Raw genomic sequence first — 461,373 nt, 5'->3', positions numbered from 1 at the left:
GATTGAGAATACGGAAATACGTAACGCAGCTGCTGCGACTGCAAAGCTTATGAACGATAATCCGGTGATGATTGCGGATACGAAATTCGTCTGCTCAGAGCTTCTAAAGGATGATAATCTGACGGCAAAGGGCGGCGCTAAAGGTGTATATGGGATTGGACTCCGAAAGGAACGAATCGGTATCTCGCTAAAAGTATCCGATGGCTCCGAGCAAGTATGGCCTTGTATCATCGCATCGATTCTGGAACGTTTAGGCTATAGCAATCAAGATACGATTGATCGTTTATATGCACTCGTGCCGAACACTATTGTTAATGATGGCGGCACAGTTGTAGGCGAACGCCGTGCTGTATTCCAATGGGAAGTCTGATTATAAGGATCGAGAATAATCTTCAAGTCTCATGAATAATTGGACTGGGAGCTTTTCTAATACATCGTTTCTAAAGGGGAGTGTATAACATGAAAGTAAAAGGAAAAGTATGGTCAATGTTCATGCTGCTGCTTATTACAGTAGTAGTGACTGCAGGGTGCGGCAACAAAGCGAACAACGAGGGAAAAGGCGGCAATACCGCTGGTGGAACTGAAACTAGCACCCCAACTACAAAAAATGATAAAGACATTGTAATTGCCATCAATTCTAACTTTATTACGCTGGACCCTCATAACGCAAGCGATACACATTCAATCAGCGCTGCCAGAACGATGTACGAAGGTCTAATGGGTTTTGATGAGAATATGAACGTAGTTCCTGTCCTTGCTGCTAGCCATTCCATAAGTGAAGACGGGTTGGTCTACACGTTCAACTTGCAAGAGAACGTTAAATTCCAAGATGGTACTGACTTCAATGCTGAAGCGGTTAAAGTAAACATCGCCCGTATTCAAGATGAGAAGAACAATCTGAGATTGCGCAAAAGCTTTGCAAAGGTAGCAAAAGTGGAGACTCCTGATGCCAAAACCGTGGTTATTACACTCAGCGAGCCATACAACGCATTTTTAAATAAAGTAGCTATGGCACCTATTATTAGCCCGAAAGCTTTAGAAGAAAACGGAGCTGATATTTCGAAAAAACCTGTAGGAACGGGTCCGTTTAAGTTCAAAGAATGGGTGCAAGGTGATCGTCTAGTTGTTGAGAAGAATACGGATTACTGGCAAAAGGACTTGCCGAAAGTGGATAGTATAACCTTTAGACCCGTACCAGAGAATGGCTCACGGATTGCGATGCTGAAGACTGGAGAGGCTGATTTCATTTATCCAATGCCTACCGAGCAAGTATCCGAGGTTGAAGGCCTTGAAGGAATTACTATAGATACCATCGATTCAACCATTGTTCGTTATGTTACTTTGAATACGATGAAGAAACCTTTCGATGATGTAAAGGTACGTCAAGCCATTAACTATGCTATCAACAAAGATGCGTATATCAAGGTGGTGAAATCGGGTCTTGGCGCTAAGCTTGATTCCACGATGTCATCCAAAACACAATATTATTCCCCACAAACAGGTTATGACTATGACATTGAAAAAGCTAAGCAATTGCTTGCGGAAGCGGGTTATCCAGACGGATTCGAAACCGAAATTTGGGGTGAGAATGAATCCGAAACTATGAAGGGTATGCAATTTATCCAACAACAGCTAGCGCTTGTAGGCATTAAAGTAGAAGTGAAGTCCATGGAAGGCGGTACTTTATCCGACCAAATTAACGCTGCTAAAACACCTGAAGAAGCAAAAATTCAAATGTGGTATGTCAGCTGGTCTCCATCCTCCGGTGATGCAGATGGTGCTACTAGAGGGTTGTTCAGTAGTGAAATGTTCCCACCTGCTGGCTCGAATACAGCTTATTATAAAAATGAAAATGTAGATAAATGGATTGCTGAAGCAAACAAATCTGTTGATCCAGAAGCGGCTAAATCCATTTATGCAAATATTCAAAAAACAGTATGGGAAGATGCTCCGTGGGCATTCATGGGCGTTGACCAAATCATCTCAGGCAAAAGATCGAATCTGGAAGGTGTCAAAGTCTTCCCGGATGGTTCCATTAATGTCCTAAATGCAGAAGTGAAATAATTCAAGTCAAACGCAAAATTTAATTTCCCAAGAATTGAACGAGGCCGCTTCTTAAGAATGGTAGGAAGCGGCCTCAACTAAATCATTTGTCGATACTGAAGGGGGCTTATGAGTTGGGTAGATATGCTTTACAAAGACTCCTCGGGGTTATTCCGTTGCTATTCATTGTATCGGTATTAGTCTTTCTGTTTATTCACTTAATTCCGGGCGATCCGGCCCGGCTTATTGCGGGTAAAGACGCCACACTTGAAGAGATTCATGGCATTCAAGAGCAACTAGGTCTCAATCTGCCGCTGTGGAATCAATACATAAACTACATGAGCGATCTACTAAGTGGTAATCTGGGCAATTCGATTCGATCAGGGATTCCAGTAACCGATATGCTAGAAAGTAGAATAATGCCTACCTTGTGGTTAACGTTTCTCAGCATGGCTTGGGCGCTTGTCATTGGTCTTCTAATTGGTGTTATTTCAGCGGTTTATCGTAATAGATGGCCTGATCACTTAGGCACATTGACAGCCATTTCGGGGATGTCGATTCCTGGATTCTGGTTAGGTTTGGTACTCATTCAAATTTTCTCGGTAGAGCTTGGTTGGTTTCCGACCGGTGGTGTAGATTCCTGGAAGTCGTATATTCTTCCTTCCATTACACTTGGAATGGGAATTATGTCGATGCTGGCTCGTTACTCACGGTCATCGATGCTAGAAACGTTACGGGAGGATTATATCCGTACTGGACGTGCGAAAGGCTTACGCGAGTATGTTGTTATTAGCAGGCATGCGCTGCGCAATTCTCTTATACAGGTCGTTACTGTAGCTGGACTTCAATTTGGGTTCTTGCTTGGTGGATCGGTAATGGTTGAGACAGTGTTCAGTATTCCTGGCCTTGGTAGACTGCTGGTGGATTCCATTTTGTTCCGGGATTATACAGTTATTCAAGCTTTGCTGCTGCTGTTTTCAACACAATTTATCCTTATCAATTTAATAGTAGATTTATTGTATGGCATGCTCAATCCGAAAATCAGGTTTTCTCAGTAAGGTAGAGTAACTGTGAGGCAGAATTACGATAGTTTTCTATAGGGTGAATATAGGATTAGGAGGGATATCATGAGCGACAATTCGGCGGTAATGGGAACTAATTCTCCTATACCCGGAGAGGTAATAGCCCCGGAGAAAACAAAAGGCCGCGCGGGTGTTTTTATTCGCAAGTTCAGCAAACAAAAGATGCCCCTTGTGGCTGCATTTTTTATCATATTGCTTTTTTTAATTGCCATTTTCGGGCCATTTCTGACCCCTTATAATCCTGATGAACCGAACTATGATGCGCTAATGCAGGGTCCGTCTGCCAAGCATTGGGCGGGAACGGATGAATACGGCCGTGATATTCTAAGTCGCTTAATTGATGGTACAAGGTTGACTTTGGCGGTCAGTCTGAGCTCCGTATTGATTGCAGGTGTACTTGGAACCATCCTTGGTCTTGTCAGTGGATATTATGGCGGTTGGCTGGATCGGATTATTATGCGTGGCAGTGACGTATTGTTCTCATTCCCTGATTTACTGCTTGCCATTGGGATCGTCGCTATACTTGGGCCTGGTTTATCCAACGTTGTGATTGCCGTTGCAGTCTTCGGTACACCCTCGTTCGCCCGCATTATTCGGAGCGTAACATTGTCTGCGAAGGAAACATTGTTTGTTGAAGCTGCCCGTTCAATGGGTGCAAAGAATCGCAGAATCATTTGGCGACATATTTTTCCTGAAACAGTCCCTAGTATCATCGTTAATCTATCCATGAAAATTGGCGGGGCAATCTTAGCCGCTGCGTCACTGAGCTTTCTTGGAATGGGTGCGAAGCCAACGGAGCCCGATTGGGGGGCAATGTTAAGCATGGGGCGCGATTATTTAAGTATAGCTCCTCATATCGTTTATTTTCCGGGTTTAGCTATATTTTTGACAGTACTTGCATTTAACCTGGTCGGGGACGGACTGCGCGATGCTCTTGATCCCAAAATGAAAAACTAAGGAGGGACAAGACATGACTCAAAATTTGCTGGAAGTACAAGGGCTGAAAACGGAGTTCAAACGCGGCGATGGAAGTATAACGGCAGTTGCAGGTGTTGACTTTGTGATTAAGAAAGGTGAAGTGCTGGGTCTAGTTGGAGAATCCGGCTGTGGCAAAAGCGTTACCTCACTGTCGATTATGCGGCTCCTTAAGGATACGCCAGGCCGAATTTCTGGCGGTTCTGTTCGTTTCGAGGGAACGGATCTGACAAAGGTTACGGACAAAGAGATGCGCCAGATACGGGGAAATGAAATGGCGATGATTTTTCAGGAGCCAATGACTTCGCTTAATCCTGTGCTGAAGATTGGTTTGCAATTGATGGAACCGATAATGTTGCATTTGGGTTATGGTCGGAAGAAGGCTCGTGAACATGCCATTCATATGTTGCGGTTAGTTGGTATACCACGTGCGGAAGACTTGGTGGATGAATATCCGCATCAGCTCTCTGGCGGTATGAGGCAGCGTGTCATGATTGCGATGGCGATGTCTTGCCACCCGAAACTGCTGATTGCAGATGAACCAACAACGGCGCTTGATGTAACGATTCAAGCTCAAATCCTAGATCTAATGAAGCACCTGAAAGAAGAACAGGATATGGGAATGCTGCTCATTACCCATGACCTTGGTGTAGTAGCAGAACTATGCGACCGTGTAGTCGTTATGTATGCTGGTCGTGTAGTGGAGGAAGCTTCCGTTCATGAGCTATTTGCAAGACCGCAGCATCCATATACGAAGGGATTAATTCAATCCGTTCCTAAGCTGCGTCAAAACGTACGTCGCTTGGATTCCATTAAAGGGAATGTACCTGATCTATCACAAATGCCAGCAGGTTGTAAGTTTGCGCCACGCTGCGATTATGTCACAGAGCGTTGTCTCTCGCAGGAGCCAGAGTTACTCCCGATTGAGGGACTAGAGCGAAAGAGTCGTTGTTGGCTTACACAGCAGGAGAACACGGAAGGAGGGGAACGTTTGTGAAGGAGACTCCACTCATTGAAGTTAAAAGTCTGAAGAAGTTTTTTTCGGTGAAGAAGGGCTTTTTCGGAACTACTAGATATTTGCACGCAGTTGATGGGATCTCATTCGCTATACGTAAAGGAGAAACGTTCAGCCTTGTGGGTGAAAGTGGCTGTGGTAAATCTACTACGGGTAGATTAGTGACTCGCTTGCTGGAGCCGAATGACGGTGAAGTGTGGTTTAAGGGTCAAAATATTAGCCATATCTCAGACAATCAAATGCGGCCTATTCGTAAAGATATACAGATGGTGTTCCAAGACCCCTATGCTTCGCTTAATCCACGGATGAAGGTGAAGGATCTTGTGGCTGAACCTCTGCTCATTCATACAAAGCTCTCGTCCAAAGAACGGGATAAACTAGCATGCGAGTTACTAGAGACAGTGGGATTGAATAGTATCCACGCCGAGCGCTACGCTTTTGAGTTCAGCGGTGGGCAGCGACAACGGATTGGAATCGCCCGGGCGTTGTCTGTTCGCCCAAGCTTAATCGTAGCAGATGAGCCTGTGTCAGCACTGGATGTTTCGATTCAGTCACAAGTGCTAAATCTGTTGCAGGATCTGCAGGAAGAGTATGGCCTGACATATTTATTCATTTCACATGATCTAAGTGTTGTTGAGCATATTAGTGATCGAATCGGAGTTATGTATCTTGGTTCGCTCGTAGAGACGGCGGATAAGGATACCTTGTATGATCGTCCAATGCATCCATACACACAAGCACTGCTATCTTCTGTACCTGTACCCGATCCTACCTTAAAGAAGGAGCGCATTATTCTAAAGGGAGATCTTCCAAGTCCGGTTGATCCACCGTCGGGATGCCGTTTTCATACAAGATGTCCTTCCTGTATGGAAATCTGTAAGCAGCATGTACCGATATTCCGAGAAGTCGAACCAGGTCATGAGGTTGCGTGTCATTTATTTGATGAAGAAATGCTGAAATTAGAGCGGTAACTGAAATTGTGAGATAACTTTACGGAAAAGAAGGGACAGCGATGAATATCTTATTCGATTCCGCTAATGTGGCGGATACTATTGTCTATTTAGCTTATGACGAGGAGTCTTTTCCTTTTAAGCTGGGAGCGCCCCACAAACAGTGCAGCAGTGTGACTTGGTTACATGCTCGCACTGAGGAAGAGTCTGATGTGTTAGCGGTAGGAATGGGAAAGCGCAAGGATATTACGCTTGAGAGGATTCGCCGAGCGGGTGGAGCTGCTGCTCGTGCAATTCTGAAGGAAGGACGCAGTAGTGCTTCACTTGTTCGCTTAGCATCCGAGGCTATAAATAGGAATAGGGATATTTCTGCTGCTGATGAATTACAAGCTTGGATGGAAGGCTGGATTCTCGGCTTGTACCGTTTCCAAACTTATCGGGGAACTACCAAGGTGGAAGGCTCTGTTGATTTACAGCTTCAATCGATAGATTGGCCTGAGCTGTCATCGATTGAATTGGAAGCTGTACGTGTTTCTGCACAGATACGCGCTGAAGGAGCTGTAGTTGCTCGCGATCTTGTGAATGAGGTACCTGGGACACTGAATCCTGATCGTTTTGCGGAATGGATGGCAGAATTTTTCGACCGTGATGATGCTGCTTTGAAAGTCCATATCTATCGAGGACAGGAGCTTGTGGAACTTCAGATGAATGGGTTGCTCGCAGTTGGAGCAGGGAGTAAGCACGCTCCAGCCCTAGTTGAAATTCGTTACGAGAGTAACCCTGAATTACCGATGTTAGCACTGGTAGGTAAAGGTGTAACCTTTGACTTAGGTGGCATGAATGTGAAGACAGCTAGCGATATCAGCGATGCACGCATGGATATGGGGGGTGCAGCTGCTGTAATTGGGGCTATGGATATTTTGATACGGAAGCGTGCCAATGTAAATGTGACCGCACTTATTCCAGTCGTTGATAATGTGCCAGATGCTGAGGCTATGTTACCTTCGTCTGTTATCCGCTACCCTAACGGGGTAACTGTTCAGGTTGCGAATACGGATGGCGAGGGTCGACTTATCATAGCGGATGCGCTTATTCATGCCGCGAATATCGGAGCAAACCAAGCTGTTGATATCGCTACCCTAACTGGAAATGTCGGTGCGGCGCTCGGATTAGGCATCGCGGGCATATGGGGCGATGCAGATATAACGCAGAGCCTGGTTGAGATCGGGGAGCGTAATGGAGAACGACTGTGGCCCATGCCGTTAATGGATGAATATGAAGCAGATCTTCGGAGTAATTACGCTGATCTCCGCAATGTTAGTACTTCCCCCTTTGCAGGTGCGATTACAGCAGCCCTATTTATTCGGCGCTTTGTAGCAGAATCGATGAGCTGGGTTCATATTGATATGGCTGGGACGGTACAGTACAAACAGGATGTAGGGTACTCAGAAGCTGGAGCGACGGGATATGGTGCACGCCTCCTCGCCGATTATGTCATGAAGCAAGTACATCATTAACAACTGGAAGAGGGGGTGAAAGTTATGAGATTGGAAATCATCGCTACTTGTATGGATGATGCTCTGACGGCTGAGGCGAATGGCGCAGATCGTCTTGAGCTTATTACTGCCATTACGGAAGGTGGATTAACACCAGGAATAGGGTTGGTGGAGCAGGTAGCCAAATCGGTTAGCATTCCTGTCTTTGTTATGGTCCGTCCGCACAGTCGATCATTCAACTATTCCAAGGATGATATTTTGACCATGGCTGCAGAGATCAGGCAGATTGCAGCCAGTGGTGCTTCGGGAGTTGTTCTTGGCGCATTAACACCGGAAAAAAAGATCGATGAGCATGCGCTTGAAATATTATTACCGTTGACAGATGGCTTACAAGTAACCTTCCATCGTGCTTTTGACGAGCTGGAGGACCAAATTGCAGGTTATCGGACGCTTTGTAATTACCCGCAAATCACTCGTATACTTACCTCTGCTGGACCAGGTCCGGCACCTGAAGCCATTCCCGCTATGCGTAGGCTAGTAGAGGAATCAAGAGGTAGTTCGATAAGTATATTGGCTGGAAGTGGTTTGAAGCCAGAAGGTATTACATCGTTTATTCAACAGACGGGAGTCACAGAAGTACATTTTGGATCGGCTGTTCGTCATGGCAAAGATGCTTTGTCGCCAATCGATCCAGTAGCCCTGCGGGCGTTAGCTAAGAATATTCATTCGAACGGCTAATAATAGATAGTGAAAAGGTGAATGGTTATGCATAAGGCTGAGAGCTATGTAGTAGGAATTGATTTAGGCGGAACAAAAATTGCCGCAGCATTATTCGATTCAAAGGGTACCGTGTTGAATCGGGAATTAATGGAGACAGCTGGCGCGCACACCGCTGAAGAGGTGGTGCAGCGAATGATCGGAATGATCCGCTCTGTATCCGAAGGGCGACCGCTGATTGGAGTTGGACTGGCTTCTCCTGGAGCTGTGAATAGCCAGGATGGAATCGTAATTCACGGTACCAATCTTCCTGAATGGGATAATGTTCCACTGAAACATTGGATGGAGTCAGAACTTGGCATAGAAGTGAAAGTGGTAAACGATGCGAACGCTGCGGCTTGGGGCGAGTATGTAAGAGGAGCTGGCAAAGGCTCGAACAACATGGTGTATGTTACCTTCAGCACAGGAATTGGAGCTGGAATTGTTATGGATGGTGAGCTACTGCTCGGAACGAACTCATTTGCTGGAGAACTCGGTCATAATATTATTGACCCGAACGGAACGGAATGTAGCTGTGGAAGATATGGATGCTGGGAAGTATTTGCTTCGGGTACAGCAATTCGGGATATAGCACTGCGGAGTATGGAGAGCAGAACGTCGATGATTACAGAGCTGGCTAGTAGAAGTGGTGAAAAGATTAATTCTCGACACGTCTTCGAAGCGATGGCACTAAAAGATCCGGTGGCTGTCGAGGTAATTGAGCGAACGATTCATTATATGGCGATTGGATTAGCTAACGCGGTACATACGTTTAATCCTGATCGCATTGTAATTGGTGGAGGCGTAAGCAAAGCTGGTGAACTACTGTTTCCAGCGCTGAGAGAGAAAACAGAGGAACTTGTCATGAAGCCATATAAAGGAACTTATACTATTGAATCAGCAGGTCTGAGGGATGACGTAGGTCTTATAGGCGCTGCAGCATTATTTCATACCGTCTAGACTATCTGATCTATTTATCAAAGCTAGCGAAAACGGAGGGGCTGAAGAGATGGGTACAAGAGAAGAAAGAACGAGATGGTTCTTACAGGATAGATTCGGTATGTTCATTCATTGGGGATTATATTCCATTCCAGCACGAGGTGAGTGGATTCGTGGAAACGAGCGAATGAGTAGAGAGCATTATATGACGTATTTCGATGAATTTGACGCATCTCGATATGACCCGAAGAAGTGGGCCAGCGCAGCTAAAGCAGCGGGGCAGAAGTATGCGGTTCTTACGACCAAACACCACGACGGATTCTGCTTGTTTGATAGCAAGCTAACAGATTTTAAAGCGACTAACACGCCTGCTGGACGTGATCTCGTTCGAGAATATGTAGACGCTTTCCGGGCGGAAGGTATTGCTGTAGGTCTGTATTACTCTATTATTGATTGGCATCATGATGACTATCCTGGATATGGTGATAAAGCGCATCCGGATCGGGATAACGAAGCGGCTAAAGACAAGCCCATTGATTTTGATCGATACTTGGAGTATATGCATGGACAAGTGAAGGAACTGTTGACGAATTACGGCAAAATCGACATCATGTGGTTTGACTTCTCCTACGACAATATGACCGGAGAGAAATGGAAAGCAACGGAGCTAATCCGTATGATTCGCTCTATCCAGCCGGATATTATTATCGACAATCGTTTGGGTGGGAATATCCGCGCGGCCGAGCCAGAAGAATATGCTGGAGATTTCTTTTCTCCAGAGCAGATCATTCCTCCCGGTGGCATTGTTGACGTGAATGGTCAATCCATTCCATGGGAAGCATGCATTACGCTTAATGATAACTGGGGCTACCATTCCGAAGATAAAAATTATAAATCAACCCAGCAGATCATTCGCTCAATGGTCGAATGTATCAGTAAGAATGGCAACCTACTCCTTAATGTTGGACCAGATGCTAAAGGTGAAATGACACGGGAATCACTGGGTATCCTTGACGAAGTTGGGGAGTGGATGCGCCTTAATGGCGATAGTATTTATGGATGCGGGAAGTCTTCGCTGCCTAAGCCAGAGTGGGGACGTTATACGCAAAAGGGCAACAAGTTGTATGCGCACGTCTACGACCGTGGAATTGGCCCGATCTATTTCCAAGGCCTGAAAGGTAAGATTAAAAAGGCTAGATTACTACGTGATGGTACCGAGCTAAAGGTGGAGGTGCCGTGGATGGCTGAGGAATATTCGGATGTTGACGGTGGAGCGTTTATTACATTAAAAGGGGCTAAGCTTCCCGACGAGATGGATACAGTTATTGAGCTTGAGCTTCTTTAATTAAACCAGATAGAGTGTCCCATAAGTCATGAATGGCTGCTGGGGCACTCTATTGTTTTTTGATTGATTCCTATAATAATTACGACATATACAAAGTGCCTATCGAGCACAGATGACTCTAATCGAAGTATTATTGCATTTTGGGGATGTTAACGGACCGTATAGACACTATTGGTATGAAAAACACCATTTATGAACCTCTTTCAAGGGAATAGCTGCGCTGGAATCCGAAACTCTGTTTAAAAGGCTGGGAATTCGCAAATAACGTCCTCTGGGTCCGTAACACTTAGAGGGTGCTGACTGACACTGTGAAAGCTGTTGAAGCAGGCAGCCAACGAATCAGAATACAAAGCGGCGATTCTCCAAATAACAGGAGAATCGCCGTTCTGTGAATACTAAAGGCGAGCCTTGCGGAAGCCTTCATATATATTGAGAACCGCAACTAAAATCAGGCAAGCAATTCCCCCACCTACTAACCCCGTTTCAAATTGATTAGCTGAAGTTGTTAATAAATTAGACATGTAGTTAATGAATTCTTGGTTAAATACATTCGGATTTATAAGGATAATAGCGAATACAATAAGCACTAAAAGCTCGAGGACCGTATTACATAATGCTAATTCTCTAGTCCATTGTCTCTTGATTAATTTATATATAGTTAATGCGACTTCTAATCCGATCACAATAAGAATAATAGGCCAATAATCAAGTAACACATGCTGATTAAAAGCTGGGGCTACGAAGTTAAGTGCGCCTTCACCGCCTCTATAGACTCTGATCAGGTGTTCAGCATTAAAATAAACAGTAGCCCAAATGGCAGTCCACAGTAAACTTCCGAACACTTCGAAGCTTGTAATTGCTTTTTTCTTATGGACAAGCGCGATATCCTTCAAATCATCAGGAGTCCATTTCCTTAATTTTGTAGTAAGTGGATGACCTTCCTTTCCTTTATCCGCCCGTTCGATAATAGCGAACACAACAGTTATCCAAAAAAAGACTTGGATTCCTACTTCAAGGAAGGTTCCAATTCCTCTACTTATAACTGCAGTAACAATATCCGCAACTGTTTTATCTCCGCTATAGCCAATCAAGTAATCAGCAACCAGAGCGATTAAAGAAACAACTACAGCGATCGGTATAATCATTTTTAACAACGTAACATATAAATCGAAATAGCGTGGGCCGATGAGATACATGGGCTGATCGCGATACTCACTAGCTAAAATAGCGGGATTGCCCAATTTTGTAAGGACGGCTTTTACCTCTTTTTCGTCATAATCATCCGGTAACATATCCTCGATGGTAGATCGTAATTCGAGAGCGATATCCTCCCGATTTTGTTCCGGTAACCTCCGAGTCACTTCGTGAATGTAAATCTCAATCAGCTTCATGGTCATCCTCCCCTTGTAATAGGCCGTAGAGTTCTTTCGAATTCTTAAGCCATTCTTCCTTTAGCTGTAAAAAAATTTCTACGCCATAGTCACTTAGAACATAATACTTACGGGGTCTGCTCTCGGATGTGTCCCAGCTGCTCGTCACTAATTCCTGTTTCTCTAATCGGCGAAGTAATGGATATAGGGTGCTTTGATCGATGATGATGCTGGATTCCTCCAACAATTGAACGAGCGAATATCCATACTGGGGTGTTCGTAATTGACTTAAAACGGCTAGCGTTAACGTACCTCTTCTAAGCTCTGTGATTAAAGAATTTAATAAAGTACTCATTCACCCACCTCATTATTTAAAATATAAGGATTTATAATTTCTTATAAATTGTTCTTATATTTTTGGTTTAAACGCTCGCTGTCCTTGAGAGGACGTCGAAGCCGCTTATACTTACTATGTGTCATACAGTATTCGATCTATACTATGCATCATACACTATTGTTGTTCCAACATCAATTGAATAAAATAATCTTCTAAGAAATAAATAAGAAAATTTTTCTATTTTGTGAAGCAGTTTGATTAAAAGGAGGTTGTGAAATGATTCCATTTTTTAGTGACATCCCGAATGCTTCTACATGGGAGGTAGTTAAACCGGTTCATAAGGGTTGGTCAAAGGGAAGTTACTAATATGCTGAGCCGAGCGGAGAGTGTTCTGGAGTGGTATGATGATTTTCAAACCTATATTCCGAAGTGGTATTTGGCAAGCGTGTAGGATTTCTACTGAGCTTGACTCCTCATCAGTTTACTAGTATACTCATATTAACAAATCAAATAACACATAAAATAAACAAACGATGGACGTGACCAAATGAGAAACAATGGATTCACTGAAGATAACCAATTAAGCTTATTGATCTGGTTGCGGCTGGTTAGGGTATATGAGAATAGTAACGATCTTTCCAATGAATTCTTGAAGCAATTTAATTTAACAGTTAATCAATTCGATACCTTGGTACAAATATTATTACATCAGCCTGTAACACAGATGGAAATTGCCGAGCATCTAACCATTACTAAAGGTGGGGTATCCCATATGCTTGGCAGATTAGAGAAAGAAGGATGGATTGAACGTAAACAGGATTGGAAAGTGAAGTACATTACTTTAACGGAAAAGGGCCAAACACTTATTGAGAAGGTACTGCCCTTGCAATCGGATTTCCAAGCCTCGTTATTCGATCCACTGACAGATGAGGAGAAGAAAGTGTTTTACAGCATGCTTAAAAAGATTCATCGCCATAGCCAAGATGAGAATCGACTCCCGCGAGGTGTTCAGTAGTATCGCAAAAGCTTTATTGATAATAAAGCTTACTTTTTTCCTCATCAGTATACTAGTAAACTTAAATTCAACAAAACTCATTAGGAGGTTTTTAAAATGAAACAACAACCCATAAACGGACAACATCATGTGTCTATGCTTACTAAGGACGCTAAACAAAACTTATGGTTTTATACAGAGGTCCTGGGACTGAGACTTGTAAAGAAAACGGTCAATCAAGATGATCCATCCATGTACCATCTATTTTATGGAAATCGTAATGGTGCTCCTGGAACCGAAGTATCTTTCTTTGAAATGCCAAATGCAGGTCAGACCCGCAAAGGGACGAACAGTATTAGCTCTTTCTCCCTTCTTGTTCCTAGCGATGAAGCCTTGACATATTGGGCTAGTCGATTAGATTCTTTTAAAGTTCCTCATGAAGCGATTGTAAGTATCGGGGAACGTAAGTCGCTTACTTTTTATGATAGAGATGAATTGACGGTCCATTTAGTATCGGCTGAAAAAGATAACGGTATCGAGCTAGTTGAACCGTGGATTACAGAAGACATCCCTCCAAAGTATGCCATCGTTGGGTTAGGACCCGTTGAATTGACTGTACGTGAAGCTGGCCGCACAAAGGCGGTTTTGGAAGATATTTTGGGCTATACACAAGGTCGGACAGTACCCTCCATGGGGGATTCGAAAGTGATGGTAGATATATATGAAACGGGGAAGGGTGGTTTATACACCGAGCTCCACGTCAAAGAAGTAAATGATAAAGATCGGGAGAGACCAGGTAAAGGGAGCATCCATCATGTGGCTATAAGAGTGAAGGATATCGAAGAACTAACCGAATGGGCCGCCAAGATCACTGCTGCAGGCTTTAAAAATACAGGGGTCATTGATCGTTATTACTTCCATTCCTTGTATTTCCGGGATCCGAACCATATTCTTTTTGAGCTTGCTACAGATGGCCCGGGATTTGAGATTGATGAAACTTTTGACGCGCTAGGAGAGAATTTAACCTTACCTTCATTTCTGGAAGAACGTCGTGAAGAGATTGAATCGAAGCTTCATCCTATCCGCTAAACCTAATACAACTTTGAAAAGAGGACATAATCATGATGGAACAATATAGAATCGATGAGAAAAAAGGGTTGGAGCTAGGTTTATACACGTTAGGTGATCACACCACAGACGCCTTAACAGGAAAAGCAATTAGTGAACGACAACGGATTCAAGAGATCGTAGCTGCTGCCAAATTAGCTGAGGATGCTGGATTAGATGTATTTGGAGTAGGCGAGAGTCATCAACCGAAATTCATTACCTCAGCAGCCTCGGTAGTCCTTGGAGCCATTGCAAATGCAACCGAACGTATAAAGCTTGTCAGTTCAGCAACTGTACTAAGTACAGCAGATCCTGTACGTGTATATGAGGACTTTTCAACATTGGATTTGTTATCAGGCGGTAGAGCAGAGATTGTTGCTGGACGTGGATCGCGTCTCGGGGCCTATGAACTTTTTGGTTATGACGTAAGAGATTATGAAGAATTGTTCGAAGAGAAAATTGAATTGCTCATGAAAATAAATGAGTCCGATCGCATAACGTGGAAAGGGAAATTCCGCCCTGCATTAAATGATATGGAAATCTTCCCTAAGCCCTTAAATGGAAAGTTGCCAATTTGGCGAGCGGTTGGCGGACCTCCAGCAAGTGCAATTAAGGCGGGAAGAATGGGGATCCCGATGATGCTGACCACCCTTGGTGGACCGTCATCTGCCTTTAAAGGTTCTGTAGACGCGTATCGTATGGTTGCTGCAGAGTCAGGGTTTAATCCAGCAGAACTTCCCATCAGTACAACTTCTTTAATGTATATTGATCCGGATTCACAAAAAGCATTCCGCGATTATTATCCATATATCAACCACTTGATGAAAGAACTTCGTGGGTCATACTATCCGAAAGAACAATTTGCGGAAGCGATGAGTGTGAGAAATGCACTGCTCGTGGGAAGCCCGCAACAAATTGTGGAGAAGATCCTCTATCAACATGAGATGTATGGCCATAATCGTTTTCTAGCTCAGATTGATGTCGGTGGGTTACCTTATGCTCAAGTGGAACAAATGATTGACCTGTTCGCATCTGAAGTAGCACCAGCCGTAAGACGTGCTACAGCTAAGAAATAAGAAAGAGGGGATAGTATGAAGATCATTGGGATTTCAGGATCCATTGTTGGATCGAAGACTAGAATTGCTGTACAGCAAGCACTTAACAACATCATCTAATGTACGAAGTGCAACAGAAACCTTTTTTTTGAGGTCTGTATATGACTTTCTATTGCACATTATGCAATGGAATGGAGTTCATATTCTAATTTAATCTCGTATTTCAATAGAATCAATAGTAATATCGACATAGACATGAGCAAGAACTTAATCATTTTGTTAAATAACTGGAAGTATATAATTTGAGGATTCATTTCTGAAAAGGGGGAGTAGTGTGACGAATAACCTTATTGCAAATAGTAGGTTGTATAATCAAATGATTGCAGGCTCTTTACATCACACACCAGAGCAGGTCGTGAAAAAAATGGGGGCTATGCAAGCGCAAGACTATATGCAGGCGGTTTGGGCCATCGGACTACGTTCTCCTGCTACGAAATTAGCTGATATAGAGCGTGCAATCGCTGACCGTAAGATTATACTTACTTGGACGCTGCGAGGTACGCTTCATTTCGTCCCAGCAGAAGATGTAAAATGGATGCTACAGCTCTCTGCACCGCGTTTAGCATCACAAACGAAGCGGCGAATAGCTGAGCTTGGACTTGATGATCAGACACTGGAGCGATGTAGAGAAATTATTGTGGATGCTCTAAAGGGCGGGAAGCAGATGGATCGTTCGGTCCTACTTCAGCTAATAGAAGAGGAAGGCATCCACACGGGGAATCAACGCGGTTATCACATGCTCTGGAATAGTGCCTATCAAGGACTGATTTGTTTTGGTCCGATGAATGGTAAACAGCAAACGATTGTATTGTTAGAGGAATGGGTGCCAGATTGCCGAGAGCTATCTTACGAACAATCGTTGCAAGAACTCGCGTTGCGGTATTTTACAGCTCGTGGATTGGCGACCGTTAAGGACTTCGCTTGGTGGGCAGGCATAACTCTTACTGATGCAAGACATGGGCTGGAGTGTGTGACCAATGAACTTCAATCGGCGGATATAAATGGCAGCGAGCATTGGATGTCTAGCCATCGAGTAGTTTCAGCGGATGAAGAGTCAGGTATCTATTTACTTCCGGGTTTCGATGAGTACATTCTTGGTTATAAAGACCGGAGTGCTGTACTTGAACCTGAGACGGCTCCTTTAATTGTTCCTGGCAACAACGGTGTTTTCCTGCCTATGATTGTTGTTGGTGGCCAAGTTATAGGTACATGGAAACGTTCGATTAAGAAAAAAGGAATTGAGATAGTCATTCATCCATTTAGAGAACTTGGAAATGCTGAAGAAGCTGTGTTTAAAGCTGCTGAAAGATATGCTGCTTTTATCGGGCTGCCGATACTCAATTTTAGCGTGTCTTCTACATTGACATGAGAATGAAAATATCGTTCAGGGGTGAAGATCAAGTTCATGAATGAGGGCGAGTTAAGGTGCTTTATAGAAGACGAATACATATGGAACAGGTGCAGGCACTAACGCACTTATTAGCCCCTGAAAGTTGATTTTTCAGATAGTTCTGATAAGAACGTAACCCGGCAGGTGCGACCTGCCGGGTTTATTCATAAATCTAATTGACTATATGAACTAGATTCGTCTAGCTAATTCTGCACCCTCCCAAATAGCATTAAGCGCTCTGCGAGCTTGCACTGCATCCCCAATTACATGATAAGGAATGGAGCTTTCCTCCAAGAAGTTCTGAAGGGATTGCTTGTTTAGGGCACGTGATCCTACTGCGATTACTACATAATCGGCTGGCAGGCTGAGAAGCTCCCCATCTTTTTCAACCATCACGCTATTCTTTTGGATCGTCATGCACTTGCTGTTGGTCATTAATTTAACATTGTGGCCATATAAGCTTTCCATTACACAGATCTTACGAAGGATACCCAGATCATTTGCTACATCGGCTTGCATTTCTACAACAGTGATTTGATTTCCGCGTTCGACCAGGAGCTCAGCGACCTCGAGACCGACCAAACCCCCTCCAATAATAACAACTCGACCTTCAGGATGAGCTGTTCCCCATAATACATCATGTGAATTTACAACATGACTACTCAGAACACCTTCTACTGGAGGAATAATCGGGGCTGATCCGATTGCAAGAATGACTTCATCCGGACTGATTTCTTGAATAAGCTCTGGAGTAACCTCCGTATTCATTCGGATTTCTACACCTTCACGTTTAGCGGTCTCTCCCATATTCAGAGCAGCCGCGGCCATTTCTTCTTTACGCGGTGCGGCACCAGCGATATAAAGCTGTCCGCCTAGAATGTTATTTTTTTCGCATAAAATTGGAGAATGCCCACGACGTTTCAGTGTGATTGCTGCTTCTAATCCGGCTGGCCCACCACCGGCTATAAGTATTTTTTTTGGTGTGCTCGCTCGCTGTAATTCATATTCACTTTCTCTTCCGGTAGCAGGATTAAATACACAGCTGATGAAAGGCACCTTCGGATTTACGAATCCATCGAAGCAGCCTTGATCACAACCCACACATTTAACAATGGTGTCCGCGCGTCCAGCTAATGCTTTGTTACAGAATTCAGGATCTGCTAATTGAGCGCGGCCAATAGCTACGAAATCAGCCAGTCCTTCGGCAATAATTCGATTAGCAATAGCTGGATCATTAATACGACCTACAGCTATAACTGGAATGTTAACCACGGATTTAATTTGTGCTGCATTATCTACATTGAAGCCCACAGGTAGATCGATAGGTGGTACTTCATATTTAATAGCTGCGCCTGCTGGAACTCCGCGCGATACATTAATCGCATCAATACCAGCATCCTCAGCGAGCTTCGAGAAGAGCTTCATATCTTCCAGTGTAAGTCCGCCGGGAAGATCCTCGATAGCAGAGATTCTCATCAAGATAGGGAACCTAGGTCCAACGGCTTCTCGAATGGCACGGATACAAGCGAGCGGAAAGCGACAACGATTCTCCCAGGAACCGCCGTACTCATCCTGACGGAAGTTCATCGCTGGGCTTAGAAATTGTTGTGGCAAATAACCATGACCAGCATGGAATTCTACACTGTCAAATCCAGCTCTTTTCGCACGTGAAGCAGCATCTGCGTAAGCTTGAACCATCTCACTAACTTCGTGATTCTCCAGCTCTCGGGGGATATGTGTTACACCCTCGAAAGGGACAGGGGAGGAGGAGACTTGAATCAGGTTGGGAGTTACTTTCCCTCCATGCCATAACTGAAGACAGCTTTTGCCGCCTGCATCACGAATAGCATGAGCCAATTGGGTCATACCAGGAATGAATTTATCATCATAAATGGCTGGAGCATCCTCAGAAGCAGCCGTTGGGTGAACGGTTGTTACTTCAACTGTATTTAAGCCGTTACCTCCTTTTGCGCGTGCTACATGGTAACCAATCAAGCGCTCGCTGACATACCCACCCGGAGCATTCATTTTTGTTCCCATGGCAGGCAAAATGACCCGGTTCTTAAGCTCCATATTTCCTATCGTACCTTTGCTGAACAAATGTGCGAATTCCATGCTATAACTTCCTCTCTATATATAGGTTAAAAATAACTAGGTTATTTTATCCTATACTATCGAACGGAACGATAAAAGTATGTGCATAAAATCACGAAGTATTTGGCACAAATGCAGTCCTTGAGGTAAGATAAGAAAATGACCGGAAATGAAGTCCGGTAGTTCGGAGGATGAATATGGATATTGAAGTCTTGATTCTGGCTCAATTAATGAAAGGGTCAAAACATGGTTATGAGATTAAAAAAAATATCATTTTTGTAATGAGTAACGATAAAATCGTTAATAATAATTCGCTGTATCCGAAGCTGAAATTGTTTGAAAAGCGAGGTTGGGTGATTAAAAAAACGGAAATGCAGGAAAACCGGCCTAAACGGTATGTGTATTCCATCACAGCCGAGGGTGAGGAGCGGTTTCATATCTGCTTGAACGAATTTTCACTGGAGACTATTCGTATTGATAATGAATGGTCTATTCGTCTTGCTTATTATGAGCTACTGGATCAGGAGGCCCGCCGAAGATTACTTGATTACAGAGAGACTTACATGAAAGAGAAGCTGGAACATTTACAACAGTTATCCCTAGTGGTTGGGAACGGTGAAGATTTGGATTACTCTGAAGAGCTATATTTTTATACCCGAAGTATGGTATTACATGAGCTAGAGTTAATTCATGAGCTTTCCTATAAACTGGACGCCTTGGATATGCATTGATCCGTATCTCGCTGTCGATCATCATTGTAACTGAAATTAATCAAGAAGGGGGTTTTCCTTGAGAAAAGTATACTTATTAACCCTTGGTCTTGTACTCCTGTTTATTTTTTCAGCCTGCGATCAAGAACAGGCAAGCGATTCTGTAATTAAGGAAGTAACGGTTACATCCAAGGGGAGAGTCATTCAATCTGTCTTAAAGCCACTTGAAAGGAACACTAATTCAGAAGAAGTTAATGTATCTTTCCATAGCCTTATGGCTGAACCGGATGTTTCAATTCCCTATGTGAAGCTTGGAGAAATCATAGAAATCGAATTTAGCAATACAGCCCCAAACAGCTACAAATTGACAGATTATATTTTGAAAGATAATGGTACTTTAAAGTATAAAAAAGAAACAGCAGAGCTGGTAAATGTTGAATGGGCGGATAAGACAGCTACTTTTAAGCTCGATTCGAATATGGCGGCTTTTCTTAGTTCAGATAGTAAGGATTATGAATCAGGGGCAACTATACGGGGATTTCGACTGACAGGCGAGTGGCTAGACCAGACTAAGGAAATCACGTTTGTTATTCGAACAGATGCTAAGTAGGTATGGAGATCATCATAGTGTATAAGGAAGAACCCGGGATTGCGATTCATCAATCAAAAAGACTAACCAGAAAGTCTGGCTAGTCTTTTATGTTGTTCGATCTTTTTATTTCACTTTAATACCCATGGCTTGCGCAACCTTAGTGAATACTTCGGTATTTTCGTATACTCCTGTAAACAACTGAGCGTTTTTGCCCATGGCCGTAATTGGAATATCCACTGCTGTATGACCTGAAGTTGTCCAGTCTACAACGAAATTCTGTTTGGAGTTAGCGATGGCAAACGGACCATCTTCTTTGGAAATGCCGTCACCTGATTCATCTTCAGCGTCTACGGCTTCAATAGAGAATCCACCTGTTTCATGGTCGGCGAGAACTAGGACAAGGGTATCCGGATTCTTTTTAGCGAAATCTTTGGCAATCTGTACGGACTTATCTAACTCTTGCCCCGCTTTAATCGTCATCTTGGCATTGTTTTGGTGTGCAAATTCGTCAGTACCCTCTTCTTCAACCATCAGGAAAAATCCTTTTTTATTTGCTGCAAGCGTGTCTATCGCTTTTTTCGTCATTTCAGGCAGGGATACAACCGGATTGTAGATATCTCCTTCACCCTCTGGCTTTTGCTGGAACATTTCCTCATTTGCAAATAACCCGAGTAGCTTGCCGCTTTTCGCCTTTTGCATATCGGTTTTGTTCGTTACGTAGGAGTATCCAAGCTGTTTCGCTTTGTCTACAAGGTTCCCCTGCGTTCCTTTGCTCTTCTCTGAAGGATCTTCAGCTGGCTCATCTGCGAACTTACCTGGATTCCCAGCAGGATACCAGAAGTCTTCGCCTCCACCGAGAAGAACGTCAACTTTGCTCTTGGTCAGAAGCTGCAGAGCGATATCACTTTGTTTGGAGCGATCTTCAACATGAGCACCAAAGGCGGCGCCTGTAGCATCAGTAATTTGGCTGGTAGTTACAACGCCTGTAGATTTCCCTGCTGATTTTGCATATTCCATAATGGTTTGTACGGACTTTTTATCTGCATTCATCCCAATGGCACCGTTATAAGTCTTGACTCCGCTGGCATAGGCTGTGGCTGAAGCAGCTGAATCTGTAACAGGGACAGTGGAGCTTGTATGAATTAGTCCAGCATATGGCATAGAATCCATCGCTAGATTTCCTTTTTCACCTACTGTAGCTAGGCGGATGGCATTTCGCTGGGCAGTACCCATTCCATCACCGACAAACAGAATCACATTTCTTGTGTTTGATGAAGCTGCATTGGCCTGATTTGGTGCTTGTGTAGTGACTACGTTGGAAACGAAGAGAGCAGTTGCTGCAGTCGCTACAATTGCCGTCTTAACGCCGTACTTTTTCGGTGATTTCATAATTTCCCTCCTAATGTATGTTTACAACCTCATACTATAGTAATTACATTAAGAGAATGTTTTCGGATATTGTAAAAAATGTAAATTGTAGCGTGCTTGAAAGCATAGGATTTACAGTAGGCAAGGTTTCAAAATTAAATATATCTAGGTGTATTATTACAATATTGAATATATTCATCTCCGAATACAGATTTTAAATGCTGCTCTTCCTGAAGAATAAGTAAATGAATGGCTACTATGTTAAGAAAGAATATAATTAGTGTTAATGAATTTGGATACATAAGATACAATCCAAGAAACATGAGATCAAAACCGACAAATGCGGCATTTCTACTAAATTTATATATACCGTGCGTGATGAGTTTTGTTACAGTAGACTTATCAATCCCAACTCTCCACGAAGTACGCATGGCAATCATTGCTTGTATGAAAATGGAACATCCGAGGGCTACTACACCAACACCGATAAAGTGAATCGCCGGATGATTAAAATGTTCTCCTACTAGTGTAACTATGTATGACTCCGCTAAGGAAAACGTAAACCACGCTGCTCCCCACACAAAAGTAGTAGTCTTAACGAACAGCTCGGTATAATGGATCATAGATCGTTTATTTCCTTTAGCTAATACGTTTCCTTTAATGTGGTTCTTTTTGTAAAGTATAAGGAGCTTCAAAAGGTAAGAAATAAGGAATATGGAGAAAAGAATTAGGGATAGGATATTTTTTAGATTACTCATTGTAATTTCCTCCTCACTAATACATATGAATGATTGTTCATATGTTTGCTTATATCTTATTTCCTGATGCTGTGCATGTCAACTAAATATTGATTTAGGGGGATAATGTGAAAACGTCAACGTATAAAAGATGGTGGTTAGGGGTCCTGATTATTGCGGCTATTGCATTAGTAAGTACTGGAATCGGAATGCTGGTTAAGCCATCGGGGTTGTCAACATATACTTCAAAAGAGTATAAGGTCACTTTGAAGTATCCCTCCGAGTGGGAAGTAAATCCAGAATATGCTGAGAGGTATCAGGGGAACGACGGATTTTTTCAATTATCCGCTATTTCTGGAGAGGGGTTATCCATCGATGAAGTAGCAAACAAGGATGCATTTCATCAACTGAAGCCTTATGGCTCTGATCCACAAATCATTGAACTGACACTAGAGGGGTTAAAAGCGGAAGAGAAAGCACGATTGATTGTGCCTTCTGCAGATCAGGAAGAGGAATGGAATCATCAGGCAGCTATTATTTTGAAATATCCAGAAGCGGTGAAAATAGGAGATTCTTTGTACAATTATTTTATTTTATGGGCGGATATAAAGCATGTGGAGGACATAGGTCAGACTGTTCGATTTACTGGAAAACCGTAAAGTGTTTGCGCACGAAGAAAGTCTGCTGGCTTAATTACCGGTATCTCTAAGAAATATTCCAACTGCCATTTTTGTGTTTTTTGAGCTTGACGACTCGTGGCATTATCCCATGGCGGGTACACTCGTAGTGCTCTTTTGCCACCCTCACCTTTATTGGATAATATATCTTGTTTACCTAGCACAGCTTTTGGAAATACAAATTGACCAAAGTGATTCTCAATGCGCGTACTTATAACGAAGAGATCAGCAGGATCTGATATATTATAGGGTTGGATGGGGCCATCTCCAATTCTCTCCCATAACGTGACAAACTGCCCGATCTTTGTAGGTGTGATTTTTGCAACACGGAATCTAATGGATAGCGCGTTTAAATTAAATATATACGCCCCATAATCAGCATTGTGTGGTTCATGAATGAGGTCAGAGCAATCAAGATTGCATGGGTTATATACAAGCTCTTGGGTAGCAAGCAGATCACTATGAATGATACCTGAAAAGCTGTGATTTTTAAATTTCATCTGTTCAAATCTCCCGGTTGAGTTCCTTAAAAACTCCTAATGTTCTCTATCTTAATGCAAGAATAGGGAGTTCACAACCGTGAACAGAGCACCTTTCCCTTGAGACTGGAGGTAGTCGTATGGAATCCATACATAAATTAATTGAAATTTTTAAGCTGAGTGTTTTGAATATAGAGTCTGTTCCAGAGTCGTTTAGTTCTGAAGTGTATAAACTTACTCTTAATAATCTAGACAACGTATACGTGAAAATTCCATACAACAGGGATAAACTGGTTCGCGAATTTGAGATGCTTGAAAGACTAAAGGGTGTTATACCTGTTCCAAAAGTATTGGATTTCTGGGACGGAGATAATAGAAGTGTCGGTGCATTGCTTCTCTCCGCTATAGATGGGGTGCCTTGTACGAGTAACATTGATCAGAGTCTGGCGTTTCAAATCGGTAATTATCATGCCATGCTTCATGAAGTTACCATGCCAGCGTATGGATGTTATGGATCCGATGGTTTTCAGATGGTAGAGAACAATAGCTGGAGATTATACCTGAAAAATAATTTTGAAAAGTGGAAAGAACCTTGTAAGGAACTCCTTCATCCTGATTTATTTGAAAAATGTATTACTCACTTTGATAGAGTATATTCGGCGTTACCTGAACCTGATGGGCCTTGTGTTGTTCATATGGATTTTCGACCAGGCAATATATTAATAAAAGATAATAAAGTCGTTGGTATAATTGATTACGAGAGCGCTCGTGGTGGTTCCACTGAAATTGATTTTACAAAAATAAACCGATACGTCTGGGAAGTGAACCCGCTAACACGGCTCCCTTATGTGCAAGGCTACGAATCGGTTCGTCCTTTACTTGATCTGGAAGCTATAATACCGTTTTATAGTTTTTATGATGCTTTTAGTGCGGTAGTTTGGTGTAAAACCAGAGGGATTGAGAACAATAAGGCATTTCTTCAGGAAAGTATAGAGGTATTGCAAAGGTCTATAGAAGGAATGAATTGATGGGAAAAAATGTGAAATGACTTTATTGCATGTTGGGAATTGCTGTGCTTGCTTTATTGAATAATCCTATGCTTGGTAACGCTAGACTTAGAATGTTCAGAGGCGGTTATGAAGGAAGTATTTGAATTTCAAGGAAAAGAAAAGTAAATAAATAGAAGTGAAATGTTTAATCGTATGGGGGAGTAGAAGCTTTGGAAATAAAAAATAAACAAGTTGAACAACGGTATTGTCCTTTATGTAAAGAATTAAATCATTGTGGTGCTAATAGTGGTGATTGTTGGTGTTTTCATACGGAAATTCCTGCAGAATTACTAGAAAGGGTGCCTTTGGAACTGAGTGGTAAAGCCTGTATCTGTCAAAGATGCGTAGAGGCGTTTAAAAAACATTAAATTGAAATTTAACTAACTCAAGACGAAAACAGTAATTATATTGTGTATACTTAAATAGTAATATAAAAAAACATATGGGGGACACAGATGAGAAAGCCTATAATTGCAGTTGATATGGATGACACGATATGCCATCTAGTCAAACGAGCTATATACCATAACAACAATGATTTCCCCACTCATGTACTGAAGTACGAGGAAATGCATGATTGGAATACGGATCATTTACGTCATCCAGATTGTACACAAGATGTATTCTATGGGCGGCCTGGTTTATATGAGGAGCTTGAATTATTCGACGAGCATGTTGTAGGTGAAATGGAGAAGCTGCACAATGCTTATGATGTTATTATTGTTACGGCGGCCCAGCCCAGTGCGGTTGTTGAAAAATGGAACTGGCTGCAGAAGCATATGCCGTTTATTCCCATCGAAAATTTCTTCCCATGCAAACGAAAGAATCTTATTAATTATGATCTTCTGATCGATGACGGGGTTCACAACTTGGTTCCTGCATTGCAGGACGGAAGGAAAGTACTTTGTATTCCGCATCCATGGAATTTGAGAGCCCGTGAACAATATGGATTTCCATTATTGACCTCCTGGGAAGGTGCGAAAGAGAAGATTGATCAGATTTTTGAAAATTCAAGAGACTAGCTGATTTGAGGAGAGTTGCTCACATAGAGCAACTCTCTTTTTTAATACTTTTTAGATTTTTTTGCCTATTTTTTTCGTAACTACTTCATCTGTCGTAGTAATTATGGTATACTGCAACTACTACGACAGATGAAGTAATCATAGGGGGTACCATTTTTGATCAGCAGTGATGTTATACGTGGTTACAATGATACGATGATCCTCTACATGCTGCTCGATGGGGAATCCTACGGGTACGAGATTTCTAAGAATATCAGGCAGCTGACTCAGGAGAAGTATGTCATGAAGGAGACAACGCTGTATTCCGCCTTTACCCGGCTGGAGAAGAACGGGTACATTGAATCCTTTTATCTGGATGAGAGTCTTGGCAAGCGGCGCACATATTACCGGATTACCCCGCTGGGTCTCGCCTATTACCGAGAAAAATGTGAGGAATGGAAGGTTACGCAGGAAGTTGTAAACCAATTTATCAAGGAGTGGTGATAGTGCATGGAGACGATCATAGTATATCTGGATAATATGTTTGCGGGTCTGCCGAAGACTCCGGAACTGGAGCATTTGAAGCAGGAGCTGCTGTCCGGGATGGAAGATAAGTACCTGGAGCTGAAGCGGGATGGCAAGTCTGAGAATGAGGCGATCGGTATCGTTATTTCGGAATTCGGCAATATTGAGGAGCTGACTGCTGAGCTAGGCATCCGTCCAGCCGGACAGGAGAAGACTGTGCCCATGCTTAGTGAAGAAGAGGTTTATGCTTATGCGGCTGCTAAACGTAGCTCTGGATTATGGACCGGTCTTGGTGTTTTTCTCTGCGCATGCGGGGTGGCGCTGTTGATTACTCTTAGTACATTGTTTGAAAATAATGCTGATATGGCTGATAAAGGTTCGATGCTGGGGATGGTCGGAATGTTCGTGCTGGTCGCTGTGGCCGTTGGGATGTTCATTCATAGCGGCATGAAACTCGAGCGCTTCGAAAGTCTAGAGCAAGGCTTTCAGCTACCTTATGCGCTCAAAACGGCGCTTCAGCGCAGTCAGGCCCTTTATGCTCCGACTTATCGCCTTGCTTTGATTGTGGGCGTCTGTCTTTGTGTGCTGTCGCCAACCTTTATCTTCGCAACTTCGTATTTCAACGATGATTACGCTGCTTATGGAGTTTCTGCCTTTCTGGTGATTGCAGCAACTGCGGTGTTCTTGTTTGTCTATTACGGAAATATCCAAGAAACTTATAAGAAGCTACTGAATGAGCCACATATCGATGCAAAGTAGAAGGGAAAAGAACAATTTGTGAGGGCTGTGTTGTGGCCGTTGGCGACAGCGATTTTTCTGTTTACGGGCTTTGTCTATGGACGCTGGGACGTCAACTGGGCTGTATTCCCAATTGCTGGCATCCTGTCCGGCATGTTCAGCAATGTGTATCATATTTTAAAGCGCAAAAAAGTCTCCTGATTATGCTGACTGCACATTAAGGTAACCTCATCCTTTGGAGGTTACCTTTTTTCTTTTGGCGTGCCCAGAGGCACGCATTATCTAGTTGGTGAAAGTCCAACCAAAGGAGGGACCAAGCCACCTTTGTAGCTAGGATGCTTGCGCATGGCGAAATCTGTGTGTAAAAGCGCATCGACAAAAGTACTTATCAGAGATAGGGCGAGCAACAACCTAGGCCGCAACATGAAGTGAATCCTGCCGCGTCGTCAAAAAGGCCCTGCGAAGGGGAGAAGAAGGTGCCGAGTCTCGCAACAGTAGACGAAGGCCAAGGAAGCTGTACAGAACTTGGGTCAACAGTGAAGAACCTTCCGGCGTAAAGGGAACGGCATGGGTTGAAAGATAATGCAGTGAACTGGGGAGACCCTCCCCCACACAGATTTTTTTTTTTAGAAGTCCGTAAAAAGGTGCTCTATAAGTTCAAAAGACGAAGTGAACCGCCTGTGGGAAGGGAGTCCGAGGGGCACATAGTACCTAAGAACCTAAAGACAACATAACTTTAGGGAGGGAAGGAGTCCTGCTTTGTTTACGCTCTTAAAGGAGGTACGAGTGAGTGAATGCCAAAAGGCTAACGACACCAAAGGAAAAAGTTCAACAACTCCAGAGAAAGCTATGTCATGCTGCCAAGGAAAACAAGAAACGTAAGTTTCACGCACTATATGACAAAGTGTACCGAGAGGATATCCTTCTAGAAGCATGGCGAAGAGTCCGTGCGAATAAAGGCTCAGCTGGAGTGGATGCAATAACCATTGCAGAAATTGAAAGGCAAGGCGAAGTGGAATTTCTTCAAGAATGTCAGCAAGTTTTACGAGAGGGCAACTACCAACCGCAACCTGTCAGAAGACACTACATCCCGAAAAAGGATGGAAAACAGCGACCTTTAGGAATCCCAACGGTACGAGATCGAGTCATACAGATGGCAACGAAGCTCGTGATTGAACCCATCTTCGAAATGGATTTTCAAGAAGTATCTTTTGGTTTTCGACCAAAAAGAAGTGCCAAACAAGCGCTCGACCGCATCCGGAAAGCCTGTAACCGCAAAGGAAATTGGGTATTAGACGTCGATATCCAAGGTTACTTCGATAACATTAACCAAGAGAAACTCATGAAGTTGGTAGAAATGCGTATCAACGACAGAAGAGTATTGAAGTTAATAAGGAAGTGGCTTAGTGCAGGAGTTATGGAGGAAGGAAGTATCCGTCGGTCAGATTTAGGCACACCACAAGGCGGTGTAATCTCTCCACTACTAGCGAATATTTACTTAAATTATTTCGACTTGGTATGGAAAAAGCACGGAAATGGACTCGGGGAATTAACAAGGTATGCAGATGATTTGGTGATTGTTTGCAAGACGAAGAAAGACGCAGAACAAGCCTACAAGCTTGTCCAAACCATAATGGAGCGACTGGAATTAACCCTGCATCCAACCAAAACGCGAATAGTGGGCATATGGACGGGAGATGAAGGATTCGACTTCTTAGGAATGCACCACCGAAAAACAAAAGCGGAAACCTCGCAAGGAAAAGTATACTTTACAACTCAGCAATGGTTAACGAAGAAGGCAGAAGAACGTATTCGAGAAGTGGTCAAAGAACGATTAGCTCCGCCAAGAATGCGAGTGAGGTCGTTTCAAGAACATGTAGAATGGCTCAACCCGAAAATACAGGGATGGAGAAATTACTACTATACGAACTATAGCCAGAAGAGATTAGCCAAACTGGATTGGTATATTCTACAGAGGTTTGCAAGATGGTACGCCAAGAAAAGACAAAGAAGAAGATGGATAGGGACTTTAAACGAAGTGAAGTTCATTGCCAAACAGTGTGGATTAAAAACATTATTGTAGACCGTATGCGCATGAAAGAAGAACATCGGAAAGCCGTATGAGGGAAAACCTCACGTACGGTTTGATGAGGAGGGGCTGATTTTAATCAGTCCTTTACTCTAGTCCAATTTGCTGGAACATCATTGACATGATGTATTAAGTGTATTTAAATGGAATAGACTGACGGTCGGTCTATGAAAAGGAGGACTCAGAATAAATGAGAATTTCCAAAGAAGCGGAAGAACGCAGAAATGAAATATTAGATAAGGCAGAAATGCTTTTTTTTACGAAAGGTTATGCGAGAACTACAGTGAACGACATCTTGCAGGAGATCGGGATTGCCAAGGGCACGTTCTACTATTATTTCAAGTCGAAGGAGGAGGTTATGGAAGCAGTGGTCACACGATTCATCGATGCTGGAGTAGACGTTGCGAAGATCATTGCTGCTGATTCAAAGCTCTCCGTACATGAAAAGCTACTACAAATCATAATGGCACAGAAACCTGATTCGGAGAGAAAAGGTCACATGATTGAACAGTTTCATCAAGCTGAGAATGCACTAATCCATCAGAAAAGCTTGGCTGAAACTATTTTGAAGCTAACACCTGTGTTGACAGAGGTGATTGAGCAGGGAATCGAGGAGAGCTTGTTCCACTGTCCTTATCCTAAAGAAACGATGGAATTTCTGTTGGTTGCCTCACAATTTTTATTGGATGAAGGGATTTTCAAGTGGCAGCCGGAAGAGATCATTCTCAAAATTCAGAGCTTTATTTATATTATGGAGACTACGTTGGGAGCTGAAAAAGGAAGCTTTTCCTACGTAACGCAAATGTTTGAGTAAGGTCCGTGCAGGGAGGATGAATGAGACGCAGGGGAGAGATCGTCAATGCTGCTACAAATTGTGAAAAAAGATTTTCAAAGAAATAAAATCATAACGATCGTCTTATTTATTTTTATGATGTTATCGGCGTTACTTGCTGCTTGTGCTTCTCAAGTCATTATGGAATTGTCCGGTTCTTTAAGTCATTTGCTGGATAAATCAAAGGCTCCCCATTTTGTTCAAATGCATTCTGGTCCAATAGATAACGCAGGTATTCAAAAATTCGCCTCTACAAATCCACTTGTTAAGAATCAACAAACTGTAGAAATGCTAAGGATAGATGGCTCGCAAATTGTCTTAGGAAACAGCAATAAGTCGGAAGAGAACAGCGTAATGGATATAGGTTTTGTTAAGCAGAACCCATCATTTGATTTGCTGCTGAACTTAGAGAATCAAGTGATTAGGGTAGCTGAAGGAGAAATCGCAGTTCCTATTTATTATATGAAGCAGAATGATCTGAACATTGGTGATCAGGTTACCCTTTCCAATGGACAGTTAGATCAAAAATTTATGGTTACGGATTTTGTTCGAGACATCCAAATGAATCCAGCTATTGTTAGCTCTAAGCGCTTTGTCGTAAATGACACGGATTATAATGTACTTAAGAAGAACCATGGAGAAGTTGAGTACTTAATTGAATTTCAAATCACCGAATTAAGTAGACTTAGCGAGTTCCGGAATATCTATCAATCCTCAGATATGCCCGCTAAAGGACCAATGATAGACTATCCTTTGTTTAAGACGCTGAATGCGCTGACAGATGGGATTATTGCAGTTGTCATTATTTTGGTAAGTATCCTTCTTATGATTATTGCCGTCCTATGTTTAAGGTTCACGATGATCGCGACTTTAGAGGAGGATTATAGAGAGATTGGCGTCATGAAGGCAATTGGGATCTCACAGCGAGATATTAGAAGGATCTATTTGGCAAAATATATGGTGATGGCAGCATGCGCTTCACTGCTAGGATATATATTATCTTTGGGTGTGGTGCGATTGTTTACAGCGAATATCACATTGTATTTGGGGACTGCTCCGAAAACGATCCTTCAGCCTATTGTTCCAGTCTTAGCGGTCGGTTTGATCTTCGGGATGATTGTGTTCTTTTGCAGAGTTATTCTTAGAAGGTTTAATCGTATAACAGTAGTAGACGCTTTAAGGTCAGGGACTGTGGGAGAGTTGAAAGGCAATAAAAGTAGAGTAGTGCTGAGTAAGCGCAGGCATATAAATGTGAATGTTTTTCTTGGCCTAAAGGATGTTTATGGACGCTTCACCATGTTTGGATTGCTATTCTTCGTATTTGTGATCTGTCTGTTTATCATTCTTGTACCAGTAAATATATTGAATACCCTTCAGTCTCCTCGGTTTATTTGTTATATGGGTGTAGGTCAGAGTGACATGAGAATAGATTTGCAGCCATCTGATCAAATAGAGAAGCGATTTAATGAACTGATAACGACGCTAAATAAGGACTCCGAAATAGCTAAATTCTCACCATTAGTTACTTCTCGATTTAAAGTGCTAGGCAGCGATGGCGTATGGGAGAACATCAATGTTGAAACAGGAGATTTCTCTATTTTTCCGCTCACCTATATTAACGGAGGAATCCCTGAAAGTGGGGATGAGATTGCCCTTTCTGATCTGAATGCCAAGGAATGGAACAAAAGGGTAGGGGATAGCGTTCTTTTGGAGGTAGATGGCACTTCGAAAAAATTGACGGTTAGCGGGATCTACCAAGATATAACGAACGGTGGTCGAACTGCAAAAGCCCGATTACCTTATAACCCGAAGTCCGTGCTATGGTATATCGTAGCTTTAGATGTGAATCCGAATGTTTCCGTTCAGGAGAAAATGGATCAATATGCAAAGTTATTTTATCCAGCCAAAGTTACTCATCTAGAAAGCTATTTATCTCAGACGCTCGGGAATACGATTCGCCAATTAAAGCTGGTCACTGGCTTATCCATTGCTATCTCGATATCAATTTCAGTATTGATTACAGCTTTATTTCTAAAAATGCTGCTAGCGAAGGACGTCTCGCAAATTGCAATTTTGAGAAGCATTGGCTTTACGTTAGAAGATATTCGAAAGCAATATCAGGTAAGGCTACTACTGGTTTCTGGTCTTGGAATCATTCTCGGAACCTTTGCAGCTAATACCATCGGTCAAAAATTCACTCAATTACTCGGATCCTTTATGGGAGCATCCCAAATACAGTTTGTAGTTAATCCGGTAATAGCTTATCTTGTTCTCCCTCTTTTTTTCATGCTCATTGTAGCACTCACAACCGTAGTAAGCACGATATCGATGAAGAAATCCAATTTATCTAAACTGATTGTCGAATGAGGGTGAGGTGGTAGTATGTTCATATTAGAGACGAAGGGTTTAAATAAAACCTTTGTAACCGGGCAAGGAACCCCGTAGACGGTATTAAAAGATGTTCATCTACAGGTATCAAAGGGAGAATTCGTAGCTATAATGGGGCCTTCTGGCTCAGGGAAATCAACATTGCTCTATACGATCAGCGGCATGGACCGGATGACTTCAGGAAGTGTTGTTTTTAAAGGGCAGGACATCAGTGGTCTTTCTGAGAGTGAATTAGCTGAACTGCGTTTAAATCAAATGGGATTTATTTTTCAGCAGATGCATCTTTTAAAAAACCTGACTATTCGGGACAATATCATCTTATCCGCTTATCGAGCTAAAATCGTTAGTCGTAGAACCATCAATAACAGAGCCGCTGAGTTAATGAAAAAAACCGGAATCTCCGCACTCGCTGAGCGTGATATTACACAAGTGTCGGGTGGACAACTGCAAAGAGCAGCGATCTGCAGGTCAATCATCAATGAGCCTGATATTCTATTTGGTGATGAACCAACTGGTGCATTGAACTCTAAAGCTGCTAGTGAAATTATGGAGATATTAATAGATATTAATCAGACGGGTACAACGATTCTACTGGCTACACATGATGCGAAAGTCGCTGCTCAGGCAGAACGTGTCCTGTATATGCTGGATGGCAGCATAGTTTCTGAGCAATGGCTTGGTAAATTCAATCGCATAAATGGGGACTTAAAAGAGCGGGAAGAGAAGTTGTCGGCTTGGTTATTGAAGTTGGGATTCTGATTGATAGGAAAGGGATATATAACATGGGAAATCTGAATTATAACTTAAATTTCGAAATGCTATGTGCAAAATACAAGTTAGGTCATTTGAAAAATGAACCAGAACAGGTAACAGGTGGTCTTCTACACAGAATGTATCGTCTACAAACGGACAAAGCGCTCTATGCAGTGAAAGCTCTAAATCCTCAAATTATGTATCGGGATACAGCCATGAACAACTATACTCTTTCTGAAAAGGTTGCAAATATGGCTTATCAAAATGGGATAAATACAGTACCAGCTATCGTGTCCAAAGATAGTTTTATGCATGAATTCGAGGGTCAATTCTATTTATTATTTCCATGGGTCGAAGGTAAGGCATTGCCATCAGGAGGTATTAATATAGAGTGTTGTAAAAAGATTGGCGAAAACCTTGCTAAAATTCATAAGATCGATTTCGCTACACTTCTTGATCATCATCCTAATGAAAATCTTGAGGCAGTAAATACATCAACTGTTCGTTGGAATGAATATGCACTAACAGCAAAACAGGATGGTTTGGAATGGTCTAGCTTGCTATTAGATAACCTGAATCAAATAAATCATTGGGAAGAACTTGTAGATTCTTCAGCGGAACAATTATTGAATCATATGGTTATCAGCCATCGGGATTTAGATCAAAAAAATGTACTATGGGATGAGCATCAGATACCCATTATTATTGACTGGGAAGCAGCAGGACCTATCCATCCAACCCAAGAGCTAATAGATGTAGCCCTTTATTGGTCAGGCTTTGAATCGGGAAGTGTAAGCAAAGATGCTTTCTGTACGCTTATTAATGCATACCGCGATCATGGCGGCGAGATTTATGCTAACTGGTCCGATGTGCTCAACTATGGTTTTCATGGGAAGCTAGAATGGTTAGCTTATAATATCAGACGGTCACTTGGAATAGAGAGCACGGATGATACAGAGCGAGAACTTGGAACCCGTGAAGTAATAAATACAATCACTGCTTTAAATGACTATGATCACTTTATTCCTCAGTGTATCGAATGGTGTAACCAAGATTACTAAAGGAGAACTTATATATGAATGTAGTAAACGCTACTATGGAGGATATAAGAGGATGGCTGGAGCTGGCGGCAGAGGTGGAGTCCCTTTTTGGGCCGATGGTAGATGATCCGAATTTCACTCTAGCGTTAGAAAAAAATATCAGTCGACAAAGCGCTTTTTGTGTACGAGAAAACAATGGTTCGCCAGGTTTAAGATTACTTGGAGCTGTGTTATTCTCTTCATCCAATGCCCCTAATTACAAGATTGGTTGGTTATCTGTTTCAGCCATAGAGAGAAATAAAGGAGTTGCGACAGCGCTTCTTAACAATATTCTCGAAAGTATCGAAACCCCAGCAGAGATATTCGTTACTACATTTGGTGAGGATCATCCAGAGGGTCAACCTGCTAGAAGATTTTATCAGAAGTTTGGTTTCTTTCCTTTGCAGGATGGGGTTCCAAATGGCCTCGAAGGTGGCTCAAGACAAAATTTCAAGCTGACGATCGCTCACAAGGATTCATTATGAAAAAAATAATTTATTTATCGGTGATTTCATTTTTCTTGCTAGCGATTTCTTTCAGCCCATTGTTCAACTATATCCGTGAGTATATGATTTCAGATCAAATCAATCAGCGTTATGAGATCAACCATGCTGAGAAAGGGTATAACACGTTAAACGTTCAAGAACTAACGGTTGATGATAAGCATATTAAGATCCAAGAAGAAAATACAGGCAGGAAAGCAGAATTGACACTTTGGGATGAAGAGGAGAGTGTCCCGCCTGGAGATATTGTGAAAGTTCAGTTTTTATTAAATGGTCAAAAAATCTCAACTCCTGATGAAATATGGTTGTCTAATCGGGAACGAGGAAGCAGATATTTCTCATGGATAGATATCCTTACTGTTACGGATCGAAAGACTGGCGAGAAAGAAATTAATATAGTCCAAAGACTTACAGATGATAGTCAGCCGATGGAAAAGAGAAAATGGAAAATAATCACGATCTCACATGATGGCAGTATAGAAGAAAAGGTGCTGAGTTATGCTCAAAGAAGTGACAATCATCTAGGGGTGAAGCTTATCGAGTTCTCGGGTACATCACTTATGGGTATGGGCTACTATTCGGATATTACTAAAAGTTATCCAAGTGTATTTTTTCCTCTAATTTATCCATTTTTAACAGGTGTCGTGGGAATCTTCTTATTGATCATTATAGTTGTTCAATTACTGATCGAGCTTCATAATAGGCGCGTTATTAGGAGAAACGGGCGATAACGGTCATAAGATATGTTCTAAAATTACTTATAATTACGAATCACCTTTAACTTGGACAAGGTTAATAAAGCAAACAGTAGTATCAGGACTCCGATGGAACCCATGACAGGGGCTGGACTGAAGTGATCGGACAGGAATGAAACAGCTGTAAGACCAATTGAGGGTGCTACACTCATAATGGAGCCAAGTACACCGAAGACTCTACCTTGTATATCCTCCGAAACTTCCAGTCTGAGGATTGTATTTATCAGCAATGTACAGAATGAGAACATAAAGCCAATTAGAAGAATGATGGGAATGGCTAAGTTAGCAGTAGTGACGAACGATAACAGGAGGTACAGGGGACCCAGACACAGCAGTCCAGTCATGATAAAGAAGCCGCGATTCTTTAATTTGGAGCCGAGAAACAAGATCATGCTGGAACCAATCATATAACCTAGAGGAATGCAGGCTTCCATGAGTCCAAACTGAAAGGGACTAGAATTCCATACTTTGACGGCCATAACTTGCGTTAGCATCAGTGAAGGCATAAAGAACAAAGTGAGCGTAGGAAGCATGATGATTATTGCTCGGGCGAAGGGGTATCTCCAAATATAACGAACGCCATCCGCAAGATCCTGTGTGAATTTTCTTTCTTCTTTAGGTCCGGTATTCACTCGGTTTGGGAGTGGAAGGGAGCGGACAGCAAGAACTAGTAGAAAGGAAACGAAAAATGTAGCTCCATCAAATAATATGGCATCTGCCGCTCCAAAACTTGCTACAAAAATACCTCCAGCCGAATACCCAATCGTCCTACAGATGTTCTCCGACAGGTTCAGAATCCCGACTGCTTTTTGCACATGTTCTTTTCCAACTACAGTGGTAATTGAAGCTTGATACGCAGGGGATTGGAATAATGCTGAGACTGTCGTAAGTCCCGTTAATATGGCCACGATAATGAATGATGTAGAAGACATGGAAATGGTCAGAGCAAGCGTAACTGCTAGACCGCAGCTTATCAAATCAGTGATTAACATAATGGTTCTGCGATTGATCCTGTCTGCGAGTGTGCCTCCTATCGATCCGAGTAAAGAACTGAGCAATAGATTGATTATCGTAATAATGGCAATCATTTTAGCGCTTCCGGTCGTCTGAAGTACCCATAAACTTAAAGCAATGCTGTGAAAGGTATTTCCAAACAAAGAAATGGAATAGGAGCTGAGTAGCAGCATAAATCTCCGGTTTCCCCAAAGGGTTGGATAGGATTGAGCGGTGGTGGATGCATGTTTTGCTAATACAGGATCTGTCATGGGTAACTCTCCTCTCGACTTAAACGCTTAAGTGAATATCGAAAAAAAATTAATCAACAAAATAACGATTATTCTCTTGTTTGGAGTAGTCAGGACGATGTAACAACTCCTGCATTAGTTCAAAAGCAGTGGCTGATTTATCCCCAGTGAATATGAATTTCTGAACGTCTTCTCCAAGCATTTCTGGGCAATTACAGGTACATAGAACAGAAAGACGTGCGAATACCCCGGATTTTTCAACACAACTTCCGATAAACTCATTAATAACTATGGCCTCTTTGTAGATCCCCTCCGATAAGATTGTATTCAATTCTTCCATATTTTGAACTTTGAATATTGCTTTCTCAGGTAAAGGAAGACTATCTTGGATAAAGTTAGTGAGCAGGGAGTTATTGAAGCTCTCCATAATTAAACAAACCTGTGAAAGATCCTCCGGCATTACCTTCCGTAGAGCTGAACGATAATTGTAAAGAACTTGCTTAAACAGCTTATCTTCAATCATGCTGTCGATCAAAATCAAGGGGATACCTTCTACAAAATGTTTGGAAATCGAATAGAAGGATTCATCGTGCACATCGATCAGAAAGACGGCTTCGAGCTTTCTTTCAACGATGATATTCAGAGAAGGATGGTCAGTACCAAGAGAATATAGCAGCGTATGATATCCGGCATCCGTTAAACGCTGTTCCAAAGCACGAATAAAGGTGAATTGGGCATAGAGTTTCCAAGGTGGCATATAAGCAGAATTATGGACAAGTACCCCTACTAATCCCGTTTTTTTATTGGCAAGCGAACGGGCTGCTAGATTAGGAATGTAATGAAGTTCTTCGGCAAGTGACAGAATTTGATTGCGGGTCTTCTCAGGAATGGTTTGGTTATCGACGCGGTTCAGAACATAGCTTACAGTCGCAACGGAGACATTAGCTTGTAGCGCGATGTCTTTCATTGTAGTCTTTTTCACCAGTAAACTTCTCCCTTGCTGAGATATTTATTTCCAAATATTATCATTAACACTTGAAAAGAGTCAACGATTGACTTTATACCAAGAAGCAAATGATGCTTGTGTTCATTTTTATAATTTGGGTAAATAGATATAAGAAGCTAAATCAGTCAGCGAGAAGAGGTGTGACTCATGGGAACGAATCTTAGTCGGGAAGAGAGCGCGCTGTGAAACCGCTTTAGATATTGACACAAATTTGTGAAATTATTCACTTAATTATTAAGGATTTTAATATATAATTAATTCATAATCAAAATTAGGGGGAATCGAAAATGAGACTATTTAAAATGATTTTAGTGGCTGGGGTTTCGGTAGCAGTATTGGCAGGTTGTGGAGCAAATGAGGATAAAGCAAACAATTCGGCGGCAACTTCAGCTCCGGCTGCTGAGCAGACAGATGCTGTCACTACAGCTTCGATCGTGAATCAAGCAGATGCGTTTACTAAGGCTGTTAGCAAAGATGGAAACTGGATTGTTGCGATTCTAAATGATGTAACGATTTCTGATGAGGTTGTTGTAGCTGGAGAATTCCGTAATAAAGGAGCCGCAGATGGCGACATCTACCGTAAGATTGCCCTTTATTCGCAAGATGCTGATCACAAGATCACTGCTACTTATACACTAACCGTACCAAAGTTTACAGTACAAAGTGAGAATTTGAAAGTTGAAGGCGGAACGATTAAAGGCGATGTTTATGTAGAAGCGAAAGGCTTTACTCTGCCTGAAACCGCCACTATTGATGGTAACCTCTATTTCGCAAGCGAAGATCTGAAAACATCAGCTGTTATTGATGGAAAAGTGACTGGAACAACAGAAGTTAAATAATTTCGTAATCAACTTATACAGTAGAAGCCAATCCATAGACTATGGGTTGGCTTTTTTCTTTTTGTGATTATGTGATCTTCAGTTGATTTTCTTAATATTGAACTTATAATATTACTACCACTACTAGGAGGAACACATATGTCTAAGGAGTATTCACGCACATATATCGAAAGTGTAAAGCTTGAAATGTTAAATAGATTGGGACTTAAGCAAGTGTTCTTTAAGGAGCAAATAGGTGACGGCCTGATTTTTGAAGCGGTTGGTTTTGATAAAGGGAGCAAGCATCGTTTTTGTGTTAGACCGAAGACGAAAACAATTGACGAATTTATTTCAGGAAAATGGATGAAGGTCCGCAGCTTTACAATCAAAAGTGTGGAAATTTAAAATTGAAGTCTAAAAAGGGAACCCCATTTAAATCGGAGTTTCCTTTTTTATTTTTGAGAAGGATTCATTGATAATGTGAAGTATCGCCGTACAGATCGATAGTTGTATTGTTGTCAGTTAGGGTTACTTTACACAATGCTGTAGAGAGAATATCCGGTAGTTCCCCTAATTCCTGCAATGATTTATTGAGAAAATGAGCCATAATGACTTTCAGGGTCATCCGATGCGTGACAATAAGTACCTCATGTCCTTCATTATCGTTAATGATACGCTCAATAGTCGGCGTTACTCTTTGTTCAAGCTGACTATAGGTCTCACCTGGGGCTAGAGGAATAAAAAGATCAGGTCTGGTGAAAAAATGGGTGTACTGTAATGGATATTCTTGTTCAATCTGATCTGTGTTCATTCCTTCCCAAATGCCCATGTTAATTTCCATTAATGAAGCTTGCTGTTGAATCGGTAAACTCCGATTTCCTCGTAAAATCTGCGCAGTATGCAATGCTCTTGGACTAGTACTAGAATAAATGGCTCCTAAATTCTCACCTTCCAAACGTTCTCTCAACCATTCCGCTTGCTGTTCACCCAAGGTTGTTAACGCTGAATTTTGATGTCCTTGCATTCTTTTCTGCAAATTCCATTCGGTCTGCCCGTGACGGGTTAGAAATAATACTGTCTCTTTCATTAACGAAACCTCCCTTTTGAATAGTTGTAAGTATAAGATAAATAATTATAAATAAACAATATATAATAGTTAATATTCATAATGTATAGTTATAATAAGAAAGCCGAAGGTCCGTTAAACAATGATTTTATTTTATATAGTTAGGAAGAAATCAGGATGAACTATCATGTATTAAAATTGTTTTATTATGTTGCAATAACAGGGAGTGTGACCAAAGCCTCCGAACGTTTGCACATCAGTCAACCCGCTATATCAGCGCAGATCCGCAAATTTGAACGGGAGAATAATATCGTATTATTAGAGGTCATAGGAAAGAGAATGGTGCTAACACCGATTGGGAGAAAACTGATCGAACCACTTGAAAAGTTATTTGCTATGGGTGAACAGGTACAGCAGATTATTGAGGATTATCATAAATTTCCTGCGGGCCATATTCGGATTGCAGGTAATTACCTGGCCACAAGCATACTCATCCCCCGGTGGGCATCATTATACAAACAATCTTTTCCGGAGGTTAAAATTCAGATCTTTACTGCTAATTCTCATGAAGTCATGGAACAATTAAATAACTTTGAAGCAGATGTGGCGATTTATAGTGATATGGCGTTTCCTTCTCATCATACAGGGGTGTTCGAACATCGTGAGTTGTACAAGGACGAGTATGTGTTCGTAGTTTCTTCAAATCATTCTTTAGCCAAGCAGGAGGTTAGCTTTGAGGAAGTGATGGCTGAGGCATTTATTATGAGGGAGGAAGGTAGTGCAGCCAGAGAGAGAATTGTACAATTATGTGAAGAAAGAAAGGTACAACAACCGAAGATCGAACTGCAATTTAATGGAGTAAATGAGGTTATTCAAGCCGTGATTGCCGGTTATGGGATTAGTTTTGTATCTGCGTTGTTAGCAAAGCCTTATCTTGATCAGGGTATGTTAGCCAAGGTCGAAGTGGAAAATGTAATCTCAAAGCATTCGATATGGATGAGCCACAGAAAGAAAGAGCTTCAAGAAAGCTATATCCAGTCATTTATTAAGCTCGTCATGAAACAATTAAAAGAAGCGGATAATTTATACTCGGTTCCAACGCATACACCTTAATTAAAATAACTTATGAATTACGATGTATGCATTGAACTGAGATCAAAGATTGGAATGTAATTGAAGCAACTCAGGTGCACTAATGTCTTCTGCTTCAGAAGATTTAAATTGAATGTTATATAATTGTGAGTATAGCCCATTCATTTCTAATAAAGACTCATGTGTACCTTCCTCAACAATCGAACCCTGATTTAACACGATAATTCTAGATGCTTCACGTATGGTGGATAGTCTGTGTGCAATAACCAATGTGGTTCGATTCTTCATTAACAAATCAAGAGATTGCTGAATCATTCGCTCAGATTCGTTATCGAGTGCGGAAGTTGCTTCATCTAGAAGAAGGAGTGGAGCATCACGAAGAAAAGCTCTGGCAATGGCTATGCGTTGTCTTTGTCCACCAGATAAAGTCGATCCATGTTCACCTAGGATAGTGTCATAACCATGGGGCATCTTCGTAATAAACTCTTCTGCACCTGCGAGCCGAGCGGCTTCTCGAATATCCTCTTCGCTAGCTGTACTAGAACTGAAGGCGATATTGTCTCGTATAGTTCCTGAGAACAAATAAGGGGTTTGGGGAACATAGGTAATCATTGCACGTGCTTCTTCAAGCTGATCATGTACAGACTTTCCATAAACCGTGATGCTTCCTGCAGTAGGCTCATAAAGTCCATTACATAATCGAACGAGCGTCGTCTTCCCTGACCCGCTTGGCCCGACAACCGCGATAGTTTCTCCATGTTGTATATGAATATTAAGCCCTGTAAATAGGGAGGCTTCATTATCCGTTTTACCCGAATAGTTGTAGTGGACATCCTCTATTTGTAATGCAGCTACCTCTACGGAAGCGAATGTTGATGAGCTGGATTCTGGCAAAGGATGAGTAGCTCCTTCATCAGGTGCATCAAGTATAGCGAATACGCGGTCAGCTGCACCTAAAGCCTCCTGGACACCTCCCCATGTTTGAGACATATGGACAAAAGGCCATTGAACCCTACCCATCAAAATAATAAAAGCGAGTACTTCACCTGCTGATGTTCCGCCACTTAGAGCTGATAACGCAATTAAAGCGGCGCATGTCACCATTACGAGATTGTTGATAAAGGCAGAAGATTGCCATAAGAGACCATTTAGAAGCGATTTTCGCAGCTGCATTCTTCTTAACTGCTCACGTTCTAACGCATATTTATTTAAGAGAGTTTCTTCAAGCGAAAAGGCTCTTACGACCTTCATTCCTTGAAGCGTTTCTTGTAAGATTCCTCGTAATTCCGCCTCTTTTGCATATATTTGAGTAGATAATTTTCGTAATCTGCGATCAAAGAAACGTCCGGAAAGAAAAACAAGGGGACCCGATCCAAGAGCTAACAGGGCGATCCAGACATCCATTTTAGCCAAATATAGAAAGGAAATGAAACAGAGAAGTAGATTATAGCCTAGATCGTATACGATGCTGTTTATCATCCCCATGGCCATCCCTGCATCCTTAGTGTTACGAGAAGTCAAATCACCTGAATGCATGGACTGAAGGTAACGGAATGGAAGTCGGTGACTTTTATCAAACAGCTTCGCACGAATATCCCAAGCCATCCGACTTTGCATAACAAAGCGGAAGTAATGCTGCACCATAAGACAGCAGATAATGATGACACAAGCAATGGCACAGATTACAGTTATACGTGTTAATGCATCCATATTGGCGTTGTTGATCGTATCAATAAATACTTGCTGAATGGCTGCAAATCCTATGTCCATTACGAGTTTAGCAGAGAGCAGGAGTACAGCCACAATAAATCCAATTCGATAAGGGCTAGCGTAAGAGATTAATCTACGCAGAGCATACCCCAATTTTAGATTCTTGGATTCCATCTCATTCATATCTCTACCTCCCTGACCAGAGTAGAAATATCAGCCTTCTTCATTGAGGTCTCAACCATATTGTAATACTGTCCTTGTAAAGTCATTAACTCCAGATGAGTCCCAGCTTCAACAATAGAACCCGCCTCCATATAATAAATGTGATCTGCATCTCTGATGGTAGATAGTCTATGCGCGATAACAACCGTTGTACGATCATGCATGAGTTCTTGCAGGGCCTGGCCGACAATCTCCTCATTATGGCTATCAAGTGCAGCTGTGGGTTCATCAAGAAGGAGAAGCTTAGGCGCTCGGACAAACGCTCTGGCAATAGATAGCCGCTGCCTTTCACCGCCAGATAAGGTATGGCCCCGTTCCCCAATGGAAGTCTGATATTGAAGGGGGGTTCTCATAATAAATTCATGTATCCCCGCACTTTTTGCTGCTTTAATAATTTCTTCATAGGTTGCGTCAGGTCTTCCCCATGCAATATTTTCATATAGAGTTCCAGTGAACAGATAAGGCTCTTGAGAAACATAAGCCAAATGATTACGCCAAGACCGAGGGGGAATGCTGCTTAACGGCAACTTACCAGATTGGATGACCCCTTCATTAGGTTCATAGGTTGCGAGTATTAATTGAAGGAGGGTGCTTTTTCCACTGCCACTAGGACCGGCAAACGCAGTTACTTTACCTGGTTCTATGGTTAGATTAACGTTAGTTAATACTTGATGATTACCATAATGAAAACCTACATTCTCAAAGGTGATAGGGTACAAGCCACTAATTGCTTGGTTGTTATTCATCGGCATTTCTTTATGAGAATCTTCCTGATTACATTCACGGCTTGCGTCTTCTTCTGGTAAATCAATGACTTCAAACAATCGTTTACCTTGCGCCAGCGAGGCTTGTAATTCTGTCCATAGATTAGCCAGCTTTGATACAGGGTTTGTAATTTGCTCGAAACAAATCAGAAATGCCGCCACTGCTCCCACATCCAATCTCCCTTGGATAACTAGATATCCGCCGTAGGAGAGAACATATAGCAATCCACTAAGAATAACGGCAAAGGGCATATTATAGCCCACAGCTTCTAAGCGTGTGACAGGTAAATGAATGTTGAAATATTGCCTAACACGTTGTGTGAATTGATTATGCAGCTTAGGTACAAGGGAGAAGGCACGCACAACCTCAGCACCCTGTACCGTATCTTGAATAAACATTTGTTGAGCGGTTTCAATTTGCTGTCTTTGCTCGTGCATGGAACGTAGGCGGGAAGTGAAGGGAATCATCACAAGTGGAACAAGCGAGCAAATCAATATAGTTCCGAGCGTTAAGACATATTGGAGTGAGAGCAGATAAGTTAGGAGAAATGTAATTTGCATCAGATTACTGAATAGTTCAATGGTCTTCTGATTGATACCTTGCTGAGCAGCTGGGGCAGAATCATTGATACGACTAATGAGATCAGCAGAATGATAACGATCCAAATCTTTCATCTGTACGTTTAATAATCTAGCTAGCAGTGATACCTGAAGCTTGGAGGTCGACTTGAATTCAAGCACACCTGATAAGTAAGTCAATAAGAAGCTGGCTAAAGCATCTACAATAACGATTATTAGAGCAAAGATAGCACCAGACATCAAAAAGGACATGTTCTGATTCGTAGCAGCGTTGATTATACGTCGTAAAGATTCGGCTATCCCAACTGTTGCAAGGGAAACGACGGCAGCTAAGAGACATAATATGAGGTACCAGCCTAAATAGGGTTTTCCAAGTTTCAGTAAACGCATAAAAGTGTTAGAAACTACTTTGGATTTTTTGATCGAGTCTGCTTCTATGTTTGTAGATCCATTCAATTTAGACCCTCCCCACTATGGTTTTAATTTGCTGTGGTTCACTTAAAAGATAGGAGGTTCCTCATCGAGCATGACTTTTGTGGTGACGGCAAGTAATTCTCTCAATTTATCCATTCGAAGATGGTAATATAATCGATGATCGGTTCTTTTTAGTTCGATAAGGTCTAAAAAAAATAGGAAGTTGGCATGATAAGTTACTGCCGCGGGCGTTATGCCAAGTGCTGATGCAATTTCTTGTCCATAGTGAGGGCGATTCCTTAAGAGCAGCAAGAAGTCTAAACGTCGTTTATCCGAGAATGCTTTTAAAAAAAGTTCAGTTTTCTCTCGATCAGCAGCTGGTCCGAATACATGATCATTAAAAATGCCGAATATAACCCAAGCGATACGAGAACTTCCTGCGTAAAAGAAGAGAACATGATTCCCAACTTGTGAGAAAAAGCTGACATGAAAAGTAGTGGGAACATCATAAACTGCAGGTTCATTTTTGTTGATATCACGAATGAATCTTTCAGGATTCGCTAGGAACAAACCTTCATAACGCTGAGAGGCTTGTTCAGACTCCCTTCTTAACTCCTCTTTCCAAAGTGAAAAGACATCCTTGTAGAACTGGTTTAAGAGCTGCATATAACGTAGCTTAGTTTCTTCGGGATAAGCAAGGCACTCTAGTAATGGCCCCTGCGCTTCAATCACATCCAGCTGCGGTTTTGTTCTTGCCACAAGCTCAGCCATTAAGCGGGTATCCTTCTTGACGATTTCCCAATCGTTTTCTTCTAGCAACTCATCTAATTTATCGTAATACACACCATATACCATTTCAGCGACTACTTTTTCTGCAGGACTCTTTTCCAGTCGATTTATCCATGCTTCAGCTGTTTGTGGTTCTGGACAAGTGCAAATGGATTCATAGAAAGCAAAATCGAGTGCTTTATGAAAAAAGTTGTACTGGAAAAAAAACTGAAGTTCTCGGTAGGAGTGAGGTGACAACCGTGCTCGTGCATCTTTATGATAAGACAACGCTTGTGGGTCCATTTCAAGTTTGTAATCCTCAGCTGCCTTAAGCAACTGCTCTTCACAAGCAATCATTCCCATAGAAACAATGAATTCCAAAGCTTCGTTGTACGCAAATTTTATGTTCGAAAGTAAGGTGTCTTTCATGTTATCTTCCATCATAACCTCCGATATTTCTCGTTATAGAATTTAAATGTTGGGATGATACGACTAATATTTAATGATGACTTAATGTTAAAATAAACCATTCATTTTCTTTTGTAAAGGAATATTTTACAATTCGTACTAACTGCTAGGATTCGGTTGTCGTGCATGGTAAACTATGGATAAAAAATAGGAGGGGCCATGATGGAGCCAATCGTGTTCAAACAAATTGAATTTGTACGTAGTGTTACTGTTCGTGCAGTTGAAGAACTTTCCGAGGAACTACTAGATATCATTCCACAGGGCTTTAATAACAACGTTAGATGGAACTTGGGACATATTTATTTGGTGCAAGAGAAGTTCGCTTTTCATTCCGCTAGGGAGCTTATGCAATTGCCGGAAAGCTTTGAACGATTATTTGCAAAAGGTACTAAACCTGCAGAGTGGAGCGAGAAACCACCAACACTTGAAGTGTTAATTGAGATGCTTTCGGAGCAACCCAAACGTATTCAGGAAGCTATGCACAATCGCTTAAGTGAGCAAGTAACCCCTCTTACAACGGGTAGTGGATTAACTTTAAATACAATCGGAGAATTCATAAATTTCACGCTTTACCATGAAGGGATGCATTTTAATACAATCAAACTATTAAATCGATTTGCTGATAAAAGACTTTAGAGATCTTTAGTAGACAAAAGTCTAAGGTCAAGGAGGTATTCGATGGAGGTTGGAAGAATTTTAGGTATTGCATATAATGTGATCCCAGTTAAAGACTTGGAGAAATCTGCAGCTCGGTTTGTGAAACATTTGTCGTATCACTTCATAACAATTTGAGTTCTGAAGATGTGAAAGTCGGAAACATTAGCGATGAAGGTGAGTATGGGAAGTTTTTTGTATTTGAAGATCTGGATGGTAATTTATTTGATGTCTGGGAACACCATGATTGTGAACTGGTTTATTAGCCTCACAAAGGATAGCGAGTTCAATCGATATCCTTTGTTATATATTGGAACGAAAAAAAATTTGTAATGAAAACGGTTTTATGATAACCTAGTTAATGTAATACATGTAACCGGTTACACATTGGGGGATGAAATGAATGATGATGACGATTAAAGATGTTGCTAAAATAGCTGGAGTATCGGTGGCAACCGTTTCTAGGGTGTTAAATGATTCTGGTTATGTGAATATCGATACTCGAAAAAAGGTTGAGGCAGCAATCAAAGAAATGAATTATACCCCTAATGAGGTTGCAAGGTCTTTGTATAAACGGAAATCCAAATTAATCGGACTTCTATTACCTGACATTACGAACCCATTCTTCCCGCAATTAGCACGTGGGATAGAAGATCAGATGCAGGAGCATGGTTATCGGATAATCTTTGGTAATAGTGATGAGAACGAGGAAAAGGAATTGGATTATATTCAAACCTTTATCCAAAATAATGTCATTGGCATGATCTCATCCACTAATTTTCCTGAGAAAGATATTTATTCTAATTTAAAAATTCCGGTTGTATTTCTTGACCGTACTTCTAATGACAGTCCTTCCGTATATGCAGATGGCAGAAAAGGCGGACGCCTTGCTGCTCAAGAAATCATTGCACGGGGAAGCACCAAGATTACAGTCATGCAAGGACCGGCACATATTAAACCGGCGCAGGATCGATTTCAAGGTGCGATTGAAGTACTTGATGAAATGGGAATCACTTATCAAGTAATCCAGACTTCATCTTTCTCCCACACGGAAGCGGAACAATGGGCTGTAGAGTTATTTGATAAATATATAGACACAGACGGCGTAATTGCAAGTAATGATATCGTGGCGACAGCAGTTATTCATGAAGCACATCGCTTAGGTAAAAGAGTGCCACAGGATCTCCAAATCATTGGATTCGATGATATCCCACTTAGCAGCCTGTTGTCTCCTTCGTTATCCACTATCCGTCAGCCTGCACATGACATGGGCCGTGAAGCGGCTGGTTTACTTATTAAGTTAATTGAGCAAGATAAAGTAGAAGATAAAATCATTCAATTACCCGTCAGCTTTGTGGAGCGGGAAACAACAAGAAGTAAAGAATAGATGACAACATAAGAAAGGTTGATGGACATGGCTAAGATTTGTGTAATTGGAAGTTGTTCAATGGATTTGGTGGTAACCTCATCTAAGCGACCTCACGCAGGAGAAACTGTTCTTGGAGAGAGCTTCGCTACCGTTCCAGGAGGCAAGGGAGCGAATCAGGCCGTAGCTGCTTCGCGTTTAGGGGCAGAAGTTATGATGGTTGGTTGTGTAGGTGAAGATTTCTATGGTACGGAGATCATGGAGAATCTTAAGAGAAATCGGGTTCTTACCACCAATGTGGAACCGGTTACACATACCAAAAGCGGTACTGCTCACATCATTTTAGCAGAAGGTGATAATAGTATTATCGTTGTAAAAGGAGCTAATGATTCAGTTACTCCTGCTTTGGTTGAGCGAGCACTTGATGCTATTAAAGGATCTGATATGGTGCTAATCCAACAAGAAATACCCGAAGAAACGGTGTCTTTTGTAAGCGAACTTTGTCATAAATTTAATATCCCTATGCTGCTTAATCCGGCACCTGCGCGTCCCATTAGTGACGCGATTATAGAAAATGCCGCCTATCTGACACCTAATGAACATGAATGTACGATTTTATTCCCTGGGATGAGTACTACAGATGCCTTACGGAAATATCCAAACAAGCTGTTTATCACAGAGGGAAGCAATGGCGTACGATTTTACGATGGAGAACAAGAAGTTCTGGTTCCTACTTACAAAGTTAACGCTATAGATACGACAGGTGCTGGAGATACTTTTAATGCGGCATTTGCAGTTGCTTTAGCTGAAGGCAGCTCCATTCTGGATAGTGTAAAGTTTGCCAATCGAGCGGCTTCCTTATCCGTTACTAAATTTGGTGCACAAGGTGGCATGCCGACAAGAGCAGAAGTGGAGGCGAATCTTTAGTTATGAAGAAACAAGGGATATTAAACAGTCATATTTCCAAAGTGCTTACTGACTTAGGCCACACTGATATAATTGTCATCGCAGATGTGGGGCTTCCAGTTCCACCAGGTGTTCCGAAGATTGATTTGGCGGTTAAACTAGGGGTTCCTAGCTTCCAAGATATCGTTGATATCATTTCGGAGGATATGGTCATCGAAAAGGTGATCGTTGCAGAGGAATTAGAGACTGATAATAAAGTCACCTCTCAATACTTGAATAATAAATTTAAGGAAATACCGATAGAAGCATATTCACATGAGCAATTTAAGCAGCTGACGATGCAGGCTAAGGTTATTATTCGCACGGGTGAAGCTAAGCCGTATGCAAACTGTATTCTACAAGCTGGGGTCTATTTTGGATAAAAAGGGGGTTCTAAGTGTATGCACATTACGATGAAAGATATTCATAAGTCTTTTGGCGCTAACCGTGTATTGACCGGTGTGGATTTTGAACTTAAGGATGGTGAAGTTCATGCCCTGATGGGTGAGAATGGCGCAGGTAAGTCTACGCTGATGAATATTCTGATCGGTCTGCACCAACGTGACCAAGGCACCATTCGTATAGATGATCAGGAGAAATACTTTACGAATCCCAAAGAGGCAGAACAATATGGAATCGCATTTATCCATCAGGAGCTGAATGTATGGCCAGATATGACGGTTCTGGATAATCTATTCATTGGCAAGGAACGAACATCCAAATTCGGCCTGTTAAATAGGAAAGAGATGAAAGCGTTAGCAAATGAACAGTTTGCTAAGCTCTCTGTGACCATTCCTTTGAACCAAGAGGCGGGGGAATGTTCAGTAGGTGAAAAACAGATGATTGAGATCGCTAAAGCGCTTATGACTCATGCGAAAGTTATTGTTATGGACGAACCTACCGCTGCATTAACCGAGAGAGAAATACAGAAACTATTTGAAGTCATTGCCTCGTTAAAGAAAGAAGGCGTCTCTATCGTCTATATTTCGCATCGGATGGAAGAGATTTTTACGATATGTGATCGAATCACCGTTATGCGAGACGGGAAAACCGTAGACACGAAGCCCATTCCTGAAACTAATTTTGACGATGTAGTTCGGAAGATGGTAGGTCGTGAATTAACGGACCGGTTCCCTGAGCGTACTTCTAAACCCGGAGAAGTGGTTCTTGAAGTTAAGAATGCTTCAAAGAAAGGGCAATTTAAAAATGCTAATTTCTCTGTGCGAGCTGGCGAAATCATAGGATTCTCTGGATTAATGGGATCTGGACGTACAGAGATGATGAGAACCTTATTCGGATTAGAATCATTAGACCAAGGTGAGATTTGGGTGAAGGGACAGAAGATTACCATTCGGAATCCCAATGACGCTATGCAAGCTGGAATCGGCTTTGTTACAGAAGACCGCAAAGATGAGGGGTTAATCCTAGATTTCTCTATTCGAGATAATATGGTACTGACGAATTTATACGACTTTGCCCCTAAAGGTGTAATCAATGCTAAGAAGGAACAAGAATTCGTGGACATGCTTATTAAACGGCTACACATTAAGACACAATCATCATCCACTTTGGTCCGGAATTTATCTGGGGGTAATCAACAGAAAGTAGTTATCGCCAAATGGATTGGTATTGGCCTCAGTGTTCTTATCCTTGATGAGCCTACACGCGGCGTCGATGTTGGGGCAAAACGGGAAATTTATCAGCTTATGAACGAATTAACTGAACGTGGTGTCGCCATTATTATGGTATCCTCAGAACTTCCTGAAGTCTTAGGGATGAGTGACCGCATCGTAGTTGTTCATGAAGGGGAAATCAGTGGAGAACTTTCACAACAGGAAGCTACGCAAGAAAAAATCATGACGTTAGCTACAGGGGGGCAATAGTAATGACTACTATCAAAGATGAGAGTGTAAAGAAAGGTTTCCAAATTGGGCAAATCACGCAGAAATTAGGGCCATTACTAGGGCTAATCATTCTAATTATTATCGTAACCGTGCTGAACCCAAGCTTTATGGAACCCCTTAATATACTGAACTTGCTTAGACAAGTCGCAATTAATGCGCTTATCGCTTTTGGGATGACTTTTGTTATTCTAACGGGTGGTATCGATTTATCAGTAGGGTCTATTCTAGCTTTATCCAGTGCCTTCACAGCCAACTTGATGTTGTCAGGCTGGGATCCAATCTTAGCTATTGTTGTGGGTTGTTTAGCGGGTGGACTGATGGGGATGGTCAACGGACTGATGATTACGAAAGGTAGAATGGCGCCGTTTATTGCTACACTGGCGACCATGACTATTTTCCGCGGATTAACGCTTGTATACACGGACGGTAATCCGATCACAGGTCTTGGTGACAGCATGACGTTCCAATTGTTTGGTCGTGGATATTTACTAGGAATACCTGTACCTGCTATCACGATGATTATCGTATTCGCTGTGTTGTGGATTGTACTGCATAAAACGCCATTTGGCCGTAAAACGTATGCTATTGGGGGTAATGAGAAAGCTTCCATTATTTCAGGGATCAAAGTAGACCGCATCAAAATAATGATCTATTCCTTAACCGGTATGTTATCAGCATTGGCTGGTGCCATCTTGACCTCTAGATTGAACTCAGCGCAACCAACAGCAGGTACATCCTATGAGTTGGATGCGATCGCGGCAGTAGTATTAGGGGGGACGAGCTTAACAGGTGGCCGTGGACGTATCGTAGGCACATTAATTGGTGCTCTTATTATCGGGATTCTGAACAATGGCTTGAACTTGCTCGGCGTATCATCATTTTACCAAATGGTAGTTAAAGGGATCGTTATTGCGATTGCTGTACTCATAGACCGTAAGAAAGCCGTATAAGGGGGATTCCATATGAAAAAGCTCACATTAATTTTTACTTCCTTACTCTTGATTCTTATGACGGGCTGTTCCTTAGAGCCTCCAGAGTGGGCAAAGCCGAACAGCGGCGGGGGCCCAGGGAATATGAAGATTGGATTATCCATTTCTACCTTGAACAATCCGTTCTTTGTATCTGTTAAAGATGGAGTTTTGGCAGAAGCTAAGAAGCTTGGTATGGAGGTTCTCGTTATCGATGCGCAGAATGATTCGGCCAAGCAAAGTAATGACGTTGAAGATTTAATGCAAAAAGGTGTAAATGCGCTGTTGATCAATCCAGTAGACTCTTCAGCGATCTCGACGGTTGTTCAGACAGCTAACAGTCTAGATATTCCAGTCGTTACTTTGGACCGTTCTGCAGATAAGGGAGACATTAAAGCCCTTGTTGCCTCTGATAATGTAAAAGGTGGATCAATGGCAGCTGAATATATTGTAGAGCAGCTTGGAAAAGGTGCAAAGGTTATAGAACTAGAAGGATCACCGGGAGCATCAGCTACCCGTGAACGCGGGAAAGGATTCCATGAAATTGCCGACACGCAGCTTGAGGTGATTGCGAAGCAAACTGCTGATTTTGACCGTACGAAAGGATTGACCGTTATGGAGAACCTTCTCCAAGGAAATCCAGATGTACAAGCGGTTTTCGCTCATAATGATGAAATGGCTCTTGGTGCTATAGAAGCGATTCAGAGTTCAGGTAAGAATATTCCTGTCATCGGTTTTGATGGAAATGAAGATGCACTTAAATCCATTGAGGCGGGTAAACTCACAGGAACCGTTGCTCAGCAGCCTGCATTAATTGGGCAGTTAGCGATTCAAGCAGCGAAAGACGTATTAGATGGCAAGACGGTTGAGAAACTGATTGCCGCACCTCTAAAACTGGTCGTAAAAGAATAAGTAAATGACTATAGAAAAACACTGCATTCGCCGATTTGGTGAGTGCAGTGTTTTTGATATATATAAGCTTATTTTTCCTCAATTACTCTATCCGGTAACTGTGTTACATAACTATCTGATAGATGGAGAAGCTCTAAAGCACGATCGAACTCATCCTCGGTCGTTTGTTGCGTGTGGTTACCATCTCCAGATAAGGTATAATGCTGACCATCCTCGAAGCCACTGCCAGATAGGAAGAGCTCTTCATTATTTACGAACGATCCTGTTGGCAAATAATAGCGCTGAGGAAGTAGGTTATAAGTTGATTGATTCAATAAATCTTGTCCGAAATGAATATGATCCGCAAGAGAAACACCCAATAAATTAGATACAGTAGGCAAAATATCCACTTGACCGCCCAACTGTTCTTTTACACTTGGCGTTGTAATCCCCGTCGCTGATAGGATCAACGGAATATTAATTAATTCGCGTTCCGTATATTCATGACCAAGGATTTCCTGTAATAAGACGTGATCGCCCTCTTTTAGAGAGAAGATAGGAAGTCCGCGGTGATCTCCGTACAATGCAATCAAGCTGTTATCCCATACCCCATTTTGTTTGAGCTCATCAATAAAAAGTCCAAGTGCATAGTCAGCATAATTTTGAGCACGAATATAATCCCCGACTAATGTTCCTTCGAATCGTTCTGGAAGGGCCATTTTGTATTTATCCTCAGGGATCGAGAACGGATTATGCGCTGACATCGAAATAACATGGGAGTAGAATGGCTGATCCTTCTGATCCATCCTTGCTAGCTCTGCAGCTGTTTTCTCATACAACACCTCATCAGAAGCTCCATAAAATACCGTGTCCTCTTCACCATAATATTCCTTATCGTAATATCGATTAAATCCTAAGGCAGTATAAAGCTCGCCACGGTTCCAAAAGTCGACTTCATTGGTATGGAATGTTGCCGTATCATAACCTTGCGCTTGAAGCAGCTTAGGTAAGCTTGGAAGCTCTTTTGGCGCATACATTTGAGTGGCTGGACCATCAGGTGGAACATAGAAAGAAGTATTTACAATGAATTCGGCGTCAGAAGTATTTCCTTGTCCAACCTGCTGGTAGAAACGCGGAAAGTAATAACTGCTAGCCGCAAGCTTATTCATATTCGGCGTAATTTCTACTCCATCAATCTTTAGATTGATTAAGAAGTTCTGGAAAGACTCCATCTGAAGAATGACCAGGTTCTTTCCTTTGGCGGCTCCAAATTGAACCGGATTTGAGGTTGCTTGAATTCCTTTGGTCTCGTTAATCGCTGCTTGTGTAATCTTAGCGACGTCGATTTGTTCTTCTTCTTGATTGGCTAATAGAGAGTAAGCTTCATAATTGAGAATGCCCATTTGCTCGGCTTTAACGGTTTCGTTCATACTGGCTCGGTTAGGAAAAATATTCATTGCGCAAATGACGATGGAAACACAGAATAAGATCGCAACCGCTTTCCGGTTACTTTTACGCGACATGGCTTTTTTCCAATTAAGTGCCTTCTGTTTTCTCAACATGACCAAACCAATGACAATGATATCCACAAAAATAAGCATATATTGCGGACGCATGACCGAGAAAATACTTTTCTTAACGGCTCCAACTTGCTTGACCTGATCTAATACTTGTGAAGTAGCAATAATGCCAAAATGATTATGATATACAATGAGTGAGAAAAATAGTGTAGTGATCAACACATTGACCAGCATGTAGATGGCAATTTTTCGTTTCGTTGCGAACCATTCAATCAAGCAAAAGACTAGAAGCACAAAAGGGATTTCTTTAAGCCATGTGGTCCACGTAGGCCCGTCTTCAAAGAGAAAATACCAAGCAAAATAACTTTTAACTAGCATAATGAGAGAGAAAAATAATAGGGATCTTTTACTGAGTGTACGAGGTTCTTTAAACGGCATCTCTTATGCCCATCCTTTTCTTTTAGATTAGTTCATTCTATTACTTGAAGTGTTTAAAATCAACTAGATTGGGGTATAGAAGAGACTTATTTTCCTTAATATTACATTTAGGTGAATGAAACCATACATAGTATAAAAAAAGTTATTTTTATGGGAAATGAACTTTTTAAGTTACTCCTAACTCTTATAGGGGAGAGAGGTGAAGGCATGGATGTTGCTCGTTGGGTGAAAAAAGCCAAAAAGGGGAATAAAGAAGCATTGCTCCACTTAATCATGTCTGAAAAAGACGTTTATTATAGGCTAGCGTTCAGCTATATGGGGAATGCGCATGATGCCATGGATGCCATGGAGGAAATGATCGTCACACTTTATGAAAAGATCGGTCAACTAAAGAAAGAGGAAGCATTTTATAGCTGGAGTAAGACGATTTTGGTGAATGGCTGTAAACGACTACTTCATAAGCGCGGCAAGCTGGTGCTGTTAGAGGATTGGAGTAAGGTTGACGATAGGGAAATAGGCCAAGTAGTGAGTAGTAATGATCCTTATCGCAGAAGTGAGCAGCAAATGGATATGGAGACCTTGTTGTTACAAGTAAATGAACATCAGAGAGAAGCGATTCAATTAAAGTATTTTCATGATCTCGATTATCAAACGATAGCTGACATTACGAAGGTTCCGATAGGAACGGTTAAATCAAGAATTTACCATGGATTACAAACGCTCAAAAATCAGTACAGAGGTGATGTTGATGAACAATAACGTCGAGCAACAATTAGCTGATGAAAAGACACGCATAGCGTCCATTACCGCACCTGAAGAATTAGAAATGAGATTAAGAAAGGCTTTGAATTCGGATCCCGCAAAAAGAACGAAAAGAATAGCACCGATTTGGAAGGTTGTTGCGGTTGTTTTATTGGTGACAGTGATTTCTGGACAAAACTACAATGCTTTTGCTTATTATGGAAAACAGCTTTTTGGCTTTGATGAATTGCTTAATGGCACAACTTTACAACAGCTAAATGAAAAAGGGTTGGGCCAAAACATCAACAAGAAAACTACGTTACTAGACGGAACAACTCTTACCATTAACGGAATTATGGCGGACGCCAATCAATTCATTATGTATTACACCTTAACTAACCCAAATGGACTAGAGGATATGTCTGTAGACGCTTTTAGACCCTCAAAAATAAGTGGTTTTTTAACCGATTCTAACGTAGTAAGTGGTACATCATTAATCAATGAAGGTCATACGGAGATTAAAGGTCAGATGTCGTTTGACAGCGTAAATCCATTTTCAAAAAAACTAACGTTACACTTTTGGCAGCAGCTAGTAGAGAACGGCCAGATGAGCGAAGGAACAGTTACGTTCCCTTATAACCCTAATGAGGCCATGGAAACTCAGATTAAACAATCGATCAATAAAAAGATTAAAGTCGACAAAGGTACGATTACCTTCAAATCAATCACAGCTACACCAACGATGACTGTAGTAAAAGGGAAGCTGGATGTCGATAGTTTTGATCGAGTGAAGCTTGGATTACATGGGATACAATTAATTGTCGATGGAACACCTGTTGAGATCCTGGGTAGTGGTAATCAAACCTCATTAGGTGGAAGAACATTTGATATTCGCTTCGACACATTGCCTAAGGAGCTACATTCCATGCAGCTAGTCGTTAAAGAGTTTCCTGGATATCAAAAGCTGGAAGCAAAGTATTCCCTGACTTCCCTTAGTGATAAGCCATTTATGTTGGGTGATAAAGAATTATGGTTAAAAGATGTCTCCAAAACCTCTCAAGGCATCGAAATAACAATCGCTTCTGACGATGATGTAATGCTGGATGGTGTGTCTATAGAAACGAACAACGAGAGTACATCTTTAAAAACAACGATTAATCAAAAAGAGACAAAGCAAGTGGACGGCAAACTAATGAAAGAACGAACTTTATTATTTGATACACAAGCAGAGCCTGAGTCACTACTAATAGAAGGGATGCACTATTTGAAGATATACAATAAAGTGATTGAGATTCCAGTAAAGTGAAGAAATGTGCAATATCCATTTTTTATAACATATGGTAATCTATATGGACGTGAGAAAAGGAGGGGCACATGGATAATACAGAGGTTTATAGAGTGAGGCGTCCGTCGTTAATACCACTTCTGGTGTATATCAGTCTGCTAATGGGGATTCAATTATTTCAAATTTATAATCTAAACTATCGCTATACAAGTAGTGACAACTTAGTGCTTTCTTGTTTACTTTATGGTCAGGCTATTTTGTGTTTCATTGTTGCAATTGTTTTAGTCTACAGGATATTTACGATCAGAAGAGTTGTTGAAATTCAGATTCAACCGGAATCTATATTAATAGAAGATCTAGGAATAGAAGCAGAGCGGATTAATGACATATATATAAAAGGATATTTTAGTCCTGTAGTTGGGATTAGACCTAAAGTGAATAAATTTGTTCCTTATAAATTATGCTTTAATTTTCTGTCACAAAAAGATGAAGATGAAATAATGAAACAGTTAAAAGCTTGGGCCGAACGAAATCAGATCAAAGTAACTCATAAAAATTTTTCGAGATGGTTATAAGCTCTTCTAGACTAATATACGAAATGAAAGACACTGACTCCTTGTTGGTGTCTTTTTTTTGATTAAATCGTTATGTCATATGACATGTAACGAAGCTAATTGGTGACAGAACGTTTCTAGCTAGAATGACAATCCGTTTGTGATACTCAGAACAGGTTTACTATTTACAACTAACCCTATAGAGGAGAATGGATTATGAAGAAAAAGACACGCAAGCTTAGCGTCATCGCACTATTATTATCAACAGCTGTATTTACAGCATGTTCAGCACCAGTCTCCACTAACGCAACCAGTTCGAAAGGATCTTTTAATGGAAAAGAAATCGAGGCTTTCGCGGACCCTATATTTGCGCAGAAAATGAAGGAATACAATGTGAACGGATCCAATTTTGTAGTGGTTAAAGACGGAAAGGTGCTCGTGAATAAAGGGTACGGATATGCGGACAAAGAAAAGAAAACCCTTGTTGATAAGAATACCGTCTTTCAGATCGCATCCGTGTCGAAGACATTTACCGCTTTAGCAGCTTTGCAGCTAGTGGAACAAGGAAAGATGAATCTTGATCACGATATCAATGCGTATCTTGGCGGAATGAAAGTACCAAATGAAACGGAAACTCCGTTAACCTTAAGAAATATGTTATCTTACACAACGGGCTTTGATTACCCGGATAAAGCTAACTTTGTTGCACCGGAATATGTAGATCAGGACATCCCCATGAAAAAGTTTATGACGGAGCATATGCCGACTGTCGTTCGGACGCCGGGTGAAGCGTATACCTATGATAATTTTGCCTTTTTACTTGCGGGCTATGCGATTGAGAACGTAAGTGGTACCCCGTTTTATAAGTATATGGAGAACCATGTGTTCAAACCGTTAGGAATGAACTCTACTAGTGCTCGATTTACCCCAGAGCTTTTAGCTAGAATGGCCACGCATTATGGACCAGATGGTAAACCTCATCCAACCTTTGGGCATGCGCCTACCGATGGGCCACAGGGCAGCATCCTTTCCACAGGAGAAGATATGGCTAAATATTTAACTCTGTTTCAACAACAAGGTAGTGTGAATGGGAAGCAAATCATTAGTAAAGAAACCACGAAGATGATGCAAACCTACTCTGTATTTGCGAATGAATCGCTTCCGATGACGACGGTTGGAGGATTTGAAGGGTATCGTAATGATCTGATGAATGGCTATCATGTGGTTCTCAAAGGTGGAAATATGCCTGGTCATCAATCACTGATCGTATTATTGCCAGAGGAGAATACCGCTTTCTACATGTCCTATAACAATGACACAATGATGAGCTTAGACATTTATGAAGCCTTGATGGATCACTATTTTCCTGAAAAGAAAGCACCAGAGGCGCCAACGTATCTCCCATTGCCTGCATCAGAAGCTACTAAATATACTGGAACTTATTTGAACACCAGATTCTATTTCTTGAAATCGAACTTCACCTATGCAGATGGCAATCTGATTATGGAGACTGGAACAAGCGGTACACATACGTTACGAATGATTAATCCGCTATTGTTCGAAGATGAATTAGGTAACAAATTGGCCTTTAAAAAAGATCATAAAGATCAGATCGAATACTTTTATTATACGAATCCTAATAGCCCAGACTTTGTTTCAGATGCTCGTAAGGTTCACACGAAGCCAGCATTCGCTGATGTATCTGAGGAGAGCGTTTATAAATCTTACATCGACAACCTGTATTCGCTTGATGTGATAAGTGCTAAATCTGGCAACAATTTCGAACCACAGGGAACGATGACGCAAGGTGAGTTTATGGATGCTCTAATTCTTGCCCATGGATGGTACGGCTTTCCTCATTTAATTGAGGGGAATAAAGAATTAACGAAAAAAGGAATCCCTGGTTTTGATCGTAATGCTGTCATCACAAGACAAGTAGCAGCCGTTATGATTCAAAATCTAAAACAAGCTAAGCAAGCTTCAGAAATTACGCTTAAAGGTGACACAGACTCATGGGCCACTGATTCGATCATAGCATTAGTGTCACAAGGCATTGTAGATCCTGATACAAAAGTGAATGATGACGGGTCTGTCGATTTTCGTTCTAAAAAGCCTTTGCTTCGCCAAGAAGCGAGTGCTTTACTTGATCTTGCTTTTGGATACTATACGTTGCCAATCAAACACTAAGAATTGGACACCTCAGAGAGACTCTTTGGGGTGTTTTTTTTAATGATAGGTTTAAGAGCTAAATGAAATTATCGGTAGTATAAGGTTGTTTTAAATGCTAAAATTACCCAAAAGAATTTTCTTACAGCAAGGAGGTATTCTGTTGGATTACAAAGGGTCATCGGTGTATGACAATGAAGATTTTTTCTATAACTATTTATTGAGAAGAAACAGAGCGGATAGCCCAAATAACATTATTGAAAAGCCGGTTATATATGATCTTATGGGCGATGTACTTGGGAAAAAGGTGCTCGATTTAGGATGCGGGGATGCTAAGTTCGGATATGAGTTGCTTGAGCAGGGATGTAACTTTTACGAAGGTGTGGAAGGTTCAAGTAATATGGTCAAAGCGGCAAAAGAACTGTTAAATACATCTAAACGTGAGATTCACCATGCTACTATGGAGAGTTGGAATTACCCAAAAGAGAAATATGATTTGGTAATCTCTCGATTGGCTATTCATTATTTACAAGACCTAGAACCAATCTTTGATAGTATCCGTAGTGCGCTTATCCCTAATGGTCAGTTTATTTTTAGTGTACAGCATCCGGTTCTAACATCATCCATGAAAAGTGCAACAACTTCAGAAAGAAAGTCGGACTGGATCGTCGATAACTATTTTGAAATGGGTAAGAGAATGGAGCCTTGGATTGGAGAAAGTGTAGTTAAGTACCACAGAACTTTTGAAGAGTATTTTCAGTCACTGAAACATGTTGGATTTAAAATAGAGGATATTAGAGAATGTAAACCAAATCCTCAGTTTTTTAATAGTGAAGGAGAGTATAAGAGAAGGATGAGGATCCCACTTTTTCTCGTGTTTAAATGTATAAAATAGTTTGTTGAAGTAACGCTAGTCTAATAAGCATATGAATGCAAAGAATTGCAATAAGGAGGACTAAGATGAAACGGATGCAGTTTATACGCCCAACCGAGCATTACGATCAAAGAATTACGGATATCGATGAGCAGATTTGTGCATTGATAAAACAACGTAAGGAACGCTCGGATAATAATCCAGGATTCCCATCTTTTGAGTATATTTCAGATTGGGCGGCGAGGTTTGAACTCTACGAGGATTTTTTGAAAACGGTATTTGGGACATTATTTAGTGAAGATCATTTTAAGCCGATGGTCGAGCCAACGGGTTTTAGAAAACATATTGCTGTTCTACAATCTATTGAGGCAGATGAGTTCTTCTATACACTGACCTCTATACGACAATACAGTAATGCAAGTGTTGTCACGCTTAGTATAGATTGGGATATTACCTCTGAATTATATGCCAATAAACTTAACCATTTTGAGCTGTATATAGGAGAAGCGTATGACAGTAGAATGACGAATGGCGGAAGTTCATCAGGGCATGCAGCTTATAACTACGTAGTATCTCCGCCACTCCCCGACGATATCTCCGGTATTAAATTAGAGTTCAGGGAATTTAGTTCACCCTTAAAGAAGGATGGGACAGATACTGAAATTGTGTTTAAGCTAGAATAACCATACAAAGTATTTTAACAATAGAATCAAGCAGGAAGAGGTACGTATCTATGAATCAAATGATCTGGCTAACTGGACTATCGGGTTCAGGTAAATCTACGCTTGCAGAGGAACTGAAAAATCACATTGAGAATTGCTACATTCTGGATGGTGATACATTGAGGAGAGGTATTAATCAGGATCTTCAATTTAGCGAAGAAGATCGATTGGAAGTTGGTAGAAGAATTGGTGAGATTGGTAAGATTCTGCTTGATGCGAACCTGAATGTGATCGTTGCCTCGATCTCTCCCTACCGCTCTACACGCGATAAGGTCCGTTCTCTCATAGGGGATTCCTACAAGGAAGTTTATGTTCAATGTCCTTTGGAAGTATGTGAGGAGAGAGATCCGAAAGGTCTATATAAACAAGCAAGAGCCGGACAAATCAAGCATTTTACGGGTATTGATTCTCCATATGAGGAGCCCGTTAGCCCGGATGTGATCGTAGAGACAGACAAGTTTTCCTTAGATGAATGTGTGTCGAAAATCCTTCAACACACATCAGCTATCGGGAGGAAATAAAACATTTATTAAATTTGATAGAAAAGACGAGCAAACCATCAACGGTTGCTCGTCTTTTTTACGTTCCATTGTCAGTAACACTGCTGGAAAATAGTTCTGCGAATATCATTGTAAATGATAATCATTATCATATATGATGGGGGTATAAATCTCTCAACATGGAGTGATAGAGAAGGGGGAGCGCAAGACGGTGACATTGAATGATCAAGCTTTGCTATGGAATCAGGCATTCATCAAGATCATAGATATACGACATACAAGAATGGAACAAGGCGAGGAGCAGCATGCGTACAGAATGCCCTCAAGCGTCTTCTTATATGTGACTAGAGGTAGCGCACATCTCCAATTGGACGGCATAGCACACCGCATCAGCCGGTTTTCCTTGCTCCATGGGGGCAAGGGTCTCTACCTTGATATTACGGCAGATGAGCTGCTGGAATACTATATTATTTTGTATAAAGCGGTACTAGCACTACCATCCCGTCAAGAAACGATCAAGCTGATGGAGAAGCACAATCCGTTTCAAATGCAATATGTATTTAAGCCCCATTATCCGATTTCCGTTTTCCATCATGTCACCTCCATGAGCAAGGAGTGGCATCGTTCAGATCTACTCAATAAGCTTCAAGTTAAAGCGATATTTTATCAAATGGTTTATGAAATTCTAGAGCAGATGGAACGCCAGAATATCATAGCCGTTAAGCCTGACTTGGTGGCCCAAGCGGTTCGTTATATTCATGAACGCTATCGGGAGCCGATAACGCTTGAGACGCTGCTTGAACACCTTAGTTGCAGCTCCAGACAGCTACTGCACGCCTTTAAGAAGCAAGTGAGAACGAGCCCGATCGATTATTTGATTCAATTGCGGATGAGCAAAGCGAAGCAGTTGCTTCTATCCACAGATTTCACGCTGAAGGAAATTGCCGAGAGTGTAGGCTATACCGACAGCTATTATTTCAGCCGTATCTTCAAGAAATACGAGGGTGTTTCTCCCACCAGCTTTAAAGAAGCAGCGTTGCAACAGGAGCAGCGTCGAAATAATCCATCCTTCGTGTTCAGATCTCCCATTGTTGCTAGAAGGCAGCAACGTTATATTGGTAATGAGTTTGAGAATCATTATCAATATAAAAGAGAAGGGGAAATACCGATGTATCGTAAGTCAAGAACAACAATGGCAGCAACCTTATTATTTTGTTTCGTTCTCTTTTTGAGTGCATGCTCGACAGGGGGAACGAATGTCACACCGACAAGCAACAGCACTTCTACTAATAATGTTGCAACTTCCGCAAGTCCAGCTGCGAGTCCGTCGACGGATGTAAGTAATGACACAAGAGTGATTAAGCATGCGATGGGGGAAGAAACGCTTACCGGCGCCCCTGAACGTGTTGTCATATTGACCAATGAAGGAACAGAGGCACTTTTGGCACTGGGCATCAAACCGGTCGGAGCCGTTCAGTCTTGGATTGGTGACCCTTGGTACGACCATATCAAGAAAGACATGGAAGGCGTTACGGTTGTGGGAGACGAGCTTCAGCCGAATATTGAATTGATCGCGAGCCTCAAGCCGGATCTGATTATCGGTAATAAGGTCAGACAAGAGAAAATCTACGACCAATTAAAGCAGATAGCTCCGACGATATTCTCCGATGACCTGGCAGGAGATTGGAAGATTAATTTCAAACTCTACTCCGAAGCTTTAAACAAGCAGGAAGAAGGAGCGCAGGCGATGGCGGACTTCGATAAACGAGTTGCGGAAGTCAAGGCGAAGCTCGGTAGCAAAGCAGACACGAAAGTGTCGGTGGTGCGCTTCTCCGCGAAACAAGTGCGTATTTATCAGAAGCAAACGTTCTCCGGCGTGCTCTTGAGCCAATTAGGAATTGCACGGCCTGAATCGCAGGATAAAGACTCCTTTATCGAAGTTATGACCAAAGAGACGATTCCTAGCATGGATGGTGATGTTCTCTTCTATTTCGTGTCGGAGACTCCGGGCAAGGACGATGCATCGAAGGTCGTGGAGGAATGGAAAAAAGATCCGTTGTTCCAAAATTTGAGCGTTTCAAAGAACAAAAAGGTGATTCAAGTCGATGAAGCAATCTGGAACTCGGCAGGCGGATATGAAGCAGCCAATCTGTTGCTGGACGAACTCGTTAAATACTTTGATGTGAAATAATAAAGGCGGATCGAATCAACAAGCTGGCGCTGTATTCGCGTCAGCTTGTTGACGATTCCGGCAGTTTAGTTGTTAAGACTGCCAATGAATAGGAGGCTCGGTGCAGACGTGAATGGTTCTTTCCTAAGCAAGCGAAAGCTCGCCGGCCTAGTTGTCGGTGCAATTTTGCTTCTAATTAGTATGTTATGCAGTGTATTGTATGGTCTTCATCAATTCAGCTTGAAAGATCTATGGCTGGCTTACAGTCAATTCAACGGTTCGAACGAACATCTTATTCTGACGAAGGTTCGTGTTCCCCGAACCCTGATTGCGGCACTGGTGGGGGCAAGTTTAGCAGTAGCCGGGGCAATTATGCAGGTTCTGACAAGAAATCCGCTGGCTTCTCCCTCTGTCTTCGGTGTAAATGCGGGCGCTGTGCTATTTATTGTCATCGGGCTACTCGTATTCGGTTCCTCGTTAACGATGAGCGGCATGGTCTGGCTTGCTTTCGCAGGTGCGGTCGCAACATCGGCGGTTGTCTATACGCTTGGATTGCAAGGAGGCGGTTTCGAGCCTGTAAAGCTGACCTTGGCCGGCGCTTGTATGGCAGCTTTCGCTTCCTCTATTACATCCGGCATTATTCTAATTAATAAGCAGTCGTTGGAATCAGCCCTATTCTGGATGATCGGCTCTGTAGAAGGAAGAAATCTGGAGCATTTATTGATGGTTCTGCCTTATATGGCAATAGGAATGACGATCTCACTATTACTATCGGGCTCGTTAAATATTATGGCGATTGGAGACGATAGCGCGAAGAGCTTGGGACAGCGTCTAACGCTGGTCCGCGTGCTGTCGGCTACGGCAATTGTACTATTGGCGGGAAGCTCGGTAGCAGCAGCTGGTCCGATTGCTTTCATAGGACTTATTGTCCCTCACTTATGCAGATACATCGTTGGGCATGATTTTAGATGGCTGCTTCCTTATACCGCATTAGTTGGGGCGATTCTTTTGGTGACTGCGGATTTAGCATCGCGCTTTATTCTGGAATCCAGAGAAGTTCCGGTTGGTGTCGCAACGGCGATTATCGGCGTTCCCTTTCTGATCCATGTGGCTAGGAGGAAACAGCATGCTTAAAGCGCGTATAGCGAAGCATTCGTTCTTGTTGTTTTTAGGTTTAACTTGTATCGTTGCCGCCTTGTCGCTCCTTAGTTTATCCGTTGGGGGAGTTAGCGTACCATTAAAAGAGGTACTTGCTTCTCTTACGGGACGAAACGCAGAAGCCAGTAACCTGATCATTATGCAGTTCCGTTTGCCTCGAATAGTAGCCGCTATACTCATTGGCGCAGCATTGGCAGTAGCGGGTGCGCTATTACAGGGCGTCATCCGCAATCCTCTCGCTTCGCCCGATCTGCTGGGTGTAACCGGAGGGGCATCGGTAGCTGTGGTTGCCTTCATGACTTTCGTGACCGGCTACAGTATCCACTGGGTACCGTTCATAGCCATTGGTGGCGCGTTGGTTGCGACAACTATTAATTATGTATTTGCTTGGAAAAAAGGCGTGTCGCCGTTTCGGCTGGTGCTGATCGGCATTGGCATTTCTACCGCAATGGGGGCGCTCACTACGTTTCTGCTAATTAGCGGGCCGGCTTATTTGGCCGCACAAGTGCTGAATTGGATGACGGGAAGCATCTACGGCACCAATTGGAGTTATATTGAAGTGCTGTGGCCATGGGTGGCGGTATTCATTCCTTTATCGCTACTGCTCGCGAAGGAATTAAATGTGCAATCCTTAGGTGAGGATGTCGCTCGCGGGCTTGGAAGCAGGCTTCAGCTAAGCCGAATGCTTCTCTTATTTTATAGCGTTGCACTTGCCGGTGCTGCAGTTGGCGTAGCCGGGACGATATCGTTCATCGGATTGATGGCACCGCATATCTCCAGAATGCTTGTTGGAAATTCTTACAAGCTGATCATCCCGGTATCCGCGTTAATAGGTGCAATCATTCTACTGTTGGCGGATTTGGCAGGAAGAATGCTTTTTCAACCGCTAGATGTTCCGGCAGGCGTGTTCACAGCAGGCATTGGAGCTCCTTTTTTCATGTATCTGCTGTTTAAGCGCAAGAAGATTTAGATCTTCTTTCAAGAGGATGAGAACAGAGGGAGGCAAAGAATGGGTCAGAAATTGGAGCTTTTTGACGTAACTATAATCGGTGGAGGACCGGCAGGGTTGTATGCTGCCTTTTACAGTGGAATGCGCGACATGAAGACGAAACTGATTGAGGCGAGAGAGGAACTCGGAGGAAGGACATTAATGTATCCGGAGAAGATCGTCTGGGATGTCGGCGGCATGGCCCCGAATCGCGCAGCACAGCTGACAAAGCTCATGATCCAGCAAGCTCAAACTTTTGATCCGACCATTGTACTGGGTCAACAAATTACCGGGTTAGAGAGATTGGTGGATGGCACGATGCGTATAACATCTGCGACCGGAGAGCAGCATTGGAGCCGGACGCTGATTTTGGCCATAGGCCATGGTGCGCTAAAGCTTGCTAAGCTTAACCTGCCCGGAGCGGAAAATTACGAAAAGGATAATCTCCATTATAACGTTACGGATGTGGCAAGCTTTCGCGGTAAAAGAGTGCTAATCTCCGGAGGCGGTGATTCAGCTGTCGATTGGGCTAATGAACTAGTAGGAATCGCTTCATCGGTTACGCTCGTACACAGGCGGGATCGATTCAGTGGTATGGAACGGAATGTGAGGCGGATGAAGGCATCGAACGTTCAAGTTCTTACGCCATATGCCATTAAGGATTTATATGGGAATGGCAATCGCCTTGATGCTGTTTCAATCGCTCCATTAAATGCGGAGGGGGAATGGACGGATGAAACAGAACAGGAGCGTCTTGCGGTGGATGCCGTCCTAATTAATCATGGGCTACGCGGGGATTTAGGTCCTATTGTAGATTGGGGGTTAGTGAGAGAGGATTGGAATTTTAATGCGGACGAGAAGCTGGCAACCAATCTTCCAGGAGTGTTCGTGGCTGGAGATACGGCAAATTACGGAAGCAAGCTTTATCTTATTGCCGGAGCTTTTACGGATGCAGCGTTAGCCGTGAACAGCGCCAAGTTGTATATCGAGCCGGATGCGTCAACAAGAGCGCAGGTCTCCTCAAATAACAGTAAGTTTGATCAGAAGAACAGGGCGTTAGAACTTGTAGAGGAACGAAGCTGAAGGGATGACTTACAAGTGATGTAAATTCATTAATAGTTTTGGAAAGTTTATCTATGTTTGATGCAGAATTTCAGCTACTATTGTTAAAGGATAGAACAGTAACTGTTCCTGCATTAATGCACATAATTAATATGACGGTACACTATCTCCCTTATAGTTTAGTGATGCTGAATCTGCTTATGTCTATGGATCTCTACCTATCTATCCTTCTAATTTATGATCGGAGATGGTATAGATGAACTCATTGAAAAATAAAATTGCAATCGTTACTGGAGCAAGCAGATCCACAGGAATCGGAACAGCCATATGCCGTTCACTTGCAAGCCAGGGGGCAGATATTTTCTTTACGCATTGGCATCCTTTTGATGAAACAGAAGGGAATGGTGGAGAAAAGGAATGGCCGGAACAACTTTGTGCAGAACTGAAAAGCTTGGGAGTCAGGGCGAGTCACATGGAAGCAGATTTTTCCAATCCTGAAATCTCAATAAAGATTATGGATCAGATAGAACAAACTTTAGGAAATGCTTCCATTTTGATTAACAATGCAGCTTATTGCGTGCCCACGAATTATCAGAACCTGAGCATCACTTCGTTAGATCAACACTATGTAGTGAACAATCGTGGCACGGTTTTACTCAGTACTGAATTTGCCAGAAGATTCGAAAAGAATCATTCAAAGGGGACTCCAGGTAGAATTATTTTTATGGTTTCTAAAGGGCCTGACCCTGATAACCTGGCTTATATATTAACAAAGGGTGCATTAATTGGATTAATTGAACCTCTTTCTGTTGGTTTAGCTCCGCTACATATCACAGTTAATGGTTTTGATCCGGGTCCTACGGATTCCGGGTGGATAACGGATGAGATGAAAACTCATTTTTTACCTATGTTTCCAATGGGAAGAATCGGTTTGCCTGAAGATGCAGCTAGAGGCATTAGTTTCTTAGCGAGTGATGATTCGCAGTGGATTACGGGGCAAGTAATAAAGTCTGAAGGTGGATTTCTAGGAAAATAAAAGACATAAGTACTTCATCCTGGCTACCGATTGAACGGTAGCCTTTTTTAGCTAGTGGGCAGACTCTCGCTACAAAACATGGAAAATGATGATATAATATCCAAACTCAATAATTTAGATATGAAGGGAGAAGCCCAGCATGATTACTCTCAGAAAGATCACACTAGAAAACCGACGTGCTATTTTCAATTTGGAGGTTTCAGACGATCAACGTCGCTTCGTAGCTTCCAATTTATCAAGCATGGCTTCGTGTTATGTCCTTGTAACCAATGGTGGTCATCCATTTCCGTTTGCGATTTACGCGGATGAAGAGCCGGTTGGTTTTGTGATGATGACTTATGGAATTACTGGATATGAAGTGCCATCCTTTGTAAATGATAGCTATTGTATCCTGCGACTAATGATTGATAAACGATACCAGAATCAGGGCTACGGCCGAGAAGCCATGACAAGAATTTTAGAATTTATCCGCACTTTACCGGCTGGCCCCGCACAATATTGTTGGATTTCTTATAAGGCTGATAACTTGTCCGCTAAAAGGCTCTATGAAAGCTTCGGTTTCCGTGACAGCGGCGAAATTATTGAAGAAGAGCTAACAACCGTATTACGACTTTGATTTGCTTTTTACTTGGAGATTTCGAACCGTTTCGTGAAATCATCGTTACTTTGAAGCAGTATCAAATCACAATTCACGTATCGGAGATGGGACTGGTTCCCATGTATTGATCGATGTCTCATAGCAATGAGAGAAACCGCTACTCGAAAATGCAAGTAACGGTTTATACTAATTATCTATATTCCAACAGTTCAATTACATTGCCAAACGGATCTACAATGGCGTTATAGATGCCTGGAGGACACTCGCGAGGTTCATCGTATAGCACTTTGATACCAAGCAGCTTATATTGCTGAATAGAAGCGACTAGGTCCTCGACTTGGAGTCCAATTACAACTTGCGATTCTCTTGGATACTGAACTTGAGTATTGAGCTCCACTTGACAGAGTACAATCGGGATAGGTTCGTGCTTCAAGCTAACAAGGCAATCATCATATTGGGTGGAGATTTCGAATCCTAATTTATTACAATAGAAATCAATGGCAACAGTCATATCTGCTATGTTAATAGAAATAACACTGATATTAGGCATACAATTATTCCTCCAATAGGTTAGAATACGTGCACAAACAAGGGATAGGAGCATTTATTGACAGCACAATATACCTTGACCTGCCTCTAACTTGCTCTTAAGACTTAAAAGCCAGCTTCTAGCGGTTTGTGACGGTTCAGATTCTGTCCATCCCGAATGACATATCGTAACAAGTGTACCATCGGAAAGAGCTTTCAATTTCACCTCAATCTGTGTTAGATTTGCGGGCTTATTCATGACTTCAGTGAACGGATCAGGACCTTTCCATTCAAAGACGAGTGTATGAGGTGCTTCTATCCGAAGTATTTTACAGCCAGCAGTACTCATCGATCGCTTGTTGCTAGGATCGAAGTAAAGTTCGTATTTCCCACCTTCCTTCAATTCGACTAATACTTCTGGTGCAAACCATTCCGATAGACGATCCGCTTCAGTCCATGCCTTCCATACCAATTCTAGATTACTGTTAACGACGATTTGTGATACTAGACTCATCTGGTCACCTCTTATCAGGAAGATTACTGTCAATTTGATTAAGTATATGTGATTAATCAGCTTGTAAAGTCTTCTAGTTTGCTCGCTTTCGGTTATATTTCTCAAACAATAACAGCGGCAAATTAACGACGATTGGTGGATCATACGGGAGAGGATCTCATAAGAGGAGATGTACGTGCAACTTCGTTGTAATATTCACTTCAACAGGTTCATCAAATTTCCCTCGCAAACATGTATCTAACTTAAAATAGTCAACAGGATTACGACTCCATGGAATACCTGCTGCAAGTATGTAATACGTACCAGGTGAGATATCAGTAAATATGCATTCGCGATTGCGCATATTGAGCGCAGTACCGACGATGGGTTTCTGATCGGGAATGGGGCGTGGAAATAAACCTACAAATAATAGACCGCGAAAATCCGGTGGTGTCTCTAGTTGACAGTGAATGCACATTTGTGGTGAGGATGGCAATGTATCAGATGTTAAGGGTGTGTGTTCATATTGATTCATATTGGAGAATAATTCAGACGAAGTGGCTGCAAACTTCTTAGGTGATAGGCCGACGAATTGCTTGAACCGATGATGGAAGGAGCCGGCACTTCGGAAGCCTATCGAGAGCATAATCTTCGTTAGCAACGAAGGTTGTTTCAGCAGAGCTTGTTTACCAGATTCTATCCGCAAGGCGGACAAGTATTGGCGTGGTGAAATTCCTGTTGCCTTCTTAAATATTCTAGTGAAGTGATAGGCGCTATAACCGACTAGATGAGCGAGTTGCTCTGAAGTTACTTCTTCATCAAGATGCTCCTTCATGTATTGAATAGCTAGCTCCGTCGCGTGGATATAGCTATGATGTGGTAGATGAGTAGGCTCTACGTTAACCATCTCCTTCATTATCATAGGGAGTTCATAGTGTGTAATATTAAAAAAATCCTATATATGTAGTATTTTAGGTTTTATTTGAACGCAGTACAATGCTTAGTTGAAAATATGTAATAAGGAAAGCTCGAGGTGTGATATGGACAGAGTAGCGAATATAAGAACTGAAGAGAAGAGATATCATGACTTGTGTTACGATAGTTATAATTTGTTCGAGCCAGGTTCCTGGCTACATAGACCCGTAAAGACGGTAATCGATCTATTAGAAGAATACAGAGATCAAGAATACTTAAGTGTATTAGATTTAGGAGCTGGGATTGGTAGGAATAGTATCCCCATAGCGGAATCCATGAAAAATAGAAATGGGAAGGTAGTTTGTGTTGATTTATTGGAGTCGGCCATAGAAAAATTGGAAGGTTATAGTCGAAAATTTGGAGTCGAACCATTTATTGTAACAAGACTATCTGACATTGAATATTTCATTATCGATCAAGAGGAATATGACATTATCTTAGCTGTATCTGCCTTGGAACATATAAGTTCGGAAAAAGCTCTGGAAAGTAAACTTAACGAAATGATTATTGGAACTAAAAGAAATGGAATCAATTGCATTATTATCGGATCGAACATACAAGAGGTAAACCTTGAAAATGGACAAGAACTAGACCCGATGTTTGAAGTGAATATACCTACAGTAAGAATGATGGATTTATTAGTTCAGCAGTACACTGGATGGGAAGTTAAACAACGATTTGTAAAACAAATAGAATATGAAATTGATAGAAAAGGCCAACCCGTAAAACTGACAACAGATTGTATAACCTTTGTTGCTAAAAAAATATAATAAACACTAGGAGATTGTTATGCCTTTCACTTTTGCTCATCCTATTTTTGCACTTCCTTTTAAATATGTGAAACCAAAATACTTTAGTGCTACCGGCTTGATTCTAGGAAGTATGTCACCTGATTTTGAATATTTTATTATGCTTGAGCCCCATCAAAGTATAGGGCATTCTATAACAGGATTATTATTACAGGCAATTCCCCTATGTGTGATTATTGCACTGATTTTCCATTTTTTAGTTAAGGGGATATTAGTATTGCATCTTCCTTCGAACTATAATATAGATCAACGAGCGTACAATACCTTGAGCAAGTGGAGATTGACTTCTAAGGGCTGGATAGTGTTCATCATATCTGTGATTATTGGTTTCTTTACTCACGTGTTCATCGATGGTTTTACACATTTCAATGGTTACTTTGTAGAACAATTTCCCCCATTAAGGGATATAGTGATTTATAATTTCACTCTTTATAAAATATTGCAGCATTCGTTTTCCATATTCGGATTACTCATGGTAACTTGGATCATAGTTAGGTCGTTGTATCGACATCGAGAAACGGTAACAATGATACCAACAGTTACAACAATACAAAAAAATATTTTTTGGACATCAGTAGTTGTTGTAGCGATAGTAGTAACCAGTATGAAGTTACTTTTTAGTTCGAGCAGGAATATAATTGGTATTCTTGTGGTTTCGCCTATTACAGGGGGATGTTTAGGAATATTGCTTGTATCGATCATAATAAGAGGTTTACAAAAGACAAAATAATCATAATTCGATTCGTTAAATAAATTACGAGTAAGAATATCATCGCATCATTAAAGTATCCATTGGATGTTTTTTGCAATAATAGAATTTGTAAAATTTTGAGACTGCGGAGAAATGTGAAACAAATTCAATGGATGGTCCTATATTCAACTGTTGGCCATGGGGAGCCCTGTTTTTTATTAAGCACACGCCTCTTTGGGATGTAGAACGGACCGAGTGGACCTTTTATCCTCCGAAATGCATGTTTTAGTCGAGCTTACGGACAAATGTATACGAAAAACCGAATACAATGTGCCGCCGGTAACGTAAACGATCTAAATGTATGCGAAAAATCGAATACAATGTGCCGCCGGTAACGTAACGAGCTAAATGTATGCGAAAAACCGAATACAATGTGCCGCTGGTAACGTAAACGATCTAAATGTATGCGAAAAACCGAATACAATGTGCCGCTGGTAACGTAAACGAGCCAGTGCCCTTATTCGCCCTGATTCACCCGGAATGGGATTGTTATTAGGGAATAAGTGCAATATGGTCCGTCCCTAATATATGTGCTTATTTCATCGAAATAAAGGCTATACGGTTGGTAAGCGGAACCTCACACGGATACGAGTATGGAATTACGGATGTACTCAGCTTGTAACTTTACCTCCAAGGACGCCGTCAGGTGCTTTTTTTATTATTTTAAAAATGGTTGAGAAATACATAGTTAATAAGGGGAACTTTACTTATAATATTATTTTAGCGTATTTTTCCAGTACGCTGTATTTTAAGCAACACTAGGCTGAAAGGAAGTTATCCCTTGTTTGAGACCTTGCTTTTGAATTTCTTGTTTTTATTGTTTCCAATCTTAATTTTTCTACTTTTCTTTGAAAATCGTGCTTTTGCTTATAATAGTAAGATTCTAGTTCTACTGTCGGCAGTGACCATGTGTCTCTGTATAGCCAAACCTTTTAAACTCGATATGGGCTTTATTTTTGATTTGAGATATATCCCGTTTATCATTGTGGCTCTTTTTGGTGGATACAAGAACGTTCTACCGCTATATATCCTTTTAAATATCTATCGATTCTATGTGGGGGGAGAGGGTACGTTACAATCCTTTCTTTTCGCCACTTCAATCCTAATCCTAGTTCCTCTATATAGTAAAAGGTTCTTAAAACTAGATTCGAAAAGTCGCATCATCGCGGCAACAATAATTTCTTTTCTGACAATGGGATTTTACCTAATTATATTAGGCTTTACACAGGGGAGTTTAAATAGGGAATATTGGTTTCTCACCTTAAATGCCTTTACGACGCATGTCGGGGTGATGTGTATCAATATGATCTTAATAGAAAAGATTATTACTAATATTAAGAATCGCGACCGAATTATGCAATCTGAAAGATTAAATGTCGTGAGCGAGCTAGCGGCAAGTGTATCACATGAAATCAGAAACCCGCTTACAGTGACCAGCGGTTTTTTGCAGCTGTTGAATAAATCTAAGACGATCACAAGGGAGGAGAAACAGTACGTAGAGTTATCTCTATTAGAATTACAGAGGGCTGAAAAAATCGTGAGTGACTATCTTTCATTTGCTAAGCCGCAATCCGATAATATGGTTTATTCCAACATGCAGGAGGAGGCAGAATATACTAAAAATATCATCATGCCTTATGCCACTATGCACAAAGTAGAGGTCAAATTTAATTTTAATAATTCGCTATTCAAAAATTATGATCGGAACCAAATACAGCAATGTCTTATTAATCTATATAAAAATGGAATCGAAGCCATGAAGGAAAAGGACGGTGGTACGCTGTTCATCGATATTTCGGAAAAAAAACAAAATATTATTATCAGTATTCGCGATACTGGCATTGGAATGACAAAGGAAGAAATATCGCGTCTCGGTAAACCGTATTATTCGACCAAAGCCGAAGGGACAGGACTGGGAATGCTTATGGTCTACAGTACCATTGATAAAGTGAAAGGCATTGTTGAAGTTGATAGTGAAAAAGGCAAAGGCACAACGTTCCTTATCACCATTCCAACATAAGGGCAAGTTGCAGAGCGTCTCGTTTGCTGTTTATCCCCCACTAGGAGTGTGTAATACCTTTCATGAATGGATTTCGTGTCATAAGGGCAACGACCTTGTGCGAGGTCCCAGCTGGAGGTGCAGCAATGGAGATATTTGTAACTATAGGTGTCAAACTGATCATTAGTTTCTTTGGTTTGTGGATCATTACCTTTATTACTGGCCGCAAGACGCTTAGTCAATTGACGCCACTTGATTTCCTGTCATCATTGATTTTAAGTGAGATTGTAGGGAATACGATATATGATAATGAGGTGAAGATCTGGCATCTGCTGTTTGCGCTTTTCATCTGGACCGCTTTGTCTTATTTGTTTGAAAAGGCAACGACCCATTTTGTGAAGTTCGGGAACATGGCGGAAGGCCGGACGGTGTTGCTTATTGACGATGGCAAAGTGAATCAGGATTTGATGGAGAAATACGATATTGAGTTTACCCAACTGCTGTTTATGCTGCGGCAGCAAAATATTTTTTCTCTAAGTGAAGTGAAGTATGCTCTGCTCGAAACGAATGGCTCACTGTCGATTATGCGCAAGTCTGAAGAGGAGCAATCGGAGCAGTCTTCCTCTTTTTCCATTACAGTTATTGATAAAGGTAGGCTGCTGGAAGATTCGATGCGTGGCAGAACGATGAATAAGATACAGATCCAGGAATGGATCAGGGAGCATGGCTATCAATGCGTTGAGGACATTGCTTATGCTGAATACAAGGAAGACGGATCACTCTATATCATACCTAAAAACAAACCATAAACCTTGTTAATAGTAATATATTTTAATGGAGGTACATCTTTATGGGGATTTCTTTATGTAAAGCAGACGTAAGTGATGCGGAATTTATTCATCAAATGCAAGTCAAAGCCTTTATGCCATTACTGGAGAAATATAAGGATTATGAAACCAGCCCAGCCAATGAATCCGTAGAACAAATGATAAACCGAATTAATCAGTATTTTACAGATTATTATATAATTAAGACTTCTGATATTGCTGTGGGCGGTGTCCGAATCGTTAAAAAGGAAAACAATACTTACCGTGTCAGCCCCATATTTATTATGCCAGAATACCAGGGGATGGGGATCGCCCAGCAGGTTTTTGCAATCATTGAACAGAGATATAATGACGCGAAAAAATGGGAGCTGGATAGTATTGAGCAAGAGCAGAGGAACTGTTATTTATATGAAAAGGTAGGATATAAACGAACAGAAGAAACAAAGCGAATAAACAATAAATTAACTTTAGTATTTTATGAAAAAACTATTGATTAAAATATAGACAGCGGACAGCTCGTGTCCACTGTCTTTTTTGATTAAAATTAATAAACTCTAATACGCTTCACAAATAACGATAAAATTAATCCGATAACTGCAATTGCTGCGATAAATAAGTATGCATGTGTAATTCCTGCGGTTAAAATTTCAGGCTGTGCAGCAGTTGGATGTGTATTAGCGAATCGTGTTTGTCCGCTAGACATTAGTGTAACAGCGAACGTTGTACCAAGAGCACCTGCGATTTGTTGAAGTGTGTTCATAACAGCAGCCCCATCCGGATAGTATTTCACGGGTAACTGATTTAAGCCATTGGTTTGAGCGGGCATAATGACCATAGCTAATCCGATAAACATAGCGCAGTGTATTAAAATAAAGGTCAGGTTACTGGTTTCAGTAGAATTGCTTGTAAATAGAAAACCTGCAATGGTTGCGATGGAGAATCCAAGCGGCAGCAATAATTTCGGACCGAATTTATCAAATATTCTACCCGTAACTGGAGCCATAGCTCCGTTAATCACACTGCCTGGAAGGAGTAGAATTCCTGCAGCTGTAGCTGATAACAATAAACCTCCTTTTAAATATAACGGTAATAAAATGGCAGAGGATAAGATGATCATCATTCCTAAAAAGACCATTATCAGACCTATTGTAAACATAGGATATTTAAACACTCGTAAATTTAGCATCGGCGTTTCCAACTTAAACTGTCTTAATACAAACAGGATTAAGCTGATGACACCAACGATAAGAGGCAGATAGACAATGATTTCACTTAAAGCATGATCAGCGATGTTGCTAAATCCAAATACGATGCCACCAAATCCGAAAGTAGAAAGTAGAATGGATAAAATATCTATTTTAGGTTTAGAGATTTTGGCTACATTTTCGATAAATGTTAATCCGAATCCAAATGTAAATAATAATAAAGGTAAACTTGTCCAAAAGATAAAATCCCAGCCCAAATGATCCACGATCAAACCAGACAAAGTTGGTCCGATGGCCGGTGCGCACATAATAACAAGTCCCATCATCCCCATGACAGTTCCACGTTTATGTGCAGGGAAAATTATTAGAATAATGTTCGTCATTAGGGGCAGCAATAAACCAGTTCCCAAGGCTTGCACTAAACGCGCAATTAATAAGGAGGTGAAATTGGGGGAGAGGGCAGCAATTAAAGTACCAATGATAGATAATAACAAGGATGCTGTGAATAATTGTCTAGTGGTAAACCATTGCATTAATAGGGCGGATATCGGAACGAGGATACCTAATACAAGTAAATATCCTGTGGTTAGCCATTGAACCGTTGAGGCGTTAATTGAAAATTCATCCATTAAGTTGGTAAAAGCCATATTTAAGGCGGTTTCACTAAATAGTCCGACGAATGCTCCTAGCATAAGGGAGAAGGCCATTAGGGCGGGACGTTTAACTTGAACAGCTGCTGTTGATTCCATGATAGGGATAAACCTCTTTTCAGAAATGGATTCGCATTATTTTTGAAGAATAGATGATATGTCAACTATAGAGCAGAGGATATGCATTTATGCCTCTCTTACATTATTCTGCACACGAGTTAACAAAGTTGTTAGCGCTGAGTACTCCGCAGGAGAGAATCCTGTCGCTATAATTTTGTTTAATTTGATCGTCACCTCATTGATTGTAGTCTCTAATTTCCTGCCTTCGTCTGTGACAAAAACATTTACCGAACGACGGTCTTGCGTACTTGTTACTTTATGAATGTACCCCTTGTTCTCTAAGCTTGCGATCATTCGGGCAACACTGGCTTTATCCTTCCCAAGCTTATTAGCAATCTCGTTCTGAGATAGACCTTCTTTCTCAAGCAACAAAGCCATAAGTAAATGTTGTTCAGGCGCAAGCCGAACGGGTGCAAGCAATTTTGTTAAATAATTGGCTATTTCTAAGTGTAAATCTCGAATCACTAATCCTAGTGGGTCTTTGGAATCCATGTGATCTCTCCTAATCAAAATATAGATGATATATCAACGTTCATGATTTGTTTATATTAACATAAAGTAACACATGCATGTCAAGTCAAAGAGAAATCAAGTACATAGGGTTAACAAAATTTATAGTAGAATTATAGACTTTGGTACAAGCGTGAAGACCTCTTCCACAATATATTGTTGTAAATACATTGTAGGAGGGCAAATCATGAAGCAAAGAATATCTTCAATAAGAAGAGTCAAAAGTTCTTTGAGTAAAGGAATAAAAACGAAACGTAGTCCCGTAACGAAAAGAGTAGGGCGGTCAAGAATTCATATTAGACAAGCTAATGCGTTTGAACTACAAGTATTTAGATTGGTCAACGAAGAACGGACGAGTAGAGGAATTGCTGCCTTAACTCTAAATACGCAGCTTACTGATCTTGCAGTTTTGAAATCAAGAGATATGAGGGATAATAATTATTTTAGCCATACCTCTCCAACTTATGGCACCCCATCTCAAATGTTAGATCGATTTGGAGTGGCTTGGCGTGCTTATGGAGAAAATATCGCGGCGGGCCAAGCAACACCTGAAGCAGTAATGAGAACGTGGATGAACAGTACTGGTCATAGAGCTAATATTTTGGATCCTCGCTTTACGGATATTGGGGTTGGTTATGTAGGGGGAACTGCTACAAGTCAATATCAACATTATTGGACACAACTGTTTATTCAGAAACCATAAGAGATTACAGAGAAGCCACTCTATAATGAAATACGCCTCTGATTGTGTGTCTAACCATTGAGGTGAAGTTCATTTATGGGGTGGTTTGTCTTGTGTTTTTGAACTGCTTTACAGAAACCTTTCTGGAAGAATGTCGTCTAACAAGATATGGAATTTTGAGGAGGGGAACTATGCGTAAAAAATGGATACTTATAGGCGTCTTGCTGCTTATGGCAATCACTCCATTGATTGATGTCACAAAGGTACAAGCCGCAAAAGTATTGTTTGACGGAACTAGTAGTGCGGAGCAACTAAAAGCACTAGCTTCGATTAATAAAATTCGGCAACAAATGGGGTTGGATGATGTGAAACTTGATCCTGCCCTCGTTAAGGCGGCGATTAATCATGCTCGCTACGCTAATGCTAATTTTACGATAAAGTCTGAAGGCGATTTATCTATAGAAGTGAAAGGTCGTGAGTTCTTTACCCAACAAACGCCTAAAGAGAGAGTGTTAACTTCGGGTTTTAGCGGAGAAGTACCGGAGATTATGGAAACCGTATATATGAAAGAGCGGGCCTATGATGAATTTGATATGGCTTCAGAGATTAACGAGCTAGCAGTTATGCATGATCGCAGGGAAGTGATGCTGACCCCGGCAGTTGCTTCTATTGGCATTGCACGAGTGGGTAAGTCTACCGTGATTGTTGGTGCTGTGAAGTCAGAAGGCGTAATGATTACACCAGCGACTGCGAGCGTATTTCCTTATGATGGAATGACGCGAGTGTGGGCAGGCAACATTTACAAAATGAATGCACAGCAGTTAATTCAAGGAGAAGCTACAACACTTACGGTGTTTAGTAGTCTACGGGATGTAGCAGACCTAAAGGCTAAACTAAGCACACAGGCAGGCAACCGCCACATTAGTATCCCGCTTAGTGTGAAGAAACTCAATTCTGGTTACGGGTATGTACTAACAGCGCAGCGTCAGTTGAGGGGGGATCGGGAGTATACCGCGGAGGTTTCATTTCAATCCGGTGGCGAAACGCTAGTGAAAAAATGGACCTTTAAGACAAGCCCATTCCTGTATCAGTTGAACATTGATGATATGCCACTTCTATCAGCACCGCCGCTAAACATTGTGAATGGCATTTCAGAAGTGCCCATGCGTTATCTCTTTGAGTTATTTGGAGCCAGGGTAGAATGGAACAAGGCAACTCGCACGATTACCGCTGAAAAAAATGGACTTTCTCTGAAGATGACCATCGACGATCATACAGCCTACATTAATGGACAAGCTGTGCAGATGAATAGCCCACCTCATCTATACGGTTACGCGACCTATGTTCCTCTCCGATTTATATCCGAAACGTTCGGATATGATGTAGAATACGATCCGATCGAACGTTCGGTGGACATTTGGACAGGTCTTTTATGAATATAAATAATCTATTTTTCCACATACTATATTGTAATTATAGATACTTCAACGACCCCAAGAGAAATTGGAGCAAGCTCGTTAGAACCCTTCAGCATCATGAACTTCTCTTAGTGACTGGAGGGAAGGGCAGTTTTATGATGGAGCGAAAACGACATTCGTTTAAAGCTGGTATGTTATTCTATATTTCTCCAGATGTTAAGCATTCAATAGAGATAGATGCTGAAGATCCCTTATGCTTTCTGTCCGTTCATTTCAACTATGCGAAGGTGAGCGTGAACGAGGAGAACTGGGGAATTAGTGGTGATGTGGATTCACTCCATTTGCAAGCTGTATCCGAATTGAAGGATTATTATCAAGTGGAAGATATCTTCGGACAAATGATTCAGAGCTGGAATACTAAGCTGCCAGGGTATGAATTTGTAGCGAAGACTTTGTTACAGCAGCTTATCATTGCAATTGCTCAAAATACACAAAAACAAAGTCAAAATTACTCCACTTCATTAAAGGTGGAAAAAATTATTAATTATATGCATCAAAAGATCAATGAGAAAGTTAGCTTGAGCGAATTGTCAGATTTGGTACAGCTTTCACCTGCTTATTTATCGAGAGCATTCAAAGAGATTACAGGTTATTCGATCATTGAGTTTTTTAATAAAATGAAAATTGATAAAGCGAAAGAGCTGATTCTTGAAGGGGACATAAAAATCAAAGCGGTTGCGCAAACCCTTGGATTTACGGATGAATTTTATTTCAGCAGAATTTTTAAAAGAATGATAGGCATCAGCCCTTCGGAATTTCAGAGCAAAAATGTCCATGGAGTTTAGAATAATGCATGGTATAGAGCCAATCTGACTGTTAATATGAGGTTGTTATTGTTAGCAGAAAGAAGGCTTTTTTTATGTCCATGTGGAAAAGGAATTTGATCGTTTGCTGGTTTGGTATGTTTGTAACGGGTGTAGGTATGAGCCAGATTGCGCCAGTATTGCCACTTTACATTAAGCATCTTGGCGTGGATAATGCCGATTCCGTTGCTCAGTTTTCTGGCATTGCTTTTGGGATTACCTTTATCGTTTCAGCCATATTTTCACCCATTTGGGGACTGGCGGCAGACAGGTTCGGACGGAAACCAATGCTTTTGCGGGCAAGTCTTGGGATGGCGATTGTGATCAGCTGTATGGGTTTTGCACCTAATGTGTATGTATTAATTGCACTAAGATTATTACAGGGCACAATAACGGGTTATAGTACAGCTGTACTACATTAATCGCAACTCAGACGGATAAGGAACATGCAGGATATGCTTTAGGAACCCTTTCAACAGCCAGTATTGCTGGAGCCTTGCTTGGCCCAACGATTGGTGGTTTCATTGCAGAAAGCATGGGTTTACAAAGTTCATTTTTTGTTACGGGTGGACTGATGCTGGTTGCCTTCATTACAACGGCTTTGTTCGTGAAGGAATCTTTTCATCGTGAAGATAAAAAGACGCTAAGTATCAAGGAGGTCTGGAGCAGTGTTCCAGAGAAAAGCCTAACGCTAACCTTGTTTGTAACCTTCTTTATTCTAACTGTTGCTTTATACTCTGTAGAACCAATCATTACGGTATATGTTACTCAGCTCTCCAAGAGTGCTAGTCATGTGGCTCTGCTTGCAGGGATGACCTTCTCAGCTTCAGGGCTGGCTAACATAATTGCTGCTCCAAGGCTTGGCAAGTTGTCTGACCGAATAGGTGCTCAACAAGTTATACTAGTTGCGCTTATAGCGGCAGGACTCTGTTTATCCCACAAGCGTTTGTTCAGAATCCTTGGCAGTTAATGGGTCTGCGTTTTCTACTAGGATTAGCGGCAGGTGGGTTAATACCTTCTGTGAATATCCTCGTTAAGAAAATAACACCAGATGCGCTTACAGGCAGAGTGTTTGGATTTAACATGTCGGCAGGTTATCTTGGCACATTTGCGGGTTCGGTTCTAGGTGGGCAAGTGGCAGCCTGGTTTGGGATCCGAGATGTATTCTTTATTACGAGTATTTTGCTATTGATAAATGCAGGCTGGGTTTATTTTAAAGTATATAAAAAACTAAGCTTAAATGGGAGAGAAGACAATGGAAGACTTAAAGAGATCAGAAACTGAATGTATTGATGCAAAGAAAACGGCGCTGGTTGTAATCGACTTGCAAAATGGAATTGTTAACATGCCGAATAAGGCTCCACATACAGGTGAGCAGGTGGTTCAGAAAGGTAGCAATTTAGTTCAAGCCTTCACGGAAAAGGGGGCATTTGTAGTACTTGTAAGAGTATCCTCGTTAGATGGTCATGATATGTTAAGACCTCAAACAGATCTGAACATGAATGCAGGAGCCATTCCAGAAGGTTGGGATACCTTGGTACCTGAATTATCTGACTTCAAAAACGCACATGTGATATCTAAACGTCAATGGGGGGCATTCTTCGGAACGGATCTTGATTTACAGCTACGGCGTCGTGGTATAGATACAGTTGTCTTGTGTGGTATTTCTACATCCATAGGTGTGGATACGACAGCTAGAGAAGCTTATCAGCTTGGTTACAACCAAGTTTTTGTGGAAGATGCAATGACTGCTTCTACGAAAGAAGAGCATGACTATGTGTGTAAAACCATTTTCCCTAGGATCGGCAAGATTCGGTCGAGTGGTGAAGTAATATCTCTGTTAAAATAGGATGAAAAGCCCTCATGCTCTCTGTAATCCCAGAGATTGTCATGAGGGCTTTTGTTTGAAATCATGTACTTACATGAAGATAAGGAGTAGTATCCCAGCCAAGAAGCAGTAATAAGAGAAGTACTTCAAATTACCTTTAGCCATAATCCCCATAAACCAGCGCATAGAAAAATACGTAACGATTAGTGTAGTGATAAATGCAATTAAGTATGGAATTGCTAGTTGCGCTCGGTTCGGGTCACTGGCAATATCAGATGCACCCATAACAAGTCCGCCCAGACTGATTGGAATATACAACATAAAAGAAAAGCGTAAAGCAGTTTCTTGCTTCATTCCCACAGCAATGGAAGAGATGACCGTTGCGCCTGAGCGACTTATCCCAGGAATAAGAGCTACAGCTTGGGCAAGTCCGACTATGACTGCATCCTTCGCTTTTAAATCCCCATCTTGTTTACGACCGCGAAGATTACGAATTAACCATAAAGCAACCCCGGTTACCAGCAAGGCGATGGACACGGTGTGTACTGAAGAGAAGATCTCCTCAATTTGGTCCTTAAAGAACAAGGCTACGATAACCGCAGGCATGGTACCAATGATAATGTACAAAGAGAACATAAAATCTGACATATATTCCTCTTTGCGGGTCAGAATAAATTGAACGAATCCAGTGATCAATCTTCCGATATCTTTGCGGAAAATAAAGCAAATCGCAATTAGAGAAGCCGTATTTGTTAGGATTTCAAATGATAGCCCATTCTGTTTTAAGCCTAGCAATTTCTGCGCGATGATTAAATGGCCGCTCGAGGAAACGGGGATTGGCTCAGTTGCCCCTTGAACAAACCCTAGAAACAAGTATTTAAGCCACAGTATAATATCTTCCATTTTTCCTCCCAGTATTTTTTGTAATCTTTGTAATCATATCTCATTCAATGAAGAAATGACAATAGAACCATCGTGCCATATCTAAGTTCATCCCCTTAAATGAGGACTTGACTGAACCAGTTATAATATTCTTGAATGGCTTGTACACTAACCGAGCCTATCGCGAAAGTAAACTAAATGAGGTGGAACTATTTGTAGTTCATTAATTAAAATTCATCGGCAGGGCATTCCGAAAGCCGCCAGCGTTCTGGCAGAAGCCTTCGCAAAGGATGATCCATTGTATCAGCATATTTTGCCTGATGAAACAACCAGACTCCGCGTATTAAACATTTTTTTTCATCGTTATATTGAGATGTTGTATCCTTATTCGGATTTACTAACGACGTCAACAAATTATGAAGCTGTCGCCTTGGTGTTCCATTCGGAGCGTCAGAGCGGGACATTGATTTCGAACGTCAACTATATGAAACAAATTGGGCTGGCGATTCTCAAGTGTTTACCGATTTGCCGAATCATTGGTGTGCGAGGATTTATTCGAGGGTTAGCCACTTTGCGCAGTATGAGTTCCTTATGGCTATCGATGTTTGGTGATCAGAAGTATATGCATTTGGATATGCTTGTAGTGCAGGAACGTTACCGTGGGCAAGGATATGTATCAAAGATTATGATGCCGCTGCTCGCCGAGTGCCGCGAGAAGAATGCATTATGCACGTTAGAGACACAGACGCTAAGTAATCTTCCCATCTATGAGCATTATCAATTCCGCACGGTTAAGGTTATCCCTTTACCCAACAGTACATTAGAGCAGTATTGCATGGTATGTACTCCAGATTCTGCAGAGTAGAAATGCGTGGATAGAATCTATTATTTTGTTTAACAATAAATAGCACAACCTTCGATGAATTGATATAATAGAAACATATATTCGCGTACTTCAGAACCCTATACGGATGTATACGGGTTTTATTTTTATTTGGTGAGGATGGCAGAAAGATGAATTGGTCGGATTTTGGCGAACGAAATAAACGATTGAATCCCCTATGGAATCTGGGGGCTGGGATGAACCTTGGCGAAATCCAACCGTACAAAGAAATGGTATCTTTAAGCATCTTGCTACAAGTCTATTATTTGGAGCTAGAATCCAATGAGAGAAGATCCAAGGAAGATATCATAGCGTTGGCTTGGACTGCATTGGAACGGTTCAATATTGCGAATCTCGGGACTACCGAATCCGTAGAACGTTTAGTAGACGGCCTGCTCTGGAGCGGAAATGGTGGGGATTTCGAATCCTATTATTATGATGATGCGGCTCGGCAAATGTCTGTGCAGAAATATAAGTATTTCATGGTGGATGAGGATGCGACCCGCAGTAGCTGGGAAGAGAGCGGCAGAACAATCTATCGTCTCTCCGAATATGCCATGGAGCTTATTTTTATGAGTCATGAGATTATTGAAGAGTTCCAGATCAGCATCAAGCTGCTCGAGATTCAGATGCATATTAAGCATGGACGTGTAACTCGGGCGCTTCAGGATGTGAATGAGCTTATCTCCCGGGTTAGGAAGATGACTCATGAGCAGCAGGAATACCGGAATGCATTGCGCCGTAACCCGAAGCATATTTTTAGTGAATTCGGAGTGGCTCGGCATCAGCGACTCGAAGAAATTCATCAGCAGTTCGATGAGGAACGCAAGCATTTTGATAATATTCATCGTTCGCTGGCCCGGCTAGCCAATGATGAGAAGGATGTGATCGACTTTAATGAGATCCGTATTCTTTCTGAACGAGTCGAGCTCTCAAGGCGTGTACACGATGAGCTGGCTGAGATAGTCTTGAATATTTTCGAGGTGGAGACCAACTTAAGATTGAACTTCCCTGAACTTTTCTGGGGAGCCTCCGGCTTTAATTTTCGTACGCATGTATGGGAGGAATGGGTTAAAGAAGAGGGTCTGCCAAGCGGTGACAGTCTTGATCTGCTACTAAGTGGATTGTTCGCTCCGAATCAGGATTTTGTCTATCCACTTCCTTGGGCTTGGGAGGAACAAGAGGTTGGTTTTATCCCGGATATTGTAATAGATGAACTTGAAGATGAGCTCTATGCTGAGAATGCTCAATATATTCCTAAAGGTATTCCATGGGCGGAAGTCGTTGAACTGTGGAAGCCTGTGTTCAGTGCGCTAGCCGAGCGGGGAAGCTTTACGTTTACTACAGAAGCTTTTACCGAGGAGGAATTAACAAGATGGGCACGCACACCAGATGCTGTCGATCTGTGGGTGCAGTTTTTTCATTCAGAGATTGTAGTACAGGAACAGGCTCCGGAGAACAGCAACGGATCTGATGAATGCCAGCTGCTAATCAGGTACGTACTAGCGGATGATCCTCAACTGGAGAGCTTGCACGGCAAGCTATTGCGGACGAGCATTGCGCAAGAATCAGCCCTAAGGGTACGCTGGTCTGGTCTAGACATGAGCCCATATACTATTACGATCGTGGAGAGGTGAGAGGTTACTAGCATGAGTTATACATTAGAACAGGTACAGCAAGCTTCACGGCTATTTTTTGAATTACTTCGTAAAAAAGTAATCCCTCTCGATGATCCTGCGGCAGCGGAATGCCTGCAGGATGCAGGAACATATGATGCGCTTCAATATGTTGCCAAGGAGGCAGGCTGCCGAGTGATGAATTCGGGACACCGTCTCCATTTGTTGGTCAATCCACTCGGGTCAGTGTTCGCCACCAACTTTACCCAGTTGAAGAATAAATACTCACGAATTGAACGCAAAACTCATTTACATATCATTAATATCATCATCCTTGTGTTTCTGGCCGAGATGGATCAGGACGAGACTCACTTTAAGTCCGGGCAGGACAGTATGTCCTATATACAGATATCCGATCAGGTGTCTTCACTTTTCCAAGCATGGATGCAGATGGATGATGAAGGCCGGTTTAGTCAGCAGTGGCGCTTGGATATCCAAGCGATGTCGAAGGTGTGGACTAACCTCTATATGCAAACTAAGAGTCAGGAAGAGAGCGATCTTCTGACAAGAGGCGCAGGCTCACGAATTGGGCTGATTCATGAAGGCATGAAGCTCCTGGAAGAGGAGAAGCTCGTGTTCATCTCGGAGTCAGAGAAGCGGATATTCCCACGGGAAGAGCTTTATGAGAGAATGCGGTATTTATATCATGATGTTGACCGGTATCAGGAATTGAAGAAACTCATCGGACGAACTTTAGCTGAGAAAGACGGTGCTATTAATGCCGCGGATTGAACGCATACGGATTACAGGACTTAAATATGAGAAAATGCTCAAGAAATATGATGATATGATTCTGGACCTCTGTAACGAAGAGGGGCCAAGCAATACGCTTATTACGCTTATGAATGGAGGCGGGAAGGGCGTACTGCTGCAATCCATATTTCAGTTATTAATGCCTAAAACACCATGGGGAAAAGACAGTGAGAACCAGGTGGAAGCATTTTTTCATAATCATAAAAAACAACTTAAACCTTACACCTTTCATGTAGCTATCGAATGGCATCTGGACAACAATGAGCGTAATGAATATATGACGACTGGTATTGCTATGACGGCACATAACTCACTGGATCAGCAGGATATTAAAGTGGATTACCTTCTATACGCACTTACCGATTATGGCGATGCGTCTGAACTCACCCTTTCGACGTTGCCACTCTTCGATGAAGAGACTGCTGAACCTACGAGTTTTGAAACGATCCAGCAATTTATACGAGATCGGCGGGGAGAAATTGTACCTTTCGGTAGTCATAGCTCGGATTTAAAAAGATATTATGATTTCCTGGCTACCCGGGATATCCATATCGCCGAGTGGCGCAATATGCGGCGGATTAATGGGGAAGAGGGTGGTATTAAAGGTTATTTTAAAAAGAATGACGCCTTTACCAACCATAACTTATTCGAAAAGCTAATTATCCCTGAGATTGGCTCCAGTCTAAATGAGGGACCCAAAGAAGAAGACAATACGCTGCAGCGGATGTTTATTGACACGGCGACAGTAGCTCAACGTCTACCGATGCTTGAACAGCGGGAACAGGTCTATACAGAGTTTCTTGGCATCGCTGCACCTTTATACGAGCTGGTGAAGCTAGGAGTAGAGGCAGAGAGTGTTGTTCAAGAAACTGAACTTCGTGGGCGTCAGATCTATACGGTTATTCATGAAGAACAGAGAAATGCGGAAGAAGAGCGAAGTAAGGTTGGTAATGAACTGGCGGGTCGTTATCAGGATGCGAAGCAATTGCGATTTGAGACGGACAATCTAAAGTATTTGCGCAGTAAGGAAGAAATGGAACTGAAACAGGAAGAGTTCAAAAAGCTTAGTGATGATCAGAGACGTGCACGTGGACGGCTGGACGATTCCAAGACTCAGGAGAAAAAGCTTGAAGTGGCTCATTTCTTAGCTAAACGTATGCTCCACACACGACAAATTGAGCAATGGCAGAAAGAAATTCAAGCGATCGAAGGATCTCTGGAGATGAAAGAACGTCAAGAGGTCATTCAGACGGCTAAAGAAAAGCTTCGTAAACAATGGGATGTGGTGTCAAGCCTCTGGCAACAAACGATCAGAGGATTTGGAAACGCTGAGCGAGCACTGACGACTGAAGAAAAAGGTCTGCGCAAGGAGCGGGAGAGCTTTCTGTTGGAGTTAGCAGGCCTGGATATCCAGATTAATGAATTGACGCTATCTATCCGTCAATATACAGAAGAACTCGGAACATACGCAGCTCAGCATGGTCAGGACGCTGCACATGCTCCGGTGGCGGCGCTTCAACGTACGATTTCAGCTGCCAAAACGATACTTCTGGATATGGAAGTGCTAGACGAACAGCATAAAGAGGCAGAGAACCGAAAGCTGGCACTGCATAAGAATCACGCAGAACTCAGCGAGAAGCATCGCTCTTATGAACGAGAGGTAGACGAGCTCGGGGCACTGCTTGATTCGCAGACCTATAAAGAATCACAATTATGGTCACAGATTGTTGTTCTACTGGAAATGTTTGATGAACATAATCGTTTGGGAGCTACTGGCCTTTTTGAAGAGCAGGATACGATTCAACTACGATTTATCCGAAAAATGGATGAAGTGGAGCAGCAGACAAAACGTTCCAGACGAGAGTACTACAATCAGCTTATGGACGTGGAACTTCAGAATCAATCCTACTGGCTGCCGAATTCAGATATTCTCGCGGTCAAGGATACACTCGATTCGCTCAAGATTCAATCCACACCGGGCAGTTCCTATTTAAATGATCGTCCATACCTTGAACGTGAGGAAGAACTAGAGCGCCATCCACTCCTTCCTTATAGTCTGATTGTTACCCGGCGCGAAGCTGATAAAATTAAACCGGATTTGCTGAAGGACACACTGCTCAAATCAGCGGTGCCTATCTTTATCCGTGAAGAGATGGCAGCTTCAGATCCAGTATCTTTTAAGCTTCTAGCTAACCAAGGCCCACAAATGGTACTGGAGCCAGATCGGTTCTTAAACTTTAAGAGCGGTATTCAGGCGAAGCTTAAGGAGCAAGAACAAGTGCTTCAGGACGCGGAGGCATATTTATCGAAGTTGAAATCTGTGCGTCAGGAATATGAGCGGTTATATCAAACAGAGAACACTGTGACGATTACAGCCAAACGCAATACCCTTATGAAACTGCAAAGTGAACTTCAGCAGAGCATTATCAGTCTGAGCAGCGAGATTAATGAGAACGAGAGCACGCTTGCTCGGATCGGTCGGGAACTTATCGAGAATAAGGTGCTTAGTGCAGAGCATGAGCAGAGAGCAGCAGCGTTACAAGGTTGGATTGAACGTTCGAAGAAACATGAGCAGGATCAAAAGGAGAAGAAAAAGTATACAGATCGTAAGAGTCTAGTGAGCAAAGAGCTTGCGAGTAAGGACCAGCAACTCGAGCATCTTGAAGCGCAAATGGTAAGTCTTGGCGGAGAGCGTGAGAAATGGATGGGAGATGCCAAGTATGCTCTGTTTCCTAGACTGCAGCATTGGTTCCCTGAAATTGTATTTCCGACATATCATCAGCTTTCGGATGATATGGAACCCACACCAATAGATCCCGTAGAGCAGAACCTTCTGTTGCAGCAGCTCAGTACCGTTGAAAGTCTGCAGCAATCGCTGACGGAGAATGAGCTTGAAATTCGAACAAGAGCCGCCCAGATTAAAGCGGCGAGCGAGAATCTAACGGAGCTTGAAGCCAGCCTGAATCAAGTGGATGAGAATTGGCGGAAGGTAACAGAGCCTGCTGAATCTACTGAATCCATTATGGCTGCAAGAAACCGTCAAAAGTCGAAAACTGCTTCACTGGAAGAAGACTATCAGATGGTTCACGATTCTTTCATCCGTTGCCAGACCGAATTGGAGAATTTGCAGAAGGAATTGCGTAAGGTAGAAAAAGGAATCAAAGAGAAACATGAGCGTGCCGTGGAAATTTGGAATGAGCAACTCGAGCAAAAAGAGGCGGACATTCAGGAGCGTTTCCAAGAGAATGAGCTCATGCTTAACCAGTGTAAACGATCTTTGGAAAGAATGGATGCGCTTATTCAGACGTTATCCAATCAAATCAAGATCATGAATGCGCATATTGAGGATCGGGTCAATCTACGGACTGTGCCAGAAGAATTAATGCTGAGCGTAAGAGAAGGCTGTGAGTCACTGGTTGCTGACTGGCTTCTTCGTATTAAGGATAGCCGAGTTAGACGGGACGAGGTCTCCAGAAAGGTGAAGGAAGAGAAAAATTCATTAACCGGAAAACTTGCCAAAAACGAACGGAATTCTGAACTGGAGACCAAGATTCTAGATCGTTTAAATACGGTCCATTGGGATAATTTCGCTATTGCTCAGCAAGTCCTAGATTCGATGTTACGTAGCTCACGCGATCAGATTGAGAGCATTCAAAGCGATAAGGAGGATATGGATCTGTCCCGCAAGATGTGGGTAGCCCGGGCTTCTTATCGTGTAGTACAAATCATTGATATTATGAAGCGAATGGAACGTCGGATGATTATTCATAATGAGAATAATTATGCCTTCCCGCTGGTACGCCTGAATTATAAGAATATTAATATACCGAGATCTAGCGATGAGGTAGAGCCGATGGTCAGCGACTATTTCAATCGTTGTATCCATGAATTGCTCTCAAAATATCCAAAGATTGAACAAGTGCCAACACTTATAATCAAAGAGGTTATTAATGACGGACGAATCGTCTATGCGGCGCTTCAGAATCGCTTTCCGATTCTTCAGGTATATAAACCAGTAACGGAAAATTACTTCCTCTACGCCGCTCCGGAAGACTACCATTATTCCGACTGGGAGATCATCAATCGGGGTGCGCTGGATGAGGCTGTCGGCAGTGGTGGACAGCGCCAATCTGTGCAGCTACTGGTAGCCATGATGATCATGACGCATAAACGTGTGAATCGTGAGAACAAAGGATGGACGGTCTTTTTATATGACAATCCTTTTGGAGAAATGGTATCTAATAATGTGCTTGATCCCGTATTTGAAATTTCTAAGGCTCTTAAATTTCAGTGGCTGATTGTAACGCCACCGGAGCTAGTGAAGAATGACGTTAGCGTTCGCTTTGGTGTGTACTGGCAGCTCTATTTCGGAGGTGTCAAAGGGGACATGCTAGAATCCACCCTAGTCAAGGGAGGAAGAAAGCTCATTCCTGTTTCACTTTTTTGATCCCATGTATCAATAATGAAAGAAGCTTAGTAGCATAATGCTGCTGGTATTATCCCCTCATGGTTGACAGTGAAAAAAGAGCACATGGTATCATGTGTTTAACACAGTCGACCGGAGGGGATTTTTCATGGCTAAAAAAGGGCAGACGTTTACGAAGTATTCAGAAGAGTTGAAGAACGAGGCGGTTCGACTTCACTTAGAGGAGCATATGAGCTATTCACAAATTCTAGAAAAACTCGACATCAAGAGCGATGCTCAGTTGGTGAGGTGGATACGTAAATTTAAAAGTGGGGAGACCTTTGAGGACGGACGTGGAAAAGGTGGAAGGAAACATTTTGACAGTAAAGACGAAGAAATCGCGTATTTGAAGGCACAGGTCGAATACTTAAAAAAGCTCAATCCCAATCTACATGGGGAGGGAAGTTGGATACAAATACCCGGTGCCAATCCATTCAAGAAATGAGCGAGCGATACCCGATTGTTTGGCTGTGCAAACTGGCTGAATTGTCCCGGGCTGCATACTACAAATGGAAAAAGACCTCTGACCTGCGGGAAGCACGCCAAGAGAAGGATACGAACCTTAAGGAACATATCTTAGCCATTCATCGGTTACGTCCTGCCTATGGCTATAAGCGAATGCGTACAGCGCTTCGAAAAGAGGGATTTCCCGTAAACCATAAGAAAGTTCGCAGGTTGATGAGAGAGCTAGGCATCCAATCAGTGATTCGCAAGAAACGCCCGTTTGCCGGGCGTAAGCCTTCTGTCTTATTTCCAAACGTACTCAACCAGGAATTCACAGCCCACGCTCTTCAGTAAAAGTTAGTCACGGATATTACCTATATCCGTACAGGCCACGAATTTGTCTACTTATCTGTAGTGATGGATCTGTACAACAACGAGGTTGTGGCTTGGAGAATCTCTGTCCGTAATGACTTGAAGCTAGTGGTAGATACTGTGAAATCTCTCCAAGACTCAAAGGCTCTCCTGCACTCTGACCAGGGCTTTCAGTACACTACTCGGACGTATGCCCAGGTTTTAGAGGACAAGGGTTTGGTCGGTAGCCACTCCCGGCGGGGGAATTGCTACGACAATGCTTGTATAGAGTCATTCTTCTCTCACCTTAAGACCGAAAAATTGTATTTGGAGAAACCCAAGAATCTTGAAGATGCTGAACATTTGGTTAAGGAGTACATCCTTTACTACAACAAGGAACGCTTCCAGAAAAAACTCGGCGACCTGTCTCCGGAAGAGTACCGGAACCAGATCGCCGCTTAAAAGGCTTCTTTTTTACTGTCTACTTGACGGGGCTATGACCACTGCTGGAGCTTCTTTTTTGTTATACATTATCCTTATCTTTCTCGCTTATAACGCTTACCGGCCTTAAAGGACGCCGAAGGCGTATATGCTTACTATAATAGAATTAATAAAATTTCGAGACTGCGGAGAAATGTATGCGAAAAACCGAATACAATGTGCCGCCGGTAACGTAAACGAGCCGAATGTATGCGAAAAACCGAATACAATGTGCTGACGATAACGTAAACGAGCCGAATGTATGCGAAAAACCGAATACAATGTGCCGCCGGTAACGTAAACGAGCCGAATGTATGCGAAAAACCGAATACAATGTGCCGCCGGTATCGTTAACGAGCCAAATGTATGCGAAAAACCGAATACAATGTGCTGCCGGTAACGTAAACGAGCCGAATGTATGCGAAAAACCGAATACAATGTGCCGCCGGTATCGTTAACGAGCCAAATGTATGCGAAAAACCGAATACAATGTGCTGCCGGTAACGTAAACGAGCCGAATGTATGCGAAAAACCGAATACAATGTGCCGCCGTAACGTAAACGAGCAGAATATATGCGAAAAACCAAATACAATGTGCCGCCGTAACGTAAACGAGCCAGCACCGTTGTTCTCCCCAAATTACCCGGGAATGGGCTTGTTATTAGGGAATAAGTGCAATATGGTCCGTTAAGCGGAACCTCACTACGAAGGTATGGATACTAGTATGAATGAGGATCATTCATTGCGGCACTTCATATGCTATACCGCAGCTTCCTCTGGCTCTAAAATTTTTGGAATGGTTACCGTAAATGTAGTGCCTTGCTCAGGGACACTTTCTACAGTGATCGCTCCGCCATGATTATGTACAATATTCTGCGTGATCATAAATCCAAGGCCTGTTCCTGTTTCTTTTGTCGTATAAAATGGTTTACCAAGTGCTTTAATCTGTTCCTCTGTCATCCCGCAACCTTCATCTTGCACGCTGATTCGGGCTTCACTTTCATTTGTAAGCACATGAATATATATGTTTCCTCCACTATTCATTGCTTCCATCGCATTTTTGAGTAAATTAATAAATACCTGTTTCAGCTGATAAGCCTCACCATGGATCCAAATGGAGTGATCTGTACAGACAGGGAGGATCTGAAGGTTTTTCAGTGCAGCTTGTCCATTCATTAGTGTGGTGACTTGTTCTAGTAAAGATAATAAATCCACTGCTTTACTGATATGCGTCGTTTGTGGCTTGGATAAGACCAGCAGCTCGTTAACGATAAATTCGATGCGTTTCAATTCTGACTCAATAATGAAAAAATATTTATCATTCATGCGCTCGGAAGAGCGAAGCAGCTTCATGAAGCCGTTAATGGCGGTAAGCGGATTTCTGATTTCATGAGCGATTCCAGCTGCTAATTGCCCTGCGGTAGATAATTTCTCGGATTGGATTAGCCGTTCTTCTTCCAGCATTTGCTGAGAGACATCTTTAAATATTCCGATAAATGCCATGTTTCCATTGAAGATAATCGGTAATGTGAATCCATCCACAAATTTCTGCTGACCATTTAAGCAATTAATTAAGTAGCAAACAGAGCCAATCGTGTCACCACTGTAATACCTTTCCCTTCGTTCTTGGAGGATTGCATGGTTGGTAAGGTCTACAATATTAGTAGTGGATGTACCCACCAATTGATTCAGGCTCTCCGCATGGATTAACTGTAAGCCCGCTGAATTCACATACTGAATAATCCCTTTTGCTGTAATAACAACGGTCAGAGGTAATCCCTCCAGGAGTTGCAGGAATGATTTATCTTTTTCTAGTAGACTGCTTTCCGCTTCTTGCAGCTGAGTTTCTATATGCCTGATCAAGGTCTTGTTCTCAAATTGAGTAAAATAATATAGGGGTGCACCATTAGCATCCGAAACGATAGATATGGAGATCTCTATTGATAACAGCTGTCCGGTTGGTAGGTAGTAGTCCTGTTGGAATCGATGCGGATGGATGTTCATAGAGGAAAGAGACCTTCCAAGCTCAGCAATTTCATGGATCTGACTTAGGAGGGTTCGGACGGATGGTGAAGGTGTTATTAACTCGTTATGATCATATCCCAATAGGGTACTTAGGGCTGAATTCCATTTTAGGAACGTTCCATCTAACGAAACTAGAGCCATTCCAATTACAGCATGTGTAAAAGAAAAATCAAAACTTTGGAATTCATTGGACCGCACTGCTATTCACCTCTCATATTCTTTCCACTATATGTAATAGTCATAGTATAAAACATATAATCAAATAAAATATATAAATTTTTATGTGATCGATAATCGTTCGAAATAGCTATGTGTTGTTGTGAAAATAAGGGTGCAAGAGTCAAACGATTTCAGTTAGAATTAAAGGATATGTTGTATTTTTAGAAAGTGGAGGCGTTGTGCCGTGCAATCAATCGTTGGTGAAATCAAAGAAATTAATCGCTATCCAGTCAAGTCATTTGCAGGTGAACGATTGGAAACCTGTGTAATAGAACCGTATGGAATGTTAGGGGATCGCTTCTGTGCCTTTTATGATGAGTCAAAAGAGGGCTGGTGGCGGTATTTTACGGCTAGAAATAATCCTGAAATGCTTACCTACCAAGCGCAATTTATCAATGGAGAAATTCATGTAAGGGCTTCGGATGGACGAACCTTTGGATGGGATGAGCATTTATTGGAAGAAATCCAAAGCCAAACTAAAACGCGAATTACCATGTCTAGTATAAAAGCTTCACATCCACAGCCAGAGCACCCGCAATTGTTATCGGTGGATGGCGCCAGTATTTTACTCATTACGGATGCTAGTTTGAAGAAGCTAGAGGCTGCGTGGGGACATTCCTTAGATCAGCGCCGGTTTCGTGGGAACTTTGTTATAGCTCTAAGCGATGAATCTCTTTTCGAAGGGGATTGGATCGGGCGGCAGCTCTCCATAGGAGATGTTCAGCTACAGGTAGATAGTTTTTGTGAGAGATGTATGGTTATCACGATGGACCCAGATAGTCAGGAAAGAGACCCTAAATTATTGAAAAAACTAAACCAAGAATTTGAACTACACTTCGGAGTGTACGCTTCTGTAGTTAAGACAGGGGAAATCAGAATTGGAGACAAAGTAGAATTAATGGATTAGATAATGATATAAACGTCCTTTACATTCTCATATGGATAATTTACCCTTTAAAGGAATGGAAAATTCATAGCGGGAGGGAATGTATGAAGAAGAAAATAATATCTCTGTTGATGGTATCTTTACTTTTAGTAGTTTATCTTCCAACGAATGCATTAGCAGCGGATAGTAGCAAAACGCAAACATATGTGAACACTCAGAAGGTCGCAGCAGAGAAGGCAGCATTCTTAACGGAAAAGATAGGAACGACAAGTCTCCAATATGCTCTTATCGATGGCGATAATATCGTTATGAGCGGCACAGCTGGATACAGCCATGTGGAGAGCAAGACAGCACCAAGCACTACAACGATGTATGGAATTGGCTCGACGAGTAAAATGTATACGACCGCTTCTATTATGAAGCTCGTTGATCAAGGAAAGGTAGATTTGGATGCACCTGTCGTATCGTATCTGAATAATTTTACAATGGAAGATTCACGCTATAAGCAAATCACCGTACGAATGCTGCTGAATCATTCATCAGGTCTTGGGGGTTCGAACTTATCAAACTCTTTCTTATTCAATGATTCTGATTCTATCGCCAAAGATAATTTGCTAGCGACTTTGACAACTCAACGCCTAAAGGCAGATCCAGGAGCCTACTCAGTATATTGTAATGATGGATTTACGCTGGCGGAGTTGATTGTTGAGAAAGTTAGTGGAATGGACTTCACTACATTCATCCATCAGAATTTTACAGGTCCTTTAGGGCTTGGGCATACGAAAACGCCAGTAGATTCTGTGGATTCTAGACAGCTGGCAAGTGTATACAATGCTACCTACCCTGCCGCTTTACCCCAAGAGACGATTAACGTGATTGGAACAGGGGGCATCTATTCTACGGCTGAAGATTTGGTGCGATTTGCAACTATTTTCACTGGAGGATCGAAAGAACTTCTATCAGAAAAATCAGTAAAAGCGATGGAGCAAGAGGAGTACAAGCGTGGAATGTGGCCAAAAGGAAAAGATAATTCGTTTGCGTATGGATTGGGCTGGGACAGTGTAAATTTATATCCATTCAATCAGTACGAGATCAAAGCTCTGACAAAGGGTGGGGATACAACTCTGTATCATACTTCACTTGTTGTATTGCCTGATCAGCAGATGGCAGCAGCTGTGGTATCTTCTGGTGGGGATAGCACAACCGATCAGATGCTTGCTAACGAAATATTGCTCAGTGCGCTACAAGAAAAGGGAGTTATCAAGGAATTAAAACCTACACCTACATTTAAAGCTTCGAACAAAGAGGTTATGCCGCAGGAATTGCTGGATTATGCTGGTGTCTATGCTGATTCTACACAACTGATGAAGATAGAGATTAGTAAAGCTGGGGAATTGAGTGTATCTTCGATTATGGCACCTACATTTCCAGGTCAGAAATTTTCGTATAATACAAACGGTGAATTCTTAGATGCAACGGGTACTAATAAAGTCAGCTTTGTGAAGGAAAGCAATGGACGTGTCTACCTTTGGATTCAAGGGTATGGGGTCATTCCAGGGCTTGGTGAGACTGCTCTTTCTCAATATTCAGCTGAAAAGCTAGAGGCAAACGCTTTATCCAATGAGGTCTTGTCAGCTTGGCAGCAGCGTCAAGGGAAATTGTATTTTGATGTCAGCGAGAAGTATAGCTCACAATTTTACATGAGTATGCCAGTAGCTGGAATTGCTATGTTCCCTGATGCACCGGGCTATATGGGCTCAAATAAAATAACTGGGCCGAATAAAGCTGAAATGACCGTGCAAATTCCAACTTTAGGTGGGCGCGATCTTGCGGATATTGTTTTTGAAAATAAAGAGGGCGTGGAGTATCTCAAGATTGGAAACCAATTATTTATAACGCAGGATGCCATTAAACCTATCTATGCCGGCCCGCAATCATTGGTAACCATTCAAGCAGATGGATATGCGAGATGGTATGAAGTACCTGAGACAGCATCAGGCAAGTTGATGACAGTAGGGCTACCACCTAAAGGTTCCTTTGCTGTCTATGATGCGAATGGTGTGTGTGTAAATTTCTCTACTGTCAGTGGTCTTACGAAAGTTAAACTTCCGAATAACGGGAAGATTGTATTTGTAAGCGATGTGGGTGCGAAGTTTGAATTGACAATCAAGTAGTAATAAACCATTTAAGTATATTTTATTAAAAAAGATCCTGTTATCCAGATAATATATCTGGATAACAGGATTTTTATTAGAAAATTCTATATTCCCTATTTAAAATTCTTAGAAAACTCTTTTATTTTATCTACAAAAATCCCCTTGAGCTGATCAGTACCTTCTTTGGGAGCCTTATAGGCTTTATAACCGCCAAAGGATTCGATGCAAACCGCAGCTTTTTTTAAATCATCTGGGAAATTCTTCTCAATTAATTCCTCCGTAGTCTTTGGTTTTTCGTTACAAATATAGTAGCCCATCTTCTTATTTAGAAACTCATCTTTATTTTTTTTGATAAAATCACGAATCGCTTTATATATTTTCTCGTCTCTTACTCCAGCACCTAAAATAATGCTATCAAATGCCTCAAGACTTGGCTTCTCTATTTCAATATTACAGATCTTACTCTGAGGAAGCTCTTCTGATAATACCTTTGCGCATTGCTCTGTTGCCCCTGATTTTGTAGCGTATAGAATAAGTACTGCCATTGTGGTCCCTCTTTTCAGTTTAAATTGTTCAGGTTTAAAAATACCCTCACAAATCGAATATCTTGATAATCAAGATATTATCTATACTATCGAAAATGCAGATCTTTTGTCAAGTTAGCAACAAGTTCTCATGCGTTAATCAAACACCCTTATTATGGTATCATAGGGATAATTACGCTATCACTAACTACATCTTTTAAGAATCAAACGATAAAGAGGGGAGTGGAGATAAGTTGAGTATTATCGTAATGCTAGTCATCTATTTTTTGCTTGGAGTATTCGTGATTAAATTAGGCATCGATAACTCTAGAAGTACGCAAATATCAAAAGAAATATTAAATGAGTTAAGAGAAATCAAAGAACTAATGATAAGAAATAAATATGAATAACTTCTTAGAAGGAGGGCATCAGGATTGATCATTCCTTTTTTATTATTAATTCTTGCTTTTTCTGGTTTTTTTCTAAGGATATGGATTGTTGGCCCGGATAAAGAAAAACTTTCTGACGACGGTAATGAGCTAAATATTAAAGTTAAATTAATACTCGGACTTATTGGATTAATTTCGGTAATTGTCATAATGATAGCTGATGGCGTACAGGGGATGGGAATGAAGTGGTTTTGGATTGTATTCATAATTATTTCCCTAGGATTTCAGTCATTTATTGATTGGAAATTTTTAAAGCATACGAAACAACATATCGTTTCACTGATTTTGTTAGTTGAAGGTGTGGTGTTAGTTTATTTCCTTTTCTAATCGTTTGTACCATAAAGCCTAATCTCCTGTCGCGTGCACAAGGGATTAGGCTTTTTTGCTTATTGTAGATAAACGATCCTTTTGATTTATTGATCACTTTTTCACATAAGAGGAGGGTTAAAATCTACCCTAGTTTAAGTTATTATTCGCCTATCCGAATTCATGAATGGAGCTTTATAATCTCAAATGTAAGCGTTTCCTAAATGAGTATAAAGGGGATGAGGAGATGACGACAAAAGGGACAAAACGTTTTATATGGGGATTTCTTATAGTATGGGTCATGTTAATGACGATCTTTACGTTTAATGATCTGAATCTATCCAAAGCTCTGTATAACGAACATGAATCGCGGTTTGGTTGGTTTTTTGAGGTATATGGAGAACATCCAGCTTTTCTAGTGTTATTCGCAGCTGGAAGTATTCTATTTAGTACGGTTAGAAATGAACGGTTGATAAAGAAGATTATGGTCCGTCTGGTGTCCGGATTATTCATCCTACTTAGTGGATTTGGTATTATAACGATTACTTTAACTCGTGGGTATGGGCTGGATGGGGATCATGTTATGATCAACAGTTTAATTATAACCGTACTCTTTGCAACGTTGTGTCAATGGCTATTGAACCGTATAGCTGTTCAAACGCTAAGACAGTATAATCGTGCTGCTTGGGCAGCTATCCTGATCGTATTCGCGGAGATTCTGCTTGTAAATGTCCTCAAAATCTTTTGGGGCAGGATGCGTTTTCGTAATATGGAGGGCGATTATTCTCTATTTACAAGCTGGTTTCTCCCCCAAGGCATTCAAGAGAACGGCGTCACAACGGAAGCATACAAATCCTTTCCTTCGGGTCACTCTGCCAATGGCTGGACCATGATGCTGTGGATGATGTTTATGCCTTTCGCTAATAAATGGCGCAATATCATGCTTGTCTGTGCGGTAGTGTGGGGAATCAGCACCTCGACTAGCCGCGTCATTATGGGAGATCATTTTGCAACGGATGTATTATTTGGAGCATTTATTACAATTACTTGTATGCTGCTGTTCTGTAAGCTCTTTAAGGTTGATCTGTATCCTAATAGTCAGCCTAACGCTACCGCTCTGTTAAAAGATAAAAATGCCCCCTATTTTCGTTAAAATACGGACAGTTTAAAAGAATCAGCTTCAGTACAATGCAATTAAGAAAGCGCTAACAAAATGCGGCGCAGGGGGAGATGGTAGTATGAATGAAAATCAAATGCCATGGAGAGAGCGAATTAGTTATGGGCTAGGCGATACCGCGTCAAATCTAATTTTCCAGATGACAACACTTTACCTCATGTACTTCTATACGGATGTGTTTGGTCTGAACCCTGGTGCAGTAGCTGTGGTATTTCTTGTTGCACGGGTAATCGACGCGATCGTCGAGCCGTTCATTGGTGTCATGATTGACCGCACGAAAACAAAGTGGGGGAAATGCAGACCCTATTTTCTTTGGCTTGCTGTTCCTTTCAGCTTGACTGCAGTACTTATGTTTTTGACGCCGGATTTTGGTGATACGGGCAAACTTGTATACGCATACATTTCGTACACCGTGCTCGGTATTATGTATTCCGGTATTAATCTACCACTGTCTGCAATCCTGCCAAGTCTGACTAGTAATTCTAATGAACGTACAGTGATCAATACGGTTCGTATGATATTCGCCGTAATTGGGGTTGTTACAGTTAGTGCTGGAACGATGCCGCTTGTGAAAGCTTTTGGTGGTGGCGATCAAGCAAAGGGTTTTCTGGTCACCATGATCTTGTTCTCAAGCATTGCACTGCTGCTGTTTCTAAACATGTTTGCGAACACTAAAGAACGCGTAAAAGCCATTGATGAAAAACCGCTTCCGATGCGAGAAGGTGTTAAAGCGCTCAAAGGCAATGTACCTTGGTTGATCATGCTTCTGATGAGTTTGTTCCTGTGGATCACAACATCGATACAAGGACAGACCAGCATTTATTATATGACCTATTATATGAAAAAGCCTGAACTCATTCCTATCGTGAATTCCATGCAATTATTGATGATATTTTCGATGGTGATCGCTCCTTTTGTAGTGAAGAAAATTGGGAAAAGGAACACAATTATTATGGGATCAGTGGTTTCTATCATTGGCTACCTTATTGCAATTACTGGGGGGAATGCCCTTTCTGTTCCGGTGCTGTTGGCAGGGCTTCTTATAAGCGGGCTTGGCATGGGAGTAGGAGCAGGTCTGATTTTTGCAATGATGGCCGACACGGTTGATTATGGGGAGTGGAAATCAGGTGTTCGGGCACAAGGCCTACTTTATTCAGCTGCTAGTTTTGGGGTTAAGGTGGGGATGGGACTCGGTGGAGCACTTGGTGGGGTGATATTGTCGATGGGTGGTTATGTAGCTAACTCCACGGCGCAGTCAGAATCCGCATTAGCTGCGATTTCATTTAACTATTTGTGGGCACCGATTATTTGCCAAATTATTATGATTACTTTGCTGTTGTTCTATCGTCTTGACAAGGATCAGCCCGTTATGATACGTGAGCTCGAGGAACGTCGCAATTCTTCTATCGCTATGTAGAGAAACTAGTCAATCATAAGGAGTGAAATGAACATGGTACTTAACATTCAAGAACTTATTGCACAAATGACTTTAGAGGAAAAAGCAGGCATGTGCTCAGGACTAGATTTCTGGCAGACCAAAGCAATCGAACGACTAGGTATTCCTTCCATCATGATGACAGATGGTCCACATGGTCTGCGTAAGCAAAAAGCCGGGAATGATCATTTGGGTATATTCGATAGTGTCCCTTCTACTTGTTTTCCGGCAGGAGCTGGAATGGCTTGCTCTTGGGACCGGGAGCTAATCAAGGAGGTAGGCGCAGCCATTGGGGAAGAGTGTCAGGCAGAAGATGTCTCTATTTTACTGGGGCCTGGAGCTAATATTAAACGTTCACCCTTATGCGGCCGCAATTTTGAATATTTCTCTGAAGATCCGTATTTATCCTCCGAGATGGCAATAGGCCATATTGAAGGCGTTCAGAGCCAAGGCGTAGGAACTTCGTTAAAACACTTTGCTGCAAATAATCAAGAGCATCGGCGTATGTCTGTAGATGCAATTGTAGATGAGCGTACACTAAGGGAAATCTATTTGGCGAGCTTCGAAAGCGTGGTGAAAAAAGCGCAGCCATGGACCGTTATGTGCTCCTACAATCAGGTGAACGGCGAGTATGCTTCAGAGAATCCGTATTTACTCACGGATATATTAAAAGAAGAATGGGGACATGAAGGGTTCGTAGTTTCTGACTGGGGTGCGGTGAATGAGCGAGCTAAAGGCTTAGCGGCGGGTTTGGAGCTAGAAATGCCGTCAAGTAATGGTGCCGGTGATCAGAAGATTATCGATGCGGTTCAGAGCGGAACATTAGCTGAAGCAGCACTGGATCGTGCGGTGGGTCGCTTGCTTTCTATTATTTTCAAAGCTGTTGAGAATGACAAAGAAAATGCTTCCTATGATCCTGAGGCACATCACCAATTAGCTAGAGTTGCTGCCAGAGAAAGTATGGTGCTACTCAAAAATGAGGATGGGTTGCTTCCCCTGAAACGTGAGGGATCCTATGCGGTGATCGGTGATTTTGCCCGTAATCCACGTTATCAAGGTGGTGGAAGCTCACATATCAAGCCAACTAGGTTGGATGATATATATTACAGCCTTCTAGAAGAAGCGGGTTCATATGCGAAATTGAGTTATTCTCAAGGTTACGTTTCTGATAGCGATGAGCCGAGTCTGGAACTTATTGGGCAAGCCATAGAAGCCGCTTCACAAGCAGATACGGCGATTGTGTTCGTCGGATTGCCAGAGCGCTATGAGTCTGAAGGCTACGACCGGACTCATCTTCGTATTCCAGAGAGTCAAATCCGTTTGATCGAAGCAGTCGCTGATGTTCAGCCTAACACTGTCGTTGTGCTGAGTAACGGATCGGCCATTGAAATGCCTTGGATCAGCAACGTCAAAGCTGTGCTTGAGGGTTATCTAGGTGGGCAAGCGCTTGGTGGTGCCATCTCCGATCTGTTATTCGGAAACGTAAGCCCATCAGGTAAGCTGGCAGAGACCTTCCCTTTGCAGCTGGAACATAATCCTTCCTACTTAAATTTCCCTGGCGAAGGAGATACCGTTGAATACAAGGAAGGATTGTTCGTAGGATACCGCTACTACGATGCTAAGCGAATTTCACCTTTATTCCCGTTTGGTTATGGTCTCAGCTATACAACATTTGCATACTCTGATCTTTCGGTAAGTTCGCACTCTTTGAAAGATACTGACACGCTGCAAGTAAGCGTGAAGGTTACCAATACTGGCGCTATGCAAGGCAAAGAAGTAGTACAGCTATATGTAAAAGACGTACTCAGTAATGTGGTGCGGCCAGAGAAGGAGTTAAAGGGCTTCGCGAAGGTAGATCTGCAGCCTGGGGAAACGAAGCAGGTAAGCTTTACGCTTGATAGCAGAGCGTTTGCTTATTATAACGTGAAGCTGAAAGATTGGCATGTGGAAACCGGTGAATTTGAAATTTTGGTGGGAGCTTCTTCCCAAGAGATCCTGCTTGTTGAGTCTGTGGTTGTTGAATCAACTGTATCCCTCGCTAAATCCTATACCCGTAATTCAACTATAGGTGATCTTATGGGAGATCCACAGGCTGCTGCTATTATTCAAGCTATGCTGTCACAAGCTGGTGAGATGATGCCCATGCTTCAGGATGGCTCGGATATGATGATCGAGATGATGCGCAACATGCCGATTCGTGCAATGGTTATGTTCAGTCAAGGTGCTATGACGGAACAAGGGTTAGATGAGCTGATTAATCTATTGAATTCCAATAAATAAATCTGGGAGAGTGAGATAAAAGACATGATAGATTTGAAAGCTAAACCGTTTCATCTAGATGATGAGGGGATTAAATGGGTAGAACAAACCTTAGCCTCTCTGGATTTGGTGGGCAAGGTCGGGCAGTTATTTTGCCCGATCGGGTTCACCGATGATAAGACGCAGCTGGCACTTTTGACACAAGGGATTAAGATTGGCGGGATTATGTTCCGTCCCGGTCCAGGAGAGCTGGTGCAAGAAACACATCGCTACTTGCAGGATACATCGGATATTCCGCTGCTAATTGCAGCTAATTTTGAAGCAGGAGGTAATGGTTCTGCGGCAGAGGGTACTTTCTTCGGCAAGCAGCTGCAAGTGGCGGCGACGGATAATACCGAAATGGCTCGTAAACTTGGTATCATTGCCGCGCGGGAGGGTGGTGCTGTAGGCTGTAACTGGGCTTTCGCACCCATTCTCGATATCGACTATAATTTCCGTAATCCGATAACCAATGTTAGAACATTCGGTTCTGATCCGCAGAGAGTAGCTCGCATGAGCAAGGCGTACACCGAAGCGATTCAAGAGCATGGCATGGCCGTATCTATTAAACACTTCCCTGGGGATGGCGTTGACGAAAGGGACCAGCATTTGTTGACCTCTATTAACTCACTTTCAGTGGAAGAGTGGGATGCTACCTTTGGGAAGGTATACGCGGATTGTATAGAAGCTGGCGCACATACGGTTATGGTAGGGCATATCGCTCATCCCGCCTATTCCAGAGAATTAAGTCCGGGGATTACAGATTTGGAGATTATGCCTGCAACGTTAGCTCCTGAGCTTTTAAATGATTTATTGCGTAACAAGCTCGGCTTTAATGGATTAATTACTACAGATGCTACGCCAATGGCGGGATTCACGATGGCAATGAAGCGGGAGCTAGCGGTTCCGACATCCATAGCTGCAGGTTGTGATATGTTCCTCTTTAACAAGAGTTTAGAAGAAGACTTTGCCTATATGATGAAAGGAATTGAGACCGGCATTCTGACGGAGGAACGCGTGAACGAAGCAGTGACTCGTATTCTTGCAGTGAAAGCTGCGCTGGGACTTCATAAGAAGAAACAACAAGGCACGCTCGTTCCAGAAAAAGAAGCCCTTGCCGTCCTTGCTTGCGAAGAGCATGTGCGTTGGGCTCAGGAATGTGCAGATGAGTCAGTTACATTAGTGAAGGATACACAGGAGATGCTCCCCATTAGTCCTGAGAGTCACAAACGTCTACTGGTATTCACACTAGGAGGCGAGGAAGGATTATTCGGAGGGGCAGATATTGCACCTTACTTCATTTCCAAGCTAAAAGAGGAAGGATTCGAGGTAACGCTCTTCAATAAGAGTGAAGTTGATTTCAGTGCCATGTTCGGAGGTGTAAAAGCGTTAACGGATCACTATGATGCTGCGGTCTATATCTCAAATCTGGAGACCCATAGTAATCAAACCGTTGTACGGATTAATTGGGCACCTCCATTTGGGGCAGACATGCCATGGTATATTCAAGAACTGCCAACGATGTTCATTTCTGTAGCGAATCCTTATCATTTGATCGACGTCCCGCGTATACCAACGTTCATTAATGCCTATTCACCAAGTAATTATGTGGTAGATGCACTGATTGAGAAGCTTGTGGGGCGTTCCTCCTTTAAAGGAGTTAATCCTGTGGATCCGTTTTGTGGCTATTGGGATACACAACTATAATTAGAATTCATAGAGATCTGTAATAGTATCAAGCGATTGAATAGGATAGTTCTATTCAATCGCTTTTTTTATAATATAATAGGGCATTAGACATATATTGAGAGAGTGAGAGGAGGGTGCTAGTTGCAAAGCTACACCTACGAAAATATTGAGATGGACGATCATCTTCCGGTCCACATGTTTTTGCACAGTACCCATCAGGTCCCGAATCATTGGCATGATAGCATTGAAATATTATTCGTACTCAAGGGGAAACTTGAACTTTTCACAAAGGACAGATTTAGAGAGTTAAATGAAGAAGATTTGTTCTTGATTAATGCTAATGAAATTCATGCGATTAAAGCTGAAGAGAATAATTTGGTGCTAGCTCTGCAAATTCCAGTTTCTTATTTACTTCTGATTGAACCTCAGATCGAAAGAATGTTATTCGATTGTAATTCTGCGGCTGCTAGCTATGAAGAACAATCTAAGTTTGATGAACTTCGTACATTGCTGGCTGAGATGATGCTGCTCCACAATAAGCGCCCACAAGGGTATCATCTACGCATACAGTCCTGTCTTCTTAATTTAACTTATTTACTCATGCAAGGATTTCGTGAACAAGACCAAAGTCCTGAGAAACATGATGATAAGCATCGTGAACGGCTATTGCGAATTACCTCTTATGTCAAAGAGAACTACAATCGGGCAATTAACATCCAGCAGTTGGCCCTTCAGGAGTATTTGACCGTTCCGTATTTATCGCGTTTTTTCAAAGAGTATATGGGTACTTCCTTTACCAAATATGTGAATGCGGTGCGTTTGGATAAAGCTGTAAAAGATTTGACGCTTACCAATCTATCCATCACACAGATCGCTCATGATCATGGGTTTCCCAACCTGAAATCCTTTAATGCGGTGTTTAAAGAGTTCTATCGACAGACGCCTGGAGAATACCGGAAGACCGTCTTGGACGGACGCAGTTCATTTCAGAAAAGCAGTGTGGCCCAGTTTAACTACTTTGACATGAATCCCACACAGGCGTTTGAGTCGCTATTCAAATATCTGCCTAACAAGAATTTATCAGCTACTTCCAATCTACCAGTTGCCCTTCATATACATAAGCAGACCCATGAGATTTCGGTAAAGTCTAACCAAAGCAAGGAGCTTGCACATACTTGGAAGAAGCTCATGACGGTAGGAAAGGCCAAAGAGGTATTGTTTGCAGAGGTACAAAGACATATCAAGCAAATGCAACAGGAGATTGGGTTTCAGTATATACGGTTTCACGGTATTTTTGATGATGAGATGATGATTTATGGCGAGAATGAGCGGGGAGATGTGAGCTTAAACTTTGCTTATAGTGATTCATTATTTGATTTTTTACTGTGCTCCGGATTGAAACCGTTTTTAGAGCTCTCTTTTTTACCACGCCAGCTTGCGGGAGAGGGAGCTACTTCTGTTTTTTATAAAAAGAGCTTTGTGGGTAGTCCTAAGGACCTCGGTAAGTGGAATCAGATGATTCATCAGTTTATTACACATTACATCCATAGATATGGCATTCATGAAGTGAGGCAGTGGTATTTCGAGGTGTGGAACGAACCGGAAATCCATATTTTTTGGCCAGATACTTATGAAGCTTACTGTGAGCTGTTCATTTCAACATTTCAAACCATCAAATCCATAGATTCTGAGCTACGTGTGGGGGGGCCAGGTGTTTTATCTCTTACGTTAATGCAGTCAGATTGGCTGACAAGGTTTATGAATGATGTGTGCAGACGAGGCGTAAAGCCTGATTTTATATCCTTTCACAGTTATCCGTATGATGAATCGTTAAGATCAACTCAAGTGATTCAGGTGGATTATGAAGAGAATCCGGATGTGTGGTTTCAGACAATAGAGCTTTCAGCGGATACAGAATATTTATCGCGAGTCATTATTAAATTGAAGAAAACCGTATCGGAAGCTATGGGAAGTGATGTTCCTGAACTGCATATGACAGAATGGAATGCCACAGGCTCTCACCGTGATTTAGTGAATGATACATGCTTTAAGGCAGCCTATATCGTGAAAAATGTACTGGAAAATATGGATGGTCTCCATAGTTTTGGTTATTGGACGGCTACGGATTTGCTAGAGGAGTTCAAAATGTCGTCAGAAACGTTTCATGGAGGTTTGGGGCTGATGACATATAACGGGATACCAAAGCCATCCTTCTACGCGTTTAAACTACTTGCAAAATTAGGCCGCCAATTCATTCATCAAGGGAAAGGATATTACATTACTAGTAGTGATATGGGGCTGCAGGTGTTGATGTATGCTTACGCGCATATCGATTCATTGTACCAAAAAGGTGATGCCTCGCTCATTAATCGCACGAATAGATACGATGTGTTCGAAGAAGGTGGAGACATAGAGTTGACGTTGGAGCTTGCAGATATTCAGCCAGGCTTGTATACGATCAAAAGACATACAATTAACAGGCGAAATGGAAGCGTTTTCGACCTGTGGGTACGAATGGGGGCGCCTCATCCTATAGATGCTGACACCCTTAATTATTTGAAGCAAGCCAGCTGCCCGCAACTGACCTTTGAACAAGTCGAAATAACGAGCACCTATTCGTTAATTAGTAAGTTGTCTTCGCATGAGGTGCAGTTGGTGGAATTGATGCGCTTATGATGGGTTATTTACAACTGGACAGAATCCTGGGTTCGTTAGACAAAGTTCCTCGGAGTATTGCGGTTGAAGCTTGGATAGCTCTGTGAAATAGTAGCTGATCATATGATTACCACTTGCCGATCCATTCTGAAATGACAGTGATAAAAAAGTGTGGACATGACTGTAATAGTACTTCGTTTCCCGTTTAGGTAGCCTGTATACATGTGGAGGCGCGTAGGTAACAACATCAAAGAGATTGGCATAACGGTAACTCTTGCGGACATATTGTTTAAAAGCATTAACGAAGTTCGGATCGCCTACACGTGGTGAACCATAGGTGTACAGAATAGGTGAGATGTGCGAGGTGTTGGCCGCAAGATCAATAGCACATAAAGTGGCGAGTGCTCCGCCAAGGCTGTGACCAGTAATATATAAGGTCTTATCGGGAGATAACTTAGCGAGTGTAGAGATAATCCCATCGCGCGCTGATGAGTAGATATTCGTGAAACCGCGGTGGGTAAGGGTATCTTCTTTAATGTAATTGAATCTCTCTTGTGAGGCCATAACGTTTGACATCCAATCGGTTGTGGAGCTGGTTCCTCGGAAGGCAACGATAATCTCTTGTGGAGATTCCAAAATAAATCCAAAGCGTTCCCACACCTCGCTGATGGATCTTGCTTCAATCGTATCTACGATCTGATAATCTAATGGAACAACGAACGAACCAGCTTTATTTGAGAACTGCGCATAGGTCTGTCCGCAGATAGCAGCTAGAAAGATAGCCCTTTGCTCTTGATCTTTTTTGGTACCCATGTGCATCCCGCCCTTCTTCCTAAACTATATTAGGGGGACGAGGGAGAGATTCCTATATCATGCAAGACCCTGTACTAATGAAAGGGCTTAATTCTACACCGCTTGAATACTTACTTCAGATGATCTGTTATTAGGAGGTTTAACGATATGAATCTAACTTTAGTGTACGTAAATGATTAAATTACTTCGAAAGTCAAAAGTTCAGCGACGCTTAATGATTTCATTTCTGCTGCTGGCTATTATCCCACTGTGCACCTTCGGCTTTCTAGCTTACCATAAATCGAATGAAGCAATCACCTCTAAGACAACTACCTTTGTAAATGATATATTACGCCTCTTAGGAAGCAAGATCGGAACAGAAGTGGCCAAATATGAGACTTTCGCCGATCAAATCATGTTGAATGGAGATATTCAGCAAGCACTGCTCCGCTACAATAGATTGAGTGATCTTGATATTAGTAACATACATAAGAAGTTTGAAGACACTGTGTTAAGCGATAAATTTTGGCTGTTTGCTACAATCAAAACACTACAGATTCTAACTAATAATGGACAAGTTCTGTACGATTATGGATACGAAGAATTTACTACAGAGGATAAACAGCGAATATTTGCTCAGGCCAAACAGAATAAAAGTGCAGATATCTGGACCACAGCCCATACGACAGCTGGTGATAATATCCTTTCATTGTCTAGGAGGATTCCACTTTCATATGGATCGGGTGAAACTGTAGGGTTCGTCATTATGGGGATTGATGAGGAATTATTCTCACAGATTTTGTTTGGAAGCATTAATATGGGACAGGGTAGTGAACAAATCATTATGAATGATGCAGGAGAAATATTGACGAGCAACAACCACTTGTTTCAGTCGGATCAAGATTTGGAAGCTAATCGTACTTTAAATCATTTGATTAATTCCCGTATGGAGACGGGGACAGTAACGCTGCGGGCAGAACCCTACTTTTTCTTAAATACACATAATGAGGTACTTCATTGGAATGTAATTAGTTTAATTCCGCAAGCCTACTTGAATATGGGATCTGTAGAGATTAGAAATGAAATGTTCTTCATTGCCGTCATATGTGTAGTTGTTTCATCCTTATTTGCAACCTTCATCTCTGTTAGTATCTCCACCCCCCTTAAGAAGTTAGTGAGTGGAATGAACCAGGTCATGCGAGGTAATTTAAAGGTAGAAATAAACGACAATCATCCAGATGAAATCGGATACCTTTCAGGGAAATTTGAAGCCATGATCGAGGAAATCAAACTATTGATTGACCGTGTGGAGCAAGAACAGGCACAGAAGAGGGGTATTGAGCTACAAATGTTGCAGGCACAAATTAATCCGCATTTTCTATTTAATACATTGAGTTCGTTAAAATGGACGGCGATGCTAAGTCAGGCGGATAGTGTAAGCAATGGTTTAGGTGCACTGGCTGAATTACTTCGAAGTACAATTGTTCAGAAGAATGAACGGATAACGCTTGGGGAAGAGCTTCGGAACATCAAGAACTATGTCGTTATTCAACAAATTAGATACGGGATGTCATTACAGGTTGATGTGCAAATTCCTGAACAGTTATTAGATACTCAAGTGTTGAAATTTTTGCTTCAGCCCATTGTTGAGAATTCGATTATTCATGGACTAAGCGGCGAGAATATGGAACCTAGAATTACAATGACTGCTGAATTGAACGGAGAGGTGTTAAAGATTAAGTTAAGCGACAATGGGAAAGGGATGAGTGCTGAGAAGTTACAGGAGATATTGCAACTTAAAGATAATCATTCAGAGAATCGATTAGCAAATATCGGTATTGGAAATGTACGGGAGAGAATCAAATTACATTATGGAGACCCCTATGGATTAGAGATTTGGAGTAAGCCTGATCAAGGCACGGATGTTATCATCACGATACCTTATATTTCTACACTTCAGGAGGACTCAGCTGATGCGGATACTAATTGTGGATGATGAGAAAATAGTGAGGATTGCACTTAGTACACTAATTAAATGGGATGAATATGGTTTTAAATTAATGGGTGCTGTTGCAGATGGATACAAAGCTCTTGAGGTCATAGAGACAGAATCGATCGATATCGTGATTATGGATCTAGTGATGCCTAACATGGATGGACTTGAATTAATCCGAACGCTCAACGAACGCAAATTCACTGGGAAGTTTGTGGTGCTTAGTAATTATGATGATTATGCTTACGTGCGGGAAGCCATGAAGCTTGGAGCAGAAGATTATATGTTGAAGCTGACGCTTAAGCCAGATGAGCTGATTGTCTTGCTGACGAAGATCTCGGAGCAATTATTAACGGAACGAGAGCTTAAAGAACAGGACATTCATATGAAAATTAAGCTTAATGAAACGCAGCTTCAGCAACGGAACAGCATATGGAGAGAGCTTCTTTTAGATCAGGAGCAGGACATGGTTTATTTGTTACAAGAAACACAGAAGTACGGGATACCCTTCGATAGACTTGCTGGTAATCTTATTATGATAAGAATCGATGATTATGTGGAGGCGCTAAGTAACGGCAAAATTAATAACAAGAGGCTACTTAGCTTTTCTATAGCGAATATTGTGAAAGAAACCGTGTCTGATCACTTTGCATTTGATTTCATAGAGATGGAGAGTAATCAGTATATTGTTATAGTTTATGAACAGAGCGGTTATTCTGACGAACCCAGTTGGTTACTGTTGATGAATAACTTAGTGCAGATGCTTAAGCTGTATTTGAATTTAAGTGTCAGCATTACATTAAGTGATGCATTCGTAGGTTTGAAGCAGTTGAGAGAACAATACACTTTGTGTCTGCGAGCATCTATAAACAACTTTTATACGGGGCCTGCATCTGTCTTGGTTGCTGGGCATTCAAAGTTAACCCAGTCACTACACTCCATTAATTATGTGGAATGGTTGGATCAAGTCAAAGCAGCAGTTGAAGTAGGGAACACAAAGCTAGTATTGGAGAATATAAGCATATTATTTAATGAGGCAAAACAAATCAAATGGGACCCTTCAGCCTTAAAATTTCACCTTTTGGGATTATTATCTGATCTAGACAACTTGATCTTAAAATGGAACACACAAGTACTATCATCCACTGAACAAAATAGAGTAGGGGCAACAACGCTCTTAGAGAGTTTTGAGAGTGATATTTCACAAGCTGAGTCTATGGAAGGGCTTAGTCTATCTATTGAACAAGCGATGCAGGAAGCCATTAATCTATTGTATCAAGTTAAAAGTAATATTTATCGCAAAGAAGTACTTCGAATCACGGAGATTTTGCAGGAGAATGTTGAGAATAAAATAACGCTTGACCGTCTCGCTCAAGAAGTAAATATGAATGTTAATTACTTATGTCGTGTATTTAAGCAAGATACGGGCAGAAGCATTGTTCAATATATGAATGAACTAAAAATCAATAAGGCAATTGAATTGTTAAAGCTTCCGGATACGAGGATTAAAGAGGTGGCTTCACAAGTGGGGATAGATGATCCGTTTTATTTTAATCGGGTATTTAAGAAGGTCGTGGGGCTTAGTCCTTCAGATTTCCGTAAGAAATTACTCGCAACTAAATAAGTCCAAGGAGGAGGCACCTGTTATGAAATCTATGGAATCTATTAAAAATAGTTTAATATTCGCAGGTGTGATCCTATTATTATGGGCTAGCACAGGATGTACTCCTTCAGATTCGAGCTTGAGCAAAATACAATCCTCCCAAGTGAAACATGAGTTTGCGAACAAAATTCTGAACTTAGCTGTATTTGAGGGAGGGCAAGGAAAGGATTATTGGCTCGCGGTGAAACAACGATTTGAATCAGACTATCCAGGGGTAACTGTTAATTTGACTGCAAGCCCCAAGATCATGGAAATACTTAAACCGCAAATCGCAGTTGGTAATCCACCCGATATCATTTATATCTCACAGAGTGAGACGACAGGTATGATTGAAGAAATGTTGAGAGATAAATTATTACTCGATTTGACGGATGTATTTGAAGGGAATGCTCTTGATAATCAAGAACCTCTTAAGAATAAAATGCTGGATGGTATTTTAGATTATGCTAATCCCTTAGGGGATGGAAAAATTTATGCTGCACCGTTCTATACCTCTCCAATGGGGCTAATCTATAACAAGACTCTTTTTGAGAAAAAAGGCTGGAAGCTCCCAGAGACATGGGATGAATTCTTGAAGTTAGGTGAGCTCGCTAAGAAGGATGGAAGATCACTATTTACCTACCAAGGTTTGTTTCCGGGTTATTTAGAGTCTATTTTCTGGCCGTCAGTGGCATCTGTAGGGGGGATGGAAGACGTCTGGAAGGCGGAAAATTATGAGAAGGATGCATTTAGGTCCGATTCCGTCAGACAAATAGCTGAGGTGTTGAGTGCTATAGCACAAAAAGGTTATGTCATGCCAGGAACCGTTAAGTTAAGCCATACACAAGCACAGGCTGCTTTTCTACAAGGTAAGGCATTGTTCATTCCTTGCGGAATATGGATAGAGAATGAAATGAAAGGCACTCCACGCGAAGAAGGATTCGAATTTGGTTTTCTCGCACCACCTGTGTTTAATAAGGGGGATCAGAGGTATGTCATGTCCTATTTGGATAGCCTGTTTATTCCCGCCAAGGCGAAGAATATTGAACTTGCCAAGGAGTTCCTGCGTTATCAATACAATGATGATATCGTTCAGTTAAATGCGGAGAAATCCAAAGGTATAGTCACGGTTAAAAATGGTCTGGAAATCGTAAAGCCATACACTTCTCCAATATTCTATGATTCCGTTCAAATATCTCAAAAAGATGTAGCACCGATTGTTTTTCAATGGAAACAAGCATCGCAGCTAGTCATCAAAGACGTAGAGGCAATATGGAACCCCATAACTGGCCTAATGAGCAATACGCTGACTGTTAAACAGTGGCAAGATGAGGTTGAGAAAATAACCAAGAGTGTGCGGGAATTAAGTTCTTCTATAGAATAAACCTGTTTATTGAGTGTCCTAAATCGTACAGGTTTTGTTCAATTCTGTTAATGGTAGCTTTAGCATTTAGCAGTGTAAAATTGGATTAACTATATGGGATTGGATGTGACGTGAATGAGTGTAGTCATTTCAACATTAACTCTTGAAGGTGCATTATTAGAAGGAGAGAATCCTCTTCCAATGTTCAGAAACAGAGACCATCATACAAAAGTAGGAGATAATGGTACACTTACGCCAGAATTGAGACAGCAGCTGGGTGAACATACAGGTGGGAGATATTTACCTTATCGCATGCAGGATCGCTATACACGTGAAAGAAAACCGATGGTTATGAAGTCGATTGTATTGGAAAATGACATCTTAAAAGCAGTCTTTTTACCTGAGTATGGAGGTAGACTCTATTCGCTTAAAGATAAACGTACGAACAAAGATATATTGTATACAAATCCTGTCTTTCAACCGGCTAATTTAGCGATTCTAAACGCTTGGTTCTCTGGAGGGATTGAATGGAATGTGGGACAGGTAGGTCACACCTTTACGACCGCCTCTCCCGTGCATGCTGCCAAATTGATGGATGATAAGGGCAATGAATTTCTAAGAATTTATGAATATGAGCGTTGTAAAAACATTTTTTGGCATATTGATTTTCATCTTCCTCAAGGGGCTAAGGAGCTCTCTGTCTATGTAAGAATCATTAATGATAGCAAAGCGTCGATTCCTATGTATTATTGGACAAATATTGCAGCACCGGAAACCTTGCAATCAAGAGTATTCTCATCCACTAGTAAGGTTATCTATATTGATCACCAAGTGAAGGGGTTTGGATTGGGAGATTTGCCAGTGCTTCCTTCAGTTCCAAATGAAGACTCGTCATATCCAATGAGAATTCCTTTCTCTAACGAGTATTTTTTTCAGACAGAAGCAGATTATAAATCCCCGTGGGAAGCAATTGCCTATGAGGATGGTAGTTTATTCTACGAACGTTCGACTAGCCTCTTAAGATATCGTAAATTATTTTGCTGGGGCAACCATGCAGGTGGTAGAAGATGGTGTGATTTCTTAGCGAAGCCAGGCGAAGGTAATTATGTTGAGATACAAGCAGGGCTTGCTCCAACACAGATGCATGGACTAGACATGCCTGCAAATTCAATATGGGATTTCACTCAAATATTCGGTATTACTCAGGTGGATGCACATAAGGCAAATCAAAGCGATTGGTCTGAGGCTCGGGATTTTATTGAAACGCAAGTCAATGAACAATTGCAAGAAGATGAGGTGTATATTCTTCATGAGAAGTTGCAAGCTTATGCTAATTTAACACCATCAGAACTATTGCACTCAGGCTCAGGCTGGGGAGCACTTGAGGACATTCGTAGAAAAGCTCATAATGAAAGGTCGATTCCGGATGGATTTCTATTCTTGGAATCCAGTATTGCAGCACCGCAACTTCCATGGTTAGCCCTGTTACAAGAGGGAGGTTTGCCAGTGGGAGATGTGCAAGATATTCCGGCCTCTTGGATGGTCCAAGAAGAATGGATGGAATTGCTTCGTACCAGTCTAGAGCATGCAGATAATCAAATATGGAATTCCTACTTGCATTACGGCATTATGCTCTATGAGTATGGAAAGGAAGATCAAGCAATAACTGCATGGTATCAATCGCTTGAATTGAAGCCGTCTGCTTGGGTTTATCGTAATCTGGCGATTACCTCTGAACAGAGAGGAGAGGCAGATCAGGCTCTGGTCTATTATGAACTGGCGTATTCTTTATACAATGGCTTTCCTGACAGAGCATTTGCAGATGAGTATATTAGCATGTTGATTAGAAATAAACAATTTGCTAAGGCTTGGAGTGTGTACGAATCACTTCCTGAAGAGTTCAGGCAAAGTGATCGTCTCCAAATTATTATTGGAGCTGCTGCTCAGGAGTTGGGTCATAATGAATTCCTATTATACTTATTCCAGAAAGAATTTGCTGTGATTCGTGAAGGCGAAGTTACGATTGTGGAGCTGTGGTATAAATTTCAAGCTAAAAAGCTAGCGGAGAGCCGAAATACTGTATTATCTGAAGAATTAATGAAGGAAGCTATCACCCTATATCCACCGCCTAATAACATTGATTTTAGAATAGTGGGAGCTTAACCAAGAGAGAGTTTCGATGATTTTAATCGAAGCTCTCTTTTTTTTAGGATGCTGAAGGTGATTAAAATTTAGATAAAATTGTGCATGCTTTGTTCAATATCGTCGATGTTAGACCTGAGTTGCTTCGTTATATACTTACTTGTGAAAGCACTTTCATATTTGAGGGGGATGCTACACACGTGAAAAAAAGACAAAAGAAGCTCACAGGTTTGTTGCTTGCTATGTCGATGGTTCTAACGTTATTGGCTGGTTGTGGATCAAGCAATACCACGAACAATGCTGCCCCGCCTGAAGCAACTAAGGAGAACACCCCTACAGCTACAACTGAGGCTACCACCGAAGTTAAAGCTTCTGGACTAGAAGGTAAGGTAGTATTCTGGTCGATGTGGAGCAGCACTGAACCACAAGCGAAGGTTATTGAGTCTGCAGTTGCTGAATTCAAGGCGGCTAATCCAGAAGTTGAAGTGGATCTGAAATTTACCGGTCGTGATATCTTAAAATTGATCAAGCCTGCTTTGGATGGAGGAGAGCAAATTGATATCTGGGAAGCCGATCCAGGTAGCCCAGCTGGTATTCAAGGGATGAAAGATTACGTTATGAAGCTTGATGATTTGCTTGCGGAGCCATCCATCGGAATGGAAGGCAAGTCAGTAAAGGATTCAATGATTCCAAGCTTGTTAAGCTGGATACAATCGCTATCCACAAAGTACGGTTTAGAAGAAGGTATTTATTCGATTCCGCAGCAACCGTATGCAGTACTCTTTTTCTATAACAAGGAAGTGTATGAGAAAGCTGGGATAACAAAAGCACCTGCCACTTGGGAAGAATTCCTTGCAGATGCTGAAAAAATCAAAGCAGCAGGTTCAGCACCGCTTACCTTTGATGACGCATATCGGGACTTATTTATTGGATCCTATCTGGCAAATGCGATGGGGGCAGATTGGGTAAGCCAGCTTGTGCAGGATAAGACCGGTGAGATGTGGAATGATCCAATCATTCTTCAATTCGCTAAAGATATGGCTAATTTAAACGCTAAAGGTTTTTTCTCTAATAAAATTGCCGGAAGTAAATATCCTGCGGCTCAGCAAGATCTCGTGCTTGGTGGTTCTGCCGCTTATCTAAATGGAACATGGCTTCCGAATGAAGTGCTTGCCACCTCAGGACCAGATTTCAAATGGGGCACGTTTCAATTCCCAGATGTTCCAAATGGAAACGGTAAAGGTGGAAAACAAGGGTTGATCTTTGGATCTCAAGGGATGTTCATTAATAAATCGAGCAAGAATGCAGAGGCTGCTTTTGAGCTTATCAAACATATCGTTAGTAAGCAGATACAAGAAAAAATGGCGAAGGATGCACTTGCGATCCCAGCAACTATTGATTCTGAATGGCCTGCGATGCTTGCTGAAGCAGAAGCTGCTTTTCTAAATGCAAAAGAAAATATGCCTTGGGGTGGAGGTATTGGTGATGGAGGCGACTTTACGCTTGCTACCATTGTGCCTACCTTCATGGAACTCATCACTGGCAAACTGAAGCCAGAAGAATTCGGGCCGAAGCTAAGTGCGGAAGCTAAGAAATTCTACGCTGGTAAATAAAACATAACAATTCCAAAATTACCCTCCGTCACTTCGTTCCCTTTTCTCGAGTCTTTTTGTTCAATCTAGATTTTATGTAAATCTATATGTGGCGGTCACTAGCGGCGGCTGCATATAGATTTTTTAAAGTATAAGGAAGAATAAGTTGCACATTATGATGCGGGGGATACAAAGATGAGAATTAGTAAACCGATTATGATGCTATTCCTTCTGCCTGCTACCCTGGTTTATATGTCGATCTTTTTTTATCCAACCTTGCGGGCAGTGTTTATGAGCTTTTACGAGATATCTAATATAAACAGTAGTATCAGTGAATGGAAATTTATTGGTTTAGACAATTACTGGGGGTTATTTCATAATTCCTATTTTTTAAATTCTTCATTAAATGTGCTTAAGATTTGGATTATTGGTGGACTCATTGTTTTCGTTATGGCTTTTTTCTTCTCCGTGCTTATTTCCTCCGGCGTTCGTTTCAAAGGCTTCTGGAGAGCCTTGATTTACCTGCCTAATACTGTATCTGTTGTTGTCATGTCAGTAATATGGCTTCAGTATGTGTATAATCCAACCTTTGGATTGTTGACACATGTATTTCGCCTTCTTGGACTTGAACAATTAGCCAATATTCAATGGACGGATGACCAGCATATATTTTTATCCATGCTGATCGCTTTTTGTTTTGGATCAATTGGTTATTTCTTATTAATTCTTGGTGCGGCCATGGATCGGATTCCTAATGATTACTACGAAGCAGCATTATTGGAAGGAGCAAACACAGTATATCAGTTCTTCCATATTACTCTTCCGTTACTCCGTGATGTGTTTAAGACCACGCTGGTGTTATGGACGGTTACAGCCATTAACTTCTTTGTATGGTCTTCCATTTTCGGGAGAAATGATCCACATACGATGACTCCTGGCTATTATATGTACTTGAAGGTATTTGGTGGGGAGAGAATTTCTGATACGCAAGCTTTCAATGTTGGAGCAGGGGCTGCGATTGGTGTGTTGATTACTGTTGCAATTATTGGCTTTTCCTTCTTGATTGGTCTGTTGTTTAGGAAGGATCGTTTAGAATACTAGGAAGGAGGAGACAATATGCGTCTTCACTCAATCACTCGAATCATACGATATGTTCCATTAGTAGTCTGGCTTATCTTTACAATTATTATTTTTGGATACGCATTCCTTGCTTCACTCAGCACAACAAGAGAGATATTTACGAACAAACTACTGGCGAGCGGATTTCATTTCTCTAACTATACCCGATTATTCGAAGAAACGAAGATCGGCTTGTACTTTTTGAACAGTCTAGTTTATACGGTAACCTCTTGCGTAGGTATTATTGTTGTTGCAGCTCCGGCTGCTTATATATTGGGACGAATTCAGTTTAGGGGAAAAAGGTTAGTTGATTTAATGTTTATCTCGGCATTATCAGTTCCGGGGCTACTGATCTCGATCCCGTTGTTTTCGTTATTTTATTCATTGAATTTAACAGGCTCAACATTTACGTTAATCTTTGTATACATTTTTACGAATGTCCCTTTTGCTGTATTTTTGCTTACAGGGTTCTTTGCATCCATTCCGAAAGAATTGGAGGAATCAGCAGCGATCGATGGATGTGGGCCGATTAAAGCTTTTATCAAAATCATCTTACCTATGGCACAGGCTGGTATTTTGACGTTAACGATTTTTAATGTGATGGGGATCTGGAATGAATATTTTTATGCTCTGATCTTTGCTAATAATCCGGATCGACATCCAATAGCATTAGCTCTTCAATCCATCGTAGTAGGATATACGAATACTGGTAATTACTCGGGTATTTTTGCTGCATCACTTCTGGTGTTTCTGCCCACGTTTATACTTTATCTTCTTGTGTCCAGAAAGATCGTTGCTGGAATTACAATCGGTTCTGTAAAAGGTTGAGGTAATAACCACCTAATAATATAGGTGGTTATTTGCGCACCCATAAGTATTCCTTCGGAAACTTAACTTGCGACAAGGAAACCCATACAGTACACTTTCTTTAACTAGTACAAACCTAAGATAGCTTGGGAAAGAACTTTGAAAAAGGAAGTGTTAAATAGTGGATTTAGAGATGGTCATGCAGGAGCTGGAAGCGCTTGGCAAGGAACGAACCAAGAAAATATATATGTCTAATGGAGCAAAGGAACCGCTATTTGGCGTGGCTACCGGAGCAATGAAGCCAATCTTCAAGAAAACCAAAATAAATCAGCCATTGGCTGAGGAACTTTACGCGACTGGGAACTATGATGCCATGTATTTTGCCGGCATCATTGCTGATCCCAATGCAATGACGGAAGCGGATTATGACCGATGGATGGATGCGGCTTATTTTTATATGCTGTCCGACTTTGTAGTGGCAGTAACCTTGGCAGAAGCAGATATTGCACAACAAGTTGCCGATAAATGGATCGCGAGTGGTGAAGAGCTGAGAATGTCAGCGGGCTGGAGCTGTTACTGCTGGCTGCTTGGCAGTCGGCCGGATGTTGAGTTTTCCGAAAGCAAGCTTGCTGGTATGCTTGAGATGGTGGAAAATACGATTCATGATTCTCCAGAACGTACCCAATACGCAATGAATAATTTCATGTACACAGTGGCCGTATCTTATTCGCCACTTCATGATAAGGCCAGTGAAACCGCAAGAACTGTAGGGCCAATTGAAGTTGATAAGAATAAGGCAAAGAGTAAATTGATTCACGCGTACGCAAATATTCAAAAAGCAGTCGACAAGGCTCGGCTTGGTTTTAAACGCAAGCATGTAAGATGTTGATCTAGCAGAAGCTTCTAGAGAAGAAAAAGGAAAAAGGATTCCCTGAAACTTCACTCTGCGTTACTATATAGAAATGACTCCAAGTGGGAGAGAGAAGGGGGAAAAGCATACATGGGCAACTTATTGGAAATTTTGCACAAGGAAGTCGTACCGGCAGAAGGCTGCACAGAGCCGATCGCAGTTGCGTATGCCGTCTCCTTGGCGGCAGAGCTTCTCGAGGAAGAAATAACGGGGATTCAGCTGCATCTCAGTGGTAATATTATTAAAAATGCAATGGGAGTGGGTATCCCTGGGACAGGCCAGACAGGTCTGCCTATCGCAGCAGCCCTTGGTGCGGTGGTCGGACGTTCGCACAAGGAGCTGGAAATCCTATCAGGTCTGACTCAGGATGAGCTAAAGCTGGCAAATGACCTGCTTGATCGAAAGCTGCTAAAAGTGGAGATAATGGACACTCCTGAGAAATTATATATTGAAGCACAGGTGAAGACAGAGAATCATACAGCGACTGCCATCCTTGCTAAAGAACACACTAATATAGAATATCTGGCTCTGGACGGGAAAAAAGTGACACCTAAGAAGTCTAAAGCAGATTGTGGTAAGCCTGGACTTTCTGATACTGAAACCTATGAAGGCTCTGTAGATCGGATATTCGAGTTTATAACTACGGCTCCATTTTCAGACCTTAGCTTCCTCTTGGAAGGCGCTCGGATGAACAAAGCGATTTCCGAAGAGGGACTCCGAGGCGATTATGGGTTGCAAGTAGGGAAGAAGATGAATCAGCAATCTGCTGTGAATTTGTTCGGCAATGATGTAGCGAACAAAATAATAGCGGCTACTGCTGCGGCTTCAGATGCTCGCATGGATGGCAGCGCAATGCCTGTGATGACAACAGCGGGCAGCGGTAATCAAGGCATCGCCTGTACGCTTCCTGTTATATCTTTGGCGGAATTACTTGGCAAGGATGAAGAGACGCTAGCTCGGGCGCTTGCACTAAGTAATCTGGTCACTGTGCATATCAAGCATTATATTGGGCGGTTGTCGCCTTTATGTGGTTCAGGAATTGCAGGTGGAGTTGGAGCGAATAGCGGGATTATTTATCTCATGGACGGCACTCTTGAGCAGATCAAGCATGGGATACAGAATACGATAGCCTCTTTATCAGGTATGATTTGCGACGGTGCAAATTCAACCTGTGCGCTGAAGATATCCACCTCCACCAATACGGCGATTCAGGCAGCCACACTGGCGATGAACAATATTGCTCCTACAACCAAGGATGGAGTTATTTTCGAAGAGGTGGAAGACACTATCCGCAACATGGAGCGGCTGGTTCAGGAAGGTCTGGCGGATACTGACAAGACCATCTTAAATATCATGCTCTCCAAAGGCGGAGCGAATTAGCTTCCTTTAAGGTAATAACAGGTTAGAACATCTTAATTTAAGACCGTCTGGTTCCCTACATGAATGGCAGGAGACTGGGCGGTCTTTTTATCTATTCAGTAAGGGTATTTGTTATTGCGAAGATTTGCATTAAATTTTAACATAACTTATTCTGAGATCATAAAGGCATAGACTGATGGTATAAAAAGGAGATATTATGACGGAGAAGATAGATATAGGATGGAACTTTGAGAACAGTTATGCTCATCTGCCGGAATCCATGTTTACAAGGATCAAACCAACTCCTGTGCGTAAGCCGGAGTTAGTTATTTTAAATGAAACATTGGCTACTGCCTTAGGGCTGAATAGCACAGCACTACATAGTAAGGAGGGTGTTCAGAATCTTGCAGGCAATGAAGTCCCTGAAGGTACTGTAACGCTTGCTCAAGCGTATGCTGGACATCAATTCGGACATTTTACCATGTTAGGTGACGGCCGAGCTGCGCTGATTGGTGAGCAGATCACACCCCAAGGTGAACGCGTAGACATTCAGCTTAAGGGCGCGGGAAGAACACCATATTCTCGTGGTGGCGATGGCCGAGCCGGACTTGGACCGATGCTTCGTGAATATATCATCAGCGAAGCCATGCATGGTTTGGGTATTCCTACCACTCGCAGCTTGGCAGTGGTAACTACTGGAGAAACGATCATTCGAGAAACAGAGCAGCCTGGTGCTATTCTGACCCGAGTTGCTGCAAGTCATCTACGGGTGGGCACCTTTCAATATGTTGCAGCGTGGGGTACTGTTGAGGATGTCCGTACTCTGGCAGATTACACATTACAAAGACATTATCCGGAAGCTGTTTCTCAAGAGAATCGTTATCTTTTCCTGCTTCGAGAAGTGATTGGACGTCAGGCTGAATTAATTGCCAAGTGGCAGCTGGTAGGATTTATTCACGGAGTAATGAACACCGACAACATGGCGCTTAGCGGAGAAACGATTGATTATGGTCCTTGCGCCTTCATGGATGTGTATCACCCAGAAACGGTATTCAGTTCCATTGACCAGCAGGGTCGTTATGCCTATGGCAATCAACCGGGTATTGCCTCTTGGAATCTCGCGAGATTCGCGGAGGCTCTCCTGCCATTGCTGGCTGATGATCAAGAACAGGCGATTCAGCTCGCTGAAGAGGAAATTGCAGATTTTAAAGAGCGGTCTTACCATCACTGGCTCTCAGGTATGAGGGCGAAGCTCGGAATCTTCAACGAAGAGGTAGAGGATGTAGCGCTAATTGAGGATCTGCTAGATTTGATGCAGAAATATCGGGCAGACTATACCAATACCTTCCGTGCCCTAACTTTAGAGAAGCTGGAAGAAACCGCTCTGTTTGGTGCAGCGGAATTTACGAAGTGGCAAGAGTTATGGCAGGCTAGACTTAGCAGACAGCAGCAATCGAAAGAGGTTTCGCTGCAGCTAATGCGCAATAGTAATCCTGCGATCATTCCGCGGAACCACAGGGTAGAAGAAGCGCTCCAAGCAGCAGTACAACAGGAAGATTACAGTGTGATGGAGCGATTGCTTAAAGCTCTTTCCAATCCTTACGCGTATTCCCCTGAACAGGATGAATACTCGGCACTACCTGAGGAATCAGCACGTCCATATCGAACCTTCTGCGGCACTTGATTTGCTGATAATGATCTAAATAATGAGGTGAAGTAAGAATGTTTCATGCATATGATGTTCTGGCTAACCAGTTGCTAGCTAATGCGAATGATCCAAGTTGGTATGTGCCCTTTGAGGTAGCCGTAAAAGACTTAAGAGAAGAAGAAGCATTTTGGAAAGTAACGGAAGAAAGCAATAGTATTGCTGAGATAGTGCAGCATCTGCTCTACTGGAATGAAACTTGGCAAACAAGGTATAAAGAAAAGAGTGTCCATGCGGTTCCTTCAGTGGATAACAATAATACCTTTGTCGTTGCAGAAGGAGTAACGTTCCAAGAGCTTCAACAACAACTCTTAGAAGTTCTTTTATGTTGGCAGGAACTGATTACAAAGGAACAATTGGATGCCGATGTTCAAGAATTCCAAGGCAGTCAGTGGTGGGAAGTAATAGGCAATGTGACAACACATAACGCGTATCACGTGGGGCAAATCGTTTTTATTCGAAAGATCCAAAAGAGTTGGAATCGCACTATGAAGTGAATTGAAGGACGTTAACGGATGTACATTCATCTGGCTAACGTCTTTTTTGCGAATATCAATGAAGATAAGTTGCGCAAAATACTTACATATACTTATAATTACGTATTTAATACTTGCAAATACTTACTTAATAACTTATGATGACTTTAGGAGGTGCATACATGATGTTTCAAGAGGAGAGATTGTTAAAAATACTCGAATATTTGAAACAACACCAATCGATGAGTGTTCAAGAGATCTGTACGCAATTTGATGTATCCAGAGATACCGCACGTAGGGATATTGTTAGATTAGTACAAGAAGGTGTTGTGATCCGAACGCATGGAGGGGTATCGTTACCTGAGTTACAAAAAGAATTGTTATCTTATCAGGATCGATTGATCGATGAATCTGAGAGTAAGCAGAGGATAGGGAAGGCTGCGGCGCAGCTTATCCAAGATCATGAGACTGTGATTTTAGATGTATCAACCACCGTGCAGTTTGTAGCAGAACAGATCAGCGCGAAGGATATTACGGTTGTCACGCACTCGATTGATAACGTAGGGATCTTGTCACAGCGGGAGGATCTGCAAATTTATGTTCTTGGTGGTTACTTGAATGTGAAAAACCGCTTGTTATATGGCCCTTCTATTATCGATAAACTTAGTGAAATCCGTGCTGATAAAGCCTTTATTGGAGCATCCGCGATCCGTGCTGATGGACTCTATTATCCATATGAAGAAGATGTGCGGGTGAAGAGAGAAATGGCCCGAAGATCAGATCAAGTCATCTTAGTGGCTGATCACACCAAATTTATTGGCAAATCATTTTTCCGTCTAGACTTTGAGTTCGTTGACATTCTAATTACCGATCGGGAACTCCCCAGTGAGATCAGAGAAATTCTAGATCAGAAGAACATCACAGTGATTGAATGTCCAGAAGAAACTGAAGAGGCTCGAGAGCAAGACTGATAACAAAACAGAGGAGGATATTTATGTCTTATATTCTGCAAAATGTACAAGTGGCGCTTCAGAATCGTATTGTCCCAGCGGCTAATGTGTGGATTTCTGAAGGGAAAATCATAAAGATAGATACAGAGGATCTTTCGATTCCAGAGGGACAATATGAACGGATCGATGGTGGTGGCCATTTATTAGTACCCGGGATGATAGATGTTCATATTCATGGCGCCAATGGCTTCGATATGATGGACGGTACGGAAAAGAGTATCCAAGAGGTCTCAAGTGCTTGTGCTTCATCTGGCTGTACCTCATTTCTGGCTACATCTGTGAGTTCTACGCTAGAAGATCTTTTAGAAATGATTCGTAGTGTCAAGCGTGTGATTGGACATGAAGTGGGCGCAAAGATCGCAGGTATTCATTTAGAAGGACCTTACTTGAACCCGAAGCGAAAAGGAATGCAGAACGAAAAGTATCTACGCCACCCCAACTTAGAAGAAATGAACCTGATTTTTGAAGAAGCGGGTTCACTTATTAAGATGGTTACAATCGCTCCGGAGTTGCCGGGAGGGATGGAGCTCATTTCCTTTTTGAAAGAAAAGGGTGTAGTTATAGCCATCGCTCATTCGGATGCCACATATGAAGAAGCTAAACAAGCCTTTGCGTCGGGGGCAAGTCATGTTACGCATTGTTTTAATGGCATGCGGCCTATCCATCATCGAGATCCAGGGGTAATTGTGGCTGCTTTTGAAGAGAAGCATGTAAGCCTTCAAGCGATTGTGGACAACGTCCATCTGCACCCTGCAATTATTCGATTAATGCATACCTTGAAAGGACCAGAAGGAATGGTCTTGATTACAGATGCACTGCAAGCTATGGGATTAGGTGATGGGGATTATATGTTCGGAGGCCATCATGTTACGGTATCCGAGGGGGTAGCGAGACTGAAGGATGGAACGCTAGCTTCAAGCACAGTGACTATGAATGAAGCTTTACGTTATACTGTCGAAACTGGAATTCCATTGATAGACGCCGTAAAGATGGCTTCAACTACGCCGGCCAATATTCTTGGACTTCAACAAAAGGGGACAATAACATCCGGCTTTGATGCTGATCTGGTCCTCTTGGATGATGAATTTAAAGTGTGCTGGACAATGGTGAATGGTCAAATTTCATAAATCATGATGAATACAGGTTACTTCTGCTCAATGCAGTTGTAACCTGTATTCATGTGCGGTTATGCCAAACACGCTTTTAAAATGCCGGTTCAAATGAGTTAAATCCACAAATCCACAATCTACTACAGCGGCATAGATATCCTTAGTTTTCTCAATGGATTGCTTGGCATGCTCTACCTTGCAATTTAAGAAAAATTGATAAGGTGATATTCCTGTATGTGTCTTAAACTCTCGGATAAATTGATATTTGGAAAGTCCAAACTCTTTACAGAGATCATCTAGTTTCAGTACATGTTCTAAACTGCAGTACATCATTTCCTTTGCTTTTTTGACAAATTTATTATTTATCCTGTGCTCTGTAACTAGTTCAGTATTAGATACTAGATGAACCAGGTTTAACAACAGCTCATTGCACAAGGACTCCTCTTTGCCATTCTGGATGGCATGACTTAGCGCTAATATGCACTGTGCCAATTTGTCATCGTATAGAATGGGAGAGGCGAAGCGAAGTTCTTTTTTTCCAAGGATCTCTTGTATCAAGGTTGGTTTGATATATAGCATGACATAATCAATACCTGCTTTATCATATGAATTGCCATCATGCGTTTGCTCTCGATTAAATAGCATTACGCCATTTTTATGAGAGGATTGCAAGCTACCATCAAGGTTATATTGCTGAATGCCACGTAAGGTGACACCGATTGCGTATTCCTCATGGCAATGTTTTTTATAAGTGAAATCACTCATGCTAGCTGACAATGTTAGGATATCTGCTGACTTTTTATAGTTGAATTTCTCCACGCTCTTAACCTCCACGACTTATAGGATTCCCGATATCATAATGGCAGAGTATACTAAAAATAGTGCCATCAGAGTATTTAGAACTTTTTGGTGATTTTGCAGAAATGCTCTGAAGATTGCCCCAAATACAACCCATGTCGTAAAAGCAAAAAATCCGATCACAGTTATTATTATAACAAACATAAATAAGGTGAGAGAAGAAGTATAGAATGGCATTACATAGCTGGGAATGACTGTTAAAGTAAATAAGAGCACTTTAGGATTCACAAGTTGCATAAGTAAACCCGACCGAAAATTGGCATTTGGATTAGGCTTGTCTTCCGTTGCACCCATTTTAAAGATTTTATAAGCAAGATAGAGCATATATATACTTCCGACGACTTGCATAATGATCAGGATATTTGGGATGACCTCCACCAGAACACGATTCATCAAGGTAGAAAGGATAAGCAATAGACCAAAAGCCATCGTAGCCCCGTATACATACCGCATGGTTTTCTTAGCCCCTGAATGTTGCACGGAAGAAAGAATAACAATATTGGCAGGACCGGGTGAACATGTAACTACAATGCAATAGAGAAGAAAGGAAATTATATTCATGATGACCTCCAGTAAAAGTTGTCTTATGAATATAAACCTCATAACTTGATTGTTTATAGTACATTATTGCAGAGGAGATCAACATAATGAATGAGACAAAACATTTAACTATTAGTACACTCACTGAGGGCGATTATGTATCTACATGCCGGGTATTTGAAGAATCAATATCGGATGCCTTTAACAAAGAAGGATTAGGTCACTTACTAGAGGATATACAAAGTGAAACCGATCATAAAAAGCAAAAGGCGCTATCTTCACTGGAACAGGCAAACTCGGATATTTATTTCTTTATCGCTAAAATCAATGAGAAGGTTGTGGGTACGATTTCCTATGGTCCCTGTGGTGAGACTATTCAAATCTGTGCAGAACATCAGTTGGATCATTTGGGGGAATTGGGGAGTTTATACGTGTTGCCAAGCTATCAGGGGCAAGGGATTGGTTCGGCATTAATTAAGAAAATGATGATATTTCTAAACGAACAAGGGATCGAGCAATTTTGTTTGGACAGTGGCTATAAACGTGCACAGATCAAGTGGAAGCGTAAATTTGGGGAGCCTTATAAGGTAGTAAAAGATTATTGGGGACCCGATTCCGATCATATGGTTTGGTTGTGTAATGTAAGAAGTGATAAAATGGAAATTGTACACCATATGAAACGATAGCGTCGTAATATTATATATATAATGTCGCATTTTCCTACTAATAAAGGGTTTTGTTCTGTGATATTTTATTAGTAGATGTCAGAATAACATATATACGGGAGGCACAAGCAAATGACGATTAGAATTGGTAAGATTAGCTATTGGCATGTACATGCTTGGGACTATACGAAGCAAGCTCAAGAACATGAGGATACTGTATTGGCTGCAGTTTGGGATGAAGATGCAGAGCGTGGGAAAAAAGCTGCCGAAAGCTTAAATGTTCCTTTTTTCGAATCACTGGATGACCTGCTTGCGCAAGAGGATATAGATGCCGTCATAGTGGATGCGCCGACCAATGTGCACAGAGATGTAATTGTAGCTGCGGCTAAAGCGGGCAAACATATTTTTACGGAAAAAGTAATTGCCCCCACACATAAAGAAGTTGAAGAGATCATAAGCGCAGTGGAAGAGAACGAGGTGAAGCTGACCGTATCCTTGCCACGTCTAAATGATGGATACGCATTAACGATTCAAGAAGTTCTAAGTCAAGAACTGCTCGGAGAGATTACTTACGTTAGAGTTCGCTTATCTCATAATGGGGCTACAGAAAACTGGCTTCCCGATCATTTCTATAGCTTGGAACAATGTGGTGGCGGAGCTTTGATTGATCTGGGCTGTCATCCTATGTATTTGACGAAGCTTTTCTTAGGTCAAGATGTGACCGGTGTAAGTGCTAATTTTGGTTATGTAACGGGCAAGGAAGTAGAAGATAATGCAGTGGTAACATTATTTACGGATTCAGGAGCAATTGGTGTGGTCGAGGCTGGTTTCGTGAATAGTCATTCGCCGTTTACCATCGAGGTACATGGAACCGAGGGGACTCTTCTTTACGGAACACCAGAGGATAAGCTTCTTCTTAGAAGTAACAAATCCGCTGACAAAGAGGAAGGATGGAAAGAAGTAGCGCTACATGCTAATCGTGAAAGCGCATTCCATCAGTGGGTTAATCATATCCAAAAGGATACTTTCGCCACCGAGAATGTTCAAATTGCTGTGGAGCTTACGAGATTAATGGAGGCGGCGAATCGTTCTGCTAAAGAAGCTCGTATGATTCGGTTAGCAGATCTAGACGCTTAACCGGTCTCCACCTGTTAGGAGGATTTAACATTGAGTAACTTTCCCTATGAGATGATGTTTGAGAAGCATGATATGCTCGAAAGATTGGATATTTCAATCCAATGGGGACATTACGAGATAACAGTTCTTAGATTTCATTTGACCTCTTTTCCGCCGGGAAGAGTCATAGATTTCCATAATCATTCTGAATTCGAATTTCATTTTATTCCAAGAGGAAAGGGAGAAGTGACTCTTGGCGATTTAAAATACCCCTTGTCTGAGGGAATGTTTTATTTAACCGGACCGGGTGTCATGCACCGCCAAGAGGCGGATCCAGATGATTCTATGGAAGAACTGTGTCTACATGTGGACATCAAAGAGAAGATCAGAGAGGAGGTTGATCCTTGGGAGGTTGCGGAGGCTGAGACCTGTGTTCAGAAGCTAAAGCAGCTACCACTAGTTCCAGCGCAAGATTATCACAGCGCTATGAAATGTTTTCTTGAAGCCTATGAAGCTTGTGAAGGTAAACTAACGGGATATTACACTTCCATTAAACATCTCGTAATCAGCATTTTATTAAAGGCAGTAAGAGCGTATGATGCAGGTGGAATTCGAACAGAAGCACCTGTTAGAGATATGTCAACTTATCGGTACCAATACGCCATTCAATATATGGAAGCTAATTATTCAGGAGCTGTTACCTTGGAGAATGTTGCTGAAAAGCTGAATATTAGTTCAAGGCAGCTGCAGCGAGTATTTAAACAAGTTAACGCCGATCAATCTTTCAGTAGGGCGCTTGAGGATATAAGGTTGAAAGCGGTCTGCCGTAAGCTTGAAGAAAGCAATTGTCCGATCGAACAAATCGCTCAAACGGAAGGGTTTACGAATGCTACATATTTGCATATTGTCTTCCGCAAGCGGTTAGGCATGACTCCAGCAACTTATCGAAATACAAAACAAACTAATTAGAAGTGAGGGTGAAAGATATGAGTAAAGTGTTTCGCGTAGGAATTATTGGATGTGGTGGAATTGCGAATGGCAAGCATCTTCCAAGTTTGAGCAAGCAAAGTAAAGTGGAGATCGTAGCTTTTTGTGACATTATTAAAGAACGTGCTGAAGAAGCAGCGGAGAAATACGGTACTAGCGAAGCTGCTGTATATACGGATTACACAGAACTATTGAAAGATCATTCGATTGATATTATTCATGTGCTTACGCCGAATGATGCTCATGCAGAAATTTCAATTGCAGCCCTTGAAGCAGGAAAACATGTTATGTGCGAAAAACCAATGGCCAAAACGGCAGCAGATGCCAAACGAATGGTGGAAGCAGCGAAACGTACAGGCAAGAAACTAACCATTGGATATGACAACCGCTACAGAGAAGACAGCTTATATTTGAAAAAAGCATGTGAGTCCGGGGAGCTTGGTCATATCTATTTTGCAAAAGCACATGCCATCAGACGGAGAGCGGTACCGACATGGGGAGTATTCCTCGATGAAGAGAAGCAAGGTGGAGGACCTCTGATCGATATCGGAACCCATGCGCTGGATCTAACGCTGTGGATGATGGATAACTATAAACCAAAAGTCGTGCTGGGCACTAAATATCACGAACTGTCTCAAAAAGAAGAGGCTGCCAACGCTTGGGGACCTTGGGACCCTAAAAAGTTCACCGTAGAGGACTCAGCCTTTGGGATGGTCGTAATGGAGAATGGCGCCACAATTATGCTGGAAGCGAGCTGGGCACTCAATTCTCTGGATGTGCATGAAGCGAAATGCAGCTTGAGCGGGACTGAAGCAGGCGCAGATATGAAGGACGGACTTAGAATTAATGGAGAGAAATTCAGCAAGCTGTACACCAATAAAATTGAGCTTGGGGCAGGCGGCGTTGCTTACTATGAAGGAAAAGCAGAAAGTGCACCTGACATCGAATTAAGAAAGTGGATCGAGGCTATTGAACAGGATAAAGACCCGGTTGTAACACCTGAACAGGCTTATGTTGTTTCGCAAATATTAGAAGCGATTTATGAATCTGCACAAACGGGTAAGGCTGTGTATTTGGATTAGATTTTTGACAAGCATAGCGATATAGAGTAATATCCACTTGTGATTTAATTACAGGGATCTGAGACAAGACTCTCTCTTTACTGGGAGAGTTTTTTTGTTTTTTTTGCATGTTTGAATACTGGGTTATAGGGGTGAAGACCATGAACACTGTAGAACGCAATCAAGTACTTATTGTGGAAGATGACGATAATATTAGACGGTTTATAGCTATCAATTTAACGAATAATGGGTTTGTGGTTAGTGAGGCTGCTTGTGGAGAAGCAGCATTGCAGAGCTTTGAGACGAACCGGCCAGATGTTATTGTTCTGGACATCATGTTGCCGGATTTAAATGGGTTTGAGATCTGCCGGAAGCTAAGAGAGCAGGATCCTGGGGTCATTATCATTTTTTTAACAGCACGAGGACAAGATCTGGATAAAATCAATGGCCTTGAAATTGGTGCCGACGATTACATTGTGAAACCTTTTAATCCATTAGAACTGGTGGCACGGATCAAAGCGATATTGCGTCGTACAGAAACAGCTTTAAAACCGCAAAAAACTATCCTTCAAGCTGGACCGATTCGCCTGGATTTGAACTCGAACAAGATGTTTAAGCACGATGACATTATTGAATTAACCCCGAAGGAATTCCAGTTGATGAAGACCTTTTTAGAGCATCTGGATACAGCACTATCTAGGAATGAATTAATGAACCTGGTCTGGGGTGAGGATTTTATTGGTGATCCAAAGACAGTAGATGTTCACGTGCGTAAGCTAAGAGAGAAGATTGAAGAGGACGCCTCTAACCCGCATTGGATTGAGACTGTATGGGGGCTCGGATACCGCTTTAGAAAGGATGGTTGAAGAATGGGTATTCAGAAAAGATTAGTAGGAAGCTATTTTGTAGTGATCTGTCTTACTGTGCTCATTCTTGAGATTATTCTTAATTTATCTGTACGTTATTATTATTTTCATAATATAGAGCAAACCCTGATGAATCAAGCAGAACTGTCGGCTTCTTTTTATCAGCAATATTTTAGCGACGAGGATTTAGAGGCGCAATCGGATAGGTTGTTAAAGGGCTTTGCCAGTCATTCCGATGCACAGGTACAGATTATTAATGCTGAAGGTCGGCTGTTGCAGGATTCTAATGGAATCCAAGGCGATTTTACGATGACAGATAATATGGATGTGCAAGCAGCCATAAAAGGGCAGCCCGGCAGTTGGAAGGGTGAGGACCCTGTAACCGAGGAAGCTATTTTTACGGTGTCCTATCCTTTACAAGCCAAAGGCAACATCGTTGGGGAAGTAAGATTTATTACCTCCATAACGGAAACGATACATACAGTTAATCAAATTGCGGTTTTACTGATCGGGGTAGGTTTGCTCGTGATTGGTATTGTCACCTTGCTTGGATTATTACTATCTTGGACCATAACCAGATCCATTAAAGATCTGAAACAGGCAGCAGACCAAATGTCCGAAGGAGATTTCAGCATAAGAGTACAAAAGCGTTATCAAGACGAGCTTGGTTCCTTGGCAGATACATTGAATATGATGGCCAGTCGAATCTCGAAAAGTGAACAGCTTAAGAATGATTTTATCGCATCCGTATCCCATGAACTGCGTACGCCATTGACCTCTATCAAAGGCTGGGTAATCACCTTGAAGGCGGGTGGGGAGAGTAACCAGGCTCTGTTTCATGATGGGCTAGATATCATTGAATCTGAAAGTGACAGGTTAACTCATATGGTGGATGAATTATTGGATTTCTCCAAATTGGATAACGGAAGAATCGCAATTCACCTCACGACTGTGGATCTAACAGAGCTGTTGCAGCATATTGGCAGACAACTCACCCCTAGAGCAACCCGACAAGGCATCTTGCTTCAAGTGAAAATAGAAGAGAATCTGCCTGTCATTCAAGCTGACGAGAATCGTGTGAAGCAAGTCATGATTAATCTCATTGATAATTCGCTCAAATTCACTAGTTCCTCAGGTCGAATTCTTATTACTGCCCATACGATTCCAGGGAAAGTTGTAATTACAGTTGAGGATACTGGGTCAGGCATCGCAGAAGCGGATTTAGTGAATGTGCGGCGAAAATTCTACAAAGGGGATCAACAGGCGTCAGGCAGCGGTTTAGGACTGTCCATCTCGGAACAGATCATTACATTGCATCATGGCGAGCTGCGAATAAGCAGTACTTTAGGCAAGGGAACGATTGTCCAATTTGACTTGCCGATATAAATAGAGCTCAAATTTAACTATTTCATAACCACTTTCATCTCTTTCACAGATAAAATACTATATATGCGGACAAGCGAGGAGTCGATGATCCAAATGCCGAGCAAATTCATAACAATAGGTGCTATGTTAACAACGATACTTTTGCTCGGAGGATGCGGAGTGCCGGCGACACCAGGAGAGCTGATTAAGCCTCCATCATCAGAAGCAAGCCTGCAGCGAGACAAAACGAGCCAGGAATTTATCAAATGGCTTCCCGACAAAGCTCAATTGATAACTCCGTTGGATGGACAAGAGGATAATGCTATCTCCTTTGGGGATATGGATGGAGACGGTATCGACGAAGCTGTAGTTGTATATGAGTACAGCAAAAACAAAGGTTCTTCTATAAAAGCAATGCTGCTTAGGCAGGAAAATGAAGCATGGCAAAAGATTTCGGAGGTTGAGGGGTTTGGGTATGGTCTGGATTATGCCGGATTCTATGATGTCGATGATGATGGCCATAACGAACTCGCGCTGGGCTGGTCATTGGGCGAGGCAGGGAACGGACTGGATATTTATACGCTGAGTGAAGATAAATTAAAGCTGTTATCGAAGAAGGCGTATCAGGACAAATTTGATCTGAGATAATCATTCCACTTTATAATCCGCTGCACTTCAGCTTCATCTTGAAACAAGATGTATTAGTGCTCAGGCGGATTATTTATGATGCTCATTTTACAACAAGAAAAATACAGAAATTAAATAGAGGTTGTATCATGTTTCTCACCACCAAAATTGCAAAGCTGGACAGATCCGTACTTTTTCTCGTAACATGCCTAGTTGGTATTGGTACTGTTGCTATTTATGGCGCGACTACGGATACACGGTTAGATGGACTTTACATCAGTTCGTTGTATTTATTTGCTTTATTTTGCATACCCATGTTATTCATCGCATTGGTAGATTATAAGATTCTATTAGGCTGGTTAGCGTATCTCTTTTATAGCGTGGGTATTGGTCTACTTGTGCTAGTTAAGCTGGTTGGAGAAAACCTCAATGGTGCCGTGCGTTGGTTAAGTATTGGAAGCTTTCAGCTCCAGCCCTCCGAGCTGGCTAAAATATGTACGGTGCTGCTCATTGCTCATCTAATGGGTAAACGAGAAGGACAGCAGCTTCGCTTTTTTCAAGATTTAGTGCCGGTTTGTTTCGTTTTTTTAATTCCTTTTATTTTGATCATGGATCAACCCGATTTGGGTACAGCGCTCGTTTTTGCGGGCATATTGCTTAGTATGCTTTGGATAGGTAACATCCGTGCTCTATATATGATCTTGATCCTCGGTGCGGTGATTATTTCGATTGGCACGATACTATGGCTCTATTATGCCAACTTCGATTTGTTATCCAAGATTGTCGAGCCCCATCAATTGTCACGAATTCAGGCTTTTTTGGATCCGCAGAGTGATCCCGATAAATCTTGGCATGTCAAAAACGCAATGATAGCCATTGGCTCCGGAGGATTATCGGGTAGTGAAGGTATTTTTTTGCGAAAAGGATATATTCCATACGCGTATTCCGATTCGATCTATGTAGTTATCGGTGCAAAATACGGTTTTATAGGTTCATCCATTTTGCTGATGCTATATTTATTGCTCGTCTATCGAATGATCTTTATCGCACTCGAAAGCAGGGATCGTGCAGGGGCATATGTTGTCACCGGGTTTATCGCCATGATTATCTTTCAAGTTTCTGTTAACCTTGGAATGCATCTTGGATTGCTGCCCCTGACGGGGATATCCTTGCCGTTTATTAGTTATGGAGGTAGCTCGTTACTTACTAATATGATTGCGATTGGCATAGTGCTAAGTGTGAAAGTCCATCAGGATGAAAGCACGGATTGAAAAAGCTACTGGAACTGAGTGGAGGGAATTATGACTAACAAACGCAAATGGACAACAACTCGTAAAATTCTGACGAGCATTGGACTTATCTTAGGCGTAACGATTATCGGAATTGGAGTATATGCAGGGTATTTATACAAAAAGACGGATAACGCGATAGAGCGCATGGCTGCTCCAGTCAACGTCCAGCCAACCGCTGCCCCAGAGGAAAAAAAGGAAACGGTATCGGTTGAACCTATGATTTTTCTGCTTGCCGGGGTAGATAGTCGGGACGGTGGTGGTGGGGTAATGAATACGGATGTGCTAATGCTTGTCAGCTTCAATCCTGACACAAAGTCGACGAGTTTCTTATCTATACCGAGGGATTTGTTGCTAAAACCTAAGTCGTTGCCCTCTCGCAAAGCTAATTATTATTATGCTTACCATTACATAAAAGATAAAACTGAAGCTATCCCTAATACAAAAGAGTTTTTCAGCAATTTACTAGGTCTGCCAATTGATCACATGGTTGTGGTGAATTTTGATGTGCTGAAGGAGACGGTGGACTTGCTTGGCGGGCTAACCATTGATGTCGATATGGATATGAAATATATCGATTCGGCAGATGGAACGAACATCGACTTAAAGAAGGGCTTGCAGAAGCTGGATGGCAAACATGTGCTTGATTTTGTGCGTTACCGCAAATCGAATCAAGGAACGGCTGAATCCTCCGATTTTCAGCGCAATGATCGACAGCAGCAAGTAATTAAGCAGATTCTGGATAAGCTAGGGAATTTCCAAGGCGTGTCCCAATGGGGGAATGTATTGGACATCATCGGTGAAAATGTGAAGACTGATATTCCACAAGCAGATCTCCAGCAATGGTTGTTGAACTTCCCTAAACTCAAACCAGCTCATATCAATTCCTTACATGTGGAATCTCTTTGGAAGAGTCCATACGTGTATGTGAATAAAGAGGATCTTAAACAAGCACTTACTACTCTGAGTACGGAAGCGGGCGTTAGCTCCGAAAGTTCATTGCACTTGGAGAATATTGGGACGGTAGACTAACATTGTGTAAGTTGGATCTAGCTATTTCCATTCGTAAGTCCTTTCATTAAAATAGTGTTACTTACGCTGCTCTTAGGAGCAGTTTTTTTGTGTTCAACTAATAATCCCGATAACCTGTAAAGTAATCCGCCAACGGGTAGAGGCCTGACTTCCAGGCATAGTACCATGAACACAGCGATTATGAATCGTATATTGTTTAGGTTTACTTGAGAGGAGAAGGGGATTTCATGAAATACAGACTGGGTATTATGTTTCTAATCGTACTTACAGGGATGATATCGATAGCTGCATTTAATCCGATTATTGGCCCGCTTGCTCGAAATTTGGGACTTAGTGATTTTCAATCAGGATGTTTGGTATCGGTAGCGGGACTTTGCTGGCTGCTCGGAGGATATTTCTGGGAAAAACAAACATTTATGAGCCGAAAATGGCTGCTCGCTTCGATTATGTTCGTCTATATGGCAACACTAGTCATTTTTGCACTGTTGGCTGATTATGCAGTACATGCTGCGAGTAAAACAAGCCTATTTTGGAGTTTCTTTATACTTCGCGCAATCGCCGGTTTTTTCTTTGGAGGTATTCCGGCATTAGCACAAGCTTATGTTATGGGCTGGAGTACAAAAGAGACCCGAACTCAGGGAATGGCATTATTCGGTGCAGCCAATGGACTTGGCTTCGTAGTAGGACCTGCAATGAGCGGAGGAATGGCTTCGCTGGGACTCACCTCACCAATGTACGCCGCAGCCATATTATTATTCACCTTGGCTATTTTATTTCTAGTGTTTATTCCTAAAGAAAAGAATATCGAGATCGAACGGCAGGCGATTTCACTTTCACCCAATGACAAACGGATACGCCTCTATTTATGGATTGGACTATTGCTATCGTTTGCTCTGAATATCGTGCAGGTTACTATCGGATTTTTTGTGCAAGACAGCCTTGGATACAGTACCCAGCAAGCCACTCAGTTAATTGGAACGGGTCTGGCTATCTCGGGAGTAATGGTGGTGATCTCGCAAATTGTGATCAGCAAATATCTCAAATGGCATCCTAAAAAAGTGCTGCTCGTAGGGCTATTATTTGTGGCTTTGGGTCTGCTAGGCTTATTATTGTTTATCAGATTTGCTTATGTGGACTTTACATTCTTGGGAATTGGCATCGGCTTTACATTGCTTGGCTACAGTGCGGGTGCTTCAATGGCGGTTCAAGACCATGAGCAAAGAAGCGTTGCTTCCTTTATTGCGGCCCTTCAAGGTGGAGGATCATTCATAGGTCCAGTTATAGGCACAGCTTTATACACCGCTAATATGGCACTTCCTTACTCTTTCTGCGTGTTGTTGATTGGTATTGTAGGTATCGCGAATTTGAAAAAAAGATCAGCGGATCGTGTGGAGAGTTGTTAAATAGAAATGCTGCTCATAGAGTAGATTCGAAGCTGTCGAGGGAGTCTCGACAGTTTTTTATTCTATAGCTTTCTGCTGGCAGTGGCTTTATGTAGAAAATAAGGAGAAAGAGTTTTTTACCTCGTAACAGCCTTCCAATTAATAGTATAATAAGAACTCGTAGGAGTTATTTGAATAAAGTTGTAGGGATGTTTTCCAGAATAACTTTGTACGAATACATACTCTATTTGAGGGAGAAGGAGCTGAGAGCATGACTGTTAAGACTACAGCGGAACAAATCCGCATTATAGAATATGATCCTTCTTACGCTAAGGCGGTTGCAGAAATGTGGAACCGTAGCAACGAAAGCTGGGGTGGAGGCACCAATCAGAGAACAGAGGATACAGTGCGCCGCGAGATGGAAATCTCGTCCAATCTGAATGTGTTTCTCGCCGTTGATGGTGAGGAAGTGGTCGGCTTCTGCAGTTTTGCTCATTACCGTCAAGACGAAGGAGCTTTGTATGTCCCATTGTTGAATGTACGACCTGATTATCACGGATACAAGGTAGGTCGTAATCTGATTTTGAACGCTGTTCGCACAACAATTGAAGCGGGCTGGCCACGTCTTGATCTGTTTACTTGGGCAGGCAATACGAAGGCCGTACCGATGTATAAGAAATGTGGATTCTTTTGGGAAAAAAATGAGGATTACGTTCATCTGATGAACTTTATTCCGACGGTTCTGCAAACGGAAGCACTCGCTCCTTATTTTGAACAGCTGGATTGGTATGCAGATAGTACCCGTGAACTGCCCATTCAGCCGGATGGTCGCCGGGAGCGTGGTTTTGATTTCTTCGATTACACTTGGCAAAAGGGAGAACTCTCCTTACGTGCAGAATTCGAGAAGACCGGTCGCGGCCTGACGGCTCTTGATACACCTGACTATGAAATCTCCACGGAGATTGACGATCACGATCTTGTATTCGGTTCCACCTACAAGATTCGCTATCACATCAAGAATCGTTCGGCGTCTGATCTGGCTATTGAGATCAAAGGCCAAAATGACAAGAATATTCGTTTTGGCTTGTCTGCTGCACCAACACTCGCGCCAGGAGAAACAGTTATCGTAGAAGGTGAGTTCGAGCTTGATCCGATTCGTGAAGAGCAAAACGACAAGAAGACTCACCCCGTGGTTATGAGCAAATGGATCATCGGTGGCAAGCGCGCTGAGTTCCGCATAGGTGTTGCTCCTAAATTCCCGCTGAAAATGATGATGGAGTTGCCAACACGTGAGCTGTATCCGGGTCTTCCCGCTGAGCTATATTTGAATGTTGAGAATAATTTTGCAGCGGAAGCGGAATTTACTTTTGATTTGCCAGAGGAAGAATTTTTGACGTGGGCGGATCGGACAGTAAGCTTCTCGGTTCCAGCTAAAAGTAAGGCTTCCATCCGAGTACCCTTTACCATAAATTCATATGGCCTTTATTCACGGGATATTGAGGTGACGGCCGTTCCGGCTGGAGAGAAGGCAGTGTCCTTCATCAGCAAATTATCTGTGCTAATGAAAGGAACACATGGCCGCTTTGGTGGGGAAAACGGGGATCAGTGGGTGGCTGTAAACGGCACCTACTCCGTACATCTTAATAATAACGACAATGGGATGTGGATTGAATATCCCGGCTCGAGCCATAATTTCTGGTTGACCCATCCGAAGTTAGGTAAACCATTCGCCGAAGAATTCTCGAAGAAACAGGCTAAAGAAGTAAAGATCTATTCCGAAGGAGAGGGCCAAATTCTAGAGACTCTTTATGAATCGGATGAATTCCCGGGTCTGGAGATAAAAAGAGTGGCTAAGCTCTTTGCAAACGGAATCGCTGAGTTTTATAGCGAGGTACACAATACTAGTAACCAAACGTTGGAAGAGGATATGTATCTGCTAACGAATTTCGGATTTTTTGGCAAACGGCTCATCCTGCCTTATCAGGGGCATTACGTAGATATGGGCGATGCTTATTCGGGTGATCCGAGTTATTGGGACAGCGCTCAAATTACGGAAAATTGGTTGTTTAGCAAGGAAGAAAATGTCACATGCGGCGTTTGCTGGGACCCTTCGCTGAAGCTGCTTCGTCCGGAGTATCCACTTGGACTGGAACATAATCTTGGTCAAATCTCTGCTGGAGATGTCGTACGAACAAAGACGCTGGTGTTCGCTTTAAACACCTTCCTGAAGTGGTCGGATTTCCGCACCTTTGCACGGAAGCAGCTGGATCCGATCACACCGGTGTTGGATGATCATCTTGAATTAACGCTCGGCGGTGGAAATCCGTTTACGGCGGGGGCGCTTCATGCGGAGTTAATCGAACGAAAGATGACTCCACTTAATGGAAGCCTCGAGCTGTATGTACTAACGGATAGAGGAGAGGAGCAGATAGTCGCTGAGATGGAGCTGCAAAGAGAGCAGAATCTGCACTCCGCGGGCTTTGAGCTCTCACCTGAAGAAGCAGAATCTTCTTCAGAACACAGCCAATCAGGACAGAAGGTTCGAATCGTCTATAGTGGAGAGGATCGTATTCAAGAGCGAACAGGCCTCTGGTTCCCTCAAACGGAAACAGCAGCCGTTGTCTGTGGCACAGAAGAGGGACCAGCGGGTCCTATTTACACTGTGAGTAACGGAGTACTTTCTATTGCAGCTGCTCCTGATTTCGGCAGTGTTGTGCATTCCCTGAAGCACCATGGAGAAGAATGGCTGGATAGCTCCTACCCGGAAGCAGCACCACGTTCCTGGTGGAATCCTTGGCATGGTGGACTCGGTGTAGGTATTTCAGGCATAGGTGGATTTAGTCGTTTGGAGGAACCAAGAAGCGCAGCTTGGACCGAGCAAATGGATGTTCAGGGCAATGTATGGAAAGGATTACGTATCACTACTTCAATCGAGAAGCAGGAAAAGAACCGAGGGATTTTTGTTAATCAGCATTACCTTATGCTCCCCGGCGTCCCTGTGCTCTGTGTGTTGCATTCGGTGACTAATGACAGCGGAATGACCTTGCCGAATTATTCGTTGTCGGAGGAGAATTATATCAAACCTTCGCCAGTCTATGCCGAAGGATGGATGGAATTCTCCAAGGAGGGCAAGTTCTTATTAGGAACGGTTGAAACGTATCTTGAGGCCAAGGGACTATTGCGAATTGGTGCATCTTCGCGTAAGGATATGCTGCATATGGTGAGCAGTCACCCGAATCAGAGTGCCTCGGCGTATGTGAACAATAAGGTATTTAATCACGGGGTGCATCATCATCTTCCGCTTCTAAATGGAGAAACCGTTTGGACACAGCCCTCCTTCCTGATCATGGGAGAACTCGCTCTGAATTCAGAGGATGTCCGCAGTCTTTTGAAGCTGACCTTTGCTAGACCTACTGACGAAAAGGAGATCTTAAATGCCGATCATTGATATTCACATTCATCTGTCGGACATCGACAGCTTTCATCAAACAGCACTGGATCTCTCCAAAGTCGATTACACTGCTGCCGGGCTCAAAGCGGAGTTTGATAAGAACGACGTTGTTCTCGGCATTGGAATGGGGGTCACGGAACAGACGAAGGGAGCTTTCCCTGACTCTACTTCCCCTAATCCGATGAGCCTTGACTTGGAGGATACTGTGCCGCCTTTCTTAATGGAATGCGTGGGGATCAATCCGAACATGCTCGGAGGAAAGGATGCACAAGAGGAACTGGATCGAATTGAGGCACGGCTGCAAGCGCCCGAGGTAGCTGGTATTAAGCTCTATGCCGGGTACTATCATCATTACGTTTATGACAAAATCTATTCGCCGATCTATGAGCTGGCAGCAAAGTATGGCACGCCTGTGGTCATTCATACCGGTGATACGTACTCGATGAATGGATTGCTAAAATATGCACATCCACTTACCGTGGATGAATTAGCGTTTCAACGACGTGATGTGAATTTTATGATCTGCCATCTTGGCGATCCGTGGGTGATGGATGCAGCTGAAGTGGTGGCCAAAAATCCAAACGTCTATGCCGATTTGTCCGGCCTTGTGGTCGGTGATCGGCCTCATTTTGAACGGTTCATGAATGAACCTCTGTTCATGGATCATTTTCGCCGGGCGCTGGTGTATTCCGACCACTATGAGAAAATGTTGTTCGGCACGGATTGGCCACTCGCTCCTATTGACCTGTATGCGGAATTTGTCCGCCGACTTGTCCCTGAGCAGCACCACGAAAAAGTATTTTACGAGAATGCCTTCGCCTTATTTCCACGCATCCAGCAGCGGATTGCGGCGCTCTAAGCATTACGAACAAGCCGTCCTTTAGTTCTTCTAAAGGATGGCTTGTTTTTTGTAAAAGGATATTAGCTCATCTAGCAACCCTATCATAGAGAACGTAATCCCAAGGCTCAAGTGCCTTGGGATTTTTTTGCTAAGAGGGATAGTATAAAATCATGCTTAACCGGGTTATTGTTTGTCCTGGATTATGATATACATGGGGTTTGTCTGCGAGGAATGTGATAGAATCACCTGATTTCAAGAGGTATTCATTGTTATTGACACGGAAAGTCAATTCTCCGTCAAACACGGTGATTAATTCTTCGGTACCTTCCATATGAGAATTGGCATCAAGGTATCCACCCTTGTCTATCTCCACGGTATAACCTTCAAACCGTTTACTTTCTTCAAATGGAAAAGATAGATACACTCGATATTTTCCGTTATCTTCAAGCAGTGGCTGAATGTCACTTCTTAAGATTACTCTTGTGTCAGGCTTTGGGTAATCTATCAGCGCAGAAAATGAAATTTTTAAGCCATTGGCGATTTTCCAAAGGGTTGTAATGGTTGGTGTCGATTCGCCTCTTTCGATTTGACCAATCATTGTTTTGCTGACGCCTGTTAATTCCGCAACCTTTTCCAGGCTTAACTCTTTACTTTTTCTTATCTTTTTTATATTTTCCGCAATAATTAGATTTATTTCTTCCACTGTAATTACTCCTGTCTCCATTTACTTTATAACGATCGTGATATACAATAAAACGCACGAATGTACGTTATAACGTCTGATGGATACATTATAGCATACAAGCTGGAAGGGGAGATATAATTTAGTGTTTGTTTCTTTGTTTTTATATGCATTTGTTGCAAGTTTTACTCCGGGACCCAATAATATTATGGCAATGGGTTTTGCAAACCAAGTTGGGCTCAAAAAATCAATGAAATTTTGTTTAGGAGTGGGTACAGGATTTTTTATAATCATATTGTTATGTTCCTACTTTAATCTACTTTTGAATAATCTTCTTCCACAAATTAAATCTATTATGGCTGTAATAGGGGGAATCTACATGCTGTATTTAGCAGTTAAAATGATTACAAGTAAACAAGCAGAAAGTGATACAGCTGGAGATAAACACAATAGCTTTATTGCAGGAATGCTTTTACAATTTATCAATCCAAAAGGGATATTATATGGGATCACAGTTACATCGACATTTATCCTTACCTATCCTTCTTCCTCTTTTAGATTATTGAGTTATTCTTTAATTCTTGCTTTCATCGGTTATATGGGCACTTTTTGTTGGTGTTTGTGTGGTTCTCTTTTCAAAAAAATGATATCTAAATATAGAAGTCAATTTAATGTACTGATGGGACTGTTGTTAGTGTATTGTGCAGTTTCGATAGTGTTGGGATGAAGGATTATTAAGGGAAAATCAATATTCGACCAATACTTTTTTGTCTAGTTATTTTTTACTTCTAAAGCTTATGATATTGATGTATTGTGGATAGATACGAGGACAAAGGAGATGCAATATGCTACTATCACTCACATTTCTTAAACTTCAATTAGAGGGAGTTCTGCGTAATAAATTCGAGCAGGGGCATCAAACCTCTGGTTATTTAGCTAAGTTGGAAAAGCTCCCTGCAAGCTATGATGCCTATCTAGAATTCGCCCATAGCTTGGCTGTCATTCCAATGAGGGACAACTGGCCTTACTATGAGCCAAACGATTTAGATGAGATATGGCGGGAATGTGATCCGGCTCGACCTCTAGGTCAGGTCGGGATTTTGAATCTGAAGGATAGCTCAAAGCGTGTAGAGGCAGGTTTCCTTGCTTCAGTCTGTGGCTCAATGCTAGGCAAACCGATAGAGGTAAACCCCAGCTTGTTGGAAATACGTCAAGCGTTAACTTCTGTAGGGGAATGGCCACTGAATGATTACATTTCTGAAGAAACTCTCCATGCGCTGGATCGTCGTCATTGGTCTTGGTTTGAGACGACACGGGGGCGAATTCGTTATGTGGCACCTGATGATGATATCAATTACACATTAATGGGAATGATGGTGCTAGAACAATTCGGTGATGGTTTTTCGAAAAGGAATTTAAGAGATTTATGGTTAAATCATCTTCCGCTAAGTACAACTTGGGGTCCGGAAAGAGCTATTTTGATGCGATCAGGCATTAGCTATTTGGAACATGATAAGGAACTATTCAATCATTCTGAAATAGAGGCTTGGCCTGATTTTATGGTGCAAGGTACGGAACTATGCGGTGCGGCGATTCGTGCAGATGCTTACGGATATGCCTGTCCTGGTCAACCTGCTCTGGCTGCTGAGCTAGCTTGGCGGGATGCAAGTTTTACTCATCGCCGGACCGGCATTTACTCCACGATGTTCATTGCTGCTGCGATTGCTGTTGCTCACGTGCAGCGCGATCCCATTGAAATAATCAATACGGCTCTGCAATTCGTACCTAAAAGAAGCCGATTCTACGAGATTACTAAAGATTGCCTTGAGATGGTAGCGAATGCAGATGACTGGCTGGAAGCGTATCAGAGCATTAACCATAAGTATGCGAATTATTGTCACTGTGATGTTTATCAGGAAATAGGCACCTTAATTAATACCCTGCGATTTGCAGACAATGTTGGTGATGGAATATGCAAGCAGGTGATGCAAGGAAACGATACGGATAGCTTTGGAGCAACGGCTGGCTCTCTGCTTGGGGTTTATTTCGGTCCTGATCACTTAGAATCAAGGTGGCTTAAACCTTTTCAAGATCGGATTCATACGGGGCTTTCTAATTTTCATGAGCAAAGTCTTTGTTGTTTAGCGGAACGGATGGGGCGTCTACCAGAGCTGCTGCAAACCGGTCGATATCAAGTTCAGCCTAGTGAGCTCTATGTGAGCAAGAATACGGATCTCGATACATAATAAGCTTTCAAAAATCCACAGCAACAAATGTTGCTGGTGGATTTTTTTGCTTTTTATTTTTTTGAATTAGAGATGAATAATTCAATCGTGCTTTACAAAAACTTTATTCGATTAAGTCACTACTTTGCCAAATCAGGAGGGGTCGTTATTAAACCATTTATCGTAATAGTAGCGCTATTGCTCGTTACAGCTTGTTCGGGTAATCAATCTGCCAACAACCAAATGACTACTCAACAAACGAAGGTTGGACATCATGCTGGCAAAACAGCTACAACAACAACCTTAACTCAAGCGTCTTCTATTTCCACAGAGAATGCTAGGAAATCAACGATTAATGCTAAACAAGTACCCGGCGATGTAACGAAATGGCTGGATGGGTTTATCCGCACTACTCCACCTACAGGTGGTACAACAGGGGATCAAACCACTTATCCGCAAACTTCCGCTAAGCCACAGTATTCTGCTAATCCGCAACAATCGGCCAACCCACAATATTCTGCTAATCCGCAAACCTCCACCAATGCATCGGCATCAGTGCAGAAAGTGTTGGAACTGGTAAACAAAGAAAGAACAAACGCAGGCTTGAAACCCCTTAGTTTGAATAGTGAGCTGTCGAAAATGGCTTTGGCTAAAGCGCAGGATATGTCCGACAACAATTATTTTGACCATCAGTCACCAACCTACGGATCTCCGTTCGACATGATGAAGGCATTTGGGATCTCCTATAATACAGCAGGGGAAAATATCGCCAAAGGCCAGTCGAGCCCGGAAGAAGTAATGAATCAATGGATGAACAGCCCTGGTCACCGTGCCAACATCCTGAATAGTTCCTTTACTGAAATTGGAATAGGTTACTATAACAGTGAGTGGGTTCAAGAATTTATTGGTTAGTGTGATCAGCAATCTAAACGTCACATATTAAAAGCTAATTTTAAAACCCATGTCATCAGACATGGGTTTTATTTTTTTAAAGGAGGGTAGTTAATTCCACATATGGCTGGAAGATCGAAATCGATGATCACTATTTCGTCTGGGTTTTGTCGACATGCTCGGAGGGTTGACCTTGCGATGATGGAGATTGCTGTGGCAGCCATTTTTGTACCAGTGGCCACATTAAATAAGTTATTGTGCCTACAATCAAGAAATTAAAGATGATGAGTTCTGAGGTACTCATGACGCGAAAAGAAGCCATTAGATTACGAAATGTTTCTTGTATGCTAAAGAGTGAAATGAAGTCAAGCAGAAAGGTCAGTGCTATTACTAAGATTAATAAGAGTATAGTTACGACGAATATTTTCATACTACTTCCCTGCCTTCATTGTTAATCTTCCAATAATATTTGCTGTTAATGGGTAGAATAATCACGCAAAGAGCAGCAAATAATGGAGAGAAAGGTGAAGGGCATGGCAGAGGATGGCAATGCAAGTAGCAAAAGTGCTGGAAGCAATCCACAATGGACCGTCCCTTCAATTCCGATTGATTCAACAGAATTAAGAGTCAATTTAGAGCAGATTCGCCAAAAGACAGGGAATAGTGGAGATATAATTATTCGAGAATTTACGATTGGGGGCTCGGAGGAGGAGCTTCAAGCCGCAATTATTTATGTGGATGGCATTGTTAACAATACAACCATTAATCAATTTGTCATGGAAGTCTTGCTGAACGTCATGCTGAGTAATGAACAAAGGACATTAAATGATCTGGTCCAAGTAATCACTGATAAAATTGTTCCAATCGGTGGTCTGAAGACGCTTGTTCAATGGGATGAACTCTATGATGCTCTGTTGTGGGGGCAGACTATTTTATTAATTGATGGATCGAATGAAGCCCTAGCGATTGCTACATCGGGCGGTGAAGTCCGCGCTATAGATGAGCCTGGTACGGATACTTCTATTCGAGGATCTCGTGAAGGGTTTGTTGAAAGCTTAACGACAAATATTTCGATGGTTCGGCGTCGCATAAGAAATCCTAATTTATGGCTGGAATCGATGACATTAGGTCAAGTTACACATACCAGGATAGGGATCATGTACATAAATGGGATCGCGGATGATAGCATTGTTGAAGAGGCGAAGCGACGTCTCCGCAAGATCAAATTGGATAGCATTCTGGAATCAGGATATATTGAGAAAATGATAGAAGATCAGAGTTTTACTCCGTTTCCAACGGTCCTACCTACAGAACGCCCAGATACCGTCGCTGCTAATCTTTTAGAAGGAAAAATTGCAATTATGGTGGATGGAACGCCCTTTATGCTAATCATCCCAGCCGTTTTTAATCAATTCTTTCAAATTACAGAGGATTCTTATCATCGGTATGATATCAGTGTTGCATTGCGGCTGTTACGAATCGTAATGTTCATCATTTCGATGATTGGACCTTCTTTCTATATTGCAGCAACAACCTTTCATCAAGAAATGATACCAACGCAGTTAGTGATTTCGCTTGTTTCACAGCTAGAAGCAACGCCATTTACCGCGTTTGTTGAGGCGCTATTAATGGAGGTTATTTTTGAAATTCTGCGTGAAGCGGGTGTTCGTATGCCAAAAGCAATTGGATCAGCAGTATCCATCGTTGGAGCACTTGTCATTGGGCAGGCAGCTGTACAAGCAGGTTTAGTGTCAACGGCAATGGTTATTGTTGTTTCACTTACAGCTATCTCTAGTCTAGCGACGCCTGTTTTCTCAATTGCTGTATCCGCGAGATTGTTACGTTTTCTCCTCATGATCAGTGCAGCAACGTTCGGTTTCTTTGGAATGATTCTTACCTTGATTATGATCATTGCACATATGTGTAGTTTACGTTCATTTGGTGTACCTTACATGGCTCCTTATAGTCCAATGATGCATGTAAAGAATAGTCAGATTCATGCACCTTTACCGATTTGGATGAGACATTTGATTCCAAAATTGATGAAGAAGCCTACAACAGAGCAAGTGGGTGATCAAGATGGGACGTAGAATGGCACGGTTTTGTTTGTCGATGGTTATGATTGCTCTCCTTACGGGTTGCTGGGATAGTCGAGAGTTAACGGATATCGGTTTTGTGGTTGCGATGGCGATTGATAAAGGAGAAAAAAAGAACATTAGGGTTACGGTTCAGATCGTGAATCCTGTAAATGTCTCAAGTACACAAGGAGGAGGTAGCCCAATGCCTTTACCTCCAACCACATATTCAGCAGAAGGAAATAATGTATTTGATGCCACTCGTGTTCTCTCACAAAAACTTTCTAGGCAATTGCATTATGGTCATGCGATAGTTCTCTTGGTAGGTGAAGATTTAGCTACAACACAAGGGATAAAGAAGCTTTTTGACGGCATTGAGCGGGATAGTGAGTTTCGTCCTTCCGCTACAATGGTTATCGCGAGGGGAACGACGGGAGAAGAAATCATTAAACAACGAACGAGTCTCGATAATTCACCTGCCATTAAAATTAAGAAAATGGTAGCTGAAACCGAGAAAGCATTTGGTGAAAATATTGATGAGAAAATATACCAAGTCATTCAAGCCATCGTCTCATCTGGTAAAGAACCTACGATTACTGGCATTCAACTCGATTCTACAAATAAAGAAGACAAATTAATGGCTAATGGAATTGCTACTTTTAAAGATGGAAAATTAATGAGGTGGTTAGACGGAAATGAAAGCCGTGGATTCTTATGGGTGTTAGGCAGAGTTAATTCGACATTGTTAACCATGGATTGGAATGGTCAGCCACATACAATCGGGATCGAGAATATACGAACCAAATCATCATTTCATTCAAGCTTTGATAAATCCGGTAAACCAATTATTGAGGTGAAGATTGGCGCGGATGCAAATATTGGTGAGGTTGATGTCCCAATTGATGTAACTAACCCGAAATTGTTCTTGCAAATTGAGCGCCTGTACATGCAAGCCGTTCATGATGAAGCGGTAGCCACGATTAAATTAATGCAACAGCAAAAGTCGGACATTTTTGGATTTGGAGAAGTGGTGCATCGTGATCACCCTAAGCAATGGAGAACGTTAAAGCGGGATTGGAACGATGTGACCTTTCCCACCATTGAAGTAAAAGTGAAAGTGGAGGCTTATTTGCGTAATACTGGGTTGCGTAATAGAACCATAATGGAAAGTATCGATAATAGCTGATAAATGAATTGTTCATAGAGAGAAGGAGTGACATTGGAAAAAGCAAAGATCAGTCCCCGTCAATTGCTTATCCTTGTATTGATGTTTGAAATCGTGAGTGCGATTATCTCCGGATTTGGTGCGGAAGCCAAGCAAGATGCATGGATCACCGCAATCCTCGGAATGCTCGGGGGAATTTGTTTATTTCTAATCTATCATCGATTGTCTTTATTTTATCCGGATCTTCCGCTCACGGAATATGCGAAAAAAATATTAGGGCCCGTTGTGGGTCGTATCGTCGCCTTGTTATATGTCGTCTATTTCTTGTTTAATGGGAGTTTTGTAGTCCGTGAATTCGCCTCAATGGCTGTATCCTTTGTTTTTACACAGACTCCCTTTCTCGTTATTATTGCTTTGATGCTACTTTCGGTTATGTATGTCATTGGAAAAGGTATTGAGGTGTTGTCGAGGACAGCGGAGCTCTTTTTTTCTGTGTTACTTCTTGTTACTGTAACCGGTCTAATTTCGATTGTTACATCTGGGAATGTAAATCTTCAAAATTTAAGACCTGTACTTGAAGAGGGATGGTTAACCGTACTGAGGCAATCGATTCCAAGCACCGTTGTATTTCCTTTTGGAGAGATTATAGTGTTCTTGATGTTGTTTCCCTATGTGAATAAACCGCAACAAGTGAAGAAAACAGTGATTACAGGATTATTGATCAGCGGATCTTTTATCGCGCTTGTTACGATGCTAAATGTGTCTGTCCTCGGTGCGGATCTATTTACAAGAACACAATACCCATTGCTGACAACCTCGGAGTTGATTGAGGGAAGAGCTTTATTAGAACGATTGGATGTATTGTTTCTCGTCACGGCTATTGTCGGTGGTTTTTTCCGTATCGGCATTTATTTATATGCGACGCTAATCGGTGCGGCAACATTGTTCGGTATTCCCTTCTATCGCAAATTAATGATCCCCGTGACTATGGTTATGTTTATTTGTTCCATTGCGATGGCAGGAAACTATGTAGAATTTATCTATACAGGATTACGTGTCGTCCGGTTCTATGTCCAGATTCCGATGCTGTTTATCATTCCACTAATACTTCTAGTGATGGGCTGGCTTCAAGAGAAGAAGAAGCTGAAATCTGCGAAATAAGGAGCTTATATTCTAGAGTTGCATTTATTAGCCTTTACAATTATACTCGTCATAGCAACTATAATCATGTCAATTATCTGGGGGCCATACCATTGGAATTAGAAAAATACATAGGCGTAATTGTACACCGGGCAGATTTAAAGCTGAATAACTATTATCAAAAAGTGGTAAATCCCTTTGATATTACGGTGGACCAATGGGAGATCCTCGTTATTCTTTGGGAGAGTGAAGGGATTACTCAAAAGGATATTGCTGAAAGACTCTATAAAGATCAAACTAACATTGCGCGTATGCTCTTCAAGCTTGAAAAGAAAGGCTTTGTTCATCGTGTAACCCATGAGACGGATAGAAGATCTTTACGTGTATATCTAACCTCTAAAGGGCGTGAAATAAAAGATGAGATTCTTGCTCCCTCTCTTGAAGCGTATAGAAAGACCATTGAAGGGTTAACTGAGGAAGAGGTTGAAACCTTTAGAAGGCTACTTTCTGTCATTCATAATAATGTAAAAGATTTATAGTAGATTTTGTTTGTAAAAGAATAGATCGTCTCAACCCAATTAGTTGCTATGACTATTATCGTCAAGACCATTTGTTTTTGTATCGTTTTTTTTATTATCTAATACTTGCTATGGCAACTAATACTTCGACAATTATAAGGAGGATTCAAAGATGAGAACAAGCAATAATAAAATCGGGATTTTTGATGCCCAGTACAGAGCGTTGACTATCGGTATTATTCTGGCAGTCACAACAGTAGCATTTGAAGGATTGGGGGTTACGACGATTGCACCAAAGGTGGCGCAAAGTTTGAATGCGATCCATTATTATGGTTGGATTTTTAGTGCATTTCTTTTATCCCAAATCATTGGCACAATGGTCATTGGACAGCAGATTGATAAGAATGGTGTATATAAATCATTTGTAGTTTCTATTCTAATCTTTGTTACGGGTATCGTCATTGCAGCAACTTCCTTCAATATTTACATGTTGATCGGCGGAAGAGCGTTTCAAGGTTTCGGAGCAGGTGCGCTTTTAACTTGTGTATATTCCAGCATTACTTTAAGTTACCCTGACAATCTAAGAACAAAAATACTTGCAGCTTTCTCTAGTGCTTATATTCTTCCAGCATTAATTGGTCCTTATATCGCAGGGCTTTTAGCCGAAAATCTTTCGTGGAGGTTCGTGTTCTGGCTTGTTCTGCCTTTCATTGTTCTATCTGTATGGTTAACGCTCCCATTATTTCGTAAGTTACAAGCTGAGAATAATAATGCTTCATCGACGAAAAGAGGGACGAATAAAGAAATATACGCAATTTTGTTAACATTAGGAACAGGGCTGCTATTAGCAGGATTAGGATTTTTACCTTATTGGAAGGGGATTGTGATTTCAATTGCAGGGGGCTTGATTATGATTCAACCTTTACGGAAACTGCTGCCAGAGGGTGCATTAGTAGTTAAAAAAGGTTTGCCGGCAACCATTGTTACTAGAGGGCTGTTTGTTGCATGCTACTATGCTGTTGAAAGCTATGTTGTGCTAGCACTAACAAATGTTAAAGGGTTATCGGCAGATGTTGCGGGCTTAATCGTTGCTGCTGGGGCTATAAGTTGGTCAATAGCAGCGTGGTTGCAATCCAAGCTTGATGAACAAGACCATGGGAGGGGCCGTAGACAACGGGTGATGATTGGCGTTGCATTTATGATTGTCGGAGTTGCGCTGGTCATAACCGTGATAGGCATTTCAGGTAATGGAATTGTGCTCGCAGTGTTCTCACAAATACTTACCGGTTTTGGAATAGGGCTGGCACATCCAACCACGGGAGCTATTGCACTACAGCATGCCGAAGATGGCGATGCAGGTTCAATTTCAGCGAATATTCAATTTATTGATGCGTTTAGTCCTGCTCTTAGCATCGGATTAGGCGGTGCCCTAATTACCATTAGTGAATCCTTTGGATGGGGCGTAATGACAGGAATCCTCTTGGCCTTATCGATCCAGCTTCTTTTCGTAATTTTAAGCTTTATAGCTACTTTCCGAATTGCGAAGAAGGCAAGCTGAGGCAGATATAATATATGACTGTGAAAGCGAGGGGGAAGATAAGGCTGTACTGACTGGAGCCTATTTAAACATCTCAAATCCCATCTTTATGGGATTGGTCCTGGCAATGGATCTACTTATAATTGTTAGTAATTCTTAGACAAATATGAGTGGGGACGGGATCAGTATGATTGTTGCAAAAAATACAGAGCTAGCGGGCACCCGCAGGCGACTGTTGGGTATGATGGCGGCTATTTGTATGGGAGCTTTTATTTCCCATTTTACAGCCGGAATTATGAATGTATCGCTTCCTTTTTTTATAAATCATTTTCAGACGGAGCTTGCGAAGGGGTTATGGATCACAACAGGGTACCTACTAGTGATTACTGCGCTTCTCCCTGTGATGGGAAAACTGGGTGATCGTTATGGGTTTCGCCGCATTCATAATCTCGGATATGTGATTTTTACAGTTGGTTCGATCTTGGTCGCTTTTTCACCTAGTCTGCCAATATTGCTTACGCTTAGAGTTGTGCAGGGCATAGGCGCTGCGATGTTCCAAGCAACGAATATTGCGCTCATCACCATCCATATGCCGAAAGAGAAAAGAGGACATGCACTCGGAATTCTGAGTACGGCAGTCGCACTGGGCGGGATGACAGGCCCTATTGCGGGAGGGTTGATTGCGGAGTGGCTTAGCTGGCAGTGGCTATTTTTGATCCATGTTCCTGTGGCGATTGTGGCTACAGTTATGGCTTACCGGTACATTCCGAGCCGTGTGGAAGATCGTAAGTCGGGAACTGTCAGCATCGTGGGGGCTAGCTTGTTCATGGTATGGATTACCTTGCTTCTTCTCGTGATAACAAATGGGAGCAAGTGGGGTTGGGTGTCTACGCAGACGATGGCGAGTTTGATGGGGTTTCTCTTGTTGTTGGTCACGTTTCTATTATGGGAACGGAGGCAAAAGACACCTTTTTTACCTCTTCGGGCGCTGAGAATTCCTGCTGTGGCGGGTGGCTTGATCGTTAGCTGTGCCTCTTTTATTCTTTCTAATACCTTGCTTGTCCTTATTCCATTTTATTTGATGGGAGCAGCGGTTCAGTTTTCGTCCTCCACGACCGGTTATATTATGGCTGCTTATCCCATTGCATTGGCTTTTGCAGGTCCTCTTGCAGGCTACTGGTCCGATCGTTATGGTTCTCGTCGGCTGATGCTTATGGGGCTGAGTGCTATGGGTGGTGGGTTCATCCTGTTGCTAGTATTTTTAGAGTATATCCCGGTCTATGGAATCGCTGCGATTCTATGTCTTATTGGACTTGGGATGGGGCTCATTGCTTCTCCGAATAATAGCTATATTATGCAGCAGACGCCTAAGGAACACGTAGGTTCAATTGGAGGAATAATTGCCTTAACACGAAATGCGGGGATGGTGTTTGGCTCAGCACTTGGACTTGGGATGGTGAGTGGAGAGATAGGGCAGGAGAATCAGCTACAGGCGTTCAAAATGGTTTTTGGGATTAATATTTTCATTTGTATAGGCGTTATTATAATGATGGTTGTTATCAATAGACGGCCATTTAAATCTGCTTGATCTAAAAAAAATGTGTGTGTAATCACAACTCAAGGTTTGGTGTTCTGTTACGTTGAGAGTAACGAAAGATTATCTAAATATGGAGGATAACGATATGTTTTGTTACCAGTGTGAACAGACACCGACTGGCGGTTGCACCGTTGTTGGAGTATGCGGCAAAAATGAAACCATTGCGAGTTTACAGGACACGATGATTTTTGCCTTAAAAGGAATTGCAGCTTATGCAACACATGCTCGGCAGCTAGGATATAGCGATTCTGAAGTGGATCGTATTACCCACGAAGCTTTGTACATGACCTTGACCAATTCCAACTTTAATACGCAGGAGCATTTGGAAATGGCGATGAAGGTTGGAGATGCGGCGGTTCGCGTCATGGATCTGCTGGATCGTGCGCATACGGACCGCTTCGGGATTCCACAACCAATCACAGTCAGCCAGAATAAAATTGAAGGTCAATGTATTGTGGTGACAGGGCATAACCTGTATGCACTCGAGGAATTGCTGCAGCAGACGGAAGGAAAGGGCATCAACATCTATACCCACTCGGAAATGCTACCTGCCCATGGCTATCCTGCGCTCAAGAAGTATAAACATCTGAAAGGCAACATCGGCAAAGCTTGGTACGATCAACGCAGACTTTTCGAGCAGTTTCCTGGTGCGATTCTTGCAACTACAAACTGTGTGATGCCGATTAAGGGTACGTATGCAGACCGCTTTTTCTCATATGAAGTAGCAGGGCTGGAAGGTGTAGCGAAAATCACGAATGACGATTTCTCCCCACTGATTAATCGTGCGTTGTCATTACCTGCGGCTGATGTAGAGTCAGATCTGGTACTTACGACAGGATATCATCATGAAACAGTAATCGGGCTGGCACCAGAGATCATTCAAGCTGTCAAAGATGGGCATATCCGCCGGTTTTTCGTCATTGCAGGCTGTGACGCGCCAGGTAAAGGTGGGAATTATTACCGCGAGTTGGCGACCTCCTTACCGAACGATACCGTCATTTTAACCACGTCTTGCGGAAAATTCCGCTTTAATGACGTAGATTATGGAACTGTTGGAGACACAGGCATTCCGCGTTATATTGACCTTGGGCAATGTAATAATTCTGGTTCTACGGTGAAGATTGCTTTAGCTCTGGCTGAGGCATTTGATTGTACGGTGAACGAGCTACCTGTCAGCATCGTGCTGTCTTGGTTTGAGCAGAAAGCAGTAGCCATTCTGCTTGGTTTGTTCAGTCTTGGCATTCAGGATATTCGTATCGGACCGAAACCGCCTGAGTTTATCTCGGATGGGGTGTTGGATGTGTTGGTAGATCTTTTTGGATTAAAGTTGATTACTACTGCCGAGGAAGATATGAACGCGATGTTGGCGTTGTCGTAGGTTAATATGGGTGCTTAATACTTGAGACATATGGAGTGCTGTGTGTCATTGGCTAGGGCACAACATTTAATATCGCAAGACTAAGCTCAAGCTGAGAAAAAAGCTTGGGCTTTTCTTGCGTTTTGAAGACAAGCTACCATACAAACATACGTTACGACTGGGGGGATCGCTTTTCCAAGGTTATTGTCTACAGTTATGAATTGTATATTTTTATATTGTTTCGTAGCTGAGCTAAAAATTTATTTGCTGCATTAGAAAACACTTGATGTTTTTTCCAGATAATATTTAAATTAGCCTCTAATTTGGGGTTTAAAGGTTTAAAGCAAAGCTTGCTATCTCCTGATGTATTAATAAGTTTATCCAAGCACAATGCATATCCAATATTTTCCTCTACCATTCGTGCAGCATTGTAAAGTAGATTATAAGTTGCGACAATATTGAGATCCTCAATATTCGCTCCAAACCATCCTGTGAATTCGTTACTGACAGCAGTTTGACGTGAAATTAACAGTGGTTTATCTATTAAATCTATTGGCTGGATGAACTGCTTGTACGCTAGAGGACTATCTTTGCGCATTAAAACACCCCAAACATCAGTAGCAGGTAATTTTATATAATCATATTTTTGTTTATCTGTGGGTTCTATGACAATGCCGAAGTCTAATAATCCACTGTCTAACCTGCTAGTAATATCGTCAGCATTACCACTGTATAAATCAAATCGAATACTTGGATAATGTTCAAGTAATTCTTTTGATGCTTTGGCAATGAAATTCATAGCTTCTGTTTCACCACCACCAATGTAAATTTCTCCGCTAATCAGCTCGTTTGATTCTTTAAAACTGGCTTCGGTTTTATCTACTAGCTCAATGATTTCCTTCGCTTTTTTAAATAAGTACTTCCCTTCATCTGTTAAAGTAATTTTCCGATTTCCTCTTTCAAATAAAGTTGCTCCTAATTCCATTTCAAGGTCTTTTAATTGTCTTGATAATGTAGGTTGAGACAAATGCAGCTGTTTTGAAGCAGCCGATATATTCTCTTCATTCGCTACAGCAATGAAATAGCGTAATACACGAATTTCCATAACAGTCTCCTTATTATATCTATGCTTAAAAAGCATAAGAGTGTATTTGGTATAAGTATTAGTCATTTGAATCATATAAACTTATGATGTGAATGAAAAGGTTGAACTCTAAACATATGAACCTCATTATCAGAAGTATAATTAAATTGGGCTGGTGATTTTAAAAATGGAGATGAAAGAATTTATTAATTTTTGTAAGAAGGGAAATTCAATTTCGGGTGAGGATAAAGAATTGCATGGATTATTAACTCAATGCAGTTATCAAGCTCAAAAGATCACAATGGAATTGAATACATCCTATCATTCAAAAGAAGAAATAGTGGAGATTTTTAGTGAACTTACAGGCAATAAAGTTGATTCGTCGTTTATGTGTTTTCCGCCGTTTTATACAGATTTTGGGAAAAATATCACTGTAGGGAAGAATGTGTTTTTCAACACAGGTTGTTCCTTCCAAGATAGAGGTGGAATTAATATAGGGGACGGTACAATGATTGGTATGAATGTCACGATTGCTACTCTTAATCATGGGTTACCTTTAGAAACGAGAAATGTAACCTATCCCTCTCCAGTTATCATTGGAGACAATGTATGGATTGGGTCAAACGCTACCATACTGCCCGGGGTGACGATTGGAGATAACTCTGTTGTTGCGGCAGGAGCAGTTGTCACTAAAGATGTTCCAGCGAATACTGTCGTTGCAGGAGTACCGGCAAAAGAGCTTAAAAAAATTATTAACAATTTGTAATACATCTTAAAAACTCAAGCGTAATGCCGCTTGAGTTTTTTCATGCATGTATATTGCATTTCGTTGGTAGGTAATCCAGGCACACAAGCCAAATCGATCATAAAAAAGATTCCCATCAGTGATTATTGGCGGGATATTGTTATATAATCAACCCCATTTCACGGAGTCTATCTTTAATTTTCTTTATACGAGCTTCTTTTTCGGTAGCTTCAGTTAATACCACCACAGATGTTTCGTTATACTTCTTTATAATCCTCTTTAAAGTTAATTCTTTCATATCCTTTTTACTCTGCATTGTAACACGAGGGACAATGGTATGGTTTTCTATGGTTTTGGGATCTGCAGAAATTCGTTCTAGTAAATTAAGTAGAAGCATCAGTCTTTTGTGTCCCAACCTCGGAACTTGGTATAGTTTTTTCCATGTGGAATTTAGTAGGTGATCAAGGTTTATATATCCCTTGGAGTATAGAGCATTTATGAGGCTCGTTAAATTTGGTCCCTGCTCTTCTGCATAAGCAACAGTTACGATACAAGCAATATCCTTACTATAAAGATGCGCTGGAAGTGGGAAAAATTGTATTAATGCCGCATTTCCATCGATGATGTCATTCATGATGATTTACCTCCAATAAAAATTTTTGGTCATTATTCACGTATAGAATTCTGGTGAAGGTTGTGCAAAATATTATTACACTCTGCATTATTAAAACCCAAGTTACTGATCATTTTCTGAACATCAGCAAAGCCCATTGCATGAGCATGTAGAATATTCAGAAGATTTTACTATTTAATAAGTAACAATCGACTCGAATATTCGCTGCTGCGCTTCGTAATCAACACTAAGTAATGGTATGATGTAGGCATCAATTTTATGGGGTGCACTATAATGGATATTCGAATCAAAGAACTGCTTGATGCCACACAGCAAAAATATGGATTGGACAACTACTACTTACACTCTCATGAAATTTATCGCGACGTTACGATACTGGGAGAGACCAACTATTTTCTTAGTATGGAATGGTTTCCTGCACATATGAAGGAATGGAAGGGCGATTACAATCCGGAAGGAACTGCCGTCATCACGATTGACCTACAATCCCGCAACTATAAAAGTGTGATTTTTGTTGGCGGGATATCTTATGCGAATGGGACACCATTCCAAAATATAGATTTTAACGGAGTCATCCGGTGGATTGAAGATGAGGCAAGGATTGTATACGGTAAACAATTCCACTTAGAGAAGGAACAGATTGGAGAATATCATTTTATTGAAAAAATAGGTAGCATACCAGTCACTCCTGGTGGACGGATCGAGCTTCGCTTCGATGCGGAAGGCAGGCTTGTTTTTTACAGTGTATATGGCCAGTTTCCTTCCAGCTCCCTTGTGCACAAAGAGAACTATACTCTCACACTTCAAACGATAGAGCCACAGGCGAGGAAACAACTACAGCTTATAGAATATCCGGTGTACGAGACGAAGCAACTCCTGCCGATCTATGGGATAGAAGAAATCTACATTACAAATGACGGAACAACCACCATCCCATTTGAGTTTATATCAGGTACAAGAGCACGACTGAATATTGATCAAGTAATCCATTGGGAGCAACAGAATACGGAGCTGGAGCCGTTCGAAAGGACGGAGATACGCCTACTTGAGGTAGCTACCATTGAGCAGGCAATAGCTCGTGAGCCGCATCCGGACTCATTTCCTATCACAGACGCAGAACAAGCCGAATGTATAGCCGCAGTCGAAGCTGGTTTAAGCCAGCTCTTTCCGGATGAATCCGGAGAATGGATGTTGAAGACTTTTCAACGGGAAAGAGGACATATTCAGGCAACACTGAGGATGAAGGCGCCAAGTAATCGTATATTCCAGCGTAAGATCCTCCTGTTCATCGATGTGCAGAATTATAAGGTTATAAATTATATGGATAACAAGCCAATGCTCGATATGTTTGATGAGTTCAAGAGCGAAGAGGGGATTTCTGTAAGCCATGACGAAGCTTATGACAAGCTCAAGGGATGGTTCGAATTAACACCCGTCTATGTGTATGATCCTGGGCAGAAGAAGTATGTGCTGTGCGGGAAGTTAGATTGTAATTATGCTGTGAAGGCCATTAGTGGAGATGTGGTGGAGTTGAGTAGTTTGGAATGATAGTGCAAGCTTTCTTATACTGAGTAGGACGAATAAAGGTAATGAAGTATAGTAAGGTGATGCAAATATAATAAAATGAGTAGAACTTACTAATTTTGTGAGTTACTTTGGGAGTTGAAAATATGACGACAGCTACAGGAACCAAGGAAAATCCTTGGAAATTAAAGACACCACCGCAAACATCCGAGTATGAAATGTACAAGGTCGAAAAAGACGGTAAAGAAATTATAGTTTGCACTGTAGGGAAAACGGTTTTGCATTATGACTATCGCTGTATTGAAGATCTGCACGCCATGCTTATACAAAATGGTGATTGGATGGAGTTAGGAAGTGCTGATGAGCAAAAACCAGCAAAAGAAGGTACCGTTGAAGCATGGGGGCGTTCACCTGAAAACCCTGTTGGCGGTTGGTATGGATTAAAGAAGGGACTTCGGGGGCGATTTGGAATGTATATCCCACCGTTGCTCGAAGAATTGGGTCTTGCGGAAGTAGAGCATAATCCAAGAAACAATCGGATGAAAGCGATCTTGTAAACGAAGGAGAGCCTAAAGGCTCTTCTTTTTTTTGAGCTATGCCCCTAACCTGTGGTCTTTCATACACATTGCAGTGATTACTTTAGTTACAAAACGTTTTTTTTAGTTACATAAACTTTCAAGGGCAGGGTCTTTGCCGTTAAGCTGATTGTAAAAATATTCACAAGGGGGCAAAGCTATAACATGAATAAAAAAGTAACCACTGCTCTTATTCTCGTTCTCTCAGTCATGCTTGTTATCACAGGATGTGGCAACAGCAACAGCAACAATGGAAACGGGAACAAGAACACCAGCAAGAACACCAGCAAGATCAACGAGACAAAGGAAACTGAAGCTGTTTCGGGAGCATCCAAAGCTAGCTATACACCGTACGATCAACTAAAAGATAAATATGACATCATCATTATTGGTGCAGGTGGTGCCGGAATGTCTGCTGCACTTGAGGCGAGAGCAAAGGGTATGAACCCGGTTATTTTTGAAAAAATGCCGGTTGCCGGCGGAAATACAACAAAATCATCTTCGGGAATGAATGCTTCTGAAACGAAATTCCAAAAAGAGCAAGGCATTGAAGACAGCAATGATCTGTTTTATGAAGAGTCCTTAAAAGGTGGCCATGATACGAACGATAAAGAGATGCTTCGTTTCTTCGTAGACAATTCCGCAAGTGCGATTGATTGGCTGGATTCTATCGGGATTAGATTGAATAATATCACGATTACAGGCGGGATGAACGAAAAACGCACACACCGTCCTGAAGATGGCTCTGCAGTAGGACAATACCTTGTCAAAGGCTTGGTGAAAAACGTACAAGAACAAGGCATTCCCCTTTTTGTGAACGCCAATGTCAAGGAAATTACCGAAAAAGACGGTAAGGTCAATGGCGTCAAAGTTATCTTTGACCAAACGGAAGAGAAAACGATTACAGCGTCTGCTGTCGTGGTGACAACCGGCGGTTTCGGCGCCAATTTAGACATGATTTCAGGAGTCAGATCTGATTTGGAGGGGTACGTTACCACCAACCAGCCGGGCAGCACCGGTGACGGTATCAAGATGATTGAGAAGCTCGGCGGTACCACAGTCGATATGGATCAAATCCAAGTTCACCCGACTGTGCAGCAGGAAAAATCCTATCTCATTGGGGAGGCTGTTCGTGGGGAAGGAGCGATCCTGGTTTCAAGTGTAGGCAAACGTTTCACAAACGAACTGGATACAAGAGATAATGTCACCGCTGCAATCAATAAGCTTCCTGAGAAGTCTGCGTTTCTTGTATTTGATTCCGGCGTAAAATCTCGCGCTAAAGCGATTGAACAATATGAAAAAATGGGCTTCGTTATCGAAGGAGATTCGATCGAGGCTTTGGCAACAAAAATGGACGTACCGGCAGATCAGTTGAAAACTGCACTAGAGACCTGGAACAGCGCGGTGACGAATAAACAGGATGCCGACTTCGGCAGAACAACCGGAATGGATAATGACTTGTCCGGCGCGCCATATTATGCAATTAAAATCGGCCCGGGAATTCACTACACGATGGGAGGCGTGAAAATCAACACCAACACAGAAGTTTTAAATAAAGACGGACAACCGATTCCAGGCCTTTTTGCAGCAGGCGAAGTTACCGGAGGCTTGCATGGTCAAAACCGGATCGGCGGTAACTCTGTTGCGGAAATCATTATTTTCGGCCGCCAAACGGGTATGAAATCCGCTGAATTCGTAAAAGCACAATAAGTTATCCCCCTGCCTCTTTTCGGCTAGGCAAACAAACGCTTGGGCTCATCTTAGCCATGCGTTTGTTGTTTTATTATAACGGTGTAGCGTATAAGGTCATAGCCATCCTTGCACGTATACGTTAGAATGAAGAAAAATTTCCGGAGGGACAGCTGATGAAAATTGGCAAACATACACTTCGGCTGCAAACAACAATTACTTTGATGATTGGTGCAGTTCTTATCATAATGCTGCTAGTGGTCTATGTGCTATTTAGTATAAAGGTTTCCTCACAAACAAAATCCTCGTTGGAACAAAAGGCTGTGATCATTTCCCGTACGTTATCGCGTAACCCTCTAATTATTGAAGCGTTAAACAAATCACGCAGCTCGTCTGAATTGCAAAGCTACACTGAGGAAATCCGATTGTTGAACAATGTGGAATTTGTTGTGGTCATGGATATGAATGCGATCCGATATTCCCATCCGGACAAGGACAAAATTGGTAAGCATTTTATCGGTGGCGACGAAGCCGCAGTCTTGCAGGGGCAGGAAAGCATTTCGGAAGCCGAGGGTTCTTTGGGCCCATCTGTAAGAGCGTTTTCACCTGTCTTCTCTGCAAGTGGGAAACAATTAGGAGCGGTGGCAGTAGGGATATCACTGGGAAACATCAGACTTGCCATAAGAGAGAACGTGGGAATCCTTTATTGGGGATTGCTTATAGGCAGTCTAATAGGGGCTGCGGGAGCATTTCTGCTGGCACGTGTTATCAAAAAAATGATGTTTGGCATGGAACCGGCCGCTATTGCTAAGCTTTTGGAAGAGCGTAACTCCATGCTACAGTCAGTTAGGGAGGGAGTCATTGCCGTTGATAAAGAGTCACGTATTACTTTGATTAATACAGAAGCCAGGCGTTTGCTTGCAGCCATTGGCATGCAGGATGATCCCTTGAACCAGTCGGTAGAGAGCTTTTGGCCATCACTGCGGATGAATACAGTGCTCAAAACCGGTGAAGCCAGCCAGGACTTGGAGGTGGAGCATAGCGGTGTTACGTTACTGGCAAACGTGGTTCCCATTCATGTAAAGGGAGCTGTAGAAGGTGCAATTGCCACATTCCGTGATAAGACGGAGATCAGCATACTTATGGAAAGGTTATCTGGCATCTCCTTATATGCTGAGGCATTGCGTGCCCAGGCGCATGAGTTTATGAACAAGCTGCATGTAATATTAGGATTAACACATATGAAAAGGTATGATCGGTTGGAGGCGTATATAACAAGTACTGTCACAACAACACAGGCAGAGATGGGAACGGTGGTGAGACAAGTGAAGGACCCTGTGATGGCGGGATTTCTATTGGGTAAGCTGAGCCGGGCCAGAGAAGCCGGAGTTCGACTGGTGCTTCTGGAGGATGGGGTTCTGCCGGAGCCTAGCGATCCGGAACGCTCCTGCCAACTCATTACGATAGTCGGTAATCTTTTGGATAATGCAATGGAAGCGCCGGAAGGTAGAGGCAGCAAATATATTCATTTCAGCTTTCAATATCAGGATAAGACGCTGGTAGTTACGGTTAGCGATAATGGAAGCGGTATCCCAGATGAGAAATTGCCGCTTATTTTTCAACAGGGGTATTCGACAAAAGGAAATGACCGAGGCATCGGCTTGTATCTGGTTGAGCGGAGCCTTAAAGCTATGGGAGGTAAGATTGTTTGTGAAACAGGAAAGGGAGAAGGGACTCGATTTACGGTTAGTTTACCCTATCGAGCAAAGAGTGATGGTCAATGATTAGTGTATTGATTGTAGAAGATGATCCGATGGTAGCCGAGATGAATAAATTCTATCTGGAGCAAGTGGAAGGTTTTCAGTGTAAAGGCTGGGCAAAATCAGTGGGTGAAGCTCTGATCAAATTGGCAGATGAGTCTTTCGAGCTGATTCTGCTGGATATTTACATGAAAGAGAGCAATGGATTGGAGCTGCTGTCCGCTCTCCGTCGAGGCAGTAAACGAATAGATGTGATTATCATTTCAGCTGCGAGCGATAAGGACAGTATCCGAGACGCGCTTCAGAACGGTGCAGTCGATTACCTTATCAAACCGTTTGAGTTTCAACGCTTTCTCGCAGCCCTTTCCGCCTACAAGGAGCAGAATTTTCTGTTCCGCAATCAGGATTCCCTGGATCAGTCTGAACTAGATAAGCTAACCGGGTATAGGAAAGAGCCCTCGGCCGTTCAGGATTTATCCAAGGGCTTTACCCGGCATACATTGCGGACGGTCTGGAAAGCGGTGGAGACCCATAATGCAAATTCCTTTAGCACTGAAGAGATTGCAGTTAGTTCCGGAATCTCGCGGGTTTCGGTCGGGAAATATCTTGCCGTCCTCGCAGATATGGGAGCGCTGAACAGTGAATTGACCTATGGCACCATAGGAAGACCTGTACAGCGATATCGCATGTCTTCCCGCGGCAGTTCTGTGATTTCTAAATTCATATAGCCTCTTGGAGTGGGCCGCCGGTTCCGTGTTTTATATGGAATCGGCGGTTTTTGATTGCTTATTTTTGATAGCGCTTACTTTAATAATTTTTATAATTCAATCAATAATTACGTAAAAACAAAAGCGCTTTCATTTCCGCTACTATAAGGCTAGAAAAGAGTTTAGGAGGAAATGAAAAATGCAAAATACGATTCCATCACCTGTTTCCAAAGGAAAGGAAGGTCCCCTGCCAGAAAAGGCTGCCTTCATTCAAAAATGTAAGCAATTTAAGGTCGGTGTCTTTCCGCTCCCTGTGTATCTAGCTCTGGCAGTGGTCATTCTTCTTGCAAGTGTGGCGGGGAAGCTACCGAATGACATGATTGGAGGATTCGCTGTCATTATGGTTCTGGGTATTCTGCTGAGTGATATCGGTATGAAGCTTCCCTTGTTGAAAAATATAGGCGGCCCCGCAATCATGGCCCTTATGATCCCATCCCTGCTGATTTACTTGAATTTGTTCAACTCTACTGTGACAGACGCTGTCACCACATTGATGAAAGAGGCCAACTTTCTGTACTTGTACATCTCCATCCTGGTGAGTGGCAGTATGCTCGGCATGCACCGCAAAACATTGGTAGCGGGTATTACGCGGATCTTCATCCCGCTGATCGTCGGGACGATTGCAGCGGTTCTCGGCGGACTACTGGTAGGAACGCTCACAGGTTATAGCATGTATCATACTTTCTTCTTTATTATCGTACCGATCCTTGGCGGTGGAATCGGTGAAGGCATTCTTCCTCTCTCGATTGCATACTCAAGCATTCTGGGTGGACACGAAGCGGGTTATTACGTATCGCAGATGATCCCGTCTGCAATTATCGGCAACGTATTCGCCATCATTGTGGCGGGCTTCCTGAAACGTCTGGGCGAGAAAAAGCCCCATCTAAGCGGTAACGGTACACTAGTCAAATCCGGTGACGATCTACAGCATGACAATCCGGATAGCAAACCCAAAGATTTCATGATGATGGGTGCGGGACTTCTGATCGCATGCAGTTTCTTCATTGTTGGGGCATTGCTTGCAGATTATGTAGGGATACCCGGACCGATTGTCATGATTCTGATGGCTGTACTGATCAAATGTGTCAAGGCGCTTCCCGAAAGATTCGAAAATGGGGCTTACCAGTTGTATAAGTTCGTTGCTGGTAACCTGACATGGCCGCTCATGGTAGGTTTGGGCATGCTATACGTTCCTCTGAAGGATGTAGCTGCCATTATCTCTCTACCTTATGTGCTGACCTGCCTCGCCATCGTCTTCAGCATGGTGGTTTCCGGCTATTTTGTGGGAAGAAAAATCAATATGTACCCTGTCGATGCGGCAATTGTAACCGTCTGCCATAGCGGCTTGGGTGGAACCGGAGATGTAGCCATTCTCTCTGCCTCCAATCGTATGCAGCTCATGCCATTTGCCCAGATCTCCACCCGGATCGGCGGCGTCAGCACTGTTATTGTGGCAACTATTCTATTGCGGTTTTGGAGCTGATTAGGATGTCAAGCATACGGCCAGAAAGCTTATAGAGAAAAATAAATTGCAATTAACAGGAGGAACAGTAATGAAAATAATGGATGAAGTAATGAAGATGCATGTCGGCGGCAAGCTGGAGACAGGCTTGAAGAACCCTATTCGAAGCATGGAGGATTTATCCAAGGTATATACACCCGGAGTAGCTAAAGTGTGTCAGGCTATCGCCGCAGACCAAGATAAAGCATACGAATATACGATAAAGAAAAATTCGGTGGCGGTCGTTAGTGACGGAACAGCTGTACTCGGACTTGGCGATATCGGTCCCAAAGCAGCCATGCCGGTCATGGAAGGCAAAGCAGCGTTGTTCAAACAATTTGCAGATGTGGACGCTTTCCCAATCTGCCTGGATACAAAAGATACCGAGGAAATTATCGCGATTGTTAAAGCAATCGCCCCTACCTTCGGAGGCATTAATCTCGAAGATATTTCTTCGCCTCGTTGCTTTGAAATTGAAGCGAGACTTAAGCAGGAGCTCGATATTCCAGTCTTCCACGACGATCAGCATGGAACGGCGATTGTGGTACTGGCTGGAATTTTGAATGCATTAAGAGTATGCAACAAGGACATTAAGAATGTAAAGATAGTGGTCAATGGTATTGGAGCCGCCGGTATCGCCGTATCTAAGATGCTCCTGCATGCCGGTGCTGTAAATTTGATCGGTGTGGACCGCCAGGGTGCAATTAACCGTGCTGTCCATTACGATAAATCGCATTGGAGCGAGTTTGCACTAATTACGAATCCTCATCTGGAGAGAGGTTCCTTATCTGAAGTTATTCAGGGTGCCGATGTATTTATCGGACTATCCGCCCCCGGTGCCTTAAAGCTAGGTGATGTAAAAAGAATGGCTGCTGATCCGATTGTATTTGCCATGGCCAATCCTACTCCGGAGATTGATCCTGAAATTGCCGCGCCTTACGTCAAGGTTATGGCGACAGGGCGCTCCGATTTTCCTAACCAAATCAATAATGTTCTCTGTTTTCCCGGTATTTTTCGTGGAGCCCTTGACTGTGGCGCCACTGAAATCAATGAAGATATGAAACTGGCTGCTGCAGAGGCGATATCTTCAGTAATTGACGCCAGTGATCTTCATGAAACTTATATTATGCCGAATGCGTTTGATCCACGGGTAGTGGAGCGTATCCGGGAAGCGGTTATTCGAGCGGCGCTCAAGAGTGGTGTGGCAAGAATAGGTACGTTAATGGAAAGCAATTAAAGCTGTATAAACATCCGATCCGGATTATTCACAAATTAGTTTTTCGGAGTTCTGTGCATATCTCGTATCCATGATGTTAGGTAACTCTGCCTCTAGAGTTACCTTTGTTTATTTATCTGGTTTGCAAAAATAAAAGAAATCAGTTATATTCAATGTAATTAGATAATCTAACTATAGGAGTAAGGAGGTATACAAATTGAAAAGAAAGCCTGCCAAGGAATATACGACCGAGCAACAATTACCGAGACTTGGAACATCGCCTTATTTGAAGTTGATGGAGCGTACAGCCTCATCCGATACCAATCTAAATTCTGCGCACCTGGGCCTAATTATGCTCTGGCTGGGAGATAACATTTTAGACATGGTGGATATTGATTTAGCTGCTTTTGACATCACGGAGAGCAAGCTGGATCTATTACTCCTATTATCCCTTCACGCAGATCAGGAATTGGTTACACCTTCATCCTTAGCAGACAGATTGGGTATTCGCCGATCGTCCGTAACGGCCTTGTTAATATGGCTGGAGAAAAGAAATTTGATTGTTCGTGAACCGTATGCCAAGGATGGCCGTATGACTCACGTTCGTATTAGCGCTGAAGGCAGTACGCTTGTGAATCAAATATTGCCTACGTTCTGGTCTACTTGCGCATCCCTTGTTGATGAATTAGATAAAGAGGAGCAAGCGGTGTTCCAAAAAGTGTTGGTTAAACTAAATGCAAGCTTAGAAAAACGACTTAGATCGGGGAGATAATTTTTTTGGTCGTATAGTTAGATAATCTAATTACATCAATTCAGAGGTGGATATGATCTGATTTGATAACCGTGATGGATATTACAACATGAAGGTATGTGATGCAAAATGAAACAAACTCAGCATTCAGGGGACCAGCAGCAGAGTCGTGAGCAGCATTTTATATCGCTGCGCATCATGTTTAAGGAGATGTTCTTGCACACAAGGTCGCAATGGGTCTTTCTTATGCTTGGTGCCGTCACAGTGATAGCCATTTCCATTCTTGAATTTATGATCCCTCAGTTAACTAAAGAGATCATAGATCAAATCATCCCTGAAAAAAACTATTATGCGCTACTAGAAACGGGAGGTCTTATCCTGCTAGCTGCATTGCTGCTGGGGATATTTAACTTCAGTAGCAGTTATGTAATGACAATTGTTAGTCAGAAGGCAATTTTCCAGTTGCGAAACAAATTGCACAAACACACATTAAATTTGGATTTGAAATTTTTTGATCGTAATCGGACCGGGGATCTTATGGCAAGGTTAACGAGTGATGTAAATCAACTACAGGAACTGGTTTCAGCCGATAGCCTGTCCATCATAGCGGATGTCATAACCTTCGCTGCGATCGTGGGGTACTTATTATATACGGACTGGCAACTAGCATTAATTACACTTATAACCCTGCCTTTTTTATTTATAACATCACGATATTTCAGCCTGCGCATTAAGAGTGCCTATAGAGCGGTACGTCACATATCAGCTCAGTTAAACAACTCACTTCAAGATACGTTGTCAGGCATACGGATGATCAAGTCTTTTGCAAGTGAAGATGCGGAAGCTAAGCAGTTCGAGGCATTGAGCGAACAGCATCGGATAGCCACAGTCTTTGCTTCAAGGTTATCGGGAACTTTCTCGCCAATTATCGATTGGCTGAATTATGTAGGTATGACGTTGGTGCTTCTGTTCGGAGCGTGGCAGGTTATGCATGGGAATATGTCCGTTGGTGATATCGTAGCTTACTTAGCTTACTTGCGTTTGTTGCAAGCGACCATCCGTTCCTTTAGCAGAATGATTACCAAAGTGCAGCAATCGGCAGCAGCATTCGAGCGCATTCAAGAAGTCTTAACAACCGTTCCAGAGGTTTACGATAAGGAAGGAGCGATTGTTCTACCGCCCGTAAAAGGACAAATTGTGTTTGATGATGTTGAATTTGCATATGAAGAAGGACATCCCATTCTACAAAACTTCCAATTGCGGATTCCATGTAACCAAACTACGGCTTTGGTTGGTTCGTCAGGATCAGGAAAGTCAACGATTGCTTATTTGATTGCCCGTTTGTACGACGTTCAGCGAGGAGACATTTATATTGACAGTTATCCGTTAACGGAAGTGACGGTGAAGTCGCTTCGTCATCAGATGGGGATCGTATCTCAGGACGTAATTCTCCTCAATGGCACGATACGTGAAAATATTGCGTACGGTAAACCTCAGGCCACAGAAGATGAGATCAAAGCGGCTGCCCATGCCGCAAACGCCCACGAATTTATTTCAGCCTTTCCAATGGGCTATGATACGCCCATCGGGGAAAGAGGGGCCAAGCTTTCCGGAGGACAAAAGCAAAGATTGTCAATAGCCAGAGCTTTCTTGACCAATCCTCGCATTCTTATTTTGGACGAAGCTACTGCTGCTCTGGATACGGAATCTGAACAACATATTCAGCATGCGTTATCTGTGCTTCTTCCAGGTCGAACTTGTCTGGTTATCGCCCACCGTCTTTCCACGATTCAAAATGCCGATCAAATTGTTGTATTGGAGCATGGACAGATTGTGGAGTTGGGAAATCATGAAGACCTACTCCGGCGAAATGGGCGATACAAGGAACTATATGAGATGCAATTTCCAACGAAATCTTCCTTCGAACAAATTTTATAATTGAGGTGTAATATGAATAATTCAATCAATTCTACGGGTGCAACTAGAAATTATACGCTTATGACCATGATTCTTTGTTGGACCGGCCTTGTTGTCATGTCCAGTCTATACGTAACGATTCCGCTAATTACATTGTTTGCACAGCTTTTTGAAATTTCCACGACGAATGCTGCCGCTGCGGGAAGTACTTTTTCGATAGGCTTTGCCATTGGTTGCTTAATCTATGGCGCGCTGTCCGATAAATACGGACGGAAGACAGTTATATTTGCAGGGCTCCTTTTCCTGGCATTGATTTCATTAATTCTGGGAACGGTTCACAGCTTTGCATGGATTTTAGCTTTAAGAGGACTACAGGGAGCAGCAGCAGCAACCTTCTCTCCAGTAGCACTTGCCTATGCGGTTGAGATGTATCCAGCGGAAAAACGGGTAACTACCATTGGTTTTATCAGTACAGGATTTCTGATTGCAGGTATTGTAGGTCAAGTGGCTAGTAGTATGCTCAGTGAGCATTATGGCTGGAACGCAGTTTTTTATATTCTTGCCGTTGTTTATGCGTTGACCGCTATATTAGTGTTTTTCTTCCTTCCCAAAGGAGGTATCCAGCAGGCACATGCTAATATCTGGGAGCCTATTAAGCAAATTGGCAAAGTGTTTGTTCAAAAACAATTGGTGTTATGTTATCTAGTGGCATTCGTTCTGCTTATGTCTTTTGTAAGCATGTATACAGTACTGGGTAACTATCTAAGCTCAGCTCCATTTGAGCTAAGCAAGCAAGAAATTCTTTCTGTCCGTTTTGTCGGCATATTAGGTATGCTCGTTTCTCCATTCGCGGGAAGAATATCCAAGCGTGTCGGCGTAGGTATAACGCTTCGCGGTGGATTGCTGCTAGCGATCATTGGTTTGGGGTCTATGGGGATGATTTCTAATCTGCCACTTCTTATTGTGATGAGCATCCTTTTTGTGGCGGGGATCGCACTAGCCGTTCCTTCACTTGTTTCGCTTGTTGGGCAAGTGGGCGGCAAGATGCGCGGGATAGCTGTATCTGTATATACTTTTATATTGTTTACAGGCACAAGCTTTGGTCCGATTATCTCTCTTCAATTGATGAATCATGCAAGTTATTTAATTACATTTCTTCTATTGGCATGTATTTTGTGCATTGGGTTGATAGCAGCATGTCTTATTCATCATGAGGAAGCAGGGGAGTTAAACAGCCAGTAAATTTGTGATCAATAAACAAAAGACGATGAAATGACATCATAACGATTGTTTATTCAAGGTAACTTCTTTTGAAGTTACCTTTTTACTTTGAAGTCACGTGGCCCGTAATGTGGTCTGGAGAAGCTTATGTCCTAATGAAAATAGTTGTATAAAAATTTGATATACGCGCAGAGAAATTCCGGTGAATAGCGTCAAATAGAAGTGGACGTTAAAAAGATTTAATTTGGTTCATTATGTTCCTTGTTGCAGTCGAACAGTTCTTAAGCTTTTTGTAAGAATCGGATAAGAAAAAAGAAAGTTCTGTTATGTACAATGTATGAAATGAGAGACTATAACTGTATTAAGGATGGTGGATGAGTTGGGTTTCAAAATACGTAAAACCACAGTGCAATCCGTCTGGATGATGTGGGAAAAAGCTTTTGCGTTGCTTTCACATTTTCGCGGATCGCATAAGTCGAGTTTTGGTATATGTACCGTGATGCTAAAAAAACACCGGGGGCAGCCAATTGTATGCCAGGACGCCACGGTCATCAACCAGGGGGAGTGGGTGGGAGAGCTCCACCTCGATAATGGAAGCATCCTGAAGTTGATCCAGTCCGAAGGATCGGATCGTGCTGCACTCCAAACGGCTCGCATGCTGCGTAAATCAATGCAGCAAATCAATGAAGCCTTCGAATCGCAGTCCGAGTTCAGGCAGGTCAAGGCTTTATTGGGTATTACACTGCTACATCGGGGATTAACACACGGTCTTGGTTTTGAACAGCAAAATATAAAGTCCGGTGTTTTTGAACGCATCACCACCATTTATCTTCGATTGCTGCTGTCTGCTATGCATCCGGAAGGGAGACACAGAATCAGTCGGCGAACCGAACAACTGGTCCCGATGTTACTGATTCATTCACGGGCCTCACTGAAAAATAGGTTCTCACCCGGACAGAACTACTCTGGATAAGTCTTAAGCTTGTTATATGGAGGTGTAATTATTCTTACATATCTAATAGGAGGAATACTATGTACCGCCACTCTTTACATGTTTATTCCGAGTTTGATTACGCGAGTGAGCGGCTTTGGTGTCTTTCGCAAAGGAACGGTAAAAAAACAGGTGGCATTCACTTTTGACGATGGGCCACATCCGAAATATACGCCGATATTGCTGGATTTATTGAAGTTGCATCAAGTGAAGGCTACTTTTTTCGTGCTAGGATCGCGAGCGGAGCAGTATCCAGACCTGATCAGAAGAATGGATCGGGAAGGCCATCAGATTGGCATCCATAATTATTGTCATACCTCTAACTGGCTGATGCTGCCCCGTACTATTAGGCGAGAACATCTGGACCGCTCCGCTGATATTATAGAGTCTATTGTCGGGACTAGGCCCGATCATTACCGTCCACCCTGGGGATTAATCAATCTATTTGATTTCTTTCGATACAAACAGTATCGAATTGTTCTGTGGTCGCTGAAGGCAGGCGACTGGAACACCCGGGTCTGTCAAACCCGGATGCAGGCCACTCTGTTAGGTGGAATCACCGATGGCTCCGTTGTCTTACTTCACGACAGCGGTGAGACTGTGGGCGCGGACCGGCATGCTCCTTATTTTATGCTGCAAGCTTTAGAAGAAGTGCTAAACCAACTGCAGGCAAGAAACCTGCAATTTGTTCGCCTTGACGAAATGTCTTGACGTATTCCAGTGTTTTTGCTGTTAAGTCTTAAATTGCTTGCGGAAGCAGAGCGGCGAGATACCCATCATTAATTTGAAGGTTCGTCCAAAATGGGAGGTGTTATCAAACCCAACCATACCTGCAATTTCAGTAACATTAAAAGAAGAGCCAACCAGCAAATCACGCGCTTCTTTAATGCGGATGTTATTGATATATTCAATGAAGCTGAACCCGGTAGCTTCTTTAAAAGTTCGGCATAAGTAGGAAGAGCTTATGTCGAATTTCTGTGAAATCTCACAGAGCTTAAGCGGTTCCATATAATGTTGATTTACATAATTAACGATGTCCAGGACTTTCTTATGTGTACGATTGGATTCCACCAATGGGGCTACACGGCTGTCAAATAGTTTACGATTAAGATAGAGAAGCAACTCCACCAATATTATTTGTTGGTACTGTTCATATCCGCGAGCTTGCTTCTTTCCCTCCTGGATCATCTTCTGAAAAAGCTGTTCGATGAAATACTGGTCCTTCCCGGTCATCTTCAAAGCGCGGTAATCACTTTTGAATAACTCGAGCAGTTCCTCACATTGACCGCCGGTGCAGAATTGCTGCAGGAATTCTTTTTTAAACAGCAGTGTAACCCGTTCATACATATTGCATCCAGAATTGACCAGTTTGTGCATTTCATGAATATCCATAAATAGCAACGTACCGCCCGCAACCTGATAGGTTCTGTCCCCTATAAAATAATAAAAATCCCCGGATATTAAATACAGAATCTCATATGCATCATGATAGTGTCTTGAAGGCATGCTGGTGTATACCTGTTTCTTGCGGCTGATCTCAAAAAGAGTAGACTCATAAAATACCGGTTTCATTCAGCACCTCCTAAGAGGATTGTAGACTTAATCTAGGGGTTGTAGCAATATATGTATAAAAATTAATAATTACAAGAAAATACGTGCTGTTTGGACAAACTTTTTGAGATAAGCTTAAATTGAATTACCAAGTGTTGGAAAAAGGAGGGCTGTCATGCTCAGATAGGTTGGGGATAAGGTTCGCTGCCACTCAAAGTTAAAGCGCTTAAACTATTTAATCAAAGGAGAGATTGCGGTGCTTAATTCAACGAATAGTAAGGTTTCCAAGAAGATGAAATTTTCATTGTTGCTCCTGCTCAGTTTTTCAATGATTTTTTCTTATGGCTATCTGTCCAGTGCATCTCAACAGAAAAGTTATGCGGCAGGGAACCCTGATTCTAATTTCTCACCGGCAACACTTCAATTCTTGCGCGACAACACAGGTCTGGATGGTGAGCAGTGGAACAATATTATGATGCTTGTCAACAAACCGGAGCAGGACGATCTGAACTGGATCAATTTTTACGGATATTGTGAAGATATTGATGATGACCGCGGGTATACGATTGGAATATTCGGTGCGACTACAGGTGGCTCAAATGATACCGGTCCCGACGGTCCGGATCTGTTCAAGGCATATGATGCTGCCAAAGGCGCGAGTAATCCTTCGGTTAAAGGCGCATTGGCCCGGATCGGTGTCAAGGGTTCGATGAAAGGGAAGATCCTCGAAATCAATGAAAGCGAAGAGAGCTTCTGCAGAAAAATCGGCAATTTGCAAAATGATCCCGAGTGGAGAGAGGCTATGTGGAAAACGTTCTACAATATCTACATTAAATACAGTGTGGAGCAGGCCCGCAATCGCGGCTTTAACTCGGCATTAACTATTGGTTCCTTTGTGGATGCAGCGCTGAACCATGGAGCTACTGGCGGCTCCGAGACTCTTCAAGGGCTTTTGGGTAAATCAGGAAGCAGCACAGATGAGAAGACTTTCATGACCAAATTTTATAAAGAACGGACCAAGATTGTGGATACTAATGAGTACAACTCTCCGCCTAACGGCAAGAACCGTGTGAAGCAGTGGAGCAATTTGCTCAACATGGGAGAGACAGACCTGAAGGGTGCAGATTCGGCAGTCCTTCAAGTCACCGACTGGGAACTCCAATAACAGGAAAGCGAGAGTAGACAAAACCGCCGTTCTTCTTGGAGACGGCGGTTCGATGATAAGTGAGATTAATGAAGAGGGAGATGGTCGAATGGATAACCACCAATCTTATCTCAAAAACAGATTTCCAAAGGTAATCAGTCTAATGGTTATAGGTTTGCTGCTTGCCATGGAGTTGACCGGTTTTGTTTCAGCAGGAAGGGAGGGAAATGAGGAAGATCTTGCAAGTGAAGTTACTGCAGCTCAGGAAACGATTGCCCAGTGGATTTTTAAAGACAAAGGCGAGAACGGGGTATTTCCGGCTACAGGCGGGGTATATCAAACGGCTTCATCCATTCGTGATGTAGGAACAAATACGGATGCATACACCTATGAGCCCAGTGAGAACAGCATTCGCAACCAGGGCTGGCATGAAGGAACGGGCACTAAATACTGGCTTGCCACGCTTTCTACCCAAGGCTTCGAAGGTATCTTCCTCTCTTCACAGCAAACTTCTTCAAGTACAGGGCCTAGGGATTTTAAGGTGCAATACAGTATAGATCAGCAGGAATGGACAGATGTTGCGGGCGGCAACCTTGTTCTAGCCCAGAACAATTTTAATTGTTCCAATAATTCCTGCAAATTAACGAACCTCGTTTTGCCTGCGGGAACTAACAATCAAGATGTACTCTATATCCGCTGGGTGGTTAACTCTACGAAAAGCGTGAGCGGGGGAACAGTGTCCAGCTCAGGCTCAAGTAGAATCAAAGATGTAGTAATTAAAGGAACACGTAGCAACGGCGAACCTGGGGACACTCCCACACTTGAGGTAAGCAAAACTCCCGCTTCAGGGGCTGCAGATGTTTCCCTTAATGCAGAGATCACTGTGAAGTTTAATAAAGCCATCAGTCTCGATAGTGGTTATCAAGTTGAAATCACAGAAAACAATGTTCCTCTTAACAACATCTCTGCCTCGCTTCTCGGTCAAGACTCGGTCAAAGTTAGCCACCCCAATTTTACTGCCGGCAAAACTTACAAGGTGACCATCCCTAAAGAGCTTGTTAAGGGGGCTACGGATGGCCGGACACCGGAGAACGATATTACCTGGAGCTTTAAGACGAAGTCACCGGATACCGGCAACAAAACACCAACACTGCTGAACATGACTTTTAATGGGGACCCAAAGACAAGTATCGCCTTTGACTGGTATACAGCCGAAACCGTCAGAGGTACAGTAGTGCAAGTGGTGGAGGCCTCCAATGCGGGAGGAAGCGAGTTCCCGGAACAACTTGCAACCTCTTATGAGGGTAGCTCAACAGTTATTGAAACCTTAATGACATCAGGAGACAGAAGTTCCAAAAAGTATAAAAAGTTCGCTAGTCACAAGGTTATTACAAGCGGTCTCAATCCTGGAACTAAGTATATATACCGGGCCGGTAACGGTGATGCGGACGGCTGGAGCGAGGCGGGTTCTTTCACCACGGACAAGGCGGATAATCAGGATTTCCATTTCCTCTACGTGACCGATACCCAAGGCTCAAGTAAATCGAATTTCGATCTGTGGCAGGATACTTTTAAGAGAGCGATTGAGAAAACGGTAGATCCCAAGTTTGTTCTTCTTACAGGGGATCTAACGGATGATGGTGATCTGGAGCAGCTGTGGCAGTGGTTCTTGGGTGTGCCGAAAAAAGAATTTGCCAATGTGCCATTTGCACCGATTATCGGCAACCATGAGATAGAGGATTATCCGAATAATAACTTCTATAACCATTTTAATCTTCCAAAAGATGTCGGGACGGGTGCTCATGACGGGTCTGTATATGCTTTCGAATACGGCGATGCCCTGTTTATGCAGATCAATTCCCAGTACGAAGGAGAGGTCAAGCCGTACAAAGCAGATATTCAGTTCACGAAGCAATTGGAATGGATGCGGAATCAGGTGGCAAAGACAGATAAAAAGTGGAAATTCGTCTCTATGCATAAGGGAGCTTATTCCTCAGGGGATAATGCTTCGGCAGAAAGCGACCGGGTAGAATTTTACCGGAAATATCTGATTCCTGTATTTGATGAGCTGGGTGTGGATATGGTGTTTGAGGGACATGACCATATGTATATGAGGTCTTTTCAAATGCTGAATAACGTTCCGATTAAGAATGTCATTACGGATGAGCAAGGAAATGTGCTGAATCCCAAAGGGACCGTGTATCTAATGGGTAACTCGGCCGCTTCGAAATTCTATGCTATTAATCCAGACGCAGACACTTTTTTTGCAGCAAAAAATGATCAGCCCAACAAGAAAATGTTCGTGGATGTTTCCATTACAAACGATGTGCTGAAATTTACATCCTACACAGCAGTTAAAGATAAACCCCTTGCCGTCTATGATGCTTACAGTATCAAGCGGACTGACGTCAAACCCGGCATTGTCGAAAATCCAAGCGCAGTAAGACAGTCAGGGAACCGTGCAGTTCTTTCGTGGAAAGCACCAACAAATAGCCCTGAGCCGGTGCGAGGTTACCGGATTTATGAGAAAAATGATAAAGTTAGCACAAATTGGAGCGTGTATGTGCCGACGGTAAGCGGTCAGACGAGTTACAGCTATACATTAAACGGCATAGATTCTGCTAAAGCCTACAATTTCGTGATTAAAGCAGTGGGGACAAGAAATAATTCGCTTCCAGCAGAGGTAGGAATGCAATGAATCCTCGAAAAAAAAATTACTAACCGAATGTACCCTGGTTAAAAGACACTAGCTCACGCTAGTGTCTTTTTCCTTCCAAGGGCAGTCTCATAAGGATGCCTCATATTTTAATGCACGCCTAATAATGGATTTCTATTCACCTTGCAAATAGCGTTTTGTTTAATTGTCTAATTTAAGGGGAAACAAATAAGCAGGGGCCTAAGGCCTCCTGCTTATTTAACATTTTCTCTAGACTTTAATGATATATTCCTTGCCTTCCTTACGTTTTTTAGCATATTCAGCTGTTGCTGTAAAAAGTACGTCAGAGGATGAATTAAGTGATGTTTCAAAAGAATCCTGCAAAACACCTATGATGAAACCTACACCAACGACCTGAATCGCAATATCATTCGGAATGCCGAATATGCTACACGCCAGCGGAATGAGTAAAAGCGAACCGCCGGCAACACCCGAGGCACCTGCAGCAGATACAGCGGATAGAATGCTAAGAATAAGCGCCGTACCAAAATCTACTTCAATGCCAAGCGTATGAACAGCTGCGAGAGTTAAGACAGAAATCGTAACCGCTGCACCCGCCATATTAATCGTCGCACCTAATGGAATGGAGACCGAATACGTATCTGTATCCAGCCCCATTTTTTTACATAATCTCATGTTGATAGGAATGTTTGCAGCTGAACTCCGAGTAAAAAATGCGGTAATTCCACTTTCCTTCAGGCAGCTAAAAACAAGTGGATATGGATTTCTGCGAATATACAGGTATACGATCAAAGGATTGACAATAAACGCTATAAATAGCATACATCCAATAAGAACGAGAAGTAAATTTCCGTAATCGAGCAAGGAAGAAAGCCCGTTTGTTGTAATGGTATCAAAAACAAGTCCCATGATTCCTAACGGTGCCAAGCTGATTACCCATTTGACGATTTGTGATAGAGCATCTGAAAAATTAGCAAGCAGGTTTTTTGTACTGTCATGGGCATTTCTTAAAGAAATGCCAAGAAGGATAGCCCAAGTTAGGATGCCGATATAGTTGGCATTCATCAAGGCGTTTACCGGGTTGTCGACAACATTGAACAGTAAGGACTTAAGTACTTCTACAATCCCATCAGGTGGAGTCAGATCTTCAGCACCCTTTACAAGTGATAAACTTACCGGAAATATAAAACTTGCAATAACTGCTGTCAGCCCCGCCAAAAAAGTACTTAAACCATAGAGGGCAAGAATCGATTTCATATTCGTTTGATGGCCTTTTTTATGTTTAGAGATGGCAGTCATTACTAGGAGCAAGACCAATAAGGGCGCAACCGCCTTTAATGAGAATACAAATAAGGAACCGAAAATGGTGATCCCTGTTGCATTAGGAATCGATAAAGCCAAGATAATCCCCACTATAATCCCCATAAGTATTTGTTTTACCAGGCTTAATTGGTTCCATTTGAGTATAAATGTTTTCATGTATTCCCTCCGGTTTCAATATGGAAATATTACTAAGCCCAGCCAGCAGTTGTAATGAGATAAGTTAATATTTAACGTTAGTTTATCATGAAAATTGTCGGCCGTGTACGAGTGCCAAAAATTGTGAAAAGGTAATTGAACGATATGATCGAAACAGTGAAAAACCACGAAATACAGTTTCACTGTATCTCGTGGTTTTTTAAGATTTAGGTATTTAATGTTTTTATTACAACATTACTTTAACAACCATAGCGCCGGGGAATTAGCAGGCTCCCAACCGGTTAACGATGTATGGGCTTGACGACATTCATACACAGAACCATTATAGGTTACCAATGTACCGACTGTGTAAGGGGTATTGGGTGCCCAAGCTGGGGCTGTAGACGCTGTAGCGGTTGTGCCATTGATGGTGCTGGCCACTGATTGATTGCCTGCGGCGTCGAAGGCATGTACATTGAACGTATATGTTGCACCGGCGCTAAGACCTGTTACCGTATAATCCGTTGTGGAGCCAGGTACAGTGGTGATTAATGTCGTTCCTCTATAAATACGGTAGCCTGTAACACCAACATTATCCGTTGACGGATTCCACATTAACTGAATACTGGAGGATGTTGGTGTCCCCATAACATGTAAGCCGCCGGGGGCTGTGGGTGCTTCCGTATCATTACCGACAGGTGCATTAGTAGTAACACTGACGGAATTGCTTCCATTTGAGACATTTCCAGCAGCGTCTTTTGCCTTGACACTAAAGGTATAGGCAGTATTCGCGGTTAATCCAGATACGGTGTAATTTAATGTAGTGCCGGATACGGTTGCAACCAATGAAGTTCCGTTAAATACTTGGTACCCTGTTACACCGGTATTATCCCTGGATGCGTTCCAGGCCAATGAAACGCTGGTGGATGTTTTTTCAGTTGCCGTCAAAGCTGTTGGTGCGGAAGGAGCTTGGGTATCGACAGGGTTGCTTCCGCTAAAGTTGACATCAATGACATTATAGAAGGCGTTCGGAGTATCTGCGACTTCCCACACAGCCAAGATGACGTGGTATCCACTACGTTCCGGAACGTTAAACGTGTCTGAGTAAGTGAAGGGTGGCTGTACACCTCCATAGTTCACCGAATAGAAAGGAGTAAGGTCGAATGAGTCCCGAGTAAGAGCGGCGTTAGGATTCCAGTCGGGCTTTGTAATATAGTATTTCCAGCTGGCCGTCGAATGAGCGGCAGTCAATTTCCAAGTGAATGTATTTTGTCCGGCAGAGATGTTGACTTTAGACCAGCGTGTAGCCGATTGTTCATCAAGCTTGGGAAAAGCTCCGTTAGCGCTTGCAATCTTCCCGTCTGCTGGCCCTGCAGCAGGGAACCCCTTAGGTGCCTCTAGACTTTGGGGCTCATAAACAATCGGGCCACAATCTGTATTTTGTCCTGATTTACAGAGTGCAGCCCGGCTAGCAGGTCCTTCAACATAACCGTGAGAAAAGGATCTTTCCGGGAATAACATTACAACCAATGAAAAAATCAAGATCATACTCCCATAAGCTAACAACTTTACCCTAGGTGAATGAGAAATACGGATAGATGACATTTTACTCCTCCTTTTTATATAAAAATATGCACTGCGAACAAATGATGCATTCAGTCCCGAACGTTTTGTCTCAATTACAACTCCTTTCTTTGTTGAACGTATTTATATAAACTCATAAAGAGCTCATATATCGACATGAAAGGTAAGAGAAAAAGGTGCGTAGGGCTAAATTCATTGAATGATAACAATTTTTGTAACACCATAGTGATTATATGCAAATAAATGGTATTTGTCTACCAAATTTAGAAAGAATATGCTATTTTTTAGCATGAAAATTCTCCCTCGGAACACGATCTATATTCCCCTTATCGTTCCATATAATTCTTGGAATTTGAAAGATTCATTTAGAATGATTAAACGACAAAATATATTATTTTCTTAATTTCTCTCTCTTTCTTTTTTTTTTTTTTTTTTTGTGATGAAAAATGAAAAATACTGTATGTAAAATAAAGCGGTAAATTATATATTATTCAGAAAATTACAATAACAACGCTTTCAAAGGTTGCTATTTTTGGTTTTATTTACTATTATTAGTTGGAATTACTTACAAAGGATGTAAGTAATTGATATTAGTGTGGGATTAACTGTCTGGAGAACAGTTCAATTCATAGAATTATAAGCTTTAAATAGATAAAAAGGAGTGAGGAGATGCAATACTTTTTTTATTTGTCAACCTTCATTTTTATTGGGTTTCAAATTCTTTACACAGTCATCCCTTTATTTTTCAGTAAAGTTAAGAAATTGAACAACGATTGTGCTGAAAAATCGATCTCCGTTTTAGTTCCTGCTTATAACGAGGAGCTCACCATTAAGAATTGCATAGATGCAATGGAGGGCCTAAATTACAGTAACTATGAAGTCATTATTATTAATGATGGTTCGAAGGATCAGACGTTTCAAAAATTAAATGAGCTTTTGGACTTATCAATAAGTGACAGAGAAGCAGAGGGCAAGCTTACATACGGCGCTATTAAAGGGATTTATCATTCGGAGAAATATGAAAAAATATTTGTAATTGATAAATTCAACGGCGGAAAGGCAGATTCTCTCAACGCCGGCATCGATTGTGCGAATTCTGATATTGTTATTACGCTGGATGCGGATAGCATGCTGGAAATAAACTCGCTTAAATATGTAAATCAATATTTTCAAGATGATAAGATCATCGCTTTAGGTGGGACTGTGAAGATCGTACAGGGTGCTGAGAAAAGAAATGGAGTTATCCAAGATAAGTTTACTGGTAAAGGGATTATAAAAAGCCAAGTTATCAGTTACATCCATGGATTTTATGTTAGAAAACTAACACAATCGGTTTTTAATTCAATCGTAGTTATTTCAGGCGCATTTGGTGCCTTTTATAAGAGTATATTGGTGGATGTTAACGGGTTTCGTAGTACTGTAGGAGAAGATATTGATATTACCTTAAAAATTCACGAGTTTATTAAAGCGAATAACTTAAATAAGAAACTCGTATACGCGCCAGAAGCTGTATGTTACACGGAATGTCCAGAAAACTTAAGTAACTTTTATAAACAAAGAATACGCTGGCAAAAAGCTTTTGTAGATTGCATATTAATCTATTGGTCCAAATTATCACGAAAGTTTAGCGTTGGCGTCAGTCTCTTTTTTGCTATAGATGGTTTTATCCTAGGTACATTAACAGGATTTACAAGCGTTTTTTATCTTATACAATCGCTCTTTCTGGGTACCAATTTATTTCAGGCCATTATTCTCTTGTTGTCTGTTATCGTCATTAATGCGCTGCAAATCGGGATTTCTCTCTATTTATGCAAAAAATATGGCAGCAATTATTCAGTTAAAGATTATATTCGGATGTTTGTGTTTAGCCAAGTTGAATTACTAACCTATCGAAATCTGCTGCTTTATATGAATATCGTAGGCACGTTTAAATATTTTGATAATGACGAGGGCTGGGGATTCGTTGAGAGAAAAGGGGTTTCAAGTATCAGCTAGTCTCCTAACTGTAGCTATTAACAAACTACCCATCCGGAGGTACTTATGAATCATATATTGAATGATAAACGAATTATATTTATAGATGTATTACGAATAATGGCCATCGTTGCAGTCATCATTCTGCACTACACTGCAGACTTGCTTACAAGGACAAATGATTTCAATACAACCGCTTGGTGGATTAGCAACTTTTTTAATTCGATATCCAGATTTGCTGTGCCCGTGTTCTTTATGATAAGCGGTGCGATGATCCTTCGAGTGGAAGTGAAATCATATCGGCAGTTTTATATTAAAAAAGTACTTCCTTTAATCATTTCCTTAGTTAGCTGGTCACTCATTTATGCCGTTTACACCCAATATTTCATTCAAAAAAGCAGCATGGGCGTTTATGATTTTTTCATTCATTTTTCGTATGGTTTAATCTTTGATAAGAATTATATACATTTATGGTTTCTATACGCGATTATTGCGATCTATATAACAGTTCCTTTAATTAGTAAACTTGTAAAAGTATGCAGTGAAAAGGATATAAAATATTATCTGCTGATATGGTTCTTGATAAGTGTGGTTTATAAATTCATCTCTGATCTTGTATTCAGATTGACCTCCGAATATATCAATATTCCTATAACCAATATCCCTTTGTTCATGGGTTATTTAGGATATTTTATCCTGGGATATTATCTCTTTAACTATACGATATCGATGAAAGCCAAAAATCTTTTCTTTAATTTAGGCATAATATCCTTTTTTGTAACGCCATTAGCGACCTATTTTTCTTCCTTGTACAGTGGTGTGCTAGATGAAATGTTCTATGGAAACTATTCACTCACGACATTTTTTATGGCTATTGGAACGTTTATCTATTTTAAAGAAAAAGAAACCGCCATTAGCGAGAAGTTAAATTACAAAGTCAAAAAAATAATTAGCTCCATTTCCAAAGCTAGCTTTAGTATCTACTTAATTCACTTGTTGATTGAAATATTGGTATCCAGAAGAGCAGAAATACAAGCTACTCTACTCCAATCTATAGGCAACCTTACTTTTAATGTAATTATTATATTCTTAATCAGCTATTTCACGGTTAAAGTCTTAAATCTAAATAGATACATTACACATGTCTTATTTGGGGGAAGAAGTTAACATGATGAAAATAAGTGTATATACAAAAGTCTTCCTGGCTATATTAGTTATAGGCATGGGAATTTACTATTACAATCTCAATGATTCAGACAAAAAAATAACTTCCGTGTACATACCGTTATGGAAAGACTTTAAAGATCTTAATCTAAAAGACAAAAACATTGATATTGCTATTCTCGCCTTTGCCAAAATTGATAAAACCAATGTATATTTTGATCTGGACCCTGCTAAAAATGAGATCATTAAAGAAAATATAAAGAAACTACAAGGAAATAATAAAAAAACGAGCTTCATCCTTGGTGTTGGCGGCTATAAAGCGGACGGATTCTCCGATGCTTCATTGGATGGAAACCGGTACAACTTTACTGAGAGTATGATCGCAATGGTTAAGGAGTTAGATTTAGATGGGATCGATATAGACTGGGAATATCCAGCCTTTGATTCCTGGAATACGACTAAAGCCCGACCTGAGGATACCAAGAACTTTACTAGTCTAATGAAGGAACTTGATGAAAAATTGGATAGACTCCCGCGTAAAAATAAAAATTACTATTTAACCTTTGCTGCAGGGAATGAAGAGTGGTTCTTCAAAAACGTTGAAGTTAAAAAAGTAGAAAAGTATGTGGATTTCATTAATGTCATGAGCTATGACTTGACTGGAGCTTGGTCAGATACAACAGGGTATAATTCAAATTTATTTATAGATAAGCATAAAAAGAGCAAAACCAGCGTGGATCGCATTATTCATTTATATTTAGATCGTTATGTTGATCCGAACAAGCTTCTCCTAGGTATTCCAGCTTATTCCTACGGATGGGAGAATGTTAAAAGTGATGTGAATAAGGAGGCCTCATTTTTACTGGGTAAACCTATCAATATCGACAAAGTAGATTTAAGCTACAAGACGATAAAAGAAAAATATATGATCCAAGATGGATTTAAACGATACTTTGACGATACAGCGAAGACGGCCTATTTATATGATGGTGATACTTTTATTACGTATGAAGATAAAGAGGCCTTGCAGGCAAAAGTTAAATATATCAAAGATAAAAAACTGGCTGGTGTCATGGTGTGGGAGTATTCTCAAGACTCTGACGACGGCATTGTTAAGTACTTATCTGATAATCTGAATAAGTAGCAAGTGTTAAATAGAAGAGGAATAGTCTGAAGAGGCTTATTCCTCTTTTTTGTGTTTTCTTTCTTTAGCTATCCTAAAGCTGATTTGAAGTCTATGCCCGAAGTCGTCCGCATCTTTGCTGAACATCATCGTTGTTAAAGCTGTCCATTCCTCCTACGGTAACTCCTCCGAAAGACAGCTTCACTCTTCACCAGATCATGGTTCATTGCGCATTGGCGTGACTTCTGTTCCTTTTAACGGCATAGCCTTTGCATTTGTATCTTCAAAGTATAACGGCAGTCCTTCTGCTAGAATAGGCAAAAGGGTTTGGGTTGGGTCTTGGCGCTGATGATGAATATGCAGGTGGGGTTCTGATGTGGAACCACTATTTCCTACATGTCCAAGCACTTCACCGGCATTGACGTGATCTCCAACTGCAACGGTAACACTATCTTGTTTGAGGTGATTAAGTAATAAGTAGGTTCCCGTCGCATCAATTCTGAGATAAACGTGATTTCCTTCCATGGAAATGAAGTATTCGGTACCTGGCACAATATCAGATTCATCGTCAAAAGCTGCAATAACCGTTCCAGATACCGGTGATAGGACCTTTTGCTTCCAAATTCAGTAATCTTCCAGATTAGTACTTCCTGTATTATAGGGTTCCATGACTAAATCATAGGCCCAACGTTCCGAAGGCCAAGTGGCATGAGGCAGATTATTGTCGGTGGAATCACCACCCCAGCCAACAACTGTTTGCTCAGAAAATGGCCATTTAACTGTGACTGAAGGGTGGACGTTGATTATACGTACAGGATATACCAACTGTATAATATTCATGGTCAGGAGGAAATGTGAAGCTAATAAAGTACATAAAACGAGAGGCATCCATTTATCGGAAATTCTTTTCTTCTTGATAATAGAAACTAATATTAAAAAGATATTTAATAATACTCCTACGAAACCTAGCATTGGGATGATAAATTTAAGTGCCATCCATGCATAGACACCAGGTAAGCCGTTAATCAAAAATACGCAGATCCATGACAGTAATGCTGCAGCTAAAATTGTACTACCTAAATACCCGAATGCTTGAATGATTCTTTTCATATTCGCTCCTAACGTATAAGAAAGTATATAGTAGTTAGACGAATATAACTGGAAAATCACTTCGACTGCTATTATGGATAATATCACCGCAGGGAAATCTGGAAAACAAACATTTGTACAACTGTATTTGTCTTGTACCGTTCTTTGATGTTGGTAATAGACTATATCAATCTCAGAGAAGGAGTTGATTTAGTTGGCCAACAGTGATATACGTCTTGCTCTTTGGTCGGGTACTAATTTTACCAATCGCAGGATTCGATTCAGACGTGGAGGAGTTGCGGTTCGTGATCTTGGAGCGTTTCGGTTTAACAACGTTCTCTCGAGTTTCCGTCTCAGAAATGTTGTGCAGAGCTCTGAAGTAACGCTTGTACTATTTTCACGAATTAACTTTCAGGGATCGTTCCGTGTATTCCGTGGCAGCCAAAACGTAGCGAACTTGAATAATTTTAACTTTAACAATGTCACATCTTCGTTTATATTGGTAGGCCGTATCCTTACAAGCTCCGAAATTTCCCAAATTCAAAGCACTGGTAGAGCGCCTCGAGATATCCTCGTAATAAGACAATAATAATGCAAAGGGTGCCCCTAGGGCGCCCTTTTTTTTGCAATTATCAGTAGCAAAGGTCAAGACAAAATATGTACAGAATTTAATATATAACAAGAGAATAGGTGCTGCTCCCGTAAACAATCCTCCTTTAAACTAGAAACGTACTTAACAAAATCTGCTAGAGGAGGATTCAAATGCGCAAAAAGGTTATCGGGAGAATTTGCAGTACAGTTATGGTTTGCAGTCTGCTTGCAGCAGGCAACGGAACGACCTACGCCAGTGGCGCCAATAACTCTGATGCTCCTACAAACAATTCAGTCAAGAACGTGATCCTGTTTATTACGGATGGGATGAGCTTATCCGATGTGAATTTGGCCAGATGGTATCAGGGAGGACAGGCGCTTGCGATGGATAAGTATTTCAGCGGGCTGGTCAGAACCTATTCTACGGATTCACTTACCACAGATTCCGCTGCGGGAGCTACGGCTTATTCCACTGGCCATAAGGTTAAGAGTGAGACGGTATCCATACTGCCCGACCGAATCACTATGCCGTTCGTGGACGCAGTTAAGCCAGAGGACGTGAACAAACCTCTGCTTACGATTATGGATGCAGCGAGAATGGCAGGGAAAAGTACAGGAACGGTATTTACTTGTGAATTAACGGATGCGACGCCGGCTACATTTTTAAGTCATGCCTACACGCGTGACAATGCGCAGTCTATTGCAGAACAGATGGTCTACAGTGGTGTAGATGTTCTTCTCGGGGGTGGGTCCGGGTATTTGGTACCCGGCAAAGAAGACATTAACCGTAAGGACGGAGAAGATTTAACCAAAATCCTGAAATCAAATGGGTATGAATACGTAACGGATAAGACAGGTTTAATGAATTCTAAAACGAATAAAATCTGGGGGTTGTTCAACCCCGAAGCACTGGATGCTGATTTTGACCTGAACCCGCAAAAGCAACCGAGCCTTGCTGAAATGACCAATGTAGCGATAGAGAAGTTGTCACAGAACGAGAATGGTTTTATTCTGATGGTCGAAGCAAGCCAGATTGACTGGTATGGTCATGATAACGATCCAGTGGGGATTATGAGTGAGACATTAGCGTTTGATAAAGCCTTCAAAGCCGCTGTTGACTTTGCAGAAAAAGACGGAAATACCGCAGTCTTGTCCGTTTCGGATCATGCTACTGGCGGGCTCAATATGACGAACTATGATTCCACCAAAGACCTAGTCACCGTATTGAAGAAAGCGAAGCACACCAGTTATTACATTGAAGGCAGTATTAATGAGAGCAATTTTAAAAAGGTCCTTGCGGATAATTATGGACTTAGTGATTTAACTAAAGAAGAAGCGGATCAAGTCAGATTAGGCATGAAAGATAACCTTTCACCGGTCATCGGTAAAATCTTGGGGAATAAGATAGGCGTAACCTTCTCTACGGATGATCACACATCGGAAGAGGTTGGATTGTTCGCCTACCATCCGGCTAATTATAAACCGACCGATTTCGTGAACAGCGGTGTAATCCAGAATACGGATGTGAATAAGTATATTCAAGAAGTGACCGGACTAAAGCTGGCGCAGCTTCAGGATACACTGTACGTATCCAGTGATAAATTCAAGGCCAAAGGAGCTACGATCACCCTAGACAAGACCGATAAGACTAATCCGGTGGTTGTAGTGAAAAAAGCAAGCCAAGTTCTCAAGCTGCCTATAGATAAAAACATCGCCATTCTGGATGGCAAAACAACGAAACTCAATGTACTGACAGTAATGATTAAAGATAAAGTGTGGATTTCACAGGATGCATTAGACTTGATTCTCTAATTATTAGAGTTCATGGCATGATTCTTCGACTAAAAGTTAAAGCGCTCAAACCCGAAAACCCCTTTTTTATGAGGGGTTTTTTGTTGCAGGCTTTGTTCCATAGGTCATCAAGCGCCAAAGCTTTTCTAAGGGTCCCATGGAAAAGAACTTGAACCAGATGGTACTACAAATGATTTGAATCATATAAATCAGAACAGCGATGTAAAGAATATCTTTTGGTGAAACGACTTCGAGACCTATCATTGAAATGATTGCCGTCCCTATAATGCTTTGAGCTACATAATTTGTAAATGCCATTTGACCCACCCGTGATATGGGTGTCAGGAATTTCACCATTTGTTTGTTTTCTAATAGTAGAAATAATGTTGTTAAGTAAAACAAAGTGGTTGGAAGTGATCCTAAGCCCGTAACTGAATCTACATTGCTGCTCCCGCTTTGAGAAGCGTTCCAAATCCATAATGAGAAACCAACGAACAAAAGAAATGATGCCATTTGAATCCATCTAATTGGTTTTGATAATTCTTGTATATGTGTCAGCCAACCTGACTTTGCAGTTAAAAAACCGGCTAAAAACATAATAAAGATTTGCATAGCGTCATTAGAAAAAATATCAAGGATAGATGAGACTGCCCCTTGAGACGGTAAAAATATTTTTACCATCAAGGAAATGATGTAAATGGATGTCATACCCATAAGCCACTTTTTAAGTGTAGAAACCGTTGTGTGATAAAAAGGGATCAGAGACAATCCGATAATGGCGTATACGGGTAGAATGGTTCCCCAAAAGATAAATACATGAATGATTCCCAGCAGCAAGAGGATTAGTAAACGTCTAGCCATACGCCATCTAGGTCGATCTCCCCGGCTTTCGGCTCTTGAGGCGAAAATGTATAGACCTACACCAAATAGGAATGAAAAAATAGAAAAGAACTTTTTTTGTACGAGGATGATTATCAAAGTATGGATGATTCCATTAATGCCACTATAGTCTGGTAAGGGATCTCCTTCAATAATAACTTTAAAGGCTCCAACATTTATCAGCAGAATGCCAAAAAGAGCAAGCCCGCGAATGATGTCGAGTGAAATGATTCTTTCTTTTTGTGAAATCGAGGGATTCATTAATAGTTCTCCTTTGAAAATAGTTTCATTTGCTTAGAAGTCAGTATAAGTGGAGAACCTTACATTAAATTGATGCCAACATTACAGGATCCTTAAATTTGATAAAATGTTCCAACTCCAGTTGAATTAGAATCCGTTTTATGGTTAATATGAATACTAAATAATTATAGGGTGTGAACTAGAAATGTCAGCATATACTCAACCAATCTTTGTGGCGGCGATCTTTTTTGTGGTTTTAGCATTTGCCTTATTTGTTCCATGGCTCATTTATACCTATAGAAAGTATAACTATCTGCCATTTTCTACCACGTTAATTTCATTTTCGTTTATTTTTTACTTTCTAGCAGCGTTATTTTTAGTCTTGTTGCCGTTGCCAGAGATACGCGATACTTGTTCACTACAAAAACCGGGCACACAACATTATTCACTTATGCCATTTCAATTTATAGTGAGCACCTTAGGGAATAGTGGTATCGTGTTATCACAGCCTGCAACTTATAGACTGTTATTTAGCCAACCCTCATTCTATCAAGCTTTTTTTAATTTCTTGCTATTATTACCTTTTGGTGTTTATTTGCGATATTTTTTTCAAGACAAGAAACACTGGAAAAAAGCGCTAGCAATCACGTTCTTATTAACATTATTTTATGAGATAACACAGGTAACAGGTATTTACGGGATTTATAATTGCCCTTATCGTATTTTTGATGTGGACGATTTATTGTTGAATACTACCGGCGGGGTACTGGGCTTCTTTATTGCTCCAGCTGTGTTGGCGTTATTCCCATCAAAAAAGAAAATTAATGAGAAAGCAGATAGATTATTGGCTCTTGATGAAGTAAGAGGGATGTCTGTGTTGCTGGCTGTTATTATTGATATATTTATCAGCAACATAGTAGTTAAAGTTGTGCTGAGTATGACCAACGTTAATATGGTTAGTGAATTTATTGTGAGCACAATTACACTTTCTGTAACCTTGTTTATTATTCCATGGATTTGGAATGGATCGACAATCGGTACGAAAATAATGCGTTATCGCTATGACAGTAAAATAAGTCGAGTGGAAACGAACAAGCGATTATTTAAACGCTTTGGTGCCATTTATGCGATGTACTTCATAACAGTCATTGCGAATACTTTGAATAACGTGGAACTATCAATGGATTCTCCATTTTATAAGGCATCTATATTCTTAACGTTAGGTGCAGCATTGACCTCTATCATCTTAACGATCGTGTTGTTCATTCATGTTATATTAGTCGTGTTTGGCAAACAAAAACGCCGCTTTTACTTTGATGAAGCTTCTGATTTATATACAACGAGAAAAAAATGAATTTTTTTCAATCGTAAAGGGGTACTCCGTAGTCTTAAATGGCTACTGGGTACCCCTTTTTTTGGATTTAAGCTTATTGTAAGGTTGGCATGAATTTGCTGTAAGGTTCACAGCCTATAGTATAAGTATCAGCAAATTATGAGGTGAAATGAATGGAACCATTATTAAAAGTAGAAAACATAAAAAAAGTGTACGGGAAGTTAAGTGCTGCATACACAGCCTTAGAAAACGTGTCATTTGACATTCATGAAGGTGAGTTTGTAGGGATTATGGGACCTTCGGGCGCTGGAAAATCAACCTTGCTAAATTTGTTAGCAACTATTGATTCCCCAACTGAAGGGAAGATTTATATGAAGAACAAGAGTATTCATGATATGAAGGAAGCAGCCTTATCAGACTTCAGACGTGAACATCTCGGCTTCATCTTCCAAGATTACAATTTACTCGATTCCTTGACTGTAAAGGAGAACATATTGCTTCCTCTGGCGATTGCTAAAATTCCAGCGAAGAAAATCAATCACCTCGTGACTCAGATTTCTAAAGTATTTGGGATTGAAGATCTACTGGCAAAATATCCTTACCAAATCTCTGGTGGTCAAAAGCAAAGAACCGCTGCGGCTAGAGCGCTCGTGACAGAGCCTGCACTGATTTTGGCTGATGAACCAACAGGTGCGCTTGACTCTAAATCAGCAACAGATTTATTGGAAAGCTTAAGCACTTTAAATGAAAATAACAACTCGACCATTATGATGGTGACTCATGATGCCTTTGCCGCAAGCTTCTGCCGCCGGATTATTTTCATCAAGGATGGTTCATTTTCAACAGAAATATTTCGTCGTGATCAGACACGCAAAGCCTTCTTCCAAGAGATCTTAGATGTTCATGCGGCCATTGGGGGTGAGGTAGATGACGTTATTTAGTCTAGCAAGAAAAAATATAGCCCGAAACTTTTCGCAATATTTTTTATACATTGCATCGATGGTGTTTAGTATCATCATTTACTTTACATTTGTGACTTTGAAATATAGCGATACGATAGCAGAACAGACGGCTTCATCCCAAAAACTTGGTTCACTAATGAGTGGGGCGGCAGTCATTCTCATCTTTTTCGTGTTCATATTTATTGCTTATTCCAATTCATTTTTTATGAAAAAGCGTAAAAAAGAAGTCGCATTGTATGCGTTGCTAGGGGTACGTAATCGTCAAATAGGTTTTATGCTCTTTTTCGAAAATTTATTGTTAGGATTATTCTCTTTAGTAATAGGAATTGTACTTGGGTTCCTATGTTCAAAAGGATTTATGACGATTTTAATTCATTTAATGGGTTATGACGTTGTAGCACCCTTTACATTTTCAGCGGCGGCAGCGATGAACACGGCTATCGTATTTCTAGTTATATTCTTAGTAACATCGTTTCAGGGCTATCGCTTGATCTATCAATTTAAGCTGATTGATTTATTTCATGCTTCCAAAAAGGGAGAAGTGGCGCCTAAACCATCTATGATAGTAGCTGTTCTTGGAGTGTTACTCATTGTCTTGGGCTATTGGCTTGCAATGCAGGACCTTTTCACTTCTAAGGTATGGGAAAAAACTGGATTCCCCTTGACTGTATTAATTATTTTAACAACGGTTATTTTGGGTACATTTTTATTGTTCCACAGTGTGACTGGCTTTGTGTTAGTAATGATTAAGAAAAATGAAAAGTGGCTTTGGAAAGGCCTTCATGTCATTACTATTTCGCAGCTGCTCTATCGTATTCGTGGGAACGCACGTACATTAACTGTGATTGCCGTGTTGAGTGCTACGACAGTAACTGCCGGTGGAGCGGTCTATGGCCTTTATTACAATACGAATGACTCGGCGAAAACGATTAATCCGAATACCTTTATGTATCAATCCACAGATGCAGAAATGGACAAGCAAGTGAGTGCTGTAGTATCAGATACAAAATACGATAAAAATATTGAAGCACTATCCATTACGTTTCATACGAAAGAGTTAAACTCGTCGTCAACATTCGATAGCTCTGATAAAAGAGAATATACAGTTATCGATGAAAAAACATACAACCAATTAGCAAGTCTACAACATAAAGAAAAATTAGATGTAAAGGACGGCTACGCGGTTATTTTAGATATCGGATATGACAAAAGGTTCTCACCAATATATACAGGAAAAACTATAACAACAGGAAACGGCCATCCTCTCACATTCCAAAGCTTTAAAACGCAAAGCGTATTGAATGTAGGTACAGCAGGTATAACCGTGGTAGTCTCGGAGGACCAGTATAAAGTGTTGCAAAATGATGGGGAAGTGCTGCACTATCGTGTTCTTGGGGTAGATGATGCTTCTGTAGATTTATCTAAAAAAATTGCAAACCAATTACCTAAAGAAGCGCTATTTTCAAGTGGTCCACAAGATTACCAAACAAGTTTGGAAGGTGTGGGTTCTCTGCTGTTTATCGGAAGTTTCCTTGGTCTAGTATTTCTGGCTGCTACAGGCAGTATCATTTATTTTAAGGTTTTAACAGAGGCAGAAGAGGATAAATCACAGTACAATATGCTGCATAAAATGGGTGTCAGTGCAAAAGAAATGCGAAAATCAATTGCGTCACAGGTATTCGTTATCTTTGTTGTACCGCTTGTAGTAGGGTTATTGCATAGTGTAGTGGCTTTAAAAGCATTCTCTAGTCTACTGATGATAGATTTAGCAAAACCTGTGTTGCTCTGGATGATTGCTTATACCGTAATTTACGGGTTGTATTATTTCTTAACCGTAGCTTCTTACAATCGTATTATCACACTAAATAATAGAACAGAAGGATGATTGAGATGAAAAAAATTCTAATTACTATGGGTATTTTGTTTGTTATTGGAGTTGTAGGGGTCTTTGCTATAGCCAAGATTGATTTCAATCGCTTCAATGCCGAAAATTACTACTTACAAATCACAGAGGATGGGGAACCCCATGAATATAAACTGAGCGATGGTTCAGTCATGACCTCTTATTCTTATACACTAGAGGCTACAAATGCCAAAGGTACTACAATTCCACTGGAATTTAATGCACAAAAAAATCTTCGTAAAGGCGCCTACTTGAAAATGTATGTAAAAAAAGGTGATCAAGTCTCCTCATACGATGAAGTGAAATTAGAGGATATTCCGCTAAAGGCACTAAAAAACTAATAAATTGAAGAAGGGCTGTCTCCAATAAAGTAAGTGGAGAACAGCCCCTTTCTCTGCCTAATAAGTAAGTCATTTTGAATTATAAAAGTATAGTAATGGTGGTACCGGTATTTTCAACGCTCGTCAAATCGAGTTTCCCCTCATGAGCCCAAATAATATCTCTGGCGATGGCCATACCTAACCCAGTTCCATGCTTACTCGTTGTGTTTGTACCCCGATAGTAGCGTTCGAAAACCTGTTCCAGATCTTTAGCTGGAATACCCTGGCCATTATCAGAAATTGTAATTTGGGTATGCGGACTAATGGTTTCCACTCGAATCTTCACCACAACATTTTCATCGTTATGCACCAGCGCGTTGTAGATAAAGTTAAGGATCGCTCGTTTTAGTAATTTTTTATCTACTTTATGTACGGCTTTAACCATATTTGCCTCAAACTCTATCTGCCGTTCACCAAAGGTCGGGTCATTTAAAAGTTCAATCGTTATTTCTCGTAGAAACTGAACGAGATTCACCTCTTCAAATTGCAGGGATAGCTGGTGATTACGCAAACGTGTCGTTAAATTGAGGTCATCTAACAGATCTTTCATATACATCGATTTACTCTTGATAATTGACGTGTATTCCTGTAATTCTTGGGCTGTTAAATCTGTGGCACTGTCGTTAATAAATTCTGCATAACCTTGAATAGAAGCAAGTGGTGTCTTCATGTCATGTGAAACATTGCTAATCCATTCCTCACGCATTTGATCGAGACGTTTACGTTCCTCTTCATGTCGATCGAGCTTTTCAGATAGTTCATTCATATTACGAAAAACATCTTCATAAACACCTTTGGGAGTAGGCATTTTCTTAAAACGTCGTTCCCTGAGCTGTTGAATACCCTCTATTAATGTATGAAGGGGTGCAGTTAACTTTTTCCCAAATAGAAATCCAATGAGGATTACAATAAGCACATCAACGATTAAAAAAATGAAAAGAAAAACATTAACATCTTTGAAAATTTTAGCGTAGTCATAGGTCATTACGTACCGGCCTATTTTTGGATTATTAATCCCTAAAAAGTAACTGAAATTTTGGGCTTCGCTGACAAAAACCGTCGTGCGTGCATCTAATTCTTTATATTTATACATTTGTACAATTTCAATAGGAGAATACTCTGTTTTCAATTCTTCAGGGGTATAAAAGGCAGCTGCTTGCTCCCCTTGGTCATTCAAGAATTGTACCCAGGCGCTCATTTCTTGTAGTTTTTTGAGACCTTCTTCATTCACAACAGGTTTGCCAGCCTGTAATTCTACGTATTGTGAAAAGGTCCGGCTAAAGGTTTCTGCAGATGCTTCTTCAGTGCCAAAGTTATTATTATTTACCTTTATAACGAATAAGGAAAGGAACAAAATCGCGTTTACAATACCAACGATCACAACAATAGTCATAACCGATCTTAAAAAGCGGAGTGTCAATTTCCATTTCAACTTGTCTCACCCCTTGGTATGTAATTTATAACCTAACCCTTTAACCGTTAATAAAAAGGTTGGCTTTGAAGGGTCTACCTCAATTTTTTCGCGTAAGCGCCGAATATGTACCATCACTGTATTATCGGAACCAAAAAAATCTTCACCCCATACCTGTTCAAACAAGGTTTCTTTGCTTATGATCTGATTCGGATGATGCATGAAACAGCTCATTAAACCGACTTCTTTGGCGGTAAGCACAAGGGGTTCGCCATTTTTTTTTAATTCTGTCTCATTGGCACTAAGCTCAAAGGGGCCAACTTGCAAACTTTTCGGAGCCTTCTTTTCCTCTGTAAAGCCAGCTCTTCTCAGTTGTGCCTTTACCCGATAAGCAACTTCTTTGGGACTGAACGGTTTAGTAATATAATCATCGCCACCTATCGCCAGTCCTAACAGCTTATTAATTTCCTCATCCTTTGCAGACATAAATAAGATCGGTGCATTTGATGTTTCCCGAATTTTTCTGCATAAGTCATATCCTTCTCCATCTGGTAGCATAATATCTAGCAAGATAAGTTCAGGATTATACTCCTGAAACTTGTCCCATCCCTCTGCAACTGTCCCGGCAGTTACAACGTCTGCAATACCTTCTTTATGTAAAACTGCCTTCATCAGACGAGCTAAATCATCTTCATCGTCTATGATTAATACCCATTTATGACTTGCCATTTGTTTCCCTCCAAATCCGTCTTTATATACATTATTACATTATAAAGGACTCTTTATTTCTTGCGCAAAAAAATCGCAAAAGAAAGGCTTGCATGAAGATGGGTATTACTTAGACGAACATAGCAAAGCAATATTCGGTGATTTATTAAAATTCATTCTAGATAGCCAAATTAGGTAAGGAGGAGAAATTGTTACGCCCCCTGCCTTCCATGGCATTGATCTGCGCTGTATATGGCCCTTTGAAGATGTTCGCTAAAATGATGGGAGAAGGTGAGTTACTGTATTCGCTTGAGCTCGAAGAAGAACTTGCAGACAGCTTTTGGAATGCCATTAGATGGCTTGATTGAAGCCCTGGGCGTTGATTACAGCATATTCCTGATGATGCGGTATAACGAGCTAGAAGGGGATGTTGGATCAAGCAACGGTGCTACATCAAAGAATGTAGTTGATAAATCGAGTCATATTTAGACGGCAGTAAAATTTAAAATACATGCGTTATACGTATGCTGAGAACAATAGAAAGAATCTTCGGGGACCTTTGTGGTCCCTTGTTTCACCATATCAGAAGGTATATAATTATCGACTATACCTTACAACTTTATTACGCTATAATCAACGTAAAGTCACCAGATGACCTAAGAATAGGATGATTTTAATAGATTAATTAATATTAGCTTTTGATATGCCAAAACGTATTTTGTTATTGAAATAGGTTGTTTATATTGTTTATGATATTATTAAAGGTGTTAATTAAATCTAGAGTAGGTAGATTATGAGTCTAAATGACAACGTATTAATTAAAATTCGTGAGATGCGAGAGAGTTTTACACCAGTTGAACGATTGGTCGGAGATTACATTTTAGAAAATACGGAAGAGATCCCTCATTTGTCGATTAAGGAATTGGCTCAATCGAGTAAGACAAGCGATGCATCTGTCCTTCGTTTCTGTAAGACGATGGGTTACAGCGGATACCGCAATTTTATTGTGAGTATATCGGCATCTTTGGGTTCTCGTGATGAGGATTCAAAGGCTCAATATACAGATATTCAGCCAGGTGACGATCTCTCGACAATTATATCAAATATTTCATTGAATAATTGCAAGTCCATTGAGGATACGCTTAGTGTTATTGATCGAAAAGAAATTACAAGAGCTGTAGAATTACTATGTCATAGTAAGCGAATTGTTTTCTTTGGAATAGGTGCTTCGGGACTCGTTTGTATGGACGGGGAACAGAAGTTCTCGCGAATTAATAAGATGTGTCATGCCTATACAGATGGTCATAGTCAGCTCACGGCAGCAACTTTACTTGAGAAAGATGATGTTGCCATTTTCATTTCTAACTCTGGAGCAACTAGTGATATTATTGATGCACTGGAAATTGCCCAAAAGAATAGAGCGAAATGTATTGCGATTACGAAGTACAATAAAAGTGAGCTTGCGGAGCGGGCGGATATTGTACTGAGCATATCCACACCTGAAATAACAATCCGCAGTGGGGCTATGGGCTCGCGTATTGCGATGCTTACGATCATCGACATATTATTTGCTGGTGTCGCAAGTGCAGAATATGAAGAAGTAAAAACCTACTTAACAAAAACGCATAATATATTAAAGAAAAAACTTAGAAATTAGGTTCTGATAGAATGAATGTGGAGGAAAGCATTGATCATGGATCAATGCTTTCTTTTTTTTTTTTTTTGTATTTCATTCACTTCGTATACTTAAATATACTATTTATCAATCCATGTCAGATTATCTACATGATGAATACGTTGATCTAATGAATATAATAAGTAGTTTAGTTCAATAATTAATAGCTTGGCACACAATTATGAGGAAGAAAATGAATGGAATCGAAGACGAAACATCATCCGGTTGAACACGGATGATGTAACTTTATGTTTCGTTTGGAGCGACAATCAGCAAATAATACATTTTTTTTAAATCGATTTAACCTTAGAGCCATGGCGATCAAAGCAATTGGTAAAAATTTAAATTGCATCTTGTAAGCGCTTTATAAATGTGGTATAACATAGTGTGTAAGGAATGAAATAAAACATCAGAATTTATTTTCTTTATGAAATTATATTTCAAAATGTATTGACGAAGCGACGGTGTTGTATTAGTATAAGAACATAATAATTGTAAGTTAATCTAACGCGTTTTGTTAATTACATGACAGATTAAGGCTGGGAAGAAGGAGGATGGCTATGAATGACTACCTTGCGGGATTGACAACAGAGGCTGTGAATCCAGACACATTAATGATTGATGAATGTACTACGGAAGAAATGATCCAGTTAATGAATCAACAAGATGCACTGGTCCCCAGAGCTATAGCTGAGGAGATTCCGCAGATTGCAAAGGCGGTAGATATTCTACATCATAGGTTGTCTAATGGTGGAAGAATGTTTTACATAGGAGCTGGCTCATCAGGAAGATTAGGTGTTCTGGATGCTTCCGAATGTCCTCCTACCTTTGGTACAGATCCTTCCTTGGTGCAGGGCTATATTGCTGGTGGTGATATTGCTTTGCGTACTGCGGTTGAAGGCTGTGAAGACGATATGGATGAAGGGATCGCATTAATCGAAAGCATTGGTGTAACAAACAAAGATGTACTTATTGGGATTTCGGCAAGCGGTAGTGCAAACTACGTTATTGCAGCTTTAGCGAAAGCAAAGGAACTTGGAGCAGCCACTATCGGTGTTTGTAACAACAGAGGCTCAAAGTTCGAACCCATTGTAGATGTTTGTATAACACCTGTTGTAGGACCTGAGGTCATTAGCGGTTCGACTCGATTAAAGGCAGGAACTGCTCAGAAGTTGGTGCTTAATATGCTGACAACATGCACAATGGTCAAGTTAGGAAAAACGTACAACAACTTGATGGTTGATCTGAAGGCTAGTAATTTTAAGCTCGTAGATCGCTCGATTCGTATCATCATGAACACGACTGGTGTAGATACATCAACCGCCGCAGAAACACTTGAAAAAGCATCTATGAACTGTAAGTTGGCAATTATGATGATTAAATCGGGGTTAGATGCAAAAGAAGCAGAACAAGTACTTAACGCAAACGGAGGACGCTTGAAACAGGCAATCTCATCATTGGTTTAGGTGTGAAAAGTGGAATAACAGGATGGATGCTATTAATAATTGAGGAGGCTGTTTTCGATGAAAAAAAGATCACGTGGATTAACTCTGTTTTTGTCAGGAATCATGATGGTATCACTATTATCGGCTTGCGGAGGAAACGGAAATAACGCTCCAGCTTCTACAGATTCCGGTAACACAGGAACTAGTAACGGTGGTTCTGAGCCTAAAAAGGATACGATTACAGCACTTTTACCTCCGATATCAGCGAACTATCAAACACGTTTTGCTGATATGGAAAAAGAATTTAATACACTACATCCTAACTTGACTTTGAAAATCGAGCCAGCGAGCTGGGAAGATATGACGCAAAAACTTGATACTCAAGTAAATGCAGGTTCTCCTCCAGATATTGCTTTTATCGGTGCTTCGGGAATTTCGAAATATGCAGCACTTAATGTACTAATCGACCTTAACGGTGCCCTTTCTGATGAAGCCAAGGCAGATTATGACGAAGTTCCATTGAAATATTTCCAACTAGGTGACGCTCAATACGGCCTACCAGCGTATATGGAAATCCACACTATCGGTGGTAACAAACAATTCCTTGAAGAAGCCGGAATTGATTGGAAAAGCATTCAACAAAACGGTTGGACTTATGAAGAGTTCCGTAATGCAATTTCTAAAGGCGTAGTGAAAAATGATAAAGGTGAAACTACTCGTTATGGTTTCGTGTTCGCAACATCTGGTGTAGCATCTAAAGACTATCTAGCTATTCTTGCTAAAACTGCAGGTTTACCAGATTACTTCGATAAAGATCTTAAATATACGTATACAAGCAAAAACTTCTTGGGGCTACTTACATCTATTCGCGAAATGATCAACGATGGTTCTATGCCTAAAGAGCTAAGCTCTATCGATGCTGGTAAACGGTGGAACATGTTCCTAACGGGTCAAACGATGATCACAGGTAAAGGTTTATCTGCATTTGAAAACTCTGCTCGTCTAAACAATGAGAAGATTAAAGCGAACGATGGTTCAGCTGTTGCAGATTCTATTGAAGTTGATTATATTTCACTTCCAGTCCCAACATTCAACGGTGCCGATTATGTCCCTACTTCAATCGTTGATGGTTATATCGCACTTCGTGGTAAAAAAGCTCCATCTGAAGAGCACATCAAAAATATTGCCCTAGCAACGAATTTCTTGTCTTCTGGTTCAATTGCTGCTAACTACAGTAATGAGCTGTTCTTATCACCAATTACTGAATCTGCACGTAATGCAGAAGTACTTGAAAAATTCCCTCGTAACGAAGATAACGTTGCTGCAGGTAAAGCTATGATGGCAAAAGCGCTTCCGGCTCGTACAGATATTCCTACTGATCTGGCTGCTGAAGCATTAAAAATTGAAACAGAAGTTATTATTCCTAAACTACAAGCCTTACTTGCAAATGAGATTGCTCCACAAGAAATGTATGATGCAGTTAAAGCAGCTGCAATTAAATCTTTCGGTAAAGATGGTATTGTAGTTGACTAGTCTGTCGTAGGCTGACATGTGAAAGCTGTGCGTAGCTAGAACGTACAGCTTTCCTTCTAAATTAGCTAGAGCTTGTACTGTTTTTAGAAGAGAGGTGCGACCCAATGAATCAAACGTTGACTAAAAGAAAAAAATTGAAACTCGAAAGTGACTCAGGTTGGGGATACGCGTTTATCGCAGTAGCACTTATTGCGTTTTCTTTATTTACCGCATATCCAGTCATCAATGCTTTTATTATCAGCTTACAAAAATATGGTCCATTAGGATCCACTTTTGTCGGCATGGATAACTTCGTTAACTCGTTTTCAGATGAACTTTTCTGGAAAGCACTGAAAAACACGTTAGTATATACGCTATTAACTGTTCCGTTTAATATTCTTCTATCATTTTTAATTTCAATTTTGATTATTCCTTTCAAGAAAAAAACACAAACGATCTTTAAAGCACTATATTACTTGCCAGCCGTAGCATCTGGTGTAGCGCTTTCTGTTGTGTGGCTGTGGATCTTCGATCCGTTAAAATCAGGTATTGCCAATAAGCTCGTGAGTTTTTTAGGTATTGAAAATCAAAACTGGCTTGGTTCCAGTGCAACTGCAATGTTCTCACTTGTGTTAATGTCATGGTTATCAAGTCATGGTACAGCAATTATTATTTATATAGCCGCATTACTCGCTATTGATAACAGCTATTATGAAGCAGCTGAAATTGACGGCGCGTCTTTCCTGCAAAAGCTTTGGTTTATCGTTGTCCCTTTCCTTAAGCCAACAACGCTATTCCTACTTGTTACTGGTGTTATCGGTTCCTTCCAAGTATTCCAAAACGCTTATCTTATGACAGGCGGTGGACCAGACCATGCAACAACAATGGTAGGTTTGTTAATCTTTAACAATGCGTTCACATATTTTGAGTTTGGTGAGGCAGCGGCACAATCATTAGTTCTAGCAGCGATTATCGGATTTATATCTTTCCTTCAATTCAAGTTTATAGGTAAAGATGTAGAATACTAGGAAAAGGAGCAGAATACTATGGGTTTGTACAACAATAGCTTAAGAAGCAAAGGGTATCTGTTTATACGTAATGGTGCAAACATTACGTTCCTTATCCTATTTGCCGCAGCTACCATATTCCCGATATACTTTATGGTCATCTCCTCGTTCGGTGATCCGGTAGAAGCTGGTGCAATGAGCTATTCTATCCTACCATCGAAGATTTCATTTGAATCTTATAAATTCTTCTTTAACTTCAGCCCACATACATGGGACTGGTTATTGAACTCCTTTATAGTGGCAGCGTGTATCACGGTATCTAACGTATTTTTTGCTACACTTGCTGGATATGCTTTTGCAAAAATGAAATTTAAAGGGAAAAACATTTTGTTCGCTATTTTGCTGGGATCTATGATGATTCCTGTTCAAGTCACTCAGGTTCCACTATATATTTTGATCGTAAACATTTTTGAATTACAAAATACGTACACAGCGTTGATTATGCCGAGCATAGTAACGGTATACAATATCTTCTTGGTTAAGCAGTTCATGTCCTCCATTCCAGGTGAAATTATTGAATCTGCTAAAATCGAAGGTTGTTCCCAGCCTAAAATCTTCTGGTATATCATTATGCCTCTATCTAAAACAATTATGGCAGTACTAGCAATCCTAACGTTCATGGCGGCATGGAATGACTTTTTCTGGCCGTTCCTAGTAACGAATACGATGGATATGCAAACCATTCAGGTCGGCTTGAAAAACTTTCGCTTTGCGAATACAACTTACTTTGCACCGATGATGGCGGGGGCAACCATTTCAGCAGTTCCAATGTTTATTTTGTTCTTCAGTTTACAAAAATACTTCCTTGAAGGGGTAACAGTTGGAGCGGTGAAAGGTTAATGGACAAACAATCAAAAGTTGATGCAACATACTTAGTTGGCTTGATGTCCGGTACATCAGTAGATGGTATTGATGCAGCAGTAGTTAAGCTTTTCCCATCAGCCGAAAAAGAACATGGAGTAGAGATTGAATTACTGGCTTTTGAAAACACACCTTTTGAGATGCAAGTTAGAAACTCCATATTTGAGCTTTTTGATCCCGCTAGCGCTACGATTGATAAGGTTGGCGCAATGAATATGTGGCTTGGCGAATTATACGCCCAAGCCACATTATCCGTTATAGGGAAATGCGGCCTTTCGCCTTCGCAAATATTCGCAGTAGGATCGCATGGTCAAACAATCTATCATGCTCCGGATGAGAATGTTATGGGCGGTTATAATCTGCATTGTACCGTTCAGATTGGGGATGGTGCAGTTATCGCCAATCGCACAGGAATTCCTTGCGTATCAGACTTTCGAGTTGCTGACATGGCAATGGGTGGACAAGGAGCTCCGTTAGTACCATTTACCGAATACTTATTGTTTAACAATCCAAAGAAAACACTTCTGATGCAAAATATTGGCGGAATAGGCAATGTGACTGTTTTGCCTGTAAATGCCTCACCGGATGAGGTATTTGCTTTTGATACGGGTCCTGGAAATATGATTATCGATGGCCTTGTATCGCAATTATTTGCACCAATGACAATGGATGTTAATGGCGAAATTGGTGCGGGCGGTCAAGTGATTGATGAGCTATTGAAATGGATGCAGCAGGATAAATATTATACGATGCCGTTACCAAAATCGACAGGCAGAGAACGGTTTGGCCAACAATACGTGGCACAAATTATTGAAATGATGAAGGTTAATAACTGGAAAGCAGAAGATGTTGTTGCAACAGCTACGTACTTAACTGCCTGGAGCATCGTCGATAGCTATGAACGGTATATTGCACCGCAGCACCAGGCTGAGCAATTGTTAATTGGCGGCGGTGGAAGCTATAACAAGACGCTTTTGCGTGATTTACAGCACTTATTTGCACCGCATAACGTGCAGGTGCTGACGCAGGAGGATATCGGTGGTAATAGTGATGCTAAGGAAGCAATTGCTTTTGCTCTGCTAGCGTGTTACACGATGGAGCGCTTACCAAACAATATCCCGCTAGTAACTGGAGCTTCACAGCCAGTAGTAATGGGCAAAATTTCCTGGCCCTATATTGGACGTTCACAGGAGGCTTAAATGTTGCAAATCAGACCCTTTTCAATTGAAGATCACTCTGCAGTTGTAGAGCTTTGGAATCGTGAGGCTACAAAATATGATTATAAGCCATTTACAGAGCGAGAGTTTCAAGATACATTCATCGACCATCCTTATTTTGACGCTGACTGTATATGGGTAGGCTGTGACGAAAAAGGGATTGTTGGTTTTGCAGCTGGCTGCTGCGGTGACGATCTCCCTCTTGGAGATGTGGCCGGTTATATTACGAGTGTTATTATAGATAACCATGTGGCTTCTCTGGAGCTTTACGATGCTTTTCTATTGCGTTTAGAAAAAAGATTCCAAGAACTTGGGAAAAGACAAGCGGATGTATTGTTTTTCAACCCTGTTAAGCTGAAGTGGAGTATACCAAGTGCACCTCAGCATGAGCATAATAATGCCCCGGGCATCAGTAAGGACCAGCCATTATATGAAGCTTTAATGGCTAGAGGCTACGAAGATCGAGCGACGCAATGCGGCATGTATTTAAAACTCGGAAGCTTTATTGTTCCCGAAGATATTTTAGATAAGGAAACCAATGCAAATAGCAAGGACTATTACATTACGTCTTATGTCCCTGATTTACATACAGGGCTTGAAGCAACGCTTGCTGCCCTGCAAAATCCGCAGTGGAAGAAGGATATTGTTACTTATGTGAAGGTTGGCGCACCACTTGTAGTAGCCGTGTACGGCAACGAGGTTGTGGGCTTTGCAGGTCCAATTATTTCGCAGCCTGATGGAAGAGCATTTTTTTGCGGTATCGGAGTGCACCCAGAGCATGAGGGTCATGGCCTTGGCAGTGTATTATTTTTCAGAATGGTTGAAGCTTTTCAAAATGTGGGCTGTCAATATATCTCTCTATTCACTGGAAATAATAATCCGGCTCTTCGAATCTATCAAAAAGCGGGCTTTACTATTGAAAAACAATTTTCTATATTGCGGAGGGAACTTTAAAGATGAGCGAAAAATTCACAGTATTAGCAATTGGAGCGCATGTTGGTGATGTGGAGCTAGCTTCTGGTGGTGTGCTCGCTAGTCATAGTTTAAAGGGAGATCGCATTGTGACACTAGCGTTAACTGCGGGTGAACGAGGGGTCCCGGCAGGACAGGATATGAAGGAATATCGTCAGCAAAAAGTGAAAGAGGCACAGGTTTTTGCGGATATGCTAGGCGGTGAAGCCATTGTATTCGATGATTATTGTGACGGAGAGTTGCCTGACAATCAAGAAATTCGTATGGAGGTTTGTGATGTAATTCGTCGCGTGAAGCCTAATATTATTATTACACACTGGAAAAACAGTATGCATAAGGACCATGCGCTAACGCATCATATCGTAAATGATGCCCGTTTCTTCGCAAGTCTATCATCCTTTGAACGAGCGCTCCCCGCGCACTTTGCAGCAAGATTATATTACTCCGAAAACTGGGAGGATGCGGTTGATTATGTCCCTTACGTATATGTGGATTTCGATCAAGCGGCATTTGATCTATGGATAGATGCTTTAAGCAAGCATTGGTTTGTGACGAATAGCAAATCTTTCAAATACATGGATTACTATAAAGCACTAGCAGTTGTTCGCGGCTGTGAAGCAAGAAAGACATATGCAGAAGCATTTATGGTGCCTGCTGAAACGGTGAAGGTTAGGCAGTCTAGTCTTTGGTAACTATTCAACTAGCTAAGAGGGAGTGTTTCTATGTATAGCAGGAAACATTCCCTTGTTCTATCCATTTATGCGAAAAAGCAGCTAGGAGGCAGCTTCATATGGTGTTAAATGGGATTGATTCTATAACGAATTATCGTTATTTGTTCGAAGGTAAGCGCGTAGGATTGATTACAGCGCCGACAGGTCTTACGAAGGATTTTGCATCAACGATTACTATATTACATGAAAATTTTAATCTTGCTGCGATGTTTTCACCTGAGCATGGCGTTCGCGGAGATTTGGATGCAGGGGCAGTAGTAGACACTTACATGGATCCTTTTACGAATGTTCCAGTCTATAGCTTGTACCGTAAAGACTCCAAGCGTTTAACAAAAGAAATGCTGAATGAAGTAGACATCATTGTATACGATATTCAAGATGTTGGTGTACGCTATTACACATTTATTTATACGATGCTGTATGCACTTGAAGATTGTGCAAATGCAGGCGTAGAATTTGTTGTTCTTGATCGTGTTAATCCGCTTAACGGGGTAACGGTAGAAGGGAATGTCTTGAAGCCCGGCTTCAAATCATTTGTTGGAAATTACGAGCTAGCCGTGCGATACGGCTTAACAGCAGGTGAGGTAGCAACGATGGCAAATGATCAAATGAATTGGAATGCATCGCTGCATGTCGTTCGTTTGGAAGGCTGGGAACGGAGCATGTCCTTCCCGGATACAGGATTAACTTGGGTCCATCCTTCACTTGGAATGCCACGATATGAAACAGCTTTATTATATACAGGAACATGTTTATTTGAAGGCACGAACTGCTCGGAAGGACGAGGCACAACGTTCCCATTTGAAATGATTGGTGCTCCGTTCATTCAAGCGCAGCAATTGGCAGATGAGATGAATGCAAAAGGTATCCCGGGTGTGCTTTTCCGTCCAGTTCATTTCAAGCCAACGTCATCTAAACATTCTGGCGAGCTATGCGGCGGGGTACAAATTTACATTACAGATATCCAAGTGCTGAGGCCTTTAGAAGTTGGGGTAACCTTATTATTTACGATAAGAGATTTGTACGAGCAATTTTCATTCCTGCCTCCTGTAAAGGAGGGCTCTCGTCCATTTATCGATTTGCTGGGGGGAGACAACATGTATCGTACGGAAAATATGCAAGCCAAGCAACTGCTTGAACAGTTTGCAGCGGAAAGCAAGCAATTTGCAGAAATAAAACAGCAGTATCATTTATATCGCTAGAGGAAGGTGAATAATTGATGAGAACAATAGAATATATGAGCTTGCGCGAAAAGATTGGACAAATGTTCGTAACAGGCTTCCCTTCAACCGAGATCACTCCTGAGCTGAAGGAAGTTATTGAGCATTATAAAGTCGGCAATATTATTTTATTCTCACATAATATCGACAATAAATATCAATTAGGCGAGCTTGTTACTGAGCTGCAGCAATGGTACACGACACATACTGGTATCCCGGGTTTTATTACGATCGACCAAGAAGGCGGTCGAGTCACTCGTATGCCTAAAGACGCGACCAATGTTGCTGGAGCCATGGCAATTGCTTCTTCAGGACGACCTGAAAATGCGTATGCAGCAGGCAGAATGACTGCCAGAGAATTGAAAGCATTAGGTATTAATTTTAATCTAGCTCCAGTTATGGACGTTAACAATAATGCATTGAATCCAGTCATAAATGTTCGTTCATATGGTGATTCTGTTGCAACAGTATCCCAGTATGGAATTCAAATGATGAAGGGATTACTCGATGGAGGCGTCATGTCCTCACTTAAGCATTTTCCAGGTCATGGTGATACAAATATCGATTCACATATTGGCTTGCCTACAATTGAAAAAACACTTGAGGAATTAGAGCAGCTTGAGCTGCTGCCGTTTAAGGCCGCAATTGAGCAAGGCGCTCAAGCGATTATGAGTGCACATATTTTATTTCCGAAAATTGAAAAATCCGGTGTGCCCGGAACTATGTCTCATACCATTATTACAGAGATATTAAAAGGAAAATTAGGATATAAAGGGTTAGTTGTATCGGATTGTTTAGAAATGGACGCGATCAAACGATACTATGGTACGGCAAAAGGAGCGTTAGGAGCTGTTAAAGCAGGTATTGATTTGGTATTCATTAGTCATACTCCTGAGACAGTGAAGGAAGCGATTCATTTGATCGAAGAAGCTGTAGCCATCGGTGATTTGGATGAAGCGCTAATTGATGCAGCTGTTACAAAAATTTTAGCTTATAAAGCACAATATGCGACGATTGAGGAGCTAGATTATGAACTAGTTGGCTGCGATGTACATCGCCGAGCAAATGAGCTAATGCGTACGGAAACGATCTGCCTCATTAAAGGTGAGCTCCAGCCCATTCATACCGGTGACGAGCAAGTGTTATTTATGGGTTCCTATTCATACCGCACCGATCTTGCGTCCAGCAGCTTGAATCAAGCTCTTAGCTTTCCGCAATATATGGGGGAGCATTTTAATACAGCTTATGAGATTATCGACATTGACCCGAGCGAGGAGCAAATCAACGCTGCGCTGCCAAAGGTACAAGGCTACAAGCATATTGTTATCGGCTTGTTCAATGCGCGTGAAAACAAAGGTCAGCTTGCGCTTGTTCAGAAGCTGCTGGCTGCAGGCTGCAAAGTAACGGCCATTACATTAGGTCGCCCGTATGATTTACCGTTAATCGAAGGCGAGTTCTGCGGAATTGCGGCATTTGAGTATACACTTGATGCATTCAAATCACTCCTTCCAATCCTAAATGGTGAGGTTGTACCAACTGCCAAGATTACGATACAGATGTAGACAAGCATAAACGCCTTCGGCGTCCTTTCAAGGACGGCAAACGTTTATGCGAGAAATATAAGGATAATATATCGCGTGAAACATATAAATTCTTATCTTTGAAAAAGGTACAACAAGGGGACATAGGTATGGCATTTATCGTTGGAATTGATGGGGGCGGCACGAAAACAGCTGTCACAATTACCCATGACCAGGAAGACGCTTTATTCACCTTTACTGTAGGGCCTATTAATTATAACGGTGGTGATGCTGATGCTATTGCCGCCTCCTTTGAGGAAATTTTTAGTCAAACGAAGCTCTACTGCGGTAATTTACAAGAAGTTGCTCATATATGTATAGGTGCGGCAGGAATAAGTAATCCGCTGGTCATCAATTTTTTGGAGCAGCATGTGAGAAATAACGGTTATATCGGGTCATTAACGATTACAGGCGATCAAGAAACCGCATTATACGGAGCACAAAATGCGATGCAAGGCATCATTCTCATTGCCGGTACAGGATCGATTTGCTTTGGGGTCAATGAAAAAGGAGAGCAGCATCGCACAGGAGGCTTTGGTCATCTGATTGATGACGAGGGAAGCGGTTATAGCATTGGGCGCGATCTATTATCCGTATTAGTTCAAGTGGAGGACGGAAGAATAACCGATACGGTCATCCCAGCGATGGTATATGAGCAGCTTGGCTTAAGCACTGTGAAAGAGATTATTGGCTTTGTTTATGATAAAAATACGACGAAAAAAGATATTGCGCAGCTCGCACCGATTATGACGACCGCATGTGAGAAGGGCGATGCACATGCAATAGCGTTAGCGGAGAAATGTGCAACCAATCTATATGAGCTTGTTGTGCCTGTTATTGAACGGCTTAAGCTATATGAAAGTCCGATTGCGATTGCAGGAAGTGTGCTGCAAAAGTCTCGCTTTGTGAAAGAAGCCTTGGAGCGAAAGCTCGCACAGAGCTACCCGCAAACAAAGCTGATTTTGCCAATTAAGGATGCAGCCTACGGTGCTGTCCTGTTAGGAAGATCAAAAATGAACAACGACTAGTTTTTGTCGCTATGGAAAAATAAGGGTGTGTCATAAGTCCGAGCAGTTGGACTTGCGACACATCCTTATTTTAAAATAGTAGGAATCAAAAATGGCTTAAAATTTATCGGTCAAATAAAACACGGCTTGTTGTTTCGGAAATAGAGCTTGAAGGATGTTAGCGTGCTCAGTACTGTCCTTTGCTGCGCCTTCTTCATTATAGCCAAACATGATATAAGTCATTAGCTCGCGTTCATCTACTTCTATTGAAGTAACGGGAATGGTATGATTACTAGCATCGGAAACAGAAAGCTGCTTTTGCTTATAATCCAAGTAGATACAGTCCTCATTGCTGCGAAGTGCAATATGCAGCTCCTGGTCTGCAATTATGTTGCTACGGTTTAGGCGATCTTCTAATTCAGGCTGAAGCTTATGGAAAGTTGAACTGAGATTGATCATTTTCCACATCGCCATATTGATTTGAATTGAATTTGCTTGATGCTGTTGGTAATAGGAATATAGCTTATGGTCCTCTGGGAGCATCGCTAATATTTGCTTTGCATTTTGGCGCAGCTGACATAAGGCATGAAACAAAGCTTCAACGCCGTTTTCGGCTTCGTTCAAATACAATAATTCATTAATAAATACTTGTTCAGTATCTTTCTTTTCAATGATGCCATAAGCGACGATTTTCCCATTTCTGCGAAGGAGCAAGCAGTCAACTTTCTTCCATTCCGGCCAGGTCAATAAATCATTCCAATACGTTTTACTTCGGATCACGGTGTAGGTACGATTCTTATTGAATTGTTCATAGATGAAACGGATATCATCGAGATAACAGGCTTCAAAAGGAATGATTTCATCACTGCTTTGCTGCTGCTCCAAACTTGCTGGTTTTTCAATTGCGAAAGCAGTCTCGGGAATAAGTCTCCAGCCAGCTTTTTCATAAAACGCATGCTTGCTAGCCAAAAGCAAGCTTATATCATAATCGGTTTCTTTCATATAGTTGGTCTGCGCATGAAGAATTTTGTGTGCAAGCCCCAGCCCGCGGTAATTTAGATCTGTACCGACACTCCCCATTGCACCTGTTTTCAAGATCGCTTGACCGACTCTAATATGAAACGGGAAAATTTGTACATTGGATGCAATCTTACCGTCAACCATCGCAAACCATGTTGTATCTGGATCATATGTGGTGTCTAGGTCTAATCTTTCTTGGAAAAAAGCTCGGCCAACGGAAAAGCATTCATCTAAAATATCGTAAATCTTTTCAAGCTGCTCTCTAGTTGGATGGTTCATTACGATGATGTTTGGTGTCGTCGTCATCTTTCATTTTCCTCCTGCGACGTAATGTTGGGATAAATTTAATAAATAAAAAAAATGGTTTTTTGGAATTTAATTTCTTATTTATAGTTTAATATTGAAATAAAAATTCGTCAATAATGGAACGTGTGGAATCGTAGAAGTGATACAAAGTTTAGATTACTCAATATAGTCTAAATGAGGATTAGGAAAATAGCGACTTCGGCTGAGCAATTACAAGCACAAAGCGCACAAATGAAGGCGAAGCTTAAAAAGAAGAATGATAAACCGTTCAAGAACTTTTTGCGAAAAATCGGAAATATTTTCATACCAATGATTCCTGCATTTGTTGGAGCGGGTTTAATTGCGGGGAAGTATGATTTCGCAAATTGAGCTAGACTTAAATGAATTGCCAGAATCAGAGAAAAAAGTAGTGGAGTACATTCTTGCAAATGCTAAAGAAGTGCTGCATATGACCATACATGAGTTAGCGACAAAAGCGGAGGCAAGTAGTGCGGCGGTTGTTCGTTTTTGTCGGTCGCTTGGAATAGAGGGCTTTCCAGCGCTGAAAATCCGTTTATCAGCGGAAGTAGAAAATACGCAGTATGTTGGCTACTTTGATGTTGAATCGAATGAAACGGTGCATTCTATCATTGATAAAATGTTGTCAAATACAATACTGACCTTTCAGAATACGGCCAGTTAACTCGACGCGCAGTCTATTGAGCAGGCAGTGAGCCTGTTACAACAGGCAGAAGTGATTTATGTTTATGGGATAGGTGCCTCATTTATTATTGCAGAAGATGCAGCACAAAAATGGCTTCGGCTAGGCAAAAATGTATATGCGATTTCAGATCGTCATTTATTGGCGGCAGCCATGGCTACGAAATCAGAAAATGCCGTCTTCTGGGGGATTTCGTATAGCGGTGAAACGAGAGAGGTTATTCAATTATTAAAACGAGCTAAGGAACAGGGGATAAAAACAATCAGCCTCACTCGTCCTGGTAATAACAAGCTCTCTCAGCTTGCCGATGTTTCTTTATTTACATCACGTGCGCCGGAAGCGCAGCTTCGTAGTGCGGCAACAAGCTCAAGATTTGCGCAATTATTTGTGCTCGATATTGTCTTTAGCGCATATGCATCTGCTCAGCATGATTTTACTGTGGAGCAGCTAGCGAAGACAAGAAAAATGATTGAAATTTTGAATGATTAAATTACGATAAGAAGCTTCTACCAGAGTATGGTGGAAGCTTTTTTATTGTAGAGTGCTTTAAGTAGATCGAACTATTCTTCCACTTAATAGTATAATCAAATTGTATTCCTTATTTTGAATGGAGGAGATTTTCTGGAAGCTAAAGTAGTAACATTATCCCCTTTTCATGTTGTAGGTTACAAAATTGAAGCAGATATTAATGAGTTTGAGTCTGGTCTTGGTAAGAACATTTATGATTCGCTATTTGAAAGAAAAGACGAAATTCAAGACAAGAAAAATGAGAATGTAATCTTAATACAGATTTATCCTATGGAGCCCGATTTTAATCCTCAGGTTGACAGGTTTACACATATTCTTTGTTATGAAGTAAGTAAACAAGGTGATGTTCCGTTAGATATGATAGGTCATGCTGTCGGTGAGAGTAAGTATGTTACTTACACACATCAGGGACTTGAATCGGAACTTAGTCGTTCATATGACTATTTATATGGACAATGGATTAGAGAAACTGGAAATGAACCTAAGGATTATGATTTTGAAATTTGGGATGAAAGATATAAACCAGAAAGTCTAGAGAATGAGATTGATTTGTTTGTAGCATTGAAGTAATTATTTATGCTTTAGCCTAGACGTGAACAAGCTCCTGTGAATATCACAGAAGCTTGTTTGTGTTGCGGATTATTATTTTTTGCTGGGATTGCGCTTAGGGTTATCTGTCTGACCTAAAATATAGTCGATGCTTACTTTATGGAAATTAGCTAGCGTAATTAAAACGGCGCTCGGAACATCCAAATTTCCATTCTCGTAGCGGGAGTAGGTGGCTTGTGTAATATGTAAAAGCTCAGCCATTTGTTGCTGTGTCAGATCTTTATCTTCGCGTAAGTCGCGGATTCTTGTGTACAATGCTCATCACCCAAGCCAAGTTTACTTTATGCGAAAATTGCATATTGTTATTTATGCGATTTTCGCATAAAATTTATACGTGTTAGGAGTGTTAGTTGCGAAAGGAGGCATGATGGTGATCATTTTGGAGGATTTTTATTATGGAAGATTGAGTCCGAATGAGTTAATTAAGCCAAGTGATCCGGAATTGCAGAAGATTAATCAGAAAATCATTAATTTTTTGGAGATGCTCAAAGAGAGGTTATCCGAGGAAGATTTTGATCAAGTCGAAAAGTTATTCGATTTACAGAGTGACTCAAGCTCTTTGCATTCAGCATTATCTTTTATCCAAGGTTATAAAATAGGAGCATTAATGATGATTGATGTATTTAGTGGTGATAAAGATTCTATTTATGATGGCATATAATAAGTCAGTAAAGGAACCGGGGTGTAAATACGCTTCGGTTCTTTTTGGGTTTATTTCATGGCAAATAAGAATAGGATTTCAAGCAGAAATATCCGTAGAAGTAATCAGGTTAGATAGTGATAGGGCAAGAATTAACTCAATGTATCCTTTGACTTCATGTCCATTTTTGCCAGAATAGAATACAAAACGATTATGCGAAGAATGAAGCAGGACAAAGAGGCTGGAGTGAAGAAAGGCATTTTGACAAACGGAAAGCAACTGTTTCCATACTATTATGATAAGAACACAAGGTCGGTACTGGTGGATGAAATGAAGCGTCCGATTTATCGAGCGATTGTAGAGAAATATCTTAATGGAACAAACCTGAGCAAGTATTATATTAAGCATGGACGGACTTATTTATACTCTGACGCAGTAATCCGCACCATTGCAGATACGAGGCGAGTCCTTTACCTACATAGAATTTCAAACAGATGTACTTGCCATAATTCAGTTGTCAGATGAGTAGCTCTGTGTAGCAAAAAAACTGGATAAATTGTTAATTTCATCCCTATAGTCACTAAAATCGATTATAATAAAATTTATGTTCAAGTCGATTACCTATCCTAAGTTAATAGGATCATCATACGCAAAAAGGCGTAGTGATGAATCGCCTATGCTATAAGGGTTATAGAGTTTTCAAATACACACTTATGTATAAGAGGAGGCGAATGATATGACGATAATGCCTGTTATAGTAATGATCTTTGTATTTGTACCTGCCATTGTACTCATGGTAAGCATGCCTTATTTAACAAGAGAGACGATTAGTTTTGGGGTCACCGTCAGCCCTGTACAATTCCATAGTGAGCCTCTGCGCCAGATGCGGAAGTCATATGCTAGGGTTAGTGCTACCTTGCATACCAACCTATTCATTGTTTGTATCATCTGTCTAATATACGGTGGTGAACATTCCAAGCAACAAAGTTGGATCATTGTCACTTATTCACTCGCCATGGTCGGAATCTCCCTAGTCATAAACATTAGCTATCATTTCAAAATGAAAAGTTTACTACCTATGCTGCCTATTGCTCTGGAACCATCGATCATGGCAGTGGACACTGGATTTCGGAAAAGAAACATTGGCTTGTCTAATAATTGGTTCCTCATTCATGTTTTAATTACTGTTGTTAGTATTGTAACTGTGCTATACAACTACGATCTGATTCCTGATCAGATTCCGATCCATTACAACAGCAGTTGGAACGTAGACCGCTATGCAGCTAAATCTTTTAGTTCTGTGTTTATGCCTACGATAATGCAAGTGTTCATAACACTTTTGTTCATATTTGAGAATTGGAGTATTCGCAGAGTAAAGCAGCAGGTTCAACCCAATGATCCTAACCGTTCCATCAGACAAGACGCAACTTACCGCCGTACTTGGTCATATTTTATGCTTACAGCAAGCTTCTTAATGGTTATCCTGTTTTCTGTCGTGCAACTAAACATGATATCTCTGCTTAACATGAATTTCGCTATCCCTATTATCCTAATCATAATAGCCCTTATTATCCTATACGCCTTGGCCTTAACGTTCTGGGCTGGTCAGGGCGAAAGCCGCTTGGAGCGATCTGCCGATAGCTCCAATGTCAGACCTGTCCATGATGATGATAAATGGCGATTTGGTATGATTTATTTCAATCCCAAAGATCCAAACCTAATCGTCAAGAAAAGGCTCGGAGTCGGCTGGGGATTAAATTTCGGTCACCCATTAAGCTGGCTGTTTTGGCTCGGAATTATTGTACTGTTAGTTGTGGTGCGGTAACAAGGCTTGGAGGTTAATACTCACCGGAGTATAGGCGAAGTTAGAGTTTCAAAACAAAATATTTACCGAAAAAAACGCCTAAAGGGCGTTTTTTATTATCTTTAAGTATCTCAGTAATATCTTTTTTGAATTAAATCGCATATCAAAGAGTATTTCTCGTATTAATATCTCTTTGTTACAATCAGATTGTTATCTAAAGGAGGGTATAAATTGAACTATCGCAAATTAGGAACGAGTGGTTTACATCTAAGTGAGATTGCTTATGGTAATTGGATTACACATGGTGCTCAAGTGGACAATGATACTGCCCATGCTTGTGTTCTCGCTGCATTGGATGTAGGGATCACAACATTTGATACTGCAGATGTATATTCCGATACGAAAGCTGAGATGGTGCTGGGCCAAGCATTAAAAGGAGTGCACAGAGCTGATATCGAATTGTGTACCAAGGTGTGCCATCCCACAGGGACGGGACGTAACGCAAGAGGTCTGTCTCGCAAGCATATTATGGAGGCGTGCCATGCTTCACTGAACAGATTACAGACCGATTATATTGATATCTATTATGCGCATCGCTTTGACGCAACAGTATCCCTTGAAGAGACCTTCTTGGCTTTTTCGGATCTGGTGCGTCAAGGTAAGGTTCTCTATGTCGGGATAAGTGAGTGGACGGCGGATCAGATAGCAGAAGGTGCTGTTTTGGCGAGGGAATTGAAGGTGCCATTGGTGGCTAGTCAACCTCAATATTCGATGTTATGGCGCGTGATGGAGACGGAGGTAGTTCAAGCTTGTGAGCGGGAAGGGATTGGACAGGTGGTCTGGTCACCGCTTGCTCAAGGGATTCTTTCAGGTAAATATATGCCAGGGCAACCATTGCCAGAGGGTTCTCGTGCTTCAACAGCTGCGGGCTCACCATTTATGAACAAATTGGCGGGTCAGTGGCTTCGGACTGAGGTGCTTGAGGCGGTCTCGAATCTCTCTTCCATCGCCAGTGAAGTTGGGTTGACGCTTCCGCAGTTGGCTATAGCATGGGTGTTGCAAAATCCACAAGTCTCATCTGCAATTATTGGGGCATCCAAGCCTGAGCAAGTAATAGAAAATGCCAAAGCTGCGGGAGTTCGTCTGGATAGGGAAGTTATGATGCAAATCGATAGGGTGCTAGAAGGACTCGTTGAACGTGATCCTAGAAAAACGGGCTGAATATTATATTATTCACCATGAATAGCTTCTGAACTCATTTGTCCTATGATCTCTAGTAACGCGGATAAGGAGGCACGATCGCAATCGGTTCTCCAAGCGGCATAAAGGGGAATCGATGGTGTGCTTTCTTCAAAGGGGCGAAATACGACACCTTCGCGCTGAAAAATAGCAACTGAAGAGGGCACAATGGAAACTCCAAGATTAGCAGCTACCAAGTTTACAATGGTGTACATCTGAATGGCTTCCTGTACAACATTCGGATACATGTCGTGTTGGGCGCAGAAGCTCATAATGAGGTCATGAAAAGGAGCTCCTAAATGACGTGGGAACGATATAAATGGCTCTAAAGCTAAAGAGCGAATGGATAACACCGGTAAATGAGCTAGGTGATGCTGCTCTGGCAAAACGGCAATAAGCGATTCATTGACTAAGGGACGATGGTCGATATGCTTGCCCGACTCTGTATAACGTACAAATCCAATGTGAATCGTTCCTTCATGTAAAGCCTGCCACTGCTGAGCAGACGTCATCTCATGTAATGTGAGTTGTACTTGTGGATAACGTTCCCGAAACATTTTTAACATATCAACCAATACTCCACCAGCTGCAGAATCTATAAATCCAATATTCAAATGTCCGATAATTCCTTGATCGACTAATTGTGTTGTTTTAATAGAGCGTTCCAGTTGAGATAAAATGGATTTAGCCTCCTCTAGAAATACCGCCCCCGCTGGCGTTAGACGAACTTGTCTTTTGTTCCGTTCTAATAGTTTCACACCAATCTCATTCTCCAGAGCTTGAATTTGCTGGCTTAAGGGAGGCTGCGTCATATTCAGCTTCTCTGCTGCACGGTTAAAATGCAGTTCCTCTGCTACTGCGATAAAGTATTGCAATTTTTTTATGTCCATACTGTTCAATCTCCCTTGAAATGCTTCTCCAAGCAAGTATAAGGATCTTTGAACGAAAATGAAAGGAAGGGCTTGTCGTCCCCCCTACATAAACTTACCTCCTCCATCTTAATTTTTGACAAAAAACATTATTGCAATTAGATCGTAGAATTTGTTAAAGGGGACTAGAGATGGTTTTATTCGAGTGCACGATGCGCTAGACTAGATATGACGAACTGTTAGATTGGTCATAAGGGGGAGAACGACGATGATAAGAGGATTAACAACAGCAGGTTTGGGTGAACTCAGTTCTAATGAAGAATATATCAGACTTGCGAGCCAATTCGGCTTTCAGTCGATAGACGCAAATCCATTGGAGTTAGTGCAGCAGTATGGTAAGGATGGGGCTGTTCAATTGCTGGAAAGCCATGGCATCATGTTAGGATCATTTGGTTTAGCGGTAGATTGGCGCACAACAGAGGAAAGCTTCAGGGAAGGGTTGAAATCGCTTACCCAAATGGCTGAGGCCGCTGCTGCATTAAATTGTATGACATGTTGTACATATATTTTACCTTCAACAGATCTTCCGGTCGCACCGTTCATGATTGCAGCCACGAGACGTTTAAGACTATGCGCGGAAATATTAGGCGCTTATGGAATTACATTAGCATTAGAGTTCGTAGGCCCTCATCACTTACGTACACAATGGGCAAATCCACTGATCTGGACGATGCAAGATACGTTGAGCTGGATGGAGACGATTCAAGTAAGGAACATCGGATTGTTATTGGATTCTTACCATTGGCATACGAATGGATTAACGAGTGAGGATCTGCTGAAATTACAACCGTATCAAATTGCATATGTCCATATTAATGATGCTAAACCTCTACCGACAGAGGAATTGTTAGATTTCGATCGATTGTATCCAGGAGAAGGTTCTATTGATCTCACAGGATTCTTGGGAAGCCTGAAAAAGATCGGGTATGCCGGTGTGATCGCCCAAGAAGTTCTGGCGCCAGCTTCCGCGCAAAGTTCATCTGAATTATTTTCTCGTTCTAAAGCAGGCTTCGATAAAGTATTCTCATCACTGGAAAACGTACCAATATAGAATGAACTTGAAAATATTCAAAAAAGGGAAAAGTGGTGGAAGGGAATTTTGGAACTGTAGGAGCGGTAGCGTCCGCCCGAAAGCTTTCCGTAGGAAAGCTCGCTTCGAAAGCATAGGCAGTCTGCGGATTTCAACCGTTAAGAACGGTATAAATCAAGAAATCTGCAGACAACAGCGGCCGGAAGTCCAAACATTCTCTGGAGTCGCGACCAACCCGAAATAGGAAAATCATCAGATCAATCTATATAGCATTTGATGATCTCGCGTAAATTAAGTTCTATAAAAACTTCTGCCGAAGTGTTGGTAGAAGTTTTTTTCTGTTAGCAAACGCTCTCCCCATGTGATAGTATTTCACTAAAATACGGAGATGACTATTTAGCGGATCCAATGTTAGTGAGAGGGGAACAGTCGTGTCGATTCGGATAAAATTACTGTTATCTTATACGGGAATGCTAGTCGTTAGTTTACTTATCATCGTAATGACGGCAGCTTTATTTACAATTGCATCAACTGGAGATGTTCATAGTCTTCGGGATTTTTATAAAGTGCACTATCAATTAAATCCGTTGTCGGAGCAAGAAGAGTCGATTTTTTTAGAATTAAAGTATTTAGCCAAGCATGACCCGGATGAATTGCAGAACAAGGATTTGTTACTGGAATATGATTTTAAGCTAAAGACAGAGAAAGCGGGACTATTTGTAAGGCGAGTAAATGACCCTGTGTTTGAATCGCGCACCTTCAATCAACCTGAATTAAAGGATGCTTTACCTCCTTACGATCTCAATAACTATCAGATTCGTAACACGTTTAATATTAAAGAAAGATTTTATGGCTATGCCAAATTTGACTTTAAATATTCGGATGGGGCGAAAGGCAGTGTTTTCGTCATCAAAGAGCATAGTCCTTTTGCGGAACTCACACGGAGGCTGCTACCGATCTTTTCATTGATATTAATTGGCGTTCTTGTGGTTGCGAATGTACTATTATATCGCTGGATTACACGAAGTGTTATTAAGCCACTGAACAAGTTAAGGGATTCCGCAGAACGAATTCAAGAGGGTGACCTTCAATTTGAACTTAACCTGCAATCCAAAGATGAGATTGGGGAGTTAAATAAAGCGTTTGAGACGATGAGACAGAGGTTACAAGAGTCAGTGAGCCTTCGTCTGCAATATGAGGAGAATCGGAAAGAATTAATCTCAAATATTTCACATGATTTACGTACTCCGATTACGAATATTAAAGGGTTTATTGAAGGCATACGAGATGGTGTCGCCAATACACCTGAGAAGATGGACATGTACGTCGACATTATTTATAACAAAACCATTGGAATGGATAAATTGGTTGATGAATTGTTCCTATATTCCAAGCTGGATTTGAATCAGGTCCCATTTTCGTTCGAAGCTGTGGATATTATTGCATTCCTTGAGGATTGTATCGAAGAGATGCGCTACCATAACGAAAATAAAGGAGTTTCATTTCAGCTAGACGACCATAACTCCGAGCGTATTGAGGTTGTTGCAGATTTAGATAAATTAAAACGGGTATTACTGAATGTAATTGGAAATGCGCTGAAGTATATGGACAAGCCGGACCCTTTAATCCGTTTTTCTCTGCAAGTGGATAGTGAATGGGTGACTGTTGAAGTGAAGGATAATGGAATGGGTATTGATGCTGAAGCACTTCCACATATCTTTGAACGGTTTTATCGTGCAGAGCCTTCTCGGAATCTATCGACAGGCGGTAGCGGACTTGGTCTTGCGATAGCTCGTCAGATTATTGAAGGGCATGGTGGGTCGATATGGATGGAAAGTGAACCAGGTGTGGGATCAAGCTTGTTCTTTACTTTAAAGCGAACGACCGATGAAGGAGGATTTCATTCGCATGACACGGATTCTGATTATTGAAGATGAGGCAACGATAGCGCAATTGGAAAAAGATTATTTTGAACTGAACGGTTTTGCCGTTGATATATGTCATACAGGTTCTGAAGGGCTTGGGCAGGCTCTTGAAGGGGATTATAATCTTATTATCGTAGATTTGCAGTTACCTGGCATCGATGGCTTTGAATTATGCCGCCGTATTAGGGAGGCTAAGGAAGTGCCGATCTTTATCGTATCTGCGAAGAAAGAGGAGATCGATAAGCTTCGGGCGTTTAATCTCGGAGCGGATGATTATATTACGAAGCCCTTTAGTCCAAGTGAATTAGTGGCAAGAGCGAAAGCGCACCTAACGAGATATGAACGCATGCTCAGCAAGCTAGAGCCAATGGAGAAGCATGAGATCCAAATCCGTGGAGTTCATATCGATAAAAATGCCCGCAGAGTGTATGTACGTAATCATGAGGTTTTGTTTACCGCGCGGGAGTTCGATGTACTGGTCTTTTTAGCGAGTCATCCGAATCGGGTATTCAGCAAAGATGATTTATTCGAACGGATCTGGGGGATGGACTCCAGCGGAGATATCGCAACGGTTACGGTTCATATTCGCAAAATACGGGAGAAGCTGGAAGCGGACCCCTCGAATCCACAATATATTGAAACGGTGTGGGGTGCAGGATACCGGTTTACGGTGTAATGGCGTTTTTCTTTAAGATTTTCGATAATTTTAAACTCTAGTTAATACTTTATTAATAAATCGTTTCTGGGGAGTTTATTTCTTTCCTTTATCATTCAGTTATAGACATGAGCAACAAATAACTTAATGATTTTAGAGGGGGAAATACAGTGAGAATCGTTTCTAAAAAAGCAGCAGCATTAATGATCGCAGCAACACTAGGCGCAACTTCTTTACCCTTTGCCGTGTTAAATGTACAAGCAGCACCTACATCAGGCAACATAGGAATATCCGCAGCTGCATCTAAGTTTTCAGATAAAGAAATTCAAGAAGCCGTTGAAGTACTTGCGGGACTAGGTGTGTTACAGGGTTATTCAGATCATTCGATGGGTGTGCACCATCCAATCAATCGTGCAGAATTAGCGAAAATGGTAGTATTGACTTTTAAATTACAAAGCGCTGAAGAGAACACTGCCCCATTCACCGATGTGAATTCGAACGTATGGTATTACAAATATGCGTCAGTACTTGTTGGTTTAGGGATAATGGAAACGGAAGATGGTAAATTTAGCCCTAATAAAACGGTAACGGATGAAGAAATCGTGCAAGTTGTATCGAAGGCGTTGAAGCGTGATGTCTTATCGGTTAACTACTGGGCTAATAAATTGAAATCCACTTCTGGACCTGTAACACGTGGCGAAACAGCGGCCTTACTGAATACAGCACGTAAAGCAATGCCATCCGATAAAGCTCAAATTACAAGTGTGAAATCGATCAATGAAATTACATTAATCGTAACCTTGGATGCTCCTTTGACAGCTGAGAATGAGGTGTTTGCTAAAGCAAAAGAAGATTTTGTATTCAATGACGGTCTAACCTTAACGAATATGCCGCGGCTGAAATCGGGTTCTGTTGCAACGTACATTGTTCCTACATCGGTGCAAAAAGCTGGAACAATCTATAATTTAACGTACAAAGGTAAGAATGCAGGATCATTTGAAGGAAACGCAGCCAAGGTGGATATGACAGCAACCACTCAGGTAACCAACGACACCTTTGAGATTGAAGCTCTGAAAACAAATGGCGTCATTGACTATGGATATGTCATCTCTGCATACAGTGGTGGACGTGGTGCTAACGCATTTGTTTTGGATGAGAACAACAGAGCAAATGGCATCACGTATCAAATCATTCCTTCCATGCAAGGTAGACAAGTAACGATTACCCCAGAAGGTGGAGAATCCATCGTTGCCAAGTATGTTCCATTTACACAATCAACAGATGGTAAGATTGAGCCGAAATTCCGGCTTCCTGAAGGACAAGTCTTGAAACCGGGTGTGAAATATACCGTAACATCTGACTGGGCCAATATAGCAAATCCTTCATTCGAAGCAAAAGAAATATCTCCACTGCAAATCTCTGGCGCTGAAGCTGTCAGCGATACATCCATCAATGTATCCTTGGCTCAAGACCCTGGCGATGAATTGTTTTCGGGTCGTAGTGTACAACTAACCGCTCCAAACGGAGACAAATGGGTTGCAACCTATAAATTCTCCAGTCGTAAAGGTGCTGTTGGTGTATTCGATATTACGAATAGCGGTAAATTGGCTGCTGGGACAGTGTATACTGTAACACCACTAGGCGCATGGGCAACTTCTCAAGCCACATTCACTTCGAAATAAGGGGAGTCTACATGAAGGTGTTGAATGTCATGCGCTTTCTCGTCTTAACACTCTTACTCTTTATATCAGGATGTCAGACCGATGATTTCAAGGTGTTAAACAACCAAGGGCAGCAATCAACTCAGGAGGTGAATAATGAAATGGATAAGCTGAACCAAGCGCTTTTAGCAGCGACTCGTCAAGGAGATAAGGAGCTTATAACAATACTATTAACAGACGGTGTAGATATTGATGTTACAGATAATGAGGGTAGAACGCCCGCTTTAATCGCTGTACACACGAATCAACTGGATATATTCAAATTATTGCTTGAAAAAGGTGCCAATATCAATATCCGCGACAATCGCTCGGATAATCCACTTCTTTATGCAGGCGCTGAAGGAATGCTTGATTTTGTGAAGGTATCTATTGCTGCAGGTGCTGATACCTCAATTGTGAATAGGTTTGGGGGGACCGCACTCATCCCTGCTGCAGACCGTGGTCATGTGGATATTGTGGAAGAACTTCTTACAAGTTCTGACGTCAATATTGATCATGTCAATAATCTGGGTTGGACTGCATTACTAGAAGCTATCATACTAGGCGATGGGGGCAAAGAACATCAGGCTATAGTGCAATTGTTAATACATCATGGTGCTGATATTCATATAGCAGATTCTAACGGAGTTAGTCCCTTACAGCATGCGCAAAATAGGGGTTATCAAGAAATGGTAGAAATGCTAATGAACAAGAGTAGTGATTCGATATAATTTAAAAAAAGGGAACTCCGCTCAAAACGGAGTTTCTTTTTTTTGTCCTTTGAAACTAGGATTACCCACCTCTATAAACCTCACAATATAGTATAATCAGACTATATTATTCAATAGTGGAAGATGGGAATATAGCACTACTAAATTTATCGAAGAATGAGGCGTACATGAGAACTTCGGAGAATAAAATTAAGCTAAGTCATATGTTATACATAGTAGTATTTATCGGTATTTTAATTATTGTACGTTGGGGCTGGTATAATCATTTTTCGTTATCCAATCCTCCTGCTGTGAAGCAAGGCGTGTTAGATTTACGTGGGGTGGACATTGAATCACTAAGAACCTTTCCGCTGGATGGTGAATGGGAATTTTATCCTGAACAATGGGTGAATGCTACCAATATCGACAACGCTACGAAGGGGCAGAGGCTTCAGGTACCGGGTAACTGGGATGTTATATTTAAGCCTGAAGAGCAAAAAAAGGCATATGGATACGGAACTTATCATTTGCGAATTCTGCTGGATCAACCCTTATCTGAGCCACTTAGCTTTTGGTTCCAATCTATCTATACTGCATCTGAAGTGGAGATTAATGGAACAGTTCTCTCACGGTTTGGTGAGTTATCTGAAGAGAAAGAAGGCCATGTTTCTGTCGCGAAGTCATTCCTGATCAGTTATACATCGATAGATCAGAAACAAATGGATCTGTTTGTTCGGGCATCAAATTATGAGTCTCCGTTAAAAGGAGGCATTGTTAGGTCTGTAGAGTTTGGCATTCAACATGAGATAGATACAGTCTACTGGAATTCCATCGGCTTGCAGCTAATCGTAGGGGTACTGCTTCTACTACATGGGCTGTATTTATTGATCATCTATTTGATGGATGTGCGAAAAACAGAGTTGATTATTTTCTTCTCGATGATGGTTGCAGCGGCTGTATCCATTGGGGTTGAACATAATGGACTATTGTTCCGGTTTCTTCAGGTTGATTTTGCCTGGACGTTGAAGCTAAAGGTTCTTTCGTATATAGGGTTCTGCTTGTTCCTGTTCCTGATGGGTAGAGAGCTTTATGGGAATCTGCGGAAAGGCAAGGCCTTTTATAGTTACATCTTCTCACTCCTCGTTTTTACACTATTTATAATCTTTGGTCCAGAAGAGACAGTGCTATATTCAATCGAAAAAGGGGTCTATATGATCCTGTATTACGTTCCAGTATGTTGGACGGCTTATTATTTTATAAAGATGGTATCCATTCGAGCTGAGGGTGCACTATTTTTATTATGTTCAGTGCTTGCTGTGATTAACAATATACTATGGGCGTCTGTTTATTACGTAGGAACCTCGCAATTTATGTTTTATCCGGTAGATTTAATTGCTGCATTAGCCACTTTTTCTGCCTATTGGTTTAGAAGATACTTTAATCAGTCCCATCAGAATGTGTTATTAAACGCTCAATTGGCAGAGACGAATAAATTAAAAGACCGTTTTCTGGCGAATACGTCACATGAACTACGGACTCCCCTACATGGAATTATGAATATTGCCCAGAGCGTGTTAACGAGGAAAAAACATGTGCTGGATGAAGAGAGTCAACGTGATATGGAACTGCTAATTATGGTTAGTCGGCGGATGTCGCTCATGCTGAATGATTTGCTTGATGTGGTGAGATTGCAGGATAAACGGATTGTGATGAATATAAAAGCAGTGCATGTAAACTCCTTGGCTGAGGGTGTGCTGGATATGTTACGCTTCCTTACCGGTGGAACAAAGGTGGAGCTTAGCATGCATATTAATGAGGATTTGCCGCGTGTACATGCTGATGAGGAGCGATTGGTACAGATTCTGATAAATCTTGTTCATAATGCACTTAAGTATACCGAACAGGGTAAGGTTGAACTGGTCGCTGAACAAGTGGGTAGGGATGTATGGATACATGTTACGGATACAGGAATAGGTATGGATGAGGCATTGAAGAAACGTGTCTTTATGCGCTATGAACAAGGGGCTTACGGGGAAGGTGGTATTGGACTGGGACTTAGCATCTGCAAGGAACTGGTCGAGCTGCACGGGAGTGAATTATTGCTGCAATCGCAGCCGGGTCAGGGGAGTAAGTTCAGCTTCAAATTACCCGTAGTAGATGAGCGTGTTCAATCATCTATTTCGGATGTTCAACTAGAAAAGGATACGATAACATTATCACCATTCAGCGCATGGATAACAGCTGAGACATCTACTATGGTAGCTGCCACATATTCCACGAAGGAAGTAGAGCCACTCTCTAAGGTTGATTCAGACTCTGATATTATACGTGTTCTGGCAGTTGACGATGATTCGGTCAATCTAAAAGTTTTACAAAATATTTTGTCAGATGGAACCTATCAGATGGTGACTGCGACTTCTGCACGGGAAGCGCTGGATAAGTTAAACCATGATCGATTTGATCTGATCATCACTGATGTGATGATGCCGGGCATGTCTGGTTATGAATTGACAAGATTGATTCGTGAGCGGTTCACGATGTATGAATTACCTATTATACTACTGACTGCTCGTAGTGAGCGGGAGGATGTCTATGCGGGCTTCTTGGCTGGAGCAAATGATTATGTCACCAAACCGGTAGATGCGATGGAATTGAAGTATCGAGCCTTGTCCCTTTCATCTATGAAGCGAGCGGTCAATGATCGGTTGAGGATGGAGGGTGCTTATTTACAAGCGCAGATCCATCCACACTTTCTCTTCAATACACTGAATTCGATCATGTCCTTAAGTGACTTTGACACTGCCAAAATGAGAGAGCTATCAGATGCATTCACAACTTATTTGCGCATAAGTTTTGACTTCTTAAATGCAGGCAAGCTCGTTACGCTGTCACAGGAGCTTAAACTGGTGGAGAATTATATATATATCCAGCAGCAACGTTTTGAAGAGAGACTCCATGTGGAATGGGAAGTAGATGCAAATCTTGAAATGTTGATGCCTCCGCTTACGATTCAACCACTAGTTGAGAATGCTGTTCGACATGGCGTTTTAAGTCGCGCTAAAGGTGGAACACTGCGTATTCACATTGAGACACGTGCGGATGCTGTTCATTTTAACATTGTAGATACAGGGATTGGAATGGACGAAGCACAAGTCAGCATGCTGTTAAATCCGAATGGCTATAAGAATCAAGGTATTGGGCTGCTTAATACGGATAGAAGATTGACGCAATTATATGGACGTGGCTTGCACATTCAAAGTATTCCTGGCTTGGGAACTACGGTGTCATTTATCATTCCTGTTAAGGATTGATTATGATCATGGGGTAACTCCTTAGAGTTATCCCTTTTTGGTTTTTCTTTAGAAAATTATGTGAATATTTCACTATTGTTGCATCATTGATTGTAAAAATAAAAGCTACCTGCCATTATTACAGAGAAAGGAAAATTTGTGATCAAAAAACCATTCATGATAGGAGAATTAGAATGACAAATAACTTATTTGTAAAAGAGACAAGAGAACAACTGAGCTGGATGAATTGCCCCGAGCGTTGGGAGTTTACAGACTTAGATGAGCTTACAATAATTGCACCACCTAAATCGGATTTTTTCCAAGACCCGGCAGGTAAACATTTCGCAAGTTCAGCGCCATTCTTATCCACCTCTGTGGGTACTTCCTTTGAAATGACGACCAGAATTAGTGTCAATATGCGGCATAAATATGATTCAGGCTGCCTCATGTTTATGATGGACCATTATAACTGGGCCAAAATTTGCTTTGAGTTTGACGGACAGTATCCCATAATCGTGTCTGTGGTGACAAGGGAAGGGATGTCAGATGATTGTAACTCCGTACAAGTTGCTGTAGACAATCCGTATTTGCGTATTACCAAACAAAATCATTGTGTTACCTTCTCCTATTCAGAGGACGGAGCGAATTGGACACTGATCCGATATTTTGGAATGAAGGAAGGTGCTGAATGCGTAGCAGGTGTTGTCGCACAATCTCCCCAAGGTGAAGGCTGCTCAGTGAAATTCGACTATTTGAGTTTGTCGGAATCGAAGGGTGAAAGCCGCTTCTAATGGATCAATTTTTAATGAACAATCCTTTTCGGTCTAACTGTAATTGTTTTGAAGTGAATTGGATGATGAATTCCTCCACGGCGGATATGGTAGCAATGATACATACAAAGACATTCCAAATGGTGTGATCGATGTGGAGAAGCCATAGAGGAGTTATAAATAAGAGGAGTCCGGTCAGTTTATTGCCATAGGTGTGAATGCTTGCGTAAGTTTTGAATCTTCGGAGGGCAACCCCTATCGATGTTAGACGGATGACCGCGATCATGAAGATCCATATCATGATTTCGAGCGTAAGTCCCAGAAGCGGATATAGTGTAAATAAGGAGACCGCTATCAGTATCGTGTCGGCTGCGGAATCCAGTTTTGCTCCAAGGCTACTTGTTGTGTTCGTCATTCTAGCAATAGGTCCATCGATCAGATCGGTGACCCCGCAAAGGATATAAATTACAAGGAAGGCCAAACTTAGCGGATCGAGGAATAATAACAACATTGCCAAAATGATTCTGCCAAACGTAATTCCATTGGGTATTCCCTTCATCATTCAATCCCACCTTTGTATACGACCTTATCTTATTTCTATTTTACCAGAGGAGTGCAAATTCTATAAAAAACAAGCCGGAGCGAATGCACGCTCCGGCTTGTTTCTATGTTTGTTAAAGCTTATTGCGCGGATACAGACTTGAACCATTCGTTAACTTCTTTAGTGATTTGGTCACCGCCATTGGATTTCCAATTGGCAACGAATTGGTCAAAGGAGTCTACTGGCAGTTTGCCATAAATAATTTTGTTGAAAGTTTCCATTTCGGACTGACGAAGCAGGTTCCATTTGGAAACCATTGTTGGTGTAGCAGCACCAGTAAAGTAGTTTTGTTTACGAATGTCTAGTTGTGACATAACCACTTTTCCTGCCGCCCAGTTTTCTGGTTTACGGAACTCTGCCATTTGTTTTTCATAAGGTGTTACAGGTGTCTCGCCGTCAGCAAGTTTAACCAAAGTCTTCATAAACAGATCAGGAATACGGGCCGGACCTGTTAAGAATGGGAATTCATTGGAGAAGTCTTTAATCTTGTCTTTATCACTTGTTGGTTCTCCATCAATCATATCCCAGTCGTAACCTTTAGCAAAGCCATATTCATATTGACTGCCTGCAGCAGGGTTAGCTAAGTTATCAAGCAAGTAGTTATAGTACAAGAAAATAGCTTCTGGATGCTTAGCATCCTTGTTAATCATGATACTAGCATTTACACCGGAATTCTGCCATTTGGTTCCAATCAAACCATCTGGTCCTGCTGGAACCGGATAACCTTTAATCATCGCTCCAGGTACATTCTTCATAAGATCGGGAGCTGGCCAGTCTGGAACCCAGTTGGCGCCTGGCAGAATACCAGCTGCACCTTTCGTGAAGCTCTCAGCGGATTTACCTTCATCCCAAAGGGCGGAGTCCGTGTGAATATATCCTTTATCCATCCATTCGCTAAGCTTTGCGAGTGCTTGCTTAGCACCTGGGTTAATGGAACCATATTCAAGATTGCCATCTTTATCTTTGTTCCATTGTTCCTCAATTGTACCATATGCCCCGAATAACCAGTCTAGCTGGCCCATCCAGGTATTTGTGTTGTTTTTCAAAGAAATTGCAAGCGGGTACACATCTTTAGGCGCTAAGCCATCAGGGTTTTCGTTCTTAAATTTGTCCATGATGTTCTCAAGATCGGCGATGGTCTTAGGCGCTTCCAGCTTCAGCTTTTCCATCCAATCTTCACGTAACCACAAGAGCGTATCATCATTGTCGGTATATTCAAGGATCGGCAGATTATATTTCTTACCGTCTTTAGTGAATGGGTACCAAAGTTCTGGATGTGCTGCAACGTGATCTTTCAGAATTTTGTTTGCATACTTATCAAACAACTCATCGATAGCGATGAACTGACCGGAATCAATAAGCTGATTCGTCAATACTGCGTTAGTTGGTGCAAAAACGAAATCAGGAAGCTTTTCGCCGGAAGCAATGGCAAGTTGAAGCTTTTGTCTGTATTGATCGTCATTTGCAGGATACCAAGTATCTTTATGCTTCATACCCAATGTTTCAAGCATCCAGCGATCGTGAACGTTGTTTTCTTTGGTATCACCTTGAACATACTTCTTAGGCATCAATACGGCACTGAACTCGATCGGTGGATCGTATTTGCCTTTTGCGAAAGCAGCATCTGCTTCGGATTGGGTATTATTGGTAGCGTTACCATTTTTGGCATTCTCATTAGATGTGCCGCTACTGCCACATGCTGTGAGAGTGATAAGTGCTGTGACCGTGAGAAGCGACCACATTTTCTTGAACTTGATCATTCTTTAATTCCCCCTACTGTGTATGATCTTTACAAGTGTAACTTTAACAACTTGTCGGGGATGTCATCTATATGAGATTTTTAGTTTCGATAGGACTCTATCATGTTATTTGTTAGTATCTCTATATTCCTGCGGCGTTACCCCAAACTGCCGTTTGAATACTTTGATAAAATAAGCAGGGTCCATATATCCAATCTCCATGCTGATTTCATAGACTTTTTTATTGGAGGTCTTCAGCTTATGACAGGCACGATCCATCCGCAAGCGCGAGATATAATCACTAATGCCTTCACCTGTTTCAATCTTATAAATTTTTGATAAATGGGTCGGATGGAGATTTACATGGTCAGCCAGAACACGTAATGATACATCATCATGCAAGTTCTTATCCGTATAATCTTGAATTTTCTTTACATACTCGGAACGTATGTCTTTGATTTCGTTGGATGTGCCTTCTTTTAGATTGGCTAGAACACTTAGCGACCATTTTCTTAGTTTACTAATGCTGGTAAAAGCATCCCCACTTTGCAACGCTTCTATATCGGTCCCCATTAAGTTTGCTAGCGTATGACCATTGCGATGTGCAAGATTCGTGAAAGAAGCAGTAATTAAAAAGCCAGCCTCCATGCAATGCTCCCACGATTCAGACCATTTCTCATCCAGTTCGGCACAGACGGCAAGCAATTTCTCTTCGGCCGCATCCCAATGTCCACTCTCCAGTAGATGAATCAAAGAGGGTGGGGTATAAAGAGCGTCTAAAGGTCCTTGTGCTGAGGGAAGCTCCAAGTCACTGACCCGCATAATGAATTCTCGCTCATCTCCGACAATTTGGCGGAAAGAGGAGGAGGCCTGATGAAAACGATTCGACAGCTGCTCAGGAAACTTGAACCACTCCGTGATTACAATGGATAGTGAGCCTTTCAGAAATTGCTTGACCTTATATTGAAGTTGTAAAGAAAGCTTCTCTAATATGGATTCTTTTCCAAGGTCAGTTCCTTGTTCTTTAAGCTGGAGCAGAAACACAAGATATCCATGTTCCTCTTTAACGCCCCAGACTTCCATAAATTCTCCCATAATCTCTTCAGCCATATTAATAATCGCATATTCAATCAAGGTTTGATCGGTATTATCAAATTCTCTGAATTCTTCTTCCATTCGTACCAGCATCAATGCGGATTCTCCGGATTGGAAGGGCAGATCGTAACTCACGAGCTTCCGTTCCCATTCACCGGCTTGAAAACGATGACCTTGCAAAGCATCCAGTAGCAAACGCCCCCGTAAAACAGGGAGGTTCTCCCGGAGGGTAAACTGGGTTCGTTTAAGAGAACTTATAAGCTCCCATTCAGCATTCAATTGATTGATCGCATTTTTGACTGCTCCGAGCAATTCATCATCAGTCGGCGGTTTAAGTAAGTAATCCACGGTCTTGTTTTGAAGTGCTTTTTTGGCATAATCGAATTCTGAATGGCCGGATAAAATAATACATTTAATTTTTTTGTTATGTTTTCTTATCCGCTCTATCAATTCGATTCCCGTCATTTCCGGCATTTGAATATCTGAGATTACTATATCAATGGGATGCGTATCAATAATTTGTAGCGCTTCACGTGCGGAATAAGCTTTATGCACATGTTCAATTCCTAGCGTATGCCAGGGTTTAGTCATGGAAAGATTATCTACCCAGTGTGCTTCGTCGTCTACTATGATCATCTGCATGTTGTTAGTCTCCTTGATGTTCCTTTAATTTATAACTATCATCCTCAGTTGGGATTTCCCAGATAATTTCTGTTCGGAATCCACCGAGAGGGGATGGCTTGAAGGTAAGACTTGAATGATTGCCGAACAGGTGAATGATCCGCTGATTTGTATTCCAAAGACCACAACCCATTTCCTCCTGCAAAGGCTCCTGCATTTTACGGTTTAATGCTTCTAGCTGATCCGGATTCAGGCCAGGACCATCGTCATCGATATAAATTCTACAGAAGCCGTTTGACTTCTCACCACTAATCTTGATCTCACCTGATGAATAGGACTTCGCTACTCCATGAATCACAGAATTCTCCACCATAGGTTGAAGCATTAGGCGAGGTACAGATTGGCTAAGCATATCCTCAGGAATATCAATATGATAATCAATTCTGCCATTACGCAGTTTCTGGATATCTAAATAGTTGACTAAGAGCTTGATTTCTTCCTCCAAAGAAGCCGTCTCCCGTTCCATCCGGGTGGTATAACGATAGTAAGCACTTAGATTATAAGCCATTGAGACGACTGCGTCCTCATCTTTCATCTGGGCCATATTGATAATATAACCAAGACAGTTATAGAGAAAATGCGGATTAATTTGCGCTTGAAGCTGCTTCAGGGTAGCTTCTCGAGCACGGATCTTTTCATTAAATACATTTTCTATCAGGTCTTGAATTTGATGGGACATATCGTTAAAACGACGGAACAGAAACGAGAACTCATTTTGCTCATTGCTATGAAGCCGTACGGAGTAATCTCCTTGCTGTACGCGCTGTAAACCACTGACTAGTTTTTTAATCGGATATTGAACGTTTCTATATAGCAGAATGGAAGAGGATACTCCCACAACAAACAGCAGAATCATTGTGATATAGAATAAATCTCGACTAAGAGAAATCGGTTTGAGAATTTGATAAAGGGGGACAACATCTACTAAATGCCAATCCAAAGAGGCTGATTTCACAGAACTGACCAAATAGTTCTTCCCATTTAGCTTCACTACATCCTGAGTTGTATTCTCCGGAGAGTGATTATCCAGGTAATTAACTAGTTCGTCGGATAGCTGCTTGTCCGCGCTACGGTTGAGGATCGGTTTCTCCCCTTTGTGATAGAAGAACGGATCGCCTTGCCCACCTGCTTTGTACGAATCGAGCATGTTCTGAATGTTCGTATAACTGAAGCTGGCTTCAATGACTAGGCTACTTCCTGTTAACGTCCCCGGCTGAGCTAAGGAATCCGTTAAGAACCAGTAAAAGGATTTTAAATCGCCTTGAGATTCCACACCATGATCACCATACGTCCATCTTCCGCTCATATTTGCTTTTAAATAATCCTCATCATACCCGATGGGTCTGTCGTAATTGGCGATGACATCTTTATTCTGCTGTGAATGAACGGCGTATCTGGTCGGCCAAATATCTGTAACCCCAGCTTGAAGCACCATCTTTTCCTGGAGGATATATCTGGTCTGCATCTGATCATAACGATCTTCCCATACATTTAGTCCATTGAATGCCCTGACGTTGGGATCTCTTGAAAGAATAAGGGTGAAGTCCATCATCTGATTAATTCGAGAATCGATCTGATTGGATAAAAAAGTGAGTTGTTTCGTATTGGACGTCTGCAACTCTTTGCCTACAACCTCGAAGGTGACGTTATTTGAAAAGGTATACATGATAATGATGGGAATGAATAGGAGTATGATCAAGCTGTTTATTTTGGCAAACAGACTAAATCGAGACTGTAAGTTTCCTCTAAGTATTGTAAAGCGCTTCCATAAATTCATAAATGCCCCTCCAGATGTTGTCCTAATAAAACCCTATCAAGCCTAACAATGTTATATAGTCAAACCTGAGAAACGCCTGATACTATTTATAGCAGAGATCCCCATCACACACAAAATATTTTTTTTGGGAACAGGAGAGAGCTATGGAGGCTAATATGGAGGTTAACTCGATACCACAGGCGAGCCTAGAAAGTCAGCCGAGTAAAAAAAGAAAAAAAGGCTTTAATCAACCATGGATTCTCCATTTTATGGTGTTGCCAGCGGCAATCATGGTTTTTATTTTTTCTTATATTCCGATGTCCGGAATTCTTATGGCATTTCAAGACTATAAACCTGCACTAGGTTTTTTTGATTCCGAGTGGGTCGGACTTAAGCATTTCAGGTACATGTGGGAGAATGATTATTTCCTGTCCATTACGTGGAATACGTTATTTTTTGCTTGCTCCAAAATTGTTTTGAACTTGATTATTCCGTTTATCTTCGCCTTATTGCTTAATGAGGTAAGAAGAATGGGCCTTAAAAGAACTATTCAAACACTCGTTTATCTTCCGCACTTTCTGTCTTGGGTTACACTTTCAGGGATTCTTATTGATATCCTTGCTCAGACAGGTATTGTCAATCAATTCCTCACATCTGTATTCGGCATCAAGCCGATTTTCTTCCTAGGAGACGGCAACTGGTTCAGGTTCACTATCATTGCTAGTGATGTTTGGAAAGAGTTTGGTTTCAATACGATTATCTTTTTAGCGGCACTTTCGGGTATCAATCCATCACTTTATGAAGCTGCTGAAGTGGATGGGGCGGGGCGTTGGAAACAAACGATGTATATCACAATTCCTGCGTTAATCCCAATCGCTATCGTAATCGCCACCTTGGCACTGGGTAATGTGCTCAACGCAAACTTTGACCAGATCTTTAACTTGTACAGTCCATTGATCTATCAGCAGGGAGATATCATTGATACTTTCGTGTATAGAGAAGGTCTACTAAGCGGACAGTTCAGTTTCGCAACCGCAGTTAATCTATTCAAATCGTTAATTAGCTTAGTCTTAATTGTAGTCTCTTACCGACTTGCTTATAGATTTGCAGGGTACAGAATTTTCTAGAAAGGATGACAACTGATGTACCATAAAACAATTCCATATCGAATATTCAGTATTATCAATAATGTGTGCTTGACTATCCTTTCCGTGCTCTGCCTGCTACCTTTGTACCACTTACTCATGGTATCTCTTAGTGCATCCGCACCTGCTAATGCTGGATTAGTCACATTCTGGCCGATTGACTTTACCTTTGAAGCCTATGCAAAGACGTTTAATAATGTCAATTTCCTTAACTCCTTGTGGGTGTCTGTGGAACGGACAGTACTCGGAACAGGACTAGCGCTGGTGGTAAATACGGTTGCAGCTTATGCGCTGTCTAAGGAAACAAGAGTCTTTCGTGCAAGAAACGTCTATCTTTGGTATTTTGTTGTCACCATGCTGTTCAGCGGTGGTCTGATACCGGGTTACATTCTAATTCTGAAGCTTGGTCTCATGAATTCATTGATGGCACTTATTCTTCCTGGATTAGTTGCTGTATTTAACATCATTTTGCTTCTGAATTTCTTCCGTACCGTACCTAAAGATCTTGAGGAAGCAGCTTTTATTGATGGGGCAGGACACTTTCAGACCTTTGTGAAAATATATTTACCGGTCTCCTTACCTGTTATTGCAACCGTCTCTCTATTCCTTATGGTAGGACACTGGAACGCTTATTTTGACGGTATTATTTATATCAGAGATGCAGACAAGCTTCCGCTAGCGACGTTTATGCAGACGATTATCGTTCAGGCAGATATGTCTAAGCTTGATCCGGCAGCCGTTGCTAATTTATCACAACGAACCATCCGGGCCTCGCAGATTTTTATAAGTGCTTTGCCAATTCTATTGGTTTATCCTTTCCTTCAACGTTTCTTTGTAACTGGGATTGTGGTAGGTGCTGTAAAAGAATAATCTCTTTTTAGAAAAAGAGTTTGAAGAAGGAGCTACGGTTCTAGTCCAAGACTAGAACATGTAGCTCTTTTTTTATTTAGATGGATTTCATGGCTAAACTGGATAATTATTGAAAACAATAAAAATATTCAGAAAATTTTCATATGACGATCATGCTAACATAGGCTATAATGAGGTCTAAAAAAGAAAAAAAAGAAAACGGGGCATAAGAATGAATCAATTTAAAGGTGAAAAAAATCTTCTCTCAGAGAAGAAGGAGCGGTTCTCTTCCGCCGGCTTTATTTTCGCAGCGATCGGGAGCTCAGTAGGTCTGGGGAACATGTGGAAATTTCCGTATATCACTGGGGAAAATGGGGGGGCGGCTTTCTTCCTTCTCTTCATTGTATGTTTAGTGTTGATCGGTTTACCCGTATTGTTGGCAGAGTTGGCCATTGGTCGTAGCGGACGTGGAAGCGCGGCTACTGCATTTGTACGTGCCGGAGGCGGGAAGAACTGGATGGCCGTCGGATTTCTGCAAGTCCTTGCACCATTTTTAATTCTTTCCTTTTATATCATTGTTGCAGGATGGACGTTGAACTACGCAATGATTGCCTTCAATGGACAATTGTTCAGTTCCAGTAATTATGCAGGTGAATTCAGCTCCTTTATATCTGGACCTATGCCAATTGTTTGGCAGGGGATAGCAATCCTTATAACGGCGGGTGTTGTTATTCTTGGAGTATCAGGCGGGATCGAGAAATTTAATAAGGTATTGATTCCTGGTCTGGTTGTTCTCCTAATTGTATTGATGATTCGTGCGGTTACCTTACCAGGTGCAAACGAAGGAGTAGCCTTTTTCCTAAAACCAGACTTTTCGGTGCTGACGGCGGAATCTGCGTTAGTCGCTTTGGGACATGCTTTCTTTTCATTGTCGCTTGGGATGGGAATTCTCCTGACTTACGGCTCTTATGTGGATAAAAAACAATCGCTAGGAACTGCTGCACTCGCTGTCGGGGCAGGAGATTTGTTATATGCGTTTATCGCAGGATTGATTATTTTTCCGACGACATTCTCATTTGGCATTGCTCCTGATCAAGGTCCTTCGCTAATTTTCATTGCTTTACCAGCAGCTTTCTCAGCAATGCCATTTGGTGCATTCTTTGGTGGTTTGTTCTTTATCTTGCTGGCGATTGCTGCTTTAACTTCTGCCGTATCTCTGCTTGAGGTGCCTGTATCTTTCGCGATGGAGCGCTGGAATTGGAGCCGGAAACGTTCAGTTTGGATTTTGTCATTAGTATGTTTCCTCCTCAGTATTCCTTCGGCGATGTCACTGGGAATGGTCCCTGAGCTATCGTTTGGCGGCAAAGCGTTGTTCGATTGGGTGGATTTTGTAACTTCTAACATTATGTTGCCACTAGGCGGTCTGTTGGTTACCATCTTTGCCGGTTATTTCTGGAAAGGGGCAGCAGAAGCGGCTGGGCTTAAGGCAGGTTGGTTCCGCGTTTGGTTATTTATGCTCCGGTATGTTGCGCCGATTCTGGTGTTCTTGGTGTTGCTTCATACTTCAGGGATTATTAAATTTTAATTTAATTCAATTTCTAAAAAATCATTAAAAAAAGCTCTACGACCCTTGTGGTTGTAGAGCTTTTTTTGATATTGAAGATAAATACATTATTCCTCTAAATCCTACTTGACTAGGTGGATTAATTGGAATATAGTATAAAAAAAGATTGCACGAATCAATTCAAAACTAATAATTGTATACAATTATACAAATATATTGTTGAGGCTCTTGCCCGACAGATTATCGATGAGGAGCTACATAAATATGGCGATACGATCACGTAGGTTGTCAAAGGATAATACCTATGATGCATTAAAACAAAAAATTATTGATAGTGAATTAGAGCCGAATCAACCTGTACATGAAGAAAATTTGGCAGCGTTACTAGAGGTTAGTCGTACTCCACTAAGAGAGGCAATACAGAGATTGGAGAACGAGGATTTTCTCATTCGACAGCCAAATGGAAGACTGCGGGTGGCTTCTGTGACACTCAAAGAGGTTGAAGAAATATTCCAAATTCGCAGCATGCTTGAAGGCTATATCGCAAGAAATGCAGCTAAGCATGCTACAGAGAACGATATTGTTAATTTAACGACGATGATTACAAAAATGAAACACTCCTTCCAACTTGGCGACAATCAGAATTTTGTAACCTATGGATTTGAGTTCCATGATTATTTATCAGAAATCAGCGAACTAAAAACATTCGAGAAAGTTCTGAATCAATTAAGAGATCATTCCCTTCGCTATTGTAGATTCGTCTCCATGCATGGAGATTGGAATACACAGGCGGATGAAGAACATGATCTTATCTTGCAAATGATCGCTGACCACAATGAAGATGGCGCTGAAAAAGCAATGCGAGATCATATTTTAAGCAGTCTAGCTACTGCACTTGACCGGATTAAAGGTATTGAAGAAAAGTTGGAAGCATAAAGAAAGGGGAGCACTTTACTATGAATATACTTAATGAGGTTGATCAAGCATTAGCGAATCAATTAATTGATGTTCGTAGAAACCTACATAGAGAGCCTGAATTAGCTTATGAAGAATTTAAGACCACAGAGAAATTACGGGAATGGCTGACCCATGCCAATATTCATATTCTAGACCTTCCTTTACAAACCGGACTTATCGCAGAGATCGGACAAGGTAATGGACCTGTTGTAGCTATTCGCTGTGATATTGATGCACTTCCGATAGAGGAACAGACTGGATTATCTTTTGCTTCTGAGATTCCTGGAAAAATGCATGCTTGTGGGCACGATTTTCACACGGCTACGATTCTAGGAGCTGCCTTATTGTTAAAGGCACGTGAAAGTGAATTGCCTGGCAAGGTTAGAGTATTGTTCCAACCAGCAGAAGAAACAGGGCATGGAGCGGAGAGTGTCTTAGCATCAGGAGGACTCAAGGGTGTTGACGCTATATTCGGTTTACATAATTCACCAGACCTGCCTACAGGAGCTTTTGGAACAAGAACAGGAGCTTTAACAGCAGGTGTTGATCGGTTTGAAATTACGATAAAAGGTGTCGGCGCTCATGCTGCTTATCCTGAAAAAGGTGTGGATTCCATTGTCACTGCGGCTCAGATCATTACCTCGCTACAAACCATCGTAAGCCGTCAAAATAGTACCACTGAACCGGTTGTGTTAAGTGTCACCAGAATTAATGGGGGCTTCACATGGAATGTCCTACCGGAAAAAGTGGAATTAGAAGGTACGGTACGAACTTACAATGAAGAGATTCGTCGCCAGATTCCAATCCAAATGACCCGAATCATCGAAGGAATTGCTGCAGCTGCTGGGGCAGAGGCTAAGCTACATTGGTATCCAGGACCACCAGCAACGATTAATCATGGCGAATGGGCTGACTTTACCAAAGAGGTCGCTTCAGATGCCGGATATATAGTACATGACATCCCACCGCAAATGGGAGGAGAAGATTTCTCCTTTTATTTACAACAGATACCGGGTGCTTTTGTAAATATAGGATCAGGCCCAGCCTATGCTTTACATCACCCTCGATTCGATGTGGATGAAGCTGCGATTTTACCCGCTGCGAAGTACTTCGCTTTATTGGCAGAACAAGCGCTGGTGAAGCTACAAGTCAAAGCTTAATTGATCTCCTAGACCTAAATCCTAAAGATGATTGAGAGGAATGTATATGATTGAACTAAAGCAGGTTTCCAAAACGTTCACTCGGAAAGGAATCACGATTGATGCTCTTAAAGGGATCGATTTAAAGGTCGATAAAGGCGATATCTTTGGCGTTATCGGCTATAGTGGTGCGGGGAAAAGTACATTAATTCGTTTAGTCAATTATTTGGAAAGACCTACTGAAGGACAGGTCTTCGTTGCTGGGCGTGATTTAGGAACCTATAACGATAAAGAGTTACGGGCGGCTAAGAAGAATATCGGCATGATTTTTCAACATTTTAATCTATTAGAATCTAAAAAAGTATTTGATAATGTAGCGATTCCTCTAGTTCTCTTAAAAAAGAATAAGAATGAAATCCGCCAGCGTGTACAAGAGTTGCTAGAGTTTGTTGGATTAAGTGACAAAGCAGGGAGTTACCCTAGTGAATTGTCAGGTGGACAGAAGCAGCGGGTCGGGATTGCCAGAGCGCTTGCCTCGAATCCATCCATCCTATTATGTGATGAAGCGACTTCTGCCTTAGATCCACAGACGACACATTCTATCTTACAGCTATTAAAAAAAATCAATGCAGAGTACAACATTACTGTGATGATCATTACACATGAAATGTCTGTCATTCAAGAGATTTGCAACAAGGTGGCGGTGATGGAAGAGGGCCGAATTATTGAGCAAGGAAGCGTTCTAGATGTATTCGGTAGTCCGAAGCATAAGACCACACAAAATTTTGTGAAGACGGTTATTCAGAACAGCATTACGCCAAGCGTCCAAAAATCCATCAAAACAGAACCCGGAAGTGTCCTTTATAAACTTAATTTTGTTGGAGAAAGCGCCTCTGAGCCTATCCTGTTCGAGATGATTCGATCCTACGATATGAAGGTCAATATTTTATTTGCGAACACGACCGAGATTCAGGAAACGATACTGGGTACAGTAATTATTCAATGCAGTGGAGATACAGCTGAGATTAACAATGCGTTATCTTTCTTAAAACGTCATGGAGTCGGTGTAGAGGAGGTAGAATCTAATGTTTTCGACCACATTAACAGGTGATCAATTTCTGCAGGCGATTATTGAAACGATTCAGATGGTTGGCGTCTCCTTATTTGTTGGCTCATTGATAGGGATACCCTTTGGGATATTGCTTGTAATCACTCGTCCTGGTGGGGTTTTGGAGAACAAAGCGCTTTACGCCATACTAAATCCGATCATCAACATTATACGCTCTCTGCCTTTTATTATTTTACTTGTAGCGATTGTACCTTTCACTCGTTTGATTGTTCATACTTCGATTGGGACAAGCGCAGCGATCGTACCTTTAATTATCTATATCGCACCTTATATTGGACGTTTGGTAGAGAACTCCTTGCTTGAAGTAAACCCGGGAATTCTTGAAGCTGCTGAAGCGATGGGGGCTACGCCATTTCAAGTGATATGGTACTTTTTGTTGCCAGAGGCGGTTGGATCATTAATTCTGTCTTTGACAACGGCAACGATCGGGTTGATCGGTGCAACTGCAATGGCTGGAACGGTAGGGGGCGGCGGTGTCGGCGACTTGGCGATTGTATATGGGTACCAACGTTTTGATACGGTTGTCGTGGTAGCTACTGTTGTTATTCTCATTATTTTAGTGCAAGGCATTCAATCTTTAGGCAACACGCTAGCAAGAAAAATTCGCCGTTATTAGTCATTACATATTCCGGGAGGGAGTTTGGCAGATGAGTGAATGGAGCAAGCAAGATCGATTTAAAGCGATATTATCTGGAGAAAAGGCAGATCGCCCAATTGTAAGTGGTTGGCGGCATTTTATCGACAAAGAACAAACTGCAGATGATTTAGCGCAAACTACGATTTCTTTTACGAAACAATATGATTGGGACTGGGTCAAGATCAATCCTAGAGCAACTTATTTGGCGGAAGCTTGGGGCAATCAATATGATTTTACGGATTATCAGACTGTATTTCCAAGGCAGCAAACAACAGCAATTCCATCAGCGGTTAATCTATGGGATATCGAAGTTAAAAAGGCGATGCATACAGCTTCCTTGGCAGAACACTTAGAGGGTGTTAGAAAAATTCGTCAAGGACTACCTGATACCCCACTAATCCAAACGGTATTCTCTCCATTGACTGTATTGCTATTTATTGTAGGACGTTCTGCTTATGTTACAAAAACAGTGTTTGGCATTGAGCATCCAGTAACTTTGGAGTCGTTATTTAAGGAGCATCGTGCGGCAGCGCACCATGCGTTACATGCGATTTCATTAACCTTAGCCGATTATGTACAAGAGCTGCAGCAAGTGGGTTCTGACGGTTTGTTCTACGCTGTGACAGGCACCGCTCACCCAGGATTATTTGATGAAGCCATGTTTGACGAGTTCTCCAGACCTTATGACTCTATTGTCTTAGAAGCTGCAAGCTACGGCAAAAACATTCTTCATACTTGTGGGGCTTATGCCCAGCCTGAGAAATTTAATGATTATCGAATTGATGGGATCAGCTGGGATACTGTAGCCGAGGGGAACCCTGGTTTAGAGGCGGATCTTAAAGCTACTAAAGTAGGTGGCGTCGATCACGGGTTGTTCGCTGTAAACGATATCGCACAAATTAAGCAGCAGGCTAAAGAAGCACTGACATTAATGAAAGACCAGCCTTTTATTCTTTCTCCAAATTGCGCTATCCCACTTAATGTGACGGATGAGGCGTTAGCACAACTAAAACAATCTATATTTGAATAGGAGATGAAGTTATGAAAAAGTTGATAGTAGTGTTGATGATAGGGGTTCTAGCGGTGTTGACGGCTTGCGGGAATAGTCAATCCGATAATTCTGGAGATAAGAAGAAGCTTACCATTGGATTTGGTGTGGGAACCTATGAGGAGCAATTCCGCCAATCGATCCTTCCGATCCTAGAGAAACAAGGCTATAGCGTTGAAATTAAGTCTTTTTCGCAAAACATGCAGGTCAATCCTGCGATGAAGGAAGGCTCCATTGACGCAAGTATCTTCCAAAGCACAGCATACATGGAGGCAATCAACAAAGAAATCAAAGCAGACATGGTAGGAATTGCTTATGCGCCTGGTGCACCACAAGGTCTTTATTCCGTAAATCATACTACACTTGACGATGTTAAAGATGGTACAACCGTAGCTGTTCCGAATGATCCGGTGAACCAAGAGCGTGCACTGCGTATCCTGGAAGAATTGGGTTGGATCAAGATTAAAGATGGCGCAGGCGTAGCTGATTTTAACATCAACAGCATGGAACCGGATAAATATAATATTGATATTAAAATATTGGACCCTGCTCAAATCCTAGTTTCACTGCAAGATGTTGATTACGGCGTTGTAAACGGGAATTATATTGCTAATTCAGACAGAAAGATTACGGATGCCTTGAAAATCGAAAATACGCCTATGGAACACAGAATTATCGTATCGGTTAATAAAAAGGATGAAAATACACAGTGGGCGAAAGACTTGAAAGCAGCTTATGAATCTAAAGAGTTCGAAGAATATATTCGTGGAATAGAGAAATATGATGGTTTCATTCTGCCTGAAGCATGGGACAACAATTAAGTAAGGAAGTGAACGCAAGTGACACAAGAAAAGATTCATTTTATCGGTGGAGGACAGATGGCGGAAGCGATCATTCGCGCATGTATATCCAACAACACCCTGTTGGTAGATCAAATTAGTGTATCTGACATTAATGAAGATCGTCTTCAGTTTTTAAGTACCAAATACGGAATAGATACGAAGAGCTCACAGGAGCAAAGCCTATCTACTGCAGATCTGATTGTGGTTGCGGTGCGTCCACAGGATGATTTAACTACACTTGGACAAATCGTACAACAATTCGCTTCACCTACCGCAGTCATCGTATCGATTGTGGCAGGTGTAACGAATGTCCAATTAGCTGGTTATTTTGGAGCTGAGAGGTCCATTATCCGTGTCATTCCAAATACATTGACGGATACAGGCTACGGATATAGCGGTGTAGCATTAAATGCTTACGCTAGCCGTGATCAAGTGGAGCATTTCTTACTCGGATTTGGTAAAGTGCAATATCTGGATGAGACATTAATGGATATTTTCACTGGATTTGGTGTGGCTGGCCCCAACTATATTTATTATTTCATTGAGTCTTTTGTAGATGCAGGTGTGCTTGCCGGATTGCCGCGTGAGCAAGCCTGGAATGTTGCACTGGAGAATATGATGGGATCGGTAGCTATGCTGCAGCAGACAGGGCTGCATCCAAGACAACTGCTAGATATTAATAATTCACCTGGCGGAGTTGGAATGCATGGCTTGTACGAATTAAATAACAGTGATTTCGCAGCAGGTCTGCAAAGAAGTGTTCTGGCAGCTGTGAAGCGTACTACTGAGCTAGGAGTGAAGTAATCATGGCAACAGTGAAATGGGATCACTTAGTACACTACGTCAATGATCTGTCCAAACCGGTTGGAATTTTTGGAGCTCATGATTTGGTTGCTTTTAAGGGAGGTTCTCATAAAGATTGGGGAACCTATAACGCATTAAGTTATTTCGGGCTAACCTATCTCGAATTTCTGGGCATTGAGAATCTTGAGCTGGCAAAGGCAACCGAACATAATCTAGTGGTGAAAGACGCTGTAAAACTTCTGCCGGAGCATGAAGTCTTAAGCAGAGTAGTCATCCGGACAGATGATATTGAAGAAGTAGCGGATTCCCTTAAGGCAGCGGGTTTATCACTATCTCCAATCATCGATGGGAAGCGTCTAGATAACGAGGGAAGATTAATCGAGTGGCGCATGATGACTATCGGTGGTGACTTTCAAGGCCTAGTCTATCCGTTCATCATTCAATGGAGCGGAACAGATGCAGAGAGGTTAGAAAGATTAACTTCGTCTGGAGTCATCCAGCCTCATCCTGCTGGTCATGTCGAAATCGTGCGCGCTGTATTCCATGTCTCCGATCCTGCAGCTACCGCTAAACATTGGGGATCGATATTCGGACTGCCTGTAATAGAGTCAGAGGACGATTGCTTCAGCCTTAAGATTGACGATAAGTCGTTTGCTTTCGTGCAAGGGGATGAGAACCAGTTCAAGCAGGTGATTTTTGAGACAGATTCGTTAGCGCTGAAAGGGAAGACGATTCAGATCGGTGACGGGGAGTATGTTTTTGTATAAGGCATTAGTTTCTATATAATTTAAGATGAAAAGACTTGCTTGAAGGTATTGATACCTCGAGCAAGTCTTTTTGCTATCCATTGATGTGATCTTTTTGTTTTAATCAATTTGTAAACCAGATGAAATTCCATTTTATAGTAAGATAACCATGATAACGAAGATTGAAAACCTCGAGTATGCAGTTAAGAGATAACTTTCAACGGATTAATTCATGTACCAAAAGTATAGTGTCCACATTGATTGGGATTGCAATTGAAGAAGGATGTATCCCTTCTGTTGAGATTACTTTGAATAACAAATGTTTTTTGCGATGATAACTTTTTCAAGTACAGATAATCGGCAGTCATCGAAATATCGTTGTTGTCACAAAACGACTCCTTATCTCGTTTTATATGCAGACGGAATAAGGAGTGGTTGCAATGAAAGAATTGACATGCATCGTTATTGGCGGAGGATATGCAGGTATTAATGCAGTTAAAGCGATTCGGAAAACATTTAAGGGGCAAGCAAGTAAACGAACACTCCGACTTATTTTAATCGATAAGAACACTTATCACTTTCGCAAAGTATTGCTTTTTAAGCCCGCGGTCGGAGATGAAGAGATTACTATCCCTCTGACTAGGTTATTTCCCGAGGGGGTTGAATTCGTTCAGGCTACTGTAACGAAAATCGAATCAGGGGAAAGAAGGCTACTTTGTCAGGATGCTGTAGGAAATAAGAATTCGATAAAATATGACTTCCTCGTTTTGGCGGTGGGCAGCGTCGTGCGGCAACCCGACCCTGATCAAGGAGGTTTGGCATTAGCGAGTTTAGACGCTGCGTGGAAGATCCGAGAGGCATGGCGCGCGAATATAAAGAAAGCTGTAAAGGAAAAAAGCTCGAAAGAACGTCAGAGATTAATGACCATTGCCGTTGTTGGAGCGGGCATAAGCGGCATCGAGACATCTGCCGAACTAGCTTATTTTTTTCGTAATGATGCGGTATCATTGGGACTTGACCCGAATGCTGTAAGGATAAATTTATTTAACGCGAATAAGAGACTTTTCCCAGAAGGCCCGGCAAAAGTAGGCCTTAAACTGGAACGTTCACTTGACGCTTGCGGAGTAACTACCTTACATGGAAGTAGGGTGTTACAGGAGAAAGAGGGAGTGCTAACCTTATCTAACGGCGAGACGATGTCCGCTGGCCTATGTGTCTGGACGCTGGGGCTGTTACCCAACCCAATGCTGCAAAGCATCGGGTTACCGATCACTCCGGAAGGATACGTGATCGTAGATGCAAGTTATCGGGTTCAAGGGGCCCAGGGTGTATACAGTATCGGCGACTGCGTGCGAATCGTAGACCCTGCTAGCGGATGGGTGGACGGGAAGACGTGTAAGGAAGCGACCGCCCAAGCAGCAAGGCTTGGAAAGATTTTATCGGCGGATATTGCAGGGCGTCCAGCACCCATGCATAAGGAATTTATTGACTTTTTTTGTTTTGCCTTAGGTCCGGAGCAGGGAATGGTATGGACACATCAATGGGGGTTAGATATTATTTTTACAGGAAAGCTGGGTTGGCGAATAAGGAAATTCACATGGGATTCGGCAAGTCTGTTAAAATAATGTAAACAGAGGGTTAGTGGAAAAGGGTGGAATTTTAAGATGCAAGAATTATATGAGCATTATAAAGGGCTGCTTTTTACGCTTGCCTACCAACTGACTGGATCGGTCTCCGATGCGGAGGACGCTGTGCAGGACGTATTCCTGAAGTTGTATGATGTAAAGCTGGATCGATTGGTTGAACCTAAAGCATATTTGTGCAAAATGGTAACTAATCGCTGTCGGGATTTATTCAATTCGGCGCGTAAGCGGCGAGAACAGTATTTCGGGCAATGGCTTCCTGAGCCCCTTCTTACTCCGAATGATGAATCGTTTGAATCGGTTGTTCAAGGTGAGCTGCTGTCTTATGCTATGCTCGTCTTGCTTGAAAGGCTGTCCCTTACGGAACGGGCAGTGTTCGTGCTTCGTGAGGCGCTCGGCTTTGAATATGCTAATATTGCTGAGCTCGTTGGCAAAAGCGAAGCGAATTGCCGCAAGCTGATCAGCCGTGCGAGAGGAAAAATGGGGATTACCCCCGATGAACCAGTCAATCCCGAAGCTGCAAGCGAAGAGTGGGTCCGTCGACTCCTAGCGGCTCTCGAACAGGGTAACGTGGATAGGGTTGTATCCATGCTCTCCAAAGATGTCGTGTTGGTCTCAGATGGAGGGGGTAAAGCCTTCGCCGCCGTCCATCCTATTGAATCGCGCGATCTCGTCGCCCGTTTCCTTCTCGGCTTAACTCGTAAGGCTCCTCATTACGAAGGAGGCGTGCATGTAGAAATGAGGGATATAAATGGCCAAACAGGACTCGTTGTCCGTTCAGGAGATGGCATCGTAACTGTTGCGCTAATGCATGTCGAGAGAAATTCGATTCGCAACTTATACTTTGTTAGGAACCCAGATAAGCTGAGGCATTTATTGAAATGAAAAGAGGATTTGAAAAAAATCGCCGTTAGAACAGTTATGGAGATGTGGGGGAGTGAGCACTCCGGTAACACTAACGGAGTTGATTAGTAATAACAAGGAATTCAGGAGTGTATCAACACTACTAGGATCAGAATAAAGGAATACAGTGGATTAGCTAACAAATCACTTAAAGTGCTTGTTAGAAGTTAAGTTTAGTGGTAATCAAAGTGAGGGTTATGTTATGCCAAAAAATGATAATATGCTAAAAATTCTATGGATGTTGAATTCGGGAGAGAAATTGACTGCAAAGCAGATATCGGAAAAGTTAGAGATGAATATAAGAACAGTTTATCGGTATATTGATGCACTATGTGCCAGTGGTGTCCCTATCATATCCGACACAGGGCACAATGGCGGGTATAGCTTGCTGCACAATTTTATCAAATCTCCTCTGCTATTTAGTATTGATGAAAAAAAGACACTGCTTCATGCTGCCCTATTTGCAAAAGAAGCCGGATATCCTTTGAGTGAGGCATTAGAGAATGCAACATCTAAGTTGAAAATGTATTCGAATCAGGAGCAGGAAAGTATACTAAGCCATCATTTAGCCGGATTTGAAGTAATAAACCGCAAGGGATACCCCGCTGTTCAGCCGGTATTGCAGGAATTGGAGCACGCTGTAGCAAATGAATGGTCTGTAGAAATTTCTTATCGTAACAGTCATGAAGAGCAGTCCCCAAATAGGGTAATAGACCCCTATGGCGTGGTTAATTGGAACAATAAGTGGTACACAATTGCATTTTGCCACCTGCGGAATGAGATCCGCAGCTTTCGGGTAGAACGAATTCTGAACATCACACGCACGCCATTCTCATTTAGGCGTCCCAATGATTTTTCAGCGCGTACTTTTTTTATGAAAAATCTGTTACCAGATGTAGTAGGTAAATCCGAATTAATTTCTTTAATTATTGGTGGCAGGGCAGAGGCGTTGGATGATTTATGCATACATTGGTTTTTGGAGCATCATTTGCAGGAGCGGACATCAACGCAAGCATTTTTTTTACTTGAGGAAGAATCACTGTATACATATGTTCCGTATATAATTCTTCCCTATGGGAAATCCATTCAAGTTATAGAGCCACAGAATCTAAAGAATAAACTTGTGGCGGTTGCTTCAGAGTTAATGGAATATTATCAAGTTTAACAACTTCACTGACAGCAGATGTCAGTGAAGTTGTTTTATTATAATGATAACCACTCATTAAAGATGAATGGTTGCTGTTACCTAATAAACTTTATGAGGAGCACTTAGAAATGAATAATACAGTATATCTTTATGTGTTTGATACCATGTCCGATTGGGAAATAGGTTATTTAGCCGCCGAACTGAACTCTGGAAGACACTTCAGACAGGGGCTGGCTCCAGCAAAAATAGTCACCGTTGGGATAGAAAAGACTCCGGTAACTACAATGGGCGGATTGAAAATAATGCCTGACATTAAAGTGGATGAGTGCAGCATTAAAAGCGTAGATGCACTGATTTTACCTGGTGGAAATACATGGACAGAAGCTATTCACGTGCCTATATTAAAAATTGCCGAGATGTGTTTAAAGGAAGGGATAGTAGTTGGAGCAATTTGCGGTGCTACCTTAGGACTTGCTCAAGCAGGATTGTTAGATTCACGTTGTCACACAAGCAATGATTTGGCCTACCTTAAAATGATTTGCCATTCTTACACGGGCGAAGAATATTACAAAGTGGAATCTGCTGTCACCGATGGGAAATTGATCACCGCATCCGGAGTAGCTCCATTAGAATTTTCTGTTCATGTTTTAAAAGCGCTAGATGTATTTTCTCCAAAAACATTAGACGCTTGGTATCGTCTTAATAAAACTCAGGAACCTAAATATTTCTACGAGTTAATGAATTCAATCCAATGACAGTATAGGGATATTAGGCATGTGGAGTGCTGTGTGTTGTTGATTCACTAATAATATCTGAAGACCACATTTACCTATAAATAGAAGCCCAGGCGTGTTCAACGCTTGGGCTTTTGCAGTTTGGTCTAAGCCGCGCTATCATCCAATAATTCTCTAGGGGGTCATGATTTTTATTTGATCGGAATGTACAGATCTACTTTGGAATCAGGATGATCATATCCTAAATATCGTTGATCGTATAGCTCAAAATCCTCACGCTCGTCCATTTCCTCTTTCGTGTTAAGGAACCACGTTCCCAAAATATAATGGAACGTTTGGGGAAGCGTGCGCAGTGTACCAGTGTGAGTGAATACGGCGTAACGCCCCTCTGGAATTACCTTTTGCACAAATTTTGCAGGAAGTCCTTCAAAAGAATCCACTTCGATGCCAGCGACCTCTGTAAATAGCACCTCATCACTCATGGAGTATAGGCTGTTTTCATGACAGGCCTCGCAGATGCCAAATCCTCGTCCATTAAGTGAACGATGGGGAATTTGAGTAGAAATATTGTTGAATTTCTGCCACAGTTCGGCTAGTTTGTTATCCTTGAGCGTTGTTTCTCCACGTATTCCGGCGACCTTCGTCTCTGGGAGTTTTACAATGGTAGGGTGTACGGTAACATTGCAAGTTAGATGCTCCAATAAATTAGCGTGCAGTTTAGTCTTGGAAGCAATGAAGGTGTCCAGTCGATTGATACGGTATTCCTGCGGGCTGACCTTATATATGAATTTAAACGCACGACTAAAAGACTCGGCGGACTCAAAGCCGTTGTCTAGCGCAACATCTATAATTCTTTTGTTTGTGTAAAGCAAAGCTTTTGCAGCATTGGCCAGTCGACGTTTCTTAATATAGCTGCCGATGCTTTCCCCTAATATAGCGGTGAATTGGCGGTTCAAATGATAGTAGGAATAGCCTGCTGCCCGTGCAACATCCTCTACTTTAATCGCTTCGCCAAGCATGTCTTCAATATAGATTATCGCTTGCTCTAACGCCAGTCGATAGTCCAATTTGAATCCCTCCATCGGTCAACTGTTCAAAGTAAAGAGTGATAATCGAACATAGCTTTGTCCGCGCTCTCCATACAAATCTGGATATTTGTTGTGGAGTCTGGTATAGCTTGTTTTAAATCATAAGTCTGCCAGCCATTTTCCGCTCTGCCGCCCCAACATAGCTCAATTATACCGTCTGCGGGGGAGAACACCATGCTTTTGGTTGTACCGAAGTAATCCTCATAATAATGACTGCACAGCCCATTCGGGTATTTGGACAACAGCATCTCCTTTAGATGTTCGTTCGTCATAGCTGTTGCTCCTTTCAGTTGTGAAGCGATCCACTCCCCTCGCCGTAAAGAATGAATGGCAGCCTGGGGCTCATAACGAACTAATGGTGGAAGGACTGGATGATTGGTAGCCCAGAGGAACTGCTCTTGCGAAGCTGGACTAATTTGCTTCGTCGCTTGCATGCCGTTCATCGTTTCAAACAAGGCGGCATTCCCTTTTTTATCTAGCAGCATCAAATTGACATTACAGGCGATAGGCATCTCTTTTAAATAATACAGTGATTCTTCGACATTTTTACAATTTTCCAGTAACGCCCGAATGGCCGCCCAGAAATGTAATCCTTTTACTTTAGGTGCACGCAAAAAGGGCACAGCCCCGACAGGAAAGCCGCAAGCACTCATTGTAACAGCAAGTCCGTGCTCATTAAAACCGTCGTCTCTCCCAAAGCTCATTGTACTTGTGCCCATGTGCGTATATTTACCTGTTACTGAGGTTCTGACTAACACAAAATCCTCGATCTGATGATTGAATTCATAGTTGCGAGCTAACAATGGCTTGTTCTGTGTTGTCATATTTGGCAGCAAGGCAATCTGACTGCATCGCGGCAGCAGATACGTCATGGCGTAGTAAGCGATTTGCTCGGTATTAACCTTTAATGCATCGGCAAAGCCAACAATTTCTTCTGAAATGCCTGGGCACCACTCATCGAATAGTTTGACAGCGTCTTTATATTCTGTTAGACCAAAGCCTTCGAGTTTACGAGTGTAAGCAATCTTGTGTGCTGTATTTTCTGAAATAATATTGCCTAGCTTATACCCAATTTCATAGCTTGTTCCTTTCAAATCCAGTGTATGAACGGAAATCGTTAACATCCTGTTCCCTCCTTTTTTCTACAGTTTAAGGTGGAAAGGGAAGCAGTGCATGATATTTTGTGCTGTTTTGATGATAAAGAAGGGAACGTGCGGTGCTGTTCAAGGCTTACTGAAGTTAATGAAGGATATAACAAAGGCCCATCATATCTTATCGGATGGGCCTTTACAGGGGTGATTGTTGCAATTCCGCCGTTTATTCTACCTCACTAAGAATCTTTTCAATTTTTTCGATGCGGGTTCGAATTTGCGACAATTCCTCAGATGATTTGTCTTGTCTATCCTTGATTTCGTGCTGCATGACGGAAAAGCTTCCCGTCAGCTTGCGGAACTCATCCTCCAAATTGATCGAATATGCGTTTTGGGTTGCGAAACGTTTGGTCTTAGACTTCTGAATAGTGACTACGAGTGCAACAATTACCCCCAGAACGAGAATTCCGAATCCGAATGCCATTCCGAAATAACCATATAAACTTCCGCTGTCTTGATTCATGGATAGACCTCCTATTATTCATCATCTGTTTGAGAAACTTTGACACTTAATGTTGGGACCAATTTCGCAATTATTTCCGGCGAGAGTAGGATATTAAAATCCGTTAGCTCATAGAACTTCATCGCCTTTCCGTCATTTGATAACTCTAAGCTGCCGGATACCAAATCGGCTCCTTCTAACTTCTGTAGATGTAAATACAGCAAAGGCCGACTTATACCGATTTCCCGAGCAAGCTCACTGACATATTTCCGTCTATCCTTCAACGACGCAATGATGCGCAGACGATAGGGATTGGACAGGGCTTCCAAAATACGTAGTAAATCGTTCCCGTTTTCTTTCATGAGTAATTTCTCCGCTTCGAACTGCATAGTTGGAACTTTTATAAAAGGAGTATAAGTTTTTATACCACCTGTAAGAAAAATATAACACGTGTTTATTTATTGAGTCAATTTGTTTTTTAGTTAGTTACAACTATTTTTTGAATGATTTTATTACATCACAATGATTAGGATATAACCGTATTTTTCCTTCGTGTTAATTAGGTTATAATCCATACATTTAGAATAGCAGTGCATATTATGTTTTAAGAAGTAAAAGGGGGGATAATCAATGAGCTGTGGAGTTGGAGGCAGATTTACTTCTACTGGAGAAATTTTGGTTCTTTATATCTTATTGGTAATTATATTATCTGCTTGTTTCTTTGTATAATAGCAGGCTATCAGAAAGAACAATAGTCACTGTTACAAGGCTATTGTTCTTTTTTCGCAAATGTTGTTGGGCAGGCTAATCCTTTATTTCGTTCCAATTACGAGAATAAATCCGATGTATTCATGATAACGGTCCATTATACTATTGTACTGACTGATCACTTCCCAAATCGTGTGGTCAAGAAAGGAATCTGCATCCATTTGTTGATAATTGTCCGGATGCTCTGTAAGATCCTCACTTGATTTAGGAAACAAGAAGGGACCATCTATCTGTGAATGATAAAATCCCATAGTGTTTACTAATGCTGACCAATCATTAAAGTCCCACAGATTCTTAACATGATAAAATGTACTAATCATTTGATTAATTTCTGTAGACATAGGTTTATATTGAATCATTTCTCTGTCAAAAAGCTTGCCTCCAGTCCGCAGAACCCTATAATATTCCGAGAATGCCTTTTCTGTATCCGTAAAAATGGATACAGACTCAACAAGAATCACATCAAATGACTCGTTAGGAAAAGGAAGCGAACTTGCGTCGCCTACTAAGAATTGAATTGAAGAATTCTCTTTTTCAGCCCGTATTTTTGCTTTTGAGATCATATCTGATTGAATATCTATACCTATTACATCATGACCTTGCGCAGCTAAATAACAAGCTGTTCTACCAGTGCCACAACCAACTTCAAGGATTCGGGAGGCAGTTAGTAGAGGGTATTGTTCAAATTGCTTTAAAGTTGCTGTAAACCCTCCAGGATGAGCATTTCCAACACCTAATTTAGCCAGCATATTCAAATATTCCATGAGTTTAAATTCCTTTCACTGCGGGTCTTATTTTATAATATGAAAAAAAAATAACTTTGTACCGCAGTGCGGAATATTACTAACTTAAGGACATACATAAAAGAAAATATTGGTTTATTTTTAAATTAAAGGCCAGGTCGTCAAGCATATAATTAATTGCTTGACGATCTGGCTTTTTTTGCTAAAAAGGATATGATTGTCCGTTCTTTTAGTAGTCTCCGATTACAAGTTGGGGTTTTATTTAATTAATCCAAGAACACTTGAAAATAATGTAAATGTAGAGTATTGTAAGTGATAAGTAGTAAGTAGTAAGTAGACCAAAACGCTCACCATACGGAATAAATATCATCCAGTAAATAAGAATTTATGGATAGGGGTGGATGGTTATGATGGATTTAAAATTAGCACCAAGTTTTTCATTGCTCGCACTTAATGGACAGAGAAGTCTTCATATGACTACTGTTAAGAAAGTGTCTTTACGCAGCATGGCAGCAGCCGTTATATTGGAGCTTTACTTAGAGGGATGTATTACACAATCTGAGAACAAGTTGATTTTGCCCAAGGAAAAACTTGATCAATCTCATTCAACACTTTATAGAGAAACGGTTCTGCAACCCTTGCTTCATAAACATGCTGAAGTGAATGGAGATCTTAATTGGTGGGTAAAAAAGGCCTCCACGCTGTCTAACAAACAATTAAAAAAGTTCGAGACCGCGATTTCAGATTATCTTAAAGCAATGGATTTGCTTGAAGATATCCCAAGTCTGTTAGGGAGCGACATGTATTTTGATACTGCCGAAGTTGAAGTTAGAGCGTATCGCAGTAATATGGAGGCGTACTCAAGCATTACAGAGAACATTCGCGCAGAGATTTTGGAAGAGGGTTCAGTAACGGATGAGGTCATTTGTATGCTGTGGCTGCTTCGTGAATGTGGATGCATGCATGATTTCTTCTCGCTAAATGAAATAGAAAAGGTAAATATCAAACTACATGATCTATACCAAAGTAATGTATGGGCAAAGGCATTGCTTCCAATACAAATTCGCCATGGAATTGAGCTGGGAATCAAACGCTTTTTAGAATTGAAGACAAAGTTTGCGAAGACTTTTATCGGTAGTAGCATCAATCTTTTATTCCCTGCCCTAGAGCCATCGCGAGCTGTCTTTATAGAAACAGAGTCTTGGTTTGATAATCCTAATCAAAGACTAGACGCAGTTATTACAAGATTATTGTCCTATGGACATGAAGTTAAGGTGATGGAGAGAGGATCGATTGCGACCCTTAAAATTGATAATTTGTTATACGATGCGATCCCGCATTTTGTAATGATGAAAGTGCCAATCCAAGGTGTGCGTCTTGTTCCGAAGCGCCCGCTGTAAAGGAGTTGGTAATCAATGTCTAGACAACGCTCCATGGAGAATATTTTGGCTTCAGAGTATGTATCTATAGGTGAATTGGTAAGAATCACAAACTCTCGTTATAGTACACTCAAACATTACACAGAAGAAGGCATGCTTCCCTTTGAACAGGCCGAGGAGAATTTAACACGCAGATATAAAAGAGAGAAAACCGTCGCACGCATTCTTTGGATCAAAGAGATGAAAACAAACGGTTTATCTATCCCGCAAATTAAAGAAGCTTTAGGAATGAATTAAACATCGGGATTCCCGATGTTTTTTGCTTTTTTAGTCAAAGAATTATAAACCCTCAGATAGCCGGGCCCCAATCATCTGAACAAATTGCTCAGCCGCAATAGACAGCTTTCGATCCCGTCGTACTGCAAAACCTATACTGCGAGGTAAAAGCGGATCTTCTAACTTCAACTCATGAAGCTTTCCACTATGAAGATCCTCTTGCACGAAAGAACGGCTGATAAAAGCTGCCCCATACCCTAATCTAGCGAACTCTGCTAGCAGTTCTATGCTCCCCAATTCAATATCTGGAATTACCGATAATCCCTTAGTCGCAAACCATTGTTCAACAAATACTCTAGTACTGCTCCCTTGAGAAAATAAGATTAAAGGCAGCTCTGACACTTCTCTCATGGTAAGTGAACGACTAGCTAATCCTTGATAGGCTTCACCTACTACAAAACAATCCTCTAACACAGCCAGCGTCTGTATATTTAGCAGTGGATCGTGAAGCGGCATATGGACAAAGGCACAGTCGATCTCACCATCTTTTAAACGCTTAGTGATGTCTGGCGTCTTCCCATGAGAGAGACGAATTCGTATACCTGGGTATGTGCTATGAAAGGTATTCAACTGCGGCAACAAAAGGTGCTTGATCAGATAATCACTGGCTCCGATTCGTATTTCTCCCTCATTTAACTGCTTCAAGCTCTCCAGATGCTTCTGTGCAGAATCCAGCATGAAAAAGGATTGCTCCACATATTCAAATAGCGCTCGTCCTTCTTCTGTAAGCTCTACACCTTTGGACAGCCTGTGAAACAGCTTCAGCCCTAAGGCTTCTTCCATTTGTTTAATGGCATAACTCACAGAAGGCTGTGTAATATGTAGTTCCCCTGCAGCTTTTGTTAAATTTCGATGACGTGCCGTTTGCCAGAAAATACGATACCACTCCAAGTTGAACATGTGGTATAGATCACCTCTATATCATTATGGTAAAAATCCAATTTCATTTATTTCATTTCATTCATTATAATCAGGCTAGAGGAATAATTCAAAGGGGTGGATGAAGTGGAATTCAATCAACCGGACTTAGAAGCACGTTCTCCATGGTCAACGAATAGCGATAAACACATAGTGAAGATTAGCCCAGCGAAAGCGGTAATCAATGGGACGATAACCATATCAGGAAGCAAAAGTCTGACGAATCGGGCCTTGGTAATCGCTGCTTTAGCTGATGGACGTTCAGAAATAAAGGGAATATTAAGAAGTGATGACTCTTACTGGTGTATTGAATCATTAAAAAAACTGGGGATTCCCGTTGTGATAGAAGAAGAGACAGCTGTTGTGGATGGAAGTGGCGGCAACTGGCCGAATCCGACTGGTGAGCTATATGTAGGAGCGGCAGGTACGGTTGCGAGATTCTTACCGGCTGCACTCGCGGCAGGGACTGGCACTTGGACAATGAATGGAAGTAAACGGCTTTGTGAGCGGCCACTCGCGCCATTACTCAATGCATTAACAACCCTGGGTGCACAATTTGAGTATAAACAAGCCGACCGTTGTTTACCTTTTACATTAGAGGCAAAAGGTCTGCAAGGAGGAAAGGCAACCATGCCCGGCTCCACTTCAAGTCAATTTATAAGTGGATTACTGCTAGCCGCACCGTATGCCAAAGAACCGGTAACCGTGTATATTGATGGAGAAGTTGTGCAAAGAGACTATGTAGAGATGACCCTTACTATGATGGCCTCCTTTGGTGTAAAACCAGAAGCATCTCAGGACGGTCAATCGATAACGGTTCCTGCAGGAAAGTATCAAGGTCACACGATCACTTTAGAGCCTGATGTATCCACATGCTGTTACTTTTGGGCGGTAGCTGCACTTACGGCAGGACGTGTACGAATTGAAGGGATCAATGCTAGCAATACAAGTCAACCTGATATCGAGTTCTTAGACGTTCTGGAGGTAATGGGCTGTACCGTTGTTCGTGGGGAGAACTTTGTTGAAGTACAAGGTGTCCCACGGCTTAAGGGTGGATACACAGTGAGTATGAAGAAGTGGTCGGATCAAACACTAACAATGGCTGCTATGGCTATTTTTGCAGATGGTCCAATCACTCTAAAGGATGCCGCACATATCAGACATCATGAATGTGATCGGATAGCCGCGATATGTGAAGAAATAAGTAAGACCGGAATACGTGTGGAAGAGTTTGAGGATGGTCTAACGGTATATCCGGGTCAGCCACTCCCAGCTTTACTAAATTCTCATGACGATCACCGGATGGCTATGGCGCTTTCTTTAATCGGCTTGAAGATTGAGAATATTCAGATTATCGACCCTGGTTGTGTCTCCAAGACCTGTCCAGATTATTTTGACCGTTTGTCAGCGTTAGGCGTACAGGTCCAATACTAAATAAGGAGTGCATATATAATGGCAGGAAATACATTCGGTGAAGTGTTCAAAATTACAACCTTCGGTGAATCACATGGTGTGTCGGTAGGGGTCATAGTGGATGGTGTAACACCAGGCGTCGAGATTAACGAAGCGTATATACAGAAACAGATGGATCGGAGAAAACCGGGCCAATCTTCAGTGACTACTCCTCGTAAAGAATATGATGTTGTCCACATACAATCTGGAGTATTTGAGGGGAAAACAACAGGTACACCGCTCTTTGTAGTTCTTCAAAACCACGATATGAGACCAGAAGCGTACAGCGAGATCCAGGACGCTTTTCGTCCGGGCCATGCCGATTTTACTTATTTAGAGAAATACGGCATTCGGGATCATCGCGGTAGCGGACGTGCTTCAGGTAGAGAAACTGCGGCAAGAGTGGCCGGAGGTGCGATAGCTCGTAAGTTGTTAGAGAGAAGAGGCGTACAGGTAGTAGCGTACACACAAGAAATCGGAGGCATAAGATGTGAATCCTTCGATGAGGGTGTGATTGAACAAAACGCTGTCCGTGCCTGTGATCCAATTGCAGCTGACAAAATGATTAAAAAAATTGAGGGGTTAGCCGAGATTGGGGATAGCTGTGGTGGCATTGTAGAATGCCGTATTCGTGGCGTGGTTCCGGGTCTTGGAGAGCCGGTCTTTGATAAATTGGATGCAGAACTGGCGAAAGCTATGCTGTCCATTGGCGCTGTTAAAGGGATAGAATTTGGAGCTGGCTTCGAAGCAGCAACGATGCTGGGGAGTGAGCATAATGATGCGAGGAATAGCGATGGTTTTCTAACTAATCATTCCGGAGGAATCATCGGGGGGATTAGCACAGGACAAGAAATCGTATTTCGGATCAGTGTAAAGCCTACTTCGTCCATCTCTGTGCCACAGCAAACGACTAACATCAAAGGGGAAGAACAAGAGATACGCACCGAAGGCAGACATGATCCATGTATTTGTCCGAGAATCGTACCTGTCGTAGAGGCTATGGCTTGTTTAGTACTGGAGGATCAATACAAACGACAAGCTGCTATGCTTGGATAATTCTAGAGCGGCATAATGGTGATGTTTGATTTTGACATGATCATTGAATTATTTTCCATTTAATGATATTTTTAAGATCGATTCATTGTCTCAGTCTACCCTGGAAGGAGCTGTACCATGGAACGATCAATTTTTATGAAAAGCATTGCTGCCCCTCTCGGCTTAATCCTGTTCTTGACCAGTATCGGTCTTGCCATTTCCTTTGCCGTCCCACAGCGGTCAAAAGCAGCGGTTGTTAAGTCTTCTTCTGCTTTTAGTTTGTTTGAGCAAAGAGTGAAGAAACCTTCATCTCTCAGTCTGGCCCAAGCCACCTTAGTCAATCGTATTGATGAGATGACGCCAGCAGAGGCTAATTTAGCCGTTTTACATTTGGAAAATGCCCTGAAAGCTTATCTACCTACAGCAATCAAACGAATGAATACGCCTGCTATTCAACAAGATATCAAAGATATTTATACTCCAGGCATGTCAATGGTGCTGGCTCGATCCAAGGTGAAGCAGTCCCAGACCCGTGTTGTTCTACAGGACTTGACTGCCATGGACTATAAGCTTGTATTGGGTGGCGGACGCTTTTATCCAATCATTCAATACAAAAGCTTCAAAGTGTTCAAACCTTACGTCTCCAAAGATTTGCAAGCCTATATCGAGCTGATGGCTACTGAGTCTGAGCAACCCTCTGCTGTGAACGGAACTTTGCTGATCAACTGGTACAAGGTCATAGAACGGGCTATGGCATATGAAGATTTTTTGTCAACCTATAAGTCTTCCAACCGTACAATAGCTATTAAGGAAGCCTATAACGTAGCCAAAGAATATGTGTTTAACGGTACCCAAAACTCTCCGCTCTTTGATAAGATAACGCAAGTGATGAGTGAAGAAGCGGCAATTGCATACGAGAATACATTGTCAGAAGCGGGGCCAGAGCAGATTGAAGCCAGCCCACTACTGATCCAGCTTGAAGAATTTTTGATGCTACTGGAGAAGAACGGGGATAAGAAGACGCAGGCTGTTAAGGATTTTCTGAAATCGATTTAAGCTATAAAAATTTCAAAATAATAACTCTTGGAAGGCACTAACGTCCTGTTAGTGTTTTTTTTGCGAAAGGAGAACCTATGAACCGAATACTAGTCATTGGATCTGCTGGATCGGGCAAATCTACCTTGTCTCGCAAACTACATTACATACTTGATCTCCCTGTTGTACATTTGGATACCTATTACTGGAATGCCGACTGGGTTCCTAAACCAAATGAAGAGTGGAATAATATTGTCGAACAATTTATCAATGAAGAGCATTGGATCATGGATGGTAACTATTCAAGAACGATGGATATCCGAATTATCAAAGCCGATTTAATAATTTTCTTAGATATGCCTAGACTTCTATGCATCTACCGAATTATCAAACGACGAATTATATATCACAAGAATTCCAGACCGGATATGAATCAAGAATGCCCAGAAAAATTAGATTGGGATTTTGTGAAATGGGTTTGGAATTATAGAAAAAAAGGTCGAGTGAACACTATAAAGAAACTTGAGCAGATTAAAGGACGTAAAGAGGTTGTTATTCTGAGAACGAGGAAAGAGATGGATGAGTTTATAGGGAAGGTGGAGAAGGAAGGGGCTGGTCTGGGATGACTTGCAAACTGTTAGTTCAATCTGTAAATAAGTCATTAGAAATTGTTGATTTGTACTTTGTACAAGGATGGTGTAGATACTATCACAACGGGTCATCCTGCGGTTAGAAAGTTTAACAATTCTAAGTTATGAGATGATCCTGAATGGGTGGATGGTGTTTTTGAAAAGCTTGAACAATATAAATTCGAACTGAACTCTTGAGCATGTAATTGGATGAAGAGCCAATAGAAATGATAAGCAATTAAAGCAGCGATGTGCTAAGGTTTTAATTCTCAGCCCTAGCACCGCTGCTTCATTTTTAGAGCATCTAATCCAATTCTGCTATCATCTCAAGGCTTTACCCAGGATCCCTTCAGATCCATTTCCCGAATACAATCAGCCGAGTCATTCCTGTTGTTACTAATCATTGGTGTGACCGGGTACACCTGCATTTCATCTGCTGAATAAGGCCGCAGAATCGGATTCAGTGCTTCCAGATCATTTGTCTCCTCATCAAGCCATCGAGTGATATCCTGTGGGGATAAAATCGCCGGCATCCGGCTCTCAAATTCGCTAATCAGTGGATTGGCATCTGTCATGACCAGAGAGCAGGTGCGAAGAGGCTCCCCGCGCGTATCCCGCCAAATTTCGTATAGACCAGCCACTCCGAACATACTGCGATTATTCATGACTACCCGAACTGGATAAGTCTTTTTGCCTTCTTTTTTCCAATAGTAAAATCCATTACAAGGGATAATACAGCGCTGCTTGTCCACCATCTTGCGATAGGTTGGATTCTGATGCACATTTCGGAGATCCGCATTGATCGCATCTTTACCCCAATAAGGAACGAAGCCCCAGCGGAACTCATCCAGAATTCGCTCACCATCCTGCTGTAATACGACAGGCATATCCTGTGTGGGACTAATATTATAGCGGTCTTTATAGTAGTACATCACCCGTTTGATTTCAAAATGATCCCTAATGTCTTGTAGTTCGGCCGCCAGAGAAAAACGTTGACACATGAAACATCAGCCTCCTTTTGTTTCGTAGTGTTTGTAAAAGGAGGTAAATTATTCATGATTTCCATGGTCCTATTTTAGCAATCACTCCGTTTCTTTATAGCTTAACCTAGCTCCTTGGAAGCTTCCCTCCATATTGCGCCCTTAGCTGCTGCAATTTGTCCAGCTTACTCAGACTACTCTCCCTGTTTACTAAGCCTACCCCAAGAATCAGATTCTCGATAATATACGTGGGACCGACCATGGAGTGAAACTCCCAAACCTCACCTCTTCCGGCATACAGTACAATGTCTGCATCTTGGGATCGAGGATACACGAGTCTATCGGTGATCAGGATGACCTGGTAATTAGCTTCACGTGCATGGTCCAGAATCACTTCGATTTCAGGTAACAGTTGAACGAATCCAAAGACAAGCAATACATCTTTTTGATCAGCATGCATTAAGGTCTCTAGCAGTTCGTGACCGCTGGGGGCCATTTTTTTCATCTGTATTCCAAAACGTGCCATACGATAGATCATCAGCTCTGCCAGTCCAGCACATGGACCAGGGCTATATACATAGACAATGTGAGCCCCAGATAGTGCTTCTATCGCATGTTGCAGCGCCTCGTCGCTTAAATAGCGGCGTGTTTCTTGCAGATGATGTAAGCAATTGTCCAGCAGCACATGAGGGAGTGAACTATCATCCGATCTTTGCATGGCATCACGCATTTTTATGGAAGGTGTAGACTCGAAGCGGAAACGGAGTCGGCTCTTGAAATCCTTGGCATGCTTGTATCCAGCCGCTTTCCAGAACCGTGAGACGGAGGCGATACTTAATTGAAGCTCATCTGCCATTTCCTGTTCGGTCATGTAGACCACACGTTGCTCATTTTTTTGAATGAAGTCAGCAATAATTCGTTGATTTGGTGAGAAAGCGCGACGATTCCAATCCTTATACAATCTCTCATTCCTCCTAATATGAAGCAATAAATAGAATATAACGTGCGAAGATGTTGTAAATATTTTTACAACGTTAAAAATACTGAAAAAAATATTACTCCCATTTAACAATTGGTAAAAGTTGTGCTGACATGGCCTTCTTATAATAAAGATAAATTCCTGTAGGGAGGCCAAATATTCATGAGTACGATAAAAACACGCTACACGCTGACCCAGTCACAAAAAATGATGATTTTTGTACTGTCGATGTCGCTTTATGGCTTGTCCAATATGTTTACGGAGCTTGTGCCTGGGATCAAACTAGGCCCCATTGAATTATCGATTGAATATTTCGCTTTCATTCCTTTGACCTTATGTATGCTGTTCCATCCATTGTATGCGGCTATTGGGGCAGCTGTAGGTGAAGTGATCTTCGGGGAACTAATGTTAGGTCAATTTGGTGGGCTGGGCGAATTGGAGAAATTCATCACTTTCTCATTGGCGATGTATACTGCTGGCCGTATGGTATCTGATCCGAAGAATCGTAGACAGGTTGGAGTGGCGGCGATTACTGGCGTAGCGATTCACCAGTTCTTCAGCTCTGTTGTGGATATAGTGAAAGTATGGGTGGGTGTAGAAGAGCTTGAAGCTGTTAAAGGTCTGGCAGAGAGTATCGTTGTAATCGAGGGAGTTGGCTTTTTGAATGATGTACTCTTCTCCGGTATCTTGTTTGCCTTAATTCCTACCATGTATCTGGTTCCACGTTTATATGGGAAAATCGAACCTTTGCTTGGTATGAAGCCGCGTGAACGGAACATGAATTATGCAACAGGGGCTTGGTTATCTCCTAAGCTCGTCATTTTTGGAACGCTTCTGGTCATGGTTGCGCTTGGATCGGAATTACTCTCGGAATCCGGATGGAACTTTGGTGACTTTGAGTTTGCATGGGCAGAGTCCAATGAAGAGAGCTTAATCTGGCTGAGTATGCTGGTAGCGGCAATTGTTGCAGCAACAGCGATTATATCCCTGATTCGGCGTTCAGCACGTAAAAGACAGGAAGCGGGTCAAGTAGATGCGTAATTCGATACTCGAACTGAACGGAGTCACCTTTACTTATCCAGGAGCCGAACAACCTGTACTTCAAGATGTATCCTTGCGGCTAGAAGAAGGAGATTTCATTGCCATTATAGGTAGTAATGGTTCGGGAAAATCCACGCTGTGTAAATGCTTTAATGGCCTGATTCCTCATTATTACACAGGGGACTTCACTGGAGAGGCGACGATCTGTGGACAACCGGCGGATGGGAAAAGTGTAGCGGAGCTTTCCAAGCATATAGGGTATGTTTATCAGGATTTTGAGAATCAATTGGTGCGTCCGACGGTTCTTGATGATGTGTCGTTTACACCACTCAATTATGGATTTGCCGATTACAAGGAGCGGGGAGAGCGAGCACTGGCACTAACCGGACTTAGTGATTTAAGAAATGAATTCATCTGGCAATTGAGTGGCGGGCAAAAACATTTGCTCGCTTTAGCCGGAGCACTAGCGATGGATCCGGAAATTCTGGTCATTGATGAACCGGTAGCTCAGCTGGATCCGCAGCATGCCCGCCATATTTATGATATTTTGCGTCGTTTGAATGAGGAGCATGGGAAGACCATTGTAGTGATCGAACATCATGCGGAATTTATTGCAGACTATTGTAAGCATGTTGTCCTGATGGATAAGGGGAGAATGTGCTGGCAGAAGCCGGTGCGTGAAGCTTTGTCATCTGTAAAAGAACTGCTGGAGCTGGGTATTTATCCCCCCGATGTGACTCGGGCAGCTTGGCTGTTGCAATCTGATGCGCCGCTAACCCAATTACTTCCCTTGAGTGCTGAAGAAGGGAACGCCCACATGATATTACGGCAGGATGCGATGCAGAGAAATGATCCATCTGACTATATGAAGGAGCAGTCCCTTACTGTAATTCGGGAAGAGAAGAGTGTCGTTCAGATGGAGAACGTACACCTCTCATATCGTACGATTCATAAGACGATGCATCCTGTCTTGAATGGTGTTCAACTAGATCTGCGGCAGGGTGAGTCTATCGCTCTTATTGGCAACAACGGAGCGGGTAAGTCTTCTTTAATGAAGCTGATTGCTGGAATTGTCAGACCTACAGCTGGAACCGTAAATGTGAAAGGGATGACCGTGAACGGTCTGCCACCCGAGCGTCTCTCCAGTACCGTAGCATACGTATTTCAGAACCCGGAGGAAATGTTTATTGAGGATTCAGTACGCAAAGAAATTGCTTATTATTTGAAGGCACGGAAGTTATCAGTCATAGAAGAGAGAGTTGAAGAAATGCTAAAAGCATTCCGGCTTAATGAATTAGCAGAACGTGACGCTCGACTTCTTAGTGGAGGGCAGCAACGCCGAGTATCGCTAGCCATTGGTGCCGCTGTTCGTCCTGCCGTCATGCTGCTCGATGAACCAACGGCGAATCTGGATATTTCGACCAAACAGGAAATGGTTCATGTGCTGGATACACTTCGCAGTCATGTTGAGACAGTGGTGATCGCGACACATGATATGCAGCTTGTGTCTGAATGGGCGACCAGGATTATCGTTATGCATCAAGGCAGGATTATTGCTGACGGAACGAAAGATGAAATCTTCGCTGACGGACTACTATTACGGCGTGCGGGTCTGGCTCAGACGCAATTGATGGAGCTGAGTCGTATGCTCGGCCTGCCCCGCATTTGCAGCAGCTTAGAGGAATTCGTAGGTCTAGTGGAAGTGAAAAAGGAGGTAGCTGCAATCCATGGAAGCTGTTAAACGGGCACTTGACCGTATATCTGTAGAACAAATTAAACTGGAACTCTTAGGGACTGCTTATAACAGCAGCAGTACTTTTCTGGGAATGCTCGACCCGCGAACGCTGCTACTTTGGTATATATTCTTTGCCATTGTGCCTTGGTTTGTACATAACCGTACAGTTCTGTTAGGGATGTTCTTGCTTATGGTCTTAACGACTGTCCTCTCCCGAGTCAGCCCATATATTATTTTTATATTGTGTCTGGGATTAATCAGCCAAATTGGGTGGATGTTCATCCTGTCTCTCTTTTTCGGCGGAGGAATTGAATCGTTGCTGCCTATGTTGACGCTGACACTTAAGCTCTCAGTGATATCACTAGCGAGTATTACGGTGTTCTCCAGTCTCGATCCGGAAAGACTTAGCGACGGCCTGCTATCCTTAGGGATTCCTGATACATTTGCTTTCAGCTTATCTTATGGTTATCGTATTTTGCCTACGTTATTGGAGGAATTCCATCAGATTTTGTTATCCTTCAGACTGAGAGGGCAAAGACCGCTGCAACATGGTTTGTTGTATTGGAGAACAGTAACGTATTATTTGCGCATTGTGATCCTGGCTTTTTATCCACTCATGCTAAACACCGCTAAACGATCCCGGACCACGATCGAGGCGCTTGAGACTAGGGGATTTAGCTACGGTCTGAATAATAAGAAAGTGAAGAAGATCAAGTTATCTTATTTGAAAATGAAGCGGTCCGACTGGTACTTTTTATCCGGATCCACCGTTTATGTTATTTTGCTTTTCTGGATCGGCTACCTCTACCCTAAACTGGTGTATTAACATCACTCAAAAGCTCAAAGGAGACGAATTAGACATGAATATTGATCTGCATACCCACGGTAAATTATCTAAGAAATCGACCTTTTCCCCTGAATATTTTGCTGAAATGATGTTTGAGGCGAAAGCGAATGGATTACAGGCAGTAGCTTTGACCGAGCACTTTAACACTTCTAATTTCTTTGCGATGTATGAGACGCTGGACCAGACTTATCCTTATAACGGACATTATTATGATGTAAACGGACTTAAACTGTTTCCAGGTATGGAGGTGGATATTGCGGAGACAGGTCATATCCTGGTGATCGGACTTAAGGAAAATGTTCTAGCAGTTAGAGCTTTACTGGATGAGCATACGCAGGAGAGGAATTTTATTCCATTCAAGGATTTGCTGGACATGGCTGACAAACATAACCTTTGGAAAATAGGAGCTCATCCTTTCCGTACTTCTACGCCATTACATCAACTGGACCCGGAGCTGCTTCGGAGATTAGATGCTTTTGATTTCAATGCAAAGGATATTTACATGCAGGGGGCAGAGACTTATAAGAACCTGATCACACCATTTGCTGAAAAGCTTGGTGTACCTGTGATTGCCGGTAGTGATAGTCATCAATGTCTGCAATATGGGAGTGTTCTGAATCGGTTGAATATTACCTGCTCGACGGTTGAGGAATTGAAAGAAACCATTAAGCAAGGCAACTACGAAATTGAGCTTTCGCCTTGTCTTCACACTAAAGTGAAAGCTTCGGTCATGATGAAGAAACTTTTAAAGCAGCTCATTGGTGAAGCACCTTCCAGAGAGGATGCTGAGGTTGGCAACATGGTCTAGCCGATTCCAAACATTCCTGTTATACTTTTTTCGTGAATGTAATCGGAGGTGGTACTGTGCTAATGCTGGTTTGCCCATTAGCTAGAAGTTCCTCACGCAAAGCCTAAATTAGGGCGATACTTTGCGTGAGGTGCGATAGGATGGATGATCGCCCAAACTAAATATTATCGTTTCTAATAATGGGCTTTGCACCTTATGGATTGTTCAAAACAAATAAGGGGCTGAAGAGCAATGAATACACCATTTATTAGAAACCATCAATATAATTTTATTAAAAAACAAACAGACTTCCTTCTAAAAACACTGCGAACTGTAGCGGATCGAAGAGTCTTGGAGACGGTAAGATATCGTTCATCGTTGAATGTAGTAGAAGCTTTTTCAACACTAAGTGATAGTCAGCAACAGTTGCTGCAACAAATATCTGCCTTTGAGACTGCATACGATTTTCAGAAGTATCTTAGTGGATTAGAGCCTTATTTAGAACCTTTTCCACAGATTACACCGAAACAGATTCAGAAGTTATTCCCTAAGAATAAGAAGCTGAAGGTACCTGATTTATCAGCAATCGACTTTCGATATATGACATATTTGAGCTGGATAGATATTGCTACCAATAAACTATTTATTGTATATCCGTTCGAAGGGCAGTTTATCGGTATTGAGGGTAGAATGACACCAATGAACAAGAAGGGGTATTGCCTGTTCTGTAATCGGCAGCAACAGCTCGCCTTCTTTACGGTCAAGACCAGGCTTGCAAAATCTTCGCCGGATGATTACTCCTCCATTGGCCAATATATTTGCATTGAGAGCCAAGAATGTAATCATAGGATTACGGATACAGCAGCGCTAGAGAGATTCATTCTCTCCACTCGTGCATAATGTTAGGATTAGCAAAGGCTGCTTTTGTAGGTAGCTTCAGACTATAGAGCAATAGGGTTTTGAAACGAATGATTTCCGTTTCGAAACCCTATTTGCTGTTCGTTAAATTCCTGAATTTATTATTTTAAATATTGTTGAAATAGAAACAAAAAAATAATGTGATATAATATTGTTAATGCAAGAGTGGGTAGGAGGACAGGTCATGAACAAAGAAGATCAGATCCTAACGGGTGTCAGGGACCTATATAATAAGATGGTTTGGCTTAACAAAGATAAGATGGAAGCAAGTCTTAAGGGTTATACATCTTCCGAAGTACATTGTATTGAATACATTGAAAAAAATGTAGATTCCAACGTTACAAAACTTGCGGAGTCCTTTTTTATGACTCGTGGTGCCATAAGTAAATTAACTAAGAAACTCATAGAAAAAGGCCTGATCGAAAGCTACCAGAAGTCGGATAACAAAAAAGAAATCTATTTTAGGCTTACTGAGCAAGGAAAAGTAATTTATAAAATCCATGAGAACCTTCACAAAGAGTTTCAAGAGCGGGATAAAGCCGTCTTTGCGCAGATAACCGAGGAACAATTTGATAGTATGCTTAGTTTCGTGGAAAAGTATAGTAGTCATTTGGATGCGGAAATAAAGAAACAGGGTAAAGATATTAAATCGGAGTAAAATTTCAATAATGAAAATGAAACCACATGCAGTCGGGCTCTATGGAGAACGGCTGCATTTTTATTGTTATTATTTTGTTGACAAGGAAACAAAATGACGATACGATAAACATGTTTCCTAGGAATCAAAATAGTAACTTTAAGGAGTGAACATAAATGTCCATATTTAAATCACACAATGAACAGAACACAGGACAATCCGTAGATAAACACGCATTAATATTCGGTCTTATTTCTGTGTTTCTTTGCGGAATAGGCTTTAGTATCATAATGCCTGTCGTCCCATTCTTAGTGCAGCCTTATACTAGCAGTCCGGGAGAACAAGCAATAGTTGTTACGATGCTTACCTCGGTTTATGCAGTCTGTGTATTTTTTGCAGCCCCCGTACTTGGAGCTTTGAGCGACAAGTATGGCCGACGTCCATTACTCTTAGTATGCCTGTTGGGTTCCGCCGTCGGGTACTTGGTTTTTGGCATAGGAGGGGCTCTATGGGTACTATTTGCTGGACGTATAATCGAAGGTATAACAGGCGGGAGCATAAGCACGATCTTTGCATATTTTGCAGACATCATTCCTTCAGAGCAGAGAACCAAATACTTCGGATGGGTAAGTGCAGTTGTAGGTGTAGGCACCGTCATTGGCCCAACGATAGGCGGATTACTTGCTAAGTTTGGTTATTCTGTTCCCTTGTTTTTTGGAGCAATCATAACTTTATTGAATGTTGTTTATGGATTCTTTTTTATGCCAGAGAGCCTTGCCAAGAAGAATAGACTGAAGGAGATTACCTTTGTAAGACTGAATCCATTTTCACAGCTTGCAAACTTACTTTCCATGAAAAACTTAAATAGGCTGCTAGTCTCAGCGTTTTTACTCTGGATTCCTAACGGATCTTTACAGGCAGTATTTTCTCAATTTACAATGGATACTTTCAGCTGGAAGCCTGCACTAATAGGACTTATGTTTTCGATTATGGGTCTCCAAGACATCATTTCACAAGGTTTGATCATGCCAAAGCTTTTGAAGAAACTTAGTGATAAACGTATAGCAATTCTCGGAATGGCTTCGGAAATTATCGGTTACAGTTTTATTGCGTTATCTGCTTTATTCTCATTCTATCCTCTTTTTATCGCTGGAATGTTTATATTTGGCTTTGGGGATTCGATCTTTGGGCCTTCATTTAACGGGATGCTTTCCAAGTCTGTCGATTCTAGTGAACAAGGTAGGATTCAAGGAGGTAGCCAATCTATTCAAGCTTTAGCAAGAATGATTGGGCCTATCATTGGAGGTCAGATTTATGTATCACTAGGCCATGCCGCACCCGCATTTATGGGGATGATCCTTATAGCAGCAGCCATACTCGTTTTGTATAAGCGTCCGGATGTAATTATGTAAACTACCTACGTTTAAGAACATATAAAAATAGAGTTTCAGAACTCAGGGACGAGTTCTGAAACCCTATTTATTATAGTTATTGTTTGTTTTTGGAATCTTTATTGATAACCCGTGCAGGACGAGTTACCCAGTTCGTACGATTCATCGGTTTAACTGTATCAATTCTGGCATTTGACGGTTCATTTAAAGCTTCAGTCGCTTCAGTTTCAGTAGATGTTGTAACTTCTTGATCCACGCTTTTTTTCCTTGATAGTCCTGTTCCATCATGCTTGCCTCGGTTCCATACTCTTCCCTTACTCATACATACACTCCATTTCTATACGCTTATTCATAAACCATATCATATTAGGACAAGTTAAGGAAGAAAGACATAAGCACAAATTGAAGGATTTTTCAAGTTATATTGGTTACTGGAGATTTCATTTGGCGATAGCTATAATAGTACTGATATTGAAAGGAGAGTACTTATATTATGGCAATCAAGATCATAACAGACAGCGGTTCTGACCTACCCCTTGACTACATGGAGAAGTATAATGTTTCCGTAGTCCATCTACCGGTTCATTTTGGGCATGAGTTAATGCCTGCGGATACGGATACGAAAACCTTTTATGCTAAAATGAGTGAATCCAAGGAGCTACCTACTACAGCAAGTCCAAGTCCTAACCAATTCCTTGAGACATTCAGGCAAGTAGAGGAAGGTACTGACATTATGGTCATTTGTATGTCCTCTAATATTAGTAGCACTTATCAGACGGCTATGATCGCTATGGAAATGTACCAAGAAGAAGGACACACCAATGCGATAGAGGTTATAGATTCCAAGACCTTTTCTGGCGGGTTGTCGCTGATCGTGGGCCTTGCGGCGAAGTGGTCACAGACTTGTTCAAGTCTGCAGGAACTGAAGGACAAGGTGCTTCAGCAAATGGATGAAGTTCGCGCATATTTTACACTGGATACACTTGAGAATGTAATGAAGGGCGGACGTCTAAGCCGGATATCAGGAGCGGTTGCTTCCGTGCTAAATATCAAACTACTGCTTAAAATCAGCGAAGAGGGTACTGTTGAGGTAGTGGAGAAGACCCGGGGTCTTCCAAAGGCATTAAACCGACTGCTAGCGCATTTGGATGAGAAGCAGCATGACTACGAGAAGGCTGTTATCGCTATAGTACACAGTAACTGTGAGAAGCTTGCGCTTGAGATTAAAGAACGCATCTTACAAAAGCACCCGTTCAAAGAAGTTTTACTCTCGAGTATGGGACCTGTAATGGGAACCTATGCGGGTGAAGGTGGAATTGGTGTTGCTTTTTAATAGGACTCCGAGGGCGTTTATATTTGCCAGCAGGTGTTCAGATTTCTGGAATTATACGATCGTACATGGGACGAGTTCCTGTGTGCGATTTTTATTTAAATATAAGAATTTGATGGATGTAATAATTTAGCTATTCTTTAGATTGCGTTTAGGTGGGTTTAATAATCGAAGATTATAGTTAGATGGGGTGATTACTGTGTATACAATTCTAATCGCAGATGATGAAGCAGAAATTGTGGAATTATTGAGATTATATTTAGAGAAAGAGTACAACATTGTGGAAGCGAACAGTGGGACTGAAGCGTTAAAGCAAGTACAAAACCATAAAATTGATTTAGCGATTCTTGATATTATGATGTCTGGTCTAGATGGACTGCAATTATTGAAGAAGATTCGTGAGTCTCATCATTTCCCGGTGTTGTTTTTATCTGCAAAAAGCGAACATTACGACAAAATTCTGGGGCTTGAACTCGGTGCCGACGATTATATTTCTAAACCGTTTAATCCATTAGAAATTGTAGCTCGTGCGGGAGCTTTACTGCGGCGAGTGCATCATTTTGACGCACAGATTATTGAAGAAAAGGCAGCTGAACAAATTGTGTTGGGAGAATTGAGGCTGGATCAAAGCCAGTGTCTGCTCTATCGTTCAGGGGAACCCGTCGTCCTTACCTCTACTGAGTACAAAATTCTGGAATTAATGATGAAACAACCGGGTCGGGTCTTTACACGAAAAAAAATATATGAGGCGGTATGGGAAGATTTTTATGTGTACGAAGATAATAGTATCATGGTACATATCAGTAATATCCGGGAAAAGATCGAGGAAGATTCCAAAAAGCCGGTTTATTTAAAGACTATTAGAGGGCTGGGATACAAAATTGAAGCGCCTATGGAGCAATAGAGATCAACGACCTTTACAATCATCGCTGACGCTGGATTTTTTGTTATTCATCTGCATTTTGTTTTTTCTTGTGATTGTTTATTATTTGTTCATTAATCTTGATGTGACCCATATGTTCGAAAAAAATAAAATCGCTGATCCTGAATTGAAGGTTGAAGCGAGTGCCTATCGAGATAATCTAGAGCATGGGATAGAAACCAAACGGCTTCTGCGTAGCGGTGGGTGGATTGAAATCTTGGGTCAAGACAAGAAGGTCATCGACGTAGTTGGTGAGAAGAAAGACGATGTAACACAATATACCGACAACCAGCTCTTAAATAACCTGGAAAACGGAGAAGATCAGGCGTACTTCTACTCGTTGACTACACGTAATAATGAGAATGAATCAGAGTGGCTGCTTTTGAAAATCCCTAGAGAAGTTATCGACATTTCAATTAATAGTGATCCATTAGTTGAATACTTCAACCACTCGCTTTCATACTATGTTTTTTTAGGAGTTGGAATGGTTCTCTTGCTTATTATCGTGTACAGCTATTGGGTGGCACGAAGAATCAGGAAGCCGCTGCGTATTATTACGCTTGGTTTGAAGCAGATGATTGAAGGAAATTATGATACTCGTATCTCGCTATATGCAGAGAAAGAATTTTCGCAAATTGGGGAGACTTTTAATTATATGGCGGACGTAATTGAGAAGACAACGAAAGAAAAACGTCAAGCAGAAGAAAGTAAGAAACGCATGATGGTTGATCTTTCTCATGATCTGAAGACACCCATTACGAGTATACAGGGGTTTGCACAGGCGTTGGTTGAAGGTCGTGGTGAGGACGAAGAACGCCAGAAACGTTATTTAACCTATATCTATAATAAATCCTCGCAAGTGACCAAGCTGATTCAAAATATGGTGGAGCTACTTAAAATAGATTCCCCAGATTTTTTACTACGAATGGAGCGTCATGAATTGGGCGAGTTTATTCGTGAAATCGTTGCAGACTCCTATGGTGAGATTGAACAAAAGAACTTCATCCTGCAGCTGAATGTTCCTGAACAGGAAGTCTTCGCAAGCTTCGATGCGGAGCTACTCTCAAGCGTAGTTCATAATTTGATCTCCAATGCTTTGACCTATAACCCGCCAGGCACTCATTTGCGAGTGGAGGTTATCCCCTCGAAGAGCGAGGTTACTATTGAAATTGCAGATACCGGAGTAGGCATTCCTGAAGAGCTTTGGTCAACGCTTTTTGATCCGTTTGTTCGAGGAGATAAAGCGCGGTCAACTACAGGTGGAACGGGTCTTGGTTTATCCATTGCTATGAAAAATACAGAGAAAATGGGTGGAACGCTTCATCTCAGTCGCGGAAAGAAGGAACCAACGGTATTCACCATACGTATTCCCAAATAACGAGATGAAAGACACCCGAAAATAGAAGATAGGAGAGAACTATGGCTAAACTGAACACATTTATTCGAGTTTGTATAGCGATCCTTTTGGTGTTAGGCATCGTATTTTTAGGCTCACAAGTTAATTTTATTTTCAGTCCAATCTTGTCTTTGTTCAATGTTATTATCGTGCCCTTAATGTTGGCAGGATTTTTCTATTATTTACTCCGACCTCTAATCAATACTTTGGAGAGATATAAACTAAATCGCTCTGTTGCGATCATCATCGTATATGTGGTCATTGCATTGCTCTTGTTTGGTTTTAGTATTGGAGTATGGCCTTCACTTCGAACACAGCTAATTAATTTTGTCGATAATATGCCAAATCTGATCGCAGCCGTGAATCAGCAGTTATTGAGGCTCGAGGACAGTGGATTCTTGGCTTCTATTATCCCAGCAGATATGGATCTTGCTTCCCAATTGACTGAATATTTGAATAAAGGATTTAATCTGATTTCGAATTACGTAACGGGTCTATTCTCCTTTGTTTCAAATTTCGCGATTATTTTATTTACCTTTCCTATTATGTTGTTTTACATGCTTAAGGAAGGTGGGAAATTTGGTCGTAAGATTGTAAGTTTCTTTCCAAAGAAGTATCGTGGAGAAGGGACTACAATGATGAGTGAAATTGACAGTGCGTTAAGTGGATTCATTGTTGGTCGGGTATTAGTCAATCTGGCACTTGGTGTTCTGATGTATATTGGTTTCCTTATTATTGGACTACAGTATGCATTGTTGTTGACAGTGATTGCTGTTGTGATGAATTTTGTACCTTTCATTGGTGCAATTCTCTCCAGTATCCCAATTTTCATTATCGGATTCATCCAATCGCCGTCCATTGCAGTATGGTCCATCATCATCGTTCTTGTAGCTCAGCAAATTCAGGATAATCTGATTGCTCCCTACATTTTTGGGAAAAAGCTTGATATTCATCCGCTGACAACGATCATCTTAGTGTTGGTTGGTGGAGATATAGGCGGGATTATTGCGATTTTGCTGATTATTCCATTGTATATGATTGTGAAAATCCTCTTGACCAAAGTGTATAATTTGTTTGTTAAGAACCACAGGGCAGAGGCAGAGGTAGAGGTAGAGGAGAGCCTTTAATATCTCATAAATTAACAAATATGGAGGTTGTTTATATGAATGAAGGAACGGAGCAAGGATTAATTCATATCTCAGATGATGTAGTCACATCGATCGTTGGACAGGTGGTTCTGGAAACGCCAGGTATTGCCGGGATGTCAGGAAGTAATATTTCGGATAACTGGGCCAAACGTTTGGGCGGTAAAAATGTGAAAAAAGGATTGTCTGTAGAAGTGAAGGAAGTAGACGTTGCCATCGACCTGCGGGTTATTGTTAATTACGGATGTGTGATTCAAGAGGTCTGTTATATGCTGCAAAAAAATGTGCGTAATGCTGTGGAGAATATGATGGGCTTGTCCCTTGTTTCGGTAAATGTGAAAGTTGAGAAGGTAGCCCTTCCAGTATAAGGATATCTCTCAAATAGGCACCGTGATATAGGCTTCTGCATAGAATGGAGCAAATCCATTTACGGAGGTCAGAGCATCCATGTCGACATATAACACTGGGCAAGAGCAGAATGTGATTTATCAGGCCGATCCTGCGGTGATCCGGCACCTGCACGGTGTCCGTGATTCCTTGCATCAATCTTGCAAGCCCTACCTAAACCATAGGGTGAATGTACAGACTTTAGATGGCTTAGTGCATGAAGGCACTATTGCCGGAGTAGATAATAAACATTTGTATTTGAACGTTGCAGTTAATGGGCAAATGCCGCGCGGATATTATAACCCTTACCAACCGTATCATCCGGGTCTTGGTCCGGGTCATGGTCATGGTCCGTATCCCGGCCCGGGTCCTTACCCAGGTCCTCCTAATAATAATGTGATCTTGCCGCTTGTGTTGTTCGAACTGCTAGCTATTTCTTTACTCTAAAGTTGACTTCTATTGAATAAGAGCATGTACTGGTTTTGCGATCGTACGTTGACGCGACTAGTCATGTTCTTTTTTTGTGTAATTGATGTGTACTCTTGATATAATTGCTGTAATACTGGAGGTGTCATATGATTAGATATCCGATTTTGAACAAGAATGCGACAGTAGGGGTGACAGCACCTTCATCTGGAGTAGGCGCTCAAAATGCAGAGTTAATTAAGTTGGCTTCAAGTCGTTTGGAATCTAAAGGATTTAATATGATTTGCGGGGATACGGTATGGACGCAAGAGAAGGCTAAATCGGCACCGGCCAAAGTTCGTGCTCAGGAGTTTAACGAGATGATGAGCGCTGAGCATATTGATATCCTTATTCCGCCTTGGGGCGGGGAGCTGTTAATTGAGGTTCTTGAGTTTATTGATTTTGATACCATGAAGGACAAATGGATCTTAGGTTATTCAGATATAAGCGTGCTGTTGCTTGCAGTTACGTTAAGAACAGGGATTGCCACGGCCCACGGGACTAACCTTGTTGATTTAAGAGGAGAGTATTCAGATGATACCACAGCCATGTGGGAAGCGGTTCTAGAGACGAAAGCAGGGGGTTCTATTGTCCAGCATTCATCGCTTAAATATCAGGGGGAATGGCAACATGATGCTCCTACGCCTTATGTATTTCACTTGACAGAAGATACCCGTTGGAAGACAGTATCCTCTGGTCCTGTAACTATGAAAGGGCGTCTGCTAGGGGGCTGTATAGATGTAATTAGGCATCTGATTGGCACACCATTTGGCAATCTGCGGCATTTCCAAGAACAAATGATTAACAATGAACCGATCCTATGGTATTTGGAAAACTGCGAACTGAATACGGTTGATGTACGTAGGTCATTAGTTCAGATGAAGCTCGCAGGTTGGTTTGAGAATTGTTCTGGCATTATGTTTGGCAGAAGTCCTGCTAATCGACCAGTAGAGAACTACACGGCCGAAGACATCTACGCAGAGCTTTCTGAGGAGCTCCAGGTACCTATTGTGTATGATATCGATTGTGGTCATATTCCACCGCAAATTACGCTGATTAACGGTGCGTACGCTGAAGTTGATGTGACGGATGGAGTAGGAACGGTAAAGCAATTTTTCTATGAATAGATGCATACAAAAAAGGGACAACCATTTGGGTTGTCCCTTTTACTATTAGTTTCCTGTAGTTACAATTGCAGTGATTTCCTCATCCAGGTCTAGCCTTACATCTTCGCGGTATGCACGAATGCCATATTCGCTAAGCATGTAACGTAGGATCGCCTCGATCATGTTGGACTCAACTAAATATTGACTACGTCCCTGTACCCAAACCTCAGCAGAGTATCCGGTGTCTTCTTCCCAGCTCAGTTCTACTTGAACATCTTCAGGGCGAACCGCTTTACGTTCAGCCATGTGTAGGCAGAGGGCATTGATGATCTCATCCATGCTAAGAACCATTGTTGACATTAGTAACGACCACCTTGATCTTCTAAGCGACGACGTTCTTTTCTGCGACGGAAGAAGGACATCACGAGCATTACGAGCACATAGATAGCAAGCATATTAATGACGAATCCTAGAATGTTACCGAAGGCACCCATACCGGCGAACATTCCGCCGAACAGTAACCCAGCCAAACCACCGATCATCATACCTTTCATTAAGCCGCCACCGCTGAAGAATCCCCGTTTCGTATTCGCAGTAGATCCTGCTGTGGAGCTTTTAGTGCTATCGCTTTTCCTTACGTTATCGGTTGTTGATTTTTTTGGAGTTGTTGAATAACTACGAGTGCCGGATTTAAATCCGCCACCACCTCGCTTCGCATCCACAAAGTTCGGGGTAGCTACGGCGAAAAATAGAGTGAAGGCCATTACAATCATCATTACGCGTTTCATTGGTTTCATTTAGTACGAAAACCCTCCTGTGAGTATGAATTTATGTGCATGTTCAGTATTACGCAGCTAGTCTTACTAGGTTTCAATTTTTATTTAAAATATAAGAAAGTATATGCTTGTCATAATTTATACTTTTTAATTACAAAAAAAGCGTGGATCCAGGATCCACGCAAACAGCAGTCAGAGAGTTGTAACTTAAGTTATTTATATCCATCAACGACAAGCTCAAGCGCTCCGGTAGCCGGATCGATGATCATGCCATGCACTGGTACATTTGGGGGTAGTAATGGATGCTTATTGATCAGATTCACAGTTTGGGATACCCCATCTTGGATATTGTCAAACCCGCGCAGCCATTTGGTAAGCTTGATTCCGGAATTCTCCAGCGTGTTCAGCACCTCTTCGGATACTCCACGTTCTTTAATGGAATTGATCATATGATCTGCATTGAGGGAAGCCATACCGCATTCATAGTGCCCAACAACGATAACTTCCTCCGCGTCAAGTTCATATAACGCAACCATGACACTACGCATAACACTACCAAAGGGCTGAGAAATAACCGCTCCGGCATTTTTGATGATTTTGACATCACCGTTCTTAAAGTTCATAGCTTTTGGTAATAGTTCAACCAGACGGGTATCCATACAAGTGATAATCAACATTTTTTTATCGGGATAGCGACTTGTTAAATATGCTTCATACTCTTTATTCTCTACAAAACTCTTATTGAAGTTAATAATATCGGATACATGGCTCATGGTTATTCTTCCTCCCTAAAATTACTAAAATGTACTTACATTACGCATATCTCTTACCAGGATATTTTTTCCGTAAATCTGTGAATCACTGTCTAGCTTAAAGGAAGAGAATCTTTCCTCGGCATCCAGACGCATCTTGTCCTCATAAAAGATTTCCTGCTGGCGGCTTACGATAAAGGGAAGGGAATCACTTTCCATCCTGGAATCGCCGTCCTCCACTTCTGAAACAATTAGTAATACATTAATTCCGTCACACCCGCAGCCTTCCGTATCATAAAAGAGCTTGAAAAATCCTGGCCGATCTTCAAGCCTTTCCTTCAACTTCCTTTCTGCGAGAGGTGTAACTTGAATCATCATAGCCTGTTCACGCTCCTTTGAATTTTGTGCGAAGCAAGATCTGCTTCTTATGTAACCCATTGAATATTTTAAATTAGAGATGTAATCTCTGAAGTTGATTATACTCATTCAAAAAAGTATCATCAAGAGGAGTCGGCAAAACAGAGAAAGCAGGTGTAATAAAATGGAACAGCAAGTGAAGGAACAGTGGGAGAAATTTAGCGAGTTATTATCAAAAATAAGTGGATATTCAGAGGCCATAGAATTACTTCACTGGGATTTACGCACCGGTGCGCCACGTAAGGGAGTAGAGGTTCGTTCGGGTACGATTGGGATGCTGAGTGGAGAACTGTTCAGACTCGGAGTTTCGGAGGAAATGGGAGATTTTACAACATTTTTTACCCGTCCTGAAGTGATTTCCCAGCTATCACATGTTCAGAAGAAGATCGTTACCGATTGCCGTAAAGAATATGAGCGCAGCAAGAGCATCCCTTCCAAAAGATTTGAGGAGTACGCTGTCCTGTCCGCACATTCCCAAACCATCTGGGAAGAAGCCAAGGAGAATGATGATTTCGCTACTTTTGAACCTTACTTAAGCAAGATAGTTGCTCTAAAGCAAGAATTTATCGATTATTGGGGTGTGAAAGGAACGCGGTACGATACGCTTCTTGATATGTATGAGCCTGATCTTACGGTAGAAAAAGTGGATGAAGTATTCAGCCGCCTGCGCAGCCGGTTGGTACCATTGGTAGAAGCTATCGCTGCTTCGCCCAATAAACCAGACACAAGCTTCCTACAGCAGATCTTCCCTAAAGAACAGCAGGAAAAGTTCGGCAACTTTATTTTAGAGCAAATGGGCTACGATTTTGACGCAGGTCGTTTAGATGAGAGTGTGCATCCTTTTGCAACAGGATTGAATCCAGGCGACGTTCGTATTACAACCGCTTATCTGCTTGATAATGTGACTAGTGCCATATTCAGCTCACTACATGAAGGTGGACATGCGCTTTATGAGCAAAATATCAGCAAGGATTTTGTTGGAACACCACTGGCACAAGGTGCATCGATGGGGATTCATGAATCTCAGTCGAGACTATGGGAGAACATGATCGGACGCAGCCGGGCTTTCTGGCAACGTTATTACGGGGATCTTCAACAACAATTCCCGGAGCAGCTTGCAAATGTGGAGTTGGAAGATTTCTACCGGGCGATCAACAGCGTGGAGAACTCATTTATCCGCATCGAAGCAGATGAACTTACATACAATCTGCACATTATCGTGCGTTATGAGATCGAGAAGCTTATTTTTAATGAAGGCCTTTCTGTAAAAGACTTGCCTCAAGTATGGAATGCTAAGTATCAAGAGTATCTGGGTATTACTCCGCCTTCTAACGCACTTGGTGTGCTGCAAGATGTCCATTGGTCTGGCGGGGATTTCGGATATTTTGCTTCCTACTCCTTAGGTAATATGTACGCTGCACAAATTCTGAATACACTTCGCAAAGAATTACCGGAGTTTGATGAGTTAATTGCTGCAGGGAACCTACTACCTATTAAAGAGTGGCTAACCGATAAGATCTATCGTTTCGGCAATAGCTTAACGCCTTCACAAATTATTGAACAAGTAACGGGGGAACCACTGAGTCCAGATTATTTAGCTGATTATTTAGAAGCGAAGTATACGGAGATTTACAAACTGTAATCCAGTAGGGTACGCGTGGTATAATAGAAAGAAAGCTTAGACGGAAGGATATGGATATGGCAAATACTCACACCTACAGCCGGAGAGAAGAAGTCGCGAATGCGATTACGCACGGGATTGGAACGGTATTAAGCGTGGCTGCACTTGTTCTGCTTGTTGTTTTTGCAAGCCTGAAAGGAACGACATGGCATGTGGTCAGCTTCTCCATTTATGGAACGACAATGCTGCTTCTGTATCTGAATTCAACACTAGTGCATAGTCTCAAAGAGGGTAAGGCGAAGGATTTGTTCGAATTTTTCGATCATTCCGCTATTTATCTGTTTATTGCTGGCACGTATACCCCCTTTTTGTTAGTCGCCATTCGGGGTACGCTTGGATGGAGTTTGTTCGGCGTTATTTGGGGAATCGCAGTGTTCGGCGTTTTCTTCAAGGCATTTTTTGTTAAAAAGTTTCTGTTCATGTCCACCATATTCTACATCGCAATGGGCTGGCTGATTGTAATCGCTTGGAACCCTCTTTCGGCTGTTGTAGCAGACGGAGGAATGATCCTGCTGATGGCTGGAGGTATACTCTATACATTAGGTACTGTTTTTTATGTATGGAGAGGGTTTCCATACCATCATGCGATTTGGCATGTATTTGTCCTTGCGGGTAGTGTCACACACTTCTTCGCCGTATTGATTTATGTACTGCCGATCCAATAATTTCAAGCGTATTTATTGCGTGAAAAAGGGATTTTTAATAAAGAAAGAGATGACAAGCAAAAATGCTTGACATCTCTCTTTCTTTTAGGTATCATAAGGGACGTTGTGAAGGTGTAAAGTGTTTTTCCTTGACGAAGGGAGTGCCCTTAATGAGTCAGGAGAATAGGCTCGAGAAAACGAATCGTATCAATTTGCTTTTTGCCTTTTATGAACGACTGCTTACAGATAAGCAGCAAACGTTTCTTAAATATTATTTTCACGACGATTTTTCCTTGGGAGAGATTGCTGCTGAATTTGAAATCAGCCGCCAAGCCGTTTATGAACATATTAAACGGGCGGAGCAAGTCCTAGAAAATTATGAAGAAAAACTTGGTTTATTAGTGAAGCATGAGAGTCGTACCAAATATTTAGAAGAACTGCGCAGACTGCCGGAGAATGGGATGCTGCCTGAGCAATATAAACTTCGGTTCGCGGAGATCGTGGATCGCTTGCAGAGGTTAGAGTAGCATGAAGGGAGAAACTGCATATGGCGTTTGAAGGTTTAACCGGAAGATTGCAGAATGTGTTCAGCAAGCTGCGCGGTAAAGGTAAAGTATCCGAAGATGACGTAAACGAAGCTATGCGCGAAGTACGGTTGGCCCTTCTGGAAGCCGACGTTAACTTCAAGGTAGTTAAAGAATTCGTGGCTAAGGTGAAAGAAAAGTCTATTGGTACAGAAGTGATGGACAGCTTTACACCTGGGATGGTCATTATCGACATCGTTAACAAGGAACTAACCGAGCTGATGGGCGGAAGCCAAGCGAAGCTGGCCAAGTCGAACAAGCCACCAACTGTCATTATGATGGCGGGTTTACAAGGGGCGGGTAAGACAACCACTTCGGGTAAGCTGGCGAAGTTGTTACAGAAGGGCAATCATCGTCCATTGCTTGTTGCGGCAGATATTTATCGCCCTGCTGCGATCAAACAGCTTCAAGTACTTGGAGAACAAATTAAAGTTCCAGTATTCTCGCTAGGTGATCAGACTAGTCCGGTAGAGATTGCCAGACAAGCTGTACAACATGCGAAGGATAACGGACTTGATTATGTAATTATTGATACTGCAGGCCGCCTGCACATTGATGAAGAATTGATGGAAGAACTGAAGCAGATTCACAACATTGTAAATCCTGATGAAGTTCTGTTAGTAGTAGATGCAATGACCGGTCAAGACGCCGTGAACGTAGCTGAGAGCTTTAATAAGCAGCTTGAGCTTACAGGGGTTGTATTGACGAAGCTTGACGGCGATAGCCGTGGTGGTGCTGCACTATCCGTCAAAGCCGTAACTGGTTGCCCGATCAAATTCGCTGCGCTAGGTGAGAAGATTGACGCATTGGAGCCGTTCCATCCGGAACGTATGGCTTCGCGGATTTTGGGTATGGGTGACATGTTGTCGCTGATTGAGAAAGCTCAAGCGAACATTGACACTGATAAAGCTAAGGAAATGGAACGTAAGATGCGCAATGCAGAATTTACGTTTGATGATTTCCTTGAGCAAATGGATCAGGTGAAGAAGCTTGGCCCGATCGATCAAATTCTTGACATGCTGCCTGGCATGAACAAAGCCAAGGGCATTAAGGATTTGAAGGTTGACGACAAGCAAATGGGCCGCGTTGAAGCCATAGTTCATTCTATGACTAAGACGGAAAAGCGTCAGCCCGAGATCATCAACCATAACCGCCGCAAGCGTATTGCTGCTGGTAGCGGAACTTCGGTTGCCGAGGTCAACCGCCTCATTAAGCAATTTGATGAGATGCGTAAGATGATGAAGCAATTCTCAGGCATGATGGGCGGAGGCGGCAAAGCCTCTAAGAAGAATGCGATGAAGCAGCTTAAAGGTCTAGGTGGAAAAGGTATGAAGTTCCCTTTTAAATGATCTTGCTGTTCTAATATCTCGAAACTATTATAAGGAGGTGATTTTTCGTGGCAGTACGTATTCGTCTGAAAAGAATGGGAGCGCATAAAGCGCCTTTCTATCGTGTAGTGGTTTCCGATTCCCGGTCCCCTCGTGACGGTCGTTTTATCGAGGAAATCGGTTATTATAATCCGATTGAACAACCGGCAGTAGTTAAGATCGATGAGGAAAAAGCTCTTAAATGGCTTCAAACAGGTGCGCAAGCATCTGATACAGTACGCAACTTGCTTTCCAAAGCAGGCGTAATGAAGAAGTTTCATGAGCTTAAGCAACAGAAATAATGACTGATTGCGAGGGTCCTCTATGGAAGAATTAGTTGGAGTAATTGCTAAGGCTTTAGTGGATCATCCAGAAGATGTGACGGTACGAGCGGTGGAGAAGGATCACCTAATTGTCTATGAACTGTCCGTACATCCTGATGATGTTGGAAAGGTCATTGGCAAACAAGGAAGGATCGCTAAGGCGCTCCGTACAGTAGTCACATCTGCAGCAGTCAAGAGCGATAAACGCGTAACTGTAGATATTTTATCTTAAATGATGCGTACAATGAGGGGCTAGGGATAGTATATCCCGGCTCCTTTTTGTTCAAATATAGATTAGATGAAGCTTGTAAAGGAGAGGGTTGTATGACAGAAGAGTTAACCGTAGGCAGACTTGTGAATACGCATGGTATTCGCGGGGAGATTAAAGTACTATCTCATACCGATTTCCCTGATGTTCGTTTTGCTGCAGGTAAGAAGCTGCAGGTGATCCCTGCAGATGGCAGTTCTAAATTCGAAGTAACTGTAGAGTCCGCTCGTGAGCACAAGGGTATGTTCATCGTTAAGCTCAAAGGGTATACGAACATCAATGAAGTGGAAAAATATAAAGGAAGCCTCCTGAAGGTTCCGAGTAATGATCTGGTGGATCTCCCTGAGAACGAGTACTACTTCCACCAAATCGTCGGTTGTGAGGTATACACGGATGAAGATGAAGACAAACCACTCGGTACGATTACAGAAATCTTACAGCCTGGTGCGAATGACGTATGGGTTGTTAAGCCTGCAAAAGGACAAGATATCCTAATTCCTGTAATCAACGATGTAGTCCTGAATGTGGATATAGAAGCCAAACGAATTATTGTCCATTTGATGGAAGGGTTATTGCCATGATGAGAATTGATGTGCTTACCCTCTTTCCAGAAATGTGCGAAGGCGTATTCAGCACAAGTATTCTTGGTAAAGCACGTGAAAAAGGAATCGTCTCCTTAAATGCTGTAAACTTCCGTGATTTCTCGGGAAATAAACATAATAGTGTGGATGATACACCGTATGGCGGTGGCGGGGGTATGGTGCTCAAGCCTGATCCGATTTTTAATGCAGTTGAGCATGTGCTTGGTATTACACCGAACGAGGAAGATCACAATCGATCTGATGAAGTGAGCTCTGTGAAACCGCGTATCATCCTTATGTGCCCACAAGGAAAAACTTACAATCAGAAGATTGCAGAGGAACTGGCGCAAGAGCAGCACCTAATCTTCATATGTGGGCATTATGAGGGATATGATGAGCGGATTCGTGAGAATCTGGTAACTGATGAACTTTCAATGGGTGATTACGTGCTAACAGGTGGAGAGCTGCCTGCGTTGACGGTTATAGATTCCATAGTCCGGCTTCAGCCGGGAGCACTTGGAAATGAAACCTCTGCGATATCTGACTCGTTCAGCACTGGACTGCTAGAATATCCACACTACACACGTCCTGCCGAGTTTCGCGGCTGGAAGGTACCGGATATTTTGCTGAGTGGTCATCATGCTAACATCGACATATGGCGGAGAGAGCAGGCACTGCTGCGCACGTTGGAACGCAGACCGGACCTGCTTGAGACTGCAGAACTTACATTGAAAGACAAAAAGACACTGGAACGTCTAAGAAATGTGGACAAACCGGAGTGATAATTTAATGAAACAGGTATATTTGACGTCTTTTTAACGTATCTTACGTTGAGGAGGCGTTTTTGTTATGTGTACCTGAGAACAAATAAAATAATAGTTTTCAAAATAATATGAGCATTGGTGCGTTAAAAGCTTCTTTTTAGGGTAATGAATAGAGGTGCCGCACTAATATATGCAGCTGATAACGCAGCAAGCTTAACTATTGAAGGGAATGAACTGAAGTGACTACGAAGACGCATGAAGAATTCAAGCCTAACGTGGACACAATCCACAAGGAAGCGGAGCCGCTCCGCACCGTGAATGATATTATCGATTTTTATACAAATCGCAATGCCCATTCGCCATTTAAAGAGTGAACATATAAGATAGAATGTTAGGGATTGAGTGTTAGGCTTAATAAAACCATTAGATACAGTGAATTTTGTGTTCGCTGTCGCTAATGGTTTTATTCTTTTAGAAGGTAACAAAGCTTGAATCCTATTACTCCGGTTAAACTGTAAATAACCACTTTCCGCTGAGATCTAGCATCTCAGCGAAAAGTGGTTATTTTTGAAATTATAAGAAAGTATAAGTTTCACGATATACTTTATTCTTATAATTCTCGCACAAACGCTTACTGTCCTTAAAAGGACGCCGTAGGCGTTTTAGCTTGCTATAAAAGTTCGTGGAGGCACATGTTATTCTTTGCGTAAGATTTTGTGTACTCCTGTAAGGAGTGAGTACAGCGCAACACATACGAGAACAGTAACAGCCCATGCATAGTTGCGAACGGTGTAAGTAAGTGAAGCTAAAATAACAAAAATGGTGATACGCAGTACGCCTTCTTTAATAAACTGTTTTCTTTCAACATTCATGAGATTGGCCTCCTCGAATGGATGGGATATTGCGGACTGCAAGCCGTAGATAGGTCTTACATTATCTATAGCCTTGAGGAATACGAAAGATACAAGGATCGAAAAAAGTAAATATTGACCCAAAGTCCGACCTATGTAAGTTCGCCGTTACCGACCTGTACTCCTACACATAGATTATATCATTACGAACAAGGAGGAGTACACTAGTGGAAGCTTATTATAACTGTTTGCGTTGTAAGGATAGAAGGGTGCGGATTCTGACTAGAGACGGTAGAACGCATGAAGGCGTTATTACAGATGTAGACAGATACAATGTTTACTTAAGAACTGACAATGGTTCTGTGCATACTTCTGCTTTTTGGGGGAATTCTTTTGCCGGAAATCAGATCTTAACTTTAAGTTTATTCACTCTGCTTGCCATCGCATTAATCTAATCATTAGGAACCAAAAACAGACCGCCCGATTATCCCGGACGGTCTGTTTACTGCTGATTACTGTACTGTAATTGCACCTATATTTGAGCTTAGGGATAATAAGGGACCGCCTCCATTGATATCGGTCTTTCCACCTTCTACACCTTTGATTTGTCCGAGATCACTATTGGCTTCTAAGCTGCATTTCATACCATCGGCTAGGACAGCACTGAGGCTGCCGACCTCTGTTTTGGCTTTTAGGCTGCTATCATCCTTCATCCCTGCTATATCCATTCGTATGCTGCCAGTATCGGATTCTACAGTGGATTTGCCAGTGATTTTAGCTCTTTCAATGTTGATCGCTCCAACGTTGCTGACGATTTGATAATTCCCCTCTAGATTGTGAAGACGAATTTGACCTACGTTATTTGTGATTTTATATTTATTCATGCTGGCGGGGAGCTCTATATTATAGCTTATGCTAAAATCTGAATATCCATATTTGTCTTGCGCCCATGTCCATAAGTCCTTTTTAGGACTTGATTTGGAATGCGTGGACACCTTCAACGTATCACCACTGACCTCTACTAAAACTTCAGCATCATCCATAATCTTTTGACGGTCAGACGCATGGAGAGAGCTGTTGTGGGCTGAGATCGTTGCATTTACATGGATCAGATCTCCTGTAACAGCTGTAACTTCTATTTCTCCTACTGCATTGTCCATGCTGAGTACGGATGCTGAACCGATCGCTTGCGATACGGAGAGTTCTTTGCTAATGCTGTCTGCTTTAACTTCGTCAACTACCTTAGTAGCTGTTTCCTCAACGGCTTGCTGCACAGTTGCAGCTGCTTTTCCTAGCTCTTGCTTGACAACTTCACCAATGTTCTGGTGCGCTTCCTCAGAAATACTCTTTTCAACCTCATTTTTGGCAGATTGTCTGCCTGGTAATTCAGTGCAACCCGCCAAAAGTACGATAGATAATACGGCTACTGCTGCTAATACACTATTATTATTCCTTTTCCTCATTGAAAAAACTCCTCCTCATATATGGGTGTATGTGATCTGACATATGTGATTTCGTTATGTACTTCTGTAAGTATAGCTTATGGAATTTATCTGTAAAAACGGCTGGAGGCGGGTTATTATACTGGACCAAAGACTAGGTCTCAAAAGTGTTCACTACACTTCGATTTTTAATTGTGCTAAAATAAATGAAAGATCACTCGCTGAATAAATACGGTACGGGTACATATTTAAAAGGGCGCGGAAATCCTCATATAGAACCTTCAGCAGCTACTGGAAATCGCTTTTTCGGATAGAAGTGCATAGGTGTGCTAAGGCTACATTGTATACAGATATAGACCGTTACCTCACTTGCAGAACAGGGCGGTCTTTTTACTTTCTTTCTTTAATAAATCCTGAAGGGTGGAGGGAGCCAAATGAAATATGTAGCCATTTTGCTTGCCTTAGTAGTTTTGACAGGCGTATATTTTTTAGTCTGGAAACGGAAAATAAATACTGCAAAAAATTATCCGCGTACCACTCAGAGCAATGTAATCTCAATGGATAGTCATCGTAAAGCCAAACAGAGCCCAGGGGAGCAGCCTTGCTCTTCTTGTAAGAAGAAGAATGGAAAGCTAGTCTTCTATGCACAAGATAATGGAACTGTGGTTGGTCTATGTAAAGATTGCCAATCGAAGGCGAAAAAAAGAGATATGCTACCGCTTTAAATAGAAAAAATAAGTTGTATTAGCCCGTCCTTTATGGTATTATTATCTCTGTTGTGTGGAATACGGTGGTCCGCTGCGGATAATGAGGGAGAGCAAAGATCTCTCCGGAAGAGGCAAGAACACCTGTACGGAAGGAGGAAGTCCTTAATGAATATCCTACAAGCTATTACGCAAGAGCAACTTCGTAAAGATATCCCGAGTTTTCGCCCGGGTGACACTTTGAAGGTGCATGTAAAAGTAATCGAGGGAACTCGTGAGCGTATCCAGTTGTTCGAAGGCGTTGTAATCAAACGTCGTGGCGGTGGAATCAGTGAGACTTTTACGGTTCGTAAAATTTCTTACGGTGTTGGTGTGGAAAGAACATTCCCAATCAACTCGCCTAAAATCGAGAAAATCGAAGTGGCTCGTCGTGGTAAAGTGCGTCGTGCTAAACTTTATTATCTTCGTGAACTACGTGGTAAAGCAGCGAGAATTAAAGAAATTCGTCGCTAGAATAGTGACAAAGGAAAGGGGCTTGAATTCAAGCCCCTTTCGTTTTATTATTTTATGAAAATATAAGAAAGCATCAGTTTCACGTTATACATTATTCTTATATTTCTCGTATAAACGCTTACCCGCCTTAAAGGACGTTGAGGGCGTTTTAGATTGGCATACAATGCGTGCGACATATACGCTTGGGGATCAGCTTCTCCGAAAAGGCCTCCTGAAGGAGTATCTGTGGAGGGGTTTTTGGCAGGAGCTTTTTTGTGTTGTATAGTAAGAGTAGTATTAAGAGAGGACGGTGAACTATGCAGCAGGAACAAAGTGAAACTTTGGAATCAAGCGCGCAGAACCCACGTAAACCTAAAAATGAAGTCTTGGAATGGGTCAAGGCCATTGCGATTGCTTTAGTGTTGGTTTTTCTGATTCGCTGGCTTTTGTTCAAGCCTTTTATTGTAGATGGACCTTCCATGCAGCCTAATTTCCATACTGGTGAACGTGTTATCGTAAATGAGATTTTGTACGATATTAGATCTCCGCAGCGGGGCGAGGTTATAGTATTCCACGTGCCATCTGAGGGTAGAGATTTTATTAAACGTGTAATCGGTGTCGCTGGAGATACTGTGAAAGTAGAAGGGGATGTAGTTACAGTTAACGGGGAAGTTGTTAATGAGACCTATATCCAAGATGCAATTGATGCAAAGCATAGTATCAACGCTCTGTATAATAATAAAGATTTCCCTAATGAAGAGTTCCCAGATGGTACTGTACCTGAAGGACATGTGTTCGTTATGGGGGATAATCGCTCGGATAGTACGGATAGCCGAATGATCGGTTATGTACCTCTGGGGGATATTGTAGGCCGTGCAGATTTAATCTTCTGGCCGATAAAGGATATTTCACTGATTAACCATTAAGTTGACAGAAGTCAAAGGAGGTGACGGCAATGGCCATTCAATGGTTTCCTGGTCATATGACGAAGGCTAGGCGGCAAATCGAGGATAAGCTGAAGCTGATTGATGTTGTAATAGAATTGCTCGATTCCCGTCTGCCGCTTTCCAGCCGCAATCCGATGATTGACGATATTTTGCGGGACAAGCCAAGATTGATTATTTTGAACAAAGCGGATCTGGCAGATCCAGAAATTACACGGAAGTGGCTGGCGTACTTCAAGGCACAAGGGCATGTTGCTTATCCTGTTGATGCATCTACTGGAACAGGTGTAAAGGATATTCCAGAGCAAGTCAAGCTGCTGCTAAAAGAAAAGATTGACCGGCAGATTGCAAAAGGAATGAATCCGCGAGCGATGCGTGCATTGATCGTTGGTATTCCTAACGTTGGTAAATCAACACTCATTAACCGGATGGCTGGTAAGAGTATTGCTGCTACTGGTGACCGCCCAGGGGTAACCAAGGGTCAACAGTGGATTAAGACAGGCGGCAACTTGGAGCTTCTGGATACCCCAGGTATTTTATGGCCGAGATTTGAGGACCAAGAAGTAGGTTATCGCCTAGCGGTAACAGGTGCAATAAAGGAAGAAATCCTGAATATTGAGGACATCGCCTTTTATGCAGTGAAATATTTGGTGAAGGACTACGGCTCTAGATTTCAAGAACGCTTTGGCATTGAGAAGCTTCCTGAGGATCTGGAGAATCCAGATGAGATCGTAGCTGTTATGGAAGCCGTGGGTCGTAAACGCGGTTGTCTAATTAGCGGTGGACGTGTAGATCTGGAAAAAGCTTCGCGGGCCTTGTTGCATGAGCTACGGGCAGGTAAGCTTGGACGCTTTACGCTGGAAACGCCTTAAATGGTGTGAATTCTGCGTTTAATGGACTAGGTATGGAAGAGCCATCCGAAATTTCGGAGGCTCTTTTTTTATGTTTTGGGTCCTCGACAAAGTAGCTGAGTACGCCTCAAGCTAAGCCCCACTTTGTGGGGATATTTTATGGGAATGGATTAAATTGGTACGTCTTTTTTAAGATGACCATGTAAGCTTTACTATGATAAGCTGACTTATATGAATCATAGAATAATTCATAATTGGCGGTGACAAATTAGTGAGTTCGTTAGATATGTTGGCCTATGAAAAAGAAGGCTGGGAACAGTCTTATCGCCGAATAGCAGGCGTAGATGAAGTAGGAAGAGGTTGCTTGTTTGGGGACGTCGTCGCAGCAGCGGTGATTTTGCCAGAGGGGCTTATTATTGATGGAGTAAATGATTCCAAAAAACTTACAGCTAAAAAGAGAGATGCTTTATACGAGATTATAATGGATCAAGCACTGGCCGTGGGGGTAGGGTATGTAGACTCTACTGTCATTGATGAGATCAATATTAAGCAAGCTTCACGCCTGGCCATGAAAAAGGCGGTAGAGAGTCTAGAGCACACTCCTGACTATATGCTGATCGATGCTGAAAAGGTAGACCTCCCATTGCCACAACAGGCAATTATTAAAGGAGATGCTAATAGTCAGTCCATTGCAGCAGCTTCGATTATCGCTAAAGTGACACGAGACAGGTTGTGTGAAGGTCTGTGGGAGGAATTATACCCTGATTATGGGATTGCGATACATAAAGGTTACGCGACCAAGCTTCACCGGGAACAAATTACGGCTCTAGGTCCAACACCTATGCATCGGCGCAGTTTTATTGGGCGGATTCTCGCGGAGCAGCAAACGTTATTCTAGAAGCAATGCTTAAAAAAGTAGGATGAATACCGATATAGTAAGAAGAGAGAAAATGGAGGGAGGAGAAACCGTATGAATATCGGAACATTGATCCGTGGATTGCTTGGAGAACAAAAACCGGGTGCAGCGAAGTCTTTAGAGTTAAAAGAAGGGCAAGTTGTTCGTGGTGTTGTTCTCTCTGTATCGGATTCGGGCAAAGAAGCGGTTGTGCAAATCCAAGGTACACCTGTTCGTGCAGAATTAGAAACACCATTACTGCCTGGAGAAACCTTGAATTTACAGGTTGGATCACCCGGAGAAGGTGGATTACCCGTATTGAAGCCGGTCTCCCTCGGTGAAACGGCGTTAGTCACTCCCCAAAGCATGGGTGAGGCCTTGGAGTCGCTCGGATTAGCTGATTCCAAAGCAGGTCGAGAAATTGTACTAGCGATGCAAGCAGGAGGCGTTCCACTTACAAAAGAGACAGCGGCTTTGCTGGATGCGGTAATGAGTGCAAAACCAGCTGGTGTGCCTGCTTCAGAGTGGCTTGACGCAGCTGTCATTTCTGTAAAGCGGGGACTACCCGTTACAGCTGAGAGTGTGAAAGGATTGCAGCAGGCTGTATTTGGCCCGCAGCTGCATCAGCTTTTATCAGCACTGGAAGATCAGATTACAATATGGGCAGGACAAATTGCTAATGAAGAAACAATAACCACAGAATCTAAAGCTGGAATGGGTACAATTACTGGAAAACTCGAACCTTCGGTAACTGCAGGTGCTGGAAGTGGAAATAACATGGGTGTTGTAGAGGGTGACGCTACAGAAGCTGACTCTGTACAATTGGCAGCTAAAGGAAATGGAGAAGCTACAACTAAAACTGCTGAAGGCACTATCGCAAACGGAAATACCGCTCTTTCGGAAGGAGCAGCTGAAGGTTCTCTGAAACCGGTTGAACAAGGTGCGCCAGTCAAGGTGACTCTTAATATAGCTTCTGATAATGAAACGGGGATTGGAACTGGCAAGCCAGTTGTAGTTGATGAGACAGGTGAAGGAGCTCAGATCCCCAAGGGTGGTATTGTTACAGAGCCTATGGCTGGTAAATCAACACCTGCCATGATATCCGGCGCTCTAAATAGTGCTTTAAGCGCTCAAGCTGATAGTGCGGTGAATAATCCTATCCGTTCCAGTGAAGTTGAGATTCAAGGTAATGCCTTGAATTTGAATAAGGATGGGGCATTGGATAGTGCTATACAGGCAGATAAGAGTCAGGCTGCCTCGATGGATAAGAGCGGGGCTATGCCGGGTGGCGCGAGTGTGAGCGCCGAAGGAACTGCTGCTGGTGCGGCGCCCCACGCAGCAAGTGGTACCGCCCTGCTTGCGAAGCTGCAGGGCGTGCTCACCGAGCTGCGCGGCAGCTTGCCGCAGCTCGCCATGGTCCCGCCCGCTGACGCGGCGGGAGCAAGCCCTGCCCCCGCGGCTGCTGCGCCGCGCGGGGAGGCCCCGGCTGCGACGGCTTCGCCGGTGCAGCCGGACACCGCCCCACCCGCGGACGCGGAGTCGTGGGTGGGGCGGGTGCTGAAGCTGCTCGGTGCGGAGCACGAGCAGCAGGCGGTACGCGGCGTCGCAGTAGCCGCCGCTGAGACGGCCCGTGCGGCGTTAGGTACGGCCGCGCTTGGCAGTGCGGGTGTCGGAGGCGAACAAGCCACCGACACCTTAAAGGGCGTGCTGCTGCAGATCATGAGCAGCAGCGAGGTGCCGCCCGCGGTAAAAGAAGCCGCGAGCGGACTAGTGCAGCAGCTGACAGGACAACAGCTGCTGCTCAATACAGATCGAACGGCTCCTTTCGCGCAAGTAACTTTGTTCTTGCCGCTGCAGGGTCCAGATGGGCAGGAGACAGCTTCCGTTCATATTCAGTCGCGCCGGGGACGCAAGGGTGAATTAGATGCTGCCAATTGCAGGCTCTGGTTTGATTTGGATATGAAGCAGCTCGGCCAGACACTGGTTGATGTGCAGGTTGTTGATCGAATCGTTAGTCTTAAGCTGCATAATGATCATCCTTGGGTGCTTGAGCTGCTGGAACAGCGGCGTGATGACATTAAAACGGCAGTAGAATCTATTGGTTATCAGTTGTCGGGATTAAGAACTGAACCTTTACCAGAACTAAAGCTATCTACAGAACTTGCCAATCCCCATAGTAAGCTTGTTGATTATGTTCCTGATGCTTATAAAGGAGTGGATTACCGTATATGAACGAGAATGAGCCTGTACCTCCAATTTCACAAGGGCTCAAAAAAGCGGTCGCTCTCAAATATAGCCCAGGACAAAGCGAGGCACCTGTCGTTGTTGCCAAAGGACAAGGGGCGATAGCGGATCTGATTCTGCAAAAAGCTAAAGAGAGTGGGGTTGCTGTCCAAGAGGACGCAGCTCTCGTAGAAGTTCTTTCAAAGCTCGATCTAGATCAACAGATTCCATCTGAACTTTATCAGCTAGTGGCTGAAATCCTCAGCTTTGTGTATCAGAGCGACCGTTCCGCCGGTGAACGGAGACCGGAATGAAAGAGCCATACACAAGAGAACGCTACAACCGCAAACAGAAGGGAGCCGCTGCTGAAGACGGGGCTGTGCAGTACTTATCTACTTGTGGGTACAAGATCTTAGAACGAAATTGGCGTTGTCGAACCGGAGAACTTGATATTATTGCGGAGAACGAAGGCTGTATTATTATTGTTGAAGTTCGCAGTCGTAGTGGAGAGCTATATCAAGGGACTCCGGAGGAATCAGTGAATACTCGAAAAATACATCAAGTGCGAAATACAGCACAGGTTTATTTGCATATGAAAGGTTATGATGATCGAAGAGTAACTTTTGACGTCATTAGCATTTTACTGAATGAAGATTTAAGCATCGCTTCTTTGGGGCATATACGTGAGGCTTTTTAAGCTGCACCCCATATTCTCACGCCATTCATTATGGGCACTAGCATTCTTATGAAAAAAGTCTTTACATAGCCTCCGCACAGTGGGTCATTTCTCAAAAGAAATGGGTAAACATTAGAGTAACTTTTTAATGTCATCATGAGGAGGGCTGTTTAAGTGAAGAATAAACCTTTTGAAATGCAGGTTAGTTTTGCTTGCCAATATTGCCAGCAGAAGATTGAAGTGAAATTTACCGCAGAGCCAGTATCCGTTGTCTGTTGTGCAAATTGCAATAAGAACTTCACGGTTATGCGGCCCACTATAGCTGAGGAAATATTAATCGATTGGAAAAATGAGGCGCTATTTCAAAAAATCCGTGCTGATAAATCACAAAACAGCAATAGCAGTCTCTTAGCGCTTGTTATAAAAGTCATAGAGCTTCTTACATGGCGTGATAAAGGAAATGGACAGGTGGAAGCGATTAAAGAGATGCGTGGCTGGCTCATTGAGAATGAAGAGACTCCCCCTCTAGCTGAACTGATCCAGAGCGATAATAAAAAACGATCACATAAGCGGCGTGACTGGAGATAATCATACAAACTATGATCAAAAAAGAAAGAAGGGTGAACATGGCTAACGTTTTTTTTACATCCGACCATCATTTTGGACATAAGTTGATTATTGATTTTGAATCCAGACCCTTTATAGATGTGGGGCAAATGAATGAAGCCATGATTGAGAGTTGGAATTCGGTAGTAAATCCGGATGATAAAGTGTTTCATTTGGGAGACTTTTCGTTTCTTAATAAGGAAGCGACACGTGCTATTGTGGAGAGGTTACATGGCTATAAGATTCTAATTCTCGGCAATCATGATCGGGGACGCGGTCGGGATTGGTGGCTTGAAGCAGGCTTTGACGAGGTTAGTGAATATCCGCTGATTTATAAGGATTTCTTTTTTCTCTCTCATGAGCCTATGTATATGAATAAACATATGCCTTACGTAAATGTGCATGGTCATATTCACGGCCAAAAATATGAAGGGAAGAATTATTTTAACATTTGTGTAGAGCATTGGAACTATAAACCGTTGACTTTTGAACAGATTAGGGACTCTGTCATAGTGAGCGAAGAAGGTTAATGTGGGTCTATGTGATTATTTATGCGTATTTATGCAATATGATGTTTATTAATAATTCTTGATTACGCAAAGATTCCCTATATATAATGAGATATAATAGCAAATTTATTACCGGAAAATAAGGAAGCACCTTTTTTCTTGAAGATGTGACACCCAAACAGGGGTGTATTTCAGGAGATGAGGTGTTTTTATGTATGGAAAAATGCATAGTGCATGTCTGTATGGAATTGAAGGGGTAATGATAGGTGTAGAAATTGATCTTGCGAATGGATTGCCACAGACGAATATCATTGGTCTGCCTGATTCTGCGATTCGTGAGGCAGTAGAACGAGTAAGAGCCGCTATTAAGAACTGTGGTTATCGGTATCCCCAGCAGCGCATTACGATAAATCTTGCACCAGCCGACTTACGCAAAGAAGGCTCTGCTTTTGACCTTGCGATTGCCCTGGGGATACTGATAACTAGTGGTCAACTGATAATGCCCTCAGCCAATGAGGTGCTTTTTATTGGAGAGCTTGCGCTTGACGGTAGTCTGCGTCCAGTATCAGGTGTTCTACCAATGGTGGAAGCTGCGCGCAAAAATGGATTTAAGGCTGTACTGCTTCCTGAAGGGAATGCTGCTGAGGCAGCTTTGATCAGTGGTATAAATATATACGCAATCGATCATTTGTGCGCATTACCGAACCCGGAAGAATCACTGTCCAATTCAGCAAAAGGTGAAGACGAACAGAACCAAAGGAATGGGGGAGTTTCCGAAGATATGCCTTCTTTATCATCTCTTCCTTTTCCTGTAACTGTGACCAAGGGGATAGATGCTAATGACCGACCTCCGGTTCTTGTCCTTTCTTTGAAACATCTTAAATATACCCCAGTTTACGGTACTTCTGAGGACTCCTCATTTGGAATGAACGAGATGATGGATGATTACAGTGATGTGCTAGGGCAACAACATGTAAAAAGAGCCCTAACCATTGCGGCAGCGGGTATGCATAATATATTGCTCATCGGTCCACCCGGTACAGGGAAGACGATGCTGATTAAACGCCTTCCAAGCATCCTTCCGAAATTGTCTGAGAGTGAGGCACTAGAGGTAACCAAAATATTTAGCGCAGCAGGAACTTTAAAAGATGCCCACAACGGCTTACTGCGTAGTCGTCCTATTCGCTCTCCGCATCATACCATATCGTCCGCAGGCCTTATTGGGGGTGGAGGCATTCCAAAGCCGGGAGAAGTTAGTCTTGCGCATCGAGGGATTCTCTTTTTAGATGAGTTGCCGGAATTCTCTCGGAATGTACTTGAAGTGTTACGCCAGCCGCTCGAAGACGGGGTTGTTACCATAAGTCGTGCTCGAGCTTCTTTTACCTATCCTGCAAAATTCATGCTGGCCGCATCGATGAATCCCTGTAGCTGCGGTTATTTTGGGAGTAATCTTCCTCAACAACATTGTACATGCAGCCCCGCTAGGATTGCTCAATATCGCGCAAAGATATCAGGACCCTTATTGGATCGTATTGATTTACAGGTGGATGTTCCTCGCCCGAAGGAATGGGATCGTCAGGGGCATGTTCTATCTTCGGCTGAGATGTATGCAGAGGTTATGGCGGCACAGACGATACAAGCTAAACGGTTTAAGCGCTTGCCTATTTCTTGGAATAGTGAACTTTCCGGCGCTTCCCTTCGGAGATATGCAAGTCTTAGTCGTGAAGGTGCCCAATTGCTGTATGATATTCTGGAAAATTTAGGTTTAAGCATGCGAGCGCATGATCGAATTATTAAGCTATCCCGTACAATTGCTGATCTGGAAGGCGCACCGGATATTACTTCCGCGCATCTTGCGGAGGCTGTGCAGTACCGTAATTTAGACCGGCAGGCGATGACAGAAGAATAAATTAAATAGAGCAGCGATTCCCGTTATTGGCGAATTGCTGCTCTGTTTTTGGGTTATTGATTTCACTCCGCAAAATTGTTAACGTCTCTGGAATCTTATGGACACGAAAGACGTTATATGGATATTTTTAGCTTTTGGAGCGTGCTTTCGGACTCCAGAGACACTATTTTTTTAAAAACGGCCCAAATATAGTTTTTTTTATCAATAGCGTCGATGGGGCCCATTAATATTCCAAAAGTGGACAAGTATTGAATTTAAAATCATCTGTATCCGTTAGGGCTTCGTGTGAGAAAATAATTCTCTATAGTTCCTTTACAGCACATTCAATTCTACAGCGATATTGCCGCGGGTTGCGCGGGAGTATGGACAAGCGCCATGAGCAGCCTCTACTAAAGAGGTTGCGGTTTCTCTGTCAACGCCTTTAACTAGCACATCAAGCTTAACCGCTATGCCAAAACCTCCATCTTCAACTTTACCAAAGCTGACTGTAGCCGTTACTTCGCTACCTTCAATTTTCACTTTTCCGAGTCGGGCAACCATGTTCAGTGCACTATCGAAACAAGCGGAATAACCAGCTGCAAATAATTGTTCAGGATTTGTACCTTCGCCACCGGCACCTCCCATTTCGCGTGGTGTGCTGATTGTAAGATTGAGCTTAGGGCTTTCTGATTCGATAAAACCGTTTCTTCCTCCTACGGCTTTAACAGTGGTTTCATACATTTTTTGCTGGATCGTCATCATTGTGTATCTCTCCAATTCCTAATTAGTTTGTGTACAATCTAATTTATCACAATTAACTATAATGTCAAATTATTTTTTCCTATTAACATGATGTTATGAGTGAATTATGATAAAATAAGGGTATAAGGCAGGTGATTAAGATATGAAAATGAATGAAGAAGATATGCAAAAGATGACGACTACACCTGAGCTGCTGATTGAGAATCAACTCTGTTTTACGATTTATGCTTGCTCTCGTGAGATCACAAAGCTGTATCAACCTTATTTGGATAAGATCGGTTTAACATACTCGCAATATCTGGTAATGCTTGTGTTATGGGAACGGCAGCAATGTACGGTTAAAGAAATTGGTGAGGCGCTATTTTTGGATTCGGGTACGCTGACACCTCTTTTAAAACGCCTACAAGCTGCAGGGTTGATCGTGCGTGAACGTTCGACACAAGATGAGCGAAAAGTTCTGATTTCACTAACGGAACAGGGCTGGGCACTTCAAAGCAACGCGGCTTGTATTCCCAGGAAAATGATGGAAGAAACGACTATGTCCGGCGATGAGACTGTAGAGCTGCTTGAGCAGTTCAAAAGCTTGTTAAATCGTGTTCATGAGGCGAACACTCAAGATAGTAAAAAGTAAGTATAATCAGGAGTCTGTGCGATCGTTCGCATTCCGGCATGAAATCAAGCGAAAAAATGTGTACAAATCATGAATATATTTAAGGAAAGCGTTTTAAAAACATGTTACACTATTCTGGGTTCCTTTATATGGCATATAGGTAAGTATAAGCTTAGTCTTATAGATTTACTCAATGTCTCTCACAGAAATAAGGCCATTCTTTTACGAGTGGTAGAGCAGTTTCTGTTGGTTCCGGAATAGTGCTGCATGTTTAGCATCAGCCTATCCCTAACCCCGCGGCAATCAAAACGGAAGGCGAGATGACAACAGGCTGCCTGTTAAGTCACCACGCTACTTTAGGAGGCTACCGCTATGAATATCCACGAGTATCAGGGAAAAGAAGTGCTTAAGAAGTACGGTGTGGCCGTACCGAATGGAAAAGTAGCTTATACAGTGGAGGAAGCGGTAGAAGCCGCAGAGTCACTGAGTACACCGGTTGTTGTAGTTAAAGCTCAGATTCATGCAGGTGGACGAGGTAAAGCTGGAGGTGTAAAGGTTGCTAAGAATATCGATGAAGTGCGTACTTACGCAACCGAAATTCTCGGTAAGACTTTAGTTACTCACCAGACTGGTCCGGAGGGTAAGGTAGTAAAACGGCTGCTCATTGAAGAGGGCTGTCAAATTGTTAAAGAGTATTACATCGGTATCGTTGTTGATAGAGGAACTGGCCGAGTGGTTATGATGGCATCTGAAGAAGGTGGCACAGAGATTGAAGAGGTTGCAGCTACACATCCGGAGAAGATTTTCAAAGAAATCATTGATCCGGCAGTGGGTTTGCAGACTTTCCAAGCTCGTAAATTAGCTTACAGCATCTCTATTCCTAATGAACTGGTAGGCAAGACTGTTAAATTCATGCAAGCGCTATATCTAGCTTTTGTGGATAAAGATTGCTCTATTGCCGAAATTAACCCATTGGTAGTTACTGCGGATGGGAATGTGATGGCTCTAGATGCTAAATTGAATTTTGACCCCAATGCCTTGTTCCGCCACAAAGATATTCAAGAGCTTCGGGATCTAGATGAAGAAGATTTGAAAGAAATCGAAGCCTCTAAGTATGACCTGAGCTATATTGCACTTGATGGCAATATTGGTTGTATGGTGAACGGTGCAGGCCTAGCGATGGCAACGATGGATATAATTAAATATTACGGAGGCGAACCCGCCAACTTCCTTGATGTAGGGGGCGGTGCAACTACCGAGAAAGTTACAGAAGCCTTTAAAATCATTCTATCGGATGAAAAGGTAAATGGAATTTTCGTTAATATTTTCGGCGGTATTATGCGCTGTGACGTTATTGCTAACGGTGTTGTTGAAGCGGCAAGTCAATTGGGATTGACTAAACCGCTTGTTGTACGTCTTGAAGGAACAAATGTTGGATTGGGTAAGCAAATCTTGGCAGGATCGGGACTTAACATTGTAGCTGCTGATTCTATGGCGGACGGTGCCCGTAAGATTGTATCTCTTGTGCAATAATGGCTCGGAAGTTGAAGCCAGTTATCGTATTTGACAATATAAGTAGGGATGTGACTTAAGGCATGAGCATTCTTGTAGATAAAAATACGAAAGTTATCACGCAAGGTATTACGGGAGCAACTGGCTTGTTCCATACTAAGGGTGCGCTTGATTATGGAACTCAGATGGTTGGAGGAGTAACGCCGGGTAAAGGTGGAACGACAGTTAATATCACCCTTGAAAATGGCAGTGAAGTTAGTCTTCCGGTATTTGATACAGTCGCAACTGCTAAGGCAGCTACTGGTGCAACTGCTAGTGTGATTTATGTACCGCCAGCATTCGCAGCAGACTCCATCATGGAGGCTGTAGATGCAGAGCTGGATTTGGTTATCTGTATTACCGAAGGTATTCCTGTGCTTGATATGGTAAAAGTCTCACGTTATATGGAAGGTCGTTCTACAGTGTTGATCGGTCCAAACTGTCCGGGTGTTATTACTCCTGGAGAGTGTAAGATTGGAATCATGCCTGGCTATATTCATATGCCTGGTTATGTAGGAGTGGTCTCGCGTAGCGGAACGCTAACCTATGAGGCGGTTCATCAGCTGACCACGCGTGGAATTGGGCAATCTTCGGCTGTAGGTATTGGCGGAGACCCGGTTAAAGGCTCTGAGTTTATTGATATTTTGAAGCTGTTTAATGAAGATCCGGGTACGAAGGCAGTTATTATGATCGGAGAGATCGGTGGAACTGCAGAGGAAGAAGCAGCAGAGTGGATTCGTGAACACATGACCAAGCCAGTTGTAGGCTTCATTGGAGGAGCAACTGCACCTCCAGGCAAGCGTATGGGGCATGCTGGTGCTATCATTTCTGGAGGGAAAGGTACAGCTAGCGAAAAAATTGCCGTACTGGAAGCTTGCGGAATAAAGGTAGCCCCTACACCTGCTGAAATGGGTTCGACACTCGTAAGTGTGCTTGAAGAGCGCGGTATTCTCAATGCTTTTACATCGCACTAATTAGTGTAGTTAAGACAGAGAAATCACTCCACGTAGTGAGGTTATTTCGTGTATAATTAATTAAAGAGGTAAGCAACCTTTTGTTCCTATTTAGGGATGAAAGGTTGCTTTTTTTATTTTAAATAGAAATTAATTGAATTTAAGGAAATACTTTCGTTTTCAAGAGGTGTAACACAAAATAGGGAAGGCTAGGCCTTCCATGTTAAGGGGCGAAAAATGATATGGAAGAACGGGAACTACTATTCGGCTTTAATGAAGTGGAAGGCATTGGCTGGAAAACTATCGACAAAATTCGCAGAGCTGGGCTTTTGTCAGAAAAAGCATTTTCTTGTAGCTCAGAAGACTGGGAACAGGTTGGATTGAGCGAGAAAGTGTCGATTCAACTTGCTTCAATATATACGTTGGAGTGGATAGCAAACCGCCGCTTACTAATGGAAGAAAGTGCTGTGAGCATGGTTACGATTTTTGATGCAGACTATCCCCATTTATTGAAGGAGACGGCTCAGCCACCATGGATTCTTTATTATCGTGGGCGTTTGGATCTGTTATCGACACCCAGTGTAGCGATGGTCGGTACTCGTGTGCCAACAGCTTATGGACGAAAGGTAGGGGAGATTCTCACAAAAGAGCTTAGTGAAGCAGGTCTAACAGTGGTTAGCGGATTAGCTAGGGGGATTGATAGCGTTTGTCATGAAGCTGCGCTAAGAAGCGGTGGGGGCACAATAGCGGTAGTGGCTACAGGACTTGATCGGGTCTACCCGCCTGAGAATAAGGAGCTTGAACGATTGATCTCCCGTGATGGGTTAGTGCTAACAGAGTATCCCCTTGGAACCAAAAGTCATCCAGGGTTATTTCCGCAGCGCAATCGAATTATTGCTGGCCTCACATACGGGACAGTGGTCGTAGAGGCGGATAGTAGAAGTGGATCACTCATTACTGCAGATGCTGCCTTGGAGGCAGGACGGGATGTTTTTGCTGTCCCTGGACCTATTACGTCTCCAAAAAGTAGAGGTGCTCTTGATCTGATTAAACAGGGGGCAAAGCTGGTAACCGGTGCACTAGATATTTTAGAAGAATACACTTCTTTTCTCCCGACAAACCTCTCAAAAACGGGTGAAAGCGGTCCCTCTAAACAGGTAGCTGACGATTTGTTAATTGAAAAGAAATTGACAAATGAGGAGTTACACCTATACCATATACTGCATCAAGGCCCCTTTATTTTGGACGATCTGCTTGTGAGGACAGGATGGGATTTTGGACATTTGCATTCAGTTCTGTTATCTTTAATCATAAAAAAAGCGGTAGCACAATTACCAGGAGCTATTTATAAGGTAATTTAATATAGAGGTACGAGTGTTAACGAGGAGGAAGAGTCTATGGCAGATGCATTGGTTATTGTCGAATCGCCCGCGAAAGCGAAGACAATTGGCAAATATCTAGGTAGTAAGTATATTGTAAAGGCATCTATGGGACACATCAGAGATCTACCGAAGAGTCAAATTGGTGTTGAGGTGGAGAATGATTTCAATCCCAAATATATTACGATTCGTGGTAAAGGTTCTATATTGAAGGAATTGAAAGACGCTAGTAAAAAAGTGAAAAAAGTCTATCTCGCAGCTGACCCCGATCGCGAAGGAGAAGCGATTGCTTGGCACTTGGCACATGCCCTGGATTTAGATAATACACAGGAATGCCGAGTTGTATTTAATGAGATCACCAAACAAGCGGTGAAGGATGCTTTTAAGACGCCACGCAAGATTAACATGGATCTTGTGAATGCACAGCAGGCAAGACGTATACTGGATCGGCTAGTAGGTTACAAGATTAGCCCTCTATTATGGAAGAAAGTCAAAAAAGGGTTATCTGCTGGACGTGTTCAATCTGTAGCTGTAAAGATCATAATGGATCGTGAGAATGAAATCTCCGCTTTTGTACCTACTGAATATTGGAGTATTACAGCTAAACTTGGGATTCGAGATTCTGTCTTTGAAGCTAAGTTTCATAAGCTGAATGGTGTGAAGAAGGAACTTAATCAGGAAAGCGATGTTCAAGAGGTCCTTGAGGCAATCAAGAACGCAGCTTTTAAGGTAAGTAATGTGAAGGAGAAGGAAAGACAACGGCATCCTTCGGCTCCTTTTACAACAAGTTCCCTTCAACAGGAAGCAGCTCGTAAGCTTGGATTCCGTGCAGCTAAGACAATGTCTGTTGCCCAGCAATTATACGAAGGTGTAGAACTAGGCAAAGAGGGAACCGTAGGTTTGATCACCTATATGCGTACGGACTCGACACGTTTATCTGTCACTGCACAGGATGAAGCTAAAGAGCTGATTACTGCTAAGTATGGTGAAAAGTTCTTACCTGAAGCCCCTCGCCAGTATTCAAAGAAAGCGGCTGGAGCGCAAGAAGCGCATGAAGCGATCCGACCAACTTCAGCACTTCGTGAACCGGAAATGGTCAAAGAGTTCTTAAGCCGGGATCAATTCCGTCTTTACAAGCTGGTGTGGGAGCGGTTCGTATCCAGTCAAATGGCTTCGGCTCTTCTTGATACACTCTCGGTTGATATAGAAGCAGGTACAGCCACATTCAGAGCGGTGGGTTCGAAGGTTTCATTCCCAGGGTTCATGAAGGTTTACGTGGAAGGTAACGATGATGGAACTACAGATGAAGATAAGTATTTACCGCCTCTTGAAGCGGGAGATGCTTTAAATAAGCAAGAGATCGAGCCGAAGCAGCATTTTACACAGCCACCACCGCGATATACAGAAGCAAGGCTTGTAAAGACACTTGAGGAATTAGGGATAGGACGCCCAAGTACGTATGCACCAACGCTTGAAACGATTCAGAAGCGTGGTTATGTAGCGATTGAAGAGAAAAAATTTATGCCTACAGAGCTTGGAGAACTTGTCATCGAGCAGATGGAACAATTTTTCCCAGAAATATTGAACGTAGAGTTTACGGCTAATATGGAAGGCGATCTTGACCATGTGGAAGAAGGCTCAGAAGATTGGGTGAAGGTTCTTGCTGAATTTTACGAGTCTTTCGAGAAGCGCTTAGTGTTTGCCGAAGAAGAAATGAAAGAAATTGAGATTGAAGATGAAGTCTCTGATGAGATCTGCGAGAAATGTGGTAAACCACTTGTATATAAATTAGGACGCTTTGGGAAGTTCCTAGCATGTTCTGGCTTTCCAGATTGCCGAAATACGAAGCCGATTATCAAAGATATTGGTGTAATTTGCCCTAAATGTAATGAAGGAAAAGTTGTAGAGCGTCGTAGCAAAAAAGGGCGTGTCTTCTATGGCTGCGATCAATATCCTGGGTGTGATTTCGTCTCTTGGGATAGACCATCCACTAAACCATGTCCATCTTGCGGGGCTTGGATGATTGAGAAACGCAATAAGCAAGGCACCAAACTGCAATGTACGTCTTGTGACCATACAGAGGCAGTTTTAGACAACGAAGAAGAGTTAGCAGAATAATAGTCTCTACAGGAGGAAATAAGACAGTGACAGATACAGCAAAGGTAACAGTAATTGGAGCAGGTCTCGCAGGAAGTGAAGCGGCCTGGCAAATAGCCTCTCAAGGCGTACCGGTAAGATTGTATGAAATGAGACCAGTGGTGAAGACGCCAGCACACCACACCAATCAATTCGCAGAACTAGTGTGCAGCAACTCCTTGCGTGCAAATGGTTTAGGCAATGCGGTGGGTGTATTAAAGGAAGAAATGCGACGTTTAAACTCTCTTGTATTAGGTGCGGCTGATCGCCACGCTGTACCTGCTGGCGGTGCACTTGCCGTGGATCGGGATGGTTTCTCGGGAGAAATTACGAGTACATTGCATAATCATCCGCTCGTGGAAGTCATAAATGAAGAACTTACGCATATACCGGAGGAAGGGATTGTTGTTATTGCAACGGGTCCACTAACTTCCCCTGCATTATCTGCTGAAATTAAGGGTCTATTAGGTGAAGAGTATTTCTATTTTTATGATGCTGCAGCACCGATTGTTGAGAAGGACACTATTGATATGAATAAAGTGTATCTGGCTTCCCGTTATGACAAAGGGGAAGCAGCATATCTGAACTGTCCTATGACTGAAGAAGAGTTTGACGTGTTTTATGACGCGTTGATTTCTGCAGAGACGGCGGCACTCAAGGATTTTGAGAAAGAGATATACTTTGAGGGCTGTATGCCTATCGAAATCATGATGAAGCGCGGTAAGCAAACTGCATTGTTTGGTCCAATGAAGCCTGTTGGGCTTATCAATCCGCACACAGGTAAGCTACCTTACGCGGTAGTGCAGCTTCGTCAGGATAACGCTGCTGGAACGCTTTACAATCTGGTGGGCTTTCAAACGCACTTGAAATGGGGCGAACAGAAGCGGGTATTCTCGCTGATTCCAGGCCTTGAGAACGCTGAATACGTTCGGTATGGGGTAATGCACAGAAATACCTTTATTAATTCTCCTAAACTCTTGCATCCTACTTATCAAATGAAGGGTAAAGAAAGGCTGTACTTTGCTGGACAGATGACTGGCGTGGAAGGTTATGTGGAATCTGCAGCTTCGGGTCTGATTGCCGGCATTAACGCTGCTAGAGCCGCACTTGGTCAAGAAGGACTGATCTTCCCACAAGACACGGTGCTTGGTAGTATGCCTGCTTATATCACTTCCGCTGATCCGGAGCATTTTCAGCCTATGAATGCCAATTTTGGTCTTCTGCCGAAGGTGGAGAAGAAAATCCGTAATAAGAAAGAAAAGAATGAAATGTTAGCGCATCGTGCACTAGACAGTCTTGCCGAGTACGCCAATCGTACGGGCCTTGCTTATAAAGAGCCGGAGGCTATCGATAACCAAGAATAAGCGTCTTCGGCTTCCTTATAAGGTTGATAAGCGTTAGCGTTTAAGCGAGAAATATAAGGATAATGTATAACGTGAAACGTATACTTCTTATTTTTGAACAAAGCCCATCTTAAGGAGGTAACTACAATCATGGTACCCAGCTTTCATGCGACTACAATTTGTGCTGTAAGACATAACGGACAGGCAGCTATAGCAGGTGATGGTCAGGTTACATTCGGAGAGAGTGTAATTATGAAGACGACGGCCAGAAAAGTTCGTCGCTTATACAGAGGACAAGTAATAGCAGGGTTTGCAGGATCTGTGGCCGATGCTATCACTTTGTTCGAAAAATTCGAAGGCAAGTTGGAGGAGCATCATGGAAACCTGCAACGGGCAGCCGTAGAATTGGCGAAAGACTGGCGTCAAGATCGTATTCTTCGAAAACTTGAGGCATTGATGATTGTGATGGACAAGGAAGGAATGCTCTTGATCTCCGGAAATGGTGAAATTATCGAGCCAGATGATGATGTACTCGCTATTGGTTCCGGTGGTAACTTTGCACTTGCTTCCGGTCGCGCGCTCAAACGTCATGCTCCAAATCTTGCTGCTGCGGATATCGCTCGTGAAGCTCTTCAGATTGCATCAGAAATATGTGTGTATACTAACTCCAATATTATTGTTGAGCAATTATAGGCTCAGTGCCATAGAGACAAGGAGGAATTCACGATGGTGAATCAATCGCTAACACCCCGTCAAATCGTAGCTGAATTAGATAAATATATTGTAGGTCAGAAACAAGCTAAGAAATCGGTAGCTGTTGCCCTTCGTAATCGTTATCGGCGCAGTCTGCTGGCTGAGGAACTGCGTGATGAAGTTGTTCCTAAGAACATCTTGATGATCGGACCTACAGGTGTAGGGAAAACTGAGATTGCTCGGCGTCTAGCTAAGCTCGTTAATGCTCCGTTTATCAAAGTGGAGGCAACCAAATTCACTGAGGTGGGTTATGTAGGGCGAGATGTGGAGTCTATGGTGCGTGATTTAGTTGAGACCTCTATTCGTATGGTGAAGCTAGAGCGTACGGAAAAGGTGAAGGACCGTGCAGAAGAACTGGCTAATGAGCGGATTGTCTCTATTTTAGTGCCTTCGTCTTCAAAAAATAAATCTCAGAAGAATCCTTTTGAGATGATTTTTGGCGGGAACTCTTCACAAGAGGATTCTAAAGAAGATTCCGAACCAGATGGAAGCTTAAGCGAACGCCGTCGCGGGGTTAGATTTAAGCTGCTAGCTGGTCAATTGGAAGAAGATATCATTGAAATAGATGTTGAGGATACAGCGCCATCTATGCTGGATATGTTTGCAGGGCAAGGGAACGACCAGATGGGGATGAATATACAAGAAATGTTTGGTAGCTTGCTTCCGAAGCGGACGAAGAAGCGCAAGCTTCCTATCCGTGAGGCTCGTAAAGTGCTAATTCAGGATGAAGCAACCAAACTGATTGATATGGATGATGTCATTCAGGAATCTGTGACACGCGCTGAACAATCGGGTATTATTTTTATCGATGAGATTGATAAGGTTGCAAGTCAAGGTAAGGGTTCGGGCCCTGATGTATCACGTGAAGGTGTGCAAAGAGATATCCTTCCAATTGTAGAGGGTTCTACAATCATGACAAAATACGGTCCTGTGAAGACGGACTACGTGCTCTTCATGGCTGCCGGGGCATTTCATGTTGCTAAACCTTCTGATCTAATTCCAGAGCTTCAGGGGCGTTTTCCGATTCGCGTAGAACTAAGCAGTCTGACACTGGAGGATTTTGTTTCCATCTTAACAGAGCCAGAGAACGCTTTGACGAAACAATATGTTAATTTGTTAAAAACCGAGGACATTGAAGTGGAGTTCCAGAAAGATGCTATTTATGAAATTGCCAAAATAGCTGCTTCAGTGAATCAAAATATGGAGAACATAGGTGCTCGGCGTCTTCATACGATTTTGGAGAAGTTATTGGAGGATCTTTCTTTTGAAGCACCTGAGCTGACGCTGGACACTATGGTTATTACACCAGAGTATGTGCGTGAGAAATTGGCAAGTATTGCACAGGATCGTGATCTAAGTCAGTATATTCTTTAATGCAACAAATCTTATATATTTGAATTTGGGCATAACGAATTAGAAAATTACAATTCGGTGTCAATAAAAGGTAAATAAATGTAAAAACATGCAATTAAAAAGAAAATTCTGAGTTAAAAAAGGAATAAAATAGCAATAAAGTGTCAAAAGCCCTGTCTTTTCTAAAAAGATAGGGCTTATTTCTTATTGTAATAATATACAAATTAAATGAAAATCAATGTATGCAAAAATACTAATAAGTTATACTTTGCGACAAGGTTCGACGTGAAAATGGATAATTAGAGGATTTTTATACTTTTTTTGTCGAAATCAAGCAGGTTTTTTAAGAGAAGTTGTGGAATTTAATTCATTATGATAGCTTTGAAAGGAGGAATTATCTTGGGATTGCTGAATAGTGTCAGTTTTCAACGATTGCAGGGAGGCATTGATGCTGCCTACAAACGACAAAATGTTCTAGCGAATAATGTGGCTAACGAAGATACGCCAAATTTCAAACGTTCTGATGTTTCATTCGAAAGTTTCCTTCAGCAACAAGAAAGTGGAATAAAATCTACACTTAACGCGAAGGTAACGGACTCCCGACATTTTCAATTTGGTACCAATAGAATTGTACCAGCAGCTGTCGTTAGTACGGATGAAACTACCTCGATGAATAATAACGACAACAATGTGGATGTAGAACGAGAAATGGCGTTAAGTGCTGAGAACCAACTCAGGTATAGTTCTTATGTCGAGCAGATCAACAGTCAAATTTCGATGATGCGAGCTGTAATTCAAGGAGGATAAGATTGCATGAACTTTGGAAGTAGTTTTGGGATAAGTGCATCAGCATTAACAGCTCAACGATTGCGGATGGACGTGATTTCCTCCAACGTGGCCAATGCGGAAACTACAAGAGCATCGGTGGTTGATGGCAAAGCCGTTCCTTACCGTCGAAAGCTTGTTGTTATGGAAGCTACCGAAAGCAATAAGTTCTCGAATATACTAAATTCGAAATTGAACGGTAGTAGTAGTGAAGGTGTAAAGGTGCAGTCCATTATAGAAGATACTTCACCGTTAAAGCCAGTTTACAACCCAAGCCATCCTGATGCGGATGCCGAAGGTTATGTCTATATGCCAAACGTAGATATTACCAAAGAAATGGTAGATATGTTATCTGCATCACGTTCTTATGAAGCCAATGTCACGATGCTGAATGCATCTAAAGCTATGGTAAGTAAAGCACTCGAAATTGGGCGCTAAACGTAATTAACACAAGGAACGCTTCCAAAGTGAGTTTTGTACGAAGTGAATCTAGGAAGCATATGCTTACAAAACTTTTAGGAGGGAAACAGTTGATACAGAATATCACTAATGGGGTTCAAGCTGTACAGCAGCTTGCCATGAAACCAACATCTACCGAAGTTTCATCCACTCCTGCTAATGCCATGGAGAGCTTTGGTTCTTATCTTGAGAATGCACTCACTAAAGTAGCAGATCAGGAACAACAAGCGAAGGATATGAGTAATAAATTTGTATTGGGAGAAGTGAACATAGACGAGGTGATGATTTCTTCCCAACAGGCTTTACTGAGTTTGCAGTTGACTACACAAGTCCGGAACAAAGTGATAGAAGCCTATCAAGAAATTATGAGAACTCAAATTTAATTAATTCCTAGCTTAGTTCCGGATGGGGTGACACTGTGAATGAAAGATTTGCCCAATATCGGGAGAAGGTGACCCTGTATTGGAACAGATTTAGTGGTAAACAGAAGATTTTATTCTTTTCTACATTGTTTATCATTCTAATAATAATCGTAGTATTAACCATGCAGCTTTCAAAGACAGAATATGAAGTAGCGTTTCAAGATTTGGACAGCACAGATTCAGCTGGAGTAATGAACTACTTGGATACAGCAGGTGTTTCATACCGATTAAGCCAAGATGGAAAGAGCATCTCCGTGCCAAGCACAGAAGCGGCTCGAATAAAGGTGGATATCGGTTCTCAGGGGATTGTTCAGGGGGGTTCTATCGGTTATAAGGTCTTTAATGAAAATTCGTCAATGATAGGGACGACAGATAGTGAGTTTAATGTGAAGTATAATAATGCATTAAACGGTGAAGTAGAACAGTTAATGAGACGTATGCAAGGAATTAAGGATGCTAAAGTGCTGATTAATCTGCCTAAAGAAACAGTTTTTGCTTCCCAGGCTGACCAAGAGCAAGCGTCTGCATCCGTTGTGCTTTCATTTAATCCGGGATTCAGACCCACTCAAGATAATATTGATGGGTACTTTAACCTTGTAAAGACGGCTGTTCCAAATCTACCAGTCGATAACATTACGATTGCTAATAATGAAGTCGAGTTAATGCCTACGGCCAAAGGTGGACAAGCTGGAGTTTCCAGCCAAGTCGAAGAGAACTTCGCTCTTCAGAAGAAATTCGAAGAAGAAGTAAAGAAAGATGTGAAACAATTCCTTAGCACTCTTACGGGTCCAGATAAAGTTGATGTTCTTGTATTTTCGAAGCTGAACTTTGACAAGGAAAACCGGAAGGAAAATCTCGTAACCCCTGTGGATACAGAGAGCATGAAGGGGATTGAGATCAGTTCACAAATCATTAGTAATTCGTATTCGGGTCAAGGAAATACAACTGGCGGAGTGGCAGGCACTGGTTCACAAGATGTAGCGGGCTATCCTTCACAAGCCGGTACGGATACTTCTACTTCGGAAGAATCTTCTGAAACGAGGAACTATGAAGTAAACCGAATTACAAAGGATGTTATCGCAAGTCCCTTTACTGTTAAAGATTTAACCATAAATGTTGCAGTTGAACCACCTACAGGACAAAATACTTTGGACGCTGCTACATCAGCAGCAATTCAAAATATTTTGGTAAATATTGTTCGTGCTTCGCTCGCAGATTCAGGTACTACATATACAGACGCTGATTTAACCAAAAAGGTTTCGGTGTATTCTCAACAATTTGGCGGAACCGCTGCTAATACAACACCAGGTGGTCTTGCTACATGGATGTTATGGGCTATCGGAGCAGCTGCATTGCTGGTTGGAGCAGGTGGAGGATATCTAATCTATCGGAGTCGTAAGAAGACTGTGGAAGAGGAAGATGAAGACATTCCATTGCAGGTTCCTACCGAATTTCCATCTATTAATTTGGAAAGTGTGACGAATGACAGTCAAGTTCGTAAGCAATTGGAAAGTTTGGCCAAGAAAAAGCCAGACGAATTCGTAAATCTGCTGCGTACATGGCTTGCAGACGAACAGAGGTGAACTAATGGCAAAGGCTAGTCAGCAGGGGCTTAGTGGCCGTCAAAAGGCCGCGATCCTGCTTATCACACTAGGGCCCGAGGTATCGGCGCAAATATTCAAACATTTAAGAGACGAGGAGATTGAACAATTAACTCTTGAAATTGCCAATGTCCGTAAAGTGGACAGCAGTGAAAAAGAGTCGATCATGTCTGAGTTCCATCAGATATGCCTCGCCCAGGAATATATATCACAAGGCGGTATTAACTACGCCAAAGAGATTCTGGAGAAAGCACTTGGTTCCGCAAAAGCAATGGAGGTCATTAACCGTCTGACTGCGACTTTGCAGGTAAGACCTTTCGATTTTGCACGCAAAGCTGATCCAAACCAGATTTTGAACTTTATTCAGAATGAGAATGTCCAGACTATCGCACTTGTATTGTCTTATCTACAATTCGAACAAGCCGCAGCTATTCTCTCCTCATTACCTCAAGAGAAGCAGGCGGAGGTGGCTAGAAGAATTGCTGTAATGGACAGCACCTCTCCGGAGGTCATTACACAAATTGAACGAGTGCTGGAGCAGAAGCTTTCTGCTACAGTAACTCAGGATTATACAAATGCTGGCGGTATCGAATCAATCGTACAAATCTTGAATGGTGTTGACCGTGGGACAGAGCGCACAATTCTGGATTCTCTCGAAATTCAAGATCCAGAGCTCGCCGAGGAAATCAAGAAGCGGATGTTCGTATTCGAGGATATTGTCAATGTGGATAACCGTTCGATTCAGCGTATTATTCGTGATATTGATAATGCGGACCTGCAGCTTGCCCTTAAGGTTGCAAGCGAAGAAGTACGAGATGTTATTTTCCGGAATATGTCCAAACGTATGGCAGAGACATTCCGAGAAGAAATGGAGTACATGGGTCCTGTGCGGTTGCGTGATGTAGAAGAAGCGCAAACGCGTATTGTAGGTACGATCCGCAGACTCGAAGAGTCTGGAGAAATTATCATCGCTCGTGGCGGAGGAGATGACATCATTGTCTAAGCTGATTAAGCATTCTCAGTATGTTCCAGTTGATGTACTGAAAAGATTGGAGCAGGCCCGGCATTATGCGGGCCTAACTGAGGAGCCCGTTCCAGAGGAGACTGTAAGCGAGACTCACTATCATGATCCCGCTCGTGAAGAGGCTGAAGTGGCACGTAAGCAAATGCTTAAAGACGCCCAAGAATTTGCTGAAGAGCAAGTACGGAATGCCTCTCTTGAAGCGGAACAGATTGTTGAATCCTCAAAAGCGGAGGCTGAAGAGTGGTGGAAAGAGCGGCGTGAGCAGGATGAACATCTGGTCGAGGCCGTCAAAGCCGAGGCTTATCAGCTAGGGTATCAAGAAGGTGTTTCTCAAGCTGAGCAAGAGATGAAGCTCAAAATTGCAGCGATGATGGATGAAGCGCGTGCTGTTTTAACTGAAGCCTATAAGGCAAGGGATGTCATTATTCAGGAAGCTGAACCTTTCTTGGTTGAGCTAAGCTGTGATATTGCGGAGAAAATTGTGGATAGACAGTTAACGGTTGAACCGCAGTTTGCAATGGATTTGATTCGGAAGAATCTAGCTCGTAAACGTGAGCAGGGGCTGATTTCACTGTGTGTATCACCTGCGCAGTTCGCTTTCGTAAACGCAGCAAGGGAAGAATTGTCATTAGCGGTTGACTCGCAGGCTGAACTACAGATCTTGCCTGACTCGACTGTGAAAGATCAAGGTTGTGTAATCCGCTCCTCCTTTGGCAGCATAGATGCCCGAATTGATACTCAGCTTGCAGAAATCAAGAAAGAGCTGGTTAGAATCGCGCTGGACACCGATGAGCAGAGAAATGGGGAAGAAGATGCTTGATAGTAACCGTTATAAGGAGCAACTTCGTAATCTCGATCCGGTGAGGATCAATGGGAAAGTGACGCAGGTTATCGGTCTTATGGTTGAATCGGAAGGACCTGATGCTAGCATTGGTGATGTGTGCTATATCTATCCTTCTAAAGGAAATAAGCCGCTGCAAGCTGAAGTCGTTGGTTTCCGTGACAACAAGGTGCTATTAATGCCACTTGGAGAACTGCAGGCCATTGGACCTGGTTGTGATGTAGTGGGAACAGGCAAGCCGCTTAGTGTTCAGGTGGGTTCAGAATTGCTGGGTAAGGTACTGGATGGTCTAGGGCAACCGCTTGATGGTTCCCTGATCCCAGCTCGAATGCCACATAGTTCGACCTTTAACATTCCGTCCAATCCACTCAATAGACCACGAGTGCAAGAACCTATTAGCATCGGTGTAAGAGCGATAGATGGTTTGCTAACAATTGGTAAAGGTCAGCGGGTGGGGATTTTCGCTGGTTCAGGGGTCGGCAAAAGTACGCTCATGGGAATGATTGCACGTAATACATCAGCAGATGTTAATGTTATCGCTCTGATTGGGGAACGTGGCAGGGAAGTACTGGATTTCATCGAACGCGATTTGGGACCTGAGGGTTTGCAGAGGTCAGTCGTTATTGTCGCTACATCTGATCAGCCTGCATTAATTCGAATTAAGGGAGCACTTATTGCTACTACGATTGCTGAGTATTTTCGGGATCGTGGACTTAATGTGATGCTGATGATGGATTCGGTCACTCGTTATGCTATGGCTCAACGTGAAGTTGGACTTGCAGTCGGAGAACCACCAGCTATGAGAGGTTACACACCATCTGTATTTGCAAGCTTACCTAAACTACTAGAACGCGCTGGAACTGGTCCTACAGGCTCTATCACAGCTTTTTACACTGTATTGGTTGATGGTGATGACATGAATGAGCCGATCGCTGATGCAGTGAGAGGAATACTCGATGGACATATCGTCCTTAACCGAAGTATTGCGAACAAAGGACATTTTCCAGCAATAGATGTGCTTTCCAGCATTAGTCGTGTAATGAAGGATATTGCGCCAGAAGAACAGATCGCCGCTGCAGAGAATGTTAAGCGACTAATGGCCGTGTACAAGGATTCAGAGGATTTAATTAATATCGGAGCGTATCAGAGAGGCTCCAATGCTCAAATCGATGAGTCGATGGAGTATATAGACAGTATATGGGAATTCACCAAACAAAGAGTGAATGAAAAAGTTACGCTGGCTGAAGTTCAACAGTCTTTAATTTCACACTTCTCGAGGAGTTGATTCAGTATCATGAGATTTCATTATACTTTTCAAAAAGTCGTTGACTTGAAGGGCAATGAGAAGACACAGGCAGAATGGATGCTCTCAAGCGCGCTTGGAGAATTGCAGGCACAAGAAAGAAGCCTGGATGAACTCACCTTTCAGCGGAGCGCTATTATGTTATCTTTACAAAATGCCGCAGAACAAAAGGCACCTATGGCGAAGATTCGTGAAATGCAAGAATATGTAGAATACCTGGATATATGCATTGCCCGTAAACATACGGACATTAGAAGTGCACATCAGGAAGTCTTGAAGAAGCAAGATCAGTTAAGCACAAAGGTATTAGATGAAAAAGTGTGGTTAAAGGCAAAAGATAAGGCTGAGACACAGTTTCAGCAAAGTATGATTTTACGGGAACAAAACGAACTGGATGAGATGGCAACCGTCCGCTTCGCGATGAAATCCCTCTAACCCGGGAGGTTTCCGCTAGTGGCTAAAATTGATAATGACATGGAACTTGAAAATGAAGGGTCAGCGGGGAAATTTGAGCGGTTCTTATTTCTAATGATACCGATTATCTTCACGCTAGTACTGCTTGGAGTACTGTTGACGCTTTTTAATATGGACATTCGTAATAACGTGCTTGAAGTTGCGAATAAAATTCCGATTCTGGAAAAATGGGTTCCTGATCCGCCAACAGATCCTTCTAAACCGAAGGAAGAAAGCAAAAAGCAGGAAGTGAGCTCAAACTCAACGATTAAGGAGCTCAAAGCTCAGCTTGCCCAGCAGGCAGATGAGTTGAAGAAGGTCACAGATGAAAAAACAGCCCAGGATACCAAAGTTCAGGCGCTAGAGTCGCAAATTGAGGGAATGAAGACGGAAGCTGCTGCAGCTGCTGAAATAAACACGGAGGAAACAGAAGACCCTTATCAGAAGCAGGTTACTGATCTGGCGAAGCTGTACGCGGGCATGAAAGCTTCCAAAGCTGCACCGATTATGGAGAATTTGACTACAGAAGAGATGGTGCAGATATTCAGCGTAATGAATAAAGCGAGTAAAACTGCGATTCTGGAAAAAATGGATCCTCAAAAAGCGGCAGATGTGACGATTAAGTTGAAAGAAACTACCTCTTCGGGTGATATGGCAATTGCTGCTCTTCAATCTAGATTGAAAAAAGAAGCTGGCACTACTCAAACGACTAAAACTAGTACAAATCTGGATAAGGAAAAGTTGAACCAAACCTTTAGTTCAATGACGCCTGCCAATGCAGCTTCTCTACTAGGAGAAATGTATAAGATTAGCCCTGATAAAGTAGTAACGATTATGAATACCGTTAGTGATAGTGTTCGTTCTTCGATTTTGGGGGAAATGACTAAAAATGATAGTGCGCAAACCGCGAAGATTGTTAACCGTTTGATGGGTGCTAAATAAAATAGTGAAAGGAGGTGAAAAATAATATGAGTTTAGTGGTTCAATCGCTTGTGAGCGCAAATGCTACAGCCGCAAGTGGTAGCTCATCGACTTCTACTGGCACAACAGCTGCTGTACCTTTCGCGCAGACTTTAGTGCAAACTATGGGAGGAAACACAGCTAACACCACATCGGTACCTACTGATCCGCTTCTAGGAAATCTAGCCTCTTTATTGCAAGGTCTTTTAAAGGAAGTGCAGACAACTGGAGAAGATCAAGGGGAACAAGATACGCAGAATTCTGATCTTATCGAGAAGCTAACTGCTGATGTTGAAAATCTGGATGAAAGAATCAATAGCGATCCTGCTGTGCTGGTAGCTTTGCAAGCTTGGCTTCTTCAGGTATCAGCTCTTCTATCAGGAAGTCAAGCGACTGAAGGTGATGCTACATCTGATACGGAGTCGGCAGGAAGCTTGTCGCCGTTAGCTCAGCATGCGGATACACTGCGATTTGCTGTTCAAGATGATTTGCAAAGTTTAGTTACTATGATTCAGGAAGCTGCTGTCAGTGGGAACGAAGAAGCTGCTAGTAAAGGAATAAGCCTGTTAAATAATTTTACAGCAATACTAGAACAGTCCTCCGCTAACACTATTAAGGGGAAGGGAAAGAACTCCAGTTTAAATGAAAATTCTGGTGTATCTGTACAACAACCTATAGTGACTGAAAGCAATGGTAATACGACGGACAAGACCATTCAAAACCTTAGTAACCGTGCTGGAGAAGCGACTGCAATTAAGAATGAAGCAGTCCTAACTTCCCCTGTGACCTCAGGAGCTGTTCAAGATCCTGAAGCAGAGCTTACCGCTCCATTGATTAAAAGCAGTGCAACTGGAGAAACAAAGCAGGCAGAATCAGCTCAAGATTCCACATCAGGAACTACTATCATAGAAGGAGATCATGAGGTTGTAACTGCTGGTCAACTAGCTCTTCGAGGAGGAATTACTGCTCCATTGAAGGCTGAGGTTCCAGTAGCTCCTGTACCCGTTCATCAGTTTGCACAGGAAATGACCGGTTTTATTACAGGTAAATTGGAGATTGTGCAAAAAGGCGGAGTAGCTGAGGCTACGATATCACTCTTTCCAGAAAATCTCGGACAAGTAGATGTTAAGATTACTATGCAAAACGGCCATCTGGTTGCACAGTTTATGACTGAACATTCCGGAGCAAAGGATATGTTGGAACAGCAGATGAACCAGCTTCGAGCAGCATTGCAGTCTCAAGGCCTCCAAGTAGAAAAATTGGAAGTCACACAAAATAATACCCCCCTCAATTCAGGGTGGGGTCAAGAAGGACGCCAACCTGGTTCTGGAAGTGGTCAGCAGGGAAGACGCTCCAAAGAAAGTCGTGAGGAAGCTAATGATGCCATTCTTGCCGCAGAGCTAAATGGTGAATGGAAAGATTGGGTTTCAAACGCAGGGCAAGAAGATGATAATCAAGGGAACTCCTTCTCTGCCAAAGCTTAAACTTATCACAAGTGAAAGAGAGGTGAACGGTTATGACGACAACAACAACTCCTCCTGTTTCTACCAAAGACCAGTGGAATTATACAACTCCTGAATCTACTAAAACAACAGGGAATTCTGTATTGGGTAAGGATCAGTTTTTGAAGATATTGATCACCCAGCTGCAGAATCAAGATCCGATGCAGCCGATGCAAGATAAAGAATTTATTGCTCAAATGGCACAGTTTACATCTGTTGAGCAGCTGATGAATATCTCTACACAGCTTACATCAATGAATCAGTCTCTTGGATCAGTATCCGGCTTGATTGGTAAAGATATCACATGGACGGATACCGCCACAAATCTACCTAAGACAGGGAACGTTGAATCAATCGTTGTCAGCAAGGGGATTCAATATGCGGTTGTGGGGAAAGACAGAATTGCTTTAACCGATATTACACAAATTCAGAATCCCGCAACAACAGAGAATGGTTCTGGTACAGATAATAATACTCCGGAGAATAACGGAGGAAGCGAGGCGACAATATGAGTGACAGGCTGACCATAGGCCAACTGTATCCTGCGTCGTCCCTACATTCCTCAACGTTACAGCGATCTTCGATACCGAAGCAGACTGTGACTGGAGAAGCCTCCTTTGAGAGCGTACTGCAACAGAAGCTACTAAAATTCAGCAATCATGCTGCTAAGCGTCTTGAACAAAGAGGAATTGAACTTGGAAGCAGACAACTGGATCAGATATCTTCTGCTGTGGATAAAGCTGCTGCCAAAGGCAGTAAAGAATCCTTGATATTAATGAAGGACTTGGCATTTATCGTAAGTGTCCCGAATCGTACGGTTGTAACCGCTATGGATGGAAATTCGATTAAAGATAACGTATTTACGCAAATTGATAGTGCAATTGTGATTTCATAACCGGCTGGTCCTAACGGAAAGCCGAGGCGGCCGCTGACCGACTGACGCGGTCCCATTCACTTAGTAAGTTATTAGGACTCTATAATCTGGGAGGACAACACAAATGTTAAGATCTATGTATTCAGGGGTTTCGGGGATGAGAGGCTTTCAGACTAAGCTTGATGTAATCGGTAATAACATTGCCAATGTCAATACAATTGGTTTTAAATCAGGACGGGTTATGTTCAAGGACATTATGAGTCAAACCGTTTCTGGTGTAACTGCTCCTAGTGATGATGGTGCAGGTGGTATGAATGCTAAACAAATCGGACTGGGCGTAAGTATCGCTTCTATCGATACACTCCATTTGTCCGGTAGTGCTCAAACTACTAATAACCCGACAGATTTACGCATTGACGGAGATGGATTTTTCCTAGTAAAGCTATCAGGAGATCAAGAAACACCTTTCTTGACTCGTGCAGGAGATTTTCATGTAGATGCTGCACGTAATCTTGTAACTTCTGACGGACTTCATGTGCTAGATTCCGATGGTGGACCCATTCAACTGGGTGATGATGTAACAGCATTCTCCATTTCCAATGATGGAACGATTGTTCAGACCATGTCGGATGGAACGACTGAAGCAGGTGTGAAGATCGGTGTAGCTAAGGTTACTAATCCATCTGGGTTAGAGAAAATTGGTGGCAATCTATACCGTATGTCACTTAATGCGAATGCAGAAGGTGAGCTTGTTCCTACAGTAGCAAATGATACTGAAACTGGAACAGGCGCTATCATTTCTGGTCAACTCGAAATGTCCAATGTGGATCTTACGAATGAATTTACAGAAATGATCGTATCGCAACGTGGATTCCAGGCGAACTCCCGTATCATTACGACTTCTGATGAAGTGCTGCAGGAAGTAGTTAACCTGAAGCGTTAATTTTATCAATAATTAAATATCTTTTTAAAGATTAACGCGGAGTCGTGGGGGAGGTACCCCTCCCCCTATTTTTGTTAGGAGGCCTGTTATGATATCGGTAACGAGATTAAATGGAACACCGATGTGGATCAATGCCCTACTGGTAGAAATGGTAGAAGAAAGCCCGGATACATATATTACGCTAGTAACCGGAAAAAGACTGATCGTGCTTGAAAAAGCTGATGAAGTTATTACGAAGATCCGGGATTATAACAGGGACATAGGCACATATGCTGCCACCATTAAAGTCCAGTCAATGGAGGAGCTAACATGAAGAAGATGCTGCCATGGTTACTTACGATCTTACTTGCGATTACACTTATCGTGATCGCCGCATTTTTATTAATGGACAAGATCTTTCCGAAAGATTCGAATGATGTAAATGCTGCGGTTCAAAGTGTGGAAACCAAGTATTTAACTGCAGATGAAATCGTCGAATTAACGGCAGAGATCAAAGATATCAAAACAAATCTTGCTGATCCCGATTATATCGTTCAAATAGATTTCGCCTTCCAACTGAATTCTGCGAAATCAAAGGAAGCATTCGAAAAAATAAAAGAGATCAAAATCAAACCGATTATTATCAAAACGCTTGCAGATACCAAACCTGAGGAGCTTAATGGAGCAAATGGCAAAGACCAGCTTAGCAGCAAGCTTGTTAATCTGATCAATAAGACATTGACCGAAGGCAAAATCACTCAGATCGAAGTCACCAAATACCTTTTGGCTTCTATGTAGCTTCAGGCATGATAATTCTTTGATAGGGGGGTGATTGAATTGGTTGATGTACTATCACAAAACGAAATAGATGCTCTACTTGCTGCACTTTCTTCAGGTGAGATGGATGCCGATGAACTTAAAAAGGAAGAAACTCAGAAGAAGATCCGATCTTATGACTTTAAACGGGCTGTTCGATTTTCTAAAGATCATATTCGTAGTCTTACAAGGATTCATGACAATTTCGCACGTTATCTTACAACGTACTTTTCAGCCCAATTACGCACCTTTGTGCAGATTAATGTCGTTCAAGTAGAGCAGCTCCCTTATGATGAATTCATTCGTTCCATTCCGAAAATGACAATACTGAACATTTTTGAAGCCGAACCTTTAGAAGGTCGAATGGTAATGGAAGTTCATCCAAACATCGCTTTCGCTATGCTGGACAGATTGCTGGGCGGTTTTGGGACTGCGCCATCTAAGATTAATGCTTTAACTGAAATCGAAACAACGATTATGGAGCGTATCTTCAGCAGATGTTTTGAGAGTTTGCAGGAGGCTTGGAAGACTGTGCTGGATATCCATCCGCGCATGGAAGCGCTCGAAACGAACCCACAGTTCATGCAAATTGTATCGCCAAATGAGACCATTGCATTGATCTCGTTAAGCACCAAAATTGGAGATACAACAGGTATGATCAATCTGTGCATTCCGCACGTCGTTCTGGAACCAATAATGTCTAGATTATCTGTTCACCAATGGTTTGTAACAGAGAAGAAGACGCGGGATGCAGATGAACTTGAAGCTATTAAAGCTAGAGTTCATAAGGCGAAACTGCCGATTGTCGCTGAACTTGGAGAATCGAGCTTATCTATATCTGAGTTTCTTGGGCTTAGCGTCGGTGACGTGATCTCACTAAATAGGAATGTAGATACTGGACTCTCGATTAAGGTAGGGGAGAAGCTTAAGTTCATCGGAAGTCCTGGAATGGTGAAAGACCGGGTAGCCGTGCAAATAGACGAGATTGTCAGTGAAGGAGTTGAAGAATTTGACGAGTAAAGATTATTTATCCCAAGAAGAAATCGACGCCCTTCTGAGACAATCTGCGGAAGGCTCATTGGCTCCTTCAGAGAAAACGGTAAATGACTATTTAACACCGTTTGAACAGGATGCTTTGGGTGAAATCGGTAATATAACATTTGGTAGTGCAGCGACAGCTCTTTCCACTTTACTGGGGAAAAAGGTTGATATTACAACCCCTCAAGTTTCCATCATTACACGCGGGGAGTTTGAAGTGGCTTTTCCTAAACCACATGTAGCTGTACACGTGGAATATGTAGATGGATTTCAGGGTATTAACTCACTTGTTATTAAGATTAGGGATGCACAGGTCATCGCAGATTTAATGCTTGGTGGGGAAGGCGAACCTAAAGATGAAGAATTGAATGAAATACACATTAGTGCTGTGCAGGAAGCTATGAACCAAATGATGGGTTCTTCTGCCACATCAATGTCTACGATCTTCAATCGATTTGTTAATATTTCGCCTCCGGGTATCGACATTTTAAACATGTCCAGTGGTGAAGGTGTAGGCAGTTTACCCAATGAAGAAACCTTAATTCGAATTTCGTTTCGACTTAAGATAGGAGATTTAATAGACTCTACTATTATGCAGCTCTTGCCTGTCCAGTTTGCTAAGGATATGGTAACGATGCTTCTGGGTGATGTTAGCCCTGCAGCGCAGGAGGCTGCAGTTACGTCGACAGAGACTCCTGCTAAGCCAGCTCAAGAGACGCCTCCTGTAGCTCCTCCAGTGCAACAGGCGCCTTCACAGCCCGTAGGAGAAACACCTCCACCATACCCGCCGCAGGGGATGCCTGGTTATCCAGGAATGCCAGAAGGCGGATATTATTACCCTCCAGCAGGAATGCCGGCGTATGGCATGCCAGGGATGCCACCCTACGGAATGCCACCTCAAGGCATGCCTTATGGGCAGACACAACCGCTTAGTCCTGAAGCGAATCGCAATGTAAATGTACAGCCTGTACAGTTTGCTAACCTTAACGGTGGAGCTTTTGGTCATATTGATGAAAACAATTTAAATTTATTGATGGACATACCGCTTAGAGTAACCGTAGAATTAGGAAGGACCCAGAAGCAGATTAAAGATATTTTAGAAATGTCTCAAGGCTCGATCATTGAGCTGGACAAGCTCGCCGGTGAGCCTGTAGATATTTTGGTTAACAACAAGCTTATTGCCAAAGGTGAAGTCGTAGTTATCGACGAAAACTTCGGCGTACGCGTTACGGATATCGTCAGCCAGTGGGACCGAATTCAGAAATTACAATAAGCATACTTAGGGAGGATTTTGTAAAAATGGCTAACCGAATTCTAATCGTGGACGATGCAGCATTTATGAGAATGATGATCCGTGACATTTTGTCGAAAAACGGATTTGAAGTAGTGGGCGAAGCTCAGGACGGTTCTCAAGCTATAGAGAAATTTAAAGAACTGCGTCCAGACCTTATCACGATGGATATAACTATGCCTGAGATGGACGGAATCGCCGCCCTGAAAGAAATCAAGAAGGTAGATCCGGCTGCTAAGGTCATCATGTGTTCAGCCATGGGCCAGCAGGCTATGGTTATCGATGCTATTCAAGCGGGAGCAAAAGACTTTATTGTGAAGCCTTTCCAAGCTGACCGAGTTATCGAAGCTATCAACAAAACGTTGGGTGTGTAGGAAAAAGACATGCCCGTCAATTCAGAACCGCTCGGGAGCAATAACACCCTGCTGAATTTGCTTAACGTTATTATTGTCCTTGCGGTAATCATTGTACTTATTGTGCTGCTGATCCGTTTTCTTGGACGTCGTAATCAGACCTTTATGAGCGGGCGCTCCATTCGAACGCTTGGTGCTGTAGGGCTGGGACCTAACAAGTCGATGCAGGTTATTGAACTGGGAAGCAGCCTTTACTTAATCGGGATTGGTGAGAACATATCCATCTTGGATAAAGTCACTGATCCGGATGAGGTAGCTTTGATCATTGCAGCATTTGAGGATCAGTCCTCCAACCAGAATAATTTTCTCGCACCGCTTATTGCCAAGGTTAAGGTTAAGCTGCGTGGGGAGGTTCCATCAGAAGAAATCGAGCTTAGTGAAACATTATCTTTTTACGAGACACTGCAATCCAAGCTTCGTTCTGCACCAGAGCGAAAAGAGAAAATGGAAGAGCTGTTACGGGATGATGTTACTAAGGATGAGTCGAGGAATTTATGAAAAAGAAGCTAATTCTTGCTATTCTGCTGTTCGGGTTCATTAGTATAGTTATGATGCGGCCGATACATGCTGATCCTATACCTAATGTTAATATTCAGGTCGGTAATGAAGATGGTTCAAGCGGTGGTACCAGTTCCATATCAATTCTTCTTCTCGTTACGGTTCTGAGTATTGCTCCGGCGTTTCTAGTTCTTATGACCAGTTTTACTAGAATTGTAATCGTGCTCGGTTTTGTTAGAACCTCACTTGGTACTCAGGCCATGCCTCCGAATCAGGTGCTGGTAGGGCTTGCTCTGTTTCTGACCCTGTTCATTATGTCGCCAACTTTGGCGCAAGTGAATGAAACGGCATTACAGCCGTATATGAAGGGGACGATTACCCAGACTGAGGCTTTTGATAAAGCTGCTGATCCGATGAAAGAGTTTATGTTTAAACAGACCAATTCCAAAGACCTTTTGTTATTTATGAAATATACCGGTTATACGGGATCGGCTAAACCGGCTACATACAGTGATATTCCACTGACGGTGATGGTGCCAGCTTTCGCAATTGGAGAATTGAAAAAAGCTTTTACAATGGGCTTCTTAATTTTCATTCCATTTCTGATTATTGATATTGTTGTGGCGAGTACGCTGATGGCCATGGGGATGATGATGCTTCCCCCGGTCATGATTTCATTACCTTTTAAAATTATGCTCTTTGTACTGGTAGACGGCTGGTACTTAGTCATTAAATCACTACTTCTTAGTTTTAACACCTGACCTTAAGAGGAGGCATGAGGATTGAGTACGGAGTTTATTATCGGTCTAGCAAGCCAAGCCGTATATTTAGTGCTGGAAGTCAGCGCTCCCATGCTGATTCTTGGTCTGGTGGTAGGGCTAATAATCAGTATCTTTCAAGCTACGACACAGATTCAGGAACAGACGCTAGCGTTTGTTCCAAAAATCGTCGCAGTACTGCTGGCTTTATTGCTATTTGGACCGTGGATCATCACGAAGCTAATTGACTTTACTAGCCAAATTCTAGGCAATCTCTATATGTATATTGGTTAACCAATGAACATGGATACCTTATTGCAAAGTTTACCCGTCTTTTTGCTTATTTTTTGTCGAATTACAGCCTTTTTTGTTGTCGTTCCTGTATTTTCTTCTCAAGGGGTACCGACAACTTTTAAGATTGGCATATCTTTTTTTGTAGCATTGGTAGTCTTTAGTGCTAATGGAACAGGGATTACGATTCCGCAGGATTTTAGTTATATTTTGCTGATTATGAGAGAAGTATTAATAGGTTTATTGCTAGGTTTCATTGGATATTTGATGTTTATGGCGATTCAGACAGCAGGTTCTTTCATTGATATTCAGATTGGCTTCGGTATTGCCAACGTCATTGATCCTATGACAGGAACGTCAGCACCTATTCTCGGTAATTTCAAATATATGATAGCCCTGCTAATGTTTTTGAGTATGAATGGACATCACCATTTACTAGATGCCATTGTGTACAGCTATAAATGGATTCCTATGAATAATGATTTGTTTCTACGCATGGTTGATGGTAGTTTGTCAGAGTTTCTGGTCCGAACATTTGCGCAGTCGTTTGTATTAGCTTTTCAAATGTCGGCTCCATTAGTAACTGCACTGTTTCTGACCGATGTTGGTCTTGCTTTTTTAGCGAGAACGGCTCCGCAATATAATGTATTCGTTATAGGGGTTCCTCTAAAAATCATCATAGGTATTGCACTTCTTTTAGTGCTGATGCCAGGTCTGGCTGTGTTGTTTCAGAATCTCTTCGAAATCATGTTCGAATCCATGGAGAATTTACTGGGTCTCATGGGGAAGAAGCCGTAGGTGACCGTAAGGGGAGAGTATTATGCCTAAGACGAAGCGTTATAGACTAGATCTTCAACTCTTCGCCGGTGAAAAGACGGAAAAAGCAACCCCGAAGAAACGGCAGGATGCTCGTAAAAAGGGCCAAGTAGCCAAAAGTGCTGAGCTGTCTGGTGCGGTTGTATTGCTAGCTGCGGTAGTTAGCTTGATGATGTTTGGTGGTTTTATGAAAGAGCGTTTTATGAAGCTATACACGGACGTATTTCAGAATCGAATGATGCTGGACGTTACGCCTGAGAATATAACGCTGCTATTTAATCAGTATGGCTTGCAAATCTTGATTTTGCTAGCTCCATTACTTGGAATTACGTTTGTTATGGCACTTGTTTCCAACTTGGCGCAGGTGGGCTTTATGGCTACAGGAGAGGGGATTACTCCTAAATTCAGTAAGATTAATCCGATAAAAGGATTCAAAAATATTTTCTCTATGCGTTCGTTTGTAGAATTCCTGAAATCAATATTTAAGCTTCTAATTATTTCTTATCTGGTATATAGCACATTATGGGGAGAAAAGAAGAACTTTGCATCCCTGTCGCATATCAGTGCGGAGGGGATTTTTAAGTTTGCGGCCAAGCTGACGATGAGTCTTGGTTTGAAAATCGGGGTTGCCCTGCTAATTATGGCTTTTCTAGATTTTATGTATCAGAAGTACGAGCACGAAAAAAGCCTGAAAATGTCTAAGCAGGATATCAAGGATGAATACAAAAAAATGGAGGGTGACCCTCTAATTAAAGGTAAGATCAGGGAACGCCAACGCAGAATGGCCATGCAACGTATGATGCAGGAAGTTCCTAACGCGGATGTAATTATTACAAATCCAACTCACTTTGCTGTTGCGCTAAAATATGATGGTTCCAAAATGGAGGCGCCACAGATTATTGCAAAAGGGCAGGATTATGTAGCACTTCGTATACGGGAGCTGGCTAAAGAACATGGCGTCGTGACTATGGAAAACAAACCGCTGGCACGGGCATTATTCCAAAGAGCAGAAATTGGAGATGTCGTTCCAAATGATCTGTTTCAGGCTGTAGCTGAAGTGCTGGCATATGTATATAAACTTAAAGGTAAGAGGAAATAAGGCGGGGGGTTAGGACATTGAAAGCTAAAGATTTAACAGTTTTGCTAGGCATCATCGGTATTGTGCTTATGATGATTCTGCCTATCCCGTCCTGGCTTTTGGACGTTTTGCTAGTTATTAATATTTCTATAGCATTAATTATCATATTAGTTGCTATGAACACGAAGAATGCGCTCGAATTTTCAATTTTTCCTTCATTATTGCTTGTTACGACATTGTTTCGTCTGTCACTAAACATTTCGACAACGAAATTGATCCTGACTTACGCAGATGCCGGTTCCGTGGTATCTACTTTCGGAAGCTGGATCGCCGGTGGACAAATTGCCGTCGGATTTATCGTGTTTCTGATTTTGGTAGTGGTTCAGTTTATTGTTATTACTAAAGGTTCAGAGCGTGTAGCTGAGGTAGGGGCGAGATTTACCTTGGATGCGATGCCCGGCAAGCAGATGAGTATTGATGCCGATCTTAACGCAGGCATGATTAATGAAACACAGGCACGTGAGCGTCGCCGCAATGTTGAACGGGAAGCGGATTTTTTCGGAGCCATGGATGGTGCGAGTAAATTCGTTAAAGGAGACGCGATTGCGAGTATCATTATCCTGTTAATCAATCTTATTGGTGGATTTATTATCGGTATGGTTGTGCATGGAATGGATTTCTCCACTGCGTTATCTACTTATTCTGTATTGACGATCGGGGATGGTCTAGTCAGCCAGATTCCTGCTTTGCTCATTTCGACTGCAGCAGGTCTTATCGTTACTAGAGCTTCATCGGAAGGTAATCTGGCAGAAGAATTAACAGGTCAGTTACTCTCCTATCCAAAGTTATTATATATTGTTGCAGTTACTGTTGCTTTTCTAGGTCTCTTTACACCTATACATATGATTACTACGCTCCCGCTAGCTGGTTTGCTGGCTTTTGCAGCCTATAGTATGGGACAAAATTTAAATCGAAAACAGATTGCCGAAGAGCAGCTTGTTGAAGAGAAACAGATTGAAGAGGTACGAAGTCCGGAAAGTGTAATTAATTTACTCTCAGTAGATCCTATTGAATTCGAGTTCGGCTACGGTCTTATACCTTTGGCAGATACAGGTCAGGGTGGAGATTTACTAGATCGTATCATCATGATTCGACGGCAATGTGCACTTGAAATGGGTCTTGTAGTGCCTGTTATTCGCATTCGCGACAATATTCAACTAAAACCGAATGAATATGTCATAAAAATTAAAGGAAATACTGTCGGCGGCGGTGAATTATTACTTAATCACTACTTAGCCATGAGTCCAGGCTATGATGATGAATCTATAAACGGTATTGAGACCATTGAACCATCTTTTGGACTTCCAGCGTTGTGGATTGACGAATCGGTTAAAGAGCGGGCTGAATTGTCAGGTTATACCGTGGTAGATCCACCATCCGTTGTTGCAACTCATTTGACGGAGCTGATTAAGCGTTATGGACATGAGTTGTTAGGACGACAAGAAACTAAGATGTTGGTGGATAACCTAAGAGACAATTATCCAGTGCTTGTTGATGATCTTATTCCTTCGGTATTAGCGATTGGGGATGTGCAAAAGGTACTTGCCAAGCTGCTGCGCGAGAAAATATCGATCAGGGATTTGGTTACTATTTTTGAGACGTTGGCGGATTACGGGACGTACACCAAGGATCCTGATATTCTTACCGAATATGTTCGTCAATCCTTGTCCAGACAGATTACTCAGCAATTCTCGCAAGTTGGAGAGACTCTGAAAGTTATTACGGTAGGACCTAACCTAGAGAAGAAAATTTCTGAGAGTGTGCAGCAATCTGAACAGGGCAGTTATTTGGCATTAGATCCAGCATCGACTCAAACGATCTATCAGCGGTTAAGTGAACAGATCAATCGACTGCTGCAGTCAGGACAACAGCCCATTGTACTCACATCACCAACCATTCGTATGTATTTGCGGCAGGTGATTGAACGGACAATGCAGGATATTCCTGTACTGTCTTATAGCGAACTAGAGCCTAACATTGAAATACAAAGCGTCGGAGTGGTGAATTTATGAGAGTGAAGCGTTATGTGGTCGATACGATGCCTGACGCCATGCATTCCATTCGTAGTGAGCTTGGAAGCGAGGCTGTAATTTTAAGTACTAAAGAAATTAAGATTGGCGGATTTTTAGGATTGTTTAAAAAGAAAAAAATAGAGGTAGTAGCGGCTGTTGAAAAAGCTCAAAAGGAGAGTGCTCCTGAAAAGCCTGTCAAGCCTGCGATGAACATTCCGCGCAGCGCTGTCCCGCAAGCTTACCAAAAAGCTTCATCTTCATCATCTGCTTCTACTGTAACGTTGGAAAAGCCGGAAGAGCCTCGGTCCTTTGCGGAAATCGCCGCTGCCTTGTCGGAAGCTATTGATTTAAAAGAATCGATAACCAAACATCCAGAGCCTGATCAGAAATCTCTTGAATCCAATCCAGATGAAACTACCTCTGTATCAGCCTTATATGAATCTTTAGGGTTAGATCAAACGCCAGAGGTTGCCTCGGCGCTGGAGAATGATGTTTTTCGTGAAATTAGAGATATGAAGCTTTGGATGGAACGAATCGCGAGGCAGTCTTCAGGGGCAAGAGAATTACCGGATAGTCTCCAGCAGCTTAGAGATCTTTTGATTGAGCAGGAGATGGATACTGTACTTGTTGAGGAGTGGATCAGTAATATCTCCGAACGTTGGGCGGATGAAGGGCGTACTTGGGGACCTGAGAAATTTCAGGAGTCCTTAAAAGAACAGCTCGATGGATTCCTGTCAGGGCGAATCGCTGATGGAATTGCACCTGATACCCAAATCGTATATATTGCAGGGCCCACAGGAGTAGGAAAAACTACTACCATAGCCAAGCTTGCGGCTGAACAGCTATTCAAAAACGGACGCAAGGTTGGTTTTATCACCTCTGATACGTATCGAATTTCAGCTGTGGAGCAGTTGCGTACATACGCAGCTATCCTGAATGTTCCGCTAGAGGTTGTACAATCTCCCGGAGATTTACAAAGAGCACTCTTTCGATTGGAGAGTTGTGATCTTGTAATTATGGATACAGCTGGACGGAATTATCGTAATGATATGCTTGTAGCAGAACTGCAAAGCTTGCTAGCGAAGGAATTAAGAAGTGAGACCTATCTTGTACTCAGCTTAACTTCGAAAAGCCGTGATATGAAATTGATTGCAGAGCATTTCGGCAGGTACAAGCTGGATAAAGTTATTTTTACCAAGCTAGATGAGACGGGAAGTTATGGACCACTCTTTAACGTCCTGAATGATTTCCCTCTCACATTATCTTATATGACCAATGGTCAAAATGTACCTGACGATTTATTGATGGCTTCCAAAGAACAACTTAGTGAGATGCTTCTTGGAACAGGTGAATCATGATGGATCAGGCACAATCCTTGAGACAGCTTGTATCCAGTCAGGAGCCTAAACTAGCTGAAAAAGGGGAAACATCCGCCCGTATCATTACTGTTTGTAGTGGAAAAGGTGGCGTAGGGAAATCGAATTTTACACTTAATTTCGCTTTAACTTTAAAAGCAATGGGAAAGAGAGTATTGCTGTTCGATGCAGATATTGGCATGGCTAACATAGACGTGCTAATGGGCGTGTCGGCGAAGTATAACCTATATCATCTGTTAAAAAGAGAAGCGGATATTGAGCAGATTATTCAGTTAGGACCGAACGGGCTACCTTTTATAGCTGGTGGATCGGGCATGGATGAGTTGTTTTCTCTTTCGGAATCGGACCTTAATTATTTCACAGCCCAGATAGCCCTTATTGCGGACAGCATGGATTATATTTTGTTCGATACAGGTGCTGGATTATCTAAGGAAACGATGAAGTTTATAACCTCTGCGGACGATTGCCTAGTAGTTACAACACCAGAGCCAACTGCTATTACAGACGCTTACGCATTAATGAAGGTTGTGAATCGGACGTATCCGGAGATTTCTTTTAAACTGATCGTGAATCAAGCGGGTGATGAGAGAGAAGCATCAGTGACAAGTGATAAGATCCGTATGGCGGCCACTCGTTTTTTGCAATTAGATGTTTCCTATCTTGGTCATATAAGCTCAGATGCCCATGTAGTGCAGGCTGTCAAAAGGCAGACGCCATTTTCATTGGCTTTTCCAAACAGTGTTGCTGCAAAAGATATACATCGGCTAGCCCTAAGTTATTTGACCATAGATGGTAAAAAAGAAACAAAAGTTCAAGGTATTAAAGGCTTTATCCATAAATGGTTAAAGCGAAGTAAATAATTGTTCTGAATCTGGAACAGAGGTGGAAATGATATGAAGCCATATAAAGTTTTGGTTGTTGATGATTCTGCATTTATGCGCAAGATCATTTCCGATTTAATTGAAAATGACGCTGACTTTCAGGTGACGGCAACAGCCACAAATGGTCGCGAGGCTATCGAGAAAATAAATAAACTTCGGCCGGATCTAGTTACTATGGATGTGGAAATGCCGGAGATGAACGGCCTGGAAGCGCTGAAAATAATAATGGCGTCAGATCCGCTGCCAGTGATTATGCTGTCAGGCATCAATGAAGAAGGTATGAAGGAAACCATTCTTGCACTGGAATGGGGCGCTTTTGATTTCATTCGTAAACCTTCAATATCAAATTCCCAGGATATAACGGGCGTAGGGGAATCCCTAAGAGAGCAAATGAAAGAAGCTATGTTGGCTCGAGAGCAACGTGAAGCGCGAGCATCTGCTTTTAGGATGCCTGACATCACGCCTTTAGAGCCATTACTGCCGACTGCACCGAGATTGTTACCGGACAAATCCAAGGCAGCACTTAAATCTTCTCTCAAAGATGAAGAAATGAGAAAACCTCGGGGGAAACAGCCAGTAGATAGTATTATCCCTAAAAAAGCAACCAAACCAATCATCTCTGCTAAAACACCGTTAATCGAAAAGTCTAAACCAAAGACTAAAGTAGAGAATAAACCAATTCCGCCCAAACCGGTGATAGAGTCTTTAGTGGAGGTATCTACTGAGTCTCCGGGACTTTCTCCAGATCGAATGGTTGGTAGCAAGAATTTGCAGAAATTAGTTGCTGTCGGTTGTTCTACAGGCGGACCTCGTGCACTGAAGGTACTCCTGGAGAAAATTCCAGCGGATTTTCCAGCTCCTATTGTCATTGTGCAGCATATGCCGCCTAACTTTACGAAATCACTAGCCCAGCGTCTGAATACATTCAGTCCGCTAGAAGTGTTAGAAGCAGAGCAGGGGATGATATTACGAAAAGGAGCAGCCTACATTGCGCCTGGAGGCTATCATTTACAAGTTACACCCACATCTAAAGGGCAATATGCAGTTGTACTCACGAAGGAGGAGGCGCGAAATGGCCACCGACCTTCAGTGGATGTTTTATTCGAATCATTGCTTCCACTCACATCTCTAGATCGGCACGTGTTGCTGATGACAGGGATGGGTAGTGATGGTGCTAGGATGATGAAATCTCTCTATGACTCAGGGGTTACCTCAACATTTGCTGAAAGTGAAGAGACCTGTGTCGTTTACGGGATGCCGCGATCTGCGGTGGAATTGCAGTGCGTCAAATATGTACTGCCTTTGCAAGAAATTGCTCCAAGGCTAGTGCAAGCCGTTAAATAACGGAAAAGCGAACTCGAAGGGGAGGTGCTCTACTATGGACATGAACCAATATTTATCCATGTTTATTGATGAGTCGAATGATCATCTGCAGTCATTGAACGAGAGCATGATGGGACTGGAAGCGAATCCTGAGGATCTTAGTATCGTCCAGGTAATATTCCGCTCTGCGCACACTTTAAAAGGTATGGCAGCGACTATGGGCTTTGAAGATTTGGCTTCACTTACACACCAAATGGAGAATGTGTTAGATCTTGTACGTAATAACAAGCTGCGCATGCAGGATTTCATTTTTGATACGTTATTCAAAAGTTTGGATGCCTTAGAGTCTATGGTTGAGGATATTACTAGCGGTGGCGAAGGTAAAGCAGATGTATCAGCCATTGTCTCATCCCTACAGGCTATCGTACGGGGTGAGATTCCTGTTGAAGGCGGTACAGCATCTGCTGCTAATATGCCTGCTGCACAAGCAGCTGAAACTCCGATTCATTTAGATGAGTTCCAATTTTCTGTTCTAGAACAATCGATTCAGGAAGGGCATCATGCATTGTATGTGGACGTAACGATCCGTAAGGATTGTCAACTTAAGGCTGTACGTGCATACATGGTGTTTGATCTGCTCGAACGTTCGGGGGAAGTAGTTAAATCCTTCCCATCCGTTCAAGATATAGAACAAGAGAAATTTGACCAAAGCTTCTCACTCTATTACATAACCCAAAAAAACGCTGATCAGATTCAGGCAATGATTATGAATTTGTCTGAGATTGATAAAGTAACAGCAGTAGCACTAGATCAAGAATCCTTGAAAATGCTTGGTCAAGAAACGGCAGCTGCCGTGTCAGAGGTTGCCGCAACAGCCACTGTAGAGGAAACAGCTCCAGCTGCTTCAGTAGCATCTAAACCATTGCCTACCAAAGATGAAGCTAATAAGCCGGGAGCAACTAAAACAGGAGGGGCGCCTTCACGTACGATTCGTGTAGATATCGAACGCTTAGATGTGCTCATGAATCTATTTAGTGAACTCCTGATTGACAGAGTTCGTTTAGAACAGCTGGCTTCTGAGGTTCAGAATGGTGATCTTACGGAAACTGTCGAGCATATGGGCAGAGTAAGCGGAGATCTCCAGAATATTGTGATGAAGCTTCGTATGGTTCCAGTAGATACCGTATTTAACCGGTTCCCACGCATGCTTCGTGATCTAGCTAAGTCGCTGGACAAGAAAGTAGATCTAATTGTAACGGGTGCCGAAACCGAGCTTGACCGGACGGTAATTGATGAAATTGGTGATCCACTTGTACATTTATTGCGTAATGCGGTTGATCACGGAATTGAATCCATTGCTGACCGTATTGCTGCTGGTAAACCAGAGACTGGGACAGTTCATCTACGTGCTTTCCACAGCGGAAATCATGTCTTCATTGAAATAGAGGAAGATGGAACAGGTATTTATCCAGAGAAGGTTTTGAAGTCTGCTGTGAAAAAAGGCGTGATCACGCAAGAGCAAGCGAAGAATATGACGGATGATGAAGCTTATCAATTACTATTTGCACCAGGTTTCAGCACGGCAGAAGTTATTTCTGATGTCTCAGGTCGTGGCGTAGGACTGGATGTAGTAAAATCTAAGATTTCTTCCCTGGGTGGTAATGTAACGATCTATTCTTCACCAGGCAAAGGTACGAATTTTTCAGTTCAGTTGCCACTTACTCTATCTATTATTGCAGCCATGCTTATTCGATTGGGTTCTGAGAAGTATGCCATTCCATTATCCTCTATTGTGGAAACTGGAATCGTGCAGAACACTCAAATCCGTACGATTCATGGCAACAAAATGATAGAGTTCAGGAATTCTCATATTCCACTAGTTTCTCTAAGTCGTCTATTTTCGGTACCTGATTATGATGAGAGTACTGAAGAAGAGACAGAGATCGTAGTTGTACGTAAGGGAGAACGTCTTGTAGCCTTAGCTGTACAGGATTTTATTGGTCAGAACGAGATCGTTATCAAGAATCTGGGTAAATATTTACCTGAAATTCAAGGGATATCTGGCGCAACGATACTTGGAGATGGCCAAGTCGCACTTATTATTGATCCGAACGCTTTTATTAAATAACTAGGATAGAACAGGGAGGTTCGTTCCATGGCTGAAGATATTAAAGTGATAGTGTTCAAATTAGGTTCAGAGGAATACGGTATCGAAGTTGAGAAGGTACAAACCATTGAGCGCATGATGCCAATAACTCGTGTGCCTAAAACGTATTCGTTTATCAAGGGTGTAATTAATTTACGTGGTGTTGTTATCCCTGTGATTGACCTTCGAGGTCGCTTTGGGATCGAAGAGGCGGAGCAAACAGATCAGTCTCGTGTAATTATCGTATCTGTTAATGAAATGGAAGTAGGTTTCATTGTAGATTCAGCAAATGATGTAATAGATTTGAACAGGGATTCTATCGATACACCTCCAGATGTTGTTGGCGGCATCAAAGCGAAGTATTTAGATGGGGTGGCCAAGATAGGTGAAGAGCGCTTGCTGATCATGCTTAATCTGTCAGAAGTGCTTAACAAAAACGAAATCGTTCAATTAGAAAGCCTAGAGGGCTAACCTGTGGAATTATTTAAGCACTATAAGGATTTTAAAATGGATGTGCTTAAGGAAGTCGGGAATATTGGAGCTGGGAATGCAGCCACCGCATTATCACAGCTCTTGAATAAGCCGATTGATATGGCTGTTCCCAAGGTACAGCTTCTCAACTTTGAAGAGATTACGGACAAAGTTGGTGGAGCTGAAGAACTAGTATATGCAGTTTTCTTACGTGTGGAGGGAGAAGCTCCGGGCAACCTGTTTTTCATACTTTCCCCGGAAGCCGCTTTGAACTTACTCAGTCGCATTGCAGGCATCGAGATTTTGAGTGACCAAGAGCTTGGAGAAATGGAACTTTCCGCGCTGAGTGAAATTGGAAATATATTAGCAGGATCGTACCTATCTTCTCTTGCAGATTTTACCTCACTTTCTATGTATCCAACAGTTCCTGCACTTGCTATGGATATGGCTGGAGCCATCCTAAGCTACGGTTTGCTGCAATTTGGGCAAATGGGTGACGATGCATTGTTGATCGATACTACCTTTTTTGAGGGGAAAAACGAAATTGAAGGGCAATTTTTCCTTATTCCCGATCCGGAATCATTCCCGAAAATCTTCAAATCGCTAGGAGTACCGTTTGAAAATGATTGAAGAACAAAGCATCATTAAAGTAGGGATGGCAGATCTTAACATTGGAAGCCAGGATAGTTTGATTCGTACAACGGGTCTTGGCTCCTGCGTGGGATTGACATTGTTTGACCCTGGAAAAAAACTCGCGGGAATGGCGCATGTGATGCTCCCTACTTCTGAGATTGCTAGGGAAGGGCAATTAAACATCGCTAAGTTTGCAGATACTGCAGTGCCGGAGCTCTTATCCCGTTTGCTGGAGCTTGGTGCGGTTCGGAGTCGGATCGTAGCCAAGATGGCAGGAGGATCACAAATGTTTGCCTTTGCCGGGGGGAGCGACACCATGAGGATCGGGCCTCGTAATGTTGAATCTTGTAAACTTGCTCTTGAGAATTTGAAAATTCCGTTAATTGCGGAAGACACGGGCGGTAATTATGGCCGTACGATAGAAATTGCCTGCAACACTGGTGTATTGTTCATCCGCAGTGTGCAAAAAGGCGCTAAGGAAATATAAATATGAAGATGATAGGAAACATTTTTATAAACTTGCTGTTTGGTTTGATAGGTTTTGTATTCACTTTTTTTGTAACCTACAGTAATAATGTTCTCGGTACTAGTTTATTACGAAGCCTATTAGGATTTATCATCTGGTTTCTGCTTGCTTTCCTCCTAAGATGGGTATTGGGTTCTATCGTGTATCAATCATCACCTCCGGATGAACAGGATGTTGAGGGAGAAGAACTTGGTGCAAAGCTAGACATCAGTACCCCTAATGAGGATGAAGAGTTAATTAATCTACTCAAACCGAAGCCAGGACAAGGGAGTGGGAACAGTGAGGGGTTCAAGCCGCTCACACCCCCAAAACTAGTCTCTATGAAAGATCCTGAAGAATTGGCCAAGGCCGTTCGTCACCTGAAAGAAGAATAAGCGAGCGCTGTGGCGGAATCGGTTATCTTAAATATAAGAAAGTATAAGTTTCACTTTATACATTATCCTTATATTTCTCGCTTAAACGCTACCGTCCTCATAAGGATGCCGAAGGCGTTTATGCTTGTGACTAGGCAGGTTTCGCCGCGACAAGCTCTCTGACTAAACTTTGGGAAGGGTGAAAGTTATTGAACGAGCGTAAAGCTTCTCAATTGGAAACTGACGAGCTATGGGAACAGTGGAAAGAACACAGTGACCCTGAAGCCAAAAAGAAGCTGATAGAGAGTTATCTCCATATTGTTGATTATGTATCCAGCCGTTTGGCTGTGGGATTGCCCAAAAATGTATCTAAAGATGATTTAGCCAGCAATGGAGTAATGGGATTAATTGATGCGATTGAAAAATTCGACTACAAACGGGGATTGCAGTTTCAGACCTATGCTTCCTGGCGCGTACGTGGTGCGATTTTAGATTCCTTACGCCAAAGTGATTGGGTCCCTAGATCTGTGCGAGAAAAAGCTAAAAAAATCGAGGACGCTTATCAGCAGTTGGAACAGAAGTATTTGAGATCCGTTAGTGATGAGGAAATGAGTCTATACCTGAATATTAGTGTAACTGAATTTCAAAATATGTTGCAGGATGTGGCTGTAATGTCACTATGTTCACTGGAAGACCCGATTCGTGAAGAGGAATCAGAGACCCGAATGTCCATACTGGTGGACGATAAAGCTAAGAATCCGGATAGCAAGGTAAATGAGTTCTACTTACGCGAAGCCCTCACCAAAGGTATTGAGAAATTAACGGTGAAAGAACGGACCGTTGTGTCCCTTTTATATTATGAAGATTTATCATTGAGCGAAATCGCAGAGGTCATGTCACTATCTCCTTCACGGATTTCGCAGCTTCATTCCAAGGCTATTTTGCGGCTGCGGGGAACGCTTGAGAAGAATCGCGATCTACTTATGCAAAACGATTAACCGTTAGTGGTGACAAGGGGGAGCAAAATTGATCGGTCAAAATGCTTTGGATCAGTACTTAAGTATTACTTTTTCGGATGACAAAGGGATCGCGTATTTGCAGTTCTCCAAAAAGGATGAGAATTTTTCCTGCTCTCCTACAGAATTGGAAAGCTTCCTGCACAGTCACAATATTCGCTACGGGGTCCAGCGTGATATTGTTGGACGTATTTGTAGTCATCCGGAGGAGTTTTTTTGGAGTAAAGTCGCTATTGCTACAGGCGAACCTGCAGTAAATGGAGTCGACGGAAGTATTATGCTTACTGTTGATCTGGAAGAGGATCGCAAGCCGCTTGAAAAAGCGGATGGTAAGGTGGATTATAAGGATTTAGTTCGGCTTCGTAACGTCCTCAAAGGAAAGCTGATAGCTAGAATTATCCCTGCTCAGCCTGGTAAGCATGGTAAGACTGTAACTGGTGATGAGCTTGCTTTCAGAGCTGGAAGGGAAGCTCATTTTAAAGTGGGTAAGAACGTACTCGTTGATAACAATGGAACCTCGATGTATGCCGCAATTGACGGTCTTGTTACTTTAACCGATAGAGGTAAAATCAATGTATTTCCTGTCTATGAAGTGAATGGTGATGTGGACTACAGTACTGGGAACATTGATTTTGTAGGTACCGTTGTTATTCGAGGAAACGTACTTTCAGGATTTTCTGTAAAGTCCGCCGGTGATATTCGTGTGGTTGGTGGAGTTGAAGGAGCGGAATTAATCTCTGGGGGATCCATCGAAATTACAGGTGGAATTATCGGCTATAACAAAGGACATGTAACTGCTGGGAAAAATGTTAAGGTCTCTTTCATTCAAGATGGTAATGTAACAGCTGGTGAAGATGTCATTGTATCCCAGAGCATTATGCATTCCAATATACGTGCGGGCAGAGACGTTCTTTGTAACGGAGCTAAGGGATTGATAGTTGGCGGAACTGTACAGTCTGGGGAAAGAGTCGTAGCACGTACCATAGGCAATACCATGTCCACAGCGACTTCTATTGAGGTAGGAGTAGTACCTGAGCTCAGAAATGAGATTAACGAGCTACGTCAATCACTGCGTCAATTACTTGAAAATGAGGACAAAACGTCTAAAGCGTTGTATCTATTAAATCAATTGGCAACTAATGGTCAACTCCCTGCAGATAAAGTGGCACTTCGCGTTAAATTGAATGCTACTAAACAGTCTCATCAACGTGAGGAAAAAAGAATTAAAGAACGTGTACTAGAGATTGAAAGAATGCTAGAAGATACAGGCAGAGCTAGAGTTGAAGTGATCAAAACGATCTATGGCGGATCCAAAATTATGATCGGTAGATATACACGATTTGTAAAGGACCCCACAGAACGAGTTGTGTTTGTTTATAGTGAAGGTGATATATCCTTAACGCCATACAATTAATCGGGCGGGCAGCAATAGCGGCCGGCCATTCTTGAAATATAAGAAAGTATAAGTTTCACGTTATACATTATCCTTATATTTTTACGAGAAACGGTTATCGTCTTCATAAAGACGACAACATCGTTTCTTCTTATGAGAAGAGGGTTATGATGAGCCTAAAACCAGTGGAACTGCAAATTGCACTACCTCGGACTACGGAAGCGGGTAAGGTTCAGAATGAATCTCAGCAGCGCCCCGCTATTGATCAGCATCAACTGGCCGGACAAAATGTGAAACAAAGTCAGGAAATGACCATGCGAAGCGCTGAAGTGGATGAATCTTCTGAGTCTGCTTTACGCGATGGCGGAGATAAAGGCAATCATAATTCCGGAGGGAATCCTTCCTCGGAGAAACGTTCGAAGTCAGGTACTCGTGATGCGGAACATCCTTACAAAGGACAGCGCATTGATCTGAGTCTTTAATAAGTAATTATATTTGATATGTTAAAGGAGATAAGGCACTTGCAACCATGGGTGTATATTGTGCTAGTAGGTGTCGCCGCTATTCTTTATGCCCTTTTACTTCCGGCGCGTATGAAGGAAGGAAAAGCAGAGCAGCAAAGCCTCAAAGAAACGGAGGCAGCGCTTGAGCTATATATGGCTGACATAGAGCGCGAGAATGAAGAGCTAGCACAGTTGGTCAGCAGTATTAAACAGCAATCACAAACTAATCATGTAGCAATGCAAGGGCAGATTAGTGATTTGCAGCATCAATTGACAGAATTACAACAAAGCTCTTTATTACTAGAGGGCCGAGTAACTAACGAAGAAAAGCGGTTAAGAGAGTTAGAAGTTTCGGTTGAGAAGGGTTCGTATGCTAAGGTTGCTGCGATCGGAGACCCGTCTGCCGGAGCTGAATTGAGTTCAATACAACCAGAAGTGAAAGCGAAACCCATTAGTTCTATTAAATTGCGGTATCCAAGATTATTTGAACTACATGAGCAGGGGAAATCGATAGACTCCATTGCCAAGACGGCTGGACTTCAGCGGGGAGAAGTGCAACTGATTCTGCAACTCGCCAAACAGGAGGAATCGGTATGATGAAGAACCGTTCTTTTTTGTTCGGTCTTGGCACAGGGCTAATTGCAGGCGCACTATTACTTCAGTTAATGATATCCGGTGGAGCGGCTCCACTCACCAAGGAACAGGTAATACAAGGTGCTGAGAAATTGAACTTGAAGGTTATCGACGAATCTACTGAACCACCTTCTGATGAGTCTGCTTTGGAGGACGCTGTTCAAGGTGAGAAGACAGACGGCGTTAATGAGGGAAGTACGGAGAACGTGGAACCTTCTAAGCCTACAGTAGCGGCTTCTCCCGCTCCTGTAGTATCTCCTAAAGTATCTGATAACCCCAATAAGGTTGTCCCTCCTAAAGAGCCCTCAACGCCTAAAGAAGGCACTATTGAGAAGCCAGAGGTCACTACTGCACCATCTGCTGTTGCACCTGATAAGCCTAAAGCCACTGCGAATGCAGGGGTTGTTGTTCGTATACCTTCAGGTAGCACACTGACAAAAACAGCAGATATTTTGGAGAAGGCTGAAGTCATTAAGGACAAGGCTAGTTTTCTTAAAGCCGCCAATCAACGTCAGATCAATACGAAGATTCAATCGGGTTCTTACACCTTTAATAAAGACGAGAGTCTAGATTCTATACTAGAAAAATTAATAAGTTTTCAATGATCGTTGCATACACTAATAAAATATGGTATAGTAATTGACGGTGTTAAAACACACGCCGGTTGATTTCGACAAGGGGTGCTTTCTTCTGAAGAAAGTCTTGCTGAAAGATGACGCACGGCGGAGGAGACACACAATAAACCAAACTTAGGAGGTGTGTGAAGATGGCAGTAATCTCCATGAAACAGCTTCTAGAAGCTGGGGTACACTTCGGTCACCAGACTCGTCGTTGGAACCCAAAGATGGATCGTTATATCTTCACTGAAAGAAACGGAATTTACATTATTGACTTGCAAAAAACAGTCAAGAAGGTAGAAGAAGCTTACAACTTTGTAAAAAGCGTCGCTGGTGACAACGGCACAATCCTATTCGTAGGAACAAAGAAACAAGCACAAGATTCCGTAAAAGAAGAAGCAGAACGTTCCGGTATGTTCTTCATTAACCAACGTTGGTTGGGCGGAACTCTTACTAACTTCCAAACTATCCAAAAACGTATTGATCGTTTGAAGAAATTGGAATCTTGGGAAGAGGACGGCACTTTCGAAGTTCTACCTAAGAAAGAAGTTATCCTTCTTCGCAAAGAGAAAGATCGTCTTGAAAAATTCTTGGGCGGTATCAAGAACATGAAAGGTCTACCAAGCGCGTTGTTCATCATTGACCCGCGTAAAGAGCGTATTGCAGTTGCAGAAGCTCGCAAATTGGGTATTCCAATCGTAGCTATCGTTGATACTAACTGTGATCCAGACGAAATCGACTACGTAATTCCAGGTAACGACGACGCTATCCGCGCCGTGAAATTGTTGACTGGTAAAATGGCAGACGCTGTTGTTGAAGCTCACCAAGGCGAAGACACAACTACTGCTTAAGTAGCGACTAACACATACAAGAACTTAAATGAAAAGGGTGGTTGGCAGGTGGATAACCTCTCACTGCCCTTTTTTTAGGATAAAAGCCTTGAATAATGTAAGAAAACGACAATTACCTGGAGGGAATAAACAATGGCAGTTGATGCAAAAGCAGTAAAAGAACTTCGTGAAAGAACAGGCGCTGGTATGCTTGATTGTAAAAAAGCGCTTGAAGAAGCTAATAACGATATCACTAAAGCGGCTGAATTGCTTCGTGAAAAAGGTTTGTCCGCAGCAGCAAACAAAGCAGGACGTATTGCTACTGAAGGCGTTGTAGAATCTTACATCCACGCTGGCGGCCGTATTGGTGTACTTGTAGAAATCAACTGCGAAACTGACTTTGTAGGTAAAACAGATTCCTTCAAGGATTTTGCTCGCGATATCGCTATGCAAATCGCTGCAGCAAACCCACGTTATGTTCGTCGTGAAGAAGTTCCACAAGAAGATGTAGAAAAAGAAAAAGAAATCCTGAAAGCTCAAGCTTTGAACGAAGGTAAGCCTGAGAAAATCATTGAAAAAATGGTTGAAGGACGTATTGGTAAATATTACGAAGAATATTGTTTGCTTGAGCAAACCTTCGTTAAAGACCCAGACAAAACGATCTCCCAATTGCTGAACGAAAAAATCAGCACAATCGGAGAAAACATCTCGATCCGTCGTTTTGCTCGTTTTGAACTAGGCGAAGGTTTGGAAAAGAAAGTGGATAACTTTGTTGAAGAAGTTATGGCACAAGTAAATAATTAATATCAGCTTCATCATAAATGTGAAGAATTGAATAAAGGCAAGCATCAGAAGAGCGGAACACGTACACGTAGTGTTCCGTCTTTTGCAGAAAGTGAGGGTATACATTTGGAACAGCCGGTATTTAAGAGAGTAGTCCTTAAGGTAAGTGGAGAGTCTTTGGCAGGACAAAACGGATATGGTATTGATGCCGACATGATTATTTCCATCGCTGAACAGATCAAGGAAGTTGTAGAGCTTGGCGTTCAGGTTGCGATTGTTTGTGGTGGAGGTAACATTTGGCGCGGGATCGCTGGTAGTGCAAGTGGCATAGATCGCGCTACTGCAGATTATATGGGCATGCTGGCAACAGTAATGAATTCACTTGCTCTGCAGGATGCATTAGAACAAATCGATGTGCCAACAAGAGTGCAGACTTCGATCTCAATGCAGCAAATTGCTGAACCGTACATTCGTCGTCGTGCGATTCGTCACTTGGAGAAGGGTCGTGTTGTTATTTTTGCAGCAGGCACAGGTAACCCTTTCTTCTCTACAGATACTACTGCAGCACTTAGAGCAGCAGAAATCGAAGCAGAAGTTATTCTGATGGCGAAGAACAAGGTTGATGGTGTATATTCAGCAGATCCGTTTAAAGACAGCACAGCCGAGAAATTTGAACAGCTCACTTACATGGATGTTCTGAACAAAAACCTTGGTGTTATGGATTCCACAGCTTCATCTCTATGCATGGATAATAATATACCGCTCATTGTATTTGCCATTACTGAACAAGGCAATATCAAACGTGTCGTTCTCGGTGAGAAGATCGGAACGATTGTTAAAGGGAGTGTAGATTAATGCCACAATCGGTCAAAAAAAATGCCGAAGAGCGTATGGAAAAAGCGATTTCATCGCTGAAACGTGACTTGGCAACATTGCGTGCAGGACGTGCAACAACATCACTGCTAGATCGCATTCAAGTTGAATATTATGGTTCCCCAACTCCAATCAATCAGCTGGCGAACATCAGTACTCCGGATTCCCGGACACTGTTAATCCAGCCGTGGGACAAAACATCGATGTCTGACATTGAACGGGCGATTATGAAATCGGATATCGGTTTGACGCCTGCTAATGACGGCACAATCATTCGTCTTTCTATCCCTCCGCTGACTGAAGAACGTCGGACGGATTTGGTGAAATTGACGAAGAAATTTGGTGAAGAAGCGAAAGTAGCGATCCGCAACATTCGCCGTGATGCCAACGATGATATTAAGAAGATGGAGAAAAACGGTATCTCGGAAGATGAGTCCCGTGGCCATCAGGAAGACATTCAAAAGACAACGGATAAGTTCATAGCCGAGGTCGACAAAGTGCTTGTATCCAAAGAAAAAGAGATTATGGAAGTATAAAGATATTCTAGAGACTTAAGGCCCCTCCGTTAATGGTGGGGTTTGTCTCTTTCTGATAAGAGCTTGGAGGAAACGGAAATGATCAAACGGGTTCAAGCGTGGCTGAGCCGTAAAGACAGGCAACAGCCAGTCGAGATTTCACCGGATAACATTCCCCGGCATGTGGCTGTTATTATGGACGGCAATGGGCGTTGGGCTAAGCGTCGCGGGTTGCCGCGCGTTGTGGGTCATCAGAATGGCATGAAGGCTGTTAAACGTGCTACAATCGCTGCAGACGAACTGGGTGTTGAGTTTTTGACGATGTATGCGTTCTCGACAGAAAATTGGAAACGACCAAAGGAAGAAGTCGATTATCTGATGCGCTTGCCAGTGGAGTTTCTAGCCATTGAGCTTGATGAACTGATTGAGAAGAATGTCCAAGTACGTATGATGGGGGATACTGATGCATTACCTTCATATACACGCAAGGCTATGGAAGAAGCGGTTTCCCGAACACAGGGCAATACTGGACTTATATTGAATTTTGCTCTTAATTATGGGGGACGTAAAGAAATTGAGGACTGCATGCGCAGCATTGGTAAGGACATCCAATCAGGGGCTTTGTCACCGGAAGATATTACGACTGATCTAATCGATAGCCGAATGTTATCTGGTGGGTTACCAGATCCGGATTTGCTTATACGTACAAGCGGAGAAATGCGACTTAGCAATTTCATGCTATGGCAGCTTGCTTATAGTGAGCTGTGGTTTACTGATGTGTATTGGCCTGAATTTGATAAGGAGCATTTGCATCAGGCAGTTGCTGAATATCAACGCCGTACACGCCGCTATGGTGGACTGAAGTAGCTTGATAGGAGATGGAAACCTTTGAAGCAGCGATTGATTACCGGAATTGTTGCCGGAGCACTATTTTTAGGCTTATGCGTGTTGGGAAACTGGCCATACCAGTTGTTACTTACTGCCATGGCTTTTATCGGGTTTTATGAATTTGTGAAAATGATAGGGATACCTGCGCTTTCCGGTTCTACCGTTCTTGGTTATGCAGCCATTCTAAGTTTTATGATCCCTTGGAATTTGCTTGGGATCTCTGCACCCTTATCGTGGGAACAAGGAATTTGGATTCTGCTGCTGTTGTTCCTTTTAGTTACAGTTTTTACTAAAAATAAATTAGATATTCGAGTAACAGCCTTGCTGTTTACTGGTATAGTATACATTGGAATGGGTTTTTCTTATATGGCCATGGCTCGTGCATCGGATGACGGACATGGTTTGTTCTGGACTTTTTTACTCCTTTTCTGCATTTGGGGTAGTGATGCCGGGGCTTACTTTGTTGGAAGAAGCATGGGGAAGAACAAACTTTGGCCTGCTATCAGTCCCAACAAAACGGTGGAAGGTGCGGTAGGTGGAGTACTGATCTCGATGCTAATCGCGATCGTGTTTGCAATATTTGCTCCTGAACATCTAGCGATAGGACGAGCGCTCCTTATAGGGCTTTCTTGTGCGGTCTTGGGTCAGCTTGGTGATCTTGTGCAATCTGCTTATAAACGTGCGTATGGTATCAAAGATTCAGGCACACTTCTGCCAGGTCACGGTGGTATCCTTGATCGATGTGACAGCTGGATTATCGTATTTCCATTCGTACATATCCTAACGCTCATGCCTTACTATTAACGGAAGGAGAGGGTATAACTATGAAAAAAATAAGTGTTCTTGGTTCCACAGGTTCGATCGGCACTCAGACTCTAGATGTCATCGCTATGCACCCAGACTCTTTTCAAGTAGATGGCTTGGCAGCTGGAACGAATACAGCGTTATTGCTGGAACAAGTTCGTCGGTTTAATCCTCGTCGTGTTTCTGTTGCAACAAAGGAGTTGGCAGATGAGATTAGATCCAGTCTGCCTTCTGGCATACAGCTATACAGCGGGAATGAAGGTCTTGTTGAGGTGGCAGCTGGTGGAGATGCCGAAATGGTCGTAACGGCTGTTATGGGTAGTGTAGGCCTCCGATCCACGTTAGCTGCGATCGAAGCAGGCAAACATATTGGACTAGCTAATAAAGAGACTTTGGTAACGGCAGGACACCTCGTCACTGATCTAGCTAATCGTAAGGGTGTTAAGTTGTTACCTATTGATAGCGAGCATTCTGCTATTTTTCAGTGCTTAAATGGTGAGAATCTCGCGGATATTGCTTGCATCACTTTAACGGCTTCTGGTGGATCCTTCCGGGATTTCACTCGTGATCAACTCAAGAATGTAACAGTAGAAGATGCACTTCGTCATCCGAATTGGAGCATGGGCGCGAAAATCACGATTGATTCTGCTACAATGGTGAATAAAGGGCTTGAGGTGATTGAAGCGCATTGGCTATTTGGTCTACCTTATGAACAAGTAAATGTACTTTTGCATCCAGAGAGTATCATTCACTCATATGTGGAGTTCCGCGATAGCAGCATTATTGCTCAGCTTGGTAATCCCGATATGCGTGTCCCGATTCAATATGCGCTCACGTATCCTGAACGCTGGGAATCGCCGGCACAGCGTTTGTCGTTAGCTGAAGTTGGACGTTTGACTTTCCGAGAAATGGACTATGAACGTTTCCCTGCGCTTAAGCTAGCCATGGATTGTGGAAAAGCTGGAGGGACAGCTACTACTGCTTTTAATGCTGCGAATGAAATTGCTGTTGCTCGTTTCTTGAGTCATGAGATCCCATTCCTGCGAATTGAGGAGATCATCGGGGAAGTGCTGCATCGTCATATTAACGAGAACAATCCGAATTTGGAACAAATTGAATCCTGTGATAAGCGTGTTCGTGAGCTGGCAGCAACGCTGTAGAAGGTAGAAAGTTCTCTTTTTAAAAATATAAGAAAGTATAAGTTTCACTTTATACATTATCCTTATATTTCTCGCGTAAACGCGTACCGTCTCCTTAAGGGATGCCAATGGCGTTATTGCTTGACTGGAAATACTTACTTTGCCCTAAAAATAGGTTGGGACAGTTGATTCTCTTGTGCCTGATCGGAGAATAATGATAAATTAAGAGGACATACTTCGGTCTTACACCTAAAGGGGGATGATACGTTTGGAAATGGTTCAAGTCGTTTTATTAACGGTGCTCATGTTTTTTGTCCTGGTGACTGTACATGAATGGGGTCACTATTATTTTGCCAAACGCGCCGGTATTCTCGTGAGGGAATTTGCTATCGGTTTCGGTCCGAAACTGTTTTCTTATAAACGGAATGAGACACAGTTCACTTTGCGTTTACTGCCTTTTGGCGGTTATGCTCGGATGGCTGGTGAAGATCCAGAAATTATTGAAATTGGCTCAGGACAGACGATTGCAGTAAGACTCGGTCAGGATAACAAAGTGAAAAATATTTATCTGGACGCACTGGATACACGTAAAAATGTAATCCGTGGTGAGGCTTTGCATACTGATCTTGAAAATGATCTGCAAATCCGCTTGGATGTGGATGGCGAAGTTACTACTTATGATGTTCATCCTCAAGCGATGATGATTAAAGGAACGCAACAGACTCAAATTGCGCCTAAAGATCGCCAATTCGGTAGTAAGACCGTGGGTCAGCGTGCATTGGCTATTGTTGCGGGTCCTGTGATGAACTTCCTGTTAGCCTTTGTTCTGTTTGCCATCCATTTGCAAATGGTTGGAATTCCGGTGGAGAATCCTACTTATGTTAAGATCGGTGATGTCTCTGAAGGAATGCCTGCACAAGAGGCGGGATTGCAGAAGGGTGACATTATTGTCTCCATCAACGGTGAGAAGATTGGTGCCGACTACCAAAAAATGATTGACTTAACCTCGGAGTCCAAAGGGAAAGAAATGAAATGGATGCTTCAACGTGGTGATGAGACCCTTAATGTGACTCTCGTTCCTCGTAGCATGGAGGGACAAGAAGGCGGCAAAATCGGGATTACACCTGAGCTTCCTACCCGCAAAGCAGGGGTTGGAGAGACGTTGACAGGTTCAGGTAAAGCTATGGTCGATACGACGGAAGCTATCTTTCTGGGCTTTAAGCAATTGATCAATAAATTCAATATGGATGATATTGGAGGTCCGGTTCGTACCTTTGAAGTAACCGGTCAAATTGCCCAACAAGGCATTCAGTATCTTACCTATTGGGCTGCTATCCTAAGCTTGTATCTGGGGATTTTCAACCTATTGCCGATTCCAGCACTCGATGGAAGCCGTCTGGCGTTCCTAGGTGTGGAGGCATTACGCGGTAAACCTGTAGATCCGAGTCGTGAAGGTATGGTTCACTTTGTCGGATTTGCACTGTTATTTTTATTAATGATTGCTGTTACGTATAATGATATTTTACGTTTGATCAGCGGCTAATTTTCTTCGGGAGGCATTCCATTACATGGCAAAAGATAAGCAATTCGTTACGGAAATCACGCCGCAAAGCGAGGATTTCTCACGCTGGTATATTGATGTTATAAAAAAAGGAGACTTGATGGACTACTCTCCTGTTCGTGGCTGTATCGTATTTAAGCCAGAGGGTTATGAAATATGGGAGCATATTCAGGAGGAAATGAACCGTCGCCTCAAGGAAACTGGGCATCGTAATGCTTATTTTCCAGTGTTCATTCCAGAAAGTTTCTTTCAAAAGGAAAAGGATCATATTGAAGGCTTTAATCCCGAACTGCCATGGGTAACTGAGGCTGGTGGAGACGTGCTTGAAGAACGTCTGGCTGTCCGTCCTACTTCTGAGACCATGTTTGGGCATATGTATTCCAAATGGATTCAGTCCTATCGTGACCTTCCTGTACTTATCAATCAATGGGCGAACGTGGTTCGTTGGGAGAAGCGTACTTTACCATTTATCCGCACTACTGAGTTTCTTTGGCAAGAAGGGCATACTGCGCATGAGAATGAAGCCGAAGCTCGTGAAGAAACCATGAAGATGCTGGATAACTACCGTGATTTTGCCGAGACATTCCTTGCCATTCCGGTGATCACTGGACAAAAGACACCTTCCGAGCGTTTTGCTGGTGCAGTAGATACGTATTCTATTGAAGCGATGATGAAAGATGGACGTGCTGTTCAGGCTGCTACCTCACATTACTTGGGTACCAAGTTTGCAACAGCATTTGAGATCCAGTATTTGAGCCGCGACAATAATTTAGAATATGTGCATACCACCTCATGGGGATCCACTACACGCTTGATTGGTTCGCTGATTATGGTGCATGGCGATGACCGTGGTCTTGTTCTGCCACCTAAGGTAGCGCCAACTCAAGTGATTATGATTCCAATCGGACCTCCTAAAACTCGCGAAGCCGTGATTGGACGGACAGACGAGCTGTTCAAGGAGCTGAAGAACGCAGGTGTTCGTGTACGTGTGGATGATCGTTCGGATGTAACGCCAGGTTGGAAGTTCAATGAATATGAAATGCGCGGTATACCTGTACGCTTGGAGCTTGGACCACGCGATATGGAGAATGGCGTTTGCGTTATCGTATCCCGTGTCACAGGTGAGAAGAAGGTAATTCAGCAGGAGAACCTTGTTGAAGAGGTACAAGCAATGCTCGAGCAGGTTCATAATGAAATGTTCGAACGTGCCCTGAAATTCCGCGAGGACCATTTCTATTCTGTAGATTCCTTGGAAGAAATGAAAGCTTCAATGGAAGAAAAACGCGGCTTTGCACTAGCTGGCTGGTGTGGTTCCGAAGAATGCGAGTCCAAAGTTAAGGAAGAGACAGGTGCGGGTAGCCGCAACATTCCTTTCGATCCGGCGGAGAAGAAGCAAGTCTGTATTTGCTGTGGCAAACCAGCTGAGCATACAGTGGTTTTTGCAAAGGCATATTAATCTTTTGGTACCGATCAACAGTCTTGTAGTATTTTAATCTAGCTTCTGGAGAGAGGAGTCAGCGGGCCGAAAAAACCCAATGCTTTTTGAATCCAGAAGCTTTTTAAAATATAAGAATTTATAGGCTTACGCTGTAAATTATCCTTATATTTCTCGCATAAACACTTACCGTCCTCATAAGGACGCCGAAGGCGTTTATGCTTGAAATATAAGAAAGTATAAGTTTCACACTATACTTTATCCTTATATTTTCACGAGAAACAGTTATCATCTTTAAAAGACGACAACGTCGTTTCTTCTTATCATATTGTACTTTCACTGAATATCATTGATTGTGTTTTACGGAGTTATCAAAGGTGGGAGGAAAGCATGGAACAAAACCAGGAGAGAAGAAAAAGATTCGAGCTCTTGATGAAGCAAGGTGAAATTCCACCTGCAATTATGGATCCCTACTTTTTAGATGGATATATAGAGCGTGTAGAGATCAGCCGTGGTAACCGAGACTGGCAAATTGTGATTGCGAAAGAAAGTCTGGTTCCAGCGCAGGTATACCGGACATTTTGCCTCAGAATGCGCGAGAAGCTACAGCATATAGCCAAAGTAAGCTTTTTATTCGTATATGATCAAAAAGTTAGTAGAGCAGAGCTAGTCCAAGAATATTGGGGATTGTTTCTGGAGTGGGTGACTCGCGAGATCCCTTCGGTTAATGGCTGGCTGACACGTTCTACCCAAGAGCTTAAAGATGACACTTTAATGCTGACGATGAGTGACTCCACTTCTATGGAGCTGGCTCGTAAAAAAGGCATCGATGGGGCAATTATTAAATTTTATAATAAGTATTTCGGTCTCTCCTTAAAAGTTAAAGTGCTAATGGCAGAGAACGAAAATAATAATGTTGAAGCATACGAAGAATTTCAGCAAAAGCTTCAGCAAGAACAACGCGAGATCGTTGAGCAGATGATGACTGCTGTAGAAACAGAAGCTCCTGCTGATGATAGCGATCCTAATGAAGTAATTAAGCTTCAAGTGGGGTATGAAATTAAGGAACAGGCTGTGCCGATTCTTGAAATTCAAGATGAAGAGAAGAAAATTACAATTCAGGGTACCATTTTTGGTCTGGATCGTAAGGAACTTCGCAATGGCAGTACTTTGTTCACCTTCAGTTTGACCGATTTCACGGATTCTCTACAAATGAAGATGTTCGCGAAGACTAAAGATGATCTGAAGGTTATGAGTCAGCTAGCAAACGGTAAATGGGTAAGAGCACGCGGAAAAGTTGAATATGACCGTTTTATGCAGATTCCTGAGCTCGTGATGATCCCTTCGGATTTAACGGAAGTTAAGGCACCGCCTGCGCGTAAAGATACGGCTCCTAAGAAACGGGTGGAATTCCACCTTCACACTACGATGAGTACGATGGATGCGGTCACTCCGATCACTACCTATGTCAAAACAGCTGCCCAGTGGGGGCATCCTGCGATTGCTATTTCTGATCATGGCGGAGTTCAGGCTTTTCCTGATGCGAACCATGCAGCTCATAAGCATAAGATAAAAATGATTTATGGCGTGGAAGCCAATGTTGTGAATGACTCTGTAAATATTGTCGAGAATGCTCAGCCTTTGGACTTGAAGACAGCTACCTATGTAGTGTTTGATATAGAGACCACTGGGTTATCGATTACCCGCAATAATATTACGGAGCTGGCGGCCATTAAAATGTGCGAAGGCAAAGAAGTAGACCGTTATTCTACTTTTGTTAATCCGCATGAGAAAATCCCTTATCATATTCAGCAATTGACCAATATTACGGATGAAATGGTTAAGGATGCTCCTGATCTTGAACCAGTGCTGCGTAAGTTTGTTGAATTTGTGGGTGATAGTATCCTTGTTGCTCATAACGCCAGATTTGATATGGGTTTTATTCAGGCCTCGTTACGTAAAATAGGTGAACCTGTGCTTCCGAATCCATCTCTTGATACGCTTGAGCTCGCTCGGTTACTATATCCAAGCATGAAGAATCACAGGCTGAACACATTAGCCGATAAATATAAAGTTCTTCTGGAAAGCCATCACCGTGCGATTGATGATACCATAGCGCTCGGCGGTATATTAACAGGATTGCTCGCAGATGCTGAAAAGATGAAGGGCATGACCCGCCTTGATCGACTAAACGATTATGTGGGTAATGATCTTTCGAACACAAGACCATTCCACTGTAATATTTATGCACTTAATCAAGTAGGCAAAAAAAATCTCTATAAGCTCATTTCCATGTCACATACGGAATATTTCAAACGTGTACCTTGTATTCCGAAATCCAAGCTGGAAGAGCATAGAGATGGACTGCTCGTGATTTCCGGTTGTGAACGTGGAGAGTTTTTTGAAGCAGTACTCAACAAAACGACTGAGGAAGCCATGGAGGTTGCTCATTTTTATGATGTGCTGGAGATTCAGCCATTGACCATGTACATGCACTTAGTGGACAAGGGCTTTGTAGCAGGCCCTGATGAGCTTCGCGATGTAGTCCGCAAGGTTTGCGAAATAGGGGAACAGTTGAATAAACCTGTTATCGCAACGGGGAATGTGCATTATCTTGAACCCCGGGACAAGCTGTATCGTGATATTACGATTAATGGGATCACAGGCTTTAGTCCGCTTAAAGACCAACGCAAACCGGATGCACACTTCCGCACAACGGATGAAATGCTGTCTGAATTCGAATTTCTCGGTGCTGAAAAAGCGATGGAAGTCGTGGTTACGAATACAGTTGAGCTGGCAGAACGTTTTGAAGAGCTGGAGCTATTTCCAGATAAGCTATTTACACCAATTCTTGAAGGGGCGGACGAAGAAATTCGCGAGACCTGTTATAACACTGCCAAATCCATTTATGGCGAAGAACTACCTGAAGTAGTTATTGCCCGTTTGGAGAAAGAGCTTGCACCGATTATTAAATTCGGGTTCTCTGCCAACTATTTGATTTCTGAACGTCTCGTTAAAAAATCAAATCGAGATGGATATCTCGTAGGCTCGCGGGGTTCTGTAGGCTCTTCTGTAGTAGCTACATTTCTTGGAATTTCAGAAGTTAATCCTTTGCCTGCGCATTATATTTGCCTAAACCCCGAGTGTCGCCATAGTGAATGGTTCCTGGACGGTAGTGTGCGTAGCGGATTCGATTTACCAGATAAAGTCTGCCCGGATTGCGGTCAGAAGCTCAAAGGTGAAGGCCAGGATATTCCGTTCGAGACCTTCCTTGGATTTAAAGGGGATAAAGTTCCCGATATCGACTTGAACTTCTCAGGGGAATATCAGCCGAATGCACATAACTTTACCAAAGAAATGTTTGGTGAGAAAAATGTATTCCGTGCCGGAACGATTGGTACCGTAGCTGAGAAGACAGCTTTCGGATTTGCAAAAAAATACGAAGAACTTCACCAGAAACGTTGGCGTGGAGCTGAAGTTGGCCGTCTGGCGGCCGGCTGTACAGGCGTTAAACGTAGTACGGGACAGCATCCTGGTGGTATAGTCGTTGTTCCAGACTATATGGAGGTAGAAGATATTACGCCAGTGCAATTCCCGGCGGATGATGTCAATGCCGAATGGAAGACCACACACTTTGATTATCACGCTTTTGACGCGAATCTGCTGAAGCTTGATATTCTGGGTCATGATGATCCGACGATGATGCGGATGCTGCAGGATTTGACAGGTGTTGATCCAACTTCTATTCCAATGAATGATCCGAAAGTAATGAGCATGTTTAACTCTACAGATGCACTTGGAGTGAGACCTGATGAAATCAGATCACCGGTTGCGACATATGGTGTGCCCGAAATGGGTACCAAGTTCGTACGTCAAATGCTTATTGAGTCGAAACCATCCAGCTTTGCTGACTTACTGCAAATATCAGGTTTGTCTCATGGTACTGGAGTTTGGCTTGGTAACGCGCAAGAGCTTATAAAGAATAACACTTGTAACATTAAGACCGTTATCGGTTGTCGGGATGACATCATGCTCTTCTTAATTTATAAAGCGGGAATGGATGCGAGCTTGGCCTTTAAAATTACCGAGAGTGTTCGTAAAGGTAAAGGTTTATCTGACGAATGGATCGAGGAAATGAAAAAGTGCAAGGTTCCACAATGGTATATTGATTCTTGTCTGAAGATTCAATACATGTTCCCGAAGGCGCATGCTGCTGCATACGTAATTTCTGCAGTGCGTACCGCCTACTTCAAGCTGTATCATCCTATTGAATATTATGCGACTTATTTCTCTGTACGTGCAGCAGATTTTGATATTGAATTGTGCTGTAAGGGATATGAAGCGATCAACCGTCAGATCGTAGAAATTGAGCAAAAAGGATTTCAAGCTTTGCCTAAGGAAAAGGCTATGTTGCCTGTCCTTGAGATGGCTTTGGAGATGACGGCACGTGGGTTTACATTCAAAAACATTGATCTTTACCGTTCGGAAGCGAATAAGTTTATTGTTGATGACAAGAGTTTGATTCCTCCGTTTTCCGCATTAGCGGGAATTGGTGAGAATGCTGCTATCAACATTGCCGCTGCGAAAGATGCCGGGGAGTTCCTTTCTATTGAGGATTTCCAGCAAAAATCCAAGGCGAGTAAGACAGTTGTTGAGCTGCTAACCAATATGGGCTGCTTCCGCGGCTTACCGGAGAGCAATCAACTTTCCCTATTTTAAAGGCTTTAACAACACTTATTTCATGGTAAGCAGAACCGGCTTTGCCGTCCTTTTAGGGACGGTACCGGTTTCTGCGAAAAATACAAAACGTATAGGATGACGTGAAACTTATACTTTCTTGTATTTCTAGAAAAGAGAGCTCCAAAGGGGGAGTCAAGGGCTAGCACTTGTCAGTCCAGACTCACTATGGTATAATTTCTTTGGTAATAATGAGATAAGTCCGTTGTGTAAAGAGTGGGGAAACCCACTCTTTATCTTTGGTATATAGCAAAAGACAAGTTCGTGGAGGTAATTTTCTTTTGAGCACACCCAAATCTAAAATTAAACAAACGGTAGAGCAGATGCTCGGGCCCTATCTCGACGACAATGGTTTCGAACTGGTGGACGTTGAATACGTGAAGGAAGGCTCCAATTGGTTTCTGCGTATATTCGTAGATAAAGAAGGCGGCATTGATATTGATGACTGCGGAAGCATTAGCGAATATTTCAGTCAGCAGTTGGATGAGAATGATCCTATCCCTGAGGCATATTTCCTTGAGGTTTCCTCACCGGGAGCAGAGCGTCCTCTCAAAAAAGCTGCGGATGTAGCTAAAGCGGTAGGTAAGGACGTGTATGTGACTGTTTATGAGCCGATTCAAGGACTCAAAGAATTTGAAGGTCGTTTGCTCTCGTTCGAGAACGAGGAACTGCTCATCTCCGCGGGCAAAAAAGAACATGTAGTACCGTATGCCAAAGTCGCAAGCGCGAGATTGGCCATTATTTTTTAACGTCTTGAAAGGGGGGCCGGAAATTCATGAGTATGGAGTTTATTGAAGCAATGAATGAGCTGGAAAGGGAGAGAGGCATCAGTAAAGATGTGCTGTTCGAAGCGATCGAAGCGGCGCTGATCTCTAGTTATAAACGTAATTTCAATGCAGCACAGAACGTGCGTGTTGACATGAACCGCAACACAGGTGTCATTAAAGTGTTTGCCCGCAAGCTAATTGTTGAAGAGGTCCTGGATACAAGGACTGAAATCTCATTGCCGGCAGCCAGAGAAATTAACCCGCATTTCCAGCTTGAAGACATTGCTGAGCTTGAAGTAACACCACGTGATTTCGGGCGTATTGCTGCACAGACTGCAAAGCAGGTTGTAACACAACGGATTCGCGAAGCAGAGCGTGGACTCATCTATAATGCCTTTATTGACAAAGAAGATGATATTGTAACAGGACTTGTACAACGTCAAGATATGCGGAACATCTACATTGATCTTGGTAAAATCGAAGCGGTGTTGCCGCTTAGTGAATTGATGCCAGGTGAGAAGTTTAAACAAAGCGAGCGTATCAAGGCTTATATCACTAAAGTTGAGAACACCACTAAAGGACCGCAAATTATGCTGTCCCGCAGTCATCCCGGATTGCTGAAGCGTCTGTTCGAACTAGAAGTTCCGGAAATTTTTGATGGTGTAGTTGAAATTCGTTCCGTAGCTCGTGAAGCTGGCTTCCGTTCGAAGATTGCTGTGTATTCCCGCAATCCGGAAGTGGATCCAGTTGGTTCTTGCGTAGGCCCAAGAGGAACACGCGTTCAAACCATCGTTACTGAGCTTCGTGGCGAGAAGATCGATATCGTCCGTTACTCTGATCTGGTGCAGGAGTATGTCGCTAATGCACTCAGCCCTTCTAAGGTGCTTGAAGTTCAAGTCTTTGAAGCAGAGAAAATGGCACGGGTGATCGTTCCTGATTATCAATTATCACTGGCAATCGGTATTAAAGGGCAAAATGCACGTCTTGCCGCTAAGCTTACCGGCTGGAAAATTGATATCAAGAGTGAAAGTCAAGCGGAGCAGGAATACGGTAGACCGAGAACTTCTATTGATGAAATGCATCAGGATTCCGTCTCTATTGATTAATTAACCTGCTTGACGGGAGGCGTATGTATGAAACAAAGAAAGGTGCCGCTGCGCAAATGCGTTGCTACCCAGGAGATGATGCCGAAGAAAGAGCTGATTCGAGTGGTTAGAACGCCCGAGGGCGAAGTACTGATTGATCTGACAGGTAAGAAGTCAGGCCGTGGTGCTTACATATGCGGCAAGCTTGAATGCTTTAAGCTGGCACAGAAGAATAAAGCACTTGACCGTGCTTTGAAATGTCAAGTGAGTCCTGAAATCTATGACCAGCTTGCCCGGGAGTTTACTTCCGTGGAAGAGCAGTTTCTAGCAGCAAAGGATAGTGAGGATAATGAGTAAGGCGCTTTCTTATTTAGGGCTTGCCATGAGAGCAGGCAAGATAGTCACCGGCGATGAGGCTGTACTCAAAGCTGTACGGTCTTCAGAGGCGAAGCTGGTCGTTCTGGCAGGTGACGCTTCAGATAATACCCAAAAAAAGTTCCGTGATAAATGCGGAACCTACGATATTCCACTAGTAATCGCATTTCACCGAGACAGCCTCGGTGCAAGTATTGGTAAAGACCAGCGTGTAGTACTGGCCATTACGGATAAAGGATTCGCGGAAATGATCTCCAAGCAACTCGGAGATACTGTCGGAGGTGGATTTATTGACTAAAGAAGAGAACAAAGATAAATTGCGCGTGTACGAATACGCCAAGTCACTAAACATGAGCAGTAAAGAAATTATTACAATTCTGAAGCGTTTGAATGTCCCTGTGAATAATCATATGAGTGTCATGGAGAACGGTTCCGTGAACAAAGTAGAGCAATTCTTCAAGGATATCAAGTCGAACGCTGCAGCCAAACGGGATACCAGCTCCAGCAGCCGTCCGGTGACAACCGGTGCGGTAACTGCCGAACCCCAAAGTGCTCAGAATGCCAACAAAAATCAACAGGAAAAGCAGGTAGGTATGAACAGTAACCAAAACAACAACCAATCGACGACGTCCCCAAGGCCCCAAAGCGGACAAGATTCCCGCAGAACAACAACAGGTTCAACGCAGAACGCACGTCCGCAACAAAGCGGAGCTCCACGTACTAACAGTACTAGCGGAAGCCGTCCGCAAGGAAGTAGCACAGGCGGTAATCGTCCACAAGGTAGCAACACTGGTGGCAGCCGTCCGCAAGGAAGTAATACTGGCAGCCGTCCACAAGGTAGCAGTACCGGTGGTAGCCGTCCGCAAGGTAGCAGCACTGGTGGCAGCCGTCCGCAAGGAAGTAATACCGGTGGTAGCCGTCCACAAGGAAGCAATACTGGAAGCCGTCCGCAAGGACAAAGCAGTGCACCTCGCACTGACAGCCGCCCACAAGGTCAATCTGGCACTGGCGGTGGCTTCACACGCGGTGACGACAGAGGTCCTAAGAAGAACACAACTGGTGGTAGACCAAATACGAACAATAGACGGTTTGATGATGGCAAAGGCGGTAACTACCGCGGTCGTGGTGGTAAGAATGGCCGCGGCAAGAATCAGCCAATGGTTCACCGTGAGAAGATCGATAACACACCTAAGAAGATTATCGTTCGTGGTAGCATGACTGTTGGTGAAACAGCAAAATTGCTTCACAAAGACGCTTCTGAAGTAATTAAGAAGCTGATCTCTATGGGTGTTATGGCAACCATCAACCAAGAGCTGGATATCGACACCATCCTGCTACTCGCTGCTGAATTCGGCGTAGAAGTAGAAGTGAAGATTCCTGTTGATGAGGATAGCTTTGAAACTGTGGAAGAGAATGATGCTGAAGAAGAACTTCAGTCACGTCCTCCAGTAGTTACGATCATGGGTCACGTTGACCACGGTAAAACTACTTTGCTGGATGCCATTCGTTCGACGAGTGTATCTCTAGGCGAAGCAGGCGGAATCACACAGCATATCGGTGCTTATCAAGTTGAAATCAACCAGAAGAAAATCACGTTCCTAGATACACCTGGTCACGAAGCATTTACTGCTATGCGTGCTCGTGGTGCACAGGTAACAGATATGACTATTATCGTAGTTGCTGCTGATGACGGTGTTATGCCTCAGACCGTTGAAGCTATTGCACATGCTAAGGCTGCTGGACTTCCGATTATTGTCGCTGTTAATAAAATCGACAAGCCGGGTGCAGATCCTGACAAAGTGAAGCAAGAGCTTACAAGCTATGAACTCGTTCCTGAAGAGTGGGGCGGAGATACCATCTTCGTTAACCTTTCTGCAAAACAACGTATTAACTTGGAAGAACTGCTGGAAATGATTCTGCTCGTTGCTGAAGTAAATGAGTACAAAGCGAACCCTGACAAACGGGCACGTGGTACGGTTATAGAAGCTGAGCTTGATAAGAATCGTGGACCAGTTGCACGTGTTCTGGTACAGAACGGTACATTGAAAGTCGGCGATGCTTTCGTAGCAGGTAACTGCTTCGGACGTGTACGTGCGATGGTTAATGATAAAGGACGTAAGATCAAGGAAGCTGGACCTTCCACTCCAGTAGAAATTACTGGTTTGACTGAGGTACCACAAGCTGGCGATCCGTTTATGGCTTTCGAAGACGAGCGTAAAGCCCGTGCGATTGCTGATAGACGTTCCACATCCCAACGTCAATCTGAGCTGAATACGAACACCCGTGTAACATTGGATGATTTGTTCCAGCACATTAAAGACGGCGAAATCAAAGACCTTAACGTTATCATTAAAGCTGACGTACAAGGTTCAGTCGAGGCACTTAAAGGTTCCCTGGCTAAGATCGAAGTGGAAGGCGTCCGCGTGAAGATCATTCACAGCGGTGCTGGTGCCATTACGGAATCCGATATTACACTTGCAGCAGCATCTAATGCTATTGTTATTGGCTTTAACGTTCGTCCGGACGCTCAGACCAAGGCAGCTGCTGAACAAGAAAAAGTAGATGTTCGTCTCCATAACATCATCTACAATGTAATCGAGGAAATCGAAAGTGCAATGAAGGGTATGCTTGATCCTATCTATAAAGAGAACGTTATCGGTCACGCTGAAGTACGTAGCGTCTTCAAAATCAGTAAAGTGGGTACCATTGCAGGTTGTATGGTAATTGATGGTAAAATTACCCGTAATGCTGAAATGCGCTTGATCCGTAGCGGAATCGTTGTATTTACAGGTAAAGTTGATACCTTGAAACGCTTTAAAGATGATGCCAAAGAAGTGGCGCAAGGTTATGAATGCGGCATAACTTTGGAACGCTATAATGACGTCCAAGAGGGCGACATTATCGAAGCGTTTCTTATGGAAACTGTAGAGCGCTAAGCGAAGAGGTGAATATAGATGTCTAAAATTAGAGCAGGACGAGTGGGCGAGCAGATCAAGAAAGAGCTTAGTCAACTTATCCAAAGCGGACTGAAAGATCCTCGAATCGGTTTTGTAACTGTAACTGGCGTAGACGTGACTAACGATCTGTCGCAAGCGAAAGTATACCTAAGCGTGTTCGGGGATGAAGAGCAGAAGTCAGGCTCCCTTAAAGCGATTGAGAAAGCTAATGGTTTTCTTCGCTCCGAGCTTGGCAAGGCGATTCGCCTTCGGCATACACCGGAACTGATCTTCAAGATCGATGAATCTGTCGCTTATGGCAGTCACATTGAGAAACTTCTTGGAGAGCTTCATAAGAACGATTAGAAATAGGTACTAAAAGGAGTTCAAAATAGCTTAAGGCTATTTTGAACAACCTTTATAAAGGAGACGGCGAATGCAGAGCTATGAACAAAGTCTCCAGCAGACCCGTGAGTTTCTGCTGGAACACGACGATTACCTTGTAGTGTCGCATGTTCAGCCGGACGGAGATGCAGTCAGCTCCACCCTAGCGGTGGGCTGGCTTCTCTCATGTCTGGGCAAAAAATACACTATGCTGAATGAAGGACCGATACCGAAGCGGATGGAATATTTATGGCATTCGGATGAAATCATCAATATGGCCTCTAGTGAGCCGCCCCGTCAATACAGCAATGTGATCTGTGTGGATTGTGCTGATTTTCAGCGAGTAGGATTGACTCATCGCTATTTTGCGAAGGATGCACTAATCCTGAACATTGACCATCATCCCACTAACAACGGTTATGGACTTGTGAATTTAATCAAACCGGATGCTGCTGCGACTGCGGAAATTTTGTTCGATCTGCTGAAGACGTTCGAGATTGAATGGGACATTGATATCGCCACAGCTTTATACACAGGTCTTTTGACAGATACTGGTGGATTTCGATATACCAACACATCACCAAAAGTAATGGCAGCCGTATCTGAACTGCTTTCTTATGGCGTTAACGGTCCTGAACTGGCTGAGACATTACTTGAAGAAATGACATTGCCGCAGATTAAAATTTTAAATAAAGCGTTAAATACTCTTCAATTATCACCCGAAGGGGATATTGCCTGGCTCTATGTTACACCGGAGGATATGATTGAATGTGCTGCTGCTAATGAAGATTTAGAAGGTCTCGTGAACTACCCTCGCAATATTCGAGGTGTGGAAGTAGGGATTCTGTTCAAAGTCATTCATGAACATGCGGTTAAAATTAGTTTGCGTTCTGCGGGTAAGGTCGACGTGGCTGATCTAGCGCAAACGTTTGGAGGTGGCGGTCATACGCGTGCTGCAGGTGCGCGTATAGAAGCTACACTCGAAACGGCAATAGCGCAGGTGCTTGAGGAGGTAAGACGTCATTTATGAGTGAATTAGAAGGTGTACTGGCGGTTTACAAGCCAGCTGGGTTCACTTCACATGATGTTGTGGCCAAGGCACGTCGAATTCTCGGCATGAAACGGATCGGACATACGGGAACGCTTGACCCACAGGTAACAGGTGTGCTACCACTTTGTCTGGGACGTGCTACTCGTGTAGTGGAGTATATTCAGGAGTTGCCCAAAGAATATGTGGCAACACTGAGACTAGGGATGTCCAGTGATACTGAGGACTTAACTGGGACTATTATAGAAACTGTAGATGAGGTGCATGTAACTGAAGAAGAGATTCTATCAGTGCTTGCTTCATTTAAAGGGGTTATTTCTCAGGTTCCACCGATGTATTCTGCGGTTAAAGTTGACGGCAAACGTCTTTATGAGTTAGCAAGAGAAGGTAAAACCGTTGAACGTAAAAGCCGTGAAGTAGAGATTTATGAAATTGAAATGACGGATATGACTTGGGAAGGCAATCATCCCGATATCACATTCCGGGTGCTTTGCTCTAAGGGGACGTACATTCGTACGCTCTGTGTCGATATCGGACGAGCACTTGGACTGCCGGGTGTGATGGTGAAACTAGAGAGAACGATGTCGGCAGGGATTTCTGCCAGTCATTGTCTTACGCTAGAGGATATTGCGATTCACAAAGAAGCCGGAACATTGGAAGATCATTTAATCGCTGCAGACGAAGCCATTTCTCATATGCCAAAGCACACTGTAATGGATGAGAAAAAGAAGGCAGCTTTGCAGGGGCAGCGTTTGTCCTCACGATTTATCGCTCCAGAGGTGAAGACAAACAGTCAATTTCGGCTATACGATCTTCAAGGTGGATTTCTTGGCATTTATGAATTGGAAGATACAGGTGCAATTGCTCCAGTGAAGGTATTTGCACAAGCTTAAATCAATTTTACCAAGTGAATTGTAGGTGAGAAACAGCGTGAGAACCGTAACGTTAACCTATCCGATGTCTCCGGAGACTGCTGCAGAGTGGGCTCAGCCTCAAGTGGCTGCTCTAGGGCAGTTTGACGGATTGCATCGTGGACATGCTAGCGTCATTACATCCGCTGTGGCCCTAGCCCGTAAACAAGGTGTGCCGGCCGCAGTCCTTACATTTCATCCCCATCCTAAAGATGTTATGGGTAAGGGTGATTATGAAGGGTATTTGACGCCACCCGTAGAAAAGCAGGAGATTCTTGCTAGTTTGGGTGTCGATATCTTATATGTTATTGAATTTAACGAGCAGCTTTCCCGTGTAAGTCCACAGAATTTTGTCTCTGTTATGCTTTTGCCGCTACATATTGTAACTGCAGTTGTCGGCTTTGACTTTCGTTTTGGTTATCAAGGTGAAGGCGATGTTGAAATGCTTCGCAAGCTGGGTGAAGGTGTTATGAATGTAGAGGTTGCTCCCCCTTTTCTGTTAGATGGTGAGAAGGTCAGCAGCTCCGGCATTCGTAAAAGTCTCCAAAACGGGGATTTAGAGCTGGCAAACTCCTGGTTCGGACGTAGCTACTATCTGCGCGGTGAAGTGGGTCATGGTGAGAAGAGAGGTCGCACCATTGGTTTTCCAACGGCGAATTTGAAGCTCAGTGCTCATTTTGTTATTCCGACTAAAGGTGTATATGCGGTCCGAGTCTTTTATAAGGATAAAGTTTTGTACGGGGTCATGAATGTGGGCGTTAAACCTACCTTTCATGAGGGTGTATTGACGCCAAGCTTTGAGGTCCATCTGTTTGACTTCGAAGGTGATTTGTATGATCAAGAGCTCAAGGTAGAGTTAGTATCTTACATTCGTCCTGAACGAAAATTCGAATCCATTGGTGCATTGATTACTCAAATCGGTGAGGATGCAGAAACCGCGAAGAAGATTTTGAGGTATAATCTATAGTCATCCCGGACAAGCCGTTTACTTTTGTTAATGGAGATGCTATACTAATAAACGTTGCTGGCTTACAGCACCATAACCTTAGCTTGGTTGCACGTTCTCACCGACGGTGACGAGGCTAATGGCGATTATATTGAAGGAGGTGAACAGGATGGCATTAACTCAAGAACGTAAACATCAATTGATCGACGAGCACAAAACTCACGAATCCGATACTGGATCCCCTGAGGTGCAAGTTGCTATCCTAACGGAGAACATCGTTAATTTGACTGACCACTTGCGTACGCACAAGAAAGATCATCACTCCCGTCGCGGATTGTTGAAAATGGTTGGACAACGTCGTAAACTTCTGGCGTATTTGAAAAACAAAGACATCAGACGTTACAGCGCCCTGATCGAAAGACTGGGATTGCGTCGTTAATTTTCCATAAGATAACCCTTAAAGCAGCCTGGTTGTATACCGTATGTCCTTCTCGGAGCGACAGCGGGACAGCTGGGTTGCTTTTTGAAAATTTAGGGAAAACTTTATAGCAAGACTGATGAGATTATTCGTAAAAACGGCCACTTTACATCATCTGTAAGACTTAGCCGTTTCTTCTTATATGCATACAGAACAGGCTACATACCTTAAATTATAAGAAAGTATAAGTTTCATGCTATACTTTATCCTTATAATTCTCGCATAAACGCTACCGTCCTTATAAGGACGCCGAAGGCGTTTTTAGCTTGGGGACAAGCCTTTCCGATTCATTAGATCGATATGTGAACCTGCAATATTTGACTGCGGGTCTACTACTATTCAAGGAGGTATTTATGGAAAAACGTGTAGAAATGCAGCTAGGCGGAAGACGCCTTGTGCTGGAAACGGGCCGACTAGCTAAACAAGCAAACGCAGCCGTTATGGTGCGTTATGGGGATACTTCGGTATTATGTACCGTTACGGCTTCGAAAGAGCCGAAGGACCTGGATTTTTTCCCGCTTACAGTTAACTATGAGGAAAGATTATATGCGGTAGGTAAAATTCCGGGCGGATTTATTAAACGGGAAGGTAGACCGAGTGAGAAAGCGATTCTGTCCAGCCGTTTGACTGACCGTCCAATCAGACCACTGTTCCCTGAAGGTTTCCGTAACGATGTTCAGGTATTGAACATGGTAATGAGTGTGGATCAGGACTGCGCACCAGATATTGCTGCTATGATCGGTACTTCAGCTGCACTTAGTATTTCCGATGTGCCTTTTGATGGACCCATCGGCGGCGTTGCTGTAGGTCGGATTAATGGAGAATTTGTGATCAATCCGGATATGGCTCAGCAAGCAATCAGTGATATTTATGTAGTGGTTGCTGGAACGAAGGAAGCAATCATGATGGTTGAAGCAGAAGCGAACGAAGTGACGGAAGATGTGATGCTCGAAGCGATTATGTTCGGTCATGATGAAATCCGTAAGATCGTTGCAACCATTGAAGAACTGGTCAAAGTGGCTGGTAAAGAAAAAATGGCTGTGAAGCTGCATGCAGTGAATGCTGACGTGAATACTGAGGTCCGTGCATTTGCTGAGGCTCGTCTGGTGGAAGCCGTTAAAATTGCTGAAAAACATGCTCGTCAGGAAGCGATTGATGTCGTTAATGATGAAGCGGTTGCGTATTTCGTAGAGAAGTACATAGAAGCACCGGAGCTTCTGAAAGATGTTAAAGAAGTCCTACATGATATCGTGAAGGATGAAGTAAGACGTCTAATCACGCATGATAAGGTTCGTCCAGATGGACGTAAACTTGATGAAATCCGTCCGATTGAATGTGATACAAGCCTGTTGCCGCGTACACACGGTTCCGGTCTGTTCACACGTGGACAAACACAAATCCTTAGCGTTTGTACCCTTGGAGCTCTAGGTGATGTACAAATCCTCGACGGAATCGATCCTACTGAAACGAAACGTTTCATGCACCATTACAACTTCCCGCCGTTCAGCGTAGGGGAAGCTCGTCCGCTTAGAGCACCAGGACGACGTGAAATCGGTCACGGAGCACTTGGAGAACGTGCATTATCCAAGGTAATTCCTAGTGAAACTGAATTCCCGTACACGATTCGTCTAGTATCAGAAGCGATTGAATCTAACGGTTCTACATCCCAGGCAAGTATCTGTGCCAGCATTCTGGCTATGATGGACGCTGGTGTGCCAATCAAAGCACCAGTAGCCGGAGTAGCAATGGGTCTGATCAAAGACGGAGATCATGTCTCCATCCTGACGGATATTCAAGGTATGGAAGATCATCTCGGAGATATGGACTTCAAGGTAGCTGGTACAGCAGAAGGTGTTACAGCTATTCAAATGGACATTAAGATTGCCGGTATCGACCGCAACATTCTTCAAGATGCACTTCAACAGGCTAAAGAAGGCCGTCTGTTCATCTTGGACAAAATGAATGAAGCGATCTCTGCGCCAAGACCTAATCTGTCCAAATATGCTCCAAAAATCATTATTATTAACATCAATCCGGACAAAATCCGTGATGTTATCGGTGCTGGTGGTAAGATTATCAATAAAATTATTGAAGAAACCGGCGTGAAAATCGACATCGAACAAGATGGCCGTGTCTTTATCGGTTCTTCAGATGAAGAAATGATCCAAAAGGCTCGTTCGATTATCGAAGGTCTTGTGCGTGAAGTACAAGTCGGAGAAATCTATATGGGTACAGTTAGACGTATTGAGAAATTTGGTGCATTTGTTGAACTTATTCCGGGCAAAGACGGATTGGTACACATTTCCCAATTGTCTACTGAGCGTGTAGCTAAGGTAGAAGATGTTGTTGCTATTGGTGACACCATTACCGTTAAAGTTACCGAGATCGATCCACAAGGCCGGGTTAACCTGTCTCGTAAAGCAGTGTTGACTTCGGAAACTGGAGCTAAAGCGTAAGATTGATCTTAGTAATAACCTTTACTAAAGGGATCTAATTTCATTATTAAAAGAGACAGAAGCGATTTGCGTTCTGGCTCTTTTTTTATATGAACGAAGCTGGAAAACTGTAGCAAACATTCCTATCTATTAGTCTTGTATCTGTTCATGACATAAATTCCTTCCTTGTCTCATAGATTGGGACAAAGTGTCTTTGTAATCGTGTGGAACGAACCTGAAATTCGTTTCTACCGGGGAGGAAGTCGTCATGAAGACGGAAAAAGTGGCATTAGTGGTTGCTTGTGTAGCAATCGTGATAGGAATTGGTAGCACACAGGGACCAGTCAAGGACATGCTTGCGCAATTGAAGCCGCAGGATGATCTTGCGGTGTGGATGGATATCCCTAAGGCGGCGAACAACGATCTTCGTCTGAGGATTGAGACCGCCGCGGCCAAGCTAAATGCACCTCCAGTGGATGCAGTGGTTGACCGGGTGTGGAAAGCCATTCCGGGTTATAACGGACTTGAGATTGATGTAGAGAGTACCTATCGGAATGCTCTTTTGGCACCAAAAGAGCCCATAAAGTTAGTGTATCGGCAGATCGAACCAAAAGTATCGTTAAATGAACTGGGAGCAGAACCTATATATCGAGGAAATCCGGCGAAACCGATGGTATCACTGATGATTAATGTGGCTTGGGGGAATCAGTATATCTTGCCAATGCTGGATATTTTGGATGAAGAGAACGTGAAAGTTACGTTTTTTCTGGATGGAAGCTGGCTGAGTAAGAATCCAGAGCTTGCTACAGAAATGTTAAAGCGTGGTCATGAGATGGAGAATCACGCCTATACCCACCCCAATATGAGTACTTTAAGTCGAGCGCGGGCTACCGTTGAGATTGAGAAGACGCAAAAGCTGCTAAAGGAATCGCTTGGAGTCACTAATAAATGGTTCGCGCCTCCATCTGGTGATTTCGATCAAGAGACAGTAGAAATCGCTAGCAGCTTGGGCTTAAAGACTGTACTCTGGACTGTAGATACGGTGGATTGGCGCAATCCTTCTCCTGAATCTATAGTTGCCAAAATCACAAGCAAAGCTGAACCCGGCACACTTGTTCTAATGCATCCTACTGCCTCATCCTCCAAGGCGCTGAAGGCCATGATACGCGGGATAAAGGCAAAAGGGTTACTGCTAGGAACAGTTAGCCAAACGCTGTCAGCGGAGCGTTTAATCCCCTCTGATGTTGAGTGAGTGATCTATTTCTGGTAGGATTATAGGCACGTGTATTAATTTAGATAGAACATGGCTATTGCCAGGAGGACATGAAGTGGAAAAAATAGTATTATCCAATGGATTACGAGTAGTGATGGAAAAAATTCCGACCGGCCGGTCCGTTTCATTTGGAATATGGGTGAAGACAGGTTCCCGGAATGAACACCCTGGAAACAACGGGATATCCCATTTTGTAGAGCATATGCTTTTTAAAGGTACGGACCGATATAGTGCTAAAGATATTGCCGAACAGTTCGATGCTATTGGCGGCAATGTAAATGCGTTTACTTCTAAGGAATATACTTGCTATTATGCAAAAGTACTGGATGAGCATCTGCCTATCGCAGTAGATGTGCTAGCAGATATGTTCTTCCGTTCACGTATGGATGCTGAAGAGCTGGAGAAAGAAAAAAACGTCATCCTTGAGGAAATTTCTATGTGCGAAGATACACCAGATGATCTTGTGCATGATTTGATGTGTGCTGCTGCTTACAAGGATCATCCGCTTGCGTATTCTATCCTTGGCTTAAAGGAACGGCTGATGGAGATGAAGCCGGATGATCTTCGTGCCTACATGAAGGAGCAGTATACGATTGAGAATACGGTAATTAGTGTAGCTGGGAACATCAGCGATGGATTGATTGAGCTGCTGGAGCAGCATTTTGGTTCTTTTGCTAATCATGGCACATCTGCGCCGTTGACTCCACCGGATTATTATGGGGACTTGTTGTTTCACCGCAAAAAAACAGAACAGAATCATATCTGCCTTTCCTTACCAGGGGTCCGCTCTGGCGACCCATTGCAATATGCTATGGTGCTTATTAATAATGCCATTGGCGGCGGTATGAGCTCACGGATGTTCCAAGAGATTCGTGAAAAACGTGGCCTAGCCTATTCTGTATATTCATACCACAGTTCTCAAGCGGATTCTGGTTTGTTCACGGTCTATGCTGGAACAGCACCGAAGCAAACTAAGGATGTAACGGAGCTAATTAAGGAAATGATGTACGAACTTGCTACTGAGGGTCTTAGTGAAGATGAACTGAGAAAAGGCAAGGAGCAGCTTAAAGGTAGCCTTATTCTTAGCCTGGAAAGCACTAGTAGCCGGATGAATCGGATTGGAAAAAATGAACTTATGCTCGGAAAACATAACACATTAGACGATATGATCGCCAAGATTCAGTTAGTAACGATGGACAATATCAACAGTGTGCTTGATAATATGTTTGCTGAGCCGCTTTCTTTAGCGATGGTAGGCTCAACAGATAAAGCTATTGCAAATGTTAGGAGAGATGATCTTGTCTTATTACGTACAAATCAATAAACTAGCTGGAAACGAGGATGTTAATCTTCCTTGTAAAATGTCAGAACAGGCTTCCGGGTATGATCTATATGCCGCAGTTGATAGCGAAGTCGTGCTTGCACCTGGAGAACGTGCATTAATTCCAACAGGCATATCATTAGCTATGCCAGACGGATTAGAAGCTCAGATTCGTCCACGAAGTGGACTAGCCTTGAAGCATGGGATTACGTGTTTGAACACACCTGGAACGATTGATGCTGATTATCGTGGAGAGATCAAAGTGTTGTTGATCAATCTAGGGCAAGAGCCATTTGCTATCGCTCGTAATGAGCGCATTGCCCAAATGGTATTTCAAGCGGTTCCAGTGGTCACTTTGGTTGAAGTAGATGCTTTATCCGAAACAGAACGTGGAGCCGGAGGCTTCGGTCACACTGGCAAATAATATGACTTATTAAAAAGCTTGCGAATTTATGCCTAATCGGCGTGATTCGCGAGCTTTTTTTCGTTTGAATATGACAATTTATAAGTTTCACATTTAAGCCTGCATGGTAATTCTTCTCCGCTTTTCACCCATTAAGAATGCCCAGCATAAGATGCTCTATAGTCGATAGTGTATGTTGAAAGGAGCGTCATCCCTATGCTTACTGGCGTCAGGATCGTGTTCCTGGGCGGGGACGCGAGACAGCTTGAAGTGATTCGGAAATGTGTGGAATTGGATGCGACGGTAAGCGCTGCCGGGTTCGATAAGTGGGATGCCCCTTGCCCAGGGGTGAGCCTTGAACAGATGACGGTAGAGCTGCTTAGTAATGCAGATGTATTAGTATTGCCTACGGTTGGTTGTGATGATGAAGGGAATATCAGTGCTCTATTTTCTTCTGAACGCTTAATGCTCTTGGAGGAACATTTTGCTGCTCTGCCACCCCATTGTTTGGTTTATAGCGGTATGGCTAAAAGCTACTTACGCGGCATGTGCGCCAAGCATTCGTTAAAGTTAATTGAATTGCTTAATCGTGACGATGTAGCCATCTACAACTCCATCCCAACAGCGGAAGGGGCACTGGTTATGGCCATACAGAACACGGATTTTACCATTCACAGTTCCAAATCGATGGTACTGGGTTTGGGCAGAACGGGTTTTACAATGGCAAGAAGTCTACAAGGACTGGGTGCTAGTGTTAAAGTCGGAGTTAGAAAACAGGAACATTATGCACGTGCTGAAGAAATGGGCTGGAAGCCGTTTATGACCAGTGAACTTTTGCTTCATGTGTCGGATGTTGATCTGATATTTAATACGATTCCAAGTATGATCATCACCGCACAAGTACTCTCACGTATCTCACCGCATTGCTTAATTGTCGACCTGGCTTCTGCTCCAGGTGGATGTGACTTTCGTTATGCTGAGAAAAGAGGAATTAAAGCGATGCTGGCACCTGGACTCCCTGGCATTGTAGCTCCTAAAAGCGCTGGGATTATTATGGCAAATGCGCTGGTTCAGTCGATATCGGACGAGGCTTTAATCAAGGGGGACGAATAAAATGGATTGGCACGGAAAAACAGTAGGGTATGCGATTACCGGATCTCACTGCACATTTGCGGAGGTAATGCCGCAAATTCAACGCTTCGTAGATGGAGGAGCAAACGTAGTGCCCATAGTTTCAGCATCCGTACTAGGCACCGATACCCGCTTTGGAACATCGCAAAATTGGCTAAAACAGTTGAAAGATATAACAGGTAATGATATCATTTCTACAATTGTTGAAGCGGAACCGCTGGGTCCTTCCAAGCTGCTGGATGTGCTGACGATAGCACCTTGCACTGGAAATACAACGAGTAAATTGGCAAATGCTATGACCGATAGTCCAGTGCTCATGGCTGCAAAATCGCAGATGCGCAATGGACGTCCACTTGTTCTCGCGATATCTACCAATGATGGCCTAGGTCTTAATGCCGCAAATATTGCAAAGCTTCTAGTGGCTAAACATATTTATTTTGTGCCATTCGGACAGGATAACCCTGAGGGCAAACCTAATTCGTTAGTAGCGCGTATGGATCTTATCCCAGAAGCTTGCTATGCCGCTTTGCAAGGTAAACAACTACAGCCGATGATTATTGAAAAGTTTCATTCCGTCTAGAATAGGGCGGAATCGGTGGAGCTAGTTGCGGACATAAAAGGGGAGATGTACTAAATGAGCAATGAGAAGTTAAATGCCGCCTTGGTCGGAGTTACTTCTTAATCAATAGATGCGGTCGTTAACGCTCAAAGCCAAGATCTGCTAAACCCATTGCTGAGATCATTGCCACCAAAAAATATAAGATTTACTGCTACCGTCCTCATTTCGAGGGCGGTACAACCATTTTTCAAAATAAAAGAAAATTACTTAAGAAATAAGCTTACGTACTGTAAAGGAATTTCTCATTAGAGACGAAATGAGTTCTATTTACGAACGATTAGTGTGTTTGCTTTGACAATAATGGAGGAATTATACATGGGTATTCTGGTACAAAAATTCGGAGGAACATCACTTTCAACACCACAAGCTAGAGAGCACGTCATTCGTAATGTCAAACGGGAGCTCGCTAGTGGCTATAGTTTGGTCATTGTCGTTTCGGCAATGGGCAGACGCGGAGAACCTTATGCAACAGATACTCTGCTGGATTGGGCTGTTCAGAATGGAGATTCACTCCCAGAGCGTGAGAAGGATCTCTTGATGTGCTGTGGTGAGATTATCTCTGCTACTACACTTTGTGGCCTACTGGAGAATGAAGGGATTGCTTCTACGGTACTAACGGGAGCTCAGGCTGGTTTTATGACAGATAGCAACTATGGCAATGCAAGAATTCTAGATGTACGTCCTGAACGTATTCTTCGGGAACTGCGTGAAGATAAAGTAGTTATAGTGACCGGGTTCCAAGGACAGACTGAAGCTGGTGATTTGACGACTTTGGGCCGTGGAGGAAGTGACACCTCTGCGACTGCACTGGGTGCTGCCCTTCATGCAGATATGGTTGATATCTATACAGATGTTAACGGGATTCTTACAGCAGATCCGCGGATCGTTGAAGATGCAAAACCGCTAACGTATGTTAGTTATACAGAAATTTGTAATATGGCTCATCAAGGAGCAAAAGTGATCCATCCACGTGCGGTTGAGATTGCTATGCAGGCACAAATTCCAGTACGCGTTCGTTCAACATTTTCTGAGAATGAAGGTACGCTGGTTACGAATCCTGAAGGATTCAACGACATTCAGTCTGGCGGCATTGTAGATCGCTTCGTAACAGGGATTGCTTATGTCAGCAACGTCACACAGATTTCTGTGGAGTGTCCAGATGGAAATGGTACGGGCGTTCAACTGCAAATTTTTAAAAGTATGGCCGACAACGGAATAAGCGTTGATTTTATTAATGTAACACCTACTGAAGCTCTTTATACTGTGTTCGATGACAAATCAGAAAAGGCCATCTCAGTTCTTCAGCAATTGGGCTTGCGTCCTAAGAGTTTATCAGGTTGTGCAAAAGTTTCCGTTATCGGGGGCGGAATTAATGGTGTACCTGGTATTATGGCGCGGATCGTTGAGGCACTTAGCTCACAAAATATTCAGATTCTCCAATCCGCAGATTCGAATACAACGATTTGGGTGCTGGTGAAGAAAGAGGATATGGTGCAGTCCCTGCGTTCGCTGCACGCTATGTTTGAATTGCACCGCTAAGGAGGAATTCAAAGTGGATTTCGGAAGATTAATAACAGCCATGGTAACCCCCTTTGACGGGGATGGAGAAATCAACTGGGATGTAACTTCACAGCTTGTCGATTATTTAATTGAGGAACAGAAATCAGAGGCATTGGTTGTCTGTGGTACAACTGGGGAATCCCCAACGTTAAGTGATGAGGAGAAACTGCAGCTGTTTTCTTTTGTACTAGAGAAGGCGAATGGTCGCTGTAAAATTATTGCTGGAACAGGCAGTAATAACACGAAGCACTCTATTCACCTCACGAAGGAAGCGGAGAAAATAGGTGTGGATGGCGTACTTTTGGTCGTTCCTTATTACAATAAGCCTAATCAGGAAGGGCTCTATCAGCATTTTTCTGCGATTGCTACGGAGACTTCATTGCCAGTCATGCTGTATAATGTTCCTGGTCGCACGGGTGTAACTATGAGCGTGGGCACAACTCTTCGACTTGCTGAAATATCGAATATTGTTGCGACAAAAGAATGTGCATCTGTCGATCAAGTAACACTTATCGCTTCTGCGTGTTCCGATGACTTCCGTGTATATACTGGTGATGATTCTGCGGGCTTAGCTAGTCTAGCCGTAGGAGGATACGGAATTATCAGTGTAGCTAGTCATGTGGTTGGTGCACAGATGTCAGAAATGATCTATGCATACACCTCAGGAAATGTTCAGCGAGCGGGAGAGATCCATCGGCAATTGTTCCCTATTTACAAGGGGTTGTTCGAATGTCCACAACCTTTACCGAATCCTTCAGCGGTCAAATATGCTTTAAGTCTGAAAGGTCTGCCTGTTGGAGGCGTCAGATTGCCGCTTATTTCACCTACTGAAGCTGAGGCGGCCTTTATCGAGGCACTATTTCACTAAGTGCTGAACAATGATATTCTAGTCTTTAAACCGGCTTCTCCTGTGGAGAGCCGGTTTTTATATTTATTATATTTTGCTAAAATAATGGGTCACATTTAAGGAAAGAATTTGGATACGAGATAGGGTGACTTGTCTTTTGCCAAAAAAATCATGTATAATGATCTTAAGTGACTGGGTGCGGTTAAAATTAAATATGCGGTAATCTTCCGTCAATGGTATACATTGTGAGACAGGATAGGTCCCAAGATGAGTCTGTGTAAATGATTGAAATGTCTTCGCGCGAGGGGCGCGACGGTGAATTTTGACGGCATTTGTCCGCTTCAATATGAACTTTACTGCCCGGAATCGGGAGCTTTCGCATTGCGCATTTTACAGATATCAGGAATATCCTTGTTAATTAAGGAAGCTATCAGCTGTTTGAAGAATGTGTTCAGCGCCGCTGAAATAATCGAAGTTCAATATTTACCAATAAAAGTATGACGTCCAACATCATAGGAGGGTTAGATTCATTTGTCCAAAAAAAACAACAACGATAAATTGATGATTTTCGCATTGGGCGGAGTCGGAGAAATCGGGAAAAACATGTATGTCATTCAATATGGAGCTGACATTGTAGTCGTGGATTCGGGACTTAAGTTCCCGGAAGAAGATATGCTCGGTATTGATATTGTAATTCCTGATATCTCTTATTTGACAGAGAACCGTGACAAGGTAAGAGGGATTGTACTTACCCACGGACACGAGGATCACATCGGTGGTCTCCCATATGTCCTGAAGAATTTGAATGTTCCGGTTTACGGAACAAGACTTACATTAGGCCTTGTAGAAAACAAATTGAAGGAAGCAAACTTACTGGGTGACACCAAACGAATTCTGATCAATGAAGATTCAGAAATTCAACTGGGAAGCTCGCTCAAAGTTACTTTCTTCAGAACCAATCACAGTATTCCTGATTCCGTCGGTGTATGCATAGAAACACCGGAAGGTAACGTAGTTCATACGGGAGATTTCAAATTTGACCACACTCCAGTCAACGGTCAATTTGCAAATCTGCATCGGATGGCTGAAATTGGTCAGAAGGGCGTGCTTGCTCTTTTGTCGGATAGTACAAATGCTGAGAAACCAGGCTTTACCCCATCTGAGAAAAATGTTGGTATCGTTCTGGAAGACATTTTCCGCAAAGCTGAACAACGTGTCGTTGTAGCAACTTTTGCTTCCAATGTGCACCGCATTCAACAAGTGGTTAATGCAGCAGAATCCACAGGTCGTAAGATTACAGTAATTGGCCGTAGTATGGTAAACGTTGTATCCATCGCTTCTGAGCTTGGATATCTGAACGTACCTGACGGTATGCTGATCGAGCCTGAAGAAATGAACAGAATGGCAGCGAACCGTGTCGTTGTTCTTTGCACAGGATCCCAAGGCGAGCCAATGTCCGCATTGACCCGTATGGCACGTTCCAGTCATCGTAAAGTAGATATCTTGCCAGGTGATACTGTTATTATTGCAGCAACACCGGTACCAGGTAACGAGAAATATGTAGGTCGTACCATTGATGAATTGTTCCGTCTTGGCGCTAACGTAATTTATAGCGGTTCCAATTCTGGCGTTCACGTATCCGGTCACGGTAGCCAGGAAGAGCTTAAGCTTATGCTCAACCTCATGAAACCAAAATATTTCATTCCAATTCACGGTGAATACCGTATGCAACGCAAACATGCGCTTTTGGCAGAATCCGTTGGCGTAGAGTCTCAGAACATTTTCATCACTGAAATCGGTGAGATAGTGGAAATTCAAGGCGGTGCCGCTCGTAAAGCTGGTAAAGTAACGGCTGGTAACGTATTGATTGACGGTCTGGGTGTAGGTGATGTAGGTAATATTGTATTGCGTGACCGTAAGTTGCTGTCTCAAGATGGTATTTTGGTTGTCGTGGTTACACTAAGCAAACAGAATGGTGCAATTGTCTCCGGACCTGACATCATTTCTCGTGGTTTCGTTTATGTTCGTGAGTCCGAAGGACTGCTTGACGAAGCGAATCGAATTGTTTCCAGTACACTGCAGCGCCTGATGAGTGAGAAAGTAAATGAGTGGGCATCGCTTAAAACAAGCGTAAAAGATTCACTCGGTCGTTTCTTATACGAGCAAACGCGTCGTAGACCGATGATTTTGCCAATTATCATGGAAGTGTAAGGAGAATTCTCCTTAAATAAATATATAGCTTGGGCATTGGCCCCTTTTCCCCGGAAATATTGGACGGTTTCTACGGGAAAAGGGGTTTTTGTATTGTTTATATTCACATCATGAGGAGAGGTTTGCATAATGCGGGGCCCTGAAATGTCATACTAATGAAAGTTAGTAAGGCTATAGCAGACCAGAGCTGCATAAGAAAAGGGAGAGCTGCGAAAATGAACTACATGAATGGATCAAATGGAGCAAAGAATGAGGAAGTTATACCACAAGAGGGAAATCCAAGTACAAATGAAAACATGCCGCCCACTACAATGGGTGCACTTAAAGAGCTTGGACAAACAGCGGTTCCTACGGGTGAACCGGATATCTTTTGCATAACGATCATCGGTCAGATTGAAGGCCATATTGTAATGCCTCCTCAGAACAAAACGACGAAATACGAACATATCATTCCCCAGCTGGTGGCAGCTGAACAGAATAAGAATATTAAAGGTCTGCTTATTATTTTAAATACTGTTGGTGGAGATGTAGAAGCTGGTCTAGCGATTGCCGAAATGATTTCTTCGCTCTCTAAACCAACGGTAACAGTAGTCATTGGAGGGGGCCATAGTATTGGCGTTCCGATCGCTGTATCCTCTACGTATTCAATTATTGCGGAAAGTGCAACAATGACGATACATCCGATTCGTATGAATGGCTTAGTAATTGGAGTGCCACAGACGTTCGAATACATGGAAAAAATGCAGGAACGTGTAGTGAAATTCGTTACTTCTCATTCTCGGATTTCTGAAGAACAGTTCCGTGACCTTATGTTTAAGACAGGTGAGCTCAATCGTGATATTGGAACAGCCGTTGGGGGGTTGGACGCTGTTAAATATGGTCTCATGGATGAGGTGGGCGGGATCGGAGCTGCCTTAGCGCATCTTAACCGCATGATTGGTGGAGATTTCTCTGCAGCGCCTACAGCAGCGATTTCGGGAGGGCTTACGCAATGACACTCTATACGATAATGTCGATGGAACAGGTGTGGGAGGGGGCGTTTAATAATTACGCTACAACGCGAGAAGTAAGTGTTCAGGGGATGCTCATGCAGGTTGAGCCGATGGAGGAAGGACGCGCGCGCATAGTAAGATTGCTGGATTGTCCTTTGGAGCGATATTTAGATCCGTCGTTCTCTCCTGGAGCGATAATTACGTTAACATAAAGATTCATTTTTTGACAAAAGAGAACATAGGTACGCCACGCCATTATATGGTATAATGTTGTTCCGGGGGTGGCTGGCGTGGCTAAACGAAAAAAGAAAAAGAAAAAAGCGCTGCTCGGCAGCGTTTTAAAATATGAAATTTACGGAATTTTACTAATAACGATATCCGTTATTGCTCTGTCCGGTGAAGCGGCGGTAGGGCGGTCACTTTCAAGTATGGCGGGTTATTTATTAGGGAGATTTTATTTTGTGTTGCCGCTTATTGGTATTTTTTATGGGCTTATGGTTATGATCCATCGAAGATGGCCTTCTTCTTGGAACAGTCGACATACAGGCGTGCTTCTGCTTCTGCTATCCATGTGCCTTATGAGCACTATTTCTGCAATGGAGCAGAAGCTTGGCCCGTTGTCCTTGCTCCATCCTGGCAACGTGATGACACAAATACATAATGATCTTTCGGGATCTCTTTCGCCCGGTGTTAACAATAGTAATGTCTATATGCTGGGTAAGGATATAAGTGGTGGATATATCGGCGGATTGGAGTATGCTGCGCTGCTGTGGCTCTTTGGTAGTCTGGGAGCTAAGCTGCTCATGATCGTTATGCTTGCCATCAGCTTTATGTTAATTACAAATCTCTCCTATGTAGAGATTATTACTCTTTTGCGAGTTCGTACGGTTAAGTTTGTGGAGGGGATTCGACTCCATGCGGCAAACCGTCCGAAGGCAGTCCCAGTAGCGGCTAGACCTTCCAAAGCAGCCGCACCCGCAAAGACTCGGCCAGTGAAGCAGCCTGTCTATGACGAAGATGACGAAGAGGAAGAAGACGATCGATATTTACCTAATCGTAAGCAACCTGTTCTATTGAAAAAAATATCCGGTTGGTTCACAGGCTCCACCCGTTCAGAGGCGGAAGCCGATTCTGAGGATGATGATCATGGTCCAATTGTAACAAGTGCTTCGCACGGCCCGATCATTTCTGGGCTTTCAGTAGATAGTCGTGTGACTCCACTTGAGGATATCCATCATGATTTTGATGATGCAGATATGGATATGGAACCTGTGACTCCAATTATTCGCGACTTCTTTGAGCATATCCGCTCAGAAGGGCTGAATGAGGAAGATCGGGAGGAATGGAGTGAATTCTCTCCAGCAGCTCGTGGTGTTACCGTCAAAGCTCCTGTTGCTGGGGTTAATCCAGTTAGTCAACAGCCTTCAGATGAGCCTGAGGAGAATGTGACTATTGACTTGGATGGATTGCTAAGCGCCACTCCTGATGGACAGATCATTCCTGCTCCACCGGCACCACCTCCACCAAAACCATATAAGTTGCCATCTTTCCGACTTTTAGCCAAACCTAATAACAGCGGCAAAGCGGGAGATCAGAATGATTATATGCAGACCGCCCGTAAGCTAGAAGCTACCCTAGAGAGTTTCGGTGTAAGAGCAAAGGTTCTCGAAGTAGTTAGAGGTCCAGCGGTTACACGGTATGAGATTCAGCCGGATATCGGTGTCAAAGTTAGCCGTATTGTTAATCTGACGGATGACATTGCGCTTGCTCTTGCAGCCAAAGATATACGTATGGAGGCGCCAATTCCGGGTAAATCAGCCATTGGGATAGAGGTACCAAATTCCGAAGTGTCTATTGTGACCATGCGTGAAGTTATGGAGACACAGATCTTTCAGGAAGCTGAATCCAGATTATCGATTGCTTTTGGACGTGATATTTCGGGTCAGACGATTATCGGTAATTTAGCGAAGATGCCCCATTTATTGGTGGCTGGTGCAACGGGTTCTGGTAAATCGGTTTGTATTAACGGGATTATTACGAGTATTTTATACAAAGCTAAACCCGATGAAGTCAAATTCCTGATGGTGGACCCGAAGATGGTAGAGCTGAATGTCTATAATGGGATTCCGCATCTTCTGGCTCCAGTCGTTACTGATCCGAAGCGGGCGAGCTTAGCTTTAAAGAAGATTGTTGTGGAAATGGAGAAAAGGTATGAACTCTTCTCCAAATCAGGTACACGCAACATGGAAGGCTATAATAAGCTGATGGCTGAGAACCCAGCTGCTATACTTCCGTATATCGTTGTTATTGTGGACGAGCTTGCGGATTTGATGATGGTTGCCGCTAACGATGTAGAGGATGCTATCTGTCGGCTTGCACAGATGGCGCGTGCAGCTGGTATACATCTAATTATCGCCACTCAGCGTCCTTCCGTGGATGTCATTACAGGTTTGATTAAGGCGAATATTCCATCTCGTATCGCTTTCGGCGTATCTTCCAATGTAGACTCACGTACCATTCTGGATATGCCAGGTGCGGAGAAGCTGTTAGGTCGGGGAGACATGCTGTTCTTACCGATGGGGGCTTCTAAACCGATTCGTGTGCAGGGTGCTTTTATGAGCGATCAAGAGGTTGAGACAATCGTTCAATATGTCAGCAGTCAAGGTGAAGCAGAATATGACGAGTCCATTGTTCCAGAGGTTGATGACACAATTGCTGAAGACCAGGAGCCACAGGATGAATTATATGAGCAGGCCGTAACGATCGTGCTTGAAGCGAAGCAAGCTTCAGTCTCGCTACTACAGCGCCGGATGAGGGTTGGTTACACCCGTGCAGCCCGTTTGATTGACTCTATGGAGGCTCGTGGGGTAATAGGGCCTTACGAGGGCAGCAAGCCGCGTGAGGTGCTTGTATCACTTGAGCAGTATCAGCATAACAAGATCAGTTCTTAAGCTGAACAAGTCAGTTTAAACCTTAAATAGACAGTAAAAAGGGGCCGTCGCCAAGTAGTTTGTACTACTTGGCGACGGCCCCTTACTCATGCTGAAGAAGTGTAAATGACACTTCAAATAATGGCTTTAGTGAAGCTACGAATGAGGCTCCGAGTGAAGCTTCATTAAAATAATTAGGGAATTTCTCCCTGAAATTCTGAGATTATTGGTTCTCAGACTTATAATTAGGGAAAAGCTCCCTATAATTTATTAATTTTGATAAGAAATAAAGGAATTGGCCTGATTTTTAGGGAGGAATTCCCTAATTCCATTCATTATCAGAGAATATCCACTATTTTCAGGGAGTTTTTCCCTAAAAGTGCGAACCTGTTACTTGGACTATTGTGAATTCATATCACTAAAATGTTGAAAAGTATGACGTATATCTATAATTTCAATTAATGCGTGGTTCCACAGTAAAATGTGGTCCTTTAAATTCATGATTCATATCAACTCCATGGTTTTCTTATTTCGAATATAGTTGATAATTATACTCAATTATAATGAAAAGCTATTTCTTCTTTTTTAGTAATGCATAGGATGCGTTGACAGTCGTCATAATAACTTTAGCCATCCATGCAGAACTTACAAAAGAAAGGTAGAGCGAACCCTATGAAGAAACAAAAGATGTGGATATTTGCTGCTTTAACTCTTGCACTTGCTGCCGCGCCGTTTGCAGGAACGTTTTTCAAGGGGAATGGCATTGTTCAGACCAAGCAAAGTGCTGCTGCGTCATTTGTCCACGAGTTAAATAATCCTGACGAAGAAGTCTTGCCGGCTTTCAGTACAACACCCATTAAACTTGGGTCCACGGGTCAGGATGTCTATGAATTGCAGGGGCGATTAAAGCATTTAGGTTATTATGCCGGAAAAATAGACAGTCATTTTGGGCCAAAAACGAAGAATGCAGTAACTTGGTTTCAATGGAAATTCGGAATGAAGTCTGATGGCATTGTGGGTGCCAAAACTAAGCTGAAGCTGTATAACGCCACGAAGAACTGGAAGCCTACTGAGCCTTCTACGGGCACGGGAAATAAGACAGCACAGAATAACACTGGCAATAAAACAAATACGTCCAATAAAACGAATTCGCCAGGATTGTCTTCAAGTAATTCGATGGGCTTATCGGAGAATGATCTCAAGATCATGGCTAATGCCGTGTATGGAGAAGCTAGAGGTGAGCCTTTCGAAGGTCAGGTTGCTGTTGCTGCGGTCATTTTAAACCGAGTGAAATCACCTAGTTTCCCGAATACGCCGTCTGGCGTTATTTTTCAACCGAGAGCATTTACAGCTGTGGCCGATGGTCAGATCTATTTGGAGCCGAATGAGCAAGCACGTAAGGCAGTAGAGCAAGCACTCAGTGGTTGGGACCCTTCCGGAGGATGTTTGTATTACTTCAATCCTAAAACAGCGACCTCTAAATGGATTTGGACCCGTCCTCAGGTGAAGACGATTGGTCAGCATATTTTCTGTATGTAAAAAGAAGGATAGAGAATTCAGAGAGCAACCGGGAAGAGGCTTCCGGTTGCTTCCTTACTTTGGAATGGTTTAGAATGGTTAATAATTCATAAACATGATGTAGAGCAACTATCCACGCCGTAAAGGAGTTTTGGACTTGACTAATAATGTATTTCAGCATGGCACCGTAGGAGGCTTGCGCATTCACGTTATGCCAACCAAGGCATTTAAGACCTACGCGATCTCACTTTATGCTGGGATCCCACTTGATGAGAATACAGTAACCTCTACTGCACTAGCTCCATTCGTGCTTCGCAGAGGTACCGCGACTTATCCGGAGACCACACAATTCCGCGAGCGTTTGGAGGAACTGTATGGCGCTGGATTCGGGTTTGATATTTATAAAAGAGGCGATTATCAAATCGTTCAGTTCCGCATGGATACTATTAATGACTCTTTTGTGCAAAGCCAGGAGAGCTTACTTGAACAATCCTTCGCTTTCTTAGGTGAAGTACTGACTCGTCCATTAGTTGAAGACGGCAGCTTCCGACCTTCGTATGTTGCAACGGAGCGTGAAACCGTTCGCAAGAAGCTGGAGTCCATCGTAAATGACAAGATACGTTACGCTGCTGAGCGCTGTATTGAGGAAATGTGCCGTAACGAGCCATATCGTCTTCACCCTCTGGGGCAAAGAGCGGATCTGGATCAAATCACTCCGAAAAGTTTGTATGAATCGTATAATTCCTGGCTGGATGATGCCATCCTTGATCTCTATGTAGTGGGTGACACTACAGCTGAGGAAGTAGAAAAGCTTGTACAGCGTCATTTCGGCCGGGTTCAGTCCGAGGTGGGCTTATATAGCTCTAAGTTCGTACCTGTATCAGTTAATGAGGTGCGGACTGTAGAAGAGAAGCTGGATGTCAGTCAGGGCAAGTTGAACCTGGGTCTACGCACCTCTATTACTTATAAGGATGATAATTACGCGTCCGCACTTATGTACAACGGAATATTAGGAGGGTATCCCCACTCTAAACTCTTCGTTAACGTACGTGAGAAGGCAAGCCTTGCCTATTATGCTTCGTCTCGTTATGACGGCCACAAGGGCATTGGAACGATTCAATCAGGTATCGAAACGCAAAATTACGGCAAAGCCGTGGACATTATAGAGAAGCAATTGGAAGAGATGAAAGCTGGCAATATCAGTGATCTGGAACTGAGTCAGACTAAAGCTATGATCCGCAATCAGCTTTCCGAGATTCCGGATTCTGCTTTTGAAATGATCTCTTACGACTTCAACCGCCAGTTGTCAGGAAAAGAACGGACAGCGGATCAGCTATTGGAGCAGGTGGAACAAATCGGTGCTGAAGATGTAAAAGCTGCCGCTGAAACCTTTCAGCTGGATACGATATATTTCTTGACAGGAAAGGAGGAATAACGATGGAACAAATTCATTACGACAGACTTCAAGAGACCATTTATCATGAGGTCATGGATAACGGACTTCAGGTATATGTGTTGCCGAAACCAACCTTTAAAAAGACTTATGCTACATTTGCAACTAAATACGGTTCTGTTGACAATCATTTTCATGTCGCAGGTGGAGAAGAGACCACTGTTCCTGATGGTATAGCTCACTTTTTAGAGCACAAAATGTTCGAAGAGCCAGAAGGCGATATTTTTGCTACCTTTGCTTCAAATGGAGCCTCGGCCAATGCTTTTACAAGCTTTGATCAGACAGTTTATCTTTTCTCAGCAACAGAAAATATAGAGACCAATCTTAGTACGCTCGTTGATTTTGTTCAGCTACCTTATTTTACAGATGAGAATGTAGAAAAGGAAAAGGGAATTATTGGTCAAGAAATCAATATGTATGCTGATAATCCGGACTGGCGCGTGTATTTTGGCCTTATTGAAGCGATGTATTCGAAGCATCCGGTTCGGATTGACATTGCAGGTACGGTAGAATCGATTAGTACGATCACGAAAGAAACGCTGTACACATGTTATAACGCTTTTTATCACCCTAGCAATATGTTGTTGTTCGTGGTTGGGGGTGTGGACCAGGAGAAAGTATTTTCCTTGATTCGCGCTAACCAAAAGGGTAAAACCTACGGCAAGCAGGGTGAAATCAAGCGTATTTTTGAAGATGAACCCGAACAAGTCGCTACAAAACGGCTAGAAAGCAAGCTTGCTGTTTCGATGCCGAAAATCATGTTTGGTTTCAAGGAAAAAGTAGAAGATCTAACAGGTGAAGCTTCTCTGAAACGCGACCTGATAACGAAGCTAATGCTCGATTTGTTGGTAGGTAGTAGCACAGCATTGTATCAAAAGCTTTATGATGAGGAATTGATCTCGGACAGCTTTGGATATGAATTTAATAGTTCTCCGCAGTATGCTTTTTCTGCAATGGGTGGGGATACAAAGGATCCGGATTTGCTTTTAAAACGAATTAAAGAAGAAGTAGATCTAATCTTAAAGTCTGGCTTTGCGGAGAAGGATTTCGAGCGGGCACGGAAAAAGAAAATTGGCGGTTATTTGCGCATGCTGAACTCCCCTGAAAGTATCGCACATGAATTTACACGCTACCAGTTCCGTGGTGGTGACCTGTTTGAAGTTCTGCCTATGTATGAATCGATCACTCTGGCAGAAGTAAATGAGCGTCTGCAAGCCCATGTAAACTGGGAACAGCTTGCCGTTTCATTGGTGGTGAGTCCTTAGGTGAGCGTTTTGGGAGAGAGCAGCAAACCACTAGGGGAAATGACAGTGCTCATTACAGGGGGAAGCGGAGGGATCGGCGGCGCCATTGCGGAACGATTTGCTTCTGTGGGGATGAATATAGTTATTCATTACAGACACTCACATGAAGCTGCGAATGATGTCGCTCGGCGTTGTATGGCCCTTGGCGCAAAGGTAATGACAGTAAACGCGGATATGAAGGATCGTAGTCAGATTGTACGTATGGCGGAAAAGCTTGAGAGTAATGGGATGCAGCCGGATATTCTCGTCAATAATGCCGGTAAATCGCATTACGGAATGCTAGCTGATGTGACCGAAGAGGAATGGGATGACATTATGTCCATTAACTTGAAGGGAACCTTTATGTGCAGTCAGATCTTTATGCCGTACATGGTGTCACAACGTTATGGTCGTATCATCAACGTTTCTTCCGTATGGGGAATCACTGGAGCTTCTTGCGAAGTAGCTTATTCGGCTAGCAAAGGTGGAGTGAATGCCTTTACAAAGGCTTTAGCTAAAGAGCTGGCTCCATCTGGTGTAACGGTTAACGCGGTAGCTCCAGGAGCGGTTAATACGAACATGCTGTCCAATTTACAGGAGGATGAAGTCCGTATGCTGGAGGATGAGATTCCAGTAGGGCGTTTGGCTACGCCTAATGAGATATCTTCACTAATTTATTTTTTGGCTTTGCCTGAGTCCGGGTATATCACTGGTCAGATTATTAGTCCAAATGGTGGATGGATTACCTGATCTTCAGTTGGAGAAAAGCTCCAGCATAATAACTTAGCTTATAAGACATATTATAAGTGTTGTTTTTAAATCTCACGTAAGGCGGCTTACAGCCTGTATGCAGGTGTTTGACCGTAAACATGAAGGAGGATTTAAGATGACACAAGAAGATAGCGTAATCAAAAATTTTGACACCTGGAAGAAATTTCTAGGTAAACGAGTTGTACAGGCGGAGAAACTTGGGATGAGTGAAGACACAATCTCAAAGCTGGCTTTTGAAATTGGGGAATTCCTCGATGAAAAAGTGGATCCAGCAAACACTCAAAACCGTGCAATCAAAGAGCTATGGGACGTCGGCAACGATGAAGAAAAGCAGACGATTGCTAAACTCATGGTCAAGTTGGCGAAAAATCACGCCTAAGCTTGCGGAAAAGCTCCCCTTGTGGGAGCTTTTCTGCAATTATTACAGGACTGACCTTGCCTTTCATTTTTATTTTATATATCATTAACATGACCCGTGTTTCAGACCGCTTTGTCTGAACGGCATTTTTTTGATGTATATCAAAGTGCGGGAAAAGGAATCTATGAGGTGTACAAGTGGAATATAAACAATGGTATATGGAATACAAGATTCACAAGAACAGACCCGGTCTGCTTGGTGATATCGCTTCAATGTTAGGGATGCTAGAAGTCAACATTCTGACGATTAATGGCGTTGAAGGAAAGACTCGCGGAATGTTGCTGGAGACCAATGATGATGACAAAATAATGCTGATGGGCGAAATGCTCAAGAAAGTTGATAATATTACAGTTTCAGCTCTGCGGTCTCCAAGACTCGTAGACAAGCTGGCTGTGCGCCATGGGCGATATATTGAACGGGATTCAGATGATCGGAAGACGTTTCGGTTTACTCGGGATGAGCTTGGTCTATTGGTCGATTTTCTCGGGGAACTGTTTAAAAAAGATGGAAATCAGGTAATAGGACTTCGAGGTATGCCCCGTGTAGGAAAGACGGAATCAATCATTGCTGGCAGTGTCTGCGCGATGAAGCGTTGGACATTTGTCTCCTCGACACTTTTACGTCAGACGGTTCGAAGTCAATTAGCAGAAGATGAGATGAACCCACATAATGTATTTATCATTGATGGTATTGTTAGTACGATCCGCTCTAATGAGAAGCATTATAATTTATTACAAAATGTTATGAGTATGCCAAGCACGAAAGTGATCGAGCATCCAGATATTTTTGTGCGGGAATCTGAGTACACCTTTGATGATTTTGATATTATTATCGAGCTTCGCAATAATCCAAATGAAGAAATATTGTACGAGTCGTTTACGACTAGCTACAGTGATGATTTATAGAACAAGAATGAACAATGATATTCATTGAAATTTACAGGAGGTGATGGTATGTCGGAACTGGGCCGGCAATTGAAAGAGGCGCGTCTGCAAAAAGGGATGAGTCTTGACGATGTCCAGGAAGTAACGAAAATTCGCAAAAAGTATTTGGAAGCCATCGAGTCTGGAGACTATAAGGTGCTTCCAGGAAGTTTTTATGTTAGGGCGTTTATCAAAACGTACGCAGAGGCAGTAGGGATGAGTCCTGACGAACTGCTAGAGGAGCATGGGAATGTACCTGCCCCTCCCGAAGACACAGCCATGGAAACGGTGATTCAAAAACGCAGCCGTAGACCTGAAACCGAACGGAATGCAAAATGGCTGCCAACAGTGCTAATGTGGACATTTCCAATATTAATTATTGTTGTGATTTACATTTATGCATCTAGTTTGAACAAACCGGATCGTGATCAGATTGATCAGACGAATCTGACGAATGAGCAGCAGGATCCTACGACTGCTCAAACATCTCCACCGGCTTCAGGAGGTGGAGTTGTGGCGCCAACTTCTTCGGCAGGAACAGAAGCAACAACTGAACCTACTGCAGAGCCAACGCCATTACCAACACCTACACCTTCCCCGCAATCCATTACAGTTACACCGGATGGGAAAGCAGGAAAAACAACAAAATTCAAGGTTTCAGCTCCGGCTGGAAGTGAAGTGAAGGTTGAGATTTCTGCTACTGGGGTAAGCTGGCTTGAGGTGTATAAAGGTGAGAACTCTAAAGGTGAAAAGCTCTCATTTGGTAACACAGCGGCAGGAGATCGTATGAGCTTTGTGCTTGGAAGTGAAGGAATGTATATTAAATCTGGTTATTCACCAGCTACTGAGATTACTGTCAATGGACAAGTGATTACGGATGAAAAGACCTCATCTCGTCTGCTACTTAATCTGGATGATGGTACTGGAAGTGAAACGACCCAGAATGAAGGTACCACCGATACTACTGACCAGACTAATGAAACAGGCCAATAAGAAAAATGATGCATAGACTTTGGCTTTGCGGGGAACATAAGACTGTTTCTAGTTCTTAGCCAAAGTGGGGTGTACATTCATGATTGTTAGCTGGGTTGTAGCTGGACTTGGGGTTATTGTCAGTCTTATCGGATACTATATGACACCAAGTGCTTGGGGTTATGGAATTCTCGGGTTCGGTCTTGCACATATCGTGCTTGGAATTCTAGATATGTTTCGAAGCCCGCTTCGAAGCAGATAGAGAATTTAGAATGTGCGTCTCCAAGGGTATTTTCCATTGGAGACGTATTTCTACCTGAAACACAACTCATTTCGAAGGAAAAGCTCCACTATGTGGGGCTGTTTTCTGTGTCGGGTGAGGTACATATTATCCAATATTAGACTTAAGGGTATCATTCTTTTATAATAGTAGCAGACTAAAAAGTACAAAGGACGTGTAGTTATGAGTTCAGAAAGTTCATTTGATATCGTATCTAAAATGGATATGCAGGAATTAACCAATGCGATCCACCAAACAGAGAAAGAAATTGACAACCGCTTTGACTTTAAGAACAGCAAGAGCAGTCTGAAGCTGGAGAAAGACGCACTTATTATCGCCTCTGAGGACGAATATAAGTTAAACGCTGTTATTGATATTTTACAATCGAAGATGGTGAAGAGAGGTATCACGCTGAAAAACTTGGATTTCGGCAAAGTGGAGCCTGCTTCTCTGGGTAGTGTTCGTCAGCGTTTAGGTCTTAAGCAAGGGATTGATCAGGAGAACGCAAAAAAAATTAACATCCTGATTCGTGATTCGAAATTGAAGGTGAAGAGCCAGATTCAAGGAGATCAGATCCGCGTAACTGGTAAGAGTCGCGATGATTTACAACAAATTATCCAGATTTTACGTAAAGCTGATTTGCCTCTGGACCTGCAGTTCAACAACTTAAAATAGCATTTTGTACCCCGCAGTGCTTATCAGCGCCATTATGCGGGGTGCTTTGTATTTTTTTTGACACCTATTTATAGCTATAATATACTTGCTTAAGTAGAAATAGATGAGCCTGACTCAGGCAATTTGTATGAACGATTTAGGGGAGGAACTTCAGTGAATTTGCCCAACCGCATCACGCTAGCACGTATTTGCCTGATCCCGATTATGATGTTTTTCTTACTGGTGGATTTCAGTTTTTATCCAGAACCGATACATTGGGGCTCTTTTCAGCTATCTGTTAATCATTTGGTGGCAGCTGTAATCTTTTTGCTTGCAGCGAGCACAGATGGAATAGACGGCTACATAGCAAGGAAATATAATATGGTTACCAATCTCGGTAAGCTCCTTGATCCGTTAGCGGACAAGCTGTTAGTTTCTGCAGTTCTGATTTCACTTGTGGAATTGGGCAGATGTGATTCATGGATCGCAATTGTTATCATTAGTCGTGAGTTCGCAGTAACCGGGCTTCGCCAGATAGCATTGTTAGAGGGAAAAGTGGTTGCCGCCAGCAAATGGGGTAAGATAAAGACGGTTGTACAAATTGTAGCGATCTCACTGCTGTTGTTAAATAATTTCCCATTTCAATTCGTCAGCATTCCTGTAGACGATATTGCCATCTGGGCTGCAGCCTTGATCACTATTTACTCTGGAATTGATTATTTTGTGAAGAATAAGGATCTATTACAGCTGCATAATGCTTAAGCGTTTTAGGCAGCTACATATAGGAGAGGTAATAGGTAAAGCACCTATTACCTTTTTTAAACCCTAAAAGCAGTGTATCTACATTATAACGAGGAGGCGAAAGCCAGGTATGAAAGCAGAGATTATTGCAGTAGGCACGGAGCTTTTGCTCGGTCAAATCGTAAATAGTAATGCCCAGTTTTTGTCTATTGAGCTAGCTGCTATTGGGATTGATGTATATTTTCAAACCGTAGTTGGGGATAACAGCAGTCGCTTGCAGCAAGCCATTGAGATCGCTCAAAGCAGAGCGGATGTTATCATATTTACCGGTGGTATTGGTCCTACAGAAGATGATCTAACGAAGGACGCGCTGGCTGCTTCCTTAGGTCGCACACTTCATATAGATCGCTTGGCAATGGATCATGTACAACGTTTCTTTGATGATCGAAAGATTGTAATGACGGAGAATAATCGTAAACAGGCACTTATAATTGAAGGAACTACACCTTTGCCAAATGAGATTGGCCTTGCTGTTGGCATTGCTTTTGAGCATGAAAAGAAATATTATATTGTGCTTCCTGGTCCGCCTCGCGAGATGAAGCCGATGTTCGTAGATAAAGCTGTACCGTGGCTCCAGCAGCACGCTCTGACGACAGAAATGCCACTTTATTCTAAAATGCTTAAATTTGCCGGTATCGGAGAATCACTGCTTGAGGATAAGCTTATTGATCTTATTCACAGCCAGACAGACCCAACCATAGCTCCTTACGCTAAAGAGGGAGAGGTAACCGTTCGTATTTCGACAAAGGCACCTTCCGAGCATGAAGCTTACAAGAAGCTGGAGATTCTGGAGAAACAGATCAAAGAGATTTTGCCAGAACATTTATATGCAAATATTGATGTGCCACTGGAGCAATTGATTGTGGATTGGATGGCGGATGCAGGTCTGACTTTAAGTGCTGCAGAGAGTTGCACTGGAGGCTTACTGATGGAGAGTATAACTAACATTCCAGGCAGTGCTTCGATGTTTGCGGGAGGAATCGTCTGTTATTCCAACGACCTGAAGAAAAAGCTTCTGAATGTGCCAAGTGCTTATTTGGAGGGGCCAGATGCTCCAGGGGCAGTTAGTCGTGAAGTTGCCGAGGTGTTAGCTGATCAGGTGAGAATGATCGCGGATAGTGATTTCGGTTTATCTGTAACTGGTGTAGCGGGACCAGGCTATTCTGAACGTAAGCCAGTCGGACTTGTATTTATTGGTTTAGCTGAACGCGGGCGTAAGACAGAGGTGTATGAGCTTAATCTTAAAGGTACACGTGAAAATATACGACTGCGTACTGTTAAAGCTCTGTTGTATCGTCTATGGCGCAGACTTGAGGAACGGAAGGTGGAGACACCTCTTGAAGGCTCAGACTTGTAATGGGAGATTAGCCCAGTTATAATTGAGACATACGGAAGAACCGTGGCACTGAGATTTCTTTGCTGCGGTTTTTTGTATATCTGCGGAGATTTTGATCGCTGTTTTGGTTTTGATCATAAGTCGTTGATGTCCGGTGAAGTAGAGAAATCAGTTAACTTCTATGTCCGGAGGGAGGCTTACAATAAAAGGGATAATTAACGCTTGAGACAAAAAAAACGAATGTATGTTCGAAAAAAAGCTTGGCAAGACCTCAAAAACACGTTATTATATTATTATAAACAGTGAAGGAAGTGGTCTGATTGTCAGATCGTCGTGCAGCGCTTGATATGGCGCTTCGTCAAATAGAAAAACAATTTGGTAAAGGTTCGATCATGAAACTGGGAGAATCCACTCATATGCAAGTGGAAGTTGTACCTAGCGGATCTTTGGCACTTGATATTGCGTTAGGTATAGGCGGACTTCCAAAGGGACGTATTATTGAAGTATACGGACCTGAATCCTCCGGTAAAACGACTGTTGCTCTTCATGCTATTGCAGAAGTGCAAAAACAAGGAGGACAAGCTGCATTTATCGATGCTGAGCATGCGCTCGATCCGAAGTATGCACGTAACTTGGGCGTAAACATTGATGAATTGTTGCTATCTCAGCCAGATACGGGTGAACAGGCACTTGAGATTGCTGAAGCACTTGTCCGTAGTGGTGCAGTAGACATTATTGTCGTTGACTCCGTAGCTGCGTTGGTTCCTAAAGCGGAAATCGAAGGCGATATGGGTGATTCTCACGTCGGCCTACAGGCTCGTTTGATGTCTCAAGCGCTTCGGAAGCTATCTGGTGCCATTAGTAAATCGAATACAATTGCTATCTTTATTAACCAGCTTCGTGAGAAAATTGGTGTTATGTTCGGTAACCCTGAGACAACCCCGGGTGGTCGGGCGTTGAAATTCTACTCTTCCGTACGGTTGGATGTTCGTCGTGTCGAAAGTATTAAGATGGGTAACGACGTTGTAGGTAACCGCACCAAGATCAAGATTGTGAAGAATAAGGTAGCACCTCCATTTAAACAAGCTGATGTTGATATCATGTATGGTGAAGGGATTTCCAGAGAAGGAAGTCTTGTAGACATCGGTACTGAAATGGACATCGTGAATAAGAGTGGTGCATGGTATTCCTATGAGGGTGAGCGTCTCGGTCAAGGACGTGAGAATGCCAAACAGTTCTTGAAAGAACATCAAGATATTGCACTTATCATTGAGAACAAGATCCGTGAAGCAAGTAACCTGTCCACTATTGTTGCTGCACCAAATGAAGCGGAAATCATTGCAGAGCAAGAGGAAGAAGAAAAGCTACTTCTCGAAATCGAACAATAGAATTTACTAAGGAATAGGACGCCCTGTGATTCATTGTTGCAGGGTGTCTTTTCTTAACAGTGTAAGAACATATATATTTGGGGTCCCCCAAAAGTAACTGAGTACGCACCGAAGTTAAGCCGCACTTTGTGGGGATATTTTATTGCTATGAGGTGACAAGCAACTATGGTAATACAGCTGGATATGGATTTTGAATCGAATGAGCAGGACGTACAGGTCCTATCTGATTTTCCTGATGGAGAACTTTTAGAAATTACTAAGGTAGAACGTCAGAAGAAGTCGGACCACCGCTACATCATACATTTCGGAGCCTATAACATGACTGTACACGAAGACGTCATGATTAAATATCGGATGATTACTGGAAATTCTTTTATGAAAGCCGATTTGGAGGAAATTGTTGTTGCTGATGAGCGACAACGAGCTTATGTAGAAGGACTTCGTTATCTAGAACGGAAGCCACGTACCGCTATGGAAATGACTCGCCGTTTACGGCAGAAGGAAATAGGGGAGACTATTATTGCGGAAGTGGTGCAACGGCTACAGCAGGAAAGATTTCTTGATGACCCCTTGTATGCAAAGCAATGGGCGGAGCAACGCATTACGAACCAGCGAAAAGGGAAAATGTGGATTCGCCAAGAGCTACGTGAGAAAGGAATCGACAAAACCTTGATCTCGGAAGCACTGGAGAATGTCAGTCCTGAACAAGAACTAGAGAGTGCACTTCAGATTGGTCGTAAGAAATGGAATCTTATTCGTGGTGAAGCCACAGATAAGCGCAGAAAGACTGGAGCCTTCTTAATGCGGCGTGGATTCTCGGGTGATATGGTGCGACAAGTGATCAATACTTTACTTGAGGAAGACAATTATGAGGGTGAAGATGAGGCATTTTACTAGACTCACTGATTCTCTTGACATTAATGCGCATATCGACTCTCTTGACAATGTCTTTTTATAAATAATAAAATATAACATGAATCGGCATAAAGTAAGAATCCTTTTTCCTTCCCAAAAAGGTGACTTTTTAAAACGGTTCGCGTACAACTCATATGAAATGTAATCGCCGGATAAGGCGGGCAGTGTGCATGTGCAGCATGTGCAGTATGGCAATCGGTTATTTACCGGTTTTTTGTATGGTGATGAACGGATAGTTTAACAACTGCACAATTCCCAGGGATATACCTTGGAGAGGAACCAACGAGGAGGTGAACAGATGCAAGCATGGATCTGGGTCATTATCGTTCTCGTTGTAGCTGCATTATTCTTTGGGTTCGGTTATTTTATTCGTAAATCCCTTGCAGAAGCTAAAATTCAAAGCGCAGAAAGAGAAGCCGTAGTCATCGTGGAGAACGCGAAGAAAGACGCAGAGGCGCTGAAGAAAGAAACAGTATTGGAAGCTAAGGACGAAGTCCATAGAATCCGTACTGAAGCTGAGAAAGAAACTCGTGAACGTCGGAATGAAATCCAACGGCAAGAGAGACGTTTGCTGCAAAAGGAAGAATCTCTGGATAAAAAAATGGAATCGCTTGAAAGAAAAGAAGAACAAGTAGCTAACAAAGAGAAACGAATTGATGAAACCCAACAGCAAATTGATGTTATTTACAAAAACCAAGTCACTGAATTGGAGAGGATTTCCAATTTAAGCATCGAAGATGCAAGAAGTATTATTCTTAGCAATGTTGAGCAAGAAGTTCGCCATGAAACGGCTCAAATGATCAAAGAGATTGAACAGCAGGCGAAAGAGGAAGCGGATAAGAAATCCCGCGAAATCATCACACTCGCTATCCAACGCTGTGCAGCTGATCACGTAGCGGAGACAACAGTTTCAGTTGTTACCCTGCCGAACGAAGAGATGAAGGGGCGGATTATCGGTCGTGAAGGCCGTAATATTCGTGCACTCGAAACTCTTACAGGTATCGACCTCATTATTGATGATACGCCGGAAGCAGTTATTTTGTCGGGATTTGATCCGATCCGCCGTGAAGTGGCCCGTACGGCACTTGAGAAGCTTGTGGCAGATGGACGTATCCATCCCGCTCGAATTGAAGAGATGGTGGAGAAATCCCGTAAAGAAGTGGACGAACGAATTCGCGAATATGGTGAACAAGCTACTTTCGAAGTGGGTGTTCACGGATTGCATCCAGATTTGATCAAGATTCTGGGTCGTCTGAAATTCCGTACAAGCTATGGTCAAAATGTATTGAAGCACTCCATGGAGGTTGCTTATTTAACTGGACTGATGGCCGGTGAGCTTGGGGAAGACATCGTGCTTGCAAAACGTGCAGGATTGCTCCATGATATCGGTAAAGCGCTGGATCATGAAGTAGAAGGATCGCATGTTGAGATCGGCGTTGAACTAGCGAAGAAATATAAGGAACATCCGGTTGTTATCAACAGTATCGCGTCTCATCATGGAGATTGCGAAGCTACCTCGGTTATTGCTATGTTGGTTGGTGCAGCTGATGCATTGTCAGCAGCAAGACCTGGCGCTCGCCGTGAAACACTGGAAACGTATATTAAACGTCTAGAAAAACTGGAAGAAATCTCAGAGTCATTCGAAGGCGTTGAGAAATCATTTGCTATTCAGGCGGGCCGTGAGGTACGCGTGATGGTACAGCCAGAGAAGATTGACGATGCAGAGGCATTCCGTCTTGCTCGCGATATTACGAAAATGATTGAAAGTGAACTGGATTATCCAGGACATATCAAAGTTACCGTTATTCGTGAGACACGGGCTGTTGAATACGCTAAATAGGTGGAATATAAGGTTAAGGGATAAGATGTAACTTATACTTTCTTATATTTGTTGAGAATTGGCCCCTAAGCGGGGCCTTTTTTCTTTTGAATATGAGGTCTTATCCATTAGATATAGCGGTTAAGATTAGGAGGAGAGAATCATTAAAGTACTATTTATTGGAGATATCGTTGGAAATGTTGGCAGGAAGGCTCTTCGTGAGATGTTGCCCTCACTAAAAAGTAAATATCAGCCACATATCATTATTGTTAATGGTGAAAATTCTGCTGCCGGTAGAGGGATCACCAAGGCGATCGCTAATGAGTTTTTTAACTGGGGCATTCACGGTATAACTATGGGAAACCACACATGGGACAACAAAGATATTTTTGAGTTCATCGATGATGAGGCTCGGATTATTCGTCCCGCTAATTTTCCGCCAGGAACACCGGGAAGAGGTTATACAGTCGTTAAAGGGAACGGTAAAGAACTGGCCATAGTAAATTTGCAAGGCCGGACATTCTTACCTGCTATCGATTGTCCTTTCCGTGTCGGGGAAGAAATTGTGGAAGAGCTTCGTAGAGATCACAAATGTATTTTAGTCGATTTCCATGCAGAGGTAACCTCTGAGAAAATCGCCATGGGATATTTTATGGATGGTCGTGCATCGATTGTTGTTGGGACACATACTCATGTTCAGACAAATGATGATGTGATTTTACCAGGAGGAACTGCGTATTTGACCGATGCGGGAATGGTTGGTTCAAGCGAAGGAATTCTGGGTATGGAAAGAGATGCAGTACTTTATAAGTTCACAACTCAGCTTCCAGCACGATTTGTTGTCGATGAAGGCAAGTGGCAGCTTCACGGTTTATTTGCAGAATTAGATGAAAATACTGGTGCGGCAACTCGTCTGGAGAAGATACGGTTACGTGAAGATGAATGGGTTATGAGCTAAACGTAGAACAGAGTATGGTTTAATCCGGGTAATTTCGCTGAGTTAGGGTAAAGTGTGATATTTTTAATATCATAAAAGAGTATCTTTTATACCGTTTTTGGAAGACGTGGTCCGTAAAAAGAAGGAATTATTTCTTCTCTCGCGAATAACATCTAAAGTAGTGGAAGAACACCATTATTTTCCCAGGGGAGGTACTTACTATGGATGTATTAAAAGTATCAGCTAAATCCAATCCAAATTCCGTCGCCGGCGCATTAGCGGGTGTTCTTCGTGAACGTGGATCGGCCGAATTACAAGCTATTGGAGCTGGAGCACTGAATCAAGCAGTCAAAGCAGTTGCCATTGCCCGGGGATTTGTTGCACCAAGCGGAGTAGATTTGATCTGCATTCCTGCGTTCACTGATATAGTGATTGATGGGGAAGATCGAACCGCGATTAAACTGATTGTTGAACCCAGATAACAGACCTATAGAATGATTGAACCTGTTTACTTTTGTAAACAGGTTTTTTGCTTTTGATTTATAGTCTGGCGTTTTTTTGCATAGTATCTGAAATAGGCATTTGGAAATGAAATGAACAGCTGGGACAGTGAGAAAGTGGGGTTGTAAAATGAGGGCTGATAAGTTTAAAGTAGCGGATTTCCATTGTGATGTGCTAAGCAAAATGCAAGCCTCCCCGGATATAAATTTTGACAATGATCCTCGATTAGATGTTACTGCAGAGCGGCTGGCTTCTGGCGGAGTGGCGTTGCAATGTTTTGCAATATTTCTTTCAACTAACAGAGGAAAACCAAGCTTTGAACATGTTCTAGGGCAAATTGATCTCTTTAGGCAAAAGATAGTGAACACAGATGGGCTTCAGTGGTTACAGTGGAAGGAGCAAGTAGGAAATCGATTAGTAGGCGCACCTCCACAAGTAATGCTCTCTCTGGAGGGCGTAGACGGCTTAGAAGGGAACTTGTTCTATGCTCAGCTCTGCTTCGAAATTGGAGTACGGTTTCTTGGTGTGACTTGGAATTATGCGAACTGGGCAGCAGATGGTGTGCTAGAGAAGCGTAATGGTGGATTTACGGAAAAAGGGAGAAAGCTGATAGAATGGTGCAACGAAAGTGGAATGCTGCTTGATGTGTCGCATTTGTCGCAAGCGGGGTTCTGGGAGTTGGCTGATTTAAGCAATCGTCCGTTTATTGCTTCCCATTCGAATGCTGCAGCTATATGTGGGCATGTTAGAAATTTAAATGATGAACAGATTAAAGCTTTGATTGCAATGGATGGAAGAATGGGCTTGACCTTTTATCCGTGGTTCGTACGTGATGATGGGAAGGCTCGCATGGAAGATTTGTTAAAGCACATTGAATATGTATGTAATCTCGGCGGTGAGAAGCATATGATGTTTGGCTCGGATTTTGACGGCATTGATACTTGGATAGAGAAGTTGGAGCATCCGGGAAAATACCCTGATCTTATAGAGCAGCTGCTCCGTTATTATCCAGAGGATACTGTGAAAGGCTGGATGTATGAGAATGCGACCTCTTTTTTAAGCGTAAATTTGCCCTCTCAGGTGTCTAAACCATGACAATCTTGTGCAAAAAACATAAATTGTCGAAAAAAGGGGCTTCGTTATGATGCAGCCCTTTTTATTTTTGGGTAAGAAGATGTATAATGGTTAATGGCTTGTACAGATACTAGAGAAAATACAAGGAGTGACTTTACAATGAGTAAGACTGTACCCGTAGGTGTGTCGGCTAGACATATTCACCTTACGCAAGAGCACGTGGAGGCTCTGTTTGGCCCAGGATATCAATTAACTGAGTTCAAACCACTTTCCCAACCAGGACAATTTGCAGCAAATGAACAAGTAGCAGTTATCGGTAGCAAAGGTAAATTTGACAAGGTAAGAATTTTGGGACCTGCTCGTCCGGCTTCCCAATTAGAAATTTCCCGTACTGACTCCTTCGCACTTGGCGTGAAAGCTCCAGTTCGCGAATCTGGAAATATTGAAGGAACACCTGGCATTACGCTTAAAGGACCTGCTGGTGAAGTTGAATTAGAACAAGGCGTTATCATCGCAGCTCGTCACATTCACTTCCACACTTCTGAAGCTGAAGCTTGGGGCATTGCGGATAAGCAATTGCTTAAAGTTCGTCTCGGTGGAGACCGCGGTCTCGTATTGGAGAACGTAATTGCTCGTGTATCCGACAGCTTCAAACTTGATATGCATATTGATACTGACGAAGCTAATGCTGCTGGTGCCAACAATGGCGACACTGCTGAAATCGTAGACTAGTCTTCATACGAATGATAAGAAGCGGGGGAGAAATCCTTCGCTTTTTTTGTTGTGTGTTGGGAAACGTTATTTGGCTGATACGCATACTTAAACATTTTTCGAACTGTATAGCAGCTATTTCGGTATTTTGATGTGTTTTGCTAAGGTATCGGACTGCATAGTTCTTATTAGCTATTAATTGTACTGGTATCCTGAAATGGATTTTTAATGAAAATTGGTGTGATGATAAAGAATATCTATTATTATGTGACTAATTGTGTTATGATTATTGTTTATGACGTGACAAATGGTTTTAATGTTAAGAATATATGTATTAGAAATTAAGGAGACCCAATGACATTTAACGAACTGAATATTATGCCTGCGATTTTAAAGGCTTTAACCAAAGAAAACTATACATCACCTACACCTATACAGGAGCAATCGATCCCAGCTGTATTAGCAGGTAGAGATTTACTTGGATGTGCTCAAACGGGAACAGGAAAGACAGCTGCATTTTCTGTACCTATTATTCAATTATTAAGCGAACAAACAAGTCCCAATAAATCAAGCAATGTGCGACGCATTCGCTCGCTGATCTTAACACCGACAAGAGAACTTGCGATTCAAATTGCTGATAACATAAAAGCGTATAGCCAATACACAGATATCCGCTCTGCTGCCATCGTTGGCGGTGTATCACAGAAAGTACAAGAGCGTGCCCTGAATCAAGGTGCTGATATCTTAATTGCTACACCAGGAAGACTTATCGACCTGATCAATCAAAAACGTGTGGATTTACAGTATGTCCAAATTCTTGTCTTGGATGAGGCTGACCGCATGCTAGATATGGGTTTCATCCATGATGTGAAGCGAATTATCGCCAAAATGCCAACGAAGAAACAAACACTGTTCTTCTCGGCAACGATGCCTACTGAGATCTCCAAATTGATCAAAACCTTGCTTGTGAATCCAGTAAAAGTAGAAATCACACCCGTGTCATCTACTGCGGATAGGATCGATCAATCGATCTATTTATTAGAGAATGGAAATAAGCAGAATCAATTGAATCTTTTGTTACAGGATAAATCAATCATTTCTGCTCTGGTGTTTACTCGTACAAAACGTGGTGCGGACCGTGTTACACGCGATCTAGCGAAAGTGAACATTTCTGCACAAGCCATTCACGGCAATAAATCGCAGAATGATCGTCAGAATGCATTGCGGAATTTTAAAAGTGGTGCAACCCGCGTTCTTGTAGCTACGGATATCGCCGCGCGAGGAATTGATATTGATGAGTTATCTCATGTAATCAACTTCAACTTGCCGAATATTCCAGAAACCTATGTGCACCGGATCGGTCGTACGGGTAGAGCTGGGTTAAGCGGAACAGCAATATCTTTTTGCGAATCTGAAGAGCTTCCGTTCCTTAAAGATATCGAGAAATTGATCGGAAAATCGATTCCAGAAGTGAAGGATCATCCGTATCCGATGTCTCGTAAAACGCAAATGAAGACAGAAAGATCTTCGAAACCGTCAGGTTCGAGATCTGCATCTTCTAAACCATCGACTTCCAGACCATCAACAGCTAAACCAGCGGGGGCAAAACCAGCGGCATCAAAACCTGCCAAAGCAAAACCTAAGTCTAACCCTCCATTAAAGCCAAAGTCCGAGTGGTTCACTAAAGGAAGACAAACAAGCAGCAGATAAGTTACTTTGAACGCTGTACGTTTTTTATAGTGAGATCTCAAAACCGTCAGAGAAATCTGATGGTTTTTTGTTATTTTCTTATAAGGTGAATTCAAGATATGGTATAGTTTTTGACACAAATACAGATGTAATCATCACCATTAAGAATGGAGAGAGGCAAAAAAAATAGCCGCTAAACAGTTCCTCACTGTATAACGGCTGTTATATTTTCTCTTATGCAGTCGCTTCAATTGCATTGTCCTGAACATAAGAACTAAGCTCTTGCTGAAGCGCTGTGCTGATGGAAGTCATTGGGAGGCGAAGCGTATCCGAATTGATTAGGCCATTCTGGCTAAGCATCCATTTGATTGGAGCGGGGTTCGATTCCTTGAACAAGAGACGGATGATCGGCAGTAGTTGTTCAAAGTTTTCTTTTGCCAAGTCGAATTGACCCGATTTGAAGGCTTCGTATATACGGATACATTCTGCTGGATAAACGTTCGCAGTAGCAAGCATACCGCCAGCTGCCCCGGAGCTAAGCATTTCATAAAAGAGTGAATCGTCGCCGCCGAGCACAGGTTTGCTACCTGTACGAACTAGCTCAGTAACCATTTTGGTGCTACCTGAGCAGTCTTTTAATCCGACAACATTATTCATTTCTAGGATTGTGCGTGCAGTGTCTAGAGTCATAGCAGTACCAGTACGACTTGGAATGTCATAAGCCATGATCGGAATACCTACTTCTGCTGCTTTGCGGAAATGGGCAATGATGCCCTCTTGCGATGGACGACTATAATAAGGGACGACTACTAGTGCGCAATCCGCACCAAGGTTAGCTGCGATCTCTGTGCGTGCTACCGTAGAAGCTGTGTCATTGGTTCCTGTACCGACTACTAAGGGGATAGATGTTGATTGTAAAAGCTCACGAGAAGTGTTTACTAGAAGCTGCATTTCATTTACGGTTACAGTTGGCGATTCACCGGTGGTTCCATTAACGACCAGACCTTGTATGCTGTTGTTAATAATGTTCTTTACATAACGCTGATACGAATCCAGATCGACTTCACCAGCAGCATTGAACGGGGTGACCACGGGGACATAAATTCCATAAATCTGTTGTTCTGTAAGCATAAATTATCGGCCTCCAAAATATTTTAATTCCTCTACATACACTTTACCATGGAATGTTGCATCGTCGTTAGCTATAATAAATGATGTGTATCATCAAAAATATTGATGTTAGGGTGAGGTTATGGATTTAACCTATTTACGAACATTCCGCGAGGTAGCTAAACGTCAGAGCTTTACACGGGCTGCTGAAGAGCTGGGTTACGCGCAGTCGAGCGTTACGATGCAAATACAGAAAATAGAGAAGGAATACGGAGTGCCATTGATAGAAAGGCATGGTCGACAGCTGCGTCTTACCCCGCCTGGAGAAGAGTTGTTGAAGCTATTCGTGGAGATTTTGGATCTGTATGATCGTTCTAAAGAAACCATCGCCCAGCAAATTGGAGGTACGCTAACGATTGGTACGATTGATTCATTAGCTGCTTTCTACTTGCCACCCTACTTACAGCAGTTGAGGACGAAATTTCCGAAACTTGATATCCATCTACAAACGATGCAGGAAGCTAACCTCTTGGCCAAAATAAAAGATGGGGAAGTAGACATCGGTTTGATGCTGGATCGTACCACTACGGATTCTTTACTTGATCGTACGATCATAAGAGATGAACCGCTCGTGTTGATAGCTCCCATTAACCATCCCCTTGCCCAGATGGATACAGTAACGTTACAGGATCTAAATAACTGCGAATTAATTGTTTCTGAAGAGAGCTGTATTTACCGGAGTCTGTTCGAGAATTTGTTAAAAGAGCACGGGATTATATTCCGCATTGGTTTTGAGCTTTCGAATCTAGAAGCGATCAAACGATGTGTTATGAATGGGTTAGGGATTGCATTATTACCTAAAATTGTTGCAGAGGAAGAAATTGAGCGGGGGAACTTGGCTGAGCTGCCATTCGCACATCAAGAAATTCATTTTGATCTGCAGCTTTTGATGCATCCTAAGAAGTGGAAGTCTCAGCCATTGCAATTTCTAACGCAAATGTTACTTGCAAATCATTAGTTTATTCCCATCAGGGTCTTTCACCACAAACCATTGTTGATCTTGAATTTCGGTTACTATCTCTACGCCGAGCTCCTTCATATAGTTGAAAGAGGCTTGCAAATCATCGGTTATAAGCATAAAAGCAGGTGTTGTAATTGGAGGAGCCCCTTCAGGCTCTAAACCTCCCCACATGGGCATGGTGTCCAGAATGATCTCAGTGCTTCCTTGCATAGTTAACGGGCATAAATGACCGTTCATAATCGGATGATTTGCTTCATGGAGTCCTAGGACTTGGCAATACCAGCTACGGGCTTTTTCAATATCGTGTACGGGGATAAATACACTGCCAATCAAATTCTTAATGGGACTTGTTGCTGAAGAATTTACAATGGACTGCGCTTGTTTATTCATTCGAATTCCTCCTAGGTCTGATAATGATAACCCTTTATTTGGAATTTGTGTATCTAGTCTATTTAAAACATAGAATCAGTCTACGCGCAAGTGGGTCATTAGTGATCAATAAAATCTTAAATTTGTATGCAAAAGATAGTATTCTTTAAAGAAAGTTGCTGTAAATATTGACATTCAAAATCAGTTTATGTTATATAAAAAGAAGAATTAGCACTCATCTAACAAGAGTGCTAATTACGAAATGTTGGACAAGATGTTATTTTGAAAGGAGATTTACTTATTCATGGCCAAAAAAGAGTTTAAAGCCGAATCGAAAAGATTGCTGGAAATGATGATTAACTCCATTTATACACAACGGGAAATTTTTCTTCGCGAGTTGATTTCCAATGCAAGTGATGCAATTGATAAGATCTATTACAAAGCATTAGCTGATGAAAGCCTGGTCTTCAATAAAGAAGATTATTATATTAAAGTGACTGCCGATAAGGCGAACAGAACTTTGACGATCTCCGATACAGGTATCGGGATGACGCAAGAAGAGCTAGAGAATAACTTAGGAACAATCGCGAAGAGCGGATCTCTTGCATTTAAGAAAGAGAACGAAGCCAAAGATGGTCACAATATCATCGGACAGTTCGGTGTTGGCTTCTATGCTGCGTTTATGGTAGCAGATGACGTAATTGTGATCAGTAAGGCGCTTGGTAGCGACGAGGCCTTTAAATGGGAGTCTAAGGGCGCTGATGGCTATACTATCGAGCCTGTCGAGAAGGATTCTGTAGGTACTGAAGTGATTTTGAAGATTAAAGAGAATACCGAAGAAGATCAATACGATGAATATTTGGAAGAGTATCGCCTGAAATCCATCATTAAAAAATATTCTGACTTCATTCGTTTCCCAATTAAAATGGACGTGAAGGAGCAGAAGGCAAAAGAAGGCACAGAGAACGAGTTCGAGGAAGTTGTTCAAGAACAAACCGTGAACAGTATGGTGCCAATCTGGCGGAAGAACAAAAACGAGCTGACTACAGAAGATTATGATAACTTCTATGCAGAGAAACGTTACGGCTTCGATAAGCCGCTTAAACATATTCATATCAGTGCTGATGGTGCTGTAGTGTATAATGCGATCTTGTTTATCCCAGAAAATACACCATTTGATTATTACACAAAGGAATATGAAAAAGGTCTTGAGCTTTATTCCAATGGTGTATTGATCATGAACAAATGTGCGGATCTGCTGCCTGACTATTTTAGCTTTGTAAAAGGTATGGTAGATTCAGAGGATCTTTCGCTAAACATCTCCAGAGAAATGCTCCAGCATGACCGTCAGCTGACTCTGATCGCTAAGAACATTAAGAATAAAGTGAAGAGTCAACTGCAAAGCTTGCTGAAGGATGAAAGAGAGAAATATGAGCAGTTCTATAATGCTTTTGGCAGACAGCTTAAGTTTGGTGTGTACAACGATTATGGAATGCACAAAGATACACTTCAAGATTTGCTGATGTTCTATTCCTCCAAGGAGAAGAAGCTGGTAACACTGGACGAATATGTATCAAGAATGCCAGAAGATCAGAAGTATATCTACTATGCATCCGGAGAGTCGATCGACAGAATCGAAAAGCTCCCGCAAACCGAGCTTGTATCGGATAAAGGGTATGAAATTCTCTACTTCACTGATGATATTGATGAATTTGCGATCAAGATGATCATGTCTTATAAAGAAAAAGAATTTAAATCCGTATCCAGTGGTGATCTGGGTATCGAAGCAGACGAAGCGGACAAGCCAACGGAAGCGGAAGAGAACGAAAACAAGGAGCTTTTTGAAGCGATGAAGGACATTTTGTCCGGCAAAGTGAAGAATGTTAAAGCTTCCAAACGTTTGAAGACTCATCCGGTATGCCTCTCTGCTGAAGGTGAACTGACAATCGAGATGGAAAAAATCCTGAAATCGATGCCGAATGGGCAAGAGGTTCAAGCGGATAAGGTACTCGAAATCAACATCCATCACGAAGTCTTCCAGTCTTTGAAAGCAGCAGCTGAGAACGATAAAGAGAAGCTCGGTTTATACACGAACCTGCTATACAACCAAGCACTGTTGATCGAAGGTCTACAGGTTAGTGATCCTGTTCAATTCACCAATGATATTTGCAAAATCATGAAATAGATATTAGAAAAGCCATCCTATCGTATTACGATTGGGTGGCTTTTTTTGTGCGGAAAAGGTAGTAATCGATTTCAGAGTCATTATTTGTGCAACCGCTGATCGAATAGATTATTTCACCTTGTGTGTTTTTTTTACTCGTCACTTCGGAGCAGGTATCGGTTCTAACTCCTGTGTTACTTCCACCGAATGCATCATTAGAAGTATCGTAGCTATAACTAATTACATTGCCATCAAACTTCAAATCCTTAAATATGGGATCGCCCTCATCTGTGTAACTTGTAACTCGTATATTGTCTGCTTTTTTGCTGGAGAGATTAGTTATAAATTGCTCAAATTTATCGAGGTTGTACACTTTTTCAAAAGAAACAATATCCCCTCTACTGATGGCTTTTTCGGAAGTATAGGGTTCACTTTTGGGAACAGAATTAACCTTATTATCGGAACAACCCCATACCCCTGCTAGTAAAAGAACAGGGAGTATAAGTAAGATTACTTTTTTCATTGAAGGACCTCCTCCTTGTAACTTATTTATATAAAAGACGAAAATTAATTGAAAAAGTTACAGTGAGCTTGATGTTTCATATTGACAATAAACAGAAAATTAAGTATCATTTCCAGTAACTTGAATATTTAAAGGCAAAGAAGAGAAAGAGTACCACGGCAATTCTTTCTACAGAGAGCTCCGGTCGCTGAAAAGGAGTAAAGAAAAACCTTGGGAATATGGTCTCAGAGCTGCGCATCGAAACCTTTTGGGTTGTAGGCTGCGCCGGAACCTGCATCCGTTATAGTGCTAGGGTATAAACGTTTATTAACGTCGTACCTGAAGAGGTAAATGTCATGAGGCATTTATAAAATTAGGTGGTAACACGTGAGTAGAACTCTCGTCCTTTGTGGATGGGAGTTTTTTTGTTGTCTAAAAAAAGGAGGAGAAGGTTAATGAGTAATGTGTTTATTGGTGGTGCTTGGCCGTATGCGAATGGATCTTTACATCTTGGAAGATTATCAAGTGTGTTGCCTGGGGATGTGCTGGCACGCTATTATCGCAGCAAGGGGGATAACGTTTTATATGTGTCAGGCAGCGATTGTCATGGCACACCTGTAGCAGTTCAGGCTGCTAATGAAGGGATCACACCCAAAGCTTTTGCAAGTCGATACCACGAAGAGTTTTTGAAGTGTTTTGAACAGCTGGGATTTAGTTATGATCTTTATACTCGAACGGATCAACAGCAGCATCATAAGGTCGTGCAAGAGTTGTTTGCGAAGCTACTAGAGAATGGTCATTTATATAAAAAAAACATTGCGCAATGTTACTGTGAGGCGGATCAGCGATTTTTGCCAGACAGATACGTGGAAGGGACTTGTCCAGTATGTGGCCAGCGGGCGCGTGGAGATCAATGCGATTATTGTTCTACGATTCTAGACCCTGCCGATTTATTGGACAGAGTCTGTAAATTATGTGGGAATACACCGACAGAACGACCGACAGAACATTTTTATCTTAGCTTATCTAAATTTCAATCTGAATTAACGGAATATGTAGAGGAAGCACAATTTTGGAGAGAAAACGCTATAAAACTGACCAAACGTTATTTAAAAGAAGAACTGCAGGACCGCGCGGTAACAAGAGACTTATCTTGGGGTGTAGATGTTCCTATAGCTGGATTTGAAGACAAGAAGATTTATGTTTGGATTGAGGCGGTAAGTGGTTATTTATCAGCCAGTAAGCAGTGGGCTGCACAGTCTGGGCGGAGCTGGGAGGATTTTTGGTCAGAGGAACAAGAGGACATCACCGCTTATTATGTCCATGGTAAAGATAATATTCCTTTTCACACCCTGATATGGCCAGCCGTCTTATTAGGAGCAAGAGAACTACATTTACCGGATCGGATTATATCCAGCGAATATTTAACCCTTGAAGGGCAGAAGTTCTCCACTAGCCGTAATTGGGCAGTCTGGGTACCTGATATTCTAGAGCGGTATCATCCTGACTCTATTCGTTATTTCTTAATTGCCAACGGGCCTGAGAAGCGGGATACGGATTTTTCCTGGAGAGAGTTTATTTATAGTCATAATGGTGAGCTGCTTGGAGCATTTGGTAACTTTGTGAATCGCTCATTGGCTTTTGTAGAGAAGTTTTATGAAGGGATCGTGCCAAGTGGAAAGTTAGATAAGGGGTGGAGCGACAACATTGACCTCTTGTATCTGGAGTCAGGACGCCTAATTGAAGCGGGAGATTTGAAGGATGCGCTCGAGTATATTTTCTTTTATGTACGTAAGGCAAATCAGTATTTTGATCGGCAAAAACCTTGGATTCAGGTAAAAGAAGATCAGGAGTCCTGTGGTTCTACAATATATACATGCGTGCAGATTATAGCTAATTTGGCGAATTTGCTGCATCCGTTTCTACCGTTTTCTTGTGAGAAGATCAGGGGATTCTTATCGCTTGAACTACCGAATTGGAAGCCCCGCTCGGGTCCCCCTTATCAACAGGTAACTGATTTGCAATTGTTGTTTGAACGAATTGATATAAGTCAAATTAAAGAAGAAGAGCAAAGATTAGAACAACAAAAAGTCAATAAATAGGAATGGTTAAGACAAGCTCCGGGCAGGATCCTTAACCCTTTCACGAACTCCAAAAAGAGGAGGTTTCCGAATGGATATCGAATGGATTAATGAGCATTACAAGGAATCAAATAAAATATTGGACTCTACCCGAGAAGTCTATGAATGGGCTGATTCTCTCTATCCTGACTTCTCAGGTGGACTAAGAGTTAACGTTGGGTATACGCAAGAGATTTAATAGATTTATTATTTTCTACAGAGGTTACTAAAGAATGAACATTTATATAAAAACATCCCTGCTGATTAACCAATAAATTACATCACAGCATAGCAAAAAGGACGCCTTTTTTTGTGGAATCATTTGTACCATCAAATGACTCTGTAACAGAAAGAGGCGACCTCATGTGAAAGTCTAAAATGCTTCCAAATCTTATTCAATCCGTACTTCTCGAGGAAGACTTTGTGATTCGTCTAACTGATAATATGATTATTCTCTTACTTACTTGTTCTCCATGCAAGGATACCCGCGTTCATACTCTTACAAGCCTCTAATGCTACTTCTGACGTATTAAGCTCATCCCCCCAAGCGATGTAGTAACGGAATTCATAGAATCCACCTAGTGTCGCCTTAAAGTTCGTTTCCCAATAATTATTCATGGGCCATGAGTAGAGATGGGCTGGATCATGCGCGAGTCCAGGGTGTCCGCTCAATAGTCGATCCTCATAGTCTAAGGAGCCGAGTTGGATGAGAGGTGTATCTGGCATCGCAATGGCAACACCACGTGTGTCACGGACAAAAGCTACACCTTCATCGACACAATAGAAATCTGCTAAGGATCCAGGCAATTGATCAATTCGTGGACGTAAGGCTGCGCCTGTCTTTTCTATCCACAGCGCATCTTGCCCAGCAGCGGAAGCACTCCCAAACGGAAGTGAAATGTACACATTTTCTGGATCCCATACACTTTCCTTATGCATGCGTACGGCTACATCAGCACGTGCGCGATCACCGTATACGGTGACGAGTAAGGAATAGTGACTGCAACCATTCACGCGATAGGTCAATTGAACTTTTCCATAAAGGGCACCCTTTTCAACGATATTGACATCAACTAATGCTCCGACAGAGGTTATTGCATCAGCGCCTCTACGATTACGTCCCATCTTACGGCGTACATCATACATGCCAAATTCATTAGGTGCTTCTGTTACGTTGTAGACAGGGGAGAATGCATTGTGATTACGATCAGACCGCAGTAAATCTTGTTGACTGCTCTTGTCAAACCACTTCGTAATCCCTGCCCCGAGTTCCCATTCGATTCGAACGAAAGGTGACTCGATAAATTTAGGCGTCACATGTAGCTTCGGTGGAACCGGAGGAATAATATCCAGCATGCGATCGGATCCAACATAATCTGTTCGATATGCTGTTACGGGCGGATGCTCTTCGATTGCCTTAATCGTCAATTGTACCTTTTGATTAGGCTGCAAAGTTACTGGAATTGTAATGACGACCCCGCGGTGTCCCGTCACCATTTGAGCTTCGTAGACGGTTCCAGTCACTTCATCGATCACTTCAAAGCCATTTTTCAGCTCTGTAATGTACCAGCCCTCCATAATTAACTGGGCATAATCGGTTTGTATAAATTCACTTGGGTTATACAATTCAAATTTCATAGGACGATCTGGTCCTAATAGTGCATCTCCTTGTGCCTCAAGGATATCGTATAATGCGGTATGGGCAAGTGAACTCGCATTTGCGGCATAAGCTTCTTTACGACAGCCCAGCTCTTGTACGAATGGGTTCCAAGGTTCTGTCACAGAGGAATGGTATCCCCATGTATGTTCAGCAAATAAAGCCAACTCGTATTCAATCGCCTCAAGCCGCACTTGGTCAACAATCTCACGGGTAGGATCTAATTGCTTCACTTTCGTGTACACGCGTTGCGCCTCTCGGAAGATCTGAACATGCATCGGAGTAGTAGCTGAGCCATCTGTCCACCAATCCGGCCAATCTCCTCGAAAAGTCTCGATCTCATCCGGATGCTCGTTCGCATATGCTCTTAAATCTGTAAAGAAATCATCCAGTGTCGCTGGTTGAATCAAGATCCGATCACCATGCAACGCATTCCAATGGTTTACAAAATCCATTAATGCGGCATTCGGTGAGCCATTATCTGTAGGGAGCCCAGATACCATGACAGGTACTAACGGGAAGGTATAGCCATCTTCAACTAATTGCTCTAAATATCGATCAAACCGCGCTTCAGCGACTTCCAAGGACACGCCTTTTCGCACGTCATGCTCATCACGAATCGTATAGGAACCTCCTATACCAGGAATCAAGCCGAGGTCATTTCCGAACATATAATGCTCGCCACTCCACGTTAGAATTCGATCACCTTTTGGTGTTTCCCACCAGAATGGAATTTGTTTCTTCCATAATGGAAACATGGAGTGATGTGTATGAATACAGGTTATTAAATTCTCGATACCAGCATCGGCCAAGACTTGACTATATCCCCAACCAAAGCCAGTGATGTCTGCAGTCATAGCAGAACGTACGGGGAATTGAATCGATTGACCATAGTCAGTAATCCGTTGAATCATGACGGAGAGCATCTCTTGATTTAATTGCTCGCCGAAATTGAGATAGGTTCCAGATAGACCGATATAGCCTTTTTGTACCGCTTGCGCGAATTCTTCTTTTTCTGTTGGTGTCGCTTTTAAGAGGAAGGATTCAACAGGCCAGAACGTTTCGCATACCCATTTGTAGCCCTTCCAATCTAGGCGAGCACCGCTTTCGATGTCACGTACAATTTGTAACGCTTGCCGAATGTAATTGACATGATACTGCCGGATTTTCTCTTGACGTTCTGTATAGCCAACATCCGTATGGGAATGTTGAATGACGTAAATTTTCCATGGTTTGTGGGTGTTCATTGTAAAGCTCCTCTCAGGTATTTTATGATTAAAGATGAGATTGGAATTTCAGCTTGAAGCGGAATAACGCATCTTCTTCGTACCAAGCCTGGAAATTTGTACCCCAGACATTGTTGTGTAAATTGACATGCATTCCTCCAGTAAGTGAAGCAAATGTATGATCAAATTGCACAAGCCGTGGTTCTCCAGGAGATACGAGCGCGGCATCTAATGTCGTGATATCCACTTGACCGTCCGCTGCCGCATAATACATGCCCTGATCTACCGCATGCAGATTGCGATTTCCCCCTTTAACAACGTCTAGTGGGGAAGTGAGTTGTCCGATTTTATCAAGCTTCCATTGATTTGGATTATTGACGATCGGATTGAAGCTCATCCATGCTGCTTCTGGGAGGCGATATGCATCCTTATGGAACCATTGAAGCTTACATTCTACGGTAGCAGTGTGCTTCTTAAATATATATTCGATGGTCAACTCTCGTGGAGCACCCATTCCTTCACTAGCTGCTCTAGGCATCTTTAACGTAGCAAGGACAACATCCTGTTCTTCTCCACATAATGCTTGCAAGGATAATAGTTTGGGCTTCGTCACGGTATGCATTATCCATTCTTTCGTCAGATCCATACCTGGTTTCCCGAAATCTCCGGTTGCCCATACATGCGTATTTTTCCATCGCACGTGATATTCACGGTACCAACGATCATAATCCGCTTGGGAGAAAGTCTCATATGAGAATAATCCGATCGGGTTGTTCGGCCCAGCCCACTCTCGATTACGTTGGTCTAGCAAACTGATAATAGAACCGTTATCCTCAAACACGACCTCAAAGTCTCCTAAAGTATAGGATTGATCCGTGTACAGGATTGTCGCATCCGCATTAGCAATCTGTGGACGAACCGGTCGTAATGCGGCTAGAGCAGCTCGTGCTTCGATCTGACGTTTTACGCCCAGAGTAGATACGGCATTTTCTAAATATTCCCGTTGCTCTTGCCAAGACTGCTCCATGAGACTAAATGAGCGGGCACTAAGCTTCTCCACGGCTTCTACGCCGAACATCTCGATCATTTCAGCGCGTGAATTTTTTTCGTAAAAACGATATTCAAGTGGGTTTAAGTTCACATCAACCTTGTCTCGAGCTCGTGCTTGCTGAAAATCTTCCTTATCATAATGAATGTAATCTGCCAGATAACGCTTAATATCTACACCCCAAGTATGCTCAGGAATCATAATTAATTCATCGCAGAAGTTGTGATATTCCTCGTCGGCTGCAGCAAGAGATCCTACTAGTAGCCATTTACTCTTTAAGCGAAGTAGTTCACGATAACAAGCTAATTTGTAGGGATCAGTCGAAGATCCATGGATCCAGCTATCCCCAATCTCTTCTTCGACGATCGGTAACGTATCACGAATGGCCCATACCTTCTCCGCATATTGATCCAACGTGGATGCTCTGATATCCGCATGTGGATAGGCCTCACGAAGTTGAGTGAATTCCGCTTTAATTTGTTCAACGGTGGAAGGACCATGATTATCATGCGTATGAGCAAAGTATAAAACATCATTCAAGCCTTCTGTTTCGAAGGTTGTTCCATAATCTTTACTATATTGAACGACGATTTCAGAACCATCTGGATTTCTCCACAAAAACATCTCAGGAACATGAGGAACATGGCTTGATGGGTTTACACCTAAATGAAGATACTTCATACCCGCCTTGGCCATATGTGTAATCAGCGCACGTGTATGACCAGGGACATCCGTCATTTTGGCTGCAATGGTGTGGATACCAAAGCGTTGGTCAAGACGTGTGGCCATTTGAATACCGTAATCTAGAAGCTCGGCATCGTATAATTCGGTATAGGTCGTGAAAGGGAGGCCATGCCATCTTAAATAGCCTTTTGCAATAGCTTCCTCTACTTGCTGTTTCTCCTCGGTTGTTCCATGTTTGAGTAAGTGATGAATTAACCAAGAACCCGTTGTCCAAATAAAAGAACCTTGATCAGGATGTTCATCAAAGTACTGTGCTGTTGTGATCGCACTTGGGAAAAATAGTTTCATATAACGATCAGTAACATGTTTAGCGAGATCGGTATATCCGATATCTAAATGTGTCTTGAAAACAACATGGATCTGTGGTGTGCTGTGTGGCACGTTTATCACTCCTTATTCGTGTTTACGCTTTCAGTTTAAAACAATTTATATCATTTGACTTTTCAATTTGTATCTAATAGGATCAGAAACATAAATGAGCAAATATACGATTCGGAGTAAGCTAATGTGATCAAAAGAGAGGCAGCGTGTATACGATGACAGACGCTATAAAGAGTGAACGCTGGGTATATTTAATCGATTGGGAAGAGGGTCCTGCAGCCCATGTTAAAGATCTGATCCTTCTGGGATACGACCATTTCAGTAGAGCCATGCCTTTGACAAATCACGTGCACGAAGATGCTTATGAGTTTGTATATATGGAGCAAGGAACCGCAGTGTGGGAAGTTAATGGACAATTTCACCCAACGAGCGCACAGCATATCATTTATACACGACCTGGTGAACGTCACCGTGCTAGTTTTGATTATATTGGGCCATGTAGGATCTGGTGGATCATCGTTCGTGATCCGCTGCAGCATGGTCATTGGTTCGGACTGGATGATGCTGAACGCCAAGTATTTGCACAATGGATACATCGCTGTCCTCGTATTCAGTTGGTTAGCAAGGAAATCGTAGATTATTTCAAAAGGGTCCAACAGTTAATTAACCAGCAGGATACAGAGCTTGTGGAATTTCAGATTCGTCATGGAGTTCTGGAAATTCTACAACGCATTTTGCATAACACTCCACTCAAAGCGCAGTCGCATGATATGCACGCGTATACGCTGGAGCTTAAGACAAGACTGGAACAGAATCCATCTGAACGCTATACGATAGGACAGCTTGCGTCGGAGATTGGTTTAAGTGAGTCGCACTTTTACCGTATATTTCGTGAAATGAACGGACAATCACCAACAGCGTTTATGGATCGGATTCGAATGGACTGTGCTTGTCGTATGTTAGAGGAATCGAAGGTGAGCATAACGGATGTTGCTATGGAGCTTGGGTTTAAGACGAGCCAACATTTCGCGACGGTCTTCAAGAAATTAATTGGTGTAACGCCGAAGGCATGGCGCACACATTCGAAAGTCTGCAATTAAGTATTGAATTTCTGTAAGATGCATCTTATAATGAACTTAAATCTAATATCTGATATTTCAGTTTTAACTTGAATCAATTGGAGTTGTCCTATGAATGTAAAAATTGAACGACTAGATTTAAATGAGCAAGTGTACCAAATTTTGAAGAATCAAATCCTTACGCGGGAATATAAAGGTGGTGCACGACTGGATCTCAATGATTTAAGTGAGAAGATGGGGGTTAGTAAAACTCCTGTGAAGCTTGCGATCCATCGTTTGGCGAATGATGGACTTATTGAAGTCGTATCACGGTCAGGTACCTATGTAAGTCAATTAACGAGTGGGCGAATCGCTGAAGTGATGGATGCTCGCATCATGATTGAGAAATGGTGTTTGGAACACCTATCGAAGGAAGATCGTGAGCAGCTTGTTACGCAATTGACAGAGTTTGTTGAGCGTGCCAGAACCCATTTGAATAGTTCCCAATTTTTCTACCAGCAATTTCTAGAGGCAGATGTTCTGTTTCATAAAGCTATTGTGACGATGAGCCATAATCAGTTAATTCTAAATCAATATGAGCTCTTAAATAGCTTTCTGTATATTTCACGTATATTTCATTTCCAGAACTTCGATCGATCTAATGAAGGTTTACTAGAGCATGAACAGATTATTGAGGAAATAAAGCATGATCGTCTGGAACAAGCGACTCATTTACTCGTGTCGCACTTGGAGAAGAGTAAGAAACACATGATGTTTCTAATAGAAGAGAATGGTGGGGCTATCTAAGATCGGGTGGAATCCCATTACCAATTTCACGCACAAATGCTATTCACCCTTAAATGGACGACGTAGTCGTTTATGCTTGACATACTAGAAAGTATAAAATTTCTAGACTGCGGAGAAATAGGATACGAATTCAAGGGATGGGCCTATATTCAACGGGTGGCCATGGGGGGCTTTTTTTTATTAAGGTCAGGCCTCTTTGGGAAGGACCGACCAAGCTTACAGACAAATGTATGCGAAAAACCAAATACAATATGCCACCGGTAACGTAACCGAGCCAAATGTATGCGAAAAACCGAATACAATGTGCCGCCGGTAACGTAACCGAGCCAAATGTATGCGAAAAACCGAATACAATGTGTCGCCGATAACGTAAACGTGCCAAATGTATGCGAAAAACCGAATACAATGTGCCACCGGTAACGTAAACGTGCTAGCGCCGTTATCCGACCCTAAATCACCCGGAATTGGCTTATTGGAATCAAGATTTACTTGGCATTGGAAAAGTAGAAGAAAGCACCCAAGTTGAATAGAAGGGGACGGATATGGAATGGAAAAGCGAAGCGGTCACCTTTGAAGTTCTTGTTTCAACCCAACCCATAAAAATAATAAAGGAAACAAGAACTTCAACAGCGATTGGAATCCATACCGGTCCCTCCACCCCTGCAGTGTGATGGATTTACTTCAGATCTTTAAAGGACCGAGCCGTAGGTGAGGTTTTTCTTGCTTTGACTGATATTTCAGATTTTAGTTTAGGTATCTTAGGAACAATATGTAAAGGAGCAAAAGAAATGCGATTAGGTATTGGTTTATATCGTCATATGTTACATACAGATTATTATCGATTTGCGAAACAGGCAGGCTGTGAGGCGGTTGTTGTCCATCTCGTAAATTATTATGGAGATATTGATGATGAGGGACTTCCTTCAACAGATGGGCAACGAAATTATGGTGTAGCACGCTTAAATGACCCAATCTGGGAATATGAGAATCTTGTGAAATTAAAAGAAGAGCTCAATCAAGAAGGACTTGAATTCGCAGCGATTGAAAATTTTAATCCATCGGATTGGTATGATGTGTTACTTGCTGGCCCAAAACGAGACGAACAAATTGAACAGATTAAGCAGATCATCCGGAATGTAGGTCGAGCAGGGATTCCTGTAATTGGATATAACTTCAGTATTGCTGGTGTGTGGGGACATATTCAAAAGCCATCTGCACGAGGAGGAGCACTAACATCGACGTTTCATCCTGACAGCAATGAGTTAAATCATCCAATCCCACTGGGTCAGGTGTGGAATATGACGTATGACGCGAGTTTGTTAGATAAGGGATATCTCCCACCAACCTCGGAGCAAGAAATATGGGATCGTTTGGCCTATTTTCTAGAACGTGTTCTACCTGTTGCGGAAGAAGCTGGGGTTAAATTAGCATTACATCCAGATGATCCGCCGATGCCGCAAATCCGTCAGCATGCTCGATTAGTGAATGAGCCTGATAAATATCAGAAAATGATAGACCTTGTTCCTAGCCAAAGTAATTCGATTGAGTTCTGTATGGGCTCTATTCAAGAAATGGTGAGTGGAGATGTGTATGAAGCAATTGATCAATATGCTTCACAGGATAAAATTTCATATGTTCATTTTCGTAATGTTAAAGGGAAGGTGCCTCATTACACAGAGGTTTTTGTCGATGAAGGTGATATTGATATGTTGAAAGCATTACGTGTATTGAAGAAGCATCAGTTTACAGGTGTACTTATACCCGACCATACGCCACTAATGACTTGTGATGCGCCTTGGCATGCGGGGATGGCGTATGCGTTAGGTTATATGCGTGCCATTATGCGTCAAGTTGAACAGGAATAAGAGCATAAATATTATAGAAAAGGGATGAATCTTATGAAAAATCAAGCCTATTTAGATCAATTGCAAGAAAAACTATATTCTGCCGTCATATCTGATATTTTGGATAGTCTAGAGCTACGTAATCAGGCATTACCACAGCATATTCGTCCACTAGACCCGGATATGGTCGTATGCGGTTACGCCAAAACAGTCCAAGTAGCAGACGTCTATCGAAAACCGGCTCAAGCCTATAAAAAGCAAATTGAAGTGCTAGATGGTATGCAGCCTGGTGAAGTTTTTGTTGGTGATGTCGGGGGTTCCGAGCGCTCTGCCTTCTTCGGTGAGTTAATGTCCGCAGCTACGAAGGTGGCTGGAGGTAGAGGTGCTGTTATTGATGGCCTGTGCCGTGATGTAAAGAAAATCAAACAACTAGGCTTCCCTGTGTTTGTAAAAGGGACGCGTCCAACCGATTCTTATGCCCGCAATGAGGTGATTGATTTTGATGTATCGATCAAAATTGGTGACGTACAGATACAGCCAGGTGATCTTATTTTCGGAGATATAGATGGTATTGTTGTCGTTCCGAAGGATGTCGAGGATGAAGTCATTGCAAAAGCATTCGAGAAGGTGAACGGAGAGAATATGGTTCGTGAGCATATTTTGAAGGGGATGAAAGTATCCGAGGTATTTGAGAAGTTCGGGATCCTGTAATATGGACATTCGGACCATTTCAAACCCTGGTCACATGGACGTGTTACAGGTCGTGGGAGACGGATTAATCGTAGAGTTTCTGCCAGAGAAAGGTGGAGATATCTATAAAATTTGTATTGATCGTACGAATATATTATGGGAAAGCCCTTGGGGAATCTCCAATCTAGGGAATCGCATCGATTTCTGTCATACGTCCAAGGAGCGCTGGTTACAAAGCTACCCGGGGGGCTGGCAAATTTTATTCCCCAATGCAGGGGATGATAGCTATAACTATGGAGTTATGCATAATTTTCACGGCGAGGCTTGTCAGGTACCCTGGACATATAAGCTCGGAGAAGTAACGGATACAAAGGTTCAGATTATATTCTCCACACTACTCTATAAATCACCTTTTGCGATGGAGCGAATTGTAACGATAGACGAAGTAGAGCAGTGCATTGAGTTGAAGGAATCCGTTACGAATCAGGGGCAGCAAGCTTTGTATGCCGAATGGGGACAGCATATCGCGTTCGGTGCGCCATTCATTGGACCTGGAACACGGCTTGAAGCACCTGCGAGATCGGTCGAATCGTATGAGCGGGATTCGGAATTATCTCGTTTGAAAAAAGGTGTATTTTCATGGCCGATAGAAGATATGAGTTGTGATCTAGGACATGTTCCTTCAGGAAAGGCTACAGATTTTGCGATTCTAAAAGAGTTGACGATGGGATGCTATACGATTATAAATGATAAAATGGATTTACGTGTTCGTGTAGAATGGGATGTAGACACGATGCCAAACCTGTGGTTGTGGCAAGAATTTAATGGTCTTCAAGACTATCCATTCTACGGGGCCTGTTATGTCATGGGTGTAGAACCAAATTCGGCTTCACATGAAGCGGGGTTACAGGAATCGATCCAACGTGGTGAAGCCATTGTGATCAAGGCGCAGCAGACAAAGTCATTTGCATTGAAATTATCATGGAGTAGCTCGATGAATGGAAGTCATACGACGTAGTGTAAGGAGATGTTCCTATGTTTGACGATTTACAGGGAAAGGTATTTATTGTCACAGGTGCAGCGCAAGGCATTGGTAGAGGGATCGCGCTTCGCTTGGGCAAAGAAAAATGTAAAGTTGTTATCAATTTTACGAGTGATCAAAGTAAAGCTTTAGCCGAGGAAGCGATTGCGCTCATTGAAGCCTCAGGCGGGCAAGCTGTTGCGTGCCAAGGTGATGTAGGACAAGTGGATACCGCCAATAAATTAGTTGATGTGGCGGTAGGTCATTTCGGAACATTACATGGAATTGTTAATAATGCAGGGGTACAGTCTCAATATCCATCGGAGCAATTACCTATAGATGAGTGGAATCGGATCATGGATGTGAATCTGCGCGGAACATTTCTAGGGTGCCAAGAAACGATTAAATATCTCCTGAAGAAAGATATGCAGGGAAGTATTGTGAATGTATCGAGCGTGCATCAACAGATTCCTAAGCCTCAATATGTACATTATGCTTCGTCCAAAGGTGGGTTAAAGCTACTAACGGAATCATTAGCACGTGAATATGCCGATCGAGGAATTCGGATTAATGCCGTTGCTCCTGGAGCGATTGATACGCCTATGAACGGTAAATTACTCAGTGATCCGCAGATTACTGAACAAATATTGAACAAAATTCCTTCACGTCAAATTGGAACACCGGAACAAATTGCTGCACCTGTAGCTTGGTTACTGTCTCAAGAAGCAAGCTATGTGACGGGAGTTACGATATTTGCTGATGGTGGAATGGTCCTGTATCCGTAGAGTATTTGATGAATATGGATGTGAAAAAGAGGCTGTCCCAAAAGCCATAGAAATGGCTACTTGGGACAGCTTTGATTTTATCTAGGATTAACGTCACCGCTCCGCTTTTCCACAATCTGTCGTTCTCTTCACTGTTTAAGCGGAAATAGCAACCAATTCATTAGTCTAGAAAGTTCTTCAGCATCGGTTAAAGATGCTAACCTCACCTTACTTGGAATGATGCTTCTGCCAAGTATTTAACTGCGCTTGAATGGCTTTGCGTACGTCGTCAATACCTGCTTCGTGCAACTCTTGATTGAATTTGGGCAGAAAGGTATCTACATCGACGCTGCCGGTCATGAGAATCGGATAATATTTATTCCAGACGATTTCGATCTCATCGACTTGCTCAGATAGCGAGGAAAGGTCTGGATTAAAGCCGAGTACTTTAGATTCCACCACTTTAGCATTGTACGCTCTGTATTGTTCCCATTTATCTAGCGGATCAGGATATTTTCCACCAAGTGTTTTTAAGATAAACCAATTGCCTTGTGTATACTGTATCCCAGTATAATTTGGTGAAACGAGGACAACCTGGCCCACTTTGTTTAAATTGTAATGGACTCCTTCGATCCCATAGTTGAATAAATTACGTAATTCGGGATCGGTATTTAATAAATTTAGAAATTTAATACTTTCCTCCGGATGCTTCGTATTTGCATTTACAGTCATCATGCCACCAAGAACGGATTCTGTCGTTGCCACTTCTTGTGTTACCGGATGAGCGACCACTTGATAGCCCAGATCCTTACTCCAAACACTCTCGGATAGCGGGCCTCCACTTGCGGATTTCCAGAAAACTTTCAACCCGCGTTGAAGTGAACTTGGTTCACGCAGCGCAGCATCTTTATTAATGAAACCAAGTTGATAGTATCTTCGAACGGTCTTTAAAATTTGTTTGGCTTCATCCGTTTCGAAAATATTGACGATCGAAGCATTTGATTGTGTCGATTGAATCATTAACGGAATTTTATAGTTCGTTATATATTCATATCCATACATCTTAAAGAAATTATGAGCATCCCGGTTAAATTCCATGGGCAAGTAATCGGGCTCATTTATTTGAATCATACGTAACAGTGGCTCTAGCGATTCTAGCGTGTTGTATTTCGTAATATCAATGTGATATTTCTTTACAAGATCAGCGGGATACATCCAATGCTCAACTACGGCTAATTCTTTATTCGTCGGTATGCCGTAAATGCTGCCATCAGGTAAACGGACACCTTTCCAGAAGATTGGATCAATTGCATTATACATGTCCTTGCCTTGGTTCATTAAATAGTCATTCAGCTTCAACCACTTTCCCTGTTTTGCATACGTAGAGTAATCCGGCGCAAAGGCAATATCAAAGGGGGTATCGGATGAAATAATTGTATTTAATCGGCTATCGTATTCTTGCCAGCCAATTTTGTTATAGGTGATCGTAATGCCGATTTTACGCAAAAGGACTTCATTTATTTTGTCATTCACCTTACGTAGATCATTGTCCGGCTCGCCGATCGTATAATAAATAAGGTTAACGGGCGTTTCATTATTAGATATTGGAGCCTCTGTATGTTTGGTGCAACCGATTAATTGAATGATTAGTAATAGAAAAAGGCCAAAGATAAACCAACGTTTATACATGACATGCATCTCCTTGACTCGTTCTTGGTAGCAAATCGTTGTCTAACTTTTTTAGCGCAGATCGGAAGGAGATTTTCCGTAATAGCTATGGAAATGTGTGTAGAAATAATTCATATTATTATATCCGACTGAACATGCGATCCAATGGATTTTCTCATTCGTGGTCTGGATAAGCTCTTTAGCACGTTGCATGCGATACAGCATTAAATATTCGGAAAGCTTCATATTCGTTTCTTTAATGAACAATTGCCCGAGATAGGTGCTATTCATTTGAAAACGATCGGCGACAGATTTTAAGGTAATATTCTGATTAAAATCTTCTCTGACCATGAGCAAAATGCGATTTACTAGCTTCGATAACGAATCGTAAGGAACACCCATGACTGGATCCAAGTGGGCAGTGCTCGTCTGTGGATCCCCAATGCTACCATGAAGATCGTCAACAATTATTTTCTCGATAACTTGCTGGAGCTTTTCTTTCTCTAATGGCTTTAATAAATAATCTTTGACCCCACATCGGATAGCCTGTTGAGCGTAGCTAAAATCACTATACCCGCTCATAATTATATATTTCGTAGGAAGTTGAACTTCATTGAGTTGTCGAATGGCATCATAACCAAGATTTTTACCAATACATACATCAAAAATAGCGATATCAGGAATTAATTGTACGGCTCTGGATACAGCAGCATCCGTCGAAACACAGGTTTCGACATAATCAAATCCATAGTGCTTCCAATCTAGAATTCGTTTCATGCCTTCTAAAATTTGTGGCTCGTCATCAACGATTAAAAGTTTGTACATCTCTAGTCACCTCTTTAGAAATCTGTACAGAAATCCTTACGCCTGCTTCATCATTGTTCTCAATGTGCATTGAAAAACCTTCATCATAGTAAAAGCTTAATCTTGCATAAACATTATATAAACCAATACTCTTGGTCGATATTTCATGTTTACTAGACAGTATTCGTCGTATATCGGCTAAGCGTTCTTCCTCAATCCACACCCCGTTATCAATAAATTCCAATCTGTAGTAATGCTCATCTTCGCTACCCTTGACGACAAATAAATTAAATTCTTTCTCTTTGTCAAAGCCATGAATGAAAAAGTTCTCCGCCAAAGGCTGCATCCAAAATTTAATGGTGGGTACATCGAGTAACGAATCTTCCATATCAATTTGGTAATAAAAGTGGTCAGGATACTTGAACTCCATAATTTTTAAATATTTTTCGAGTAGCTCTAACTCGCTTCCAATAGAGATAATGTTCTCTTTTTTTACCATTTCACGATAAAGGGCACCTAAGGTAGCAATCGCATCGGCTGTATGCGCATCTTGATTGACTAATGCGGTAGAACGAATGACCTCCAAGGTGTTATATAGAAAATGAGGATTAATTTGATGCTGTAGCGCTTTCATTTCAGCTTCTTGCTGTTTCAATTTTAGCAAATATTCATTACGAATATGTTTATCTAACTTGTGAATCATGTCATCCACTTCACGTGCAATCATACCATATTCATTTCGACGATAGCGTGCAGGTTTGTTTGGAGTGAAGTTCGCTGTCTTCACGCGTTTTATAGACTGAATAATACGGTGCAGGAATCGTGCGTCATCTCGCAGGTTATAGACAACGAGTAAAAGAACACAGGTCATGGCTGTTAAAATAACTAGAAATAATAAAATAAGCGTAGACGCATGCTGCTGAACCAATACCTTTAATTCAATGGTGCTAACAAACTTATAATTAAATTTGGTAGATGGAAAAGTGACATAGAAAATGGGAGACATCCAGTTTTTTAGTATTACACCATGCGTATTTTTATTGGCAATGGCCTGCTGAATGATCTGCTCAGACATTGTATTGTCGTTGCCAATCAGATACACTTCTCCTGATTCATTAATCGCTGCTGCATGGCCAAGCTGATAATTATTAACGATGCTAAAAATTCGCTCACTGCTAATTTGAAAGCGAATTTCGGCGGAACCCTCCGCAAGCTGAAGCAATTTTTTGCGATATACAAACCCCCGTTGATTATTCTCAGTAAACATAAGATCATCATTGGATAGACCAAACTGGAAGTGGGGAATGCCATTACTATTAAAGTCTATAACATTGCCTTGCTTCACTGTATGAACACTAATTTGTGTAATATCTCCTTGCGCCCAATTGTACAGATAAGTTTTCACATCTTCAGGAAAAGAGATAAGCGGTCGTTGATTGAATGTACTGTTCTTTAATCGTTTAGTAAGATACTCATCAATGGTTGGACTTAGAAAATAGCTAGCATCGTTCATCAAATCTTGATTTGAATAAATACGCTGCATATAAGCTTCAATACGATCTGCGTCATTCTGTAAGTTGTTCTCTGTGCGAGAAAAGGCATTTGCAGCCTCGATGCGGGCATTACCAACGGACTGATTGATGACGATGGCACTGGTTAGTGCTCCTAACGTCAGTCCGATTAACAGAATGAATATCACATAGGTCCAAAATTTACTACGATAAATTTTAATGCGTAGAAACGTATTCATGTGGCACCTCAATACATGTTGGTTGTAATTGAATATAGTACAAAAAGATCTATATAATCAATTACAACTTGCCTATTCTACAACAAAAGCACATGGTATAGTTGTCAAACTATACCATGTGTCGTATTGGTGTATGGCTTACTTGAAATAATTATCGATTTCTTCCTGCGCTTTTTGAATTATTTTATCCAGTCCGGCTTTTTTCAATTCGTCTAACATTTTTGGTACAATCTTCTCTGGGTCAGAAGCACCTGTTAGCAATTCGTATTTATATTTATCAAATGTAGATTGTGCGTTCGCAACTTCTGTCTGAATTTCGCTGATATCGAGTGCGAAGCCTAGAACAGTGGAGGCTACAGCTTGTTCATTTAATTTCTTCACTTGGTCCCATTGATCTTCAGGTGCGCCTTTGGTTATAGCCATATTGAAGAAGGTACCTTGTGAGTAAGCAGCTAGCGGCCATGTATCCGATGTGCGCTCGATAACGTTATCTTTACCATCTACATATTTGAAATCAACGCCTTCTTCACCAAATGCTAGCATATTACGGAGCTTTGAATCTGTGTTTACTAATTGCAGATATTTCAAAGCTTCATTTTTGTACTTGGAATTCGCAGAGATTGCGTTTAAGGAGCCTTGAATTGTACTTGTCGTATAAAGAGGACCAAATGTTTTGTTCATAACAAATTTTTCTACGCCCGCATTGATTTGCATCGCGATCTCTGCACCTGGGAAGGCTTGTTGCGTACCAAATGGGTTATATTTTTCTTTTTCTGTTTTGGTTGGAGCATCTGGGTTGATGATTCCATCCTGATACCATTTATGAAGCAATTTCAAATTTGCCATGACATCAGGCTGTTCGAAAACAGAGATCACCTTGCGAGAAGGATCATCTACTTTTACACCTACAGGGAAGAATCCTAGCGTTAAATCATCATAGTTATTGAACATTCCGGAGAAGGCTTCACTTTGAATAAGTCGTAGTGGGTAGAAGCTTTTTCCTTCACCAGCTTTTATATCATGAAGTGGCTTATCTAAATCTTGCATCGATGTAATGTTCTGGTAATCGATGTTGTATTTCTGTACGAGCTTGTCATCATAGCTCCAATATTGAGAAACAGATGAGTCTTTATAGGTTGGTACTGCGTAGTATTTCCCGCCAATTTTTGTGCCATCCCATACTTCGGACGGAATGGATTTGTACAGATCAGGGGCTTCGCTTTGGACTAAATCCGTGATGTCCGTAAGAGCTCCCATCGCGACTTGTTTACTATACTTCGTGTTATTCGTGAACATCATGTCGAACGGCTCACCTGTGTTCACAATGGTGTTCATCTTCGTATCCCATTCGCCCCAGCTGGCCACACGAAGATCGACTTTTACCCCGATTTTCTCCGCAGTATATTCATTCATCTTGTCAATTGCTTTACTAAAGTTCGCAGGAAGTGGCGTATTACCGATCTGCCACCATACCAGGGTCGGAATATCCTTTTTACCTGCTGCTTCTGTTGATGTAGAGTTGTTTGATGGTTCATTCGTCGATGAAGCCGAGTTGTTGGAACTACCGCATGCTGCTAAGGCGGATCCCATTAATGTCAGAATACAGAGTGTTGAGGCAATCTTGAAGATTTTCTTCACTTTAACTCCCCCTATGGATTGGTTGTTTGCTATATCATAAACCAGTATAAATTTGGCTTACTTCGTAATTTAGCCTTTGACTGCGCCGACTGTCAGACCAGAAATGAAATATCTCTGGAAGAATGGATATGCACAAGCAACAGGCAAGATGATGAGGATGGCGACCGCCATACGCGCGGACTCTTTAGGCATTTTCGCGATGAGCTCTGCAGAACTAACGCCCATACTTGAAGCATTTCTGGCAAGTGCATCGGCATTGGTCATTAGATTGTTAAGCAACGCCTGTAACGAGTAGAGATTCGGGTTATCAATATACAACATGGATTGGAACCAGTCGTTCCAATAGTTGAAGCATAGGAACAATCCTATCGTTGCGAGAACAGGTAGCGATATAGGCAATATGATCGAGAAGAAGATCCTAATTTGATTAGCACCATCAATTTCTGCCGATTCGATTACACCATCTGGAATCGTGCTTGTGAAAAAGGTTTTACAAATAATGACGTTAAAGGATGAGACTGCAAGCGGTAAGATCAGAGCCCAGAAACTATCCTTCAGCCCTAGTAAGTTTGCATTGATGAAATAACTGGATACGAGACCACCATTGAAAACCATCGGAATGAATACGATCCAAGTCAGAAAGCTTTTTAACTTGTAAGACGGGCGTGAAATAACATAACCCATCGATGTTGTAAGAAGGACGCCAAGTACAGTACCTACTACAGTGACAAGGGTCGAGGTGCCTAGAGCACGTAGAATCATCTTTCCTTGCTTAGCAATAAAACTGTAAGCTTCAAAAGAAAAATCGGCTGGAAAGATACTGTAGCCAACGTCTCGGATATAAGATTCATTGGTTAATGAAATCGATAATACGACGATAACGGGCACAACACAGGCAAGTGCGATGACCAGAAAAATGGAGTTAAATAGGATGTTAATTCCTTTACTTGTTCGATTAAACTTATCAAGCCCGGATTCATAGGTTTTTGTTGCCATGTTCTTACCTCCTAAATCATTGCGCTATCTGGATCAATCTTCTTCACAATCCAGTTGGCGGACAGAATCGTAATACATCCCAAAACGGATTGAACAAATGCAGCAGCAGATGCCATACCGATCGTTGCGCTTTTCAGTTGCTTATAGACGAGGACATCAACGGTCGTGGCCACATTATATAAGGAGTTAGAATCACGCGTGACCTGGAAGAAGAGACCGAAGTCGGTATAGAATATCCGTCCGACCGACAGGATGAACATCATCACGATCACCAGTTTGAGTAAAGGTAGTGTGATGAATCGAGTCTGTTGCCAAATTGAGGCTCCATCAATGACAGCGGCTTCATAATACGAACTATCGATCGCTGTAATGGTAGCGAGATAGATAATCATGCCATAGCCGATACCTTTCCATATATTTAATAGAACGAGAATGTAAGGCCAATACTCAGGCTGCATGTACCAATTCACGGGATCATGTCCGATGTTACCGAGAAATTGATTCAGGATCCCTTTGTCAAAGCTGAAGAATGCCCAACCGACTGCAGAGATGACGACCCAAGAGAGGAAATAAGGGAGGAACATCATCGTTTGATACACTTTGCTGGCTTTGCGATTATGGAGTAATCCAATCATGATCGCGAACAACACTGGGAGTACGATGCCCGTAATAATAAAAATGATGTTATACCCAATCGTATTGCGGATAATAATCCAGGCATCATTGGATTTAAATAAAAATTCGAAGTTTTTAAAACCGACCCAAGGACTATTTACTACATTGCTAATAAAGCCCCCAGAAATTTTGAACTGCTTGAAAGCGATGATAATGCCGAACATGGGTAAGTAACAGAACAGAATGTACCAAATCGTTGTGGGAATAGCTAATAGTGTTAATTCAAAATCTTGTTTCCTCCAAGTAAAGCGCTTTCTACGCTTCAGTTGTTCAGGTTTTGCGCTCATCTCGTTCACTCCTTCATGTAAGTCATTTGTAAATTGACACGCTCTTGAAACCGCTTTACGCAAGTTCATTGTATAAGAGCAATGCGATTATCATCCAGATAACAAACATGATTTATTAGTCAACAAACGTTAGATTATGTGTGAATTGAGTTGTACTACGCAAAAAAAACACATGTTGTGGAGATTTACATACACTGCCCTGTGTGCAGGTGAGCATGGTAATACAACGAAATGATCAACGAGAAAGCACAAGAATGACATACTGTTATGATGCCCACATAGCGTTGTGACGCGGTTATTCCCGCACTACAACACGTAATTTTTGACAAGCGAGAATGACATATTTACGATTGGGTCAATTGTTTATATTGTAAATGTAAGCGCTAACAACAATGCGATAGATAACAATGCAACAGATAATGATGCTCACTCGATGATCTGAGTGTTCTCATCATTACCTACAAGGAGGGGATGTCGCGATGCATGAAACGGAAAGCGTACACATGCGAACTGTGAACTCAGAACCGAAAGAAAAGCGTAAGGGCAGAAACGAGACATGGAAGAAGATTTGGCAGAATTGGGAGCTTTACATTTTTATCGCACCCGCATTCTTTTACTTCCTCATTTTCAGCTATGGACCGATGTATGGGATTCAGATTGCTTTTAAGAACTACATTCCGTCAAAAGGCTATTTTGGCAGTGAATGGGTAGGCTTTGATCATTTCATTCGATTTTTTAACTCGTACTATTTCTGGGATTTGCTGTGGAACACGCTCAGTATTAGCTTGTATGAATTAGCCATTGGATTCCCAATCCCAATTATTCTGGCGCTTGCGTTTAACGAAGTGAAGGATGGCTTCTTCAAGCGACTTGTTCAGACCGTTACGTATGCACCTCATTTCATTTCTGTCGTTGTTATGGCGGGGATGATTATTACCTTCTTGTCTCCATCGAACGGAATGATTATTCATGCCATTGAAAGCTTAGGCTTTAGTGCACCGCAGTTTCTGACAAGCCCTGGTTGGTTTAAGACGATGTATGTATTCTCAGGCGTGTGGCAGAGTGCGGGGTGGGGGACGATTATTTATTTGGCGGCACTCTCGGGAGTAGACCCAGGCTTGCATGAAGCGGCAATTATTGACGGAGCCTCTCGCTTCCAGCGTGTTCGCCACATCAATATTCCAACGCTTATACCGACCATGACCATTCTATTAATTCTAAATATGGGTGGCTTGTTAAGTGTAGGTTTTGAGAAGATATTACTTCTGCAAAATTCATTGAATATGTCAAGCTCTGACGTGATTTCAACCTTTGTCTATCGATCTGGTCTTGTCGATGCGCAATATAGCTTCTCAACAGCTGTTGGTTTATTTAACTCCATTGTGAATTGCATCCTGCTTATTACGGTGAATCAAATTGTCCGCCGTACGAGCGAGAACAGTCTATGGTAGAAGGAGGTTGGAATTTATGGTATCAGGTATAAAGCTATCTAAGCGAGATCGAATATTTCTAATTTGCACCTATACGTATGTGACAATTGCATTGTTGTTAGTCGCATATCCCATCTTATATATTATTAGCGCATCTATCAGTGATCCGAAGATGGTTGCTTCCGGTGAAATGTGGCTTCTTCCAAAAGGTATTACCTTTAAGGGGTATGAAATTGTATTTCAGAACTCGAAGATTTGGACGGGGTATGGAAATACGATTTTGTATACATTGCTAGGCACAACGATTAACTTGGTCGTTACGATGCCAGCGGCATATGCACTCAGTCGTAAGGACTTTGTAGGTCGTGGGTTTTTCATGGGGATGTTCATGGTAACGATGTTCATTGGAGGGGGTCTCGTCCCTACATACATGTTGGTAAAAGGGCTAGGCATGGTCAACACGATGTGGGCACTAGTACTTCCTGGCGCAGCGTCAATCTGGAATATTATTGTCTCTCGTACCTTCTTCGCGAACTCCATTCCAGCTGAGCTACAAGATGCGGCTCAAATCGATGGCGCGACGAATATTCGCTTATTCCTGCGGATTGTTCTCCCGTTATCGATGCCAATTATCGCAGTTATGGCCTTATTCTACGGGGTAGGGCATTGGAACAGCTATTTCGGCGCCATGATCTACTTGAATGATGATGCGAAGTATCCATTGCAGCTTGTGCTTCGTCAGATTCTCGTGCTTCAGGAAATGCAATCTCAAGTAGGTGGCATTATCGATGCGACAGCTGCAGCAGCCCAGAACAACAAGGCAGAAATTGCTTCACTTGTGAAGTATGGGGTCATTATCGTATCTACGCTTCCGATTATTGTTGTCTATCCATTCTTACAGCGTTATTTCGTGCAAGGTGTCATGATTGGCTCTGTTAAGGGTTGATCTTAAGATACAAATAACAAAGGGGAGGTTTTTGTATGACGATTTATCGTAAAGCTGGACTCATGTTGTTAGTTCTTTCCATGTCAATGTCTATTCTTACTGCATGTGGATCAAGTAGCGATAAGGGGACAGCAAGCACAGAAGGCTCAGACACAGCCACAGAGGTTCATAAGACGGGCTTTCCTATCGTGGATAAACCGATTGAGCTATCCATTATGGCACCGGATATAGGACGTCAGGATTGGAACAAGATGCCTGTTATTCAGGAATACGAGAAGATGACGAATATTAAGTTAAAGATTCAAAACGCCCCACAAGACAGCTTTGAGACGAAAAAGAATTTGGTATTTGCAAGCGGTACGCTTCCCGATATTTTCTATGCGGCGGATCTAAAAGGATCGGATCAAGTTACCTACGGAAGTCAAGGATTGTTGCTGCCTTTAGAAAAATACATTGATGAGGGCTACGCACCTAATTTAAAAAAAATTCTCGATGCAAATCCGGATATTCGCAAATCAATGACAACACCAGATGGACATATCTATGCACTACGCAATATTCAGCCATCTGCGGTATGGTATCGTGGACCGATGTGGTATAACGGGAAGTTCTTGAAGAAGTTCGGCATGGAAAACAAATTACCGCAGACAACAGAAGAGCTATACAACTATTTGAAGAAGGTTAAAGAGGAAGATGCGAACGGAAACGGTAAAGACGATGAGGTTCCTCTATCCTCTGTGAAATTAGATGATTTACGGATGTTCTTCCTCGGATTCTGGGGGATGTATAACGAGGATATCTACGTAGATAAGGAGAACAAAGTACACTTTCCACAAGCTGAACCAGCCTACAAAGAATATTTAACCTTCTTGAATCGCTTATGGAACGAGGATTTGCTGGATCATGAAACATTCTCTCAAACCGATGAGCAGAAGAAAGCAAAAGGGAAAAACAATCAAGTGGCCTTATTCTCCGATTATTTCCCATACTTCACGCTTGGTGGTGAACCGAGTGAAGATAACCCGATGATGCAGCCTGTATCTAGTGATATTGCTGGAACACCTGTATACGGCAAGCATCCTGGTATTAACACCATTGGCGGTTTCGCGATTTCAAACACGAACCCGAACCCGGAAGCAAGTATGCGCTGGATTGATTACCAATTTAGCGAAGAAGGGTATTCCTTCTGGGCGTATGGACCTGAAGGTACGTTATTTAAATACAAAGATAAAGCAACAGGCGAGAAAGAATGGCTGCCAGTTCCAGATGGTACGGATCGTGAAGAATACCGCGGTACAATCACGCCAAACTACGGGATTAATACACCAGGTTCCTATGAGAACAGCTATGTTTTAGGTCTTCGTACTAGCTTTGATGACTGGATTGACAAAGAAACAGCTACAAAGCTTACACCTATTGCAAAGACTCCCTTCCCATCGGTATTCCTGACGGTAGACCAACAGACGGAAATCAAAACACTCCGTTCCGATTTGGATAAATACGTGAAGGAAATGGAAGCGAAATTCGTTACAGGCGCAGAGCCATTATCCAATTGGGACAAATATATCGCTCAAATGAAAAAAATGGGGTATGAGAAGCTCGAATCAACGTATCAACAAGCATACGATACATGGGCTGCTAGCGAATAATTTGTGAAGCTTATACATTCTCATATTTTGAAAAACTTCCCGGTCATCCTAGGCATGACCGGGAAGTTATGATGAACCCTAAGCGAGGAAGGATTATACGGTATCGTTAGGCTCAGTATTGGGATGATTACTATTCATCTGTCGATACTGGCCCGGGGTATAACCGGTTTCCTTTTTGAATTTTCGAATAAAGTTTGGTGTGTCGAGGTAGCCGACGCGCTGGATAATATCTTTTAACGAATCACTTGTTATTACGAGCTGTTCCTTGACCTTATCTAATCGTTTTTGCCAAATATATTGGACGAAGTTGATGCCGACCTTATCCTTGAATGAACGACTGAGATGGGAAGGTGAAATCGTAAACGCAGCAGAAACAGATTCAAGGCTAAGTGAATGATCAACATAGTGCTGGTCGATAAAAGCAACGATATGATCCATGAGTGAATGTTCTTCTTTTTTATGCGTCTGCTCTACCTGTGTACAAATCTGAGTGGCTAAACGGTAGAAATTCTGCTCTATAAGATGGACGGGACCATTCATGAAATGGGGAGAAGCAGACTGCATCATGTTATCCATCTTTAGCTCAACTGCAGTTTTGAGCATGGTATTCAGCAGGTCGAACAATACGCATCGCATCAGCAGGGTAGATCGTTGTTTATTATCAAGCCCATGGATGGCTGTGTGAATAATTTGTTTGGCGACTTCGTAGTTGCCCTGCTTCAAGCTTTGTGCAAGCTTTAATAGCTCGTTACTAGGGAGTAACACTGTTTGATCATGGGCACTGGATAGCTTTTCAAAATACACGGTGGTTCCATGCTCGGTCGATTTACGCAATTCGAAGGCGGAGCAAGCCTCAACAAAGGATTGATTAAGCTGCTGAGGGCTCTCATAACATTTGCCTACACCGATCATCGGGTGGATATCCATTATGCCTAACGTATATTCACGGATCGCATCCACGATGTGAACGATTTGTGCAGCGAGTGCCTCATCATCTTCGAGCTGTAAGCTCACAATGAGTGCGAGCTGATCCAATTGCGGGAGCTCTACACCGTATACTTGTGTAGCAAGCGCTGGAAATTCAATAAACGCAAGCTTGCGATGTACTTCTTGTCGCGCCTGAAGATGCTGTTGTTCTAAGTCATCCCAGCCCATCATCATGACAAAATGATGACTTTGGTCGAAGTGCAGATGAAAGGTATCGAATATTCCATGCGTCATCATTTGTGCATGTCCATGCTTTAATAGCATGGAGAGAACATGGTTGCGTGCATAGGGCTCTTGGAGATCAACCTTGGAGCTATACTGCTGTAATGTTGTTCGTATATACTCGAGCTCATTTCCGGAGGCCGGTGTATCTGTTTTTTTGTTCGTGAAGCGAACGAGCTCAGCAATCGGAAGATATTGCATCCGAGCGAATAATAGAGCGATGGCCGTTCCTACAATGGCGATCACAATGAATAAAATAATGATGAAGCTCCGAACATTAAGTACGCTACTGAAAAATTGATTACTCGCCATTAAAGTCACATATGACCAGCCATTGACATCCGATGTGACGGAAATAACCGAATGATCTTCGTTGTCTATCGATAGATTATGTATGCCGGGTGGAAGCTCTGATAACCGTTGGATATCCTGTTGGCTAGCTGTATCTCCATGGCCACTATAGGATAAAACACGTCCATGATTATCAAAAATATACGTTAATCCTCGATAGTTACCGAGAACGGAATCGATCAGATATGCCAACTCTTTCTCTTTAATGAGGTACATGACAGAAGCATATGGATCTGAGGTGTTGGGAATGATCGGCAGGATATAGGTTAATACAGATTGCTCGAGTGGTGAATTTTGATTCAGCATGTTCGTAAGTCGAATAGATGGAAATTTGGACGAGTTTAAAGCAGTCACAAGTTCATCATTCTTCCAGCTTCCAAACTGATAGGAGCTACGAAATACATCCAGGCTATACATGCCATGGTTGGAATAAATATTAGGGTCATGATGATAGTACAGAAATATATCCTCCACAATGGAATTGGAAGATTTGTAGCTATCTAGTGCCGCTATGGCATCACGACTTTCATAAGGATCCAGTATGCGATAATGAGCGAGACGAGCGTCGTATGACATCCGTGACGCCATATCTCTTAAATCATTCATGCGTCCATCCACCACCGTTTTAATTTGGGTGAGCTGATTAAAGTGAGCATTTTCAATCTCCTTTTGTAAATTATCGGTAGCATTTCGGTAAATGAAAACGATTACAAATATAAGCGGAATAAGAAGGATAAGTAGATACGAACCGGTGAATTTCAGAAACAATTTCGATTTGAAATAGTTATAGTTCAAAGTGTTTTCCCCCTTTTTATGGCGTATACATGGAGATGTTCCTATCAAGCTATGAATACAGCAAGATATAGATCGGCGCTTGAATACTTATTTATATTCCATAATAGGATGTTTATAGCGGATATTTATTATTATGTCAAATGTTTTTTTGAAAATATATCATACTAAATCAATAGAATCGCAGCCTCAGAAGAGCTGCATGGAGGTCGTGCAAAAGTGAGTGACACTAATGTTGTCGAGGAGCAAATTGTTGTTGAAGGAGTTCACAATTACAGCACAGAGGAGGAGTACGTTAAGCCGGAGGATTCGCAGCTATTAGATCAGCTGGAATGGTTCAAGGATCAGAAGCTGGGCCTGATGATGCATTGGGGACCTTATTCGCAGCTTGGACTTGTTGAATCGTGGGCGCTTAGTGATAAGGATGGAGATTGGTCACGAGATGATATTGATTGGGGAGTTGATTCGGCGGAATTGAAGCGGCAATACTTCGGGCTGAATAAAACCTTTAATCCGCTCCGTTTCGAACCTGAGAAGTGGGCAGAGGTTGCGGCAGAGGGTGGCTTTAAATATTTGAACTTTACGACGAAGCATCACGATGGCTTCTGTATGTGGGACACGCAGACAACAGACTATCGCATTACGGGCAAGGATTGTCCTTTCCATGCACATAAGTACGCGGATATTTGTAAGAACGTATTTGATGCTTTTCGGGCCAAGGGACTTGGGATCTCCGCCTACTTCTCCAAAGCCGATTGGCACACACCAACATACTGGGCCCCAGGTATGGAGACGGGGACGTTCATGAATCGAGGTCCTTCGTATCCAACACAAGATTATCCATGGCTATGGGAGCAATTCGTACAGTTCACACATGATCAGATCATGGAATTGATGACGAAATATGGCCGGATTGAAATGCTCTGGTTGGATGCGGGGTGGGTATGTCCACAGAATAAGAATAATCCACAGGATATTCGGTTGGGTGAAGTGGTGGAGAAGGCACGTCAGCAGCAGCCATGGCTGCTAAGTGCAGACCGTACCGTTGGCGGCCCGTATGAGAATGTCGTTACACCTGAACAAACGTTGCCCGAGCATCCCCTGCTTATTCCATGGGAGAGCTGTATTACGATGGGGACAGCGTTCTCTTATCGGTACGAGGATCACTACAAGACGACACGTCAATTAATCCATTTGCTCGTTGAAGTTGTAGCCAAAGGCGGAAACCTGGCACTTAATGTCGCTCCACAACCAGATGGCCGCTTGTCACCAACAGCGTTGGATCGGATGAAAGGAATGGGCGATTGGCTCAACGTTCATGGGGAGGCGATCTATGGAACGCGCGTATGCGCGCCATACTCTGCTGGAAATACACATTTCACGAAAAATGGCGATATCACCTATGCCATTCATTTGTACCCGAAAGAGCAGGAAACGGTGAGCAAAGTAATTTGTATTCCACTCGAGCAGGCTGTAACGCAAATGGATCTTGTTGGCGGACAAGAAAATCTAATATTCGAACGAACAACAACGGGATTGATCGTTCATTTACCAGAGAGCGAGCTTACGGGAGTTGCCCCAATTGCACATGTATTTCGCATAAAATAACGAGTTGAACTATGGGAGGAAGAGCAGATGCAACAATGGTTTACGGACGCAAAGCTAGGAATTTTCATTCACTATGGGATTTATGCGGTGCAAGGTGTAGCGGAATCATGGTCGTTTTATAACGGGAAAATGTCACATGGGGAGTATATGAAGCAGTTGGATGGTTTTACAGCGTCCAAATTCGATGCGAAGCATTGGGCAGATATCATTGCGAGGTCAGGTGCAAAATATTCTGTGCTTACAACCAAGCATCATGATGGTGTTGCGTTGTTCGATACGCAGTACAGTGATTTGAGCGTCATGAAGGCGACACCAGCCAAGCGGGATATTGTAAAAGAATGGTCCAATGCGATCCGTGAACGTGGTCTGCATGTAGGCATGTATTATTCCTTAATTGACTGGTCTCATCCCGAATATCCTTCCGTATTCGAGAGTGGTATCGTACCGGCTGATTTGAGTCAGGTGAATCGTTTCTCAAGTCCGGTAGATGGCATACAGGATGAAGAGACATGGCAGAAATTCCTCACGTTTAACAATAATCAGCTACGTGAAATCATGACGAATTACGGTACTGTCGATTTATTATGGTTCGATGGTGACTGGGAGCGTAGTGCAGAACAGTGGGGGCTGCCAGCATTCAAGGAATATTTGAGATCCTTGTCTCCGAATGTGATTATCAACTCACGCTTGCAAGGGCATGGCGATTATAAGACACCAGAGCAAGGCATTCCCATTACTCGCCCAGAAGGCGCTTGGGAATTCTGTACGACCATTAATACATCTTGGGGCTATGTCCACGATGATCATAAATATAAATCCTTGAACCAAATTATCCGCATGTTCTGCGATTGCATCAGTATGGGCGGAAATATGTTGCTGGATATTGGACCGATGGAGGATGGCACCATTGATCCAAGACAGGAGGACATTCTTCTGGGACTAGGTGACTGGATTCGTGCACATGAGGAGGCAATCTACGGTACGCAGGATGGGATTATGACACGCTATTATCTGGGTGGGAGTACCTTATCCGCGGACAAGAAGACCTTATATTTATTCGTCTACGATGCGCCGAAGGAGAATATCTGTCTCAAGGGACTATGCAATCCGATCAAGAAAATTACGGTACTACACTCGGGCAAAGAGCTGACTCACGAAATTCATGGTGGTGTACCCTGGTTCGATATTCCGGGAACGACTTGGATTCATATGACACCAGCGGAAACGCATGAGCAGGTAAGCGTGCTTAAGCTGGAATTTGATGAAGAGGTTAGGATGTACGGTGGAGCTGGCACTGTTGTTACGCATAACTAAATGCCGAAGGGAGGGAGAGGTCAATGATGATGAACCGAAGTGGAGTACCAGAACCGCAAGTTGTGACATATGCGCCTAAGCATTATTTATGCAAAAGAGCGACGGAGTCGCTTGTCTTAGATGGAAAGCTGGATAAGCCCTTTTGGCAGCATGCAACATGGACGGATGATTTCGTAGATATTGAAGGGGACCAACGTCCGCTACCCGCGAAGCAGACACGTGTAAAGATGCTATGGGATGATGAGTATTTTTACTTTGGTGCAGAGCTGATGGAGGATCAGATCTGGGGCACGCTGACTGAACGTGATTCCGTTATTTTCTATGATAATGATTTTGAGATCTTTATCGATCCAACAGGGGATTCACATCAATATTACGAGTTTGAGATTAACGCTTTGAACACGGTGTGGGACTTACTGCTTGTGAAACCATATCGTGACGGGGGACCTCCAATTAATGGATGGGATATCCAAGGTCTGAAAACAGCTATTCATATCGAGGGGGAGTTAAATAACCCGCATGCTGATCATCGGAAATGGACGATTGAAGTTGCCATGCCATGGCGTAGTTTGAAAGAATGTGCTGCGAATAGACAACCACCTGTTGCAGGTGAATTCTGGCGTGTTAATTTCTCTCGTGTTGAATGGCGGACTGAGGTTGTGGACGATCAGTACCACAAGGTTATGAACCCGGATACTGGAAAGCCTTATCCGGAAGACAACTGGGTATGGTCACCTCAGGGGATTATCAATATGCATTATCCAGAGCTATGGGGTTATGTGATGTTCGTAGGTGTTGATGGCCCGCAGTCATTCGACATGCCTACGGATGAACTGGTGAAATGGCAGCTCCGTAAGCTGTATTATCGTGAACGTAATTATTTTGAAGCACATGGACACTATGCAGCAACGTTCGAGCTGCTGCGAGGTGAAGATGATTGGAGCATTGAGCCTCACATGGAGATAACGAGTAAATCATTCCATATCTCAGCTCTAACAACCGATGGAACCGCTCGCCTATATATTCGCGAAGACGGCTTACTGTGGAAGGAGTAATCATTCATGACCATGTTGACCCCTACCTCAGTATTTTCATTGTCGCAGGAAGCCTTAGCGTTCATTGAGCAGAAGTTTCAGGCCAAGAAGCAGCTCGCCAGATCACGTGAGCAGCAGCTATTCCATGTATTCGAGCACGAGCTAACGGCAGAAGAAGCTTGGGCATTAAAGCTACTCTTCGCGTATATGCCAGCCAATGACTTGGCGGATTATAACGGGGAGCTTTTCTTCAATTATGTAAGAACGATGCTGCAGATTCGCCGCGATATGCCATGGCAAGTACCTGATCATTTATTTTTACATTTCGTGCTACCGTATCGAGTGAATACTGAGAACATTGAAGAGCATCGCCATATTATTCATGAACAGTTAGCGGAACGAACACGTAATCTTCCCATGAAGGAAGCGATTCTAGAGGCCAATTACTGGTGCCACGAAGTGGCGACGTACATTGGGAGCGATCTGCGGACGATTTCACCATTAACGATGATGCGAAATGCACGCGGTCGTTGTGGGGAAGAATCTACGCTAGCTGTAGCAGCGCTTCGTAGTATCGGGATCCCTGCACGTCAAGTGTATACCCCGCGTTGGGCGCATTGTGACGATAACCACGCATGGGTGGAGGCATGGGCTGATGGTGAATGGTATTTCATTGGGGCTTGTGAGCCGGAAGCGCGTCATAATCAAGGATGGTTTGGCCCACCAGCGCGCCGAGCCATGCTCATTAACACACGTATTTTCGCGAATTATGAAGGACCCGAAGATATTACACTCGCAGATGAATGGTTTACTGAAATTAATGTACTAGAAAATTATGCGCCTACGAAGACAATTACGGTACATGTAAAAGATGCATACGGACAGCCCGTGCACGCTGCAGAGGTGCAATTCCAGTTATATAACATGGCGGAATTTTACCCAATTGCCAGCATTCCGTCTAATGCACAGGGGGAAGCTTCGTTCAAGACAGGTCTTGGTGACCTCATCATTCGTGCAGCGAAGGACGGCATTTGGGGAGAAATGAAAATATCCATGGCTGATTGTGAGCACATTGAGCTTGTATTGAATCAAGAGGATCAGCCACTTGTAGGAACGATCGTTGACTATGATATGGTTCCACCACCAGCGCATGAAGGCGAGGTCATGGAGGACTTGTCCGAGGCACGGATAGAGCGACACAATAAGCGTTTGGAGGAAGGAATCGCGATTCGTGCACATTATGAAGCGACCTTCTTGAATGAAGAAGCTGCGAGGAAGCTCGGAGAATCGCTTGATCTATCAGCGGATCGAGTATGGAACGTACTTCAGACAGCACGTGGCAATAGTGCTGAGATCGCAGCTTATCTAAGTAAAGCAACACCTCTATATGGAGAATGGGCATTACGATTATTGGAGTGTGTTCATGACAAGGATCTCATCGATACATTCCTTCCAACCCTTATAGATCATGTAGCTGGTGCGCTTGCTGTTCGTGGTGAGCTCACGGAGGACGTCTTCATTCCCTACATTTTGTGTCCTCGCGTTCATTACGAGATGATTACACCGTATCGTACATTTTTCCAACAAGCCTTCACTTCAGAAGAAGTGGAATTGTTCCGTGAGGACCCAACGAAGCTTGTTCAATTCATCGATGAAGCGTGGGATATATGGAATGATCTACCGAATTTGCAAGGGAAGGGTACTGCTGTTGGAACTTTCGAACTGCGTGTAGGAGATCGTAGCTCTCTCGATATTATGTTCGTATCTATATGTCGTAGCCTAGGCATTCCAGCGCGACTGCATCCCATTGAGGCTAAGCCGCAATTTATGGTGAATGGTCATTTTGTGGATGCCCCATTTACGAAAGGTATAGTTGGAAATGAGGCAGCAGTAGCGAACGGAACTCTAATTATTCTTCGTGATCAGGATGCAGCATCAGACCAGCCAGCGGCTGCATACTATGAGAATTTTACGATCGCTCGTCTGGAGAACGGTTTTTATAAAACGTTAAGCTACCCGCACGGCGCCAATAACCTGTATGATACGCCCCTTGAGATGGAGCAGGGAGCATATCGTCTGACGACGGGGATTCGCTTGAAGGATGGAACCGTGCTGACCAAGCTCACCTATTTTGAAATGACAGAAGTCGAAGAGACGAAGCTGGTTATGAAGTATCGTCAAGCTACGCAGGACATTCCCGTGTATGGCAAGGTAGATCGATTCGAGAAGCTAGCTACATGGGATGGATCGGAGCAGATCTTCGCTGAGTTTCTGGGCAGTCAAGGCGCCTATGTCGCATGGCTGGAACCGGAACGGGAGCCTTCGAAGCATCTGCTTCGCGAGCTGTCGGAGTTGAAGCATGAGTTCGATATGATAGATGCTCCTATCATTCTTGTGGTGGGTGACAAGCAATGGACAACTTCATTTCAACCAGCCGATTATCCGAATCTTCCAGCAAGGACATTATTTGTACGTGATTCAACGTATCATCTATTACCTGAATTGTTTACAGTGGCCCAATCGAGTGAAGCGGGCTTCCCACATCTGATGATTCTAGATCGTGATGATCAGATTCGTTATATGTCTTCGGGATATAAGATTGCAGCCAGTAAGGAAGCGATGCAAATTTTATCGAGGATGTGAAAGGATGGATCAACAAATGATTGTAGCAGGCTACGTGAGTGATTCCAAATTACCTGAGCTAACGCGCGACCACGTGATGAAGCTGACGCATATGAACGTTGCATTCGGTTATGTGTTGGATGATCAGATTACAACGGCACATTTGCAATATACGAACCAGTTGCACGAGATTAAAGCGATGAATCCGAACGTACAGCTGCTGCTCTCTGTTGGAGGATGGGGAAATGGGGGCTTCTCCGAGGCGGCATCTACCGAAGAAGGACGTCAGAAATTCGCAGCTTCGGCTGTACGAGTAGTAACAGAACTTCCATTCGATGGTGTCGATCTGGACTGGGAATATCCCTGCTACAGTGAAGCCAATATTGCCTCGTCTCCGGATGATAAACGTCATTTTACGCTGCTGTTGAAGACCATTCGAGAAGCGTTAGATATGAAAGGTGCAGCTGAGGGCAGGCATTACTTGCTTACGATCGCTGCAGGAGCAGATCAATATTATATCGATGGTACAGAGATGGATCAAGTACAACAATATTTAGATTTTGTTCAATTGATGACCTACGATATGCGTGGAGGATTCCAGATTCTAACGGGACATCACACCAATCTGTACAATTCAACGGGAGATTTGTTCCGAATTAGTACAGAAGCATCCGTCAATATGTTCATGCAGGCAGGTGTACCTCGAGAGAAAATCGTCATTGGCGTAGCATTCTATTCCCGGATGTGGAAGCAGGTGCCGAACAGGAATGATGGATTTCTACAAATGGCGGGTACAACAGGAGGTTATGGTCCGGAATATACAGAACTTCTAGCCTATTATATCGACAAGAATGGGTTCACACGTCATTGGGATGATGAGGCCAAAGCGCCACATTTATTTAATGGAGATACGTTTATTTCCTATGATGACGTGGAATCGATCACACATAAATGTGAATATGTCCAACGTGAAAAGCTTGCGGGTGCGATGTTCTGGGAGTACAGCTGCGACAAGACACATACACTGCTGGATGCGATGTATGCAGGCCTAACGAGAGACTGAAATGATGCGCCCCATTCAATTAGTTAACAAACATGATTTCCTAGTCAACAAACGTTAGATTACGAATAAATAGACTTTTAATGCGCTTTATTATCATTTACAGTATGGGGGAAAGGTTGGACTCAATCGTTGAGGACAGGCCGTAGACTACATTCAAAGACGTGGGAGGAGTTTAGGAAATGAGCAAAATTATTGGTGAGGCACTACCAAATATGCCGTGGCAGGATAAGCCGAGTGGCTATAATGCCCCAGTGTGGCGGTATACTCAAAATCCGATTATTCAGCGTGATGCACAGGTGAACTCGAACAGTATTTTTAATTCTGCGGTGATTCCGTTCGAAGGTGGATTTGCAGGGGTGTTCCGCTGTGACTCTAGATCCGTAAGTATGGATATATTCGCTGGCTTTAGTCAGGACGGGCTACATTGGGAAATTAATGAGCAACCGCTCCAATTCGAAGGTGACGAATATGTAACGAAGCGGGAATATCGCTACGATCCGCGCGTGTGCAAAATCGAGGATAAATATTATATTTCATGGTGTAACGGGTATCATGGACCAACGATTGGTCTTGCTTATACGTATGATTTCAAAACATTTCATCAATTGGAAAACGCTTTCTTGCCATATAACCGTAATGGAGTGCTCTTCCCACGCTTAATAAATGGCAAGTATGCCATGATAAGCCGTCCAAGTGATACAGGCCATACGCCATTTGGAGATATTTTCTTTAGTGAGAGTCCAGATCTAACGTATTGGGGTAAACATCGTTATGTGATGGGGACGATTAATTCAGATGCATCCGCATGGCAATCGAAGAAAATTGGTCCAGGGCCGGTTCCGATTGAAACCGATCGTGGTTGGTTGTTGATCTATCATGGTGTCATTAATACATGTAACGGGTTCGTATATCGTATGGGCGCGGCATTATTAGATCTACACGAACCATGGAAGGTGCTCGCACGATCACGGAATTACATTCTTGGACCAGAAACATTGTATGAGTGTGTAGGAGATGTACCGAATGTCACTTTCCCTTGTGCCGCATTGTCAGATAGCGAGACAGGTCGCATTGCCATTTACTATGGTTGTGCCGATACCGTAACAGGCGTGGCATTTACAACAGTGGATGAGCTGCTGGACTATATGGATAAGTATCCGCTGTAACGACATCATCAGATGCAATGACAGAATTTCAATTGTAGAGGAGCTTATCAATGGAACAGTTTAGATTACCCAAAATTACGATGCCATCCTTAAACTTGCCACAATCGATTCAAGAAGTTCTACAAGAAGCAGAAGAGAAGCTTGCACATCGACCGAAGCTACTTCAGCTATTTAAGAACTGCTTCCCGAATACTTTGGAAACGACGACGAAATTAAAAGAGGATGGAACGACTTTTGTCATCACAGGAGACATTCCAGCTTGTTGGTTACGGGATTCGGTAGAGCAGGTCATTCATTATGTACCGTTTGCCAAAGAGGACGAAGATCTTCAACGCATTCTTAAAGGCTTAGTAAAGCGTCATATACAGTACATTCATATTGATCCATACGCGAATGCATTTAATGAATCTGCGAATGATTGGCATTGGAATACGACGGATATAACAGACATGTCCCCTTGGGTATGGGAGCGTAAATTTGAAATTGACTCCTTATGTTTCTCAATGCGGCTTGCCTATGCGCTATGGAAGGAAACAGGGATTACAGATATTTTCGATGCTGGGTTTAAATCAGCTATGCGTATCATGTATCACTTGTTCATTACAGAACAGCGTCACTTTGAAGAATCGCCATACCGCTTCACTCGAAATAACGGTATTCCTGAGGATTCCTTAAGGAATAAAGGCCTTGGAATGCCTGTCAACTATACAGGAATGGTGTGGTCAGGCTTCCGCTCAAGCGATGATGTATGCGAATTCCACTACAACATTCCAGGGAATATGTTCGCGGTGGTTACACTTCGCCAAATGCAGGAATTTGCGGAGTGGGTATTCCGTGATATGGAATTTTTGCAAGAGCTGAAGGATTTAGAAGCAGATATCGATCATGGGATCAAAACATACGGTATTTATCGTCATCCGGAATTCGGACCGATTTATGCCTTCGAGACGGATGGTTATGGTAACCACTGTCTCATGGATGATGCGGGAACGCCGGGATTGATTTCGATTCCTTACTTGGGCTACTGCACAACGGAGGATGAAATCTATCAGAACACGAGAAGATTTGTGTTATCCAAGGAAAACCCTTATTACTTTGAAGGTAAAGTAGCAAAAGGTATTGGTAGTCCACATACACCGGCAGGATATGTCTGGCATTTGTCATTATCTATGCAAGGGCTCACAGCAACGACAGCGGAAGAGAAGCTAGCGATGATCGAGTTACTGGAGAAGACGGATGCGGATACAGGCTTTATGCATGAAGGATTCCATTCTGACGATCCAACGATTTTCACAAGAAAATGGTTTGCTTGGTCAAATAGCTTGTTCTCTCAACTCGTGTACAAGGCGATGCAGGAAGGTATCTTGTAGTGAAAGGGGGAGCAATGGCATGACGAAGAAAAGAACGGCACATATCGTTTCCCATTCGCACTGGGATCGTGAATGGTATTTACCCTATGAGAAGCATCATGTTCGTCTCGTTCAATTGGTAGATAGTTTACTAGATCGGTTGGACGAGGAGTCAGAATTTCGTAGCTTTTTCATGGATGGGCAGACGATCATTCTCGAGGATTATCTTCAAGTTAGACCGGATCAGAAGGAGCGGCTGTTGCGTCATATTCAAAATGGTCGAATCCTTATTGGTCCATGGTATATATTGCAGGATGCGTTCCTCACCAGTAGTGAAGCCAATGTAAGAAATATGCAGATCGGTCATCAAGATGCGCTGAAGTATGGGGAAGTATCCAAAATTGGATACTTTCCTGATACCTTCGGGTTGTGTGGACAGACACCACAGCTGATGCAGCAGTCAGGTATTCAGAACGCCTTCTTCGGTCGTGGTGTGAAGCCGACGGGCTTCAACAATGAGGTATCGGATGGAGATTATGAATCGTCTTACTCCGAATTGATCTGGGAAGGTCCTGATGGCTCCAAGGTACTCGGTATTCTATTTGCGAATTGGTATTCAAATGGAAATGAAGTCCCAGTAGATTCTGTAGAAGCCAAGGCATATTGGGATCGGAAGCTAGCGGATGCGGAGAAATATGCATCGACGAGCGAGCTACTGTATATGAACGGCTGTGATCATCAGCCAGCTCAGCTGGACTTGCCGGAAGCCATTCGGACAGCACGCGAGCTCTATCCCGATACGGAGTTTATTCACTCCAATTTTAACGATTATTTGAATGCACTGCATCGTTCACTAGATTGTGAATTATCAACCGTCCAAGGGGAGCTTAGAAGTCAGCGAACAGATGGATGGGGAACATTAGTGAATACGGCTTCCTCCCGTATATATTTGAAGCAAATGAATCAGCAGGGTCAGACTTTGCTTGAGAAAGTTGCTGAGCCGTTATCTGCTTATGCTCATCAATTGGGACATGCGTATCCACATCACTTATTCACCTATGCATGGAAGACGCTCATGCAGAATCATCCGCATGATAGCATCTGTGGTTGTAGTGTGGATGAGGTACATCGTGAGATGGTAACGCGATTCGACAAGAGTCGTCACGTTACAGAATCTATTGTACAGAACAGTATGGAGTCGATCGCAAATCATGTGGATACATCATGCTTCGCTGAATACGGGGATCACGCATGTCCATTCATTGTGTTTAATACGACAGGCCTTGACCGCAGTGGGGTAGTTACGGTGGAGCTGGATATTGCTCGTATCTATTTCCGGGAAGGCGAAACGATCGAGAAGATGCGTAATCAGATGACATCGCACGAGATTCATCCTCATCGCGTGATTGATCATGATGGGCGTCAGCTAGAATATCAGCTAACCGATCTGGGGCTCCACTTCGGTTATGACTTGCCTGATGATAAATTTCGTCAGCCGTATTTCTCACGACGTGTTCGATTAGAGCTTCATGTCGAAGCAGTTCCTGCAAATGGTCATCAAGTTTATGCCTGGATGAAGGATGAAGTAGAGAGACCACATTCTGAAATAAAGGAAAGCTCGCTACTTCATGAACGGACGCTAGAGAATGAGTTTATTGCTGCACGGATTGAAGATAATGGCTCGATCACATTAACGGATAAGGCAAATGGTAAAGTATATCGCGGTCTCGGTATTTATGAGAATAGCGGCGATATCGGAAATGAATACATGTATTGTCAGCCGAAGAATACGAACGTATTGACGACAGAAGCGCTTATAGCTGATATTTCTATCGTATCCGATCAGCCATACGCATGTACGGTACAAATCGTTCATGATTGGGACATTCCAGTAAGTGCGGATGAATTGCTCGCAGCAGAGCAGCAAGGCATCGTGTGGTTCCCGAGTCGTCAGGCTGGACGTTCAACCGAAACCGTGAAGCTCCATATAACAACGACTGTAACGCTTGAGAAATATAGTAAGGGACTTCAAGTGAAGAGCTCCTTCGATAATCAAGCGAAGGATCATCGCATCAGAATGCTGTTCCCAACGGATCTCGTCAGCGATGTACATCAGGCGGATTCGATGTTTGAGATCGCAACACGAAGCACAGAACCTTCGAGTGAGTGGACGAACCCAGACAATAGTCAACATCAGCAAGCGTTCGTTAGTGTGAAGGACGACGTGACGGGCTTAACCATCGCTAATAAAGGGTTAAATGAATACGAAGTGTTACGTGATGGACGGAATACGATTGCCGTTACATTGCTACGCTGCACAGGTGAGCTTGGAGATTGGGGCGTCTTCTACACACCAGAAGCACAATGTCTAGGTCCTGCTCAGGCGGAGCTCATGATTATTCCACATGGTTCTGCGGTAGCTGAAGAAGCGTATGCGCTTGCCTATCAATATCAAATACCATGGATGACTGTATCGACAGATATTCATAATGGTAGTCTTCAGCCGAAACATCAATGGTTGCAGGCGAGTGGAAATGACATGCAGCTCTCTTCCGTGAAGGTAGCTGAAGCAACGGGTGATCTTGCGATTCGTTGGTTCAACATGACCACTTCACCAACGACTTTAGCCTTCGAACCTCGTATGAACTATAGTCAGGCGTATAAAAGCAATATACTCGAATCACATGAGGAAGCGCTTACGGCCGATTCAAACGCTGTCATCCAGCTTGAAGTAAAGGCGGCCGAGATCGTAACTGTTGTTCTTAATAAATCGATATGAGCACCAAGTAGAGGAGAATAAAAGATGACTAACACAAAACCTTGGAAAATTTATGCGATTCATCATTCCCATACCGATATCGGCTACACAGAGCGTCAGGAGAAGATCCAACAATATCATGTAGACTTTATCCGGCAGGTGCTTCACATTTTGCGTGAAATTCAATCCGGTAGTCGACCTGAATGGGAGGGGTTTAAGTGGGTATGTGAAACGTTTTGGCCTATCGAAACCTTCCTGAGTCGGGCAACGGAGCAAGAAAAGGAAGAGTTCGTAGCCGGAGTTAAGCGTGGTGATATCGGCTTGTCCGGTACGTACTTGAATATGACGGAATTAATCGGCAAAGATTTGTTCACATCGATGATTGCCCGTGTACGAGATTTTGGATATTCCATTGAAGCTCCAATTACATCAGCGATGACTGCAGACATTAACGGCTTCAGCTGGGGGTATGGTCAGGCATTGTTAGATGCCGGTATTCATAATTTATCTACCTGCATTCATACCCATCACGGAATGTTTCCTTGCTGGAAGAAGCAGCAGCCTTTCTGGTGGGAAATGCCTTCCGGTGATCGCTTGCTGACCTGGAGTGGGGAGCATTATGTATTCGGTAATGATCTGGGGCTTGTACCTGGTATGGGCGGGAAATATACGATCAAAGATGAATTTGATATGAGTCATGGCGCCACATTCGAGATTGCTGAACAGCGTATACTTCGCTACATTGAGCGTTTGCAAGAGGATGGCTATGCCTTTAACTTCTTCCCGGCTATGTTCTCAGGGCTACCAACGGATAACAATCCACCGAATGCGGAGACGATGACCTTCATTCGTCAATGGAATGCGAAGCACGGCGAAAATATTGAGATTCAGATGGCAACTTTAGATGATTTCTTCGATGAAGTTCGTGCTCATGCACAGCAGCATGCGGAAGATATTCCTGTGTATCGTGGAGATTGGCCAGACTGGTGGACGGATGGCGTAGGTTCAACACCGAAGCATGTACAAGTATTCCGTGAAGCACAACGTGTATATCAAAAGGTTAGAAGGCTGGATCCGAACTGTGAAATCGTTACATCGGAGACGATGAAGGAGATGGAATATCAGTTAACGATGTTTGCTGAGCATACATGGGGCTATCATTCATCCATTTCCGAGCCTTGGAATCCGTTCGTTCAGGAATTAGGCTTGCGGAAGGAAGCCTTTGCTGCCAATGCAAGTACGATTGCGCATCGTGCGTTGTATGACATTCTTGAGGCGAAGGGCGATGCATTACTTGCTCCTGGGCGCCCTATGAAGTTTAAAATTCATAATCCATATCATTTCGTACAAGAAGATTATGCGCATCTCATTCTCGAAGGATGGTATCACGATGAGATCAAGAATGGCTTCGAGGTGCGTGATATTACGACGAATGAGGTCATTCCAGCACAGCTTCGTCTGGCATCTCGAGGTGTGATCGTAACGATTCCGGTAACATTGCAGCCAAGTGAAGAGAGAGTACTTCAGATCTTCGCCGTGAAACCAAGTATCGGAACCGCTTTTATGAACGATTATTTAGCATCCGATCGCGTGATGGATCTGGATGTTACGCATGATGTGAAGAATTTCCGCATGACATCTTCCTATGTAGAAACTCCATTTGTACACATCACGTGGAAAAAGGGCGAAGGGATCACCTCGTGGGTCGATAAAACGACAGGAAAAGAGCTACTTCGAGCTGATCGCCAGCACGCAGCTTTTACGCCAGTCTATGATGTTACACCTGCAACGAAGGTTGGAGAAATGACCGAGGTGCGTCGTCTGATGGGCCGTAATCGGAAGGGACCGGATGCGATCGTTTCAACGGGCGAGTTAATTAGTGCGGAGCTCATTACGCAAGGTCCGGTGTATGGCATTATTCAATTGACCTATAAGGTGGATGGCTGTGAGCATTATTCCTTGTTCTTAACAGTATACGCGGATCGTCCACGTGTGGATGTGGCCGTACGTATGCATAAAGAGAGCGTATGGAAGCCTGAAAACTTATATGTTTCACTTCCTTTTGGTGGCTCATTATCAACGGATAAGTATGACTTATGGGTGGATAAGATGGATGCGTTGACACGGATGCGGAAGGATCAATTACCAGGCAGCTTAGCAGATTACACAGCGGTTGGAGAAGGAGCTGTATATGTTTCCGAATCGCAAGGCGTTGTGATCGCGATGCCAGATACTCCATTAATTCAGCTAGGTTCGCTAGAACATGGGTATCGATTGCTTAACGGTGATGAGAAGCTAGAGCAGGATCCAGCTCATTTGTACGCTTGGGTGATGAATAACTATTGGGAAACTAATTTCTCTGCGACATTGGGTGGTTTCTATGAATTTAGATATTTCATCACTTGGGGCGAGAACTATAGCAAACCGGATGCTTCCATGGATGCATGCCGTGGGATGAATGCAGGTATTCTAGCGTGGCGCCAACACTAGCTCAACAAGATTGGAGGTATATATCGAATGGATTATAAAAACCCTTCGTTATCAATTGCTGAGCGCGTTGCTGATTTGTTGGCCCAAATGACGCTGGAGGAGAAGCTTGGACAGCTTCTCCAGCCTTTTGGCTGGAAGACATATACAAAACTCAATGGAGATGTTCAGCTCACGGATACATTTAAAGACGCTATTGCCAATGGTGGAGTCGGTTCACTATATGGTGTGCTTCGAGCAGATCCATGGACAGAGGTCACACTCGAAACAGGGTTGTCCCCGCGGGAAGGGGCAGAGGTTACTAATCTTATTCAGCGATATGCAATGGAGCATACGCGATTGGGCATTCCAATTCTATTTGGTGAGGAATGCTCCCATGGACATATGGCCATAGGGAACACGGTGTTCCCTGTACCACTGACCATAGGAAGTAGCTGGAATACAGAGTTGTTCCGACAGGTTTGTCAAGCTGTAGCGGTAGAGACTCGTGCACAAGGGGGAGCAGCTACCTATTCTCCTGTATTGGACGTGACACGTGATTCGCGATGGGGGCGGACAGAGGAATGCTTTGGTGAAGATCCTTATTTGATTAGTGAAATGGCAATAGCTGCGGTGAAAGGGTTGCAAGGGGATTCGTTAAATACGGATCATACCATTCTTGCAACCTTGAAGCATTTTGTAGCTTATGGTAGTCCAGATGGTGGGCGTAATGCGGATACCGTACGTATGGGCATGCGTGAGCTGATGGAGAAGGATTTACTTCCTTTTCAGCGTGCGGTTGCGGCAGGAGCCAAATCCATTATGACGGCCTATAACGAAATTGATGGGGTACCTTGTACGTCTAGTAAAGAGCTGTTGACGCATATTTTACGTGACAAGTGGGGCTTTGACGGCTTCGTCATCACGGATTGTGGAGCGATGAGCCAGCTCAGACATGGTCATCAAATCTGTGAGACGGAAGAGGAAGCGGCCAGCCTAGCATTGAAAGCGGGCGTAGATATGGAGATGTCCGGTGAGACCTTTGGCCAATATCTACAATCTGCTCTTGATCAGCAATTGATCGCGGTGTCAGATCTAGATCTTGCGGTGGAGCGAATCTTGCGCTTGAAATTTGAATTAGGATTATTCGAACGTCCTTATGTGAATCCAGCGTTGGCAGAGCAGGTTATTGGTCAATCCTCTCATCGAGAATTGGCTCGGCAAGCTGCACGCGAAGGCATTGTGTTACTGAAGAATAAGGAACAGGCATTACCGTTATCTCCATCCCGTGGCAAGATCGCCGTGATTGGACCGAACGCGAACAATATGTATAACCAGTTAGGCGATTATACGTCACCGCAGGAGCGGGAGCAGATTGTTACCGTGTTGGATGGCGTTCGCGCGAAGTGTTCAGGCTTTAGTGAGGTTGTGTATGCACCAGGCTGTCGAGTGAAGGACCCATCTCGGGAAGGATTCGAAGCGGCGATCGCAGCTGCGGCTTCAGCAGAGACAATTATTGCTGTTGTAGGCGGATCGAGTGCACGTGATTTTGGAGAAGGTACGATTGATTTGAAGACTGGGGCTGCGGTCATTACCGATACGTTTATGCTAAGTGATATGGATTGTGGAGAAGGCTTTGATCGTGCCCAACTGAATTTATGTGGAGTACAGCTCGAGCTGTTGCAGGAGCTTCACAGTTTAGGCAAGAAGCTGATTGTTGTGTATATCAATGGTCGCCCAATTGTTGAGCCATGGATTGATGAGCATGCTGATGCGATTGTGGAGGCATGGTACCCAGGGCAAGAGGGCGGTCATGCGATTGCGGATATCCTGTTTGGTGACTACAACCCATCAGGAAGATTAACGCTATCCATTCCGAAGCATCTGGGACAATTACCTGTGTACTATAATAAGAAGCGTTCGCGTGGGCATCGATATTTAGAGACGGATTTCCATCCGCAGTATGTATTTGGGTATGGGCTTAGCTACACGAGCTTTCACTATGACAATATACAATTGAATCAACCAAGTATTTCTGTTGATGGTACGTGTACGGTTTCAGTGGATGTGATGAATACGGGTGATATGGCTGGACACGAGGTCGTGCAATTGTACATCAAGGACTGTGTTAGTTCGATATCACGCCCGGATAAGGAGCTGAAGGGCTTTTGTAAAATTTATTTGGAGCCTGGGGAGAAGCGTACCGTTCACTTTACTATTTCATCACAGGAGCTGCAATTTGTCTCAGCAGATTTAACGTGGATCGTCGAGCCGGGTCGATTTGAACTTTATATGGGCTCGAATGTAGAGCAAACATTGTCCATCGATTTACAGGTTGTACAATGAGTGCGATGAAGCGGACGAACGATCAGGGGGATTATTAATGATTAGAATACAACGGTTCATTCGAGAGTTATCTGAACGACAGTGGCTCGAATCGATCCCCATTAAAGACTGGGACGTACAATCAACAGAATATATTTTACCGGGTAAATATTCGGAGGAACGCGCTTTTGTAGGAAGCGAAGCCTTTGATTTATTCCCAAGCAAACAAGGTACAACGTATATGCTGCGTACGACGTTATCCATTCCGAACGAATGGGCTGAGGACGCAGTAGGCTTATATTTCACCTCTGGATCAGGTGGAGAAGGACTGCTTCGTATTAACGGGCAGTCATTTCAGGGGTTGGATCGAAATCATCCATTTGTGAAGATACCAGCACGGGTTGGCAAACAAATCGAAGTGGAGATTGAACTGTTCGATGCTGTACCGGAGCCTGTAGATCCGTTAAACAAGCAAGCGACCATCCATGCTCCCATTCGCATGATTCATAGCACGCTAGTCTATGTGAACACAACAGTGCAGTCGTTGATGTATTCTGTGAGCGTCATTATGAATGCTGCGGAATTGCTACCAGCGTCAGATTTTCGTCGTACTCGCGTGATGGAAGCTCTATATACAGCTATGGATGCATTTACTTTGCTATCACAAGAGAAGATTGCAGGCGGTGCCGCAGCTTCAGTTGAACACCACCTTGTCGAACAAATAAGACAGATCGGTGGCAATAGCGAAGGTGTCATCCATATGGTAGGACAATCTCATATTGATATTGCATGGCTGTGGCCATGTCGTGAGACAGTGCGTAAGACGAGTCGGACGTTCTCAACTGTAAATGCTTTAATGGATGAATTTCCTGAATATCGGTATGCACAGAGTCAGCCGTTGCTCTTCGAGTATTTGAAGTTGAATGATCCAGTGTTATATGAGCGTGTAAAAGAACGAATTCGTGAAGGCCGCTGGGAGCTTGTCGGTGGCATGTGGGTGGAGCCGGATCTCAATATACCAAGTGGTGAATCATTGATGCGGCAAATGCTCTACGGTCAACGATTTTATCAGCAGGAATTTGGAAAGCGATCCTTTATAGAATGGTTACCGGATACCTTTGGCTACTGTGCATCATTACCGCAAATTTTGAAGCATGGTGGCATGCGTTACTTCATGACGACGAAGCTGAATTGGAATGATACGAACCCATTTCCGTATGACTTGTTTTATTGGGTAGGCATTGATGGAACGCCAATGCTATCGTATTGCAACCATGGGGTAAACGAGGATACGCAGCCGAAGGATGTTCATGAACATTGGCAATCTTATAAAGAGAAAGCTAAGCATCCGGAACAAATGTTATTGTATGGGCATGGGGATGGCGGTGGTGGTGTCACGCGTGAGATGCTCGAATATATTCATCGCTCGGATCTCATGATCGGTCAGCCCTCATCTCAATTTAGTAGCGCGGAGGCATTCTTCACGGGTATTTCCGAAGCAAATCCAAATTTACCGAGCTGGTACGGTGACCTGTATCTTGAATTACATCGAGGTACGTATACGACACATGGGCGTAACAAACGTAATAATCGGAAGGCTGAGGTTCTGTATCGTGAAGCAGAGTTATGGTCTACGTTGGCGCGATCATCGCTGAGCTCAGAACAAGCAAAGACGTTACAGCATGATTTACATGAGGGATGGAAGTTGATTTTATTAAATCAGTTCCATGATATTATTCCGGGTTCTGCCATTACAGAAACGTATGAGACATCGATGAAAGAGTATGTGGAAATATTCGAGCGTGGGACAGCAAGCTTACAGACCGGGATGGCAGCCATTGCAGCAAATATTCAGATCCAAGGGACGATGGGAGGAACACCGTTCCTTGTATTGAATAGTTTGGGCTGGAGCCGTGATTGTGTATTAGAGCTGACTACCCAGGATCTTATCGATCAAGGTGTTACGAATATTGAATGGCATCGCTTATCGATCGTGACTACGGATGGAGAATCATTGGATTATGAAGTTAGTACCTATGGAACGACCAAGATCCTTCGAATTCGTGTACCGAATGTTCCGGCAATGGGCTACAATACGATTCTAGTACGTGAAAATGAAGTAACTGTAGTGCCAGAATCGCCGAAAGTATTACCAGCGCTGCTTGATGTGTGGGAGACAGCCTACTATTGTATACGCTTCAATGAACAAGGAGAAATCATAAGCTTATTCGATAAACAAGCGAATCGTGAGATTGTGAAGGCGGGTGAACGGGCGAATCAGTTCCATTTCTTCCATGATCGTCCGACGCTATGGGATGCGTGGGACATTGATCCGCGCTATGAGCAACAGTCTGCTGGAGAGGCATTTCTGTTAGAGAAGAAGCTAATCAGCTCAGGAGCTGTTGCTGATGTTATAGGCTTCCGTTGGCGTATAGGACAATCCACGATTGAGCAGGAGATGGTTCTATATCATCATCATGCTCGCATTGAGTTTAGAACAAAGGTGGATTGGCAGGAAGCTCATAAGCTGCTGAAGGTGGGCTTCCCACTCGATGTTGTAACAAGTCGAGCCACTTATGAAATACCGTTCGGTGCTTTAGAGCGGAATACACATCGCAATACAAGCTGGGATCAAGCGCAATATGAAGTATGTGGTCATCGCTTCGCTGATGTGTCTGAGCATAGCTATGGTGTCAGTGTGCTGAATGATTGTAAGTATGGTTATGATACCCAAGGAAGTACGATTCGTCTTTCCTTGCTACGTGCGCCAAGATGGCCGGATATATCGGCAGATCAGGGATATCATGAGTTCACCTATGCACTGTATCCACATGCCGGTGATTGGCGCCAAGGACACACACTTCGAGCAGCAGCAGAGCTGAATCATCCACCTGCTTATATTGCAGTGTCCACGGTAGATGCTACAGAGCTACCGAGCACGAATGTATGGGATCGATGTTGTTCGTTGCTTCCATTTATAAGTGAGCATGTTGTCTTGGAGACGGTCAAATGGGCTGAGGATGGCGATGGCATCATTCTTCGTATGTATGAATCCGCTGGAGGTCGTGAGACGATCGAGCTGAAGTGGCCGTATCCACATCAAGCGGTGTATGTATCGAATGCCTTGGAAGAAGAAGTCATGTTAATGGACAGCTGGCAACTGACCTTTACACCTTATGAAATAAAAACGATCAAGATTAAGACTGTATAGTCAAAATTGGACGAATCCTGCATCTGAAAGACATAGGAAGACGACTGCGGTTCGTTCTCTTCCTATGTCCATTTTGGAATGATATTGACGCTAGGCATCCATCAATCTATGTTCGGAGGTTGAATTAGCATGATCATGGCAACATCAGTACTAAACAATTCGACAGCATGGAAAAGACCTACAATAATTACGAAGCCTACCTATACTTCGGGCACGAAAGATCCTGTGATATGTCTCAATACATGTCTTGAGAATCAATGGTATTTCAGTATGAATCCACTCTCAACTGAACATATTGAGGCACAAAACCTCGATTCTTATGATTGGCATGAAATCATTGTTCCTGGTGAAGTTGCTATGCAAGGCTATAATATCGAAAATGACACACCATACTACTACACAACTTCTTTTATGATTCCAGAAGATTATGATGGAAAGCATGTAATCCTAAGGTTCCATGGTATATATTCCAAAGCTAAGGTATGGATAAACGGTTTGTATAACCGTGATCATCAGGGTGGATTTACGACATGGGATTGTGATATTACGGATCAGATCCGCGCTGGGCAAGCTACTACTATCGTCGTTGAATTCATCGATGACATATGGGACCCTTCAATTGGTAGCAAATACGCTCATCATAATATTGGTGGGATTCTAAGATCGATAGAGCTTATTGCAGTACCTAAGACGCATCTTACTAGATTTCATTATGACATTGAATTTGACACCGCTTACAATAACGCGTTTTTGCAGGTATCACTAGGTGCCGCACTCCATCAAGCTAAAGCTGTTTATGTTCAACTTGAGCTAACAGACCAACAACAATCCCTCGTAACACTTGAAGAGCACTCTATCGTTTTTGAGCCTGAGCAACAACACCTCGATATATCCTTCAACATTCAACACCCAAAGAAATGGAATGCTGAGCAGCCCTATCTATACACCCTACATGCCAAGTTATTTGACGATGAGCATCAATTGATCGAGCAAGCTGAAGTACAGGTTGGATTCCGACAAATCTGCTTCGCAGGAAAGAACGGGACAGATCCGAAAGAAATCTACATTAATGGAGAACGAATTAAATTAAGAGGCACATGCCGCCATAGTATCCATCCAAAGCTCGGTAGAACAACAACACCAGAAATGGATATACAGGATGTCATATTGCTACGAGAGCAAAATGTTAACTACGTACGAACCTCCCACTATCCACCATCGGAGGAGTTTCTTGCGGCGTGCGATGAGCTTGGCATGTATGTAGAGGAAGAAACAGCCGTTAACTTCCAGTATGCAAATGGACCTGGACCATGGCGGGATGACGAACCATGGTATATGAATCAATTAGCAGAAATGATAGAACGTGATCGTTCTCATCCTAGCGTCATAATATGGTCATTAGCTAATGAGAGTGGCTGGCGCGCTAATGAGGAAGGGGATAAATTCAGAAGACAACTGCAGTACGTTCAGCAAGAGGAGACGACTCGGCCAACTAAATTCAGTTATCCGTTCTTAGTTGAGGATGGCAGTACAACCGATATTTACAGCGCACATTATATTGATTATACAAATGATATGGATTATCATTTAGTCACTTATGGGGTGTCTGAGAAAGATATCGTAATTAACTATTCTTCCCCTGTTATTCATGATGAATATGCACATATCGCTTGTTATAACATCGAGGAACTTGAACGAGACAATAACGTACGCAACTTCTGGGGTGAGAGTGTATATAAGATGTGGGATAAAATTGTAAATACGCATGGTGCGCTTGGTGGTGCATTGTGGGCTAATATTGATGATATATTCTTCCTGCCAGAAGGTGTCCCCGAACGACATCAACAGCATTCAATTGGTACTGCCGCAGGTTACGGAGAATGGGGGAATATGAGTGATGTCTGGCGCAGACAAAAGCCTGAATATTGGATGACTAAGAAAGCCTACTCCCCAATTCGGATTATGGAAGGCACCGTAGGGAATCCAGGATATGCCCCACTCGTCATCTCAATTAGTAACTGGTTCAATCACACTAACCTGAATGAAGTGAACATTTGCTACAGCATTCACGTGGATGGGCAAATTATTGCTCAACCGTCTTTCTATGGACCTGATATTAAGCCATACTCAAGTGGGCAACTCGAACTTCCAGCACGAGATTGGAGCGATCGAGAGCGCATACATTTACAGTTTCAAACATCGGATGGGATAGTCGTAGATGAATATCTGCTCCCAATTGCAACAAGAAAGTTCATATTCTGTGATGCCCAGTATGAAGCATTAAAGGTCGAAGAAACGGATGAGCAATATCTCATTCGTAACAACATGGTTTCTTTCACATATTGCAAAGAATCAGCGGTGCTCTCTCAAGCAACTTTCCAAAACCGAGTCATACTTACAGGTGGCCCGCATTTGAATTTGACTGGTGTCGAGCTTGGTCATTGGATTCCAGGTTCCATTCATGTAGAAACTTGCGAGAATGACCAGCAGATTGTAGTCACAACTACTGGTCATTACACACTAGGCATAAAAGTTTTATTTGTTCAGAAGCTGTTCGCAAGTGGTAAATTTGAAATTCGCTATACGGTGGACAATGTTGAACTTGAGCTTGAGATACAAGAACTTGGTGTAGCAATCGATATGCCTGAGCACATCGATTATGTGGAATGGCAGAAATCAGGACGATTCAGTGTTTATCCTGAGAATCATATAGGGAGACTTACCGGGCGTGCCAACCGGGTTCGTAAAGCTAGTGATGAACAACCAGATGTTTACGGAGAGCAACCTGCGTGGGAATGGAAAGACGATATGCGCAACTATTATTTGGAACGTAAAGAAGATTCTACTAAAGGAATAGTTACTAATGATTTCCAAACGATGCGAGAGTATATTCACTTCTATGCTGTTGGCCTAGCAGATACGGACGCCACTCTACGCGTAGAATCCAACGGAAACGAGGCTGCTCGAATAGCTTATATGTATCAACCGCCTACATTAGTTAGTTATGCGGATACCGATTCATTAACCTATAAGGGTGAATGGCAGCACCTACAAGATTCAAAAGCTATCATAGGTACGGTGTGGCATTCGAATACTCCGGGATCTACCATTGAATTCTCATTTTACGGTACAGGCGTTCAGTTCATGTATAAGAAACATAAAACTGGTGGAACGATGCATGTTCACGTAGATGATCAGCCCAAGCATATCATTGGTACACATAGTGATATTGGTATGCCACTGTACCAACAACGATTTACTTGCAGAGAACTTCCACTCGCGTACCATAAGATTACCATTGGAGTCCCCTTCGATTACGAGGGAGCGGAAGTTGTCATCGAGGCATTCGAAATTCTGAATGATACCATTCCTGCAAAAATCATAGCACAGCTTATTATCAATCAAGGCTGGTATTACCCAGCGTTAGGCTGGGGGAACTATTGCGGAGAACCAATCCGTATTGAATCAGGTTATTCGCAAATGACTACGTTCAGAATGACTAATAATCCTCAAATGATTATAGAGTACGGTAAATAACGTATGATAGTATGAAAGGTCGGCTACTCAAATAATGGGTAGCCGACCTTCCATTTTTTATGAGAATAATTGATCAATACCTTTGAACGTATTCTCTATAACATGCTCAGATGTATAAATAGATAGATGATGTGGTAGTAGTCCCTGTTCGAGCGCAGGTCCAAATACATCAAAACTTTTCGCGATTTGTCCGCCAAGCACGAGTCGCTGTGCTCCAAAGCCCACGATATAGGGATCAAGCATCTCAGCTAGACACGAACCAAATTCTTCGAATACTTGTTGATAGGCGAGGTTTCCCTGTCTTGCCAGATCAGCGAGCTCCTTCACATCCATGCCTTCTATCCAAAATCCACGTTCCTGTGCGGCATGTAGAATACCAGGACGGGAGAACACTTCATCGATCATTGTATGGCGATAAGGCCTATCATAGAGCTCTCCATTACGAGGAACTCCCTCACCCTCAATTCGGATTTTTCCTTGATCAATGAAAGCAGAGCCCAGCCCTGTGCCGAGTGTTAAAGAGATAAAACGTTCTTGTGGAACACTGCAGCAGATAAATCGTTCGATATTGTTGTTCCAAACATATATTGGTATTGCATGATCGTCATGAATTGCTGGAGCGTAGTGCTGGCATCCTCACTTGCAAGCGAAGGGACTTGGAATTGAGAAGCTTGAATGGAGCAGCCATTCATGACGAGACTGGACTTGATAAAGGTCCCGCCAACGTCGAGTGCGATAACGAATTTAGTCTTCAAGGAAGCTCACATCCCAAGATTTGGATACCCCAGTTTTTATGAGCGTACAAGGCTGGCTACCTAAATTCTCAACTCGATAGGCACCGAATGTAGCAGGCAGGATATAGGACTCCGCATACCGGAATTCGACTGAGACGGATTCATTGTCGCAGGATATAATTCTCACCTTCTACGAGATTGAACATGACCATTTGGTGATCCGTATGATCTTCCCATTTATCAGTTAAATGTAATCGGTGTACATAGAAAAGTAGATCCTCTCGTTGACCAAGTTCCACCATTTGGTTGCGACCTTGGGATTGTAATAGTACGGGCTTAGCGATTAAATTCTCCTGCACCCACGCTGTTTTCTTATAGAAATCAATATTCGGAAAGGCGTGATCAATATTAATCGGACGAGGTTTACCATCCATTCCTTTGCGCAAGAAATCATAGATTTTAAACGTAAACCACCATGTTGTTGATGAAATCTCGAGGACAAGATTATTTTTTCCTGATGCATGCATTGTACCTGTTGGAATGAGGAATAGGTCGCCTTTTTCAGCTTCAAACTCGTTTACATAGTCTTTTAATGGGATAGGAATAGCCGTTTCCTGCGCTGCCTTCACCGCTTGATAGAAATTTTCTTCGGTGCAAGTATCCGTTAATCCCAAATAGACATGGGATGTTCCTTGCTTCTCCATAATGTAATAGGATTCTTGCTGCTCCATAAATTCATTAAATTCACTTCGAATATACGATTGCTTAGGATGGACTTGGCAAGATAAATTGTCACCCTCTATCGTATCCAAGTAGTCGAAGCGAATCGGGAAGTAATCTCCGTATAATTGAACGTTGCGTTCGCCGAGAATGGCAAGATACTCATAGAATAATAGAGTTCTTCGGTGCGATCGCTACATATATAGTAACGTGCCTGTTGTTTAACCATTCTTAAAGCTTTCAATAAACTTGGAAGCTAGTGATGATAAGTATTTATCTTTGATCCAGACGGCGGCGACCCGCGTGCGAAGCGACTCACTACTGATTTCTTTATAGATCAAATTACGATTACTCGTTAATTCGAAAGCGGATTTGGGGATAATTCCGATGCCGAGACCAGCATTTGCCCAGAGCAGTGTTGTTCGCGCATCATCATTCATACAGAAAATTAGCGGATCAAAACCATTCTCAAGACAGGTTTCCCGGATAAGCTGCTCAAAACGGCGGTAGATAATGAGCGGCTTATCTTTTAACTCACCGATCTCAACGAAGTTTTCATCTGTTTTCCAGTCATACTCTGGAGTCATTACGGCAATCATAGGCTCAGCTTGTGTGTAAAGACATTCTAAATTTGTAGCATTAAAGGGTGTCCGGACAATGCCAATCTCGACAATGCCCTTGTTCAAAAGGTCGATGATTCTGAAGGTATTCCCTTCATGGATTTCAAATTTAACGCCTTGATACGTTTTGTGAAACTCACATAGTCGATCTTGGAGCAGGGTCGCTCCTGAGGAAGAGACAGTGCCAATGGCGAGAGTTCCTTTTAAGCCTTTGACAAAATCATTGAGCTCCCGGGCAGTGGAATCAGCCAGCTCCAGAATTTGTTGAGCCCGGTCACGCAAAATGGCTCCTGCTTCGGTAAGTTGTACACTGCGCGGACCTCGATCTACAAGCTTGACGCCTAGTTCTTCCTCAAGCAGCTTAAGCTGCTGACTGAGCGGAGGCTGAGCCATTTGCAGCTTTCTGGCTGCAGAAGTAATCTGCCCTTCCTCAGCGATAGCCATAAAATATTTAAGCTGTCTAATATCCATAAAAAGAATCCTCCGAACTTGAGATATGTTAATCGTATGGGAGTGATACGAATCAAATATTATTAATATGTGAGTAGATATGCCATAATCATAACTGTTATTATACATATTTCAAGTGCTTAAATACTTCTTATGTTGGGTGTGGATGACGTTGTTTAAAATTGCAGTCTATTTAAAGCCGTACAAAAAAGAAGCCATCATCGGTCCAATCTTCAAGCTGATGGAAGCGATTCTGGAGCTGATTTTGCCTACTATTGTCGCATTAATCATCAATAACGGGGTAGGAAATCATGACAGTGCTTATGTATACCGTATGGGTGGCCTGATGGTGCTGATGTCTCTGCTTGGCTTCGGTTGCTCCATGGTGTGCCAATACTATGCAGCACGAGCATCTCAGGGATTCGGCACGACGCTTCGTAATAAAATGTTCAAACATATTACATCTTTATCGTACGCTGAGCTGGATATGTTCGGTACGCCTACGCTGATTAACAGAATTACCAATGACGTAAACCAGCTGCAGATTGCAGTGGCTATGCTGATTCGCCTGGTTATTCGTGCGCCGTTTATCTGTATCGGGGCTATCATAATGTCCATGATTTTGGATTTTAGATTATCGCTGATTTTAATAGCGGCAACGCCGATTTTTGGCATTATATTATATTTTATTATCACTCGAAGTGCACCTTTGTATCGAAAATACCAGCAGAAGCTGGATGCCCTTGCGCTCGTTCTTAGTGAGAATTTGTCGGGGATACGAGTCATTCGTGCTTTTGCGAAGAGACGTACGGAAAAAGAACGTTTTGATGCCTCATCTGAGGATTTAACCACTACAGCGATCCGGGTCTCGCGGATTTCCGCTTTACTTGGACCTATGACGACACTTGTAGTAAACGCGGCGATCATAGCTATTTTATGGGTAGGTGGAATTCACATTGATGGGGGGCAATTGTCTCAAGGTGAGATCATTGCCTTTATCAATTACGTAACTCAAATCTTGCTGGCACTTATAGTGGTCTCCAACTTGGTCATTATTTTTACAAAAGCCTCATCTTCTGCCAATCGTGTGAATGAAGTGCTGAGTGTCAAAGCATCCGTGTCCGAGGACGGGAATGTTGTGATGACTGAACCTGATCATACCGCTCCTGCCATATCATTCGATCATGTATCGTTTGGTTATAATACAACAGGAGAATTGGCATTAGAGGATATTTCGGTAGTCATTAACCGCGGAGAAACTGTGGGGCTGATTGGCAGTACGGGTTCTGGTAAATCTACTTTCGTGAACTTAATTCCACGTTTTTATGATGCAGTGCAAGGTGAAGTTAAAGTGGATGGAGTGAATGTCAGAGATTATAAGCTGCATCAGCTTCGAGAGAAAATAGGGATTGTGCCGCAAAAAGCAGTGTTGTTTACTGGAACAATCGCTGAGAATATTCGTTGGGGTAAGGAAGACGCAAACGAGGAAGAAATCATGCAAGCAGCCTCTGTTGCTCAGGCGGAAGAGTTTATTCGTAAATTGCCAGAAGGATTGAATACGCAGGTATCACGTGGCGGACTTAATTTATCCGGGGGGCAAAAGCAGCGCTTGACGATAGCTCGCTCAGTGGTAGGTAAGCCGTCGATTCTAATTCTGGATGACTCCTCCAGTGCGCTGGATTTCGCTACTGATGCGGCTCTACGTAAAGCGCTCAAAGAGAGCAGCCAGCAAATGACCGTACTCGTTGTCTCGCAGAGGGTGAGCACTGTAAGGCAAGCGGATAAAATTATGGTATTTGAGGAAGGGCGGATCGCCGGTGTCGGAACCCATGAGGAACTGATGCGTGGTTGTGAAGTGTACAAAGAAATCTGCCTGTCCCAGCTATCGAGTGAGGAGTCGGGCCAATGAACAAAAACAACATTTGGAAAAGACTAATTGTATATACAGGACATTATAGAAAAATTGCTATTGGGGCAGTTATATGCGCGTTACTCAGTGTGATCGCCAGTCTAATCGGACCACTACTTATCGGTAAAGCCATTGATTTTATGCTCGGACCGGGAGAGGTGGATTTTGACGCCGTACTTAGATTGCTTTTGATTCTGGCAGCGGTATATATTGTCGGCAGCTTTTTCGGATGGCTCCTTACCTATCTGACGAATCGAATCGCCTACCGGACTGTATATGACTTACGGCGGGAGCTTTTTGATAAATTAAATGTTTTGCCTTTAAAATTTCACGACAACCACCCGCAAGGAGACAGTATCAGCCGGTTTGTTAACGATATGGATGCCGTCTCTGATGGACTGCTGCAAGGTTTCTCCACACTGCTTACAGGGATCATCACCATTGTTGGGGCAATTGTGCTTATGTTGTACATCAGTCCTCTGATGACCTTAGTAGTTCTTCTGTCAGCACCCGCCACCTTTTTTGTGGCCAGATTTATTACGATGCGATCTCAAAAGATGTTTAAAGAGCAGGCGAAGATTCTCGGTGGTCTTAATGGCTATGTGGAGGAAATGATCGGCGGGCAAAAAGTAGTCACCGCTTATCATTATGAAGAACGTGCAATGTCTCAGTTTGAAGAACAAAATGAGACATTATATCAGACCGGTGTGAAGTCACAATTTTATGGCTCCTTATCCAATCCGACAACGCGGCTAGTAAATAACGTTACGTTCTCAGTTATAGCTATGATCGGTAGTGTTATGGTAATTCGGGGTCATTTCACGGTAGGGGATCTGTCCAGTTTCTTGATCTTCTCCAACTTGTTCGCTAAGCCGTTTAATGAAATAACAGGTGTGATTACACAGCTTCAATCGGCAACTGCCTCTGCGCAGCGGATCTTCGCCATTCTCGATCTAACACCAGAACCCGCTGATTCTAAGGGCGCCAAAATCATGAGTACAAGTCAAGGAACCATTACCTTCGAAAAAGTATCCTTTGCTTATAATCCAGAACGTCCCTTGATTAACGATTTCAGTCTAGAAGTGAAGCCCGGTACCCGAGTTGCGATTGTAGGTCAGACTGGAGCAGGGAAGACGACGCTGGTAAACCTGCTCATGCGTTTCTACGATGTGGACCGTGGGTCCATCAAGATTGATGGTGTGGATATTAAGACCATTACGCGTGACAGTCTGCGACGTAATTTTGGGATGGTGCTGCAGGATACTTGGCTCTTTGGGGGCACGATCAGAGATAATATTGCTTACGGGAAACCTGGGGCTACAGAGGAGGAAATCATCGCTGCTGCTAAAGCTGCTAATGCTCATAGCTTCATTAAACGTCTGCCTGAAGGGTATGATACGAAGATCAGTGGCTCAGGGGATAATCTCTCCCAAGGACAGAAGCAGCTGCTTACCATTGCACGAGTAATGCTTGTAGATCCTCCTATGCTCATCTTAGACGAGGCTACAAGCAGTATTGATACATTAACTGAGGTACGGATTCAGAAAGCTTTTCTGACTATGATCGCTGGTCGGACCAGCTTTGTGATTGCCCACCGATTGTCAACGATTCGAGAGTCGGATCTTATTCTTTTTATGAAGGATGGAGACATTGTGGAGAGTGGTACGCATGATCAACTCCTAGCCAGCGGTGGATATTACGCTAGATTATATAACAGTCAGTTCGCATCAGCGTAGGCTTTGTGAAGAAAAAGAAGTATTCGACCCTATTTGGGGTGAGGATGCTTCTTTTTTGTCAGTAGCATGGCTTTTACTGTCCCGTAAATGAAACCTCAGGAGGTTCCCTTCGTATCCTTAAATATGCAAATATTAGGGAGGGAATTCATTACAATGTCAATGTTTAAACGAATGCTCGCGAGTGCCGGAATTGGAGCGGCTAAAGTAGATCTCATGCTCCATCAAGATTTCGTGAACGCAGGTGATACGATCAGTGGTTCCGTTCGAATTCAAGGTGGCCGAGTGGATCAGGAGGTCGATGACGTCTACGCATTCGTTAAGACGCGTTACTTGAAAGAGCTGAACGATAAGAAGATGGAAGTGGAAGCGACGGTATCCAAATTCCTGTTAGCAAGTAAATTTAAAGTAGTGGCGGAGCAGGTCTATGAATTTCCTGTCTCATTCCAGCTTCCGGCGATAACGCCAGTGACGTTAGGTAGATCGCCGGTTTGGATTCAAACCGGACTTGATATTAAAGAGGCAATTGATCCGAAGGATCAGGATTATCTTCAAGTAGGCCCTCATCCATATTGTGCTATTATTTTGGATGCGATGAATCAGCTCGGGTTCCAAATTCGTGAAGTGACTTGTGAATATTCACCGCGTTATGGCAGGATCAATGGGTTAGATTTTGTTCAAGAATTTGAATTCGTTCCCCCCTCACAGTTCCGGAATCAACTAGACGAATTAGAAATCGTTTTCTTTCCAAATGAGGATGGCATTGAGTTGCTCCTACAGATTGATCGCAAGGCACGTGGTTTAGCTGGTTTGTTCGCCGATGCGCTTGATACAGATGAGAGCTTTGTGAAAATACGCTTCGATCACAATCAACTTGCTTACGGAGTTGACTATGTAGCTGATCAACTGCTCGCAACGATCCATAAATACGTATAAACAGGATTATAAAAGAGAGGGGAGAACCCCTCTCTTTTTTCGTTTTTATAAAGAAAAATTTATTTATATGAAGGAATGAACTAAATGGACAGGATAAACGTACTATAGTAAAACTATCCTAACAATGTATGAAACGGTAGGCATTGATTGCATGATGAAAGTTACTAATACGAATACGAACGGAGAGGGAGTGCCAAGATGTTGACAATAAAGCATTTTACCAAGAGCTATAAGGGCGGTAAGAAGGCAGTGAATGACTTGAACTTAGTGGTCGAGAAAGGAGATATTTATGGCTTTATCGGTCATAACGGCGCGGGGAAAACAACGACGATTCGGGCAGTAGTAGGTGTTCTTGATTTTGAAGAGGGGGATATCGAAATAGGTGGATATTCCATCAAAAAAGATCCTTTAGCCTGCAAAGCGATCACTGCGTATATTCCAGATAATCCAGATCTATACGATCATCTGACCGGCATTCAATACTTGAATTTTATTGGTGATCTTTTTAGTGTATCGAAAGCAGATCGGGAGTTGTTGATTAAGAAATATGGCGATGAATTTGAGATTACATCTCATTTGGGGGATTTAATCTCCTCGTATTCTCATGGTATGAAGCAGAAGCTCGCGATCATCTCAGCACTGATACATAAACCGAAGCTGTTAGTTCTGGATGAGCCCTTTGTGGGACTTGATCCAAAAGCGGCACACACGCTTAAAAAAATCATGACGGAGATTTGCAGTCAGGGCAGTGCGATCTTTTTTTCAACGCATGTACTGGATGTAGCGGAGAAGCTCTGTAATAAGATTGCCATCATCAAAGCGGGAGAATTGATTACGCATGGGAAAACAGAAGAGGTGAAGGGTGACAGCAGCCTTGAAGATGTATTTTTGGAGTTGATTAAGCATGATTAATATCTGGAGATTGACGAAGATTCAGCTGATCTCTTCCTTTGGGTTAAATAAAGCTTTGCACACACGTGATGTGAAAGAAAGACAAAAAATGCTGTGGCTGACCATCGGGATCCTAATTGGAATTGTTATGATGGCTGTGGTTTCATTTGGTTATAGCTATATGATAGCAGAGACCCTTGAACAGATTGGCCGGCCAGAGCTGCTCCTTGCGATAATGATGGCAGTTACTTGCTTAATCGGATTTTTTACAACGATCTATAAGGCTAGTGGTGTATTATTTGGCTCCAAAGACTACGATCTCGTAATGTCGCTGCCAATCAAAACGAGTAATATTGTAGCAAGTCGGGTGGCTCAGCTTTATGTGTTAAACCTATTCTTCTCTTTGATGGTGATGGTACCTGCAGGCATTGTTTATGCTATAAAGGTGAATCCCGGCGTACTATATTATTTGTATTTTTTGATTACACTGTTATTTATTCCTTTAGTGCCGATCATAGCTGCAACGATTATAGGTGCTCTGATCAGCTGGGTTTCCTCAAGATTTAAAGGAAGTCGTATAATAACGCTCATCCTAACTTTTGTTGTAATTATTGCTATAATTGTTGGTTCAGGTCAAATAAATGGTAACAATCCACAATTACTTGCGGATATGAGCGCTCAAATTGCTGATCAAATATACAACTTGTATCCTTTGACGCTTATGTATGTAAATGCGGTTTGCTCGTTTCAGTTTGATTCCTTAGTATTGTTTATTGGTTTTTCACTGATTTCTTTTATGCTGTTTACCATCGTGCTTGGTAGCAAATATAAAGCGATCCACACAGGTCTTACGACTTCTTTTTCAAAAAATAAATATCAAATGAAATCACTTGCAGTATCCTCACCGCTTTATACATTGTATAAGAAAGAGCTGCGTCGCTATTTTAGTTCTTCTATCTATGTACTTAACACGAGTATAGGCATGGTAATGTTACTTGTGTTAGCGATCGCCTTATTGTTCGTTAGTGCAGAGCAACTAGGACAACTCG

The 461,373-nt window shown here is 42.5% G+C and carries 412 protein-coding genes, 5 pseudogenes and 1 other annotated feature (2 of these 418 only partly in view); of the genes and pseudogenes, 342 read left to right on the top strand and 75 right to left on the bottom strand.

Going from position 1 to position 461,373, the window contains the following annotated elements; translation table 11 throughout:
• The 10 genes from NYE25_RS10650 to NYE25_RS10605 all read left to right on the top strand — a co-directional run.
• A protein-coding gene (locus tag NYE25_RS10650) for an asparaginase (protein ID WP_076286572.1) crosses the window boundary here: on the top strand, positions 1-370 show its final stretch. The gene continues 635 nt to the left of window position 1, outside the view; 370 of the gene's 1,005 nt are visible here — the last part of the coding sequence; its start codon lies off the left edge, out of view; the stop codon is at positions 368-370.
• 89 nt (positions 371-459) lie between these two features.
• A complete protein-coding gene (locus NYE25_RS10645; protein ID WP_341145888.1) occupies positions 460-2,064 on the top strand; it encodes a glutathione ABC transporter substrate-binding protein in 1,605 nt (534 codons plus the stop codon).
• A gap of 113 nt (positions 2,065-2,177) precedes the next feature.
• Complete coding sequence (locus NYE25_RS10640; protein WP_341145887.1) at positions 2,178-3,101, top strand: ABC transporter permease subunit; 924 nt, start codon at positions 2,178-2,180, stop codon at positions 3,099-3,101.
• Between the two features lie 69 nt (positions 3,102-3,170).
• Positions 3,171-4,082, top strand: coding sequence for an ABC transporter permease (locus NYE25_RS10635; RefSeq protein ID WP_042189918.1), 912 nt, complete (start codon positions 3,171-3,173; stop codon positions 4,080-4,082).
• Positions 4,083-4,095: 13 nt separating this feature from the next.
• Positions 4,096-5,097 (top strand): ABC transporter ATP-binding protein, encoded by a 1,002-nt coding sequence (locus tag NYE25_RS10630; RefSeq protein WP_042189916.1) that lies wholly within the window; start codon positions 4,096-4,098, stop codon positions 5,095-5,097.
• A complete protein-coding gene (locus NYE25_RS10625; protein ID WP_042189914.1) occupies positions 5,094-6,086 on the top strand; it encodes an ABC transporter ATP-binding protein in 993 nt (330 codons plus the stop codon). Before NYE25_RS10630 ends, NYE25_RS10625 begins: the two co-directional genes overlap by 4 nt.
• A gap of 41 nt (positions 6,087-6,127) precedes the next feature.
• Positions 6,128-7,582, top strand: coding sequence for a leucyl aminopeptidase family protein (locus NYE25_RS10620; RefSeq protein WP_341145886.1), 1,455 nt, complete (start codon positions 6,128-6,130; stop codon positions 7,580-7,582).
• Positions 7,583-7,606: 24 nt separating this feature from the next.
• Positions 7,607-8,299 (top strand): copper homeostasis protein CutC, encoded by a 693-nt coding sequence (locus NYE25_RS10615; protein ID WP_076300524.1) that lies wholly within the window; start codon positions 7,607-7,609, stop codon positions 8,297-8,299.
• Between the two features lie 27 nt (positions 8,300-8,326).
• Positions 8,327-9,277 (top strand): ROK family protein, encoded by a 951-nt coding sequence (locus NYE25_RS10610; protein ID WP_341145885.1) that lies wholly within the window; start codon positions 8,327-8,329, stop codon positions 9,275-9,277.
• Between the two features lie 49 nt (positions 9,278-9,326).
• Positions 9,327-10,601, top strand: a complete 1,275-nt coding sequence (locus NYE25_RS10605; RefSeq protein ID WP_341145884.1) for an alpha-L-fucosidase — start codon at positions 9,327-9,329, stop codon at positions 10,599-10,601.
• A 395-nt stretch (positions 10,602-10,996) separates the two neighbouring features.
• On the opposite strand, the gene NYE25_RS10600 is transcribed toward NYE25_RS10605, so the two are convergent.
• Both NYE25_RS10600 and NYE25_RS10595 read right to left on the bottom strand, forming a co-directional pair.
• Entirely contained in the window at positions 10,997-11,992 is a 996-nt protein-coding gene (locus tag NYE25_RS10600) for an HAAS signaling domain-containing protein (protein WP_341145883.1), read from the bottom strand.
• Entirely contained in the window at positions 11,979-12,326 is a 348-nt protein-coding gene (locus NYE25_RS10595; protein ID WP_076129886.1) for a PadR family transcriptional regulator, read from the bottom strand. Before NYE25_RS10595 ends, NYE25_RS10600 begins: the two co-directional genes overlap by 14 nt.
• Before the next feature lie 529 nt (positions 12,327-12,855).
• Between NYE25_RS10595 and NYE25_RS10590 the strand changes: the two genes are divergently transcribed.
• The 4 genes from NYE25_RS10590 (at position 12,856) to NYE25_RS10575 (ending at position 16,893) form a co-directional block, all read left to right on the top strand.
• Complete coding sequence (locus NYE25_RS10590; protein ID WP_042189900.1) at positions 12,856-13,323, top strand: MarR family winged helix-turn-helix transcriptional regulator; 468 nt, start codon at positions 12,856-12,858, stop codon at positions 13,321-13,323.
• 96 nt (positions 13,324-13,419) lie between these two features.
• Positions 13,420-14,391 carry a ring-cleaving dioxygenase gene (locus NYE25_RS10585; protein ID WP_341145882.1) on the top strand — a complete coding sequence of 324 codons (972 nt, stop codon included), beginning with the start codon at positions 13,420-13,422 and terminating at the stop codon, positions 14,389-14,391.
• Between the two features lie 32 nt (positions 14,392-14,423).
• A complete protein-coding gene (locus tag NYE25_RS10580) occupies positions 14,424-15,485 on the top strand; it encodes an LLM class flavin-dependent oxidoreductase (RefSeq protein ID WP_341145881.1) in 1,062 nt (353 codons plus the stop codon).
• 313 nt (positions 15,486-15,798) lie between these two features.
• Entirely contained in the window at positions 15,799-16,893 is a 1,095-nt protein-coding gene (locus NYE25_RS10575; protein ID WP_341145880.1) for a winged helix DNA-binding domain-containing protein, read from the top strand.
• Between the two features lie 210 nt (positions 16,894-17,103).
• Here the strand turns inward: NYE25_RS10575 and baiCD are convergent, their stop codons facing one another.
• Positions 17,104-19,029 carry a bile acid Fe-S flavoenzyme BaiCD gene (gene baiCD / locus NYE25_RS10570; protein WP_341145879.1) on the bottom strand — a complete coding sequence of 642 codons (1,926 nt, stop codon included), beginning with the start codon at positions 19,027-19,029 and terminating at the stop codon, positions 17,104-17,106.
• A gap of 176 nt (positions 19,030-19,205) precedes the next feature.
• On the opposite strand from baiCD, the gene NYE25_RS10565 reads away from it, so the two are divergent.
• Together NYE25_RS10565 and NYE25_RS10560 are read left to right on the top strand one after the other, a co-directional pair.
• A complete protein-coding gene (locus tag NYE25_RS10565; RefSeq protein ID WP_341145878.1) occupies positions 19,206-19,739 on the top strand; it encodes a PadR family transcriptional regulator in 534 nt (177 codons plus the stop codon).
• A 58-nt stretch (positions 19,740-19,797) separates the two neighbouring features.
• Entirely contained in the window at positions 19,798-20,328 is a 531-nt protein-coding gene (locus NYE25_RS10560) for a hypothetical protein (protein WP_341145877.1), read from the top strand.
• 105 nt (positions 20,329-20,433) lie between these two features.
• Here the strand turns inward: NYE25_RS10560 and NYE25_RS10555 are convergent, their stop codons facing one another.
• Both NYE25_RS10555 and NYE25_RS10550 read right to left on the bottom strand, forming a co-directional pair.
• Complete coding sequence (locus NYE25_RS10555) at positions 20,434-21,699, bottom strand: alkaline phosphatase (protein WP_076286586.1); 1,266 nt, start codon at positions 21,697-21,699, stop codon at positions 20,434-20,436.
• Positions 21,700-21,833: 134 nt separating this feature from the next.
• Positions 21,834-22,436: a methyltransferase family protein gene (locus tag NYE25_RS10550; protein WP_341145876.1), complete on the bottom strand. Its 603-nt coding sequence runs from the start codon at positions 22,434-22,436 to the stop codon at positions 21,834-21,836.
• A gap of 107 nt (positions 22,437-22,543) precedes the next feature.
• Between NYE25_RS10550 and NYE25_RS10545 the strand changes: the two genes are divergently transcribed.
• Positions 22,544-23,074, top strand: coding sequence for a peptidase M56 (locus NYE25_RS10545; protein ID WP_341145875.1), 531 nt, complete (start codon positions 22,544-22,546; stop codon positions 23,072-23,074).
• Here the strand turns inward: NYE25_RS10545 and NYE25_RS10540 are convergent.
• A complete protein-coding gene (locus tag NYE25_RS10540) occupies positions 23,044-23,592 on the bottom strand; it encodes a MepB family protein (protein WP_341145874.1) in 549 nt (182 codons plus the stop codon). The genes NYE25_RS10545 and NYE25_RS10540 overlap by 31 nt on opposite strands.
• A 119-nt stretch (positions 23,593-23,711) precedes the next feature.
• Here NYE25_RS10540 and NYE25_RS10535 point away from each other — a divergent pair, with 119 nt between their 5' ends.
• From NYE25_RS10535 to NYE25_RS10480, 13 genes and pseudogenes are all read left to right on the top strand, one after another.
• Positions 23,712-24,599: a phosphotransferase family protein gene (locus NYE25_RS10535; protein WP_341145873.1), complete on the top strand. Its 888-nt coding sequence runs from the start codon at positions 23,712-23,714 to the stop codon at positions 24,597-24,599.
• Positions 24,600-24,790: 191 nt separating this feature from the next.
• Complete coding sequence (locus NYE25_RS31285) at positions 24,791-24,988, top strand: cysteine-rich CWC family protein (protein ID WP_197071231.1); 198 nt, start codon at positions 24,791-24,793, stop codon at positions 24,986-24,988.
• A gap of 87 nt (positions 24,989-25,075) precedes the next feature.
• Entirely contained in the window at positions 25,076-25,642 is a 567-nt protein-coding gene (locus NYE25_RS10530) for a 5' nucleotidase, NT5C type (RefSeq protein WP_341145872.1), read from the top strand.
• A gap of 156 nt (positions 25,643-25,798) precedes the next feature.
• On the top strand, positions 25,799-26,125 hold the full coding sequence (locus NYE25_RS10525) for a PadR family transcriptional regulator (protein ID WP_042189881.1): 327 nt from the start codon (positions 25,799-25,801) through the stop codon (positions 26,123-26,125).
• A 6-nt stretch (positions 26,126-26,131) separates the two neighbouring features.
• Positions 26,132-26,905: a permease prefix domain 1-containing protein gene (locus tag NYE25_RS10520; protein ID WP_341052887.1), complete on the top strand. Its 774-nt coding sequence runs from the start codon at positions 26,132-26,134 to the stop codon at positions 26,903-26,905.
• Positions 26,906-26,923: 18 nt separating this feature from the next.
• Positions 26,924-27,085 carry a hypothetical protein gene (locus NYE25_RS10515; protein ID WP_341052888.1) on the top strand — a complete coding sequence of 54 codons (162 nt, stop codon included), beginning with the start codon at positions 26,924-26,926 and terminating at the stop codon, positions 27,083-27,085.
• Positions 27,086-27,674: 589 nt separating this feature from the next.
• The gene (gene ltrA / locus NYE25_RS10510) at positions 27,675-28,967 is read left to right on the top strand and encodes a group II intron reverse transcriptase/maturase (RefSeq protein ID WP_341144791.1); all 1,293 of its coding nucleotides are present in this window, start codon (positions 27,675-27,677) and stop codon (positions 28,965-28,967) included.
• Positions 28,968-29,163: 196 nt separating this feature from the next.
• Positions 29,164-29,787, top strand: a complete 624-nt coding sequence (locus NYE25_RS10505) for a TetR/AcrR family transcriptional regulator (RefSeq protein ID WP_339242482.1) — start codon at positions 29,164-29,166, stop codon at positions 29,785-29,787.
• A 45-nt stretch (positions 29,788-29,832) separates the two neighbouring features.
• Entirely contained in the window at positions 29,833-32,172 is a 2,340-nt protein-coding gene (locus tag NYE25_RS10500; protein WP_341145871.1) for an ABC transporter permease, read from the top strand.
• A gap of 15 nt (positions 32,173-32,187) precedes the next feature.
• Positions 32,188-32,952 (top strand): annotated as a pseudogene (locus NYE25_RS10495) (ABC transporter ATP-binding protein).
• Between the two features lie 23 nt (positions 32,953-32,975).
• Positions 32,976-34,007, top strand: coding sequence for a phosphotransferase enzyme family protein (locus NYE25_RS10490; protein ID WP_341145870.1), 1,032 nt, complete (start codon positions 32,976-32,978; stop codon positions 34,005-34,007).
• Between the two features lie 14 nt (positions 34,008-34,021).
• Positions 34,022-34,510, top strand: coding sequence for a GNAT family N-acetyltransferase (locus tag NYE25_RS10485; RefSeq protein ID WP_341145869.1), 489 nt, complete (start codon positions 34,022-34,024; stop codon positions 34,508-34,510).
• A complete protein-coding gene (locus NYE25_RS10480; RefSeq protein ID WP_341128736.1) occupies positions 34,507-35,259 on the top strand; it encodes a hypothetical protein in 753 nt (250 codons plus the stop codon). The genes NYE25_RS10485 and NYE25_RS10480 overlap by 4 nt, the downstream gene beginning before the upstream one ends.
• Positions 35,260-35,282: 23 nt before the next feature.
• Here the strand turns inward: NYE25_RS10480 and NYE25_RS10475 are convergent, their stop codons facing one another.
• The gene (locus tag NYE25_RS10475; protein WP_341145868.1) at positions 35,283-36,548 is read right to left on the bottom strand and encodes an MFS transporter; all 1,266 of its coding nucleotides are present in this window, start codon (positions 36,546-36,548) and stop codon (positions 35,283-35,285) included.
• Positions 36,549-36,597: 49 nt separating this feature from the next.
• Positions 36,598-37,509, bottom strand: a complete 912-nt coding sequence (locus tag NYE25_RS10470) for a LacI family DNA-binding transcriptional regulator (protein ID WP_076286597.1) — start codon at positions 37,507-37,509, stop codon at positions 36,598-36,600.
• A gap of 311 nt (positions 37,510-37,820) precedes the next feature.
• On the opposite strand from NYE25_RS10470, the gene NYE25_RS10465 reads away from it, so the two are divergent.
• Entirely contained in the window at positions 37,821-38,372 is a 552-nt protein-coding gene (locus NYE25_RS10465) for a polymer-forming cytoskeletal protein (RefSeq protein ID WP_076286598.1), read from the top strand.
• A 138-nt stretch (positions 38,373-38,510) separates the two neighbouring features.
• Positions 38,511-38,756 carry a hypothetical protein gene (locus NYE25_RS10460; protein ID WP_042189863.1) on the top strand — a complete coding sequence of 82 codons (246 nt, stop codon included), beginning with the start codon at positions 38,511-38,513 and terminating at the stop codon, positions 38,754-38,756.
• Positions 38,757-38,820: 64 nt separating this feature from the next.
• Here NYE25_RS10460 and NYE25_RS10455 read toward each other — a convergent pair whose 3' ends face one another.
• Positions 38,821-39,438, bottom strand: a complete 618-nt coding sequence (locus NYE25_RS10455; RefSeq protein WP_042189861.1) for a histidine phosphatase family protein — start codon at positions 39,436-39,438, stop codon at positions 38,821-38,823.
• 156 nt (positions 39,439-39,594) lie between these two features.
• Here NYE25_RS10455 and NYE25_RS10450 point away from each other — a divergent pair, with 156 nt between their 5' ends.
• The gene (locus NYE25_RS10450) at positions 39,595-40,530 is read left to right on the top strand and encodes a LysR family transcriptional regulator (RefSeq protein ID WP_341145867.1); all 936 of its coding nucleotides are present in this window, start codon (positions 39,595-39,597) and stop codon (positions 40,528-40,530) included.
• 42 nt (positions 40,531-40,572) lie between these two features.
• Here NYE25_RS10450 and NYE25_RS10445 read toward each other — a convergent pair whose 3' ends face one another.
• From NYE25_RS10445 to NYE25_RS10435, 3 genes are read right to left on the bottom strand one after another with little or no spacing between them, the layout of a single operon-like run.
• Entirely contained in the window at positions 40,573-42,402 is a 1,830-nt protein-coding gene (locus tag NYE25_RS10445) for an ABC transporter ATP-binding protein (RefSeq protein ID WP_341060145.1), read from the bottom strand.
• Complete coding sequence (locus tag NYE25_RS10440; RefSeq protein ID WP_341145866.1) at positions 42,399-44,240, bottom strand: ABC transporter ATP-binding protein; 1,842 nt, start codon at positions 44,238-44,240, stop codon at positions 42,399-42,401. Before NYE25_RS10440 ends, NYE25_RS10445 begins: the two co-directional genes overlap by 4 nt.
• Positions 44,241-44,282: 42 nt before the next feature.
• A complete protein-coding gene (locus NYE25_RS10435) occupies positions 44,283-45,410 on the bottom strand; it encodes a helix-turn-helix domain-containing protein (RefSeq protein WP_341145865.1) in 1,128 nt (375 codons plus the stop codon).
• Positions 45,411-45,593: 183 nt separating this feature from the next.
• On the opposite strand from NYE25_RS10435, the gene NYE25_RS10430 reads away from it, so the two are divergent.
• The 7 genes from NYE25_RS10430 (at position 45,594) to rbsB (ending at position 52,183) form a co-directional block, all read left to right on the top strand.
• Positions 45,594-46,070 (top strand): DinB family protein, encoded by a 477-nt coding sequence (locus tag NYE25_RS10430; RefSeq protein WP_305953493.1) that lies wholly within the window; start codon positions 45,594-45,596, stop codon positions 46,068-46,070.
• 424 nt (positions 46,071-46,494) lie between these two features.
• Positions 46,495-47,475: a LacI family DNA-binding transcriptional regulator gene (locus NYE25_RS10425; RefSeq protein WP_076300554.1), complete on the top strand. Its 981-nt coding sequence runs from the start codon at positions 46,495-46,497 to the stop codon at positions 47,473-47,475.
• Between the two features lie 27 nt (positions 47,476-47,502).
• Positions 47,503-48,381 carry a ribokinase gene (gene rbsK / locus NYE25_RS10420; protein ID WP_076286604.1) on the top strand — a complete coding sequence of 293 codons (879 nt, stop codon included), beginning with the start codon at positions 47,503-47,505 and terminating at the stop codon, positions 48,379-48,381.
• Between the two features lie 2 nt (positions 48,382-48,383).
• Complete coding sequence (rbsD, locus tag NYE25_RS10415) at positions 48,384-48,782, top strand: D-ribose pyranase (protein WP_076300503.1); 399 nt, start codon at positions 48,384-48,386, stop codon at positions 48,780-48,782.
• 18 nt (positions 48,783-48,800) lie between these two features.
• A complete protein-coding gene (locus NYE25_RS10410; RefSeq protein ID WP_076286606.1) occupies positions 48,801-50,282 on the top strand; it encodes a sugar ABC transporter ATP-binding protein in 1,482 nt (493 codons plus the stop codon).
• A 2-nt stretch (positions 50,283-50,284) separates the two neighbouring features.
• On the top strand, positions 50,285-51,253 hold the full coding sequence (locus tag NYE25_RS10405) for an ABC transporter permease subunit (protein WP_042189841.1): 969 nt from the start codon (positions 50,285-50,287) through the stop codon (positions 51,251-51,253).
• Positions 51,254-51,265: 12 nt separating this feature from the next.
• On the top strand, positions 51,266-52,183 hold the full coding sequence (gene rbsB / locus NYE25_RS10400; protein ID WP_076286607.1) for a ribose ABC transporter substrate-binding protein RbsB: 918 nt from the start codon (positions 51,266-51,268) through the stop codon (positions 52,181-52,183).
• 68 nt (positions 52,184-52,251) lie between these two features.
• Here the strand turns inward: rbsB and NYE25_RS10395 are convergent, their stop codons facing one another.
• Positions 52,252-54,120 (bottom strand): LTA synthase family protein, encoded by a 1,869-nt coding sequence (locus NYE25_RS10395; protein ID WP_341060149.1) that lies wholly within the window; start codon positions 54,118-54,120, stop codon positions 52,252-52,254.
• 207 nt (positions 54,121-54,327) lie between these two features.
• On the opposite strand from NYE25_RS10395, the gene NYE25_RS10390 reads away from it, so the two are divergent.
• From NYE25_RS10390 to NYE25_RS10330, 13 genes are all read left to right on the top strand, one after another.
• Complete coding sequence (locus NYE25_RS10390; RefSeq protein WP_076300553.1) at positions 54,328-54,879, top strand: sigma-70 family RNA polymerase sigma factor; 552 nt, start codon at positions 54,328-54,330, stop codon at positions 54,877-54,879.
• The gene (locus NYE25_RS10385; RefSeq protein WP_341060150.1) at positions 54,869-56,167 is read left to right on the top strand and encodes a DUF4179 domain-containing protein; all 1,299 of its coding nucleotides are present in this window, start codon (positions 54,869-54,871) and stop codon (positions 56,165-56,167) included. The genes NYE25_RS10390 and NYE25_RS10385 overlap by 11 nt, the downstream gene beginning before the upstream one ends.
• A gap of 68 nt (positions 56,168-56,235) precedes the next feature.
• Positions 56,236-56,721 (top strand): hypothetical protein, encoded by a 486-nt coding sequence (locus tag NYE25_RS10380; RefSeq protein WP_076120707.1) that lies wholly within the window; start codon positions 56,236-56,238, stop codon positions 56,719-56,721.
• A 195-nt stretch (positions 56,722-56,916) separates the two neighbouring features.
• Positions 56,917-58,887, top strand: a complete 1,971-nt coding sequence (locus NYE25_RS10375) for a serine hydrolase (protein WP_341060151.1) — start codon at positions 56,917-56,919, stop codon at positions 58,885-58,887.
• 142 nt (positions 58,888-59,029) lie between these two features.
• Entirely contained in the window at positions 59,030-59,761 is a 732-nt protein-coding gene (locus NYE25_RS10370; protein WP_341128725.1) for a class I SAM-dependent DNA methyltransferase, read from the top strand.
• Positions 59,762-59,826: 65 nt separating this feature from the next.
• Positions 59,827-60,423 (top strand): hypothetical protein, encoded by a 597-nt coding sequence (locus tag NYE25_RS10365; protein ID WP_341145864.1) that lies wholly within the window; start codon positions 59,827-59,829, stop codon positions 60,421-60,423.
• Entirely contained in the window at positions 60,420-60,983 is a 564-nt protein-coding gene (cysC, locus tag NYE25_RS10360; protein WP_341147714.1) for an adenylyl-sulfate kinase, read from the top strand. Before NYE25_RS10365 ends, cysC begins: the two co-directional genes overlap by 4 nt.
• A gap of 190 nt (positions 60,984-61,173) precedes the next feature.
• Positions 61,174-63,153 (top strand): AraC family transcriptional regulator, encoded by a 1,980-nt coding sequence (locus tag NYE25_RS10355; protein ID WP_341145863.1) that lies wholly within the window; start codon positions 61,174-61,176, stop codon positions 63,151-63,153.
• 84 nt (positions 63,154-63,237) lie between these two features.
• The gene (locus tag NYE25_RS10350) at positions 63,238-64,266 is read left to right on the top strand and encodes a FecCD family ABC transporter permease (protein WP_042189822.1); all 1,029 of its coding nucleotides are present in this window, start codon (positions 63,238-63,240) and stop codon (positions 64,264-64,266) included.
• Positions 64,259-65,260 carry a FecCD family ABC transporter permease gene (locus tag NYE25_RS10345; RefSeq protein ID WP_341145862.1) on the top strand — a complete coding sequence of 334 codons (1,002 nt, stop codon included), beginning with the start codon at positions 64,259-64,261 and terminating at the stop codon, positions 65,258-65,260. Before NYE25_RS10350 ends, NYE25_RS10345 begins: the two co-directional genes overlap by 8 nt.
• Positions 65,261-65,299: 39 nt before the next feature.
• Positions 65,300-66,361, top strand: a complete 1,062-nt coding sequence (locus tag NYE25_RS10340; RefSeq protein WP_341145861.1) for an NAD(P)/FAD-dependent oxidoreductase — start codon at positions 65,300-65,302, stop codon at positions 66,359-66,361.
• 235 nt (positions 66,362-66,596) lie between these two features.
• Positions 66,597-67,376 (top strand): SDR family oxidoreductase, encoded by a 780-nt coding sequence (locus NYE25_RS10335; protein ID WP_341145860.1) that lies wholly within the window; start codon positions 66,597-66,599, stop codon positions 67,374-67,376.
• A gap of 139 nt (positions 67,377-67,515) precedes the next feature.
• Complete coding sequence (locus tag NYE25_RS10330; RefSeq protein WP_341145859.1) at positions 67,516-67,992, top strand: GNAT family N-acetyltransferase; 477 nt, start codon at positions 67,516-67,518, stop codon at positions 67,990-67,992.
• Between the two features lie 172 nt (positions 67,993-68,164).
• Here the strand turns inward: NYE25_RS10330 and NYE25_RS10325 are convergent, their stop codons facing one another.
• From NYE25_RS10325 to NYE25_RS10315, 3 genes are all read right to left on the bottom strand, one after another.
• A complete protein-coding gene (locus NYE25_RS10325) occupies positions 68,165-68,524 on the bottom strand; it encodes a VOC family protein (RefSeq protein WP_149646944.1) in 360 nt (119 codons plus the stop codon).
• Between the two features lie 54 nt (positions 68,525-68,578).
• Positions 68,579-69,016 (bottom strand): SRPBCC family protein, encoded by a 438-nt coding sequence (locus NYE25_RS10320; RefSeq protein WP_341145858.1) that lies wholly within the window; start codon positions 69,014-69,016, stop codon positions 68,579-68,581.
• A 157-nt stretch (positions 69,017-69,173) separates the two neighbouring features.
• Positions 69,174-69,902: an AraC family transcriptional regulator gene (locus NYE25_RS10315; RefSeq protein WP_341145857.1), complete on the bottom strand. Its 729-nt coding sequence runs from the start codon at positions 69,900-69,902 to the stop codon at positions 69,174-69,176.
• 133 nt (positions 69,903-70,035) lie between these two features.
• On the opposite strand from NYE25_RS10315, the gene NYE25_RS10310 reads away from it, so the two are divergent.
• The 5 genes from NYE25_RS10310 to NYE25_RS10290 all read left to right on the top strand — a co-directional run bounded on the left by NYE25_RS10310 (position 70,036) and on the right by NYE25_RS10290 (position 74,853).
• Complete coding sequence (locus NYE25_RS10310) at positions 70,036-70,740, top strand: class I SAM-dependent methyltransferase (RefSeq protein ID WP_341145856.1); 705 nt, start codon at positions 70,036-70,038, stop codon at positions 70,738-70,740.
• Positions 70,741-70,759: 19 nt separating this feature from the next.
• Positions 70,760-71,509, top strand: a complete 750-nt coding sequence (locus NYE25_RS10305) for a DUF4184 family protein (RefSeq protein WP_341145855.1) — start codon at positions 70,760-70,762, stop codon at positions 71,507-71,509.
• A gap of 802 nt (positions 71,510-72,311) precedes the next feature.
• The gene (locus NYE25_RS10300; RefSeq protein ID WP_341145854.1) at positions 72,312-73,550 is read left to right on the top strand and encodes an ATP-binding protein; all 1,239 of its coding nucleotides are present in this window, start codon (positions 72,312-72,314) and stop codon (positions 73,548-73,550) included.
• A gap of 125 nt (positions 73,551-73,675) precedes the next feature.
• The gene (locus NYE25_RS10295) at positions 73,676-74,338 is read left to right on the top strand and encodes a DUF421 domain-containing protein (protein ID WP_341145853.1); all 663 of its coding nucleotides are present in this window, start codon (positions 73,676-73,678) and stop codon (positions 74,336-74,338) included.
• 41 nt (positions 74,339-74,379) lie between these two features.
• On the top strand, positions 74,380-74,853 hold the full coding sequence (locus NYE25_RS10290; protein WP_341145852.1) for a GNAT family N-acetyltransferase: 474 nt from the start codon (positions 74,380-74,382) through the stop codon (positions 74,851-74,853).
• Between the two features lie 47 nt (positions 74,854-74,900).
• On the opposite strand, the gene NYE25_RS10285 is transcribed toward NYE25_RS10290, so the two are convergent.
• Positions 74,901-76,310 carry an MDR family MFS transporter gene (locus NYE25_RS10285; protein ID WP_341145851.1) on the bottom strand — a complete coding sequence of 470 codons (1,410 nt, stop codon included), beginning with the start codon at positions 76,308-76,310 and terminating at the stop codon, positions 74,901-74,903.
• Positions 76,311-76,397: 87 nt separating this feature from the next.
• A complete protein-coding gene (locus tag NYE25_RS10280) occupies positions 76,398-76,823 on the bottom strand; it encodes a MarR family winged helix-turn-helix transcriptional regulator (protein WP_341128716.1) in 426 nt (141 codons plus the stop codon).
• A gap of 205 nt (positions 76,824-77,028) precedes the next feature.
• Between NYE25_RS10280 and NYE25_RS10275 the strand changes: the two genes are divergently transcribed.
• From NYE25_RS10275 to NYE25_RS10255, 5 genes and pseudogenes are all read left to right on the top strand, one after another.
• Complete coding sequence (locus NYE25_RS10275; RefSeq protein WP_341145850.1) at positions 77,029-77,544, top strand: CAP domain-containing protein; 516 nt, start codon at positions 77,029-77,031, stop codon at positions 77,542-77,544.
• Between the two features lie 170 nt (positions 77,545-77,714).
• Positions 77,715-78,959 carry a stalk domain-containing protein gene (locus NYE25_RS10270; RefSeq protein WP_341145849.1) on the top strand — a complete coding sequence of 415 codons (1,245 nt, stop codon included), beginning with the start codon at positions 77,715-77,717 and terminating at the stop codon, positions 78,957-78,959.
• Positions 78,956-79,786 carry an AraC family transcriptional regulator gene (locus NYE25_RS10265; RefSeq protein ID WP_076286627.1) on the top strand — a complete coding sequence of 277 codons (831 nt, stop codon included), beginning with the start codon at positions 78,956-78,958 and terminating at the stop codon, positions 79,784-79,786. The genes NYE25_RS10270 and NYE25_RS10265 overlap by 4 nt, the downstream gene beginning before the upstream one ends.
• Positions 79,787-79,860: 74 nt before the next feature.
• Positions 79,861-81,088: pseudogene (locus NYE25_RS10260) on the top strand (multidrug efflux MFS transporter).
• Entirely contained in the window at positions 81,060-81,653 is a 594-nt protein-coding gene (locus NYE25_RS10255; RefSeq protein ID WP_341145848.1) for a hydrolase, read from the top strand. Before NYE25_RS10260 ends, NYE25_RS10255 begins: the two are co-directional and overlap by 29 nt.
• Before the next feature lie 69 nt (positions 81,654-81,722).
• On the opposite strand, the gene NYE25_RS10250 is transcribed toward NYE25_RS10255, so the two are convergent.
• Complete coding sequence (locus NYE25_RS10250; RefSeq protein WP_341145847.1) at positions 81,723-82,535, bottom strand: undecaprenyl-diphosphate phosphatase; 813 nt, start codon at positions 82,533-82,535, stop codon at positions 81,723-81,725.
• Positions 82,536-82,812: 277 nt separating this feature from the next.
• Here NYE25_RS10250 and NYE25_RS10245 point away from each other — a divergent pair, with 277 nt between their 5' ends.
• From NYE25_RS10245 to NYE25_RS10225, 5 genes and pseudogenes are all read left to right on the top strand, one after another.
• Positions 82,813-83,379, top strand: a complete 567-nt coding sequence (locus tag NYE25_RS10245; protein ID WP_341052939.1) for a GNAT family N-acetyltransferase — start codon at positions 82,813-82,815, stop codon at positions 83,377-83,379.
• Positions 83,380-83,528: 149 nt separating this feature from the next.
• Positions 83,529-85,034 (top strand): hypothetical protein, encoded by a 1,506-nt coding sequence (locus NYE25_RS10240; RefSeq protein WP_341145846.1) that lies wholly within the window; start codon positions 83,529-83,531, stop codon positions 85,032-85,034.
• A 12-nt stretch (positions 85,035-85,046) separates the two neighbouring features.
• Positions 85,047-85,805, top strand: coding sequence for a DUF6063 family protein (locus tag NYE25_RS10235; RefSeq protein WP_042189773.1), 759 nt, complete (start codon positions 85,047-85,049; stop codon positions 85,803-85,805).
• Entirely contained in the window at positions 85,792-90,273 is a 4,482-nt protein-coding gene (locus NYE25_RS10230; protein WP_341145845.1) for a hypothetical protein, read from the top strand. Before NYE25_RS10235 ends, NYE25_RS10230 begins: the two co-directional genes overlap by 14 nt.
• A 127-nt stretch (positions 90,274-90,400) precedes the next feature.
• Positions 90,401-91,548 (top strand): annotated as a pseudogene (locus NYE25_RS10225) (IS3 family transposase).
• A gap of 777 nt (positions 91,549-92,325) precedes the next feature.
• Here the strand turns inward: NYE25_RS10225 and NYE25_RS10220 are convergent.
• Positions 92,326-93,789: an ATP-binding protein gene (locus NYE25_RS10220; RefSeq protein WP_341145844.1), complete on the bottom strand. Its 1,464-nt coding sequence runs from the start codon at positions 93,787-93,789 to the stop codon at positions 92,326-92,328.
• Positions 93,790-93,994: 205 nt separating this feature from the next.
• On the opposite strand from NYE25_RS10220, the gene NYE25_RS10215 reads away from it, so the two are divergent.
• Both NYE25_RS10215 and NYE25_RS10210 read left to right on the top strand, forming a co-directional pair.
• Positions 93,995-94,717 carry an MOSC domain-containing protein gene (locus NYE25_RS10215; RefSeq protein ID WP_341145843.1) on the top strand — a complete coding sequence of 241 codons (723 nt, stop codon included), beginning with the start codon at positions 93,995-93,997 and terminating at the stop codon, positions 94,715-94,717.
• Positions 94,718-94,800: 83 nt separating this feature from the next.
• Positions 94,801-96,870 (top strand): serine hydrolase domain-containing protein, encoded by a 2,070-nt coding sequence (locus NYE25_RS10210; protein ID WP_341145842.1) that lies wholly within the window; start codon positions 94,801-94,803, stop codon positions 96,868-96,870.
• A gap of 95 nt (positions 96,871-96,965) precedes the next feature.
• On the opposite strand, the gene NYE25_RS10205 is transcribed toward NYE25_RS10210, so the two are convergent.
• Positions 96,966-97,397, bottom strand: coding sequence for a flavodoxin domain-containing protein (locus tag NYE25_RS10205; protein WP_341145841.1), 432 nt, complete (start codon positions 97,395-97,397; stop codon positions 96,966-96,968).
• A 413-nt stretch (positions 97,398-97,810) separates the two neighbouring features.
• Between NYE25_RS10205 and NYE25_RS10200 the strand changes: the two genes are divergently transcribed.
• From NYE25_RS10200 to NYE25_RS10175, 6 genes are all read left to right on the top strand, one after another.
• Positions 97,811-98,152, top strand: coding sequence for a DUF4181 domain-containing protein (locus tag NYE25_RS10200; RefSeq protein ID WP_341145840.1), 342 nt, complete (start codon positions 97,811-97,813; stop codon positions 98,150-98,152).
• A gap of 226 nt (positions 98,153-98,378) precedes the next feature.
• Positions 98,379-99,284 carry a phosphatase PAP2 family protein gene (locus tag NYE25_RS10195; protein ID WP_341145839.1) on the top strand — a complete coding sequence of 302 codons (906 nt, stop codon included), beginning with the start codon at positions 98,379-98,381 and terminating at the stop codon, positions 99,282-99,284.
• Positions 99,285-99,369: 85 nt separating this feature from the next.
• Complete coding sequence (locus tag NYE25_RS10190; protein ID WP_341145838.1) at positions 99,370-100,725, top strand: MFS transporter; 1,356 nt, start codon at positions 99,370-99,372, stop codon at positions 100,723-100,725.
• Between the two features lie 33 nt (positions 100,726-100,758).
• Positions 100,759-103,023 carry a beta-glucosidase family protein gene (locus NYE25_RS10185; RefSeq protein ID WP_341145837.1) on the top strand — a complete coding sequence of 755 codons (2,265 nt, stop codon included), beginning with the start codon at positions 100,759-100,761 and terminating at the stop codon, positions 103,021-103,023.
• A gap of 24 nt (positions 103,024-103,047) precedes the next feature.
• On the top strand, positions 103,048-104,748 hold the full coding sequence (locus NYE25_RS10180) for a glycoside hydrolase family 3 protein (protein WP_341145836.1): 1,701 nt from the start codon (positions 103,048-103,050) through the stop codon (positions 104,746-104,748).
• Positions 104,749-104,871: 123 nt separating this feature from the next.
• Positions 104,872-107,406, top strand: coding sequence for a GH39 family glycosyl hydrolase (locus NYE25_RS10175; protein ID WP_341145835.1), 2,535 nt, complete (start codon positions 104,872-104,874; stop codon positions 107,404-107,406).
• Here NYE25_RS10175 and NYE25_RS10170 read toward each other — a convergent pair.
• Complete coding sequence (locus tag NYE25_RS10170; RefSeq protein ID WP_445667126.1) at positions 107,401-108,198, bottom strand: lipase family protein; 798 nt, start codon at positions 108,196-108,198, stop codon at positions 107,401-107,403. The genes NYE25_RS10175 and NYE25_RS10170 overlap by 6 nt on opposite strands.
• Before the next feature lie 172 nt (positions 108,199-108,370).
• Here NYE25_RS10170 and NYE25_RS10165 point away from each other — a divergent pair, with 172 nt between their 5' ends.
• The 13 genes from NYE25_RS10165 (at position 108,371) to nagA (ending at position 125,422) form a co-directional block, all read left to right on the top strand.
• Entirely contained in the window at positions 108,371-110,173 is a 1,803-nt protein-coding gene (locus NYE25_RS10165) for a cache domain-containing sensor histidine kinase (RefSeq protein WP_042189748.1), read from the top strand.
• Complete coding sequence (locus NYE25_RS10160; RefSeq protein WP_341145833.1) at positions 110,151-111,794, top strand: response regulator transcription factor; 1,644 nt, start codon at positions 110,151-110,153, stop codon at positions 111,792-111,794. The genes NYE25_RS10165 and NYE25_RS10160 overlap by 23 nt, the downstream gene beginning before the upstream one ends.
• Positions 111,795-111,816: 22 nt before the next feature.
• Positions 111,817-113,196 carry a carbohydrate ABC transporter substrate-binding protein gene (locus NYE25_RS10155; RefSeq protein WP_341128705.1) on the top strand — a complete coding sequence of 460 codons (1,380 nt, stop codon included), beginning with the start codon at positions 111,817-111,819 and terminating at the stop codon, positions 113,194-113,196.
• Between the two features lie 114 nt (positions 113,197-113,310).
• Positions 113,311-115,338 carry a DUF5107 domain-containing protein gene (locus tag NYE25_RS10150; protein ID WP_341060173.1) on the top strand — a complete coding sequence of 676 codons (2,028 nt, stop codon included), beginning with the start codon at positions 113,311-113,313 and terminating at the stop codon, positions 115,336-115,338.
• A gap of 179 nt (positions 115,339-115,517) precedes the next feature.
• On the top strand, positions 115,518-116,930 hold the full coding sequence (locus NYE25_RS10145) for an ABC transporter substrate-binding protein (protein ID WP_076299338.1): 1,413 nt from the start codon (positions 115,518-115,520) through the stop codon (positions 116,928-116,930).
• 174 nt (positions 116,931-117,104) lie between these two features.
• Positions 117,105-118,010: a carbohydrate ABC transporter permease gene (locus NYE25_RS10140; protein ID WP_339242342.1), complete on the top strand. Its 906-nt coding sequence runs from the start codon at positions 117,105-117,107 to the stop codon at positions 118,008-118,010.
• 15 nt (positions 118,011-118,025) lie between these two features.
• Positions 118,026-118,856, top strand: a complete 831-nt coding sequence (locus tag NYE25_RS10135; RefSeq protein WP_076286546.1) for a carbohydrate ABC transporter permease — start codon at positions 118,026-118,028, stop codon at positions 118,854-118,856.
• A gap of 160 nt (positions 118,857-119,016) precedes the next feature.
• A complete protein-coding gene (locus NYE25_RS10130; protein WP_042189737.1) occupies positions 119,017-119,724 on the top strand; it encodes a DNA alkylation repair protein in 708 nt (235 codons plus the stop codon).
• Positions 119,725-119,835: 111 nt separating this feature from the next.
• A complete protein-coding gene (locus NYE25_RS10125; protein ID WP_341128704.1) occupies positions 119,836-121,125 on the top strand; it encodes an L-cysteine desulfidase family protein in 1,290 nt (429 codons plus the stop codon).
• 196 nt (positions 121,126-121,321) lie between these two features.
• Positions 121,322-122,788: a protein adenylyltransferase SelO gene (locus NYE25_RS10120; RefSeq protein ID WP_341145832.1), complete on the top strand. Its 1,467-nt coding sequence runs from the start codon at positions 121,322-121,324 to the stop codon at positions 122,786-122,788.
• Between the two features lie 38 nt (positions 122,789-122,826).
• On the top strand, positions 122,827-123,306 hold the full coding sequence (locus tag NYE25_RS10115; protein ID WP_076286542.1) for a DinB family protein: 480 nt from the start codon (positions 122,827-122,829) through the stop codon (positions 123,304-123,306).
• 164 nt (positions 123,307-123,470) lie between these two features.
• Positions 123,471-124,256, top strand: coding sequence for a DeoR/GlpR family DNA-binding transcription regulator (locus tag NYE25_RS10110; RefSeq protein ID WP_081382852.1), 786 nt, complete (start codon positions 123,471-123,473; stop codon positions 124,254-124,256).
• 23 nt (positions 124,257-124,279) lie between these two features.
• Positions 124,280-125,422 carry an N-acetylglucosamine-6-phosphate deacetylase gene (nagA, locus tag NYE25_RS10105; RefSeq protein WP_042189726.1) on the top strand — a complete coding sequence of 381 codons (1,143 nt, stop codon included), beginning with the start codon at positions 124,280-124,282 and terminating at the stop codon, positions 125,420-125,422.
• A gap of 27 nt (positions 125,423-125,449) precedes the next feature.
• On the opposite strand, the gene NYE25_RS10100 is transcribed toward nagA, so the two are convergent.
• Together NYE25_RS10100 and NYE25_RS10095 are read right to left on the bottom strand one after the other, a co-directional pair.
• A complete protein-coding gene (locus NYE25_RS10100) occupies positions 125,450-126,223 on the bottom strand; it encodes an AraC family transcriptional regulator (RefSeq protein ID WP_341145831.1) in 774 nt (257 codons plus the stop codon).
• A gap of 18 nt (positions 126,224-126,241) precedes the next feature.
• The gene (locus tag NYE25_RS10095) at positions 126,242-126,823 is read right to left on the bottom strand and encodes a LysE family translocator (RefSeq protein ID WP_341145830.1); all 582 of its coding nucleotides are present in this window, start codon (positions 126,821-126,823) and stop codon (positions 126,242-126,244) included.
• 86 nt (positions 126,824-126,909) lie between these two features.
• Between NYE25_RS10095 and NYE25_RS10090 the strand changes: the two genes are divergently transcribed.
• From NYE25_RS10090 to NYE25_RS10035, 12 genes are all read left to right on the top strand, one after another.
• The gene (locus NYE25_RS10090; protein WP_341145829.1) at positions 126,910-127,488 is read left to right on the top strand and encodes a GNAT family N-acetyltransferase; all 579 of its coding nucleotides are present in this window, start codon (positions 126,910-126,912) and stop codon (positions 127,486-127,488) included.
• Between the two features lie 111 nt (positions 127,489-127,599).
• Positions 127,600-128,604: a Gfo/Idh/MocA family protein gene (locus NYE25_RS10085; RefSeq protein ID WP_076286539.1), complete on the top strand. Its 1,005-nt coding sequence runs from the start codon at positions 127,600-127,602 to the stop codon at positions 128,602-128,604.
• 30 nt (positions 128,605-128,634) lie between these two features.
• Positions 128,635-129,552: a helix-turn-helix domain-containing protein gene (locus tag NYE25_RS10080; RefSeq protein WP_231573306.1), complete on the top strand. Its 918-nt coding sequence runs from the start codon at positions 128,635-128,637 to the stop codon at positions 129,550-129,552.
• A gap of 17 nt (positions 129,553-129,569) precedes the next feature.
• Positions 129,570-130,652: a Gfo/Idh/MocA family protein gene (locus NYE25_RS10075; protein WP_149646976.1), complete on the top strand. Its 1,083-nt coding sequence runs from the start codon at positions 129,570-129,572 to the stop codon at positions 130,650-130,652.
• 140 nt (positions 130,653-130,792) lie between these two features.
• Positions 130,793-131,497: a response regulator transcription factor gene (locus tag NYE25_RS10070; protein ID WP_341145828.1), complete on the top strand. Its 705-nt coding sequence runs from the start codon at positions 130,793-130,795 to the stop codon at positions 131,495-131,497.
• A gap of 3 nt (positions 131,498-131,500) precedes the next feature.
• Positions 131,501-132,883: a sensor histidine kinase gene (locus NYE25_RS10065; protein ID WP_341145827.1), complete on the top strand. Its 1,383-nt coding sequence runs from the start codon at positions 131,501-131,503 to the stop codon at positions 132,881-132,883.
• A 93-nt stretch (positions 132,884-132,976) separates the two neighbouring features.
• Positions 132,977-133,510, top strand: a complete 534-nt coding sequence (locus NYE25_RS10060) for a hypothetical protein (protein ID WP_149646979.1) — start codon at positions 132,977-132,979, stop codon at positions 133,508-133,510.
• A gap of 128 nt (positions 133,511-133,638) precedes the next feature.
• Positions 133,639-134,760, top strand: coding sequence for an FtsW/RodA/SpoVE family cell cycle protein (locus NYE25_RS10055; protein ID WP_341145826.1), 1,122 nt, complete (start codon positions 133,639-133,641; stop codon positions 134,758-134,760).
• A 30-nt stretch (positions 134,761-134,790) separates the two neighbouring features.
• Positions 134,791-135,810: an LCP family protein gene (locus NYE25_RS10050; protein ID WP_341145825.1), complete on the top strand. Its 1,020-nt coding sequence runs from the start codon at positions 134,791-134,793 to the stop codon at positions 135,808-135,810.
• A gap of 227 nt (positions 135,811-136,037) precedes the next feature.
• Complete coding sequence (locus NYE25_RS10045; RefSeq protein ID WP_341145824.1) at positions 136,038-137,213, top strand: MFS transporter; 1,176 nt, start codon at positions 136,038-136,040, stop codon at positions 137,211-137,213.
• Between the two features lie 250 nt (positions 137,214-137,463).
• Positions 137,464-140,640 (top strand): GNAT family N-acetyltransferase, encoded by a 3,177-nt coding sequence (locus NYE25_RS10040; protein ID WP_341145823.1) that lies wholly within the window; start codon positions 137,464-137,466, stop codon positions 140,638-140,640.
• A complete protein-coding gene (locus NYE25_RS10035) occupies positions 140,627-141,502 on the top strand; it encodes an amidohydrolase family protein (protein ID WP_076286532.1) in 876 nt (291 codons plus the stop codon). The genes NYE25_RS10040 and NYE25_RS10035 overlap by 14 nt, the downstream gene beginning before the upstream one ends.
• Positions 141,503-141,632: 130 nt before the next feature.
• Here NYE25_RS10035 and NYE25_RS10030 read toward each other — a convergent pair whose 3' ends face one another.
• Entirely contained in the window at positions 141,633-142,187 is a 555-nt protein-coding gene (locus NYE25_RS10030) for a helix-turn-helix domain-containing protein (RefSeq protein ID WP_341145822.1), read from the bottom strand.
• A gap of 124 nt (positions 142,188-142,311) precedes the next feature.
• Here NYE25_RS10030 and NYE25_RS10025 point away from each other — a divergent pair, with 124 nt between their 5' ends.
• The 3 genes from NYE25_RS10025 (at position 142,312) to NYE25_RS10015 (ending at position 145,303) form a co-directional block, all read left to right on the top strand.
• Positions 142,312-142,893 (top strand): LysE family transporter, encoded by a 582-nt coding sequence (locus NYE25_RS10025; protein WP_076286530.1) that lies wholly within the window; start codon positions 142,312-142,314, stop codon positions 142,891-142,893.
• Positions 142,894-143,011: 118 nt separating this feature from the next.
• Positions 143,012-144,412, top strand: a complete 1,401-nt coding sequence (locus NYE25_RS10020; protein ID WP_341145821.1) for an ADP-ribosylglycohydrolase family protein — start codon at positions 143,012-143,014, stop codon at positions 144,410-144,412.
• Between the two features lie 87 nt (positions 144,413-144,499).
• On the top strand, positions 144,500-145,303 hold the full coding sequence (locus tag NYE25_RS10015) for a CAP domain-containing protein (RefSeq protein ID WP_256721761.1): 804 nt from the start codon (positions 144,500-144,502) through the stop codon (positions 145,301-145,303).
• A 130-nt stretch (positions 145,304-145,433) separates the two neighbouring features.
• Here NYE25_RS10015 and NYE25_RS10010 read toward each other — a convergent pair whose 3' ends face one another.
• The gene (locus NYE25_RS10010; RefSeq protein WP_042189690.1) at positions 145,434-145,712 is read right to left on the bottom strand and encodes a hypothetical protein; all 279 of its coding nucleotides are present in this window, start codon (positions 145,710-145,712) and stop codon (positions 145,434-145,436) included.
• Between the two features lie 82 nt (positions 145,713-145,794).
• Here NYE25_RS10010 and NYE25_RS10005 point away from each other — a divergent pair, with 82 nt between their 5' ends.
• From NYE25_RS10005 to hcp, 7 genes are all read left to right on the top strand, one after another.
• Entirely contained in the window at positions 145,795-147,372 is a 1,578-nt protein-coding gene (locus NYE25_RS10005; RefSeq protein ID WP_076286527.1) for a spore germination protein, read from the top strand.
• Positions 147,362-148,543, top strand: a complete 1,182-nt coding sequence (locus NYE25_RS10000) for a Ger(x)C family spore germination protein (protein ID WP_339797060.1) — start codon at positions 147,362-147,364, stop codon at positions 148,541-148,543. The genes NYE25_RS10005 and NYE25_RS10000 overlap by 11 nt, the downstream gene beginning before the upstream one ends.
• A gap of 33 nt (positions 148,544-148,576) precedes the next feature.
• Positions 148,577-149,683 carry a GerAB/ArcD/ProY family transporter gene (locus tag NYE25_RS09995; RefSeq protein ID WP_341145820.1) on the top strand — a complete coding sequence of 369 codons (1,107 nt, stop codon included), beginning with the start codon at positions 148,577-148,579 and terminating at the stop codon, positions 149,681-149,683.
• 92 nt (positions 149,684-149,775) lie between these two features.
• On the top strand, positions 149,776-150,201 hold the full coding sequence (locus NYE25_RS09990) for a MarR family winged helix-turn-helix transcriptional regulator (protein WP_042189684.1): 426 nt from the start codon (positions 149,776-149,778) through the stop codon (positions 150,199-150,201).
• A gap of 151 nt (positions 150,202-150,352) precedes the next feature.
• Entirely contained in the window at positions 150,353-151,738 is a 1,386-nt protein-coding gene (locus tag NYE25_RS09985; protein ID WP_341145819.1) for an MFS transporter, read from the top strand.
• Positions 151,739-151,904: 166 nt separating this feature from the next.
• Positions 151,905-153,305, top strand: coding sequence for an MFS transporter (locus NYE25_RS09980; RefSeq protein WP_341145818.1), 1,401 nt, complete (start codon positions 151,905-151,907; stop codon positions 153,303-153,305).
• Between the two features lie 94 nt (positions 153,306-153,399).
• Complete coding sequence (hcp, locus tag NYE25_RS09975; RefSeq protein WP_341145817.1) at positions 153,400-154,692, top strand: hydroxylamine reductase; 1,293 nt, start codon at positions 153,400-153,402, stop codon at positions 154,690-154,692.
• A 193-nt stretch (positions 154,693-154,885) separates the two neighbouring features.
• Here the strand turns inward: hcp and NYE25_RS09970 are convergent, their stop codons facing one another.
• The gene (locus NYE25_RS09970; protein WP_341145816.1) at positions 154,886-155,776 is read right to left on the bottom strand and encodes a LysR family transcriptional regulator; all 891 of its coding nucleotides are present in this window, start codon (positions 155,774-155,776) and stop codon (positions 154,886-154,888) included.
• Between the two features lie 166 nt (positions 155,777-155,942).
• Here NYE25_RS09970 and NYE25_RS09965 point away from each other — a divergent pair, with 166 nt between their 5' ends.
• Positions 155,943-156,521 (top strand): sugar O-acetyltransferase, encoded by a 579-nt coding sequence (locus tag NYE25_RS09965; RefSeq protein WP_341145815.1) that lies wholly within the window; start codon positions 155,943-155,945, stop codon positions 156,519-156,521.
• Between the two features lie 139 nt (positions 156,522-156,660).
• Here NYE25_RS09965 and NYE25_RS09960 read toward each other — a convergent pair whose 3' ends face one another.
• Positions 156,661-157,134: a hypothetical protein gene (locus NYE25_RS09960; RefSeq protein WP_341145814.1), complete on the bottom strand. Its 474-nt coding sequence runs from the start codon at positions 157,132-157,134 to the stop codon at positions 156,661-156,663.
• 273 nt (positions 157,135-157,407) lie between these two features.
• Here NYE25_RS09960 and NYE25_RS09955 point away from each other — a divergent pair, with 273 nt between their 5' ends.
• The 12 genes from NYE25_RS09955 to NYE25_RS09900 all read left to right on the top strand — a co-directional run bounded on the left by NYE25_RS09955 (position 157,408) and on the right by NYE25_RS09900 (position 171,757).
• Positions 157,408-158,682 carry a hypothetical protein gene (locus NYE25_RS09955; RefSeq protein WP_341145813.1) on the top strand — a complete coding sequence of 425 codons (1,275 nt, stop codon included), beginning with the start codon at positions 157,408-157,410 and terminating at the stop codon, positions 158,680-158,682.
• Positions 158,683-158,804: 122 nt separating this feature from the next.
• Entirely contained in the window at positions 158,805-159,215 is a 411-nt protein-coding gene (locus tag NYE25_RS09950) for a DUF6855 family protein (RefSeq protein WP_042189670.1), read from the top strand.
• 183 nt (positions 159,216-159,398) lie between these two features.
• Positions 159,399-160,943, top strand: coding sequence for a flavocytochrome c (locus tag NYE25_RS09945; protein ID WP_341145812.1), 1,545 nt, complete (start codon positions 159,399-159,401; stop codon positions 160,941-160,943).
• Positions 160,944-161,098: 155 nt separating this feature from the next.
• A complete protein-coding gene (dcuS, locus tag NYE25_RS09940; protein WP_341145811.1) occupies positions 161,099-162,706 on the top strand; it encodes a DcuS/MalK family sensor histidine kinase in 1,608 nt (535 codons plus the stop codon).
• A complete protein-coding gene (locus NYE25_RS09935) occupies positions 162,703-163,410 on the top strand; it encodes a response regulator (RefSeq protein ID WP_076286516.1) in 708 nt (235 codons plus the stop codon). The genes dcuS and NYE25_RS09935 overlap by 4 nt, the downstream gene beginning before the upstream one ends.
• A 178-nt stretch (positions 163,411-163,588) precedes the next feature.
• The gene (locus tag NYE25_RS09930) at positions 163,589-164,932 is read left to right on the top strand and encodes a 2-hydroxycarboxylate transporter family protein (RefSeq protein WP_341145810.1); all 1,344 of its coding nucleotides are present in this window, start codon (positions 163,589-163,591) and stop codon (positions 164,930-164,932) included.
• 70 nt (positions 164,933-165,002) lie between these two features.
• Complete coding sequence (locus NYE25_RS09925; RefSeq protein ID WP_341145809.1) at positions 165,003-166,187, top strand: NAD(P)-dependent malic enzyme; 1,185 nt, start codon at positions 165,003-165,005, stop codon at positions 166,185-166,187.
• Between the two features lie 196 nt (positions 166,188-166,383).
• Entirely contained in the window at positions 166,384-166,938 is a 555-nt protein-coding gene (locus tag NYE25_RS09920) for a MarR family winged helix-turn-helix transcriptional regulator (RefSeq protein ID WP_341145808.1), read from the top strand.
• A gap of 108 nt (positions 166,939-167,046) precedes the next feature.
• Positions 167,047-168,855 carry an ABC transporter ATP-binding protein gene (locus NYE25_RS09915; protein ID WP_341145807.1) on the top strand — a complete coding sequence of 603 codons (1,809 nt, stop codon included), beginning with the start codon at positions 167,047-167,049 and terminating at the stop codon, positions 168,853-168,855.
• 12 nt (positions 168,856-168,867) lie between these two features.
• Positions 168,868-170,076 carry an MFS transporter gene (locus tag NYE25_RS09910; protein WP_341053026.1) on the top strand — a complete coding sequence of 403 codons (1,209 nt, stop codon included), beginning with the start codon at positions 168,868-168,870 and terminating at the stop codon, positions 170,074-170,076.
• A gap of 346 nt (positions 170,077-170,422) precedes the next feature.
• The gene (locus NYE25_RS09905) at positions 170,423-171,028 is read left to right on the top strand and encodes a YkoP family protein (protein ID WP_179085852.1); all 606 of its coding nucleotides are present in this window, start codon (positions 170,423-170,425) and stop codon (positions 171,026-171,028) included.
• A gap of 78 nt (positions 171,029-171,106) precedes the next feature.
• Positions 171,107-171,757 carry a polysaccharide deacetylase family protein gene (locus NYE25_RS09900; protein WP_445667173.1) on the top strand — a complete coding sequence of 217 codons (651 nt, stop codon included), beginning with the start codon at positions 171,107-171,109 and terminating at the stop codon, positions 171,755-171,757.
• Positions 171,758-171,778: 21 nt separating this feature from the next.
• On the opposite strand, the gene NYE25_RS09895 is transcribed toward NYE25_RS09900, so the two are convergent.
• Positions 171,779-172,618, bottom strand: a complete 840-nt coding sequence (locus NYE25_RS09895) for an AraC family transcriptional regulator (RefSeq protein WP_341145806.1) — start codon at positions 172,616-172,618, stop codon at positions 171,779-171,781.
• Positions 172,619-172,853: 235 nt separating this feature from the next.
• On the opposite strand from NYE25_RS09895, the gene NYE25_RS09890 reads away from it, so the two are divergent.
• Together NYE25_RS09890 and NYE25_RS09885 are read left to right on the top strand one after the other, a co-directional pair.
• Positions 172,854-173,762, top strand: a complete 909-nt coding sequence (locus tag NYE25_RS09890) for a chitosanase (RefSeq protein WP_341145805.1) — start codon at positions 172,854-172,856, stop codon at positions 173,760-173,762.
• Between the two features lie 88 nt (positions 173,763-173,850).
• Positions 173,851-176,439, top strand: a complete 2,589-nt coding sequence (locus tag NYE25_RS09885) for a metallophosphoesterase (protein WP_445667172.1) — start codon at positions 173,851-173,853, stop codon at positions 176,437-176,439.
• A 228-nt stretch (positions 176,440-176,667) separates the two neighbouring features.
• On the opposite strand, the gene sstT is transcribed toward NYE25_RS09885, so the two are convergent.
• Together sstT and NYE25_RS09875 are read right to left on the bottom strand one after the other, a co-directional pair.
• A complete protein-coding gene (gene sstT / locus NYE25_RS09880) occupies positions 176,668-177,897 on the bottom strand; it encodes a serine/threonine transporter SstT (RefSeq protein WP_339265804.1) in 1,230 nt (409 codons plus the stop codon).
• Positions 177,898-178,131: 234 nt separating this feature from the next.
• Positions 178,132-179,481 carry a lytic polysaccharide monooxygenase gene (locus NYE25_RS09875; RefSeq protein ID WP_341145803.1) on the bottom strand — a complete coding sequence of 450 codons (1,350 nt, stop codon included), beginning with the start codon at positions 179,479-179,481 and terminating at the stop codon, positions 178,132-178,134.
• A gap of 648 nt (positions 179,482-180,129) precedes the next feature.
• Between NYE25_RS09875 and NYE25_RS09870 the strand changes: the two genes are divergently transcribed.
• The 3 genes from NYE25_RS09870 to NYE25_RS09860 are packed head-to-tail and all read left to right on the top strand — an operon-like array spanning position 180,130 to position 183,742.
• Entirely contained in the window at positions 180,130-181,455 is a 1,326-nt protein-coding gene (locus NYE25_RS09870; RefSeq protein ID WP_341145802.1) for a glycosyltransferase, read from the top strand.
• Positions 181,456-181,500: 45 nt separating this feature from the next.
• A complete protein-coding gene (locus NYE25_RS09865; RefSeq protein WP_341145801.1) occupies positions 181,501-182,601 on the top strand; it encodes an acyltransferase in 1,101 nt (366 codons plus the stop codon).
• 4 nt (positions 182,602-182,605) lie between these two features.
• Positions 182,606-183,742: a glycoside hydrolase family 18 protein gene (locus tag NYE25_RS09860; RefSeq protein WP_341147712.1), complete on the top strand. Its 1,137-nt coding sequence runs from the start codon at positions 182,606-182,608 to the stop codon at positions 183,740-183,742.
• Between the two features lie 195 nt (positions 183,743-183,937).
• On the opposite strand, the gene NYE25_RS09855 is transcribed toward NYE25_RS09860, so the two are convergent.
• A complete protein-coding gene (locus tag NYE25_RS09855; RefSeq protein ID WP_341147711.1) occupies positions 183,938-184,345 on the bottom strand; it encodes a M23 family metallopeptidase in 408 nt (135 codons plus the stop codon).
• Positions 184,346-184,831 (bottom strand): hypothetical protein, encoded by a 486-nt coding sequence (locus NYE25_RS09850; protein WP_341145800.1) that lies wholly within the window; start codon positions 184,829-184,831, stop codon positions 184,346-184,348. It abuts the gene before it with no gap.
• 193 nt (positions 184,832-185,024) lie between these two features.
• Here NYE25_RS09850 and NYE25_RS09845 point away from each other — a divergent pair, with 193 nt between their 5' ends.
• Together NYE25_RS09845 and NYE25_RS09840 are read left to right on the top strand one after the other, a co-directional pair.
• The gene (locus NYE25_RS09845) at positions 185,025-185,399 is read left to right on the top strand and encodes a hypothetical protein (protein ID WP_339265795.1); all 375 of its coding nucleotides are present in this window, start codon (positions 185,025-185,027) and stop codon (positions 185,397-185,399) included.
• A 173-nt stretch (positions 185,400-185,572) separates the two neighbouring features.
• A complete protein-coding gene (locus NYE25_RS09840) occupies positions 185,573-187,213 on the top strand; it encodes an alkaline phosphatase (RefSeq protein WP_341145799.1) in 1,641 nt (546 codons plus the stop codon).
• A 66-nt stretch (positions 187,214-187,279) separates the two neighbouring features.
• On the opposite strand, the gene NYE25_RS09835 is transcribed toward NYE25_RS09840, so the two are convergent.
• Positions 187,280-188,332, bottom strand: a complete 1,053-nt coding sequence (locus NYE25_RS09835; protein ID WP_341145798.1) for a DUF418 domain-containing protein — start codon at positions 188,330-188,332, stop codon at positions 187,280-187,282.
• 184 nt (positions 188,333-188,516) lie between these two features.
• Here NYE25_RS09835 and NYE25_RS09830 point away from each other — a divergent pair, with 184 nt between their 5' ends.
• The 4 genes from NYE25_RS09830 (at position 188,517) to NYE25_RS09815 (ending at position 192,850) form a co-directional block, all read left to right on the top strand.
• On the top strand, positions 188,517-189,665 hold the full coding sequence (locus tag NYE25_RS09830) for a VanZ family protein (protein ID WP_076299299.1): 1,149 nt from the start codon (positions 188,517-188,519) through the stop codon (positions 189,663-189,665).
• Positions 189,666-189,817: 152 nt separating this feature from the next.
• Positions 189,818-190,585, top strand: a complete 768-nt coding sequence (locus NYE25_RS09825) for an ABC transporter ATP-binding protein (RefSeq protein WP_042189627.1) — start codon at positions 189,818-189,820, stop codon at positions 190,583-190,585.
• On the top strand, positions 190,572-192,491 hold the full coding sequence (locus tag NYE25_RS09820; RefSeq protein WP_341145797.1) for an ABC transporter permease: 1,920 nt from the start codon (positions 190,572-190,574) through the stop codon (positions 192,489-192,491). The genes NYE25_RS09825 and NYE25_RS09820 overlap by 14 nt, the downstream gene beginning before the upstream one ends.
• Positions 192,492-192,496: 5 nt before the next feature.
• Entirely contained in the window at positions 192,497-192,850 is a 354-nt protein-coding gene (locus NYE25_RS09815) for a YxeA family protein (RefSeq protein WP_341145796.1), read from the top strand.
• Between the two features lie 79 nt (positions 192,851-192,929).
• On the opposite strand, the gene NYE25_RS09810 is transcribed toward NYE25_RS09815, so the two are convergent.
• Both NYE25_RS09810 and NYE25_RS09805 read right to left on the bottom strand, forming a co-directional pair.
• Positions 192,930-194,321 (bottom strand): sensor histidine kinase, encoded by a 1,392-nt coding sequence (locus NYE25_RS09810; protein WP_341145795.1) that lies wholly within the window; start codon positions 194,319-194,321, stop codon positions 192,930-192,932.
• Positions 194,322-194,327: 6 nt separating this feature from the next.
• The gene (locus NYE25_RS09805) at positions 194,328-195,029 is read right to left on the bottom strand and encodes a response regulator transcription factor (protein WP_149647020.1); all 702 of its coding nucleotides are present in this window, start codon (positions 195,027-195,029) and stop codon (positions 194,328-194,330) included.
• 209 nt (positions 195,030-195,238) lie between these two features.
• On the opposite strand from NYE25_RS09805, the gene NYE25_RS31280 reads away from it, so the two are divergent.
• From NYE25_RS31280 to NYE25_RS09745, 12 genes are all read left to right on the top strand, one after another.
• A complete protein-coding gene (locus NYE25_RS31280) occupies positions 195,239-195,376 on the top strand; it encodes a hypothetical protein (RefSeq protein WP_445667171.1) in 138 nt (45 codons plus the stop codon).
• 425 nt (positions 195,377-195,801) lie between these two features.
• Positions 195,802-196,665, top strand: a complete 864-nt coding sequence (locus NYE25_RS09795) for a MurR/RpiR family transcriptional regulator (protein WP_060622962.1) — start codon at positions 195,802-195,804, stop codon at positions 196,663-196,665.
• 578 nt (positions 196,666-197,243) lie between these two features.
• Positions 197,244-198,149, top strand: a complete 906-nt coding sequence (gene murQ / locus NYE25_RS09790; RefSeq protein WP_042189612.1) for an N-acetylmuramic acid 6-phosphate etherase — start codon at positions 197,244-197,246, stop codon at positions 198,147-198,149.
• Between the two features lie 57 nt (positions 198,150-198,206).
• The gene (locus NYE25_RS09785) at positions 198,207-199,661 is read left to right on the top strand and encodes an ABC transporter substrate-binding protein (RefSeq protein ID WP_036688723.1); all 1,455 of its coding nucleotides are present in this window, start codon (positions 198,207-198,209) and stop codon (positions 199,659-199,661) included.
• A gap of 104 nt (positions 199,662-199,765) precedes the next feature.
• Positions 199,766-200,668 carry a carbohydrate ABC transporter permease gene (locus NYE25_RS09780; protein ID WP_060622964.1) on the top strand — a complete coding sequence of 301 codons (903 nt, stop codon included), beginning with the start codon at positions 199,766-199,768 and terminating at the stop codon, positions 200,666-200,668.
• An 18-nt stretch (positions 200,669-200,686) separates the two neighbouring features.
• Positions 200,687-201,547 carry a carbohydrate ABC transporter permease gene (locus NYE25_RS09775; protein WP_036688719.1) on the top strand — a complete coding sequence of 287 codons (861 nt, stop codon included), beginning with the start codon at positions 200,687-200,689 and terminating at the stop codon, positions 201,545-201,547.
• A complete protein-coding gene (locus tag NYE25_RS09770; RefSeq protein ID WP_341145793.1) occupies positions 201,547-202,767 on the top strand; it encodes an anhydro-N-acetylmuramic acid kinase in 1,221 nt (406 codons plus the stop codon). Before NYE25_RS09775 ends, NYE25_RS09770 begins: the two co-directional genes overlap by 1 nt.
• Entirely contained in the window at positions 202,768-203,739 is a 972-nt protein-coding gene (locus NYE25_RS09765) for a GNAT family N-acetyltransferase (protein ID WP_341145792.1), read from the top strand.
• A gap of 2 nt (positions 203,740-203,741) precedes the next feature.
• Positions 203,742-204,449, top strand: coding sequence for a PIG-L deacetylase family protein (locus NYE25_RS09760; protein WP_076106428.1), 708 nt, complete (start codon positions 203,742-203,744; stop codon positions 204,447-204,449).
• Positions 204,450-204,547: 98 nt separating this feature from the next.
• Entirely contained in the window at positions 204,548-205,690 is a 1,143-nt protein-coding gene (locus NYE25_RS09755) for an exo-beta-N-acetylmuramidase NamZ family protein (protein WP_341060211.1), read from the top strand.
• A gap of 17 nt (positions 205,691-205,707) precedes the next feature.
• Positions 205,708-207,270 (top strand): glycoside hydrolase family 3 protein, encoded by a 1,563-nt coding sequence (locus NYE25_RS09750; protein WP_076285350.1) that lies wholly within the window; start codon positions 205,708-205,710, stop codon positions 207,268-207,270.
• A 128-nt stretch (positions 207,271-207,398) separates the two neighbouring features.
• Positions 207,399-208,316 carry an N-acetylglucosamine kinase gene (locus NYE25_RS09745; RefSeq protein WP_076285351.1) on the top strand — a complete coding sequence of 306 codons (918 nt, stop codon included), beginning with the start codon at positions 207,399-207,401 and terminating at the stop codon, positions 208,314-208,316.
• Positions 208,317-208,412: 96 nt separating this feature from the next.
• Here the strand turns inward: NYE25_RS09745 and NYE25_RS09740 are convergent, their stop codons facing one another.
• The gene (locus NYE25_RS09740; protein WP_341060212.1) at positions 208,413-209,621 is read right to left on the bottom strand and encodes a GNAT family N-acetyltransferase; all 1,209 of its coding nucleotides are present in this window, start codon (positions 209,619-209,621) and stop codon (positions 208,413-208,415) included.
• 352 nt (positions 209,622-209,973) lie between these two features.
• On the opposite strand from NYE25_RS09740, the pseudogene NYE25_RS31275 reads away from it, so the two are divergent.
• Positions 209,974-210,810, top strand: a pseudogene (locus NYE25_RS31275) (MurR/RpiR family transcriptional regulator).
• Between the two features lie 114 nt (positions 210,811-210,924).
• Positions 210,925-211,419, top strand: a complete 495-nt coding sequence (locus tag NYE25_RS09720; RefSeq protein ID WP_256721701.1) for a GyrI-like domain-containing protein — start codon at positions 210,925-210,927, stop codon at positions 211,417-211,419.
• Positions 211,420-211,491: 72 nt separating this feature from the next.
• Here NYE25_RS09720 and NYE25_RS09715 read toward each other — a convergent pair whose 3' ends face one another.
• A complete protein-coding gene (locus tag NYE25_RS09715) occupies positions 211,492-211,713 on the bottom strand; it encodes a helix-turn-helix domain-containing protein (protein WP_076285355.1) in 222 nt (73 codons plus the stop codon).
• A 109-nt stretch (positions 211,714-211,822) separates the two neighbouring features.
• Between NYE25_RS09715 and NYE25_RS09710 the strand changes: the two genes are divergently transcribed.
• The 3 genes from NYE25_RS09710 to NYE25_RS09700 all read left to right on the top strand — a co-directional run bounded on the left by NYE25_RS09710 (position 211,823) and on the right by NYE25_RS09700 (position 215,123).
• Positions 211,823-212,119 carry a DUF6809 family protein gene (locus NYE25_RS09710; protein ID WP_256721703.1) on the top strand — a complete coding sequence of 99 codons (297 nt, stop codon included), beginning with the start codon at positions 211,823-211,825 and terminating at the stop codon, positions 212,117-212,119.
• A gap of 715 nt (positions 212,120-212,834) precedes the next feature.
• Positions 212,835-213,923: a DUF1648 domain-containing protein gene (locus NYE25_RS09705; RefSeq protein ID WP_341145791.1), complete on the top strand. Its 1,089-nt coding sequence runs from the start codon at positions 212,835-212,837 to the stop codon at positions 213,921-213,923.
• A gap of 210 nt (positions 213,924-214,133) precedes the next feature.
• Positions 214,134-215,123 carry an aldo/keto reductase family protein gene (locus NYE25_RS09700; protein ID WP_341145790.1) on the top strand — a complete coding sequence of 330 codons (990 nt, stop codon included), beginning with the start codon at positions 214,134-214,136 and terminating at the stop codon, positions 215,121-215,123.
• Positions 215,124-215,131: 8 nt separating this feature from the next.
• Here NYE25_RS09700 and NYE25_RS09695 read toward each other — a convergent pair whose 3' ends face one another.
• On the bottom strand, positions 215,132-216,031 hold the full coding sequence (locus NYE25_RS09695; RefSeq protein WP_341145789.1) for a LysR family transcriptional regulator: 900 nt from the start codon (positions 216,029-216,031) through the stop codon (positions 215,132-215,134).
• A 247-nt stretch (positions 216,032-216,278) separates the two neighbouring features.
• Between NYE25_RS09695 and NYE25_RS09690 the strand changes: the two genes are divergently transcribed.
• From NYE25_RS09690 to NYE25_RS09660, 7 genes are all read left to right on the top strand, one after another.
• A complete protein-coding gene (locus tag NYE25_RS09690) occupies positions 216,279-217,121 on the top strand; it encodes a sugar phosphate isomerase/epimerase family protein (RefSeq protein WP_341145788.1) in 843 nt (280 codons plus the stop codon).
• Between the two features lie 410 nt (positions 217,122-217,531).
• Entirely contained in the window at positions 217,532-219,031 is a 1,500-nt protein-coding gene (locus tag NYE25_RS09685; protein ID WP_340971100.1) for a sensor histidine kinase, read from the top strand.
• Positions 219,009-219,701 carry a response regulator transcription factor gene (locus NYE25_RS09680; RefSeq protein ID WP_076299284.1) on the top strand — a complete coding sequence of 231 codons (693 nt, stop codon included), beginning with the start codon at positions 219,009-219,011 and terminating at the stop codon, positions 219,699-219,701. The genes NYE25_RS09685 and NYE25_RS09680 overlap by 23 nt, the downstream gene beginning before the upstream one ends.
• A 149-nt stretch (positions 219,702-219,850) precedes the next feature.
• Complete coding sequence (locus NYE25_RS09675) at positions 219,851-221,362, top strand: S-layer homology domain-containing protein (RefSeq protein WP_341145787.1); 1,512 nt, start codon at positions 219,851-219,853, stop codon at positions 221,360-221,362.
• Between the two features lie 140 nt (positions 221,363-221,502).
• On the top strand, positions 221,503-222,111 hold the full coding sequence (locus NYE25_RS09670) for an ankyrin repeat domain-containing protein (RefSeq protein ID WP_341147710.1): 609 nt from the start codon (positions 221,503-221,505) through the stop codon (positions 222,109-222,111).
• 167 nt (positions 222,112-222,278) lie between these two features.
• Positions 222,279-225,401 (top strand): ATP-binding protein, encoded by a 3,123-nt coding sequence (locus tag NYE25_RS09665; RefSeq protein ID WP_341145786.1) that lies wholly within the window; start codon positions 222,279-222,281, stop codon positions 225,399-225,401.
• Between the two features lie 173 nt (positions 225,402-225,574).
• Entirely contained in the window at positions 225,575-226,171 is a 597-nt protein-coding gene (locus tag NYE25_RS09660) for a DUF1349 domain-containing protein (protein WP_341145785.1), read from the top strand.
• Positions 226,172-226,175: 4 nt separating this feature from the next.
• Here NYE25_RS09660 and NYE25_RS09655 read toward each other — a convergent pair whose 3' ends face one another.
• The 4 genes from NYE25_RS09655 to NYE25_RS09640 all read right to left on the bottom strand — a co-directional run bounded on the left by NYE25_RS09655 (position 226,176) and on the right by NYE25_RS09640 (position 232,043).
• Positions 226,176-226,712 carry a CDP-alcohol phosphatidyltransferase family protein gene (locus NYE25_RS09655; RefSeq protein ID WP_341053103.1) on the bottom strand — a complete coding sequence of 179 codons (537 nt, stop codon included), beginning with the start codon at positions 226,710-226,712 and terminating at the stop codon, positions 226,176-226,178.
• Positions 226,713-226,831: 119 nt separating this feature from the next.
• Positions 226,832-228,511 carry an ABC transporter substrate-binding protein gene (locus NYE25_RS09650; RefSeq protein WP_341145784.1) on the bottom strand — a complete coding sequence of 560 codons (1,680 nt, stop codon included), beginning with the start codon at positions 228,509-228,511 and terminating at the stop codon, positions 226,832-226,834.
• A 105-nt stretch (positions 228,512-228,616) separates the two neighbouring features.
• Positions 228,617-230,227, bottom strand: coding sequence for a response regulator transcription factor (locus NYE25_RS09645; protein WP_341145783.1), 1,611 nt, complete (start codon positions 230,225-230,227; stop codon positions 228,617-228,619).
• Between the two features lie 4 nt (positions 230,228-230,231).
• Positions 230,232-232,043 carry a sensor histidine kinase gene (locus NYE25_RS09640; protein WP_042189548.1) on the bottom strand — a complete coding sequence of 604 codons (1,812 nt, stop codon included), beginning with the start codon at positions 232,041-232,043 and terminating at the stop codon, positions 230,232-230,234.
• 155 nt (positions 232,044-232,198) lie between these two features.
• On the opposite strand from NYE25_RS09640, the gene NYE25_RS09635 reads away from it, so the two are divergent.
• From NYE25_RS09635 to NYE25_RS09565, 15 genes are all read left to right on the top strand, one after another.
• Positions 232,199-233,149 (top strand): ABC transporter permease, encoded by a 951-nt coding sequence (locus NYE25_RS09635; protein WP_042132288.1) that lies wholly within the window; start codon positions 232,199-232,201, stop codon positions 233,147-233,149.
• A 15-nt stretch (positions 233,150-233,164) separates the two neighbouring features.
• Positions 233,165-234,037 (top strand): carbohydrate ABC transporter permease, encoded by an 873-nt coding sequence (locus NYE25_RS09630; protein ID WP_341145782.1) that lies wholly within the window; start codon positions 233,165-233,167, stop codon positions 234,035-234,037.
• 211 nt (positions 234,038-234,248) lie between these two features.
• A complete protein-coding gene (locus NYE25_RS09625) occupies positions 234,249-235,601 on the top strand; it encodes a sodium-dependent transporter (RefSeq protein WP_042189546.1) in 1,353 nt (450 codons plus the stop codon).
• A gap of 243 nt (positions 235,602-235,844) precedes the next feature.
• Positions 235,845-236,516: a GntR family transcriptional regulator gene (locus tag NYE25_RS09620; RefSeq protein ID WP_341145781.1), complete on the top strand. Its 672-nt coding sequence runs from the start codon at positions 235,845-235,847 to the stop codon at positions 236,514-236,516.
• A gap of 20 nt (positions 236,517-236,536) precedes the next feature.
• On the top strand, positions 236,537-237,697 hold the full coding sequence (locus NYE25_RS09615; protein ID WP_339242203.1) for an amidohydrolase: 1,161 nt from the start codon (positions 236,537-236,539) through the stop codon (positions 237,695-237,697).
• 46 nt (positions 237,698-237,743) lie between these two features.
• Positions 237,744-238,787 (top strand): methionine ABC transporter ATP-binding protein, encoded by a 1,044-nt coding sequence (locus NYE25_RS09610; RefSeq protein WP_341145780.1) that lies wholly within the window; start codon positions 237,744-237,746, stop codon positions 238,785-238,787.
• Positions 238,762-239,421 (top strand): methionine ABC transporter permease, encoded by a 660-nt coding sequence (locus NYE25_RS09605; protein WP_042189536.1) that lies wholly within the window; start codon positions 238,762-238,764, stop codon positions 239,419-239,421. The genes NYE25_RS09610 and NYE25_RS09605 overlap by 26 nt, the downstream gene beginning before the upstream one ends.
• A 31-nt stretch (positions 239,422-239,452) precedes the next feature.
• The gene (locus tag NYE25_RS09600) at positions 239,453-240,472 is read left to right on the top strand and encodes a uroporphyrinogen decarboxylase family protein (RefSeq protein ID WP_341145779.1); all 1,020 of its coding nucleotides are present in this window, start codon (positions 239,453-239,455) and stop codon (positions 240,470-240,472) included.
• Between the two features lie 11 nt (positions 240,473-240,483).
• Positions 240,484-241,311 carry a MetQ/NlpA family ABC transporter substrate-binding protein gene (locus NYE25_RS09595; protein WP_076299273.1) on the top strand — a complete coding sequence of 276 codons (828 nt, stop codon included), beginning with the start codon at positions 240,484-240,486 and terminating at the stop codon, positions 241,309-241,311.
• Between the two features lie 18 nt (positions 241,312-241,329).
• On the top strand, positions 241,330-242,136 hold the full coding sequence (proC, locus tag NYE25_RS09590; RefSeq protein ID WP_341145778.1) for a pyrroline-5-carboxylate reductase: 807 nt from the start codon (positions 241,330-241,332) through the stop codon (positions 242,134-242,136).
• A gap of 2 nt (positions 242,137-242,138) precedes the next feature.
• Positions 242,139-242,903: a VOC family protein gene (locus NYE25_RS09585; RefSeq protein WP_341145777.1), complete on the top strand. Its 765-nt coding sequence runs from the start codon at positions 242,139-242,141 to the stop codon at positions 242,901-242,903.
• Positions 242,904-243,322: 419 nt separating this feature from the next.
• Positions 243,323-244,507 (top strand): NAD(P)/FAD-dependent oxidoreductase, encoded by a 1,185-nt coding sequence (locus NYE25_RS09580; RefSeq protein WP_341145776.1) that lies wholly within the window; start codon positions 243,323-243,325, stop codon positions 244,505-244,507.
• A gap of 39 nt (positions 244,508-244,546) precedes the next feature.
• A complete protein-coding gene (sigJ, locus tag NYE25_RS09575) occupies positions 244,547-245,410 on the top strand; it encodes an RNA polymerase sigma factor SigJ (protein ID WP_341145775.1) in 864 nt (287 codons plus the stop codon).
• Between the two features lie 220 nt (positions 245,411-245,630).
• The gene (locus NYE25_RS09570; RefSeq protein ID WP_341145774.1) at positions 245,631-246,593 is read left to right on the top strand and encodes a helix-turn-helix transcriptional regulator; all 963 of its coding nucleotides are present in this window, start codon (positions 245,631-245,633) and stop codon (positions 246,591-246,593) included.
• A gap of 110 nt (positions 246,594-246,703) precedes the next feature.
• Positions 246,704-247,330 (top strand): type 1 glutamine amidotransferase family protein, encoded by a 627-nt coding sequence (locus tag NYE25_RS09565; protein ID WP_341145773.1) that lies wholly within the window; start codon positions 246,704-246,706, stop codon positions 247,328-247,330.
• A gap of 170 nt (positions 247,331-247,500) precedes the next feature.
• Here the strand turns inward: NYE25_RS09565 and NYE25_RS09560 are convergent, their stop codons facing one another.
• From NYE25_RS09560 to NYE25_RS09545, 4 genes are all read right to left on the bottom strand, one after another.
• Positions 247,501-248,376, bottom strand: a complete 876-nt coding sequence (locus NYE25_RS09560; RefSeq protein ID WP_341145772.1) for an AraC family transcriptional regulator — start codon at positions 248,374-248,376, stop codon at positions 247,501-247,503.
• A gap of 26 nt (positions 248,377-248,402) precedes the next feature.
• The gene (locus NYE25_RS09555; RefSeq protein ID WP_341145771.1) at positions 248,403-249,521 is read right to left on the bottom strand and encodes a C45 family peptidase; all 1,119 of its coding nucleotides are present in this window, start codon (positions 249,519-249,521) and stop codon (positions 248,403-248,405) included.
• Positions 249,522-249,714: 193 nt separating this feature from the next.
• Positions 249,715-250,011 carry a hypothetical protein gene (locus NYE25_RS09550; RefSeq protein WP_341053126.1) on the bottom strand — a complete coding sequence of 99 codons (297 nt, stop codon included), beginning with the start codon at positions 250,009-250,011 and terminating at the stop codon, positions 249,715-249,717.
• A 14-nt stretch (positions 250,012-250,025) separates the two neighbouring features.
• Complete coding sequence (locus NYE25_RS09545) at positions 250,026-250,352, bottom strand: ArsR/SmtB family transcription factor (RefSeq protein WP_341053128.1); 327 nt, start codon at positions 250,350-250,352, stop codon at positions 250,026-250,028.
• A 268-nt stretch (positions 250,353-250,620) separates the two neighbouring features.
• Here NYE25_RS09545 and NYE25_RS09540 point away from each other — a divergent pair, with 268 nt between their 5' ends.
• Positions 250,621-250,719 carry a sporulation protein YjcZ gene (locus tag NYE25_RS09540; protein ID WP_139328621.1) on the top strand — a complete coding sequence of 33 codons (99 nt, stop codon included), beginning with the start codon at positions 250,621-250,623 and terminating at the stop codon, positions 250,717-250,719.
• An 83-nt stretch (positions 250,720-250,802) separates the two neighbouring features.
• On the opposite strand, the gene NYE25_RS09535 is transcribed toward NYE25_RS09540, so the two are convergent.
• On the bottom strand, positions 250,803-251,522 hold the full coding sequence (locus tag NYE25_RS09535) for a class I SAM-dependent methyltransferase (RefSeq protein WP_341145770.1): 720 nt from the start codon (positions 251,520-251,522) through the stop codon (positions 250,803-250,805).
• 386 nt (positions 251,523-251,908) lie between these two features.
• Here NYE25_RS09535 and NYE25_RS09530 point away from each other — a divergent pair, with 386 nt between their 5' ends.
• Together NYE25_RS09530 and NYE25_RS09525 are read left to right on the top strand one after the other, a co-directional pair.
• Positions 251,909-252,901: a hypothetical protein gene (locus NYE25_RS09530; RefSeq protein ID WP_341145769.1), complete on the top strand. Its 993-nt coding sequence runs from the start codon at positions 251,909-251,911 to the stop codon at positions 252,899-252,901.
• Positions 252,902-252,916: 15 nt separating this feature from the next.
• Complete coding sequence (locus tag NYE25_RS09525) at positions 252,917-253,177, top strand: helix-turn-helix domain-containing protein (RefSeq protein ID WP_339796899.1); 261 nt, start codon at positions 252,917-252,919, stop codon at positions 253,175-253,177.
• 42 nt (positions 253,178-253,219) lie between these two features.
• Here the strand turns inward: NYE25_RS09525 and NYE25_RS09520 are convergent, their stop codons facing one another.
• Positions 253,220-254,116: a LysR family transcriptional regulator gene (locus tag NYE25_RS09520; protein WP_341145768.1), complete on the bottom strand. Its 897-nt coding sequence runs from the start codon at positions 254,114-254,116 to the stop codon at positions 253,220-253,222.
• Between the two features lie 105 nt (positions 254,117-254,221).
• Between NYE25_RS09520 and aroA the strand changes: the two genes are divergently transcribed.
• From aroA to NYE25_RS09500, 4 genes are all read left to right on the top strand, one after another.
• The gene (gene aroA / locus NYE25_RS09515) at positions 254,222-255,568 is read left to right on the top strand and encodes a 3-phosphoshikimate 1-carboxyvinyltransferase (protein ID WP_341145767.1); all 1,347 of its coding nucleotides are present in this window, start codon (positions 254,222-254,224) and stop codon (positions 255,566-255,568) included.
• An 18-nt stretch (positions 255,569-255,586) separates the two neighbouring features.
• Positions 255,587-256,642, top strand: a complete 1,056-nt coding sequence (gene aroC, locus NYE25_RS09510) for a chorismate synthase (RefSeq protein WP_042189513.1) — start codon at positions 255,587-255,589, stop codon at positions 256,640-256,642.
• A 117-nt stretch (positions 256,643-256,759) separates the two neighbouring features.
• The gene (locus tag NYE25_RS09505) at positions 256,760-257,677 is read left to right on the top strand and encodes a hypothetical protein (protein WP_076285389.1); all 918 of its coding nucleotides are present in this window, start codon (positions 256,760-256,762) and stop codon (positions 257,675-257,677) included.
• Positions 257,678-257,754: 77 nt separating this feature from the next.
• Entirely contained in the window at positions 257,755-258,282 is a 528-nt protein-coding gene (locus NYE25_RS09500; protein WP_341145766.1) for a DNA topology modulation protein, read from the top strand.
• Positions 258,283-258,611: 329 nt separating this feature from the next.
• On the opposite strand, the gene NYE25_RS09495 is transcribed toward NYE25_RS09500, so the two are convergent.
• Together NYE25_RS09495 and NYE25_RS09490 are read right to left on the bottom strand one after the other, a co-directional pair.
• Positions 258,612-259,286, bottom strand: a complete 675-nt coding sequence (locus tag NYE25_RS09495; protein ID WP_341145765.1) for an SOS response-associated peptidase — start codon at positions 259,284-259,286, stop codon at positions 258,612-258,614.
• A gap of 106 nt (positions 259,287-259,392) precedes the next feature.
• The gene (locus NYE25_RS09490) at positions 259,393-260,226 is read right to left on the bottom strand and encodes a MurR/RpiR family transcriptional regulator (protein WP_341145764.1); all 834 of its coding nucleotides are present in this window, start codon (positions 260,224-260,226) and stop codon (positions 259,393-259,395) included.
• A 180-nt stretch (positions 260,227-260,406) separates the two neighbouring features.
• Between NYE25_RS09490 and NYE25_RS09485 the strand changes: the two genes are divergently transcribed.
• From NYE25_RS09485 to NYE25_RS09455, 7 genes are all read left to right on the top strand, one after another.
• A complete protein-coding gene (locus NYE25_RS09485) occupies positions 260,407-261,285 on the top strand; it encodes a cell division protein FtsQ (RefSeq protein WP_341145763.1) in 879 nt (292 codons plus the stop codon).
• On the top strand, positions 261,278-263,026 hold the full coding sequence (locus NYE25_RS09480; RefSeq protein WP_341145762.1) for an ABC transporter ATP-binding protein: 1,749 nt from the start codon (positions 261,278-261,280) through the stop codon (positions 263,024-263,026). Before NYE25_RS09485 ends, NYE25_RS09480 begins: the two co-directional genes overlap by 8 nt.
• Positions 263,013-263,846 (top strand): energy-coupling factor transporter transmembrane component T family protein, encoded by an 834-nt coding sequence (locus tag NYE25_RS09475; RefSeq protein ID WP_341145761.1) that lies wholly within the window; start codon positions 263,013-263,015, stop codon positions 263,844-263,846. Before NYE25_RS09480 ends, NYE25_RS09475 begins: the two co-directional genes overlap by 14 nt.
• Before the next feature lie 34 nt (positions 263,847-263,880).
• The gene (locus NYE25_RS09470; protein WP_341145760.1) at positions 263,881-264,675 is read left to right on the top strand and encodes a PHP domain-containing protein; all 795 of its coding nucleotides are present in this window, start codon (positions 263,881-263,883) and stop codon (positions 264,673-264,675) included.
• A gap of 231 nt (positions 264,676-264,906) precedes the next feature.
• Entirely contained in the window at positions 264,907-265,554 is a 648-nt protein-coding gene (locus NYE25_RS09465; RefSeq protein ID WP_341053146.1) for a FusB/FusC family EF-G-binding protein, read from the top strand.
• A 202-nt stretch (positions 265,555-265,756) separates the two neighbouring features.
• Positions 265,757-266,230, top strand: coding sequence for a MarR family transcriptional regulator (locus NYE25_RS09460; protein ID WP_042189499.1), 474 nt, complete (start codon positions 265,757-265,759; stop codon positions 266,228-266,230).
• Between the two features lie 155 nt (positions 266,231-266,385).
• Positions 266,386-267,621 carry an MFS transporter gene (locus NYE25_RS09455; protein ID WP_341145759.1) on the top strand — a complete coding sequence of 412 codons (1,236 nt, stop codon included), beginning with the start codon at positions 266,386-266,388 and terminating at the stop codon, positions 267,619-267,621.
• Between the two features lie 76 nt (positions 267,622-267,697).
• Here NYE25_RS09455 and NYE25_RS09450 read toward each other — a convergent pair whose 3' ends face one another.
• Positions 267,698-267,922, bottom strand: coding sequence for a hypothetical protein (locus NYE25_RS09450; RefSeq protein ID WP_341145758.1), 225 nt, complete (start codon positions 267,920-267,922; stop codon positions 267,698-267,700).
• A gap of 171 nt (positions 267,923-268,093) precedes the next feature.
• On the opposite strand from NYE25_RS09450, the gene NYE25_RS09445 reads away from it, so the two are divergent.
• From NYE25_RS09445 to NYE25_RS09415, 7 genes are all read left to right on the top strand, one after another.
• A complete protein-coding gene (locus NYE25_RS09445; protein WP_042189493.1) occupies positions 268,094-268,933 on the top strand; it encodes a DegV family protein in 840 nt (279 codons plus the stop codon).
• 196 nt (positions 268,934-269,129) lie between these two features.
• Positions 269,130-269,834 (top strand): response regulator transcription factor, encoded by a 705-nt coding sequence (locus tag NYE25_RS09440; RefSeq protein ID WP_341145757.1) that lies wholly within the window; start codon positions 269,130-269,132, stop codon positions 269,832-269,834.
• The gene (locus NYE25_RS09435) at positions 269,812-271,230 is read left to right on the top strand and encodes a sensor histidine kinase (RefSeq protein WP_341145756.1); all 1,419 of its coding nucleotides are present in this window, start codon (positions 269,812-269,814) and stop codon (positions 271,228-271,230) included. The genes NYE25_RS09440 and NYE25_RS09435 overlap by 23 nt, the downstream gene beginning before the upstream one ends.
• A 41-nt stretch (positions 271,231-271,271) precedes the next feature.
• Complete coding sequence (locus tag NYE25_RS09430) at positions 271,272-272,375, top strand: AI-2E family transporter (protein WP_341053151.1); 1,104 nt, start codon at positions 271,272-271,274, stop codon at positions 272,373-272,375.
• 35 nt (positions 272,376-272,410) lie between these two features.
• Entirely contained in the window at positions 272,411-272,761 is a 351-nt protein-coding gene (locus NYE25_RS09425) for an Asp23/Gls24 family envelope stress response protein (protein ID WP_042129003.1), read from the top strand.
• 79 nt (positions 272,762-272,840) lie between these two features.
• Complete coding sequence (locus tag NYE25_RS09420) at positions 272,841-273,227, top strand: hypothetical protein (RefSeq protein ID WP_341145755.1); 387 nt, start codon at positions 272,841-272,843, stop codon at positions 273,225-273,227.
• 128 nt (positions 273,228-273,355) lie between these two features.
• Positions 273,356-274,372, top strand: a complete 1,017-nt coding sequence (locus NYE25_RS09415; RefSeq protein ID WP_341145754.1) for a S66 family peptidase — start codon at positions 273,356-273,358, stop codon at positions 274,370-274,372.
• Positions 274,373-274,417: 45 nt separating this feature from the next.
• On the opposite strand, the gene NYE25_RS09410 is transcribed toward NYE25_RS09415, so the two are convergent.
• From NYE25_RS09410 to NYE25_RS09395, 4 genes are all read right to left on the bottom strand, one after another.
• Positions 274,418-274,702 (bottom strand): YxcD family protein, encoded by a 285-nt coding sequence (locus NYE25_RS09410; protein WP_094869623.1) that lies wholly within the window; start codon positions 274,700-274,702, stop codon positions 274,418-274,420.
• Positions 274,703-274,710: 8 nt separating this feature from the next.
• A complete protein-coding gene (locus NYE25_RS09405) occupies positions 274,711-275,139 on the bottom strand; it encodes a membrane protein (RefSeq protein ID WP_042194151.1) in 429 nt (142 codons plus the stop codon).
• A gap of 200 nt (positions 275,140-275,339) precedes the next feature.
• Positions 275,340-275,900 carry a beta-class carbonic anhydrase gene (locus tag NYE25_RS09400; RefSeq protein ID WP_341053155.1) on the bottom strand — a complete coding sequence of 187 codons (561 nt, stop codon included), beginning with the start codon at positions 275,898-275,900 and terminating at the stop codon, positions 275,340-275,342.
• Positions 275,901-275,924: 24 nt separating this feature from the next.
• Positions 275,925-276,257: an iron-sulfur cluster biosynthesis family protein gene (locus tag NYE25_RS09395; RefSeq protein ID WP_341053157.1), complete on the bottom strand. Its 333-nt coding sequence runs from the start codon at positions 276,255-276,257 to the stop codon at positions 275,925-275,927.
• 163 nt (positions 276,258-276,420) lie between these two features.
• On the opposite strand from NYE25_RS09395, the gene NYE25_RS09390 reads away from it, so the two are divergent.
• From NYE25_RS09390 to NYE25_RS09350, 9 genes are all read left to right on the top strand, one after another.
• Positions 276,421-277,938 (top strand): carboxypeptidase M32, encoded by a 1,518-nt coding sequence (locus NYE25_RS09390; protein ID WP_341145753.1) that lies wholly within the window; start codon positions 276,421-276,423, stop codon positions 277,936-277,938.
• 56 nt (positions 277,939-277,994) lie between these two features.
• A complete protein-coding gene (gene trhA / locus NYE25_RS09385) occupies positions 277,995-278,642 on the top strand; it encodes a PAQR family membrane homeostasis protein TrhA (RefSeq protein ID WP_042189474.1) in 648 nt (215 codons plus the stop codon).
• A gap of 149 nt (positions 278,643-278,791) precedes the next feature.
• Positions 278,792-279,148 (top strand): YlxM family DNA-binding protein, encoded by a 357-nt coding sequence (ylxM, locus tag NYE25_RS09380; RefSeq protein WP_036688609.1) that lies wholly within the window; start codon positions 278,792-278,794, stop codon positions 279,146-279,148.
• 20 nt (positions 279,149-279,168) lie between these two features.
• A complete protein-coding gene (ffh, locus tag NYE25_RS09375; RefSeq protein WP_042189471.1) occupies positions 279,169-280,554 on the top strand; it encodes a signal recognition particle protein in 1,386 nt (461 codons plus the stop codon).
• Positions 280,555-280,601: 47 nt separating this feature from the next.
• On the top strand, positions 280,602-280,874 hold the full coding sequence (gene rpsP / locus NYE25_RS09370) for a 30S ribosomal protein S16 (protein ID WP_036688604.1): 273 nt from the start codon (positions 280,602-280,604) through the stop codon (positions 280,872-280,874).
• Between the two features lie 22 nt (positions 280,875-280,896).
• The gene (locus tag NYE25_RS09365; protein WP_042128982.1) at positions 280,897-281,127 is read left to right on the top strand and encodes a KH domain-containing protein; all 231 of its coding nucleotides are present in this window, start codon (positions 280,897-280,899) and stop codon (positions 281,125-281,127) included.
• 92 nt (positions 281,128-281,219) lie between these two features.
• Complete coding sequence (gene rimM / locus NYE25_RS09360) at positions 281,220-281,744, top strand: ribosome maturation factor RimM (protein ID WP_341053159.1); 525 nt, start codon at positions 281,220-281,222, stop codon at positions 281,742-281,744.
• Positions 281,744-282,526 carry a tRNA (guanosine(37)-N1)-methyltransferase TrmD gene (gene trmD / locus NYE25_RS09355; protein ID WP_341147709.1) on the top strand — a complete coding sequence of 261 codons (783 nt, stop codon included), beginning with the start codon at positions 281,744-281,746 and terminating at the stop codon, positions 282,524-282,526. The genes rimM and trmD overlap by 1 nt, the downstream gene beginning before the upstream one ends.
• Positions 282,527-282,747: 221 nt before the next feature.
• The gene (locus NYE25_RS09350) at positions 282,748-282,882 is read left to right on the top strand and encodes a hypothetical protein (protein ID WP_256716277.1); all 135 of its coding nucleotides are present in this window, start codon (positions 282,748-282,750) and stop codon (positions 282,880-282,882) included.
• Between the two features lie 321 nt (positions 282,883-283,203).
• Here the strand turns inward: NYE25_RS09350 and NYE25_RS09345 are convergent, their stop codons facing one another.
• On the bottom strand, positions 283,204-283,380 hold the full coding sequence (locus tag NYE25_RS09345; protein ID WP_156113147.1) for a hypothetical protein: 177 nt from the start codon (positions 283,378-283,380) through the stop codon (positions 283,204-283,206).
• Positions 283,381-283,586: 206 nt separating this feature from the next.
• Between NYE25_RS09345 and NYE25_RS09340 the strand changes: the two genes are divergently transcribed.
• Entirely contained in the window at positions 283,587-283,814 is a 228-nt protein-coding gene (locus tag NYE25_RS09340; protein WP_341053160.1) for a hypothetical protein, read from the top strand.
• Between the two features lie 57 nt (positions 283,815-283,871).
• Here NYE25_RS09340 and NYE25_RS09335 read toward each other — a convergent pair whose 3' ends face one another.
• Positions 283,872-284,822, bottom strand: coding sequence for a hypothetical protein (locus NYE25_RS09335; protein WP_341145752.1), 951 nt, complete (start codon positions 284,820-284,822; stop codon positions 283,872-283,874).
• 413 nt (positions 284,823-285,235) lie between these two features.
• On the opposite strand from NYE25_RS09335, the gene NYE25_RS09330 reads away from it, so the two are divergent.
• The 11 genes from NYE25_RS09330 to NYE25_RS09280 all read left to right on the top strand — a co-directional run bounded on the left by NYE25_RS09330 (position 285,236) and on the right by NYE25_RS09280 (position 294,610).
• Positions 285,236-285,526: a hypothetical protein gene (locus tag NYE25_RS09330; protein ID WP_076285405.1), complete on the top strand. Its 291-nt coding sequence runs from the start codon at positions 285,236-285,238 to the stop codon at positions 285,524-285,526.
• Positions 285,527-285,673: 147 nt separating this feature from the next.
• On the top strand, positions 285,674-286,018 hold the full coding sequence (rplS, locus tag NYE25_RS09325) for a 50S ribosomal protein L19 (RefSeq protein ID WP_042128973.1): 345 nt from the start codon (positions 285,674-285,676) through the stop codon (positions 286,016-286,018).
• A gap of 296 nt (positions 286,019-286,314) precedes the next feature.
• Complete coding sequence (gene lepB, locus NYE25_RS09320; RefSeq protein ID WP_042189466.1) at positions 286,315-286,923, top strand: signal peptidase I; 609 nt, start codon at positions 286,315-286,317, stop codon at positions 286,921-286,923.
• A 29-nt stretch (positions 286,924-286,952) separates the two neighbouring features.
• Complete coding sequence (gene ylqF, locus NYE25_RS09315) at positions 286,953-287,813, top strand: ribosome biogenesis GTPase YlqF (protein ID WP_042189465.1); 861 nt, start codon at positions 286,953-286,955, stop codon at positions 287,811-287,813.
• A gap of 265 nt (positions 287,814-288,078) precedes the next feature.
• On the top strand, positions 288,079-288,690 hold the full coding sequence (locus NYE25_RS09310; protein WP_341126742.1) for a ribonuclease HII: 612 nt from the start codon (positions 288,079-288,081) through the stop codon (positions 288,688-288,690).
• A 72-nt stretch (positions 288,691-288,762) separates the two neighbouring features.
• Positions 288,763-290,919 carry a DNA ligase gene (locus NYE25_RS09305; RefSeq protein ID WP_341145751.1) on the top strand — a complete coding sequence of 719 codons (2,157 nt, stop codon included), beginning with the start codon at positions 288,763-288,765 and terminating at the stop codon, positions 290,917-290,919.
• On the top strand, positions 290,916-291,224 hold the full coding sequence (locus NYE25_RS09300) for an EscU/YscU/HrcU family type III secretion system export apparatus switch protein (protein WP_042128964.1): 309 nt from the start codon (positions 290,916-290,918) through the stop codon (positions 291,222-291,224). The genes NYE25_RS09305 and NYE25_RS09300 overlap by 4 nt, the downstream gene beginning before the upstream one ends.
• Positions 291,221-291,607 (top strand): YraN family protein, encoded by a 387-nt coding sequence (locus NYE25_RS09295; RefSeq protein WP_042189462.1) that lies wholly within the window; start codon positions 291,221-291,223, stop codon positions 291,605-291,607. Before NYE25_RS09300 ends, NYE25_RS09295 begins: the two co-directional genes overlap by 4 nt.
• A 153-nt stretch (positions 291,608-291,760) precedes the next feature.
• Entirely contained in the window at positions 291,761-292,174 is a 414-nt protein-coding gene (locus tag NYE25_RS09290; protein ID WP_139328534.1) for a hypothetical protein, read from the top strand.
• Between the two features lie 38 nt (positions 292,175-292,212).
• Positions 292,213-292,722, top strand: a complete 510-nt coding sequence (locus NYE25_RS09285; protein WP_076285407.1) for a phosphoesterase — start codon at positions 292,213-292,215, stop codon at positions 292,720-292,722.
• A gap of 190 nt (positions 292,723-292,912) precedes the next feature.
• Positions 292,913-294,610 carry a YifB family Mg chelatase-like AAA ATPase gene (locus tag NYE25_RS09280; protein ID WP_341145750.1) on the top strand — a complete coding sequence of 566 codons (1,698 nt, stop codon included), beginning with the start codon at positions 292,913-292,915 and terminating at the stop codon, positions 294,608-294,610.
• A 312-nt stretch (positions 294,611-294,922) separates the two neighbouring features.
• On the opposite strand, the gene NYE25_RS09275 is transcribed toward NYE25_RS09280, so the two are convergent.
• Positions 294,923-295,351 carry an organic hydroperoxide resistance protein gene (locus NYE25_RS09275; protein WP_042189459.1) on the bottom strand — a complete coding sequence of 143 codons (429 nt, stop codon included), beginning with the start codon at positions 295,349-295,351 and terminating at the stop codon, positions 294,923-294,925.
• Between the two features lie 142 nt (positions 295,352-295,493).
• On the opposite strand from NYE25_RS09275, the gene NYE25_RS09270 reads away from it, so the two are divergent.
• From NYE25_RS09270 to NYE25_RS08795, 96 genes and pseudogenes are all read left to right on the top strand, one after another.
• Entirely contained in the window at positions 295,494-295,982 is a 489-nt protein-coding gene (locus NYE25_RS09270) for a MarR family winged helix-turn-helix transcriptional regulator (protein WP_341145749.1), read from the top strand.
• 351 nt (positions 295,983-296,333) lie between these two features.
• Entirely contained in the window at positions 296,334-297,494 is a 1,161-nt protein-coding gene (sucC, locus tag NYE25_RS09265) for an ADP-forming succinate--CoA ligase subunit beta (protein WP_042128955.1), read from the top strand.
• 62 nt (positions 297,495-297,556) lie between these two features.
• Positions 297,557-298,486: a succinate--CoA ligase subunit alpha gene (sucD, locus tag NYE25_RS09260; protein WP_341145748.1), complete on the top strand. Its 930-nt coding sequence runs from the start codon at positions 297,557-297,559 to the stop codon at positions 298,484-298,486.
• Between the two features lie 221 nt (positions 298,487-298,707).
• Entirely contained in the window at positions 298,708-299,826 is a 1,119-nt protein-coding gene (dprA, locus tag NYE25_RS09255; protein WP_149646146.1) for a DNA-processing protein DprA, read from the top strand.
• Between the two features lie 36 nt (positions 299,827-299,862).
• Positions 299,863-301,962 (top strand): type I DNA topoisomerase, encoded by a 2,100-nt coding sequence (gene topA / locus NYE25_RS09250; RefSeq protein ID WP_341145747.1) that lies wholly within the window; start codon positions 299,863-299,865, stop codon positions 301,960-301,962.
• Entirely contained in the window at positions 301,962-303,344 is a 1,383-nt protein-coding gene (gene trmFO, locus NYE25_RS09245) for an FADH(2)-oxidizing methylenetetrahydrofolate--tRNA-(uracil(54)-C(5))-methyltransferase TrmFO (RefSeq protein ID WP_341147708.1), read from the top strand. The genes topA and trmFO overlap by 1 nt, the downstream gene beginning before the upstream one ends.
• Positions 303,345-303,473: 129 nt before the next feature.
• Positions 303,474-304,016: an ATP-dependent protease subunit HslV gene (gene hslV, locus NYE25_RS09240; protein WP_042189455.1), complete on the top strand. Its 543-nt coding sequence runs from the start codon at positions 303,474-303,476 to the stop codon at positions 304,014-304,016.
• Between the two features lie 33 nt (positions 304,017-304,049).
• On the top strand, positions 304,050-305,450 hold the full coding sequence (gene hslU, locus NYE25_RS09235) for an ATP-dependent protease ATPase subunit HslU (protein ID WP_341145746.1): 1,401 nt from the start codon (positions 304,050-304,052) through the stop codon (positions 305,448-305,450).
• 378 nt (positions 305,451-305,828) lie between these two features.
• Entirely contained in the window at positions 305,829-306,236 is a 408-nt protein-coding gene (flgB, locus tag NYE25_RS09230) for a flagellar basal body rod protein FlgB (protein WP_341053171.1), read from the top strand.
• 6 nt (positions 306,237-306,242) lie between these two features.
• Positions 306,243-306,692: a flagellar basal body rod protein FlgC gene (gene flgC, locus NYE25_RS09225; RefSeq protein WP_042189452.1), complete on the top strand. Its 450-nt coding sequence runs from the start codon at positions 306,243-306,245 to the stop codon at positions 306,690-306,692.
• 92 nt (positions 306,693-306,784) lie between these two features.
• Positions 306,785-307,096, top strand: coding sequence for a flagellar hook-basal body complex protein FliE (gene fliE, locus NYE25_RS09220; RefSeq protein WP_042189451.1), 312 nt, complete (start codon positions 306,785-306,787; stop codon positions 307,094-307,096).
• A 35-nt stretch (positions 307,097-307,131) separates the two neighbouring features.
• Positions 307,132-308,718 carry a flagellar basal-body MS-ring/collar protein FliF gene (fliF, locus tag NYE25_RS09215; protein ID WP_341053173.1) on the top strand — a complete coding sequence of 529 codons (1,587 nt, stop codon included), beginning with the start codon at positions 307,132-307,134 and terminating at the stop codon, positions 308,716-308,718.
• A gap of 4 nt (positions 308,719-308,722) precedes the next feature.
• Positions 308,723-309,739 carry a flagellar motor switch protein FliG gene (gene fliG, locus NYE25_RS09210; RefSeq protein ID WP_042128934.1) on the top strand — a complete coding sequence of 339 codons (1,017 nt, stop codon included), beginning with the start codon at positions 308,723-308,725 and terminating at the stop codon, positions 309,737-309,739.
• The gene (locus tag NYE25_RS09205) at positions 309,732-310,580 is read left to right on the top strand and encodes a FliH/SctL family protein (protein WP_042189449.1); all 849 of its coding nucleotides are present in this window, start codon (positions 309,732-309,734) and stop codon (positions 310,578-310,580) included. The genes fliG and NYE25_RS09205 overlap by 8 nt, the downstream gene beginning before the upstream one ends.
• Positions 310,561-311,886: a flagellar protein export ATPase FliI gene (gene fliI, locus NYE25_RS09200; protein ID WP_042128931.1), complete on the top strand. Its 1,326-nt coding sequence runs from the start codon at positions 310,561-310,563 to the stop codon at positions 311,884-311,886. The genes NYE25_RS09205 and fliI overlap by 20 nt, the downstream gene beginning before the upstream one ends.
• Before the next feature lie 9 nt (positions 311,887-311,895).
• Positions 311,896-312,339 carry a flagellar export protein FliJ gene (gene fliJ, locus NYE25_RS09195; protein WP_076285416.1) on the top strand — a complete coding sequence of 148 codons (444 nt, stop codon included), beginning with the start codon at positions 311,896-311,898 and terminating at the stop codon, positions 312,337-312,339.
• A gap of 18 nt (positions 312,340-312,357) precedes the next feature.
• Complete coding sequence (locus NYE25_RS09190) at positions 312,358-313,299, top strand: MotE family protein (protein ID WP_305953480.1); 942 nt, start codon at positions 312,358-312,360, stop codon at positions 313,297-313,299.
• A gap of 26 nt (positions 313,300-313,325) precedes the next feature.
• Positions 313,326-314,801 (top strand): flagellar hook-length control protein FliK, encoded by a 1,476-nt coding sequence (locus NYE25_RS09185; protein WP_341145745.1) that lies wholly within the window; start codon positions 313,326-313,328, stop codon positions 314,799-314,801.
• 32 nt (positions 314,802-314,833) lie between these two features.
• Positions 314,834-315,331: a flagellar hook capping FlgD N-terminal domain-containing protein gene (locus NYE25_RS09180; protein WP_341053175.1), complete on the top strand. Its 498-nt coding sequence runs from the start codon at positions 314,834-314,836 to the stop codon at positions 315,329-315,331.
• Positions 315,328-315,714 carry a TIGR02530 family flagellar biosynthesis protein gene (locus NYE25_RS09175; protein WP_341053176.1) on the top strand — a complete coding sequence of 129 codons (387 nt, stop codon included), beginning with the start codon at positions 315,328-315,330 and terminating at the stop codon, positions 315,712-315,714. Before NYE25_RS09180 ends, NYE25_RS09175 begins: the two co-directional genes overlap by 4 nt.
• A gap of 103 nt (positions 315,715-315,817) precedes the next feature.
• Positions 315,818-316,636, top strand: a complete 819-nt coding sequence (gene flgG / locus NYE25_RS09170) for a flagellar basal body rod protein FlgG (protein WP_341053178.1) — start codon at positions 315,818-315,820, stop codon at positions 316,634-316,636.
• An 88-nt stretch (positions 316,637-316,724) separates the two neighbouring features.
• On the top strand, positions 316,725-316,949 hold the full coding sequence (locus NYE25_RS09165) for a flagellar FlbD family protein (protein WP_042128923.1): 225 nt from the start codon (positions 316,725-316,727) through the stop codon (positions 316,947-316,949).
• Positions 316,946-317,413: a flagellar basal body-associated FliL family protein gene (locus NYE25_RS09160; RefSeq protein ID WP_042189445.1), complete on the top strand. Its 468-nt coding sequence runs from the start codon at positions 316,946-316,948 to the stop codon at positions 317,411-317,413. Before NYE25_RS09165 ends, NYE25_RS09160 begins: the two co-directional genes overlap by 4 nt.
• Before the next feature lie 39 nt (positions 317,414-317,452).
• Positions 317,453-318,451, top strand: coding sequence for a flagellar motor switch protein FliM (fliM, locus tag NYE25_RS09155; RefSeq protein ID WP_076119558.1), 999 nt, complete (start codon positions 317,453-317,455; stop codon positions 318,449-318,451).
• On the top strand, positions 318,441-319,742 hold the full coding sequence (fliY, locus tag NYE25_RS09150) for a flagellar motor switch phosphatase FliY (protein WP_076119559.1): 1,302 nt from the start codon (positions 318,441-318,443) through the stop codon (positions 319,740-319,742). Before fliM ends, fliY begins: the two co-directional genes overlap by 11 nt.
• 26 nt (positions 319,743-319,768) lie before the next feature.
• The gene (locus NYE25_RS09145; protein ID WP_036688523.1) at positions 319,769-320,134 is read left to right on the top strand and encodes a response regulator; all 366 of its coding nucleotides are present in this window, start codon (positions 319,769-319,771) and stop codon (positions 320,132-320,134) included.
• 9 nt (positions 320,135-320,143) lie between these two features.
• Positions 320,144-320,671, top strand: a complete 528-nt coding sequence (locus NYE25_RS09140; protein WP_341145744.1) for a flagellar biosynthetic protein FliO — start codon at positions 320,144-320,146, stop codon at positions 320,669-320,671.
• Entirely contained in the window at positions 320,668-321,432 is a 765-nt protein-coding gene (gene fliP, locus NYE25_RS09135; RefSeq protein WP_042189441.1) for a flagellar type III secretion system pore protein FliP, read from the top strand. Before NYE25_RS09140 ends, fliP begins: the two co-directional genes overlap by 4 nt.
• Before the next feature lie 21 nt (positions 321,433-321,453).
• Entirely contained in the window at positions 321,454-321,723 is a 270-nt protein-coding gene (gene fliQ / locus NYE25_RS09130) for a flagellar biosynthesis protein FliQ (protein WP_036688516.1), read from the top strand.
• Positions 321,724-321,732: 9 nt separating this feature from the next.
• Entirely contained in the window at positions 321,733-322,518 is a 786-nt protein-coding gene (fliR, locus tag NYE25_RS09125) for a flagellar biosynthetic protein FliR (protein ID WP_042194135.1), read from the top strand.
• Between the two features lie 22 nt (positions 322,519-322,540).
• A complete protein-coding gene (gene flhB, locus NYE25_RS09120; protein WP_042189439.1) occupies positions 322,541-323,635 on the top strand; it encodes a flagellar biosynthesis protein FlhB in 1,095 nt (364 codons plus the stop codon).
• Positions 323,636-323,652: 17 nt separating this feature from the next.
• On the top strand, positions 323,653-325,686 hold the full coding sequence (flhA, locus tag NYE25_RS09115) for a flagellar biosynthesis protein FlhA (protein ID WP_042189438.1): 2,034 nt from the start codon (positions 323,653-323,655) through the stop codon (positions 325,684-325,686).
• A complete protein-coding gene (flhF, locus tag NYE25_RS09110; RefSeq protein ID WP_341145743.1) occupies positions 325,683-327,044 on the top strand; it encodes a flagellar biosynthesis protein FlhF in 1,362 nt (453 codons plus the stop codon). Before flhA ends, flhF begins: the two co-directional genes overlap by 4 nt.
• A complete protein-coding gene (locus NYE25_RS09105; protein WP_341145742.1) occupies positions 327,041-327,922 on the top strand; it encodes a MinD/ParA family protein in 882 nt (293 codons plus the stop codon). The genes flhF and NYE25_RS09105 overlap by 4 nt, the downstream gene beginning before the upstream one ends.
• A gap of 33 nt (positions 327,923-327,955) precedes the next feature.
• Positions 327,956-329,287 (top strand): protein-glutamate methylesterase/protein-glutamine glutaminase, encoded by a 1,332-nt coding sequence (locus NYE25_RS09100; RefSeq protein ID WP_341145741.1) that lies wholly within the window; start codon positions 327,956-327,958, stop codon positions 329,285-329,287.
• Between the two features lie 34 nt (positions 329,288-329,321).
• Entirely contained in the window at positions 329,322-331,394 is a 2,073-nt protein-coding gene (locus NYE25_RS09095; protein WP_076285424.1) for a chemotaxis protein CheA, read from the top strand.
• A 27-nt stretch (positions 331,395-331,421) separates the two neighbouring features.
• Entirely contained in the window at positions 331,422-331,883 is a 462-nt protein-coding gene (locus tag NYE25_RS09090; RefSeq protein ID WP_042189433.1) for a chemotaxis protein CheW, read from the top strand.
• Positions 331,884-331,919: 36 nt separating this feature from the next.
• Positions 331,920-332,513 carry a chemotaxis protein CheC gene (locus tag NYE25_RS09085; RefSeq protein ID WP_371915738.1) on the top strand — a complete coding sequence of 198 codons (594 nt, stop codon included), beginning with the start codon at positions 331,920-331,922 and terminating at the stop codon, positions 332,511-332,513.
• Positions 332,506-333,003, top strand: a complete 498-nt coding sequence (locus NYE25_RS09080; protein WP_042189431.1) for a chemotaxis protein CheD — start codon at positions 332,506-332,508, stop codon at positions 333,001-333,003. The genes NYE25_RS09085 and NYE25_RS09080 overlap by 8 nt, the downstream gene beginning before the upstream one ends.
• A gap of 2 nt (positions 333,004-333,005) precedes the next feature.
• The gene (locus NYE25_RS09075) at positions 333,006-333,416 is read left to right on the top strand and encodes a hypothetical protein (protein WP_341145740.1); all 411 of its coding nucleotides are present in this window, start codon (positions 333,006-333,008) and stop codon (positions 333,414-333,416) included.
• A 188-nt stretch (positions 333,417-333,604) separates the two neighbouring features.
• Positions 333,605-334,393 carry a FliA/WhiG family RNA polymerase sigma factor gene (locus tag NYE25_RS09070; protein ID WP_042189430.1) on the top strand — a complete coding sequence of 263 codons (789 nt, stop codon included), beginning with the start codon at positions 333,605-333,607 and terminating at the stop codon, positions 334,391-334,393.
• A 28-nt stretch (positions 334,394-334,421) separates the two neighbouring features.
• Complete coding sequence (locus NYE25_RS09065) at positions 334,422-335,825, top strand: DUF342 domain-containing protein (RefSeq protein ID WP_341053183.1); 1,404 nt, start codon at positions 334,422-334,424, stop codon at positions 335,823-335,825.
• 149 nt (positions 335,826-335,974) lie between these two features.
• Positions 335,975-336,286: a hypothetical protein gene (locus NYE25_RS09060; protein WP_149646181.1), complete on the top strand. Its 312-nt coding sequence runs from the start codon at positions 335,975-335,977 to the stop codon at positions 336,284-336,286.
• Positions 336,287-336,325: 39 nt separating this feature from the next.
• A complete protein-coding gene (locus NYE25_RS09055) occupies positions 336,326-336,904 on the top strand; it encodes a hypothetical protein (protein ID WP_339796794.1) in 579 nt (192 codons plus the stop codon).
• On the top strand, positions 336,901-337,545 hold the full coding sequence (locus NYE25_RS09050) for an endolytic transglycosylase MltG (RefSeq protein ID WP_341145739.1): 645 nt from the start codon (positions 336,901-336,903) through the stop codon (positions 337,543-337,545). Before NYE25_RS09055 ends, NYE25_RS09050 begins: the two co-directional genes overlap by 4 nt.
• Positions 337,546-337,706: 161 nt before the next feature.
• Positions 337,707-338,408, top strand: a complete 702-nt coding sequence (rpsB, locus tag NYE25_RS09045; RefSeq protein ID WP_036688493.1) for a 30S ribosomal protein S2 — start codon at positions 337,707-337,709, stop codon at positions 338,406-338,408.
• 132 nt (positions 338,409-338,540) lie between these two features.
• Positions 338,541-339,191 carry a translation elongation factor Ts gene (gene tsf, locus NYE25_RS09040; protein ID WP_042189425.1) on the top strand — a complete coding sequence of 217 codons (651 nt, stop codon included), beginning with the start codon at positions 338,541-338,543 and terminating at the stop codon, positions 339,189-339,191.
• A 105-nt stretch (positions 339,192-339,296) separates the two neighbouring features.
• Positions 339,297-340,025, top strand: a complete 729-nt coding sequence (gene pyrH, locus NYE25_RS09035; protein WP_036688491.1) for a UMP kinase — start codon at positions 339,297-339,299, stop codon at positions 340,023-340,025.
• Complete coding sequence (gene frr / locus NYE25_RS09030; RefSeq protein ID WP_042189424.1) at positions 340,025-340,579, top strand: ribosome recycling factor; 555 nt, start codon at positions 340,025-340,027, stop codon at positions 340,577-340,579. Before pyrH ends, frr begins: the two co-directional genes overlap by 1 nt.
• Before the next feature lie 78 nt (positions 340,580-340,657).
• On the top strand, positions 340,658-341,425 hold the full coding sequence (locus tag NYE25_RS09025) for an isoprenyl transferase (protein WP_042189423.1): 768 nt from the start codon (positions 340,658-340,660) through the stop codon (positions 341,423-341,425).
• Positions 341,426-341,446: 21 nt separating this feature from the next.
• Complete coding sequence (locus NYE25_RS09020; RefSeq protein WP_042189422.1) at positions 341,447-342,250, top strand: phosphatidate cytidylyltransferase; 804 nt, start codon at positions 341,447-341,449, stop codon at positions 342,248-342,250.
• 20 nt (positions 342,251-342,270) lie between these two features.
• Positions 342,271-343,410 carry a 1-deoxy-D-xylulose-5-phosphate reductoisomerase gene (locus NYE25_RS09015; RefSeq protein ID WP_341145738.1) on the top strand — a complete coding sequence of 380 codons (1,140 nt, stop codon included), beginning with the start codon at positions 342,271-342,273 and terminating at the stop codon, positions 343,408-343,410.
• 247 nt (positions 343,411-343,657) lie between these two features.
• The gene (gene rseP, locus NYE25_RS09010; protein ID WP_042189420.1) at positions 343,658-344,932 is read left to right on the top strand and encodes an RIP metalloprotease RseP; all 1,275 of its coding nucleotides are present in this window, start codon (positions 343,658-343,660) and stop codon (positions 344,930-344,932) included.
• A 25-nt stretch (positions 344,933-344,957) separates the two neighbouring features.
• On the top strand, positions 344,958-346,406 hold the full coding sequence (gene proS / locus NYE25_RS09005) for a proline--tRNA ligase (protein ID WP_042189419.1): 1,449 nt from the start codon (positions 344,958-344,960) through the stop codon (positions 346,404-346,406).
• Between the two features lie 369 nt (positions 346,407-346,775).
• A complete protein-coding gene (locus tag NYE25_RS09000) occupies positions 346,776-351,104 on the top strand; it encodes a PolC-type DNA polymerase III (RefSeq protein WP_341145737.1) in 4,329 nt (1,442 codons plus the stop codon).
• A 299-nt stretch (positions 351,105-351,403) separates the two neighbouring features.
• Positions 351,404-351,871: a ribosome maturation factor RimP gene (gene rimP, locus NYE25_RS08995; protein ID WP_042128863.1), complete on the top strand. Its 468-nt coding sequence runs from the start codon at positions 351,404-351,406 to the stop codon at positions 351,869-351,871.
• A 26-nt stretch (positions 351,872-351,897) separates the two neighbouring features.
• Entirely contained in the window at positions 351,898-352,995 is a 1,098-nt protein-coding gene (nusA, locus tag NYE25_RS08990) for a transcription termination factor NusA (protein ID WP_042189417.1), read from the top strand.
• 27 nt (positions 352,996-353,022) lie between these two features.
• Positions 353,023-353,331 carry an RNase P modulator RnpM gene (gene rnpM / locus NYE25_RS08985; protein ID WP_042189416.1) on the top strand — a complete coding sequence of 103 codons (309 nt, stop codon included), beginning with the start codon at positions 353,023-353,025 and terminating at the stop codon, positions 353,329-353,331.
• Positions 353,324-353,645, top strand: a pseudogene (locus NYE25_RS08980) (YlxQ family RNA-binding protein); the annotation flags it as partial. The gene rnpM and the pseudogene NYE25_RS08980, both read left to right, overlap by 8 nt.
• Complete coding sequence (infB, locus tag NYE25_RS08975) at positions 353,640-356,285, top strand: translation initiation factor IF-2 (protein ID WP_042189415.1); 2,646 nt, start codon at positions 353,640-353,642, stop codon at positions 356,283-356,285. The pseudogene NYE25_RS08980 and the gene infB, both read left to right, overlap by 6 nt.
• A gap of 18 nt (positions 356,286-356,303) precedes the next feature.
• Entirely contained in the window at positions 356,304-356,651 is a 348-nt protein-coding gene (gene rbfA, locus NYE25_RS08970) for a 30S ribosome-binding factor RbfA (RefSeq protein ID WP_042128856.1), read from the top strand.
• 70 nt (positions 356,652-356,721) lie between these two features.
• The gene (locus NYE25_RS08965; RefSeq protein WP_341145736.1) at positions 356,722-357,699 is read left to right on the top strand and encodes a DHH family phosphoesterase; all 978 of its coding nucleotides are present in this window, start codon (positions 356,722-356,724) and stop codon (positions 357,697-357,699) included.
• On the top strand, positions 357,696-358,610 hold the full coding sequence (truB, locus tag NYE25_RS08960) for a tRNA pseudouridine(55) synthase TruB (RefSeq protein ID WP_149646128.1): 915 nt from the start codon (positions 357,696-357,698) through the stop codon (positions 358,608-358,610). The genes NYE25_RS08965 and truB overlap by 4 nt, the downstream gene beginning before the upstream one ends.
• A 37-nt stretch (positions 358,611-358,647) precedes the next feature.
• Positions 358,648-359,595, top strand: coding sequence for a bifunctional riboflavin kinase/FAD synthetase (locus NYE25_RS08955; RefSeq protein WP_341145735.1), 948 nt, complete (start codon positions 358,648-358,650; stop codon positions 359,593-359,595).
• Between the two features lie 148 nt (positions 359,596-359,743).
• Complete coding sequence (gene rpsO / locus NYE25_RS08950; protein ID WP_036656390.1) at positions 359,744-360,013, top strand: 30S ribosomal protein S15; 270 nt, start codon at positions 359,744-359,746, stop codon at positions 360,011-360,013.
• A gap of 392 nt (positions 360,014-360,405) precedes the next feature.
• Positions 360,406-362,508 carry a polyribonucleotide nucleotidyltransferase gene (gene pnp / locus NYE25_RS08945; RefSeq protein WP_341145734.1) on the top strand — a complete coding sequence of 701 codons (2,103 nt, stop codon included), beginning with the start codon at positions 360,406-360,408 and terminating at the stop codon, positions 362,506-362,508.
• A gap of 247 nt (positions 362,509-362,755) precedes the next feature.
• A complete protein-coding gene (locus NYE25_RS08940) occupies positions 362,756-363,739 on the top strand; it encodes a polysaccharide deacetylase family protein (RefSeq protein ID WP_341145733.1) in 984 nt (327 codons plus the stop codon).
• Positions 363,740-363,815: 76 nt separating this feature from the next.
• On the top strand, positions 363,816-365,084 hold the full coding sequence (locus tag NYE25_RS08935) for a M16 family metallopeptidase (RefSeq protein WP_042189409.1): 1,269 nt from the start codon (positions 363,816-363,818) through the stop codon (positions 365,082-365,084).
• Positions 365,059-365,505, top strand: coding sequence for a dUTP diphosphatase (gene dut, locus NYE25_RS08930; RefSeq protein ID WP_188114606.1), 447 nt, complete (start codon positions 365,059-365,061; stop codon positions 365,503-365,505). The genes NYE25_RS08935 and dut overlap by 26 nt, the downstream gene beginning before the upstream one ends.
• A gap of 195 nt (positions 365,506-365,700) precedes the next feature.
• Positions 365,701-366,597: a dipicolinate synthase subunit DpsA gene (gene dpsA / locus NYE25_RS08925; RefSeq protein ID WP_341145732.1), complete on the top strand. Its 897-nt coding sequence runs from the start codon at positions 365,701-365,703 to the stop codon at positions 366,595-366,597.
• 1 nt (position 366,598) lies between these two features.
• The gene (locus tag NYE25_RS08920) at positions 366,599-367,195 is read left to right on the top strand and encodes a dipicolinate synthase subunit B (protein ID WP_042189406.1); all 597 of its coding nucleotides are present in this window, start codon (positions 366,599-366,601) and stop codon (positions 367,193-367,195) included.
• Between the two features lie 354 nt (positions 367,196-367,549).
• On the top strand, positions 367,550-368,773 hold the full coding sequence (gene dapG / locus NYE25_RS08915) for an aspartate kinase (RefSeq protein WP_042189405.1): 1,224 nt from the start codon (positions 367,550-367,552) through the stop codon (positions 368,771-368,773).
• Positions 368,774-368,786: 13 nt separating this feature from the next.
• The gene (dapA, locus tag NYE25_RS08910) at positions 368,787-369,662 is read left to right on the top strand and encodes a 4-hydroxy-tetrahydrodipicolinate synthase (protein WP_341145731.1); all 876 of its coding nucleotides are present in this window, start codon (positions 368,787-368,789) and stop codon (positions 369,660-369,662) included.
• A 510-nt stretch (positions 369,663-370,172) separates the two neighbouring features.
• On the top strand, positions 370,173-371,852 hold the full coding sequence (locus tag NYE25_RS08905) for a ribonuclease J (RefSeq protein ID WP_042189403.1): 1,680 nt from the start codon (positions 370,173-370,175) through the stop codon (positions 371,850-371,852).
• Between the two features lie 215 nt (positions 371,853-372,067).
• Positions 372,068-372,847 (top strand): ClpP family protease, encoded by a 780-nt coding sequence (locus NYE25_RS08900; protein WP_179281594.1) that lies wholly within the window; start codon positions 372,068-372,070, stop codon positions 372,845-372,847.
• The gene (locus NYE25_RS08895) at positions 372,844-373,056 is read left to right on the top strand and encodes a YlzJ-like family protein (protein WP_042128829.1); all 213 of its coding nucleotides are present in this window, start codon (positions 372,844-372,846) and stop codon (positions 373,054-373,056) included. Before NYE25_RS08900 ends, NYE25_RS08895 begins: the two co-directional genes overlap by 4 nt.
• A gap of 78 nt (positions 373,057-373,134) precedes the next feature.
• The gene (locus tag NYE25_RS08890) at positions 373,135-375,795 is read left to right on the top strand and encodes an FtsK/SpoIIIE family DNA translocase (protein ID WP_341145730.1); all 2,661 of its coding nucleotides are present in this window, start codon (positions 373,135-373,137) and stop codon (positions 375,793-375,795) included.
• 651 nt (positions 375,796-376,446) lie between these two features.
• Entirely contained in the window at positions 376,447-377,313 is an 867-nt protein-coding gene (gene sleB / locus NYE25_RS08885) for a spore cortex-lytic enzyme (RefSeq protein ID WP_341145729.1), read from the top strand.
• Positions 377,314-377,449: 136 nt separating this feature from the next.
• Positions 377,450-378,727: an EF-P 5-aminopentanol modification-associated protein YfmF gene (gene yfmF, locus NYE25_RS08880; RefSeq protein ID WP_042189400.1), complete on the top strand. Its 1,278-nt coding sequence runs from the start codon at positions 377,450-377,452 to the stop codon at positions 378,725-378,727.
• A 2-nt stretch (positions 378,728-378,729) separates the two neighbouring features.
• Entirely contained in the window at positions 378,730-380,010 is a 1,281-nt protein-coding gene (gene yfmH / locus NYE25_RS08875) for an EF-P 5-aminopentanol modification-associated protein YfmH (RefSeq protein ID WP_341145728.1), read from the top strand.
• Between the two features lie 39 nt (positions 380,011-380,049).
• Entirely contained in the window at positions 380,050-380,778 is a 729-nt protein-coding gene (gene ymfI, locus NYE25_RS08870) for an elongation factor P 5-aminopentanone reductase (protein WP_076299349.1), read from the top strand.
• A gap of 136 nt (positions 380,779-380,914) precedes the next feature.
• Positions 380,915-381,178 (top strand): DUF3243 domain-containing protein, encoded by a 264-nt coding sequence (locus tag NYE25_RS08865; protein ID WP_042189396.1) that lies wholly within the window; start codon positions 380,915-380,917, stop codon positions 381,176-381,178.
• Between the two features lie 176 nt (positions 381,179-381,354).
• On the top strand, positions 381,355-382,122 hold the full coding sequence (locus NYE25_RS08860) for a DUF3388 domain-containing protein (RefSeq protein ID WP_042128818.1): 768 nt from the start codon (positions 381,355-381,357) through the stop codon (positions 382,120-382,122).
• A gap of 48 nt (positions 382,123-382,170) precedes the next feature.
• On the top strand, positions 382,171-383,133 hold the full coding sequence (locus NYE25_RS08855; RefSeq protein WP_341145727.1) for a helix-turn-helix domain-containing protein: 963 nt from the start codon (positions 382,171-382,173) through the stop codon (positions 383,131-383,133).
• 79 nt (positions 383,134-383,212) lie between these two features.
• Entirely contained in the window at positions 383,213-383,374 is a 162-nt protein-coding gene (locus NYE25_RS08850) for a hypothetical protein (RefSeq protein WP_179085813.1), read from the top strand.
• A 201-nt stretch (positions 383,375-383,575) separates the two neighbouring features.
• Positions 383,576-384,067 carry a YajQ family cyclic di-GMP-binding protein gene (locus NYE25_RS08845; RefSeq protein ID WP_042128814.1) on the top strand — a complete coding sequence of 164 codons (492 nt, stop codon included), beginning with the start codon at positions 383,576-383,578 and terminating at the stop codon, positions 384,065-384,067.
• 153 nt (positions 384,068-384,220) lie between these two features.
• Positions 384,221-384,808, top strand: coding sequence for a CDP-diacylglycerol--glycerol-3-phosphate 3-phosphatidyltransferase (gene pgsA, locus NYE25_RS08840; RefSeq protein ID WP_036688397.1), 588 nt, complete (start codon positions 384,221-384,223; stop codon positions 384,806-384,808).
• A 109-nt stretch (positions 384,809-384,917) separates the two neighbouring features.
• A complete protein-coding gene (locus NYE25_RS08835; protein ID WP_042189391.1) occupies positions 384,918-386,204 on the top strand; it encodes a competence/damage-inducible protein A in 1,287 nt (428 codons plus the stop codon).
• Between the two features lie 299 nt (positions 386,205-386,503).
• Positions 386,504-387,571 carry a recombinase RecA gene (gene recA, locus NYE25_RS08830; protein ID WP_042128809.1) on the top strand — a complete coding sequence of 356 codons (1,068 nt, stop codon included), beginning with the start codon at positions 386,504-386,506 and terminating at the stop codon, positions 387,569-387,571.
• A 165-nt stretch (positions 387,572-387,736) separates the two neighbouring features.
• Entirely contained in the window at positions 387,737-388,468 is a 732-nt protein-coding gene (locus NYE25_RS08825; protein ID WP_341145726.1) for a regulatory protein RecX, read from the top strand.
• A 316-nt stretch (positions 388,469-388,784) separates the two neighbouring features.
• Positions 388,785-390,326 carry a ribonuclease Y gene (gene rny / locus NYE25_RS08820; protein WP_042128807.1) on the top strand — a complete coding sequence of 514 codons (1,542 nt, stop codon included), beginning with the start codon at positions 388,785-388,787 and terminating at the stop codon, positions 390,324-390,326.
• A gap of 142 nt (positions 390,327-390,468) precedes the next feature.
• Positions 390,469-391,263, top strand: coding sequence for a TIGR00282 family metallophosphoesterase (locus NYE25_RS08815; protein ID WP_341147707.1), 795 nt, complete (start codon positions 390,469-390,471; stop codon positions 391,261-391,263).
• 200 nt (positions 391,264-391,463) lie between these two features.
• Positions 391,464-391,724, top strand: coding sequence for a stage V sporulation protein S (locus NYE25_RS08810; RefSeq protein ID WP_019910496.1), 261 nt, complete (start codon positions 391,464-391,466; stop codon positions 391,722-391,724).
• 148 nt (positions 391,725-391,872) lie between these two features.
• Complete coding sequence (locus NYE25_RS08805; RefSeq protein ID WP_341145725.1) at positions 391,873-392,838, top strand: dipeptidase; 966 nt, start codon at positions 391,873-391,875, stop codon at positions 392,836-392,838.
• 138 nt (positions 392,839-392,976) lie between these two features.
• Positions 392,977-393,549 (top strand): phosphate propanoyltransferase, encoded by a 573-nt coding sequence (gene pduL, locus NYE25_RS08800; RefSeq protein ID WP_042128797.1) that lies wholly within the window; start codon positions 392,977-392,979, stop codon positions 393,547-393,549.
• 333 nt (positions 393,550-393,882) lie between these two features.
• On the top strand, positions 393,883-395,238 hold the full coding sequence (locus NYE25_RS08795) for a DEAD/DEAH box helicase (RefSeq protein ID WP_339265594.1): 1,356 nt from the start codon (positions 393,883-393,885) through the stop codon (positions 395,236-395,238).
• A 213-nt stretch (positions 395,239-395,451) separates the two neighbouring features.
• Here NYE25_RS08795 and dapA (NYE25_RS08790) read toward each other — a convergent pair whose 3' ends face one another.
• Complete coding sequence (gene dapA, locus NYE25_RS08790; protein ID WP_076286276.1) at positions 395,452-396,348, bottom strand: 4-hydroxy-tetrahydrodipicolinate synthase; 897 nt, start codon at positions 396,346-396,348, stop codon at positions 395,452-395,454.
• A gap of 121 nt (positions 396,349-396,469) precedes the next feature.
• On the opposite strand from dapA (NYE25_RS08790), the gene NYE25_RS08785 reads away from it, so the two are divergent.
• Positions 396,470-397,345: a LysR family transcriptional regulator gene (locus tag NYE25_RS08785; RefSeq protein WP_042189369.1), complete on the top strand. Its 876-nt coding sequence runs from the start codon at positions 396,470-396,472 to the stop codon at positions 397,343-397,345.
• Here NYE25_RS08785 and NYE25_RS08780 read toward each other — a convergent pair.
• Positions 397,328-397,738: a VOC family protein gene (locus NYE25_RS08780; RefSeq protein WP_341145724.1), complete on the bottom strand. Its 411-nt coding sequence runs from the start codon at positions 397,736-397,738 to the stop codon at positions 397,328-397,330. The genes NYE25_RS08785 and NYE25_RS08780 overlap by 18 nt on opposite strands.
• Positions 397,739-398,021: 283 nt before the next feature.
• Here NYE25_RS08780 and htpG point away from each other — a divergent pair, with 283 nt between their 5' ends.
• Entirely contained in the window at positions 398,022-399,902 is a 1,881-nt protein-coding gene (htpG, locus tag NYE25_RS08775) for a molecular chaperone HtpG (protein WP_076300562.1), read from the top strand.
• Positions 399,903-399,927: 25 nt separating this feature from the next.
• On the opposite strand, the gene NYE25_RS08770 is transcribed toward htpG, so the two are convergent.
• Positions 399,928-400,404, bottom strand: a complete 477-nt coding sequence (locus NYE25_RS08770) for a DUF4362 domain-containing protein (protein WP_341145723.1) — start codon at positions 400,402-400,404, stop codon at positions 399,928-399,930.
• Positions 400,405-400,532: 128 nt separating this feature from the next.
• Positions 400,533-400,794, top strand: a binding site (T-box leader).
• A 44-nt stretch (positions 400,795-400,838) separates the two neighbouring features.
• Here NYE25_RS08770 and metG point away from each other — a divergent pair.
• Together metG and NYE25_RS08760 are read left to right on the top strand one after the other, a co-directional pair.
• Positions 400,839-402,485, top strand: a complete 1,647-nt coding sequence (gene metG / locus NYE25_RS08765) for a methionine--tRNA ligase (RefSeq protein WP_341145722.1) — start codon at positions 400,839-400,841, stop codon at positions 402,483-402,485.
• Positions 402,486-402,555: 70 nt separating this feature from the next.
• The gene (locus NYE25_RS08760) at positions 402,556-402,702 is read left to right on the top strand and encodes a hypothetical protein (RefSeq protein WP_341145721.1); all 147 of its coding nucleotides are present in this window, start codon (positions 402,556-402,558) and stop codon (positions 402,700-402,702) included.
• Between the two features lie 257 nt (positions 402,703-402,959).
• On the opposite strand, the gene NYE25_RS08755 is transcribed toward NYE25_RS08760, so the two are convergent.
• Both NYE25_RS08755 and NYE25_RS08750 read right to left on the bottom strand, forming a co-directional pair.
• A complete protein-coding gene (locus tag NYE25_RS08755; protein ID WP_076286271.1) occupies positions 402,960-405,407 on the bottom strand; it encodes a glycoside hydrolase family 38 N-terminal domain-containing protein in 2,448 nt (815 codons plus the stop codon).
• Between the two features lie 28 nt (positions 405,408-405,435).
• Positions 405,436-407,559: a DUF5054 domain-containing protein gene (locus NYE25_RS08750; RefSeq protein WP_341145720.1), complete on the bottom strand. Its 2,124-nt coding sequence runs from the start codon at positions 407,557-407,559 to the stop codon at positions 405,436-405,438.
• A gap of 155 nt (positions 407,560-407,714) precedes the next feature.
• Between NYE25_RS08750 and NYE25_RS08745 the strand changes: the two genes are divergently transcribed.
• The 6 genes from NYE25_RS08745 to NYE25_RS08720 all read left to right on the top strand — a co-directional run bounded on the left by NYE25_RS08745 (position 407,715) and on the right by NYE25_RS08720 (position 413,704).
• Positions 407,715-408,599, top strand: coding sequence for an AraC family transcriptional regulator (locus NYE25_RS08745; protein ID WP_076300565.1), 885 nt, complete (start codon positions 407,715-407,717; stop codon positions 408,597-408,599).
• A 90-nt stretch (positions 408,600-408,689) separates the two neighbouring features.
• Positions 408,690-409,364, top strand: a complete 675-nt coding sequence (locus tag NYE25_RS08740; RefSeq protein WP_341145719.1) for a GntR family transcriptional regulator — start codon at positions 408,690-408,692, stop codon at positions 409,362-409,364.
• Between the two features lie 788 nt (positions 409,365-410,152).
• Complete coding sequence (locus NYE25_RS08735; protein ID WP_341145718.1) at positions 410,153-411,229, top strand: mannonate dehydratase; 1,077 nt, start codon at positions 410,153-410,155, stop codon at positions 411,227-411,229.
• 33 nt (positions 411,230-411,262) lie between these two features.
• Positions 411,263-411,919, top strand: a complete 657-nt coding sequence (locus tag NYE25_RS08730) for an RraA family protein (protein WP_341145717.1) — start codon at positions 411,263-411,265, stop codon at positions 411,917-411,919.
• Between the two features lies 1 nt (position 411,920).
• The gene (locus tag NYE25_RS08725; protein WP_341145716.1) at positions 411,921-412,916 is read left to right on the top strand and encodes a DUF4432 family protein; all 996 of its coding nucleotides are present in this window, start codon (positions 411,921-411,923) and stop codon (positions 412,914-412,916) included.
• 17 nt (positions 412,917-412,933) lie between these two features.
• Entirely contained in the window at positions 412,934-413,704 is a 771-nt protein-coding gene (locus NYE25_RS08720; RefSeq protein WP_076286264.1) for a glucose 1-dehydrogenase, read from the top strand.
• A gap of 207 nt (positions 413,705-413,911) precedes the next feature.
• Here the strand turns inward: NYE25_RS08720 and NYE25_RS08715 are convergent, their stop codons facing one another.
• The 6 genes from NYE25_RS08715 to NYE25_RS08690 all read right to left on the bottom strand — a co-directional run bounded on the left by NYE25_RS08715 (position 413,912) and on the right by NYE25_RS08690 (position 421,501).
• Positions 413,912-415,372 (bottom strand): ABC transporter substrate-binding protein, encoded by a 1,461-nt coding sequence (locus NYE25_RS08715; protein ID WP_340970801.1) that lies wholly within the window; start codon positions 415,370-415,372, stop codon positions 413,912-413,914.
• Positions 415,373-415,423: 51 nt separating this feature from the next.
• The gene (locus NYE25_RS08710) at positions 415,424-416,176 is read right to left on the bottom strand and encodes a response regulator transcription factor (RefSeq protein ID WP_076286262.1); all 753 of its coding nucleotides are present in this window, start codon (positions 416,174-416,176) and stop codon (positions 415,424-415,426) included.
• Positions 416,154-417,905 carry a sensor histidine kinase gene (locus NYE25_RS08705; protein ID WP_076286261.1) on the bottom strand — a complete coding sequence of 584 codons (1,752 nt, stop codon included), beginning with the start codon at positions 417,903-417,905 and terminating at the stop codon, positions 416,154-416,156. Before NYE25_RS08705 ends, NYE25_RS08710 begins: the two co-directional genes overlap by 23 nt.
• A gap of 138 nt (positions 417,906-418,043) precedes the next feature.
• The gene (locus NYE25_RS08700; RefSeq protein ID WP_076286260.1) at positions 418,044-419,543 is read right to left on the bottom strand and encodes an ABC transporter substrate-binding protein; all 1,500 of its coding nucleotides are present in this window, start codon (positions 419,541-419,543) and stop codon (positions 418,044-418,046) included.
• A 69-nt stretch (positions 419,544-419,612) separates the two neighbouring features.
• On the bottom strand, positions 419,613-420,539 hold the full coding sequence (locus tag NYE25_RS08695; protein WP_076286259.1) for a carbohydrate ABC transporter permease: 927 nt from the start codon (positions 420,537-420,539) through the stop codon (positions 419,613-419,615).
• A gap of 11 nt (positions 420,540-420,550) precedes the next feature.
• Positions 420,551-421,501 carry an ABC transporter permease gene (locus NYE25_RS08690; protein ID WP_076286258.1) on the bottom strand — a complete coding sequence of 317 codons (951 nt, stop codon included), beginning with the start codon at positions 421,499-421,501 and terminating at the stop codon, positions 420,551-420,553.
• Between the two features lie 503 nt (positions 421,502-422,004).
• On the opposite strand from NYE25_RS08690, the gene NYE25_RS08685 reads away from it, so the two are divergent.
• Genes NYE25_RS08685 through NYE25_RS08675 form a run of 3 tightly spaced genes read left to right on the top strand, consistent with a single transcriptional unit; the run spans position 422,005 to position 425,526 of the window.
• On the top strand, positions 422,005-422,952 hold the full coding sequence (locus tag NYE25_RS08685; protein ID WP_076300648.1) for an ABC transporter permease: 948 nt from the start codon (positions 422,005-422,007) through the stop codon (positions 422,950-422,952).
• Between the two features lie 16 nt (positions 422,953-422,968).
• A complete protein-coding gene (locus NYE25_RS08680) occupies positions 422,969-423,877 on the top strand; it encodes a carbohydrate ABC transporter permease (RefSeq protein WP_076286257.1) in 909 nt (302 codons plus the stop codon).
• 35 nt (positions 423,878-423,912) lie between these two features.
• Complete coding sequence (locus NYE25_RS08675; RefSeq protein ID WP_076286256.1) at positions 423,913-425,526, top strand: extracellular solute-binding protein; 1,614 nt, start codon at positions 423,913-423,915, stop codon at positions 425,524-425,526.
• Positions 425,527-425,619: 93 nt separating this feature from the next.
• Here NYE25_RS08675 and NYE25_RS08670 read toward each other — a convergent pair whose 3' ends face one another.
• Positions 425,620-427,881: a helix-turn-helix domain-containing protein gene (locus NYE25_RS08670; protein WP_341053221.1), complete on the bottom strand. Its 2,262-nt coding sequence runs from the start codon at positions 427,879-427,881 to the stop codon at positions 425,620-425,622.
• A gap of 216 nt (positions 427,882-428,097) precedes the next feature.
• On the opposite strand from NYE25_RS08670, the gene NYE25_RS08665 reads away from it, so the two are divergent.
• From NYE25_RS08665 to NYE25_RS08610, 12 genes are all read left to right on the top strand, one after another.
• Positions 428,098-429,486 (top strand): alpha-L-fucosidase, encoded by a 1,389-nt coding sequence (locus tag NYE25_RS08665; RefSeq protein ID WP_341145715.1) that lies wholly within the window; start codon positions 428,098-428,100, stop codon positions 429,484-429,486.
• A 27-nt stretch (positions 429,487-429,513) separates the two neighbouring features.
• Complete coding sequence (locus tag NYE25_RS08660) at positions 429,514-430,800, top strand: alpha-L-fucosidase (protein WP_341145714.1); 1,287 nt, start codon at positions 429,514-429,516, stop codon at positions 430,798-430,800.
• 29 nt (positions 430,801-430,829) lie between these two features.
• Entirely contained in the window at positions 430,830-431,855 is a 1,026-nt protein-coding gene (locus tag NYE25_RS08655) for a carbohydrate-binding family 9-like protein (protein WP_341147706.1), read from the top strand.
• 6 nt (positions 431,856-431,861) lie between these two features.
• Entirely contained in the window at positions 431,862-434,477 is a 2,616-nt protein-coding gene (locus tag NYE25_RS08650; protein WP_341145713.1) for a transglutaminase domain-containing protein, read from the top strand.
• A 4-nt stretch (positions 434,478-434,481) separates the two neighbouring features.
• A complete protein-coding gene (locus tag NYE25_RS08645) occupies positions 434,482-435,519 on the top strand; it encodes a glycoside hydrolase family 18 protein (protein WP_341145712.1) in 1,038 nt (345 codons plus the stop codon).
• A 179-nt stretch (positions 435,520-435,698) separates the two neighbouring features.
• Positions 435,699-436,685, top strand: a complete 987-nt coding sequence (locus NYE25_RS08640) for a glycoside hydrolase family 130 protein (RefSeq protein ID WP_076300575.1) — start codon at positions 435,699-435,701, stop codon at positions 436,683-436,685.
• A 50-nt stretch (positions 436,686-436,735) separates the two neighbouring features.
• The gene (locus tag NYE25_RS08635; RefSeq protein ID WP_341145711.1) at positions 436,736-438,055 is read left to right on the top strand and encodes a glycoside hydrolase family 125 protein; all 1,320 of its coding nucleotides are present in this window, start codon (positions 436,736-436,738) and stop codon (positions 438,053-438,055) included.
• A 19-nt stretch (positions 438,056-438,074) separates the two neighbouring features.
• Entirely contained in the window at positions 438,075-440,813 is a 2,739-nt protein-coding gene (locus NYE25_RS08630) for an alpha-mannosidase (RefSeq protein ID WP_341145710.1), read from the top strand.
• A 24-nt stretch (positions 440,814-440,837) separates the two neighbouring features.
• The gene (locus NYE25_RS08625) at positions 440,838-443,282 is read left to right on the top strand and encodes a glycoside hydrolase family 38 N-terminal domain-containing protein (RefSeq protein WP_341145709.1); all 2,445 of its coding nucleotides are present in this window, start codon (positions 440,838-440,840) and stop codon (positions 443,280-443,282) included.
• 27 nt (positions 443,283-443,309) lie between these two features.
• Positions 443,310-445,604 carry a glycoside hydrolase family 3 N-terminal domain-containing protein gene (locus NYE25_RS08620; protein WP_341145708.1) on the top strand — a complete coding sequence of 765 codons (2,295 nt, stop codon included), beginning with the start codon at positions 443,310-443,312 and terminating at the stop codon, positions 445,602-445,604.
• A 37-nt stretch (positions 445,605-445,641) separates the two neighbouring features.
• The gene (locus tag NYE25_RS08615) at positions 445,642-448,794 is read left to right on the top strand and encodes an alpha-mannosidase (protein ID WP_341145707.1); all 3,153 of its coding nucleotides are present in this window, start codon (positions 445,642-445,644) and stop codon (positions 448,792-448,794) included.
• 129 nt (positions 448,795-448,923) lie between these two features.
• Positions 448,924-452,331, top strand: a complete 3,408-nt coding sequence (locus NYE25_RS08610; RefSeq protein WP_341145706.1) for a glycoside hydrolase family 2 protein — start codon at positions 448,924-448,926, stop codon at positions 452,329-452,331.
• A 57-nt stretch (positions 452,332-452,388) separates the two neighbouring features.
• Here the strand turns inward: NYE25_RS08610 and NYE25_RS08605 are convergent, their stop codons facing one another.
• From NYE25_RS08605 to NYE25_RS08590, 4 genes are all read right to left on the bottom strand, one after another.
• On the bottom strand, positions 452,389-452,817 hold the full coding sequence (locus NYE25_RS08605; protein WP_341147705.1) for an ROK family protein: 429 nt from the start codon (positions 452,815-452,817) through the stop codon (positions 452,389-452,391).
• Positions 452,818-452,846: 29 nt separating this feature from the next.
• Positions 452,847-453,086, bottom strand: coding sequence for a hypothetical protein (locus tag NYE25_RS08600; RefSeq protein WP_341145705.1), 240 nt, complete (start codon positions 453,084-453,086; stop codon positions 452,847-452,849).
• Between the two features lie 140 nt (positions 453,087-453,226).
• Complete coding sequence (locus NYE25_RS08595) at positions 453,227-453,796, bottom strand: hypothetical protein (RefSeq protein ID WP_341145704.1); 570 nt, start codon at positions 453,794-453,796, stop codon at positions 453,227-453,229.
• 210 nt (positions 453,797-454,006) lie between these two features.
• On the bottom strand, positions 454,007-454,876 hold the full coding sequence (locus tag NYE25_RS08590; RefSeq protein WP_076286242.1) for a LysR family transcriptional regulator: 870 nt from the start codon (positions 454,874-454,876) through the stop codon (positions 454,007-454,009).
• Positions 454,877-455,027: 151 nt separating this feature from the next.
• On the opposite strand from NYE25_RS08590, the gene NYE25_RS08585 reads away from it, so the two are divergent.
• The 5 genes from NYE25_RS08585 to NYE25_RS08565 form a co-directional block, all read left to right on the top strand.
• Positions 455,028-456,764: an ABC transporter ATP-binding protein gene (locus NYE25_RS08585; protein WP_341145703.1), complete on the top strand. Its 1,737-nt coding sequence runs from the start codon at positions 455,028-455,030 to the stop codon at positions 456,762-456,764.
• On the top strand, positions 456,761-458,500 hold the full coding sequence (locus NYE25_RS08580) for an ABC transporter ATP-binding protein (protein ID WP_341145702.1): 1,740 nt from the start codon (positions 456,761-456,763) through the stop codon (positions 458,498-458,500). The genes NYE25_RS08585 and NYE25_RS08580 overlap by 4 nt, the downstream gene beginning before the upstream one ends.
• A gap of 153 nt (positions 458,501-458,653) precedes the next feature.
• Entirely contained in the window at positions 458,654-459,433 is a 780-nt protein-coding gene (locus NYE25_RS08575; protein WP_341145701.1) for a sporulation protein, read from the top strand.
• A 198-nt stretch (positions 459,434-459,631) separates the two neighbouring features.
• Entirely contained in the window at positions 459,632-460,345 is a 714-nt protein-coding gene (locus NYE25_RS08570; protein ID WP_341145700.1) for an ABC transporter ATP-binding protein, read from the top strand.
• Positions 460,338-461,373, top strand: the 5' portion of a protein-coding gene (locus NYE25_RS08565; protein WP_341145699.1) for a hypothetical protein. The gene runs 566 nt beyond the window's last position; only the first 1,036 of its 1,602 coding nucleotides appear in the window; its start codon is at positions 460,338-460,340; its stop codon lies beyond the right edge, outside the window. Before NYE25_RS08570 ends, NYE25_RS08565 begins: the two co-directional genes overlap by 8 nt.

Source organism: Paenibacillus sp. FSL E2-8871 (assembly GCF_038000345.1).
In the GTDB taxonomy this organism is placed as follows: Bacteria; Bacillota; Bacilli; order Paenibacillales; family Paenibacillaceae; genus Paenibacillus_AQ.
The sequence above is the reverse complement of the archived record's forward strand: the minus strand, read 5'-3'. Positions and strand labels throughout refer to the sequence as shown.

Excerpts from the sequence above, each read along its gene's own strand:
- NYE25_RS10645 (WP_341145888.1), top strand. The coding sequence starts at position 460 with ATGAAAGTAAAAGGAAAAGTATGGTCAATGTTCATGCTGCTGCTTATT.
- NYE25_RS10635 (WP_042189918.1), top strand. The coding sequence starts at position 3,171 with ATGAGCGACAATTCGGCGGTAATGGGAACTAATTCTCCTATACCCGGA.
- NYE25_RS10630 (WP_042189916.1), top strand. The coding sequence starts at position 4,096 with ATGACTCAAAATTTGCTGGAAGTACAAGGGCTGAAAACGGAGTTCAAA.
- NYE25_RS10620 (WP_341145886.1), top strand. The coding sequence starts at position 6,128 with ATGAATATCTTATTCGATTCCGCTAATGTGGCGGATACTATTGTCTAT.
- NYE25_RS10615 (WP_076300524.1), top strand. The coding sequence starts at position 7,607 with ATGAGATTGGAAATCATCGCTACTTGTATGGATGATGCTCTGACGGCT.
- NYE25_RS10610 (WP_341145885.1), top strand. The coding sequence starts at position 8,327 with ATGCATAAGGCTGAGAGCTATGTAGTAGGAATTGATTTAGGCGGAACA.
- NYE25_RS10605 (WP_341145884.1), top strand. The coding sequence starts at position 9,327 with ATGGGTACAAGAGAAGAAAGAACGAGATGGTTCTTACAGGATAGATTC.
- NYE25_RS10600 (WP_341145883.1), bottom strand. The coding sequence starts at position 11,992 with ATGAAGCTGATTGAGATTTACATTCACGAAGTGACTCGGAGGTTACCG.
- NYE25_RS10595 (WP_076129886.1), bottom strand. The coding sequence starts at position 12,326 with ATGAGTACTTTATTAAATTCTTTAATCACAGAGCTTAGAAGAGGTACG.
- NYE25_RS10590 (WP_042189900.1), top strand. The coding sequence starts at position 12,856 with ATGAGAAACAATGGATTCACTGAAGATAACCAATTAAGCTTATTGATC.
- NYE25_RS10585 (WP_341145882.1), top strand. The coding sequence starts at position 13,420 with ATGAAACAACAACCCATAAACGGACAACATCATGTGTCTATGCTTACT.
- NYE25_RS10580 (WP_341145881.1), top strand. The coding sequence starts at position 14,424 with ATGATGGAACAATATAGAATCGATGAGAAAAAAGGGTTGGAGCTAGGT.
- baiCD (WP_341145879.1), bottom strand. The coding sequence starts at position 19,029 with ATGGAATTCGCACATTTGTTCAGCAAAGGTACGATAGGAAATATGGAG.
- NYE25_RS10565 (WP_341145878.1), top strand. The coding sequence starts at position 19,206 with ATGGATATTGAAGTCTTGATTCTGGCTCAATTAATGAAAGGGTCAAAA.
- NYE25_RS10555 (WP_076286586.1), bottom strand. The coding sequence starts at position 21,699 with ATGAAATCACCGAAAAAGTACGGCGTTAAGACGGCAATTGTAGCGACT.
- NYE25_RS10550 (WP_341145876.1), bottom strand. The coding sequence starts at position 22,436 with ATGAGTAATCTAAAAAATATCCTATCCCTAATTCTTTTCTCCATATTC.
- NYE25_RS10540 (WP_341145874.1), bottom strand. The coding sequence starts at position 23,592 with ATGAAATTTAAAAATCACAGCTTTTCAGGTATCATTCATAGTGATCTG.
- NYE25_RS10535 (WP_341145873.1), top strand. The coding sequence starts at position 23,712 with ATGGAATCCATACATAAATTAATTGAAATTTTTAAGCTGAGTGTTTTG.
- NYE25_RS10530 (WP_341145872.1), top strand. The coding sequence starts at position 25,076 with ATGAGAAAGCCTATAATTGCAGTTGATATGGATGACACGATATGCCAT.
- NYE25_RS10520 (WP_341052887.1), top strand. The coding sequence starts at position 26,132 with ATGGAGACGATCATAGTATATCTGGATAATATGTTTGCGGGTCTGCCG.
- NYE25_RS10505 (WP_339242482.1), top strand. The coding sequence starts at position 29,164 with ATGAGAATTTCCAAAGAAGCGGAAGAACGCAGAAATGAAATATTAGAT.
- NYE25_RS10500 (WP_341145871.1), top strand. The coding sequence starts at position 29,833 with ATGCTGCTACAAATTGTGAAAAAAGATTTTCAAAGAAATAAAATCATA.
- NYE25_RS10490 (WP_341145870.1), top strand. The coding sequence starts at position 32,976 with ATGGGAAATCTGAATTATAACTTAAATTTCGAAATGCTATGTGCAAAA.
- NYE25_RS10485 (WP_341145869.1), top strand. The coding sequence starts at position 34,022 with ATGAATGTAGTAAACGCTACTATGGAGGATATAAGAGGATGGCTGGAG.
- NYE25_RS10480 (WP_341128736.1), top strand. The coding sequence starts at position 34,507 with ATGAAAAAAATAATTTATTTATCGGTGATTTCATTTTTCTTGCTAGCG.
- NYE25_RS10475 (WP_341145868.1), bottom strand. The coding sequence starts at position 36,548 with ATGACAGATCCTGTATTAGCAAAACATGCATCCACCACCGCTCAATCC.
- NYE25_RS10465 (WP_076286598.1), top strand. The coding sequence starts at position 37,821 with ATGAGACTATTTAAAATGATTTTAGTGGCTGGGGTTTCGGTAGCAGTA.
- NYE25_RS10460 (WP_042189863.1), top strand. The coding sequence starts at position 38,511 with ATGTCTAAGGAGTATTCACGCACATATATCGAAAGTGTAAAGCTTGAA.
- NYE25_RS10455 (WP_042189861.1), bottom strand. The coding sequence starts at position 39,438 with ATGAAAGAGACAGTATTATTTCTAACCCGTCACGGGCAGACCGAATGG.
- NYE25_RS10450 (WP_341145867.1), top strand. The coding sequence starts at position 39,595 with ATGAACTATCATGTATTAAAATTGTTTTATTATGTTGCAATAACAGGG.
- NYE25_RS10445 (WP_341060145.1), bottom strand. The coding sequence starts at position 42,402 with ATGAATGAGATGGAATCCAAGAATCTAAAATTGGGGTATGCTCTGCGT.
- NYE25_RS10435 (WP_341145865.1), bottom strand. The coding sequence starts at position 45,410 with ATGATGGAAGATAACATGAAAGACACCTTACTTTCGAACATAAAATTT.
- NYE25_RS10430 (WP_305953493.1), top strand. The coding sequence starts at position 45,594 with ATGATGGAGCCAATCGTGTTCAAACAAATTGAATTTGTACGTAGTGTT.
- NYE25_RS10425 (WP_076300554.1), top strand. The coding sequence starts at position 46,495 with ATGATGACGATTAAAGATGTTGCTAAAATAGCTGGAGTATCGGTGGCA.
- rbsK (WP_076286604.1), top strand. The coding sequence starts at position 47,503 with ATGGCTAAGATTTGTGTAATTGGAAGTTGTTCAATGGATTTGGTGGTA.
- rbsD (WP_076300503.1), top strand. The coding sequence starts at position 48,384 with ATGAAGAAACAAGGGATATTAAACAGTCATATTTCCAAAGTGCTTACT.
- NYE25_RS10410 (WP_076286606.1), top strand. The coding sequence starts at position 48,801 with ATGCACATTACGATGAAAGATATTCATAAGTCTTTTGGCGCTAACCGT.
- NYE25_RS10405 (WP_042189841.1), top strand. The coding sequence starts at position 50,285 with ATGACTACTATCAAAGATGAGAGTGTAAAGAAAGGTTTCCAAATTGGG.
- rbsB (WP_076286607.1), top strand. The coding sequence starts at position 51,266 with ATGAAAAAGCTCACATTAATTTTTACTTCCTTACTCTTGATTCTTATG.
- NYE25_RS10395 (WP_341060149.1), bottom strand. The coding sequence starts at position 54,120 with ATGCCGTTTAAAGAACCTCGTACACTCAGTAAAAGATCCCTATTATTT.
- NYE25_RS10390 (WP_076300553.1), top strand. The coding sequence starts at position 54,328 with ATGGATGTTGCTCGTTGGGTGAAAAAAGCCAAAAAGGGGAATAAAGAA.
- NYE25_RS10385 (WP_341060150.1), top strand. The coding sequence starts at position 54,869 with ATGAACAATAACGTCGAGCAACAATTAGCTGATGAAAAGACACGCATA.
- NYE25_RS10380 (WP_076120707.1), top strand. The coding sequence starts at position 56,236 with ATGGATAATACAGAGGTTTATAGAGTGAGGCGTCCGTCGTTAATACCA.
- NYE25_RS10375 (WP_341060151.1), top strand. The coding sequence starts at position 56,917 with ATGAAGAAAAAGACACGCAAGCTTAGCGTCATCGCACTATTATTATCA.
- NYE25_RS10365 (WP_341145864.1), top strand. The coding sequence starts at position 59,827 with ATGAAACGGATGCAGTTTATACGCCCAACCGAGCATTACGATCAAAGA.
- NYE25_RS10350 (WP_042189822.1), top strand. The coding sequence starts at position 63,238 with ATGAATAGGAGGCTCGGTGCAGACGTGAATGGTTCTTTCCTAAGCAAG.
- NYE25_RS10345 (WP_341145862.1), top strand. The coding sequence starts at position 64,259 with ATGCTTAAAGCGCGTATAGCGAAGCATTCGTTCTTGTTGTTTTTAGGT.
- NYE25_RS10340 (WP_341145861.1), top strand. The coding sequence starts at position 65,300 with ATGGGTCAGAAATTGGAGCTTTTTGACGTAACTATAATCGGTGGAGGA.
- NYE25_RS10335 (WP_341145860.1), top strand. The coding sequence starts at position 66,597 with ATGAACTCATTGAAAAATAAAATTGCAATCGTTACTGGAGCAAGCAGA.
- NYE25_RS10330 (WP_341145859.1), top strand. The coding sequence starts at position 67,516 with ATGATTACTCTCAGAAAGATCACACTAGAAAACCGACGTGCTATTTTC.
- NYE25_RS10325 (WP_149646944.1), bottom strand. The coding sequence starts at position 68,524 with ATGCCTAATATCAGTGTTATTTCTATTAACATAGCAGATATGACTGTT.
- NYE25_RS10320 (WP_341145858.1), bottom strand. The coding sequence starts at position 69,016 with ATGAGTCTAGTATCACAAATCGTCGTTAACAGTAATCTAGAATTGGTA.
- NYE25_RS10315 (WP_341145857.1), bottom strand. The coding sequence starts at position 69,902 with ATGGTTAACGTAGAGCCTACTCATCTACCACATCATAGCTATATCCAC.
- NYE25_RS10310 (WP_341145856.1), top strand. The coding sequence starts at position 70,036 with ATGGACAGAGTAGCGAATATAAGAACTGAAGAGAAGAGATATCATGAC.
- NYE25_RS10305 (WP_341145855.1), top strand. The coding sequence starts at position 70,760 with ATGCCTTTCACTTTTGCTCATCCTATTTTTGCACTTCCTTTTAAATAT.
- NYE25_RS10295 (WP_341145853.1), top strand. The coding sequence starts at position 73,676 with ATGGAGATATTTGTAACTATAGGTGTCAAACTGATCATTAGTTTCTTT.
- NYE25_RS10290 (WP_341145852.1), top strand. The coding sequence starts at position 74,380 with ATGGGGATTTCTTTATGTAAAGCAGACGTAAGTGATGCGGAATTTATT.
- NYE25_RS10285 (WP_341145851.1), bottom strand. The coding sequence starts at position 76,310 with ATGGAATCAACAGCAGCTGTTCAAGTTAAACGTCCCGCCCTAATGGCC.
- NYE25_RS10280 (WP_341128716.1), bottom strand. The coding sequence starts at position 76,823 with ATGGATTCCAAAGACCCACTAGGATTAGTGATTCGAGATTTACACTTA.
- NYE25_RS10275 (WP_341145850.1), top strand. The coding sequence starts at position 77,029 with ATGAAGCAAAGAATATCTTCAATAAGAAGAGTCAAAAGTTCTTTGAGT.
- NYE25_RS10270 (WP_341145849.1), top strand. The coding sequence starts at position 77,715 with ATGCGTAAAAAATGGATACTTATAGGCGTCTTGCTGCTTATGGCAATC.
- NYE25_RS10265 (WP_076286627.1), top strand. The coding sequence starts at position 78,956 with ATGAATATAAATAATCTATTTTTCCACATACTATATTGTAATTATAGA.
- NYE25_RS10255 (WP_341145848.1), top strand. The coding sequence starts at position 81,060 with ATGGAAGACTTAAAGAGATCAGAAACTGAATGTATTGATGCAAAGAAA.
- NYE25_RS10250 (WP_341145847.1), bottom strand. The coding sequence starts at position 82,535 with ATGGAAGATATTATACTGTGGCTTAAATACTTGTTTCTAGGGTTTGTT.
- NYE25_RS10240 (WP_341145846.1), top strand. The coding sequence starts at position 83,529 with ATGAATTGGTCGGATTTTGGCGAACGAAATAAACGATTGAATCCCCTA.
- NYE25_RS10235 (WP_042189773.1), top strand. The coding sequence starts at position 85,047 with ATGAGTTATACATTAGAACAGGTACAGCAAGCTTCACGGCTATTTTTT.
- NYE25_RS10230 (WP_341145845.1), top strand. The coding sequence starts at position 85,792 with ATGCCGCGGATTGAACGCATACGGATTACAGGACTTAAATATGAGAAA.
- NYE25_RS10210 (WP_341145842.1), top strand. The coding sequence starts at position 94,801 with ATGAAGAAGAAAATAATATCTCTGTTGATGGTATCTTTACTTTTAGTA.
- NYE25_RS10205 (WP_341145841.1), bottom strand. The coding sequence starts at position 97,397 with ATGGCAGTACTTATTCTATACGCTACAAAATCAGGGGCAACAGAGCAA.
- NYE25_RS10195 (WP_341145839.1), top strand. The coding sequence starts at position 98,379 with ATGACGACAAAAGGGACAAAACGTTTTATATGGGGATTTCTTATAGTA.
- NYE25_RS10190 (WP_341145838.1), top strand. The coding sequence starts at position 99,370 with ATGAATGAAAATCAAATGCCATGGAGAGAGCGAATTAGTTATGGGCTA.
- NYE25_RS10185 (WP_341145837.1), top strand. The coding sequence starts at position 100,759 with ATGGTACTTAACATTCAAGAACTTATTGCACAAATGACTTTAGAGGAA.
- NYE25_RS10180 (WP_341145836.1), top strand. The coding sequence starts at position 103,048 with ATGATAGATTTGAAAGCTAAACCGTTTCATCTAGATGATGAGGGGATT.
- NYE25_RS10170 (WP_445667126.1), bottom strand. The coding sequence starts at position 108,198 with ATGGGTACCAAAAAAGATCAAGAGCAAAGGGCTATCTTTCTAGCTGCT.
- NYE25_RS10165 (WP_042189748.1), top strand. The coding sequence starts at position 108,371 with ATGATTAAATTACTTCGAAAGTCAAAAGTTCAGCGACGCTTAATGATT.
- NYE25_RS10160 (WP_341145833.1), top strand. The coding sequence starts at position 110,151 with ATGCGGATACTAATTGTGGATGATGAGAAAATAGTGAGGATTGCACTT.
- NYE25_RS10155 (WP_341128705.1), top strand. The coding sequence starts at position 111,817 with ATGAAATCTATGGAATCTATTAAAAATAGTTTAATATTCGCAGGTGTG.
- NYE25_RS10150 (WP_341060173.1), top strand. The coding sequence starts at position 113,311 with ATGAGTGTAGTCATTTCAACATTAACTCTTGAAGGTGCATTATTAGAA.
- NYE25_RS10140 (WP_339242342.1), top strand. The coding sequence starts at position 117,105 with ATGAGAATTAGTAAACCGATTATGATGCTATTCCTTCTGCCTGCTACC.
- NYE25_RS10135 (WP_076286546.1), top strand. The coding sequence starts at position 118,026 with ATGCGTCTTCACTCAATCACTCGAATCATACGATATGTTCCATTAGTA.
- NYE25_RS10125 (WP_341128704.1), top strand. The coding sequence starts at position 119,836 with ATGGGCAACTTATTGGAAATTTTGCACAAGGAAGTCGTACCGGCAGAA.
- NYE25_RS10120 (WP_341145832.1), top strand. The coding sequence starts at position 121,322 with ATGACGGAGAAGATAGATATAGGATGGAACTTTGAGAACAGTTATGCT.
- NYE25_RS10115 (WP_076286542.1), top strand. The coding sequence starts at position 122,827 with ATGTTTCATGCATATGATGTTCTGGCTAACCAGTTGCTAGCTAATGCG.
- NYE25_RS10110 (WP_081382852.1), top strand. The coding sequence starts at position 123,471 with ATGTTTCAAGAGGAGAGATTGTTAAAAATACTCGAATATTTGAAACAA.
- nagA (WP_042189726.1), top strand. The coding sequence starts at position 124,280 with ATGTCTTATATTCTGCAAAATGTACAAGTGGCGCTTCAGAATCGTATT.
- NYE25_RS10095 (WP_341145830.1), bottom strand. The coding sequence starts at position 126,823 with ATGAATATAATTTCCTTTCTTCTCTATTGCATTGTAGTTACATGTTCA.
- NYE25_RS10090 (WP_341145829.1), top strand. The coding sequence starts at position 126,910 with ATGAATGAGACAAAACATTTAACTATTAGTACACTCACTGAGGGCGAT.
- NYE25_RS10085 (WP_076286539.1), top strand. The coding sequence starts at position 127,600 with ATGACGATTAGAATTGGTAAGATTAGCTATTGGCATGTACATGCTTGG.
- NYE25_RS10075 (WP_149646976.1), top strand. The coding sequence starts at position 129,570 with ATGAGTAAAGTGTTTCGCGTAGGAATTATTGGATGTGGTGGAATTGCG.
- NYE25_RS10070 (WP_341145828.1), top strand. The coding sequence starts at position 130,793 with ATGAACACTGTAGAACGCAATCAAGTACTTATTGTGGAAGATGACGAT.
- NYE25_RS10065 (WP_341145827.1), top strand. The coding sequence starts at position 131,501 with ATGGGTATTCAGAAAAGATTAGTAGGAAGCTATTTTGTAGTGATCTGT.
- NYE25_RS10060 (WP_149646979.1), top strand. The coding sequence starts at position 132,977 with ATGCCGAGCAAATTCATAACAATAGGTGCTATGTTAACAACGATACTT.
- NYE25_RS10055 (WP_341145826.1), top strand. The coding sequence starts at position 133,639 with ATGTTTCTCACCACCAAAATTGCAAAGCTGGACAGATCCGTACTTTTT.
- NYE25_RS10050 (WP_341145825.1), top strand. The coding sequence starts at position 134,791 with ATGACTAACAAACGCAAATGGACAACAACTCGTAAAATTCTGACGAGC.
- NYE25_RS10045 (WP_341145824.1), top strand. The coding sequence starts at position 136,038 with ATGAAATACAGACTGGGTATTATGTTTCTAATCGTACTTACAGGGATG.
- NYE25_RS10040 (WP_341145823.1), top strand. The coding sequence starts at position 137,464 with ATGACTGTTAAGACTACAGCGGAACAAATCCGCATTATAGAATATGAT.
- NYE25_RS10035 (WP_076286532.1), top strand. The coding sequence starts at position 140,627 with ATGCCGATCATTGATATTCACATTCATCTGTCGGACATCGACAGCTTT.
- NYE25_RS10020 (WP_341145821.1), top strand. The coding sequence starts at position 143,012 with ATGCTACTATCACTCACATTTCTTAAACTTCAATTAGAGGGAGTTCTG.
- NYE25_RS10010 (WP_042189690.1), bottom strand. The coding sequence starts at position 145,712 with ATGAAAATATTCGTCGTAACTATACTCTTATTAATCTTAGTAATAGCA.
- NYE25_RS10005 (WP_076286527.1), top strand. The coding sequence starts at position 145,795 with ATGGAGAGAAAGGTGAAGGGCATGGCAGAGGATGGCAATGCAAGTAGC.
- NYE25_RS10000 (WP_339797060.1), top strand. The coding sequence starts at position 147,362 with ATGGGACGTAGAATGGCACGGTTTTGTTTGTCGATGGTTATGATTGCT.
- NYE25_RS09985 (WP_341145819.1), top strand. The coding sequence starts at position 150,353 with ATGAGAACAAGCAATAATAAAATCGGGATTTTTGATGCCCAGTACAGA.
- NYE25_RS09980 (WP_341145818.1), top strand. The coding sequence starts at position 151,905 with ATGATTGTTGCAAAAAATACAGAGCTAGCGGGCACCCGCAGGCGACTG.
- hcp (WP_341145817.1), top strand. The coding sequence starts at position 153,400 with ATGTTTTGTTACCAGTGTGAACAGACACCGACTGGCGGTTGCACCGTT.
- NYE25_RS09970 (WP_341145816.1), bottom strand. The coding sequence starts at position 155,776 with ATGGAAATTCGTGTATTACGCTATTTCATTGCTGTAGCGAATGAAGAG.
- NYE25_RS09965 (WP_341145815.1), top strand. The coding sequence starts at position 155,943 with ATGGAGATGAAAGAATTTATTAATTTTTGTAAGAAGGGAAATTCAATT.
- NYE25_RS09960 (WP_341145814.1), bottom strand. The coding sequence starts at position 157,134 with ATGAATGACATCATCGATGGAAATGCGGCATTAATACAATTTTTCCCA.
- NYE25_RS09955 (WP_341145813.1), top strand. The coding sequence starts at position 157,408 with ATGGATATTCGAATCAAAGAACTGCTTGATGCCACACAGCAAAAATAT.
- NYE25_RS09950 (WP_042189670.1), top strand. The coding sequence starts at position 158,805 with ATGACGACAGCTACAGGAACCAAGGAAAATCCTTGGAAATTAAAGACA.
- NYE25_RS09945 (WP_341145812.1), top strand. The coding sequence starts at position 159,399 with ATGAATAAAAAAGTAACCACTGCTCTTATTCTCGTTCTCTCAGTCATG.
- dcuS (WP_341145811.1), top strand. The coding sequence starts at position 161,099 with ATGAAAATTGGCAAACATACACTTCGGCTGCAAACAACAATTACTTTG.
- NYE25_RS09935 (WP_076286516.1), top strand. The coding sequence starts at position 162,703 with ATGATTAGTGTATTGATTGTAGAAGATGATCCGATGGTAGCCGAGATG.
- NYE25_RS09930 (WP_341145810.1), top strand. The coding sequence starts at position 163,589 with ATGCAAAATACGATTCCATCACCTGTTTCCAAAGGAAAGGAAGGTCCC.
- NYE25_RS09925 (WP_341145809.1), top strand. The coding sequence starts at position 165,003 with ATGAAAATAATGGATGAAGTAATGAAGATGCATGTCGGCGGCAAGCTG.
- NYE25_RS09915 (WP_341145807.1), top strand. The coding sequence starts at position 167,047 with ATGAAACAAACTCAGCATTCAGGGGACCAGCAGCAGAGTCGTGAGCAG.
- NYE25_RS09910 (WP_341053026.1), top strand. The coding sequence starts at position 168,868 with ATGAATAATTCAATCAATTCTACGGGTGCAACTAGAAATTATACGCTT.
- NYE25_RS09905 (WP_179085852.1), top strand. The coding sequence starts at position 170,423 with ATGGTGGATGAGTTGGGTTTCAAAATACGTAAAACCACAGTGCAATCC.
- NYE25_RS09900 (WP_445667173.1), top strand. The coding sequence starts at position 171,107 with ATGTTTATTCCGAGTTTGATTACGCGAGTGAGCGGCTTTGGTGTCTTT.
- NYE25_RS09895 (WP_341145806.1), bottom strand. The coding sequence starts at position 172,618 with ATGAAACCGGTATTTTATGAGTCTACTCTTTTTGAGATCAGCCGCAAG.
- NYE25_RS09885 (WP_445667172.1), top strand. The coding sequence starts at position 173,851 with ATGGATAACCACCAATCTTATCTCAAAAACAGATTTCCAAAGGTAATC.
- sstT (WP_339265804.1), bottom strand. The coding sequence starts at position 177,897 with ATGAAAACATTTATACTCAAATGGAACCAATTAAGCCTGGTAAAACAA.
- NYE25_RS09875 (WP_341145803.1), bottom strand. The coding sequence starts at position 179,481 with ATGTCATCTATCCGTATTTCTCATTCACCTAGGGTAAAGTTGTTAGCT.
- NYE25_RS09870 (WP_341145802.1), top strand. The coding sequence starts at position 180,130 with ATGCAATACTTTTTTTATTTGTCAACCTTCATTTTTATTGGGTTTCAA.
- NYE25_RS09865 (WP_341145801.1), top strand. The coding sequence starts at position 181,501 with ATGAATCATATATTGAATGATAAACGAATTATATTTATAGATGTATTA.
- NYE25_RS09860 (WP_341147712.1), top strand. The coding sequence starts at position 182,606 with ATGAAAATAAGTGTATATACAAAAGTCTTCCTGGCTATATTAGTTATA.
- NYE25_RS09850 (WP_341145800.1), bottom strand. The coding sequence starts at position 184,831 with ATGAAAAGAATCATTCAAGCATTCGGGTATTTAGGTAGTACAATTTTA.
- NYE25_RS09840 (WP_341145799.1), top strand. The coding sequence starts at position 185,573 with ATGCGCAAAAAGGTTATCGGGAGAATTTGCAGTACAGTTATGGTTTGC.
- NYE25_RS09835 (WP_341145798.1), bottom strand. The coding sequence starts at position 188,332 with ATGAATCCCTCGATTTCACAAAAAGAAAGAATCATTTCACTCGACATC.
- NYE25_RS09830 (WP_076299299.1), top strand. The coding sequence starts at position 188,517 with ATGTCAGCATATACTCAACCAATCTTTGTGGCGGCGATCTTTTTTGTG.
- NYE25_RS09825 (WP_042189627.1), top strand. The coding sequence starts at position 189,818 with ATGGAACCATTATTAAAAGTAGAAAACATAAAAAAAGTGTACGGGAAG.
- NYE25_RS09820 (WP_341145797.1), top strand. The coding sequence starts at position 190,572 with ATGACGTTATTTAGTCTAGCAAGAAAAAATATAGCCCGAAACTTTTCG.
- NYE25_RS09815 (WP_341145796.1), top strand. The coding sequence starts at position 192,497 with ATGAAAAAAATTCTAATTACTATGGGTATTTTGTTTGTTATTGGAGTT.
- NYE25_RS09805 (WP_149647020.1), bottom strand. The coding sequence starts at position 195,029 with ATGGCAAGTCATAAATGGGTATTAATCATAGACGATGAAGATGATTTA.
- NYE25_RS31280 (WP_445667171.1), top strand. The coding sequence starts at position 195,239 with ATGGCATTGATCTGCGCTGTATATGGCCCTTTGAAGATGTTCGCTAAA.
- NYE25_RS09795 (WP_060622962.1), top strand. The coding sequence starts at position 195,802 with ATGAGTCTAAATGACAACGTATTAATTAAAATTCGTGAGATGCGAGAG.
- murQ (WP_042189612.1), top strand. The coding sequence starts at position 197,244 with ATGAATGACTACCTTGCGGGATTGACAACAGAGGCTGTGAATCCAGAC.
- NYE25_RS09785 (WP_036688723.1), top strand. The coding sequence starts at position 198,207 with ATGAAAAAAAGATCACGTGGATTAACTCTGTTTTTGTCAGGAATCATG.
- NYE25_RS09780 (WP_060622964.1), top strand. The coding sequence starts at position 199,766 with ATGAATCAAACGTTGACTAAAAGAAAAAAATTGAAACTCGAAAGTGAC.
- NYE25_RS09775 (WP_036688719.1), top strand. The coding sequence starts at position 200,687 with ATGGGTTTGTACAACAATAGCTTAAGAAGCAAAGGGTATCTGTTTATA.
- NYE25_RS09770 (WP_341145793.1), top strand. The coding sequence starts at position 201,547 with ATGGACAAACAATCAAAAGTTGATGCAACATACTTAGTTGGCTTGATG.
- NYE25_RS09765 (WP_341145792.1), top strand. The coding sequence starts at position 202,768 with ATGTTGCAAATCAGACCCTTTTCAATTGAAGATCACTCTGCAGTTGTA.
- NYE25_RS09760 (WP_076106428.1), top strand. The coding sequence starts at position 203,742 with ATGAGCGAAAAATTCACAGTATTAGCAATTGGAGCGCATGTTGGTGAT.
- NYE25_RS09755 (WP_341060211.1), top strand. The coding sequence starts at position 204,548 with ATGGTGTTAAATGGGATTGATTCTATAACGAATTATCGTTATTTGTTC.
- NYE25_RS09750 (WP_076285350.1), top strand. The coding sequence starts at position 205,708 with ATGAGAACAATAGAATATATGAGCTTGCGCGAAAAGATTGGACAAATG.
- NYE25_RS09745 (WP_076285351.1), top strand. The coding sequence starts at position 207,399 with ATGGCATTTATCGTTGGAATTGATGGGGGCGGCACGAAAACAGCTGTC.
- NYE25_RS09740 (WP_341060212.1), bottom strand. The coding sequence starts at position 209,621 with ATGACGACGACACCAAACATCATCGTAATGAACCATCCAACTAGAGAG.
- NYE25_RS09710 (WP_256721703.1), top strand. The coding sequence starts at position 211,823 with ATGATGGTGATCATTTTGGAGGATTTTTATTATGGAAGATTGAGTCCG.
- NYE25_RS09705 (WP_341145791.1), top strand. The coding sequence starts at position 212,835 with ATGACGATAATGCCTGTTATAGTAATGATCTTTGTATTTGTACCTGCC.
- NYE25_RS09695 (WP_341145789.1), bottom strand. The coding sequence starts at position 216,031 with ATGGACATAAAAAAATTGCAATACTTTATCGCAGTAGCAGAGGAACTG.
- NYE25_RS09690 (WP_341145788.1), top strand. The coding sequence starts at position 216,279 with ATGATAAGAGGATTAACAACAGCAGGTTTGGGTGAACTCAGTTCTAAT.
- NYE25_RS09680 (WP_076299284.1), top strand. The coding sequence starts at position 219,009 with ATGACACGGATTCTGATTATTGAAGATGAGGCAACGATAGCGCAATTG.
- NYE25_RS09670 (WP_341147710.1), top strand. The coding sequence starts at position 221,503 with ATGGATAAGCTGAACCAAGCGCTTTTAGCAGCGACTCGTCAAGGAGAT.
- NYE25_RS09665 (WP_341145786.1), top strand. The coding sequence starts at position 222,279 with ATGAGAACTTCGGAGAATAAAATTAAGCTAAGTCATATGTTATACATA.
- NYE25_RS09660 (WP_341145785.1), top strand. The coding sequence starts at position 225,575 with ATGACAAATAACTTATTTGTAAAAGAGACAAGAGAACAACTGAGCTGG.
- NYE25_RS09655 (WP_341053103.1), bottom strand. The coding sequence starts at position 226,712 with ATGATGAAGGGAATACCCAATGGAATTACGTTTGGCAGAATCATTTTG.
- NYE25_RS09650 (WP_341145784.1), bottom strand. The coding sequence starts at position 228,511 with ATGATCAAGTTCAAGAAAATGTGGTCGCTTCTCACGGTCACAGCACTT.
- NYE25_RS09645 (WP_341145783.1), bottom strand. The coding sequence starts at position 230,227 with ATGCAGATGATCATAGTAGACGACGAAGCACACTGGGTAGATAATCTT.
- NYE25_RS09640 (WP_042189548.1), bottom strand. The coding sequence starts at position 232,043 with ATGAATTTATGGAAGCGCTTTACAATACTTAGAGGAAACTTACAGTCT.
- NYE25_RS09635 (WP_042132288.1), top strand. The coding sequence starts at position 232,199 with ATGGAGGTTAACTCGATACCACAGGCGAGCCTAGAAAGTCAGCCGAGT.
- NYE25_RS09630 (WP_341145782.1), top strand. The coding sequence starts at position 233,165 with ATGTACCATAAAACAATTCCATATCGAATATTCAGTATTATCAATAAT.
- NYE25_RS09625 (WP_042189546.1), top strand. The coding sequence starts at position 234,249 with ATGAATCAATTTAAAGGTGAAAAAAATCTTCTCTCAGAGAAGAAGGAG.
- NYE25_RS09620 (WP_341145781.1), top strand. The coding sequence starts at position 235,845 with ATGGCGATACGATCACGTAGGTTGTCAAAGGATAATACCTATGATGCA.
- NYE25_RS09615 (WP_339242203.1), top strand. The coding sequence starts at position 236,537 with ATGAATATACTTAATGAGGTTGATCAAGCATTAGCGAATCAATTAATT.
- NYE25_RS09610 (WP_341145780.1), top strand. The coding sequence starts at position 237,744 with ATGATTGAACTAAAGCAGGTTTCCAAAACGTTCACTCGGAAAGGAATC.
- NYE25_RS09605 (WP_042189536.1), top strand. The coding sequence starts at position 238,762 with ATGTTTTCGACCACATTAACAGGTGATCAATTTCTGCAGGCGATTATT.
- NYE25_RS09600 (WP_341145779.1), top strand. The coding sequence starts at position 239,453 with ATGAGTGAATGGAGCAAGCAAGATCGATTTAAAGCGATATTATCTGGA.
- NYE25_RS09595 (WP_076299273.1), top strand. The coding sequence starts at position 240,484 with ATGAAAAAGTTGATAGTAGTGTTGATGATAGGGGTTCTAGCGGTGTTG.
- NYE25_RS09585 (WP_341145777.1), top strand. The coding sequence starts at position 242,139 with ATGGCAACAGTGAAATGGGATCACTTAGTACACTACGTCAATGATCTG.
- NYE25_RS09580 (WP_341145776.1), top strand. The coding sequence starts at position 243,323 with ATGAAAGAATTGACATGCATCGTTATTGGCGGAGGATATGCAGGTATT.
- sigJ (WP_341145775.1), top strand. The coding sequence starts at position 244,547 with ATGCAAGAATTATATGAGCATTATAAAGGGCTGCTTTTTACGCTTGCC.
- NYE25_RS09570 (WP_341145774.1), top strand. The coding sequence starts at position 245,631 with ATGCCAAAAAATGATAATATGCTAAAAATTCTATGGATGTTGAATTCG.
- NYE25_RS09565 (WP_341145773.1), top strand. The coding sequence starts at position 246,704 with ATGAATAATACAGTATATCTTTATGTGTTTGATACCATGTCCGATTGG.
- NYE25_RS09555 (WP_341145771.1), bottom strand. The coding sequence starts at position 249,521 with ATGTTAACGATTTCCGTTCATACACTGGATTTGAAAGGAACAAGCTAT.
- NYE25_RS09550 (WP_341053126.1), bottom strand. The coding sequence starts at position 250,011 with ATGAATCAAGACAGCGGAAGTTTATATGGTTATTTCGGAATGGCATTC.
- NYE25_RS09545 (WP_341053128.1), bottom strand. The coding sequence starts at position 250,352 with ATGAAAGAAAACGGGAACGATTTACTACGTATTTTGGAAGCCCTGTCC.
- NYE25_RS09540 (WP_139328621.1), top strand. The coding sequence starts at position 250,621 with ATGAGCTGTGGAGTTGGAGGCAGATTTACTTCTACTGGAGAAATTTTG.
- NYE25_RS09535 (WP_341145770.1), bottom strand. The coding sequence starts at position 251,522 with ATGGAATATTTGAATATGCTGGCTAAATTAGGTGTTGGAAATGCTCAT.
- NYE25_RS09530 (WP_341145769.1), top strand. The coding sequence starts at position 251,909 with ATGATGGATTTAAAATTAGCACCAAGTTTTTCATTGCTCGCACTTAAT.
- NYE25_RS09525 (WP_339796899.1), top strand. The coding sequence starts at position 252,917 with ATGTCTAGACAACGCTCCATGGAGAATATTTTGGCTTCAGAGTATGTA.
- NYE25_RS09520 (WP_341145768.1), bottom strand. The coding sequence starts at position 254,116 with ATGTTCAACTTGGAGTGGTATCGTATTTTCTGGCAAACGGCACGTCAT.
- aroC (WP_042189513.1), top strand. The coding sequence starts at position 255,587 with ATGGCAGGAAATACATTCGGTGAAGTGTTCAAAATTACAACCTTCGGT.
- NYE25_RS09505 (WP_076285389.1), top strand. The coding sequence starts at position 256,760 with ATGGAACGATCAATTTTTATGAAAAGCATTGCTGCCCCTCTCGGCTTA.
- NYE25_RS09500 (WP_341145766.1), top strand. The coding sequence starts at position 257,755 with ATGAACCGAATACTAGTCATTGGATCTGCTGGATCGGGCAAATCTACC.
- NYE25_RS09495 (WP_341145765.1), bottom strand. The coding sequence starts at position 259,286 with ATGTGTCAACGTTTTTCTCTGGCGGCCGAACTACAAGACATTAGGGAT.
- NYE25_RS09485 (WP_341145763.1), top strand. The coding sequence starts at position 260,407 with ATGAGTACGATAAAAACACGCTACACGCTGACCCAGTCACAAAAAATG.
- NYE25_RS09480 (WP_341145762.1), top strand. The coding sequence starts at position 261,278 with ATGCGTAATTCGATACTCGAACTGAACGGAGTCACCTTTACTTATCCA.
- NYE25_RS09475 (WP_341145761.1), top strand. The coding sequence starts at position 263,013 with ATGGAAGCTGTTAAACGGGCACTTGACCGTATATCTGTAGAACAAATT.
- NYE25_RS09470 (WP_341145760.1), top strand. The coding sequence starts at position 263,881 with ATGAATATTGATCTGCATACCCACGGTAAATTATCTAAGAAATCGACC.
- NYE25_RS09465 (WP_341053146.1), top strand. The coding sequence starts at position 264,907 with ATGAATACACCATTTATTAGAAACCATCAATATAATTTTATTAAAAAA.
- NYE25_RS09460 (WP_042189499.1), top strand. The coding sequence starts at position 265,757 with ATGAACAAAGAAGATCAGATCCTAACGGGTGTCAGGGACCTATATAAT.
- NYE25_RS09455 (WP_341145759.1), top strand. The coding sequence starts at position 266,386 with ATGTCCATATTTAAATCACACAATGAACAGAACACAGGACAATCCGTA.
- NYE25_RS09450 (WP_341145758.1), bottom strand. The coding sequence starts at position 267,922 with ATGAGTAAGGGAAGAGTATGGAACCGAGGCAAGCATGATGGAACAGGA.
- NYE25_RS09445 (WP_042189493.1), top strand. The coding sequence starts at position 268,094 with ATGGCAATCAAGATCATAACAGACAGCGGTTCTGACCTACCCCTTGAC.
- NYE25_RS09430 (WP_341053151.1), top strand. The coding sequence starts at position 271,272 with ATGGCTAAACTGAACACATTTATTCGAGTTTGTATAGCGATCCTTTTG.
- NYE25_RS09425 (WP_042129003.1), top strand. The coding sequence starts at position 272,411 with ATGAATGAAGGAACGGAGCAAGGATTAATTCATATCTCAGATGATGTA.
- NYE25_RS09420 (WP_341145755.1), top strand. The coding sequence starts at position 272,841 with ATGTCGACATATAACACTGGGCAAGAGCAGAATGTGATTTATCAGGCC.
- NYE25_RS09415 (WP_341145754.1), top strand. The coding sequence starts at position 273,356 with ATGATTAGATATCCGATTTTGAACAAGAATGCGACAGTAGGGGTGACA.
- NYE25_RS09410 (WP_094869623.1), bottom strand. The coding sequence starts at position 274,702 with ATGGTTCTTAGCATGGATGAGATCATCAATGCCCTCTGCCTACACATG.
- NYE25_RS09405 (WP_042194151.1), bottom strand. The coding sequence starts at position 275,139 with ATGAAACGCGTAATGATGATTGTAATGGCCTTCACTCTATTTTTCGCC.
- NYE25_RS09400 (WP_341053155.1), bottom strand. The coding sequence starts at position 275,900 with ATGAGCCATGTATCCGATATTATTAACTTCAATAAGAGTTTTGTAGAG.
- NYE25_RS09395 (WP_341053157.1), bottom strand. The coding sequence starts at position 276,257 with ATGATGATTCAAGTTACACCTCTCGCAGAAAGGAAGTTGAAGGAAAGG.
- NYE25_RS09390 (WP_341145753.1), top strand. The coding sequence starts at position 276,421 with ATGGAACAGCAAGTGAAGGAACAGTGGGAGAAATTTAGCGAGTTATTA.
- trhA (WP_042189474.1), top strand. The coding sequence starts at position 277,995 with ATGGCAAATACTCACACCTACAGCCGGAGAGAAGAAGTCGCGAATGCG.
- ylxM (WP_036688609.1), top strand. The coding sequence starts at position 278,792 with ATGAGTCAGGAGAATAGGCTCGAGAAAACGAATCGTATCAATTTGCTT.
- ffh (WP_042189471.1), top strand. The coding sequence starts at position 279,169 with ATGGCGTTTGAAGGTTTAACCGGAAGATTGCAGAATGTGTTCAGCAAG.
- NYE25_RS09365 (WP_042128982.1), top strand. The coding sequence starts at position 280,897 with ATGGAAGAATTAGTTGGAGTAATTGCTAAGGCTTTAGTGGATCATCCA.
- rimM (WP_341053159.1), top strand. The coding sequence starts at position 281,220 with ATGACAGAAGAGTTAACCGTAGGCAGACTTGTGAATACGCATGGTATT.
- trmD (WP_341147709.1), top strand. The coding sequence starts at position 281,744 with ATGAGAATTGATGTGCTTACCCTCTTTCCAGAAATGTGCGAAGGCGTA.
- NYE25_RS09345 (WP_156113147.1), bottom strand. The coding sequence starts at position 283,380 with ATGAATGTTGAAAGAAAACAGTTTATTAAAGAAGGCGTACTGCGTATC.
- NYE25_RS09335 (WP_341145752.1), bottom strand. The coding sequence starts at position 284,822 with ATGAGGAAAAGGAATAATAATAGTGTATTAGCAGCAGTAGCCGTATTA.
- NYE25_RS09330 (WP_076285405.1), top strand. The coding sequence starts at position 285,236 with ATGAAATATGTAGCCATTTTGCTTGCCTTAGTAGTTTTGACAGGCGTA.
- rplS (WP_042128973.1), top strand. The coding sequence starts at position 285,674 with ATGAATATCCTACAAGCTATTACGCAAGAGCAACTTCGTAAAGATATC.
- lepB (WP_042189466.1), top strand. The coding sequence starts at position 286,315 with ATGCAGCAGGAACAAAGTGAAACTTTGGAATCAAGCGCGCAGAACCCA.
- ylqF (WP_042189465.1), top strand. The coding sequence starts at position 286,953 with ATGGCCATTCAATGGTTTCCTGGTCATATGACGAAGGCTAGGCGGCAA.
- NYE25_RS09310 (WP_341126742.1), top strand. The coding sequence starts at position 288,079 with ATGTTGGCCTATGAAAAAGAAGGCTGGGAACAGTCTTATCGCCGAATA.
- NYE25_RS09305 (WP_341145751.1), top strand. The coding sequence starts at position 288,763 with ATGAATATCGGAACATTGATCCGTGGATTGCTTGGAGAACAAAAACCG.
- NYE25_RS09300 (WP_042128964.1), top strand. The coding sequence starts at position 290,916 with ATGAACGAGAATGAGCCTGTACCTCCAATTTCACAAGGGCTCAAAAAA.
- NYE25_RS09295 (WP_042189462.1), top strand. The coding sequence starts at position 291,221 with ATGAAAGAGCCATACACAAGAGAACGCTACAACCGCAAACAGAAGGGA.
- NYE25_RS09285 (WP_076285407.1), top strand. The coding sequence starts at position 292,213 with ATGGCTAACGTTTTTTTTACATCCGACCATCATTTTGGACATAAGTTG.
- NYE25_RS09280 (WP_341145750.1), top strand. The coding sequence starts at position 292,913 with ATGTATGGAAAAATGCATAGTGCATGTCTGTATGGAATTGAAGGGGTA.
- NYE25_RS09275 (WP_042189459.1), bottom strand. The coding sequence starts at position 295,351 with ATGATGACGATCCAGCAAAAAATGTATGAAACCACTGTTAAAGCCGTA.
- NYE25_RS09270 (WP_341145749.1), top strand. The coding sequence starts at position 295,494 with ATGAAAATGAATGAAGAAGATATGCAAAAGATGACGACTACACCTGAG.
- sucC (WP_042128955.1), top strand. The coding sequence starts at position 296,334 with ATGAATATCCACGAGTATCAGGGAAAAGAAGTGCTTAAGAAGTACGGT.
- sucD (WP_341145748.1), top strand. The coding sequence starts at position 297,557 with ATGAGCATTCTTGTAGATAAAAATACGAAAGTTATCACGCAAGGTATT.
- dprA (WP_149646146.1), top strand. The coding sequence starts at position 298,708 with ATGGAAGAACGGGAACTACTATTCGGCTTTAATGAAGTGGAAGGCATT.
- topA (WP_341145747.1), top strand. The coding sequence starts at position 299,863 with ATGGCAGATGCATTGGTTATTGTCGAATCGCCCGCGAAAGCGAAGACA.
- hslV (WP_042189455.1), top strand. The coding sequence starts at position 303,474 with ATGGTACCCAGCTTTCATGCGACTACAATTTGTGCTGTAAGACATAAC.
- hslU (WP_341145746.1), top strand. The coding sequence starts at position 304,050 with ATGGTGAATCAATCGCTAACACCCCGTCAAATCGTAGCTGAATTAGAT.
- flgC (WP_042189452.1), top strand. The coding sequence starts at position 306,243 with ATGAACTTTGGAAGTAGTTTTGGGATAAGTGCATCAGCATTAACAGCT.
- fliG (WP_042128934.1), top strand. The coding sequence starts at position 308,723 with ATGGCAAAGGCTAGTCAGCAGGGGCTTAGTGGCCGTCAAAAGGCCGCG.
- fliI (WP_042128931.1), top strand. The coding sequence starts at position 310,561 with ATGGGGAAGAAGATGCTTGATAGTAACCGTTATAAGGAGCAACTTCGT.
- fliJ (WP_076285416.1), top strand. The coding sequence starts at position 311,896 with ATGAGATTTCATTATACTTTTCAAAAAGTCGTTGACTTGAAGGGCAAT.
- NYE25_RS09185 (WP_341145745.1), top strand. The coding sequence starts at position 313,326 with ATGAGTTTAGTGGTTCAATCGCTTGTGAGCGCAAATGCTACAGCCGCA.
- NYE25_RS09180 (WP_341053175.1), top strand. The coding sequence starts at position 314,834 with ATGACGACAACAACAACTCCTCCTGTTTCTACCAAAGACCAGTGGAAT.
- NYE25_RS09175 (WP_341053176.1), top strand. The coding sequence starts at position 315,328 with ATGAGTGACAGGCTGACCATAGGCCAACTGTATCCTGCGTCGTCCCTA.
- flgG (WP_341053178.1), top strand. The coding sequence starts at position 315,818 with ATGTTAAGATCTATGTATTCAGGGGTTTCGGGGATGAGAGGCTTTCAG.
- NYE25_RS09165 (WP_042128923.1), top strand. The coding sequence starts at position 316,725 with ATGATATCGGTAACGAGATTAAATGGAACACCGATGTGGATCAATGCC.
- NYE25_RS09160 (WP_042189445.1), top strand. The coding sequence starts at position 316,946 with ATGAAGAAGATGCTGCCATGGTTACTTACGATCTTACTTGCGATTACA.
- NYE25_RS09145 (WP_036688523.1), top strand. The coding sequence starts at position 319,769 with ATGGCTAACCGAATTCTAATCGTGGACGATGCAGCATTTATGAGAATG.
- NYE25_RS09140 (WP_341145744.1), top strand. The coding sequence starts at position 320,144 with ATGCCCGTCAATTCAGAACCGCTCGGGAGCAATAACACCCTGCTGAAT.
- fliP (WP_042189441.1), top strand. The coding sequence starts at position 320,668 with ATGAAAAAGAAGCTAATTCTTGCTATTCTGCTGTTCGGGTTCATTAGT.
- fliR (WP_042194135.1), top strand. The coding sequence starts at position 321,733 with ATGGATACCTTATTGCAAAGTTTACCCGTCTTTTTGCTTATTTTTTGT.
- flhB (WP_042189439.1), top strand. The coding sequence starts at position 322,541 with ATGCCTAAGACGAAGCGTTATAGACTAGATCTTCAACTCTTCGCCGGT.
- flhF (WP_341145743.1), top strand. The coding sequence starts at position 325,683 with ATGAGAGTGAAGCGTTATGTGGTCGATACGATGCCTGACGCCATGCAT.
- NYE25_RS09105 (WP_341145742.1), top strand. The coding sequence starts at position 327,041 with ATGATGGATCAGGCACAATCCTTGAGACAGCTTGTATCCAGTCAGGAG.
- NYE25_RS09100 (WP_341145741.1), top strand. The coding sequence starts at position 327,956 with ATGAAGCCATATAAAGTTTTGGTTGTTGATGATTCTGCATTTATGCGC.
- NYE25_RS09095 (WP_076285424.1), top strand. The coding sequence starts at position 329,322 with ATGGACATGAACCAATATTTATCCATGTTTATTGATGAGTCGAATGAT.
- NYE25_RS09090 (WP_042189433.1), top strand. The coding sequence starts at position 331,422 with ATGGCTGAAGATATTAAAGTGATAGTGTTCAAATTAGGTTCAGAGGAA.
- NYE25_RS09085 (WP_371915738.1), top strand. The coding sequence starts at position 331,920 with ATGGATGTGCTTAAGGAAGTCGGGAATATTGGAGCTGGGAATGCAGCC.
- NYE25_RS09080 (WP_042189431.1), top strand. The coding sequence starts at position 332,506 with ATGATTGAAGAACAAAGCATCATTAAAGTAGGGATGGCAGATCTTAAC.
- NYE25_RS09075 (WP_341145740.1), top strand. The coding sequence starts at position 333,006 with ATGAAGATGATAGGAAACATTTTTATAAACTTGCTGTTTGGTTTGATA.
- NYE25_RS09060 (WP_149646181.1), top strand. The coding sequence starts at position 335,975 with ATGAGCCTAAAACCAGTGGAACTGCAAATTGCACTACCTCGGACTACG.
- NYE25_RS09050 (WP_341145739.1), top strand. The coding sequence starts at position 336,901 with ATGATGAAGAACCGTTCTTTTTTGTTCGGTCTTGGCACAGGGCTAATT.
- rpsB (WP_036688493.1), top strand. The coding sequence starts at position 337,707 with ATGGCAGTAATCTCCATGAAACAGCTTCTAGAAGCTGGGGTACACTTC.
- tsf (WP_042189425.1), top strand. The coding sequence starts at position 338,541 with ATGGCAGTTGATGCAAAAGCAGTAAAAGAACTTCGTGAAAGAACAGGC.
- frr (WP_042189424.1), top strand. The coding sequence starts at position 340,025 with ATGCCACAATCGGTCAAAAAAAATGCCGAAGAGCGTATGGAAAAAGCG.
- NYE25_RS09025 (WP_042189423.1), top strand. The coding sequence starts at position 340,658 with ATGATCAAACGGGTTCAAGCGTGGCTGAGCCGTAAAGACAGGCAACAG.
- NYE25_RS09015 (WP_341145738.1), top strand. The coding sequence starts at position 342,271 with ATGAAAAAAATAAGTGTTCTTGGTTCCACAGGTTCGATCGGCACTCAG.
- proS (WP_042189419.1), top strand. The coding sequence starts at position 344,958 with ATGGCAAAAGATAAGCAATTCGTTACGGAAATCACGCCGCAAAGCGAG.
- NYE25_RS09000 (WP_341145737.1), top strand. The coding sequence starts at position 346,776 with ATGGAACAAAACCAGGAGAGAAGAAAAAGATTCGAGCTCTTGATGAAG.
- nusA (WP_042189417.1), top strand. The coding sequence starts at position 351,898 with ATGAGTATGGAGTTTATTGAAGCAATGAATGAGCTGGAAAGGGAGAGA.
- rnpM (WP_042189416.1), top strand. The coding sequence starts at position 353,023 with ATGAAACAAAGAAAGGTGCCGCTGCGCAAATGCGTTGCTACCCAGGAG.
- rbfA (WP_042128856.1), top strand. The coding sequence starts at position 356,304 with ATGTCTAAAATTAGAGCAGGACGAGTGGGCGAGCAGATCAAGAAAGAG.
- NYE25_RS08965 (WP_341145736.1), top strand. The coding sequence starts at position 356,722 with ATGCAGAGCTATGAACAAAGTCTCCAGCAGACCCGTGAGTTTCTGCTG.
- truB (WP_149646128.1), top strand. The coding sequence starts at position 357,696 with ATGAGTGAATTAGAAGGTGTACTGGCGGTTTACAAGCCAGCTGGGTTC.
- rpsO (WP_036656390.1), top strand. The coding sequence starts at position 359,744 with ATGGCATTAACTCAAGAACGTAAACATCAATTGATCGACGAGCACAAA.
- pnp (WP_341145734.1), top strand. The coding sequence starts at position 360,406 with ATGGAAAAACGTGTAGAAATGCAGCTAGGCGGAAGACGCCTTGTGCTG.
- NYE25_RS08940 (WP_341145733.1), top strand. The coding sequence starts at position 362,756 with ATGAAGACGGAAAAAGTGGCATTAGTGGTTGCTTGTGTAGCAATCGTG.
- dpsA (WP_341145732.1), top strand. The coding sequence starts at position 365,701 with ATGCTTACTGGCGTCAGGATCGTGTTCCTGGGCGGGGACGCGAGACAG.
- NYE25_RS08920 (WP_042189406.1), top strand. The coding sequence starts at position 366,599 with ATGGATTGGCACGGAAAAACAGTAGGGTATGCGATTACCGGATCTCAC.
- dapG (WP_042189405.1), top strand. The coding sequence starts at position 367,550 with ATGGGTATTCTGGTACAAAAATTCGGAGGAACATCACTTTCAACACCA.
- NYE25_RS08900 (WP_179281594.1), top strand. The coding sequence starts at position 372,068 with ATGAACTACATGAATGGATCAAATGGAGCAAAGAATGAGGAAGTTATA.
- NYE25_RS08895 (WP_042128829.1), top strand. The coding sequence starts at position 372,844 with ATGACACTCTATACGATAATGTCGATGGAACAGGTGTGGGAGGGGGCG.
- sleB (WP_341145729.1), top strand. The coding sequence starts at position 376,447 with ATGAAGAAACAAAAGATGTGGATATTTGCTGCTTTAACTCTTGCACTT.
- yfmH (WP_341145728.1), top strand. The coding sequence starts at position 378,730 with ATGGAACAAATTCATTACGACAGACTTCAAGAGACCATTTATCATGAG.
- ymfI (WP_076299349.1), top strand. The coding sequence starts at position 380,050 with ATGACAGTGCTCATTACAGGGGGAAGCGGAGGGATCGGCGGCGCCATT.
- NYE25_RS08865 (WP_042189396.1), top strand. The coding sequence starts at position 380,915 with ATGACACAAGAAGATAGCGTAATCAAAAATTTTGACACCTGGAAGAAA.
- NYE25_RS08855 (WP_341145727.1), top strand. The coding sequence starts at position 382,171 with ATGTCGGAACTGGGCCGGCAATTGAAAGAGGCGCGTCTGCAAAAAGGG.
- NYE25_RS08850 (WP_179085813.1), top strand. The coding sequence starts at position 383,213 with ATGATTGTTAGCTGGGTTGTAGCTGGACTTGGGGTTATTGTCAGTCTT.
- NYE25_RS08845 (WP_042128814.1), top strand. The coding sequence starts at position 383,576 with ATGAGTTCAGAAAGTTCATTTGATATCGTATCTAAAATGGATATGCAG.
- NYE25_RS08835 (WP_042189391.1), top strand. The coding sequence starts at position 384,918 with ATGAAAGCAGAGATTATTGCAGTAGGCACGGAGCTTTTGCTCGGTCAA.
- NYE25_RS08825 (WP_341145726.1), top strand. The coding sequence starts at position 387,737 with ATGGTAATACAGCTGGATATGGATTTTGAATCGAATGAGCAGGACGTA.
- rny (WP_042128807.1), top strand. The coding sequence starts at position 388,785 with ATGCAAGCATGGATCTGGGTCATTATCGTTCTCGTTGTAGCTGCATTA.
- NYE25_RS08810 (WP_019910496.1), top strand. The coding sequence starts at position 391,464 with ATGGATGTATTAAAAGTATCAGCTAAATCCAATCCAAATTCCGTCGCC.
- NYE25_RS08805 (WP_341145725.1), top strand. The coding sequence starts at position 391,873 with ATGAGGGCTGATAAGTTTAAAGTAGCGGATTTCCATTGTGATGTGCTA.
- pduL (WP_042128797.1), top strand. The coding sequence starts at position 392,977 with ATGAGTAAGACTGTACCCGTAGGTGTGTCGGCTAGACATATTCACCTT.
- NYE25_RS08795 (WP_339265594.1), top strand. The coding sequence starts at position 393,883 with ATGACATTTAACGAACTGAATATTATGCCTGCGATTTTAAAGGCTTTA.
- dapA (WP_076286276.1), bottom strand. The coding sequence starts at position 396,348 with ATGCTTACAGAACAACAGATTTATGGAATTTATGTCCCCGTGGTCACC.
- NYE25_RS08785 (WP_042189369.1), top strand. The coding sequence starts at position 396,470 with ATGGATTTAACCTATTTACGAACATTCCGCGAGGTAGCTAAACGTCAG.
- NYE25_RS08780 (WP_341145724.1), bottom strand. The coding sequence starts at position 397,738 with ATGAATAAACAAGCGCAGTCCATTGTAAATTCTTCAGCAACAAGTCCC.
- htpG (WP_076300562.1), top strand. The coding sequence starts at position 398,022 with ATGGCCAAAAAAGAGTTTAAAGCCGAATCGAAAAGATTGCTGGAAATG.
- NYE25_RS08770 (WP_341145723.1), bottom strand. The coding sequence starts at position 400,404 with ATGAAAAAAGTAATCTTACTTATACTCCCTGTTCTTTTACTAGCAGGG.
- metG (WP_341145722.1), top strand. The coding sequence starts at position 400,839 with ATGAGTAATGTGTTTATTGGTGGTGCTTGGCCGTATGCGAATGGATCT.
- NYE25_RS08760 (WP_341145721.1), top strand. The coding sequence starts at position 402,556 with ATGGATATCGAATGGATTAATGAGCATTACAAGGAATCAAATAAAATA.
- NYE25_RS08755 (WP_076286271.1), bottom strand. The coding sequence starts at position 405,407 with ATGAACACCCACAAACCATGGAAAATTTACGTCATTCAACATTCCCAT.
- NYE25_RS08745 (WP_076300565.1), top strand. The coding sequence starts at position 407,715 with ATGACAGACGCTATAAAGAGTGAACGCTGGGTATATTTAATCGATTGG.
- NYE25_RS08740 (WP_341145719.1), top strand. The coding sequence starts at position 408,690 with ATGAATGTAAAAATTGAACGACTAGATTTAAATGAGCAAGTGTACCAA.
- NYE25_RS08735 (WP_341145718.1), top strand. The coding sequence starts at position 410,153 with ATGCGATTAGGTATTGGTTTATATCGTCATATGTTACATACAGATTAT.
- NYE25_RS08730 (WP_341145717.1), top strand. The coding sequence starts at position 411,263 with ATGAAAAATCAAGCCTATTTAGATCAATTGCAAGAAAAACTATATTCT.
- NYE25_RS08725 (WP_341145716.1), top strand. The coding sequence starts at position 411,921 with ATGGACATTCGGACCATTTCAAACCCTGGTCACATGGACGTGTTACAG.
- NYE25_RS08720 (WP_076286264.1), top strand. The coding sequence starts at position 412,934 with ATGTTTGACGATTTACAGGGAAAGGTATTTATTGTCACAGGTGCAGCG.
- NYE25_RS08715 (WP_340970801.1), bottom strand. The coding sequence starts at position 415,372 with ATGTATAAACGTTGGTTTATCTTTGGCCTTTTTCTATTACTAATCATT.
- NYE25_RS08710 (WP_076286262.1), bottom strand. The coding sequence starts at position 416,176 with ATGTACAAACTTTTAATCGTTGATGACGAGCCACAAATTTTAGAAGGC.
- NYE25_RS08705 (WP_076286261.1), bottom strand. The coding sequence starts at position 417,905 with ATGAATACGTTTCTACGCATTAAAATTTATCGTAGTAAATTTTGGACC.
- NYE25_RS08695 (WP_076286259.1), bottom strand. The coding sequence starts at position 420,539 with ATGGCAACAAAAACCTATGAATCCGGGCTTGATAAGTTTAATCGAACA.
- NYE25_RS08690 (WP_076286258.1), bottom strand. The coding sequence starts at position 421,501 with ATGAGCGCAAAACCTGAACAACTGAAGCGTAGAAAGCGCTTTACTTGG.
- NYE25_RS08685 (WP_076300648.1), top strand. The coding sequence starts at position 422,005 with ATGCGAACTGTGAACTCAGAACCGAAAGAAAAGCGTAAGGGCAGAAAC.
- NYE25_RS08680 (WP_076286257.1), top strand. The coding sequence starts at position 422,969 with ATGGTATCAGGTATAAAGCTATCTAAGCGAGATCGAATATTTCTAATT.
- NYE25_RS08675 (WP_076286256.1), top strand. The coding sequence starts at position 423,913 with ATGACGATTTATCGTAAAGCTGGACTCATGTTGTTAGTTCTTTCCATG.
- NYE25_RS08660 (WP_341145714.1), top strand. The coding sequence starts at position 429,514 with ATGCAACAATGGTTTACGGACGCAAAGCTAGGAATTTTCATTCACTAT.
- NYE25_RS08655 (WP_341147706.1), top strand. The coding sequence starts at position 430,830 with ATGAACCGAAGTGGAGTACCAGAACCGCAAGTTGTGACATATGCGCCT.
- NYE25_RS08650 (WP_341145713.1), top strand. The coding sequence starts at position 431,862 with ATGACCATGTTGACCCCTACCTCAGTATTTTCATTGTCGCAGGAAGCC.
- NYE25_RS08645 (WP_341145712.1), top strand. The coding sequence starts at position 434,482 with ATGGATCAACAAATGATTGTAGCAGGCTACGTGAGTGATTCCAAATTA.
- NYE25_RS08640 (WP_076300575.1), top strand. The coding sequence starts at position 435,699 with ATGAGCAAAATTATTGGTGAGGCACTACCAAATATGCCGTGGCAGGAT.
- NYE25_RS08635 (WP_341145711.1), top strand. The coding sequence starts at position 436,736 with ATGGAACAGTTTAGATTACCCAAAATTACGATGCCATCCTTAAACTTG.
- NYE25_RS08630 (WP_341145710.1), top strand. The coding sequence starts at position 438,075 with ATGACGAAGAAAAGAACGGCACATATCGTTTCCCATTCGCACTGGGAT.
- NYE25_RS08625 (WP_341145709.1), top strand. The coding sequence starts at position 440,838 with ATGACTAACACAAAACCTTGGAAAATTTATGCGATTCATCATTCCCAT.
- NYE25_RS08620 (WP_341145708.1), top strand. The coding sequence starts at position 443,310 with ATGGATTATAAAAACCCTTCGTTATCAATTGCTGAGCGCGTTGCTGAT.
- NYE25_RS08615 (WP_341145707.1), top strand. The coding sequence starts at position 445,642 with ATGATTAGAATACAACGGTTCATTCGAGAGTTATCTGAACGACAGTGG.
- NYE25_RS08610 (WP_341145706.1), top strand. The coding sequence starts at position 448,924 with ATGATCATGGCAACATCAGTACTAAACAATTCGACAGCATGGAAAAGA.
- NYE25_RS08595 (WP_341145704.1), bottom strand. The coding sequence starts at position 453,796 with ATGGAGCAGCAAGAATCCTATTACATTATGGAGAAGCAAGGAACATCC.
- NYE25_RS08590 (WP_076286242.1), bottom strand. The coding sequence starts at position 454,876 with ATGGATATTAGACAGCTTAAATATTTTATGGCTATCGCTGAGGAAGGG.
- NYE25_RS08580 (WP_341145702.1), top strand. The coding sequence starts at position 456,761 with ATGAACAAAAACAACATTTGGAAAAGACTAATTGTATATACAGGACAT.
- NYE25_RS08575 (WP_341145701.1), top strand. The coding sequence starts at position 458,654 with ATGTCAATGTTTAAACGAATGCTCGCGAGTGCCGGAATTGGAGCGGCT.
- NYE25_RS08570 (WP_341145700.1), top strand. The coding sequence starts at position 459,632 with ATGTTGACAATAAAGCATTTTACCAAGAGCTATAAGGGCGGTAAGAAG.